This window comes from Candidatus Bipolaricaulota bacterium, assembly GCA_035528115.1.
GTDB lineage: Bacteria > Patescibacteriota > Patescibacteriia > UBA11705 > DATKZF01 > DATKZF01.
In genome coordinates this window covers 1-461,373 of sequence record DATKZF010000003.1, presented here as the reverse complement: position 1 = coordinate 461,373, position 461,373 = coordinate 1, and the positions used below count along the sequence as shown (strand labels likewise).

At 44.0% G+C, this 461,373-nt stretch carries 412 protein-coding genes, 36 tRNA genes, 3 rRNA genes and 3 pseudogenes (1 of these 454 only partly in view); 318 read left to right on the top strand and 136 right to left on the bottom strand.

All coding sequences use genetic code 11. The features are described from left to right. Together VMX18_04285 and rpmF are read right to left on the bottom strand one after the other, a co-directional pair. On the bottom strand, positions 1-897 hold the beginning of the coding sequence (locus VMX18_04285) for a sodium-translocating pyrophosphatase (protein ID HUT22578.1). Its footprint begins 1,113 nt before the window's first position; only the first 897 of its 2,010 coding nucleotides appear in the window; its start codon is at positions 895-897; its stop codon lies off the left edge, out of view. A gap of 80 nt (positions 898-977) precedes the next feature. Next, the gene (gene rpmF / locus VMX18_04280) at positions 978-1,220 is read right to left on the bottom strand and encodes a 50S ribosomal protein L32 (protein ID HUT22577.1); all 243 of its coding nucleotides are present in this window, start codon (positions 1,218-1,220) and stop codon (positions 978-980) included. A gap of 232 nt (positions 1,221-1,452) precedes the next feature. Between rpmF and VMX18_04275 the strand changes: the two genes are divergently transcribed. The 4 genes from VMX18_04275 (at position 1,453) to VMX18_04260 (ending at position 3,206) form a co-directional block, all read left to right on the top strand. Beyond that, a tRNA-Glu gene (locus VMX18_04275) sits at positions 1,453-1,527 on the top strand. Positions 1,528-1,637: 110 nt separating this feature from the next. After that, positions 1,638-2,060 (top strand): peptide-methionine (R)-S-oxide reductase MsrB, encoded by a 423-nt coding sequence (gene msrB / locus VMX18_04270; GenBank protein HUT22576.1) that lies wholly within the window; start codon positions 1,638-1,640, stop codon positions 2,058-2,060. 13 nt (positions 2,061-2,073) lie between these two features. Continuing rightward, positions 2,074-2,427: a hypothetical protein gene (locus tag VMX18_04265; protein ID HUT22575.1), complete on the top strand. Its 354-nt coding sequence runs from the start codon at positions 2,074-2,076 to the stop codon at positions 2,425-2,427. A gap of 44 nt (positions 2,428-2,471) precedes the next feature. Beyond that, entirely contained in the window at positions 2,472-3,206 is a 735-nt protein-coding gene (locus tag VMX18_04260) for an SH3 domain-containing protein (protein ID HUT22574.1), read from the top strand. Between the two features lie 189 nt (positions 3,207-3,395). On the opposite strand, the gene efp is transcribed toward VMX18_04260, so the two are convergent. The 4 genes from efp to rpsF all read right to left on the bottom strand — a co-directional run bounded on the left by efp (position 3,396) and on the right by rpsF (position 5,516). Then, positions 3,396-3,962: an elongation factor P gene (gene efp, locus VMX18_04255; GenBank protein HUT22573.1), complete on the bottom strand. Its 567-nt coding sequence runs from the start codon at positions 3,960-3,962 to the stop codon at positions 3,396-3,398. Between the two features lie 94 nt (positions 3,963-4,056). Further along, the gene (gene rpsR, locus VMX18_04250; GenBank protein HUT22572.1) at positions 4,057-4,284 is read right to left on the bottom strand and encodes a 30S ribosomal protein S18; all 228 of its coding nucleotides are present in this window, start codon (positions 4,282-4,284) and stop codon (positions 4,057-4,059) included. Between the two features lie 172 nt (positions 4,285-4,456). Continuing rightward, positions 4,457-4,909 carry a single-stranded DNA-binding protein gene (locus VMX18_04245; GenBank protein HUT22571.1) on the bottom strand — a complete coding sequence of 151 codons (453 nt, stop codon included), beginning with the start codon at positions 4,907-4,909 and terminating at the stop codon, positions 4,457-4,459. Positions 4,910-5,009: 100 nt separating this feature from the next. Beyond that, complete coding sequence (rpsF, locus tag VMX18_04240) at positions 5,010-5,516, bottom strand: 30S ribosomal protein S6 (GenBank protein ID HUT22570.1); 507 nt, start codon at positions 5,514-5,516, stop codon at positions 5,010-5,012. Between the two features lie 257 nt (positions 5,517-5,773). Between rpsF and nusA the strand changes: the two genes are divergently transcribed. The 9 genes from nusA to VMX18_04195 all read left to right on the top strand — a co-directional run bounded on the left by nusA (position 5,774) and on the right by VMX18_04195 (position 16,378). Next, a complete protein-coding gene (gene nusA / locus VMX18_04235; protein HUT22569.1) occupies positions 5,774-7,054 on the top strand; it encodes a transcription termination factor NusA in 1,281 nt (426 codons plus the stop codon). 9 nt (positions 7,055-7,063) lie between these two features. Continuing rightward, positions 7,064-7,789, top strand: coding sequence for a YidC/Oxa1 family membrane protein insertase (locus tag VMX18_04230; protein HUT22568.1), 726 nt, complete (start codon positions 7,064-7,066; stop codon positions 7,787-7,789). 20 nt (positions 7,790-7,809) lie between these two features. Further along, entirely contained in the window at positions 7,810-8,781 is a 972-nt protein-coding gene (locus VMX18_04225) for a hypothetical protein (protein ID HUT22567.1), read from the top strand. After that, a complete protein-coding gene (locus tag VMX18_04220; GenBank protein HUT22566.1) occupies positions 8,756-10,090 on the top strand; it encodes an O-antigen ligase family protein in 1,335 nt (444 codons plus the stop codon). Before VMX18_04225 ends, VMX18_04220 begins: the two co-directional genes overlap by 26 nt. A gap of 213 nt (positions 10,091-10,303) precedes the next feature. Continuing rightward, positions 10,304-10,588 (top strand): co-chaperone GroES, encoded by a 285-nt coding sequence (locus tag VMX18_04215; protein HUT22565.1) that lies wholly within the window; start codon positions 10,304-10,306, stop codon positions 10,586-10,588. 68 nt (positions 10,589-10,656) lie between these two features. Continuing rightward, entirely contained in the window at positions 10,657-12,300 is a 1,644-nt protein-coding gene (groL, locus tag VMX18_04210; GenBank protein HUT22564.1) for a chaperonin GroEL, read from the top strand. 127 nt (positions 12,301-12,427) lie between these two features. Beyond that, positions 12,428-12,700 carry a metal-sensing transcriptional repressor gene (locus VMX18_04205; protein ID HUT22563.1) on the top strand — a complete coding sequence of 91 codons (273 nt, stop codon included), beginning with the start codon at positions 12,428-12,430 and terminating at the stop codon, positions 12,698-12,700. 2 nt (positions 12,701-12,702) lie between these two features. Next, entirely contained in the window at positions 12,703-14,160 is a 1,458-nt protein-coding gene (locus tag VMX18_04200) for a sulfite exporter TauE/SafE family protein (GenBank protein ID HUT22562.1), read from the top strand. A gap of 4 nt (positions 14,161-14,164) precedes the next feature. Next, entirely contained in the window at positions 14,165-16,378 is a 2,214-nt protein-coding gene (locus tag VMX18_04195; GenBank protein ID HUT22561.1) for a heavy metal translocating P-type ATPase, read from the top strand. A 137-nt stretch (positions 16,379-16,515) separates the two neighbouring features. Here the strand turns inward: VMX18_04195 and ychF are convergent, their stop codons facing one another. After that, positions 16,516-17,601: a redox-regulated ATPase YchF gene (gene ychF, locus VMX18_04190; protein ID HUT22560.1), complete on the bottom strand. Its 1,086-nt coding sequence runs from the start codon at positions 17,599-17,601 to the stop codon at positions 16,516-16,518. A gap of 22 nt (positions 17,602-17,623) precedes the next feature. Continuing rightward, complete coding sequence (locus VMX18_04185; GenBank protein HUT22559.1) at positions 17,624-18,481, bottom strand: hypothetical protein; 858 nt, start codon at positions 18,479-18,481, stop codon at positions 17,624-17,626. A 149-nt stretch (positions 18,482-18,630) separates the two neighbouring features. Here VMX18_04185 and VMX18_04180 point away from each other — a divergent pair, with 149 nt between their 5' ends. Then, the gene (locus VMX18_04180; protein ID HUT22558.1) at positions 18,631-20,373 is read left to right on the top strand and encodes a GspE/PulE family protein; all 1,743 of its coding nucleotides are present in this window, start codon (positions 18,631-18,633) and stop codon (positions 20,371-20,373) included. A 103-nt stretch (positions 20,374-20,476) separates the two neighbouring features. Beyond that, positions 20,477-20,737 (top strand): hypothetical protein, encoded by a 261-nt coding sequence (locus VMX18_04175; protein HUT22557.1) that lies wholly within the window; start codon positions 20,477-20,479, stop codon positions 20,735-20,737. 24 nt (positions 20,738-20,761) lie between these two features. Here the strand turns inward: VMX18_04175 and VMX18_04170 are convergent, their stop codons facing one another. The 7 genes from VMX18_04170 to VMX18_04140 all read right to left on the bottom strand — a co-directional run bounded on the left by VMX18_04170 (position 20,762) and on the right by VMX18_04140 (position 27,634). Then, the gene (locus VMX18_04170; protein ID HUT22556.1) at positions 20,762-21,445 is read right to left on the bottom strand and encodes a DUF3232 domain-containing protein; all 684 of its coding nucleotides are present in this window, start codon (positions 21,443-21,445) and stop codon (positions 20,762-20,764) included. A gap of 10 nt (positions 21,446-21,455) precedes the next feature. Next, positions 21,456-21,884, bottom strand: coding sequence for a tRNA (adenosine(37)-N6)-threonylcarbamoyltransferase complex ATPase subunit type 1 TsaE (gene tsaE / locus VMX18_04165; protein ID HUT22555.1), 429 nt, complete (start codon positions 21,882-21,884; stop codon positions 21,456-21,458). A gap of 4 nt (positions 21,885-21,888) precedes the next feature. Then, positions 21,889-22,905 carry a tRNA (adenosine(37)-N6)-threonylcarbamoyltransferase complex transferase subunit TsaD gene (tsaD, locus tag VMX18_04160; GenBank protein ID HUT22554.1) on the bottom strand — a complete coding sequence of 339 codons (1,017 nt, stop codon included), beginning with the start codon at positions 22,903-22,905 and terminating at the stop codon, positions 21,889-21,891. A 212-nt stretch (positions 22,906-23,117) separates the two neighbouring features. Beyond that, positions 23,118-23,456 carry a hypothetical protein gene (locus VMX18_04155; protein ID HUT22553.1) on the bottom strand — a complete coding sequence of 113 codons (339 nt, stop codon included), beginning with the start codon at positions 23,454-23,456 and terminating at the stop codon, positions 23,118-23,120. A gap of 143 nt (positions 23,457-23,599) precedes the next feature. Next, positions 23,600-24,640: a recombinase RecA gene (gene recA, locus VMX18_04150; protein ID HUT22552.1), complete on the bottom strand. Its 1,041-nt coding sequence runs from the start codon at positions 24,638-24,640 to the stop codon at positions 23,600-23,602. Between the two features lie 81 nt (positions 24,641-24,721). Beyond that, positions 24,722-25,432 (bottom strand): helix-turn-helix domain-containing protein, encoded by a 711-nt coding sequence (locus VMX18_04145; protein HUT22551.1) that lies wholly within the window; start codon positions 25,430-25,432, stop codon positions 24,722-24,724. A gap of 21 nt (positions 25,433-25,453) precedes the next feature. After that, a complete protein-coding gene (locus tag VMX18_04140) occupies positions 25,454-27,634 on the bottom strand; it encodes a DNA translocase FtsK (protein HUT22550.1) in 2,181 nt (726 codons plus the stop codon). 732 nt (positions 27,635-28,366) lie between these two features. On the opposite strand from VMX18_04140, the gene clpP reads away from it, so the two are divergent. Further along, positions 28,367-28,939 (top strand): ATP-dependent Clp endopeptidase proteolytic subunit ClpP, encoded by a 573-nt coding sequence (gene clpP, locus VMX18_04135; protein ID HUT22549.1) that lies wholly within the window; start codon positions 28,367-28,369, stop codon positions 28,937-28,939. Positions 28,940-29,143: 204 nt separating this feature from the next. On the opposite strand, the gene VMX18_04130 is transcribed toward clpP, so the two are convergent. From VMX18_04130 to VMX18_04110, 5 genes are all read right to left on the bottom strand, one after another. Then, positions 29,144-31,009: a VanW family protein gene (locus VMX18_04130; protein HUT22548.1), complete on the bottom strand. Its 1,866-nt coding sequence runs from the start codon at positions 31,007-31,009 to the stop codon at positions 29,144-29,146. Between the two features lie 5 nt (positions 31,010-31,014). Further along, on the bottom strand, positions 31,015-31,230 hold the full coding sequence (locus tag VMX18_04125) for a DUF3006 family protein (protein HUT22547.1): 216 nt from the start codon (positions 31,228-31,230) through the stop codon (positions 31,015-31,017). Between the two features lie 8 nt (positions 31,231-31,238). Beyond that, positions 31,239-31,733, bottom strand: a complete 495-nt coding sequence (locus tag VMX18_04120; GenBank protein HUT22546.1) for an Hsp20/alpha crystallin family protein — start codon at positions 31,731-31,733, stop codon at positions 31,239-31,241. Positions 31,734-31,845: 112 nt separating this feature from the next. Beyond that, entirely contained in the window at positions 31,846-32,127 is a 282-nt protein-coding gene (locus VMX18_04115; GenBank protein HUT22545.1) for an HU family DNA-binding protein, read from the bottom strand. 98 nt (positions 32,128-32,225) lie between these two features. Then, the gene (locus VMX18_04110) at positions 32,226-33,020 is read right to left on the bottom strand and encodes a TIGR00282 family metallophosphoesterase (GenBank protein ID HUT22544.1); all 795 of its coding nucleotides are present in this window, start codon (positions 33,018-33,020) and stop codon (positions 32,226-32,228) included. Between the two features lie 265 nt (positions 33,021-33,285). On the opposite strand from VMX18_04110, the gene VMX18_04105 reads away from it, so the two are divergent. The 7 genes from VMX18_04105 to VMX18_04075 all read left to right on the top strand — a co-directional run bounded on the left by VMX18_04105 (position 33,286) and on the right by VMX18_04075 (position 39,470). Continuing rightward, positions 33,286-34,248: a calcium/sodium antiporter gene (locus VMX18_04105; GenBank protein ID HUT22543.1), complete on the top strand. Its 963-nt coding sequence runs from the start codon at positions 33,286-33,288 to the stop codon at positions 34,246-34,248. A gap of 306 nt (positions 34,249-34,554) precedes the next feature. Beyond that, positions 34,555-35,862: a trigger factor gene (tig, locus tag VMX18_04100; GenBank protein ID HUT22542.1), complete on the top strand. Its 1,308-nt coding sequence runs from the start codon at positions 34,555-34,557 to the stop codon at positions 35,860-35,862. A 520-nt stretch (positions 35,863-36,382) separates the two neighbouring features. Then, positions 36,383-37,228 (top strand): deoxyribonuclease IV, encoded by an 846-nt coding sequence (locus tag VMX18_04095; protein ID HUT22541.1) that lies wholly within the window; start codon positions 36,383-36,385, stop codon positions 37,226-37,228. Between the two features lie 3 nt (positions 37,229-37,231). Then, positions 37,232-37,786 carry a hypothetical protein gene (locus tag VMX18_04090; GenBank protein HUT22540.1) on the top strand — a complete coding sequence of 185 codons (555 nt, stop codon included), beginning with the start codon at positions 37,232-37,234 and terminating at the stop codon, positions 37,784-37,786. A gap of 51 nt (positions 37,787-37,837) precedes the next feature. Beyond that, positions 37,838-38,299 carry a metallophosphoesterase gene (locus tag VMX18_04085; protein ID HUT22539.1) on the top strand — a complete coding sequence of 154 codons (462 nt, stop codon included), beginning with the start codon at positions 37,838-37,840 and terminating at the stop codon, positions 38,297-38,299. Beyond that, positions 38,296-39,069 carry an inositol monophosphatase family protein gene (locus tag VMX18_04080; GenBank protein ID HUT22538.1) on the top strand — a complete coding sequence of 258 codons (774 nt, stop codon included), beginning with the start codon at positions 38,296-38,298 and terminating at the stop codon, positions 39,067-39,069. Before VMX18_04085 ends, VMX18_04080 begins: the two co-directional genes overlap by 4 nt. 53 nt (positions 39,070-39,122) lie before the next feature. Then, the gene (locus VMX18_04075) at positions 39,123-39,470 is read left to right on the top strand and encodes a hypothetical protein (protein ID HUT22537.1); all 348 of its coding nucleotides are present in this window, start codon (positions 39,123-39,125) and stop codon (positions 39,468-39,470) included. A gap of 50 nt (positions 39,471-39,520) precedes the next feature. On the opposite strand, the gene VMX18_04070 is transcribed toward VMX18_04075, so the two are convergent. The 3 genes from VMX18_04070 to VMX18_04060 all read right to left on the bottom strand — a co-directional run bounded on the left by VMX18_04070 (position 39,521) and on the right by VMX18_04060 (position 41,291). Further along, a complete protein-coding gene (locus VMX18_04070) occupies positions 39,521-39,922 on the bottom strand; it encodes a hypothetical protein (GenBank protein HUT22536.1) in 402 nt (133 codons plus the stop codon). Beyond that, on the bottom strand, positions 39,919-40,755 hold the full coding sequence (locus VMX18_04065; GenBank protein HUT22535.1) for a hypothetical protein: 837 nt from the start codon (positions 40,753-40,755) through the stop codon (positions 39,919-39,921). Before VMX18_04065 ends, VMX18_04070 begins: the two co-directional genes overlap by 4 nt. A gap of 110 nt (positions 40,756-40,865) precedes the next feature. Beyond that, positions 40,866-41,291 (bottom strand): DUF192 domain-containing protein, encoded by a 426-nt coding sequence (locus VMX18_04060; protein HUT22534.1) that lies wholly within the window; start codon positions 41,289-41,291, stop codon positions 40,866-40,868. Between the two features lie 173 nt (positions 41,292-41,464). Here VMX18_04060 and VMX18_04055 point away from each other — a divergent pair, with 173 nt between their 5' ends. Next, on the top strand, positions 41,465-42,073 hold the full coding sequence (locus VMX18_04055) for an L-threonylcarbamoyladenylate synthase (GenBank protein ID HUT22533.1): 609 nt from the start codon (positions 41,465-41,467) through the stop codon (positions 42,071-42,073). Next, entirely contained in the window at positions 42,070-42,291 is a 222-nt protein-coding gene (locus tag VMX18_04050) for a DUF167 domain-containing protein (protein HUT22532.1), read from the top strand. The genes VMX18_04055 and VMX18_04050 overlap by 4 nt, the downstream gene beginning before the upstream one ends. A gap of 664 nt (positions 42,292-42,955) precedes the next feature. Here the strand turns inward: VMX18_04050 and VMX18_04045 are convergent. Beyond that, a tRNA-Arg gene (locus VMX18_04045) sits at positions 42,956-43,032 on the bottom strand. 277 nt (positions 43,033-43,309) lie between these two features. Here VMX18_04045 and VMX18_04040 point away from each other — a divergent pair. From VMX18_04040 to VMX18_04010, 7 genes are all read left to right on the top strand, one after another. Continuing rightward, positions 43,310-43,666 (top strand): hypothetical protein, encoded by a 357-nt coding sequence (locus VMX18_04040; GenBank protein HUT22531.1) that lies wholly within the window; start codon positions 43,310-43,312, stop codon positions 43,664-43,666. A 63-nt stretch (positions 43,667-43,729) separates the two neighbouring features. Continuing rightward, positions 43,730-43,805: transfer RNA gene (locus tag VMX18_04035), tRNA-Arg, on the top strand. A gap of 2 nt (positions 43,806-43,807) precedes the next feature. Next, a tRNA-His gene (locus tag VMX18_04030) sits at positions 43,808-43,881 on the top strand. A 188-nt stretch (positions 43,882-44,069) separates the two neighbouring features. After that, positions 44,070-44,270 carry a cold shock domain-containing protein gene (locus VMX18_04025; GenBank protein HUT22530.1) on the top strand — a complete coding sequence of 67 codons (201 nt, stop codon included), beginning with the start codon at positions 44,070-44,072 and terminating at the stop codon, positions 44,268-44,270. Positions 44,271-44,563: 293 nt separating this feature from the next. After that, positions 44,564-45,928 (top strand): exopolysaccharide biosynthesis polyprenyl glycosylphosphotransferase, encoded by a 1,365-nt coding sequence (locus VMX18_04020; GenBank protein HUT22529.1) that lies wholly within the window; start codon positions 44,564-44,566, stop codon positions 45,926-45,928. A gap of 9 nt (positions 45,929-45,937) precedes the next feature. Then, positions 45,938-47,977 (top strand): O-antigen ligase family protein, encoded by a 2,040-nt coding sequence (locus VMX18_04015; GenBank protein HUT22528.1) that lies wholly within the window; start codon positions 45,938-45,940, stop codon positions 47,975-47,977. Further along, a complete protein-coding gene (locus tag VMX18_04010; protein HUT22527.1) occupies positions 47,964-50,018 on the top strand; it encodes an O-antigen ligase family protein in 2,055 nt (684 codons plus the stop codon). Before VMX18_04015 ends, VMX18_04010 begins: the two co-directional genes overlap by 14 nt. Here VMX18_04010 and VMX18_04005 read toward each other — a convergent pair. Then, on the bottom strand, positions 49,976-51,133 hold the full coding sequence (locus VMX18_04005; GenBank protein HUT22526.1) for a glycosyltransferase family 4 protein: 1,158 nt from the start codon (positions 51,131-51,133) through the stop codon (positions 49,976-49,978). The genes VMX18_04010 and VMX18_04005 overlap by 43 nt on opposite strands. A gap of 279 nt (positions 51,134-51,412) precedes the next feature. Continuing rightward, entirely contained in the window at positions 51,413-52,369 is a 957-nt protein-coding gene (xerA, locus tag VMX18_04000) for a site-specific tyrosine recombinase/integron integrase (GenBank protein HUT22525.1), read from the bottom strand. Positions 52,370-52,645: 276 nt separating this feature from the next. Between xerA and rpsO the strand changes: the two are divergent. From rpsO to VMX18_03980, 4 genes and pseudogenes are all read left to right on the top strand, one after another. Beyond that, positions 52,646-52,906, top strand: a pseudogene (gene rpsO, locus VMX18_03995) (30S ribosomal protein S15). 111 nt (positions 52,907-53,017) lie between these two features. Continuing rightward, on the top strand, positions 53,018-53,521 hold the full coding sequence (locus VMX18_03990; GenBank protein HUT22524.1) for an NYN domain-containing protein: 504 nt from the start codon (positions 53,018-53,020) through the stop codon (positions 53,519-53,521). A gap of 105 nt (positions 53,522-53,626) precedes the next feature. Then, entirely contained in the window at positions 53,627-55,852 is a 2,226-nt protein-coding gene (gene pnp, locus VMX18_03985) for a polyribonucleotide nucleotidyltransferase (GenBank protein ID HUT22523.1), read from the top strand. Next, positions 55,827-57,023 (top strand): hypothetical protein, encoded by a 1,197-nt coding sequence (locus VMX18_03980; protein HUT22522.1) that lies wholly within the window; start codon positions 55,827-55,829, stop codon positions 57,021-57,023. The genes pnp and VMX18_03980 overlap by 26 nt, the downstream gene beginning before the upstream one ends. A gap of 376 nt (positions 57,024-57,399) precedes the next feature. On the opposite strand, the gene VMX18_03975 is transcribed toward VMX18_03980, so the two are convergent. Then, the gene (locus VMX18_03975; GenBank protein HUT22521.1) at positions 57,400-57,531 is read right to left on the bottom strand and encodes a hypothetical protein; all 132 of its coding nucleotides are present in this window, start codon (positions 57,529-57,531) and stop codon (positions 57,400-57,402) included. A 120-nt stretch (positions 57,532-57,651) separates the two neighbouring features. Here VMX18_03975 and VMX18_03970 point away from each other — a divergent pair, with 120 nt between their 5' ends. From VMX18_03970 to VMX18_03945, 6 genes are all read left to right on the top strand, one after another. Beyond that, positions 57,652-58,020, top strand: a complete 369-nt coding sequence (locus tag VMX18_03970) for a TraR/DksA family transcriptional regulator (protein HUT22520.1) — start codon at positions 57,652-57,654, stop codon at positions 58,018-58,020. Between the two features lie 11 nt (positions 58,021-58,031). Further along, positions 58,032-58,514, top strand: a complete 483-nt coding sequence (gene lspA, locus VMX18_03965; GenBank protein HUT22519.1) for a signal peptidase II — start codon at positions 58,032-58,034, stop codon at positions 58,512-58,514. Between the two features lie 66 nt (positions 58,515-58,580). Beyond that, on the top strand, positions 58,581-59,126 hold the full coding sequence (locus VMX18_03960; GenBank protein ID HUT22518.1) for a hypothetical protein: 546 nt from the start codon (positions 58,581-58,583) through the stop codon (positions 59,124-59,126). 2 nt (positions 59,127-59,128) lie between these two features. Beyond that, positions 59,129-59,812 (top strand): GAP family protein, encoded by a 684-nt coding sequence (locus VMX18_03955; protein HUT22517.1) that lies wholly within the window; start codon positions 59,129-59,131, stop codon positions 59,810-59,812. Positions 59,813-59,884: 72 nt separating this feature from the next. Beyond that, on the top strand, positions 59,885-60,280 hold the full coding sequence (locus tag VMX18_03950; GenBank protein ID HUT22516.1) for a hypothetical protein: 396 nt from the start codon (positions 59,885-59,887) through the stop codon (positions 60,278-60,280). Between the two features lie 264 nt (positions 60,281-60,544). Further along, entirely contained in the window at positions 60,545-62,056 is a 1,512-nt protein-coding gene (locus VMX18_03945; protein ID HUT22515.1) for a YifB family Mg chelatase-like AAA ATPase, read from the top strand. Positions 62,057-62,369: 313 nt separating this feature from the next. On the opposite strand, the gene VMX18_03940 is transcribed toward VMX18_03945, so the two are convergent. Further along, positions 62,370-63,719 carry a peptidoglycan DD-metalloendopeptidase family protein gene (locus VMX18_03940; GenBank protein HUT22514.1) on the bottom strand — a complete coding sequence of 450 codons (1,350 nt, stop codon included), beginning with the start codon at positions 63,717-63,719 and terminating at the stop codon, positions 62,370-62,372. Positions 63,720-64,025: 306 nt separating this feature from the next. Between VMX18_03940 and VMX18_03935 the strand changes: the two genes are divergently transcribed. From VMX18_03935 to VMX18_03900, 8 genes are all read left to right on the top strand, one after another. Further along, a complete protein-coding gene (locus tag VMX18_03935) occupies positions 64,026-65,645 on the top strand; it encodes a DUF4153 domain-containing protein (protein HUT22513.1) in 1,620 nt (539 codons plus the stop codon). A 73-nt stretch (positions 65,646-65,718) separates the two neighbouring features. After that, a complete protein-coding gene (gene nusB / locus VMX18_03930; protein HUT22512.1) occupies positions 65,719-66,198 on the top strand; it encodes a transcription antitermination factor NusB in 480 nt (159 codons plus the stop codon). Positions 66,199-66,281: 83 nt separating this feature from the next. Continuing rightward, positions 66,282-66,974, top strand: coding sequence for a ribonuclease III (gene rnc, locus VMX18_03925; protein ID HUT22511.1), 693 nt, complete (start codon positions 66,282-66,284; stop codon positions 66,972-66,974). A gap of 166 nt (positions 66,975-67,140) precedes the next feature. Next, positions 67,141-67,217 (top strand) — tRNA-Arg (locus VMX18_03920). 5 nt (positions 67,218-67,222) lie between these two features. Continuing rightward, positions 67,223-67,297: transfer RNA gene (locus tag VMX18_03915), tRNA-Lys, on the top strand. 23 nt (positions 67,298-67,320) lie between these two features. After that, positions 67,321-67,397 (top strand) — tRNA-Ala (locus VMX18_03910). Between the two features lie 4,061 nt (positions 67,398-71,458). After that, positions 71,459-71,707, top strand: a complete 249-nt coding sequence (locus tag VMX18_03905; GenBank protein HUT22510.1) for a GIY-YIG nuclease family protein — start codon at positions 71,459-71,461, stop codon at positions 71,705-71,707. Positions 71,708-71,842: 135 nt separating this feature from the next. Next, entirely contained in the window at positions 71,843-72,514 is a 672-nt protein-coding gene (locus tag VMX18_03900; protein ID HUT22509.1) for a queuosine precursor transporter, read from the top strand. A gap of 455 nt (positions 72,515-72,969) precedes the next feature. Here VMX18_03900 and VMX18_03895 read toward each other — a convergent pair whose 3' ends face one another. Beyond that, complete coding sequence (locus tag VMX18_03895) at positions 72,970-73,329, bottom strand: hypothetical protein (GenBank protein ID HUT22508.1); 360 nt, start codon at positions 73,327-73,329, stop codon at positions 72,970-72,972. 203 nt (positions 73,330-73,532) lie between these two features. Between VMX18_03895 and VMX18_03890 the strand changes: the two genes are divergently transcribed. Then, positions 73,533-74,072: a hypothetical protein gene (locus VMX18_03890; GenBank protein HUT22507.1), complete on the top strand. Its 540-nt coding sequence runs from the start codon at positions 73,533-73,535 to the stop codon at positions 74,070-74,072. Positions 74,073-74,180: 108 nt separating this feature from the next. Here VMX18_03890 and VMX18_03885 read toward each other — a convergent pair whose 3' ends face one another. Next, positions 74,181-74,525 (bottom strand): hypothetical protein, encoded by a 345-nt coding sequence (locus VMX18_03885; GenBank protein HUT22506.1) that lies wholly within the window; start codon positions 74,523-74,525, stop codon positions 74,181-74,183. Between the two features lie 240 nt (positions 74,526-74,765). Between VMX18_03885 and VMX18_03880 the strand changes: the two genes are divergently transcribed. The 3 genes from VMX18_03880 to VMX18_03870 all read left to right on the top strand — a co-directional run bounded on the left by VMX18_03880 (position 74,766) and on the right by VMX18_03870 (position 77,412). Then, the gene (locus VMX18_03880; protein ID HUT22505.1) at positions 74,766-75,389 is read left to right on the top strand and encodes a hypothetical protein; all 624 of its coding nucleotides are present in this window, start codon (positions 74,766-74,768) and stop codon (positions 75,387-75,389) included. A gap of 49 nt (positions 75,390-75,438) precedes the next feature. Beyond that, positions 75,439-76,080 carry a hypothetical protein gene (locus VMX18_03875; GenBank protein HUT22504.1) on the top strand — a complete coding sequence of 214 codons (642 nt, stop codon included), beginning with the start codon at positions 75,439-75,441 and terminating at the stop codon, positions 76,078-76,080. A 327-nt stretch (positions 76,081-76,407) separates the two neighbouring features. Continuing rightward, complete coding sequence (locus VMX18_03870; protein ID HUT22503.1) at positions 76,408-77,412, top strand: virulence RhuM family protein; 1,005 nt, start codon at positions 76,408-76,410, stop codon at positions 77,410-77,412. 716 nt (positions 77,413-78,128) lie between these two features. Here VMX18_03870 and VMX18_03865 read toward each other — a convergent pair. Then, the gene (locus tag VMX18_03865) at positions 78,129-78,515 is read right to left on the bottom strand and encodes a hypothetical protein (protein HUT22502.1); all 387 of its coding nucleotides are present in this window, start codon (positions 78,513-78,515) and stop codon (positions 78,129-78,131) included. Between the two features lie 210 nt (positions 78,516-78,725). Here VMX18_03865 and VMX18_03860 point away from each other — a divergent pair, with 210 nt between their 5' ends. Continuing rightward, on the top strand, positions 78,726-80,354 hold the full coding sequence (locus VMX18_03860) for a SpoIID/LytB domain-containing protein (protein ID HUT22501.1): 1,629 nt from the start codon (positions 78,726-78,728) through the stop codon (positions 80,352-80,354). A 120-nt stretch (positions 80,355-80,474) separates the two neighbouring features. Here the strand turns inward: VMX18_03860 and VMX18_03855 are convergent, their stop codons facing one another. The 4 genes from VMX18_03855 to VMX18_03840 form a co-directional block, all read right to left on the bottom strand. Beyond that, a complete protein-coding gene (locus VMX18_03855; GenBank protein ID HUT22500.1) occupies positions 80,475-81,056 on the bottom strand; it encodes a PH domain-containing protein in 582 nt (193 codons plus the stop codon). Positions 81,057-81,059: 3 nt separating this feature from the next. Next, positions 81,060-81,317 carry a hypothetical protein gene (locus VMX18_03850; GenBank protein ID HUT22499.1) on the bottom strand — a complete coding sequence of 86 codons (258 nt, stop codon included), beginning with the start codon at positions 81,315-81,317 and terminating at the stop codon, positions 81,060-81,062. A 141-nt stretch (positions 81,318-81,458) separates the two neighbouring features. Beyond that, complete coding sequence (gene ruvB, locus VMX18_03845) at positions 81,459-82,481, bottom strand: Holliday junction branch migration DNA helicase RuvB (protein ID HUT22498.1); 1,023 nt, start codon at positions 82,479-82,481, stop codon at positions 81,459-81,461. A 91-nt stretch (positions 82,482-82,572) separates the two neighbouring features. After that, complete coding sequence (locus tag VMX18_03840) at positions 82,573-83,895, bottom strand: ribonuclease J (GenBank protein ID HUT22497.1); 1,323 nt, start codon at positions 83,893-83,895, stop codon at positions 82,573-82,575. A gap of 370 nt (positions 83,896-84,265) precedes the next feature. On the opposite strand from VMX18_03840, the gene VMX18_03835 reads away from it, so the two are divergent. Together VMX18_03835 and VMX18_03830 are read left to right on the top strand one after the other, a co-directional pair. Then, positions 84,266-84,340 (top strand) — tRNA-Gly (locus VMX18_03835). Between the two features lie 346 nt (positions 84,341-84,686). Beyond that, positions 84,687-84,773 (top strand) — tRNA-Leu (locus VMX18_03830). Positions 84,774-84,966: 193 nt separating this feature from the next. On the opposite strand, the gene dnaN is transcribed toward VMX18_03830, so the two are convergent. Together dnaN and dnaA are read right to left on the bottom strand one after the other, a co-directional pair. After that, positions 84,967-86,097 (bottom strand): DNA polymerase III subunit beta, encoded by a 1,131-nt coding sequence (gene dnaN / locus VMX18_03825; protein ID HUT22496.1) that lies wholly within the window; start codon positions 86,095-86,097, stop codon positions 84,967-84,969. Between the two features lie 264 nt (positions 86,098-86,361). Next, complete coding sequence (dnaA, locus tag VMX18_03820) at positions 86,362-87,756, bottom strand: chromosomal replication initiator protein DnaA (GenBank protein HUT22495.1); 1,395 nt, start codon at positions 87,754-87,756, stop codon at positions 86,362-86,364. A 354-nt stretch (positions 87,757-88,110) separates the two neighbouring features. Here dnaA and rpmH point away from each other — a divergent pair, with 354 nt between their 5' ends. From rpmH to VMX18_03775, 9 genes are all read left to right on the top strand, one after another. Beyond that, a complete protein-coding gene (gene rpmH / locus VMX18_03815; GenBank protein HUT22494.1) occupies positions 88,111-88,248 on the top strand; it encodes a 50S ribosomal protein L34 in 138 nt (45 codons plus the stop codon). Between the two features lie 170 nt (positions 88,249-88,418). Further along, positions 88,419-88,781, top strand: a complete 363-nt coding sequence (rnpA, locus tag VMX18_03810) for a ribonuclease P protein component (protein HUT22493.1) — start codon at positions 88,419-88,421, stop codon at positions 88,779-88,781. After that, positions 88,778-89,038 (top strand): membrane protein insertion efficiency factor YidD, encoded by a 261-nt coding sequence (yidD, locus tag VMX18_03805; protein HUT22492.1) that lies wholly within the window; start codon positions 88,778-88,780, stop codon positions 89,036-89,038. Before rnpA ends, yidD begins: the two co-directional genes overlap by 4 nt. 71 nt (positions 89,039-89,109) lie before the next feature. After that, positions 89,110-89,397 (top strand): GIY-YIG nuclease family protein, encoded by a 288-nt coding sequence (locus VMX18_03800; GenBank protein ID HUT22491.1) that lies wholly within the window; start codon positions 89,110-89,112, stop codon positions 89,395-89,397. Between the two features lie 171 nt (positions 89,398-89,568). Continuing rightward, entirely contained in the window at positions 89,569-90,990 is a 1,422-nt protein-coding gene (locus VMX18_03795) for a flippase (protein ID HUT22490.1), read from the top strand. Positions 90,991-91,005: 15 nt separating this feature from the next. Then, entirely contained in the window at positions 91,006-91,434 is a 429-nt protein-coding gene (locus VMX18_03790; GenBank protein ID HUT22489.1) for an NUDIX hydrolase, read from the top strand. A 141-nt stretch (positions 91,435-91,575) separates the two neighbouring features. Further along, positions 91,576-91,863: a GIY-YIG nuclease family protein gene (locus tag VMX18_03785; protein ID HUT22488.1), complete on the top strand. Its 288-nt coding sequence runs from the start codon at positions 91,576-91,578 to the stop codon at positions 91,861-91,863. Between the two features lie 266 nt (positions 91,864-92,129). Beyond that, a complete protein-coding gene (locus VMX18_03780; protein HUT22487.1) occupies positions 92,130-93,263 on the top strand; it encodes a glycosyltransferase in 1,134 nt (377 codons plus the stop codon). A 120-nt stretch (positions 93,264-93,383) separates the two neighbouring features. Further along, positions 93,384-94,760: an O-antigen ligase family protein gene (locus VMX18_03775; protein ID HUT22486.1), complete on the top strand. Its 1,377-nt coding sequence runs from the start codon at positions 93,384-93,386 to the stop codon at positions 94,758-94,760. A gap of 104 nt (positions 94,761-94,864) precedes the next feature. On the opposite strand, the gene VMX18_03770 is transcribed toward VMX18_03775, so the two are convergent. Then, the gene (locus VMX18_03770; protein HUT22485.1) at positions 94,865-95,035 is read right to left on the bottom strand and encodes a hypothetical protein; all 171 of its coding nucleotides are present in this window, start codon (positions 95,033-95,035) and stop codon (positions 94,865-94,867) included. Between the two features lie 76 nt (positions 95,036-95,111). Between VMX18_03770 and VMX18_03765 the strand changes: the two genes are divergently transcribed. Together VMX18_03765 and VMX18_03760 are read left to right on the top strand one after the other, a co-directional pair. Further along, positions 95,112-96,398: an O-antigen ligase family protein gene (locus tag VMX18_03765; protein ID HUT22484.1), complete on the top strand. Its 1,287-nt coding sequence runs from the start codon at positions 95,112-95,114 to the stop codon at positions 96,396-96,398. A gap of 78 nt (positions 96,399-96,476) precedes the next feature. After that, complete coding sequence (locus VMX18_03760; protein ID HUT22483.1) at positions 96,477-98,771, top strand: peptidoglycan recognition family protein; 2,295 nt, start codon at positions 96,477-96,479, stop codon at positions 98,769-98,771. A gap of 63 nt (positions 98,772-98,834) precedes the next feature. Here VMX18_03760 and VMX18_03755 read toward each other — a convergent pair whose 3' ends face one another. The 9 genes from VMX18_03755 to VMX18_03715 all read right to left on the bottom strand — a co-directional run bounded on the left by VMX18_03755 (position 98,835) and on the right by VMX18_03715 (position 106,217). Then, entirely contained in the window at positions 98,835-99,452 is a 618-nt protein-coding gene (locus VMX18_03755; GenBank protein HUT22482.1) for a DUF2238 domain-containing protein, read from the bottom strand. After that, positions 99,433-100,620, bottom strand: a complete 1,188-nt coding sequence (locus tag VMX18_03750; protein HUT22481.1) for a class I SAM-dependent rRNA methyltransferase — start codon at positions 100,618-100,620, stop codon at positions 99,433-99,435. Before VMX18_03750 ends, VMX18_03755 begins: the two co-directional genes overlap by 20 nt. A gap of 129 nt (positions 100,621-100,749) precedes the next feature. Beyond that, entirely contained in the window at positions 100,750-101,433 is a 684-nt protein-coding gene (locus VMX18_03745; protein HUT22480.1) for an isoprenylcysteine carboxylmethyltransferase family protein, read from the bottom strand. A gap of 101 nt (positions 101,434-101,534) precedes the next feature. Further along, positions 101,535-101,873, bottom strand: coding sequence for a hypothetical protein (locus VMX18_03740; GenBank protein ID HUT22479.1), 339 nt, complete (start codon positions 101,871-101,873; stop codon positions 101,535-101,537). 384 nt (positions 101,874-102,257) lie between these two features. Further along, positions 102,258-103,082, bottom strand: a complete 825-nt coding sequence (locus VMX18_03735; protein HUT22478.1) for a BtpA/SgcQ family protein — start codon at positions 103,080-103,082, stop codon at positions 102,258-102,260. Between the two features lie 76 nt (positions 103,083-103,158). After that, the gene (locus VMX18_03730; protein HUT22477.1) at positions 103,159-104,313 is read right to left on the bottom strand and encodes a hypothetical protein; all 1,155 of its coding nucleotides are present in this window, start codon (positions 104,311-104,313) and stop codon (positions 103,159-103,161) included. Between the two features lie 458 nt (positions 104,314-104,771). Continuing rightward, positions 104,772-105,425, bottom strand: a complete 654-nt coding sequence (locus tag VMX18_03725) for an MFS transporter (GenBank protein HUT22476.1) — start codon at positions 105,423-105,425, stop codon at positions 104,772-104,774. A gap of 157 nt (positions 105,426-105,582) precedes the next feature. Beyond that, a complete protein-coding gene (locus tag VMX18_03720) occupies positions 105,583-106,086 on the bottom strand; it encodes a DUF6653 family protein (GenBank protein ID HUT22475.1) in 504 nt (167 codons plus the stop codon). A 41-nt stretch (positions 106,087-106,127) separates the two neighbouring features. Further along, a tRNA-Ser gene (locus VMX18_03715) sits at positions 106,128-106,217 on the bottom strand. Positions 106,218-106,446: 229 nt separating this feature from the next. Between VMX18_03715 and VMX18_03710 the strand changes: the two genes are divergently transcribed. The 11 genes from VMX18_03710 to VMX18_03660 all read left to right on the top strand — a co-directional run bounded on the left by VMX18_03710 (position 106,447) and on the right by VMX18_03660 (position 115,369). Beyond that, positions 106,447-107,331 carry a hypothetical protein gene (locus tag VMX18_03710; GenBank protein ID HUT22474.1) on the top strand — a complete coding sequence of 295 codons (885 nt, stop codon included), beginning with the start codon at positions 106,447-106,449 and terminating at the stop codon, positions 107,329-107,331. Between the two features lie 75 nt (positions 107,332-107,406). After that, positions 107,407-107,958 carry an NUDIX hydrolase gene (locus tag VMX18_03705; protein ID HUT22473.1) on the top strand — a complete coding sequence of 184 codons (552 nt, stop codon included), beginning with the start codon at positions 107,407-107,409 and terminating at the stop codon, positions 107,956-107,958. Positions 107,959-108,127: 169 nt separating this feature from the next. Continuing rightward, positions 108,128-108,997, top strand: a complete 870-nt coding sequence (gene galU / locus VMX18_03700; protein ID HUT22472.1) for a UTP--glucose-1-phosphate uridylyltransferase GalU — start codon at positions 108,128-108,130, stop codon at positions 108,995-108,997. 22 nt (positions 108,998-109,019) lie between these two features. Further along, positions 109,020-110,390, top strand: coding sequence for an extracellular solute-binding protein (locus VMX18_03695; GenBank protein HUT22471.1), 1,371 nt, complete (start codon positions 109,020-109,022; stop codon positions 110,388-110,390). 10 nt (positions 110,391-110,400) lie between these two features. Then, a complete protein-coding gene (locus VMX18_03690; protein HUT22470.1) occupies positions 110,401-110,745 on the top strand; it encodes a TrbC/VirB2 family protein in 345 nt (114 codons plus the stop codon). Positions 110,746-110,750: 5 nt separating this feature from the next. Then, positions 110,751-111,539 (top strand): pilin, encoded by a 789-nt coding sequence (locus VMX18_03685; protein ID HUT22469.1) that lies wholly within the window; start codon positions 110,751-110,753, stop codon positions 111,537-111,539. Between the two features lie 128 nt (positions 111,540-111,667). Then, a complete protein-coding gene (locus tag VMX18_03680; GenBank protein ID HUT22468.1) occupies positions 111,668-112,048 on the top strand; it encodes a hypothetical protein in 381 nt (126 codons plus the stop codon). A 301-nt stretch (positions 112,049-112,349) separates the two neighbouring features. Further along, positions 112,350-112,718, top strand: coding sequence for a hypothetical protein (locus VMX18_03675; protein HUT22467.1), 369 nt, complete (start codon positions 112,350-112,352; stop codon positions 112,716-112,718). A gap of 5 nt (positions 112,719-112,723) precedes the next feature. Beyond that, positions 112,724-113,113 (top strand): hypothetical protein, encoded by a 390-nt coding sequence (locus VMX18_03670; protein ID HUT22466.1) that lies wholly within the window; start codon positions 112,724-112,726, stop codon positions 113,111-113,113. Between the two features lie 38 nt (positions 113,114-113,151). Further along, positions 113,152-113,568 carry a pilin gene (locus tag VMX18_03665; GenBank protein HUT22465.1) on the top strand — a complete coding sequence of 139 codons (417 nt, stop codon included), beginning with the start codon at positions 113,152-113,154 and terminating at the stop codon, positions 113,566-113,568. A 79-nt stretch (positions 113,569-113,647) separates the two neighbouring features. Further along, positions 113,648-115,369 (top strand): DUF2079 domain-containing protein, encoded by a 1,722-nt coding sequence (locus VMX18_03660; GenBank protein ID HUT22464.1) that lies wholly within the window; start codon positions 113,648-113,650, stop codon positions 115,367-115,369. On the opposite strand, the gene VMX18_03655 is transcribed toward VMX18_03660, so the two are convergent. Both VMX18_03655 and VMX18_03650 read right to left on the bottom strand, forming a co-directional pair. After that, positions 115,362-116,963 (bottom strand): hypothetical protein, encoded by a 1,602-nt coding sequence (locus VMX18_03655; protein HUT22463.1) that lies wholly within the window; start codon positions 116,961-116,963, stop codon positions 115,362-115,364. The genes VMX18_03660 and VMX18_03655 overlap by 8 nt on opposite strands. A gap of 5 nt (positions 116,964-116,968) precedes the next feature. Next, on the bottom strand, positions 116,969-118,498 hold the full coding sequence (locus tag VMX18_03650) for a hypothetical protein (protein ID HUT22462.1): 1,530 nt from the start codon (positions 118,496-118,498) through the stop codon (positions 116,969-116,971). 443 nt (positions 118,499-118,941) lie between these two features. Between VMX18_03650 and VMX18_03645 the strand changes: the two genes are divergently transcribed. From VMX18_03645 to VMX18_03610, 8 genes are all read left to right on the top strand, one after another. Beyond that, positions 118,942-119,667, top strand: a complete 726-nt coding sequence (locus VMX18_03645; protein HUT22461.1) for a YebC/PmpR family DNA-binding transcriptional regulator — start codon at positions 118,942-118,944, stop codon at positions 119,665-119,667. Then, complete coding sequence (ruvC, locus tag VMX18_03640) at positions 119,654-120,157, top strand: crossover junction endodeoxyribonuclease RuvC (protein ID HUT22460.1); 504 nt, start codon at positions 119,654-119,656, stop codon at positions 120,155-120,157. The genes VMX18_03645 and ruvC overlap by 14 nt, the downstream gene beginning before the upstream one ends. 9 nt (positions 120,158-120,166) lie before the next feature. After that, a complete protein-coding gene (locus VMX18_03635; GenBank protein HUT22459.1) occupies positions 120,167-121,735 on the top strand; it encodes a PKD domain-containing protein in 1,569 nt (522 codons plus the stop codon). Then, the gene (locus tag VMX18_03630; protein HUT22458.1) at positions 121,719-123,110 is read left to right on the top strand and encodes a sugar-transfer associated ATP-grasp domain-containing protein; all 1,392 of its coding nucleotides are present in this window, start codon (positions 121,719-121,721) and stop codon (positions 123,108-123,110) included. The genes VMX18_03635 and VMX18_03630 overlap by 17 nt, the downstream gene beginning before the upstream one ends. 4 nt (positions 123,111-123,114) lie before the next feature. Then, complete coding sequence (locus VMX18_03625; GenBank protein HUT22457.1) at positions 123,115-123,984, top strand: ATP-grasp domain-containing protein; 870 nt, start codon at positions 123,115-123,117, stop codon at positions 123,982-123,984. A gap of 37 nt (positions 123,985-124,021) precedes the next feature. Beyond that, entirely contained in the window at positions 124,022-125,086 is a 1,065-nt protein-coding gene (locus tag VMX18_03620) for a hypothetical protein (GenBank protein HUT22456.1), read from the top strand. Between the two features lie 63 nt (positions 125,087-125,149). Continuing rightward, positions 125,150-127,966 carry a PBP1A family penicillin-binding protein gene (locus VMX18_03615; GenBank protein HUT22455.1) on the top strand — a complete coding sequence of 939 codons (2,817 nt, stop codon included), beginning with the start codon at positions 125,150-125,152 and terminating at the stop codon, positions 127,964-127,966. Positions 127,967-128,293: 327 nt separating this feature from the next. Then, positions 128,294-131,353 carry an AAA family ATPase gene (locus VMX18_03610; GenBank protein ID HUT22454.1) on the top strand — a complete coding sequence of 1,020 codons (3,060 nt, stop codon included), beginning with the start codon at positions 128,294-128,296 and terminating at the stop codon, positions 131,351-131,353. Between the two features lie 111 nt (positions 131,354-131,464). Here VMX18_03610 and VMX18_03605 read toward each other — a convergent pair whose 3' ends face one another. From VMX18_03605 to VMX18_03595, 3 genes are all read right to left on the bottom strand, one after another. Then, a complete protein-coding gene (locus VMX18_03605; protein ID HUT22453.1) occupies positions 131,465-132,181 on the bottom strand; it encodes a hypothetical protein in 717 nt (238 codons plus the stop codon). 156 nt (positions 132,182-132,337) lie between these two features. After that, the gene (locus VMX18_03600) at positions 132,338-133,861 is read right to left on the bottom strand and encodes a hypothetical protein (protein ID HUT22452.1); all 1,524 of its coding nucleotides are present in this window, start codon (positions 133,859-133,861) and stop codon (positions 132,338-132,340) included. Between the two features lie 109 nt (positions 133,862-133,970). Beyond that, positions 133,971-134,045: transfer RNA gene (locus VMX18_03595), tRNA-Gly, on the bottom strand. An 87-nt stretch (positions 134,046-134,132) separates the two neighbouring features. On the opposite strand from VMX18_03595, the gene VMX18_03590 reads away from it, so the two are divergent. After that, positions 134,133-134,897 (top strand): ZIP family metal transporter, encoded by a 765-nt coding sequence (locus VMX18_03590; protein ID HUT22451.1) that lies wholly within the window; start codon positions 134,133-134,135, stop codon positions 134,895-134,897. 190 nt (positions 134,898-135,087) lie between these two features. On the opposite strand, the gene VMX18_03585 is transcribed toward VMX18_03590, so the two are convergent. From VMX18_03585 to VMX18_03560, 6 genes are all read right to left on the bottom strand, one after another. Next, a tRNA-Gly gene (locus VMX18_03585) sits at positions 135,088-135,162 on the bottom strand. 141 nt (positions 135,163-135,303) lie between these two features. Beyond that, the gene (locus VMX18_03580; GenBank protein HUT22450.1) at positions 135,304-135,561 is read right to left on the bottom strand and encodes a GIY-YIG nuclease family protein; all 258 of its coding nucleotides are present in this window, start codon (positions 135,559-135,561) and stop codon (positions 135,304-135,306) included. A 60-nt stretch (positions 135,562-135,621) separates the two neighbouring features. Beyond that, a tRNA-Pro gene (locus VMX18_03575) sits at positions 135,622-135,698 on the bottom strand. 176 nt (positions 135,699-135,874) lie between these two features. Next, positions 135,875-135,949, bottom strand: a tRNA-Phe gene (locus VMX18_03570). Between the two features lie 66 nt (positions 135,950-136,015). Beyond that, positions 136,016-136,092, bottom strand: a tRNA-Ile gene (locus VMX18_03565). Positions 136,093-136,182: 90 nt separating this feature from the next. Beyond that, positions 136,183-136,259: transfer RNA gene (locus VMX18_03560), tRNA-Val, on the bottom strand. Positions 136,260-136,274: 15 nt separating this feature from the next. On the opposite strand from VMX18_03560, the gene VMX18_03555 reads away from it, so the two are divergent. Continuing rightward, entirely contained in the window at positions 136,275-136,424 is a 150-nt protein-coding gene (locus tag VMX18_03555) for a hypothetical protein (GenBank protein HUT22449.1), read from the top strand. Positions 136,425-136,494: 70 nt separating this feature from the next. Here VMX18_03555 and VMX18_03550 read toward each other — a convergent pair. Further along, positions 136,495-137,980: ribosomal RNA gene (locus tag VMX18_03550) — 16S ribosomal RNA — on the bottom strand. 248 nt (positions 137,981-138,228) lie between these two features. On the opposite strand from VMX18_03550, the gene VMX18_03545 reads away from it, so the two are divergent. The 3 genes from VMX18_03545 to VMX18_03535 are packed head-to-tail and all read left to right on the top strand — an operon-like array spanning position 138,229 to position 140,344. Beyond that, on the top strand, positions 138,229-138,720 hold the full coding sequence (locus VMX18_03545; GenBank protein ID HUT22448.1) for a hypothetical protein: 492 nt from the start codon (positions 138,229-138,231) through the stop codon (positions 138,718-138,720). Further along, complete coding sequence (locus tag VMX18_03540; protein HUT22447.1) at positions 138,721-139,617, top strand: SPASM domain-containing protein; 897 nt, start codon at positions 138,721-138,723, stop codon at positions 139,615-139,617. It abuts the gene before it with no gap. A 43-nt stretch (positions 139,618-139,660) separates the two neighbouring features. Beyond that, complete coding sequence (locus tag VMX18_03535) at positions 139,661-140,344, top strand: hypothetical protein (protein HUT22446.1); 684 nt, start codon at positions 139,661-139,663, stop codon at positions 140,342-140,344. A 289-nt stretch (positions 140,345-140,633) separates the two neighbouring features. Here VMX18_03535 and trmD read toward each other — a convergent pair whose 3' ends face one another. Then, positions 140,634-141,305: a tRNA (guanosine(37)-N1)-methyltransferase TrmD gene (gene trmD / locus VMX18_03530; GenBank protein HUT22445.1), complete on the bottom strand. Its 672-nt coding sequence runs from the start codon at positions 141,303-141,305 to the stop codon at positions 140,634-140,636. 65 nt (positions 141,306-141,370) lie between these two features. Further along, positions 141,371-142,144, bottom strand: a complete 774-nt coding sequence (locus VMX18_03525) for a hypothetical protein (GenBank protein HUT22444.1) — start codon at positions 142,142-142,144, stop codon at positions 141,371-141,373. Positions 142,145-142,272: 128 nt separating this feature from the next. Between VMX18_03525 and VMX18_03520 the strand changes: the two genes are divergently transcribed. Further along, entirely contained in the window at positions 142,273-142,647 is a 375-nt protein-coding gene (locus tag VMX18_03520; GenBank protein ID HUT22443.1) for a hypothetical protein, read from the top strand. A gap of 86 nt (positions 142,648-142,733) precedes the next feature. Here VMX18_03520 and VMX18_03515 read toward each other — a convergent pair whose 3' ends face one another. Together VMX18_03515 and rpsP are read right to left on the bottom strand one after the other, a co-directional pair. Beyond that, positions 142,734-143,063 (bottom strand): KH domain-containing protein, encoded by a 330-nt coding sequence (locus VMX18_03515; protein ID HUT22442.1) that lies wholly within the window; start codon positions 143,061-143,063, stop codon positions 142,734-142,736. Between the two features lie 180 nt (positions 143,064-143,243). Then, positions 143,244-143,654, bottom strand: coding sequence for a 30S ribosomal protein S16 (rpsP, locus tag VMX18_03510; protein HUT22441.1), 411 nt, complete (start codon positions 143,652-143,654; stop codon positions 143,244-143,246). 157 nt (positions 143,655-143,811) lie between these two features. Here rpsP and VMX18_03505 point away from each other — a divergent pair, with 157 nt between their 5' ends. The 5 genes from VMX18_03505 (at position 143,812) to holA (ending at position 150,642) form a co-directional block, all read left to right on the top strand. After that, positions 143,812-144,369 (top strand): hypothetical protein, encoded by a 558-nt coding sequence (locus VMX18_03505; protein HUT22440.1) that lies wholly within the window; start codon positions 143,812-143,814, stop codon positions 144,367-144,369. 226 nt (positions 144,370-144,595) lie between these two features. Beyond that, positions 144,596-144,670 (top strand) — tRNA-Cys (locus tag VMX18_03500). Positions 144,671-144,988: 318 nt separating this feature from the next. Next, complete coding sequence (locus VMX18_03495; GenBank protein HUT22439.1) at positions 144,989-146,656, top strand: PEGA domain-containing protein; 1,668 nt, start codon at positions 144,989-144,991, stop codon at positions 146,654-146,656. 167 nt (positions 146,657-146,823) lie between these two features. Further along, a complete protein-coding gene (polA, locus tag VMX18_03490; protein ID HUT22438.1) occupies positions 146,824-149,550 on the top strand; it encodes a DNA polymerase I in 2,727 nt (908 codons plus the stop codon). Positions 149,551-149,670: 120 nt separating this feature from the next. Beyond that, on the top strand, positions 149,671-150,642 hold the full coding sequence (holA, locus tag VMX18_03485; GenBank protein ID HUT22437.1) for a DNA polymerase III subunit delta: 972 nt from the start codon (positions 149,671-149,673) through the stop codon (positions 150,640-150,642). A gap of 136 nt (positions 150,643-150,778) precedes the next feature. On the opposite strand, the gene rpsT is transcribed toward holA, so the two are convergent. Together rpsT and VMX18_03475 are read right to left on the bottom strand one after the other, a co-directional pair. Then, complete coding sequence (gene rpsT / locus VMX18_03480) at positions 150,779-151,057, bottom strand: 30S ribosomal protein S20 (GenBank protein HUT22436.1); 279 nt, start codon at positions 151,055-151,057, stop codon at positions 150,779-150,781. A gap of 294 nt (positions 151,058-151,351) precedes the next feature. Continuing rightward, positions 151,352-152,398: a DNA recombination protein RmuC gene (locus VMX18_03475; protein HUT22435.1), complete on the bottom strand. Its 1,047-nt coding sequence runs from the start codon at positions 152,396-152,398 to the stop codon at positions 151,352-151,354. A 191-nt stretch (positions 152,399-152,589) separates the two neighbouring features. Between VMX18_03475 and VMX18_03470 the strand changes: the two genes are divergently transcribed. Then, entirely contained in the window at positions 152,590-152,868 is a 279-nt protein-coding gene (locus VMX18_03470) for a hypothetical protein (GenBank protein HUT22434.1), read from the top strand. Positions 152,869-152,915: 47 nt separating this feature from the next. Here the strand turns inward: VMX18_03470 and VMX18_03465 are convergent, their stop codons facing one another. Both VMX18_03465 and VMX18_03460 read right to left on the bottom strand, forming a co-directional pair. After that, positions 152,916-153,542: a hypothetical protein gene (locus tag VMX18_03465; protein HUT22433.1), complete on the bottom strand. Its 627-nt coding sequence runs from the start codon at positions 153,540-153,542 to the stop codon at positions 152,916-152,918. A gap of 561 nt (positions 153,543-154,103) precedes the next feature. Continuing rightward, positions 154,104-154,189: transfer RNA gene (locus VMX18_03460), tRNA-Leu, on the bottom strand. 370 nt (positions 154,190-154,559) lie between these two features. Here VMX18_03460 and VMX18_03455 point away from each other — a divergent pair. From VMX18_03455 to VMX18_03435, 5 genes are all read left to right on the top strand, one after another. After that, a 23S ribosomal RNA gene (locus tag VMX18_03455) occupies positions 154,560-157,581 on the top strand. 50 nt (positions 157,582-157,631) lie between these two features. Beyond that, positions 157,632-157,739, top strand: a 5S ribosomal RNA gene (gene rrf, locus VMX18_03450). Positions 157,740-157,819: 80 nt separating this feature from the next. Beyond that, entirely contained in the window at positions 157,820-158,380 is a 561-nt protein-coding gene (locus VMX18_03445; GenBank protein ID HUT22432.1) for a methyltransferase domain-containing protein, read from the top strand. Beyond that, positions 158,361-159,128: an NTP transferase domain-containing protein gene (locus tag VMX18_03440; protein HUT22431.1), complete on the top strand. Its 768-nt coding sequence runs from the start codon at positions 158,361-158,363 to the stop codon at positions 159,126-159,128. Before VMX18_03445 ends, VMX18_03440 begins: the two co-directional genes overlap by 20 nt. Further along, positions 159,125-160,384 (top strand): endonuclease Q family protein, encoded by a 1,260-nt coding sequence (locus tag VMX18_03435; protein HUT22430.1) that lies wholly within the window; start codon positions 159,125-159,127, stop codon positions 160,382-160,384. Before VMX18_03440 ends, VMX18_03435 begins: the two co-directional genes overlap by 4 nt. A gap of 117 nt (positions 160,385-160,501) precedes the next feature. On the opposite strand, the gene VMX18_03430 is transcribed toward VMX18_03435, so the two are convergent. Then, positions 160,502-160,678: a hypothetical protein gene (locus VMX18_03430; protein ID HUT22429.1), complete on the bottom strand. Its 177-nt coding sequence runs from the start codon at positions 160,676-160,678 to the stop codon at positions 160,502-160,504. A gap of 426 nt (positions 160,679-161,104) precedes the next feature. Here VMX18_03430 and VMX18_03425 point away from each other — a divergent pair, with 426 nt between their 5' ends. The 3 genes from VMX18_03425 to VMX18_03415 all read left to right on the top strand — a co-directional run bounded on the left by VMX18_03425 (position 161,105) and on the right by VMX18_03415 (position 166,370). Further along, on the top strand, positions 161,105-161,713 hold the full coding sequence (locus tag VMX18_03425) for a hypothetical protein (protein ID HUT22428.1): 609 nt from the start codon (positions 161,105-161,107) through the stop codon (positions 161,711-161,713). Positions 161,714-161,723: 10 nt separating this feature from the next. Further along, complete coding sequence (locus tag VMX18_03420) at positions 161,724-166,163, top strand: ATP-dependent RNA helicase (protein ID HUT22427.1); 4,440 nt, start codon at positions 161,724-161,726, stop codon at positions 166,161-166,163. 130 nt (positions 166,164-166,293) lie between these two features. Then, positions 166,294-166,370 (top strand) — tRNA-Ala (locus VMX18_03415). 390 nt (positions 166,371-166,760) lie between these two features. Here VMX18_03415 and crn3 read toward each other — a convergent pair. After that, positions 166,761-167,942 (bottom strand): CRISPR-associated ring nuclease Crn3/Csx3, encoded by a 1,182-nt coding sequence (crn3, locus tag VMX18_03410; protein ID HUT22426.1) that lies wholly within the window; start codon positions 167,940-167,942, stop codon positions 166,761-166,763. 977 nt (positions 167,943-168,919) lie between these two features. Between crn3 and ileS the strand changes: the two genes are divergently transcribed. The 30 genes from ileS (at position 168,920) to VMX18_03260 (ending at position 207,242) form a co-directional block, all read left to right on the top strand. Further along, the gene (gene ileS, locus VMX18_03405) at positions 168,920-171,925 is read left to right on the top strand and encodes an isoleucine--tRNA ligase (GenBank protein HUT22425.1); all 3,006 of its coding nucleotides are present in this window, start codon (positions 168,920-168,922) and stop codon (positions 171,923-171,925) included. A 75-nt stretch (positions 171,926-172,000) separates the two neighbouring features. Continuing rightward, positions 172,001-172,939, top strand: coding sequence for a Nif3-like dinuclear metal center hexameric protein (locus tag VMX18_03400; protein ID HUT22424.1), 939 nt, complete (start codon positions 172,001-172,003; stop codon positions 172,937-172,939). Between the two features lie 163 nt (positions 172,940-173,102). Continuing rightward, positions 173,103-174,479, top strand: coding sequence for a U32 family peptidase C-terminal domain-containing protein (locus tag VMX18_03395; GenBank protein HUT22423.1), 1,377 nt, complete (start codon positions 173,103-173,105; stop codon positions 174,477-174,479). Between the two features lie 105 nt (positions 174,480-174,584). Further along, entirely contained in the window at positions 174,585-175,160 is a 576-nt protein-coding gene (ruvA, locus tag VMX18_03390; protein HUT22422.1) for a Holliday junction branch migration protein RuvA, read from the top strand. 56 nt (positions 175,161-175,216) lie between these two features. Next, the gene (locus tag VMX18_03385) at positions 175,217-175,819 is read left to right on the top strand and encodes a Type 1 glutamine amidotransferase-like domain-containing protein (GenBank protein ID HUT22421.1); all 603 of its coding nucleotides are present in this window, start codon (positions 175,217-175,219) and stop codon (positions 175,817-175,819) included. A gap of 2 nt (positions 175,820-175,821) precedes the next feature. Further along, positions 175,822-176,451, top strand: coding sequence for a class I SAM-dependent methyltransferase (locus VMX18_03380; protein ID HUT22420.1), 630 nt, complete (start codon positions 175,822-175,824; stop codon positions 176,449-176,451). A gap of 19 nt (positions 176,452-176,470) precedes the next feature. After that, positions 176,471-177,241, top strand: a complete 771-nt coding sequence (locus VMX18_03375) for a DpnI domain-containing protein (protein HUT22419.1) — start codon at positions 176,471-176,473, stop codon at positions 177,239-177,241. Between the two features lie 5 nt (positions 177,242-177,246). After that, positions 177,247-177,438 carry a hypothetical protein gene (locus VMX18_03370; protein HUT22418.1) on the top strand — a complete coding sequence of 64 codons (192 nt, stop codon included), beginning with the start codon at positions 177,247-177,249 and terminating at the stop codon, positions 177,436-177,438. 76 nt (positions 177,439-177,514) lie between these two features. Beyond that, entirely contained in the window at positions 177,515-178,657 is a 1,143-nt protein-coding gene (locus tag VMX18_03365; GenBank protein ID HUT22417.1) for a hypothetical protein, read from the top strand. Positions 178,658-178,758: 101 nt separating this feature from the next. Continuing rightward, a complete protein-coding gene (locus VMX18_03360) occupies positions 178,759-179,172 on the top strand; it encodes a hypothetical protein (protein ID HUT22416.1) in 414 nt (137 codons plus the stop codon). A 215-nt stretch (positions 179,173-179,387) separates the two neighbouring features. Further along, positions 179,388-180,233 carry a BRO family protein gene (locus tag VMX18_03355; protein ID HUT22415.1) on the top strand — a complete coding sequence of 282 codons (846 nt, stop codon included), beginning with the start codon at positions 179,388-179,390 and terminating at the stop codon, positions 180,231-180,233. 36 nt (positions 180,234-180,269) lie between these two features. Next, on the top strand, positions 180,270-181,358 hold the full coding sequence (locus tag VMX18_03350) for a peptidoglycan bridge formation glycyltransferase FemA/FemB family protein (protein HUT22414.1): 1,089 nt from the start codon (positions 180,270-180,272) through the stop codon (positions 181,356-181,358). Between the two features lie 598 nt (positions 181,359-181,956). Then, on the top strand, positions 181,957-182,892 hold the full coding sequence (locus tag VMX18_03345; GenBank protein ID HUT22413.1) for a hypothetical protein: 936 nt from the start codon (positions 181,957-181,959) through the stop codon (positions 182,890-182,892). 36 nt (positions 182,893-182,928) lie between these two features. Then, positions 182,929-184,041 (top strand): hypothetical protein, encoded by a 1,113-nt coding sequence (locus VMX18_03340; protein ID HUT22412.1) that lies wholly within the window; start codon positions 182,929-182,931, stop codon positions 184,039-184,041. A gap of 21 nt (positions 184,042-184,062) precedes the next feature. Next, positions 184,063-185,052 (top strand): hypothetical protein, encoded by a 990-nt coding sequence (locus VMX18_03335; GenBank protein ID HUT22411.1) that lies wholly within the window; start codon positions 184,063-184,065, stop codon positions 185,050-185,052. A gap of 3 nt (positions 185,053-185,055) precedes the next feature. After that, entirely contained in the window at positions 185,056-191,169 is a 6,114-nt protein-coding gene (locus VMX18_03330) for a hypothetical protein (protein HUT22410.1), read from the top strand. 66 nt (positions 191,170-191,235) lie between these two features. Next, a complete protein-coding gene (locus VMX18_03325; protein HUT22409.1) occupies positions 191,236-191,649 on the top strand; it encodes a hypothetical protein in 414 nt (137 codons plus the stop codon). 41 nt (positions 191,650-191,690) lie between these two features. Continuing rightward, complete coding sequence (locus VMX18_03320) at positions 191,691-193,154, top strand: ComEC/Rec2 family competence protein (GenBank protein HUT22408.1); 1,464 nt, start codon at positions 191,691-191,693, stop codon at positions 193,152-193,154. After that, complete coding sequence (locus VMX18_03315; GenBank protein ID HUT22407.1) at positions 193,123-194,046, top strand: MBL fold metallo-hydrolase; 924 nt, start codon at positions 193,123-193,125, stop codon at positions 194,044-194,046. The genes VMX18_03320 and VMX18_03315 overlap by 32 nt, the downstream gene beginning before the upstream one ends. A gap of 47 nt (positions 194,047-194,093) precedes the next feature. Then, positions 194,094-194,672, top strand: a complete 579-nt coding sequence (locus tag VMX18_03310; GenBank protein HUT22406.1) for a nucleoside-diphosphate kinase — start codon at positions 194,094-194,096, stop codon at positions 194,670-194,672. A gap of 366 nt (positions 194,673-195,038) precedes the next feature. Beyond that, a complete protein-coding gene (locus VMX18_03305) occupies positions 195,039-196,868 on the top strand; it encodes a hypothetical protein (GenBank protein ID HUT22405.1) in 1,830 nt (609 codons plus the stop codon). Beyond that, positions 196,869-197,759 carry an AmmeMemoRadiSam system protein B gene (amrB, locus tag VMX18_03300; GenBank protein ID HUT22404.1) on the top strand — a complete coding sequence of 297 codons (891 nt, stop codon included), beginning with the start codon at positions 196,869-196,871 and terminating at the stop codon, positions 197,757-197,759. Positions 197,760-197,791: 32 nt separating this feature from the next. Next, positions 197,792-197,867, top strand: a tRNA-Pro gene (locus tag VMX18_03295). Between the two features lie 117 nt (positions 197,868-197,984). Continuing rightward, positions 197,985-198,335, top strand: coding sequence for a four helix bundle protein (locus VMX18_03290; protein ID HUT22403.1), 351 nt, complete (start codon positions 197,985-197,987; stop codon positions 198,333-198,335). 137 nt (positions 198,336-198,472) lie between these two features. Next, positions 198,473-199,018, top strand: coding sequence for an arginine decarboxylase, pyruvoyl-dependent (locus tag VMX18_03285; protein ID HUT22402.1), 546 nt, complete (start codon positions 198,473-198,475; stop codon positions 199,016-199,018). Between the two features lie 135 nt (positions 199,019-199,153). Continuing rightward, positions 199,154-201,016, top strand: coding sequence for an efflux RND transporter periplasmic adaptor subunit (locus tag VMX18_03280; GenBank protein ID HUT22401.1), 1,863 nt, complete (start codon positions 199,154-199,156; stop codon positions 201,014-201,016). Position 201,017: 1 nt separating this feature from the next. Next, positions 201,018-204,158 (top strand): efflux RND transporter permease subunit, encoded by a 3,141-nt coding sequence (locus tag VMX18_03275; GenBank protein ID HUT22400.1) that lies wholly within the window; start codon positions 201,018-201,020, stop codon positions 204,156-204,158. 227 nt (positions 204,159-204,385) lie between these two features. After that, positions 204,386-204,910, top strand: coding sequence for an ElyC/SanA/YdcF family protein (locus tag VMX18_03270; GenBank protein HUT22399.1), 525 nt, complete (start codon positions 204,386-204,388; stop codon positions 204,908-204,910). 45 nt (positions 204,911-204,955) lie between these two features. Next, positions 204,956-206,002 carry a hypothetical protein gene (locus VMX18_03265; GenBank protein HUT22398.1) on the top strand — a complete coding sequence of 349 codons (1,047 nt, stop codon included), beginning with the start codon at positions 204,956-204,958 and terminating at the stop codon, positions 206,000-206,002. 40 nt (positions 206,003-206,042) lie between these two features. Continuing rightward, positions 206,043-207,242, top strand: coding sequence for an MFS transporter (locus VMX18_03260; protein ID HUT22397.1), 1,200 nt, complete (start codon positions 206,043-206,045; stop codon positions 207,240-207,242). A gap of 76 nt (positions 207,243-207,318) precedes the next feature. Here the strand turns inward: VMX18_03260 and VMX18_03255 are convergent, their stop codons facing one another. Then, on the bottom strand, positions 207,319-207,924 hold the full coding sequence (locus VMX18_03255; protein HUT22396.1) for a hypothetical protein: 606 nt from the start codon (positions 207,922-207,924) through the stop codon (positions 207,319-207,321). 116 nt (positions 207,925-208,040) lie between these two features. On the opposite strand from VMX18_03255, the gene VMX18_03250 reads away from it, so the two are divergent. Further along, on the top strand, positions 208,041-208,475 hold the full coding sequence (locus VMX18_03250; GenBank protein ID HUT22395.1) for a YbhB/YbcL family Raf kinase inhibitor-like protein: 435 nt from the start codon (positions 208,041-208,043) through the stop codon (positions 208,473-208,475). Between the two features lie 32 nt (positions 208,476-208,507). On the opposite strand, the gene VMX18_03245 is transcribed toward VMX18_03250, so the two are convergent. Further along, the gene (locus VMX18_03245; protein HUT22394.1) at positions 208,508-208,651 is read right to left on the bottom strand and encodes a hypothetical protein; all 144 of its coding nucleotides are present in this window, start codon (positions 208,649-208,651) and stop codon (positions 208,508-208,510) included. A gap of 185 nt (positions 208,652-208,836) precedes the next feature. Between VMX18_03245 and VMX18_03240 the strand changes: the two genes are divergently transcribed. The 6 genes from VMX18_03240 to VMX18_03215 all read left to right on the top strand — a co-directional run bounded on the left by VMX18_03240 (position 208,837) and on the right by VMX18_03215 (position 212,000). Further along, positions 208,837-209,046, top strand: coding sequence for a DUF378 domain-containing protein (locus VMX18_03240; GenBank protein HUT22393.1), 210 nt, complete (start codon positions 208,837-208,839; stop codon positions 209,044-209,046). Between the two features lie 104 nt (positions 209,047-209,150). Beyond that, positions 209,151-210,344: a PQQ-dependent sugar dehydrogenase gene (locus tag VMX18_03235; protein ID HUT22392.1), complete on the top strand. Its 1,194-nt coding sequence runs from the start codon at positions 209,151-209,153 to the stop codon at positions 210,342-210,344. Between the two features lie 11 nt (positions 210,345-210,355). Further along, positions 210,356-210,970 carry an RdgB/HAM1 family non-canonical purine NTP pyrophosphatase gene (gene rdgB, locus VMX18_03230; GenBank protein ID HUT22391.1) on the top strand — a complete coding sequence of 205 codons (615 nt, stop codon included), beginning with the start codon at positions 210,356-210,358 and terminating at the stop codon, positions 210,968-210,970. After that, positions 210,954-211,421 carry a TspO/MBR family protein gene (locus VMX18_03225; protein ID HUT22390.1) on the top strand — a complete coding sequence of 156 codons (468 nt, stop codon included), beginning with the start codon at positions 210,954-210,956 and terminating at the stop codon, positions 211,419-211,421. The genes rdgB and VMX18_03225 overlap by 17 nt, the downstream gene beginning before the upstream one ends. A 218-nt stretch (positions 211,422-211,639) precedes the next feature. Then, positions 211,640-211,715: transfer RNA gene (locus VMX18_03220), tRNA-Ala, on the top strand. A 198-nt stretch (positions 211,716-211,913) separates the two neighbouring features. Continuing rightward, positions 211,914-212,000: transfer RNA gene (locus tag VMX18_03215), tRNA-Leu, on the top strand. Between the two features lie 97 nt (positions 212,001-212,097). On the opposite strand, the gene VMX18_03210 is transcribed toward VMX18_03215, so the two are convergent. After that, the gene (locus VMX18_03210) at positions 212,098-212,271 is read right to left on the bottom strand and encodes a bL28 family ribosomal protein (protein ID HUT22389.1); all 174 of its coding nucleotides are present in this window, start codon (positions 212,269-212,271) and stop codon (positions 212,098-212,100) included. 416 nt (positions 212,272-212,687) lie between these two features. Between VMX18_03210 and VMX18_03205 the strand changes: the two genes are divergently transcribed. From VMX18_03205 to VMX18_03045, 33 genes and pseudogenes are all read left to right on the top strand, one after another. Then, positions 212,688-213,329 carry a site-2 protease family protein gene (locus VMX18_03205; GenBank protein ID HUT22388.1) on the top strand — a complete coding sequence of 214 codons (642 nt, stop codon included), beginning with the start codon at positions 212,688-212,690 and terminating at the stop codon, positions 213,327-213,329. Between the two features lie 357 nt (positions 213,330-213,686). Then, the gene (gene rpsL / locus VMX18_03200) at positions 213,687-214,106 is read left to right on the top strand and encodes a 30S ribosomal protein S12 (GenBank protein HUT22387.1); all 420 of its coding nucleotides are present in this window, start codon (positions 213,687-213,689) and stop codon (positions 214,104-214,106) included. A gap of 35 nt (positions 214,107-214,141) precedes the next feature. Beyond that, on the top strand, positions 214,142-214,633 hold the full coding sequence (gene rpsG, locus VMX18_03195; GenBank protein ID HUT22386.1) for a 30S ribosomal protein S7: 492 nt from the start codon (positions 214,142-214,144) through the stop codon (positions 214,631-214,633). A gap of 42 nt (positions 214,634-214,675) precedes the next feature. Further along, positions 214,676-216,754, top strand: a complete 2,079-nt coding sequence (fusA, locus tag VMX18_03190; GenBank protein HUT22385.1) for an elongation factor G — start codon at positions 214,676-214,678, stop codon at positions 216,752-216,754. A gap of 40 nt (positions 216,755-216,794) precedes the next feature. Beyond that, complete coding sequence (locus VMX18_03185) at positions 216,795-217,109, top strand: hypothetical protein (protein ID HUT22384.1); 315 nt, start codon at positions 216,795-216,797, stop codon at positions 217,107-217,109. Between the two features lie 120 nt (positions 217,110-217,229). Beyond that, a complete protein-coding gene (gene tuf, locus VMX18_03180) occupies positions 217,230-218,420 on the top strand; it encodes an elongation factor Tu (GenBank protein HUT22383.1) in 1,191 nt (396 codons plus the stop codon). A 3-nt stretch (positions 218,421-218,423) separates the two neighbouring features. Next, positions 218,424-218,753 carry a 30S ribosomal protein S10 gene (gene rpsJ / locus VMX18_03175; GenBank protein HUT22382.1) on the top strand — a complete coding sequence of 110 codons (330 nt, stop codon included), beginning with the start codon at positions 218,424-218,426 and terminating at the stop codon, positions 218,751-218,753. Positions 218,754-218,916: 163 nt separating this feature from the next. Next, positions 218,917-219,696: a 50S ribosomal protein L3 gene (gene rplC / locus VMX18_03170; protein HUT22381.1), complete on the top strand. Its 780-nt coding sequence runs from the start codon at positions 218,917-218,919 to the stop codon at positions 219,694-219,696. Positions 219,697-219,698: 2 nt separating this feature from the next. After that, entirely contained in the window at positions 219,699-220,364 is a 666-nt protein-coding gene (gene rplD / locus VMX18_03165; protein ID HUT22380.1) for a 50S ribosomal protein L4, read from the top strand. A 5-nt stretch (positions 220,365-220,369) separates the two neighbouring features. Next, a complete protein-coding gene (gene rplW / locus VMX18_03160; protein HUT22379.1) occupies positions 220,370-220,795 on the top strand; it encodes a 50S ribosomal protein L23 in 426 nt (141 codons plus the stop codon). Positions 220,796-220,797: 2 nt separating this feature from the next. Further along, positions 220,798-221,640 (top strand): 50S ribosomal protein L2, encoded by an 843-nt coding sequence (rplB, locus tag VMX18_03155; GenBank protein HUT22378.1) that lies wholly within the window; start codon positions 220,798-220,800, stop codon positions 221,638-221,640. 30 nt (positions 221,641-221,670) lie between these two features. Continuing rightward, entirely contained in the window at positions 221,671-221,958 is a 288-nt protein-coding gene (gene rpsS, locus VMX18_03150; protein HUT22377.1) for a 30S ribosomal protein S19, read from the top strand. 13 nt (positions 221,959-221,971) lie between these two features. Then, positions 221,972-222,307, top strand: a pseudogene (gene rplV / locus VMX18_03145) (50S ribosomal protein L22). 261 nt (positions 222,308-222,568) lie between these two features. After that, entirely contained in the window at positions 222,569-223,231 is a 663-nt protein-coding gene (rpsC, locus tag VMX18_03140) for a 30S ribosomal protein S3 (GenBank protein ID HUT22376.1), read from the top strand. A gap of 5 nt (positions 223,232-223,236) precedes the next feature. Next, positions 223,237-223,653: a 50S ribosomal protein L16 gene (gene rplP, locus VMX18_03135; protein HUT22375.1), complete on the top strand. Its 417-nt coding sequence runs from the start codon at positions 223,237-223,239 to the stop codon at positions 223,651-223,653. A gap of 9 nt (positions 223,654-223,662) precedes the next feature. Further along, entirely contained in the window at positions 223,663-223,854 is a 192-nt protein-coding gene (gene rpmC, locus VMX18_03130) for a 50S ribosomal protein L29 (GenBank protein HUT22374.1), read from the top strand. A gap of 10 nt (positions 223,855-223,864) precedes the next feature. Next, a complete protein-coding gene (gene rpsQ / locus VMX18_03125) occupies positions 223,865-224,119 on the top strand; it encodes a 30S ribosomal protein S17 (protein ID HUT22373.1) in 255 nt (84 codons plus the stop codon). A 13-nt stretch (positions 224,120-224,132) separates the two neighbouring features. After that, positions 224,133-224,504 (top strand): 50S ribosomal protein L14, encoded by a 372-nt coding sequence (gene rplN / locus VMX18_03120; GenBank protein ID HUT22372.1) that lies wholly within the window; start codon positions 224,133-224,135, stop codon positions 224,502-224,504. 17 nt (positions 224,505-224,521) lie between these two features. Continuing rightward, complete coding sequence (gene rplX / locus VMX18_03115) at positions 224,522-224,887, top strand: 50S ribosomal protein L24 (GenBank protein ID HUT22371.1); 366 nt, start codon at positions 224,522-224,524, stop codon at positions 224,885-224,887. Positions 224,888-224,891: 4 nt separating this feature from the next. Further along, entirely contained in the window at positions 224,892-225,443 is a 552-nt protein-coding gene (gene rplE / locus VMX18_03110) for a 50S ribosomal protein L5 (protein ID HUT22370.1), read from the top strand. 19 nt (positions 225,444-225,462) lie between these two features. Then, positions 225,463-225,648 (top strand): type Z 30S ribosomal protein S14, encoded by a 186-nt coding sequence (locus tag VMX18_03105; GenBank protein HUT22369.1) that lies wholly within the window; start codon positions 225,463-225,465, stop codon positions 225,646-225,648. A gap of 27 nt (positions 225,649-225,675) precedes the next feature. Next, the gene (gene rpsH, locus VMX18_03100; protein ID HUT22368.1) at positions 225,676-226,062 is read left to right on the top strand and encodes a 30S ribosomal protein S8; all 387 of its coding nucleotides are present in this window, start codon (positions 225,676-225,678) and stop codon (positions 226,060-226,062) included. 6 nt (positions 226,063-226,068) lie between these two features. Then, the gene (gene rplF, locus VMX18_03095) at positions 226,069-226,611 is read left to right on the top strand and encodes a 50S ribosomal protein L6 (GenBank protein ID HUT22367.1); all 543 of its coding nucleotides are present in this window, start codon (positions 226,069-226,071) and stop codon (positions 226,609-226,611) included. Positions 226,612-226,627: 16 nt separating this feature from the next. Then, positions 226,628-226,975: a 50S ribosomal protein L18 gene (gene rplR / locus VMX18_03090; protein ID HUT22366.1), complete on the top strand. Its 348-nt coding sequence runs from the start codon at positions 226,628-226,630 to the stop codon at positions 226,973-226,975. A 23-nt stretch (positions 226,976-226,998) separates the two neighbouring features. Continuing rightward, the gene (locus tag VMX18_03085) at positions 226,999-227,598 is read left to right on the top strand and encodes a 30S ribosomal protein S5 (protein ID HUT22365.1); all 600 of its coding nucleotides are present in this window, start codon (positions 226,999-227,001) and stop codon (positions 227,596-227,598) included. Between the two features lie 8 nt (positions 227,599-227,606). Next, entirely contained in the window at positions 227,607-228,086 is a 480-nt protein-coding gene (gene rplO / locus VMX18_03080) for a 50S ribosomal protein L15 (GenBank protein HUT22364.1), read from the top strand. 42 nt (positions 228,087-228,128) lie between these two features. Beyond that, complete coding sequence (secY, locus tag VMX18_03075; GenBank protein ID HUT22363.1) at positions 228,129-229,400, top strand: preprotein translocase subunit SecY; 1,272 nt, start codon at positions 228,129-228,131, stop codon at positions 229,398-229,400. Positions 229,401-229,494: 94 nt separating this feature from the next. Then, entirely contained in the window at positions 229,495-230,133 is a 639-nt protein-coding gene (locus VMX18_03070) for a nucleoside monophosphate kinase (protein ID HUT22362.1), read from the top strand. After that, positions 230,130-230,900, top strand: a complete 771-nt coding sequence (gene map, locus VMX18_03065) for a type I methionyl aminopeptidase (GenBank protein HUT22361.1) — start codon at positions 230,130-230,132, stop codon at positions 230,898-230,900. Before VMX18_03070 ends, map begins: the two co-directional genes overlap by 4 nt. Positions 230,901-231,057: 157 nt before the next feature. After that, positions 231,058-231,456, top strand: a complete 399-nt coding sequence (ruvX, locus tag VMX18_03060) for a Holliday junction resolvase RuvX (protein HUT22360.1) — start codon at positions 231,058-231,060, stop codon at positions 231,454-231,456. Positions 231,457-231,578: 122 nt separating this feature from the next. Further along, complete coding sequence (gene recO, locus VMX18_03055) at positions 231,579-232,310, top strand: DNA repair protein RecO (protein ID HUT22359.1); 732 nt, start codon at positions 231,579-231,581, stop codon at positions 232,308-232,310. A gap of 403 nt (positions 232,311-232,713) precedes the next feature. Next, positions 232,714-234,699, top strand: a complete 1,986-nt coding sequence (locus VMX18_03050; protein HUT22358.1) for an SBBP repeat-containing protein — start codon at positions 232,714-232,716, stop codon at positions 234,697-234,699. Between the two features lie 75 nt (positions 234,700-234,774). Beyond that, complete coding sequence (locus tag VMX18_03045) at positions 234,775-235,878, top strand: hypothetical protein (protein ID HUT22357.1); 1,104 nt, start codon at positions 234,775-234,777, stop codon at positions 235,876-235,878. A gap of 290 nt (positions 235,879-236,168) precedes the next feature. Here VMX18_03045 and VMX18_03040 read toward each other — a convergent pair. Next, positions 236,169-236,245: transfer RNA gene (locus tag VMX18_03040), tRNA-Val, on the bottom strand. Positions 236,246-236,351: 106 nt separating this feature from the next. Beyond that, positions 236,352-236,428: transfer RNA gene (locus VMX18_03035), tRNA-Ile, on the bottom strand. Positions 236,429-236,582: 154 nt separating this feature from the next. On the opposite strand from VMX18_03035, the gene VMX18_03030 reads away from it, so the two are divergent. Beyond that, a complete protein-coding gene (locus tag VMX18_03030) occupies positions 236,583-237,773 on the top strand; it encodes a hypothetical protein (protein ID HUT22356.1) in 1,191 nt (396 codons plus the stop codon). A 351-nt stretch (positions 237,774-238,124) separates the two neighbouring features. Here VMX18_03030 and VMX18_03025 read toward each other — a convergent pair. Together VMX18_03025 and VMX18_03020 are read right to left on the bottom strand one after the other, a co-directional pair. Beyond that, positions 238,125-238,200, bottom strand: a tRNA-Pro gene (locus tag VMX18_03025). A 59-nt stretch (positions 238,201-238,259) separates the two neighbouring features. Further along, positions 238,260-239,393 (bottom strand): hypothetical protein, encoded by a 1,134-nt coding sequence (locus tag VMX18_03020; protein HUT22355.1) that lies wholly within the window; start codon positions 239,391-239,393, stop codon positions 238,260-238,262. A gap of 185 nt (positions 239,394-239,578) precedes the next feature. Between VMX18_03020 and VMX18_03015 the strand changes: the two genes are divergently transcribed. The 29 genes and pseudogenes from VMX18_03015 (at position 239,579) to VMX18_02875 (ending at position 279,674) form a co-directional block, all read left to right on the top strand. Beyond that, complete coding sequence (locus VMX18_03015; protein ID HUT22354.1) at positions 239,579-242,227, top strand: valine--tRNA ligase; 2,649 nt, start codon at positions 239,579-239,581, stop codon at positions 242,225-242,227. Between the two features lie 96 nt (positions 242,228-242,323). Continuing rightward, entirely contained in the window at positions 242,324-243,517 is a 1,194-nt protein-coding gene (gene tyrS, locus VMX18_03010) for a tyrosine--tRNA ligase (GenBank protein ID HUT22353.1), read from the top strand. An 81-nt stretch (positions 243,518-243,598) separates the two neighbouring features. Further along, on the top strand, positions 243,599-245,275 hold the full coding sequence (argS, locus tag VMX18_03005) for an arginine--tRNA ligase (GenBank protein ID HUT22352.1): 1,677 nt from the start codon (positions 243,599-243,601) through the stop codon (positions 245,273-245,275). Between the two features lie 77 nt (positions 245,276-245,352). Next, entirely contained in the window at positions 245,353-246,036 is a 684-nt protein-coding gene (locus VMX18_03000; GenBank protein HUT22351.1) for a hypothetical protein, read from the top strand. Continuing rightward, a complete protein-coding gene (locus VMX18_02995) occupies positions 246,033-246,905 on the top strand; it encodes a hypothetical protein (protein ID HUT22350.1) in 873 nt (290 codons plus the stop codon). The genes VMX18_03000 and VMX18_02995 overlap by 4 nt, the downstream gene beginning before the upstream one ends. Further along, positions 246,898-249,759 (top strand): fibronectin type III domain-containing protein, encoded by a 2,862-nt coding sequence (locus VMX18_02990; GenBank protein HUT22349.1) that lies wholly within the window; start codon positions 246,898-246,900, stop codon positions 249,757-249,759. The genes VMX18_02995 and VMX18_02990 overlap by 8 nt, the downstream gene beginning before the upstream one ends. Positions 249,760-249,876: 117 nt before the next feature. Next, positions 249,877-254,589 carry a hypothetical protein gene (locus VMX18_02985; GenBank protein HUT22348.1) on the top strand — a complete coding sequence of 1,571 codons (4,713 nt, stop codon included), beginning with the start codon at positions 249,877-249,879 and terminating at the stop codon, positions 254,587-254,589. 60 nt (positions 254,590-254,649) lie between these two features. Beyond that, on the top strand, positions 254,650-256,980 hold the full coding sequence (locus tag VMX18_02980; protein ID HUT22347.1) for a tetratricopeptide repeat protein: 2,331 nt from the start codon (positions 254,650-254,652) through the stop codon (positions 256,978-256,980). Positions 256,981-257,052: 72 nt separating this feature from the next. After that, a complete protein-coding gene (locus VMX18_02975; GenBank protein HUT22346.1) occupies positions 257,053-257,493 on the top strand; it encodes a polymer-forming cytoskeletal protein in 441 nt (146 codons plus the stop codon). A gap of 24 nt (positions 257,494-257,517) precedes the next feature. Continuing rightward, positions 257,518-258,303, top strand: a complete 786-nt coding sequence (locus VMX18_02970) for a diacylglycerol kinase family protein (protein HUT22345.1) — start codon at positions 257,518-257,520, stop codon at positions 258,301-258,303. Between the two features lie 217 nt (positions 258,304-258,520). After that, positions 258,521-258,709: a ferredoxin gene (locus VMX18_02965; GenBank protein ID HUT22344.1), complete on the top strand. Its 189-nt coding sequence runs from the start codon at positions 258,521-258,523 to the stop codon at positions 258,707-258,709. A gap of 187 nt (positions 258,710-258,896) precedes the next feature. Continuing rightward, positions 258,897-258,984, top strand: a tRNA-Leu gene (locus VMX18_02960). 163 nt (positions 258,985-259,147) lie between these two features. Next, positions 259,148-259,387 (top strand): hypothetical protein, encoded by a 240-nt coding sequence (locus VMX18_02955; protein ID HUT22343.1) that lies wholly within the window; start codon positions 259,148-259,150, stop codon positions 259,385-259,387. Positions 259,388-259,398: 11 nt separating this feature from the next. Beyond that, the gene (locus VMX18_02950) at positions 259,399-259,950 is read left to right on the top strand and encodes a class I SAM-dependent methyltransferase (protein HUT22342.1); all 552 of its coding nucleotides are present in this window, start codon (positions 259,399-259,401) and stop codon (positions 259,948-259,950) included. Between the two features lie 3 nt (positions 259,951-259,953). After that, entirely contained in the window at positions 259,954-260,310 is a 357-nt protein-coding gene (locus VMX18_02945; GenBank protein ID HUT22341.1) for a YraN family protein, read from the top strand. A 103-nt stretch (positions 260,311-260,413) separates the two neighbouring features. Beyond that, positions 260,414-261,853, top strand: a complete 1,440-nt coding sequence (pyk, locus tag VMX18_02940; GenBank protein HUT22340.1) for a pyruvate kinase — start codon at positions 260,414-260,416, stop codon at positions 261,851-261,853. 125 nt (positions 261,854-261,978) lie between these two features. Beyond that, positions 261,979-263,109 (top strand): aromatic amino acid transport family protein, encoded by a 1,131-nt coding sequence (locus tag VMX18_02935; protein ID HUT22339.1) that lies wholly within the window; start codon positions 261,979-261,981, stop codon positions 263,107-263,109. A gap of 184 nt (positions 263,110-263,293) precedes the next feature. Next, positions 263,294-264,793 (top strand): glycosyltransferase family 2 protein, encoded by a 1,500-nt coding sequence (locus VMX18_02930; GenBank protein ID HUT22338.1) that lies wholly within the window; start codon positions 263,294-263,296, stop codon positions 264,791-264,793. A gap of 207 nt (positions 264,794-265,000) precedes the next feature. Next, the gene (locus VMX18_02925; GenBank protein HUT22337.1) at positions 265,001-265,978 is read left to right on the top strand and encodes a glycosyltransferase family 2 protein; all 978 of its coding nucleotides are present in this window, start codon (positions 265,001-265,003) and stop codon (positions 265,976-265,978) included. Positions 265,979-266,023: 45 nt separating this feature from the next. Continuing rightward, entirely contained in the window at positions 266,024-266,173 is a 150-nt protein-coding gene (locus VMX18_02920) for a hypothetical protein (protein HUT22336.1), read from the top strand. Next, a complete protein-coding gene (locus VMX18_02915; protein HUT22335.1) occupies positions 266,145-268,025 on the top strand; it encodes a hypothetical protein in 1,881 nt (626 codons plus the stop codon). Before VMX18_02920 ends, VMX18_02915 begins: the two co-directional genes overlap by 29 nt. A gap of 52 nt (positions 268,026-268,077) precedes the next feature. Then, complete coding sequence (locus tag VMX18_02910) at positions 268,078-268,905, top strand: glycosyltransferase family 2 protein (protein HUT22334.1); 828 nt, start codon at positions 268,078-268,080, stop codon at positions 268,903-268,905. A gap of 53 nt (positions 268,906-268,958) precedes the next feature. Then, positions 268,959-270,992, top strand: coding sequence for a DUF4012 domain-containing protein (locus VMX18_02905; GenBank protein HUT22333.1), 2,034 nt, complete (start codon positions 268,959-268,961; stop codon positions 270,990-270,992). A gap of 5 nt (positions 270,993-270,997) precedes the next feature. Then, positions 270,998-271,510: a hypothetical protein gene (locus VMX18_02900; GenBank protein HUT22332.1), complete on the top strand. Its 513-nt coding sequence runs from the start codon at positions 270,998-271,000 to the stop codon at positions 271,508-271,510. 198 nt (positions 271,511-271,708) lie between these two features. After that, on the top strand, positions 271,709-275,206 hold the full coding sequence (locus VMX18_02895) for a DNA polymerase III subunit alpha (protein ID HUT22331.1): 3,498 nt from the start codon (positions 271,709-271,711) through the stop codon (positions 275,204-275,206). A gap of 414 nt (positions 275,207-275,620) precedes the next feature. Next, entirely contained in the window at positions 275,621-275,911 is a 291-nt protein-coding gene (locus tag VMX18_02890) for a DUF5698 domain-containing protein (GenBank protein HUT22330.1), read from the top strand. Positions 275,912-276,091: 180 nt separating this feature from the next. Next, complete coding sequence (locus tag VMX18_02885) at positions 276,092-277,216, top strand: hypothetical protein (protein HUT22329.1); 1,125 nt, start codon at positions 276,092-276,094, stop codon at positions 277,214-277,216. A 343-nt stretch (positions 277,217-277,559) separates the two neighbouring features. Next, positions 277,560-279,284 (top strand): annotated as a pseudogene (thrS, locus tag VMX18_02880) (threonine--tRNA ligase). A 60-nt stretch (positions 279,285-279,344) separates the two neighbouring features. Beyond that, positions 279,345-279,674: a hypothetical protein gene (locus VMX18_02875; protein HUT22328.1), complete on the top strand. Its 330-nt coding sequence runs from the start codon at positions 279,345-279,347 to the stop codon at positions 279,672-279,674. A gap of 57 nt (positions 279,675-279,731) precedes the next feature. Here the strand turns inward: VMX18_02875 and VMX18_02870 are convergent, their stop codons facing one another. Further along, on the bottom strand, positions 279,732-280,613 hold the full coding sequence (locus tag VMX18_02870) for a hypothetical protein (protein ID HUT22327.1): 882 nt from the start codon (positions 280,611-280,613) through the stop codon (positions 279,732-279,734). Between the two features lie 187 nt (positions 280,614-280,800). Here VMX18_02870 and VMX18_02865 point away from each other — a divergent pair, with 187 nt between their 5' ends. The 4 genes from VMX18_02865 (at position 280,801) to rfbB (ending at position 284,842) form a co-directional block, all read left to right on the top strand. Continuing rightward, positions 280,801-282,792 (top strand): S8 family serine peptidase, encoded by a 1,992-nt coding sequence (locus VMX18_02865; GenBank protein ID HUT22326.1) that lies wholly within the window; start codon positions 280,801-280,803, stop codon positions 282,790-282,792. Positions 282,793-282,809: 17 nt separating this feature from the next. Beyond that, entirely contained in the window at positions 282,810-283,220 is a 411-nt protein-coding gene (locus tag VMX18_02860) for a GtrA family protein (protein ID HUT22325.1), read from the top strand. Positions 283,221-283,248: 28 nt separating this feature from the next. Continuing rightward, complete coding sequence (locus VMX18_02855) at positions 283,249-283,680, top strand: HIT family protein (GenBank protein ID HUT22324.1); 432 nt, start codon at positions 283,249-283,251, stop codon at positions 283,678-283,680. A gap of 142 nt (positions 283,681-283,822) precedes the next feature. Further along, positions 283,823-284,842 (top strand): dTDP-glucose 4,6-dehydratase, encoded by a 1,020-nt coding sequence (gene rfbB / locus VMX18_02850; protein ID HUT22323.1) that lies wholly within the window; start codon positions 283,823-283,825, stop codon positions 284,840-284,842. A gap of 105 nt (positions 284,843-284,947) precedes the next feature. Here the strand turns inward: rfbB and VMX18_02845 are convergent, their stop codons facing one another. Next, a complete protein-coding gene (locus VMX18_02845) occupies positions 284,948-285,310 on the bottom strand; it encodes a hypothetical protein (GenBank protein ID HUT22322.1) in 363 nt (120 codons plus the stop codon). Positions 285,311-285,546: 236 nt separating this feature from the next. Here VMX18_02845 and VMX18_02840 point away from each other — a divergent pair, with 236 nt between their 5' ends. The 5 genes from VMX18_02840 to VMX18_02820 all read left to right on the top strand — a co-directional run bounded on the left by VMX18_02840 (position 285,547) and on the right by VMX18_02820 (position 290,006). Continuing rightward, positions 285,547-286,632 carry a hypothetical protein gene (locus VMX18_02840; GenBank protein HUT22321.1) on the top strand — a complete coding sequence of 362 codons (1,086 nt, stop codon included), beginning with the start codon at positions 285,547-285,549 and terminating at the stop codon, positions 286,630-286,632. 273 nt (positions 286,633-286,905) lie between these two features. Beyond that, positions 286,906-287,178 (top strand): hypothetical protein, encoded by a 273-nt coding sequence (locus VMX18_02835; protein ID HUT22320.1) that lies wholly within the window; start codon positions 286,906-286,908, stop codon positions 287,176-287,178. A 330-nt stretch (positions 287,179-287,508) separates the two neighbouring features. Further along, positions 287,509-288,354 carry a dTDP-4-dehydrorhamnose reductase gene (rfbD, locus tag VMX18_02830; protein ID HUT22319.1) on the top strand — a complete coding sequence of 282 codons (846 nt, stop codon included), beginning with the start codon at positions 287,509-287,511 and terminating at the stop codon, positions 288,352-288,354. Positions 288,355-288,377: 23 nt separating this feature from the next. Next, positions 288,378-289,103, top strand: a complete 726-nt coding sequence (locus VMX18_02825) for a sugar phosphate nucleotidyltransferase (protein HUT22318.1) — start codon at positions 288,378-288,380, stop codon at positions 289,101-289,103. 24 nt (positions 289,104-289,127) lie between these two features. After that, positions 289,128-290,006, top strand: coding sequence for a hypothetical protein (locus VMX18_02820; protein HUT22317.1), 879 nt, complete (start codon positions 289,128-289,130; stop codon positions 290,004-290,006). A gap of 47 nt (positions 290,007-290,053) precedes the next feature. On the opposite strand, the gene VMX18_02815 is transcribed toward VMX18_02820, so the two are convergent. Then, the gene (locus tag VMX18_02815) at positions 290,054-291,400 is read right to left on the bottom strand and encodes a PEGA domain-containing protein (protein HUT22316.1); all 1,347 of its coding nucleotides are present in this window, start codon (positions 291,398-291,400) and stop codon (positions 290,054-290,056) included. Positions 291,401-291,516: 116 nt separating this feature from the next. Between VMX18_02815 and murA the strand changes: the two genes are divergently transcribed. From murA to VMX18_02785, 6 genes are all read left to right on the top strand, one after another. Then, complete coding sequence (gene murA, locus VMX18_02810) at positions 291,517-292,776, top strand: UDP-N-acetylglucosamine 1-carboxyvinyltransferase (GenBank protein HUT22315.1); 1,260 nt, start codon at positions 291,517-291,519, stop codon at positions 292,774-292,776. Positions 292,777-292,784: 8 nt separating this feature from the next. Next, entirely contained in the window at positions 292,785-294,002 is a 1,218-nt protein-coding gene (locus VMX18_02805; protein HUT22314.1) for a S41 family peptidase, read from the top strand. A gap of 82 nt (positions 294,003-294,084) precedes the next feature. Then, the gene (locus VMX18_02800) at positions 294,085-294,822 is read left to right on the top strand and encodes an EI24 domain-containing protein (GenBank protein ID HUT22313.1); all 738 of its coding nucleotides are present in this window, start codon (positions 294,085-294,087) and stop codon (positions 294,820-294,822) included. A 134-nt stretch (positions 294,823-294,956) separates the two neighbouring features. Continuing rightward, the gene (rplI, locus tag VMX18_02795) at positions 294,957-295,397 is read left to right on the top strand and encodes a 50S ribosomal protein L9 (protein HUT22312.1); all 441 of its coding nucleotides are present in this window, start codon (positions 294,957-294,959) and stop codon (positions 295,395-295,397) included. A 98-nt stretch (positions 295,398-295,495) separates the two neighbouring features. Further along, complete coding sequence (locus tag VMX18_02790; GenBank protein HUT22311.1) at positions 295,496-297,139, top strand: CTP synthase; 1,644 nt, start codon at positions 295,496-295,498, stop codon at positions 297,137-297,139. Between the two features lie 187 nt (positions 297,140-297,326). Beyond that, positions 297,327-297,569: a hypothetical protein gene (locus tag VMX18_02785; GenBank protein ID HUT22310.1), complete on the top strand. Its 243-nt coding sequence runs from the start codon at positions 297,327-297,329 to the stop codon at positions 297,567-297,569. Between the two features lie 44 nt (positions 297,570-297,613). On the opposite strand, the gene VMX18_02780 is transcribed toward VMX18_02785, so the two are convergent. The 6 genes from VMX18_02780 to VMX18_02755 form a co-directional block, all read right to left on the bottom strand. Continuing rightward, positions 297,614-298,534, bottom strand: coding sequence for a D-alanine--D-alanine ligase (locus VMX18_02780; GenBank protein HUT22309.1), 921 nt, complete (start codon positions 298,532-298,534; stop codon positions 297,614-297,616). 17 nt (positions 298,535-298,551) lie between these two features. After that, positions 298,552-299,709, bottom strand: a complete 1,158-nt coding sequence (gene thiI / locus VMX18_02775) for a tRNA uracil 4-sulfurtransferase ThiI (protein HUT22308.1) — start codon at positions 299,707-299,709, stop codon at positions 298,552-298,554. Between the two features lie 58 nt (positions 299,710-299,767). Continuing rightward, positions 299,768-300,463 (bottom strand): dolichyl-phosphate beta-glucosyltransferase, encoded by a 696-nt coding sequence (locus VMX18_02770; protein ID HUT22307.1) that lies wholly within the window; start codon positions 300,461-300,463, stop codon positions 299,768-299,770. Between the two features lie 84 nt (positions 300,464-300,547). Next, positions 300,548-301,576, bottom strand: coding sequence for a hypothetical protein (locus VMX18_02765; GenBank protein ID HUT22306.1), 1,029 nt, complete (start codon positions 301,574-301,576; stop codon positions 300,548-300,550). A 61-nt stretch (positions 301,577-301,637) separates the two neighbouring features. Then, positions 301,638-302,993, bottom strand: a complete 1,356-nt coding sequence (locus tag VMX18_02760) for a PQQ-binding-like beta-propeller repeat protein (GenBank protein ID HUT22305.1) — start codon at positions 302,991-302,993, stop codon at positions 301,638-301,640. A 239-nt stretch (positions 302,994-303,232) separates the two neighbouring features. Then, positions 303,233-303,306 (bottom strand) — tRNA-Gln (locus VMX18_02755). A 168-nt stretch (positions 303,307-303,474) separates the two neighbouring features. On the opposite strand from VMX18_02755, the gene VMX18_02750 reads away from it, so the two are divergent. The 11 genes from VMX18_02750 (at position 303,475) to VMX18_02700 (ending at position 316,811) form a co-directional block, all read left to right on the top strand. Then, complete coding sequence (locus VMX18_02750) at positions 303,475-303,873, top strand: cupin domain-containing protein (GenBank protein HUT22304.1); 399 nt, start codon at positions 303,475-303,477, stop codon at positions 303,871-303,873. Positions 303,874-304,011: 138 nt separating this feature from the next. Further along, a complete protein-coding gene (locus VMX18_02745) occupies positions 304,012-304,365 on the top strand; it encodes a hypothetical protein (protein ID HUT22303.1) in 354 nt (117 codons plus the stop codon). Positions 304,366-304,524: 159 nt separating this feature from the next. Then, entirely contained in the window at positions 304,525-305,856 is a 1,332-nt protein-coding gene (locus VMX18_02740; protein HUT22302.1) for a hypothetical protein, read from the top strand. A 158-nt stretch (positions 305,857-306,014) separates the two neighbouring features. Further along, positions 306,015-306,734: a hypothetical protein gene (locus tag VMX18_02735; GenBank protein HUT22301.1), complete on the top strand. Its 720-nt coding sequence runs from the start codon at positions 306,015-306,017 to the stop codon at positions 306,732-306,734. Between the two features lie 115 nt (positions 306,735-306,849). Next, positions 306,850-308,121 carry a pitrilysin family protein gene (locus tag VMX18_02730; GenBank protein ID HUT22300.1) on the top strand — a complete coding sequence of 424 codons (1,272 nt, stop codon included), beginning with the start codon at positions 306,850-306,852 and terminating at the stop codon, positions 308,119-308,121. A 153-nt stretch (positions 308,122-308,274) separates the two neighbouring features. Next, the gene (gene tpiA, locus VMX18_02725; protein HUT22299.1) at positions 308,275-309,009 is read left to right on the top strand and encodes a triose-phosphate isomerase; all 735 of its coding nucleotides are present in this window, start codon (positions 308,275-308,277) and stop codon (positions 309,007-309,009) included. Between the two features lie 103 nt (positions 309,010-309,112). Continuing rightward, positions 309,113-310,003 carry a hypothetical protein gene (locus VMX18_02720; GenBank protein HUT22298.1) on the top strand — a complete coding sequence of 297 codons (891 nt, stop codon included), beginning with the start codon at positions 309,113-309,115 and terminating at the stop codon, positions 310,001-310,003. Positions 310,004-310,203: 200 nt separating this feature from the next. Continuing rightward, positions 310,204-310,279: transfer RNA gene (locus VMX18_02715), tRNA-Thr, on the top strand. 176 nt (positions 310,280-310,455) lie between these two features. Further along, positions 310,456-315,018: a LamG-like jellyroll fold domain-containing protein gene (locus VMX18_02710; GenBank protein HUT22297.1), complete on the top strand. Its 4,563-nt coding sequence runs from the start codon at positions 310,456-310,458 to the stop codon at positions 315,016-315,018. Next, a complete protein-coding gene (locus tag VMX18_02705) occupies positions 314,966-315,490 on the top strand; it encodes a fibronectin type III domain-containing protein (GenBank protein HUT22296.1) in 525 nt (174 codons plus the stop codon). The genes VMX18_02710 and VMX18_02705 overlap by 53 nt, the downstream gene beginning before the upstream one ends. 16 nt (positions 315,491-315,506) lie before the next feature. Beyond that, positions 315,507-316,811 (top strand): hypothetical protein, encoded by a 1,305-nt coding sequence (locus VMX18_02700; GenBank protein HUT22295.1) that lies wholly within the window; start codon positions 315,507-315,509, stop codon positions 316,809-316,811. 4 nt (positions 316,812-316,815) lie between these two features. Here the strand turns inward: VMX18_02700 and VMX18_02695 are convergent, their stop codons facing one another. Together VMX18_02695 and VMX18_02690 are read right to left on the bottom strand one after the other, a co-directional pair. After that, the gene (locus VMX18_02695; protein HUT22294.1) at positions 316,816-317,868 is read right to left on the bottom strand and encodes a hypothetical protein; all 1,053 of its coding nucleotides are present in this window, start codon (positions 317,866-317,868) and stop codon (positions 316,816-316,818) included. Positions 317,869-318,030: 162 nt separating this feature from the next. Further along, positions 318,031-318,117 (bottom strand) — tRNA-Tyr (locus VMX18_02690). Positions 318,118-318,168: 51 nt separating this feature from the next. Here VMX18_02690 and VMX18_02685 point away from each other — a divergent pair. The 23 genes from VMX18_02685 (at position 318,169) to dnaX (ending at position 344,661) form a co-directional block, all read left to right on the top strand. Further along, positions 318,169-319,266 (top strand): glycoside hydrolase family 3 protein, encoded by a 1,098-nt coding sequence (locus VMX18_02685; protein HUT22293.1) that lies wholly within the window; start codon positions 318,169-318,171, stop codon positions 319,264-319,266. 340 nt (positions 319,267-319,606) lie between these two features. Continuing rightward, positions 319,607-320,335 (top strand): 30S ribosomal protein S2, encoded by a 729-nt coding sequence (rpsB, locus tag VMX18_02680; protein ID HUT22292.1) that lies wholly within the window; start codon positions 319,607-319,609, stop codon positions 320,333-320,335. A 142-nt stretch (positions 320,336-320,477) separates the two neighbouring features. Beyond that, positions 320,478-321,062: a translation elongation factor Ts gene (locus VMX18_02675; GenBank protein ID HUT22291.1), complete on the top strand. Its 585-nt coding sequence runs from the start codon at positions 320,478-320,480 to the stop codon at positions 321,060-321,062. Between the two features lie 113 nt (positions 321,063-321,175). Further along, positions 321,176-322,021 (top strand): regulatory iron-sulfur-containing complex subunit RicT, encoded by an 846-nt coding sequence (ricT, locus tag VMX18_02670; GenBank protein ID HUT22290.1) that lies wholly within the window; start codon positions 321,176-321,178, stop codon positions 322,019-322,021. A 23-nt stretch (positions 322,022-322,044) separates the two neighbouring features. Continuing rightward, positions 322,045-323,088: a phenylalanine--tRNA ligase subunit alpha gene (gene pheS / locus VMX18_02665; protein HUT22289.1), complete on the top strand. Its 1,044-nt coding sequence runs from the start codon at positions 322,045-322,047 to the stop codon at positions 323,086-323,088. 149 nt (positions 323,089-323,237) lie between these two features. Further along, positions 323,238-325,673, top strand: a complete 2,436-nt coding sequence (gene pheT, locus VMX18_02660) for a phenylalanine--tRNA ligase subunit beta (protein ID HUT22288.1) — start codon at positions 323,238-323,240, stop codon at positions 325,671-325,673. 26 nt (positions 325,674-325,699) lie between these two features. After that, positions 325,700-325,975, top strand: coding sequence for a hypothetical protein (locus VMX18_02655; protein ID HUT22287.1), 276 nt, complete (start codon positions 325,700-325,702; stop codon positions 325,973-325,975). Between the two features lie 5 nt (positions 325,976-325,980). Continuing rightward, positions 325,981-328,482 (top strand): type IV secretion system DNA-binding domain-containing protein, encoded by a 2,502-nt coding sequence (locus tag VMX18_02650; protein ID HUT22286.1) that lies wholly within the window; start codon positions 325,981-325,983, stop codon positions 328,480-328,482. Between the two features lie 138 nt (positions 328,483-328,620). After that, positions 328,621-329,184, top strand: coding sequence for a hypothetical protein (locus tag VMX18_02645; GenBank protein HUT22285.1), 564 nt, complete (start codon positions 328,621-328,623; stop codon positions 329,182-329,184). Between the two features lie 161 nt (positions 329,185-329,345). Continuing rightward, positions 329,346-330,431 carry a glycosyltransferase gene (locus VMX18_02640; GenBank protein HUT22284.1) on the top strand — a complete coding sequence of 362 codons (1,086 nt, stop codon included), beginning with the start codon at positions 329,346-329,348 and terminating at the stop codon, positions 330,429-330,431. A gap of 118 nt (positions 330,432-330,549) precedes the next feature. Next, positions 330,550-331,140: a transposase gene (locus VMX18_02635; GenBank protein HUT22283.1), complete on the top strand. Its 591-nt coding sequence runs from the start codon at positions 330,550-330,552 to the stop codon at positions 331,138-331,140. Positions 331,141-331,254: 114 nt separating this feature from the next. Further along, positions 331,255-332,367, top strand: a complete 1,113-nt coding sequence (locus tag VMX18_02630; GenBank protein ID HUT22282.1) for a glycosyltransferase family 4 protein — start codon at positions 331,255-331,257, stop codon at positions 332,365-332,367. Continuing rightward, a complete protein-coding gene (locus tag VMX18_02625; protein HUT22281.1) occupies positions 332,364-333,026 on the top strand; it encodes a class I SAM-dependent methyltransferase in 663 nt (220 codons plus the stop codon). The genes VMX18_02630 and VMX18_02625 overlap by 4 nt, the downstream gene beginning before the upstream one ends. A 139-nt stretch (positions 333,027-333,165) precedes the next feature. Next, positions 333,166-333,969, top strand: coding sequence for a class I SAM-dependent methyltransferase (locus VMX18_02620; GenBank protein ID HUT22280.1), 804 nt, complete (start codon positions 333,166-333,168; stop codon positions 333,967-333,969). Then, entirely contained in the window at positions 333,966-334,667 is a 702-nt protein-coding gene (locus tag VMX18_02615) for a methyltransferase domain-containing protein (protein ID HUT22279.1), read from the top strand. The genes VMX18_02620 and VMX18_02615 overlap by 4 nt, the downstream gene beginning before the upstream one ends. A gap of 4 nt (positions 334,668-334,671) precedes the next feature. Then, complete coding sequence (locus VMX18_02610; GenBank protein ID HUT22278.1) at positions 334,672-335,295, top strand: class I SAM-dependent methyltransferase; 624 nt, start codon at positions 334,672-334,674, stop codon at positions 335,293-335,295. Between the two features lie 230 nt (positions 335,296-335,525). Then, positions 335,526-336,806 (top strand): oligosaccharide flippase family protein, encoded by a 1,281-nt coding sequence (locus VMX18_02605; protein ID HUT22277.1) that lies wholly within the window; start codon positions 335,526-335,528, stop codon positions 336,804-336,806. A gap of 4 nt (positions 336,807-336,810) precedes the next feature. After that, on the top strand, positions 336,811-337,452 hold the full coding sequence (locus VMX18_02600; GenBank protein ID HUT22276.1) for a class I SAM-dependent methyltransferase: 642 nt from the start codon (positions 336,811-336,813) through the stop codon (positions 337,450-337,452). A 6-nt stretch (positions 337,453-337,458) separates the two neighbouring features. Beyond that, positions 337,459-338,538 carry a radical SAM protein gene (locus tag VMX18_02595; GenBank protein HUT22275.1) on the top strand — a complete coding sequence of 360 codons (1,080 nt, stop codon included), beginning with the start codon at positions 337,459-337,461 and terminating at the stop codon, positions 338,536-338,538. A 5-nt stretch (positions 338,539-338,543) separates the two neighbouring features. Then, a complete protein-coding gene (locus VMX18_02590) occupies positions 338,544-339,680 on the top strand; it encodes a class I SAM-dependent methyltransferase (protein HUT22274.1) in 1,137 nt (378 codons plus the stop codon). A gap of 4 nt (positions 339,681-339,684) precedes the next feature. Then, positions 339,685-341,469, top strand: coding sequence for an asparagine synthase (glutamine-hydrolyzing) (gene asnB / locus VMX18_02585; GenBank protein HUT22273.1), 1,785 nt, complete (start codon positions 339,685-339,687; stop codon positions 341,467-341,469). Continuing rightward, entirely contained in the window at positions 341,466-342,620 is a 1,155-nt protein-coding gene (locus tag VMX18_02580) for a glycosyltransferase (protein ID HUT22272.1), read from the top strand. The genes asnB and VMX18_02580 overlap by 4 nt, the downstream gene beginning before the upstream one ends. 349 nt (positions 342,621-342,969) lie before the next feature. Then, complete coding sequence (dnaX, locus tag VMX18_02575; GenBank protein ID HUT22271.1) at positions 342,970-344,661, top strand: DNA polymerase III subunit gamma/tau; 1,692 nt, start codon at positions 342,970-342,972, stop codon at positions 344,659-344,661. A gap of 144 nt (positions 344,662-344,805) precedes the next feature. On the opposite strand, the gene VMX18_02570 is transcribed toward dnaX, so the two are convergent. Further along, positions 344,806-345,087, bottom strand: coding sequence for an HU family DNA-binding protein (locus tag VMX18_02570; GenBank protein HUT22270.1), 282 nt, complete (start codon positions 345,085-345,087; stop codon positions 344,806-344,808). Positions 345,088-345,260: 173 nt separating this feature from the next. Then, positions 345,261-345,334, bottom strand: a tRNA-Gln gene (locus VMX18_02565). A 139-nt stretch (positions 345,335-345,473) separates the two neighbouring features. Here VMX18_02565 and VMX18_02560 point away from each other — a divergent pair. From VMX18_02560 to VMX18_02550, 3 genes are all read left to right on the top strand, one after another. Continuing rightward, a complete protein-coding gene (locus VMX18_02560; GenBank protein ID HUT22269.1) occupies positions 345,474-346,031 on the top strand; it encodes a hypothetical protein in 558 nt (185 codons plus the stop codon). A 450-nt stretch (positions 346,032-346,481) separates the two neighbouring features. Further along, positions 346,482-346,895 carry a transcriptional repressor gene (locus tag VMX18_02555; protein ID HUT22268.1) on the top strand — a complete coding sequence of 138 codons (414 nt, stop codon included), beginning with the start codon at positions 346,482-346,484 and terminating at the stop codon, positions 346,893-346,895. Between the two features lie 48 nt (positions 346,896-346,943). Continuing rightward, positions 346,944-348,098, top strand: coding sequence for a glycosyltransferase family 4 protein (locus tag VMX18_02550; protein HUT22267.1), 1,155 nt, complete (start codon positions 346,944-346,946; stop codon positions 348,096-348,098). Between the two features lie 43 nt (positions 348,099-348,141). Here VMX18_02550 and VMX18_02545 read toward each other — a convergent pair whose 3' ends face one another. Continuing rightward, on the bottom strand, positions 348,142-348,435 hold the full coding sequence (locus VMX18_02545; GenBank protein ID HUT22266.1) for a helix-turn-helix domain-containing protein: 294 nt from the start codon (positions 348,433-348,435) through the stop codon (positions 348,142-348,144). A 232-nt stretch (positions 348,436-348,667) separates the two neighbouring features. On the opposite strand from VMX18_02545, the gene VMX18_02540 reads away from it, so the two are divergent. From VMX18_02540 to VMX18_02420, 25 genes are all read left to right on the top strand, one after another. After that, positions 348,668-349,222 (top strand): RNA polymerase sigma factor, encoded by a 555-nt coding sequence (locus VMX18_02540; GenBank protein HUT22265.1) that lies wholly within the window; start codon positions 348,668-348,670, stop codon positions 349,220-349,222. Further along, positions 349,215-350,408 carry a DUF5667 domain-containing protein gene (locus VMX18_02535; GenBank protein ID HUT22264.1) on the top strand — a complete coding sequence of 398 codons (1,194 nt, stop codon included), beginning with the start codon at positions 349,215-349,217 and terminating at the stop codon, positions 350,406-350,408. The genes VMX18_02540 and VMX18_02535 overlap by 8 nt, the downstream gene beginning before the upstream one ends. A gap of 177 nt (positions 350,409-350,585) precedes the next feature. Further along, entirely contained in the window at positions 350,586-354,533 is a 3,948-nt protein-coding gene (locus VMX18_02530; GenBank protein HUT22263.1) for a hypothetical protein, read from the top strand. 490 nt (positions 354,534-355,023) lie between these two features. Beyond that, positions 355,024-356,658 (top strand): Ig-like domain-containing protein, encoded by a 1,635-nt coding sequence (locus tag VMX18_02525; protein HUT22262.1) that lies wholly within the window; start codon positions 355,024-355,026, stop codon positions 356,656-356,658. 183 nt (positions 356,659-356,841) lie between these two features. Next, entirely contained in the window at positions 356,842-359,883 is a 3,042-nt protein-coding gene (locus VMX18_02520) for a hypothetical protein (protein HUT22261.1), read from the top strand. A gap of 131 nt (positions 359,884-360,014) precedes the next feature. Further along, on the top strand, positions 360,015-360,566 hold the full coding sequence (locus VMX18_02515; protein HUT22260.1) for an RNA polymerase sigma factor: 552 nt from the start codon (positions 360,015-360,017) through the stop codon (positions 360,564-360,566). Then, entirely contained in the window at positions 360,556-361,521 is a 966-nt protein-coding gene (locus tag VMX18_02510; GenBank protein ID HUT22259.1) for a hypothetical protein, read from the top strand. The genes VMX18_02515 and VMX18_02510 overlap by 11 nt, the downstream gene beginning before the upstream one ends. A gap of 605 nt (positions 361,522-362,126) precedes the next feature. After that, positions 362,127-362,705, top strand: coding sequence for a hypothetical protein (locus tag VMX18_02505; protein HUT22258.1), 579 nt, complete (start codon positions 362,127-362,129; stop codon positions 362,703-362,705). A 148-nt stretch (positions 362,706-362,853) separates the two neighbouring features. Continuing rightward, complete coding sequence (locus tag VMX18_02500) at positions 362,854-365,661, top strand: lamin tail domain-containing protein (protein ID HUT22257.1); 2,808 nt, start codon at positions 362,854-362,856, stop codon at positions 365,659-365,661. Positions 365,662-365,844: 183 nt separating this feature from the next. Beyond that, the gene (locus VMX18_02495; protein HUT22256.1) at positions 365,845-366,294 is read left to right on the top strand and encodes a transposase; all 450 of its coding nucleotides are present in this window, start codon (positions 365,845-365,847) and stop codon (positions 366,292-366,294) included. A 274-nt stretch (positions 366,295-366,568) separates the two neighbouring features. After that, complete coding sequence (locus VMX18_02490) at positions 366,569-369,310, top strand: hypothetical protein (GenBank protein HUT22255.1); 2,742 nt, start codon at positions 366,569-366,571, stop codon at positions 369,308-369,310. Between the two features lie 2 nt (positions 369,311-369,312). Continuing rightward, positions 369,313-370,785 (top strand): hypothetical protein, encoded by a 1,473-nt coding sequence (locus VMX18_02485; GenBank protein ID HUT22254.1) that lies wholly within the window; start codon positions 369,313-369,315, stop codon positions 370,783-370,785. Next, positions 370,782-371,750 carry a hypothetical protein gene (locus VMX18_02480; GenBank protein HUT22253.1) on the top strand — a complete coding sequence of 323 codons (969 nt, stop codon included), beginning with the start codon at positions 370,782-370,784 and terminating at the stop codon, positions 371,748-371,750. The genes VMX18_02485 and VMX18_02480 overlap by 4 nt, the downstream gene beginning before the upstream one ends. 14 nt (positions 371,751-371,764) lie before the next feature. Then, positions 371,765-372,262: a PrgI family protein gene (locus VMX18_02475; protein ID HUT22252.1), complete on the top strand. Its 498-nt coding sequence runs from the start codon at positions 371,765-371,767 to the stop codon at positions 372,260-372,262. Positions 372,263-372,291: 29 nt separating this feature from the next. Next, the gene (locus VMX18_02470; GenBank protein ID HUT22251.1) at positions 372,292-373,002 is read left to right on the top strand and encodes a TraC family protein; all 711 of its coding nucleotides are present in this window, start codon (positions 372,292-372,294) and stop codon (positions 373,000-373,002) included. Between the two features lies 1 nt (position 373,003). Beyond that, positions 373,004-374,917: a DUF87 domain-containing protein gene (locus VMX18_02465; protein HUT22250.1), complete on the top strand. Its 1,914-nt coding sequence runs from the start codon at positions 373,004-373,006 to the stop codon at positions 374,915-374,917. 15 nt (positions 374,918-374,932) lie between these two features. Next, positions 374,933-375,526, top strand: a complete 594-nt coding sequence (locus VMX18_02460; GenBank protein ID HUT22249.1) for a hypothetical protein — start codon at positions 374,933-374,935, stop codon at positions 375,524-375,526. After that, entirely contained in the window at positions 375,507-376,229 is a 723-nt protein-coding gene (locus tag VMX18_02455; protein HUT22248.1) for a ComF family protein, read from the top strand. Before VMX18_02460 ends, VMX18_02455 begins: the two co-directional genes overlap by 20 nt. Before the next feature lie 127 nt (positions 376,230-376,356). Further along, positions 376,357-377,424, top strand: a complete 1,068-nt coding sequence (murG, locus tag VMX18_02450; GenBank protein HUT22247.1) for an undecaprenyldiphospho-muramoylpentapeptide beta-N-acetylglucosaminyltransferase — start codon at positions 376,357-376,359, stop codon at positions 377,422-377,424. A gap of 125 nt (positions 377,425-377,549) precedes the next feature. Continuing rightward, positions 377,550-377,626: transfer RNA gene (locus tag VMX18_02445), tRNA-Lys, on the top strand. Positions 377,627-377,827: 201 nt separating this feature from the next. After that, positions 377,828-378,178 (top strand): hypothetical protein, encoded by a 351-nt coding sequence (locus VMX18_02440; protein HUT22246.1) that lies wholly within the window; start codon positions 377,828-377,830, stop codon positions 378,176-378,178. Positions 378,179-378,277: 99 nt separating this feature from the next. Then, positions 378,278-380,917, top strand: a complete 2,640-nt coding sequence (locus VMX18_02435; protein HUT22245.1) for a cation-transporting P-type ATPase — start codon at positions 378,278-378,280, stop codon at positions 380,915-380,917. An 8-nt stretch (positions 380,918-380,925) separates the two neighbouring features. Further along, on the top strand, positions 380,926-381,651 hold the full coding sequence (locus VMX18_02430; GenBank protein HUT22244.1) for a PH domain-containing protein: 726 nt from the start codon (positions 380,926-380,928) through the stop codon (positions 381,649-381,651). Positions 381,652-381,682: 31 nt separating this feature from the next. Further along, entirely contained in the window at positions 381,683-382,108 is a 426-nt protein-coding gene (locus VMX18_02425) for a septum formation initiator family protein (GenBank protein HUT22243.1), read from the top strand. Positions 382,109-382,114: 6 nt separating this feature from the next. Beyond that, positions 382,115-383,086 carry a peptidylprolyl isomerase gene (locus tag VMX18_02420; GenBank protein HUT22242.1) on the top strand — a complete coding sequence of 324 codons (972 nt, stop codon included), beginning with the start codon at positions 382,115-382,117 and terminating at the stop codon, positions 383,084-383,086. Between the two features lie 29 nt (positions 383,087-383,115). Here VMX18_02420 and VMX18_02415 read toward each other — a convergent pair. Next, a tRNA-Thr gene (locus VMX18_02415) sits at positions 383,116-383,191 on the bottom strand. A gap of 115 nt (positions 383,192-383,306) precedes the next feature. On the opposite strand from VMX18_02415, the gene VMX18_02410 reads away from it, so the two are divergent. The 10 genes from VMX18_02410 to recG all read left to right on the top strand — a co-directional run bounded on the left by VMX18_02410 (position 383,307) and on the right by recG (position 389,429). Further along, positions 383,307-384,098, top strand: a complete 792-nt coding sequence (locus VMX18_02410; GenBank protein ID HUT22241.1) for a septal ring lytic transglycosylase RlpA family protein — start codon at positions 383,307-383,309, stop codon at positions 384,096-384,098. A gap of 26 nt (positions 384,099-384,124) precedes the next feature. Further along, on the top strand, positions 384,125-384,805 hold the full coding sequence (ftsE, locus tag VMX18_02405; GenBank protein HUT22240.1) for a cell division ATP-binding protein FtsE: 681 nt from the start codon (positions 384,125-384,127) through the stop codon (positions 384,803-384,805). An 88-nt stretch (positions 384,806-384,893) separates the two neighbouring features. After that, positions 384,894-385,808: a permease-like cell division protein FtsX gene (locus VMX18_02400; GenBank protein ID HUT22239.1), complete on the top strand. Its 915-nt coding sequence runs from the start codon at positions 384,894-384,896 to the stop codon at positions 385,806-385,808. 48 nt (positions 385,809-385,856) lie between these two features. Beyond that, positions 385,857-385,946: transfer RNA gene (locus tag VMX18_02395), tRNA-Ser, on the top strand. 70 nt (positions 385,947-386,016) lie between these two features. After that, positions 386,017-386,177, top strand: a tRNA-Ser gene (locus VMX18_02390). Between the two features lie 73 nt (positions 386,178-386,250). Next, positions 386,251-386,340: transfer RNA gene (locus tag VMX18_02385), tRNA-Ser, on the top strand. Positions 386,341-386,403: 63 nt separating this feature from the next. Further along, positions 386,404-386,559, top strand: coding sequence for a hypothetical protein (locus tag VMX18_02380; protein HUT22238.1), 156 nt, complete (start codon positions 386,404-386,406; stop codon positions 386,557-386,559). 13 nt (positions 386,560-386,572) lie between these two features. Next, the gene (locus VMX18_02375) at positions 386,573-387,067 is read left to right on the top strand and encodes a hypothetical protein (GenBank protein HUT22237.1); all 495 of its coding nucleotides are present in this window, start codon (positions 386,573-386,575) and stop codon (positions 387,065-387,067) included. A 93-nt stretch (positions 387,068-387,160) separates the two neighbouring features. Further along, a tRNA-Arg gene (locus tag VMX18_02370) sits at positions 387,161-387,237 on the top strand. A 146-nt stretch (positions 387,238-387,383) separates the two neighbouring features. Beyond that, the gene (gene recG, locus VMX18_02365; GenBank protein ID HUT22236.1) at positions 387,384-389,429 is read left to right on the top strand and encodes an ATP-dependent DNA helicase RecG; all 2,046 of its coding nucleotides are present in this window, start codon (positions 387,384-387,386) and stop codon (positions 389,427-389,429) included. A 49-nt stretch (positions 389,430-389,478) separates the two neighbouring features. Here recG and VMX18_02360 read toward each other — a convergent pair whose 3' ends face one another. From VMX18_02360 to VMX18_02320, 9 genes are all read right to left on the bottom strand, one after another. Then, complete coding sequence (locus VMX18_02360; protein HUT22235.1) at positions 389,479-390,189, bottom strand: DNA-3-methyladenine glycosylase; 711 nt, start codon at positions 390,187-390,189, stop codon at positions 389,479-389,481. Between the two features lie 33 nt (positions 390,190-390,222). After that, entirely contained in the window at positions 390,223-391,524 is a 1,302-nt protein-coding gene (gene radA / locus VMX18_02355; protein ID HUT22234.1) for a DNA repair protein RadA, read from the bottom strand. A 3-nt stretch (positions 391,525-391,527) separates the two neighbouring features. Next, positions 391,528-393,339, bottom strand: a complete 1,812-nt coding sequence (locus tag VMX18_02350; GenBank protein HUT22233.1) for an N-acetylmuramoyl-L-alanine amidase — start codon at positions 393,337-393,339, stop codon at positions 391,528-391,530. A 3-nt stretch (positions 393,340-393,342) separates the two neighbouring features. Then, on the bottom strand, positions 393,343-395,091 hold the full coding sequence (locus tag VMX18_02345; GenBank protein HUT22232.1) for an N-acetylmuramoyl-L-alanine amidase: 1,749 nt from the start codon (positions 395,089-395,091) through the stop codon (positions 393,343-393,345). Between the two features lie 3 nt (positions 395,092-395,094). Then, entirely contained in the window at positions 395,095-396,366 is a 1,272-nt protein-coding gene (locus tag VMX18_02340) for a hypothetical protein (GenBank protein HUT22231.1), read from the bottom strand. A gap of 439 nt (positions 396,367-396,805) precedes the next feature. After that, a complete protein-coding gene (locus VMX18_02335; protein ID HUT22230.1) occupies positions 396,806-397,468 on the bottom strand; it encodes a hypothetical protein in 663 nt (220 codons plus the stop codon). Further along, positions 397,469-399,895: an ATP-dependent Clp protease ATP-binding subunit gene (locus VMX18_02330; protein ID HUT22229.1), complete on the bottom strand. Its 2,427-nt coding sequence runs from the start codon at positions 399,893-399,895 to the stop codon at positions 397,469-397,471. It lies immediately after the preceding gene. A gap of 5 nt (positions 399,896-399,900) precedes the next feature. Further along, complete coding sequence (locus tag VMX18_02325) at positions 399,901-400,797, bottom strand: M48 family metallopeptidase (protein ID HUT22228.1); 897 nt, start codon at positions 400,795-400,797, stop codon at positions 399,901-399,903. Between the two features lie 269 nt (positions 400,798-401,066). After that, entirely contained in the window at positions 401,067-401,702 is a 636-nt protein-coding gene (locus VMX18_02320; GenBank protein HUT22227.1) for a LemA family protein, read from the bottom strand. Between the two features lie 111 nt (positions 401,703-401,813). Between VMX18_02320 and VMX18_02315 the strand changes: the two genes are divergently transcribed. The 7 genes from VMX18_02315 to ligA all read left to right on the top strand — a co-directional run bounded on the left by VMX18_02315 (position 401,814) and on the right by ligA (position 410,575). Beyond that, on the top strand, positions 401,814-402,953 hold the full coding sequence (locus VMX18_02315; protein HUT22226.1) for a hypothetical protein: 1,140 nt from the start codon (positions 401,814-401,816) through the stop codon (positions 402,951-402,953). A 113-nt stretch (positions 402,954-403,066) separates the two neighbouring features. Beyond that, complete coding sequence (locus VMX18_02310; GenBank protein ID HUT22225.1) at positions 403,067-404,416, top strand: phosphomannomutase/phosphoglucomutase; 1,350 nt, start codon at positions 403,067-403,069, stop codon at positions 404,414-404,416. Between the two features lie 111 nt (positions 404,417-404,527). Continuing rightward, a complete protein-coding gene (murI, locus tag VMX18_02305; GenBank protein HUT22224.1) occupies positions 404,528-405,340 on the top strand; it encodes a glutamate racemase in 813 nt (270 codons plus the stop codon). 231 nt (positions 405,341-405,571) lie between these two features. Beyond that, on the top strand, positions 405,572-406,687 hold the full coding sequence (gene rseP, locus VMX18_02300; GenBank protein ID HUT22223.1) for an RIP metalloprotease RseP: 1,116 nt from the start codon (positions 405,572-405,574) through the stop codon (positions 406,685-406,687). 4 nt (positions 406,688-406,691) lie between these two features. Further along, positions 406,692-407,162 carry a hypothetical protein gene (locus VMX18_02295; protein ID HUT22222.1) on the top strand — a complete coding sequence of 157 codons (471 nt, stop codon included), beginning with the start codon at positions 406,692-406,694 and terminating at the stop codon, positions 407,160-407,162. Between the two features lie 266 nt (positions 407,163-407,428). After that, entirely contained in the window at positions 407,429-408,436 is a 1,008-nt protein-coding gene (gene gap / locus VMX18_02290) for a type I glyceraldehyde-3-phosphate dehydrogenase (GenBank protein HUT22221.1), read from the top strand. Positions 408,437-408,565: 129 nt separating this feature from the next. Next, positions 408,566-410,575, top strand: a complete 2,010-nt coding sequence (gene ligA, locus VMX18_02285; GenBank protein ID HUT22220.1) for an NAD-dependent DNA ligase LigA — start codon at positions 408,566-408,568, stop codon at positions 410,573-410,575. Positions 410,576-410,658: 83 nt separating this feature from the next. Here ligA and VMX18_02280 read toward each other — a convergent pair whose 3' ends face one another. The 3 genes from VMX18_02280 to VMX18_02270 all read right to left on the bottom strand — a co-directional run bounded on the left by VMX18_02280 (position 410,659) and on the right by VMX18_02270 (position 416,580). Further along, positions 410,659-411,717 (bottom strand): hypothetical protein, encoded by a 1,059-nt coding sequence (locus VMX18_02280; protein HUT22219.1) that lies wholly within the window; start codon positions 411,715-411,717, stop codon positions 410,659-410,661. A 239-nt stretch (positions 411,718-411,956) separates the two neighbouring features. After that, positions 411,957-415,934, bottom strand: a complete 3,978-nt coding sequence (locus tag VMX18_02275; GenBank protein ID HUT22218.1) for a MopE-related protein — start codon at positions 415,932-415,934, stop codon at positions 411,957-411,959. 172 nt (positions 415,935-416,106) lie between these two features. Then, entirely contained in the window at positions 416,107-416,580 is a 474-nt protein-coding gene (locus VMX18_02270; protein HUT22217.1) for a hypothetical protein, read from the bottom strand. A gap of 410 nt (positions 416,581-416,990) precedes the next feature. Between VMX18_02270 and gatC the strand changes: the two genes are divergently transcribed. From gatC to VMX18_02190, 16 genes are all read left to right on the top strand, one after another. Beyond that, entirely contained in the window at positions 416,991-417,284 is a 294-nt protein-coding gene (gatC, locus tag VMX18_02265) for an Asp-tRNA(Asn)/Glu-tRNA(Gln) amidotransferase subunit GatC (GenBank protein ID HUT22216.1), read from the top strand. A 115-nt stretch (positions 417,285-417,399) separates the two neighbouring features. Then, entirely contained in the window at positions 417,400-417,783 is a 384-nt protein-coding gene (locus VMX18_02260; GenBank protein ID HUT22215.1) for a GxxExxY protein, read from the top strand. A 70-nt stretch (positions 417,784-417,853) separates the two neighbouring features. Continuing rightward, entirely contained in the window at positions 417,854-419,275 is a 1,422-nt protein-coding gene (gene gatA / locus VMX18_02255; protein HUT22214.1) for an Asp-tRNA(Asn)/Glu-tRNA(Gln) amidotransferase subunit GatA, read from the top strand. 164 nt (positions 419,276-419,439) lie between these two features. After that, a complete protein-coding gene (locus tag VMX18_02250) occupies positions 419,440-419,874 on the top strand; it encodes a hypothetical protein (protein ID HUT22213.1) in 435 nt (144 codons plus the stop codon). A 13-nt stretch (positions 419,875-419,887) separates the two neighbouring features. Then, positions 419,888-420,325: a four helix bundle protein gene (locus tag VMX18_02245; GenBank protein HUT22212.1), complete on the top strand. Its 438-nt coding sequence runs from the start codon at positions 419,888-419,890 to the stop codon at positions 420,323-420,325. Positions 420,326-420,395: 70 nt separating this feature from the next. Next, positions 420,396-420,920 carry a hypothetical protein gene (locus tag VMX18_02240; protein ID HUT22211.1) on the top strand — a complete coding sequence of 175 codons (525 nt, stop codon included), beginning with the start codon at positions 420,396-420,398 and terminating at the stop codon, positions 420,918-420,920. A 34-nt stretch (positions 420,921-420,954) separates the two neighbouring features. Continuing rightward, the gene (locus tag VMX18_02235; GenBank protein HUT22210.1) at positions 420,955-421,320 is read left to right on the top strand and encodes a four helix bundle protein; all 366 of its coding nucleotides are present in this window, start codon (positions 420,955-420,957) and stop codon (positions 421,318-421,320) included. 35 nt (positions 421,321-421,355) lie between these two features. After that, positions 421,356-421,700 (top strand): phage holin family protein, encoded by a 345-nt coding sequence (locus tag VMX18_02230; protein HUT22209.1) that lies wholly within the window; start codon positions 421,356-421,358, stop codon positions 421,698-421,700. Positions 421,701-421,828: 128 nt separating this feature from the next. Next, a complete protein-coding gene (locus VMX18_02225; protein HUT22208.1) occupies positions 421,829-422,359 on the top strand; it encodes an epoxyqueuosine reductase QueH in 531 nt (176 codons plus the stop codon). A gap of 92 nt (positions 422,360-422,451) precedes the next feature. Continuing rightward, entirely contained in the window at positions 422,452-424,425 is a 1,974-nt protein-coding gene (locus VMX18_02220) for an ATP-dependent helicase (protein ID HUT22207.1), read from the top strand. A gap of 207 nt (positions 424,426-424,632) precedes the next feature. Next, positions 424,633-425,247: a deoxynucleoside kinase gene (locus tag VMX18_02215; protein ID HUT22206.1), complete on the top strand. Its 615-nt coding sequence runs from the start codon at positions 424,633-424,635 to the stop codon at positions 425,245-425,247. Between the two features lie 175 nt (positions 425,248-425,422). Beyond that, on the top strand, positions 425,423-425,803 hold the full coding sequence (locus tag VMX18_02210) for a hypothetical protein (GenBank protein HUT22205.1): 381 nt from the start codon (positions 425,423-425,425) through the stop codon (positions 425,801-425,803). Between the two features lie 6 nt (positions 425,804-425,809). After that, positions 425,810-428,590 (top strand): ATP-dependent Clp protease ATP-binding subunit, encoded by a 2,781-nt coding sequence (locus VMX18_02205; protein ID HUT22204.1) that lies wholly within the window; start codon positions 425,810-425,812, stop codon positions 428,588-428,590. Between the two features lie 211 nt (positions 428,591-428,801). After that, entirely contained in the window at positions 428,802-429,905 is a 1,104-nt protein-coding gene (locus VMX18_02200; GenBank protein HUT22203.1) for an MraY family glycosyltransferase, read from the top strand. Between the two features lie 130 nt (positions 429,906-430,035). Further along, positions 430,036-430,410, top strand: coding sequence for a 50S ribosomal protein L21 (gene rplU / locus VMX18_02195; GenBank protein ID HUT22202.1), 375 nt, complete (start codon positions 430,036-430,038; stop codon positions 430,408-430,410). 117 nt (positions 430,411-430,527) lie between these two features. After that, entirely contained in the window at positions 430,528-430,782 is a 255-nt protein-coding gene (locus tag VMX18_02190) for a hypothetical protein (protein ID HUT22201.1), read from the top strand. A gap of 51 nt (positions 430,783-430,833) precedes the next feature. Here VMX18_02190 and VMX18_02185 read toward each other — a convergent pair whose 3' ends face one another. The 14 genes from VMX18_02185 to glyA all read right to left on the bottom strand — a co-directional run bounded on the left by VMX18_02185 (position 430,834) and on the right by glyA (position 443,100). Next, entirely contained in the window at positions 430,834-431,067 is a 234-nt protein-coding gene (locus tag VMX18_02185; GenBank protein ID HUT22200.1) for a hypothetical protein, read from the bottom strand. A gap of 117 nt (positions 431,068-431,184) precedes the next feature. After that, complete coding sequence (locus tag VMX18_02180) at positions 431,185-431,415, bottom strand: DUF1653 domain-containing protein (protein HUT22199.1); 231 nt, start codon at positions 431,413-431,415, stop codon at positions 431,185-431,187. Between the two features lie 7 nt (positions 431,416-431,422). Then, positions 431,423-431,665 carry a hypothetical protein gene (locus tag VMX18_02175; protein ID HUT22198.1) on the bottom strand — a complete coding sequence of 81 codons (243 nt, stop codon included), beginning with the start codon at positions 431,663-431,665 and terminating at the stop codon, positions 431,423-431,425. Next, on the bottom strand, positions 431,662-432,084 hold the full coding sequence (locus tag VMX18_02170; protein ID HUT22197.1) for a hypothetical protein: 423 nt from the start codon (positions 432,082-432,084) through the stop codon (positions 431,662-431,664). Before VMX18_02170 ends, VMX18_02175 begins: the two co-directional genes overlap by 4 nt. 70 nt (positions 432,085-432,154) lie before the next feature. Continuing rightward, positions 432,155-433,057 carry a hypothetical protein gene (locus VMX18_02165; GenBank protein HUT22196.1) on the bottom strand — a complete coding sequence of 301 codons (903 nt, stop codon included), beginning with the start codon at positions 433,055-433,057 and terminating at the stop codon, positions 432,155-432,157. 90 nt (positions 433,058-433,147) lie between these two features. After that, entirely contained in the window at positions 433,148-433,801 is a 654-nt protein-coding gene (locus tag VMX18_02160) for a hypothetical protein (GenBank protein ID HUT22195.1), read from the bottom strand. 67 nt (positions 433,802-433,868) lie between these two features. After that, positions 433,869-434,282: a hypothetical protein gene (locus tag VMX18_02155; GenBank protein ID HUT22194.1), complete on the bottom strand. Its 414-nt coding sequence runs from the start codon at positions 434,280-434,282 to the stop codon at positions 433,869-433,871. 45 nt (positions 434,283-434,327) lie between these two features. Continuing rightward, positions 434,328-435,686, bottom strand: coding sequence for a tyrosine/phenylalanine carboxypeptidase domain-containing protein (locus tag VMX18_02150; protein ID HUT22193.1), 1,359 nt, complete (start codon positions 435,684-435,686; stop codon positions 434,328-434,330). A 125-nt stretch (positions 435,687-435,811) separates the two neighbouring features. Then, the gene (gene recR, locus VMX18_02145; protein ID HUT22192.1) at positions 435,812-436,417 is read right to left on the bottom strand and encodes a recombination mediator RecR; all 606 of its coding nucleotides are present in this window, start codon (positions 436,415-436,417) and stop codon (positions 435,812-435,814) included. Positions 436,418-436,538: 121 nt separating this feature from the next. Further along, a complete protein-coding gene (locus VMX18_02140) occupies positions 436,539-436,814 on the bottom strand; it encodes a YbaB/EbfC family nucleoid-associated protein (GenBank protein ID HUT22191.1) in 276 nt (91 codons plus the stop codon). Positions 436,815-436,962: 148 nt separating this feature from the next. Next, a complete protein-coding gene (gene dnaB / locus VMX18_02135; protein HUT22190.1) occupies positions 436,963-438,321 on the bottom strand; it encodes a replicative DNA helicase in 1,359 nt (452 codons plus the stop codon). A gap of 968 nt (positions 438,322-439,289) precedes the next feature. Then, positions 439,290-440,966: an LssY C-terminal domain-containing protein gene (locus VMX18_02130; protein HUT22189.1), complete on the bottom strand. Its 1,677-nt coding sequence runs from the start codon at positions 440,964-440,966 to the stop codon at positions 439,290-439,292. A gap of 57 nt (positions 440,967-441,023) precedes the next feature. Continuing rightward, a complete protein-coding gene (locus tag VMX18_02125) occupies positions 441,024-441,872 on the bottom strand; it encodes a bifunctional 5,10-methylenetetrahydrofolate dehydrogenase/5,10-methenyltetrahydrofolate cyclohydrolase (protein HUT22188.1) in 849 nt (282 codons plus the stop codon). Continuing rightward, a complete protein-coding gene (gene glyA / locus VMX18_02120) occupies positions 441,856-443,100 on the bottom strand; it encodes a serine hydroxymethyltransferase (GenBank protein HUT22187.1) in 1,245 nt (414 codons plus the stop codon). The genes VMX18_02125 and glyA overlap by 17 nt, the downstream gene beginning before the upstream one ends. Before the next feature lie 178 nt (positions 443,101-443,278). Here glyA and VMX18_02115 point away from each other — a divergent pair, with 178 nt between their 5' ends. Then, positions 443,279-444,079, top strand: a complete 801-nt coding sequence (locus VMX18_02115; protein ID HUT22186.1) for a hypothetical protein — start codon at positions 443,279-443,281, stop codon at positions 444,077-444,079. A 149-nt stretch (positions 444,080-444,228) separates the two neighbouring features. Here VMX18_02115 and VMX18_02110 read toward each other — a convergent pair whose 3' ends face one another. The 19 genes from VMX18_02110 to VMX18_02020 all read right to left on the bottom strand — a co-directional run bounded on the left by VMX18_02110 (position 444,229) and on the right by VMX18_02020 (position 461,161). After that, on the bottom strand, positions 444,229-445,983 hold the full coding sequence (locus tag VMX18_02110) for a hypothetical protein (GenBank protein HUT22185.1): 1,755 nt from the start codon (positions 445,981-445,983) through the stop codon (positions 444,229-444,231). A gap of 50 nt (positions 445,984-446,033) precedes the next feature. After that, the gene (locus VMX18_02105; protein ID HUT22184.1) at positions 446,034-446,561 is read right to left on the bottom strand and encodes a hypothetical protein; all 528 of its coding nucleotides are present in this window, start codon (positions 446,559-446,561) and stop codon (positions 446,034-446,036) included. A gap of 45 nt (positions 446,562-446,606) precedes the next feature. Next, on the bottom strand, positions 446,607-446,795 hold the full coding sequence (locus VMX18_02100) for a DUF5652 family protein (protein HUT22183.1): 189 nt from the start codon (positions 446,793-446,795) through the stop codon (positions 446,607-446,609). Between the two features lie 161 nt (positions 446,796-446,956). Beyond that, entirely contained in the window at positions 446,957-447,619 is a 663-nt protein-coding gene (locus VMX18_02095) for a class I SAM-dependent methyltransferase (protein HUT22182.1), read from the bottom strand. A gap of 160 nt (positions 447,620-447,779) precedes the next feature. Beyond that, on the bottom strand, positions 447,780-448,190 hold the full coding sequence (locus VMX18_02090; GenBank protein HUT22181.1) for an HIT domain-containing protein: 411 nt from the start codon (positions 448,188-448,190) through the stop codon (positions 447,780-447,782). A 620-nt stretch (positions 448,191-448,810) separates the two neighbouring features. Beyond that, complete coding sequence (locus VMX18_02085) at positions 448,811-449,929, bottom strand: amino acid--tRNA ligase-related protein (protein ID HUT22180.1); 1,119 nt, start codon at positions 449,927-449,929, stop codon at positions 448,811-448,813. Between the two features lie 2 nt (positions 449,930-449,931). After that, positions 449,932-450,909, bottom strand: coding sequence for a S66 peptidase family protein (locus VMX18_02080; GenBank protein ID HUT22179.1), 978 nt, complete (start codon positions 450,907-450,909; stop codon positions 449,932-449,934). Between the two features lie 38 nt (positions 450,910-450,947). Then, on the bottom strand, positions 450,948-452,087 hold the full coding sequence (locus tag VMX18_02075) for a hypothetical protein (protein ID HUT22178.1): 1,140 nt from the start codon (positions 452,085-452,087) through the stop codon (positions 450,948-450,950). After that, entirely contained in the window at positions 452,080-452,862 is a 783-nt protein-coding gene (locus VMX18_02070; protein HUT22177.1) for a class I SAM-dependent methyltransferase, read from the bottom strand. The genes VMX18_02075 and VMX18_02070 overlap by 8 nt, the downstream gene beginning before the upstream one ends. Continuing rightward, complete coding sequence (locus VMX18_02065; protein HUT22176.1) at positions 452,859-453,506, bottom strand: HD domain-containing protein; 648 nt, start codon at positions 453,504-453,506, stop codon at positions 452,859-452,861. Before VMX18_02065 ends, VMX18_02070 begins: the two co-directional genes overlap by 4 nt. Positions 453,507-453,854: 348 nt before the next feature. Next, positions 453,855-454,706 (bottom strand): Nif3-like dinuclear metal center hexameric protein, encoded by an 852-nt coding sequence (locus tag VMX18_02060; GenBank protein HUT22175.1) that lies wholly within the window; start codon positions 454,704-454,706, stop codon positions 453,855-453,857. A 176-nt stretch (positions 454,707-454,882) separates the two neighbouring features. Beyond that, the gene (locus VMX18_02055) at positions 454,883-455,383 is read right to left on the bottom strand and encodes a GrpB family protein (protein ID HUT22174.1); all 501 of its coding nucleotides are present in this window, start codon (positions 455,381-455,383) and stop codon (positions 454,883-454,885) included. Positions 455,384-455,536: 153 nt separating this feature from the next. After that, positions 455,537-456,211 (bottom strand): M15 family metallopeptidase, encoded by a 675-nt coding sequence (locus VMX18_02050; GenBank protein ID HUT22173.1) that lies wholly within the window; start codon positions 456,209-456,211, stop codon positions 455,537-455,539. 155 nt (positions 456,212-456,366) lie between these two features. Then, positions 456,367-456,741, bottom strand: coding sequence for a cupin domain-containing protein (locus VMX18_02045; GenBank protein HUT22172.1), 375 nt, complete (start codon positions 456,739-456,741; stop codon positions 456,367-456,369). Between the two features lie 303 nt (positions 456,742-457,044). Further along, complete coding sequence (locus tag VMX18_02040; protein HUT22171.1) at positions 457,045-457,746, bottom strand: hypothetical protein; 702 nt, start codon at positions 457,744-457,746, stop codon at positions 457,045-457,047. A gap of 408 nt (positions 457,747-458,154) precedes the next feature. Then, positions 458,155-458,583 (bottom strand): EamA family transporter, encoded by a 429-nt coding sequence (locus tag VMX18_02035; protein HUT22170.1) that lies wholly within the window; start codon positions 458,581-458,583, stop codon positions 458,155-458,157. Positions 458,584-458,813: 230 nt separating this feature from the next. Beyond that, positions 458,814-459,743, bottom strand: coding sequence for a hypothetical protein (locus VMX18_02030; protein ID HUT22169.1), 930 nt, complete (start codon positions 459,741-459,743; stop codon positions 458,814-458,816). A 194-nt stretch (positions 459,744-459,937) separates the two neighbouring features. After that, a complete protein-coding gene (locus VMX18_02025; protein HUT22168.1) occupies positions 459,938-460,498 on the bottom strand; it encodes a hypothetical protein in 561 nt (186 codons plus the stop codon). A gap of 3 nt (positions 460,499-460,501) precedes the next feature. Beyond that, entirely contained in the window at positions 460,502-461,161 is a 660-nt protein-coding gene (locus VMX18_02020) for a hypothetical protein (GenBank protein HUT22167.1), read from the bottom strand. Between the last annotated feature and the right edge of the window lie 212 nt (positions 461,162-461,373).

Sequence of the window (461,373 nt, the reverse complement as noted above, 5' to 3'; positions counted from 1 at the left end):
AGTTATCGGATAAAACATAATGCCCGCCAAAAGTCCGGAGACAAAAAGTCCTTTATAGAGAGCGCCCATGATATTTTTCTTTGAACCCAGTTTGATGAAAAAAGTGCCGATGATCGAAGCGATGATCGCGGCCGCTCCCAGAGCCAGCGGGTAAAGCACGCCATTATCAAAACCTCGGAAAGTCAGCGCGCCGAGCAGCATCGCCGCCACTGAGGTCACCGCGTATGTTTCAAACAAATCAGCGGCCATGCCAGCGCAATCGCCGACATTGTCGCCGACATTGTCCGCGATGACAGCCGGATTTCTCGGATCGTCTTCGGGAATGCCGGCTTCGACTTTGCCCACCAAATCCGCGCCCACGTCAGCGGCCTTGGTGTAAATGCCGCCGCCCAGTCTGGCGAAAACGGAAATCAAACTGCCGCCGAAGCCCAAGCCGATCAAGGCCTTAACGTCGCCGGTCAGCGCGTAGAATCCGGCCACGCCCAAAAGTCCGAGGCCCACGACCAATAGTCCGGTCACAGCTCCGCCTTGGACAGCCACATTAAGCGCTTTGGCCAACCCTTGTTTGGCCGCCTCAGCCGTCCTGACATTGGCTCTAACGGAAATATTCATACCGATGTAGCCGGCCAATCCGGATAAAATCGCGCCGATTAAAAATCCCAGCGCGGTCTTCCAGCCCAGGGCGAGCCACAGCACTACCGCTACTATGGCCGCGATAATGGTGATGGTGCGGTATTGTCTGTTCAAATAAGCGGACGCGCCTTCCTGGATGGCCTTGGCGATCTCCTGCATTTTATCCGAACCAGGACTCTTCTTTAATATTGACCCGATCAGGATGAGTCCGTAAATGATTGCCACGAGCGAGGCAATTAACGCCAAAATAATGGTGATATCCATATTTTCAAAATTTTTATCCGCGATTTTGTTCGAAGCGAAAAACGCGTCGATTTATCAATCGCAAAACGTTGAATAGTTAATTATTTTTTCGTCTTCATTTTATCTTCCCTCGCCTTTTTCTTAGCCACGCGCTTTGAAGCCAATTCCGCCTTGGTTCTGATGGCTTGCTTGCCTTTGTAATAACCGCAGGCCTCGCAGATTTGATGAGGCAAAACAGGCTGCTCGCAATTGGAGCATTTGGCTCCTTGCAAGCTGCTCATCTTCTTATGAGCTCTGCCCATTCTGGCTTTCGAATGCGTTCTTCGATGTTTTGGTACTCCCATATTTTTTCACGTGTCATGTATCACATATCATGTATCAATTCGCCTTGATCAATGATTCATGATCCATGATTCATGTTTCATGATAATTAGTTCTTACTCATTCTAACTGATTTATTGAAATTTTTCAAGTAATTTGCCGACTTTGGGCATATTGACTAGATGTTTTGATATTGCTATAATAACAACGTCATTTTGTGATTTTTGAACCGAACACTGAAAATTTATCATACACGCCGCCATCGTCTAGTGGTTAGGACACCAGGTTTTCATCCTGGTAACCGGGGTTCGATTCCCCGTGGCGGTACCAGCCTAATATTAAATATCAAAAATAAAATATAAAAAAATTGGAGTCCCTTGGGGACTTTTTTTATTTAGTAAAAATTTGTCCATTCCCCAAAATTTTTATATACTTATAATATGCAAATATTCGACTACAAACAAAACAAACTGATCGAGGTCGAGAAAGTGGAAAAATCCGATAATGAATGGAAAAAAATCTTGACACCCGAGCAATTTGCCATCACCAGACAAAAAGAAACAGAAGCGCCGTTTTCCTGCTCGACCGAAAAGCATAAAGCCGGCCTGTATAAATGCGTTTGCTGCGGCGCGGATTTATTTTTAATCGACACCAAGTTCGAATCGGGCACGGGCTGGCCAAGCTTTTTCGAACCGATTGACGAGCATAACGTCGCTTATGAAAAAGACAACAGCCTGGATTATAAAAGAACCGAAGTCAAATGCGCCAGATGCGAAGCGCACCTTGGCCATGTGTTTGACGATGGCCCGCCACCGACCGGCAAAAGATATTGTATTAATTCAGTTGCCTTGAAATTTACGTAAAAAAAATAAAAACATGAAAATCAATCAAAATGCTCCTCAACTAACAAAAAGCGAAAGTTCAAGGCGCAATATTAAAATCGGCCTTTTATTAATTCTAATTCCTATTATTATTTTCGTTTTAACAAGTTGGATAAGATCATTAGATTATTATAAAAAACTAGAAAACTGTATCAGTTACCCTGAACGAACTGCGGAACAAAAATTACAATTTCCTCCAGAAGTCAGCTATTGCAAATATGACAACCCAATTTTTTATTTTAGTATTGAATATTTACAGACTTTCTCATTAGCCGCTGGAGTTATTTTAGTTCCATTTGGCATTAGATATCTATTTAAAAAAGATAAAAACAATGTAATCAAAACATAGAATTCTCGTCAACATAGATGAACATAAAAAATAACTATAAATCTATGGTAAAGAAACTATTCTTATGCCTGGCAATTGTCTGCGCAATTACTTTAATCGCCCCGGCAAACGTTTTAGCCGGCGAAGGCTGCTACCAAGACCCGATTTACGAAAGAAATGAAAACGGGCGGGTGGACACTTCCGCGTTTGTCAGAAACAACGCTTGCATGGAAGGCACGACCATTTTAACCACGGCCACGGCCGGCTCGGTGATAAAAATCATCGGCGAAACGGACGGCTGGTACAAAGTTCAATTGGCTGACGGAACAGTCGGCTGGGTGGGAGCAAGACTGATGTCAAAAACCACGGCGGCTCTCACACAGACTCAGACTCAGACTCAGACTCAAACCAAAACCCAATCCGGCTACGGCGTTCCTAATCTGGCCAAGTATCGCGGTTATATTTTCTTGCAGGTGCAAAGCCGCGGCGAAGCTTATTATTACTATCCGGTTAATAACAAAGGCTACTACCTTGGCCGGGCGGAAGACGCGTTCAAAATAATGCGCGAGCTCGGGCTGGGCGCCACGCATGACTTTATCGAAAACACCTCATACTTCCCCGATCACGTGGTTGGCAGAATACTTTTGGATGTTGAAAAAAACGGCGAAGCTTATTACATCTACCCCAAAGACAGAAAAAAATATTATTTGGGCAGACCGGCTGATGCTTACAATATAATGAGAGAATTGGGACTCGGCATTACTGACAGCGATCTGAGCTATTTGACCAAGGCGGAATAAATTGAACAAACAAAAAATCACCACCTCATTGTCATCCTCGCGGAAGCCTGCCTGCCGGCAGGCAGGCAGGGATCTCATAAAAGCAGTGGCGATTTTTTATTTACTTAAAAAAATTAATTTAGATATTGTTTGGCCTGCCTGACACGGCTATTTCATTTGATCCATGATTCATGTTTCATGCTCCATGACTTAAACGCGTTCCACGTATTCTCCGGTTTCCGTGTTCACTCTGATAATGTCTCCTTCTTTAATGAACAACGGAGCTTGCATTTGCGCGCCGGTTTCCAAAGTGATTTGTTTGGTCGCGCCTTGAGAACTGTCTCCTTTAATGCCGGGAGCCGCTTCAGTCACTTTCAATTCCACTTTTTTCGGCAATTCCACGGACACCGGCTTGCCGTTGAATTTCAACAAATCAACGTCTCGGCCTTCAATCAAAAAGCTGGTCATATTGCCGAGCGCCGAAGCCTCCAAAGAAAATTGTTCAAAAGATTCATTGTCCATGAAATAGCATTCATTGCCCTCGGTATACAAATAATTGGCGGTGACGCGATCCAGATTCGCCGACTCGATTTTATCGCCGGGCTTGAAACTGTATTCAATCACCTTGCCGTTGATCAAATTTTTCATTTTCGTCTGCATCACCGGTTTTCGCTGTTGGCAACGCATAAAATTGGCGGAAACAACCACGTAGGGTTCGCCTTCGTAATCGATTGTCGTGCCGACTTTAATGCCGTGCAATGAATCTATTGATGACATAATTCGATGCTAATGACGCGAAACAACACGAATGATGCGAACACTGGCGCTTTCCTTCGCGTCATTCTCATGTTCGTTGCTATATTCGCGTCGCTTATTTAACCACAAACGGCAGCAAGGCCATGATTCTGGCTCGCTTGACCGCCTGCGCCACTTTGCGTTGATGTTTGGCGCAAAGTCCGCTGCGCCTTTGCGGCGCGATCTTGCCATAAGAAGAAATGAATTTTTGCAGCATTTGGCCTTCCTTATAGTCGACCTCTTGCATGGTATTCACGCAAAAATAGCAAGCCTTGTCTTTTTTAACGGTATTTTTTCTGATCATAATTATTGGTTACGAGATGTACGAGATTCGCATACAGGATAGTACAATATCATAATAATGGTACAAATTAGAAAACGTTCATAACAAATCCGTGCTGAAAATAATTCGTAACCATTTGTAATATTCCTGCCTGCCGGCAGGCAGGTGTACGAAATTCGTAAATTTGTAACGATTAAAAAGGAATATTTTCAATTTTTATCTCATCGTTTGATTCATCGCTCGATGCGGCCGGAGCCGGTGAATTGTCCGGAGCGATATTTTCTTCGGCGCCGCGCGCCGCGCCTCCCGCGGAAGCTCCTTGGCGGTCAAGCATGATCATGTTTTCAGCGATTATTTCCGTCCGATATCTTCGCACTCCGTCTTGTCCTTCCCAATCTCTGGTTTGCAATCTGCCCTCGATATACACTTTGCCGCCTTTCTTTAAATATTGCGCGCAAATATCCGCCAATTTTCTCCAGGCGACCACATTATGATATTCAACTTTTTCCTGACGCTGACCGTTCGAGTCATTCCAAATCAAATTGGTGGCCACGGAAAACGAAGCGACGTTCAATCCTTGCGGCGTGCTTCGAACTTCCGGATCTCTGGTCAAATTGCCGATGATCATGGCTTTGTTTAAATTCATATTATCGATGCTAATATACGAATAATGCGAATGATGCGAATATTTGCTTAATTAGCATAATTCGCATGTAATTCGCGTCATTCGCATCGCATTATTTTATTTAAACTCCGGAAATATCGTCTTTTAATATCTCATCCAATTTTTTATCCAAATCCTCCAAACTTAATTTGTCTTTTTTGGATTCTTTCGGACTTTCTTTGACTTCCGCATGAACTTCTTCGACTTTCTTTTGAATGTCTTGCTCCTTTTCCTTTTTCTCCGATTGAGCGATGCGCTCTTTTTTGCTGTTTTGCGCCATGATCTCTTCGGCCGTCATCTTCTTTTTAGTCACGATCATGTGCCTTAAAACTTCCGGCGTCAACGCTAAAACTTCATGCATTTTTTGCACGTCCGATGTTTTCGCGTCGAATTCGATGATCACGTAAGTGCCTTGATGGACTTGCGCGATAGGGTACGCCAATCTTTGCTTGCTGAAAATTACGTTCTTGGTGATTTCTCCTCCGTTGTCTTTGACGATTGCGGTCGCTTTTTCCATTATTTTGTCCTGTTCTTCGCCGACGAATTTTACGGGAATAATGTAAAGCAACTCATAGTGCTGTTCAATCATAATGAAATCTGGTCCGGTTTTGCAATAAACCGAGAGGTTTATTGATGGTTCAAAAATGACAAAATCGGTTTCGATTAATATTTTACTTTGCTTAGCTTAACATAAAGACTATTTTTTAGCAAGACACCGAAATCGCTTGCCAAAGAACGCGCTTTGTGATAATTTAAAAATAGGCTGGTTTATGAATAAACTGGCTTTTTTTATTAAATTAACAAAAAAGCGATAAATCAGGAAATTTAAAGCTTTTTTCAAAAAATATGCTTACAGAAGATGCTCGAATCGCCATTAAACAAATCTGCGCGGAAAAAAACATTTCCGAGGAATCGGTGATTGAAACCATCGAATCCGCTTTGGCCGCGGCTTTCAGAAAAGATTATGGCGAAAAAAATCAAAACATTCAGGTGGAATTGAATTTGGAAACCGGCAAATTCAAGGTTTTTGATGTTAAGGAAGTGGTTGATGATCTGACCGAAGAAGAACTCGAAACCATTGAAAACATAAGAAAGGAACGAGAAGATTTGCGGGAACAAGGGGTAAAATCGGAAGACATGCCCGAGCATGAAGATATTCGCAGATTCAATCCGAAAACCGAAATAGAATTGAAAGACGCCAAAGCCCTTAAAAAAACGGCCAAGGTCGGCGCCATCTTAAAAACCAAACTTGAATTGCCCGGAGATTTCGGCCGCATGGCCGCGCAAACGGCGAAACAAGTGATCATTCAACGATTACGCGAAGCGGAAAGAAATGTTTTATATCAGCAATTCAAAGAAAAAGAAGGCGAATTGCTTAACGGCATGGTGCAAAAAAGAGAAGGTCGAAATATAGTAATCGACATCGACCACGCGACCACGATCATGCCGCAAGAAGAACAAATCCGCTCGGAAAGATACAAAATCGGTGATCGCTTAAAAGTTTACGTCGTGTCCGTTTCCTTGACGACCAAGGGACCGGAAATTATCGTTTCCAGAAAAAACGACAATCTGGTGAAAAAATTATTCAAGGTGGAAATCCCTGAAATAGCCAGCGACGTCATTGAAATTAAGGCCATCGCCCGCGAAGCCGGCTCCAGATCAAAAGTGGCGGTCCATACCGAGAGCGACAACATTGACCCGATCGGCTCCTGCGTCGGCCAAAAGGGCGCGCGAATTCAAACGATCATCAGCGAGCTTAACGGAGAAAAAATAGACATTATCAAATACGACGAAAATCCGGCCAAATATATAACCAATGCTTTGCTGCCGGCTCAAGTCTCATCGATCAGCTTGGATGAAGAAGCGAAAATCGCCACCGTGACCGTGCCTCAAGACCAATTGTCTCTGACCATCGGCCGCGAAGGACAGAACGTCAGACTGGCTTCGAAATTAACTGGTTGGAAAATCAATATTAAAGAAGAAGAAACAGGCAAAGAAATTTCCGCTGACGCCAAAGGCGCGGAAAAAACAAAAAAGACCTCGATAGATGATGAGGTCGGCGACGCGAAAGAACCTGAAGCCGAGGTCGAAGAAACTCCGGCCGAAAAGGAAGAACATAAAAAATAAAAATAAATTATGATTCAATTATTCAACACCGTATTATATCAGCCCTTATATAATCTTTTGATTTGGCTGTATAACGTCATCCCCGGTCAAGACATCGGCTTGGCCATCATAGCTTTAACCATAATCATCAAAGTGATTTTGTTGCCGCTTTCCGCTCGAGCCTTGAAATCTCAAAAAGAAATGCAAAAGTTGCAACCCAAACTGGCTGAGCTCAAAAGCAAATACGGAGCTGATAAGCAAAAAATGACCGAGGAAACGATGAAGCTTTATAAGGAACAGAAAGTTAATCCGCTGTCATCGTGTTTGCCGCTGATTATTCAATTACCTTTTTTGCTCGCGGTTTATCAAGTTTTTCGCAACGGTTTGTCCAATAACGGTTTTGATTTGTTATATCCGTTCGTGCAAAACCCGGGACAGGTCAATTCCATGTTTTTCGGCATCCTGGACTTGTCTCTGCCGAGCGTCTATCTGGCTGCCGCGGCGGCCATCGCTCAATATTTTCAAGCCAGAATGCTGCCGATCACGCCGCAGCCCAAAAAAGTGGACGCCGGCTCCAAAGACGAGTCCATGCTGGCCGGCATGAACAAATCCATGAAATATTTCATGCCCGCCATCACCTTTTTCATAGGTTTGCAATTACCCGGAGGCCTCGCCTTATACTGGCTGGTCACCACGGTGCTGACCGCGCTTCAGCAATACATGATTTTTAAAAGCGCCAAAACAGAAACCGTTTAATCGAGATCCCAAATTCATATATGAAAGACTTGTCGAGAGAAGAAAAGGCCATCTTGGCCACGATCGTCTATTTTGACATTTTTTCATATCCGCTGACCGCTTTTGAAGTTTATAAATATTTGCTTTCGCCGCAAGGCGATCCGCTCGACGCCGAATTGTTTCAAATCAAACGATTGCTTGAAACCTCGGCGACTCTTCAAAAAAAAATACAAACCCGACAGGGTTTTTATTTTTTGCGCGGCAAAGAAAATTCGGTCTCTCTCAGGAAAACCAGATACAAAATAGCGGAAAAAAAATTCAAGAAAGCGCGAAAGCTTTTCTTTCTGTTATCAAAAATTCCGTTTATTCAAATGATCTGCGTCTGCAATACACTGGCATACAGCAATTCGCGCGAAGAAAGCGATATTGACTTGGCGATATTTTGCCGACCGAAAACATTATGGCTAACCAGGCTCTTGGCCGTCTCGGCCATGGAACTGCTCGGTCAAAGACCGACCGATGACGATTTCAAAAACAAAATCTGCATGAGTTTTTTTCTGTCCGAAGACAGCCTCTCACTCGAAAAATACCAATCGGAAAAAACGGACATCCATTTTATTTACTGGCAAGCGCAGTTTTATCCGATTTTCATCAGGAAAAACATCTGCTTTACTTTTCATAATCGTTGGGTGAAGAAATATTTGCCGAACCACCTGGCTTCGCCGATAAGCGACAGGAGAACCATCAAAACAACCGCCGAAAACAAAATCCGCTCCACTCTAAAAACGTCCCGCCATCGCTCGGCCATGGAAGCTGTCGCGAAAAAATACCAACTTAATATTTTACCTCCGAAATTGAAAGCCGCGGCCGATGAACCGACCACGGACGTAATTTTGCAAGACGACATCATCAAAATGCACTCAAACGATCGGAGGCTGGAATACAATCGTAAATTCAAACTCAGATACGAATCGATTTTAAAATATTATGAAGAAACTGCAAAAAATAATTGAATGGCTTTTTTACGCTTTTATTTTCCTGCTGCCTTGGCAGACGCGCTGGATTTTCGAACCGGGCGTTTGGCGCGGAGAATATTTAGAATATCAAACTCGGTCATTGTACGCCACGCAAATTCTTCTTTTCATTCTCATCGCCGCGTCATTGATTTATTTTTTCAAAAATGGCGGGTTAAATAAAATATCAAAAAAAATCAAGATCAAAAAAACCCTCATTGCCACTGTCATTGTCACGTTGGCCTTGGCAACCAATATTTATTTTTCTCAAAATCAAAGCTATTCATTTTATAAATTAACGATTTTAGGCTCGACTTTGGCTTTTTCTCTGCTCATAATTTATCTTCCCTTTAATAAAAAGAAATTTTGCTGGGCCGTTATCTCAGCCGGACTGATTCAAGGGGCATTGGCCATCAACCAGTTTTTCAATCAAACCGTTTCGGCCAATAAATGGCTGGGCATGGCCGCGCAGAATCCGCAGACGCTCGGCGTATCAGTGGTGGAAACTTCAGCGGGCCGTACGCTTCGAGCTTTCGGCGCGCTGCCTCATCCCAATATTTTAGCCGGATTTTTAGTCATTGTTTTACTGTTTGTCGTCTGGCAATATTTCGAAGAATCAGTAAAAAACAAAAAAAATATTTTACTGGCGTCCTTTATCACCATTTTCACGGCCTTGCTCGTTACCTTTTCCAGAGCGGCCTGGCTGGCCTTCGCGATATCTCTGATTTTCGCCCTGGTCATGCTGGCTAGAAAAAATGAATCATGGCTAAAGCATAAAACGTCAATCAATAAAATCACGGTCGCCCTGCTTTTCATCACCCTGGCTTTTTCCGTGGCCAAGTCGGATCTTGTAATGACCAGATTGAAAATCGACCAACGTTTGGAAATAAAATCGGTCAACGAAAGAATTTCCGGATATAACGACTCCTGGGAAATTTTCAAATCAAGCACTTGGTTCGGCGCCGGCCTCGGCGACTATACGGTTTCTTTGTCGAAAATTCACCCGGACTGGCGAGCTTTCGAACTTCAACCCGTTCATAACTCGTTGTTATTGGCGATCATCGAGCTGGGCGCCATAACTTTCGCCACGATTATCATATTAATCGCTCTGCCAATGAAAAAAACTTTTTCAAAAATAAAAAAACGCTTGGAGGAAACGGACATCGTTTTTCCTCTGGCCATGATTATCGCTCTGGGTGTTATCGGGCTTTTCGACCATTTCCTTTGGAGCTTATATTTCGGTAATTTACTGCTCGTTTTTTCAACTTTGCTCATAAAAGACACCTCTCAAGAAAAAGACACCCTTTAATTTAACTCAAAAAGCTTTAAAATAAAGACTTTTTTTATTTTCCGCGATATTTCAAGCTATTGACATTGGTGCTGATAAAGTTATAAGATTAAATAATCTTTTTTAACTGCTCCTAGATGTGCCGGATCCGCGTACGAGATAGTACAAAATACTAAATCTTGTAATCTCGTAATATCTTGTATATAAATCTTGTACATCTTGTAGCTTCAAAATATGTTGAAACCATTATCAGACAAACTCGTCATCAAACCGATCACCAAGGAAGAAACTGCTTCCGGCATCATCATTCCCGAAACGGTTGATAAAGAAAAGCCGGAAAAAGGAGAAGTGATTTCCGTGGGTCCGGGCAGATTACTCGATAACGGGCAGCGCGTGGCCATGGAAGTGAAAGTCGGCGATAAAGTGCTGTTTACCAAATACAGTCCTCAAGAAATAAAGGTTGACGGTCAGGAATTGCTTGTCTTGTCCGAATCGGACATTCTGGCTGTCATTGAATAAGTATTTGTCCAATTTGTAAATTCGTAACCATTGGTAACTAAATTTAATCATAATTATTCGTAACCACTATGGCTAAGCAAATCATATTCGACGAACAAGCGAGGCAAGCTTTGAAAAGAGGGGTCGATAAGCTGGCCAACGCGGTCAAAGTTACTTTGGGTCCTCAAGGCAGAAATGTCGTTTTGGACAAAGGTTTCGGATCTCCGATGATTTCCAATGACGGCGTGACCATTGCCAAAGAAATAGAATTAAAAGACAGGCTGGAAAACATGGGAGCGGAATTGGTGAAAGAAGTGGCCACCAAAACCAATGACGTGGCCGGCGACGGCACCACCACCGCCACTTTGCTGGCGCAAGCGATTATCACCGAAGGACTGAAGAACGTGGCCGCGGGCGCCAATCCCATGGAAATAAAAAAAGGCATTGATAAAGGCGTTAACGCCGTGGTCGCGGAATTGAAAAATATTTCAAAACCCGTGGGCGGACAATCGGAAATAGAACAAGTCGCTTCCATCTCGGCCAATGACCCGGAAATCGGCAAATTGATCGCCGAGGCCATGCACGAAGTGGGAAATGAAGGCGTTATCACCGTGGAAGAGTCGCAAAGCTTTGGCATTGAAAAAGGAGAACCCGTCATAGGCATGCAGTTCGACAACGGCTATATTTCTCCTTACATGATCACCAATCCGGAAAGAATGGAAAGCTCTTATGAAGACGCGTATATTTTAATCACGGATAAAAAAATCTCGAACGTGGAAGATATTGTGCCGATTTTGGAAAAATTGGCGCAGCAAGGCAAAAAAGAATTGGTCATCATCGCCGAAGACGTCACGGATCAAGCCATGGCCACGTTGGTTTTAAACACCATCAGCAAAAACTTCAAGTCATTGGCCATTAAAGCTCCGGGCTTTGGCGATAGAAGAAAAGAAATGCTCGCGGATATCGCCATTTTAACGGGCGGCAAAGTCATTTCCGAAGAAGTCGGATTGAAACTCGAAAGCATTGAAATCGAAATGCTCGGCCGAGCCAGAAAAGTCACCTCCGACAAGGAAACAACCACCATTGTCGAAGGACAAGGCGACAAAGCCCTGATCGAGCAACGAGTCAATTTGATCAAAAAACAAATCGAATCAACAACTTCTGAATTCGATAAAGAAAAACTGCAGGAAAGATTGGCCAAGCTGTCCGGCGGCGTCGCCGTTCTCAAAGTCGGCGCGGCCACTGAAACCGAACTCAAAGAAAAGAAGCTTCGAATCGAAGACGCCCTGGCGGCCACCAAAGCGGCCGTGGCCGAAGGCATTGTGCCCGGCGGCGGCGTGGCTTTGCTCCGCTGCAAAAAAGCCTTGGAAAACATGAGTTCGCAAGGAGATCAAAAAATCGGTTTAAACATTTTGAATAAAGCGCTGGAAGCTCCGATTAAACAAATCGCCGAGAACGCGGGCAAAGACGGCGCGGTCATCGTTGAAGAAGTCAAAAAGCGATCCGGCAATGAAGGCTATAACGCGGCCAAGGACATTTTCGAAGACTTGGTGGTCGCGGGCATCATTGATCCGACAAAAGTGACCCGCTTCGCTCTGCAAAACGCGGCGTCGATCGCTTCCATGATTTTAACCACCGAAGCCATTGTGGCCGACGAGCCTGACAGCGGAGAAGACAAGCACGGCCACGGCATGCCCGGTATGGGAGGCATGGGCATGGGCGGCATGATGTAATAAAAGTTAAATCAAAATATCAAAAACGGCCTTTGGGCCGTTTTTGTATTTCTGTGGACAACCGCTTGACAGTTTTTTAAATTACCTATACCATAGGTATAGGTAATAAATAATAATCGAATAAACTATGACCCCTCAAAAAGAAAAAGCTTTGATTAACTTCAAAAAAGCCAAAACTCACATTCAAAAAATCATCGACATGATAGAAAATGACAAATACTGCGTTGATATCATGCAACAAAACTTGGCCGTGATCGGACTTTTAAAATCCGCCCATCAGCTTTTGATGGAAGGCCACTTGGGATCGTGTTTCAAAGACGCCATGGCCGCCAAAAACACTTCAAAACAACAATCCATGATCACTGAAATCTTGCGCGTCAGCAAACTTTTAAATAAATAATTATGGAAAATTCACTTCGAATAAAAATCAAAGGCATGCATTGCTCGAGCTGCGCCATAAAAATAGAAACTGAATTAAAAAGTCTGGACGGTGTCAAAGAAGTGAGTGTGGACTTTTCAAAAAATTTCGCGCAGATAAAATTCGATGATTCTAAAATATCAAAAAGCTCCATTATAGAAAACATTGAAAAATTGGATTATCGAGCGCAAGAAGTTCTCATTGACAACGCCAAAGACGACTCGAGTAAAAAAATAAAAAAGCTGGCGTGGCCGCTGGCGCTGATTGTCGGACTTTTTCTGGCTTATCTGCTTATTTCAAAATTGGGGTTTTTCGAACTTTTGTCCCAACTGAACGAACCGCGCGTCAGTTACTGGCTCATTTTTGTCATCGGGCTTTTGGCCGGATTTCACTGCGTGGGCATGTGCGGCGGATTGGTGGTCACTTACAGCGCGGCCATGAACAAAGACGGCCGAGATCAGAAGACCAAGAGACTGGGACATTTAAGCTATAATATCGGCCGCCTGATTTCCTATTCGGTTATCGGCGGAATTTTGGGCGGTGTTGGTTCGTTTTTTGGCATCAATCCCACTTTTACGGGCATTGTCACCATTATCGCCGGACTATTGATGGTTGTCATGGGAATTTCGCTTTTTACCAATTTCAAAATTTTACAAAAAATTCAACTGCGAACGCCCGGGTTCATTGCCAAATATCTTTTCAGCCAAAAAAAATCCGAAAAACCCAAAGGGCCGTTTGTCATCGGACTTGTTAACGGCTTCATGCCTTGCGGGCCGCTCCAAGCCATGCAAATTTACGCCTTGGCTTCCGGCAGTTTTTGGCGCGGCGCCTTGTCCTTGGCGCTATTTGCGGCCGGCACCATTCCCATCATGTTCATTTTCGGAAATTTGATTTCAAAAATCAAAGGCTCTCAAATCGCCAAACTGATGAAATATTCCGGGTTGGTGGTTATAATGTTGGGAGTGATGATGTTCAATCGCGGCCTGACCAATTTCGGCGCGGGCTTTGGCGGGATTTTCCAACACAACTCCTCAAAAACCGAATATCTGGTGACCGGGGACGTCAAGGAATATCAAACCGTAAACATGGATCTGACCTACAGCGGATATTCACCCAATGTCTTGTATATCAAAAAAAATATCCCGGTCCGCTGGGTCATCAATGTAAAGCAAATCAGCGGATGCACAAATGAAATTCTCATGCCGGATTATAACATCAGAAAAAAACTGGCTTTGGGAGAAAACGTGATTGAATTTACGCCCCAAAAAACCGGAGAAATCAAATTCAGTTGCTCAATGCAAATGGTCTGGGGCAAATTCATTATCACCGATCAAGATTCGACGAAAATCGATCAAAACTTATATCAAAAAAATGTAACCCCTGCCGGTGACTCCTGTTCGGCTGAAAGTGAAAGCTGCAACAGCCTCATCGGCGCTCAATAATCATATGAATAATCATCAAAGGATTTCTTTTTCAATCTCCGGCATGCATTGTCAAAGCTGCGCGATCAACATTGAACAATCATTAAAGAAGGTCGACGGTATTCATGATGCCTCCGTTAACTATGCCACGGAAAAAGCGACCGTTGGATTTGACCCGGAAAAAATAAACGTGGAAAAAATAAAAAACGAAATCAAGAAACAAGGCTATCTGGCCAGAGAATCGGAATACTTAAAAGCCGGGCATGAACACGAACATGGCGGCAAAAAACTAAAAATAAGATTTTTATGGTCGCTGATCTTATCATTGCCCATCATAATTTTTTCAATGGGGCCAATGATCGGTTTGCCTATTTTCAAATTGCCGTCAAACGCAAATTTCTTGATTCAATTCGCGCTTTCTTCGGCCGTGATTTTAATAAATTTTTCAATCTGGAAATTCGGCGCGAAAAATTTATTCAAATTAAAGCCCAACATGGATTCGCTCATATTCCTCGGCACTGCCGCCGCTTATTTTTACAGCGTCACCGCCTTGGCGCTGAAATTTTTGGCTATCGGCAACCTGCCGTTTCATTTATATTTTGAAAGCTCCGTTTTCATTCTGACATTCATCACTCTCGGCGAGTATCTGGAGACAAAAACCAAAGGCAAAGCCGGCGAAGCGGTCAAAAGCTTGATCGGATTGACCGCCAAAGAAGCCACTTTGATTAAAGCCGGACAAGAACAAAAAGTATTGATCGAGCAAATCCAAAAAGGCGACATTATGTTGGTTAAACCGGGCGAAAAAATTCCCACGGACGGCTTGATCATTGAAGGCCGATCCAGCGTGGATGAAAAAGCCATTACCGGCGAGAGTATTCCGGTAGGAAAGAATGAGGGGGACTCCGTAATAGGCGCCACCATCAATGTTTCCGGCTTATTGAAAATAAAAGCCACCAAAGTCGGCAATGAAACCATGTTGGCGCAAATAATCAAAATAGTCGAAGACGCGCTTTCTTCCAAAGCGCCGATTCAGCTTTTGGCCGACAAAGTCTCGCTTTATTTCGTGCCGACCGTTTTGGGCATCGCTTTACTGTCTTTTCTCTCTTGGATGATTTTCAGAAATGATTTGATTTTGTCTCTGACGACCTTTATTTCCGTGCTGATCATCGCTTGCCCGTGCGCGCTGGGGCTGGCCACGCCGACCGCGGTCATGATGGGCTCGGGCTTGGCTTCAAAGCGCGGAATTTTAATCAAAACATCGAAAGCTCTGGAAATCGCCAGAAAAATAAACACGGTTGTCTTTGATAAAACCGGCACCCTGACTCGAGGAGAACCCAAAGTGGTTGATATAGCGCCATTGATCGGCGATGAGAATGAATTATTGACGCTCGCCGCCTCAGTAGAAAAAAATTCCACTCACCCGCTGGCTCAAGCTGTGACGCGCGCGGCCAAAGAAAAAAATTTAACGCTGAATCAATTTTCAGAATTTAATGAAATTGCAGGCAAAGGCGTTCTCGCGACCGTGAACGATAAAAAAATACTGATTGGCACTCGTAATTTAATGAAAGAAAACGAAATTGATATTTCAGGAGCGAATGAAAAAATGAAACGACTGGAAAATGATGGACGGACCGCGATCTTGATCTCCGAAAATAAATCGATAATCGGAATTATCGCCATCGCCGACACGGTCAAACCCGAAGCCAAAGAAGCGATTGAGAATTTGAAAAAAAGAAAAATAAAAATCGCCATGATAACGGGCGATAATCGGCAAGTCGCGGAGGCGATCGCCAAGCAACTGGGCATTGATGAAGTTTTGGCGGAAATTCTGCCTCAAGACAAGGCGGCCGAGGTTAAGAAACTGCAATCAGCGGGCAATATAGTGGCCATGGTTGGTGACGGCATCAATGACGCGCCCGCGCTGGCGCAAGCGGATCTTGGCATTGCCATCGGCTCCGGCACTGACGTGGCGCTCGAAACCGGAGAAATCGTTTTGGTCAAAAATGACTTGAATGACGTGGTCAATGCGATTGATATCAGCAAATACACTTTGAGAAAAATAAAGCAAAATTTGTTTTGGGCGTTTTTCTACAACGCGATCGGCATTCCCATCGCCGCCGGAATTTTATTTCCCCTGACCGGCTGGCTGCTCAATCCGGCCATTGCCGCGCTGGCCATGGCTTTTTCCTCGGTGAGCGTGGTGACAAATTCTTTATCAATGAAATTTTATCGCAAATAACGTGACAAGTTCAAAATAAAAACGGCCTTTCGGCCGTTTTTTTTATAGCGTATTATTCCAAGCTCATTTGTAACTATTCGTAATAAAAACATTTAAACTAAAACCAAGCTTGGCCGCTGTGATGCGATTATTCGTAACTATACGTTGAAGCGAAACACGCACACATCTCCATCCTTAACTTCATACACCTTGCCTTCCAGCCTAAGCAAACCCTTTTCTTTGGCCGCGGCTTCCGAACCGGCATCAAGCAATTCTTGCCAATTGATGACTTCGGCCGCGATAAAGCCTCTTTCAAAATCAGTATGAATTTTCCCGGCCGCTTGCGGAGCCAATGTCCCTTTCGTAATGGTCCAAGCTCTGGTTTCATCCGGCCCGGTGGTAAGAAAAGTGATCAAATTCAATAATTCATAAGCGGCCACGATAATTTTATCAAGGCCGGTATTCGCCTCGCCGATTTCCTTAAGATATAAATCAACTTCTTCCGACGGCATGTCAGCCAAATCCGCTTCGAGCTGAGCGCAAATTTTAATGACCGTTTCATCTTTGAATTCAGGAATTTCAATATCTTTTTTCAAATCATCTTCATCGACGTTGAGCACTATCAAATACGGCTTGGCCGTCAATAAATCAAGGTGGCTGATACTCTCGGCCTCTTTTTCGGATAAGCCCTGTTTATTGATCGGTATTCCTTCCTCCAAAGCCATTTTTATTTTTTGCAATGTCTCGAGAGTCGCCCGCTCGTCTTTTCCCTGATTTTGTTTGGTGCTTTTCAAGCTTTTTTCAACCGTGCGGATGTGCTTGTCTATGGTGGCCAAATCCGCAAAAACCAATTCAATCTTAATCACTTCAAAATCCGAAACCGGATCGACTTTGCCTTCGACATGGATGATGTCGCCTTTTGTAAAATGCCTGACCACATGGCAAATGGCGTCAGCCTCTCTGATATTGGCCAAAAACTGGTTGCCCAGTCCCTCGCCCTTATGCGCGCCCTTGACCAAGCCGGCAATATCGACAAAATTAATGGTGGTCGCGATTGTTTTTTCCGATTTTGAAAATATCGTCAATTTATCCAAACGCTCGTCCGGCACTTTGACGCAACCCACGTTGGGCTCGATCGTGCAAAAAGGATAATTGGCAATGTCGATTTGTTTTTTTGTTAAGGCTTTAAACAAAGTAGATTTGCCGACGTTTGGCAAACCTACAATACCTATGGAGAAAGACATTTTTTTATTATTAGTGTCTTAATTACGGAGTCGGAACTTCCACTTTCGGAGAAACCTTGATTTTGCCGATCATCGCTTCGAAATCAGTCAAAAAATCAAAGTATTTGGCGTTGAACAAATCATTGACGCGATACACCGCTTTATAATCGCCGTTGTCTGATAAAATCATTACCGTGGGAATAACGATGTCATTCGCCTGCTCTATGAAATACACCAATTTACCGCCTTCAAAATCCTGCTTGTCCAAAACGTCTTTTCCTTCAAATGATTTAACCTTGTCTTCCAGCGACATTTCCTGACCGAAATTGTAGGGAATTATTTGCAGACTTCTGATAAAAGAAGATTGACCGATAGGCTCGAATACCATTTCCCGCATCGCTTCGGCCTTGGCCGCGCCTTCAGCGGGCTTGGAACTTTCGGGATCGGCCGTCTGCGACATTTGCCAAGTCTTCGGATAGACCAGTTCCATTTTCCATTCCTCATCTTTATATAACTGCCAATCTTTGGTTTCCACTGAATCAGGCAGTTTTCTCTTGCTGATCGATTCGGCGAACAAATACTCATTGCTCTTTCTGGCGCTCTCTTCCAAGTCTTGCGTCTTAACATTCAAATCACTGACTTTTTGCTCCAAAGTATTGATGGTGTTTTTTAAAACCCTGGTCTGGCCTTCGATCGCTTTCTTTTCCTCACTGGCTTTGCTGATTGAATTTTGAGCATACACAAATAATCCGACAACAGCGATAAACAGTATGCCGGCCGCCACCCAACCCGGTATGGAAGAATTTTTTCTGGATTCTTTTTTCGCGACTACGACCGGTTTTTCCGCGGACTTCGAAGCGCTTTCGGCCGCTACCGCTTTGACTTCTTTTTTCTTAGGCATATTTTCTCGTTATTTCTAATAACCGAGGTTTTATAGTCTCTATATTTTAATTTGTTCTCCAATAATTGTCAAATTCGCAAAAAACGGCTATCATGATAGCAAGAGTTCATCTTTTCCTCACAAAAAATAAATATTAATCTGCCAAAAATATGGCCAATGGAGCTCAATCAATTGAAGATTTGCTCAAGGATCCGTCAGTATTGGGATCATCGTCATCAGCTTCCCAAAAGGACGATGGTACAGACGAGGCGCAAGCCAAATTTCAACAAAAAATGAAAACCATCCGCGGCAAGGAAAAAAAAGAAGAAGTGGAAAAACAAGCCATGTCAGCAGGCATCCAGTTCATTGATTTAATGAATTTTCCGATCAGCACGGAAGCTCTGTCCATTATTCCCGAAGAACAAGCGCTGGAACGGCAAGCGCTCGTGTTTTTGGAAATCGGCAATGAGATCAGACTGGCTTCACCCCGTCCGCAAGATGAAAAAGTCAAAGAAATGTCTTTTCAAATAGCTGAAAGGCGAAAAGCCAACGTTGAAATATATCAATCCACTCAAGAAGGCTTTGACGCGGCCATGGAAATGTACAAACGCATTCCAAAGATCAAACCCTCCGCCAAGGGAGTGGAAATATCAGCTGAAGAATTAAACAAATTTTCAAAAGGCTTTACGGATTTCACTCAATTGCAAAAAGTTATTGAACAAACCAATGCCACGGAAATGGTCGCCTTGATCGTGGCCGCCGCCCTGCAAGCCGGCACTTCGGATATTCACGTCGAAGCCGAAGAAAAGCAAATCAAAGTCAGATACCGCCTTGATGGTATATTGCATGATGTCGCCTTACTGAAAAAGGAAGATTGGCCGAAAGTCATTTCCAGATTGAAACTCTTGGCCAAAGTAAAACTCAATATTACCAATCAACCTCAAGACGGGCGGTTTCGCATTGATACCGAAGATGAAAAAATAGATGTTCGCGCTTCATTTTTGCCCGTGCAATATGGTGAGAGCGTAGTGATGAGATTGCTCCGCACGAGCGCCACCAGTCTGAATTTTGATGATTTGGGCGTGCGAGGCCAGGCCTATGAAAAATTAAAAATCGAAGTGGCGCGTCCCAATGGTATGATTATCACCACCGGTCCGACCGGTTCGGGTAAAACCACCACGCTTTACGCAATTTTGAATAAACTGAATAAACAAGACGTAAAAATAGCCACCTTGGAAGATCCGATCGAATATCAATTGGAAGGAATCAACCAAAGTCAGGTGGATTCATCCAAGGGCTACAATTTTGCCAAGGGCTTAAGATCATTAATGAGGCAAGATCCTGACATTATCATGATCGGCGAAATCAGAGATTTGGAAACGTCGGATATCGCCATCAACGCGGCCTTAACCGGCCATCTACTTTTATCAACCATTCACACCAATAGCGCGGCCGGCGCCATTCCCAGGTTTTTGGCGCTCGGCTCCAAAGGATTTTTGCTGGCGCCGGCATTGAACGCCATTATCGGCCAACGCTTAACCAGAAAAATCTGCGAGGCCTGCAAAGAAGAATACGAGCCTGACGCAAAAACTCTGGATAAAGTTAAAAAAATATTGGAAGCTATACCCGACTCCAATCCGGAAAAGCCGAAGGATTTAAACAAATTGAAATTTTATCGAGGCAAGGGGTGCCCGGAGTGCAACAACATGAAATATAAAGGCAGGCTCGGCATTTATGAAATATTAATCATGAATCCCGATATCGAAAAATTGATTTTGGAAGAAAAAGCCTCCGAATATTCCATTCAAGAACTCGGCGTCAAACAAGGCATGATCACCATGGTTCAAGACGGCTTGCTCAAAGCCGCGGATGGAATCACTTCGATCGAAGAAGTGTTTAGAGTCAGCGATTAAAACAATTCAAATCAATAATAAAACCGCTCTGAGAGCGGTTTTATTATTGACATATTTTATGAAATAGGATAGAATAAATTTTCCCCCAACAAGGAGACCGCCCATGCAACCCAATCAGTCGCTTCGAGACTTCTTGTTGACAGAAGAAATGCGACTGCCTCTCATCAAGGTATTCACGGCATTTCTGACCACCCGAAAAAACAGCCTGCTCGGCAAACCCAACGAGAACGCCCAAAAAATCTACGAAGAGCGACTTGAAGCATTGCTGGCCGCGTGCAAGCGACAAAAATTTCCTTGCGAGTTGTCCGCGTTCAGCGCATTGGTAAGGGAACTTTGCTTCGAAGAACTGCGAAAAAAACTCTAATCAAGAAGGAGCACCTCCTTCTTTTTATAATTTCGCTTCGCTGCGAAAGTCCAATTCCCTCATCAAATCATAAGCCCAGCGAGACACCGAATATCGATCCTTCAAATTAACTGACAACGGCAAAAAAGTATTCTCGGTCAAATCGATTCTTTCAACCTCAATGTAATCTCTGTTCGCGTCCTCTTCTTGCGCAATGAATTCATCCAGCTTCGCTTCCGGCAATTTAGCGAAATGCTGATAAATATATCTGTTGGCAATAATCAATGAACTGATTAAAGCATTGTGCGCGGCGCTTCTTCTTTCGTCCGATGAGATTATCGCTTTCATATCCACTTGGCCGATGAATTTCACCTTCTTTTCCTGCGAAAGAACTATCTCAATGTATTTAATGGCCAATGAAAGAGCGTTATCCAATAATTCCTTGGCTCGTTTCTTTTGTTCCTTTAATTGTTTTTCAGCCTCTTTATCTCCTTCATCTTCACTCAGGTTAACCTTGTCTATTTCATCAATGACATTTTTTAATTTATCGTAATTTTGCGTTTCCTCTGTTTCCTTTTTACCGCTGGTTTCGACATATTCCAAAAATCTCAGCCATTTTTCGTATTCCTCTGATCCCGGCTCGTGCAAAACCCCTGTTTCCGGATCGAAGCCTCCTTCTTTTTGATTGTGCCAATAACTCAAATCAATATTTTGCGGTTTTTCTTTCATAATAATTTTTTTAATTTTTATCAATGGTTATAACTCGTTCATTTTCCTTAATTTCAATATTAATTTCAATCGCTCCGCGCATCAGCGTCTTTACTTTTTCTCCCCATTCGATAAATGACACCGTGTCGTCTCGATACAAACATTCATCCAGCCCGGACGCCTCGAATTCTTTCACGCAACCGAGCCTGTAAGCGTCAATATGACAAACGTTTTTAATTTTATTTCTGGACGCTTTGTAAATTTGCATCAATATAAAAGTCGGGCTGGTCACTTGCTCCTTAACTCCCAAAGCCTTGGCCGCGGCCTGAACGAAAAAAGTCTTGCCCGCGCCCAGATCTCCGGATAATAAAATCACTTCCCCGCCTTTCAAAGTTTTGGCGAAGTCCCCGGCAATTTTTTTGGTTTGAGCTTCGGTTTTAACGGCATAAATATTTTCCATATTTTTAAATCAATCTCCATCGTGGCTCCGCAACCAAATCAAACGGATCAACAAAATTTTTATTTTTATAATGAAAATACGCGGCCGCGCCGATCATGGCCGCGTTGTCAGTGGTGAATTCAAAAGGCGGAATAAAAACGCTCAAGCCCTTGATGTCTTGGCCGGCTCGCTTGAGCGTTGCTCTCAATTTTTTGTTGGCGGAAACGCCACCGCCCAAAATAAAACTTTTGGCTTTTAATTTTTCCGCGGCGCTCATTGATTTTTCCACCAAAACTTCAATCACCGCGTCTTGAAATTCCGCGGCCAAGTCAGCCTTGTCTTTTTTAGTCCAAGTTTTTCTGGATTTATACAAATAAAGAGCCGCTGTTTTCAAACCGGAAAAGCTAAAGTCAAAATCGCCGGAATCAATCATCGGCCTAGGCAGTTTGAATCGGCCGGTTTTTCCATTTTCCGCCAATTTGGAAATCAGCGGGCCTCCCGGATAACCAAGTCCCATGATTTTCGCGACCTTATCAAAGGCTTCTCCGGCCGCGTCGTCTCTGGTTTGGCCGATTGTTTCGTACCCGCCCCAGCTTTTTATATAAATCAAAGAAGTATGGCCGCCGGACGCGATCAAGCAAACCGCGGGCATGGCAACTTTTTTATTTTCAAAAAGACCGGCCGCGATATGGCCTTCCAAATGATTGACCGATATCAGCGGCTTTTGCCAGACATAAGCCAAAGCTTTGGCCGTTTCCACGCCCACTCGAAGAGACGGCGCCAAGCCCGGTCCCGACACCACGGCCAAAGCTTTCAATTCGGCAATTTTCGTTTTTGAGGAACTCAACGCTTCATCGATCACCGGAATTATTTTTCCAATATGAAGACGACCGGCGACTTCCGGAATAACGCCGCCGTATTTGGCGTGAGTTTTTATTTGAGATGAAACCGTATTGGACAAAGCCGCGAATTTGCCGTTTTTTATTTCAACGACTGAAGCCGCGGTCTCATCGCAGGAGGTTTCAATGGCTAATATCTTCATAAATTGGATTTACGAGATTACAGATTGGTGTACAGATTGTACGAGATCGGGTTAATCTGTATAATCTCGTATGCAAATCTCGTAATCTTGTAATCTCACTTATTAATTATTTTCGCATAATCCAAGCCAAAAGTAAATCACAAAAATAAAATCCGAGAGAAAGGTCCCTCGGATCTTGACGCCAGAGCCGGAGTCGGCCTTGGCGAATGATACTACTCCTTCGGAGGCAGCTTGCGCGCGGCCGGGACTACCTCATTGCCCCGGCGATAGCAGGGCTGCCAGCCCTGCTTCGACATTTTAATTTCCTCGATTTTTTCCTTGATCAAGGCCGACATCGCTGTCGCCCTGTTCGGGAACGGGAGCTCCTGTGTCAGCCACAAGAGCCACACCGTGGTTTGCGTATCGAAACGCATGGTGTGCTCGTGCAACTGCATCTGGCCGGCCTGTTGCATGGTCGGCGGCTCGTCTCCCTTCTGGTTCGACTTCCCAGTGCCGGAGACGACTCGAAGCTGCGGAGGCACACCCCCGCCTTTTCCTTTTTTTCCGCGCATGGCTTTCCTCCTTTTGACTGACGACGTTATGTCGACTGTTCATTATATCACAATTATTATATTTGTCAAGCATAAAGGCAAATTTGTATAAAACATTTAAAATCAAAAAACCGCCATATTTCAGACGGTTTTTTTATAATCAATTATTTGACTTCTTGTCCTTGTCCTTGTCCTTGTCCTTGTCCTTGCTCTTCTTCCCTTTTCCCATTAACCGCTTCCCAGATTCCCTTTCTGATCTGTTTCATCAGTTTTGGATTTTCTTTCAAATATTTCTTGGCCGTTTCCCTGCCCACGCCCAATTTTTCCTCGCCATGACTGTATGAATTACCGGATTTTGAAATGACATTATAAGTCAAACCGGTATCCAGCATATCACCTGACAAGGAAATGCCTTCATTGTACATGATGTCAAACTCAGTGGTTCGAAAAGGCGCGGCCACTTTATTTTTCACGACTTTTACTTTAACTCTATTGCCGATGATTTGTTCGCCCTGCTTGATTTGAGCTGAACGCCGAACTTCGATTCTAACCGAAGAATAAAATTTCAAAGCGTTGCCTCCGGTGGTAGTTTCGGGATTGCCGAAAAACACGCCGATTTTGTGCCTGATTTGATTGATGAAAATCACGATCGTTTTACTTTTGGAAATAATACCCGCCAATTTTCTCAAGGCTTGGCTCATCAATCTGGCTTGCAATCCCATGTGATGATCGCCCATGTCGCCTTCTATTTCCGCCTTTGGCGTCAAAGCGGCCACGGAATCCACGACAATAATGTCTATCGCGTTGGAACGAACCAATGTCTCCACGATTTCCAGCGCCTGCTCGCCCGTATCGGGTTGAGAAATAAGCATTTCATTGATATTGATGCCTATTTTTTTCGCGTAATCCGGATCGAGCGCGTGCTCGGCGTCCACAAATGCCGCGATACCCCCGATTTTTTGAACTTCGGCGATTATATGCTGGGACAAGGTTGTTTTGCCAGACATTTCAGGGCCAAACACCTCAATGATTCTCCCTCTGGGCACGCCTCCCACTCCCAAGGCTATGTCTAGGGATAAACATCCGGTTGAAACGGTTTCCACGTTCATGGATTTCGCTTCTCCCAAAAGCATGATTGAACCGTCTCCGAATTTTTCTTTAATCTGACTGATCGCTTGCTCGGCCGCCTGATTTTTTTCTTTTATTTCCGTGTCCTTCATATGAATTTAAAAAAATCTTAAGCATGGAAAAGATTTTTATTTATTACAAGAAACAACCCTCCTGATTTATTTTTGAGACACACTGCCGGTTTCCTCCAATATAATTTGCAAATATTGCACGTTTTCCTTACTGTGCTTTTTCCTTGCTGTTATTTTAATGACATTTAAACCTTTTTGCAAATCTACCTTATTTGAAAACCGTCCATCATGGTCGCTGATGATTTCCTGACCGTTCATGGTTAAAAAAGCTTCCTTCTCGGACTCTCCCTTTATCCATAATTGACGCGAAACGGTTATCAAACTGTCTTGCGGCTCCATGATCACCAAATGCGGGGGCGTAAAAATTCTATTGACGCTCCAACCGATGTATATCAACAAGGCCGCCACGACCACAACGGAGAAAGAGTATTTCAAAAAAACCGGAGAAAGAAAAAAATTCACAACCTTTCTTACTTTTCCTATTTTTTTATCCCTAATCTCTTTGCATTGTTTTTTTGTTTTGTAATATAAAATTTTTTCCTGAACGTAAGTTTCAATCGCCGTTTCCGGATTCAGATCCAAAAAAACAGCGTATTTTTTTAAAAAATTACATGTATAAATATCCGCCGGCAATTTTTCATAATTATCGCTTTCAAGCGCGATTAAATATTTCAAATTAATGGCTGTCTCTTTGGAGATCGATTCCAAACTCAATCCGTAATTCAAACGATGCTCCTGCAATTTCTCGCCCAGAGTTTTAATAGCGTTGATCTTTTTGTTGTTGAAACTGACCATCATAGAACACTTTGAAACATTAGACTATTCTTCATTTTCTTCATCATCTTCCGTCGGCGCCGCTTCATGAGCGTCTCCTTGGGACATTTTGTCGAGTGACATCAATACTTCGCGCGGCCGAGCTCCGTCAGCCGGGCCGACCACGCCATTGTCTTCCAGCAAATCAATCAAACGAGCCGCTCTGGCATAACCCACGCGTAGCCGGCGTTGAAGCAAGGAGGCGGAGGCTTTGCCCGCGCGAGCGACTATTTCCACGGCGTCATCATATAATTCATCGCTATCACCATCGTCATTATTATAATCAAAACTGGTATGAACTCCTTTGTTTTTTTCCGTAACGGACTCGTTATATTCCGGGTCGCCGCTGGCTTCTTTAAGAAAATCAACCACTCTCTTTATTTCGTCATCTCCGACAAAGGCTCCTTGGATCCTGCGCGGCTTGCTCAGCTCCGCGGTTTGAAAAAGCATGTCGCCTTTGCCCAGCAACTTCTCGGCTCCGGACGAATCAAGTATGGTTCGAGAATCGGTCTGCGAAGCCACGCTAAAAGCGATTCTGGCAGGAATATTGGCTTTGATCAAACCGGTAATGACATCGACCGACGGCCTTTGCGTGGCCACGATCAAATGAATGCCGATGGCTCTGGCCATTTGCGTCAACCTGATGATTGACGATTCGATTTCCGACGAGGCGGAAATCATCAAATCCGCCAATTCATCTATCACAATAAGCAAATACGGCAATTTTTCTTCCGGGTTGCTTTGGTTATAACCTTCGATATTTCGCTTATTGCTCTTGGCGAGCATCTCATATCTTCTATCCATTTCCGAAATGGCCCAACGCAGTGAATTCACGGTCTTGGTGACATCCGTTATAACCGGGGATAATAAATGAGGGATGCCGTTATATACGGGGAACTCCACTCTCTTGGGATCGACCAAGATCATGCGCAAATCATCCGGATTATTTTGATAAAGCAAACTGATAATCATGGTGTTCAAACAAACGCTTTTGCCCGAGCCGGTCGCGCCGGCCACCAGCAAATGAGGCATTTTTTCCAAAGGATAAACCCAAGTCTTGCCCGAAACGTCTTTGCCCAAAGTCAGGGCCAAATTGGATTTTCTCGTTTTAAATTCCGGAGCTTCCAGTAATTCACGCAAACATACGGTGGCCGCTTGCTTATTGGGGACTTCAATACCCACCAGCGACTTGCCAGGTATCGGAGCCTCGATTCTCAGCGGATGGGCGGCCAGCGCCAAAGCCAAATCATTATTCAAAGCGGTAATGCGTGATAATTTCACTCCTTCCGCCGGCTTGAACGTGTACTGAGTAACGGTCGGTCCGATGCTTACTCCTTCCATTTGCACGTCAATACCGAAATTCTCCAAAGTTTTTTGTATTTTTTCCATGCCGACCTTAGTGTCGCCGCTGGTCGGCTTGCTCGTTTTTTTATTCAATAATGTCAGGGGCAAATCAATCTTAATTCCTTTGTTGGGAAATTGAACGGCGGTTTCCTCGGACTCGTTTAATTCCTTTGCCACCTTCTTTTCATCCTGTTCTTCATTTTCAATAGAAGACTCCTGCGTCGCTTTTTCAACCGTCTCCGTTTCCGATTCTTCTTCAGATGATTCATCTTCTTTTCGAGCGAATAACACTCCGAACGGGCGCTTTAAAAACGCCAATCGAGAATTTCCGAAAACAAGATTTTTTATGGAAGTATTGAACATTAAAAGCAAGCTGATCAAAAGCAATGCCAATAAAATTACAATCGTCGCGATTTTTCCCATCACAAATTGCAACGGGTAACTTAAAACCAATCCCAGGAATCCGCCGCCAAGGCCGCTGGCCGACATTTCGAGCGCCTCACTCGCGGCATAGGAAATATGTAAAAGCGCGTTAAAGCTCAAAACAAAAAATAAAAAGCCAACATATTTGGCTTTGGTTATTTGATATCGCTCATCTCGAAACAGAAGATAAGCGTAGATGATCATTAAAATGGGAAAGGCGTATTTGGTCCAACCGATGAATATGCTTAAAGCGGAATCAATAAAAATCCCTATTCTGCCCGCCATTTGCAACAGGCTCAAAAAGGAAAGCACGCCAACGGCGAATATAAAAACCACCACTATCCCCTTTTTTGCCTCGGGGCTAAGTTCTTTTTCGCGAACGGGCTCTTCTTTTATTTTTTTTCTTTTTCTTCTGGCCATGGGAAATATTTTATCGTCTTTTGTATTCTAACACATTTTGTTTAACTGATAAAGATTAAAAAAACCTTCAAGCGAGTAGATAAGCTGGACCTCCTAAAAGATATGAGGAGAGAGAAATTGATACCTATCTACTCACTTGAAAGTTTTTGAAAGAATAACGCCTTTTCCATGTATTACCGACTAAAGGCGGGCTCTTGGTTAACAAAAAGATATAGAGGTAATTGTGGTCCAAGGCCAATATTGATAAATTCTGCCCTCCACTCTCTCCCCTATATCTTTTTATTAACCACGCGAAATGATATTGATTATATATCATAGCATATATATCACAACCTGTCAACGGAGCCCAGAAACCGTCTTTACCGATCTGTCCCATATTCAACAGCATTTCAGCCAAATATTAGCGATTGTTAGTAAATTGTGGATAATTTGTGCTAAAATAAGACACTTCCACACAACCAGAACTTTGACTGATTGACAATAATTTTTTAAAATGTAATAATCACAAGTTGAAAACGCTATTGAATATTTATCCGCAATTTTCATCGCCCAGCAAAGCTATCGGGCGCCGGCAATCTGTAGCAACAATTAGACCTAAACCAAGCCTGTCCTAATAGAATTAATTATTCGCAATTTCTAGGCAAAGGCAAGTTAATTAGAAGCAACGATTTGTAACAAAACAGTTAAACCTAAACCTAGCTTGTCCTAAATAGAATTAACTATTTGTAATTTATGAATTTGATACCAACAGTCATTGAAAAAACCAATTTCGGCGAAAGAGCTTATGATATTTATTCAAGATTGCTCAAAGAACGCATAATTTTTTTGGGTTCAACCATTGACGATAATGTAGCCAACACCGTAATCGCTCAATTATTGTTCCTGGAAAGCGAAGATCCCAAAAAAGATATCAAATTATATATCAATAGTCCCGGCGGTTCTGTCACTGCCGGCATGGCGATTTATGACACCATGCAGTACATAAAACCCGATGTATCCACTATTTGCATCGGCCTGGCCGCCAGCATGGGGGCCGTGCTTTTGGCTGCCGGAGCCAAAGACAAAAGATTTTCTCTGCCCAATTCCGAAATACTGATTCATCAAGTCATGGGCGGCGCCGAGGGCCAAGCTTCCGACATTAAAATCAGAGCGGAACGGATATTAAAAATCAAAGATCGTCTAAACGAGATTTTATCGAAGCACACGGGGCAACCCGTAGCAACGGTTGAAAAAGACTCTGATAGAGACAATTTTATGAGCCCGCAAGAAGCGAAAGATTACGGATTAATCGATAAGATATTCTAGCCATTGACAATCCTTTTCAAATAGGCTATACTATTATGTCGGCCCAAAAGCGTCCTCAAACGGACAGACACGACAAGCATGGGGTTTTTATTTATGGTCAAATCAGGCTTCGGCTAGATTCGACCAGGATAAAAATTTCTTGTCTGTCCGTTTGAGGACGTTTTAAATATAAAACGCGCCTTATGGCGCGTCTTTTTTTATCAATTAATTTTCAGGGGTCACCGGGGCATCACTGGAACTTTCTTCTACCGGAGCTTCGCTGGGCCCGACCAAGCACACCGCCTGCCATGGCCGATAAGTACTGGACCAAGTTTCATTGATTGCGTCCCCCGAAGCAGGGGTGATGATTCTGTAGAAAACCGCGTCCGCTCCATTGTGCGCCCGCTCCGTGCATTTTCTCACTCCGGGAGCCAGATCCGGGGATTCGATTTCCTTGGTCGGACCGGGATAGGTAATATTAAAAATTTTAGGCTCAGTGACTTCCACTGTTCTGCCATCGAACGTGCCCCAAAATTCATAGGTCAAAGTATCTCCGGAAATTGCGGTTTGAATTAAAATATACTGTCCCGTGTCATTGATGAATTTCAGATCAGGACTGGGATCGTAAATGGTGGCGTCTGTTCCGGCCGGCTCGTAATATGAAACTCTGTATGAATGCGGTTTTCTTTCCGTAACCGGCAAACCGGTGTCAATCGCCGCGCGAAACATAGTTGTGGCCACTTGGCACAAACCGCCGCCAAATTCCGGCACGGTCTTATTGCCTCGAATCACCAGCTCGGGCAAATAACCGGTGCTGCCGTCGATTCTGCCGAGATTTTTCACCAAAGAAAATTCTTCGCCCGGCTTTATCAATATTCCATGCAATGAATTCGAACCGATTTTAATGTTATATCTTCTGTTTGCCGGACTGCCGCTGAAATTGGATGTGCCCGATCCGATCAATTCTCTGATGCCCATGTCCGCGATGTTTTCCGTATTCACATCAGGCAATTTTTCTTCAACCGCCAATTTTATTTCATTTTCTCCGGACTTGAAAAACAGATTGATTAATCCATCGAATGTTTGATCAATATTTATCTCTCTGCCGTTTTTGCTCAATTGAAACTCGGTCACTTTGCCGTCCGCCAATTCAAATCTGGCGTTCTTTGGCGCGATATTAATTTCCTTGATTATGGGCTGAAGAAATTCCTCAAATTTCGTTTTATCGAAAGTCAAAATCACTTCGTTTTTATCAGCTTTGTCCAAGGCCAACCAAGAGACGTAATCATACCAGGACGCCGTCCATTTTTGATCTTCAAAAACAAAGTTTATCTCGTCATTGTCCGCCACCAACTCCGTTGTTTTTTGCGCAATGCCGCCGGCATCGGCCGCTTTGATGGCCGGAGATTGCTTTTCCAGTTTCATCGAAATGTCGCTATTGTCCAATCTCGTTATTTTATCCGCCAGCATGTCCGCGTACTTTTCGTAATCAAAACCCACGCCTTCTTTTTCGGGAATTATTTTCACTTCCATTTCTTTATTGACTTTCGACTTCACGGACACCTCGATTTCAGCCGATCTGGCATTGTCCTCGAATTCTCCGAAAGCCTCTTTGAGCTGATCGATTAAATAATCGCGGTTCAAAGAAAACGACAAGTCTATCCTTTTCCCGAAAATCAAACCGAACAATTGATCCTTCAAATCAATCAACACATTGCCCGAACGTCCGACTCCAAAGGCGTCCTGCGCCGTTTTTTCAAAATCAGGCGCGGCCATTTGCGCCTCCACGCCCAAAAGCACCTCATAGTCGTTTAATGTTTTTTCTCGTTTATCGCCGTAAACAAAAACAAAGCCCTGATCGTACTTATCATTGAATTCCTTGCTCATCGCCAGTTTGGCCAAATCAATGGTGGCTTTGGATAATTCCGTTTCACCGACCCACACTCTATCATATATCTTGCCCTCATGGGATTTTTGATAAGTAAAAACGAACGCAAAAGCCAAGGCGCCAAACAAAAAAACGCCGGCCGCCACGAAAAACAACCGACCCGGATTTTTAAAATTCTTTTTTTCTTTCTCTTCCTTTGCCATGACAATTAATTATCCGAAATTATTTCGTTCAATATTTTTTTAGCCAATTCGCTTTTGTCCTCGGCTTCTTTTTCATCAACTGAAAAATCAAGCCAAAACACTTGCCCTTCCTTTAATTTTTCTTCAAACAAATCACTGTCGATTATCAATTGTTTTTTTGTGTCCGTTAAAAAAACAGCTTTGCCCTCCTCGATTCTATCAAGATAAATTTTCACTTTCATAAATTTCATTATTCTTCGTCCAAAACTTTAAGTTTGATTTTTCGCTCGGGATTGGCTTTGGGCAACACTATTTTCAAAACGCCGTTTTTTATGGTCGCGCCTATTTCATCCGCCTTTATTTCCACGGGCAAAATTATCGAGCGCGAAAATTTTCCCCAATAGCATTCTTTATAAAAATAATCATGTTCTCCGATTTCCTCATTCGTTTTTCGCTCTCCGCGAATGGTGAGTATATCATTATGAAGCGAAATATCAAGCTTGTCCGAATCAAGACCGCCAATCGCGGCCAGAATGACGATTTCATTGTCTTTCTGATAAACGTCTATGGCCAATTGTCCGTCTTCTTCCCTTTGCAAATCTTCAGCTCCTTTTTCGGAGGAATACAAATTCTCCGGCCATTCATGTTCGACCGAATTTTTTTTGTAATTTTTCAAAAACACATTCTGATTTTCCGCCAAAAAATTTTCAAGAAAATCAAACGGTTGATTGTTTTTATCCGACATATGCAACTTAATTATAAAACAAAAATCTTCCCTCGGCAAGAATTTTGTTATTATTTTCGCCTCGGCAAGTTCAAATTCAAACTCCGACAAAAGCTGTCGGCATATTCTTCACTTATGACGCCTTTAGCGCGTCCTTCAAAGCTTTGCCCGCCTTGAATTTTGCCACCTTGGTAGGAGGAATATTAATCTTTTCCGAGGTATTCTGAGGATTGACGCCCACTCGACCCTTTCTGGTGCGAGACGAGAAGGTGCCAAAGCCGGTCAAAACCACTTCACCGTCTTGCTTTAACATGGCGACCGTCGTGGAGACAAAGCATTCCAGCATGTCCTCGGCCTGTTTTTTTGTCACGCCGCATTTCTCGGCGATTTTGGTTGCTAATTCCGCTTTGTTCATATTTTTTTAAGTTACAAGATTACGAGATTTACATACAAGATCATACAGATTGGAAATTATCTCGTATAATCTGTACACAAATCTGTAATCTTGTATATTCATTTAATTTCAATTTCTTCGTATAATTTTTTAATTTTCCTGGCAACGCCATCCTCTTTTATTTCCAGATAAATCGCGTTAACCTCGACAATGCCTTTTTCCGGCAATTCGTGAGCTGCGGGTAATTGTGTGATCATCTTCTTTATAAGCGGTTCGAATTTCAAACCCAAGCTCGAATCCTTGGCTCCGACCATGCCGACTTGAGTGACATAAGCCATGCCCTTGTCCGAAAGCTGATAATCACAAGTCCCGACATGGGTATGCGTGCCGAGCAGCGCGCTTACCTGCCCGTCCAAATAATGGCCCATGCATTTGATTTCCGCTGTGGCCTCTACATGGAAATCGACAATTATAATCTTAACATCAGCCGGCTTTTCTTTCAAAATTTCATCGAAAGTCAAAAACGGCGAATCAAAATATTCCTTAAAAAAAACTTGGCCGATAATATTGACGATCATAATTTTTTTCTTGCCGATCGTCAAAACGCGATAGCCATCGCCGGGCACCATGTCCGGATAATTGGCCGGCCGGATAATCGGCGCGGCCGGGTCCGCGAAAATATCATAGACTTCTTTTTTATCCCAGACATGGTTGCCTGAGGTGAAAAAATCAATGCCTCCTCGTTGCATTTCATTCAAAATAGAAACCGTAACGCCTTTGCCATGAGCCAAATTCTCGGCATTGGCCACGATCAAGTCGGGCTTATATTGTTTTTTCCATTTGGCAATGGCTTTCAAGGCCGCTTGCCGGCCGATTTTCCCCACGATATCTCCGATAAAAATCACTTTTAGCATATTTAAAGATAAAAATTAAGAGGTTAGGTTAATATATCGCCACCTAATAAACTACAAGCTATATTCAACTATATCTTATTTTAGCAGAAAAAAACAGTGGCGACAACAGATCGTGTTGTTAATTCACCTGACTCTCCCGGCGACCGGATTTTTTATGTTATAATCAAATAAGGGGCTCTATTCCCGTATCATGAATCCCCTGGTTAGGTGGCTACCTAAAAAGCTACCAGCTACCACCTTTTAAACTTTTTATTAGTTACCAATTATGGCATTAACCTACATCTTCTTTATCGCCGGATTCTTATTCCTGATCAAAGGAGCGGATTTTCTGGTGGATGGCGCGGCTTCAATCGCCAAAAAATTTAAAATCTCCACGCTGGTCATCGGTCTGACAGTGGTTTCTTTCGGCACTTCAGCTCCTGAGTTGGTGGTCAATATCATTTCCAGCATTCGAGGCAGCGGCGATCTGGCCGTGGGAAACATCATTGGCAGCAATATTGCCAATATTTTGTTAATTTTGGGAGTATCAGCGCTTATTTGCGCGCTCAGCGTAAAACGTGGCACGATTTGGAAAGAAATTCCTTTCAGTTTGATGGCCATATTGGTGGTATTTGTTTTGGTAAATGATTCCTTTTTCGATAAAACGTCCGTCTCCATGCTTTCCAGAATCGATGGGATTATCTTATTGGCGTTTTTCGCTTTGTTTTTATATTACACTTTCAGCATCGCCAAAGTTCATGATGGAGAAAAAGATTCAGACATTAAAACTCATGGCATGCTGCTGTCCGCCATCATGATCGCTTTGGGCTTGGCCGGACTGACATTCGGCGGCAAATGGATAGTGGATGGCGCGATTATGATCGCCAATCAACTGGGCATCGGCGAAGCTGTCATCGGCCTGACCGTCGTGGCCATCGGCACTTCCTTGCCGGAGCTGGCCACGTCCGCGATCGCCGCCTATAAAAAACAATCCGATATCGCCATCGGCAATGTGGTCGGCTCCAATATTTTCAATCTTTTTTGGATTTTGGGACTGAGCGCAGTTATCAGACCGCTTTCTTTCACTACCGCTCTAAACCGAGATATCATCGTCTGTATTTTCGCCACCTTTCTTCTTTTTATTTTCATGTTCGTGGGCAAAAAGCATAAATTGGAAAAATGGCAGGGCGCCGTATTCGTGGGCTTATACATCGCTTATCTGGTCGTGTTAGTATTTTCTACCGTCTGAACGGCCAAGACTTGATGAACATTCATTTATATGATAATCTGAATAAACGATTATTTTTTATTGATTACAAATTTACAAATCCGTACACCTGCCTGCCGGTCTTCGACTCCCGTTCGGCCACGAGCTCACGGCCGAGTGGCGAGGTCGCTCCCTTCGAGGGCCTGAGCGGCCCCTCAGGGCCGTCGAAGGCAGACTCGAGGAGCAGGCAGGAATGCTACAAATAAGTTACGAATAAAAGATATTTTGATATTTGTAATAATTTGCAACCATTTGTAATATTTGTATTTATTCATAATTTGTAACCCTATGAATATCACAAAAAAAGAACTACCGAAAAAAGTCATTGAATTAACCATTGAATTGTCCGTTGAAGAAATAAAGCCGTACTTGGAAAAAGCGGCCGAACGGCTGTCAGCGGAAAAACCGATCAAAGGCTTTCGGCCGGGCAAAGCTCCGTTTGAAACTTGCGTTCGCCAATTCGGCGAAATGGCGCTTTTGCAAAACGCTTCGACCGACATGATTTCCGACACTTATTATCAAACATTGGAAAAAGAAAAACTGGAGACGATCGATCAACCGAAATTGGACATTGTAAAAATGGCTCCGGGAAATTCTTTTATTTACAAAGCGACCGCGTCTTTATTGCCCAAAATTGAAATTTGCGAGTACATCAAAATCAAGGTAAAAAAACTTCCTGAAATTACAATCGAAGACGCTAAAATAGAACAGGTCATCAATGATTTGCGAAAAATGCGAGCCAAGGAAATGTTGGTTGACCGAGCCGCTCAACAAAAGGACAGGGTCGAAATAAATTTCGACACTTTTGTCGACAAAGTGCCGATCGACGGCGGACAAGCGAAAAAATATCCAATAGTTATCGGCGACAACAAAATGATTCCGGGCTTTGAAGAGCAAGTGGTCGGTCTGAAAAAAGATGACACCAAGGAATTCGAACTTTCATTTCCCAAAGATTATCATCAAAAATCAATCGCGGGCAAAAAAGCGAAGTTCAAAGTGAAAGTACTCGCCGTGTATCAAATAGATCTGCCCGAATTAAATGATGATTTCTCGAAAGCGCTGGGGTTAAAAGACGTTGAAGGCTTGAAAAATCAAATACGGATCAATTTAACCGAGGAACAAAAGCAAAAAAACGTACAAAAGCAAGAACTTGAGATCATCGAGCAATTAATCGAAAAATCAACGTTCGAAGAAATACCGGACGCGCTGGTCAATGATGAAACTCATAAAATGGTTCATGAACTCGAGGATAATATCGGGCGGCAAGGTTTGAATTTTGAGGATTATTTGAAGCATCTTAATAAAACCGAAGGCGATCTGATGCTCGATTTCACCGCTGACGCTCTAAAAAGAGTGAAAACGGCCCTGGCCATCAGGGAAATATCCCGTAAAGAAAAAATCGAAGCGACGGACCAAGAAATTGAAGACGAGCAAGACAAAACTTTGGCTTCATATAAATTGCGACCCGAATATCAAGGACAGCTCGCGCAATTGGAAAAAAGCGTCAAATCGGAAAACGCCAAAAGATATTTCGGCAATTTGATCGCCAATAGAAAAGTAATCCAATTTTTAAAAGATAATATTACTGTTTCTTAATCAAATAAGCTCATCTCCCCTCCCCCCTTGTCCCCCCTCCCTCGGGGCGGGGGGCAGGTGGTGCGGCTGCGCGCGGCTTGGGCTCGTCGTCATCCCGATTCGTCGGGACTCTTCCTCGCCCGCTTCGCTCTCACAGAAAAGTGGCTCTCTTGAGCCGCTTTTGTTATAATGTTCATGAAGCATGTATCATGAAACACGCAACAAAAGAACATGAGACAGAAAACAGAGAAACAAGGCCGACGCTGTTGTCATCTCGACCCCTCGACCTTGCTCGGGGCAGGCCGAAGCGGAGAGATTTTTTCCTAATTAACCATCGTTGTCATCTCGACCGAAGCGGAGAGATCTTTTCCTAATTAACCATCGTTGTCATCTCGACCGAAGCGGAGAGATCTTTTCCTAATTCTTCCGAATAGATTTCTCCATCCCCAATTTCTCCGCCAAAGGCGGATCCGCCTCGGGCGGATAATTTCCGGTTTCAAATTTCCATTCCCCAATTTCAAGTTTCTAGTTTCTAATCTCTATGCTTATCGGTTCCCATGTATCCATTGCCGGCGGCATTCAAAACGCCCCGATAAACGCGGCCAAAATAGGTTGCGAATGTTTTCAGTTTTTTTCGCGATCGCCGCGTGGCGGAGGGAAAAAAGATTTGGCCGAAATGGAAATCGAGGAATTCAAAAAAAATTGCGAGCAAAACAAATTGTCGGATTATTACATTCACGCGCCGTATTATATCAACCTGGCGTCATTGAATAATAAAATAAAACACGGCTCCATCAATGCCTGCCGGGAAGAATTGGAACGGGGCTCGCTTTTGGGAGCCAAATATATGATGACGCATCTTGGCAGCGCGGGCGAGCGCGAAGAAACTGATGCGCTAAACGAGACGGTCAAAAGCATTGATAGAATTCTGGACGGCTATGGCGGCAAAACGGAATTTTTAATGGAAATCGCAGCCGGCTCCGGCAAAATTCTCGGCGATGATTTCAAAGAAATAGCCTATATTTTACAAAATATAAAATCAAAAAACGTCGGCGTCTGCTTTGATACGGCTCATGCTTTCGCTTCCGGGTATGATTTAAGGATAAAGGAAGCGGTCAATGAAACCTTAAAAAAATTCGATGAGCAAATCGGCCTCGATAAACTGAAACTCATTCACGCCAATGACAGTTTGGCCGAATTCAACTCGCACAAAGATCGCCATCAGCACATCGGCCAAGGCGAAATCGGACCGGAAGGATTTTCCGCGCTGATAAACCACCCCAAACTGCAAAACGTGAATTTCATCATTGAAACTCCCAAGGAGGACGACAGATCCGACTTACACAACATTGAAATGCTGAAAAAAATGAGAAGCAATCATAAATGAAATATGCCAAAGATTGAACAACCAAACAGATTGGGAGAAGAAGAAGTCAGTCGAATTTTAGAAGCCGGCGCGCCGGAAGAAGTCGAACGACTGAGGCAACGATTCAACATTGCTCGGGAGAAAATGGAGCTTTTCCAAAAATTTGCCCAACTAAGAAAACAAATTATTGACCAATCGGAAAAAGCCGTTGGGGGAAGGAAAAAAACAAATTCTGAAATGACCGCTGAGGAAAAAGAATTGGGAATTTATATCGAATTCATCGAACCTCAAATTTTGGATGCAATCAGGACTCTGCGCGCCAAAGGCTACAGGACTTGGGAATCCGGATTTAAAAATGAAGATTCTCAGAACATCTCCTTCGATAAAGCGCCGATTGAAAATTATATTCCTTCGCAGGAACTGCTTGATTGGCTACATTCGAAAAACGTGGAAATTAAAATTTCGCCCGAAGAAATATCTCTCCGCTTTGAAAAATATTACAACACAGCTGAATTACGCGAAATCTGGAATCGAGTCGCTCAAGATCTTCCTGCTTTGGCGGATAAACCGATCGAATAAATTCCAAATAGCGAATCACAAATATAAATCAATAGCCAAATTTCAATGATTATGTCGAAAATCGCCATCATCTCAGACTCGCATGATAATCTGCCCAATATTAAAAAGTTTCTTGATTATTGCAAAGGGGAAAAAATTAAATTTATAATGCACTGCGGCGACATCGCTTCGTTGGAAACTTGGAATTATTTTCAAGATAATTTCAAGGGAGAAATTCACGCGGTCAAAGGCAACGCGGACCAAATCAAACTTGATAGAAAAAAAACTTTTGAAATCGATAAAATAAAAATAGGCATGGCTCATCGAATCGACACGGCCCAGCGATTGGTTTTGAAAGATCTCGACATGCACTATGCCTTTTACGGCCATTCGCACAAGCCGTGGATCGAAAAGATGTATTACACCTTTATCGTTAATCCCGGTAACCTGTCCGGCATGTTCTACAAGGCGACTTTCGCGGTGCTGGACACTGAAACAAACAACTTGGAATTAAAAATTTTGGAAAACGTATGAATCACAAATCAATGGCCCTTCAAACGATAAAAACGGCGGGAAATGAATTATTAAAACTTTACAATTCCCACAAATTTACGGCCAAATACAAATCAAAACATCAATTGGTCACCTCCGCCGACTTGGTCGCCAACAAAATCATCGCGCAAGCCATCAAAAAACATTTTCCCAATCATGCTATCTTGTCCGAAGAAACCGGCAGATCGAAAAATAAATCCGATTACCTTTGGATAATTGACCCGCTCGACGGCACCACCAACTTTTTCATGCACAATCCCCTATTCGCGGTTTCAATCGCTTTGGCGCATCAGGGGAAAATTATTTTGGGCGTTGTCTACGCGCCGGCGGTCAACGAACTTTATGTCGCCGAACCGGGCAAAGGAGCATTTTTGAACAATAAAAAATTAAAAGTTTCCAATAGAAATAAAATTTCCAACGCGCTGTTAACTTATTGCCATGGCACGGGCGTCAATTCATGGAAAAAAGCCATTAAAATTTACAGCTATTATAAACTGCGAGCTTCCTTCATCAGACAGCTCGGCTCCGCCTCCCTTGAGCTTTGCTATGTCGCTTCTGGCAGAACTGATTCAATCTTGATTCCGGGCGCGCATCCATGGGATGTGGCCGCCGGAGTATTAATCTTGCGCGAAGCCGGAGGAAAAGTTACGGATTTTGCGGGCAAAGAATGGAATGTAAAAAGCAAAGACATGGTCGCGTCAAATAAAAGAATCCATCAAGCGATTTTGAAGGATTTGAAGAAAATAAAATAAGTTTGACAATAAAAAGCCATCGTTCTAAAATACTACTATAAAAAACAAACAATATGACGTTAACCAATGAAGACCTACAAAAAATAGCCGTGGAAATGGGCAAAGTAATAGAAGATAATGTCAATCCGCAATTTGAAGAAATACGATCCGAAATCGGCAGTATGAAATCCGAGATCGGCAGCATGAAATCAGAGATCGGCGGCATTAGATCGCAAATGGTCACGAAAGACTACCTCGACGATAAACTTGCTGATTTGCGTGGCGATCTTACAATACTGATGAGAAAAGAAGACACGAAATTGATAGAACTGATTAAGGTCTTGAAAAATAAAAATGTGCTTGAAGAAACTGAGGCAAAAAAAATTCTTGAAATGGAGCCTTTTCCAAAATCAAGTCTGTAATTTAAAAAATTTATAATAAAAAAACTGCTCGTCTGAGTCAGTTTTTTTGATTAAAGTGTTGAAAGTACCGCTTCTGACGTTATCTTTTTAATTTCAGCCTGGTAATCCTCCCGCAATTTATCTAATGCCCTATAATATTCGTCCCAAGTCGCATCCTCTTCTCCCGCGTTTAATTCGGCGTTTGACAATCTCACTTCCAAATCTTTTGATAACTGTTCTTTCTTTGCATTAGTCTCCTGGTCCAAAGTCGCAGCCTTCGAGTCGAATCCTTTTATGATTTCCATATACCTATTTTTTATTTTTTCTGTTTCCTCAACCAAATATTGATCAAATAATTTAAAAAATTCCTCGGTTGCTCCTTGGGTATTTAAATAATCGAACAACGTTTGCTTTTTATCATTGGCAATAAACGAGGATTGAATCAGTTGTTGCAAATTCTCATTGTCATTCATAATTTTGCCGTTAATTTTCTGACGCCGGCAACTCCAGTTTTTATTCCCTTAAAAATAAATTTAGCGCCTGACCAAACGGATTTCCCCATGAACTCAGCTGAGTCACTGCATAACTTAAAAAAATTTTTAAAACTCGGATTAAGACCCGCATGCAAGACAGATTTTGCCCACTTTACCGGATTTTTCCACAGCAAATCGGTAAGCTCTTTTTTTGCCGTCTCCTTAAAGCCTTTCATTTCATTTTCAAACGCAATGTCTCGGCCAAATTTTTTTTCGTGCTTATTTAATCTTTCTTTATTTTTAATAATTTTACCCAGATACGCACCCAGCTCCGGATTATCTTCAACTAATTTTTGGAGCGACTCAGGGCCACCGGTCCCTGCAACAAATGCGTCTATGGCCGCGTTAATCTCCATATTTTTCGCCGCGACATCACGCAATACGTTGCTATCCGGCACCTCGCCCTTAAATCGTCGGCTATATCCAGATCTCGCGCCATTTAAATCCTTCCCCGATGGACTTTTGGGAAAATCATTAAAATTCTCAGGATTATTAGCTTCCATCTCAAACTGATTCATCATTTCGGGCCCGAAAATTTCACCTGCCGATTCTACAAATTTACGAAAAACAGCAGAGTTTCTGTCTATTGTCCCAGTCAACATCATCTCCTGCTTAAGCTGCTCCAGCGTTTCATGAAAAATCTCTTTTTGTGCCTCTTCCTCTGTTACTCCTTTTTCGTTCTTCAACCTCTCCGTTTCCTTATTGAATTTTGATCCCTCGTCCAACCCAACCACTCGGGCACCCATGTTTTTGAGTCTTTCTAAAATTGCCATATCTTGTTTTTAGTAATTTCACTTTTTTATTATAACATGACGGGGGCTCATAATCAAACAAGATTATCAATCAATTTCCCCAAACAAAGCCTCTTACCAAAGCGCCTGTTTTATTTGAATGTCGCGACTTGATGCAAATCAATTCCTTTTTCAACCGCCGCACCGCCGTTTATTTCCAAAATATATTTAGCTTTTTTCAAGGGTTTTATCGATTCGCATGTTGGTGTTTGACATGGCTGGGCGTTGGAGAAAATGGAAACGATTTTCAAATTCTCATCGAGCCAAATCATATCAAGCGGAATTAAGGTGTTTTTCATCCAAAGCGAATATATATCTTCTTCATCGAAAACAAAAAACATGCCTTGATTCGATTCCAGCTTTTCACGAAACATCAGTCCCCTCTCTTGCGCTTCCCCGCTGTCAGCCACTTCGACATTAAAACAAGTTTGGTCAAAACAAACATTTGAGACCTGGGCATTTTTAGAACATCCCGCCAGAGTCAAAATCAAAAAAAAGATTGAACAAAATTTTTTCATAAAGCCATATCGGCTTATTTAAATTTCCAGCTTCCAAGCCTATACCTATCCTCTATCGCGCGTATGTTATGTGTTATGTGTTATGTGTTCTATGTTCCATGATCCATGACAATCCCTATTGCCCGCTTCTTATTACCATTATAAGATACATATGGGGAATTAACAAAAAAAATATGCTAATGGAAATCAACAAAGAAGCTCCGGAATATCGAAAAATAAAACACGCCGCGGAAACTTTAAAAAAAGGCGGGGTAATCGTCTATCCGACCGACACCATTTACGGCCTTGGCGCTGACGCTTTTAACAAAGAAGCCATTAAAAAAATATATAAAATCAAACAAAAAGATCCGAATACCGGACTTAGTTTTATTGTTTCCGATCTAAAGGACATTTCAAAATACGCCATTTTAAGCGACGCGGCATTCAAAATAATAAAAATGCTGACTCCCGGACCCTATACTTTTATTTTGAAAGCGACAAAATTGGTGCCGGCTCGCATAATGCCCAAGAGAAAAACCATTGGCATTAGAATACCAAACAGTGAAATTTCGCTAAATATCGCAAAAATGCTGGGCAATCCATTGATTTCAACCAGTATCAATATTTCAGGTGAGCCATATTTCACCAATCCCGTTGAGATTGAAAAAAAATTCGGCGATGAAATAGATCTGATTTTGGACGCCGGCATTATAGCCGATGAACCATCAACGGTTATTGATTTGACCGAAGAAGTTCCTCAAATAATAAGGCAAGGCAAAGGCGATACCTCCAAAATATTATGATCATAAAAGTAAAAGTGATAACCAGAGCAAAAGAAGAAGAGCTTATTCCCCTATCTGACACTGAATTCAAGGCTAAATTAACGATAATCCCTGAAAAGGGTAAGGCAAACGAAAGGCTTGTCGCGCTTTTGGCAAAACATTTTGACGTATCAAAAAATCAAATCTTCATAAAATCAGGCAAAACCACTTCAAATAAGCTAATTTCAATAAATATTTAGCATCAAGTTTTGTTTAATTTTAGATAAAAACAACTCGCAAGCGTCGCAAAAGATAAGACAATGTTTCACGTGAAACATTTTTCGAAGTGAAACAATAAATAAAACGAATTTAAAAAAATAGCAGTTCAAGATTAAAAAGAATTTGGAAACAAACATTCCCATCCATCAAAAAAAATGTTTCACCTGAAACATTTTTTAAATTCTCGATTTGTAATTACATACTCACAACCAAGACAGGGGATTCTGCATTGCTCAAATTCAATCATTTTTACGACAAAAGTTCACACCATTGTAGACAATAAGGACTCTTGTTGCGAATTATTCCCAAATGAACACGCTGACCACATTTATTTAATAACAATCTTCTTCGGCATAGCCTCAAAGGACATCCTCTACTATCGCGAATATGGCGGTGCCATCCCTGCCTGCTCCTCGAGTCTGCCTTCGACGGCCCTGAGGGGCCACTCAGGCCCTCGAACGAAGGGAGTGACCTCGCCACTTGGCCGTGAGCTCATGGCCGAACGGGAGTCGAAGACGGCAGGCGAAGCGCGTGCGTAAATATAGCGACTAACTTTTTGAATTTAAGCCCTTCTTCGCTAAAGCTTCAAAGGGCATCCTTCGATAGCGCGAAGGATGGCCTGCCAGCCGAAGCCTTGGCGAAGGATGGTGCACCCGGCAGGGATTGAACCTGCGACCTAGACGTTAGGAGTGTCTCGCTCTATCCAACTGAGCTACGGGTGCGTTTTCATGAATCATGGAACACGGAACATGAATCACGTATCAAATTCGAAAATGTTTCACGTGAAACATTTTATACCATTTTTTAACAAAAACACCAAGTTATGCTCGCGCTTATTTCAATTTTTTGCTAAAAATAAATAAATACGTGGGTCGCAAAAGATATAACAACAAAAACTATCTCTTTATTCATTATATCAATAATCGAAAAATTTTTCAAATACTTGCAAAATACAACTGAACACATATTATATAAAGTAAAACAAAGGAGGCGCGCTTCATGAAACTCTCCGACGTGATCGAGAGCCTACAAAAGATGTACGGAGGAAACGGCAACGGGGATGTGGACATTACCCGACTGCAATCCCACATCAAAAGATATCTCAAAGACCCAGAATCATTGGATTGGTCAATATCATCAAGTGATGAGAATTTCTTTGTTCTTACCGCCAAGAAACTGCGCCATAGCAGAGCTATTTGCAAGCTATTAGTCAATGTTTCCAGAGCGAAACGACTCGACGACAGAACAACTAATTCCATGAAGCCCTTTATCGGCGTTTCCGTGTACAGTTTGCCGACCATGGACAAGGAAAACAAGACAAGAAAAGGACAATATCATCGTAAAAGTGGATTTTAACAAAATCCGCTTTTTAAATATTGACCCCCGGGCGTGAATTTGCTATAATAGCGACAGATTTATGTCCGCGTAGCTCAATGGATAGAGCAACAGCCTTCTAAGCTGTAGGTTGCTGGTTCGAGCCCAGCCGCGGACGCCATGGTGGCTATAGTTTAACGGTAGAACAGCGGGTTGTGGTCCCGCTAGCCTGGGTTCAACTCCCAGTAGCCACCCCAGAGAAATCACAAAAACAGCCAAAAAGCACCATTAATATGGCGTTTTTTGTTTTAAATGATCAAGCTATTGCTTTTTTTTTGATTATGTGATATCATGTAAGAGCAAAAAGTTTCCCCTTACCAAGTAGAAACCCGTCGAATTTCTGCGAAAGGCGGCTTTTGCAGATTTATTCACTTTTAAATTTACTATGACAGGAACAATCAAAAGATTGACTGACAAAGGATTCGGTTTCATCGCTTCCGATGAAAGTCCCGACAAGGACGTTTTCTTTCATTCATCCGCTCTCGTTGGAGTCGGATTCAATGATCTTCGAGAAGGCGACGCCGTGACCTTTGAAGTAGAGGATTCAGAAAAAGGTCCTCGAGCGGTCAACGTTTCAAAAGCTTAATAAAAGTTTTTACAATAAGTTCCGGCCGATTCGGCCGGACTTTTGTTTTTGCTTGTCAAATCAAAAAAATAAGGGTATGATATACAAATCAAGAAATAACAATCAAATATGGGACAAAACAGTGCGGCCAAGGCCAGAACAACTCATGCCAAAAAGAAAACCAAGCTCGGCAAGCATCTGGCCAAGCACACCAGAAGGCTTAGAAAATAACGCATTCAACGCGTTATTTTCAGTTTAAACGACTTGAAATAATTGAAATTATCCGCTATTCTGTTATACTTTAAGCATAATTTATGAAAACGCTGCTTAAATCAAAAATCTTTCTAATTGGCGGAGATATCGCCCTGTTTTTTATTGCCTTTTTGATCAGCATTTGGGTGCGCCAAGGCGTTGTTTTCGAATATGAATATTTCATGGAAAATCTGATCAAATTCGGATTTTTGTTAATCATCTGGCTGGCCGTATTTTACACCTTTGATTTATATCATTTGAATAAATTCCAGGGCCGTCTTGATTATTTCAAAAAACAAGTGGCGGCCATAGTTGTTCTGACCGTTTTCAGCACTTTATTCTTTTATTGGGTTCCGATAAAAGCGCAAGTAACTCCGAAAACCATCTTATTGATATTCGCCGTCTCATTCTTAATTTTATGGTTGCTTTTCCGCTGGGTAATTTTTCATTTGCTTTCCAAAACAGGGGAGACTTATCTGATTATCGGCGGCAGTTCACGAGCTCGCCAATTATTCAAGGATCTTTGCGCGCCGAGCGCGCAGAAAAAAAAGATTTTCATTTATTCCGACACATTTTTAATGGATCAAGACTGCGATTTCGCCAAAGTCATTGAACCGCCCGTTGAAAATCTGATCGAAGCGATAAACACCCATCACATCGACAAAATAATCATTGACGCGGAATTCCCGCAAACGCACGATATTATCAATCAACTGTTTTCCCATATATCCAAAATAAACAGTGAGTTTTATGAACTGAACGACTTTGTCGAAAAATTTCATCGGACCATTTCATTGGAGACATTGGATAAAAAATGGTTCATTTATAATCTCAAACCCAGTCAAAAAATATATTTGGCCGGCAAAAGAGCGATTGATCTTTCCGTGGGCATTGTCGGCGCGGCTATTTTGACTCCTCTTTATTTAATCATCGGCGCGTCGATCAAGCTGGATTCAAAAGGTCCTGTCATTTACAAACAACAACGAATGGGGCAAAATAATAAAGTGTTTTACATTTACAAATTTCGCACAATGGAACACACAAACGAACAAACTCAGCTTTTGGCCAGCGCGAACGACAAACGAATAACTTCGATCGGAAAAATTTTGAGAAAGACTCATTTGGACGAATTCCCCCAATTCATCAATATTTTGAAAGGAGATATCAGCATCGTGGGCCCGAGACCGGAGCAACCTCAAATAGTCGAGGAACTCTCATTGCAAATCCCGTTTTACAATCAACGACATTTGATAAAACCGGGCGTGACCGGCTGGGCTCAAATAAATTACCCTTATTGCGCCACTCTCGAAGAACACCAGTATAAACTGCGCTACGATTTGTATTACCTAAAACACAAATCTTTCATTTTCGACATAAAAATTATAATCAAAACCTTAAATGACGTTTTGTTTTCAAAAGGAAGGTAATCGGAGCCTATGAAAACCGAAAATAAAATAGTTCTTTGCGATTGGGCGATAAATATTGTCTTCGCCCTGACCGTTTTTATCGTGCCGCTGTTTTTTTCCACCAAATTATACAACAGTTTTCGATTGCCAAAAAACACGCTGTTCATGGTTTTGGCGGTCGCCGCGATATTTTTTTCGCTGATGCGCGTTTTGGAAAAAAAATCATTTGATTGGCGCCGACACAAACTCATTTTGATTTTAACCGGCGTTTTTTTTATTCTCAATCTTCTGTCATGGCTTTTCAGCGCTCAGCCCTTTGTCAGTTTTTGGGGAGAATATTTCAGAGCGGAAGGCTTTCTGTTATGGATACTCATTATCGGATTTTTTTTGGCGGCTCTGTTCAATGATTGGACCAAAGGCAAAAGGAAGACCCTGGCGCTGATCATCGTTTTTTCCGCCATTTGCCTGTCCGGCTACGGGATTATGCAAAGATACGGCTTGATCGCCAATCACTGGACCGCTGACGTGGAAGCCAGAATAATCTCCTCCATGGGCAACCCGCTCAATTTCAGCGCGTACATAATTTTGCTCTTCCCTTTTTTCTATTATTGCTTCGTGAATTTTAAAAACACCTTTTTAAGAATTCTCATTATCTGCGGGCTGGTTCTTTCCGCCGTTTCCTTATATCTTTCCGGATCGAGAAGTTCATGGATCGCCTTTTTGTTCGCCAACTTCGCCATTTTCACTTTTTATTTTTACAAACGACATAAAAAAATATTCGCGGCGCTGCTGCTCACCGGCATAGCGGCCATCTCGATATTCACTTTCATGGGGATCAAATATTTCGACAGATTCGAACAACCCGGCCTAAAAAGGATTTTCAGCGTTTTTGACCCGGCGGATGAATCAAACCAGCAAAGACTCTTGTTTTGGCGCGGCTCCTTTGACGCTTTCTTGGAACGCCCGATTTTCGGCTGGGGTCAAGACTCCTTGGGCTACGCTTTTGACAAAAATTACCCGCCGGCCCTGTCCGATTTATCGGAAACACACATTGATCGGGCGCACAACTGGCATTTGGATGTTTTGGTCATGAATGGCGCGCCTACCTGGCTGCTTTTAATGTTCGTTTTGATTTTCGCTTTTGCAAAGTCAATCAAATTGTCGAAAAATGAGCAAACCGAAAAATCTTGGCTGGGTTTGACGTTCATTTATTTGATGGCCGCCTGCCTGCTCCAATTCTTTTTCATGTTTGCCTTGATTTCTCCGGTAATTTTGATTTGCTTGAGTCTGGCCATGGTTTTTAACGCCTCATTTTCTCCGAGCGCCCAAGGCGCTCCAATAACCTCGAGTCTTTTGGAAAAACTTAAAAAAAACTCCAATCTGTATTTTGTTTTGGGTCTGGGCTCTGTCGCCTTAGTGTTCTTTGTGATCTTAAAACCTATCCTGGCCAACAAAGAACTCAGCGCCGGTTTGTTTTCCCAAAAAGACATGTCCAGGCATTTTCAATTGGCGACTGAAATTTTTCCTCACCCGTTTTACAGACAGCAATACGGCGCGCTGTATGTCAACGCCATTGAAAGCGCCCAAAAAAGAGGCGACCTTGAATCCATGAATAAATACGCCGGGCCAGCCAAAATTATTTTTCCTGCCTTAATCGATGAATATCCGTATTATTATCAAAACTATCTTTTACTGGCCAAAACCCTCTCGCTGACCAAAGACCAAGACGCCGCGAGGGTCGAGTATGAACTGGCCATTGAAAACTTTCCGGCCAGGCAAGATATTTATTGGCAATACGCGGAATATCTTTTCAAACAAAACGAAAATGACGCCGCGATTTCAGTCTTGGAACAAGCAATCGCGATTGACGAAGAAGTCGGCATGCCTTACCTGAAGCTGTCGCTGGCTTATTTGGCTCTCGGCGAAAAGGAAAAAGCCGCCGCGTATGAAGCAACCGCCCGGTCAAAAGGACTGCGAGAAAAATTTTTCAAAAAAGAAGAAAATAAAATAAATAATTCAACGAGCTCGAGCGAGAGTGCGAGCCCTGACATGCAATATGAGCAAAATTAAAAGCCCCAATCCTTGGCAAATCATTTTGGACAGTTTACTAATCGGCATTTTAATAATCGTGCCGCTGATTTACAGCTCGAAACTCTATAACAGCTTCAGATTGCTGAAAACCACGACTTTCATCGCCTTGGTTTGTTTGGTGCTGATTGCCGCGGCGATTGTTTTCGCGGAAAAGAAATATCTCCTTTGGAAAAATTACAAATGGCCGCTTATTTTGCTCGGCGGATTTTTGTTGGTCAAAATAATCGCTTGTATTTTCAGCGCCAACCCCTTTACCAGCTTCTGGGGCAACTATTCCAAATTGGAAGGCGTTTTCACTTGGCTTTTCTATATTTTGTATTTTTTTATACTATGTTTCAACGCCATTAAAAGCAATAAACGCAACATCTATTTATTCACGATAATTGCCGCAACTTTTATTCAATGCGTCGTCGGACTGTTGCAATATGCCGGCAAAATCGGCTCGAGCTGGAGCGCCTCGGTCAATTTGCGGCCCATCGGCACCTTGGGCAACACCATTCACCTCAGCGCCTTAATGATGTTTACCATTCCGCTGAGTCTGTGGGGCGTTTTCAAATTCAAAAACATCTTGCTTAAAATGTTTTCACTGGCCACCTTGGTTTTGCAACTGTTCACTTTGCTTTTCACCAATTCGCGAAGCTCCTGGGCGGCCATGTTCATTTCTTGTCTGGCAATCGGTTTGCTTTATTTTATAAAAATCAGCCGCAATAAAAAAAAGCTGACGATTTTTTTGCTGTCAGCCATTGTGCTTGTCGGATCATTCGTATATTTGGCGATTTATCATCCGGACGCGACAGGCAACCCTTATGTCAAAAGAGCCTTAAGCGTTTTCAATACCGAGGATTTGTCCAACAAACAACGGCTGTACTTTTGGCAAGGCTCCTGGGACGCGTTTTTGGCCCGACCGCTGACAGGCTGGGGAGACGATAACTTGTCACTGGCTTTTGATCGGAATTATCCTCCGAAACTGACGGATTTGCCTGAAACGAAGATAGATCGAGCTCACAATGTGTTTTTGGATATTTTGGTCGCGAACGGCATTTTCGCCCTGCTTTTCTTGGTCGCGTTTTTGTCTTATATTTTCTATTTATCGTGTAAACTGTTTTCAAGCGAAAGCAAAGAAAAAGCATGGCTGGGCGCCATCGGCATGTATACGGTCATCGGTTTTATCGCTCAATATTTTTTCATGTACCCGGTTATTTCGACTTATATCCTTATTTTCTTCATCTTCAGCCAAGTGGTGTCCGCGGCTCTCGTCAAAAATTCCTTGAGCGAGGTGGAAGAAAAAAAATTGTCGACTTCAAAAAAATTGCTTTTGGCCGGCGCGCCGCTGATTATTTTTCTTTTGGTTTTGATACTGGTTCTCATTCCGAGAATCAGAGCGAATATGGCCTTTACTCGGGCGCAAAAAACGGAAAACGGTCTTTTTTACAGAGAGGAGGCGCATCGACTCTGGCCGTCAGCGCAATTCACCTCCAGTTTGGTGGCCGCGGATATTAGAAATACCATTCGTTTCGCGAAAGAAAATCTGGAAGTGGCTCAAAATTCGTTGAATTCGGCTTACACTTTGTTGCATGATGACTTGAAAAAACATCCCGACAATTATCTCAGTTACATCAGTTTGGGCAGTATTCATAATCTCTTCGGAGAATTCGGCAAAGCGGATTTTTATTTCGGCAAGGCGATAGAACTCGCGCCGACGCGCCATGAACTGTACTGGGCATGGGCGGAAAACGTTCTCGGCAGATTAAAATCCGGACAAGATGAAACCTACAAGGATCAAATAATTAAAATAATGAAAAAAGCGACGGAAATAGATCCCAATGTCGCTTTGCCATATTATAAATTGTCTTTGGTCTATGATCGTCTGGGCATGCCACAAGAAGCTGATGAATATTATCGATTGGCCATGGAAAAGGGCTTATTGCCCCGATATATCGTTAAGCCCGTCGGAGACGCGACAAGCGAGGCGAACGACTACTTCTCCTCATCGGACGCCGCTAACAATGAAGACAGATAAATCTTTTTCGTTTGATCCAAAAAGCCAGTGAGGTTAAATGATTCTTTGACCTTCTTAATGCCATTTCCCACCAACTGCGCGACAAAAACTTCGTCTTTCAATAATATTAGCATCTTTTCCGCCAACTGCCGCGAGTCGGCGCTGTCAAAAAGCAGGCCGGTGCTTTCGTCGCCGATGATTTCAGGGATTCCTCCGACCCTGCTGGCCACCACCGGCACCTTTGCCAACAAGGCTTCCAAAATCGTGTATGGGAAGCCTTCTTTTTTTGACGGCAAGACAAACAAATCAAAAGCCTTTAAATACAGCCAAGCGTTTTTTATAAATCCGGGTAAAATTACTTTTTCAGATAAATCATTCTCGCGAACGTATTTTTTTATTTCCCGACGAAGCGGACCGTCGCCTATTAAAATCAACCGACATTTCGAAACCTCTTTTGAAACCTCCTTGAAAACCGATAAAAACGAGAGCAGGTTTTTTTCAGCATAAAAATTGGCAATGCAACCTATAATTTTAAGATTAATCTCCTTTTCAGCCGGCAACAGCGCGGCCAGCGCCCGCTCTTTGGGCAAAAATAATTCTTCAAGCGCGACGTCAATGCCATTATGTATCACAAATAATTTTTCGGATTCGCAAATTTTGTTTTCGAGCCACAGCGAACGGTCATGGTTGGAGACCAAAATAATGGAATCCTTGTGTTTTGAAGTCGTTTTCTCGATTATTTTAAATAACCAACGATAAAAAATATTGAATGCCGCGGTAAAAACCGAGCCGTGCACAGTGTAAACCACTTTTGTTTTGGGGAAAGATCGAGCGGCCAAACCTCCCAAAAACCCGGCCTTGCTGCTGTTGACGTGCAAAATATCCGGCCGTTCCTCTTTAATCAATTTTTTTATTTCAAAATAGGATCTGATGTCTGACAAAAATAAAATATCTCTTTTCAGATATTTCAACGGAATCACTTTTATTTTTTTTCTTGCCAGTTCTTTGATCAGCCCGCCATCACCGCCGCAGGCGACAGCCACCTCAAATTCTTTATTCATACCGACAGCCAAATCATAAACATAACGTTGCGCGCCGCCCCAAGTTGATTGAGTTATTAAGTATAGTATTTTCATATTTGGAATAATAAGTGATCAGTAACTAGAAAAAAGTAATGGGTAAATTGAAACTGGGATTGGAGAAGAAAATTGCCTCATTGTTACACTGTTACGAATTACAAGATTTTATGAAGCTTTCAGGTTATTTGTTACGCCTGCCTGCCGGTCTTCGACTCGGAGCATGCTATCTCGTCGCTAAGACTCGAGGAGCAGGCATGCTTCATGATACGTGATATGTGATACGTGCTCCATGATTCATGTTTCATGTTATGTGTTGTGTGTTACATGATACGTGATTCATGACTTCTTCCGACGACTCCTGCCATGAAACGCCTTATGCACGTCATGCAACTGCTGATTGGTAATGTGCGTGTAAATCTGCGTAGTGGTGATGGAAGAATGCCCCAGCATGGATTGAACGCTTCTAATATCGGCCCCATTCATCAATAAATCCGTGGCATAGCTGTGCCGCATGGTATGCGGAGTGACTTTTTTGGTCAACCCCGCGGCTTTCGAATAACGCTCCACCAATCGCTGGATGCTTCTCGGCGTCAAACCGGCGTCGTTCACGGTTTTTCGTCCCTTGGCCGCTCGATCATGTGAAATAAAAAGAAAAGGATTGGAATCCTTTCTCATTTTCAAATATTCCGACAGCCAGTGGCGAGATTGATTCGATAAAAAAACTATGCGCGGCTTGTCGCCTTTGCCGCGAACCGTGAATTCGTCTTTTTTCAAATTAATGGAATCTATTTTCAAATTGGCCAATTCGGACACGCGCAAGCCCGTGCTGAAAAATGTTTCCAAAATGGCTTTGTCGCGTTTTTTAATAATCCCCGGGTTTTTGGAAGTCAAAGGTGCTTCCAGCAATCTTTCCAAATCCGAGCCGTCCAGGAATTCCACGGAACGCTCCGGCACTCTGGCCAAATCTATTTTTTCAGCGGCCAAGGCCTTGATGTCTCTTTTTGCCAAATACTTCAACCAGGCGCGCACCGCGATCAAATGATAATTTTGCGTATTCGATTTCAAAAACTCTTTTTTGTTGCTTTGAAGACGATTAAGCCACAGTCGATATTGCCTGACATCATCCAGGGTAATGCCGCCGGGAACTTTTATGTTTTTTCCGGACAAATACCCCGCAAAGCGAGATAAATAAAAATGATAATTATTCACGGTTCTAAGCGAACGATTATAAGTGACTTCGAGATCTTCCAAAAACTCTTGGATAAGTTTTTCTATTTCCGTTTTATTTGACATATGAATATACGAGATTACCGATAAACATACAAGATTATACAGATTAACTCTCTCACTCCTATCTCGTATCATCTGTATTCAAATCTGTAATCTCGTAATAGTATTTTACGACACCAAATCAATTTATGCAATGAGATTTCGCTCCCTTTCCCCTTCTTGCGCGGTTTGCCGATATGTGTTAGAGTTATTTAAAGAAGTTTTTATTATTATTAACGCGGTACGGGGGATGAGGGCAGTCAACCAAGGTAGCGTCCCGTCTCCGGTATTGGCAAAAGTATGTTAACTGCGCAAAAAAAACAACGAATCATCAACAAGTACAAAACCCATGAGAAAGACACCGGCTCGTCCGAGGTGCAAATAGCCATTTTAACGGAGGAAATCGTGGAATTGACCAAACATCTTCGAGCGCATAAACACGATCATTCATCCAGACGCGGTTTATTGAAAAAACTGGGAGAAAGAAGACGGTTGCTGAGATATTTGGAAAGCGACAATCCGACCAGTTTCAATAAATTGACCAGGGAATTAAACATCAAAATATCAAAACGAATCACTCAATCGGATGAGGATATTGAAGCCGAGGCTGCGGCCATGAAGGCTGAAGAAAAATAAAATAATCCAAGCAACCTTTGGTTGCTTTTCTTTTGTATGATCAAACACAAAGATCAAAGAATCGGCGTTTTCGTCGATGTTCAAAACATGTATTATTCGGCGAAAAATTTATACGGCAAAAAAGTGAATTTCGAGGAAATTCTAAGATCCGCGATCGCGGGCAGAAAATTAATCCGCTCTCTCGCTTATGTCATCAAAGCTCAAACCAAAGAAGAACAAGCTTTTTTCGATGCCTTGTCAAAACAAGGGTTTGAAGTAACCATGAAAGATCTGCAGGTCTTCCCGGGCGGAATGAAAAAAGGGGATTGGGACGTGGGCATTGCCGTGGATACCATTAAACTGGCTGATAAACTGGATGTGGTAGTGCTGGTGACAGGTGACGGGGATTTCCGGCCGCTGGTGACTTATTTACAGGAAAACAAAGGCTGTCTGGTGGAAATAATCGCTTTCGGAGAAACAACCTCCAACAAACTGGTGGAGGTCTCCGATGATTTCACGGATTTGAGCAAGAACAAACCCAGATATTTATTAAGAAAATAAGAATTAATCGTTTCTGGTCGCAAGACAAGTAGATTTTCACAAGGGTCGATGATCAAAAATCATTGATTCTTGAAATCTAAAGTCTGGCGACCAGAACTCATTATTATGTTGTTTTTCAACAAGAAAAATGAAGACGGCAAGGACGATGGCGTCCACCGCTTTGAAACCGAATTCGGCGGCAAACAATTGATTGTCGAAGTCGGCAAACTGGCGCTTCAAGCGAATGCCAGCTGCACCGTTCAGTACGGAGATACCGTGGTCTTGGCCACGGCCACCATGGGCAAGGAACCCAGAGATGGCATTGATTATTTCCCGCTGATGGTCGATTACGAAGAAAAATTTTACGCGGCCGGAAAAATCAAAGGATCAAGATATATCAAACGAGAAGGACGTCCGTCGGACGAAGCGGTTTTAAATGGCCGCATGATTGATCGCGCGCTCAGACCGCTTTTCGACAAAACGATTAAAAACGACGTGCAAATAATCATCACCGTGCTGTCCACGGACGGAGAAAACGACCCGGATGTCGTTTCACTGATCGCCGCGTCGATCGCCGTTCATATCTCGGACATTCCTTGGGCGGGCCCCGTGGCCGGCATTCGCATCGGCCAAATTGATGGCGAATGGCTGATCAACGGCTCTCATGAAGCGCGAGGAAAATCGATTCTCGACTTGGTCGTGGGCACCACCATGGATAAAGTCATCATGGTCGACGCCGAATCAAGGGAAGCCGGTGAGGACATGGTTTATCAAGCTTTTGAATTCGCGGTTAAGCATACCAAAAAATTAATTTCTTTTATCGATGAAATCAGAGATGCTGTGGGCAAAGAAAAACAATCATTGACTATCATGAGCGAAGAGGATGAACTGACCGAAGACGAAAAACTTTCTGAAGAAAGTTTTCAACAATTGGTCGAAGAGTCGAAAGAATTCTTGCGCTCTCAGCTCGATTCCTATGTTTTCAATATCCCCAAAGGCAGTAAACGCGAAAGAAAAGAAATGATGGGCAAACTTCAAGACGTCTTGGAGGCTCATTTGATCGAAAAACAAGTTGGCAAGGAAAAAAGAAATAAACTCATTAAAAATACGTTCTTTTCTTTTATCGAAGAAGAAATCTCAAGAGCCATTCTGGAAAAAAACATCAGGGTGGACGGTCGCGGCGCTGACGACATCAGACATCTCGACGGCGAGGTAGGTCTCTTGAAAAGAACTCACGGCAGCGGCCTTTTTACTCGCGGCGAAACGCAAGTGCTGTCCATCGTGACTCTGGGCGCTCCCGGAGATGAACAAACGTTCGAGGGCATGGAGGAAAGCGGCAAGAAAAATTTCATGCATCATTATAACTTCCCTCCATTTTCCGTGGGAGAAGCCGGGCCGATGAGAGGACCGGGACGAAGAGACATCGGACACGGATCAATCGCCGAGCGGGCCATAAAAAATTTATTGCCGGAAAAAGAAAAATTCCCTTATACGATTCGCGTGGTCTCGGAAGTGCTCAGTTCCAACGGCTCAAGCTCCATGGCCGCTACCTGCGGTTCAACATTAGCACTGATGGACGCGGGAGTTCCTCTTGAAAAACCGGTTGCCGGTATTGCCATGGGGCTGGCTTCCGACGATCAAGGCCGCTTCAAGGTAATAACCGATTTGCAAGACCTCGAAGACGGCGATGGCGGCATGGATTTCAAGATCGCCGGCACGAGAGACGGCATTACCTGCATTCAAATGGACACGAAAACACACGGACTAACGCTCGATATAGTCAAAGAAACTTTATCGAAGTCAAAGGATGCCCGTCATAAAATTTTGGATGTAATCGAGGAAACGATCAAGGAACCACGACAAGAACTCTCCTCTTACGCGCCCAGAATATTGACCATGCAAATCAATCCGGATAAAATCAGGGATGTCATCGGACCCGGCGGCAAAATCATCAATGAAATCATTGACGCGACGGGCGTTAGCATCGATATCGAACAGGACGGTATGGTCTTTATCACTTCGGAATCGGCGGAAGGAATGGATCGCGCCCAAAAATGGATTGAAGATTTGACCAAAGAAGCCAAAATCGGAGATATTTACGAAGGTAAAGTCTCAAGATTATTTGAATTTGGAGCTATGGTGGAAATTTTCGCCAACCAAGAAGGGCTGGTTCATATCTCGGAAATAGCGCCTTACCGAGTTAATAAGGTGACTGACAAACTGAAAGTCGGCCAAGTCGTCAAAGTTAAAGTGGTCAGCATTGACGAACAAGGCCGAGTTAATTTATCAATAAAAGCATTACTTCCAAAAGAAGACAACCAAGAGCATGCCCAGCCTAGATCTCATAAATAAAAAATCAAATAAACCCGGAAAAATTCCTCCGGCAGCGGTTTTAATCGCCCTGCTCGGAGGAATTTTTCTTTTTCTGGGGTCCTTTTTTCATTATTATCATCGAGATCAAATCGACAATGTGATTTCCGAACAAATTTCCTTTTATTCTCATTGGCGCTCGCAAAAACTGGATATGGACAATGATGTTATAAAAAAAGGCCTCGCGCTGGTCTCCGGCTTGGGCTTTGATGATGTAACCGAAAAAATAACCAATTCAAAGGAATTTGCCATTTTTAATCTCGATGGGCAATGGATATTCGCCTTTGTTCCAAAAAAACAAAGCGCCGATGTTTTTAACGCGCAATACGTTTATAAGAATATTGTTTTTGAAAGTCTCCAAAATCAGGCCGGTATAAGTGAATTGATTGATGAAGAAGAATCCTTGGCCGCTTCCGACTTTTATAGACACGCAAAATATACGGACACATCCTTAATTAACGTTTTTATTCCATCTTTTAAGAATCTGGACTTCTTACCCGCCGAACTGACCGAAGAAAACCTACCCGTTAATTTTTTCGGGAAAGCTCAACCGGAAGCTGATGAGCTTAAAATGACCGCAAAAGATTCAGAGTCTTTGGAAAATTGCGACAATAATCTAGTTTTAAGCGATTCAAAGGAGATGAAATATTATATTAACAATTTATCCACGCAAAACTTTGCCTTAAAAAACCTCATATTTTTAAATAATCTCAACAATTGTATTGATTTAGCCGTGGACAAAAACGATAATTGGCTAATTATAGCAAAAAATGACGTACAAAAGCTATTACAAGACAATATTTCTTCTTATTTATCTGAAAAATACCCAAAAATCGTTGAGAGAATTCTGCCTGACAATACCATTGCCAAGCATATGCTGGCGTCAAACGACGATCTCTGGCAAAGAAGCGATGAGATGGGGATGCTCAATGCGGGCAATGATTTTGAAAGATTCTATATACGGGAAGTAAATACCGGATTTCTACTGTCAAACAATAGGGAGCTCATTGCCGAGCATTCCTCGGACTTGTCTTTCGCCGACACCTCAAAAAACCCAGAAAGCCAGATTGTAATTAATAATCCGGACATATTCCTATTTTCAAGCATATCAATCACCGAGTCGAACCAAAAAATAGACATAAGTATACACTAGTGTGAACTTTCGTGTGGATAACATGGGCTTTAGACACCACTTATCCACAGATGAAGCATTGTCGCAAATAAGAATCAATCGCGATAAACACACGTATTGGGGCTAATTTTAGCCTTTTTATAATAATTCAACGGATTAGACATTGACTCAAGAAAATGTTCTTGATATAATATATGCAGAGACAACGGATCACATTCCAAGCTCTCTACCAACACGTGAACACCTCCAGTGTTCACACCAGTTCTTTGCAAAATCGCACTCATTCTCTTACTCTACAGGAAAACTCCGAAACCTGCTTTGATTCCGAGCCCTTCTCGACCGGACTCGGCCATACGTCACAAAATAAAAACAAAAACGAAATTACCAAGGCGCGGCCTCAATAGGCAAGCGCCGCGAAGCGGGAACCGGACAGCGCGTCGAGCGCTAAATTGGCAAAACACGCCTTGTCTTCCGAATTGACTTCGGTCGAAACGGGAGTGGCGTAAATCTCCTTTGCCTCTGGGCGCATACAAGCCTTATATTTACCCAATTGGGCTGATCGCATGCGCCCTTTTAAATTTTAAAAAAATGTGTTATATTGCCAATACCTTATTTTTTAGGTAAACTAAACTCATAAATGAAACGTAATATGGATAACAAGGTTATTGAACAAATCAAACAAAATCTGGTGGAACAAAAAGCCAATCTGGAAAACGAATTGGCCAAATTCGCTCATCCGAGCAAAAACGACCCGACGGATTATCAGGCGGATTTTCCGGATTATGGCAATGACGAAACGGAAAACACCAATGAGGTCGCTACCTATGACGTAAATTTGTCACTCGAAGCGACTCTTGAAAAAGAATTGAGAGACGTCAATAAAGCTTTGGACCGAATCGAAAAAGGAACATACGGCACCTGCAAATATTGCAAACAAGAAATAGACGACAAAAGGCTTTTGGCCAGACCGACGTCGAGCGCCTGCATATCGTGTAAAACAAAACTCAAATCGTTATAGCTCGGATTCAGATGTCTTTCAACAAAACAAAATTATCTGTTTTCATCATACCCTTTGTCTTGTTACTGCTAGATCAACTGTCAAAGTATCTAGTTCTGTCAAAAATTCAAAGGGAATTTTTTTTAATCGATCTAAGTTATTTTAAATTCTCAATAAGTCTCGTTAAAAACGAAAACTTGGCGTTCAGTATCCCGTTGCCGCAGGTTTTGATTTTTCTGATAGTGGGAATACTGCTGGTCGCGATCGTCTTTTTCCTCATCCGAACGTTTCAAAAAGGACAAAGCCTGTCCGTATTGTCTTTATCTTTAATTTTTTGCGGAGCGACATCCAATTTAATAGACAGGATCATTCACGGGGCGGTCATCGATTTTTTTTCGATTCAACTGGCTAATTGGAGTTTCGCCGTGTTCAATCTCGCCGATACTTTTATCGTCTGCGGCGCGCTGATCCTGATATTCAAAGAATCTTTCGCGGTTAGAGAAATCAAAAAATAACTTTACGTATTATTTCTTTTTGCTATTATAAAAGTAGGCTATAAAAAAATCGAGAAATATTAAGCTATGATAAAAAGAATAATCATATTGACTATACTCGTTTCGGCCTTGATGATTTCGCGTCCGGTGACCGCGCAAAATCCGGCGCCCGCCGAATCGATTGATATGTACGTTTTCGTTTTGCAAGGCTGCCCTCACTGCGCCGTAGTGGAAAGCAAGCTGGACGAATGGAAAGAAACGAGTCATCCCAAAATCAACGCGCGCATTCTGGATTTGGCCAAGTCGGGCAATGCCAATATTTTTAATGATTTCAGATTGACCTACTCCTCGCAGAGCACGGCCGTGCCCACATTATTCATCGGAGATAAAGTCATTGTCGGAGAAAAAGTCGAAGAAATAGAAAAAGCGATATCAAACTGCGAACAAAATTATTGTCCCGATCCCAATCAATTGGTGCAAGACTATTTAAAAAGGCACGAACCGGCCTCGAGCGACGCGGCGGCAAACGACATTCAAAAAAATCAAATGATCGCCTTGATCGTGGCCGGGATTCTGGTGATAGGCGTTGTCATTTTATTCATTGTTTTACAAAATAGAAAAAAAATAAAATAATTATGTTTGACTCATTGACGATTTCGACAGTGCTCGGCGCCGCGGCCATTGACTCCATCAATCCGTGCGCCATTGCCGTACTGGTTTTTTTGTTAACCTTTTTAAGCGTTTTAAAAAAACCGAAACAAATGCTGTCCGTCGGGTTGGTTTATATTTTCTTCGTTTATCTAACTTATTTTCTGGCCGGCATCGGCTTGATGGCCGCGCTGGGTCTCGCTTCCAATACTCTCACCATTACCATCTATCGTTTGTCAGCCGTGTTATTGATATTTTTGGGCCTGATCAACATCAAAGATTTTTTCTGGTATGGCAAAGGCTTGTCTTTAAGCATTCCGGAGAGCAAAAAACCGTTAATAGAAAAATATGTTAGAAAAGCGAGTTTGCCCGCGGCGATTGTGCTGGGCGTTTTGGTTTCCGCGTTCGAGCTTCCTTGCACCGGAGGAGTATATATCGCCATCTTGTCTCTTTTGGCCGTAAATGCTTCCTATTTGAACGGGGTGCTTTACCTGTTGCTCTATAATTTGATTTTCGTTTTGCCGCTGATAATAATCTTGATGCTCGTCTATTTCGGTTATTCCTCTAAAAAGCTGGAAGAACTGCGCAAGAAAAGCCGCTCTTGGCTGAGATTGATCATCGGCCTGGCCATGCTGGTTTTCGGCATCATGATTTTAACGGGAATTATTTAATTATAAATAAAAAAAACGGCCAGGGCGGCTGTTTTTTATTTGAATTATTTATTTTCCCATGATACCCTGCGAATGAACCAATGCCAAAGGAGGCGGGCAATGAGAGTTTTTCTCCACCGCGATTACGAAAGCGAAGGAGTCGGGGAACTCGAAGTCGGTGATATCAGGATAACATCCAAAATGGATGGGGAAGGGCGCAAGGCGGCCGCGGGCAGGCATACCAACTACGGCTACAGCGGCTATGTCATCATCATGATCTGGGACGGCAACATGTGGGCAAAGCTCAACAATCGCCTGCTTCCGGACTATTGTTTCCAGACCCAAAAAGAAGGGAACGCCATGATCAGACAACTGGCGGCCATGCTCGAGCAAAAAGCCGAGAAGGGAGATGTCCGATTTTCCTTTTGGTGGTACAAGTGGAAAAGATACGGCAAAATCAAGGGGCTCACAGACCCCGCAGGACAATAAAGTCCTCGACCAATTCGAGACTTTTTTTATTTGCGGTTATCCGGCGCAGATGATAAATTGATACAATAATGTTACGTATTACAATATTCTATTTAGCTTTCAGGTTATTTGTTACGAATTACAAGATTCTCAGGCTTAAGGCTATAGGTGAATGTAATTTGTAATATTCGTCCGTAGGCCAAATGGAATCTTGTACTTCGTAACAATACAAATAAAGAGCTTTTTAGTGAATGTAATTCGTAACAATGATTCAAATAATAAACTATGTATTCTAGAATAAATTCCTGCGCCACGCTCGGACTTGAGTGCCAATTGGTTGAAGTCGAAACCGCCATTTCCAGCCAAGTGAGGAAATTCATCATTGTCGGACTGCCCGACGCGGCCGTGCAAGAAGCTCGCGAGCGGGTTTATTTGGCCATAAAAAATTCAGGATTGGAATTTCCCAAAAGAAAGGTGACGATCAATCTGGCGCCCGCTGATATAAAAAAGGAAGGCCCGTCTTTTGACTTGGCCATGGCCATCGGCATTCTGACCGCTGACGGCCAGCTAAAAAACGAACTAAGCGACAGCCTGTTCGCTGGCGAATTGTCGCTCGACGGCCAAATCAGGCACGTCAACGGCATTTTGCCCATCGCGCTTTTCGCCAAAGAGAACAATTACAAAAAACTATTCATCCCAGCGGCCAATGCCGGCGAGGCCGGCTTGATTTCCGGCATTGAAATCTATCCGGCGCAAGATTTGAATCAGCTTTTCGACCACTTTTCCGGAAAAAATCCGATCGCTCCGGCCGAGCCGCTGAAAAACATTTCCGCCGCCAATCTTGTTTTCGACAGCGACATGGTTCATGTCAAAGGCCAAGAACACGCCAAAAGAGCTTTGGAAATAGCGGCCGCCGGCGCCCATAACGTACTGATGAGCGGGCCGCCCGGCTCGGGCAAAACCTTGCTGGCCAAAACCATGCCATCCATATTGCCGCCCATGAGCGAAGCGGAAATTCTGGAAGTGACAAAAATGTATTCGGTGGCCGGCCTGCTGAAAAAAGACAATTTTCTTATTTCTTCCCGGCCTTTCCGGTCTCCGCACCACACCTCTTCCAGCGTGGCCTTGGTGGGCGGCGGAAAATTTCCCAAACCCGGAGAAATCAGCCTCTCTCACCGCGGCATTTTATTTTTGGACGAATTGCCCGAATTCCCCAGAAGCGTTTTGGAAAGCCTGCGGCAACCGCTCGAAGATGGCGTCATTTCAATCTCACGCGCGCAAGGCACCATCACTTATCCGGCGAATTTCACGCTCATCGCCAGCCAAAATCCCTGTCCCTGCGGCTACTACAACGATCCGGACAAACCCTGCTCATGCTCATCTTCGCAAATCATCAGGTATCAGAAAAAAATCTCCGGCCCGATCATTGATCGCATTGATATTCACCTTGACGTGCCCAGAATCAAATTTGAAAAACTACAATCCGATGACGGCTCTGAAAATTCCGAAAAAATAAGACAACGAGTGATCGCGGCCGTGGTCATCCAGCGCCAACGATTTGAAAATTCCCCGCTCAGATTCAATTCAGAAATGCGGCCGCAGGAAATAAAAAAATTCTGCGCCTTGGACAACGCCTCGCTGGAATTGTTGAAATCGGCCGTGCAAAAATTGCATTTGTCTCCCAGATCTTATCACCGCGTGTTAAAAATATCGCGAACCATCGCGGATCTGGAAAGCAAAACAAACATTGAAGCGAATCACGTGGCCGAAGCGTTGCAGTACAGACCTAAATCCTGAAGTCCCGAAGGGGCTGGATTAGCGTTACGAATTACAATATTTCATTTGGCTTCGAAGCGGTTGTTACGAATTACAAGATTCTATGGCATATAGCTATAAATGTAATTCCTGCCGGCAGGCAGGTAGGTAGGCGTAACAGATAACCTGAAAGCCAAATAGTCGATTGTAATTTGCAACAAATAACCTAAAAGCTAATTAGAATCTTGTAATTCGTAACAATGAAGCAATGAAACAAGGGAACAATATTTAACATTTAACGAAACCCAAATAAAAAACAAAGGCCATGGATAAGACCCTTATTTTTTTATAAGCATTATCTGATATAGCTCAACGGATTCATGGCCGAGCCGTTTATTCTGACTTCAAAGTGAAGGTGCGTTCCAGTGGACCAGCCGGTCGTGCCCATCATGCCCAGGGTCTGTCCTTTTTCGACATATTGTCCGTTGGAGACGAAAAATTTGCTCATGTGGGCGTAACGAGTCTGCACGCCGTTGCCGTGATCAATATAAATGACATTGCCGTAACCCGTGCCCCAGCCGCATTTGATGATTTTGCCGGCCTCGGCCGCGTAAATCGGAGAATTATAATCTCCATCAATGTCCAAGCCGTAATGTCGAAGACTGTAATATTGAGTAATTACGTGCCAAGACGTCGGCCAAACCATTTTCCCGGCCGGAATATCCGTCGCTCCGGGCGGGGGAGTGTTAATCAAATTTTTAATCGGCGCGATATTCACGTTCTTATTGCTGACATATTGCGGCGCGGAAATGATGGCCGGCTGAGTGCCGCCCGGCACGATCAGTTCATCTCCGATTTTAATATCCGACGCGTCAGCCAATTTGTTGAATTCAATAATCTTTTCAGCGTCGGTGTCATAGCGTTGCGCAATCTTGCCGATGGTTTCTCCGGATTTAACTATATGGACAACGCCGGAAACCGGCAAAATAGCCAAGACATCTCCCGGCTGAATCGTGCTTCTGGTCGTTAAATTATTCGCCCATAAAACGGTTTGCATGGAAATACCGAATTTTTCGGCGATAGTGCCCAAAGTATCGCCGTCTTGCACCGAGTAAGATATTTTGGAGCTTCTTTCCCGCTGAGCGATATTGGTTTCCGTGAAATTTGGTTTAACCAGCGCTGCGCCGCCCTGGGTTACGGTGGTCAAGCTGTCCGCGAGCTGATCTTCGGCCACGCTTTCCTGAGAATCGATGACAATGGTCTGTTTGTTTGAAACCATGGTTTTGTCCAAATAGCTGAAAACCTTGGCTTGGGCGCTCGCCTCGCTATCAACAACCTCTTCGATATATCCCAAAGTCGCTTCATTATACATGGCATAAATGGCGGTTTTCTCGCCGAAATTGTCATCTCTGATTTCCTTGGCGCTGATATTATTCACCACCACCACGAAAGACACGAAAACCACAACCACGTGAATAAAATATTTCTTGGAAAAAAATGAAAAGAATCTACTCTTGGCCGGCAAGTAAAAAACTTGCGTTCTCCTTTTAAAAAATAAATAAAGCTTGTATATCGGCAAGATTACAAACTTGAAAATGAATTTTCCGATGATAATAAACGGCTTGACGATATAAGAAAAAGCCTTCTTTATATATCTGCCCAGCACGCCCACCTCATCGCAAATCCTTAGCAATAGCTTAACCAAATATTGTTTGATTTTTAGCGCTGCTATATGGTTTTTCCCTTTCTTTATAAAATATAATTTATCACCATTTGCCTTATTTGTCAAAATCAACGCAGGTGATATGATGTTAGCATGGAGTATCGTTACGAATTACAATATTCCACTTGGCTTCCAATCGATTGTTACGAAGTACATTCCTCTATGGCTTTATGCTTTAGCAGATTGTAATTCGTAACAAATAACCTAAAAGCTAAATAGAATATTGTAATTCGTAACAATTAAAATATAAAACAAAGGCTATCTTAATAGCCGCAATATTTGTAACGTATGCAAAAAAACACCAACGCAAAAACTTCATTCGATTGGACAAATTCGCTTCGCGCCATCATCATCGGCGTCCTGACCGGTCTTGGAGTCTGGGGCATTTATCTGCTCAGCGTTTCCGAAAAATTCAGCTCATTGAGTGAACCGGCAGTGGGCAAATCGCTGGTTATGCTTTTGGAAATTTTGCTGTTCGCCGCTTTCTTCGTATATTTCCTGTTGTCGTACAAAAAAATAAAAAACAAAGGACTGGCCTGCGCGTCAATCGGGCTGTTCGCCGCTTTTCAAGCCGCGCTGTATTTCTTTTCTTTCGATCAAACTCCGCCTTTGTTGGTTTATCTGGCCATGAAGGCCGTTTTCTTCACCGCGCTGATCGGCTTGCTCCTGTCTTTTTGCGAAAAGTCTTGGAAAAAAATTCCGGAGGCCTTTTATCAATTCATCAATAAAGTTTTTGAAACGGTCGTTATCGCCGGCATCTTCGGCCTGGCCGCGCTTATCGTTATCGGACTTTTCAGTGGTTTGCTTTTTTTGATCAAATTCTCCGTGCCCGAAAAACTGATCGTCTTGATTATTTCAGTGGTGTATTCAACCATCGGCTTCTTCGCTTTTTCTCTCTGCTATGACTTGAAAAAAAGCGTTATTGATCAAGAGCCTTACACCAAAATATTAAAACTCTTTTCCAGAATATTCATGGTTATCTCGTTTGTGATGTCAGGCCTTTTGCTTCTTTACATAATCATTCTTTTGCCGAGCGGCTTTTCAGTGATTCTTAAAACCGGGCAAACCTCGGTGCTTTTCGCGGCGCTGGCCTCGTTCAACATCGTTGTTCTTTATTTCACCGGCATATTTTTAAAACACGAAGAAGCTGGCAAAAAAACGCATCGGGCGCTGTCGATTTCCTCGATCGCTTTGTTATTTGAAAGTTTAGTCATGCTGGCGGTCGGACTTTTTGCCATCGTTTCCCGCATCAATCAATACGGCATCACGCCAGACAGATTCCTCGTTTTGTTCAGCTTGGCGTTCTTGGCGCTTATGACTGTTTTATATTGCGTTTTCGCGATCTACCGTTTATCCGATTTAAAAACCAATCAATATCTGGAAGGTCTCAAGCTCAGCAATCTGATCGCCATTTTGGTCATGATTGTTTTGTCCTGCCTTTTTTCATTCGGCATTGATTTGAATGCGTTGTCCGTGAAAAGTCATTACAACAAAATAAAAGGGCAGGCCGAACTTGTGAATCATTTGGATAGATATTTCATTTCTTCTAAAATCTCCGACTCTCGCGAAGGAAAACATGTCGCCGATTTTTTGAAAGACGCTTACTCGGGCGCTTCGAATAAAAATAAATTGGATATTTTGTTGAGCGCGTTTCAAAGCTATCGTTATTACTATTATTCCACCGACCACACAACGGCCTGTGCGCAATTGTTAAAAGACATTAAAGAAACGGAAACCAATCCGGAAATAGCCGATTTTATCGATGTTATGATAGAAACCTTATCTACTATGACGTATGATTCGTTCCTACAAGGTTGCGCGGAAAAAGTCTCTTCAATCTTAAATGTCTCCTCCCGAGATGCCGCAAACTTTTGCGACCCGCAATCAATGCCTTATCTCAGCTATTAATCTTGCCAAAACGAACGAAACTTAGTAAAATGCAAGCAAGTTCATTTTTATAATTTCCATCAATCATTCAATTATGGCCAATAGACACTTAGCCAGAACCGTGGCGATGCAGGCGCTGTTCACCTGGGACTTTTTGGAAAAGGAAGATAAAAAAATCCCGGAGCTTATCAATTACACTTTCAAAGAATTCGCGCCCAACGCCAAGGATCGGGATTTTACGGAAAATATAGTCAATGGTGTCGCTAAAAATTTAAAAAAAATCGACAGGTACATCACCAAATACGCCCCGGAATGGCCGATTGATCAAATCACCCAAGTCGACCGCAATATTTTAAGAATCGGGGTTTACGAATTAATTTTCGACAAGGATGTGCCCTCGAAGGTGGCCATCAACGAAGCGATCGAAATCGCCAAAACATTCGGCGGAGAATCCTCGGGCAAATTCGTCAATGGCGTGCTGGGTTCGATTTATAGAGACATGGACAAGGTGCTGAAAACCGAAGACAAAGAACAACTTGAAGTAAAAACGGCCGCGAAAGAACCGGCCAAATAATTACGGGCTTATGGATCTCCCGCAGATTTTACCGCAAAAATAATGCGACGCCATCCGCGGACGATTTATGAGTCGGTAGCTTTATGAAAAAAGATTTCAGTAAATTGGAGAAAAAAATCAACGTTACTTTCGAAAATAAAAAATTATTGGCTCAGGCGCTGGTGCATCGATCGTATCTCAACGAGCATCCGAGTTTCGAATTGAATCACAACGAACGATTGGAATTTCTGGGCGACGCCGTGCTTGAATTGATCGTTACCGAATACTTATACAATAATTACGACAATCCCGAAGGCGACCTGACGAACTGGCGAGCCAGTCTGGTCAACAGTAAAATGCTGGCCAAGCTGGCCAAAGACACTGATCTGGACGACTTTTTATACCTGAGCCGCGGAGAATCAAAAGACACGGGCAAGGCCAGGCAGTATATTTTGGCCAATGCTTTCGAGGCGGTGATCGGCTCCATTTATCTGGATCAAGGCTGGGACGCGGCAAAAAATTTCATTTGCGAACATTTATTGCCGGAGCTGCCGTATATTTTAAAACATAAATTATACATGGATCCGAAAAGCAAATTACAGGAATCCTCTCAAGAAAAAGAAGGGGTCACGCCAACATACAAAGTTTTGGAAGAAAGCGGGCCGGATCACGCCAAAAAATTTGTAATCGGAGTCTTTTTGGGTAAAACACTGGTGGCCAAAGGCGGCGGATCCAGCAAGCAAGAAGCTCAGGAAGACGCGGCCACCAAGGCGATAAAGAAGAAAAAATGGAATTAATGCCGAAAAACTTAGGCAAAGCTGCTTAAGTTTTTATTGCCTCGGACTTGCCAAAAAACGAGTCGAATGTTAATCTATTGTCAACATTTTTAATGCAGTCGTAGCTTCCGCCTTCGCTCCTCGCTATGCTCGGAGCTTCGGCGGACAGGCAAGGTTTATTTCTAATGCAGTCGTAGCTCAACTGGATAGAGCACTTGGCTTCGGACCAAGGGGTTGAGGGTTCAAATCCTTCCGGCTGCACCAGTCTCGGGCGCATAGCTCAATGGTAGAGCAGTGGCCTCTTAAGCCATTGGTTGGAGGTTCGAGTCCTCCTGCGCCCACCATCAGTTTCCAATTCCCAAACCAAGGGCCCTTAGCTCAGTTGGCTAGAGCGCCTCCATGGCATGGAGGAGGCCAAGGGTTCGAATCCCTTAGGGTCCACCACAGGAGAAAACGACCACTCGATGGCTCGTTTTTTTGTTTGGCTGAGCCAAAATCCCGGGGTTCGACCCGCGGTGGCTCGGGCTCGGAGGAATCGCGGGCGGCGGCCAGAATGCGAAACGGTTTCTTGGCTTGGATTAGCACAATCCGGTCCCTGATGAAGAAGTTCGACCCGATGGCCCGCAGGATGGTCCGTTTGTCGTCCTTCAGTCCACTGCGATACAGATTTTCGGCCCTTGAGGCGAGGGCGAGCGCCTCCTTCGTGGGCTGCAGCCACGCGGGACCCGTGGTCGAGGGCGCGGCCAGGCGGGCCTTGAAACCGGCGACCTCGTCCAGCAGTCTGGCTCGCTCTAGTACGAATTCTTCGTCACCAATCATCTCGGACAATCGCAGCTGCGTCAGGTTCTCGAGTTTGCGTTGGGCCGCAGCGAGGCCCTTCTCGATCGACGACTGCGCCACCTGCTCGGTCGCTTGATCCTCTGCTGCGAGGCGCTCGAGGCGCTTGCAGGCCCAGTCCACAAACTGCCTCGGCACTGAGAGCCTTCCGAGGTAGTCGAGCACCTGCTCGTCGATGACCTTCTCGGGCACGTAGGGCTGGGGGCACACCCTGCTACCCAGCCGCTTTCGAGTGCACCGGTAGTACACGTACGTGGATCCGTAGCGGTTGGTGTGGCTCTCTCCGGTGAACATGCGGCCACACACCCCGCAGCGCAGTAGCCCGGCGTAGGTGTGCTCGTGGCGCTGAGATCTCGAGTTGGACCTGCCCGCCAACATCCTCTGGGCCAGGTCGAACTCATGTTGGCTGACCATCGCCTGGTGGGCACCGACGTAGACCTGGCCCGCACGCTGAACCACGCCGGCGTAAAACGGATTCGAGAGCAACCGGTAGAAGTACGACGGCGATAGCGGCCCGCTCGCGGTCCTCTTGGAACCTCGCGTTCGCAGACCCCAGTCGCTCGAGGCGACCCTCAGGATCTCTGCCGGCCGGTGGCCATCAACAAGCCGCTGCCAAATGCGCCGAACCAACTCGAACCGTTCCGGATCGGGGATCGTGTCGCCTGTGCAGGGGTCCTTGGTGTAGCCGAGGGGGACCTGCCCCGGGATCTGGCCGCGCTGGAGCTTGGCCCTGTTTCCGCGCTTGATGTTGTCAGACAAGTCGTCCACGTACTTCTTGGCCATCCCGAATTCGAGTTGCATCCAGAACTTGTCGTCGGCGGTGTTGCGGAAGGTCCGACCCGGAGTGACGATCTCCCCGATCTGGCGCTCCTCGACCGCCCAAATCACTGCCCCGCCATCAAGCGGGTTTCGGGCCAGCCGATCGAGTTTCCAACACAGCACCACGCTCCCCTCTGGATTACGAAGACGTTCTAGCATGTCGGTGAAAACCGGCCTCCCGGGAGTCTTGGCGGACTTCGACTCCGAAAACACCCGGGTGACCGGCAGTCCCAGCCGGACGGCCAGCTGCTCGAGCTCACTGACCTGCGAGTCGATGGACAGAACCTGTCGGTCCTCGGACTCCGACGATTTTCTAGCGTAAATATAGCAATGCTTCATAGGTGGCGAGCGTTCATTGTGGATCGTAGAGCTGGCCAGGCTATTTGGCAAGCTGCGAGTTATCCACAGTCGGGTCTGACTCCCTTGCCGCGGGGGCTGGCCGGAGAGCGACTCGACACAGCTCGACTAGAGAAAGGCCAACGTCCCAGGCCTCGTCGTGCGGCACCTCCTCGCCGTACTCGGCCCTGAGCAGCCCCTTGAGATCCTCGATGTCATCTTGTGTCAATGGCATGTAGTTGAACACCACAAGCGTATCGCGCCTGGGTTGGTCCGGGCAGGGGGTGGCGGAGACACCGAAAGCATGCAGCGGCAGGCGGTCCCGGTCGCACACGGCTCGTCCAAGAGTACTCAAGATAGAGAGCGAGAGAGATAGACATTCCTAGGTGTCTATCTCTCTCGCTCTAACATCTATCTTCACGTAGTATATATATTCTACACTTATGCCGTCGCGATGGTTGCGACCTTGTCTCATTCGCTCCGCGTGGCCGGTGCGACCGAGCGAGGCCGTTGCGAACGGAAGACCCGAGAGGTCGTGAAGACGGGCGTCAGTTCGATCCTGCAGCTACCGGGCCATCCATTTTGCACGGGCGCAGAGATCTCTGTGGTCTTCGTAGCAGCGAACTGGAAGGCTGTCAACGGCCCCGTTTGCGCTGAACCCACGCAGGCCGGCTTGAGGAATTCAGTGAGATGCCTGGTTGACAAGCATGCGCAATCTCCGTACAATTAGCATGAGTGAAACACAAATGCCGGCGGCCAAGACGACCGGCGGCCAAGCATGTAGTATGAACAACACCAGCAGAGGAGTACACCGCGTGCCCGCGGAAACGGACGGCCGGACATGTTCCCAACGCCAGGTGAGGCATGGCACAGGCCAATCGCTGACCTCGTTCCTCGAGGGTGCCGCTGTGGGTGCAAGCACGACCTCCCCGTCCGTCACGCCCCTACCACCGTTCAGACGTGCGCCCAAAGTCTGTCACGCCAACCTGATTGGAAAGGAGCGCCAGTTGGACACCGGAGCCATCGACCGCGCGAAGAGACTGGCAAGTTGCGTAGGTCTGAGGGCCCAGTTCATGATGCACGAGCAGTCTGGAAAGACGACCTCGCAGGCCTCTGCCGCCCTCGAAACCGCATCGGAAAACATCATCAAGACACTCGTCTTGCATGCTCCAAGGGAGGATGTATTCATCGCTTGCATAATACTAGGATCTGACCGACTGGACGTTCGCAGGGTCGCGGAACTGGTCGGCGTCAAGAAACTTCGATTCGCCACGCCCCAGCAGATCGAGTCGGTGACCCAGTTTCGTATTGGTGGAGTCCCGCCGGTGGCTGTATCGTCTTGTGATCGGAGGATCATTGATAGGAACGTTCTTCGGAGAGCGCTGGTCACCGGAGCCGGTGGCGATGAGTACTGTGGCATGAGATTCAGTCCAGGCGATCTTGCGGCGAGCATGTCATTGGAATTGGCAGACATTTCCGCGTAGTTGCGGACGAAGGGCAACCGTGCTCCAATTCTATCGTCGCCGCGACGTGGAGCGCGATCCTGAGTCGGCGCGACGACTATCAAGGATCCTCGGGTCCGACAACCTCAGTTTGCCGTTCGCTGTGATTGGGTCCGACTACGTGCAGGGCTACGACGGCGCAAGAATTGACGGTCTTCTTCGCTGTCGATGAGCGCTGTTCAATGGAAATGGGTCGGAATGGCGTTTCCGACCCATCTGTTCGATGACCCGAGAGTCATCTATTGCATCAAGCCGCATGAGTTTCTTGCGGGAAAACAAAAAGGCGGAACACGGATGATCGGTTCCGCCAGAACAACTTCGGAACTAGGACTGCTGAGAATCTCGCCTCTTGCCACGAGGCAGTCCACTCCAGTGCAGTATGCACATCGTCAAAAGTGAGCCTGTCTGTGCCAAGAGGACCTCCAGAAGAAACAGAATTCGTCCGCATCCACCACCACACGACTGGACTCCTTCTTGGCCGTTAGCCCACCCTTCCATCGTTAGATACCAAAATGCCATAAACGCTAGGAATAGCGTTACGCAGAGTAGCAAATGCTTTGCAAGACCCATAGCCATCCCCCTTCCCCTCTGATGTCTGCCTGCCGGAATTCGGTGGGCACGCAAGGGAGGGAAAGATGCGGCTGGATATGGTATCCTAGCACTAATAGGATCTGCTGTCAATACATACTGCGTCGTGGCCAATTACGAACTGGCAAGGAGTTTGGACAGAGCTGCTTCGGATGCTGAACTCTCGCCATGTGCTCGAGGTCATATTCTCGCACATCCTCGAGCAGTGCGGTCGTGGTACTCTGCAGGTACCCGGCCAGGATCGGCAGTATTGCGCGCTCCGGCGACGAAAAAAGTTCTAACTTCCTCTACTCGGCTCCACCATTCGACTCGTCCTCGAAATCTCGGACTCGCTCATGGTGTTCCACCACCAGACGAGTCGAATGTCCCGAGCGAAGTCGAGGGGCACTTAAAAAAATTTTACTTATCCCAATGAAGCACTTCATGTATATAGCGCGATGTAATGATAACTCCCTATATACCGGATCTCGCTTAAACATTCAAGCAAGAGAAAAAAGACACAATGAAGGCAAAGGCGCAAAATATACAAAATATAGAAGACCTGTAAAAATCATTTACTTTGAAGAATATAATACATTAAGAGAAGCTATGCAGCGAGAAAACCAAATAAAACGTTGGAGCAAAATTAAAAAAGAAAATTTGATCAAATATGGACATCCAACCAAATTTTAAACATGCTCCACAATAACAAAATAAAAACCTGGTCAGGATTTATTTACGCCCGCCTTTTATGCCGATAAGGACGGGGTGTTTTCGAAATTTACTCCCGCCTTATCGGGCGGTTTTTTTATTAATTAAAAATACCATATGATTCATCTCACCAAAAAATCATTCAAAAAACTGATTATAGCGTTGACCATCTATCTCACCTCGCTTTTTGCGGCCAATACTCTCGGTCTGAAAATGATGCCGTTCATTTTCGGCTCGCATCTGTCAGTGGCCGTGTTTTCCTTCCCGGTAGTATTTTTAATGACCGACGTCATCGGAGAAGTTTTCGGCAAGCGCCTTGCCAAATTCTTTGTATTAGCCGGATTCATCAGCGCGGCCTTGTTCATAGCCTACTCATTTATCTCACTGGCCATGCCTTGGTCAGCGGATGGGGAATGGGCGAGGCAAGGCTATAATCAAATTTTCGGACTGTCCATTCGCATGAGCGTCGCGTCGCTGACCGCCTTTTTAATAGCCGAATATCAAGACGTGCTGTCATTTTTCTTTTTCCGGGAAAAATTGGGAGTAAAGGCTTTTTGGTTGCGGTCTCTTTTATCCAACATTTGGTCGCAATTGCTGGACTCGACGATTTTCATGATTATCGCTTTCGCGGGCATATATCCGACTCGCACCCTGATCAGCATCATCATCACTTGGTGGCTGTACAAAGTGGCCATGGGCGCGCTTTACACGCCGCTGTCGTATCTTGGTATTTATCTGCTTAAAGAACGCGAGGAAGCCAAATCAGTCGAGTCTACCAAAATTTTATAATAAGAAAAGCGGACCCGATGTTGGATCCGCATACCGTTACTGGTAGTTTCTTTAAGACTTCTCCTCATCCCTAAAAAGACCTCCGAAATGCACGACGAGAAGACCTCCCAACGTCGCAAGTTCACCTGCGATGACGATCAGGAGAAACATGTAGCATCCGTATTCGCTGGGCCAGTCCATCTTATGCGGTGATAACATTTTCTCCACAAGAAGATACAGCAAGCCCGTGAAAAACGCTTGTAGAATAAAATACACAATTAAATACCATATCGCTTTCATCGCCATTCCTCCTTCTTGTTTTGTTAGCCGAGATTTTCTCGGTCTCGCTTTCAGTATAATAAAAGCGTCCTAATTGTCAATTAAAGTCTTTATTCAATCAAAAAGCGGACCCGATGTTGGATCCGCGTTGCCGAATGGCTCATGAGAGCTGTCGGCGGAAATGACCGTGAAATGTGTCAGCTGTTGCGTCCGAGGAGCCTCAGACCTTCCAGACCCATCTTCTCTCGCACTGCCCGGCCGAGCTGTGACACGCGCGGGCGGGACACTTCCATCTTTACAGCCACGTCCTTGTGATGAAGGCGCATAGCGTAGCGCCAGTACAGGTACATCCACTCCTTCGGCGTCAGCTTGAAATGACTGACAAGGAAGTGAACCGCCTCTAGTGTTGGCGCGCGCTCGGCAGCTTCCACCTTTGCGCTGACTTCCGCCCCAACTTGCGCATACAGCGCGTCGGCTTGCCTTGCCCTGCGCGCCATTCTCTTTCCCCAGACTCTGTACTCCTCCAACTCATCTGCGCTGAATCTCTCATCACTCATGGCAGGCCCCCTTTACTTGGTTGAAAACAGGTCAAAATCTGTGGAAAAACAACATTTAATTATATCATTTTCCATAAAAACTGTCAATGCCAGCTTATTTTAAAATAGCTCCGTTGTTTCTTCCTATTGCCTTTGGTATTTATAAATGATATTTTTAAATTGTTTGTTTTGTGTCATCACCCCAATTCGAGAGGGATTGAACAATGGAAACGCAATTCGACAACACAAGTGAGATTCTAGTAGGTATCAAGGAAGTGAAGGCGGGCCAGGACGCCCTCCGCAAGGAGGTGAAGCAGTGTCAGGATCACCTCGACGCCCGCGTGGGAACCCTTGCGGACGACCTGGAAAAGATGAAGCAGTGTCAGGATCACCTCGACGCCCGCGTGGGAACCCTTGCGGACGACCTGGGAAAGATGAAGCAGGGTCAGGATCACCTCGACGCCCGCGTGGGAACCCTTGCGGACGACCTGGGAAAGATGAAGCAGGGTCAGGACGCTCTGCGCGAAGAGGTGAGAAAGGGACAAGACGGCCTCCGCAAGGATCTCTCGAAACTTGACGGTCGGTTGGAGGATCTGCAAGACGATTTGCGTCGAGTTAGGAGCAGAGTGGCGACAATAGAGGACAGAACCCAACGCCATGGTTTCACGACATTTAAGGGGGGCCGGGTTCCACTGGTTCAGATCAGTCATCGCCGTTTAGTGAACGGTGGCATTGCCGGCCTGATTCCGGATCAAGACTTTTAACAAGGTGGCTCTTCACAAGGGTCATTTTTCAATTTCAGAAAAATTTTAAAATAAAAAAGCGGACCCGATGTTGGATCCGCGTTGCCGAATGGCTCATGAGAGCTTAGGCTACTGGGCCTTTTTGGTCGGTACTGACTGCTTGCGAGGCGAAGGTTTTGTCTTCGCCTTTTTTTTGTTTTCCAGGCGCACCTCGTACACGCTGGACATGATCAGATGAAGCGCGAGACTGCAACAGGGGCAATCCCTCATGTGCCTCGCGATGTCACGGAATTGCTTCGCGCCATCGCGCGTGGTCGAGAAAAATGCCGCAATTCGACGATCTCTGACCAGCGCAAATGCGATGATTTGCCCCAATTTCTCATCAGTGCAGCCAAGCTTTTCGCGAATGGCCGCAAATGCTTCCACAAAATCCGGGGCAGGGGCACTTGAAGCCGGTTTGCTTTTCTTCGGCATGTTCATCTTCCGTTTTCATCGAGCAGGATATCCGTTGCTTGCCGGCAGTTCATGGCTCTATCCTCCTTGTCGTGCTGAAGCACACTAACTGTCGACGTCTTCCTCGATATTTTCGAGCTTTTAGTATAGCATTTTTATAAAATCTGTCAATACGCAGCCTTTTACCGACTTTTCCTTATATTATTGTCATCCATATTGATAAATGATAACCTTGTGATAGAATTGTTTAATGAATATTGTATGAAAAAAACTAACATCTCGGTTATATTTAAAGTTGGTTCTCTTGCCTTATTGGCATTGCTTTTAGTCGCCTGTGGGAATGAGGAGGCCAAGAATCCGGCCGAGGTGATGCAAACTGACAAAGAATCGATATATCGCGAATGGCTGATGAATAGACTCTCAAAGGAAACGCAAGATCCACTCAATGTTCAAGTCAGCTTCTCACACTGGCTCACGCCAGGCGAATTTGAAAATCTTCTCTCGAAACAAGGCTCTCCTAAATGCGATTGGGTCATCCTGCTGCTTCCGACAGAGGCAGGTGGCATAGAGGGGTCGCGAATTCCTCTATCTGTTGACAATATGTCATGCGACGAGGCAACCCTTCGCCATATCCTTTCCGTCCATGCCGACGAAATGGAAAAGGATCTTGGCATGGCGGCGAACTCAGACTGGTTGGCAAATGACATTAGAGAAACAGCCAGCAATGGCGATATTCTCGTTTGGGCATTTCGCGGCGAGGGCGCACCAAAAGCAATAGCAACATGGTGGAATGCAAATTCCGATTCCGTCCGGTTCATTCAACCGATGGTAACCGAACTGGACAATATTCAAAAAGCGTTCGAGCCGTGGGAACCTGTAAGATAAATTTTCGGGCAATACTAAAATTGCGATAAAGGATAAAGCAAAATTATATATGAAAATGACGTTATCAAATACTCTCCGCGCGCCGGTTTCCTTGGCTTGCTGCTTGTTATTGATAATACTCGCCGCAGGATGCGACAAAAGCAAAATAAATCAGCCTCCAATGAATGCTCCGACCGCTAATCAGGAAAATAGCAGTGAAACGCAACAGCCATTATCCAATGCAAATAGTATTGATCAAGAAGGCAAGGGCGGAGCCGTCATCCAATTAAAATCATATGAGAACAAGGATCTCGGATTCTCATTTTCTTATCCATCGAATGCGTCGCTGATTGAGTTTGGCGAGAGCGAAAACTCACTATACTCAGTAAGTATCCTACAGCTGGAGGGGGAGCAAGTTACACTCGATGGGACCATCTCGGTCTTCGACAAAAATCTTACGAACGCCGGATGGCTATTGGGCAAACAGGAAATAACAACAGACCTTTCCTCCGAGCAAACTGAAAATATTGGCGGCGTACGCTACTATAAGTATGATTGCTCCGGAATGTTTCCCGCCATGTGCTATCTGTTGGAATCCGACAAATACTACTACGAAGCCGCTTTTCACAATGTCGACTATTCCATTGAGGAAGCCGCGCCATCACCTTATAGAGACATTCTTGCCAGTCTCCGCATAACGGGGAAGAACTAAAAATAAATTGATTTATGGGTGACCTCCTCGGGATGATCCCTGCGACTAATCAATTCCGCACTTCAATATGCAAAGACACGTCTTCAATCTCCGCGCAAAATCATTCGATCAGCTGCCTTGGGTGACAAATTCTAACTCATTGAGCCGCGTTTTTCAAACGGTGCGGGCATTTTGCGATTCGTGCGCGCGAGCCGGGCAACCTATGCGGCGATACATCGATGTCGGGACCGGCACAGGAGAAGTTATGCGTTACTTCACGGAACATTTCGATGAACAGCCGAATTCGCCGGCCGAAGCTATTGGTATCGACATATCAACTTAATTTTTATGGGACATAACTCATCCCAAATCATCCTCTATCAAACCGATGACGGAAAAACCAAGGTGGAGGTTAAAATGGAAAAAGAAACAGTGTGGCTATCGCAAAAGCAGATGGCCGAGCTTTTTGATTGCAGCATAGACAATATAGCCCTTCATCTAAAAAATATCTATCTGGATCGTGAATTAGAGGAAAAAGCAACATCCGAGGAATCCTCGGCAGTTCAACTTGAGGGTAATAGGCAAGTCAACCGCCCTATAAAGATTTATAACCTTGACGCGATTATTTCTGTAGGATATAGGATAAATTCGCTCCGCGGCACTCAATTCCGCATTTGGGCGACTCAACGCTTGCGGGAATATATTATAAAAGGCTACGCGCTGGACGATGAACGCCTAAAGCAGGGCGGTGGACGCGCGAGGTATTTTGAAGAACTCTTGCAACGAATCCGTGACATCCGCGCCAGCGAACGGAATTTTTATCAAAAAATCACAGATGTCTACGCCACCAGCATTGATTACCGCAAAGATGACGCGTTGACCAAAAAATTTTTCGCGACAGTGCAAAATAAAATACACTTTGCCGTCCATGGTAATACCGCCGCTGAATTAATAGCGCAACGCGCGAACGCCGAGAAACCGAATATGGGTTTAACAAATTTTAAGGGCAACTATCTCACGGTCGCCGATGCTCACGTGGCCAAAAACTATTTGAATGAACCTGAATTGAAACAGTTAAATTTAATCGTTTCGCTATATTTGGATTTCGCGGAACTGCAAGCCACCAACGACCGTGCCATGTCCATGGAAAACTGGATAAATAAACTGGATGACTTTTTAAAATTAAGCGAAAAAGAGATTTTAACCAACGCCGGAAAAATCAGCGCCGAAAAGGCTGAGCGGCTAGCCAACAAAGAATACGAAAAATATCACGCGGAGAAAAGCAAAAAAATAATCAGTGATTTTGATAAGGAAGCCAAACGTTTGGAAGAAGCGGTCGATCAGGATAAGTAATAAAATCGGCTTTCTAAATGATCCCAACGACTATGACTGCAAAGTTTTTTGCAAATCGCGGGTAGTCGATCCTCTTTGCCTGCATGAGGGCGCGTTAAAAAGGGTATCCGACCTTAATCCCGAATGGAAAGATGTCTTGGAACAAGAATCGAAACCCAAAGAATATTTTTTAAAATTTGACAGCTAGTCGGCTTTTCCTCGGCAGCCTCGCGGCTGCCGTTTTTTATTTTCTTGACTTGCCTGAAAATACTGATTACCATGCGTTTGAACCTAAGCAAGGAGTATTTGCCATGGGAAAGAGAGAGAGGACGCCGAGAAAACCGCGTCGGACAAAGTGCCCTCATTGTCAAAAACCTCTCGTCCATCATCAAGACCGATTTTGCCGCCAATGCGGCATGTCACTGCCCGCAATAAATGGCGATAGCGCGCCAAAATGCTCGGAATGCTACCGACCCATCGTCCATATTGAAGACTCGTTTTGTCGCCAATGCGGATCCAAATTGCGTCAAAGAATCAACTTGCCCGTGATTGAAAAAAGGCGACCGCGACAACTCTAATCCGCCCCACGCCGCGGATTTTTTTAATTTAAAATAAAACAGCGGACTCATTGAGATGAATCCGCCTGTCAACTTCCTCCTTTCCTTTGACAAACTGTAACCACACGACTAGTTCTCGAGATCCTCTTCGAAGCAGCCCTCGAACCCCTCGGCCTCCAATTACTCCTCCAGTGACTCACAGGCCGCCGCTTGGAGCTCAATGTCCTCGGCGTCCGCCTCAGCGAACCTCCGCCCTTCTTCGCTCAAAAACTCGCCCCAAAGCCTATGCGCCTTGTCAGTCCTAGCCTTGACCTTCTGTCCCCAGAAGCGGTACTCCTCGAGAGTCGGCTGAGGCTCGAAGCCTTCGTCCTCCAAGTAGGCCTCGAGGGACTCGAAAGCCTCTACCATGGCCGGCATGCTGATTGCGTCGGCCTCGGCCAGCAGACGCGCTAACTTCTTCTCTTCGGCGGAAAGCTCGACCGTGGGAACGTAGAGTTCCCCGATGTCCTCCTCGTCCTCGGGAATTTCCTCCCAGATATAAACCCCTTCCTCAACCCCGTCAGACATGAATGCCTCCTTTGGACGGCTAAACGCCAACCCTGGAATGCGTCATCTGCAGTTCTCTCCCTAGGCCTACGCAAGCCACGGAATATCATATATTAGCACGCCCTCATAACATTGTCAATAGGCAACAACCTCTTTTTTATCTAAAATTACACAAAACAGCATTGACAATCTTTTCCAAAAATGATATACTGTATTCAGGTAATCAAAAATATGCTTCCCGAAAACAAAAATCAAACGTATTGCCGTAATTATAGACTTCAACCGGATAAAAAACCGAATCTTTTAGTGAATTTGACTTTCGCTTTTTTAATCTTGGTTGTGACCAGCTGCGGACTGCGCCACATTGAAAACACGGTTTATAATAAAAACTCTAACCTGGATCTGCCCCAAAAATTAAACCCATTTCACGTCACCGTGGCCCTGGCTGCGACGCAGACCAATAGCAATGCTTCTCAATTTCTTGAGCAATCCCATGCGAGAGTGAAAATTGTGCCCAATAAGGGATTTACCTTTGAAGCCAAGTTCAAAAATACCGGAGACAATGTTTGGAAAAAAGGTCATGTTTATTTGAAATCAAAAACATCGGGATTGAAATTCAGACACGAATTCTGGCCGGACCCTTTTTTGCCGGGCGCCATGATGGAGGACAGTATCGCTCCGGGACAAGTGGCGACTTTTAGATTCGCGGTGCAAGCGCCGCCCGCCTTCGGAGATTATGACGGCACATTTGTGCTCGCTGACGATAATGTCATGATAAAAGGCGGAGATATTTCCATATCAATGTATGTCACGGATAATCCGGCTAATCCGGATCCGAGAGATTTTGCCGTGGAAAAACCCGCGCCCATAAATACACCCGCGCCGAGCGAAACCGCGGAATTGCCGACTGCCTCGCCAAATAATAGAACCGATTGTCCATATACATTAAGTTCTTCAACAAACGCGGATTCAAATTGCTTGCCTCAAATGGCTTCGACCGGCCCGCGCATCAGAGTGGGACTGTTTTACTCGGACAATGCCTTTGAAATAAAAAACACCAAAGCTTGGCAGCTTTTCGACTCAAACAACAATACAATCGCTTCTTTCGCTGCCAATGAAAAACTCAGCGCGACATTTGATCCTTCGACAAACAAATATTCATATATTAAATCAGACAAAAGCGTTTCCACTTCAAACTATTTGATTTTGAAAAATACCAACAACGGCATTTTTGAAATAACCAGTTTTGAAAACAGACCGGCCTGGAACACCGCCTTAAACGACAATACTTTCTCGGGCGACTTGGAAATCAGGCACAACGATTCAAAAGACAGAACATGGATTATCAATGAACTGCCCATGGAAGATTATTTGCGCGGCATTGCTGAAACAAGCAACGGCTCGCCGATCGAATATTTGAAAACAATGGCCGTGGCCGCCAGAACATACGCTTATTATCACTTCACCAAGGCCACCAAACACGCCGATGAATATTATCATGTGGACGCCACCTACGATCAGGTCTATCGAGGCTACAATGTTTCTTTGCGGCTGAAAGACATGCAAAAAGCCATTGACGAAACCAACGGCATCGTCGCCACTTATGAAGGAAAACCGATCGTGGCCGCTTATTTTTCCAGAAGCGACGGCCGCACCAGAAGCTTCAAGGAAGTTTGGAATAATGATGTCCCTTATCTGGTTTCCGTAAATTGCCAGTTCAGCGAAGGCAAGGAATTGTGGGGTCACGGAGTGGGCATTGACGCGTATGACGCGTATCACAGGGCGGACGAAACAGGAGCAAAATACGATCAAATTTTGAAATACTATTATTCGGGAATCACTTTGGAAAAAATTTGGTGATAAAATAAATCATATTCAAGGTCAAACATTTATTCATTAATCAACCGTTCTTTATTAAAATAAAACTTCCTCACTACAAAAGCCGCGTAATGCGGCTTTTTGTTTTATCTGAAATGTTGATTATAATTCGTCGTCTATTTTGGCATTCGGTTCGGTCACGTACATCGGGAACGGCTTGGTTTCTCTGGTCTTGGTGACCAGGTCACTGATCTTTTGCGCTACCTCGGACGCGTTCGGCACCTGCCTGAAAACGAAACGAGACGTTTCACCGGCGGTCTGAATAAAAACATCGCCGTAATTGAAAAAGGTCGCCCAAAAACCTTCGACCTCGGAAGTCACGTCCTGCATGCGAAATAATTCCTTTTCCGAAACCACTCTGGCGAAAAGGCCTTTTTGTTCGATATTGATGATTCTTTTGTCCGTGACAATCCAAATATCCAAATAATAATCCACGAAATGAGAAAAAGAAAATAACAAAACAAACAATAAATACGCGCTGTTGCCCAAAATCATCAGCGAAAATCCGACCTCACCGCTCCAAATTTCCGTGTATTCATACGCTACCAAATCAAAAAGTAAAATCAATCCGACCAACGCTATAAACATTACAATCAATTTGAACACCGCGATCCAGTGACGGCGCATCGATAAAATAATCGTTTCATCGGCTTGCTGATTGGGAAAATGAGTCAGTGAGACCATAATTTAAAATTTGATGTTTTTATATTGTTCCGAAAACACGGTGATGGTCGATTGCCAATCAATGTCTTTCAGCAAATAATAAGTTCCGAAAACAACCAACGCGGACAAAAGGAAATAAACGCAGATGAGCGCGTAAATTCTATCCGGAGAAAGGTCGTGTTTGAAAATATGTAAAACATTAAAAATGCTGAAAATTAAAAATATCGCCAAATAGGCCAGATAAATAATCAATAAAGCGAATAAAGGGATTTCCACGGTCATAAAATATTAATTCTGTAATCGGTAACGAGTAATGAGTTTTGAGTATTTTTAGGTTATTAGGTTCTTAGGGAAAGCAATCTAATAACCTACTCGACTAAAAACCTTGCCAATTGCTTCATGCTCCATGATTCATGCTACGTGCTATGTGTTACGCGCAAACGGCACATTCAAATGCTTGTACGCCTTTTCGGTCACCATTCTGCCTCGCGGCGTGCGATCGATAAAGCCGAGTTGCAACAAAAATGGCTCGAAAACATCTTCAATGGCGTCCATTTCCTCGGAGGTGGCCGCGGCAATGGTATTCAAACCCACCGGACCTCCGGCGAATTTATCAATAATCGTTAAAAGCAATTTTCTGTCCACATCGTCGAGACCCAGCTCGTCTATTTCCAGCATTTTCAAAGCTTGCTCCGCGATTTGTCGTTCGATCCGGCCGTTGTTTTTCACTTCCGCAAAATCGCGCACGCGTTTTAACAAACGATTGGCCACGCGAGGCGTTTTGCGCGAACGCGCCGCAATGTCTTTTGAACATTCGTCAAAAAAATCGCAGTTCAAAACCCTGGCCGATCTTAAAATTATTTTTTCAATATCTTCATGCGAATAAAAATCCAGACGATAGACATTGCCGAAACGATCTCTAAGAGGGGCGGACAGACAGCTGATTTTGGTCGTGGCGCCGATTAAGGTGAACTTCGGCAACTCCAGCCGCACAGTGCGCGCGGACGGTCCCTTGCCGATGACAATGTCCAAAGCGTAATCTTCCATGGCCGGGTACAATATTTCTTCAATAGATCTGTTCAACCGGTGAATTTCGTCGATAAATAAAATATCGCCCGGCTGCAGATTGGTTAAAATGGCGGCCAAATCTCCGCCCTTTTCAATGGCCGGGCCGGAAGTCACGCGCATATTGGTTCCCATTTCATTGGCGATCACATGCGCCAAAGTGGTTTTTCCCAGTCCGGGCGGGCCGAATAATAAAATATGTTCCAGCGGCTCATTTCGTTTTTTCGCCGCCTCAATTGAAATCAAAACGTTTTCCTTTATTTTGTTCTGCCCGATATATTCGTCCAGCTTGCGCGGACGAAGGGAGGTTTCCATCTCATTTTCATTGATTTTGGCGATCGGGCTGGCGATTCTGTTTTCCTTGTCAGCTGTTTTTGTCATAGCAACTACATTTTACCCCAACTTTCGAAAAACTCAAAGCAATCAATTTTTTTAATTAAAAAAGGGGCTTCGAGTGTGAAGACCCCTCAAGCTACAAAGAGAGACTCTCTCCTTGCAAACATGTGGAAATTCCGGTTTTAGGAAACCTGCTCCGGCAAAAAGAGGTGAACGCCTTGCTTCCCGTTTTATCCGCATGAATGGGCAAAACGGTTTGAGGATAAACCTCCCTGATCGCGAGCTCCATGTCTCCCAATCCGCCGTGGCCGGAAACATGAAGATGATTCATTGAGATGACCCCCCGATAGGAGAATCGACGCGAAAAGGCCTTGGAGGCCACGAAGACATGGGCGCCGGCTTTAGTCAAACGATAAATCATTTCACCTACCCGATGCTCGCCTCCGGGAATAACGGTGGAGGAAATGATAACCGAATCTCCATCTCTCGGAGTCCAGCCGACATCTTCTCCATAGGCCGCCTTTGACAAAGCAGAGCCGGGCTCTCCCTGGCAACCGGTCATGATGACCAGCTTGGGAGGATCATCGTTGCCTCCGGGATCGAGATTGTACTCTCCGGCCTCGCGGGCGTTGTTTACGCTATTTATCAAAGCTCGGCCCGCGTACTCAACGGATCGTCCGCAGAGACCGGCCAACCGCGCGGTTTCCCGAATCCGATCGATGTTCGTGGAAAACATGGCCGCGAACACCGTGTTACTCAGGGGAGTCCGGTCAATAACCTCCCAGATCGAGCCGTAAACCAGGCTCTCTGGCAAGGTTTCTCCTTCTTCCCTGTCTGCATTGAGCACATCTAGGACGAGAAGATCCGCGCCAGAGTAATCCTTCAGCCAGCTCGCGAGAGCTATCTTGCTTGCCGGAAAGTCTTGCCCGGCAAACTTGAAATCAGTCAGGTGCACCGCAGTCTTGCCGCGCGACGAAATCGCCAAAGCGATCGACTGCGGAATGCTGTGCGGCACCCCGCGGTAACAGATCCGCAGATCTTCCCCGGGCAGTTCAAAATCGCCGCCCTTTTGATCCGCTGAAAGAAATGTAATATGCGGCATTTTTTTCTGCGCTTTATGAAATAGTGCGCGAATCATGGCCGCTGTGAACGGGGTGCCATAAAACGGCACCGAGTTTAAAATCTCCTCGGGCAATGATGTCAGTCCGCCAATGTGATCGAGATGGCCGTGGGTGAGAAACCACCCTACGATGCGCTCTCGATTTTCAAGTATCCACCGCATGTTCGGCAGAGCTTCCGGGTAAATAACAAACGGCTCATCCGAATCCATTGTCGCCTGATGGCGAAGTTGAATACCCATGTGAACGCCGCAATCGACCATGACAACGCTGGATCCGTTGTCATAGGCGAAACACGACGCTCCCACACCTTCGGAGTGGCCCAAACGAACCACCCGCATTGCGTTGCGTCGTGTAACTACCATTCATCTCTCCGTACTTCCATGTCCGCCACTATGGCAAACATTCTAAAAAGGTTAACACTTTTATAAATTTATGTCAATTCAAAATTTTGCAATATTCTCTAATTTTAGATAAAAAAAGAAAATCTCAGTGGAACTTTAAAAAAACCGCGATCAATTAAATTTATTGACTTTTCATGGCTACCTTGATATAATTTTTTATGTAAATTGAATATTTACACAGCCTATCAACAGGCGGGCCTGCTCCTCGAGTCTGAACGACGAGATCGTCAGACCTCCGTTCGGCCCGAGCTCACGGCCGAGGGCGGAGTCGAAGACCCGCCGAAGCTTGAGCGAAGCGAAAGCGTAGGCGGGTATCGTATAATGGTTATTATATTGCCTTGCCAAGGCAGAGATACGGGTTCGATTCCCGTTACCCGCTCCAGCCTTCGCTCCTCCTCGCTCCGCTCGTCGGAGCTACGGCTGGCAGGCCATTTCGCCTGTCAGACTTTGCGGGGGTCGGAGGCTGGAGTTTTAAATAGAAACAAATCACACCAAAACTTTGATCTTAATTCTATTTTTTTATTTTTGCACTTTGCTCTTTAATCTTTCTATAGCCGGCCCGCCGGCCGTAGATTGAACGAAGCGAAAACTTTGCTTTGGCCGGCATAGATGGCCGAAGCTCGAATAAATTAAAAGCCTTGGCCGGCCTGCTCCTCGAGTCTGAGCGACGAGATCGTCGAACCTCGGAGTCGAAGACCGGCCGAAGCTCGAACGTAGTGAGAGCGTAGGCCGGCGTGGTGAAATTGGTATACACGCAGGACTTAAAATCCTGTGGATGAAAATCCGTGACGGTTCGACTCCGTCCGCCGGCACCACTCGACTCGCCCTCGGCGCTGCTCGGGCTCGCTCGTGGTGTTCCTCCAATAGACGAATCGGATGGCACAGCCATAAAAACACTTTCTTTGCAAAGCGTTTTTTTTGTTAAACAAAACAGCGGAAAGACAATCTTTCCGCTGGGCGGGTGGGTTTGTGTTATGTGCTATGTGATACATGATACGTGTTCCATGTCTACTGCTTTATCGGCATTATAATATACAAATACCCGGTATCTTCCGCCGGCCTGATAATGAGCGGCACATTGCCGTCAATGATTTCCAAGGACACATTGTCGCTGTCGAGGTTATTCAACCCGTCCAAAAGATACCTGTAATTTATCACCGTTTGATTTTTATCCCCGTGAAAGTCAACTTCCATTTCGGAAACGCTTTCGCCCAGCTGATTATTAGTAGAAGAAACCACCAAGCTTTTCTTGTCATCCAGAAATTCAAGATTGATGTCGAAAATGCCCGTTTTGGAAAACAAACTGGTGGTTTTAATGGTCTTCAAAAGCCTTGGTGTCTCCACGGTCACCTTTGTTTTATTTTCATTTGGGATAATTTGTTTGTAATCAGGATATTGTCCTTCCACTGTTCTGGAAATAATTTCAATGCCGCTGCTTAAAGAAAACAAGATTTGATTTTCCGTGATGAAGATTTCAATGTTTTCCGCGCCGTCTGGATCGTCTTTCAGCGCGGTCAAAATACGCAAAAGTTCTTGAAACGTTTTCACGGGCACGATCAATTCCTTCTTGTTCTTATTTCCTGAAATATCCACTTTCTTTTCAGCCAAACGATAGCTGTCCGTAGCGGCCAACGTTAATTTATTGTTTTCAGAATGAAGGCTCATAAAAACGCCGCTGATTTCCGGCCGCGATTCATTGGTGGAAACCGCGAAGATCACTTGCGAAATGGCTTTTTGCAAGTCTTTGATATTGACGATATACGGATCGTCTTTTTCAATTTTAGGGATGACGGGGAAGTCAGTAGCGGGCAATCCTTTTATGCGGGTTTTGGAATTAGAAGTGCTGACCTTCAAGTAATCGTCTTTGTCCAAAAGCAATTCCACTTTTTCGTTGGGCAATAAACTTACAAAATCAGAAATCAATCTGGATTCTACCGTGAATTCTCCTTCCTTTTCCAATTTACCTCGAACCGTCGCGCTAATGCCTATTTCCAAATTGGTTGAAGCTAAAGTCAGTGCTCCCTCCGTTACTTTCAATAACACGTTGTTTAATATCGGAAGATTAACGTTCTTGTTTGATAAATGTCCGGTGATGAACAACCCCCTATTTAGATTCTCCTGTGTACAAATGAATTTCATATAATATATAAATATTAATTTAAATTTATAATACTATTAATAATAATGCTGTGGATTAGGTGGAAAAGTTTTTTCAGCCTTATTTTATAGGTCTTTTTTGACACGAGGGATGTTAATAGACGGCTGGAAAAAAGAGAGTTTCTTGTGCTGTCCGTTGTTGATAAATAACAGGCTTTTAAAGTTTTTTTTCTCCAGGTCTTTTTTCCACCGTTTATCAATAGGTTTTTTTTTCTTTTTTCCCGAGTTTATGAACAGGGTGTTTCGTTATTGATACAGCAGTTGTTTGAGCAGGTTTATTTCTTGTCTGAGCTTTTCATCCGTTTCGAGCAAGTTTAAAATTTTACTGTGCGCGTGCATGGCCGTGGTATGATCCCTGCCTCCCAATTCTTGGCCGATTGAAGGATAAGACTCCCTGAGTTCTTCTCTCATCAAATACATTATTATTTGTCTGGGAAAGGCCAATCGTTTTTGTCTGCACTTGCCTGTAATGTCCTCAAGGCCTATTTCGTAAAATTTACCCACGGTTTCAATCAAGTGCCGCGGAGTGACTGAGTTTTTTTGTCCGCCGGCATTGCTTAAAGAGAATAGTATTTTTTTAATGTTTTCCAGCGTCGGTTCTATTTTATTCAATTGATGATAAGCGATAATCTTATTGAGAGCTCCTTCGAGTTCCCGAACGTTGTTTTGAATGTTTTGGGTGATGTATTGAACAATGTCCCTATTCAGATTAAAGTTTTTTTCAAGGCATTTTTTCTCCAAAATAGCCATTCTCGTTTCCATGTCCGGCTGGGAAATATCGGCAATCATGCCCCACTCAAACCTTGAAAGAAGCCTGTCCTCGAGAGTGGCAATGGCTTTCGGCGGCCGATCCGAAGTGATAACTATTTGCTTGTTTCGTTGATGCAGATCATTGAACGTATGAAAGAAAGCTTCTTGCGTGCCTTCTTTGCCGGTTAAAAATTGAATGTCGTCTATTAAAAGCACGTCCGGACCGCGATAATAAGATTGGAATTTACCGGAATTGCCCGAAGAAATACCATTGATAAAATCATTGGTGAATTGTTCGCAAGTGACGTATAAAATCTTTTTTTGGCTGTTTTTAATGAGGATTTCATTGCCAATGGATTGAAGCAGATGGGTTTTTCCCAGTCCGACCCCGCCGTAAATAAAAAGGGGATTATAAGTGAATCCCGGATTTTCGGCCACGGCCTTGGCCGCGGCGTGCGCCAATTCATTGTTTTTACCAACTATAAAACTGACAAAAGCGTAATTGCGGTTAATGTTTTGATACGCGCCGCTATTTTGTTCGAGAAGAGGCGTGGTCGGCTGAGAGGAAATGAGTTCTTCGCGAACGACCCCTTCGACCACGGGAACCGGAATTTTTTCCGTGGGTCTGAAGTCTTTTTTATTCTGAACTTTATAATTGACGTCTTTGATTCTTTTCCCTGTCAGATTCTGCAATGTCTTAAAAATATCATTATGATATTTCTGTTTCAGCCATGCCTGAGAAAAAGTGTTGGGCACGCCGATAATGATCCTGCCATCCTCGTTGTCGAGAATAAAGGTGTTCTTGAACCAGGTGGTGAAGCTGGCCTTGCTCAAATTGAGCTCCAATTCCCCCAGCACTGTTTGCCAGAGTTGTTCATTTTCTTGAGTCATAGGAAAAATGGGGATTAATTTTTCTTTATTTTTATTTTAAAGAGGTAAAAACAAGTGGAAATATGGGAATTTTTTTGTGTTCGTATTATAACACAATTTTTCTGTGGATAATATTTGTCGCAAGGCGGATAAAGTTGGCAAGCTGTGCATTAGGTGTGAATAATATAAATTCATTGTATAGAATTTTTGGGATTATGCAAATCAGCGGCCGGCGGCGACGAATGTGTCGCCGATGTAGGAACAGGGTAATGCCCTGTTCCTACGCGCGCGATTGCGCGCCGGCCGCGGCCGCGTCAGTTGACAAAACGACGTTCCTTTGTTAGAATAATTTTATTATTAAAGTAACTTTTAAATATGCCCAAAAGAACATATCAGCCGACTGCCAGAAAAAGGAGCAAAAAGCATGGCTTTAGAAAAAGAATGAGCGATAAAAGCGGACAAGCGATCTTGAAAACTCGACGCCAGAGAGGCAGAAAAAAATTATCAGCTTAAGGTCACGGTCGCGTGGCCTTTTTCTTTTTCCAATATATAAGCTAATATTAAGGGGAGAGCGTTGTGATCCGAATTTCCGCCTACCCCGAATAAAATTTGTCTGCCTTCTCCCGCGCTTGTCCCTTCACCTCGACCCGCCCTCTTAAGACTTCTTTAGCCCCCTATTCAATATGCTTAAAAGACTTCATCGCATAACCCAAAAAAAAGATTTCGACAAGTTTTTCGGGCCGAAATTTAGAAAATCGGGAGGATATTCCAATTCCACGCCCGACCTTATTATTAAAAGTCTAAAAAACCGGAGCGAAATAAGCCGATTCGCTTTTGTGATTTCCACCAAAGTCGATAAGCGCGCCACCAAACGCAATTTGATCAAAAGGCGGTTGCGGGAAATCGTCAGAGCGCGGCTGCCTCGGATCTCCGGGGGATATGATGTTTTGATCATCGCTCAAAAAGGCATTGCGGACGCGGATTTCGCTCGACTCGAAAGAGATGTTGACCAGATTTTTAGAAAATTAAGATTGATCGTCAAATGATTTTTTCATTCATTGTTAATATTCCCAAATTTCTCGTTTTGAAATTGATAAAATTTTATCAACGCGTTTTTTCATTCGACCACGGCTGGCTGAAAGACCTTTTCCCTCAAGGTTTTTGCAAGTTCCATCCCACGTGTTCCGAATACACTTATCAAGCCATTGAAAAATACGGTCTTATTCGCGGCGGCACCAAAGGCGTCTGGCGGATAATGAGGTGCAATCCGTGGTCGAAAGGGGGTAATGACCCGTTGAAATAAATTTATTCATGTCATTTCGACCGACGACGAGCTTGTGAGGAGGAGCGGAGAAATCTTTTCCAAATAAGAATATGTTTGAAAATGATTATTATGTTTATATAATGGCAAGTTTTAAAAGAACATTATATGTTGGGGTAACAAATGATTTGAAGAGAAGAGTCAGTGAGCACAAGGATAAAGTTTTTGAAGGTTTTACGAAAAAGTATAATTGCGCCAGTCTTGTGTATTATGAACTTTTCAATGATATAAATGAAGCTATTGATAGGGAAAAGCAATTAAAAAAGTGGAGAAGAGAAAAGAAGATTCAATTGATTGAATCAATGAATGGGTGTTGGGATGATTTATCACAGAGTATTTAAATATTTTGTTAGGAAAAGATCTCTCCGCTTCGGTCGAGATGACAACGACGGGCAGTTAGGAAAAGATCTCTCCGCTTCGGCCTGCCCGAGCACAGTCGAGGGGTCGAGATGACGGTCTTTTTTGCAGACGCTTCTTATTGCTTTTCATAGATTCCTTATTTCAAAATTTATATGTCATTAACAAAACAGTTGGCCAGAAACACCATCGTTCAATTCATCGGCAAGATCGCCACCACGATCCTGGGTATTTTTGTGGTTGCTTTGATGACCAGGTATTTGGGACCGGAGGGCTTCGGTCAATATATCACCGTAGTCGCGTTCCTGTCGTTTTTCGGCATAATCGTGGATTTCGGGTTGTCACTCACCGCGACCAGAACTGTGGGCAACCCGGGGATAAATATTGATAAGTACTTGAGCAACATGCTGACTTTGCGCGTTATTTCCGCGTTTATTTTTTTATCTCTGGCGCCGATCGTCGTTTTGTTTTTCCCGTATGCCATGGAAATCAAGCTGGGCGTGGCCATTGTGGTTTTTTCCTTCTTTTTCATTTCGATAAATAATATTTTGGCCAGCGTTTTTCAAAAAGAATTGAAAATGTTCATTTACAGCATCGCCGAGGTTATTGGCAGGATCGTTTTGTTGGCGGGCATTGCGACAGCCATGTATTTTCAGGCGAATATTTATTTGATTTTTTGGATGATCTCGCTGGGCAGCTTCACGCACCTTTTGATTTCGTATCTGGCTTCGAGAAAATACGTGAAAATAAAATTCACTTTTGATAAAGATGTTTGGCTGGGGATTTTGAAGAAGAGTTGGCCGATCGCGATTTCCATTTCCTGCAATCTTTTGTATTTGAAAACGGACACGGTTATCCTGTCTTTGTACTGGCCGAACGCGGATGTGGGCTTGTACGGCGCGGCGTACCGCGTGATTGATATTTTAACCATGTTGCCCGCTTTATTCATGGGACTTATTTTGCCGCTGCTGGCCAAAGACTGGATTGAAAAAAAACTGGACGGGGTCAAGCATTTGCTTCAAATATCTTTTGACGCCATGGCCATGATGGCCTTGCCCGTTGTTTTGGGCGGTTTGGTCATTGGAGAAAAAGTCATGACATTGATTGCCGGTTCGGATTTCGCGGGTTCGGGCGATATTTTAAAAATATTGATTTTCGCGGCCGGCGCCATTTTTTTCGGCACGCTGTTCGGTTACGCGGTTGTCGGCGTCAACAAGCAAAAGCAAATGATCTGGGGCTATTTGGCCACGGCCATCGTGGCCTTGATCGGCTATTTCGTTTTCATTCCGCAATACGGATACTGGGCGGCCGCGGCGTTCACCGTGGCGTCCGAAGTCATGATCATGATTTTGACCGGCATTGTGGTTTATCGGGCAGTCAAATTTTTTCCGTCCCTGGTCAATTTCGGCAAATCCTTGGTCGCGGCCGGCATTATGGCCGGGGTCATTTATTTCTTGCGCGACCTTAACGTCATCTGGCTGATTTTAATCGGCATGGCCGTTTATTTTTCTTTGTTGGCGGTGTTTGGGGTGATTAAAAAGGAGACGGTGAAGGAGATGGTTTCGTTGAAGTCATGAAACAAAATTAAATATATGGCTAAACAGACATTACCGGTAATCGCCGGTGTCAAAGCGTTTATAAAAAAAGACAATAAATTTTTAATAGTCAAAGCGCACATTAATGATGATTTATATTTTTGGGATTTGCCGGGCGGCAAAGTGGATTTCGGGGAGTCTCCTTTTGACGCGTTGAGAAGAGAGGTTAAAGAGGAAGTATTTCTTGATGTTGAAATCAAAGAGCCGCTCGGCATCTGGTGGTTTTTCAAGGAAATTGATGGCGGACAAGTGGTCTGCTCAACCTTTCTTTGCATTCCGACCTCCACTAATATTGATATTACTAAAAATCCCGGGGTTGATGATATCAGGGAATTTCGCTGGGTGACCAAGCAGGAATTTTTAACAGGGGATTATAAAGTTTCTGATGAGAGTTTGATGCGGTTGATTGCGGAGATGAAATTGTGAGGATACGGGTTTCTAGGAAAAGATCTCTCCGCTTCGGTCGAGATGACAAAAGAAAAGACATCATCCGTTGTCATTTCGACCGGAGTGAGTCGAGCGTAGCGAAGACGAGCGGAGTGGAGAAATCTTTTCCAAATGATGCATATGTTTGAAAACAATTACCATGTTTATATAATGGCAAGCTATAAAAGAACGTTATACGTTGGAGTAACGAACGATTTGGTCAGAAGAGTGGCTGAACACCAAGATAAAATAATTGAAGGTTTTACAAAAAAATACAATTGCACCAGACTGGTGTATTTTGAAAATTTCAATGATATTAATGAAGCGATTGAGCGGGAAAAGCAATTGAAGAAATGGAGAAGGGAAAAGAAAATCCGGCTGATTGAGGAAATGAATCCGGATTGGGATGATTTGTCCCAAAGCATTTAAGCTGGCCGGTTTTGGAAAAGATCTCTCCATTTCAGTCGAGATGACAACGATGGTTAATTAGGAAAAGAGCTCTCCGCTTCGTCATCCTTCGCCAAAGCTTCGGACGACTTCGGTCGAGATGACAACGACGGTCAATTAGGAAAAGAGCTCTCGGATTCGCTCGAGGTGACAAAAAAAAGATATCATCCCTCTTTGTCATTTCGACCGGAGTGAGTCGAGCATAGCGACGACGAGTGAAGTGGAGAAATCTTAGCTAAATAAATAATATGTCGAACATATTAATCCTCAAATTTCCCTACCAATCCCAATTCGGCGGAGGGGAAAAGTATACGCTGGAATTGGTGGAAAGATTGAAAAAGGAAGATTTCAATTTTTTTTTAATGTCCTCGGATAAAGTTTTAACGGCCGAATTCGAAAAAAGAAATTGGCCGCAAAAATATTGGTGGGTCGGCGTGGAGCCGGTGGCGATTTGGGCGCTTTTTTTGTTTCCGATCCTCGCCATTTATTCGTTTTTAAGCCTGCTGGCCATTATTGTTTATTATAGAATCAAACATAAAACCAAAATCTTGTTTTGCTTGTCTTTGACCGAGAAAATTTTGATCACGCCAATGGCCAAACTGCTCGGCTATAAGGTTATTTGGCAAGAGCACGTGTCCATCGAGCGCTGGCTGACCAAAAACCCGTACAGATTTTTATATCAATGGTGGTCGCGTCTGGCAACGGTCGTTTGCGTGTCAGAATTCGTGAAAAAAGAATTGGAAAAAATAAAGGTCAAGAACGTCAAGGTGATTTACAACGGTATTGATTTGTCGAAAAAGTTTTTTCAGGAAGACATTTATCAAAATTTGGCTGATAAGAATTATTCGGACTTTGAAAAAAAGCATTTTAATGTGTGCTCGATCAGCAGATTGAGTCATGAAAAAAATTTGGGGCTGTTGATTAAAGCGATTGGCGAATTGAAAACGGAAATTCCCGATATTCATTTGACCATTATCGGCGAAGGGCCGAGCAGGCAGGATTTGGAAGGCTTGATCGATATATTGAAAATAAAAGACAGTGTCGTCCTGTTTGGTTTTCAGGAAAATGTTTACGAGTGGCTCGAAGATTTCGATTTGTTTGTTTTGCCCTCGAAAAAAGAAGCATTCGGCATTGCGATTTTGGAAGCCATGTTGGCCAAGGTGCCGGTCATCGCGGCCAATGTTGGCGGATTGCCGGAAATTATCAAAAACAATGAAAACGGTCTGCTGTTTGAAACGGACAATGTGCAAGATTTGAAGCAAGCGATTTTGAAACTTTATAATAATCCGGATTTGGCGAAAAAGTTCAAAGCGGCAGGATTGGAGACGGCGAGGAATTTTTCAATGGAGAAGATGATTGATGGATATCGAAATTTTTTATGAGACGCGCCGCGGCGCGTCTGTACGAATGGCGCGGCCATCGCCGGTAACGGCGATGTGGGAACAGGGCATTGCCCTGTTCCTACGGCGCGCGATCGCGCGCTGCCGCGCGAAATTTCAAATGTGAAAAATATATTTGAAAAATTAAAAATTACGTTTTCCGGCAGCAAATATTGGCTGTATGCGGCCATTTTTTGTTTGCCGATTGAAAGGGTTTTTGTATTCAATGTTTTCGGAGCGACCGTCCGGCCGACGCATGTTTTTTTATTGATCGGAATTTTGATTTGGTTTTATAAAAAGATTTTTGAAGTCGCCGCCAATAAAAATGCCAAGATATTATTTGAAGAATACAGGTCAAGATTCTCTAAAATCTATACTTTGCAAAGATTGAGTATCATATTTTTTATTATCATGGGCCTTGGTTTGTTTTTTAGTCCGGATTTAAATAGAAGTTTGTTTGTTTTCGTCAGCACAGTGTTCATTTTAAGCTTATCTATTTTTATTCCACAGTTTTTCCACAAGATAAAAGAAGTCGCGACAGCCATCAAAGTCTTTTTGGTCTCAAGTTTAGTAACCTGCGTTTTCGGGCTTTATCAATTCATCGCCGACATGGCCGGGCTTGGCCCGAATTGGACTTTTTTAACTGAAAAATATACCAAAAGTATTTTGGGATTTACCAGAGTTCAAGGCCTTTTCATTGAGCCGCTTTATTTTGCCGATTTTTTGCTTTTGCCAATTGTTTTTTGTTCGTTGTTTTTATTGAATAAAGTTAAAAGCGAGCGCATGAAATGGTTTTTGCGAGTCACCTTGGTTTTAAGTCTGATAAATTTTGTTCTGACCAGCGCCAGAGGCGCTTTTCTGGCCGGGCTGGCCGTTTTGATCCTCTTCGCGGTTTTCAATTATTCAAAAATTTCTCGAAAAATAAAAATCGCGGCGGTGTCCGCGCTGGTTTTAATCAGTCTGGCCGGAACATTGATTTATTTCATCGCTCCGTCAGGCATTTCGGGTCAATTCATTTACCGCGCGACCCATCCCTTTCAAGGCGCGGCTTTTCAGGAAAGGCAAGAAACGTTTAAGGAAGCTTGGCTGATTTTCAAAGAACATCCATGGCTCGGATCAGGGCCGGGAAGTTTCGGTATTTTGGCGCCGCTAAAAGCCTGGGAATCGAGGCAAGATTGGAAAATCGTTAATAATTTGTATTTGGAAATTTTGGCGGAAAACGGAATTTGGGGGTTTTTGGCGATTATGAGTTTTTTTGTTTTGTTGTTATTCTATTTGTATAAAGCAATGAAAGCGAGTGGGGATAAATTGAGGAAAATTTTGCTGGAAGGTTTTTTTTGGGTGATTATCGCCATTTTGATTCAATATAATTCGTTTTCAATAATTTATTTGCCGTTTGTTTGGATTGTGGTTGGATTGGCCATGGCCGAGGTGAAGATTAAGGTTGAAGGCATGCCCCGAATGGAGTTGAAGGGAGAAAGATTAAAGAGATGGAGATGAAAGAGAATTAAGGAGAAGGGGAAGACTTTAGAATTAAGGAGATAAAAAAGCCCCGGCCGATTCGGCTGGGGGGAAATGGGGGGGCGTTGGTGTTGAGGTGAGGATCAGGCGGCCGCGGGCATGGGCTCACTGTTGGCGGGCTCGGCGGCGGGCAGTTCGGGCAGGTTGGCCTTCAGGAGTGTCTTCCACTCGGGGTGGCGGGCCTGCATGGCCGTGTTGCGGTCACGTGCCTGCTCGAGGAACATCTTGATCGCCGCCAGTCTTTCGCTGTTCATGCTGTCCTCCTCCTCGCATGGGTTGGGGGTGAAGCAACTTAAGAAATTACCACAAATTTAATATTTTGTCAACGATATGCTAATTTTTGCGAGTGTTTTTACTGTAATTTTTGCCATTTTAGCCTGGAAAAAGCTTGATTGGGCTTTGATTTTGATCGCCCTTGGTTTGCCCTCTTATCTTTTAAGATTCAAAATCGGGCCGATTCCGATGACTGTTTTGGAATTGATGATATTAATCGTTTTCGCGGTTTGGCTGATAAGGTTTATTGTTTCAAGGAGAGGCCGAAAAGCGACGAGCAAAGCGAGTGGACAAGGTGGGCGCGTGGCCAAGCTTGGTCGAGGATTCAAATGGTTAATCATGCTTTTTCTGCTCGCCGCCACCATCGGCGTGATTGTCTCGCCGGATAAAATCGCGGCCTTGGGAATTTGGAAAGCTTATTTTATCGAACCGATTTTGTTGTTCATTGTTTTAATCAACACTTTTAAAAACAAAAAAGATTTTCAAAAACTTTTTTTCGCTTTTTCCGTCAGCGCGATTTTGATTTCTCTTTTCGCCATTTATCAAAAATTCACCGGCGCCTGGATTCCAAATGCTTTTTGGCAAGCCGCGGAAACTCGGCGAGTCACTTCAATCTTCGGCTACCCTAATGCCATCGGTTTGTTTTTGGCTCCGATTGCCATTTGGAATTTGGGCGAATTGGTTTTGAAATGGCAAGAAAATTCCTGGCTGAAAAGAATTTTTTTCGTCATGACTATTGTGTTGTCATCTCTCGCCATTGTATTTGCGCAGTCCGAGGGAGCGATCGCGGCCATGGCCGTTGTTTCCGCCATAATTTTTTTCAAAAACAAAAAAACCAGATGGTTTTTGGTAGGAGCGATTGTTTTGCTGACAGGCTTTTTCGTTTTCCAGCCCGCTGAAAGAAATATCGTTTGGGAAAAACTGACTTTGCGAGATTTTTCAGGGCAAGTCAGGATGGAAATGTGGGGGGAGACAATTGACATGCTTTCGGAAACGCCGATTGAAGGCGCGGGTCTGGCCGGTTATCAAATTCGCGTGGCGCCGTTTCACATAAAAGATTACATTGAAATTTATTTGTATCCGCACAATATTTTCTTGAATTTTTGGTCGGAAATCGGCTTGCTGGGATTGGCGACTTGGTTTTTGATAATCGGAAAAGTGTTTTGGGGGTATTGGGAAGGCGGGAAAAAGAAATTGGAAACAAGGGAAGAATATTTTATAATTTTAATGATTTTTGCCGTGATTTTAATTCACGGATTGGTTGATGTGCCGTATTTTAAAAATGATTTGGCCGTTTTTTGGTGGATATTGATGGCGCGGCTGGCGGCGTTGCCGCCGATGTAGGAACAGGGCATTGCCCTGTTCCTACCGGGGCGCGCCCGCCCGCGCCATGAATATGGTATAATGGAAGCGGAAAACCATATGAAAAAATTTTTCGCGGTTATAATATTTATTTTGATTTTTTTTGGCGTGAAAGCGGCTCAAGCTTCCGGCCCCAATTTTCAGATAACCGCGGTTGATTTAAACAAAAGTGTATATGATTTGCCGGAGTTTGACTCTCTGGCTTTTATTTTGGACGCGGACAAAGACCCAGGCTTGTCGTTTGCGGTTAATGGCGATTGGCGAAAAGTAGATTTTGAAATGGCGGTCAAAGATGAAAGCATTAACGAGCAAATTTTCTCCGATTTGCATTTTACTTCCGGCAATAAAGTCGAATTGAAATTTGAAAATAAAAGTTATGTCAAAAGTTTGAAAATTTTCAGCCAAACTTCGGATTTTGTTAAGGGCGGGCTGTTGTCCGCGGCCACGACAATGAGCGAGGAATTGGTTCCCGACCCATCTTTCAAGATAATTCCCAGAAATCAATGGCTTTCGGAGTCATCGAACGTGGATTGGCCGGTGAATTATTACGGCATTGATCATTTGATACTCCATCACACGGGTTCGGCGCCAAAGGATTTGAACGGCGATGAATTCATCAACTCGGCGGATTACAAATTGATGGTAAGCAGCATTTACAACTGGCAGGCCAACGGCCTCGGCTGGGGAGATATCGGTTATAATTATTTAATCGCTCCGGATGGAGAAATCTTCGAAGGCAGGCAAGGCGGAGAGGGCGCTATAGGCGGGCACACGCTCCGAAGCTCGGTTTGCGATTCGAGCGTGTTCAGCGGAGACGGCGATGTCATCGGCTTTAATCACGGCACGATCGGCATCGCTGTTTTGGGCGATTATAACGAGCAATCTTTATCCGCCGCGGCCAGAGCGTCGTTGATCAATTTGATCGCCAAGCTGGGGCTGGATATGTCTTTGCCGCCCGGCGGCTACAGCACTCGCGAGGGACTGTTTTTGCCGACCGTTGTCGGACACAAAGACGTTGACTGCACTTCTTGCCCCGGAATGAATATAGAATCTTCATTGCCGATCATTCGCACCCAAGCGCAAATCAAATATAATGAATTGAAAAACAAAAGAGTTTACAAGGCGACTTTGCTTGACCAAAGCGATGATCAGATTACCTTAAAGAACGGACAAACAAAGCAGGTTTGGTTCGAATTTCGAAATGAAGGCAATACGACTTGGCATAATTTTTCAACGATAGAACAAGATTTGGTCAGGTTGACCGAATCCGCAGAAGGGGAAAAATTGGCCAAGCTGAATCAATTTTCGGCCGCGGCGCTGTCCGAAGAAACAGCTGATGAAAAGGATAATGACGTTTATTCCAGCATCAGAACCGATTACATCGTGTCGGACAAGCCTAATGTCAAACCGGGGGATACCTCCAGGTTTTACGCGACCATCACCGCGCCGCTCGGAGAAAAAGAAGAAAAGAATTTGGTTTTGGTTAAAGGCCAAGAAGGTTATTTCGCCGCCGGTCGAGCCAGCGTGACCGTTTATAACGCCGACTCTTACTATTCCGCGGAATTGGTCGATAAGAAATTTTCGCCCGCTTATTTTTCCGACACCACGCCTCAAATTGTTTTGAAATACAAAAACACTTCCACTAAAAATTGGACATTTCCGGAGATCAGATTGAAAGTGACCGATCGAGCCAATGGCAATGACGCGTTTTATCATGATCAATGGACCAATAAAAATGGCTTCATCGCTTTTTTGAACGGTTCCTGGGACGCGAGCGGCGACGGCGAAGATGATGTGATCGAGCCGGGCGAGATCGCCACTTGGAGTTTTGATTTGCAAACGCGCGGTCCCGGACTTTTTCGGCCGCAGTTTGAGCTCGTCAGACTGACCGGCGAACCGATTGACGGAGATTATGAAGCGGTCAGCGAGTCGATATTAGGCGGAGAAGTGGATTTGTTAACCAGAATTGACACGCCGTACGCGGCCGAATTGATCGAATCGACATTTCCCGAATCGCTCGCGGCTTCTTCGCGAACCAAGGTTAAATTGACTTTCAAAAATACGGGGCTTAATTCTTGGAATCAAAACCTGGTATTAAGAAGTTATAAAAACACCCAGAATAATAGTTGGTTAACCAGTCATTTTTACGATTATTCATGGAATTCCAAATACGCGGTCAATAAAATCAGTAAAGCGGTCGCTCCGGGCGAGACTTATTCTTTCGAGTTTTATATTGACGCGCCGGATCAAAAAGGCAGCTATCCGCAAATTTATCAGCTCGAATGGGGATCGAAATACGAAGAAATTTTCATTAATAATGCCAAGCAGTGGACATTCGAAACGATTGTCAATTAATTGTAATGAGTGTTTCACAAATAAAAAAAACAGAGGCATATTCTCCTCCGTTTTTTATTTGTTTCAATTATTAACGCGGCCTTTTTTCATTCCGATCGCCAAGAGTCCGGCGGTCGTCGCTCCCAGAAAATTATAGAGCAAATCAAAAGCGTTGTTGAAATAATCTCCGACAAGAGTTGAAGCGTTTAAGAATAAAACCGCGCCCAATTCCAAAATCTCATTGATCGTGCCTATGCCGGCGGCTATTAAAATCAACAGCACGGAAAAAACGAATTTTCTTTCTTTGATTTTTGAATCAAGGTATGGCTCCAATAAAATAAAGATAATGTAAACCGCGACAAAACCTCCCAGAAAATGAACCAAGTTATCGAATTTCAGATATTTATCAATCAGCCAGATATCGTACAATCTGGCGCCGTAAATGTACGTGTTGCCGGCGAAAATATGCAAAGCGGCTATCAAGGTCATCGCGGTCATGGCGGAAATGGGCAGGCCCGCTTTTTTATAAAGATAGAGCGCCAGAAAAGTAAAAATCAGCATAAGGCCGGCTGAGAAAAGGAATGAATACCGTTGGTTTAGCACCGAAACAATTGAGAAGATCGTTAAATAACCGATAGTGAAAATTATCAGCATGTTCAGACGAAGTTTGTTGTTGGCTTTTTTAATCGGTGATGATTGCATAGATGCTTTTTAAATATTCACTTTCGGAAAAGGCCGACAAACGCAAGTGATCGATATCATGAGTGTAAGTTTCAAGTATTCGGCAAGTTTTTTTCGCTCTGGCCGCGGCCTGAGTCAATACAAATTGAAAGTCGGACAGCGGCAGATGCGCCGAGCAGGAGCAAGACAGTAAAATTCCGTTTTCAGGCAAAATTTTCATGGCCATTTCATTTATGGATCGATAACCGGCTTGGCCTTGTTTGATTTTTCGTCTGTCTTTAATGAATGCCGGCGGATCCAGAATTATCAGATCGAATTTTTGCTGTGGCGCGATCAAATATTTTTTCGCGTCTTCGCAAATGAATTCGCATTTTTTCAAATCGAGCTTATTGAGTTTGATATTTTCTTTGGCAAGCTCGAGCGCGGAGGCCGAGGAATCCACGCTGACCGTTTTTTCCGCTCCGGCGGCCAAAGCGTACACGGAAAAACCGCCAGTGTATGAAAAGCAATTCAAAACATTTTTGTTTTCGACATATTTCATCAAGGCTAAGCGCTTGGCGCGCTGATCGAGAAAAAAACCGGTTTTTTGTCCGTTAACGACATCCACCCAAAACTTAAAACCGTTTTCGGAAATTTTGATTTTTCCCGGAATTTTGCCGTATAAAAGTCCGGCTTGTTTTTTTCCGGCCTCGATTTCCCTGACGCGAAGATCGGAGCGTTCATAAATGCCTTTCGGTTTGAGAATTTTGATCAAGGCCTTTAAAATTTGATCTTTCCAGCGCTCAATGCCCTTGGTGTGAAATTGCAAAACAACATAATCGCCGTATTTGTCCGCGATCAGGCCGGGCAAAAAATCGTTTTCGCTGTTGATTATCCTGAACGCATCCGTTTTTTTGTTTTCAACGTAATTTTCACGGATTTCAAAAGCTTGCTTGATTCGTTTTTCGAAAAATTTGTCATCCACGATTTCCTTTTCATCATAACTCCAGACGCGAACCGCGATTTGCGAATATGAATTGAAATACCCTTGAGCCAGAAAGTTTTGTTGTTCGTCAAAAACAGCGACCGGCGCGCCGCTTTCGATGCCGTCGGGAATTTTGTTAATGGCGCCGGAGAAAATCCACGGATGCCGCGCCAAAATCGGGCCGACGCGTTTGTTGGATACTGTTAATTTTTGAATTTGATTCATAAAGTTTTCATTGAATTCAGTCTATCATTTCGGTTTTTTATTTTCAACGAGAAAGGCCGGGTCATAAATGCGCGGAGTGTTGAAATCGGAGACAAGAACGTTGTTTGCATGGAGGTTTAAGTAAGAGTCTTACCAAATTTTCGGTATTAATCTGTATTTAACTTTTTTCGAATATTCCAAATACCCGGGCAATTCTTTTTTTAAAGTTTTATCTTCCAAGTAAGTTCTGATGATTAAAAATATCGCGGCCAAACCGCCGGGAATCAGCGCCCATAAAGAGCCGAAGATGGCGCCGAGGCTTAAAGCCATTAAAATTCCGCCCACATATCCGGGATGGCGGACGTATTTATAAGGACCGGTCATGCAGACCAGCTGTCCGCGGTCTTTTTGGAGCCTGACCACGCTGGAGAACCATTTGTTTTCCAGCATCGGCCAAGTGAACATAAAAATTGAAAAGATAAATACCAGCCAACTGATGACATAAGCCCTGATCGGCCAAGCCGCGCTGAGGCCGAACCTGCCCGTGTCCAATACCCCGACTACCCAGGCGGCCAAAGTGAACAATGAAAAGGCGGGAAATAATATTTTGTCCCACCATTTGACGCCGGGGCCGGGGTTCATTCGTTCTTTGGCCAGGTCGAGTTTGTCTCTAAATAAAATCAATTCAATGATCATCATTAAAATCATGGCCACGCTAAAAAGCCAGCCTTGCCAATAATTCCACCGGCCGGCCAGCAGGGGATTTAAAAAAATAACGAAAAAAACCGCGGCTAAAACTTTAAAAAATATTTGCGTGAATATTTTGATCTTCATATAACTTTATTATAGCTTGAATTCGGGGAAAATTAAAAAACCGCCAGCGGTCCGTGGGACATGGCGGCAGAAGAACGGTGAGGTGGTTCGCTCAGAGATCTTTACCCAAACGTCGTTTGAGCAACGATCTCCCCATTGGCGAAATGACACTTGAACTGCAGTTGCCCCCGCTCAAGGTCGTCATCGAGGAGGGTAAGATAAACAGTGCCTAGATGCTGTTCATCTTCGAGGTAACCATGAAGGGGAGCGAGTGCGCATGTGACTTTGGCACGGATGTCACAAAAGACGCGGACAGTGAACTCGAAGAAGAGAGAGTCGACCGGCCTGTCTTTGGAGTCATCATCCTTCCAGTTGATGTCGATCTGTTCGAACCAGCCGCAACCAGCAGTATGAGGAAAGTGGCGCAGAGCAACCCTGGCCATCTCCATGGCGATGCACATAGTCCTACTCAGAGAAATTTTGTTTCCCATCGTTTCTCTCCCGTCTCGGGATGCGCTCGAGTTTATTCCCAAGCGGCCATCGTCTCGATAGCGATTTAATAAGAATTTACGGAAATTCCGATTAAATCGCTACGGAGTCGGTATTCTAATTATTATATTATATCAAATTTTAACATTTTTGTCAATACTGTCAATAAAAAAAAGACCTTAAATAAGGCTTTTTTTGAGAGTTGGTGGAGTTTTTTGTGTCCATGATCCTTGACAAACTTCAAGCAGGTCGGACTATCACACTCTGCCGCAGGCAGGAATTCATTCCCGGTTCATGAACCTGCCCGCGCGAGAGCCTATTCCACGTAAAGGCTCTCGTTTTCTTTTTAAAGAATTTTATTTATAAACTTTTTTAACGAATTGTTTTACCAGCTTTCTATCAATTCTTTGTTCCCAGCCCTTAACATTAACTTCGGTTTCTTTAATCCCTCCTTCTTTTAAAGAGGTGCTGATAATCGCTCCATTGGCGTATTCGAATAATTCATTGATGTTTTTGTCATCAGCGCCGCTGCCGATTAAAATCGGGAAATCCCCGACGACTTCTCTGATCTTTTTCAATTCGGCCAAATCGGGAGCATCGCCAGTCCACCGCCCGGTTACAATTAAAGCGTCCGAGCCGGATTTGATCGCCTCTTTTGCGGAATCTTCAATTGATTTATTTTTCAATAATTCAGCATGCTTGACGTGTATGTCGGTAAACAAGGAGATGTCTTCAGCGTTTATTTCTTTGCGGAATTTTATAACGGCTTGCGGATCGGCGATAATATCGCCATAGTTTGTTTTAACGCTGTCGACAAAAACAGGAATTCTTATAAATTTAGCGCCAATTTTTTGCGCTATTAAAAGAGCCTTTTTATAGTCATTCCATAACACGCTGACGCCCAGAGGTTTTTTCGCGATTTTTTTTATTTCTTTTCCCAAAGCGAGCATTTCGTCAGCCGTTTCTTTTTTAACAAATATTTTGTGCGGGATGTCGTAATTGTTTTCAATGATTACGCCGTCCACGCCACCCTCTTCGAAAGCTGATAAATCTCTCAAAGCATTTTTAAGAATTATTTCATCTCCTGGATAATCAGAATAACCCAAAAGCGGAGCGAAATGCAGGGCGCCTATGATTATGCCGTTAGTTTTATTGAAAATTTTGTTTAAATTATTTTTCATAGTTTGTTGAATTATAGCAGAACTAAGTGAAATGAAAAAGGGACGACGTCATGCAGTCGCCCCTTTTTGAGAAAAGCTACTTCGGTAGCGCTTCTTTGACTTGCTTCATTCGTTCATGAGCTCTTCCGCTATCCAGTGTTTCCTTGGCGAGCAGATAGCATTCTTTCAGGTCGTTGGACCTGCCGGCCAGATAGAAGAGAATCGCCGCGTTCGCCAGTACCATCTGAGTCGGGAATGCCGGCGCGTCTCCTCTCAGAATGGATAGGGAAAACTCTCCCTTGGACATTCCTTGGGGCGGAGAGACGGAATTGACAGGTATCGGTTGCAGTCCGAAATCTTCAGCCTTCAGCCAAAATTCCCGGATTTCGCTGTTTTTTAATTCCGCAACCTGAGTCCCAGGTTCGCAGATAGACAATTCATCCATGCCACTTTCCCCATCTTTCTGGGTGAAGCCGCGGATGAAAAGTCCATGATGCAGTTGAGTGATCCCTTTGTCATTCAGCGTCTTGTAGGCTTTCGCGACAACGAACGGTGGAATCAAATGATTGAGACCGACCACCCTTCTCGTGAGAATAGAGGGTGACAGAGGATTGGTGATCGGCCCGATGATGTCGTTCATGTGTGGCAGTTTCGCTATTTCGTGGGTTTGAAGATGGATGTGTTTATAGCGCACGTCCAATGCTTCTGTGAACCCAAAATTGAGTTCTTCCACGCTTTTTTCTACTGCTGCTTTGTCGGCGAATCGGTTGATACCGCACAAATCGATGAAATCCGAACTGCCATGGCGCCCTTTGTCCGCGTTGGCGGGGGAGCCGTGTTTGCACATGGAAATGCTAGCGGCGGAAGCAATGAAGGCGGCAAGAGTGGAAACGTTCGCCGTGACGGTGAGATCTCCTCCCATCCCGCAGTTGTCCATGGCGAAAGGAACCTTGGGTTTCAGAAAGCCGAATTCTGACTGAACGATGTCGTGTTCGAAGACGGCTGCGCAGATCCCCGCAATCTGTTCGGCGGAATCTTCAGGGAGAGGATGGTCCATTTGTCTGCCGTTCCTCTTCCACGAATAGAGAGCTTGATTGTGTAGAGCTGTTAATAAGGCGATGCTTTGAATGGCCGCCAAGGTATCTCCTTGGCAGGCCTGCATCAAGTACATCCCCAGTGCATATGCTTCGTCGAAGCAGAGAGGGATGTTTCGCGCCGCATGTTCTTTGATGTAGTGTTTTACATCGATCATTTTTGTCCCCTATTTCAACGCACTCCGTAGCGTCGGGTGTTGTTTGTAAAGGTGCGGTCGAGAAGCTCTTATCATTTTTTTGAGCAAAAAAAACTTCTCGTCTCCATAGCGTAAATAAATTACGCAACAGGGACGAGAAGTCATATCTCGCGGTACCACCCCGATTCCCGCCATTTTTGGCGAGCGCTTTCATCGACTCCTCGAATATCTATATAATATTCGATTCAGCGATTATCCCATGGTTACGGAGGCTGCCGGACTTTCACTTCTGCAAAAGTCACTTCTCTTCGAAAAATATTAATCTCGAAGTACCCGGGCCCAACCCTTGCGGCAAATCCGCAAGGACCCGATTAGAAGTTTTATATTTAAAGTCATTATATCAAATATAGTCTGGTTGTCAAGCGGGCATTTAAAACCGGCAATTGATATTATAATGCCGGTTTGCTGTTGCTTTTGATTTAAGCTCGCGCTTGCCGAGTCTTCCTCCTATTTTTTCTGGCCAGCCTGATATACGGCTTAATCGGCCAGAGGAGCAAGGAGCCGAGAAACGATATCGCGACGACGGTGATAATCAAAGTGGGAAAGCCTTGCGTGGCCGCCACATAACCGCCGATGGTGGCCAGCGCGGCGCTGGTTAGGTCGGTCAGCGTGAAATAAACGCCCCATTCCGTGCCTTCTTTTGATTTATCGACATGTCGGGTGAAAATAGCCATGTAAGTCGGAAAAGTGAAGGCCGTGAAGAAGCCGAGCAGAAATTGCACGAGATAAAGTTGTAAAGGCGTGGAAATAACCAGATATAAAAGCGGGATGAAAGCGATCAGCATGGTGAAAATGAACATGAACCAGAAGTCGTCTTTTTCTCCTCTTATTTTATCAATAAAATGCGCGATGGGAATTTGCAAAACGCTTTTGGTGAAAAGATAAATGCCCGCGGCCACGCCCGCGACCGCCGCGTTGCCGCCATCAATGAAGCCTTCAATAAACAGCGCGAAGATCGGGCCCAAAAGTCCGGCCGCGCCCACCAGAACGGTGTCTGACATTATCAAAAATCGAATGGTCGGATTTATGTCTTTTAAAAAGTAATGTTTTAATTTTGTGCCCCGCTGTTTCATAAAGGCGTTTTGATTTTTAGTTTTTATTTGAAGTTTTTTTTGTTTTTCCGAAAAGAATTTGGTGATACACTCATTTTATCAAAAGCGCGGTTTGCCGTCCAATAAAAAACCGCCGATAGCGGCGAATCATTTAAAGTAATATTTTCGTAATTGTTTATCAATACATCCATGCTTTGTATTCCGGCCGCTCTTTCATGTCTTCATACAACCAAACCATTCTGTCCAAATACCAGCTTTTTCCCAAGTAAGCCAAAGTCACGCCCAATATTGCCGGCCAGATGGACAGCGCGACGATTCCCCAAACGGACAAAATTATTCCGGAAAATGAAATCGCGTTCAATATTTTTGGCAAAGATTTATGATGCTTTGGAATCGCTATCTTGTCCCGATTCAAATAAACGCGCTCGCCCAAAACGGATTTTGACGCCCAATTATTCGTTGACTTGGGTTTTGGAAAAAATATCGGATTGAAAAACATCCAGCCCAGAGAAATCAATGCAGGGATAAGGCACCACCGGCCGATCCAAAGCCTGCTCCAAAAAGCCAAGACAATGATCGGCAAGACCGAATATCGAGTCCAGACGCTCCATGGATTGGCGTGCTTCATCCAATTTTCATCGGTGAGATTGAATATCTTCGCGATTTTTTTTTCCATTGTCATAATTTTGGAAATTGGCTGAGCCACGTCGCTCGCGAGCGACGTGGCGGAGAGGGTGGGATTTGAACCCACGAGGAGCTTTCGCCCCTACAGCTTTTCGAGAGCTGCGCCTTCAACCACTCGGCCACCTCTCCATTTTCATGAAACATGAAACATGAAACATGAAACATGAAACATGAAACATGAAACATGAAACATGAAACATGAAACATGAAACATGAAACATGAAACATGAAATCACGATCTTAGGAATTATAGCATAAACGTGTGAAAAAATCAATCATTGCTCGTTGACGCGGATCGATGCTAATATATTAATGAATGATAGTTAAGTAAAATAGAAAATATTATAAAAAACAAAATATGGACGCTGAAAAAGTACCAAAACCAATTGATCAACAACCTGAATTACCAAAGGGTGAAAAACCTGTAAAATCCCCGATTGTCGATTCAGAGGAGCCGGGTTCCGGTGGTGTGGAAGCCGGGCGAGCAGAGGCAAACAAACAAGATGACGCTAAAATAGCAGAGATCGGAGTATCGCATGACTTAGAGCGGCCTCTGGAACAGAACGATACCAAACAATACTTGCAAGAACACCTTGGCTTAAAAGAAGGCGCTGTTGAAAGAGTAGGATTATTGAAAGCAAAGGATTTGCCAACAAAATATAAAGCACAACGCGAGGCTCTTCATGATGAAAGATTAGACGGAGTTACTATCGCGGTGGTCCCGGATGATTTATGGGACAAGGGAAACCAACCCTCGGAATCAAGTGCTGAAAAACAACTCATCTTAATCAAACAGAGTTATTTTGAAGCGCGGGGAAATCCCGATGAAATTGCTTGGTTGTGTCATGAATTGGCGCATTGCCAAAACTTTTTGGATTTTGAGTCACCTGAGAGTTATCGCGGAAATATGCAAAAATTTGCTTTTGAGGATATCGCACAATACGCAAGTATTTCTCGAACAGATCTAGAACATGAACTTAGCCAAATTGAAAGTCATGGAGGCGATAAACAGGCAATTGAAGATATGAAGAAGTTGCTTAAATCAACTGATGAAGATGTTATTAAAATGCCTGTCTACTATCCAAATAATCCAGTTGAACGTTATACCTTCACCAAGCAATTTCAATATCTAAAAGATCAAAGTAAAAGCAGAGAAGATGTTTTGGCAATGATTAGCGAACACTACGATAAGAAGGATTTTCCTTTTTTTAACAGGTTGTTGGATAATGTTTATGGAAAATAAAATTGCGAATATTTGGCTTCGTTCCAGCTCACTCATGCCGCAACATTAGCATCTGGGGAAATGTTATATAGAATTATGAAAATACCAAAAGACGCCAAAAAGGTTTTCAAGGGAATAATTTTCGATGTTTATCAATGGCAGCAGAAAATGTTCGACGGCTCGAGCGCCACTTTCGAGCGGATCAAGCGGCCAAACACCGCGCAAATCATTCCGACTGTCGGAGATAAAATTTTAATCGCCCGCGAGAAGCAGCCCGACATGGATTGGTGCCATTCGTTTTTCGGCGGCAGGATCGAGGCGGGCGAAGAGCCGCTTGAAGCGGCGAAAAGGGAATTTAGAGAAGAAAGCGGCATGGAAACAAATGACTGGGAGCTTTTTGCGGAATACGAACCCGAATCCAAAATCGATTGGACGATTTTTATCTACGTCGCCAGAAACGCGGCGAAAATCGGCGAGCAAAATTTTGATCCCGGGGAGAAGATTGAAATAAAAGAGGTTGATTTCGATGAATTTTTAAATATCGTTTTTTCAGATGAATTTTTTGAACGGGATTTCGCCGTGGACGTGGCGAAAATCTTAAGACAGCCCGATGGCTATAATGTTTTGAAGAAGCGTATTTTCGGATAGGCGCGGGTAGGGCGGACGCATGTCCGCGTGTAGGGCCAGAATATTATTCTGTTCTTACAGTCCGCCAAAGGCGGGCGCCCGCGCTTTTTTGTTTATAAGTTTTTTGTCAGATATTTGAAAAATATGTTAAAATGAAAGAGAATATTAATTCGTTATTTTGAAACAGCGTATGAAGCCAATCAGAAAAGCGGTTATCGCGGTCGCGGGCTTCGGCACCAGGTTTTTGCCGGCCACCATCGCCCAGCCGAAAGAAATGCTGCCGGTCGTGGACAAACCCGTTATTCAATATATTGTTGAGGAAATGGTGGCGTCAGGCATTGAAGAAATTATTTTTATCACCGGCAGAACCAAACGCGCGATTGAGGATCATTTTGATCCGTCGTTTGAATTGGAATATCAATTGGAGGAAAAGGGCAAGAAAGAAGAATTGGCCGAGGTCAGGAAAATTTCTTCCATGGCCAAATTCGTTTACGTCAGGCAAAACAAACCTCTCGGCAACGGCCACGCTCTCCTGATGGCCAAAGAAATCGTGGGCGATGAGCCGTTTGTTTTTTCCGACGGCGACAGCATCATCGACAGCAAAGTCCCGGCCATGAAGCAACTTTTGCAAAGTTATAAAAAACATCCGGGCAATTACGTGGGCGTGCAAAAGGTTGATAAAAAATTGGTGGACAGATACGGCATTGTGGACCCGATTTCCTCGATCGGCAAATTGCACAAAATAAAAAAAACCGTGGAAAAACCTTCGCTCGCGAGCGCGCCGTCGAACTTGGCGATTTTGGGGATGAGATATGTTTTGTCCGAGAAAATTTTTGAAAAATTGGAAAATACCAAGCCGGGCAAAGGCGGCGAAATCTGGCTGGCTGACGCTTTTAACGATTTATTGAAAGAAGAAGATGGCTACGCGCTAGAATATGAAGGCGAGTACTATGATTGCGGCAATAAGCACGGCTATCTGAGAGCCAATGTGAATTTCGGCTTGAAAAATGCGAGCTTGAGAAAAGAATTTTTGGCATTTTTGAAAAAAACAATTAAATAAAGAGCAATATTATTTTTACCGTATGAGAATAAAAATAAAAGCCAGCGTTATTTTTTTGATATTATTGTTTTTGTTGACCACCGGTCTGTCTTGCGGATCCGCGCCGGCAGTTTCTTATGAGTCCGTGGTGCTCGAATATTGGGGCGTTTGGGAAGAACCGAACGATATTAGGACATTAATCAACGATTATCGAGCGATTTATCCCAATGTCACCATCAATTACCGTAAATTCAGATTTGAAGAATATGAAAAAGAATTGATCGAGGCTTTCGCGCAGGATCGGGGACCGGATATTTATTCCATACACAATACGTGGGTGAATAAATATCAGACCTTGATTTCCCCTCTGCCGGCTCAAACGCAGGTGGCCAGAAAGATAACGGAAGGCGATATCAGAAAAAAAGAAAGCGTGATCAATGAAGTAAAAACTTCTTTGGCCGTCAAAGACGCGCCCAAGATTTTTCCGGAAGTGGTGACTCAAGACGTGATTTGGACGCAGGACGGGGTCGAGCGGATCTTTGGTCTGCCGATCAGTTTGGACACCTTGGTTTTGTTCTATAATCGCGATTTGTTAAATAACGCGAACATTGCCCAGCCGGCGAGAAATTGGGAGGATTTCATCAGCCAAGCGCAACAACTGACCCAAAAAGATTCGGATGGAAATATTTTGATTTCGGGAGTGGCTCTGGGCACGGCCAACAATATTGTCAGATCTTTTGATATTTTGTCTCTGTTGATGATGCAAAATCGCGCGGTCATGGCGGACAAGCAAGGCAATGTTTTATTCAATCAAAAACCTGCCGGCTCGACCTCGCAATTGCCGCCCGGACAGGAAGCTTTGACTTTTTATACGGGTTTTTCTCAAATAGACAGCGGGTTTTACACTTGGAACGAAGACATGCCCAATTCGCTGGATGCTTTCATTACCGGGCAGACCGCTTATTTTTTCGGGTATGCTTACCATATTCCGGTTATAGATTCTCGAGCGCCGAAATTGAATTACGACATCGCCGGAACTCCTCAAATATATGAAGACAATCGCACCAATTACGCCAATTATTGGGTGGAAACCGTATCCAAAAAAACCAAAAATGTAAATCACGCCTGGAACTTCATTCAATTCATCACCTCACCGGATGAAGCCAGAAAATATTTAGCATCGAGCAAGCGCCCCACGGCGTTAAGGGCGCTGATCAACGAACAGCTCAATGATCCGGACTTGGATGTTTTCGCGGATCAATTGCTGACGGCTCAGAGCTGGTATCGAGGCAAAGATTCCGCGGCCGCCGAATCGGTGTTTGCCGATTTAATAAATGATGTTTTAAGCGGTGAGAAAATCAAGGACGCGATCGACCTGGCCGCGCAGAGGATAAAGCTGACTTGGAAAGAATAATTTGAGAATTATGAAAAAAATATTAATGCCAATATTGATTCTGCTCGTGGCCTGTCCGGTCATGGCCGCTCTGCCGACTCTGGTGCCGCAAGAATGTTTGGGCGACGCCACGGAGTGCAATCTGGGTTCGGTTGAAAATCTTATGGCCAACGTGGCCGGCATTATTTTGGGACTGAGTGGGTCCATCGCCTTGTTGATGTTCGTGATCGGCGGGTTCATGTATATTTTTTCCGGCGGCTCTTCGGACACGGTGTCCAAAGCCAAAAAAGTCTTATCAACGTCGGTAATCGGTCTGGCTTTGATCTTGGGCGCCGGGGTCATCATTAAATTCGTTTTAAGCGCGCTCCAAGGATAATAAATATGAAGTTTAAGCTTTTTTCAATCATCTTTTTTTGCGCGATTTTATCGCTTGGCTTCGCGTCGAGCGCGCTGGCTGACGGTTTTTGCGCCAGTTGCGAAAACGCCGTCGGAGATTGCGCAAAAATTTGCGCGGCTTGCGGCGCAGGCAACGCCCCTGTTTGTTATTGTGGGGACGTCGACGTGGATTTATTAAGTCAGGATGCCTGCAGTTCGCAGCCCGATTCAACGACTTGCCTGACCTATTGCAAACCCACCTCCTCTACGGCGGAAACCGCGGCGACACCCGCCTCTGAAGGAGGGCTGAATCAGACCATTCAAAAGCTGGATTCGTTTTTAAATAAAGAGCCGATCAAGGGAGAATTGATTAGCGGGGATGTTCCCACTATCGCGGGAAAAATCATCAAAGCCCTGCTTGGCATCATCGGTTCGGTCGCCTTGGCCATGTTCGTGTACGGAGGCATTATGTATATGACTTCGGGTGGCGCGGCGGAAAAAGCGAGCAAGGCTCGCGGTACCTTGGTTTGGTCCATCCTGGGCTTGATTGTGGTTTTTTCGAGCTATGCTATTGTTTCGGCGATAATAACCCCGCTCACCAGCGGACTGGGTTCCGTCGAAAAGCAACGAGGCGATTGCCTGTCCGATTGCCAGCAAATGGACACCAACGGTGAAAATCATTGTCTTCAAGAATACAATGAGCCCGAGCAAGATGAGCAATATAAGGATTGCATGGCCCTTCTCGCCAATGACTCCAAAGAATGCCGCGCCAAATGTCAAACCCAATTTCAATAATTTAACAATTAATAAAAGGTCGAATAAATTTAGTTTTTACGAGATTACAGATTTGTGTACAGATTATACGAGATAATTCCAATCCGTACAATCTCGTATGCAAATTTCGTAATCTTGTAATAAAAAATATGAACAAAATTCAAAAGTTTACTACCGCTACCATGGTATTGGCCGTTCTTTTCATGGCGGCCGTGCCTTTGCTCGCTTCAGCTCAAATCGATTTCGGATTCAACGCGATTGAAAACAGCGTTGGTTATTCAACTCGAGATTTAAGAGAAGTGATCGGAGATATCATCAAAGCGGCGTTGGGATTTTTGGGTGTGGTGGCTATTGTCATCGTTTTAATCGGCGGCTTCAAATACATGACCGCCGGAGGCAGCGATGAAAAGGTCACGGCAGCCAGACAGTGGCTTATCTCCGGCATTATCGGTTTGGCCATTATCTTGGCCGCATATGCCATTACCACTTTCGTCATCAATTCCTTGGTTTCAGCCACAATCGCGGAATAAAAGAGGAGGCAGGGTTTGCGTCCCAGCTGGGAAACTCTGCCCTTCTTGGTTCAGTCATTTATCTTTGTAGATGGCTGAATCGAGAAGATGTTACGAATTACATTCACTAAATGGCTCTTTATTTGTATTGTTACGAAGTATCACGAAGTGATCCCATTGGGACATTCACCTATAGCCTTAAGCCTGAGAATCTTGTAATTAGTAACAAATAACCTGAAAGTTAAATAGGATATTGTAATTCGTAACATATAGCGTGTAACAATTTGTGCATTAGTAAAAGATTTGTAAATTTGTAACCGATATGAGACAATGGATAAAAGAACTAGTCGGTATTTCCTGCGCCAAAGCCGGCGCCTTGCAAGAAGGACTGAATACGGCGGCGGGTCAGGCGGAATTGCAGACGGACAAGGCGTTGCCTGAAATTATCGGCAATATCTTGAATTATGCATTGGGATTTGTTGGAGTACTTTTTTTGGTTATGATTATTTACGGCGGAGTTTTGTGGATGACCGCCGGCGGATCAATAACCCTGCAAGTGGGGGCTAAATCCAAAGTGCAAAAAGCCAGAACAATAATAATTAACGGGATAATTGGTTTGATTTTAGTGCTGGCTTCATATGCTATACTAAAATATATTTTTTCGCAGATTCAGCCTGGAGGTATAACATAGTAAATATGAATCATTTTTTATATATTATAACTATATTGTCCGTGGCGATTATATTTTTTTCAAGTTGCGTTCAGCCAACCCTGGCCATTGCGACCGGATTAGAACAAACCGCCGATCAGGCAGGGCTTCAGTCCGAGAGCATCGCGGTCATCGTGGGCAGAATAATTAGAGTGATCTTGACTTTGCTGGGTGTAATTTTACTATTATTATTAATTTATGCGGGCATCATGTGGATGACTGCCGGCGGGGATGCAAATCAGGTAAAAAAAGCTAAGGAAATGATTATCAATGCCATGATCGGCTTAGCGATAGTACTATCGGCTTACGCCATCTCAGACTATGTGGTAAGAAGCATGATTGAAGCGACGGGCGGCAGTTTGCCCCCGGCGGCATAAAATAAAATTAACTTAAATATCAATAAATTAAAAAATTTATGCGTACGAAAATTTCATTGAAAAAATTCGTCCCGGCTTTACTGGCGCTCGCAACCATCGCGTTGCTGGTTACGCCGGCAGTGGTTTTAGCCGACAGCACCGGCGCCGCGGGCACGCCTGACATTATCGGGACATTGGGAACGACGGGCGATCAGTTCGGAGCGGAGTCAAGATCTTTGCCGGTAGTGATCGGCGACATCATCAGAATCGTTTTGACTTTCATGGGCATTATTTTGCTCGTGGTCATCTTGTACGGAGGCTTTTTGTACATGACCGCCGGCGGAGCCGATGAAAAGGTTAAAAAAGCCAAAGACTGGATCATCAACGGCATCATCGGCTTGGTCATCGTTTTGTTGGCTTATGCCATTTCCAGTTATGTGGTCGGTGAATTGGTCAATGTGACTTTGGGAGCTTAATAACGAAAGCGAAAAAGAAAGCGTTCCGTCTTTGGCGGGCGCTTTTTTGTTTGGTTGATGTTTGATATCATTAAGTCATATGAAACGCAAAGTGATTCTAATTTGCTCAATCACGGTTTACGTGGCCGCTGTTTTTTCGGTTTGCCTTTTCAAATATCACAACCATCTTTATAACGGTCTTGACTTGACCATTTTTTTTCAGGCGTTCCAAAGTCTTGACGCGGGCAATTTTTTGTTCGTGCCTTTGCAGGGAGCGCAGTATTTTGCGGACCATTTCAGCTTTTTGTTTTTTATATTTTATCCGCTGTATCATTTTTTACAATCACCGATTTTGTTGCTCTTTTTGCAAACGTTGTTTATCGGCCTCGGAGCTTGGCCGTTGTATTTGATTTGTCGAAAGAGTTTAAATTTCAATAAAACAATTTTGGTTTTGATCGCCTATTTATTCAATCCGTTCATCATCGGCATGAACTTGTTCGAATTTCACTTTTTGCCGTTTTTGTTCTTTTTCTTTTTTTGGCTGTACTATTTTTATCTTGAAAACAATCAAGCCGGTTATTATGTTTTTTTGTTTTTGACTTTGCTGATCAGGGAAGATATGGGAATTTTGCTACTCGGCTTTGCTCTGTTTATCTTTTTGGAAAAAAGAAGGATTGTCGGTTTCCAAAAAGCCTTGTTTTTTCCCAAGGTTTTGACGACTATTTTTTCTAGTCTATTGTTTTTAATTATCGGTTGGCTGACGATAAAGCATTTTAACGGCGAGGCCAGCAAATTTTTGGTCTATTTTGATTGGCACACGGTTCTTGGCCGCGTTTTCAGCCTCGGACAACTGGAGCTTTTGGTGCAGATTTTCTTGCCGTTGGTTTTTTTGCCGCTCCTGCGTCCCAGATATCTGGTTATCGGCCTTTTTTATTATTTGCAAATCGCCTTGGCCTTCGGCGCGCCGGTCGCCAATCTGCATTATGGCGCGCCGCTTTTTATTCCCTGCTATTTGGCTTTGATCGAGGTTTTAAAAAATGACCGGCCGGGCAAAATTTTTATTTTTAACGCCTACAAAAAAATGGCGCCGTTTGTTTTGATCGCGGCCATTATTTATTTAAATTGGTTTTTCGGGCCGTGGCCGCCCGCGTTCGCGCGGGCGGGTAGAGACGCGCCGCGGCGCGTCTCTACGGCGGCGGCGGCGCCGCCGGCCACGGCCATTGAAAATTCCATTGTAGCCGCGCCCGCGTCTTTGGCCGTTTATTTGTCCGAAAAAAACGTTGTCTATTCAACGACCAGAATTTTTTGGGGCCACCGACAATTTTCCGATCAAAAATACGAGACGCCCGGGTTGGATTACTTGATCATTGATCAGGACGAATTGCTGACTTTTTATTTGCAAAAAGACAATCGGCCGTATTATCAAAAATATTATTCTAGCGGTGGCGATGAGTTGCTGGAAAAAATCAAAAAAAACGGCCTTGTTTTGCTGGAAAATAAAGACAGATATTTGATTTACGGAAAATCGGGACAGGAGGTTGCCTTTGATGAGGCTAATTTTGTAAAAATCAACCTTGAAAATTTTGAGGCAAGCGAAGATAAAAAGCCCATGCTGATTGAATATCAAATTGATGGGAAAACCATAAAAAAACGGCTGTTTTGGCCGTTTACTGATGAATTGACGGTTTCGCGGGAAAAAGACGCTGAAATTTTTGCCTATTCGGTTGAAGTCGAAGGCGGCTTGTATTTGAACAATTTATATTTCGTCGAAAATAATTTTTCAAAAATAGAAAATTTGACCGAACCGCTTAAGATCAATTGACTCGATATAAGAAATATTTTTCTCCGCCAATAATCGGTTCCAGAAAATTATAAGGCAGCGGTTTTTTTGAAATGACATATTCGATAAAATTGTTCCGAATAAAATTTTCAGCATCGAGCGGCGTCATCGCTTGATTGAAAAAGTTTGCTTGCAGGCTTTTTTTGTTTTCGAAAAAAGTCGTTTCATGAAGGTGAGCCAGAAAAATTTTATTCGGCAAATAAATCGGCAAAGTATTGGCGAAAGGAATGTCTTCGCAGATAATGATATTGACCGGGCCATTGTCCGCTTCTATTGCTTCAATGATTTTTTTTTGCTCGGACGTTTGATAGAAAAGAGGCTCGTGATTGAAATAATATAAAAAATCGGAAGCAAGGTGGTAAAAAGAGGTCGGCAAAATAAAAATCATGGCCAAATACACGGCGATCATGGCGGACAGTTTGGATCGTTTTATTTTGTCAGCCGTTTTTTCAACGAAATTTCCAAGACCGATGAAAGCCAACATGATTATCGGAATTTGAAGACCCAAAAGCAAGCGCCGTTGAAATTGAAAACCCGGAAAATATATCAGCAATAAACCGACCAACAGCCAGATGACAAGGAAAATATATTTGTCTTCCATGTTGTTTTTGAAAATTTTCCAAACGCCCCAAATCGCCAAAGGGAAAAATATTCCAAAGCCCAAAGCCACGTAAATGAGCGGGGGAGTCAGGGTGATGTTTTGAGCGGAACGCGCGGCGATGAGAGTGTCGGAAAGCGTGAAAAAATGATAAATTACGGAAGGAACGGAAACAACGGTCAGAAGTAAAAAGTGGACCGAAGGTCGCCATGTTTTTTTAAGAAAAATTTCATAAATCGTGAAAGTCAGGCAGACCGCGTAAACCGTCAGAAAATTATAGGGATGAAATTGAAAGAGAAAAAGCGCGGTCAGGCCGGCCAGAAAGCTTTGTTTCCAATTATTGTTTCGAACGGCCAAAATGAAAAAAGAAAAAACGATCAAAAGCAATGTCCAGGCCAAAATGAAATGCGGCGAGTGCAAAAACGAAGTGAAAAAATTACTTTCCGTCACCCACAGATCGATCGGCGCTTTCAAAAAAGTATTTTGCTCTCCATTCAGAAAACCGAACCAAAGCCCGACTCCGGAAGAAAATGAAATCAGAATCAGCGCGAGGCGCTTTACGCGTTTATTTTCAAAAAACAAACTCAAAAAGACATAGCAAAATAAAACAAAAATCGGCGCCAGTAAAATTTTTAGCGCCAGCATGGTTGCCGGCGCGGACAGGCGGAAAACGGCCGCGAATTTGCCGGCCATCAGCCAGAAGATATTGAAGACTTTAAGTTCGTCTTTTTCGGAAGTGAATTGATTGATGAAAAAACCGTCGCCTTGTTTCGCTTGATTGATGTATGAAAAATAAACCGAGGTGTCTCCGGGAGATGTGGCGCGCCGTCCGTTGAAAATATGATCGGCATCAGATGAAGTCAAACCGAAAATATAGGTAATTGAAACGATCGCAATCAAAACCAAAGAAATAATAGACAGACAGAGCCAGTCTTTTTTTGAAAAACTTTTGATAATTTGCGAAATGTTTTTGGTCATTTGATTCAATCGTTGTTTTTAAGGTGAAAAATTGCGCTTTCAGCGTCTTCGAATTTTTTTTCAGCCAAAAAGTTATTTTCCAAATTGTTTAAAAAAAGCGCGTGATTGTTTTTCTCCACAAAGACATAGTTTGCCTGAAAATCGTTTTTAATTATTAGATAAAGTTCGTCCGCTTGGCTGCCCGAAGAGATGCTCATCCATTTTTTCGACAATTCCGGGTTGAATAAATAGGTGAATGTCGGATCCAGGCCGCCGATATAATAATTGCGGTCATTGTGAAACCACAGCATGGGAAAATCATCCCAATCGGTGTGAAAAACAATTGACCCTTCGGCCGTGTTTTCAGCCAGCCAAGCCGCGGCGCCGCTGAATTTGTCAACGGAGTGCTTGGTTTGAAATATTTGGATGGTCGAGCTGAAATTGGCGAGGATCAGTCCGGCCAACAAAGCGGTCAAAGACAGGCAAAACCATTTCATTTTGACGCCGAGGCCTCCCAGCAATTTTTTCAAATCCAATTCACGGGATAAAAAAGCGATGTAGAGAATAAAAAATGGCGCGAAATATTCGATATACCTTCGCGACTTCAAAGTGACGGCGAAAAAGATGATAAAAGAGAAGGTCAGAAAAATGTGTCGCCAATTAAGTTTTGCTTTTTGATCCATAATCGCTTTCAGCGAAAAAATCAAAATGCCCCAGAGGAAAAAAGTGCCGGCCGCCAAAGTAATGAAATCATAAGGCAGCCATTCCGAGCCCACGTTGAGCTGATTTTGATAATTGATCAGGCCGATTTGAACCACTTGCTGCCAATAAAAATTCAGATTTTGCGGAAAATATGGATTGATCACCAGGCCCGCCGCCAGTCCGGCCAAAGTCAAGCAGGCGGCGCCGAGTAAATGATTTTTTAATTTCTTATCCATTTTTTTATTTTCCACTATTTGGAAAAGAATTCTGGCAACGATATAGCAAATTAAAACGATAATGCTTATCGGCCAGCCGCCATAACTGCAGACAAAAAGAGCGCTGATGAAAAACAACGGCCATTTTTTTTCAGCCATAAGCGCCCAGATAAAAAACATCAGCAAAAGCAGGGCCAACCCAATGGCTTTATTCATGCTCAGTCTGGCGTAAAGCGGAGCGGTTAGAAATAAAAATGAAGTGAACAGCCAGGAGTATTTTATTTTATTTTTTTTGAGGAAAAGAAAAAATACGGAGACAAAAGCGGAATTGATGAAAAGGTTGCCCAGTTTGAGCGCGTATTCCGAGGGGAAGATTTTGGTTAGCGGCGCGATCAGCAGATGAAATCCGAGGTGATGATCGACAAAGCCGTCTTTGAGCGTGGCGAATTGCGTCCAGGGAAAAGATTTGACAAGGCCGCGCTCGGCGATCGTTTCGGAAATTTTGGCGTGATAAAATCCGTCCGGGTCATAGAACGTGTGGGGAAATTGGGTCAGGGAAAATAAAAACAAGGAGATACAAAAAACAATGATAGTTTGCCAGAAAAGAGACATTTTTATTTTTGGGAAAATATTTTGCATGAAACATTTGGGGGCCGCCGTAGAGACGCGCCGCGGCGCGTCTCTACGGCGGCCGCATATCCGCGCCCCGTTGCCTTATCATTATATCATCAAATTAACGAATAAAACGAAAATCTCCGCCAAGCATGGCCGCGGAGATTTTCGTTTTTGTTTTTATTTAAACAGAGAGATTTTCCCCTCCTGTTTTTGATTTTTTCTTGTCGATACCGCCGATAAAAGTCGAGTTCAAATTTGTGTTATTATTATCTTGCATAATTTTTGAAAAATTTGCAACAAGAGAAATTTAAGAAGTGTGTATAACTATACTTGAGTGTGCCGGCGGCTTGATTTTAAGACTTGTTTTTGGTATATTTAATACGAGCCTCGCGGCGCTAATCTTTGTTTTATTTCAAGCAAGACCTCCATTTTCTTTATTTTTTATATTTTATATTTTATTTTTGAATATGTCAGGCCATTCCAAGTGGGCAACGACCCACAGGCAAAAAGAAGCGTCAGACAAAAAGAAAGCTTCGGTTTTTACGAAATTGGCGCGAAATATTATCCTGGCGGCCAGGGAAGGGAAAGATCCCGAGGCCAATTTTAAGTTGCGGCTGGCCATTGACCAAGCGCGCGCGAGCAATATGCCCAAAGACAACATCGAGAGAGCCATTGCCAGAGGCGCGGGAGAGCTGGGAGGAGATGTTATCGAAGAAGTTTTATACGAAGCTTTCGGTCCGGCGGGCGTCGGACTTTTAATCGAGGGAACCACGGACAATCGCAACCGAACCGTTTCCGACGTGAAGGCTGTTTTCAATAAAATGGGCGGCGCTCTCGGCGGCGCCAACTCGGTGAAATGGATGTTCGAACAAAAAGGCGTGATCAGAGTACCGGCGGACGCCTTGGCTGGCAAATCAGAAGACCAGGTGGCTCTGGAAATCATAGATTTTGGAGCTGATGACGTTAAATCGGAAGAGGGCGGGTTAACGGTTTTGACGACGCGCGAGAATTTGAAAAATTTGGAAAATGAAATCAGGCAAGCCGGCCTGTCGCCGGATTACGCGGGTCTCGAATGGATCTCCAAAGAAAAAGTTGAAATATCGGCTGATGATAAGGCCAAGCTTGAAGAGATAATCGAAGCGCTGGAAGACTCGGATGATATAAGCTGCGTGTATTCAAATGCCAAAAATTAAATCCACAATTATTTTGGGGGTCGATCCGGGTTTGGCGGACACCGGTTACGGCGTTATTTCAAATATCCTCGGGCAAGATTCCTTGTTGGAGTACGGCTGTATTCATACCGAAAGCGGTCTTGAATTTTCCCATCGGTTGCTTGAAATTCACAAAAAGCTCGGAGAGCTTATTAAAAAATATCGGCCCGACTACTTATCCGTCGAAGATCTTTTTTTCGCCAAGAATGCCAAAAGTGCCTTGAAAGTCAGTCAAGCGTGCGGCGTGATCAGTTTGACCGCCAGCTTGGCAAGCGTGCCCGTTTTGGTTTTTACGCCTTTGCAAATAAAGCAGGCTTTGGCCGCTTATGGCCGAGCCGACAAAACACAAGTTCAAAAAATGGTTCAAATATTGTTGAATATGGACGTTCTACCGACGCCAAGCCATGCGGCCGACGCGCTGGCCGCGGCCATTTGCGCATCAAATTCTTTAAAAATGTTGAGAGTGAAATAAAAACAAAATATGAAAAAATTTTTAGCCTTGTTGGTTTTATCGTTTATGGCCGGCGGTCTGTTATTAAATTCCGCGATCGCGGCTGAAACAAACAATCAAAGCGAAATATTGCAAGTGCCCCTCAAAGCCGTATCGGGCGGAGACCGTAACGTGGTCGTCGGCCGGCAGGTGCTGTTTTCAGCGGCCGGATCGAGTGTTCCCGAAGGTTCGGAAGTGGAATATATTTGGAATTTCGGCGATGACGGACGAGCGACCGGCAGCGAAGCGGTTTACACTTACAAAAATCCGGGTTTTTATCGAGCCAGCCTGACTCTCCAAAATAAATTGACCAACGAACAATCGGTAGATCAATTTATTGTTTCCGTGGATAAAGATTTGATTATTTTAATCACGGATCACACCATTTCCGCGGAAGAGATAAATAATCTGCAAATGATCTCCAGCACCCAAGGTATTTTGATCGTGAATATTAAAAACGAAACCAAGGATTTGGACCTGGCCGTGGAAAATGAGTTGGCGCAAAAAATAATCGAATCAAAAGAAAACATCAAACAGGCGAAAAATATTATTATTTGGACGCAAGGCAATATCGGCCTCAATGCCATGATTGACGCCGCGCAAGCGTTGGGCGCCACCGGGTCTCCCGACCGCACGGGCTTGGTCGATTTCGGCTTTTCCAACAAGGTCATCATCAACATAACCAATAAATTCGCTTCCACCTCCAGATTGGCGCAAACATTGTTCAATCTGGTGGAACCTCAATTTATAGTTTTGGCTGACCAGAGCGCGATCAATAGCTCCGTAACGGTTATTAATTTGGATTCATTGCTTCGCGATTTGAAAGAAGACGACATCGAGTATCAGATTATCGGTCTTCATACTCAGCGGGAAATACAGCAGCTTCGGCCTTGGAATTTTTTGGCTTACGCCATCAGTTACATGGTCAATCAAGGCGTGCCCATCAACACCCTTTACCTTTTATTGGTTTTGCCGGTCATCGCCACCATTTTATCATTCAGCCGGCAGTTCATCGGATTTAAAGCCTTCGGCATTTATACGCCCGCGATCATCGCCTTATCGTTTCTGGGCACGGGCATTGTTTACGGTTTGATTATTTTCGGCATTATTATCGCCATCGCCAGCATCGGCAGGATTCTGGCTAAAAAATTAAGGTTGCTTTATCTGCCCAGGATGGCGCTGATTTTGATCCTGGTCAGTTTAACGATTTTCGCTTTGCTGCTTGGCGGCGCGATGATAAAAGACGCCGGCATGCTCACCATTTCCATTTTTCCGATTTTGATTCTCATTGTTTTATCCGAAAAATTCGTGTCCGTGCAAATTGAAAAAGGCAATAAGGCGGCGATCATGCTGACGCTGGAAACTTTGGTGTTGTCCAGCTTTTGTTATTGGATCGCCAGTTTGCAATTTACCAAGTCGATATTACTCGGCTATCCCGAAGTGATATTTTTGTGCATTATCGTCAATATGATTTTGGGCAAGTGGGCCGGCATCAGATTGGTCGAATACATAAGATTTAGAAAGGTTATAAAAAATGTTGAAGATGCTGAAAAAAAGTAAAGGTATTTTGGGCATGAACGCCCGGAACCTGCAATTTGTCAGAAGATACAATAAATCTTCTGCCGTTAAAATCGCGGACAACAAACTTTTATCGAAAGAGGTCTTGTTTGAAGTCGGTCTGCCCGTCGCGGATTTGATCGCCGTGATTTCAGACCGTCAAGAATTGTATAATTTCGACTGGGATCTTTTGCCTTCAAGTTTTGTGTTAAAGCCCAACATGGGACTCGGCGGAGAAGGCATTATCGTCACCTTCGGTCGCAAGAGAAACGGCGTTTGGATCATGTCAAAAGACAGGGAAATCACCTTGGATGAAATCAAAGAGCATGCCAGCAATATCTTGGACGGTGATTATTCGAAAAGCCACGCGTCAGACATCGCTTTTTTCGAGGAGAGATTGAAGATTCATCCCAGTTTTAAACTTTACGCGTATAAGGGCATTCCCGATATCCGCATTATCGTGTTCAACGGCGTGCCGGTCATGTCCATGCTGCGGCTGCCCACCAAAGATTCGGGAGGCAAAGCCAATCTGCACATGGGCGGCATCGGCGTGGGCATTGATATCACTACGGGAATTACCACTCGCGCCATTTTAAATAACAAATTGATCGAATATCTGCCGGGCACGAGATTTCCGATGAGTGGCATTAAAATTCCTTTTTGGAACAAGATTTTGGAAATCGCCATTGAGTCGCAACAAGCCACCAAATTGAATTATCTTGGAGTCGACGTGGCCATTGATCGGGAAAAGGGGCCGGTTATTTTGGAATTGAACGCGCATCCGGGCTTATCCATTCAGATCGCCAATATGGCGCCGCTCAAAGAACGTTTGCTTCGAGTGCAGGGTTTGAAAATAAAAACAGTGGCCAAGGGTATTAAGGTGGCCAAAGAACTTTTCGGCGGAGACGTGGAGCAAGAGATTGAAGAAATTTCCGGCAAACAAGTGGTCGGCATTATTGAGCAAGTTAAAATTTTAGGCAAGAATAAAACCAAAGCGGTTGAAATCGAAGCCAAGATAGACACCGGAGCGGGTATTTCCGCGATTGACGAAGAATTGGCCATTGAGCTGGGATTTCAAGAAGCGATTGATTATTACAATTCATTCAACATCAAAAGCGTCCTGACCAGGGAAGAAATGGAGGAGCTGTCCGCGAAAAAAGTTTTCAAAGAATTGGAAAAACACCCCGACATCGTGGCCGTGGCCAAGACCTTGAGCAGCCACGGCGCCACTTACCGCATCGAAGTGCCGGTGACCATTAATTTATCCGGTTTCGATATTAACACCCGCGTCTCGGTCGTCAGTCGAAAAGAGCTGGCTTATCAGGCGATCATCGGTCGCCGCGATTTGCAGCGATTTTTGGTTGATCCGTCTAAATAATATTATGAAAATACTCATAGTGGGACCTGAAAATTATGCCAATCGAGCGCTGGCCAAAGCGGTCAAAGTTCGCGGTCATCGGGTTAAGCTGGCGTCCATTGTTGATTTTTGTTTTGTTTTAAAGGATAAAAAATTTATCGTGAAGATCGGCAGGCAAGACATCCGGGACTTTGATATTTGTTTGATCCGCGGCATTTATCCGTATATGGAAAAAGCGCATACCATTGCCAAATACCTCAAGCGTTGCGGCAAAGAAGTGGTTGATCGTGAATTGTACCGCAAAGTATATGTATTCGACAAAATGTTCGGCTATGCCGCGCTCAGCTATCATGGGCTGCCTTGCCCCGACTGTTGGTATTTTTCCGACATCAAAGAATTCAAGAAAAGCGGAGTTAAACTGCCTTTTCCGGTATTGGTCAAGGATATTCAGGGCATGCATGGAAAAAATATTTTCAATGAGAACAGCAATAATCAGTTGTTGAAATTTTTGAGCAAACACAAGATAAATGATTTTTTTATTCAGGAAATTATAGAGGCGGATCATTATTACAGAGTTTTTGTTATCGGCAATGAATCTGTCGGGTCAATAAAGCGCTATACATTGAGTTATCTTAAAAATCATCGGGTGCCGCTTGCACAACGCAGCCAAAAACATGTTTTGAGCAAAAAACAAAAAGACTTGGCCGTCAGAGCGGCCAAAGCCGCCAATACCGACATTGCCGGGGTGGATTTGATTTATGATCGGGACGGCAAACCTTATATACTGGAGGTCAATCGCTGCCCGGGTTTTGAAAGATTGTCTTTGGTCACCGGCATAAATATCGCGGATAGAATTATTAAGTTTTTAGAAAAAGTATATCGCGAGAAAAAGTAGCTGAAGATATTTCCCTTAAAAAATAAATTCAAACTCTATGTTAAAACCGTGGCAATTTTTACAGTCCAGCACATATCTTCTCGCCAAAGAATCGGAAGACAGGGAAATTGAGGTAAATAAAATTTTTACGGAGGGGCCGATGGCCAAGGACAGTTTGTTGGAATTGAATTATAAAGGACATCGCGAAATAATCGTTGGCCAGAGAACATCTAAAACGGATTGCATCGCTTATTGGATTCAAAAAAACAAGCAATTGGCCAAGTTTTTTTTCAAAAAAGCCGGTATAAACGTGTCTGAAGGACAAATTTTTAATTATAGCGACAGTCGAGAAATATTAAGTTTTTGTCATAAAATTAAATTTCCCGTCGTTATTAAGCCCTTGAGCGGCATTCAGGGAAAACATGTTTTTGTTGATTTGAATTCCGATCAAAAGGTCAGAGCGGCTTTGGCGGAATTCAAAAACACCAAATTTAAAAAAATTATCGTGGAAAAAATGTTTTTCGGCAAAGAGTATCGTTTATTGGCAACGAAGGATAAATTCGTGGCCGCGACGCTTCGAGTGCCCGCCAATGTGGTGGGAGACGGCTTTCACACGATAAAGGATTTGATTAAGGAAAAGAATATGGATACCAGAAGGGGGATGAGTCATGAAAAAAGTCTGGTTAAAATAAAAGTTGACGAGGCGGTCAGAATGAATTTGAAAAAACAAAAAAAGAATCTCGATTGTATTCCAAAAAAAGGAGAGCAAATTTTTTTGAGAGCCAATTCCAATATATCCACGGGCGGGGACAGTTATGACTCGACTGAAGATATTCATCCGGAAGTGAAAAAATTGGCCGTGAAAGTAATCAGAGCAATTCCCGGTCTGGGTTTTGGCGGGATCGATTATCTGACAACCGATGTCACCAAAAAGCCAAACAAAAAAAATTATATCATTATTGAAGTCAATGATTCGCCAATGCTCAGTATTCATCATGAACCGTACTCCGGAAAACCTCGCAATGCCGCGGGAGCGATTATAGATCAGCTGTATCCGGAGACCGTGAAGAAATTAAAGCGAAAAAAGCCAAGTAAAAAGAGTCGTGGCTCGGCGAAAAGATGATTGATTTGCAAATTTGACGAATATTGCTAAACTGTAAATTGCGGTAAATTTAACTTAAATATTATGCCGATTCCTTATATCAAATCTAAAAGCACGCTGGACCGCCAGCCGAAAAAAAGAGGCAAATTCGATTATAAATTATGGCTTCGCCGATTGATTTTGGCCGGCATTTTTTGCTTTGTTATCGGCGTGATTTGTTTAATCGGCGCTTTCGCCTGGTTTTCGCGCGACTTGCCCGATCCGAACAAAATAATGGAGCGAGACATCGCTCAAAGCACGAAAATTTACGACCGCACCGGCCAGACCGTTTTGTATGAAGTTCATGGCGAAGAGAAAAGAACTTTGGTGCCGATCGAAGAGATACCGGACACGGTCAAATGGGCCACGATAGCCGTTGAAGACAAAGATTTTTATAAGCATCACGGATTCAGTTATACCGGAGTTTTGCGCGCGGTGATTTTCGGCGGTTCGCGCGGCGGAGGCTCGACCATTACTCAGCAATTCGTGAAAAACGCGATTTTGACTTCGGAAAAAACTTACACCAGAAAAATAAAAGAATTGATTTTGTCTTATCAGATGGAAAAGAAATTTACCAAGGACCAGATATTGCAAATGTATTTGAATGAAATTCCTTACGGGTCGGTGTCTTACGGCATCGCCGCGGCTTCTCAGACTTTTTTGGGCAGAGATGTCCGGGATTTGACATTGGCCGAGAGCGCTCTTTTGGCCTCATTGCCGCAACGCCCGAGCTATTATTCGCCTTACGGCAGCAATCAAGATGAATTGATCAATCGCCAGCATTTTGTTTTGGATAAGATGGCCGAACAGGGTTACATCACTCAAGAGCAGGCCGATGAAGCCAAAAAAGAGGAGATTTCTTTTCAACAAAAATCGGAAAGCATCATCGCGCCGCACTTTGTCATGTATGTCAAAGAATTATTGTCTGAAAAATACGGAGAGAAAACATTGGAAGAGGGTTTAAAAGTCATCACCACCTTGGATTTGGACAAACAGCTGATAGCGGAAAAAGCGGTGACCGAAGGCGTGGAGGCCAGAGGCGAGCAATACGGTTTTTCCAATGCCGCCTTGATTTCTTTGGATCCGAAAACAGGACAGATTCTGGCCATGGTCGGTTCCAAAGATTTTTTTGACGATTCCATTGATGGCCAAGTTAATGTGACCACCAGGCCTCGGCAGCCCGGTTCATCGCTTAAGCCAATGGTTTATTCCGCCTTGTTTGAAAAAGGATTTTCTCCGGAAAGCATTTTATTCGACGTAGTGACCACTTTCAGCACCGGCGGCAAGCCGTACACTCCGCACAATTATGACAATGCCGAAAGAGGTCCGGTCAGCATCAGAAAGGCTTTGGCCGGCTCGCTCAATACTACGGCGGTCAAAGCGCTGTATTTGTCCGGCGTGGACAATGTTATAAATTTATTGGAAAAATTCGGTTATACTTCATTTCAGGATCGCAGCCGTTTCGGCTTGGCGCTCGTTTTGGGTGGCGGCGAAGTCGAATTATTGGAACACGCCAACGCCTACGCGGTTTACGCCAACGAGGGGAAATACGTGCCGTCAGTCGCGATTTTAAGAATAGAGGATAATGGCGGTCAATTGATCGAGGAATTCGAAGATCCCGATCCCAGAGACGTGATCGATCCCAATATTTCGCGCATGATCAGCAGTGTTTTGTCTGACAATGAAGCGCGAGCATACGTTTTCGGAACTCAAAATCCGTTGACTTTGGGCGGCCGGCCCGTCGCGGCCAAAACCGGCACCACCAATGATTATCGCGATGCTTGGACCATGGGCTACACGCCCAATTTGGTGGCCGGCGTCTGGGTGGGCAATAATGATAACAGCGAAATGAAAAGAGGCGCGGCCGGCGGCGTTGTGGCAGCGCCGATCTGGCACGCTTATATGGCGGAAGCGGTCAAAGATTTGCCCATGGAGAGTTTCGCGGGCTACAACAAACCGAAAACGGATAAAGCGATTTTAAACGGCAGTTATACCGCGGAAAAAACGGAAAAAATAGATAAGTTCAGCGGCAAGTTGGCCACGGAATACACGCCCGCTTCAGCCATTGAAGAAAAAACCTTCATGGAAGTTCACAATATTTTGCATTATATCAGAAAAGAAGATCCGTTGGGCTCGGCGCCGACGGAAAATAATTTCGATCCCGAATATAAAAATTGGGAAGCGGCGGTGCAGGCTTGGCTTGATAAAGCCTCCGAGAAAGCCAAGGCCGAGGGCAAAGAATTGGAATTCGCCAAAGCTCCCACGGAATATGATGATGTTCATTTGCCGGAATTAAAGCCGACCGTCAGATTCACTTCGCCGCAAAGCGGGCAAGATATAACGGATTTGAATTTATCGGCTCAGATTTTCGCCAACGCTCCGCGCGGGATTCGCCGGGTTGAATATTATTTGGACAACGATTATATCTTTACGGCCGGCAGCGCTCCTTATTCTCTTTATTATCAAATTAAATCCGATACGGTCAACGGTTACCATAATTTGAAAGCGATCGCCTACGATGACGTTGATAATTTCGCCGAGACATCGATTGACATAAATATTAAAGCCGATCGGCCGGCTCCGAGCATGACCTGGATGTTCCCGGCGGTGGGCGGCGATTATTCGATTGATAATTTCCCTTTGGTGGTGAAGGGGCGGTTGACCGATTTGAGTCAAACCAAGGAAGTGAAGTTTTTTTACGATTCGACCGAAATCGGTTCCGTTCAAAATCCGGATTCGAAGACGGTTTTTGTCTCCTGGACTGATTTTCCCGGCTCGGGCAGCTATGCCATCAGCGCGCAAATCATTGATAAAGCGGGGCAGACTCACGCGACCAGCGCAATTCCAATAACCTTGAGATAATTTGAAGAAGAGGCCATTTCCGCCTCTTTTTTGTTTGAAAATATCTACATGGCGGGCTTGTTCGGAGGTTTGAAATGGGCTATAATATTAATTGTATAATTGGTTTGTTACGAATTACAAGATTCTATTTAGCTTTCTGTTACGAATTACAATCGACTATTTAGCTTTTAGGTAATTTGTTACTAATTACAAGATTCTCAGGTTTAAAGCCATTGATGAATGTAATTTGTAACAATACAAATAAAGAGCTTTTTAGTGAATGTAATTAGTAACGATGCTTCATTGTTACGTGATCCATGACCCAGGACATATCGTAATCTCAAAAACATGTATTTATCAAAAATAGAAATCCAAGGATTTAAATCGTTCGCCAAAAAGACGGTCTTGGAATTTCCGGAAAAATCGCACAAAGACAAAGCGGCCAACAGTGTCACGGCCATTGTCGGGCCGAACGGTTCTGGCAAATCCAACATCTCCGACGCTGTGCGCTGGGTTTTGGGCGAGCAAAGTTTGAAATTGCTTCGCGGCAAAAAATCCGAAGACGTTATTTTTTCCGGTTCGCCGAGTCTGGCCAGGCAGGGTTTTGCCGAGGTTTCTCTTTTTTTGAACAACGAAGACAAAAAATTGCCCATTGATTATTCGGAAGTGGCCATCACTCGCCGAGTTTATCGGGACGGCGAAGGCGAATACTTGATCAATAAAAACAAAGTCAGGCTTTTCGATATTTTAATGCTTTTGGCCAAAGCGAATTTCGGCCAAAAGTCATACAGCATCATCGGCCAAGGCATGGTTGATTACGTGATCAATATTTCCCCGACCGAGCGCAAAGAATTTTTCGACGAAGCCACGGGCATCAAGCAGTATCAAATAAAAAGAGATCAATCGGTCAATAAGTTGCGGAGATCCAGGGAAAACTTGGATCAATCAAACGGCATTTTGGCCGAACTGGAGCCGCGACTGAAATCCTTGACTCGGCAGGTTAAAAAGTTGGAAAAAAGAAAAGAATTGGAAGCGGCGCTCAAGGATTTGCAGGAAAAATATTACGGCTATTTATGGAAGGATCTTTCGGGCAAAAGAAAAAATTATAATCGCGAATATCAGGTTCAGGAAAAAGTCAGAGCCGAAGCCGCGGCCGAATTGGGTGAGTTGCAGCGCCAATTGGCTGAGCTGGCCCGTCAGGAATCAAGAAAAGATCTGTTTTATAATTTGCAAAAAGAATACAACAAGCTTCAGGCTGAAAAAAATCAGATGCTGGGAGACTTGACCGTTTTAAAAGGCAAGTCGAATTTGGAATATTCCAAACTCGGCAAACAAAACATTTCCTGGATGGAAGAAAAAAAGGAAGAAGTTTTGTCTCGAATCAATGAAGTGTCCGAGTCTTTGTCTCATTTGCAGACCAAGCTGGAGCATCAGCGAGGCATGCTGGCGGAAAAGCAAGACTGCTATCAAGAGGTATTGAAAAATATTACGCTTTTTTCCAATAATTTGGAGGCGGCGCAAAACGATTTGGCGAAAATCAAAGGCCGCGGCGGCCAGGGCTTTTCCTCCAATCAGCAGGCCGTGGCCGCGATTTTGCGTCAGCAAAATCATCTCAAGGGTATTTTCGGCAGCGTCAGCCAGCTGGGCAAAGTCGATGAAAAATATCAGATCGCTTTGGAAGCGGCGTCCGGCGGTCGGCTCGGCTCGATCGTGGTCAAAGACGAGGACGCGGCCATCAGGTGCATAAATTATTTGAAAGAAAACAGGTTGGGCATCGCCACTTTTTTGCCGCTGACCAAAATCAATCCTTTTGAGTCAAGATCGGATCATAAAAATATTTTGGCGGAGAGAGGCGCCATAGCGAAAGCGATCGACTTGGTGTCTTTCGATCCCCAATTTAAAAAGATTTTTTCATACGTTTTGGGCGACACCATCGTGGTCGATGAAATGAATTCGGCCAAATCCATCGGATTCGGCGCGGTCAGAATGGTGACTTTGGATGGAGATTTGGTGGAAAAAGCCGGTTCGATCCGCGGCGGTTTTCGGCGAATCCGCGAAGCCGTGTTTTCATTCGGCGCCAAAGCCGCCATTGCTGAAATTTCGCAGGAAACGAAAATGCAGGAAATAGAAACCCTGAAAAACAAATTAAACAATTCGTCGAGAGAAAAAGAAATTCTAATCAATGAGATAAACGACTTGAAAGTTAATATTGAAGTCAATGACACCAAGGAAAAAGGTTTGAAAAACGATTTGGGCGGACTTTCGGTGGAAAAAAGAAAAGTGGTCATGGAGCTTGAAGAAAACAAACTGTCTCCAAAAGATCAGCCCAAGTTTTTGGTTGAAGTCAGCAGGCAAAAGAAAGAATTGGAAGATCGTTTGCAGTCTTTGGAGAAAAAGATTTTGGTCAGCAAAGAAAAAATGGACAGGTTCAATCTCGAAGAAGAAAAAAAGACCGCGCAGGTTTTCAAACTGCAAGAAGAAATGCAAAAAAAGCAGGCGGAAGTCAATGAAATAACGGACAAAGTAAATCAAGCGAAAATCATGCTGGCCAAGCTGGAAGCCAAGGCCGAGGATTTGTCGCGGGAAATCGGGCAGGAGCTGGGAGATAGTATAAATCCTGATAATCTGCCTGAGCCCAAGGGTCAGCTCAATATCGATCAATTGTGGCATGAAATCGGCAAGATAAAACATGATTTGGATTTGATCGGCGGTATTGATCCGGAAATAGTCGGCGAATACAGCGAAGTCAAAGAAAGATATGAGTTTTTGAGCGGCCAGCTGAAGGATTTGGAAAAAGCCATCGCCGATTTGGAACAAATAATCATCGAACTCGATAAAGTGATCAGAGGACAATTCGAATCTTCATTTAAAAAAATCAATAAATCTTTCAGCGAATATTTTCAGAAAATTTTTCAAGGCGGCAAGGCCAAGCTGAGCTTGGTTCAGTCGGAAGAAAGCTCAAAGGACGAAAAAATTCCGCAGATTGAAGGCCAAGTCGTCGAAGAGCCGGTTGAAAAGGAATATTTTGATAAAAAATACAAACCGGTAAATCAAGGTATAGACATCATGGTCTCTCCGCCCAATAAAAAGATTGTTCATATCACGGCGCTCTCGGGCGGCGAGCGCACCATGACTTCGATCGCCTTGCTGTGCGCCATCATAGACAGCAATCCCTCGCCGTTCGTGGTCATGGATGAAGTCGATGCCGCTCTCGATGAGGCCAATTCCGAGCGCTTTGCCAATATCATTAATGAGTTGTCTTATAAAACGCAGTTTTTGGTCATCACTCACAATCGCGTAGTCATGCACTCGGCCGATATTTTGTATGGCGTTTCCATGGGCGATGACGGCGTGTCGCGAGTGTTATCCATTGATCTGAAAGAAGCGGAGAAAATAGAAGCGAAATAGCAAGCCTGAATTTAATTTGATATAAATAAGCATGGATTTTTTTTCCATGCTTTTAAAATCAAAAGGCGGCGGAAAGATCTCGATCTTTCCGCCGCCAAGAATCCTCTGCCTCTACTCGGCCGGGGTGTGAACGAGCTGCACGCGCACTTTGTGCGGCAGCAGGAAGCACTCGCTCTGCTCCTCGCGCAGAGCCAGGTCCTCGCGCATGCGCTCGAGGTGCTCGGGCCGCGGCGTCCAGAACGTCTTGGTCCGGAGCGACTCGGGCAGTTCGGCCAGGCTGATCGGCTCGAACGAGACGACGAGCCGGCCGGCCGCTTCTTTCACTTCGGCGTTGAGCGCGAAGTACTTGAAGACGACCTGGCCGCCGACGAGTCGCCGGCACCGAATGAACAGTGTCGGAAACTCGACGCCCCGCGCGATGCGGAGCTTGCCGAACCGCAGGAACGACGAGCGGTCCCTGGTGTTCATGAAGAGAAAGCACTGACTCTCGCTTTCTCTGCCGAACAGGATCTCAACCCCGGCGCCGGTGTCCGGGTCCTCCTCCGCGCAGGACACGCGCAAGGAGACCTCGAACGAGTCGAAGTTTTCCTCGAGCCCCTGCGGCAGTTTGTACCAGAAGGAGTCCCCGGCTCCTTCGTTGACGACTTTGAGGAACCGACAGGGCAGGCGGGAGCCATTACTATAGGCGTTGACCCCGAGGAACTTGGTCGAGGTCAAGGCCGGCTCGAGTTCTGCCGGCAGTTCTTCGGGATCCTTGAGCACGAGTCCGCATCCCCCGAGCGCGAGCTCAGGGAGCTCACTCGTCGCCACAAAGCGTTTTATTCCCATCGATCTCCTCCAGGGTTGCAGTGTTGCGATTGATAGTCTTTTCGGACAATCAAAAAATTATATCACAATTCTAATATTTTGTAAAGGTTTTCTGTTAAAATTTGTCTTAAATTAAACAAAAAAGCCGCTTTTGACGGCTGTTTTTCGGGTTTAATATTATTTTGTAAAAAAGAATCCCTTAAATTCAAATTCATCAATGTTTTCAATGTTTCCCAAGTAATAATTCAGAGCCGAATCAGGCATGTTTTGCTCTGATAACGTGAATTCATCCGTGTAGTCGATCGGATTGACGTAATTTGCGAGAACATAAAAGTTTTTAATTCCTGAGTTTATTTCAATGTCATTGCTGAAATATTTGGCAGTGTCAAAATTTTCCAAAATCGAATATTCGCTCGTCACGCCGGAAAAGTCGTAAAGCTTGTATTCGGGCAGATAATAGCCGAGAGCTCGAATGTCCTCGTTTTCGTATTTATCGACTTTATTTTCCGCGTTGAAATATTGCCCGCGCAAAATCAGGATCAAGGATTCTTTGGGATCAAGCGTTTTGATGAAAGAAATATAATTGTTCAAAAGAGTGTCACGAGCGCGAATCGAGACATAATTTATTTTTTCGATTTTTTCATTTTGAAAATATTTTTGCGGGTAAATAAAACAGCAAATTTGTCCGATTAAAACGGCGATCAATAAAATCAGACCCCATGATTTGTTTAGGAGCTTGGATACGGGGTAGATGATCAACAAAGAAAAAAGTGAAATTATGCCGAGAAGATAGCCGACCTCGCCGAAATGAACGAGCGCGTAAAAAAAGATTAAAAAAGCGGGCGAAATCAGAAAATAAAAAAGTTTTTTTTCTTTGAGGAAATTCAAATTTTTCTTGATGAAAAAGAACGCGACTAAAAGAGAAGCGCTCACGGAAAAAATTAAACTTTTAATTAAAAACATCAGTTGCGATTTTTGAGAAAATGATTCATGAGCTGACGTAAGTTGTCCTTTGATTAAAGCGGACAGATTGTGCCAACCGACTGTTTTCGCGAAAGGAATAAACCAGGCGGAAAAAATGATTAGAAAGGCAGCCGCGCCCAAAAAAATATTCTTGATTTTATCTTTGCTGAAAATCCAGTGGATAAAAAGTATGGGCGCGGCTGCCAAAATAATCGACGGCCGAAAGCCCATTAAAATGGCAATAATGCCAACGGACAAAGCAAATCTGTTTTTTTCTCCGACAATCGACTCATAAGCGAAAAAAGCCGTCGATAATATGGCCAATGATTCAAAGACGTAGGTATTGGCAATATCGCGATAGTACCAGAAAACAGGATTGAAAATAAAAAGCAGAGCGATTATAAAAGATGTTTTTTCATTTTTGGAAATTTCCAGTGTCAATTTATGAAGGAAAATCAAGGCGAAAAATCCGGCCAGAAAATTGATGACCAAAAAGCAAGCATTGATATTTGAAATGAAATAATTAAGACCCTTGGCGCAAAAAATAAATAAAAAATAGCCGGGCGGATGAGGCTGATGATTTTCGAGATTGAAGTTTTGCGTTCCCAAAGCGAATTGCCCGGCGTCCCAATTGGCCAGGTAATGGGAAGCGAAGAATATCGTGGAAATCGCGTAAATTAAAAAAAGACAAATTAACGCTTTGTTTTTTAAAATTAGATTTTTTATTTTTTCGCTCATGTAGGTTTTATAATTTGAGAATGCCCCTCGGCATGCTCGGGGCACTCGCCTCGGTCAATAATGGTCGAAGACCACGAGCGAGGTCTGAGCTTGCGAAGACCGAGTCGAGTGGAGCGGGCGAGCGGAATCGAACCGCCGTTCTCGGCTTGGGAAGCCGATGTAATAACCACTATACGACGCCCGCGAGCATTATTATTTTAGCAATTCCTGAGGCTTAAAACAAGCGTTGAGCGCTTGATTGCGCCTTGATATTTTGCTATGCTGAGAGCATATGCAAATCATTCTTTGGACAATCGGAGCAACTTTTTTGGTCAGCCTTTTATCGTTCGCGGGCATCTTGGCATTGCTGTTAAAAGATAAATTGCTTGAGAAAATTTTATTGCTTTTGGTGGGGTTTTCCGCCGGATCGCTTTTGGGCGGGGCTTTGCTTCATCTGATCCCCGAGGCGCTGGCGGAAAAACCGGCGATCTCCATAACCTTTTTCATCTTGTCGGGATTCACGTTGTTTTTTATCATCGAAAGGGTTTTTCACTGGCACCACAATCATAAATGCAAAGGCGAGTGCGATGAGAAAAGACATCGAAAAGCGTTATCTTATATGAATTTGATCGGCGATGGTTTTCATAATTTTATCGACGGCTTGGTGATTGCCGCTTCTTTCGCGGCTGATTTTCATCTGGGGTTGGTGACAACATTGGCGGTTATTACTCATGAAATTCCGCAGGAGATCAGTGACTTCGGAGTTTTAATTTATGGCGGTTTTACTAAAGCAAGAGCCTTGTTTTACAATTTTATGTCCGCGCTTATCGCGGTTGTTGGCGCTGTGATCGGTTTGATTTTGGCCAGACATATTGAGGGCGTTACGCCGCTGCTTTTGGCCATTACCGCCGGCGGATTTATCTATATTGCGGCCTCGGATTTGATTCCCGAGCTCAATCGCGAGCTGAAGCTTAGCAAATCGATTCTCGCGTTTATTTTCTTTTTGCTGGGTTTGGGCTTTATGTTGCTGTTAAGATTGTTTTTTGAGGTGGCGTAAATTTTTGAGATTATTTTACTGATATAAAAAAGCTTCAACGCAATGTTGAAGTTCTTTTATTGGAGCGGGTAACCCTTCGACTCGTTCGGTAAAGCCTCTCTCGCTCAGGGCAGCGGGAATCTGTTTTGCTCTTGGTATGGGTTCGATTCCTAAATAAAAAAACTCCAACACATCGTTGGGATTTTTTTATTGGAGCGGGTAACGGGAATCGAACCCGTATATTCAGCTTGGAAGGCTGACATAATAGCCATTATACTATACCCGCCTGCGCTCTCACTATGTTCGAGCTTCGGCGGGTCTTCGACTCCGAGGTCTGACGATCTCGTCGCTCAGACTCGAGGAGCAGGCCCGCCATCTCGTAGGCATGTTGAAATTTTAGCGGGGTAAACCCGCCAAGCGATTTAAATTATATGAATCTTTTTTTGGCAAAAGCCCTTCCTGATCCGGATTTAAGATATTTCTCAAAAGCGATAGCTTTTTCTCTATTGCTAAGAGCGCAATAAAATATAATTTTCCATGGTTTATATTTTGCAGTATGCTTGGATAATCCTAAATTATGCTTAATCAATCTTTCGTCAATATCAACTGAATATCCCTTATAAAATTCATCATCTTTAATTAAACTTTGTGCTATATAAACAAAATATTTTAAATGGTTTTGCATATTTTTTTGGCTGGCCCGCCAGCCGAAGCCCCGACGAGCGGAGCGAGGAGGAGCGAAGGCTGGTCGGGGTGGTGGGACTCGAACCCACGGCCTCATGCTCCCAAAGCAAGCGCGCTAGCCAACTGCGCCACACCCCGTGGATTAAATTATAAATTCTAAACACTAAATCCTAAACAAATTCCAAACAACAAATATCAAATAACAAACAAAAATAAAAAAACCCTTCCATAAACTCAGGGCACTCGCCTCACTTCGTACATTCAGGTGGTGGCACACCATGAGCGAGCCCGAGTGGCACCGAGGGCGAGTCGAATGGTGCCAGGTCCCAGAATTGAACTGGGGACGCAAGGATTTTCAGTCCTTCGCTCTACCACTGAGCTAACCTGGCCCGACTTCGCCAAGGCTTTGTCGGGCAAGCATCTTATGGCCTGCCAGCCGAAGCTTTAGCGAAGGCTGGTGGGCGTGATAGGAATCGAACCTATGACCTCAGCATTATCAGTGCTGCGCTCTAACCAACTGAGCTACACGCCCGTAAAAAGTTAAAAGTGAAAAATTTTGGAGTCCCGATGAATCGGACCGATTTCTAAAAGTTGGCCTGCCAGCCGAAGCTTTAGCGAAGGCTGGTGGGTGCTCGAGGAGTCGAACCCCGGACTTCTTCGGTGTAAACGAAGCGCTCTAACCAACTGAGCTAAGCACCCTAAAGGGAACCGACTATGGCTTTATTCTATCGGATTATTACAAAAACTTCAATAGAAACTATATCAAAAATGTATGAAATAGTCAATGTTTTATTGAATAAAAAAACAGCCAATCAGGCCGCTTTTTTTATTTACAACAGAAAATTGATAGAAAGGAAGTCCTGACTCCGATAAATCGGAATCTCGACCGAATTTGAATAAGCAATGTCAAGGTCACTTATTCGATATCTCCAAGAAAGGAGGTGATCCATCCACAGCTTCCGCTACGGATGCCTTGTTACGACTTAGCCCTTATCATCGACCCCACCTTCTGCCTGCTTACACAGACATTCGGATGTTGCCGACTCTCTTGACTTGACGGGCGGTGTGTACAAGACCCGAGAACGTATTCACCGCGCCATGGCTGATACGCGGTTACTAGCGATTCCAACTTCATGAGGTCGAATTTCAGACCTCAATCCGAACTGAGACCAGCTTTACAGGATTAGCTCCACCTTACGGTTTGGCGTCCTATTGTACTGGCCATTGTAGCACGTGTGTAGCCCAAGGCGTAAGGGACATGCTGATTTGACGTCATCCCCACCTTCCTCCACGTTATACGTGGCAGTCCCCCGATAAATATATAAATCGGGGCAGGGGTTGCGCTCGTTTCCGGACTTAACCGTACATCTCACGACACGAGCTGACGGCAACCATGCATCACCTGTCTAGCACCCTCGAAGGAGTCCCAGTTTCCCGGGATTTGCAGCTAGATGTCAAACCTTGGTAAGGTTCTCCGCTTATCGTCGAATTGAACCACATGCTCCACCGCTTGTGCGGGTCCCCGTCAATTCCTTTGAGTTTTAGTCTTGCGACCGTACTTCCCAGGCGGGATACTTAACGCGTTAGCTTGGTTCAGCGACTCTGAGAGGGTCGATACTCTCAATGTCTAGTATCCATCGTTTACGGCGTGGACTACTGGGGTATCTAATCCCATTCGCTCCCCACGCTTTCGTCCATGAGCGTCAGTGCCGTTCTAGCAAGCTGCCTTCGCATTTGGTGTTCCTGCCGATATTAACGCATTTAACCGCTACACCGGCAATTCCGCTTGCCTCTCCCGGACTCTAGTTTATTAGTTTCAGCAGCGCTCCCTAAGTTGAGCTTAGGTCTTTCACAGCTGACTTAACAAACCGCCTGCGGACGCTTTACGCCCAATTAATCCGGACAACGCTTGGGGCCTTCGTATTACCGAGGCTTCTGGCACGAAGTTTGCCGCCCCTTATTCCTCAGGTACCGTCATTTGTTCTTCCCTGAGAAAAGATTTTTACACCCCGAAGGGCGTCTTCAATCACGCGACGTCGCTCCTTCACCCTTGCGGGCATTGAGGAAGATTCTCGACTGCAGCCTCCCGTAGGAGTCTGGGCAGTGTCTCAGTCCCAGTGGTGCTGGTCGTGCTCTCACACCAGCTACCCGTCGTAGCCTTGGTGGGCTTTTACCCCGCCAACAAGCTGATAGGTCATAGGCCTTTCTCAAAGCGCCTGAACTTTATTTCGACAACTTGAGCTGTCGAAACATATCGGGTATTAGCGCCCCTTTCGAGGAGTTATTCCCGTCTTTGAGATAAGTTACCAATGTGTTACTACCCCGTTTGCCACTATCCGACCGAAGTCGGACCGTTCGACTTGCATGCCTTATCCACGTCGCCAGCGTTCGTCCTGAGCCAGGATCAAACTCTCAAATAAATTTGACCATTTTGAAAAGAGTTGGTCAAAACTCTGAAAAAAAGTAAACAATGGACTTCTTTCTATCAATTTTCTATTGTAAAGATCAATGTGGTAAAGATTATATCGCAATATAAAAAAGATGTCAAATCTTTTTTTGGTTCCAAAAGGTGGATTAATTGTGGGTAGTTTTTACGGGATTTTTGAATATTTTCAAATAATATTCTAAAATGCGAGTGGCAAAGCCTAAACAACGAAAGGAGACGGAAATGCCAGGATTGAACCTTGAAAACAAGTATAGAATATCTCCGTTCACGCACTTTTATAAGGGAGATGAGGCCCTTTGTCTCTATCATTCTTTGGGAATTAGCCCAATCTTTTTTCCCATGAGCAACGAGCCATTCATTCAATGGTTGACCGGCACTTTGTTTATAAGGGAAGAATTTGTTGACCATTTGAGAATGGGACAGGATGATTCGGAAAAAATGTTCGAGCTTCTTCTGTCGAAGAAGTTCATTGTCTTGGATACGCATGACAGTCAAGCAGAACTGGAGTCTTTTCGTTCAAAGCAGATGATATGGGGCGTCTCTGTAATGTACTTGTTGCTGACTGATAAATGCAATCTATCATGCAGGTATTGTTTTGTCCGAAATAGTTTTCCGTCCACATACCGTCCTGCTTTGATGTCTGAGTCGACCGTGGATGCGGCGATTCAATTTTTCGCCCGCCAGGTGACATTGGCCAGTCATTCTGAATGCTAGGTGATTCTTTATGGCGGGGAACCTTTGATTAATGAGCGAGGTCTGAAAAGGGCCATTCTGTCAATTCTTTCCTTTGTGGAGAGGTCACAACTGCCTAAAAAGACCGACATTTCGATTATTACAAATGGTACCTTGTTGACCAGGGAGATAGCCGTTTTTTTGAAAGAGCATGGGGTTACTGTGGTTATTTCAATCGACGGCCCGGCCGCATTGAACCTTAACCGCAGTCAGAGTCATAAAACAGTGAGGGCAATTTTTGCGGGGATGGAATTACTGCATCAAGTGGGCGCAGAGTTCGGGATCTCCTGTACCTTGGGTGAAGAAAGCCTGAGGGACTTTGATCAAATTTTGGAATGGATAGATAAAACGCCGGCAATCAAAAGTGTCGGTTTCAATATTGTTAGGCCAATACCACCATATGCAGTCTCGGATGATTATGGCGAAAGGGTTGCCAAGGCCTTGATTTCTGGATTTGAACATTTGAAACGCAGGGGAATTTATGAAGATAGAATGGGTAGAAAGTTCGATGCGTTTGTCATGGGGAACTGCCACCCCTATGATTGCGCTGGGTGCGGTAGTCAGATTGTGGTATCTCCCAAAGGGAGCGTAGGTATTTGTGCGGGGTTTTTGGGAACAGGTAAATATTTCATTACCGACGTGAAGGAGCAGTCTTTCGATTTCCGAGGTTCTGCGGAATTCAAATACTGGGGACAAAGATCTCCGTTGAATATAGCCCATTGCTTTTCTTGTCCGGCGTTGGCAATATGCGGTGGAGGCTGTCCTTATTATGCCGAAATCAAACATGGGAATCTCTATGATATTGATGAGGTGTTCTGCGTCCATGCAAAAAGGACGCTTGAATACCTCATCTGGACGTTTTACAAGTCTTTGCGATAGTGTTTCGAGATGGTAAACTTACATTGAAGTTTGCCATTTTTTTATGAACCATCCTAAATTACTGTTTCGTCTAGATGAAAAGTTGGATTATAAAATAGCTTGCCAATTTAGAAAAATTAAATTTGGAGGTTTTTCTTTTTTTGAAAAAGGTATTTTGAATTCGCATCCTGAATTGAAAAAGAAAGGAAGAATAAGTCCATGTGTACTAAAGTCATACACGGCCTCATATTATAAAACGCATTTAAAAGATATATTGAAAGCGAAAGTTGCATCTGAGAAGGCGTGGGATAGAAAAAGTGATGAATTTTTTTGTTTCGCCGAAGAGTATTTTAATTGCCACCCCTTCCCAAAGGGGGTATACAAGTGCTATTTATCTATCTGGAATTGCAATCCACGGGATATAAAGAATAAGATATTTCAGGCATATTATAAAAGGGTCGGTATAATTGAAACAATTATTCATGAAATGCTTCATTTTATTTTTTATGATTATGTTTTTGCAAGGTTCCCAGCGTTTACTGGCAAGAAGAACGAGAATATATTATGGGCGGTTTCTGAGATTATAAATATACATATAATGAATTCCAGTAAATGCAAAGAAAAGTTTAACATCGGAAAGCAAAAGCCTTATCCGGAACATGAAAAAATTTATAAAAATTCTATTGAGCTTTATCGAGACGCTAATATTGACAAATTATTAAAGTACTTATTTTTGAAATTAAAATGAGAAGGGTTTTTCCTTCTCACTTGAGAGACGCTTTCTCGGGATGCGTTGTTACGCCCCGAAGTTGAACCTGTATTCGTTTTGGGGTGTTGTTGGTTTGTCCTGAGGGGCCTTGCAGCTGCAGGCGCGGCAGACCTGGTGGCAGGGCAAGTTGCAGAGAGCTTGGATTCCTTGAGAAGGCGCGTTCACCTTCAACTTCTCGAAATCCCTGATTTGTGGAATCAGAATTTTGCGTTCCCCGTTCATTGGTTGCTCCCTTACTCGCGAATAGCGAGTTTATTTTTTTATTTTATCAGACCTTGTTAAAAAAATCAAACTTTTTTGATTGGCGTTGTCGCCACTCGTTTATTTTCAAATGGTGGCCCGAGAGTAAGATTTCCGGCACCGCGTATTTTTTGCCACCAGCTTTAAATATTTCGGGCCGAGTATATTGAGGATATTCCAAATAACCTTTTTGGGAATGAGATTCTTCTTTCAAGGATTCCTTTTTGCCCAGTACTCCGGGAATCAATCTTGAGATGGAATCAACTAAAACCATGGCGCCCAGCTCGCCCCCGGTCAAAACATAATCGCCGATGGAAATTTCCTCATCAATGAAATTTTTGATTCTTTCGTCCACGCCTTCATAATGTCCGCAGATTAAAATCAGCTGATCCAATTTTTTGTATTTTTGCGCTCTTTGCTGAGTCCATGTTTTGCCGCGAGCGGACAATAAGATAACCTTGGAGTTTTTTTTGCGTCTGATTTTTTTTAAGGTTTTGTAAATCGGCTCGATCATCATGACCATGCCCGGTCCGCCGCCATACGGCTTGTCATCGGCGGTGTTGTGTTTATCAATCGCGTTTTTTCTAATGTCATGGATTTTGATTTGAATTTTCTTGTTTTTTTGAGCGCGTCCCAAAATACTCTCATTTAGATAAGAGTCGAAGATTTCTGGGAAAAGAGTTAAAATGTCGTATTTCATATTATGAAATCATTATATCATCTGGATTATGAATTGAAAAAACCTAGAGGCTATGGCGACTAGGTTCAGAGGTCGAAGACAGGGGCTAATGGCTCGGGTGTCTCAGGTTTGCGGCAACTGTTGTTATCGAGGAAGACCATCTCGATGATGCCGGTCAATTCCTTTTGTTGATATTGTACAGTCCATATTCTGCGAGGAGTCTTACCCATGTGGAAAAACCCTTCAACGGTCTCCGGAGCAAGATCGATGGTATAGCACTCCGAGATTGGACAATTGATGTTGACAGGTATCAACGTGTATGCGCCGTCATTGTTGACGTGCATTTTGGACATGATTTCCAGAAGCAGTGCGTCCCTGTCCGTGGGAATAAAGTCCCGGCCTTTGTTCATCCAAGGAACGTCGAGCGCACGCAACTGAATGATTTCTTTGACGTTGCCGCCGTTAATCAGAACGAGGTATGGCTGTTCGTTTGACACCAAGTCTCCCGCGACCTCGCCCGGCTGGTGCGTCGGCTGTGTCAGCGGGTAGAAGATGTGGAACAAGTCGCTGACTTCTTGCGCGGTAGTAAGACTCAAAGCTCCGTAGGCCGAAGACATCGAAAGCTGAAACAGGTATGGCCCGCTCACGACAGGGGCATGTGAGATCCTTGCCTCCATCATTGTGCAGATGTTCTTGTTGACGCCTGCCCACGCAGTCTCGGACTTGGCGCAGCTTTGGCCGCACAAGGAATACGGCACGTTCCAGACGATTTGATCAGGGCAAGTGTTTGGAGCATTGGCTCCGCAGCTTGCCAAAACCGACAGAGACAGACACAGAGCCAGACAAATTGACCGTTTCATGGCGATCCTCCTTGTTGCTTGGCCTGGTATACCGTCTCATAAAATCGCTTTTTTGTCAATCAGCCAATAAGCCGCGTTTGACAGCGCGGCGCGGAATTGATATTTTTTATTTATTAAAGGAGGAGGAGATGACCAGACGACCGACGCTGGATACTTTCAATAGGGTGATGGTGAAGTTGTTCGTCCTTCAGCTGTACAACCGTGGCATGTGCGATGCGCATCGCGTCTTTGAGTTGTGCGCAACGCTCGAGCTGGCGCGCAGAACAAGAAAGAAGAATTTCCTGCGTCGTTACCCGGGCGCGGACGCCGTGTACATGTTGATAAAAGAAATTATTAGGCAGAATGAGCCCTTGAGAGCCGCCTTGGCGGATCTGGCCGCTCTAAAGAGGAGAAATTGCATGGTGGCGGGCGCGTCCGCCAGACTCAGGCGCAAGCATTTCACGGAGATTCTGCGGTTGATTTCCCATGCGTCTTCGCTCTTTTACGATTTTTTGAATGAGTAAACTTACTCGCGGGCTACTTACAGCAGTAGCCCTTTTAAATTACAAAAGCCACGTTTTACCGTGGCTTTCGCAGTATACAAATTTGTTTAGATCTTGAGATCATCAACAACGTCGGTGTCAACTTCTTCTCTTTCCGGTTCCGGTCTTCGAACGTGAGTCGAGCCTTCCGGTTCAATGATTTTTAAGTTGACTCGAGCGTTGTTTTTCGCTCCGACGATTTTCAGCAAAGTTCTAATGGCCTTCGCTGTTTTGCCTTGTTTGCCGATGACGTAACCCATGTCTTCCGCGTTGATGGTCAATGAAAGCAATACTCCCATTTCATCAACTTTTCGTTCAACTTGCACATCTTCGGGATGAGAAACGATCGTCTTTACAAGGTACTCAACAAACTCTTGGTCAGCAAATTTTTCTGCCATAAAATTCTTTTCGCGCTTAATTCTTAATTCAGTCAGAAATATCTACTGGTGACCAGACCAGCGGTATTTACTGAAGAATCCCTTTTTAAGGATCTATAACCATTATAGCAAAATACAGGTTTTCTGTCAAGATAAAAAACGCCCCGATTTAGGTCGAGGGGCGATTTTTTTGTGATAAATTTATTTTTTTTCAGTTTCAGTCTGTTCCGCCTTGGGAGTATCTTCAACGGCCGGAGCTTCTTCTTTTATTTCCGCGGCCGGTTTGGCAGCTTCTTCTTTGGCCGCGCTTTCAGCTTTTTTTGCGGCCATCTTTGCTTGTCGCTTTTTGCTGATTGTCGTTACGGAAACCTTTTTTCCGGAAATGATTTCGTTCTTCACCAGCAAATTGTGAACCGTGGCAGAAGGTTGGGCTCCGTTCGCGATCCAGTGCTTGATTCTCTCCGCATTCAACTTTATTTCTTTTGTTCTCGGGTTGTAATGACCCAATTTTTCCAGATAATTTCCCCACGGATCTTTGCTCTTTTCAAGAACCGTTATGCGATAAAAGGGTTGATGTTTTTTTCCTATTCTCGACAAGATAATTTTTAACATAATGTTATATAGATGTTTTACGAATAACGTAGTAATAATAATAGCTTATAATATTGCCTATTGTCAAGCGAAAATGATAGTATGTGGATGTATGTTTGGGGGTATTGACATTTTTAACGATTTGTGCTATAATTTAATCTTAAGTAACATATAATATATGAATATATTTAATAGCGTAAAATTACGCAAAATCAGCAAAATCTCCTTATTTGTTATGGTTTTGTTGATTTTGACCAATATCGCTTTGCCGAGTTGGGCTAAAGAAACCGATAATTCAGGGAATATCAATTCCGTGATTTCGGCCAATAAGAAAGATATTATTTCCGAGAATATAATCGCTTATAAGGAAAAACAGGATAAGATTAAGACTCAAGCCTTGGTCAGACAGAGGGTTATTTACCCGAAATCCAAGCAGGGCGAATTATGGACGACCGCTACCGCTTATACCAGTACGGTTGACCAGTGCGATGCTTCTCCTTGTATTACGGCCGACGGTTATAACGTTTGCGCCGCGGGCGAGGAAAACGTCATTGCCACGAACTTTTTGCCGTTTGGCACCAAGGTTAAGATTCCTGAATTATACGGTGATAAAGAATTCGTTGTTCATGATCGTATGAACAGACGATATTCCAACCGTGTCGATATCTGGATGAAAGACAGAAGCGATGCCATTCAATTCGGTAAGCAAAATGTAAAAATAGTGGTTGTTGAGTAATTATAATATAACGCGATATGAAGAAAATGCCCGCTTCCGCGGGCTTTTCTTTTATGTTTACAGCCTGCTTTTTGCATGATAAGATTAAATAGATATTCAATATTTTTTTATTTTTAATCTTTTTAAGGCACGGTAGCCAATTAGTAAGGCAGCGGTCTGTCCCGAAAATTAAAAATCCTTTATTTTTATAATTTTCGAGGATCCTCGATAAATAAATAAATTTGTTGGCACGGTAGCCAAGCAGTAAGGCAGCGGTCTGCAAAACCGCAACGCATGGGTGCAATTCCCATCCGTGCCTCCAAATTTATTTATTTATCGGGACAAAACCGCTATGCATGGGTGCAAATCCCGCCTGCTTGCCGTAGTCTTGACGAAGGTGGGTCCGTGCCCCCATTCTTCGCGAAGCGAAGAATGGCATGAATCGGTAGAAAAAGTGTCCTTGATCGGGACATTTTTTTGTAATACTTTTACTTTCCAATCAGTCATACATATTGTAAAATGGCAGAGCTTTTGAAATAATTTGGGGAATTGACAAGAATACGATTTTGTTCTAGTATAATAAGTCAGCAGTTTGACATATCGATATATCAATCATGCGCAACAACAGGAGGATGACAGCATGAGTCCGAGACAATTTGTTCTTTTTGTTTTTGTCGGCCTTTTCTTCGCCGCTTGCGGTAGTGAGGCCACGGTCGGCCCGAGCCTGGTCGAAACGGAAGATGCAATGGCTCATGATTTCGGAGGGGACTTCCTCGAGGTCATCACCGACATCCCGCGCTTGCCGGACATCAAGGAGGACGCCACCGTTCCGGACATGGAAGAAGACGCAGAGGCTGACAGCAGGCCCATGCGAGATCTCCATCCGCTCGACGTCGCGCGGGATGTGCCGGCCGAGCTGGTCGAGGACATTCCGGTAGAAGTGGCGGAGGATGTGCCGCTCGAGGTGGTCGAGGACATTCCGGTCGAAGTTCAGCCGGACGTTCCGCCGGAGTTGGTGGAAGATGTTCCGGTCGATGTTCAGCCGGACGTTCCGGTCGATCTGATCGAGGACGCGTTGGCCGAAGTTCAGCCGGAGGTGACGCCCGACGTGATCGAGGACGCGCCGGTCGACGTGCAGCCGGACGTGCTAATCGACGTGGCCGAGGACGTGCCGGCTGACGTGCAGCCGGATGTGCCGGTTGACATGGCCGTGGACGTGGTTCCTGTCGATGTTCAGCCGGACATTGCGCCGATCGTGGTGGTCGTGACTATCACGTCCGAGCCGATCGGAGTCTATTTCCGAGTAGATGATGACACGGTCACGAACTATACGCCGGCAGAGATCTCTCTGACCGAGGGGCAGCACACCGTGCACATCATTGACTTGACCGGGTGCTTCGTCTCGGAGGATATCTTGATCATGGTCTCGGAAACGAGCTTCGCGTTCAACGTGACACTCGTGCCGCTGACCGTGGTTGGCGATTTCACGTCCGAGCCGATCGGCGCGACCGTCACTGAAGGCGGCGAAGTTGTTTGCGAAGCGACTCCATGCCTGGCCGTTGAGCAGACCGCGTGCGCTCATACGTACGTGTTCAATCTCGACGGGTACTACGACGAGACGGTTGAGTCATTTTTGGACAACGACTACGTCGTGGACGCCATGCTCGAGGCCATGCTGCCCGTTCTCCTGACGGTGACGAGCACCCCCACGGACGCGGTCGTGTCAATCGACAACGAGCCGGCTGTCTGCCGCACGCCATGTTCCATGGAGGTGCCGGAAGGACAGCATGAGGTCATCGTGAACAGTTGGGGATTCGTCCCGGTCGTTCTCGATGAGTTCATCGATGCGACGAACAACACGTTCGACGTGACGTTCGCCGCGGCCACAGAAGACCTGACCGTACCGATCACCTCCCAGCCGTCGTCTACCCTGCGGTTGGACGGAACCGTGGTCTGCAACTCCACATTGCCGGGCAACTGCCAGATCGCGATTGGTCCAGGAATCCACGTGTTTGAGTTTTATTCGAGTTGCGTGGATTACAAAGCGCTGTTGTTCGACGTCCAGTCAAGCGATCCGATCAGCGAGACGCTGACCGGTAAGGTATGGGTGAGCATCACCAGCAATACGTCGGCTCCCCCGCCTACGGCGTACATCGATCCGGGCACTCCGGACGAGGTTTCCGGGATGACCCCATTCATGACTTGCGTTTCGCCAGGGGAACACGCAGTCATGTGTGTTTTGCCCACGTACCCCAACATCAACGCGGTGTTTGACACGGTCGACGGCGGGTACTTCTGCAACTACTAGGTTGGCCCGCCCCCGAAAGCCCTTTGGTCATGACCATTGGGCTTTTTCAATACAGTGTTACGAAATACAATCTTCTCAAGCATAAGGCCAAAGGTGGATGTAATTCCTAACATTAGCCCTCTAACATTGAAAATTTCATCATAAAACGCTATAATTCAAATGACCATATGGCTTTAAAAAAGAAAAAATTCGTCATTATCGACGGCAATGCCATCTTGCATCGAGCTTGGCACGCCTTGCCGCCGCTCACCACCGAAGACGGTAAATTGATCAATGCCGCTTACGGCTTTACTTCGATTTTGCTGAGACTTTATCCGGATTTGAAACCGGATTATTTGGCCGTGGCCTTTGACCGGCGCGAACCGACTTTTCGAAAAATTGAGTATAAAGAATATAAAGCGCAGAGAGTGAAACAGCCCGATGAATTGTACGCTCAGCTGGATGATGTAAAAAACATTTTGGATGTTTTTAAAATTCCTTATTACGATCTCAAGGGTTATGAAGCCGATGACATCATCGCCACTTTGGTCAATAGAAAAATCATTGACAACCCGGATGTCGAGTCGATAATCGTCACCGGCGACATGGATGCTTTGCAATTGGTTGACCATAACACCAAAGTTTACGCTTTGCATAAGGGAATTTCAGAGACAATCACTTACAATGAAAAAGAAGTCAGGGAAAAATTTAACGGCTTGGGTCCGGAACAGATGATCGATTACAAAGCTTTGCGCGGCGACCCCTCGGACAATATTCCGGGCGTGCCGGGCATCGGCGAGAAAACGGCTATTGATTTACTGAATAAATTCGACACTCTGGAAAATTTATATGATGAATTGGAAAAAGACACGGCCAAGTCGAAAAACTTGAAGCCGCGGGTGATTAATTTATTGAAAGAAAATAAAAAGGCGGCGTTCGAGAGTAAAAGATTGGTTACCTTGGTCAAAGACACGCCGATTAAATTCAAATTGTCCGATTCCAAGGTCAAACCTTTTGATTTGGAAAAAGTGAGCAAACTGTTTCAAAAATTGCAATTTAAAACATTGATGAACCGTTTGGAAAAAATAGAGATTGCCGGCCAAACGGAAGAAAAGGTCATTGCCAAAACCAAAGAAAATCTCGATTACCGATTGGTGGATACGGCTGAAAAGTTCGAGTCGTTTTTAGCGGATCTGAAAAAACAAAATATTTTCGCGTTTGACACCGAAACCGATGGCTTGGATCCCTTTTTTAATAAACTTTTGGGAGTCAGCTTTTCTTGGCATGAGGGCAAAGCTTATTACGTGATTTACGACAAAGAGCGGTTTGAAAAATTAAAATCCATTTTCAAAAATCAGGAGATAAAAAAAGTCGGCCATAACCTGAAATTCGATTTTGAAGTGATTGAAGCGGCGGGTCTTGAAGTCAAAGGGTTGTATTTCGACACCATGATCGCGTCGTATCTTTTAAATCCCGGATCTCGCGGCCACAATTTGAATGATTTGGCGTTTCGCGAGCTGGGGCATCAAATGATTGCCATTGAAGAGCTGATCGGCAAAGGCAAAGAACAAAAATCTTTATTTGAAGTGGCCAAAGAAAAAGTCTCGGAATATTCTTGCGAAGACGCGGATATTTCTTATCGAATTTACAAAATTTTGGAGAAGAGATTAAAAGAAAACGGACTGTTTGATTTGCTCGAAAAAATGGAAATGCCTTTGATTTACGTTTTGGCGGAAATGGAGAAAAACGGCGTCTTACTCGATTTGAAATATTTGAAAAAATTGTCTGAAGAATTCGAAGAAAAACTGGGCGAGCTCGAGAAAAAAATTTACAAGCAAGCCGGTGAAAAATTCAACATCAATTCGCCGTTGCAATTGAAAGTGATTTTTTTCGAAAAATTGAAATTGCCGACCGAAGGACTGAAAAAAACCAAGACCGGCATTTCGACCGCAGCCGGGGAGCTGGAAAAACTTTTGGGCAAGCATGCCATCATTGAATTGATAGTCGAATATCGCGAATTGACGAAATTAAAATCCACTTATATCGACGCCTTGCCGCGACTGGTCAAGCCGGACGGTCGCGTGCACACCAGCTTCAATCAAACGATCACGGCCACGGGACGGCTGTCTTCTTCCGATCCGAATTTGCAAAATATTCCGAAAAGAACGACGCTCGGCATGAAAATCAGAAAAGCTTTTATTGCCGCGCCCGGAAGCAAACTGGTTTCTTCGGACTATTCCCAGGTAGAGCTTCGAGTGGTCGCTTGTCTCGCCAAAGACGAGAACATGATAGAAATTTTCAAAGCCGGACATGATATTCATACGGCAACCGCGGCCAAAATTCACGGCGTCAAGCTCGAAGACGTCACCAAAGATATGCGCCGCGAAGCCAAGATGATTAATTTCGGCATTTTATACGGCATGGGCGCGTACGGTTTGGCGGCCAGAACCGGCATTTCCATTCAAAGAGCCAAAGAATTTATCGATAAATATTACCGGTCATTTAGCCGTGTTCAAGAATACATGGAAAGCATCAAAGAATTCGCCCGCGAAAACGGCTACACGGAAACCATGTTCGGCAGAAAAAGATATTTCCCGGATATTCATTCGGGCGTGCAGCAAATCAAGGCCGCGGCTGAGCGCGAAGCGATCAATACGCCCATTCAGGGCACGGCCGCTGACTTGATAAAGATCGCCATGATTGAAGTTTATAAAGAATTGAAAAAAATCAGTCCCGAGACAAAAATGCTGCTTCAAGTTCACGATGAGCTTGTTTTCGAAGTGCCGGAAAAAGAATTGGAAAAAGTGGCGAAAATAATCGATGAAAAAATGGAGAAGATCCACAAAACCTGCGTGCCGATCACGGTCGAAACCGATTACGGGGATAATTGGAGGGATTTGGAGAAGTTGTATTAGGGAGCAGCAATGCAACAGCAAGAGATTCCCGCTTTCGCGGGAATGACAAAAAGGGCATTGTTCCGCTCCCGGCAGTCATTCCCGCGAAAGCGGGAATCCACAAAAGGTTATTGTCTAATTATGGTTGATAAAAAACAAATCTACGTCTGGTCAGGCGAAAACGGCTGGGCGATTTCAAAACAAATTCAAAAATGGACAACCTTGTTTGAAGACAAATACGGATATTTTAATATTCTAAAAATAGATTTTGAAGAAAAGGGGAATGTCGAACAAACATTAAAGAACGCTTTGCAGGTCGATTCGCTTTTCGGCCAAAATAAATTGATTATTTTGAAAAATTTTTTCGCGAAAAAACAAGATAAAAAAATAGAAGAATTGATTTTGGGGAGCGTTGAAAAATTGCCGGAAAAATTTTTCGTGATTTTTTCCCAAAAAGGCGAAATCGATAAAAGAAGCAAGATTTACAAAGCGCTCGCTAAGGCGCCTTTGGCGGAAGTAAAATCGTTTGCCAGCCCCAAAGGTTTTTTGCTAAATGATTGGATAAAAAAACAAGTCGCTTCGGTCGGCGGGACCATTGCCAATTCGGCGGCTGAGCGGCTGGCAATTTTGGTCGGCAATGATTTGTGGCAGCTGGACGCTGAAATTCAGAAGTTGGCGAGCTATTGCCGGAATCGGGAAATTTCAGTCAAAGATGTCGAGGATTTGGTCAAGGGAAAATTCAACGACAATATTTTCGATTTCGTGGACGCGCTTTCAGTAAAAAATAAAGCTTTAAGCGGCAAGCTCTTGGCCGATCAACTTGGCAGCGGCGCCAATCAATTTTATTTGTTGACCATGATTGTCAGGCAATTCAGAAATATTTTGATGATCAAAGACGTTAAAAACAGCGGCCGAACAAGTTCGCCGGAATTCGCGGCCAGGGAATTGAAACTGCACCCGTTCGTGGCCAAAAAGACTTGGCAGCAGGCGGACAGATTCACTTTTGAAGAATTGAAAAAAATTTACAGCCGGCTTTTATCGATTGAAAAAAAATTCAAATCCACTTCCTGGTCGCCGCAACTTTTGTTGGATTTGTTTGTGATGGGGTTGTAAAACCGCGCGGGTCGGCGGCGGGTCGCCGCCGCGTAGAGACGCGCCATGGCGCGTCTCTACGATGGGCATGCGCCCATCCCGCGCGATCAAAACAAAAAACCGGCTTTTATGCCGGTCTTTTTATATTGGATTGAATTTATTTTGAATCTGTCGCGGCTTTGGTCTTGTTATAGTTTTTTATCAACCTTGATTTCATTCTCGAGCCGGTGTTTTTTTTGATTCTGCCTTTTTGAGTTTGCTTGTCTATATTTTTAATGGTCTCTTTGATCATTTTTTCCGCATCGGCCGATTTTGATTCGATTGATTTGAGAGTTTTCTTTCTCAAAGTTTTAACTTTTGCCACAGCGACGCGATTTAATTTGGATCGCTTGATGCTTTTTCTCAGTTCTTTTTTACCTTGATTGGTATTTGGCATATCAGTTGTAAGATTAAGGTTGAATATTAAAGATAATGACTTTTGATATAATAGCGGGGAATTGAGGCCTTGTCAAGTTGGGGTTACAAATTTACAAATCAATACAAATATTACAAATGGTTACAAATTAGAAGGAAAAATCGTCCGTCCTGAGCGAAGCTGAAGAGTAATAGAAAATAGAACGTCGGAAATCGGTTAAAACGAATCTCGAACCTCGAATTTCCATAGCCAATTTCGAATTTCGATATAACGAATTTCAATGTTCAAGCCTCAATACCGATGCCGCTGGATTTATTAGTCTGCCTGCGGCCTATCAATCTCCATCGGATCAATCGCCGGCTCGCTGCCGGTAATCCGCACTACGTCTTTGTCTATTTTTTTGAATTCTTTATAAGCGGTATTGTAAGTGTTCACGGTCGTGCCGATGTTATTGCCCAATTTTTTCATGTGCATGTCATAAGCCGCGATATGTTTGTTGAGTTCTTCCACGCGTTTGATTATTTCCTTGGTCTGCTCCTCTATTTGCATTTTTTTCAAGCCCTGAATCACTGTTTGCAAATACGCGTAAAATGAAGTCGGCGAAACAATGATCACATGTTTTTCCTTGAACGCGTATTCGATCAGATCGCGCGTGTTGACTTTGACCGCGCCGACTTGGTTGACCAAAAGGTCGTAGTAAATTCCTTCGGACGGGATAAACATGAAAGCGAAGTCAGTCGTTGTTTCTTGAGGCCTGATGTATTTGGATGTTTCATCGATTCGGTTTTTTAAATCCTGTTTGAAAAGTTTTTCCAGCTGCTCGTGCCGAGTCGGATCTTTTTCCTCCACGATTTTATTGTAATTTTCGAGTGAAAATTTCGAATCAATGGGAATGATATAGTCTTTGATGAAAATCACGGCATCCACTATTTCTCCGTCAGTGAATTTGTATTGCAATTGATATTGATTGGGCGCGAAAACGTTTTTCAAAAGAGTTTCCAAATAATATTCTCCCAAAATTCCTCTTTGCTTCGGGTTTTTTAAAATATTTTCCAGACTTTGCAGCTGCTCGGCAAAGCCCATCACTTGTTTATTGGTGTCGTCGAGTTTGGTCAATTTTTCCGTGACGTCCCGAATTATTTTGGCGCTCTGGCCGAATTGCGTTTGAATTTGTTTTTGAGATTCACCCAGCTTGTAATCCATGGTCTGCCGGATTTCTTTCAATTGCTCTTGCAAAAGCTGCATGCTTTTGTCGTCTTTTTCTTCGGGCTTGAGCGCGCTTAGTTTTTTTGAAAAATAAAAAAGCGCAGCGATGAAAAGAATCGCGAAAATTACGGTGGTGATTATGTAAATCGTTTGCATATTTTTAGGTTACGAGATTACAGATTAGTGTACAGATTGTACGAGATATAACTCCAATCTGTATAATCTCGTGTGTTTATCTGTAATCTTGTACCCAAATTTTACCACTCAAAGACAAAAATCGCAATTGACAGGATTGCTTGATAATTATAATGTATGTCGAATGGGAACCTAAACCGGGAGGGAAGACGATGCTTCAAGTGCTTGGCGTGTTCAAAAGGTTCCGGTTGCTGAAAGTAACGGCCGACAAATATGGCAGACATGCCAGACACCGAGCGGTCATTGTTGTTGAAATTGACGGCAAGGAACAAGTCATGGTGTTTTCGGGCTGTCTTTTCGGCGAAGTGGTCGGCAAAAAAGTGTTGATTTCGATCAAACCGGCCTGGGACCCGGAATTGAACGGCCGCATGGTCGCGTCGATCTTTGACGCGGAGTCTTTTGCTCCGTATCACGAAGTCGCGTTCAACTAGAGAGCCATCACATTGGCTCTCTTAAATTTGAAAAAGAGCAGCCGTGGCTACTCTTGGATCGGCGCGCTTATTAAGTCGCCGCGCTTGATAAAACCTCCGAGATTTTGGAACGCGAGCGGGTATTTCTCGGTCGCCCAGCGCGTCCATCGCCTGGTATCTGCCGGCCAGGATTGAGCTGTCTCCTCAATCTGGTTGTCGAAGTCGGAGCTGAGTCTGCCGGTCATGTGCATACCGCAGGAAAAGTAAGGATGTATATCCCATAGCCATTCGAAGGCGTTGTCATGAGCTCGGTCGCTTTCCGGGTCAAACAGCCACATCACCATGGCCAGGAATGTTTCGTCGACTCCTTGGCGGTGATGTTCTGAAAATCCTAGAAGCTGCTTCCAAATCCTTGCCGGCTGTCGCCTCAGCCAGAGCGCTCCGCCGCGCCCGAGCTCGTCCGAGTAATCGACTGACATGGCGGCCATGCAGGCATTGGCCACGCTTGATCCGGTGGCCGCGGCATCTGAGAAACAGGGATTGTCTCCGATCACTTCGCTGATGAACGCGGCCGGATATCCAACCAGCCGGCCGTTTGCCTGGCCGACCCACTGATGAAAGACGCGGCTGTGCCACGTCTCCTCATCGCGGGTTGATTGATCCGCGCCAGTTTCGGGCGTTGTGTTCCCGCTCATCTTGTGGCCCTCCCGGGTGTTGAGTTCGAATAAATTTTAACTTATGAGGGAGGTACTGTCAATGTAAAATATGCCTTTGACTTCGGTTATAATAAGAGATTTTATCATTGACATTTCTGTTGTTGTATAACATACTATCTTGAATTGAGAATAAAGACATTCGGACAAATTTTTTCCGAATCTCCCTGTTCTCAAGTCGAGGCGGGGCCGGAAGCGCTGACCGGTTTTTCAGCGCGAGCGCAAGGAGAGTTGTCATGACGACGAAAGTTGTCGGAGACGACGTACTGGGCGCGCTTGCCAGACGGCAGTGGGGTTCTGCCTCGGGCTTCCTCGTGAGCTGAACCTCGTCTTCTCAAGTCAACCACCAAGCGGACTGCAACGCAGGCCGCTTTTAAAATTCATTAAAATTTTTAAAAATAAAAAAATCGGCCAAGATGCCGGTTTTAAGAATGCCCTTCGATTCGTCACTACCGCTCCTCACTCAGGGCATTCGCCTCGCCCCGCTTGTGCAGGTGGTGGAACACCATGAGCGAGGCTTTGCCGCAGCAAAGCCGAGTCGAATGGTGCTGGGGAGAGGACTCGAACCTCCACGGGCAATGCCCACCTGCTCCTAAGGCAAGCGTGTATACCAATTTCACCACCCCAGCTTGTTAGATTAAAGTTCAGTAGGATTAAAAATCACCCCATACTTTCAACTAGAAACTTTAATCTTGTAACTGAATAATTATACCGTAATTTAGCGAAAATGTCAATGTTTTGAAGCAAAAGGTTTGCTGCTTGACATGGTTCGTTTATTTAATGTATAATGTTTCACAGACAATTTAAATTATCCACAGGTAGTCGTTTGCTCGAACAAGATAACGATTTCAGAGCTGCGAATGCCTTTTTTATTTCCGATTAAGTTGTCTCATGATCATTGACAATTAAAAAATGACAAATAAATTTTCAATTTATTCGTCGAGTATATCAACATACTATGGAGAATCAATATAACAGTACAAATTTTCTCATTTTAGTGGTTATGCAACTCAAGAGCGTATAGGTGGATGCCTAGACATAAGAGAGCGATAAAGGACGTAGTAGCCTGCGATAAGCCTCGGGGAGGTGGCAAGCAACCTTTGATCCGGGGATTTCCGAATGGGGAAACCCGATTCCGGCTAAAATCGGAATCATTTCCGTCTGAATACATAGGGCGGAAAAGCTCACCCAGGGAAGTGAAACATCTCAGTACCTGGAGGAAGATAAAATAATAATGATTTCCTGAGTAGTGGCGAACGAAAAGGAAAAAGTCCAAACCTTGCTAACTTTATTTGAGATGATCTTTGCCTTCGGGCATTGGTTGTCTCGGGTGTAAGGTTATCAGGCCATATGTTGGCAAGGTGTAGCGGGAATTTTGCGATTTTACTCTGATAAGTAAAGATAGATCCTTATAATTTGTAGCCGAATGGGCTGGAAAGCTCATCCAAAGAGGGTGAAAGACCCGTAGGTGAAACAGATTATAAGTCTATGGCAGGCATTCCCAAGTACTGCGGGACACGAGAAATCCCGTAGGAATCAGCCAGGACTATCTGGTAAGACTAAATATCTCTTATGATCGATAGTGAACAAGTACCGTGAGGGAAAGGTGAAAAGCACCCCGGTGAGGGGGCTGAAATAGTATCTGAAACCATACGCTTACAAGAAGTCGGAGTCCCGATTTATCGGGATGACGGCGTGCCTATTGAAGAATGAGCCAACGAGTTTGTTGTTTGTTGCTTGTCTAAGCTCGAGTAGAGCGGAGGCATAGTGAAAGCGAGGATGAAAGTCCGTATACTGAATTTGATTTTCTGGCAGCCGCTTGCGGTTACCAGTTATCTTTTTCAGTTCGCAGCAGGCACAAGACCCGAAACCGGGCGACCTAGCCATGACCAGGTTGAAGTTCAGCGAAAGCTGGATGGAGGACCGAACCCACGCGCCGTGCAACACGCGGGGATGAGTCGTGGTTAGCGGAGAAATTCCAATCGAGCTCGGTAATAGCTGGTTCTCCCCGAAACAACTGTAGGGTTGACCTCGAGTATAACTTTGGGGGTAGAGCACTGAATGGGGGCGGATGGGAAACCTACCGTCTCCAATCAAACTCCGAATACCAAAGCTTCAGCTCGGGAGTTAGACTATGGGGGCTAAGCTCCATTAGTCAAAAGGGAAACAGCCCAGATCACCATCTAAGGTCCCAAAATCTATATTAAGTGTGAAAGGAAGTGAAATGACTTATACAACTAGGAGGTTGGCTTAGAAGCAGCCATCCTTTAAAGAAAGCGTAATAGCTCACTGGTCAAGTCGTTTTGCATCGAAAATGTAACGGGGCTAAATATAGTACCGAAGATGTGGCTTTTCCGCCTTTGGCGGGAAGGGGTAGGGGAGCATTTTCCAAGCAATGAAGCCGTACTTGTGAGAGGCGGTGGAGTTTGGAGAAGAGAGAATGTTGGCATGAGTAGCAAAAATCTCGGTGAGAACCCGAGACACCGAAAATCTAAGGGTTCCTGGGCAACGCAAATCGACCCAGGGTTAGTCGGTCCTAAGGCGAGGCCGAAAGGCGTAGTCGATGGATGAGCGGGTTAATATTCCCGCACTGTCTTTAATTTTCAATGGGGTGACGCAGTAAGTAATCTCAGGCGCAATTTGGTAATGTGCGTTGCCGATAGCGGATGGCTCCCAGGTAAATCCAGGAGCATAATTCCAAAATTGGCAAAAGGGTGAGCTAAGGCAAGCCCGATTTGATTGATCAGACTGCCGAGAAAAGCCTCTAGAGCTAAGTTAAAGGCAACCGTACCGTAAACCGACACAGGTAGATGAGGCGAGAAGCCTAAGGTGTACGAGAGAAACCTTGTTAAGGAACTCGGCAAAATAGCTGGCCGTAACCTAGGGAGATGGCCTTCCCGACTCCGGTCGGGACGCAGCGAAAGACCTCCATGTGACTGTTTACCAAAAACACAGGTCCCTGCTAAAGCGCAAGCTGATGTATAGGGGCTGATGCCTGGCCAGTGTCAGAACGTTAAGGGGAGGTGTGCAAGCACTGAACCGAAGCGCTGATGAACGCCGGCGATAACTATAATCGTCCTAAGGTAGCGAAATTCCTTGTCGGGTAAGTTCCGACCCGCACGAATGGCATAACAACATGGAGACTGTCTCAACAAGGTACTCGGCGAAATTTCGAGATGAGTAAAGACGCTCATTTCCCGCAGCTGGACGAAAAGACCCCGTGAAGCTTTACTACAACTTGATATTGGGCTAAGAATACGCTTGTTCAGAATAGGTGGGAGTCCTTCGGGACGCCAGTGAGATACCACCCTTGCGTGTTTTTAGTTCTAATTCCACTCTGTGAATCCAGAGAGAAGACAGTATCTGGTGGGTAGTTTGACTGGGGCGGTGGCCTCCTAAAAGGTAACGGAGGCGTTTACAAAGGTTGGCTAGGTTCCGATGGAAACGGAATCGATAGTGCAAACGCATAAGCCAGCTTTACTGCAAGACCCGCGAGTCGAGCAGTTGCGAAAGCATAAGTTAGTGATCCGACCGTACGAAATAGGACGGCGGAAGCTCAACGGATAAAAGCTACTCCGGGGATAACAGGCTAGTCTGGTCCAAGAGTCCATATCGACGACCAGGTTCGGCACCTCGATGTCGGCTCGTCGCATCCTGGGGCTGTAGAAGGTCCCAAGGGTTTGGCTGTTCGCCAATTAAAGCGGCACGCGAGCTGGGTTCAGAACGTCGTGAGACAGTTCGGTCTCCTATCCGCTGTGGGCGCTGGAAATTTGAGAGGGCTCTTCCCTAGTACGAGAGGACCGGGAAGGACGAACCTCTAGTGTACCAGTTGTTCTACCAAGGGCATTGCTGGGTAGCTACGTTCGGTTTGGATAAGTGCTGAAAGCATCTAAGCACGAAGCCGTCCTCAAGATTAGATTTCCTTATAGACTCCTCGAAGACTACGAGGTTGATAGGCAGCAGGTGTAAGCGCCGCAAGGCATTTAGCCGAGCTGTACTAATAAGTCAAATGCATAACCACTTAAATGAGAAAGTTTATTTTAAAGCAACAATTTTAAAGAGGTACATAATCCTGGTGATTCTAACGGAGGGGGTACACCTGTTCCCATTCCGAACACAGAAGTTAAGCCCTCGTGCGCCGATGATACTCACTATGGGGAAAGTAGGTCGTCGCCAGGATTATGTACCTCTTTTATATTTTAAAAAATTTAAAATGCGTTATTCGTTCTTTCATGTTTTTTTTGTTAAAATGAAGATGTATGCCGGAAATGCTATTTTGGGTAATATTATTCGCGTTTTTATTTTTTTCGCTGATTATAGCGATAGTTTTTTCAATGAATGTGTTTATTTTGCCGTTTGTCGGAGGAGTTCCTTATGTATCGTTGAAGAAAAAAAGACTTAAAAAGATTTTTTTAAAACAGCGTTTTGATTTTAACGCTCAAATCGTTGACCTTGGTTGCGGCGACGGCAGGGTGCTCAGATTTTTGGAAAAGAATGGGTATAAAAATTTGCGCGGTTATGAGCTGAATCTCTGGCCGTACTGTATAGGCAAAATAAAAAATTTGTGTCTGAGGTCAAAGACTTTGATCCGACTGAAAAATTTTGAAAAAATAAATTTAAAGGAATTCGATGTGATTTTTGTTTATTTGATGGAAAAATATTTGGAAAAATTAAGGCCGAAGTTCGAAAAAGAGTTGGCGGCCGGCGCGACAGTGATTTCATACGGGTTTCAAGTCAACGGCTGGACGCCAAAGGAAATAATTTATACGGATGAAGGAAATAAAAAGTTGGGCAAAACGTATGTTTACGAAAGACAATAAAACTCAAATTATAATTTTGGCGGCCGGCCGAGGCAAACGATTCGGCTCGATTGAATTGCCTAAAGTATTGGTTGAAATAAACGGCCGGCCGATGATCGATTCGGTGATGGAAAAAGTCTCGGAGTCCAAGATTGGAAAACCGCTGGCGGTCATAGGCTTTCAAGGCGATTTGGTCATAGAACGGTTGAAAGATCGGGCAGATTTCGTTTGGCAACATGAGCGGCTCGGCACCGGACACGCGGTGGCGGTCTGCGAGAAGTTTATCGATCCGGCCATTGAGAAAATAATCGTTTTATACGGAGACATGCCTTGTCTGTCCGCGCAAACCATTGTCGGATTGAACGATTTGGCCGAGACCGAAGACGAGCCGATGGCCATGATTACCATTAAAGCCGACGATTTTTCGGATTGGCGAGCCGGTTTATTCGGCTTTGGCAGAATTTTAAGAAATGAAGCCGACGAAATTATCGGTATTAAAGAGAAAAAAGACGCGACCCCCGAGGAATTGAAGATTAAGGAATTAAATCCTTCGCAATTTTGCTTTGACCGAAAGTGGCTTTTCGAGAATTTGAAAAAATTGAATAAAAATAACGCCCAAGGCGAATATTATCTGACCGATTTGGTTGAAATCGCCGTGGCCGACGGTCATAAAATTTTAAATATGGAGGTTGATCCGAAAGAATGCTTGGGCGTTAATACGGAAGAAGAAAGACTTTTAGTTGAAAAATTTTTATCGAAAAAATTATGAAAATCATCGCCGATCTTCATTTGCATTCCAAATATTCGAGAGCCACATCCAAGGAAATGGATATTTTGAATTTGAGCGAGCGAGCGAAAATCAAAGGCATTGACCTTATCGCCACCGGAGATTTTTGCCATCCGGCGTATTTTAAGGAATTGAAAGTCGGATTGGTCGATAACGGCCTCGGGATTTTTACTTTCAAAGGCGATCTTGGCGAAAAAAAGACTCATTTTTTATTATCCAATGAAATTTCTTGCATTTACAAAAAAAATGACAAGACCAGGCGGATTCATATTCTACTTTTCGCGCCAACGCTTGAAGCGGTTGGAAAATTGAACGAGCGGTTGGACAAAATGGGATTTAACATTAAGTCGGACGGCCGGCCGATTCTGGGCCTTGACGCCAAAGAATTGGCGAAAATGGCTTTGGACATCAATGAAAAATTCATAATCGCGCCGGCGCACATTTGGACGCCGTGGTTTTCTTTATTCGGCTCAAAATCGGGATTTGATTCAATCGAAGAATGCTTTGAGGAATTGTCGCCCAATATTTTCGCGGCTGAAACCGGTTTGTCGTCCGATCCTGCCATGAATTGGCGCTTATCAGCTCTTGATCGCATTACTTTGATTTCCAACGGCGACAGCCACAGCCCGGCCAATCTCGGCAGAGAGGCTAATGTTTTCGAGTTGAATGATTTCAGTTATGATGAAATTTACAATTTGTTGAAAAATAAAGATAAAAAGAAATTTTTGTACACCGTTGAATTTTATCCGCAAGAAGGCAAGTATCATTATGACGGCCACGCCGACTGTAAAACTTCTTTTTCTCCCGCGGAAACGAAAAAATTGAAAGGGATTTGTCCGGTCTGCAAAAAACCGCTGACGCTCGGCGTTGATTACCGCGTGGATGAATTGGCTGATCGGCCGCCGGGATTTACGCCGGCCAATGCCATTCCATATAAAAGCTTGGTGCCGCTGGCCGAAATCATCGCCGAATGTTTTCAGGTCAAGTCAAAAACAAAAAAAGTCGCCAAAGTTTATGACGATTTGATAAATAATTTTGGCAGCGAGTTCAATGTCTTGCTTGAATCAAGCATTGATGATTTGAAAAAAGAAAATGAATTGCTGGCCGAAGCGGTGAATAGAGTTCGCACGGGCAATCTCAGCATAAAGCCGGGATATGACGGAGTGTACGGTCAGGTGAAAATATTCGATGATCAAGATATTAAAAAGTTTGCGCCAAAGCAGGAGACCTTATTGTAAATTCCAAATAACAAGCGTCAAATAACAAATAAGCTCCAATTAGCAATTTTCAAAATTTCAAATATTTAAAATAAAACAGCCCTGATATTTCGCGAGGAAAATGGGGCTGTTTTTATACTACTTTTTCTTTCTGCGACTGGCTTTTTTTCTCTTAGGAGCCGCTTTTTTCTTAGTGGTCTTCTTTACGGCTTTTTTTCTCTTAGGAGCCGCTTTTTTCTTCGCGGTCTTCTTCACTGCTTTCTTTCTCTTAGGAGCCGCCTTCTTCACGGCTTTCTTTCTTTTTTTAGCTGGCATAATTTTGTTTTCACCTCCTTTCGCCTTCCTTGCAAAAATGAATTACAATACTTTCGAAATATATTGTAAGACAAGTTTGTCTTTGGAAGAAAAAATCAAATTTTTATAATTTAATTTTTATTTTTTATTTAAAGAACAATCACATTTAAATTATAAACTGTTTTTTAAATGCAAACAATGTTTTTTATTTAAACTGTGGAAAACTTTTACGTTACGAATTAAAAATTCCGATTAGCTAGCCTTGGTTTATTGTTTTATTATTTGTTACAAATGTTTTATAAATTTTTTAAAATAAGTTAAAAGTTGAAATTTGAATTTCGGAATATGAAATTTTATTGCAAGGCGTGGCCGGACCGATTGAATGTTGTTGTTGCGCGGAGCAGATGATATAATTAACTCAGTTGAAATATATTAACTTTTTTAATTATGACGATCGGAGCGATGCCTGTAATTGCGCGAGATTTCATTTCAATACGGTTAATGGATGATTTTAATTTGAGTAACGAGAAAGGATATCATGATTTTAGAAATCATGTCGCGATTCAAGCTCAAGGTGAGATAGCCGTCTTGCCAAGCGACTGGCCGGCTGAAGCGTCGGCGGCGACTTTCGCGATATTTTGCGATATAGCCGATGAAACGCTGATTAGAATGCCGGATAATAGTTTGATGCGACTTTTTTTGCATTCAAAGTCTCCGGTTTCGTACGCTGAGACTTTTTCCAACGATGTTTGGAATAAGATTAAAAAGGTTAAAGATCAAAGAACCAACGTTTCAGACTTGGCTGGCGCGCGGTCGTCGCGCCAGATAGATCTTATTTCTCTTTGGGAACAAACTACCGGTGATGCGGTTGTCTCTCGGACGCAAGATTTTATTCCATTGCTCCCAAACGCTTTTTTACCGGCTGAGAAGGTTATCCTTATTGGAGAAATTCCGGCATTACCGCTTTTTGCCGCAATTTATTTCTCGCGGTCATATGGCAAGCGAATCTTTTATCAAAAACAGGCCGACGCTTCGAGCGTTCCGCTTTTTTTATAATTGAAATTTTATGACGGAAAATAATTTGAATCCTTCAATGGAATCTCGGCCGAAACCGTCTTCGGAGATTCCAAGAGCGCGCAATTTAGAAAAGGCGGCGTTGCCCATGGATGAGCGGCGTCAAGAAGTGGTTGAATGCGTGCGAAACAATAATAACGCTGTCATTATCGGCGAAACCGGTTCGGGCAAAAGCACTCGAATCCCCGTTTTTTTGCTTGACGCTTTGCCAAAAGCGAAAATCGCCATCACTCAGCCGCGGCGCGTGGCCGCGCGTTCGGTCGCGCGTTATGTCGCGGAGCAACGCGGCGGCAGGATTGGAGATGAGATCGGCTATCAAGTGCGTTTTGAGGACAAAACCACTGAAGGCACTCGAGCGAATTTCATGACTGAAGGAATATTGCTTAGAAAAATGCAAAGCGATCCGTTGCTTGAAGAATATGACGTGGTGATGGTCGACGAAGCTCATGAAAGGTCTCTTAATATTGATTTTGTGCTCGGACTTTTAAAGCGTATTCAAAGAGAAAGGGTAAAGGTAGGTAAAAAGCAGCTTAAAGTGCTGGCCACCTCGGCGACGATCGAAAAAGAAAAGTTTTCAAATTATTTCGAGAAGTCGCCGGTAGTAGAGGTGGCCGGAAGAATGTTTCCGGTTGATGTTAAATATGAAAAATCTACTGTCCGCGATTACATATTAGAAGCCGCGGAAAAAGTCAGAGAGATTGTTCAAGGCGGCGCGGAAGGCGATGTTTTGATTTTTATGCCGGGCAAAGCAGAAATACAGCAGACAATCAAGCAAATAGAATCTTTGGGCATCAAAGAAGTCGAGGTTTTGCCGCTTTACGGAGCCATGGCCTCGGAAGATCAAGATAAAATTTTTTTAAAAAGCGCCAAACGAAAAATTATCGTCGCCACCAATATCGCTGAAACATCGGTGACCATTGATGGCGTTCGTTTCGTCGTTGATTCGGGTCTCATCAAGCAAAAAGAATTTAATCCAGTAACCGGCATAGAAGCGCTAACGGTTAAACAACACGCCAAATCGGGTTGTGAACAGCGAAAAGGGCGCGCCGGGCGCACCGCCCCGGGCGTGTGCTATCGGCTTTACACCGAGCAGGATTATCAGAATTTACCCGATTTTCAAACGCCGGAAATCGCGCGTTCCAATTTGGATCATGTGATTTTGGCCATGAAGAACGGGGGCATTGAAGATGTCAGAGGATTTGATTTCATTGATCGTCCAAGCGAGAGCGCCATCTCCCAAGCCGTTGAGACTCTGAAAATGTTGGGTGCTCTCGATGATCAAGAAAAGCTTACCGCGATCGGCAAGGTCATGGCTGAATTGCCATTGCGGCCGGAGATAAGCCGCATGGTATTGGAGGCGGAAAAACATCATTGTGTAGGAAAAATTTGCACCATTGCGGCCATGCTTGGAGATAAATCCATTTTTGCGCGGCCGAAAGGCAAAGAGCATGAGGCAGATACGGCGCATAACCAGTTTGCGAAAGAGGGTTCGGATTTTTTAAGATTGCTGGAGATTGGGCGTCAATGGTCAGCGGCCGGTTTCAGTGAAGGCTGGGCGATAGATCATTATCTTAATGTTCGTCAATTGTTTGAGGTTAGAGAAATCCGCTCTCAGCTTATGCGCGTATTGAGAAAAAGGGGAGTGCCGGTGGATGACGCCAACGGCAACGATCCCGTTGAGATTCAGAAGTGCATTGCCGCGGGCTTGATTCAGCATTTGATGGCCTATTCCGGTAAATTCGCTTATGAGCGCGTGGTTCAAGGAACTGAGCAGCGATCTGATAGAATTTATATACATCCTTCTTCAACCGTATTTTCGATGAAACCGGAATTGATGATTGGCGCTGATGTCATGAGGACTTCGAAAACATACGCCCGCAGCTGTCAGCCTGTTGATCCCACCTGGCTGCCGGAAATAGCGCCGCAACTTTTAAGGGAATATGACAAATCTTTCAGCTACGATCCCGAGCAAGACTCAGTGATTGAACTCTCGCGTCTCGGTTTAAAGGGACGGAGCTCGCCATTGGTTGAACAGAGGCGGATAGTTAAAGATCATGAAAAAGCAGCGGAAGTGTTCATGAAAGCGTTGGTTGAAGGCAAAGTGGATTTGCCATGCGTTGAACGCAATAACGAGGCAATGGAGCTGCTTCACTCGCTTTATGTCCGATCCGGAGGCATGATCAAATTGCCCGTGATCGGCGACTGGTATAAAGAAAAAGCGGGTGGTTGCGTAAGCAAAAAGGAGGCCGCCCACATTGATGAGCAAATGAGAATCAACATCGAAGATTTTTGTCCGCTTGAAACTTTATCGGAAATTAACGCATCGCATCCGGAGACAGTTGAAATTAAGGGCGTGGCCGTCAGAGTTTCTTATGATTATCGTCTTGCCAATCCTAACGGCTGGTTGGAAAGCGAAAAAGTTGAAAAATTTACGGCTACCTTGAATATTCCCGTTGATTTGGTTTTTTCTATGACCGAAGAAGATGCTCCGTCAATCGGAGCGACCGGGCGTCCCGCGATATTGTACAAATCGGGGGAAGGATACAATGTTGTCGTTGAGTCGCTTGCAAAGCTTAAAGAAGCAATGGATAAAAAACGGCTTGATGAGGCTTGGTATAATTTCAGACCGCCGGAGACATTGAAAATAAAAGTCGAAGATTTTTTCCCCTTGCCAACCGTTGAAGAGCTGGGAGCGCGACCGGTCGTTATCGCAAAAAATCACCGAGGGGAAGAAGTCTTCGTTATGCCCGGAATAAATATTCTGGGGCCAAATTATGATTACGATAAACGTGAATATAAATATGAATACGGTGTGAGATATTTCCGCACGAACGAAGCCGCGGCAAATTCCACCGAGAGAGCCATTGAGCAAAAAACGCAAGATGACGCGAGAAAACAAAGAAAAATAGACAGGGAGCAATTTCTGGCTCCGGCGAAAGAGCAATATGCGGTTATGCAAGACACGATGAAAGAGTTGCTTGCCGGATATCGCGAAAAAGGATTTTCTTATGACGAGCGTTCTGAGCTGGAGCGCCAATATAACGAGGCGCGATCCGTGATTGAGAGTCCCGACGCCGATCCGAAGAAAGCGCTTCAAATTTTGGAATCGATCCGCGCCGCTATCGCCGAAAGATCGATGGAAATTGAAAGACGATTGAAAAGAGCTCCGGAAGTTCAAAAAATAATGGATGGGCTTGCCGATAAAATAGAGAGAATCGATTATAATAACTATGCCCGATTCGGACTTTCCTATGAACAATATTCAGCGCTAAGGAATAAATGGAGCGAGGCCGTTAACGCTCTAAAGGTGGAAGATCCATACGGCCGGCCGGTTTTGCTCGATCCCGACAAATCCGAGACTTTGTTTCAAGAATTGGAGGCGGAATTGCCGGAAGAGCAAGAATTTACTCCCGAACAAGAAATGTTGGTTGATATATTATCCGGTCGTAATTCCGGCTACGCTAAAATCATACGCGTTCGCGGTGGACGAGTGGCGGAGGCTTTTTCTCCCGGGCAGACAAGCGATATAGCGCACGCGCCGGACGAAATAGCCATTGGCGGATCCGGACGCGAGCTTTTGGTAAAAGGGTCGCGACTGGTGTTTGTTTATGGAAGCGGGCGCGAAGGTGAACGCTGGAAATTAACCGACGGAGATTATCTTTTTTCCAGAGACGCCGGCGATGTGTTTAAGGTTGAAGAAAAAACAGGCGCGCCATACGGTTGGAGGGCGATTTCTCGCGTTGAAACTTTTTATGATGTTGAAACTTCTTATGATAATGACGCTACATACCGAGCGGCTCAATCGATAAAGGAAGAAATGCCGGAGCGCAAGGAAGGGCTTGCCGCGGGTGTGTTCGCGACACTGCTGGGTAAAATATCCGGTAAAGAAGCGCAAACGGCAAAAGCCGTCCCGAAAGAAGAAAGACACTTGCCCAAATCCAAAACGGAGGAAAGGGAAAAAATGACATCGGAATTGAGAAATCAATTCGGTGAAGAATTAAGCAACGCCCGCTTTTTATGGGATATTGTCAATTCAATTCCCGACGCGGGAAAAAAAGATCCCAATGCTTCTAAAATAGCAAAATTAAAAGCAAGAATAAAAGAGGCGAAAAAAGAATTAGGGGCGTTTGCCGCGGAACTTGCCAAAACGGATGACGCCTCATATGCTCGCGGCAAAGTCGCTGATCTTGTCAGGCGAGCCGAATCCGCAGGCAAAGAATTCGCCCGTCTCTCCAATAAGAACGAGGATTGGCCGAGCGTTTTGAGACAATGCGCGGCGAGGGTAAAAGAAATAGCCAAAGAACAAGAGGTGGAAATAGATGACCCGACGTGGGAGAAAATTCGAGTCAAATTGGCATCGTTTTCTCAACAAAAAAATATCCCGGAAGATTTGGACGCTGAGTTGGAGTCCATTTTAATAGATTCTCTGTAATTCAAAAGCGCTATCGGATCCGGCGCTTTTATTTTTAAAATATTTCAGGGAAATACCGGAGATTGACGATGAATAATATATTTGGTATAATTTTTTAGCGTCGATGATCGAAAAAATATTTTCTATTCTCGGGCCCGTAGCTCAGTTGGCTAGAGCGCCTGTTTTGCACACAGGAGGTCACAGGTTCGATCCCTGCCGGGTCCACCACTCGACTCGCCCTCGCGCTGCTCGGGCTCGCTCGTGGTGTACCACCATATGACGAGTCGAGTGTCCCGAGCGCCTGCCGGCAGGCAGGAAGTCGAGGGACAATTATCGCTCATGGTGTTCCACAGTAGAACGCAAACAAAAAATCACCAACATTAGTTGGCGATTTTTTGTATTAATTTTTTCTCTCAAGTAGAGCAAGCTTTTCTCTCCGCCAGAGGCGGAGAGGAGGAGTGAGTAAAGCTTACTCTGCTTGAGGGGGCGAAACTAGTGCAGTCTCGCCCTATGTTAACAGCCCTTTTCCCTGTGCAAGGGAACGGCGGGCTGTGATGTGCCGCAGAAGACATATTATTTGTAGCAGCCCTGTCTTCTTTCTGGGGGCTGGAAAAAGAATTAAAGGGTGATCTGGATCACCGAGCCGAGAACGGTGTCGGGATCGTGGGACATCGCCACGGTGGCGCCCACGCCCGGCTGGAACATCGCGACCCACTTGGCCTTGGCGTGGTACGCCAGAGCCAGCGAGACGGCGAGCCAGTTGGGTCCGCGGCCGGAGATGACCAGACCCTTCTGCTCGGGGATGGCCGGCGGCACGACCTTGTCGAGGTCGGCGACGGCGAACGTTACGCCCTCGATCTCGAACGTGAGCAGCATGTAGCCACCCTTGTCTTCGACCGAGAATTTCAGGTTCGGGCCGGCGCCTTCCCCGTCGGGGTTGGTCATGCCGATCCCGACCGCGCCGAGCCTCGGATCGTTTAGGGAGCTGAACGCCGGGTGCACGCCGTGCACCAGCGCCAGGCCCATCCACGCCGGCATCGGGCCGTCGAACACGACGTGATCCGCCCGGCCGAAGCCGCGGGACCGCAGGTGCTCGTCGAGCCCGGCGAGGTCGTCCCCGGTCCAGTCGATGGTCTTGATGACCCGCCCGTTGGGGAGGGTCTTCTCGATCACGCCCTTGCCGAGGGTGTCCGCGATCTGGGCCGTCGTGATGGTAGTGTTCTCGCTCATGTCCTTCTCCTCTTCGTACTTGGCGAGCTCGCTCGCCGTGATGGTGGTGAGCCGCTGGGCGATCTGCCGCAACAGCTCGGAATCGATCTCCGTCCCCCTCTCGAGTCCACAGATCGTGCCGGCGATGGGGGCGTCCGCCTGCACGTTTTCGATCTCCTCACTTCCGACCAGTCGGGATCGGAGGAGCGCCAGGCACTTCAGACCGAGGGCCTCGCCGAAGCGCTGCCACTCACTGAGCTCCTCGTCCTTCGACGAGAGCACAATGAAGGCGTCGCACTTGGCGAAGATCGCCTCGTTCTGCTCGCTCCTGATTCCGCCGACATCCACCAAGGTGATGGGGATGTGGCAGTTCTCCAGACCGTTCAGGACGTAGTCCATGAACTTGCTGTCGAACTTGCCCTTGCGGCGAATCCGGGAGACGAGCTCCTGATCTGCCTTGTTGCTCCACGTTCCCTCACCGTCCGGCGCGCACCGGAACAGGAAGGAACCCTCTCGTGGCAGAAACCTTCTCAGGTTTGCCACGAACACCGACTTCCCCGAGTGTGGGGGACCACACACGATGACCTTCATTTTCCGTCTCCCTCCGACTCGAGGTCGGCATTGTTTTGAATAAAGAACCCGCTTTAGCCAATAAAGAGTTTGTGGGCTAAAGCGGATTTGGGAGCAGATGAGAGTGCTCCCAGTTGAAGCGGAGAGTTTATCTCCAATGGGTGAGATTGTGTTGGAAGGAGCTCTCTCTTTCGAACCGCTCCCTGAGAGCGGTGGGGTCGAAGAGGAGCTCGAGCAGGAGCGGCCCTTTGCAGTCCGCGGGGACGATACCCCACAGACTGCGGAATTTGCTGATATCCTCCTTGACGAAGGACTTCAGCATGTGAAAGCTCACGACCAGACTCAAGACAATCAGGATGGAAAACATGTTGCCTCCTTCCCATCCATGGTTGTTTAGCGGCACCGGTGGGAGTCGCCTGCCTGCCGGCAGGCAGGAACCCACTCTCATCCTCGATGACCGGTTGACCGGCCGGACTACCCGTCCTTTTTTTATCGAGCGATGCCACTTTAGGGTAAATTACCCTTGCCAAATTTCCTGTTTCCGGAAAAGCTGGCGAGGATACCCTATCTTTATATTCATGAAAAAAGCGACTGAGGGATCTCTTCCCCTGAAAACTTCTAAAAGATAAAAGAATTCCAGGAAAGAGATCTCCCAATCGCTTTAGGCGATCAGTATTCATCACCTTTTGCGGCATTTAAGCAGACCTCAGCTTATGGCCTTACCCTTCAACTATTCAACTATTTAGGGTAAAAGTGATGCGCCATTTAACGGAATGGCAACGGCTCTCTCCTTTTTTAATCAACACATCATTATATCATATAAATATCATTTTGTCAATGTTAGCAAGTATTATTTAGCTAAATTTAGAAAAAAATTGTATATTTATCTCGTTTTCTGAAAGGTCGAAAAATGCGAATTATTCTTAATTTTTATAATTGACTGCCCAGCTCAAACATGCTAAATTACCATTATAATTCACTAAAAATTCAACAAAAATATGAAGTTCTCAGCTGACAGAAAGCAATTTCCCGAACGCGAAGTTGAAATAATGGAATATTGGTTAAAAGAAAAGATTTTCGAGGAATCCGTCAATACGCGGCCGGAGTCAAAACCGTTCGTGTTTTTCGACGGCCCGCCTTTTGCCACCGGCTTGCCGCATTACGGTCATATAGTGCCGGGCACGATCAAAGATATTTTTCCCAGATACAAGACAATGCAAGGTTTTCAAGTCGATAGAAAATGGGGCTGGGACTGCCATGGCTTGCCGATTGAGAATTTGGTGGAAAAGGAATTGAAATTAAAATCCAAAGAAGACATTGAAGAATACGGCATTGATAAATTTTGCGAAAAATGCCGCGAAAAAGTTTTAATGTTCTCGGACGAATGGAAAAAGATCATCGCCAGGCTCGGACGCTGGGTGGATATGGACAGCGGTTACAAAACCATGGACCCGCAGTTTATGGAATCGGTTTGGTGGGGATTCAAGGCTTTGCACGAAAAAGGCTTGGCTTACGAAGGGTATCGCAGTATGCACATTTGCCCCAGATGCGAGACGACTTTGTCCAATTTTGAAGTCTCGCAGGGCTACATGGATGTTTTTGACATCTCGGTCACTTGCAAATTCGAACTTGAGGAAAAAATCGACGGCTTGGCCGCTTTCGTGCTGGCCTGGACGACCACGCCGTGGACGTTGCCGGGCAATGTGGCTTTGGCCGTGGGCGCGGACATGGATTATTCAATTTGGAAAAAACAAGAAGTCGATGGCGGAGCCGAGGAACTTTTGATTTTGGCGCAGACCGCGGAACCGAGAGTGTTCGGACATTACGCGGAATATTCCGAGGGAGACAAATCGTTTGTTTTTCACGAGACCGAGGCCAACCGCGATTTCAAGTTTGAATTCATAAAGAAGATCAGGGGGGCGGAATTGGAAAACAAAAAATATGTCCCGCTGTTCGATTATTTTTTAAGCGAGGAACTGCCGAATAAGGAAAATTTATACAAAATTGTCTCCGCGGATTTCGTGTCCACGGAAGAAGGCACGGGCGTGGTGCATATTGCCCCGGCTTTCGGCGAAGACGATCTTAATTTGGGACAAGAGAAAAATTTATCTTTCATTCAGCATGTGACGCCAAACGGTAAATTCATTGATCAGGTTCGCGAATTTTCCGGACAGGAAGTCAAACCCAAGGGCGATCCCACCAAAACGGACAAGGAAATAGTAGCTTTTTTGGCCGCGCAAGGCAATGTTTTTTTATTCGAAGATTTCGAACACAGCTATCCGCATTGTTGGCGTTGCGACACCCCGCTTTTAAATTACGCCACCTCCTCGTGGTTCGTGAAAGTGACGGATATAAAAAACGAAATGATTAAAATGAACGATCAAATAAATTGGATGCCCGAGCATTTGAAACAAGGACGGTTCGGCAAATGGCTGGAGAACGTCCGCGACTGGTCGATTTCTCGAGCCAGATTTTGGGGCAATCCGATTCCGGTTTGGAAATGCGTGTGCGGGGAAAAGAAAGTGGTTGGCTCGATCAAAGAGCTCGAAGAATTAAGCGGTCAGAAAGTGACTGATCTTCACAAACATTTCGTGGATAAGATAATGTTTCCGTGCGAAAAATGCGGCTCCGCCATGCAAAGGGTGCCGGAAGTTTTTGACTGTTGGATGGAAAGCGGATCAGTGCCGTTCGCTCGAATGCATTATCCCTTTGAAAACGAAGAATATTTCAAAAATCATTTTCCGGCCGATTTCATCGCCGAAGGCCAGGATCAAACGCGCGGCTGGTTTTACACCTTGCTGGTTTTATCAACCGCTTTGTTTGACCAACCCGCGTTCAAGAACGTGGTGGTCAACGGCATGGTTTTGGCCGAAGACGGGCAGAAAATGGCCAAATCGAAAAAGAATTATCCGGATCTCATGGCCGTGGTCGATAAATACAGCGCGGACGCGCTCAGATTTTATCTGATGTCCTCGCCCGTGGTGCGAGCTGAAGATTTACGGTTCAGCGAAAAAGGCGTTGATGAAGTTTACAAAAAAGTGATTTTGCTGGCCACCAATGTGTTGTCGTTTTATTTGATGTACGCGACCGAGAAACCGAAAATCGTTTCCGGCGAAAATATTTTGGACAAATGGATTTTCAGCAAATTGAATTTGATGGTCAAGGAAGTCACGGAGAATTTGAACAAGTATGATTTGAATCGCGCTCAAAAGAGCATTCAGGATTTTATCAACGAATTATCGACCTGGTACGTGCGCCGAAGCAGGGAACGAGTCAAAGGCGATGACTTGGCGGACAAAGAAGCCGCGTTATCGACGCTTTATCAATCCTTGATGACTTTAAGCCAAACCATGGCGCCGTTCACTCCGTTTTTGGCCGAATTCATTTATGACCGCATCGGCGGGGAGAAAAAATCGGTTCATCTGGAAGATTGGCCTTTGTTTGACGAAAAGCTAATTGATCAAAATGTTTTGTCCATGATGGACAAAGCCAAGCAAGTCATTGAAATCGGTCTGGCCATCAGGCAGAGAAAAGGAGTCAAAGTCAGGCAGGCTCTGTCCGAGCTGGAAATCGTTGATCATAAATTTAAGGATGAGTATTCGGACTTGATCAAAGACGAATTGAACGTGAAAAAAATCAGCGTGGTCTCCGATTTGACTTACGGGGGAGAATGGCGAACGATCGAGGACGCGCCCGTTAAAGTGGCGTTGAATACGGAAATCACTCCCGAGTTGGAAAAGGAAGGTTTGGTCAGGGAAATCATCAGGTCAATCAATAATTTGAGAAAAGGCGCGGGTTATTCCATTGAGGATCGGGCGAAAATATATTTCGAAACATCCGAGGAGGATTTGCGCGAGATTTTGACCGGAGAATTCGGGGAAGAGATAAAGAAAAAGACTTTGGTCGATGAAATAATCGAAGGGAAAAAAGAGCTTGAAGACAGCGCTTGCGCGCAGCTTAAAATCAATGGCAAGGAAGTTTGGTTTGGGTTGGAGAAAAATTAATATGGCGCGGGCGGGCGACGTGTAGAGACGCGCCATGGCGCGACTCTACACGTCGCCCGCGCTTTAAATAACAATATGAAAGTACAACAAATATTCGAATTGGCTTTAAAGATGGGTCAAGCCGCGGATCTTCGCGGGACAAAGTCCGTGCAAAAATATTTGGCCAGACAAAAAGATCTTTTCGACAAAGCGTCCAAAGAGGAAAAAAGATTCTTCGACAAGGATCGGCTGGTCAATCCGTACGCTGATTCCGCGATTTTGTATGACAATAAAAAAGAGGTGAAAAAGATTTTGGTCGGCATAGATATTGATACCGCTGAAATTCTTTTGGCCAAAGAACTGGGCGTGGATTTGGTGATTTCCCATCATCCTCGAGGCAAAGCCCTGGCCAACGTGCCGCAAGTGATTGATCTTCAAGTCGAGGTGTTGGCCGGATACGGAGTGCCCGTCAATGTGGCCGAAGGACTTTTTAAGGTGAAGATTTCCGAGGTGGCGCGAAATGTCGGGAGCAAAAATTACAACAGCGCTGTGGACGCCGCCCAACTGCTTGATATCAATTTCATATGTTGCCACACCATTTGCGATAATTTGGTGGCTGATTTTTTGAAAAAACAAATTTCGAAAAAGAAATTCGAATACGTCGGAGATTTGATGAAGCTTTTCAACGCGATTCCGGAATATGAGGAAGCGAGAAAGATGGGCGCCGGACCAATGCTTTTTTCCGGTCATGAAAACAATCGTTGCGGCAAAATAGCGATTACTGAAATTACGGGCGGCACGGAAGGCAATCCGCAGATTTACGAAAAGATGGCCAATGCCGGCATTGGCACGATCATCGGCATGCACATTAGCGAACAGCATAAAGAAGAAGCGGAGAAAAATCATTTGAACGCTCTGATCGCCGGGCATATGTCATCTGATTCGATCGGCGTCAATTTGCTTTTGGATCAATTGGAAAAAAAGAAGCTGGAAATAATTCCGTGTTCTGGGTTGATCAGGCATAAAAGAATTTAAAATAAAAAACCGCCAAATTCCAATCAGGCGGTTTTTTGATTGGCGCGGGCGGGCGCCGCGTTGCGGCGCGTAGAGACGCGCCATGGCGCGTCTCTACAACGGGCGATTGCCCGTCCGCCCGCGCCATTGATTTTTTCCCAAAATATGCTAAAATTTCGTTAATATGAACGATTTTATAAAATCGGAATTGCTGGCCCCGGCCGGAAATTTGGAAAAATTAAAGACTGCATTCGCTTTTGGAGCGGACGCGGTGTATTGCGGTATTCCGGATTTTTCGCTTCGGGTTCGAATCAATCAATTCGATTTGGAATGTTTGAAAGACGGCATTGAATACGCTCATGATCTGGGCAAAAAAGTTTTTATCACGGTTAATATTTTCGCGCACAATTTTCATTTGCCCGAGCTTGAAAAATATTTGCTTGAATTGAAAAAAATAAAACCGGATGCGCTGATCGTCTCCGATCCCGGAGTTTTGACTTTGATCAAAGAAATTTGGCCGGAGGCGGAAATTCATCTTAGCACGCAAGCGAATTGCACGAATTGGCGCGCGGCCAAGTTTTGGTTTGATCAAGGAGTGAAAAGAATCATTTTGGCGCGCGAAGTCACGCTTGATCAGATCAAAGAAATTCACGAAAAAGTTCCCGAGGTCGAATTGGAAGCTTTCGTTCACGGCGCCATGTGCGTGTCGTATTCGGGCAGATGTTTATTGTCGAAATATTTTATGAATCAAAGCGCCAACCTGGGCGATTGCACGCAGCCGTGCCGGTGGGAATATAAAATAAAAAATAAAATATCAAAAATAAAAAAAATGGATGATATTTTAATGGAGGGAAAATCACCGGCGGAAAGCTTGCCTTTCCGATCCCTCGAAAATAAAAGATCGGATTTTTATATTGAAGAAGTGAAAAGGCCTGGAGAATTTTTGGAAATAACCGAAGACGAGCATGGAACGTACATTTTAAATTCCAAAGATTTGTGTTTGATTGAATATTTGAAGGATTTGGCAAAGGCCGGCGTGTCGAGCTTTAAAATTGAAGGTCGGGCCAAGAGCGTTTATTACGCGGCCACGGCCACCAAAGCTTATCGCCAAGCGATTGATTCAATCAATGAAAAAGATTTCAAAAACATAGCGGCAAGATTGAAAGAAGAATTGAAAAAAAACATCAATCGCGGATTTACGACCGGATTTTTATTTGGAAAAGAAAATGTCGAGCAAAGGTATGAGAGCGGGCATGAGGGTTGCGATTATGAATTCGTTGGGATGGTTACAAATACAAAAAATGATGAAATTACGAATAATTACAAATATGCGGAAGTCAAGGTTCATAATGTTATTAAAATAGGAGACGAGGTGGAGCTGGTGGCGCCAAAGGGTGAAAATTTTTCAATGACCATAAAGGAAATGTTTGATTCAAAGACCAAAGAGCCATTGACCGAAGCTCATGGCGGGCAGGGTTTGAGTGTTTTGATTGGACTGGATAGGCCAGCGCCGGAGTTTACGGTATTGAGGAAGTTGAATATACAAGATTACGAGATTTGAGTACAGATTATACGAGATTAGCTCCATAATTTCCAATCTGTACAATCTGTATGTTTATCTGTAATCTCGTAAACTCACCCAATTCGTGCTAAAATAGATATAAATATGCTTTCATTCATCAAGGGAACAATCAAAAACAAAGGCGAAAATTTCGTAATTTTGGCAAGAAATGACCTGGGTTATAAAATATTCACCAATAAAAAACTGTTGGCCGAGTTGAGTATCGGCGACGCGGCAGAATTTTATCTTTATGAAAATATCAGGGAAGACGCTGATGACCTTTTCGGGTTTTCGAGCTTTGAAGAGCTGGGGCTTTTTGAAAAATTGATCTCGGTTAATGGCGTGGGCCCGAAAACCGCGCTCAATGTCTTTGCCGCGTATTCGGTCAATCAGATATTGTCAGCCATTGCCAATGGGCAAGCCGAAGTTTTCGATGAAGTGTCGGGCTTGGGCAAAAAAACGGCCGAGCGAATCGTTTTGGAATTAAAAAATAAAGTCGAGTATTTGGAAGGCGCTGATTCGTTTGAAGCGGTGTCAATTAATAATGATACCGTAGAAGCCTTGATGACTCTCGGCTACAGCAAACAGCAGGCCAGAGACGCTTTGAGCAAAGTTTCAAAGGAAATCGTGGATTCGGGGGAGCAATTGAAAGAGGCGTTAAAGTTTTTAGGAGGACGGTAATTTTGGGAGGCTGGAGGTTAGGGACGAGGGCATGGAAGCTGGAATTTGTAATTAATATGGAAAAAATTTTACTTACATCGGCGGGGTTTTTGAATAAAAAGGTCGCTGAAAAATTTATTGAATTGTGCGGCAAACCGTCACGCGAAATACGAGTGATTTTCGTGCCGACAGCCTCGCGAAGCGATGAAGAATTAAAATACGTAAAGGAATCATATAAAGAATTACTGGATTTGGGGATTAAAGACATAAAAACGCTGGAATTGGATCATACAATAAAAACCGATGAAGTTGCCGGCTATGATGTCATTTACGTCTGCGGAGGCAATAGTTTTTATTTATTGAATAAGATCCGCGAATCGGAATTTGACCGGATATTAAACGGTTTTGATGGCGTTTACGTCGGCGTCAGCGCCGGCAGCATTGTGGCCGGGCCTGACATTGAAACCGCCGCTCCTTGGGATGAAAACGATGTTGATTTGCGGAATACAAAAGGATTGGGGTTTGTCGATTTCGCCGTGGCGCCGCACTATGAAGAAAGCGACAAGGATGTTATTGATGAATGGAAGAAAAAGGTCTCTTATGAAATTAAGGAAATAACGGATAATCAAGCTGTTTTGGTCGAGGGGGATGAAGTGGAATTGGTTGGATCAATAAAATAAATATGACTATTTGGGATAAAATTTATAAGAATTATCAGCAAGGCGGCCAAGCTTGGGCGACTCTTTCGGAAGAAATCCATCCTTTATTTAAAGAATTTTTAAATCAATCTGATTTTGAAATTAAATATGTTTTGGATATCGGGTGCGGTACGGGAAAATATTTGCAATTTTTGGAAGCAGGCGGATTTAAAACAGATGGCATTGATTCGAGTGAAACAGCGGTGGAAATGACAAAAAAAGAGCTGGGCGATGATTCCGTCATTCTTTGCTCGAATATGTTTGAATTTGAAATTCCTAAGGATAAATACGATTTGATACTGTCCATCGCCACGATCCACCATGGAACAAAGGCGCAGGTTCAATCTTTGATAAATAGAATTTTTGAGTCAATTGTTACCAATGGAAGAACCTTCATTACGTTGCCTGATCTTGAAAGCAGTAAGAAATGGAATACTTTTAAAAATCATCAGGAAATATCCGAAGGGACTTTCGCCCCATTATCGGGTCCGGAAAAAGGATTGCCTCACAGTTTTTATACAAGGGAGGAAGTTCAAAAATTGTTTTCAAAATTTAGAGATCTGCAATTGGATTTGGATAGCCATGGCAGATGGGTCGCGCGGGCTTGTAAATAAATTTTAAAGTCTAATAAACATGAAATTATTTTTTGATAAAAAGTTAGCTACAAATTATAAAAGCGCTTCGCAAAAAGCGCGCGTTTTGACGGAAAATTGGGTTGATCATTCCATCTTTTGTCCGAATTGCGGCCGCGTTGAAATCGATAAATATCCGAATAATCGGCCGGCAGCCGATTTTTATTGCGCCAATTGCCTGGAAGATTATGAATTGAAAAGTAAAAGAGATTCCATGGGTTTGAAAATAGTCGACGGAGCGTATAAGACCATGTTGGATCGTCTGAAAAGCAGCGCCAATCCCAATTTCTTTTTTCTAAATTATAATTTGAAGAGCTTGCAGGTAATAAATTTTATCGTGATCCCCAAACATTTTTTCGTGCCTGAAATGATCGAGAAACGAAAGCCGCTTCCTCCATCCGCTCGCCGCGCCGGCTGGGTGGGCTGCAATATCATTCTAAAAAGCATTCCTCAAACCGGCAAAATATTTTTCGTCCGAGATAAGCGAATTGCGCCGAAGAAAAAGGTGCTGGACGACTGGAAGAAAACTTTGTTTTTGCGAGAAGAAAAAGAAATATCAGCCAAAGGCTGGACGCTTGACGTCATGTGCTGCGTTGATCAAGTCGGGAAAAAAGAATTTTCGCTCGATGAAATGTATGCTTTTGAAAAAGAATTAAGCCTTTTGCATCCAGAAAATAAGCATATCAAAGACAAAATCCGCCAGCAGTTGCAGTTTTTGCGCGATGGCGGGTATTTGAAGTTTTTGGGCAGAGGGAAATACAAACTCAATTAAAAAATATGGAAATCAATATCTCTCCCACTTCCGCTAAAATCATGTTAAGATTCAATCCGCTGGCGCGCTTGAAAGTCATGTGCCGCGGATATAATGAAGATCTGAAGAATTTCACGGAGCTGGTTTGGGAGGATGATAAATATTTGGATTTTTACGATTCCCTGACGTATCCGGAGTTTCAGGCGTGGTGGGTTTAGTAAAGGCGACCGATAACGCGCGCTTTTTACGCGAGGACGAAATTAGTAAAGAAGATTTTTGAGACATTAAATTAATATGAAATTTTACTTTGATAAAGTCGATAATCTTGCTGGCTTTTCTACCAAGAATGTAAAAGACGGCGAGGTGGCAGAAATTTTAATACGCGCTAAGTTAACGTCAGACGAGCCGGTTTTTTACAAATACATGGATCAAATATCAAACTTGTTTCTATCCCGAGCAGGTGTTCTGGAAGATTCAGTATGCCAGTTCCTCATTGTTATACATGATGATTTGAGCGCGGATCTATATGTGAATGATTTTAAAGTATTAGTTGAAATTAAGGCAAAGAGAGATGTAAAGGTTGGAGAGGCCATAACCGATGCCGACGTCGCAGACATCAGAAAAATAAAGTTTGGTGATATAAGTATTGTTTCAAATGACAGTGTAATTTATTGTTTTAAAGTTGGATGGCGATTTGGATTATTTTTTGATTTTACTGCGGTTGATTTCCACACGGGAGATCACCAACAATTAGATATGGAGAAAATGGAATTATCTATAGGCGGATTGTATAGATATCTTTCTTTTTATCATGTTTATAAAACCCTGGAGGCGGGGGCTCAGTTCGCTGATATGAGGAAAGATGGTTGGTTCCCTTTTATAGAGATTATTGCCATTGCTTACAAGCAATTGACTGAAGTCTATCAAAACAGATTTGATTTTGAAAACAGAATTAAAATTATTGTAGATAGTTTTGATTCAAGTCGCATAAAGAAAATAACAGAAAAGTGGTGGCAAAACAAAATTTTTTCAGAAAAAAAGGCTTTGATTGGGGCTGGTGTTAATGCTTATATGCAAAATAATCCGGATGGATTTGTGACTTGCATAAAAACATTGTGGTCTGAGATTGAAGGAGTATTGAGAATACTTTATTTTGTAGATACGGGGAAAGGCGTTGGAATAAAATCATACGAGTTATCCAAACACATTGTCGAAAAGGCGAAAAATAAAACTGGTTCAGATCATTCATTGTTATTTCCTCTGCCATTTTTAACATACTTAAAGGATGTTGTCTTTGCAACCTTTAATGTCGAGGCTGGAAATATTGGTATGTCGCGCAATTCAGCGGGCCACGGAGTTGCGGAACCACAACAATATACAAAGCAACGTGCTTTACAGTTGATTTTGATTCTTGATCAATTATTTTTTTACAGTTAAGTATGTTTGTCGTTATGTTTACCGTGTCAATAATTCATAAAATAACGGAGATGATCGAATATGTTAGATTGATAGTAATACTATCAGGCCTATTGACCCCCATGATTGCTATTTTTGTAGCGTATATCGCATATCAAGAACACAGAACAAGATCTGATCAATTTAAATTAAATCTATATGACAGAAGATACACGATATATAAGGCAATCACTGCTTTATTGCGTGATGCCATGATTAATGCGACAGTTAACCCTAAAGTCCTAAATCAATTTATCGCAGATACAAATGAAAGAGAATTTCTATTTGATAAAGAGATTCCCAATTATATTGACACTCTAAGAGGAAAGGCGATACGTTTAGCAATGGTGAGCAGATTATTGAATGATGCAAGGTTACCTATTGGAGATAAAAGAACAGGGTTGGCTCAAGAAAGTTATGATTTGTTGACTTGGTTTCAAAAACAATTTGACGAATCAAGAGAACTTTTTAAAAAATATTTAATATTTAAAGAATAATTTTTTAATATAATGAGAATCGAAGAATTTTCTGATCAAACCTCCTGGCAAAATTTTGCCCTTTCCCCAAAAACCTCCTCTCTTTTGCAATCCTTGAATTGGTCCGAATTCCAAAAAACCCGCCAGCAAAAAATCCGGCGGTTGGAGGTAAAAGACGGAGAGAAAATTTTTAGCCGGAAAGAAAAATAAGTTTTTGAAATAAATTTGTAAATATCATGGCAAAAAAGGAATCAAAAAACAAAACAATAGCGATTTTTGAAGGAAATCAAATTCGCCGTCATTGGGACGGAGAAAAGGAAATCTGGTATTTCTCGGTAGCTGATGTAATAGCGGTTCTTACAAAGAGTGATAATCCGCAGGTTTATTGGCGCGTGCTGAAAAAACGATTGATTGATGAAGGTTCAAATGAAACCGTTACAAAATGTAACGCTTTGAAAATGATTGCCCCGGACGGCAAAATGCGTCTTACTGACGCGGCTGATACCGAAACCATGCTTCGTCTTATCCAGTCCATCCCTTCTCCCAATGCCGAACCATTTAAACTTTGGCTGGCGCGCGTGGGATATGAACGGCTGGAGGAGACCGCTGATCCGGAATTGGCGATAGACCGCGCGCTAAAGACTTATTGGCAAAAGGGGTACAGTCAGGAATGGATCAATCAACGCTTAAAAAGTATTGAAATAAGAAAAGCGTTGACCGATGAATGGGAAAAGCGCGGCGTGAAAGATGGATTGGAATTTGCCATTCTCACCGATGAGATAATCAAGGCTTGGGCAGGATTGACCACCAAAGAATACAAGCGGTTGAAAAATTTGAAAAAGGAAAATTTACGCGATAATATGACGAATCTTGAGCTGGTTTTGAATATGCTTGCCGAAACCGCCACGACCGAAATTTCCCAAAAACGTCAGCCGAAAAATATGGATGAAAATAAAATCGTGGCAAGAGATGGCGGAAGCGTGGCCGGTAATGCCAGAAAGGACATTGAAAGCAAAACCGGAAAGAGCGTCATTAATGGCAGTAATGAGCGGCAATTGAAAAACAAAAATCCTCGTCATTGAAATTGAATAATTTTATTAGGCTTACACCTTTGCATTATGATTGTCGAACAATCTCAAATTCAAACCCCCTATTCTTCCTTCAACGCCGCCCAAAAAACCGGCTCTCTTTTACAATCTTTTGAATGGGGCGAATTTCAGTCCGGCCGCCAGCAAAAAATCTGGCGATTGGAGGTAAAAGACGGCGAGAAAATCTTGGCGCAAATGTTTTTTTGGAAACATCGGTTTTTGATCGGACAAAACGGCTTGTATTGCCCCAGAGGCCCGGTCGTTTGCGATGAAATTTTAAATGACGAGCAAAAGCTCGAGCAGGTTTTGAAATTATTATTTGAAAAAGTCCGTGCGATTGCCAAAGAAAACAAATCATTGCTTTTTCGAATCGATCCCAATGTGATAATTGACGCCGGAAATTTGCCGGAAAAAGAAAAGTGGTCGAGCTTGGCCATTGATGAAAAAAATGTTTGGAAAAAAGCTTTTGAGAATCTGGGTTTGAAAAAATCAAATGACGAAGTCCAGCCGGCCCACACCATCATGCTCGATATTTCACAGTCTGAAGACGAATTGCTGGCGAAAATGAGCCAGAAAACCAGATATAATATCAGGCTGGCTGAGAAAAAGGGAGTGAAGGTCGAGGAGTCAAAAGACGCGGCCACGTTCTTTGAATTATTGAAACAAACAACGGCTCGGCAAAAATTCGGCGCGTACCCGCTGAAATATTTCGAGGATATTTTAAAATTCGATTTTTCGAAATTGTATTTGGCGAAATTTGAAAACAAAGTTGTGGCCGGGATTTTGTGCGTTTATTATAAAAACGTGGCCACCTACCTTTTCGGCGCCTCTTCGGATAAATATCGCAATGTCATGGCCCCGCACCTTTTACAGTGGCGCGCTATTTGCGACGCGAAAAAAGAAGGCTTTGAAATTTATGATTTTTGGGGAGCCGCGCCCGCTGATTCCAAAGTGAAAAAGGAAAAGTCCTGGCAGGGTATTACCAGATTCAAACAAGGTTTTGACCCGAGCCGGCCGATTTTTGAGTATTTGGGGTGCTATCAGCTTATTTTCAGGCCGGTTGTTTTGAAGGTGTGGGATTTGGGGTACAAGATGTACAAGATTTTGCGTGCGAGATAGTACCAGATAAAAGATCAGCAAGATTTTGCGCGTTAAATAGTGTTTGTCATTTCGCCCCCTCGACTCCCACTCGGGGTCGCTCGGAGCAAGCTGGAATGGAAGAATCTTTTTCATTAAACGCACCGCCTATGCCATTGTCGCTGTTTTGTGGATTCCCGCCTGCCTGCCGGCAGGCAGGCTTTCGCGGGAATGACGAACGGGGCGGTACTACGGTCGAGATGACAGCATCGGTTTGGACTAGGGGGGAAGTTTGTCATTATGAAAAATTATTCGAAAAAAACAAATAAAAAATTGACCCGATACCGCACGCCGTCAAGGAGAAAATCAGCGGATTATAAAAGAAATATCGGCAAAACAGCTGGGAAAATGGTTTGATTTTGCCAATGAATTTGAAACAAAGCCATGAAAGCGAGCGCGCTTTCTTTTTTTTATCCACATTTTCACAATAAAGTCAGATTTATTTCAATGTTTTGTGGTATAATTTTATATGGAGAATTCTTTTTTCTCCGGGAGAAAAAGTCGAAGAAATTTAAATTTTTAAGCCCATTTCAGTGTATGAGGTTTCATTTTGAATATTGAGGAAATACTTCCGGTTTTTATGGTTTTAAAAAATGTTAAATTTACGATCGCGATTTTATTGACGCTTTTGACTTGCCAAATTTTCGGCGGCAAGGAGATTGTGTTTGCCATGACCAGCTCGAATTACATTATTGATTGGGATTCTCTGAATTCGGGCGGCACGGACAATTCGTCTTCGACCAATTATCAAGCCATAGACACCTTGGGGCAATTGAGCTCGGGCCAGAGCGCCAGCAGCAATTGGTCGGTGAACGCCGGATACAGACAGGCGGAAAAACCCAAATTGCAATTTCGAGTCAACGCGCAAAACGACGGCAGTCGGGTGGATTATTCCGCTTTTGACTTGGCCGCTTTTTCGGTGACGGTTTCTTCGGCAATCGGTTTTGCCAGCGGCGACTTTATCGCCGTGGTTGAAAATGAAGGTCAAGGGCAAAAAGTGGCCATAGGCGAAATCGTTTCGGTGATTGGCAATGACTTTACGGTTGATAAATGGTCAGGCGATCAAGCGACCATGAGCGCGAGTCCGGCCGGCGGAGACGACGCCGTGTATTTGTTGGATAGACAGATGTTGTCGCTCGGACAATTGACCGACGCGACGGTGGCCACGGGCGTGGCCATGGCCGAAGTCGATACCAATGCGGAGTCCGGTTACACCGTTTACATTACCGAAGATCATGATTTGAGATTGGGCGAAGGACCGTATGTGACCGTGGATGTCAGCGACGGCACGGTCAGCATCGGCAGCACGGAATACGGCATCTCCACCACGGGCGATCAAGCCGTCGGGTCAGGTGATTGGCCGATCAGCTCGACCGCTCAGGACGTGGCCGTTTCCACTGACAAGCAAGATAACGCTCGCGTGGCCGTGATTTACAAAGCGTCAATCGATTCAGCGGAAATGGCCGGAGGAGTTTACACTCATACCACCAGCTATTATTGCGTGGCCGGTTTTTGAAAAAAATAAAATATATAAAATATAAATAAAATATGTATGTATAGAAAAAGCATCTCGTCCCTCATCTTCATAATTATTTTCACGGCGACTTTCTCGGTCGCCTTGGTTCCGATCGACGCCCAGGCCGATAACGGCGTAATTTTATACGCCGATCTCAATGAAGACGCCAATTACAATGGCGGCGGCACGATTACGCCCGCTCTGCCCGCCTCGCATGGCGCCTGGCCGAACATCGCGGAGAGCGCGACCGATGAAGTTTTCTTCTCTTTTGTCGCTGAGGGAGAGTTCGCTTCGGATGACACCATTTCTCTAGAATTGCCTGCCGGTTGGAGCCTCGACACCGCTTGCGTCAGCGGCAACACCACGGATATTGATGGAGACATCACTCCGGACGGCGCTTGGACCTCGATAGGTCTGATTGCGACATATACTTTTTCCGGATCGACCACCACGTCCTCAAGCAACGGCGTGGAATTTTGTCTGACCTTGACCGCGCCCGCCGTCGCTCCGGATCAAATGGATGCCGTTTATTTAACCGCTTCCAGCGTCAATAGTGAATTCGGCGCAGTGTTGCTTTACTCCGGAGATGAAAATGACGTGACTGTGACGGCTTCAGTGGAAACAATTTTAAGATTTGAAATAAGAAACACGACTGACACGGGATATACCAACGCCTGCGGTTTGGGTTTGCTGGGGTTAAACACGGTGGCCACTTGCGAATACCGTTTGAAAGTTTATTCCACGGCCAGCGGAGGTTACACGGTTAAGATAACGAGTGACGGCGACTTGCGCACGTCCGGTTCGGGCGCCGTGGCCGACGGGTTGGACATTGATTTGGTGACTGAAGGCGCGGGCGCGATAACCAACAGCAGCGCCGAAGCCTATGGCATCGCCGTGACCGCGGGCAGCTGCAGTTATAGCGGCGGCACCGCGGCTACGGAATTGGGCAATTACACGGATGACGATTCTCCCATGCCCGTTGACGGCAGCACTGTGGAAGATTTGTATGATTGCGCGGGCGTGAATTCTCCGATTTCAACGGATCTGACCAATACCGCGTTGATTCAGCATCGCGCCAAAATCGACGACGGCACCAGTTCCGGCACTTACACGCAAACAATGACATATTACGTGACCGCCAGTTTTTAATATTTCCCAATTCCGCATTTTATGAAAAAAACTTTCATTATTTTAGGACTTGTTTCAATATTATTTTTCGGTTTTGTCGGCGAGAGTTTTGCCGTGACCGTAATGCCACCGGTGCTTGAAGGTATTGTGGTCGAGCCTGGCAAAGTTTATGAAGGATCATATCGCATCAGAAATGAAACGGATTCGCCGCGCATATATTATTTCATGGCCAGAAATTTCGACGCCAGGGGCGAAGAAGGCGATGCCGGTTTGGCTTCCGAAGAAGACAGTCAAATGGGTTTGGCCAGCTGGGTTGAATTCGAATTTCCTTTTATGCTGGTTATGGTCGGCGAGACCAAAGAAATCAATTTTAAAATAAAAGTGCCGAGCGACGCCGAGCCGGGAGGACATTACGCGGCCTTGTTCACCAGCACTGAACCTCCGGGTTCCGAGCAGAGCGGCGGCGTGGGCTTGGGAGAGAACACGGGTGTGCTGACTTTGGTCACGGTGCCCGGCAATATCAGGCAGGGAGCGGATTTGGTGGAGTTTTCCTTGGCCAGCGGAAAAAAGGTTTTTAATCGCCCGCCCGTGGAATTTTTGATCAGAATCAAAAATTCGGGCAATGTTCATTTCAAGCCGATCGGCGATATTTCGGTTTCAGGCTGGATCGGCGCGTCCGCGTTGATTGCCGCCAATCCGAAAAAAGGCAATATTTTACCGAACAGCATCAGGGCGTTTCACCCGATTTGGCGAGGTCCGGAAGAACGGGGCAGTTTCGTTCAGGAATTGAAAAACGAATGGCATAATTTCGGCTTTGGCAGATACACCGCTCATTTGGAAATGGCTTGGCAGGATGATCCTGATGAGAAAATCATCGGCAATTTGAAATTTTGGATTATTCCATGGCATTTGATGTTGGTCGGTTTGGCGATCTTGGCGATTTTATACCTGATGCTCAGAAGCTACAACAAGGCGATCATTAAAATGGCTCAAAAGAAAAACGAAATAAAAGAAGAAGTTGAAAAAAAGTAGTCTGTGAAAAGACAATTCGATAAAATTATTTCGACCCGCGATCAAGCGAGCCCGTACAAGCTGGTGATATTTTTGATTGTTTGTTTGGCCATGGGTTTTTACGCTTTTAATACGCATTCTCCGGAAACCAAAGCCGCGGTGAGCAATTATTTGAATTATCAAGCCAGGCTTTTTGACAGCAACGGCAAAGAAGTCAAAGACGGATATTATCATGTCAGATTCAAAATTTACAACGCCGAAAGCGCAGGTGATTTGCTTTGGACGGAGACTTGGACTGACACGACTTCGTTGGCGACGGTTGATTCGGGATTATTTTCATTGAAGCTCGGAGATTTGATGGCCTTTCCGGCCACGCTCGATTTTCAGACCGAAGCCGGTTATTGGCTGAGCGTGGAAGTCGGCGGCAAAGCCGGCGCCGCGTCTTGGGATGGCGAGATGTCGCCCCGAAAAGAAATCACGGCCGTGGCTTACGCGATTAACGCGGGTAAATTAAACGGTCAGGACGGTGACGGATTCGCCATTTTGGCTGAAGACGAAATTGTCACGGGCAAATATTCACATACGGTTTCGGGAACGACGGGCGACGCTTTGAATTTGCAATTCACGGCCAATACGAACTCCGGCGCCAACACCATGTCGATTTTGCAAATGACCGCCACTCAAGACGCGACCGACGGCGACGCTTTGTACGGACTTTATATCAAAGATTTGCAAGGCGCTGCCGGCGCCGGCAATGAATACGCCATTTATCAGGCGGGCACGGCTTGGGATTACGGACTTTACGTGGAAGATGACGGCTATTTCGGACAAAATTTAACCGTGGTTAATCAACTGACTTTGACCGCGTCCAGCGACTTGGTGATCGGCACCACCGCCTTGGGCGAATTTACGGCCGCCGATGACAGCGGCGCGTATAATGTCGGCGTGTATTCCGATGGTTTGACTTATTCAACGAAAAATAATGTGCAAGGAGTGATCGAAGATTTGGACGCGGCCATCGCGGGCATCGGACCGGGCGGCAGTTTGTTTACGGATGCCGGCTCGTTCACGTATTTGACGGCCTCGACCGATCAATTGGTTTTCGGCGCGAACGCCACGGCTGACGCTCCGTTTTTATTTGACCCTACCAGCGGTTCGCGTCAATTGGCAATTAATGCTTCCACGGACGCTAACGCGACATCAGCTTTGAATATTGATTTTCGCGGCAGCGCGGATAATCTTAAAGCCGTTGATATTTACGCTGGGTCATCAGCGGGTTTGGGCGCCAGCGCTTTTCTTTTCGGTCAAGCAGTCACGCTGGGTTATAACGCGGCGGACACGGCCGGCACTTTTCGCATTGCGAATAATGTCGACGTGGATGGCACGAACGCCACTTCGGATATCATTGGTTACGCTTTTTTCGATAATTCTCAGACCGGACAAGATGGTTTGTCCGGAGTCGGTTCGGCGACCGGCGCGTATTCTTTAATCTCCCATACGGGCAGCGGTAGTCTGACCGGTTTTCAAAATTATTTGTGGCATACGGGTAGCGGTTCGGTAACCGGCCTTGGCGGCTCCACCACCAGCTCGGGCAGCGGCACCGTTTATGGAGTGAATCCGCAAGTGTATGGTTCGGGTTCATTCAGCGGGTCATTGTACGGCTACAAACTTACGTTAACCAATCAAAGCGCGTCCGCGCAGAGTTTGCTTGGCATGGATATTGCCGTGACCAATTCCGGAGGCGCGTCAGCGGATTCCATCTATGGAGGAAAAATTACGGTTGACGCGTCCGGGGCCGAAGTTAATGGCGCTTACGGATTGCAGATAGTTTCAAAAAACGCTTACATCGAAAATTATATCAGTTTGACCTCGGACAGCGGCAGCGCCGGCTATGGTTTGACCATGAATGGACTGACTTTCGCCAGTGGCGATATCGAGCTGAGCAACGGTTCGATCATTTCCAATGCCACCGCGACCGTAACCGGTTTCAGCGATGGCATCAGAATCGGCAATACCGACGATACCACGGCCGGCAATATTAGATGGACGGGCGCGGATTTCGAAGGGTACACGGGCGCGACTTGGGAGAGCCTGACCGGCGCCGCTCCGGGAGGATCAAGTCTTTTTACCGATGCCGGAACTTTTACATATTTAACGGCTAGCGGCGATGATTTGGTTATCGGTTCAAATGCCACGGCTGACGCTCCGTTTTTATTCAACAATACGGTCGGTTCGCAGCAATTGGCCATTGACGCTTCAAGCGACGCTCACGCGTCGGCCGCCTTGGACGTTAATTTCCGCGGCAACACCAACAATCTTCAGGCGATAGATATTTACGCGGGCTCATCGGCCGCTTTAACGGGAGCATATAATAATTTAATGGGCCAGCAAATTACGCTGGGAATCCATGCCGCTGATGAGGCCGGCACTTTGCGCATCGCAAATAATGTGAATGTTGATGGCACGACCGCCACTTCTGATATAGTCGGTTACACTTTTTGGGATTTTGCGGATACCGGACAAGGCGGCTTTGACGGTGTCGGTTCGGTAAGAGGTTCATGGAACATCCTTTCGCATTCCGGGGCGGGCAGTTTAACGGGTTTTGACAATCTTCTATATCATTCCGGCAGCGGAAATGCGACCGGATACGGCGGTTCGGCCTTGGGACAAGCGGGTTTCAGCGGTTCTTTGTACGGTTACAATTTCGCTTTAACCAATCAAAGCGCGGTCGCTCAAAAGTTATATGGATTCAATGTGTCCGTGACCAATTCGGGAGGCGCGTCCGCGGACAGCATTTACGGCGGTAAAATTATCGTCGATGCTTCCGGAACTGAAGTCAACGGAGCGTACGGTTTGCAAGTCGTTTCCAAAAACGCTTTTATCGACAGTTATATCAGTCTGGCTTCGGACAGCGGCAGCGCGGGCTATGGAATTGACATGAACGGCCTGACTTTTACCAGCGGAGACATTCAGCTCAGCAACGGTTCGATCATCGACAACGCGACGGCCACCGTGGTCGGTTTCAGCGACGGCATCAGAATAGGCAATACGGATGATACCACGGCCGGTAATTTGCGCTGGACGGGAGGGGATTTTGAAGGCTACACGGGCGCGACTTGGGCGAGCCTGACCGGCGCCGCGCCGGGAGGATCCGGTCTTTTTACCGATGCCGGAACTTTTACATATTTAACCGCAAGCAATGATGATTTGGTCATCGGCTCTAACGCGACCGCTGATGCTGAATTGTGGTTTAATGTCGCCGGGAAGAGATTGACAGTGGGCAGCGGTTATCTTGATTTTGACAACAATTCGGTGGCCGTCGGTCCGAGCGCTCTGGCGGTGGTTCAGGCCGGAGGCACATACAATATTTCTGTCGGCGAGTCAGCGCTGGCCGCTCTCACCACGGGCGATTATAACGTCGGTATAGGTCCGGGCGTGTTGCAGACGGCGAACACCCAGTCTGGTCTCACGGCGGTGGGATATAATGCCATGAATTCCCATACGGGATCATACAATACCGCAGTTGGATATTCATCATTATCAGCGGTCAGCGCAAACAGTTATAATACCGCCATTGGTTATGAGGCCCTGATGCTTAATACCGGAGACTATAATGTAGCGGTAGGCTCCGGAGCCATGACTAATAATGTCGGTGCCAATAATGTGGCGATGGGTAATAACGCTTTGAGTTCAGTGGCAACTTCTCTAGCTCATCATAATGTGGCGATAGGAAGCAGCGCCTTGGCGGTCGCTGATGATACGGCATATTACAACGTGGCAATTGGGTTTAACTCAATGACCGCCACCGCAGGTGGTTTTGACAGTGTTGCTGTTGGCGCTAACACCCTTGATTCAAATACTAGCGGCCACGAGAATGTAGCGGTCGGCAGAAATTCTTTGCAAGCAATTTCAACAAACAGTTACAGCACCGCGGTTGGTACTGATTCGTTATATAGAGCGACTGGAGGATCTAATACCATGATTGGCTTTCAAAGCGGATATTACATTCTCACCGGAACATACAATATCGGCGTCGGTTACAATGCGGCGGGAGCGGGAACATCAGCCGGGGGCAATTATAATATCGGTATAGGCAGGTCGACCCTGGATGATTTTACCACGGGTTCATATAATGTGGCGCTGGGAAACTACGCCTTGGATGATTTGGATACTGGAACTTATAATGTGGCCATTGGATCTTATGCCGGAGCTTCCGCCACCACCACTTCCGATTCTTATAAATTGTATATAAGCAGTAAAGCTTCTGCTAACTCCAATAGACTTCAAGATCAAACTTTGTCTTTGGTTTACGGGGAATTCGCGAGTTCCATCGCCAACCAGCTTTTTAGAATCAACGGCGACGCTGAGATCAACAGCAAATCTTCGGATTATTCGTTGAAAGTATTCAATGACGGCGGCACCACCGGCAATATGGGAGTCTGGATTCAGGCCGGAGAAGACGCGGGCTTTGGCGCCACGAATAAATGGGTGCAGTTCGCGGACGGCGACGGCACCGAAGGAGGAAAAATCCACGGCAATGGCGCGGATGGCGTCACTTACGCTTCCACCGGATCCGACTATGCGGAATATTTCTTCAGTATTGATTCTAATCTTGTGCCCGGAGAAATAGTTTGCGTGGACAGAGCACACAGCAACGGGGTGAAACGTTGCGTTGCCTCGTCGGACGCGCTGGCCATGGGAGTGGTGTCTACGTCCCCGGCATTTGTCGGCAACGATCGGTACGGCGACAACAACACACATTACAAATTGATCGGTTTGATCGGACAGTTGCCCACCAAAGTCAATGTCGAAAACGGCGCCATCAGGCAAGGAGATTATTTGACGACCTCGTCAATCCCCGGCGTGGCCATGAAAGCTTCGCTCGGCGATCCGACCATCGGTATCGCGTTGGAATCTTTGTTCTCGGGGTCTGACAGCATCAAAGTTTTAATTTCCAGAAATAACGGCTCGAACGCCTTGGCCGCGGCCTTGCTTGAAGGATCCGGAGATTTGGTTTCCGATCCCATTTCGGCCATCATCGGTCCGGACGCGGCTCTTAATTTAACCGATTCTTCCTTGGCCGAAGTCTTGACTGTCGTTTATCCTGACGGAGCGGACAAATATTTGGAAGTGAAAACGGACATGAAGATTTTGGCGGACTTGCGAGTCGAAGGCGGTTTGAGCGTGGCCGGAGATCTGACCGCTGAAAAGAGAATTTATGTCAGCGACGAAATGTCCGGAGTCGCGACCATCGCTTCGGCGGATCTGACGTTCGTTAAGGTCAATTTCGATAGGCCTTATGAAGAATTGCCCAGAATTTCCGTGACCCCGGAATTATACGGTTTGACCGCGGCCGACAACGCTTTTGACATCTGGGACGGCAGATTCGTCATTACCGGCAAGAGCAAAGAAGGGTTCACCATAAACATAGCCGAGCCGCTTTGTTTGCCGGAAGAGACGTTCAATAATAATGGCGTTTGCGCCTTCTCAATAAATTTTTCCTGGCTGGCTTTCGGAGTCGTGGGCAACGAAGCGGACGCCGGCGAGCCGGTTTTACCGGAAGTGACCATTGATCGGTCAATGATTGAAATCACTTTGCTTAACGGAGCGAATTTGGATATCGTAAATATCGTGGAAAGTTTGCGCGGGCTGGGTTATACCGTTTATATAGGTCAAGATCCGATCATGCGCTATGATAATACTGAAATTTATCAGGTCGATTTGAATATTGATCAAAACGCTTTGCTGGAAATTCAAAGCATTACGGGCGGAGAAGTCGTGCCGTTTGATTTGATGAGCGGGGAAGTCGGTTTTTACGGCAACAGCGATTTGGTGATAGTTTTGGGCGCGGATTTAATTCAGCAGGTTTTCGGGGAGAACAATATTGAACCCGTTGCGCCGGATGAACCCATTATTCCCGAAGAAGAGCCAATCGCTCCGGAAGAAATTATTGACGCGCCGGAGGAACCCATTGAGCCGGCAAGCGAGCCAATAATCGAGGAACCTGTTTTGCCAGAGCCGACTCCGGCAGAACCAGCGCTGATCGAACCCGTTCCCGTCGAACCTGAGCCGATCGAGCCGACGCCCGTTGAACCCGCGCCTGCCGAACAGACTCCGGCTTTACCTCCAAGTGAATAACCCATTTGCATTTGCGTGTTTTTTATTGTATTATATTAATAATTGAAAATTAAATAAAAAATATTTATGCCGCAAAAAGAAGGATCAAATTCAAAATTCGCCATGATTTTGGCCTTGATGATTTTGATTATTGTCGCCGGGGCCGCATATTTTTTCATTTATCGGCGCGGCTTCAATAAATCGGATTACCAAGCTGTTTTTTTGACAAACGGTCAGGTATATTTCGGAAAATTAACCAATAAAAACGCGAGTTATGTCTTGTTGAAAGACATTTATTATTTGCAATTGAAAGAACCGCTTCAAGAGCAACAAGCGGGAAGCGAAACAACGCCTGATTTGAGTTTGATTAAATTGGGAAATGAACTGCACGGACCGATGGATAGAATGGAAATAAACAAAGACCATGTTTTGTTTATCGAAGACTTGCAAGACGATTCCAAAGTGGTGACCGCCATTTTGGATTTCAAAGCCCAACAATAAAATTTTCAACATAGCGGAACCCCTCCAACCGGAGGGGTTTTATGTTTAAAAATTTTTCACTGAGCAAAAAATTTTATTTATCGCTGATTTTATTTATCGCAGGAATTTGCTTGGCCAGTTTTGGCGCCGACTTGATTTTGCTTGTCGTCATTTCGGGTTTGATGCTTGGCGTCTTGTTCTCTTCGTACAGATTGGCCGCAGCGTTGGCGATTATCGGACTTGTTTCGGGTTTTTATTGGTTTGGCCGTTTTGATCCGCCGATGACCGAGAACTTTATTCATTATTACAATGAAGAAAAAGTCTCGTTTTCTGGCTATATCGCGCAAGAGGTCGATCAAAGAGCTGATCATCAGAAATTGACCGTGGCCGCGACCGAATTGAACGGCAAAAAAACGGAGGGTTTGGTTTTGGTCAAGGTGGACTCATACCCGATTTATGAATTCGGACAAAAAGTAAAGATCGAATGCTTGTTAAAGAAGCCGGGGTTGATCGATGAATTCGATTACGGCAGATATTTATCGGGCAAAAAGATTTTTTCAACTTGTTATAATCCGAAGATGCAAATATTGGGGAAAGTGGACGGGCATTATTTCGAAAAATATTTGCTTAAAGCGAAAAAGTATTTATTGAACAAAATAAATTTGATTTTGCCGGAGCCTCACGCTTCTTTTTTGGCCGGGTTGCTCTTGGGCGCCCGAAAGGGTATTCCGTCGGATTTGACCGACGCTTTCACTCGAGTCGGCGTCACGCACATCATTGCCGTTTCCGGCTATAACATCACGGTGGTGGCCGCGGCTTTGGCCAATTTTTTGAAAGCCGTTTTTATAGGCAGAAAAAAAGCGTTTTATTTTTCCGCGGCCGGCGTTATCTGTTTTGTTTTTTTGTGCGGAATGAGCGCGGCCGTGGTCAGAGCCGCGGTCATGGGGTTGACGATCATGGCCGCCTCGCAGCTGGGCAGAAAAACCAAAACCGGCCATGTTTTGATTCTCGCCGTGTTTGTCATGGCCGCGATCAATCCCAAAATACTTTTTTTCGATCTTGGCTTTCAGCTTTCTTTTTTGGCCACGATCGGCTTGATTTATATCTCGAAGCCGATGGAAAAGTTTTTTTCCTGGCTGCCGCAAAAGTTCGCGTTGCGAGAAAATTTTTCCACCACACTGGCGGCCATCATGGCCACCATGCCGCTGATAATGTATAATTTCAACAGGGTGTCTCTTATCGCTCCTCTGGCCAATATTCTGATTTTATCCGTAATCCCGCTGGCCATGTTGTGCGGTTTTATCGGCCTGGTCATCTCGATAATATCCGTTGAATTGGGGCAAATCGTCAGCTGGTTGACTTGGCTGGTCGAGCAATACATCATCAGCGCGGTTAAATATTTGTCAGCCATCGGCTGGGCGTCCGTTGATGTGAAATTCGGTTTGGCGTCCATGCTTTTTTGCTACGCGATAATTTCCGTCTTTATAATATTTTATGCGAAAAAACTTAAAAAAAATAACGGTTAGTTTATTGGCCGCGGTATTGATTTTGATGGGCTTGATCATCAAAGAAGAATTGACCGGTTTCGGCGTCAATTCTCAAGCGTCGCTGCCCGCCGAAAGCAGGCTGGCGGTTTATTTTTTGGATGTCGGCCAAGGCGACGCCAGCTTGATCATCACTCCTTCGGCGCAAAAAATATTGATCGACGGCGGTCCGGATACTTCTGTTTTGGATAAGTTGGGAGCCAATTTGTCGTTTTTTGACCGAAAAATAGACGCCGTTGTCTTAACTCATCCGCACGCGGATCATTTGAACGGTTTGATTGAAGTCGTTAAAAGATATGAGGTGGGCAAGATTTATTACACGGGAGCGATCTCCAATTCCCCGGCATTTCTGGAATTTTTGCAAATTATCAAAGATAAAGAAATTACTTTGGAAATAGTCGATACGCCCCGAGATCTGGATTTCGGCGATGGCGCGATTTTAAAATTCATTTATCCTTTTGAGAAAAAAGATATTGATGAGGCCGGTGATTTGAATGATACTTCGATCGTGAATCGATTGGTTTTCGGCCGCAAAAGTTTTTTGTTCATGGGGGACGCTGAAATTCCCGTGGAGAATAAAATATTGAATTATGAAGTTGATGTCGCTTCCGATATTATAAAAATAGGCCATCATGGCAGTTCGAGTTCATCCTCCGAGGAATTTTTGACCGCGGTAAATCCGCAATACTCCGTTATTTCGGTCGGCGAAAACAATAGCTTCGGCCATCCGCATCTTTCCGTGGTTCGTCGTCTGGAGCGCCTGGGCATTGATATTTTCAGAACGGATGAAGACGAGCAAATTTCGATATTTTCCGATGGCGACAATTTGGAAATTTTCAGCGGCAAAAGCGGGGGAAAGCCTTTACAAAATTGATTAATTTGCTAAAATGGCAATAACTTTATCAATTAAATTTAATTTGTATGACTGAAAAATCATTGGTCCTGATCAAGCCGGATGGAGTTCAGAGAGCTTTGGTCGGAGAAATCATCAGCCGTTTCGAACGCAGCGGTTTGAAAATAATCGGCTTGAAAGTGGTTCGCGCCACCGAAGATCTGGCCGGGGAGCATTATGCCAACGATGAAGCTTGGATGCTAAGCGTGGGGGAAAAAGCTTTGAAAGCCGCTGAGAGCCGGGGCGATAAAATGACCGAGACGGCCATGGAAATCGGCCGGCGCGTGCGCAATCAATTGATTTCATACTTAACCATGTCGCCGATCGTGGCGATTTGCGTTGAAGGTCATAACGCAGTGGCTAAAATCAGAAAATTGGTGGGCGCGACCAGTCCGCAGGATGCGGAACCGGGCACGATTCGGGGAGACTATTCCGTTGACTCATATGTTTTGTCCGACAAGTCCGGTCGGCCGATCCAAAACCTGATTCACGCTTCGGGCGCGGTTGACGAAGCGGACAGAGAAATAAAAGTTTGGTTTAAAGATGAAGAATTGCATGATTGGCAAAGAGTTGACGAGGCGTTGATTTATCGGACAGTGGAAAAATAACGGGTCAATAAAAAAACGGAAAAACTTTCCGTTTTTTGTTTGGACGCGGTCGAGCGGCTGAATTTTGATTTGAGTTGAAATCTCATAAATTTATTATTAATTATAGTGAAATTAAGGCAAAAAATCAATATTCGTTCGAATTTTTACAATATTTCTTAAAAATGTTAAAATAATAACAGCTTCACCATGAGGCTGGTTAAATTTCGGGACAAACTTATTTCTAGGGAGACTCATATCGTCTCGCTCCGTGGAGCGAGATTGCGGTCACCCACTTGGCGTTTAGCCGGAATTTTGCCAGTTGAAGGTGGAGTTTTTAAAAATTAAATATTAAATAATTTAACAAAATTAAAAATAATTGGAGTATTTATGCAAATATCAGATCAATCTTCCGGAAAAAACAGCAAAGTGTTGCTGTGCGTTCTAATTATCGCACTGTCTTTGCTGATTATTACCAACGGCATTACAGTTTACTTTTTATTGATCAAAAAAGGAGCGTTTGAATCCGTGTCTGAGACACAGAAGTTGGCCGCTCTCGAGCAGAAGGGAGTAGCGACATCGGAAATTGAAACGACTGATGGACAAAGCGCAAATTCGACAGCGGACGAAATCACCACTGACGGATTGACGACGAGTGAGCAAGTGGACGTGCAGTGGTATGACATAGCAAAACTCAAGGATGTCGGCGCGTCGGGATTTTTTGGAGACAATTATAATGCGGTTATCGCCAGTTTTTCAAAAAACAAGGATATCATATCATCCTACGGAAAAGAATATGCCAAAGACTCGATTGATAATTCCGAATATTACAAAATCGGAAAGATCGCCAGCGGCGTATATAAAGATAAAGAGCTGTATTTGATAATACCCATGCAGGAAATGGGTCCGACCGGCTTTCTCCGAGTGATCAAAAACGGCGATCAATATGTGGTCTTATCCAAGCATTCAGCTGAAATTTATGGAATATATACTTCTGTTTATTCAGTGAATGAGACTATTTCAATTCGCAATCTGGAAACGCCGGGAAAAATCGGAATCCCTAACTCCTCTATAAATTTAATCAAAGCGGCCGGAGAGAAGTTTCTGCTATTTCAAAATCTCGAGGAAAAAGATTTAACCAAGCTTTTCGAATTCGCCCGGGGAGAATTTATTTATAAATATGATATGGGCAAAATGGGGACGGAAATTTGCTATTACGCGGTCGCCAAAGACGGCACTGTCAGAGAATATGAATTTGACATACTTGGAGGAGAAACGCTTGGCGTGCTGTCTACTCAGCTCCCGATTGCCTGGTCCAGCGGCGCCTATAATAAATATGAATTTTTCAAAGGCACAATCGGCGGCTGCGGCGTGGGCAGATGCTATCACTATGCTGCCGGCGCGACTGAAAAGGATCTGGTCAAGTCAGGCGTGCTTTCAGGGAAATATGATATATATGAATTGAAAGATGGAGCTTTGCTGACTGACGGCGTGTCGTACATACGGCAGATATATGATGATTATTATCCCGGCTACGATGAAGTCAATAAAACTCAGCTGGATAAAACTCCGTATGAAACTTTTACCAAAGAGCACCCGGCCATTTTCTGGAAAGATCCGTTCGGAGGTTTCGTTGAATTCCGCAATCTGATGTTTATCCCCGCGGTTGAATGTGGCAAGCCGGTGATTTACCTCTATCCTGAAAAGCAAATGGATGTGTCAGTGAAAGTCGATCCCAATGGCGGATTTTCCATCACCGAACCGGATTACAACGGCGGCTGGCAGGTAAACGCCACGCCGGAAGGCAAATTATTCAATTACGCTGATAAAACTTATTATCCATATCTATTTTGGGAAGGCAAAGGAATGTTTTATCAAAGGCCGAATCAAGGATTTGTCGTGGCTAAAAACGATGTTGAGAAATTTTTGTGGGAAAAACTGGCATTGCTCGGTTTGAATGAGAATGAATCGGATGAATTTATTGAATTCTGGCTGCCTCGAATGCAGGATAAAAATTATTATTTCGTGACCTTTGTGCCCCAGTCTCAATTTGATAAATTGGCTCCGCTGACTGTCAGCCCGAGACCGGACACGGTCATCAGAGTGTTCATGGATTACGAAGGATTGGATTATCCCGTAAAAGTCGAAGCGCAAAAGATTGTCACTCCGGAGAGAAGAGGCTTTACGGTGGTTGAGTGGGGCGGAGCATTGCACAAATAAATGAAATCAAATGTCTTCAACATAATTCTTGTCGCGGTAATCCTGCTTGTGTCTCTACAGGCAGGATTGCTTTTAATTTTCATAAGCAATAACCGGGAAGCCGATTCGATTGTCGAGTATGACGCGATGCATTATTCTTTTATCAATGACAGAAATTTTTACGACCAGGCATATGAGCAGGCCGCGGGTCAAGTCAATCGGCCGCCAAGCCGCGTTTACGCCGGTATTGTTCCGCATCATTTGATTGTCAAAGATAAAATCGCCGCTTTTTTTTTGGGCATCGAAGATTTTGACTATGAAACGATTATTTTAATCGGACCTAACCATTATAATGCCGGCTATGCCCGGAGAATAACCTCGACTGCCGCCTGGAACACGCCTTATGGCGTTCTTTTGCCGGATCAGGATTTGATCAAAGCAATTATAGATAATACTGAGGTAAAAATTGAAGAAGCGCCATTTGAAAATGAGCATGGGATTACCGGGCTTGTGCCTTTTATTAAAAAAAGTTTTCCGGACGCGAAAATAATGCCGATCATTATCAAAGATACTGTAACTTCGCTGGAAGCAGAATTATTGGCCAAGGTCATTGTGCGGTCAGTCGATCCGGAAAAAACCTTGATTTTAGCCAGTATTGATTTTTCTCACGATAAGCAGGCTGACCAGGCGGATATTGCTGATGAATTAAGCAATAAGGCGATTTTAAGTTATGATTTCGATAAAATTTACAGTTTGGAATTAGACTCTCGACCAGCTGTTTATTTTATGTTAAGCTATCTAAAGTTCATGGGCATCGACGGATCAGAGCGTATATTTCATACTAATTCCGGGAAACTGCTGGGTAAACCGGATGAGCCGACGACCAGTCATCAGATTTTTTACTTTTATTGATGCTGGATCCCTGATTTTCAATTTTTATTTCGCGGGCTGTAGCGCAGTTGGTAGCGCGCATCGTTCGGGACGATGAGGCCGGGAGTTCGAGTCTCCCCAGCCCGACCACCGCACCTTAATTCTTAATCTCATCCTTATCCTTAATTCTAATCTTTAAGTTGTTTAATAATAGAATTGAGAATTAAGATTAAGGAGAAGAATTAAGGCAAGCAAATTTTTAAAAGTATGTTTGATTTTGAGCAATTTCCCGTTTATCAGAAAGCGGAATTCTATTATGTCAAAGTTTTGAAAATTCTTTCCGATCCCAAGATAGACAAAAATCTTAAAGATCAACTAAAAAGAGCTTCAATAAGCATTGTGTTAAATATTGCGGAAGGAGCCGGTAAATACAGCAAAAACGACAAGAAAAATTTTTACGTTGTGGCCAAAGGGTCGGTTAATGAATGCGTGGCCATCATGAGAATAATGAAGATCGAAAGATTGCTTGATGATGATATGTTTGGGAAAGCGTACGATGATTTGGAGGGCATTGCTAAAATGCTTTCTGGTCTTATTGGCGCTATGTTAAAAAGATAGTCGGTTAATGAATAATTTTTCCGTTCATGGTCCTTGCCCATTTTTTTGTTTACAGATTTTTTATAAATTGCTATATTCTAATTATCCTAAAATAAAAAATAATATTTTCGCGTCCTATGGAAAATGAAACCGGTTCAATGTTCGTTCCCACTAAAATGTTTTTAACCAAGGGTGTCGGCCGGCACAAAGATTATTTGCAGTCATTTGAAATGTCTTTGCGCGACGCCGGCATAGCGGAATATAATTTGGTGACCGTCAGCTCCATTTTTCCTCCCGATTGCAAACGTATTTCTCGAGATGAAGGAAAAAAATTTTTAAAACCGGGACAAATAGTTTTTGTCGTCATGGCCAGACAAGCCGCATGCGAGCCCAATCGTTTGATGTGCGCTTCCATCGGTTTGGCTTTGCCACAGGATCATAATCAACACGGTTATTTGTCAGAACATCATTCTTTCGGCGAGACGGCCGAGCGAGCCGGAGATTATGCCGAGGATTTGGCCGCCACCATGCTGGCCACGATAGTCGGTTTGGAGTTTGATTCCTCCGCGGCGTGGGATGAGCGGGAGCAAGTATATAAATCATCGGGCAAGATAATCAGAACCTCGAATATCACGCAGTCGGCCGAAGGCCACAAAGACGGTTTATGGACCACGGTGGTGGCCGCGGCCGTGCTCATATTTTAAATAAAAATTAAGTAGCGCGATAAACAAAAAAAATCCTAAGGGGCTTTTTTTGTTTTTTTGACAAATTTTTGATTTATGTTAAGATAATTTTTCATTGATAGGTTTCTAAAATATTAAAAGACAATAATTTCAATTATGCCAGAGAAAAAATCATATTTCGCCAAATTCATCATTTATATTATCATTTTGGCCGTTATCGGCGTTTTCGGTTTTCGAATATATCAGGAATTGAATACTGAAGAAGTTATTGAAATAGAGACGGTGAGAAAGGTCTCATTGCTCAATGTCGACGATTTTCAGAAAAAGAACGCGCAAATCGAGGCCACGGGCGTGGTCGAATCCTTGGAACAGATAGATATAAAAAGCGAATTGTCTTCGAAAGCGGTAAAGGTAAACGCCGCAATCGGACAGGAAGTCCATGCGGGCGATGTTTTGGTTGAATTGAATCACGCGGACATTGACGCTCAGTTGGCTCAGGCCGCCGCGACCATTGAAAGATTGGAAAGCGGCGTTGATCAAAGAGTCGCCGGAGCTACGGATCAAGAAATCGCGCGAGCCGCGGCCGCCGTGGCTCAGGCGACCGCCATTTTGGAGCAAACGAAAGTTGGGCGGGAGCAATCGAAATTGATGTCCGAGCAAAGAGTCTCGGCCGTCGAGACCGCTTTGAAAATAGCCGAAAATAATTTGCAAAAAGCCGCGGATCAAGATAACAGCGAGATAATAGATAACGCTTATAAAAATTTGGTTAATGTTTTGGATTCGACGGTTTCCACTTTGGCTTCGGCGCTGACCGCTTCCGACAATATCATGGGTATTGATAACACCATTATCAATGATGTGTTCGAGGCGGATTTGAGCCAAAAAAGCCAAGTCGCCTGGTACGCGGCCATCGACAGTTATAATGAAGCCAAAAAAGCCAAGGTGGAAGTCGCGGAAATGGTTTCCTATTTGAGCTATACGAGCAATCATGATGACATTGATTCCGTGGCGACTTACGCCGTCTCGGCTGTGGAGACCATGACCGATCATTTGGCTGACATGACCGCCATGCTTAACGCCACTTCGGCCGTGGGTCACTTGACCCCGACCATGCTCGACGGTTTTAAGGCCGGCATAGGCGCCGCGCGAGCTTCGGTCTCGGGCGCCGCTTCGGCTTTGTCCGGCGCCGCGGCCGGCGTCGATAACGCCAAGGTCGCTGACACGGCCGCGCAAATCGCTTATCAGAAAGCGATCAAGGATTTGGCGGACGCCAAAGAACAAGCGAAAAATGATCTCAAGTCCGCCGATGCTTCCGTGGCGGTGCAAGAAGCTTCTCTCGCTCAGGCCGAGGCCGCTTATAATTTGACCGTGGCCGGTCCACGAGACGTTGATTTGGCCGGACTTCTTGCTTCGGTCAAAGAAGCGAAAGCGTCCGTCGGCCTGATTCAAAATAATAAAAACAAAGCTTTTATCAGAGCGCCTTTTGACGGAATTATTTCCGAGGTCAAAATAACAACGGGTGATTTGGTGTCATTCGGTCAAATGGTTGTTTCCTTGGTGAATCCCGGAGGGTTGCAATTGAAAGTTTATTTGAATGAAAAAGAAATAAATATGATCGGCGTGGGTTCCGCTGCCAGGATCGAAGACGGCATTGAAGGTTCGGTGGCCAAAATTTCGCCGAGAGTGAATCCTCAAACCAAAAAGATAGAAACGATTATCGCCATGGTCGGCGATAATCTGCCGGTCAAGATCGGGCAATACGCTCGAGCTCAAATAAGGATCAATGAAGAATTGATTCACAATAATATTTACTTTTTGCCGCTGGCCGCCGTGAAAATAACCTCCGACCAGGCTTATGTCTATTTGTTCGGCCAAGATGGCGTCGTGGAATCCTTGCCCGTGGCCTTGGGCAAAGTCGTCGGAGAGATGATTGAGGTGAATGACGGACTTTTTTCGGGCATGGAAATATTGGAATCCACCAGAGGAATCAAAGACGGACAAAAAGTCGAGTTGAATTAATATGGAGCAAAAAGAAATCGGAAAAATTTGGAAATTTTTCGTGAATAATCATAAATTCACTTATATTATTATTGCCGGAGTGATTATTTTAGGCACCGTATCGATTTTGCAAATACCCCAAGAATCCAGCCCCGAGGTGGAAGTGCCTTACGCATTGGTTATGACGCCATATCCCGGCGCCAGCCCGGAAGATGTGGAAGAATTGGTGACGGATCCGATCGAAGATAAAATAAAAAGTTTGGACGAATTGGATATCGTCACTTCGGAATCAAGCAGCGGTTTATCATTTATTTTCGTTCAATTCGATATTGACGCGGATGTGGATCAAAAAGTGTCGGCGCTCAAAGAAGCGGTTGACGAGGCTAAAACGCAATTGCCGAGCGACGCCAGCGATCCTTCCGTCCGCAAATTGAATTTCAGCGACACGCCGGTTTTGACATTTTCTTTGAGCGGACCGTTTCCGATAAATCAATTGGTGGAATACGCGAAAAGCGTCCAAGGGCAATTGGAAAGCATCAGCGGAGTATCCAAAGTTAAAATATCCGGCGGCCAAGACCGGGAAATCTCGGTCATTGTCGACAAAGTCAAGCTCGACGGCTATGGCTTGCCGCTGTCGTCGGTAACTTCCATGATCGCCTCGGCCAATAGCGATATTCCTGCCGGCTCGATCGAAACGTCGGACACCAAATATTTGGTCAGGTTCGCGGGCAGACTGTCTTCGGTGGAAGAAATCAGTCGCGTGCCGATCGCCAGTATCGGCGATACGGTAATCACCGTGAATGACCTGGCCGAAGTCGTTGACGGTTATGTGGAAGCCGCCAGCGTGTCCAGATTGAGTTTGGACGGCGGTCAGTCGCAGTCGGCCGTGTCTTTATCCGTGTATAAAGTGAGCGGCGGCAACATCGTGAACATCGAGCGGCAGGTGATGGAAATATTGGATCAAGTAAAGGGAGATATTTTGCCCGAAGGAATCGAATTTGAAGTCACGGAAAACATGGCTCAATATGTCAGAGAAGATCTGAGTCGATTGAGCGCGAACGGACTTTCCACTATCATTATTATAATAGTTTTGCTTTTGATATTTTTGGGTTGGCAAGAGGCTATTTTAACGGGTTTGGCCGTGCCCATGACTTTTTTAATCACTTTTATCTTTTTATATCAGTTCGGCTACACCATTAATTTTCTTTCTTTGTTCTCCTTGATTTTGGGTTTGGGCATGTTGGTGGATTGCTCCATTGTGGTGAGCGAAGGCATTAATAAATATAGAAACAGGGGAGTGCCGGTCAAAGAAGCGGTATATCGCACGATCGAAGAATTTCAGTGGCCGTTGATCGCGGGCACCTTGACCACGGTTTTCGCTTTTTTGCCCATGATGTTCGTGGGAGGCATCATCGGCAAATTCATTGAAAGCATTCCTTTCACCATCACCGTGGTTTTAATCGGTTCATTCGCGGTGTCGCTGGGATTTTTGACGACCATTTCCGCCAGAGTGATGAAGAATAAATTGCCCGTGCCGGAAATAAATTTTTTAAATAGTAAATTTCAGAAAAAAATCACCTTGGGAAATTTACGGGAGCGTTTGCTCGGCCCGTTTTATCGTTGGTATCAAAATAAAATAGAATCTTACATGCGAAGCAAAGCGAAAAGAACCGCGTTTATCATTGTTGTGTTGATCGCTTTTGTCGGCGCGGTCGCTTTGCCCGTGACGGGTTTGCTCGAAGTCAATATGTTCCCCATTTCGGATTATGAGTTGATTTACATTGATATGAAAATGCCGGCGGGCACGCCGCTGACCGTTACCGATCGGCAAGCGTTGGGAGTTGAGAATATTTTGTACGAGGATAATAGCGTGAAATCGTTTTTGACGGTCATCGGTTCGCAGTCCAGCGCGGGCAGTTTTGTCTCTGTGGATTCAAACACTTCCAATCAAGCTTATATTATCGTTAAATTGAAGGAAGAACGGGAAAAAACGAGCGCGCAAATAGCCGATGAGTATAATGAAAAGTTTAAATCTTTTACCAAACTCGATATTACCATTTCCTTGATGGACGAAGGTCCGCCCGCCGGCGCGCCGGTGGAAATAAAAATCATCGGACCAAAGCTTGAGGTGTTGGAATCTTTGGCGAAGGAATATGAAAAAATGTTGAATGAAATTCCCGGCACCAAAGCCGTCTCTTCTTCCGTTCAAGAATCTCCGGGTGAATTCGTTATTACGATCGATCGTTTGAAAGCTCAGCTGTACGGCGTCAGCACCATGCAGATCGCCGCCACTTTGAGAAACGCGATCAGCGGCACGAGCGCCACGGTGCTTCGAGAAGGCGGGGACGACATTGATGTGGTGGTTAAATACGATTTGGACGCCAACGGCGCCGGTGACAAGGCTCTTGATATAAACGCGATCGAGTCGATTGACATCGCCACTTTGTCCGGAGGCATTCCGATCAGCAGTTTCACCGATAGCGGCATAGGCTACAGCAGGCCGTCCATTTCTCATTTGGACGGAGACAGGATCATGACCGTTACTTCAGATGTTAAGGAAAGCGCGTCCGTGCAGGATATTTATGACAAGATTACGGAAAAGCAGGCCGCGCTGGTAATCCCAGAAGGTTATATTGTCAGCCAAGGCGGAGAGACCGAAGATATTCAGGAGTCATTCACCGATTTATTGTACGCTTTTGTCATCGGCGTGGTGATGATCGGCTCTTTGCTGGTCTTGCAATTCAAATCTTTCAGAAAAGTGGCTTTCATTTTGGTCACTATTCCTTTGGCCTTGATCGGGGTTTTGCCCGGATTGTTTTTGGTGAATATGCCTCTCAGTTTCCCGGCCGCGATCGGCTTGGTCGCTTTGGCCGGCGTCGTGGTCAACAACGCTATTTTCTTAATTGATAAAATCACTTCAAATATCGCCGTGGGCATGTCCAAACCGGACGCCATTGCCGACGCTTGCATGACCAGAGTTCGTCCCATTTTGCTGACAACGATCACCACGGTCTGCGGCATATTGCCTTTGGCCATGTCCGATTCCACTTGGGGGCCTCTGGGCTACTCGATCGTTTTCGGCTTAAGCTTTTCCATGGTGTTGACTTTGATGGTGGTGCCGATTTTGTACTTGAAGTTTGGCAGAGACAAGGAAGACGTGTAACACGTATCACGTATCATGGGTCACGTATCATGGAGCATTGTTACAAATTACATTCATTTACAGCTTTAAGCCTAAGGATCTTGTAATTCGTAACAATCGCTTGAAAGCTAAGTAGTCGATTGTAATTCGTAACACGTAGCACATAATAAAAAAATCGCCGGTCGTTTGACAGCGATTTTTTTATTCATTACGATATAGTATCGTCAACCGTCGAAAGGAGAAGACCGATGAAGTCAATCGCCATTGTCATGGGCTATGGCTGTCATTTGAGCGACGATTTGAAACGCTACTTGGATATGGTGGCGAACTTCGCCAGGTATAATTCGCTGGCCGCGATTATCTGCAGCGGCGGGTTCACGAACAAAAGGTCGGCGCCGGGCAAAAGCGAGGCGAGTGTGATAGCCGAGTACTTGCGGTCGCAAAAAGTATTTCAGCCCATCCATTTGGACGAATCCGCCAGGACCACGGCCGAGAATCTCCATGGCGCGCGAAAAGTCATGGCGGAAAAGAGGTTGCGGCCAGACCGGATCATCATCTTTTGCGACGCGGCGCGGGCCATGAAGGTCCGCGTTCTGGCTCGGCTGATTTTGGGCAAGTGGCCGCTGGTCATCACCTATGACATGAGCGGCAAAGTGATCGAATGGTTCAAGCAGACCTTGCTCGCCACGCCGCTTGATGTCATCGGTCTGCATGTTCCGGCCGTTCGTGAGGCAATGCTGGCCAGGAGGAGAAAAATCATGGAGGAAAGCTGAAAGCTTGCTATAATATGGCGGGCTTTTTATAATGTAGTTAACATTATGTCCAATAAAATAACGGAAAAATACTTCAGCCAAGCCAATTTCGCTGACAGGGAAGAAGAAGTTTTGGCCGAAGTGCTGGCAAAAACCGGTTTTGAGCTTGAAAAAGAAATTTTTCGCGGCGTTATTTATCAAAAAAATAAAGTCGGCAGTTTGATTTACAAAGGCGAATACCAAGGCAAGCCCGCGGTTTTGAAATTGCAGGGATTAAAACCGGAAGTTGATGAAGCAAAGATTTTGGAAAAGTTCAGCGAGCAAAATGGCAGCCAGAAAGTCCGCTTGCCCGAGCTTTTCGCTTATGAATTTTTTGATGAAAAAAAAGGCTACGGTTATTTGATCACCGAATATATTGACGCGTTGAAAATTTTTGAAATGCCTTTTGCCAACGACGAGGAAATGAATGATTTTGCGGAATTTTATCAAGAGTACAGAACTTCCGCCTTAACCAAGCCTTGGCTCGAGCCGGAGAATCTTGACGTAGTAAAATTCTCGCTTGATCGCGCTGAAAATTGGCAAAAGATTTCAGAATCCGTCGGCCGATTGAAGAAAGAAGATTACGAGCCGTATTTGGAAAAGTATTTGGAAAAGTATTTGGAAATTGTAAAAAAGCATTTTGCTGATTTTGCCATGGTATTTTCTCACGGCCACCTGACCGCTGACGATGTTTATAAAATGCCAAGCGGCCAATATGTTATTTTGTCGAATTTATTTTGGTCATATCGGCCGCAGTGGTATGATCTGGCGTTTAATATCTGGGCGTGCCTGCTTCATATCAGAGACGTTGGTTATACTTTCGAAGAAATGATTGAATACGTGAATAAATGGCTGGATGTTTACCGCCAAATTCCGGTGGTCAAACTCGATCCGGATTTTGACAAGAAAATTCATTTGCTTTTATTGGAAAGAACCATGGGTTCGATTTTGGTTGACCTTGGCGCCGGAGATTTTTACGGGGAAAAAGAAAATAGAAAATATTTCGAGTATTTGCTTTCGCTTCATCAAAGGTTGTTCGATTATTTGGCGGAGAAATTTGAAAATCATCTATAGTCGCAAAAGTTGATAACGTTTTTTCATGATAAAGAAATATTTGAAGAAAAATTATAAGTTAATGTTTTGGCTCCAAGCGTTCCTGAATTTCAAGGTCATGAACGTGGTCATGACTTTGTTTTATTTGCACAGGGGACTGACATTGGCCGAAATTTTTTATTTGGCCATCGCTTGGGCAGTTGTCGGATTACTGTTCGAGGTCCCTTCCAGTTATTTGGCTGACCGCTGGGGGAGAAAGAAAACAATGATACTGGGCGTAGCGTTGGCGTGTTTTCAATGGATAATAATGCTTTTCGCCGCGGATTTTTTGTGGTTTATCGTCGCGGCCGGACTTTTATCTTTGTCATTCGCTTGTTTTACCGGCACTGACGAAGCGCTGCTGTATGACACCAATAAAGAATTGGGAAATGAAGGAAACAGTTTGGAAAAACTGGGCAAATATTATTCCGGTCAGCGAATATTTAAAATATTCATGCCCGTGATCGGCGCGCTGGTCGCCAAAGATTTATTGGAATGGCAATTTGATATTTTAATAGCGCTGGAATTTGTCGCCTCGGTCGCATCTTTGATTTTCGCCTTTAGACTCGTCGAGCCCAACCATCACGTCGATGTTGAAAAAATGGAGGCCGGGGTGATGAAAGACGCGGTAAAATTGATCAGATCGGATTGGCAATTCATGAAAGCGATTTTAAGCAAAACTTTGATCTTTATCGCTTCATTTATCATTTGGCGATTTCATCAAGAGTTTTTTGTTAATATCGGCATATCTGTTTTGACCTTGGGAATCGGTTGGGGAATATTTCACGCGGTCGTTTTTTTTCTAAATCAATACGTTTCTTCATTTTTAAAAAACAAGTCATTGGCGCGCAGAATAAATTTGATCAATGCTGGATTTGTGGCCGCGGCCGCTCTATTGGTTTTGGAATTGGTTTTTTTACGAAACGGCTATGTGATGTTGATTACGTTTTTTGTCATGGATATGTTCGAGGTGATGCGCTGGCCGCTGTATTCGGAATTTTACAATAAAAAATGTTGCGCGTTTAACAGAGCGACAACCCTATCCTTGTCGAATTTCATCAAGAGCGTATTCGATATCCCTCTATTATTTATCGGCGCTTGGTTGATCAGCGAAAATATCGAATATCCGTTTGTTTTTTCTTTTGCGATCGGCCTATTTGTAATAATATTTTTCAGAGTGCGAAAAGTTAAACAACCATGTGTAAAATTGGAAAAAGTTTGATTATAGAAAAATAAAAAAAGCCCGGCGCGATGCGCTGGGCATGGAAACCTCCTTTGAATTGTAGCGGTCGTGTCCGTCAGAACAGGAACGCGTGGACACGCGTCACCAGCTCGAAGCCCGTGTCCGAAGTTCCGGCCAGCGTGCGAGCGTGCACGGCCAGGTCAATCTCGAACATTTTGAAGACGAACAAGATGTTCAGCCCGCCACCGTCCGAGCGGTAGTTGATGTTGTCGATTCTGCCCCAACCTTCGCCCTCGATGCCCAGCATCAGCCAGTCCGTGGCCTTGCCCTCGAGCTGACTGAACCAGTACAAACAATGATGCGGTAGCATCGAGTACTCGACGTCCGACCAGGACATCACCAGGTCGTTTTCGAAGCTGATCTGCACGGCGATGATCGGGGAATTTTCGTCGGCCGCGAACGAGTAGCCAGCGGTGGGCGCGATCGCCCAGCCCTTGGGCAGATTGATGTTCAGCCCGAGGTACATCAGCGGCGATAATCCTCCGACGAGGTTGCCGCTGGGGATGAACGTCCCCTTGATTTTGAGACTTTCCGTCAGCTGCTTGCCTCCATGTAGGAGCAGTCTCACTCGGGCGCCATCCTGCCAGCTGACCTCGGCCCGGGCGGGCAGACTCTGGAAAAGAACGACCATTGCCGCCAGTGTCAATGTGATATTTTTCACCGCGTTCCTCCTGTGTTTGCGTTTTTTCAGGTCATTAAAACTTACTAATATTTTAGTGATTTGTCAAGTGCTCAGTGTGAAAATTATTAAAAAATAATGAATAATTCATCAAAAATATGAAAATTCAATCTCCGGAATTTACTTCCGGCCGAGCCATTCCGGTCAAATACACTTGCGACGGAGAAAATATCAATCCGCCGCTGATGATTTCGGACGTTCCGGAAAACGCGAAAAGTTTGGTCTTAATTTGCGATGATCCTGATTCTCCGAGAGTAACGTGGACGCATTGGACTGTCTGGAACATTGATTCTAAAATTTTAAAAATCGAAGAAAATTCCGATCCCGGAGTGGAAGGCGTCACCAGCTTCGGCCGGGTCGGCTATGGCGGACCGTGCCCCGGGTCGGGCGAGCATCGTTATTTTTTCAAATTGTTCGCTCTGGACATTGAATTGACCTTGGACGGGGGAGCGGATATTTCTAAACTTGACTCGGCCATGAAAGGACATATCCTCGCTCAAGCTGAACTGATGGGTAAATATTCGAGAAATTAAAAAGGCCGCGATGTTCGAGGACAAAGCGGTCTTCATGGGGAGGCCTCTCCGGGTCTGATGATGGCGGTGGCAATGAGCTCGAGCGATTTCTTGAGCCTGACGCAGGCCGGCGAGGTGCATTTTCCCACATGATTGTTGATGGCGTCTCTTTCCTCCGCAGGTAAAACTCCTTTCATTGCGCGGGCGCGTATTTGACGGGAGTCGTCCTCATTTCGGCAGTCTTTACAGGAGAATTCCATGGCACACCTTCCTGGTTTGAGTCGTTTCCATTTTATTTTCTGAATCGAACAATGTCAAATTGAATAAAGCCTGTTTTGTGCTATACTATATATAGGCTTAAAATATTAATGGGCAAAATCGTATGAAAAAATTAAGCACGCTCGATTGGGTCGCCATGGTTTTTGCGATTATCGGCGGTCTGAATTGGGGTTTGGTGGGCATTTTTAAGTTCGATCTCGTGGCCTGGATTTTTGGCGGAGCGGGAAGCACGATCGCGAGACTCGTCTATGTTCTGGTCGGTTTGGCCGCGTTGTATTTAATCTTTGTTTCTCCGAAATTCGCGAAAAAGTAAATCCTCATCAAAAGAGTTTGGCTGGTGGCCGACTCTTTTGATTTTTGACAAATCCACCCAAAAAATGGAAGAATGATAGATAGATGAATTAATTTAATTTTTTTATGAAGAGAAAAAATTTGGTTTTGATAATTATCGCCGCAATAGCGGTTTTGGCGCTGATCGCGGTCGGGTTTGTGTACCGCAAATATTATCGCGGGCTCGCTCCGGCGTTTCTTGACGCTCCGTATGATATTGCCGCCAATGACACCGACTTGCCGCTCAGCGTGCCAGATGGTTTTAGCATCACCGTGTTCGCCAAGGATTTGAATCAGCCGAGAGTCATTCTTTTTGACATGAAAAGCAATGTGTTGGTCAGTTTGCCGCAAGAAGGCAAAGTGGTAGCTCTGCCGGACAAAGATGGGGACAGAAAAGCTGATGAGCAGATTGTGGTGGCCGAGAATTTGAATCAGCCGCACGGCTTGGCCATAAGATGCGTCAACGATTGTCGGCTTTATGTGGCCGAGACGGACAAGGTTTCCGTTTTCGATTATGATTCGGACACCATGACCGCGACCAATCAAGAAAAATTGATCGATTTGCCCGGCGACGGCGAGCATTGGACGCGCACTCTTAAATTTTTGAATAAAGACAAGTTATTGATTTCGGTCGGTTCTTCTTGCGACACTTGCGTGGAAGACGATTGGCGCCGAGCCTCGATTTTGATTGTCGATGCGGACGGCTCGAATTTGAGACCCTACGCTTCCGGTTTGAGAAATTCGGTCTTTATGGCCATCAGTCCGTTGACCGGAAAATTATTCGCCACGGAAATGGGTCGCGATAACTTGGGCGATGAATTGCCGCCGGATGAAATCAATGAAATAGTTCAGGGTAAAAATTACGGTTGGCCGTATTGTTACGGCGATAAAGTAAATGACGCGAATTTTGACGAGACCGGCGCCAAAAAATCTTTTTGCGCTTCGACTCAAAGTCCTGTCGTGGAAATTCCTGCTCATTCGGCGCCGCTTGGCATATCATTTGTGCCCACCGCGTCCTGGCCAAAGGAATATGAAAATGATTTGTTGGTCGCTTACCACGGGTCGTGGAATCGCACAGTGCCGACCGGCTATAAAATCGTCAGGGTCAAATTCGACGCTGAAGGAAATTATTTGGAAACAGAAGATTTTATCACCGGCTGGTTGACCGGCGATGAAGCTTTGGGTCGGCCGGTTGATATTGCCATTCACAATTTGGGCGCCATGTTCGTTTCCGATGACAAAGCCGGAGTTATTTACAGAATCGATTATGTCGGAAAATAAATAAAAAAAATATGAAATTGATTTTCGCTACGAAAAACGCGGGCAAAGTCAAAGAATTCAATGAGATGATTAATGATCCCAATTTGGAAATCGTCAGTTTGACTGACGCCGGGGTTAGTGAAGATATTGTCGAAGACGGCAAAACATTCGCTGAAAATGCGTTAAAAAAAGCTCGATTCGCCGCGGAAAAAACGGGCGAGTGGGCGATCGGCGACGATTCCGGGTTATGCATTGACGCGCTCAATGGCCAGCCGGGCATTCATTCCGCGCGTTGGGGAGACGGAGAAACTCCTCACGATCGCTTATTCGAATACGCGCTCAATCAATTGATCAATGTTCCGGTCGGGGAGCGCTCGGCTCATTTCGAATGCGTGGTTGCTTTGGTTTCTTCGGACGGCCAGGAATGGACATTTGATGGCCGAGTGGATGGCGAGATCGTTGAGCAGGCGAAAGGCGATCCAAGGCCGGGCTTGCCGTATGATTTGATTTTCGCGCCCGCGGATTATGAAACGACTTTCGCGGAAATGACGGATGAAGAAAAAAACGCTTTGAGTCATCGCGGTTTGGCCGTGAAAAAATTAAAGCAATTCATCAAACTGAAGAATCTTTATGAAAATAAAAGTTAATTACCTCGCGATCCCGCTGGTTGTTTTGGCCGCGGCTTTGCTCGGTTCTTTTTTTACCGGCCAAGGAATGAATTGGTATGATTCTTTGACTTTGCCGAAAATCGCGCCGGCCGGATCTTTGATCGGCGCGGCTTGGACGATTATTTATGTTTTGGGAACAGCTTCCGCTTTGCTGGTTTGGAATAAAGTTTATGTAAAAAAAATTCCGTTTAAAATATTGGCGCTGTTTTCTTCAAACGCGATTTTGAACGCGGCTTGGACTTTGATTTTTTTTACTTGGCATCAAATCGGCTGGTCCATTATTGAGATGCTTGTTTTGAATTTGACCACTTTGGCCTTGATCATCATTTTTTGGAAAAAATTCAAAATAGTCTCAGCGCTTCTTATACCTTATTTTATTTGGGTATCGTTCGCCACTTACTTGGCTTATCAAATTTGGCGGTTGAATTAGAACCCCTTGGAAAAATTTTAAAAATCGGCTATAATGAGTCGGCATGTTGTTTAATGCCCCATGCCCCATGCTTCATGTTTCATGTTTCATGATACGTGCTATGTGACCCAAGGGCTTGTAGCTCCCGCCTACGCTCTTCGAGCTTCGGCGGGCAGGCCCGCCACTTGTAGGCTTATTTGAAGTTTTGGCGGGCAGGCAGTTGCGAGGTTTATTATTTCGGGCTTGTAGCTCAGTTGGTAGAGCGCTGCGTTCGCATCGCAGAGGTCAGGGGTCCGAATCCCCTCAAGTCCACCATCCTTCGCTCCTCCTCGCTCCGCTCGTTGGAGCTTCGGATGGCAGGCCATTTCGCTTGTTAGACATTTTGGGGATCGAAGACAGGATTGTTATAATAATTTTTCAAGCTTTAGTCGGCCTGCTCCTCGAGTCTGAGCGACGAAATTGTCGCCCTCGGAGTCGAAGACCGGCCGAAGCTTGAGCAGCGCGAAAGCGTAGGCCGGAGTGGTGAAATTGGTATACACGCAGCGTTCAGGTCGCTGTGGGCGCAAGTCCATGGAGGTTCGAGTCCTCTCTCCGGCACCAAAAAAAGATTTAAAAATCATCGCCTTTTACGGCGGTTTTTTTGTTTTAAAAGTAAAACAAAAAAAGCCCTTGCGGGCTTTAAGTTTTTCTAAAATTTTTACTTGGCGTTTTTGGCTCTCCTGCTCAAGCAGCTGGTGCAAAGCGTGACTTTTTTACCGTCTATTTTTTTCGATTGCAAATTGGGATATTGCCAGGTTTTCGTCGCTTGCATGGAATGGCTTCTTTTAATCATTTTTTTCGGCCCTTTGCCGCAAATTTCGCAAGATTTCATATTATAGTGACGTTAGTTAATTACTGAATTATGGAAATAGTTTAACATGTATGTTAAAATAAATCAAGTCTTGATCATGAAACACGGAACACATAGCACGTATCACATAACACGTATCATGGATCATTAAGCATGAAACAAAAGAACATGAGACAGAAAAATAGAGAAACAAGGCCGACGCTGTTGTCATCTCGACCGCCTGCCTGCCGGCAGGCAGGAAGTCGTCCGAAGCCGCGGCGAAGGATGACGAAGCGGAGAGATCTTTTCCTAATTCTTCGGAATAGATTTCTCCATCCCCGGTTTCCCAGCTTCCAACCCCAATTTCCAGTTTCTAATTTCTCATCATCCATTACCGATATTCGTAACAAATATAACGCCAAGGCAAGCTAATTAGCGGTAATAATTCGTAACTTGTTATGATTATTTCATTATTATTTCAACAACCCGCGATGTTTTTCGCTTGGCTCATAGCCATTATTATCGCCATCACCATTCATGAATTCAGCCATGCTTTGGCCGGAACTTGGCAGGGCGACAATACGGCCAAAGCCAACGGGCGATTGACCCTCAATCCATTGGCTCATTTGAGCGGCATCGGTTTTTTGTTGCTGCTTTTTATCGGCTTTGGTTGGGGCAAGCCGGTGCCGTTCAATCCTTATAATTTGAAAAACAAAAGATGGGGAGAGGCCTTGATTTCGTTAGCCGGGCCGGCCTCCAATTTGATCTTGATTTTGATTTCCGGCGCCATTTTGAAATTGTTGCTCGTTTATAATGTTTTGCCCGAAGGGAATTTGCTGATCGAGTTTTTGAATTTACTGATAATTATAAATATCGTTTTAATGGTTTTCAATTTAATTCCCATTCCTCCGCTCGACGGTTCAAAGGTTTTATTTTCTGTTTTGCGCGCTCCCAAATATAATCATATTAAATTGTTGCTGAGCCAAAAAGGCCCATTGCTCTTAATGGCCTTGATCTTTTTGGATTTTATTTTGGACATTAATATTTTTAGCGGTTTATTCACTTTTATTATTGAAGGCGTATATCGCGTGTTTTTTTAATAATGTGAATAAGGTGGGGATTGTCTTTGTTTGAATTTGATTTGATTTCTAATATTTTGTCTAAAATTAGCTAAAAATGCGGACGTAAACAAGCTATTTTCTCAAATTGTTTCCTCGTCGTGAAATTTGTCTAAAAATCAATAAAAACCTTGACTATTATTTAATGGCGTGCTAAATTCTTGTTAGTTATAATTTTTATAGGGTAATTGATTACTCTGTTTTTTATCTGTATTAGTTACAAGATGTACGAGATATTAATACAAGATGGCACAAGATGAGGAATCTTATAATCTCGTAATATCTTGTAGAAAAATCTTGCCTGCCTACCGGCAGGCAGGTATATCACGTAATAAAAATATGGCCAGAATCAGTCAATTAGTTAAATCGAAAAAACGACCGACAAAACTTCAAAAGTCAAAAACCCCGGCGCTTTTGACTGTTTTTAATACCTTGAAAAGAAGAAGAACTGTTTTGTCCAAAGGCGCGCCGTTCAAACGAGGCGTATGCTTGAAAGTGACCACCATGACCCCGAAAAAACCTAACTCGGCCATGCGAAAAATCGCTCGTGTCAGGCTTTCGAACGGCATGGAAGTCACCGCTTACATTCCGGGCGAAAAACACAATTTGCAGGAGCATTCGATCGTCTTGCTTCGAGGCGGCAGAGTAAAAGATCTTCCGGGCGTCAGGTATCATATTTTGCGCGGTGTTTACGATTCCGGAGGCGTTGAAGGCAGAAAGCAGAGTCGCTCGAAATATGGGGCGAAAATGGTCAAATAATCCAATTTGAATAACTAATAGCAGGGCGATATTTTATGAGAGGTAAACGAGCACCAAAAAGGAAAATCAAATCCGATGTAAAGCACGGCAGTCCTGTCGTGGGCAAGTTTATAAATTACATCATGAGCGACGGAAAAAAATCCACGGCCGAGCAGGTCGTTTATAAAAGTTTTGATATAATCGAAGAAAAAATCAAAAAGGGTCAAGTCGATGCCGCGCAGAAAAATTCATTGGATGTTTTCGACATGGCCATAAAAAATATTATGCCGCAGGTTGAAGTCCGAGGCAAAAGAATCGGCGGCGGAAATTATCAAGTGCCATATCCGGTCAGAGGAGAGAGGCGTTATGCTTTGGCTTTCAGATGGATTATTGAATCCGCGAGAAATAAAAAAGGCAGACCCATGGCCGACAGATTGGCTGACGAGCTTTTGGCGGCTTTAAAAAATGAAGGAGACGCCATCAAGAAAAAAATGGACGTTCAAAGAATGGCGGAGGCTAATAGAGCCTTTGCTCATTTCGCGAGATAAAAAATAAAACCTGCTCTAAATTTTTATATTTGATATTGCATTATGCCCAGAGAATATACATTGGAAAAAACCAGAAATATTGGGATTATCGCTCATATTGATGCTGGGAAAACCACAGTTTCCGAGCGTATTTTATTTTACACGGGGAAAAAACATAAAATCGGAGAGGTTCATGAAGGCGCGGCCGAAATGGATTGGATGGAACAGGAAAGAGAAAGAGGCATTACCATCACTTCGGCGGCCACCACTTGTTTTTGGAAAGATTGCCGAATAAATATTATCGATACTCCCGGACACGTCGATTTTACCGCGGAGGTGGAACGTTCCTTGCGCGTTTTGGACGGCGGGGTTGTGGTCTTCGACGGCGTGGCCGGTGTGGAGCCGCAATCGGAAACCGTTTGGCATCAAGCTGATAAATATAATGTGCCCAGATTGGCGTTCATCAATAAAATGGACAGAATGGGCGCTGATTTTGAAGCTGATGTCAGATCAATTCACGAACGATTGACGAAAAACGCTTTTCCGATCCAATTGCCGATCGGCGCGGCCGAGACATTTAAGGGCGTTATAGATCTCATGGAAATGAAAGCTTACGTATACAATGATGATATGGGTGTTGATGTACAAGAAGTGGAAATCCCGGATGACATGAAAGAGAAAACAAAAGAAGCGAAAAATAAATTAATTGAGGCGATTGTTGAAAATGACGAAGCGTTAATGGACAAATATCTCAGCGGTTCCGAAATAGACACCGCGGATTTGAAGATAGTATTGAGAAAAGCGACCATAGATAATAAAATTGTCCCGGTTTTGGTGGGCAGCGCTTTGAAAAATAAGGGCGTGCAATTGCTTTTGGACGCGGTGGTCGCGTATTTGCCCAATCCGCTGGAAGTGCCGGCGATTAACGGTTTGGACGCGAAAGATCCTGAAAAGGAAGTGGCGATCGCGCCGTCCGATGAAGCGCCGTTCGCGGCTTTGGCATTTAAAATCGCCACGGATCCGTTTGTCGGAAAATTATGCTTTATCAGAGTTTATTCCGGCATATTAAAAAGCGGTTCGTACGTATTGAATACCACTACCGGAGCGCGAGAGCGCATCGGCCGCATTGTCAGAATGCACGCCAATCATCGTGAAGACATTGAAGAGGTTTATTCCGGAGATATTGCCGCGGCCATCGGTTTGAAAAATACTTTTACCGGCCATACTCTTTGCGATGAATCAAGACCGATCATTTTGGAAACGATTGTTTTTCCCGAGCCGGTTATTTCAGTGGCCATCGAGCCGAAAACGAAATCCGATCAAGAAAAGATGGGCGTTGCTTTGCAGAAATTGGCGGAAGAAGATCCGACATTTAAGGTTCATACGGATGAAGATACTTTGCAGACCATCATTTCAGGCATGGGAGAATTGCATTTGGAAATATTGGTCGATCGAATGAAGAGAGAATTCAAAGTTGAGGCCAATATCGGTCAGCCGCAGGTCGCTTACAAGGAAACCATTAAAAAGACCGCGGAAGCCGAAGGCAAATATGTCAGACAATCCGGAGGCCGCGGTCAATACGGACATTGCTGGCTTAGAGTCGAGCCATTGGAGCGCGGACAAGGTTTTGAATACAAAGATGAAATTAAAGGAGGCGTTATTCCCCGAGAATATATTCCCGCCATCGGCAAAGGAGTTAAAGAAGCGATGGGCCGGGGTGTTTTAGCCGGTTATCCGATGATCGATATCAGAACCGCTTGTTATGACGGTTCCTTTCATGAAGTCGATTCGTCCGAAGCGGCGTTTAAGATTGCCGGCTCCATGGCTTTTCAGGAAGCGGTAAAAAGAGCCGGTTTGGTTTTGCTTGAGCCGGTCATGAAAGTCGAGGTAGTGATGCCTGAACAATTCATGGGAGATGTGGTGGGCGACTTGAATTCCAAAAGAGCTCAAATAAATGAAATGAAAGACAGGGCCAATATCAAGGTGGTTAGCGCTGCGGTGCCATTGGCGGAAATGTTCGGTTACGCCACAGAGCTTAGATCTATTACGCAAGGAAGAGCCAGTTATTCCATGGAATTTTCCCATTATGCCGAAGTCCCGAAGAATGTTTTAGATAAAATTATTGGAGAAAAGCAGAAATAATGGAAAAGTCAGTGTTGTTTTGGATAATTAATCAAATATTATGCGTAATTTAGAGAAAATCATTAAATTTATTCAGGAAACGGGCGATAAATGCATATATTATGATGCTCAAAGCGGCAATAATTTGATGATCATGCCACTCGGCGAATATCAGCGAATTCTTGGCGAAAATACGGGTATTCGTGATTTGACACAGGAAGAATTATTGGATAGAATGAATCGTGATATTGCGTTATGGAAAGTCGGACAGGATGATTTGCGTGATAACTGGACGGGAGACGAAGAAATATCGGATTTCGCGGAAAATCAGGAAGAAAACGAGGAAAAATTCTACCTTGAGCCGCTGGAATCGTAAAACTTGCAATATTTTTAAGTTTAAGGTATAATTTTTATACTTTTATTAATTATAATTAAGTAAAAAAGCGGCTGGATCACAAACCTTTTAAAGGTGTCGCTTTAAGGAGAGTATAAACACATGGCAGTAACATTTGATAGATCAAAACCACATGTCAACGTGGGCACCATCGGCCACGTTGATCATGGTAAGACCACATTAACCGCGGCTATTTTGAAAGTATTGCATGCTAAAGGCATGAACGCGGAAGAGTTGAACGTTGATCAAATCGACAAAGCGCCGGAAGAAAAAGCCAGAGGTATTACTATCGCCACCGCTCACGTTGAGTATGAGTCGGATAAGAGACACTATGCTCACGTTGATTGTCCGGGACACGCCGATTATGTCAAAAACATGATTACCGGCGCGGCTCAGATGGATGGCGCGATTTTGGTTGTTTCGGCCACGGACGGCCCGATGCCTCAGACTCGAGAGCACATTTTGCTCGCCAGGCAGGTGGGCGTGCCTTACATTATCGTATTTTTGAATAAATGCGATATGGTTGAGGAAAAAGAATTGATTGATTTGGTGGAAGAAGAAGTTAGAGATTTATTGAAAAAATATGAATTTCCCGGAGATGAAACTCCGATTATCCGAGGCTCGGCTTTAAAGGCTTTGGAAAATCCAACAGACGAGGAAGCTATTAAGCCGATTCTTGAATTGATTAAGGCCTTAGATGAATATATTCCGGTGCCGGAAAGAGATATCGATAAACCCTTTTTGATGCCTATTGAAGACATTTTTACCATTGAAGGCCGAGGAACGGTAGTTACGGGTAAAATCGAAAGAGGCATTGTTAAAGTTAACGAGGAAATCGAAATCGTCGGTATGAAACCCACGCAAAAAAGCGTCGTTACCGGAGTTGAAATGTTCAAAAAAACATTGGATGAGGGCAGAGCCGGAGACAACGCGGGCATCTTGCTTCGAGGCATTAAGAAAGAAGATGTTGAAAGGGGCCAAGTTTTGGCCAAGCCCGGTACTGTTACCCCGCATACTGAATTTGACGGAGAAGTTTATATCTTGAGTAAAGATGAAGGAGGCAGACACAAACCGTTTTTCAAGGGATATAAGCCTCAGTTTTATATCAGAACCACTGATGTTACCGGAGAAGTGACTTTGGCCGAGGGCACTGAAATGGTTATGCCCGGAGATACCGTTACCTTCAATGTTAAATTAATCGTACCTGTTGCGCTTGAAGAACAGCAAAGATTCGCTATCAGAGAAGGTGGCAAAACCATTGGCGCCGGCGTGGTGACCAAAATCATTAAATAATTTATGGCAGTGAAAGAAAAAGAGAAAAGCGCTTCTAGAATTCGTATCAAGATAAAGGCATACGACCATAAAATTATTGATCAAGCAACCAAAACTATAATGGAAGCCGGAGAAAGAACAGGAGCCACTATTTGTGGCCCTGTTCCTTTGCCGGTTGAAATGAAGAAGTACACGGTTAATAGATCAACTTTTGTTCATAAGGATGCCAGAGATCAATACGAGATGAGAGTGCATAAGCGATTGATTGATATTTTAAATCCGACTCCGCAGACAGTGGACGCCTTGATGAGCTTGAATTTGCCCGCGGGCGTGGATGTTGAGATCAAAATGTAAAACATATCGGTTCTGTTTTTTTCACGATAACCGCGAACGATCGCGAAGTATCGAGAAGAGAATTTTACTGATGGAGAATTAATAATCGGGTTAAGTACAATTTACAGACTAAAGTCGACGTCAGTTTATGACCCGGACTTTATGTCCGGTGTTTTTTATAAATATGAAGTTTATCTTAGGACAAAAAAAAGAAATGACTCAGGTTTATGAAGATGGCAAGGTAGTGCCGGTAACCAGAATCCAAGCTGGCCCGTGTTATATTTCCGCCATCAAAAATCTGGAAAAAGAAGGCTACAAAGCCGTGCAGGTGGTTTTTTTACCTAAGAAAAAAGGGAAGAAAAGCAATTTGTTAAAAGGTGTTGGCTCGGCCAATTTTTATCAATTCAGGAAAGAATTTAGAGTCATGGGAAATGACAATATTTTGGATAATATTAAAGTCGGCCAAGAAATCAAGGCCGCGATTTTTGAAAAAGGAGATAAGGTAAGGATGACCGGCGTGTCAAGGGGCAAAGGGTTTCAAGGCGTTGTCAAAAGACACGGCTTTAGCGGATCACCTGCGACTCACGGCCATAAAGATCAATTAAGAATGCCGGGATCTATCGGTGCGGGCGGACCGGCGCATGTTTTCAAAGGAACAAGAATGGGAGGCCATATGGGTGACGATCAGGTCAGTTTGGCCGGAGTTCAGATTGTAGTCGTTGACGCGGACAAAAACGAATTATTTGTAAAAGGATCCGTGCCGGGAGCCAGAAATGGCCTGGTCATTTTAAGCAATGAGCAAGAATTTAAAATAGTTGAAGAAAAAAAGGTTGAGGAACAACCAATCGAAGCTCCGGCTGATGAAGGGGTCGCTCCGGCGAACGAGAGCGTTGGAAATGACGCTGTCGCCAATGAGCCGGCAGCTGAGCAACCCACGCAAACTAAGTCCAATGAAGAAAAATAATTATGTTAAAAGCCAAGGTTTACAATAAAGCCGGACAAGAAGTCAAAACCATTGATTTGCCAAAATCCATTTTTGGAATAGAACCGAAGACGGAAGTGATCAATCAAGCGTTGGTCGCGCAAAGATGCAATGGCCGTCAGGTTTTGGCTCATGCCAAGACCAAAGCTGAAGTTCGCGGCGGAGGCAGAAAGCCTTGGAAGCAAAAAGGCACCGGCCGCGCCAGACACGGTTCCAACAGATCACCGATTTGGATCGGCGGTGGAGTGACTTTCGGTCCGAGCAGAGATCGCAATTTTGAAAAGAAAATAAACAAGAAAGTGCGACGCAAAGCGATTGCCATGGTTTTAACGGATCGATTTGAAAGCGGCGTTATGAAGCTGGTGGATAGATTGGATTTTGAGGCCGCGAAAACAAAGCAGGCGGCAGAGGTCATGAAGAATTTGGAATTAAGCAAGAGCGTGCTGGTGGTTATCGAAAAAACCGATCAGCTCGTGATCAGAGCATTCCATAATATTCCGAAGACTTTAGTGGTGAGGGCGGACAGTCTCAATGTGTACGATTTATTGAAATATAAAAATTTATTAATGACCGCGGATTCCGTCAGCGCCATTGTTGAGACGTTTGTCAAAGAAACAAAAGCTGACGTTGACAATAATAGCGATAAATAATTAATATGGCCGGTTTACTAAAAAAATTAAAAGGCGAAAAGAAAGTAACGGAAAAAACAAAAGACGCTAAAGACGGAGCGTCCAATGATGTTGTTGTCGCCAAATCAATCGGCAAAAAATCTAAAAATATATCAAAGAAGATGGATTCTGAAGCGTACAGATGCTTGTTAAAGCCTTTAATCACTGAAAAGGCCACGGAATTGGGAGCCAAGAATCAATATCTTTTCATCGTGCCAACGAGCGCCAATAAAGCGCAAATCGCCACTAAAATAGAACATGTTTACGGCGTGAAGCCGGTTAAGGTGCAAACCGCTAATTTTGCGGGCAAAAAAGTCAGATATGGCAGAAGTCAAGGCAGAAAAAAATCATGGAAGAAAGCCATTGTGGTTTTGAGCGCGGGCGATAAAATTGAAATTTACGAAGGAGTTTAAATATGGGAATAAAGAAAGTAAAACCAACAACCCCGGGCAGACGCCAATTCACATTGGATGATTTTGCTGATGTCACGACCGGAAAATCCGAAAAATCATTGTTGACGATTACCAAGAAAAAGGCGGGTCGCGGCATGTATGGCAGAATTACGGTTAGGCATCGAGGCGGCGGTCACAAAAGGTTTTACCGACAAATAGATTTTAAAAGAGATAAATTTGATATAGAGGGAGATGTGCGGGAGATAGAATATGATCCGAACCGAAACGCGCGTATAGCTTTGATTGTGTATCCTGACGGAGAAAAAAGATACATCATTGCTCCTACCGAGTTAAAAACGGGCGTTAAAATAATCTCTTCAAAAAAAATCGCTGAAATCAAGTCGGGTAATGCCATGCCGCTTGAAAAAATACCCGCTGGTTTGTTTGTATATAATATAGAATTGGTTCCGGGACACGGCGGCGCTTTGGTTCGCGCGGCAGGAGAAAGCGCGAAGCTGATGGCTATTGAAGGGAAATACGCTCAGCTTAGATTGCCTTCCGGAGAAGTCAGATTGGTGCCGAAAGAATGTATGGCGACTATAGGACAGGTCAGCAATCCCGATATCATGCATATCAAGATCGGCAAAGCTGGTCGCAAGAGGCATATGGGCATCAAGCCGACGGTCAGAGGCAAAGCGATGAATCCCGTGGATCATCCTCATGGCGGCGGCGAGGGTCATAATCCGATCGGGTTGAAGCATCCGAAGACCCCGTGGGGCAAGCCCGCTCTTGGCGTTAAGACCAGGAAGAAAAAGAATATTTCGGATCGTTTGATACTTAGAAGGCGCAAGAAGAGAAAGAAATAAGTTTATCATTAACAGATTGTAATAAGCCATATGGCAAGAAGTCTTAAAAAAGGACCATATATAGACGAAAAGCTCATGATAAAAGTCTCGAAGCTAAAGCCGGAAGACAATAAAGTTATCAAAACATGGGCCAGAGCCTCTACGATTACCCCTGAGATGGTGGGTTTTAAATTCGGAGTGCACAATGGACGAGATCATGTGGAAGTGGCGGTGAGCGAAGATATGGTCGGCCATAAATTGGGTGAATTTTCCCAAACCAGAAAATTTCCGGGTCATGGAGGCAGAATGGCCAAAGAACAGGCAAAAACCGGGAAATAATCAATAAAAATATATGGAAGTGAAAGCACAAGCAAATTTCATTAAAATAGCTCCACGAAAAACCAGACTGGTGGTTAATTTGGTGCGAGGTTTGGATGTCTCCGAGGCTTTGTTGCAATTGCGATTTGTGCAAAAAGCGGCGACGATGCCGGTAAAAAAGTTATTGGAATCTGCTGTAGCTAACGCCGAACACAATTTTGAGTTGGATAAAAATAATTTATTTATTAAAGAAATCAAAGTGGATGAAGGGCCGACGGCGAAAAGATGGAGACCTCGAGCGTTCGGTCGCGCCACCCCGATAATGAAAAGAACAAGTCACATCTCCGTGATTTTGGCTGAAAAGGTGGAAAGTTTGAAAAATCCTGAGGTTAAAAAGGCAAAAGAGAAAGCGTTGTCTGAGGTGTCTCCAAAGCAGGTGAAATCGGATATCCCGGCCAAACAGATTAACGTTGAATCCGCGAAAGCAATCGATGACCCGGAAGAATCCAAGGAAATATTTGACGTGAGAAGCAAGGGCAAAAGACGCAATCAGCAACATGAAGATAAAAGATCAAGGAAGGATAAGGGATTTTTAAAGAAAATATTTAATCGAAAATCAGGCACATAATATATGGGAAAGAAGATAAATCCAATTATATTTCGGATCAATAAAGTGAAGACTTGGACTTCTCGCTGGTTTGCCAATGGCAATGATTTTCGAAAATTCCTGAAACAAGACACCCAAGTGAAATCGTATTTGAGAAAAAAGCTTCGAGAATCGTTTTTGGCTGGAATTGAGATTGAAAGATCGGCTAATGAGATAAAGATTTATTTGTTTTCCGCCAGACCGGGAACAATTATCGGCAAGGGCGGTGCGGGGATCGAAGATTTGAAAAAAGACGTGAAAAAAAGATTTTTTGAAGAAAAGGATAATATCAATATTATCATTAAGGAAGTGAATCAGCCGAATTTGAATGCCTGTTTGATAGCTCAAAGCATAGCCTTTGATATTGAAAGAAGAATCCCGTTCCGTCGAGCGATTAAGCAGGGGTTGTCAAAGACCGACCGGGCCGGAGCCAAGGGCGCGAAAATCATCGTATCCGGCAGGTTGAACGGAGCGGAAATCGCCAGAACCGAAAAGGTGGTGTTAGGCAAATTGCCGTTGCACACAATTCGAGCGGATATCGATTACGCGCTTGAGGAAGCTCATACGACCTACGGCGTTATCGGCGTTAAAGTTTGGATATTCCGCGGAGAAAAGTTTGATAAATCATCAAAAGAAATTAAAAGGTAACCAGTATGTTATTACCGAAAAAAGTAAAACATAGAAAATGGCATAAGGGCCGAGGCAGAAACAGGCAGTCGCATGCCACCTCGATGACCGAAGTTTCTTTTGGCGATTATGGAATAAAGGCAATCACCGGATGTTGGATAGATTCCAGGCAGATTGAAGCCGCGAGAAGAGCCATTACCAGATATATCAAACGAGGCGGAAAAGTATGGATCAGAATTTTCCCGGACAAACCGGTGACGGCCAAAGGCAGTCAGTCCACCATGGGTGGCGGCAAAGGAGCTCCGGAAAAATTCGTTGTGATTGTTAAACCGGGCGCTGTCATGTTTGAAATTTCCGGGGTATCGCGAGAAGTGGCGCGCGAATCAATGCGTCTTGCCGGTCATAAATTGCCGGTTATAACGAAATTCGTTGAGAAAAAATAATTAATGAATATGAAGATTAGCGAATTACGAGCAAAATCTGATGAACAATTGCGAGAGCAATATCAAGAGCTGACGAATGAATTGCGTGATCAGAATTTTAAATTGGCGATTGATCAATTGAAAAGCGTCAGAGATGTCAGAAAGAAAAAGAAAGAAATCGCTAAAATTTTTACGATATTAAAAGAAAGAAAAGCGAAATAACAAATTGAATATGGAAGAAAAAAAACCGAAAATTTATCGAAAATTTCAAGGAACGATTGTCAGCGATAAAATGGACAAGACTGTCGTGGTTTTGATTTCCAGATCCAAAATGCACCCGAGATATCTGAAAAGATATACTTTGACCAATAAATTGAAAGCTCATGATGAGAAAAATCAGTATAAGACGGGTGATGTGGTCGAAATTCAGGAATGTCGACCTTTGAGTAAAGATAAAAAATGGCGCGTGATTAAAAAGATAAAATAATCCGCGAAATAATATGATACAAAATCGAGCAATGTTAATGTCAGCGGATAATACCGGAGCCAAAAAACTCCAGTGCATTAAGGTGCTTGGCGGATATAAGAAGAGATACGCTCGACTCGGAGATATTATCACCGTTTCGGTCAAGGAAGCCAAACCGCACTCTTCGGTGAAAAAGGGAGACGTGCTGCATGCGGTTTTGGTTCGAGTGCGAAAAGAAACGAAAAGAGAAGACGGCACTTATATCAGATTTGATGATAACGCGGCAATTATTGTTGATAAAAAAACCAAAGAATTGAAAGGCACCCGTGTTTTCGGACCGGTCGCCAGGGAATTAAGAAAGAAGGGTTTTACCAAGATAGTATCTTTGGCGCCCGAGGTTTTATAAAGCTTAATTTATTAATTATGAATATTAAGATAAAAAAAGGCGATAAAGTCCAAATAGTCTGCGGCAAGGATAGATTGAAAAAGACTAAAAAGGGCGAGAAAACATACAAAGCCAATCAGGGAAAGGTTTTGCAGGTTTTGCCTGAGGCGGAAAAAATTGTCGTTGAAGGATTAAATATTAGAATTAAGCATGTCAAACCGAAGAAAATGGGAGAAAAGGGACAGAAGATAGAATTGCCGGCCGCGATGGATATTTCCAATGTTATGTTGGTTTGCTCGAAATGCAATAAAACAACCAGAGTGGGTTTTTCGGTAAACAAGAACGAAGAAGGTAAAAGCAAAAAGGTTAGAATATGCAAAAAATGTAAAGAAACTATAGATTAATATTATGGATAGATTGAGAGAACAATATAAAAAGAAGGTCATTCCCGCGTTGAAAAAGAAGTTCAATTATGGAAATGATATGCAGGTCCCGAGATTGGATAAAATCTCGCTCAATATTGGAATTAGCAAAGGCTTGAAAGATTCGGATTATTTGGAATCAGCTAAGAAGGTTTTGTTGAATATATCGGGCCAACGTCCGGTGGAGACCAAAGCTAAAAAATCAATCGCCAATTTTAAGATAAGAGAAGGCATGGTGGTCGGCGTGAAAGTGACTTTGCGTGGACCGAGGATGTATGATTTTGTGGAAAAATTGGTAAATGTCACTTTGCCGCGAGTCAGGGATTTCCGAGGACTTGATGCGGGCAAATTCGATGGCCGAGGCAATTACGCGATCGGATTTAAAGAACATATCGCTTTTCCGGAAATAAAAACCGATGAAATAGATAAAATACATGGATTGGAAATCAATATTTCCACCACTGCGAAAAATGATGCCGAAGGGCATGAATTGCTAAAATTGCTCGGATTTCCTTTCAAGGAAGACAAGACCAATTAATCTGAAAATATAAAAGAATATGGCTACTAAAGCGCAAATAATAAAATCGAACAAGAAACCCAAATTTTCGACCAGGAAAGTTCGGAGATGTTGGAAGTGCGGTCGAAAAAGGGGCTACATGAGAGATTTCGATTTGTGTAGAATATGCTTCCGTGAATTGGCGGAAAAAGGGGAAATCCCAGGAATTACAAGAAGTAGCTGGTAAAATATTTATCTATAAATTTATTAAAATATGACAGATCCTATCGCTGACATGTTAACTAGAATTCGAAACGCTTCAGCCGTCAAAAAGCTTGAAGTGGTTATTCCTTTTTCAAAGATCAAGCAATCGATCGCTGACATTTTGGTTGAAGAAGGTTTCATCGAAGAGGTTAAAAAAAAGGAAGAAATTTTTCCGGAACTGATTTTGAAATTGAAATATAATAACAATAAGTCGGTGATAAGGCATATTCAAAGAATCAGCAAGAGCGGACGACGCGTTTATGCGGGAAAAGACAAGTTGCCGATTGTTTTAAATAATTTAGGAATTGCCATCCTTTCAACATCCAAAGGCATCATGACCAACAGGAAAGCGAAAAAATCGGGTGTTGGAGGAGAAGTGATTTGTGAAATTTATTAATATAATATGTCTAGAATTGGTAAAAAACCGATAGAGATCCCGAATAATGTCCAAGTCAGTTTGGATGGAACGAAAGTCAGCGTCAAGGGACCAAAGGGTGAATTGTTTCAGGAAATTCATCAGAGTATTAAATTTGAAAAAACCGATAATGAGCTTGTTTGTAAAATCGTCGGTGACGCGAAAAAGTCAAACGCTTTCTGGGGGTTGTACCGAAGCTTGGTGAATAATATGATTGTTGGCGTTACGGAAGGGTTTGAAAAAAAAATGGAGATCAATGGCGTCGGTTACAAGGCCAATGTCGTGGGGAAGAAGCTGACCTTAAACGTCGGTTATTCTCATCCGGTGGAATTCGAATTGCCCGAGGGCATTGATGCGAAAGTAGATGGTAACGTTATTACCATTTCGGGCATTGATAAGCAATTGGTCGGAGAAGTGGCCGCCAATATCAGAAAAGTCAGAAAGCCCGAACCGTATAAAGGCAAAGGCATTAAATATGTGGATGAAGTAATTATCCGAAAAGCCGGCAAGACCGCCAAATCCGGCGAATAAAGCCGAATTTTAACATATGAACAAAGAACAGAAAAAAAATCAACGAAAATATTTCAGACAAAGGCGTGTTCGCGCCAAGATTTTTGGTACGGCAAAATGTCCGAGATTGGCGGTTTATAAAAGTCTGTTGAATTGTTATGTTCAATTGATCGATGATACGGCGGGAAAAACTTTGTTAGCCTTGGATGATCGAAAAATCAAAGGCAATAAAACGGAACGCGCGGCCAAATTGGGAGAGCAGGTCGGGGCCGAGGCATTGAAGAAAAAAATAGAACAAGTTGTTTTTGATCGCGGCGGATTCAAATATCATGGAAGAGTTAAGGCTGTGGCGGAAAGCGCGAGAGCCGCGGGTTTGAAATTTTAAGAAGTTATTAGTTACATAGCATTATGATGAAAAGTAGAAAAAAAAGGGAAGATCGCGAGTATAACCAGCAGTTGATACACTTGGCTAGGGTTACACGCGTCATGGCCGGCGGAAAGAGAATGAGATTTCGCGCCGTGGTTGCCATTGGCGACGGCAGGGGCAAAGTGGGAGCCGGAGTCGCCAAGGGAGCTGATGTTACCGTGGCTATTAACAAGGCTGTCGAGCAAGCCAAGAAAGTTTTGATTGATGTGCCTATTGTAAATCAAACGATCCCTCATGAAATCAGAGTGAAATACAAAGCCGCTAAAATAATGTTAAAACCGGCTCCGGCCGGCACGGGCATTAAAGCCGGCAGTGTGATTCGTCAGGTTTTGGAATTGGCCGGAGTGCCGAACGTGGTGGCCAAGATTTTAGGCACCAGAAACAAATTGGTAAATGTGCAGGCGGTCATGCTCGCGTTGAAAAGTTTTAAAACCACCGGTCTTTCTATGGATAAAAAAGCTGAGAAAAAAACGGAACCCGGATCTCAGAGAGAAGATCGAAGATATAATAGCGGCAGACCCAAATTTCAGGGCAAAGACAACCAGCCCAAAAAGGAGAAGAAAGACGTTAACAAGAAATAATTATGCCAATACAATTGCATACAATTAAATCCGCTGATGGGAAAAAAAGGAAAAGAATCGGACGAGGTAATTCTTCCGGTCACGGCACATATTCCGGCAGAGGTCAAAAGGGGCAGAAATCCCGTTCCGGCGGCAAAAAGGGTCTTAAACTCAAAGGTTTTAAGAGAAGTTTGCTTACCATTCCGAAATTGCGAGGATTTCATAGCCAGTTTCCCAAAATGCAAAATGTAAATTTAACCGATTTGGAAAAGAGATTTAACGAAGGCGAGCTCGTAACTCCGGTAACATTGGCGGATAAGAATCTTATAAAAGACGCGTCTTTTGGCGTTAAAATATTGTCCGACGGAAAAGTCGCCAAGAAATTGCAATTCAAAGATTGTCATTTTTCAAAGGCTGCGGCTGAAAAAATCGCGGCTGCCGGCGGCGTCATCGAAAGCGCAAAGAAGGACAGGCCGGTTTCGTCAGACAAGAAAGCTGAAAAAAAGTAATTATATCTGCTATAATATAACCAGACGGAAAATTCTTATTTTATGTGGGAAAAATTGACCCAGATTTGGAAAATAAAAGATTTGCGAAACAGCATTTTGTACGTGCTGGTCATGTTGGCCATTTTTAGATTCGCGGCGCATATTCCGATTCCCGGCATCAATCTCGCCAACTTAAAAGAATTTTTCGCTTCCAATGAGATATTGGGATTGTTGAATATTTTTTCGGGCGGCGGCATGGAAAACTTTTCCATCGTGATGATGGGCGTGGCGCCGTACATTACAGCTTCCATTATTTTTCAGCTTTTGGGCATGATCGTGCCGAAGCTTGAAGAAATGCAAAAGGAAGAAGTCGGCAGACAGAAAATCAACATGTACACCAGGATTGCCACCATCCCATTGGCGGTAATGCAGGCGTACGCCATGATTCGAATTTTGGGACAATCGTCGCAACAGATCATTGCGGATAAAAGTCTTTTTCAATACATCGCCATGATCATCACCATATCGGCGGGCACCATGTTTTTGGTCTGGATCGGCGAATTGATTTCCGATAAAAAAATCGGCAACGGCATTTCATTGATAATTTTCGCCGGCATCGTTTCCAGAATCCCTCAAATCATTCAACAGACATTGATTAATTTCGATCGATCGAACTTGGTGACATTGGTGGTGTTTGTAGCCATCGCTTTGATTACGATTATCGGCGTGGTGGTAATTACCGAAGGACAGCGCAATATTCCGGTGTCTTACGCCAGACGCGTTCGCGGCATGAAAATGTACGGAGGCTCGAGCACTCATCTGCCGCTGCGAGTAAATCAGGCCGGCGTGATACCGATTATTTTCGCGATTTCTTTGATATTGTTTCCGTCCATGGTCGCTCAGTTTTTTGTCAACGCCAAGACCGAGTTTATCGCTCACTTGGCGCAGTTCGTAATCAATGTTTTTCAAAACCAGCTTTTTTACGGAGTGCTTTATTTCTTGTTGGTTTTCGGCTTCACTTATTTTTACACCGCCGTTATTTTCCATCCCGGACAGATTGCGGAAAATTTGCAAAAACAGGGCGGCTTTATTCCAGGCATCAGACCCGGTCAGCATACTGAAATGTATTTGAGCAATACCATCAAAAGAATCACTTTGATTGGCGCGTTGTTTTTGGGCGTGATCGCGGTTTTACCGCTGGTTATGAGGCAAGCCACGGGCATGACGTCGCTCGTGATCGGCGGCACCAGTTTGCTCATCGTGGTCAGCGTGGTTATTGAGACGGTGAAGCAGATAGAATCGCAAGTGGTAATGAGAGATTACGATGGGTTTTAAATGTTTTTTTATAAAAATTTTTGAAAATTCGAAGATATCTTCGAATTTTTTTATGGACTAAATCAATTATAGAAGCTATAATATATTCGTTAATATGAAAAATATTTTAATAATGGGTCCGCAGGGCTCGGGCAAAGGCACTCAAGCCAAAAAATTAGCTCAAAAATACAAATTGAAAGTTATTTCTTCCGGAGATATTTTAAGAGAAGAAGTCAAAAAAAGAACGTCTATCGGTCGAAAAATAGATTTGAAATCGGGTAGGTTGGTGCCCGATGAAATCATCATTGAAATTATCATGGATGAATTGAAAGAACGAGGCAAAAATTTCATTCTCGACGGATTTCCCAGAAATAAAAATCAAGCCAGAGCCTTGGAGACCTTTTTAACGGAAAGAAAGTCGCCGCTGACAGTCATTGCTTTAAAATTGGACAATAAAACCGCGATCGAGCGAATCGGCGGGAGGCGAATATGTCCGCGATGCGGTAAAATTTATCATCTCGATAATAATCCTCCCAAAAATAAGGGTGTGTGCGATGAATGCGGCGATAAATTGATACAGCGAAAAGATGATCATGCCGAATCGATTCGAAAGAGGTTGGGAATATATCGTCGATCCACCGCGCCGTTGCTTGATTTTTTTCGACAATTTGATAATGTGGCCGTGCGCGAGATAGACGCCAGCAAGGAGATAGATAAGGTATTCAAGCAAATCATTTTGAAGATAAGAGTATGATAATAATCAAAACGCCGGCTGAAGTCAAAACGATGAAAGAGGGCGGGAAAATTTTGGCTGAGATTTTGCATGAAGTCGCCGCTCTGGTCAAGCCGGGAGTAGGTTCTTTGGAATTGGATCGAGTCGCAGAAAAATTAATACTCGCTCGCGGCGGACGCCCGTCATTCAAGGGATATGGCGGGTCGCGAAATCCGTTTCCTTGCACTCTTTGCGTATCCGTCAATGAAGAAGTGGTGCACGGCATCGCGAGTTCGGAAAAAATATTAAAAGAAGGAGATATCGTCAGTTTGGATATCGGCATGCAATATCCGGCCAAAGGCGGAACATATACTGATATGGCCATTACCGTACCGGTCGGCAAGATAGACAAGGACGTCCAAAAATTGATTAAAACCACGAAAAAAGCGCTTGATCTCGGTATCGCTCAATGCAAAAACGGCCATCTGCTTTCAGAAGTTTCGCGTGCGATTCAACAGGCGGCCGAAAGAGAAGGCTTTTCGGTTGTTCGAACACTGGTCGGACACGGCGTGGGCAAAGAGGTTCATGAAGATCCCCAAATTCCCAATTACGTTTCCGGAGATAAAGATATCGTACTGAAACCGGGCATGACTTTGGCGTTGGAACCCATGGTTTGTTTGGGCAAATATCAGGTGGAAATGCTGGACGACGGCTGGACTTTCGTGACCCGAGATAGGAAACCATCGGCGCACTTTGAACATACTATATTGGTGACGGACGGAGCGCCGGAAGTTTTGACGAAACTATAATTAGAAATTCTAAATCCTAATTTCTAAATACTAAACAATTTTTAATGTTCCAATGTTCAAAATTTTAAACTTTATCTGTTTTTGAAATTTGAAAATTTGTATTTTGAAAATTGTTTAGAAATTAGAATTTCGAGATTAGGATTTAAAAAATGATTTTATGCAATTTTTGGGCATTGACTACGGTAAAAGCAAAGTGGGTTTGGCGCTCGGCGATGATATCACCAAGCTGGCCTTTGGATTTAAAACGATCAAGAACAAAGGATTTGATGAATTATTGAATGAGTTGAAAACAATCATCAAGCAAGAAGAAATTGAATCGGCGGTGCTGGGGAAGCCCGTTAATTTAAAAGGAGAAGATGAGACTCCCGGTGAATTGGCTCGATTGTTCGACGCTTTGGCGGAAGTCATCGAGGTTAAATGGCAGGATGAGCGATTCAGCACCAAACAGGCCGAATCCTTGGCCAAAGAGATTCCCGAGAAAAGAGACAAGGTAAAGCTGGTTGACGATAAATTGGCGGCTATGATTATTTTGCAAGCTTATTTGGATAAATCCTAAATTATAATATCGAAATTTTAAACAAATTCCAATGTTCAAATTTTTTAAAAGTTTAGAATTTGTGATTTGGAAAATTGAGATTTATTTAGAATTTAGGATTTCGTGTTTAGAATTTAGCAGATATGTATTTTAAGGACAAAGCCATTGTATTGGGGAAAAAGGACGCTGGGGAGGCGTCTAATTTTTATATTATTTACACGGAAAAAAAAGGATTGCTCAAGGCGACCGCCAGAGGGGCGAAAAAATCTCTCAGTAAAATGTCAGGCCACCTCGAGCCGCCGTGCCTGTGCGAGATTTTTTTTGTCAACGGCAAAAAAGTGAATTATATCGCCGGCGCCAGTTTGATTCATCGGTATGAGCTGGGGACATTGGAAAAACACAAGGTTCATTTTGACGCTTTGAAAGTTTTTTCAAGCTTGGTCAGAGAAGGTGATGTTGATTTTGATTTGTGGCGAGTGGTAACTGATTTTTATCATTATTTGGAAAATGTGCAGGAGGACAAATTGCCATTGTTGAAAAATATTTATTTGTGGAGTTTGGGCTCGGCGCTCGGATTTGAAATGGATGTTGAAAAATGTCTGGAGTGTAAATTTGATTTGGGTGAAAATAATTATTTGGTTTTCTCTCCGGGGGGATTTTTTTGCCAGAGCTGTTTTAAAAAACAAAAAGAAAAAGGAGTTTTGGTCTCCAAGGAATTCATTAAAATTTTGAGATTTATAAAAAGAAACGATATCGGCGGACTTTTGAAATTGAAAATCAGCGATGAGGTTTCAGGAGAATTCGATCGCTTGAGCGGCCAGTATTGGAGCTATCGGTTTGAAATGGAATTGACGACAGGTGCTGTGCCGATTTGAATAAGGTTATTATTCAAGTTAAAATATAATCAGGGAGTCCATGTGGAACGGGAAGGAGCGTAGAGCCATGGGACAACGTAGGAAGGCAAGAGGACAGCGCGGTTTTTATAGGCGAAGGAGACCTGAAATATGGCAAGCCGTGGATGTAGAATCTTTGCCGTTCGGGGAAGGGCAACTCAACAGTTGCCCTGGTTGCGGCAATCAGCGCCACAATTCCCAGATGGTGAAGAGCAAGGAAGGCAGATTGTATCGAATTACAATTTGCGGTCAGTGCGGCAAACCGTATCGAACCCGTTAGCGTCAATCACGGTTGGCGCTTTTAAAATTATTGATAAATATCACTTATGGTTTGTAAGTAATGAGAAAAATGTTATAATTATAACATTAAGATAATAAAAGCAATATGCTCAAAATTTCTCAAAGCTTGTTTTTTATACGCCGTTTTTGTCTGACAGGATTAACTGTTCTAATTTCGGTTTTAATGATTTTTAACGTCGTCAACGCGGGCGCGATAATGCTACAACTAACCTCCGCCACTCCTGATTCTGCTGTAAAAATCGGCGAAGAAAAACTTCTTCAATTCACCTCCGAGGGGCACGTGGTTGGTTTCGATAAAGATGGCCTCATTGTCGCTTCGGCGCGTCACATGCTGAAAGTGGACTTTCTTAATTCCAACGCAGTGTCTCCCGAAGCGGACGACGGTGTTTTGGCAGAAAACAATATTGATCAGGCTCTTCCTCTAAATCGAGTTACTTATACAAATGTTTGGGATGGGATAACAGTGGCTTATGAAGCCAATGAACAATCAATTGTCAAGAGTACATATTACATAGATGCGACCAAAGAAGGCATTCCGGTTGACCGCATTAGGTTGGGATACAACCGTCCGGTACAGATTGACGAAAATGGCAATCTCGTCGTTGTTTATGAAGACGGCACAATTATCGAAGGAGCTCCGATCGCCTGGCAGGATGTTGACGGACATAGGGAATCGGTAATAGTAAACTACACACTTTACGGTGAACGCGAGGTCGGGTTTTCTCTGGGTGATTACATTCCCGGCATCCCGGTGATAATCGATCCTGACATGACCTGGAATACTTTTTTGGGGACTACTGGTAGTGATGTCGGCCGTAATATTGTCGTAGATGGCAGCGGGAACGTTTATGTCGATGGATATAGTAACGCCACCTGGGGCGCGCCGGTGCGGGACTACACATTAGGACGTGATGTCTTTGTGGTTAAGTTCAACAGCAGCGGAAATCTTATCTGGAATACTTTTTTGGGGGGCAGTGGTCTTGACTCCGCCGGTGGCATTGCCATAGACGACAGCGGGAACTTTTATGTCAGTGGATATAGTAACGCCACCTGGGGCGCGCCGGCGCGGGATCACACATCCGGGTATGACGTTTTTACAGTTAAGCTCGACAGCGGCGGTAATCTTATCTGGAATACTTTTTTGGGGGGCAGTGGTACTGACTACGCCTATGATGGTATTGTCGTAGATGGCAGCGGGAACGTCTATGTCGCCGGAACCAGCGATGTTACTTGGGGTTCGCCGGTGCGAGACTATACATTAGGTGCTGATGGTTTTGCCGCCAAGCTTGGCAGTAGCGGAAATCTTATCTGGAATACTTTCTTGGGGGACAGTGGTGTTGATTCCATTTATGGAATCGTGTTAGATGATAGCGGGAATATTTACGTAGGCGGATATGGCGAGGCCACCTGGGGTTCGCCGGTGCGAGCATACACATTAGGGTATGACTCTTTTGTGGTTAAGCTCGACAGCAGCGGAAATCTTATCTGGAATACTTTTTTGGGGGGCAGTGGTCTTGACGCCTGTCGCGGAATCGGGATAGACGACGGCGGAAACGTCTATATTATTGGATATAGTGATGTCTCCTGGGGCGCGCCGGTGCGGGCATATACATTAGGGTATGACATTTTTGCGGTTAAGCTCGATAGTGGCGGCAATCTTATCTGGAATACTTTTTTGGGTGGCAGTGGCGGTGACAGAGGTTATGGAATCGCAGTAGACGGTAGCGGAAACGTCTATGTCACCGGATACAGCGACGTCACTTGGGGTTCGCCGGTGCGAGCCTATACATTAGATCGTGATGCCTTTGCGTTTAAGCTCAACAGCGGCGGCGATCTTATCTGGAATACTTTTTTAGGGGGCGGTGCTTCTGATACAGGCTGGGGAATTGCTGTAGATAGCGACAGGAATGTCTATGTCTCCGGATATGGCGATGCCACGTGGGGGTCGCCGGCGCGAGCCTACACATCAGGTTCTGACGGTTTTGCGGTCAAGCTATCAAACGTCGTTCCCGTGGCTTCAGATGTCAGCATTACGGGAACGCCGAACGTCCGTGAACTTTTAACCGGATAATATACTTATTCCGATGCGGATGGAGATCTTGAAGGCGCCACAACTTTTCAATGGTATAAAGATGGTCAGCCCATTGTGGGAGCGACTTCGTCCACATACACCGTGGTTTTAGCGGAGTTTGGCAATACTACCATAACTTTAGAAGTCACACCCGTGGCCGCCGCCGGTAATTTCACGGGCACTGCGGTAGATAGCTCCGGTATTTTGATTGTCCACAGCGGAGTTGCTGACACACACTCGACTTCGGACTCGTACAATCCGCCAACGGCGCCGGTAGGCGGATTTGATTTTTCAATAAATAGTGGAGTGGCATCAACAACAAATCCAACAATCACTCTAACTTTGAATGGCGGACCCGACGCCGCTCGAATGGCCATTTCCAATTTTTCGGACTTTAAAGACGCGGTGCAGGAAAATTACAGCGCGACCAAAGATTGGAATCTTTGCTCCGGAAATTCAACATGTTCGGACGGGACATATACGGTTTATGTTAAATACTATACCGCGGATGGAGTGGCTTCAAATGTGGTTTCAAATACAATAATATTAAAAAAATCAGATCAGACGGATCAAACACCTGAAGGAGCCTTTGGTTTGGAACAAATGGAAAAAGAGGCGGTTATCGTGACAGCCGGCGATGTCAACCAAATTGTCGCGGAGATGGGAATGGAAAGAGATCTCACGCTTGAAGATAATTACAGCGCAATAATTGCGAAAATCATTAAGGACACGGAAATTTCCGATCAAACAAGAGACGCCATCACCAATTTCATCACATACGGAACTCCGTCCACTCAATTGCTTGGAGCGGGGGAGAGAGCCGGAGTGGTGAATAGCTTTAAATCCGCCTTTGGGAAACTTCCCGTTACGCAAGAAGACTGGAATGACGTGATAAAAATAGCGAATGGACGCTGGCCAAGCCAAACAAGCAAAATAGCGGAAGATCGGGCAACCATAAATTTCAGAGGGGTATATTTAAGAGAACCTGATCGGACAAATCCTCATGATGACGCGGCCATAACCGTTATGGCTTACGGTTTGAGACCCGCTAACAGAAATTTGGAAAGTGAAAAAGCGGCGATTAATATTTTCAAAGCTATATACGGTTATGATCCAGTGGCCGCTACGGCCTGGGACGCGGTAAGAGCCATAGCGTATTCCGGGGCGACGAGAAATTAAGATTAACAATTATAATCGCGATAGAAGACAAAAAATTCTTGCTCGAGCAAGAATTTTTTGTGGCGTACCATCCGAAGCGCACATTTTAAATCGGATAATCTCGGATGCTCTTGTCGTTCTTCGCTGGCGCGAAGGATGGTGGGTGTATCTGGACGCCTGCCGGTCTTCGACTCCGAGGTCGCTCAGACTCGAGGAGCAGGCAGGCGAACCAGAGACCGCTTCTGTTAAATCTGGTTAGAGGTAATTTTTTATGATACAAAAAAACACATCTGAAAGAAGATATGTTTTTTTGGTGGGTGTATCTGGACTCGAACCAGAGACCTCTACGATGTCAACGTAGCGCTCTAACCAGCTGAGCTATACACCCAAAATAAATGCTAATGTCTTTGCCCTTCGACTCCACTCCGTTTCGCTCAGGGCAATTTTCGCTCTGCGGAGCGAAAATTGGTGGGCCACGTCGCTCGCGAGCGACGTGGTGGGTGCGGATGGACTCGAACCATCGACCCCAACGTTATAAGCGTTGTGCTCTAACCGGCTGAGCTACGCACCCGAAAATCACGATAAACGCAATCGGATTTTAACATATTGGCGGAATTTTGTAAATAGATTGTCATTATAAGGTTTTGACAAAATCATTGAATATGCTAAGTTTTTATAATGTCTAGAAATGGATAAAGGAGGCATTAATGGATATTTTGAGACATTTGCTGCAGTCGGATCTGTGCTTGAAGTACTTGGCTGATCCTGTAGGTCTCAAGGCGGAAAATCCTCTCGGATATGATCATGCGCTCGCGCTGCATGATCTGTATTTTTCGGTTAAGGGGGAGTCTCCGCGAGCGGCGGGGAAAGTCATCAACGGGTGGCTGAGAAAGACGTTCGGGCGTCGCAATTTATACAACAGGTTCAAGTCAGCCATCTGGATGGCCAAGGTCTTCAGGGAGGAGATTATTCGGGAATTCATCCCCGGTGGGATGCGCTTCAACTTCACCTCGGACGGCGTTTGCCGTCCCACCATGGATCCCGTGGATTTGCTCAAGATGATGTGGGATCCTCCCGGCGATCCGAGGTATCGCCTCGTGAGGTCGTTTGAGGCCGACCTCTTCTGGTCGCTGGGTGTCCGCTACCTGCTCATGCAGCTTAAGAACCCGCCGGCCGACGACTTTTTGTCGAAGTTTACGGTAATACTGGAAGAGACATTGTTTTCGTCGTCTTGTCCGCTCGAATTCCAGCGGTCGCTCCGGATCAAATACGATCCGGCGAACGATCACCGCTTCGTTAGGCTTCTGGGGAAAGAGGACGACAGCGACAGCGACAGCGACAGCGACAGCGACAGCGAGAACGTCTATACCTGGCCGCTGTGGTTTCGCCATATAGAAGTTGATGGAGATTACATACCGGTCATGTACGCCAGCCGGTTCAAGGGAGACACGGACAGGTTTAGAAAAATATTGTGTAACTCGGCATCGGTCTTCTCCATGGCGTCCGATGATCTGGCCGTTTCCTTCGTTTTCCTTAATGAAAAGGATCATGAGACCGGCTGGAAGCGTCTGTTTCGCATTTTGTTGCAAAATGCTTCGGCAATCGTCGAATGTCAAGAGCAGAGTAATCGCCATAATGGCTGTACCTCGGACATATCCAAGCCGGAAGAGCAGTTCAAAGTCTACTATAACGGCCGTGTGATCGAAGTCCAAGTTTTCGTACTCGAGAACTACTTCAACCGCTCGATGTCGCTCGGTACGGAAAACCACCACTTGTACCGTCTGCGGCAGATCCTCTCGTTGCTGTCGTTGCTGGCGCCACGGGAAGTATACGGATTTGATTGGGAGGATCAATTCGTCAGGGAGAGATTGCATCGTTTACAGGTCAACCGCTGTTTGACCGATTTCGACAGATAAAAAAACCATCTTCAAAAGATGGTTTTTAAAAATTATTTTAAAGAATTAAGGATAAGATTGAGGAGAAGAATTAAGATTGAAATGGTCGGTTGGTTGCAATTATTTTAAAGAATTAAGGATAAGATTAAGGGGAAGAATTAAGGTTGGATGGTCGGGGTGGTTGCAATTATTTTAAAGAATTAAGGATAAGATTAAGGGGAAGAATTAAGGTTGAAATGGTCGGGGTGGTTGCAATTATTTTAAAGAATTAAGGATAAGATTAAGGGGAAGAATTAAGGTTGAATGGTCGGGGTGGTTGCAATTATTTTAAAGAATTAAGGATAAGATTAAGGGGAAGAATTAAGGTTGAAATGGTCGGGGTGAGAGGACTCGAACCTCCGGCCTCACGCACCCCATGCGTACGCGCTACCAACTGCGCTACACCCCGGTTTTTTCAATTAAGCAATGAGTATATTTTAGCAAAAAAAAGTTGAGATGTAAATGTCATTATCGTATAAGATTTTTAAGATATTCGAGTATTTGATCTTCCGCTGTTTTGATATCCGAGGAATCTATCATCAGTCTGATGAGGTTTTTCGTTCCATTCGGCCGATACTCGGAGAAATTTTTCATCAAGTCAATGTTTTTTTCCGTTTTAATCAAGCAATGAACGCCTTGACCGTTGGTTTGAAAAAATATGGCGGTGAATTCCACGGTCGGCACGGTGACGATCAATTCCTCGATGACCTCGATTAAATCTTTGGTGGAGGCGTTTGATTTTTTGAAATCTTCGGCGGTGACAAAAGACCAAGCGATTTTTTGAGAAGCGTCCGTTTCCAAATTATTTAAAAGGAGACCCCAAAGTTTCAATGTGTTGACGGTTTTGGTTTGATATAAATTTTTGATGATTAATTCCCGTTTGGCTCCGGAGGCGATCAATTGCGAAGCGATGCCAAGCGATCTTGGCGTCACTTTTTCATGGCGAAAGCTTTTGGTGGCCGCGATCATGCCGGTCAAAAGGCAGGTGGCGATATCTTCGTCAATCAAGGAGCGGTCTATTTTTTCAAAAACATCATGCAAAATTTCCGCGACTGAGGTGGCGGTCAGATTCACCACATTGAGCTGGCCGTAAAGCTCGTTTTCCGGAAGATTGCAAATATTGATGATCGGTGTGTTGTAAAAGAAGTTCAAATGATTTTCATATATTTTACCGAGTGATTCCAAGTCGGGAGTATTGATCGTAAAAATCAGGTCATGCTTGTACGCCGATTGGGCGCAGTCGAGATTCTCTTTGGATATCTCGCCGGCTTTCGGCGTGATGAAAATCTGCAGTTTGCCGTCGTCTTTTTTATAACTGAATTTTTCGACCGGCGTTTCGGTCACGTCGAGATTGATGATGAATTGGCGCGGGTTGTCGATTTCTTTTTTGATGGAGCCGCTCCAAGGCAAAAAATTCAAATTTTGAGGCGCGCTAAAGTCGTCGCAGGCCAGTTCAACCGGTTTGTTTGTTTTTTTCAGCCAGAGGGCCAGAGCCAGACTGGAAGCGATTATGTCCGCGTTAAAATCCTTTTTGAATAAGATTAATGGATTTTTGCTTTGTTTGACATTTTCGTAAAATTGTTGCGTCGCGTTTAATGCCATAAGTTATTCTTGATTTTTAATTTTAACGCTTTAAATTATCCTCGTCAAGGTTTGAGTTTTTGGAGGAGATTTGATAAAATGTATGCAATTGAGGTTACAAGATTACAGATAAATATACGAGATTATACAGATTGGAAATATTTCGTATTATCTGTATGTCAATCTGTAATCTCGTAGATTTATTTATGGACAAGGCTTACGAGCCTCGAGAATTCGAGGATAAAATTTATAAAAATTGGGAAGAAAAAGGATTGTTTAATCCCGATAAAATAAAAGAGTCGCGCCAAGTCGGGCGCGAGCATTTTTCAATTGTTTTGCCGCCGCCTAACGTCACGGGCACTTTGCATTTGGGCCACGCGGCCATGCTGGCCATTGAAGACTTGATGGTTCGGTATCATCGAATGAAGGGATATGACACCGTTTGGATTCCGGGCACTGATCACGCGGCCATTGCCACGCAAAACGTGGTCGAGAAAAAATTATTGAAAGAGACGGGCAAAACCAGACATGATTTGGGTCGCGAAGAGTTTTTAAAAGAAGTTGAAAAATTCGTCGAGCAGTCAAAAGATACCATTCATAAACAAGTCCGCAAAATGGGTTCTAGTTTGGACTGGTCGAGGGAAGCGTATACTTTGGATGAAACGAGAAGCCGAGCGGTCAGAAAAGTTTTTAAAATGATGTATGACGACGGCTTGATTTATCGAGGCTATCGGATCGTCAATTGGTGCCCTCGCTGTCATTCGACTTTGGCGGATGATGAAGTGGAATATAAAGATCAGGACGCCAAGCTTTATTTTTTCAAATACAATAAAGATTTTCCGATAACCATCGCCACCACCCGGCCGGAAACCAAACTGGGCGACACGGCCGTGGCCGTCAATCCTGATGATGAGCGTTATAAGAAATATATCGGCCAAACTTTTGAGGTTGATTTTGTCGGGACTCCATTGAAAATAAAAATAATCGCCGATAAGGAAGTTGATCCTGCGTTTGGAACCGGCGCCTTGGGCGTGACGCCCGCGCACAGCATGGTTGATTATGACATGGCGCAAAAAAACGACCTTGAAATCATCAAAGTAATCGATGAAGACGGTAAAATGATCGAAAAGGCCGGCAATTTCGCTGAAATGTCCGTTTTAGAGGCCAGAGAGGCCGTGGTTAAAGCTTTGGAAACCTCCGGGCTTTTGGAAAAAGTAGAAGACGCGCCGCACAAGCTGTCGATTTGCTACCGCTGCGGCACGGCAATCGAGCCATTGCCATCTGAGCAGTGGTTTGTTTCCGTGGACAAAAAAGTTGCTCGGCTGGGAAACAAGAGCTTAAAAGAGAAAGCAATTGAGGTTGTCAAAGACAAATCAATTGAAATCATTCCTGAAAGATTTGAAAAGGTTTATTTGAATTGGATGGAAAATTTGCATGATTGGTGCATTTCCCGCCAAATTTGGTTCGGGCATCGGATTCCCGTTTGGTATAAAGGAGATGAGATTTATGTTGGAGAAACCTCTCCGGAAGGCGAAGGTTGGATTCAAGACGAAGACACCCTGGATACCTGGTTTTCTTCGGGTTTATGGACTTTTACCACTTTGCTTGATAAGGATTTCAAGGATTTTGAGAAAAAGAATAATCCTGATTTGAAAAGATTTCATCCTACTTCAGTTTTGGAAACTGCCTATGACATTTTGTTTTTCTGGGTGGCGCGCATGATTTTAATGACCAATTACGTGATGGAAGAAATTCCTTTTGAAAAAGTTTATTTCCATGGCCTTGTCCGCGACAAAGAAGGCAAGAAAATGTCAAAGTCGCGTCCGGAAACGGCCATTGATCCGATTATTGTCGGCGACAAGTACGGCTATGACGCCGTTCGCTTGAGTTTTTTAATCGGGGCCACAGCCGGAAACGATGTCAGATTGTACGAAGAAAAAATCGAAGGCTTTAGAAATTTCATTAATAAGCTCTGGAACATTTCAAGGTATATTTTAATGACAGTTGAAAACGGCAAGTTCGACGGCAAAAAGGTGAAGCCGAAAACTTTGGCGGACAAATGGATTTTGTCTCGATTGAATCAAACCATTAAAGAGGTGACGGAGAATTTGGACGATTATCAATTTTCCGCGGCCGGAGAAAAGCTGCGCGATTTCACTTACAATGACTTGGCTGATTGGTATTTGGAAATCGCCAAGGTTGAAAAAGATAAAGATGAAATATTAATGCACATATTGAAAAACATTTTGAGACTATGGCACCCGTTTATTCCTTTCGTGACCGAGGCGATTTGGGAAAACCTGAATTCGGGAAAGGAATTGATGATTGCCGATTGGCCTGAGTTTGCCAAAAAATTGATTGATGAAAAGGAAGAAAGCAATTTTGTAAGGATTAAGGAGATAGTTGTCGGAATTAGAGCATTGAGATCCGAGCAAAATATTGAACCAGCTAAAAAGATAAAAGTTTTGGTAACGTCAGAGAAGAATGCTAAGTTATTGAATGAAAATGTTGAAGTAATCAAAGTCTTATGTAGTCTTGAAGAAATTGGAATAAAAAAGAAGGATCGACCTTCGCCTTTTGACAAACCAGAGGGTTGGGCTGGCTGTGTGTATTCCGATGGTAATATTTTTGTTGATGTACTTGGAGCAATCGACATTGACAAAGAAAAGGCGAGACTTGAAAAGGAAATAGACAACGTTAAAAAATACGTTGAGGCGCAAGAGAAAAAATTGGGGAATGAGGAGTTTGTGAAAAACGCGCCGAGCGCGGTGGTTGAGATGGAGAAACAAAAGTTGGCAGAGTCCAAGGACAAAATGGAGAAATTTAAAAATCAATATAGAGGACTAAAGTCCTAAAACCCTGGGCTAAAGCCCGGTAGAATCTTGGACTAAAGTCATAGAACCCTGGGCTAAAGCCCGGTAGAAGACGTTTTTTAAAATTTAATTTTTTTTATGAATACCAATACCAACGAACAACTCATCGAAGAACTTTTATTTCGCGGCGTGGAAAACATTTATCCTTCAAGAGAATTTTTGGAAGAAAAATTAAAAAGCGGGGAGAATTTGACCATTTATCTCGGCATTGATCCGACAGGTCCGAATTTGCATCTGGGGCATGCGATTCCACTTTTAAAATTGCGCCAATTCCAGCGACTCGGACATCAAGTCGTCATGCTGATCGGCGACTTCACGGGCATGATCGGCGATCCGACGGATAAAACCGCGGCGCGAGTTCGATTGACCCGCCAGCAGGTTTTGGAAAATTGCAAAAATTACAAAAAACAAGCCTCGAAAATTTTGGATTTTACCGGCAAGAACAAAGTCGAAGTCAAATACAATTCCAAATGGTTGGCCAAAATGTTGTTTGGCGACGTCTTGGAATTGGCTGCGTATTTTACGGTTCAGCGATTGCTCGAGCGAGATATGTTCGAAAAAAGAATGAAAGAAGGCAAGCCGATTCATTTGCATGAATTTTTATATCCGCTGATGCAAGGCTATGATTCGGTGGTCATGAATGTTGACGGCGAAGTCGGAGGCAATGATCAAACATTCAATATGTTGGCCGGGCGCACTTTGATGAAGCAGCTGAAAGATAAAGAAAAATTTGTCATCACCATGAAACTTTTGGCTGATCCGACGGGCAAAAAAATGGGCAAAACCGAAGGGAACATGGTGACGCTGAGCGATTCGCCGGAAGAAATGTTCGGCAAAGTCATGTCGTGGTCGGACGAAATGATCGTTGACGGATTTGCGCTGATTACCAGAGCTCCGGTTGAAGAAGCTAAAGAAATGGAATTGAGATTGAAATCCGGAGAAAATCCCAGAAATTTCAAATTGCGATTGGCCAAAGAAGTGGTTAGGACATTCATCGGCACCGAGGAAGCTGACGCGGCTGAAGAAAATTTTGTGAAAGTTTTTTCCAATAAAGAAAAGCCGACCGATATTGAAGAAAAGGCCGTCAGCTCTTACAACATTATCGACGCTTTGGTTGAAACAAGCTTGGTGCCTTCGCGCTCGGAAGCCAAACGCGCCATTGATCAAAAGGGCGTTAAAGTGAATGATCAAATCGTTGAAAATTATGATTACACCTTGAAGGCCGGGGATTTGATTCAGAAAGGAAAGCGTTTCTTTGTTAAGATAAAGTAATCATTACGAATTACAATCGTCCAGTTAGCTTTTAGGTTATTTGTTACAAATTACAATTTTCTTAGGCATTCGGATCATTATATGTATAGAAGTTTAATTGAAAAATTAGTTCAAAGGTTGATTGAGTCGGACAAGGTTTTTGAAAAAGTAAAACCTGAGAATTTTTCATTTCCGCCGAAAGTAGAAATGGGCGATTTGAGTTTGCCGGTTTTTGAATTGGCTGAGGGCAATCCGGCTGAATTCGCCATGCAAATGGCCGGGAAGTTGGGAGAAAATCAGGTTTGGACAAAAGTCAGCGCGGCCGGTTCGTATTTGAATTTTTATTTGAGTCCGCAGTTTTGGGCCAAGGAAATAATTGAAATTGGAAATTTGAAATCTGAAATCGGGGCAAAGAAAAAAGAAAAAGTGATGATTGAATATTCTCAGCCGAATACGCACAAGGAATTTCACGTCGGACATCTTAGAAACGTGTGCATTGGCGCGGCTTTGGTGAATTTGCGAAAGTTCTCCGGGGACAAGGTCTTGGCCGCGAATTATATCGGCGACACCGGCACGCACGTGTCCAAGTGTTTGTGGGCTTTGCGAAAATTTCATGATAATGACGAGCCGACCGGAAACAAAGCCGAGTTTTTGGGCAAAGTTTACACCGAGGCCGTTCAAAAATACGATCTTGATCCGGAGGCGAAAAAAGAAGTTTCCGAAATTTCCCGAAAACTTGAATCCGGCGACAAGGAAATTACAAAACTTTGGAAAAAGACCAGGCAATGGTCGATTGATGAATTCAAGCGAATTTACGAATTGCTCGGAGTGAAATTCGATGTGATTTATTTTGAAAGCGAAGAAGAAAAGGACGGCAAAAAAATGCTGCCGCAGCTTTTGAAAAACAAATGCATCAGAGAGGACAATGGCGCGGTCATTGCCGATTTGCGCGAATTCGGCCTTGAGGTTTTGGTGTTGGTCAAATCCGACGGCAGCGCGCTGTACGGGATCAAGGATATTCCCTTGGCTTTCAAAAAATTCAAAAAGTATAAGCTTGACGAATCGATCATTGTGGTTGACGTGCGTCAAAAATTATATTTGAAACAAATTTTCAAAATTTTGGATCTGCTGGGTTTGACGGAGAAAAAAACGCATGTCGAATATGATTTCGTGAATTTGAAAGAAGGCGCCATGGCTTCGAGAAAAGGCAACGTCGTTTCTTTCGAAGAATTTTACAATAAAATGTTGAAAAAAAGCGTTGCCGAGACAAAAAAACGACACGAAGACTGGGATGAAAATAAAATCAAAGAGGTCGCGAAAAAGATTTCGTTGGCGGCCATTAAAATAGGCATGCTCAAATTCGGCAATAACAAAGTGATCACTTTTGACATGGACGAAGCCTTGTCTTTTGAAGGCAAAACCGGTCCGTATCTTTTGTATGTCGCGGCCAGGATAAATTCGATCAAAGAAAAAATTAAAAAAGTCGGCGGCGCGGATTACGGTTTGCTCAAAGAGCCGGAAGAAAAAGAATTGATAAAATTGCTGGCTGAACAAGAAAATATTATTGAGCGAGCGCTCAGGGAAAATGATCCGTCGCCATTGGCCAATTATCTTTTTGACTTGGCGCAAAAGTTCAATGACTTTTATCAAAAGCATTCCATCATTCGCGCGGAAGATGAGAATCTGAAAGCGGCCAGATTTAATTTGGCGCAAGCCGTGGGGGAGCGTTTGAGAGAGGGGTTGAAACTGTTAAACGTCGACAGTCTGGAGAAAATGTAATTTGAATGTTTGTTAATAAAAAAATAGCCACTTGGCTGTTTTTTTTGTATAATTAAAGAGAAATAAAACTGAGTTTTATGAAACTTGGAAATCTTGTGTATTTGTTGGCTTTGTTGCTTTTGCCGACAGCGGTTTTCGCGACCGGCATGGCCGGCGTCACTTATGAAATCCCTTTTGATTCCATCAATATAGGAGGAGGCGATTTCGCGACTTCGGAAAATTACGGCATGTTCGATTCCGTGGGTCAAGCCGCCACCGGGTATTCTTCATCGGCGAGTTATGCCATGTCCATGGCCGGCTACAGGCAGGCTGACGCGGCGCCCACCACTTTGACTTTGACACTAAGCTCCGCCAGTTTGGATCTGGGACAGATCAGACCCAATGAAAGTTCCACCGGAGCCATTACCACCACGGTGACCACCAATTCTTCCAACGGCTATAATTTATATGTCCAACAAGACGCGGATTTAGCTTTCGGATCATATACCATACCGGCGTTTTCCGGCACGATCGCGTCGCCCATAGTTTGGACCGGCAATGGTTTCGGTTTTTCCTTGAATTCGGGAACTGCTCTTGAAGCCAAATGGGGAGCCGGAGTCAATTTCGCGGGTCTGCCGGCCAGCGCCACGGCCATTCATTCGAAAACAGGATTTTTAGCCACGGCCGATGATACCGTGGTTGGTTTTAAGGTTCAGGTCGGCACGCAAAACCCCGGTGTATATACAAACACCATTACTTTCACAGCTTTGCCGCAATTATGATATTAAGAAAATTTACAATTGTTATTTTGCTTAGCGTCTTGGTTTTAAGCTTTTTTTCGTTTTCTTATCCGGCCTCGGCCGCGGATGACATATCTTTGGGCATTGCTCCGCTGAAAGCTTTTTTTTCGCTCGAGCCGGGAAACACCTCTTCCGGCAACGTGACTTTGAGCAATTTATCCGATTATAAATTGAAAATAAAACCCCGAGTCGTCGCTTTTGAGACAATTGACGAATGGGGGACATTGTCGCTGGCCGAGGGAGATTTCAGCGATTACATTAAATTGCCGGTCAGCATCTTTGATCTTGAGCCGCGCGAAGATCGACAGATCACCTATAATGTCAGCGTGCCAACCGGGGCTTTGGGCGGAAAATTTTTGGCCATTATGTTCGCTACCGAAAGTCCGGAGACTTCAGGCCCTAAAATTTCAGGTCAAATAGGCGCTTTGGTGTTCATAGAGGCGCTGGGTAGTTTAAATAAGCAAATTTTTTTGCAAAGTTTTGAAGTGAATAAAATATCTTGGGGCGCGGCCGGTTTCAAGCTTTCTGTTAAAAATGAAGGCAATACGTATGTCGCGCCATTTGGCGAAATAAAAATATTGGATTGGCGAGGACGGGAAAAAGAAATCGTGCCCGTGTCCTTTTCTCAGGTTTTGCCCGACAAGGAAAGAATCTTGAATTTATCGAGTGAAAAAAATTTGTTCGGCCGATATAAGGCCCAGCTTAATTTGGTGGATGATGATTGGACTTTGAGGCGGGAGGAAAGAATCTTTTGGGTCAGCTCTCCTCTTGGAGTGATATTGATTTTAGCTGGCGCGGTTATTGTTTTAGGAGTTATTTTAATGATGAAAAAGGGGAGGAAGCATGAGTAAATTTTTGAAAATAGGGTTTGTTTTGGCGGTGTTGACCTTGACTGTCATGGGTCAGGTTAATTTAAGTTTGGCCGCCACAGATGATTCCTCTGTTCAGGTCGAGGTTTTGTCGTCCGGCTCACCTCCACCACCACCACCGCCGCCGCCTCCACCGCCACCTCCGGAAGATACCATTCCTCCGGTGATTTCCAATATTCAGGTGATAAACATTACTTCCGATTCCGCCACTATCACTTGGACGACCAATGAGGAGGCCGCTTCGGTTGTTTATTACGGCGATTCGACAGCTTACGGTTTTTCGGTCGGCGACGATAATTATTTGACGTCGCACGGTTTGAATTTGACCGGTTTGACCCCTGAGACTTTATATCATTTCAATATTTTCGCCATTGATGAAGCGGGTAATTCGGCCTTGTCGGGAGATCACACTTTTACCACCGCTTCGATTTTCGGTTTGTTTGTGCCCGGACCGCCGATCTTAACGGCGCTGTCCTCCTCGGCGTTAAATATAGTGATTTTGCCAAACGGCAACGCAACAGATGTTTTATATTTGCTTAATGAAACTTCCACAGGCAAATATTTGCAGGCAAACGGCTCGCTCGGCGACAATCAAGTGTGGCGGACTTATGACAGCTGGGGCAGCGCGTTCGGAAAAAATATTGTCGGCTTGTCCGAAAATAAACAGTACATTTTCAGAGTGAAAGCCAAAAATATTCAGGCTGAAACGGATTGGTCCGGCTCCAGTTCGATTTACACCTTAATCAATAAACCGAAGGCGTTGTTTTTAGTGAACAATGGCTCTGACTTTATCGTTGTCAGGGCTGATGGCTCTTTGCCTAATTTGGGCGCCGGACTGACTTCTCTGTGGTTTGAAAATGTCACCACCGGAAAAAATTCCGGCTGGATTCCATCGACGACTTGGTCAAACGGCGGTTTGAGTGAAAATACCGGCTATTCATATCGAGTCAAAGCCAGAAACGGCGACGGAGTGGAAACTTCTTTCACGGATGTTTTTGTTTTTTCCACCACATTCTTGATCGCTCAATGCAATGACGGAGAGGATAATGACGGTGACGGTTTTATAGATTATCCCGCTGATCCGGGTTGCGTCAGTTTGGATGATAATAATGAATTCGATGAAGCCATTGTCGGTCAATGCGCTGATGGTGAAGACAATGACAATGATGGATTTACGGATTATCCGGCCGATCCCGGCTGTGTCAGTCCGGAAGACAATGACGAGCGCGATGAAATTTTGATCACTCCGCAATGCCAAGACGGACTCGATAATGACAATGACGGCCGTGTGGATTATCCGGCCGATTTGGGCTGTGAGACTCCGGATGACAACAACGAAGTCGACGGGGAATTGATCATTGCCCGCTGCAGCGACGGACTGGATAATGACAACGATGGGTTGACTGATTATCCGCTTGATCCGGGTTGCGTTTCCGCGGATGATAATGACGAATCGGATCAGATTATTTTGGCGCAATGCCAAGACGGAGTTGATAATGACAACGATGGATTGACCGATTATCCGGCGGATACGGGTTGCGCAAGCGAGAAAGATAATGATGAAAAGAATGAGGAAGCGGAGCCGATTTCCGTGATTTCCAATATCATTGAGGACATAAAAGAAAGCGCTGTCGGATCGAAATTAAATGACGCGCTATCCATGGTTGGGGATTCTGCGCCGGTCAAATATCTTACTGATAACTTTTTTAATAATCCGAAAGTCGAAGAAGCCACGAAAAAATACGGCTTTCCGGCCATTGCCGCGATTTCTGCGCTCAGCGTGATTTCAGTGGCTTCATTCGCCGGGCTTTTGCCATATTTGTTGTTGTTGTTTTCCGAACCGATTTTGGCTTTTTTCAAGAAGAAAAGAAAACAATTCGGTGTTGTTTACGATTCAATCACCAAGCAGCCTATTGATTTGGCGATTTTGAGGTTGTTTGAAGCGGAAACGAATAAATTGGCCAAAACGAAAGTGTCCGATTCGAGCGGGAGATTCGCTTTCTCCGTTAAGCCCGGAAAATATTTCATTAAAGTTTTTAAAAAAGATTATGCGTTCCCTTCCGTTATTTTGAAAGATCAAAAGGAAGATCTTCTTTATCTTGATGTTTATCATGGAGAAATGATCGCGGTCGATGAAAATGCCGTCGTGGTGCCGAATATCCCGCTGGACGCCGATCAGAAGCCGGAACCGTCCAAGAAAGTTTTATTGATTTATACTTTGAGAAAATTTCAAAAAGTCTTGGCGCTGACCGGGCCGATCGCCGCGTTTGTAATGTTTTTAATAAAGCCGAGCGCGTGGCTTTTGGGCTTGGTTTTGTTGCATGTTTTGCTTTTCGCTCTGTTTAAGCGGCTGGCCGCCGGCCGCCGACCCAAAGGCTGGGGCATTGTGTCCGACTCGGGCAACAGAAAACCGATCAATAAAACGGTGGTTCGGCTTTACGATAACAAATACAATAAATTGCTGGATACTCAAGTGACCGATCAGCAAGGTAAGTACAGCTTCCTGGCCGGTCAAAATACCTATTATATCACCGCTGAAAAAGAAGGGTTTGAAAATGTTAAAACAGAGCTGATAGAACAAGGGAAAGCCGAAGGCGCGGCATTATCCAGGAATCTATTTTTGGCCAGACAAAGCAAAAATGAGGCTCCGCCGACATTGCCGCCGGCCGAGCCGGTCAAGGCAACTCCTCAGCCTATAAGACAGATTATTCAAAACGCGCCGCATCGTTGGCATGGCGATGAAACGGCTCAAGAAATAAAAGAAAAGGTGAATGGCGTTGATTTTAAATATCACGAGCAATCAAAAGACGTGAACATTCCTTGGTCGGAGCAGTAGAAAAAGAAAAGGGGATTCCCTGTCGTTGATTGTTTCGCGATATTATAATAATGTTGATAACTTATTAAGGCATGGAGGTGTTTTGTGTTAAAATATAGTGGAATAAGTTAAGTTTTTGTGAGGGTAAATAAAATTAATTTTAAAAATTGGATTTTCAGCGCTTTTATAATTATTGGCGCGATGTTTGTTTTTGTCTTCAATATTTCCGGAACTGATGCCGCGGTTACAAAGTACATAAATTATCAAGGTAAATTGACTGACGCGGCCGGAGACGCGGTCGCTGACGGCGCTTACACGATCAGATTTAGAGTTTATAATCACGTTTCCGATGACCCGCTGGCTGTCTGCAATCCTGGGGTTAACTCCTGTTTGTGGGAGTCGAGCGTTTCCGTCACTACAGTGAGCGGTTTATTCTCGGTCAATCTGGGAGCGGACGACGTTTTTTCCGACACCAATTTTTCCAATTACAACGGCGCTGATTATTACCTGGGAGTTCAGGTGACGGGAGACTCGGAAATGACGCCGAGAAAAAGAGTCACGGGCGCGTTGTACGCGCTCAACTCAGATAGGTTGGGCGGTAAACAAGAAACCGAGTTTGCGGATTTGGATGAGAATGAAAGTATCACCGGTCTTTGGACAATCGGCACTGGCACGACCGGCGCGGCCTTGAATCAAGGTTCTTTGTATGTTAACGCTTCAAACGATGTCAATGGCCATACGCTGATTGGTATTGCTCAGGACGGTACTTCGAGATTCAATTTAGGAACCACTTCGGCATCCGGCGACGCGCAATTGACCATGTATGCCGATGACGGAACCACCAGCGGAAATATAAGTTATGCGAGTCAGGACAGTTGGGTTTTTCAGGGAGGCTCGATCAAACAAGTTCAGGCGGCCACAGAGTCATTATGGCTGGACGCGTCCAGCACGACTCACACGGGCACGGATGGAGTTTTAAATATTGATGTGACCAGCGACACGAATTTCGTCACCGGAGTCGATGTTAAGCTAAAGTCATCGGCGGGCATGGGCGCTTTTCAATTCCCTTTTAATTATTCGTCTCACTTGGTGCCTAATTCCGGCGACAACGCTAACGCGTATCGAGTGGGGTACTTTTCCAATGTGGCCAGCGATGAAGCTCTGGCGGCCGGAGATTTTAAAGCCAATCTGTTCGGCTATATGTTTTATGCCGATACCATGTACGGTTCCACTGTTCAAGGAACGTCAACGTCAACCGGTTATTATTCTCAAATCGGAAGTTCTTCAACGGGCGGGGCGACATCTTTTTCGTCCGGCATTACCAAGAGCGTGGCTGGCGACGCCACCGGTCTTACAAACGGCATCCAGAGCACGGCCACCGGCAATGTTTACGCGGTTTCAAATTCGGTTGCACATAATGGCATAGGCAGCGCTTACGGTGATAGGAATATGATTTCGGGAGCGTTAATCGGCAATCTTTACGGCGAAAATTCATCGGTGACAGCCAATGCGGGAATGGTCGGTAATATATACGGCAATTATATAGCGGTTACCAATAACTCCGCGTCCGCGGATGGCAATTTTAAAGGTTTATACGTGAGCGCCACCAATAATGCAGGCGGTTCGGTAAATTCTTTTGATGGCGCGCAAATAGTGGTAAACGCGGCCGGTACGCAACCTAGCTCAAACGGTCTTAACGTGGAAAACCAGGCAAGTCTGGGGCAAATTATTTATTTAAATGGCGCGGGTACCGCGGATTACGGCATAAAAATACTTACTTCGCTCGGCATTGGCATGGATCTGAGCGGCGCGACGATCGCCACCGCGGACATTATATTGAGCGAAGGAACGCAGTTGATTGATTTGGGTTCCAACAAACTTTCGTTTAGCGCCAGTTTGTTGCCGGCGACCGGCGACACCTATGATCTCGGAGGCGCATTATATAACCAAAAATGGCAAGATGGAATTTTTTCCAGAAATCTTTATGCCGCGGGCATGTATTTGGGCGGATTGTATTTAACGGACAGTCAGATTTTCGATACTAACAGCAATTTAACTTTGGTGGCTACAGGAGATTCATATGTTTATGTTAACGATCAATTGTCGGTAAACGGTACGATTACCGGCACGGGTACCATTGGTTCCGCAACATCTGCCTGGTCTGATATTTACGTGAACACGGCGCACATCAATAGCGGCTTGAGCGCGACCGGAGACGCCACGTTTGTCTTGGGAGCGGCTAATAAAGTGTCAATCGACGCGGCCACGACTCTCCATACCGGCTCGGCGGCCGGCGCTTTGCAAGTTGATTACAAAAGCAATACCAATAATTCCAACGCTTTGTTGGTCAATATGGACAGTTCGGGAACATCCGGAGGCTCGGCTCTTTACGGAGTTAAAACCGCTTTGACCACCGGAGCCGGCGACTATTCGCTGACCAGATTGTTTGAGGCCAATATTTCGACTGATGCCGCGGCCACGTCGGACGTTTATTCATTCTCCGCCACGGGCACGAAAACAAACGCGGGAGTTAGCAATCTTTTTTACGGCAATACGTCTCATAACGGCGCGGGTGATATGAAAGGTCTATATGAAGCGTTGACTCATAGCGGAACCGGAGATCTTTGGGGTACTCATCAAATTCTTTCTCGGACCGGCACGGGCCTATTGTACGGTTCGCAAAGAACCTTGAGTGTGGGCGCTACTGCCTCTGACGGTTATGGCGATTACACGACTTTTTCCAATTCCGCCGATTTCACTGATTTTACTGGTTATTATTTGGATATGACCCATGACACCACGGCGGCCACGACGGGAACAATGACCGGCCTTGATATTACGTTGAAAAACCAAGCAGTCGCTCAGAATTCCTATGGAATAAAATTGGATATTAATAATTCATCTAATCCCACCGGGGACTCGGAGGGAATTAGGATCAATAGCGTGTCCGGCAATCTAGACAGTTTTATCGTTTTGAACAATGCCGCCCAATTCGGTTTGGATATGGATAGCGCTAGTTTCACCAGTTATGATATCCGTTTATCCGATGGTGAATATATAAAAAACGCAGCCAACGATACGATTGAGCTGGGAGGCAGAGTTAATGTGCCTGCTTACACCACTTCTCCGGCGTTCGAAGTGACGTTAAATCATTCCGACACTAACAACGGTTACGGAGCGCTGAGCGCCATTACCACCGGAGTCAGTGGCGTGACTTATGGAATTTACGCGTCGAATGACTCTTCCGATATCAATTCCGCGGGCGGAGAATTTCATGCCTCAGCCGGCAGAGCGGTGTCCGGAATTGCGTCCACCGGTTGGGCCGGATTTTTTTATAGCGACGAAGGTGTCTTTATGAGCAAGCTAAGCGTCGGCGACACGGCTTCTCCGGATTATAATACCATTGGCACGGGCTCGGCCAATCACGCTTCCATCGATTCGGCCAGCGATTTGTTTATCGAGGATGATTTGGAGGTTGACGGACTGGCTTTCTTTGACGGCGGACATACTGATATCGCCGAATACATTATTGTTACCGAAAATGGTCAGGATAAAAAGGTTAATTTCATCAATGAGGATGGTTTTAGGAAAACGGATTTGTCCGGAGCGATCTTGATTGCCGATTCGGCTCATCCTGAAAAAGCCATTTTGACCGATTTGCCATATGATAAAAGAATTATCGGTATTGTGGCCACTAAACCGAGTATGACCATCAGCGGCGGCATTAGCGAAAAATACGGATACCCGCTGGTTTTGGCCGGTAGAATTCCGACCAATGTTTGCGGCGAGAACGGTTCGATTGAGATCGGCGATTTTATCACCACTTCGTCTAAGGCGGGCTATGGCATGAAAGCCACTGATCCGGGTATGGTGGTTGGCCAAGCGCTGGAGGCGTTTGCCGGAGAATCCTCCGGTGAGTGCGGGCAAATTATGGTGTTCCAAAATATAGGTTGGTATCATAACGCCGAAGGCGCGGTATCAACTTCCGTCACATTCGGTTTGGAGAACGTCGAAGGCGGGAATTTTTCCAAAATCGATACCAATATTTCTTTGACCAATGATTTGCATATTCAAGGAAAATTATACGGCTATAACAATAATTGGCTGATTGATGAAAACGGCGTATTCACGGTTCATGAAAAATTCGACGGAGGACAAATGGATCTGTACGCGCTGATGAGCGTGAAAAAAGAAATCACCATGTCAGGCCGGGATAAATTGCAAGGAGGGGTAAAACAAGTGCTTTTTGATAATAATATAGATAAATTAATAAGCGATGATTATAATGTTTTAATCACGCCGACCGGACCTTGCCAAGGACTTTTCGTGGTGGAAAAGAAAAATGTCGGTTTTGTCGTCAGGGAATTGGGCGGCGGGACTTCCGATGTTTCATTTGACTGGATGATTGTGGCGCCGAGAAGCGGATTCGCGTCTCCGACGACTGATCCAATTGACAATATTATTATCGCGCCGGGAGCGCCGGAATCATTGCCGGAAACGGAACCCGCAGCGGAGCAATCAGCGGATATTGAAAATGGAACGGAACCGGATAGCGTCCTTGATGAAGTCGGCGAAGCCCCTGATCCGTCATTGCCGAATGAGGAAGGAGTCGACGCCCCTGATGACGCGGGAGCTGTCATTGATGAAGCGTCAGCAAGCGAGCAAACGGCGCCGGAAGGCGATAGCGCGGTTGGAGTATTCGATGGCGGCGAGGCCGGAGATGCCGATCTCGGTTCCGGCGGTGTGAGCGATTCTTCCGAAGCGGCGGCAAGCGAAACGATCGCTCCGGCTGCGAGCGAGGCGCCCGCTCCGGCAGGTGATGGAGGCGAATCAAGCGATACGGGAGAATGATTGAATCTTTATTTATATTGATAAAAGCAGTTTTTTCCAAAACTGCTTTCTGTGTCATCTATGAAAATAAAAGAAGTTTTGTTGGATCTTTTTGAGAATTTTACGCGGCTTTTCATTTTTTTAATACCGTTTGCTGTTTTGTTTTTTTTGCCGAATCATTCTTTCGTTTCACAAAGCAAACAGTTTTATATCATAGGGTTGGCGCTTCTATTGTTGTTTTTTTGGTGTGGTTGGCTTTTGCTTAAAGGAAAACATGATTTTAGGAGCGACAAGGTAATTTATATTGCTCCAGCTCTTTTATTTTTGGCCACGCTGGTTTCAGCTTTGTTTTCCAAATATCGCTATGGCAGTTTTTGGGGCGTTGAGACTTGGACGGGTAGCGTCATGACACTCGCCGCATTTTTAATTATTTTTTTCGTATTGATAAATTATTTTAGAAAAGGGCAGCATCAAAAATTGATGTTGATGTTGTCGTCGCTCGCGGCCGTCGCGGAATCGCTGTTGGTTTTGTCCGGCGCCGGACTGATAAAAGCGGCTTGGCTGCCCGTGAATTTACTGGGGCATAACGCGGCGACCGGGCTTATAGCCATAATGAGTTTAATGGTTTGTTTGGGGTTATTCGCGGATTTCCTGAAAAATAAAAAGGATTTGTGTCTCGCCATGTCAGCGGCCGTAATATCTTTAATCAATTTAATCGCTTTGGCGATGGTCGGAGGTCGGAAGGACTGGGGGATTTTATTGGGAGCGGTTTTTGTTTTTATAGCTTTTTATAGCCTTAAAAAAAAGAAATTAAATTACAAATTTTTGGTTTTACCGGCGTTGCTCGCGCTTATTTCAATCGGCGGTTTGATCTTCGGCCGCCTCAATTCCGTTTCTTCATTCGCGGCCGAGCCATTGCCGTCAGTTAAAACTTCCTTTCATGTGGCCAAAGAAGCGTTTTTTTCCGCGCCATTGACCGGCATTGGAGTAAATAATTATTCCATCGCCTATAATTTATTTAGGCCGGACAGCGTCAATCAAACAGCTTTTTGGAATGAAACTTTTTATTTTTCAGCCACTAAATTCTCGGATTATTTGGCTGTGGGCGGTCTTGTTTTGGCCATGGCGTATTTGCTGTTCATTATTTATTTCGCGGTGAAAATATGCGGCCGAATGCTCCGGCCGGGACAGAGCGAATATTTTATAGGGCTGTCCGCCGCTTGGCTGGCGTTCGCGATCGGCGGATTCTTTTACATGAACGATTTAATGGTTGAGCTTTTCGGCTGGTTGGTTTTGGCCGGAATCGTCATTTCATTGCTTGATGAAAAAACAAAGAGAAATAGAATCAGGCCGAGCCGGCTGAAAATGGCAATTTGGGTTTTGGCTCCGATTTTAATGGTCGCTTCCGTGGGCGGGCTGTATTATTCTACGAAAAGACTTCTGTCTGCCAGCGCGTATTTTTTGGCCATAAAAAACTCTTCCAACGTTCAGATGCAATCCTTTGTGGAAAAATGGCTGACATACGCGGTCAAATGGGACAAGAAAAACGATAATTACCAGCGTCAGCTGGCCATGTTTTACGTTCGCAGTTTAAATAATTTGAAGCAATATCAGCCCAAAGAGGGCAAGGAAGCTGAATATCAGGCGGCCGTGGAGAAATTGATCAGATCGGCCAATGTCTCGGCTTTGGCGGCCGTTGAAAATAATCCGAACAATTTTTTTAACCACACGACTTTAGCGGATCTTTTTTCGTCGCTCGACGGCTGGACATCAAATTCATCGCAATGGCTGATTTCCAGCTTGGACAAAGCCTTGCGGACAAATTCCAATAACGTGTTAATTTTGAATCGCGCGGCCGACGCTCGAGTGAGATTGGCTTCGGACATAAATATCGCCAAAGATAACCTTGAGAAAGACGACGAAAACATAGCCAATTTGGAAACGCAGGCGGCTGATTTGTTGGGGCAGGCGAAAAATGAGTGCTTGAGAGCCATAGAATTGAAGAAAAACTACTTGCCCACATATTTTACGCTGTCTATGACGGAATTTCATTTGGGTAATGTCGAGTCGGCGATCACGCTTATGGAAAATGTTGAAAAACAAGCGCCGAGCGACGCGGGAGTTAAATATTATTTGGGCGTCATGTACGCGAATTCGAATTTTTCGGAAAAAGCCGTTGAAAAAATCGAACAAGCGGTTTCTTTGGCGCCGACGTTTTCCGACGGCTATTTCACATTGGCCAAAATCTATTACGATCAAGGTCAAATCGCCAAAGCAAAAAATAATTTGAAAAAAATATTGGAGTATGATCCCGGCAATGAGGCGGTTCAGTCAGCTTTGGCTCAGCTGGGAGGCTTGGATGAGTATCAACCTACTTTGCCTGAAATAAGTGACGTAAATATTGAGGATTGACGACTTTGCTTCGGTATATTAAGATAAAGATGCTTATTTTATTATCAGGAGGGATCTAATAATTGAAATTATATGTTTAAAGACCATGATGACGACAACAAGTATCAACCTCAGGAGGGCGACACGGTCATCGGCGCTTCGATTAAAATCGAAGGTGATTTATCCAGTCAGGGCAATATCATTGTCGAAGGCCAGGTAGTGGGTTCCGTAAAGACTGAAAAGCATTTGACCGTAGGTCAAAACGCGCGAGTAGATGCTGAGATCGTCGCGGGCGAAACCGTGGTGGCCGGGGAAATCAATGGTAATTTGACGATTAACGGCAGGACCGAATTGAAGAACACCGCCAGAGTGAACGGAGACATAAAGACAAAAGTGTTAAAAGTCGAAGAAGGCGCCACCATTAACGGAAAAGTGGAAATGGGGGAAGGCGTGGCCGTTTCCATGCCGGCGACTAATAATGACAAAGAAAAAAAAGAGGATAAATCGGTAAAGGACGAAGAAGTGGATTTTTAGTCTTCAATTAAAAAAGAGCGGAATATGTATTATTATTTGTACGACTCTTTTTTAAGCGATGCTAAGTACGAGAAAATCATTGATCGAATCAGGACTCGATTGCTGGATTTGGAAATTCAGGGAAAACCCGGGCATCTGTCATTGCTTAAAAGCGCTAATGAATTAATAGAAGATGAAGTCAAAAACGGCATTAAGACCGTGGTGGTGGTCGGCAATGATAAAACTTTTTTGAAAGTGATAAACATTGTCGCCAAGCATAATTTGACTTTGGGCATCATTCCGATCGGCGAAGATAATTTTATCGCCGAATCTTTGGGCATTCCGCCGCAGGAATTGGCCTGCGATATTTTGGCGGCGAGAAAAGTGGAAGTTATCGATCTCGGTTTGGCCAATGACGTTTATTTCTTTTCGGATATTAAAATAGAAAAAAATTTGTCGAGAATCGGCATTAAAAAAGACACGTACAGTATTATTCCTCAAGCATCGTGTCAAAAAGTGCAAATATTCAATTTTTGTTACAAGAAAGAAGACATTGCCAATAATAGAATTTTAGAAAAAATAAATCCTCAAGACGGACTTGTTGACATCGTCACCATTGAAAAAGGCAACCGCGTTACGGGTTTTTTAAAATCCAAAAAGAATAATTTCAAATACAGCAAAACAATTTTGCCTTCAAAGGAATTGGAAATTAAAAGCTTCGAGTATTTGCCCGTAAAGTTGGATAATTCGTATGTTTTGAAGACGCCAATTAAAGTGAAGGTGGCCGAGAAAAAATTGAAGCTGATCGTGGGCAGGTATCGGAAGTTTTAATCGTGAGTCCTGAAAAATGAAACAAAGAAGGGAATTTGTCATTTCGACTGGAGTGACCCCGAGCGCCTGTCGGCTGGCAGGGAGTCGAGGGGGAACGGAATGGAGAAATCTTTTCCATAAATATTACAGGAAAAGATCTCTCCGCTTCGTCATCCTTCGCTAACGCTTCGGACGACTTCGGTCGAGATGACAACCCTTTTTACTCATTTGTAATAATATGATTCCAAAAGTTGATCAAACAAAATGCATCGGTTGCGGCTTTTGCGTCGGCGTGGCTCCGGAAGTGTTTCAGCTGAACGCTGAAGGCAAATCCGAGATCATCGGCGGAGTTGATTTTACGGCGCATGAAGCCAAAATCAAAGAAGCCGCCGCCGGCTGTCCTGTTTCGGCCATTACGATCGAATAATTTTTTTCGATTGAAATAGCGGATTGACGTTCGTCTTTTTTTGATATATAGTTCAAATTTGAAAGTCGAGCCAGCCGGCTGCTCCTCGAGTCTGAGCGACTAGATCGTCAGACCTCCGTTCGGCCCGAGCTCACGGCCGAGGGCGGAGTCGAAGACCGGCCGGAGCTCGAACATAGTGAGAGCGTAGGCCGGGGTGGTGAAATTTGGTATACACGCTACCTTGAGGTGGTAGTGGGCGAAAGCTCGTGCAGGTTCAAATCCTGTCCCCGGCACCATTCGACTCCCCCTCGACTTCGCTCATGGTGTTCCACCATTTGCACGGCCATAAATGTAATTCCCGTTTTAGCGGGGATTTTTTTGTTTGCGCTGTTCATAAATCTTTGCCCGTAAAGCGAAATTTTGATATAATAAACGCATTGTGAAAAATAACCACATCGCATGATAAGCAGAATCATTATCGGATTTTTAATCGCCGGCGCGGGTTTTATGATTACTTGGAAGACGGACGCGGTATATCGCGCTGTCGGCAGCATGTCGCTCGGCGAGAAATTTTTCGGCGCGGGTGGCACCAGATTTTTGCTGAAATTAATCGGCATTATCGCGATTTTAATCGGCTTTACGGTTATCGTTAATTTACAAAACAAGTTGCTCGGCGCCACTTTGGGTCGTTTGTTTTAATTTTTATAGTTATGCCTTACAGTTTTCTCACCAATCATCATCCGTACAATCCGGCTGAATTGCTCGAAGAACTTCAAGTCAGCCCCGGGCATTCGGTTTTGGATTTGGGTTGCGGTCATCAGGGCTATTGGACTTTTCCTTTGGCTCAAAGGGTGGGCAAGTCCGGTCAAGTGCATTGCGTGGATATTGATCCGCGGGCGATTGATAATATTTCCAGAAAAAGCGCGGAACTTAAATTGTCTCAAATCAACGCTTGCCGGCTGGATTTGGAAAATTTGTCGAATTGCAATTTGTCGGCTGTTGATATCGCGCTTTTGGTCAATGTGTTGTATCAAATCAAATACAGGAACAAATTGATTTCGATGTTGGCGTCTTTGATCAAACCCGGCGGCAAGCTTTTGCTGGTCGATTGGAAGAGAAACGCCAGTTCTTACGGCCCGCCGCAGGAACTGCGAGTCGCGGCTGATTATTTGAAAAGATGGTTGACCCGCGCGAAATTCGAGGTAATAAGAGAAATGCCTCTGGGCGATGACCATTTTGCCAATATTTTGATGAAAAGATAAATTATGACCAATCAGGTGGCCAAAGGCAGAGTCGGCGAGGATATTGCCGCGCGTTTCTTGGAAAATAAAGGTTGCCGAATAATTGTCAGAAATTTCAAAAAATTGGGCGGAGAAATCGATTTGATCGCGGTTGAAAACAACAGCATCGTTTTGTGCGAAGTCAAAAGCAAAATGCCGGACGCTGAATTTTCGCCCGAAGAAAATATCAGCGACAAAAAAATAGAAAAGATGTTGAGAGTTTTTGAAAAATTTTTGGACGAATATCCCGAATTTGAAAAATTCGATCCGCAGATAGATTTGGTTTTCGTGGAGCTGTGCTTTCCTCCAAAAATTGAACATTTGGAAAATATTATGACCTAGCTTGTAGCTTATTGGCTTTTTGGTTGTTCGGTGGCCATATAATTAACTAATTTTGTAATCTGTACTATCTCGTATAAAAATCTGGTACATCTTGTAACTCAATATGCGAAGAACAAAAATAATCTGTACACTCGGTCCGGCGTCGGATAAAATCGAAACCTTAAAACAAATGGTCGAGGCCGGCATGAACGTGGCTCGGCTTAATTTTTCTCACGGCACGCACGCCTATCATAAAAAATTGATGACAAACGTTCGAAAAGTGGCGAAAAGCTTGGATAAGACGATCGCCATCATGCAGGATTTGCAAGGGCCGAAAATCAGAGTGGGCAACATGCCAAAGCGCGGCGTGGATATTAAAACCGATGCCACGGTCGTCATTACCACGAAAAAAGTAAAACAAGGCTCGAGTAAATTGATTCCGGTCGATTATCCTTTGCTTCACAAAGACATTTCCGTGGGCGATCACATCATGATGGTGGACGGACTTTTGGATTTTGAAGTCCATAAAATCATTGATAAAGACATTCATTGCAAAGTGATAAACGGCGGCAAATTGTTTTCGGACAAAGGCATTAATTTGCCCGGAGTGGCTTTAAGCATCGCCGCTCTGACCGATAAAGACAAGGAAGATCTGGAATTCGGCATCCAAAACAATGTCGATTTCGTGGCGTTGTCTTTTGTCAGCGAGGCCGGCGACGTGCATGATTTGCGCTACTTGATCAAAGACATTGAGAAAAAATTGAAAATAAAAAACAAACGCCCGATTAAAATAATCGTTAAAATCGAGCGCCAAGACGCGGTCAAAAATTTCGATGAAATACTGGACGCGACCGACGCGGTGATGGTGGCGCGCGGAGATCTGGGCGTTGAAATCCCGTCCGAAGAAGTGCCGATCAAGCAAAAAGAAATAATCGATAAATGCTTGGATGCGGCCAAACCGGTGATTGTGGCCACTCAAATGCTTGATTCGATGATCAGAAATCCTCGGCCCACTCGAGCGGAGACCAGCGACGTGGCCAACGCGGTGATTGATCACGCGGACGCGGTCATGCTTTCCGGCGAAACGGCCACGGGCGATTATCCGGTTAAGACCGTGGAAACCATGGCGAAAATCGTGGAGCGCACCGAGAATTCGACTTATGACGATTTGGTTTTAAAAGATAAGGTCAAAAAAATAGAATCGACGGACAAAGCGATCGGCAAAGTGGCGAAAATGCTGGTTGACAACATCGACGCCAAAGCGATCGTGGTGGCGTCATTGTCCGGCTTTACGGCCAGAATAGTCAGCCGTTATCGGCCGGAATTGCCTATTTTGGTGTCTTGCGACGATGAGCGCGTGAGAAGACAAATGATTTTGTCCTGGGGCGTTCAGCCGTTTTTGATTTCGACCTGCAAGAGCGTGGAAGAATTGGTTGCTCGCACGATTTCAGATATTAAGGGCGATAAATTGGTGAAAAAGGGAGATAAAATCATTTTGGTGGCCGGCGAGCCCGTGGGCGCCAGCGGCAATGTTAATTTCGTGGAAATAAAAGAAGTTAATTGATCATGGAACATGAATCATGAATCATGAATCATAAAGCAGTAGCTTGAGGCTATTGCTTTTTGATTTTTTTGCTGCGTATAAATGTTCCATGCTTTATGAAAATATGGTAGAATAAAGAGGAAATTATGAAAATAAACTATTCCTATTGGCAAGCCATAGCCACTTTGGTCGGCACGATTGTCGGCGCGGGGATTTTGGGCGTTCCATACGCCATTTCAAGGTTCGGCTTTTGGCCCGGACTGGCCATGCTGGTTTTACTGGGTCTGGCCGTGCTGTTGATAAACTTAATGATGGGCGAGATAATCTTGCGCACCAAGCAAAGACATCAGCTCATGGGCTATGCCAGAAAATACGTGGGCAAGTGGGCCGGCCGGCTGGAAGGATTTTCCATGCTGTTCGCCAATTTCGGAGCTTTGGCCGCTTACATGATCGGCATAGGCATCGCCTGCCGGGCGATTTTCGGCGGTGAAGCATTTTGGTACAGCTTGGCCGCGGCCGTCATCGGATCGCTTTTGATTTGGATCGGATTGAATGTCATTAAAAAAGTGGAACTGGTCATGACCGCGTTTTTAATTTTGGCCGTGCTGGTGATCGCTTTTATTATTTGGCCGCATATCAATTACGAAAATTTCAATCCAATCGACCTGAGCAAATTTTATGTGCCATACGGAGTGTTGCTTTTCGCTTATGGCGGTATTTATTCCGTTTATTCGGTCAGGAAAATTTTGGAAAGAAAAGAAAAATTGATGAAAAACGCGATTGTCATGGCTTGCGTTTTGCCCATTGTTTTGTATGGAGTATTCGCGTTTTTGGTTTTGGGCTTAAACGGAACCAACGCGACCGAAGTGGCCACGATCGGACTGGGCGCGGCTTTGGGGTCGAAGATTTTGGTCTGGGCCAATTTATTTTCCGTTGTGTCCATGTTTACCAGTTTTTTGGCGATCGGCATTTCACTCTGGCAACTTTTCCATTTTGATTATCGTTTGAAAAAAACCTATTCATGGCTTTTGGTGGCGGGAGTGCCAATGGTAATTTATCTTTTGGGCAATACTTTTTTTATCAAAACATTGTCGATCGTGGGCAGCGTGGCTGTGGGACTGACCGGCATCATCATGATTTTGACCTATTGGCGGGCGAAAAAGTCAAAAGAAAGAAAGCCGGAGTATGTTTTGCCGAGATTCAAGTTTCTCGGTTGGGGGTTGATTTTCATGTTTTTTTCGGGTATAATTATTACCTTGATAGAAGAGTTAATTTAAGTTACGAATTACAATGTTCTGTTAAACTTTCAGGTTATCTGTTACGAATTACAAGATTCTATTTAGCTTTCAGGTTATTTGTTACGAATTACAAGATTCTCAAGCATAAAGCCATGGATGAATGTAATTTGTAACATATATTAATCGGCCTACAAGATGATTGTAATTCGTAACAATATTAAACATGGCCATTAATCCTCCCAAAACCAAATATTACAGATTTTTGGAATTGATTCCAGGTTTTTTGATTTGGGCGACTTTTATCGGAGCGATAGCCATGTCTTTCGTTAAACCGATTTGGGCCATATATTTCATAATCGTTTTCGACTTGTATTGGGTTTTTCGCGTCAGCTATTTTATTTTTCACATCACTTTCGCTTGGCGGAGATTTCATCGAGACTCTAAAATAGACTGGGCGGCCAAAGTCAGAGAAGTGCCGGATTGGCAGAAAATATACCATTTGATTTTTTTGCCCACTTATAATGAATCATACGAGGTTTTGAAAACCACTTTTGAAAGTCTGGTGAATTCCACGTATCCGCTCGATAAAATGATTGTCGTTTTGGCAGGCGAAGAGCGGGCTCAAAAACATTTCGAAGAAGTTTCCGAGAAAATCGAAAAAGAATACAAACATAAGTTTTTCAAATTCGTAAAAACTTTGCATCCCGACGATGTGCCCGGAGAAATGAAGGCCAAAGGCGCCAATGCGGCTTATGCGGCCAGACAAGTCAAGGAATTGATCGATTACGAATGGAAAATTCCGTACGATGACATCATTGTTTCTTATTTTGACAGCGATACCGTGGTTCATCCCAAATTTTTCGCCTGTTTGGCGTACAAATATTTAACTCATCCCAATCCGACCAGAACTTCATATCAGCCGGCCGTTTTATACAGCAATAATATCTGGGACGCCCCGGCTGCCATGCGCGTGACCGCTTTCGGCACGGTTTTTTGGTTGCTGACCGATTTATCCAGGCCGGAGCGGCTGTTTACTTTTTCATCTCACAGTATGAGCTGGCGCGCCTTGGTGGACGTGGATTTTTGGCAACACGACATCGTGACCGATGATTCCAGAATATTTTTGCAATGTTTCATGAAATACAACGGTGATTACACGGTGACGCCGATTTACATTCCGGTGTCCATGGACACGGTGCTCGCCGATAAATATTGGGACAATTTTAAAAATTTATACAAACAACAACGCCGCTGGGCGTATGGCGTCGAGCATTTCCCGTACATGGTGTCCAACTTTCACCAGAAGAAAAAATTGATTCCGCTGGGCAAGAAAATAAAATATTTGTTTAATATGATCGAAGGCATGTATTCTTGGGTGACCGCGCCGATTTTGATTTTCTTGTTGGGACGATTGCCATTGTGGTGGGTGAAATATCAGCCCGAATCAAACAGCGTCTTGGTGCAAAACGCGCCTTTTGTTTTGGAATGGCTGATGACGTTGGCCACGGCCGGCATCGTGATCAGCGCCATATTCAGTTTGCTTTTATTGCCGCAAAGGCCCAAAACACACAGTCGATTCAAATATATTATTATGCTTTGCCAATGGGCGCTGGTGCCGATCACTTTCATCGTTTTCGGTTCGATCCCCGCCGCCGAATCGCAAACGAGATTGATGCTCGGCAAATATTTGGGCTTTTTCGTTACTCCAAAGGCCAGAAAGTAAGTCATGGAACATATATCATATAACACGGATCGGTCATGTATCATTAATTATGGAAAATAATATAAAATTTCATGACAATATTACAGATTTGGATTTATATGAAAAAGTTGTAAAGTTAGCAGATGAGATTGGCGCCATGCTTTGGGGTACAATAGAGAGAATAAATTAAATTTGATCCATGATTCAAGATCCATGATACATGAAAATATGTCAAAAGTTTCCATAAATTTAGTCACCTGGAACGGAGCCAAATACATTCAAGCTTGTTTGAAGTCGGTTTTTGAACAAACTTTTAAAGATTTTAGTTTGTTGATTATCGACAACGGCTCCACTGATGACACGCTTGAATTGATCGGTGAAAAATTTCCGCATTTAAAAATCGTGCGGCACAAAGAAAATCAAGGCTTTGCCAAGGCGCACAATCAGGCGATTCATTGGTCAAAAAGCGATTATGTTTTGGTGTTAAATCAAGATATCATTTTAGAACCCGACTTTTTGGAAAATATAGTCGCTCTCATGGATAAAAATCCTCGAGCCGCCGCCGCGAGCGGCAAGCTTTTGCGCTGGCAAAACAATCAAAAAACCAATTATATTGACACGCTCGGTTTGAAAATATATAAAAATCATCGAGTGGTGGATTTGGGCAGCGGCGAAGTCGATCAGGGGCAGTATGACGGCGTCAAAGAAGTTTTCGGCGCGTCCGGCGCGGCCCCGGTTTTCCGAAGGGAAGCGCTCAATGACGCGGTGGAAAACGGTCAGTATTTCGATGAAGATTTTTTCAGCTATAAAGAAGACGTTGATCTGGCTTATCGTCTGCGCTGGCGAGGCTGGCAGGCCTGGAGAGTGCCGTCCGCCGTCGGTTATCATGATCGTTCGGTCTCGGGACCGGCCGGAAAAATGAACAGAAGGCTGATCATGAAGGCGAGAAAATCAAAATCGCGCTTCGGCACTTTTTATTCATACCGAAATCATTTGTATGTTTTGCTAAAGAACGCTCCCAAGCTCGGTTTGTCGATATTTTTTTACGAATTGCAAAAATTCTTATATATTTTATTCGCGGAACAGTCGTCTTTGAAAGCATTTTCCGAAGCGATGAAAAACAGAAAAAAGTTTTTGGAAAAAAGAAAGCTGATTATGGAGAGGAAAACGGATGATGCTAAGGAGATTGAAAAATGGTTTGTTTAAAGGTTACAAATTTACAAATCGTATACAAATATTACAAATATAAATATGGATAAGAAAAAGAGAGTAAAAAATATTCGGAAGTTAGTAAAACAGAGAATTGAGCTTAAAAAAGAGCTTGATGATCTTGATGATTATAAAAAGAAAATGGAAAAAGTAAGAAAAAAATATGCCGGAGATTCCAAAGATAACAATTGAAAAACCGAAAAAGGAAAAAACACGAGAGCAGGTTTTGGAAATGTCGCCAAAAGAGCTGGTTGATTATTTCACTGAGCTTGAAGAAAGAGGAGAGCTGCAATCATTTCTGGAAAAAGCAATTGAAGATGATGCTTTAATTGCACAGTTAAGCTATTGGGAAAAATGGCTGGAAAAAGATCATCGCAAATTAGTTGATCAGGTTGTTGAGAAAAAGAAAAAGATGTATCCGGGAGAAAGCGATTCTTTACCGCTCGAATTGGAAAAGAAATTTTTACCTGAAGAGCTGGAATTAATAATGAAAAATGTTGGAGCAATTCAATTAACATTTGGTTGTTCAAAGAGCTGCGCTTTTTGCGGTTTTGATGCAGTACCCGGTGTCAGAGAGCATATTCCTTATTCGCAAATAGCAAATTTATTTCAGAAATATGGAGATTTATTCAAAGAGAGACGTTTTGATTTTCCTTTGTTATACTGGGCGTCAGAACCTTCGGATTATTCAACGCAAGAAGGTTTGCAAGACATGACATATGAGGATATTCACCAACTGGCGAAAGAATATACAGGAATTACTCCACATATTACATCTAGGGAAACAAAAGATATTGAATGGTTAAAATTTTTGGAATCAGTTGGTGGCATGGCTAGGGTAAGCGTGTATGGCCTGTCAGAGCAAAGAGTATTAGGGGTCGAGGATGTCACAGGAGAGTGGGTAAGAAAAGTCGGTAAAGGCGATATACAAAGAAAAGGCATAGGTAAAACTATTTTAGGAGAAAAATCAATGATCGGAAGAATGGGTATAGGTAGCTTTGATGGTACATTGATAACTCCAAGAGGGCTTTATAATGTTATACAAGTTCCTGTATCAGAAAAATACCCACAGGGACAAATTGTTGTTCCAATAGAAAAAGTAAGAGAAGAGGGTAGAAAAATTAAAATTGGAGATTCTGTTTCTGATCTTATGCTGTATGCGGTGGTAATTCATATGAGGAGAAAGGGACGGATTTCAGGTTCAGTTTTCCCTGATTTATTAGTTAGAGTTGGAGATAAATATTACAATATTGCCCTAGATGACAATTATAAAATATCCGAAGTAATTGAAAATGAAGTTACTATGCCTCGCAATCAATTGCGAGAGGAGGAATTATCTATTCAAAATGATAAAGACGTTACAAAAGAACAATGTGATAAGAAGTTAACGGAAATTCGGGAGAAAATTCAGTTGTTACGCATAAAAGAGCAACTAATAATGAAGCGTATTATCCAAAAGCATACCTTGCTCGATCAATATAAAATCGATCCCATTGATTTAGAAAGATTTAGGATACAAGTAAAAATGGAAGCGCCAAATAAATTGCCTTATCTAGTTATAGAGGATAGTGCCGGAGGGTTTGACCGTATGGGAATGGGAGCTAAAGTTGAATATGTTAGCGAGGAAAGCGCGGAGATTGAAAAGCATTGGGATATCGGTTCAGTAATTAGCAATGAGGATGTAATTGATAAGTTGGGAAGAAAATTTTATTTTAAGGTCAAGTTAGGTAAGAAATTAGTATTTAAAGAAAAAATGCGAGGTGAGCAACCGGAAGAGGTTAAAGAAATAAATTCTTTTTCCGAGGATGAACAAGAAAATATTGATAATTTTATTAAGAAATGGATAAGTGGAAATGAGAATCTCTCTGAGTTAGCAAAAGAATTTTTAATTTTGTATGCAAGAAGTACAAAAACATTTTCTGATAAAGTACGGAATAATAATATAATCAAGCTTTCCCTTCTTTGGGCAGGAGCTGCAGTTATCTCAAGAAGGGGAGAAGAAGACCAAATTGTCTTTTTTGATTGTAGTATTGGAGGCAAATAGGGACTAATAAACTACTCGCCTATCGTCCCATCGACTCACTGACCTGCAATATATGAATTTATCGATAATTATCCTAACCTACAAAAGCAAAAATTTGGTGCGCTTCGCCTTGAAAGATTTACTGGCCAGCAATTTGCCCGAACAGACCGAGGTGATTGTGGTGGATAATGATTCCGGCGATGGCATTGAAGACATGATCGAAGAAGAATATCCGCAAGTTCGATTTATTCAAACGGGCAAAAATTCGGGTTTTGCCGCGGGCAACAATGCGGGCATCAAGGCGGCGTTCGGCAAATACATTATTATCATGAACCCCGATATCTTCGTTGAAGACAATTCCATTGAAAAATTGTATAATTATATCAAGGAGAAAGAAGGCGAAGGTGTCGGACTGGTGGCGCCGAAATTGTGCAATCCTAACGGATCGCTTCAGCACACCTGCTATAAATTTCACAAATGGTCCACGCCGCTTTTTCGACGGACTTTCTTGAGCAAGTTGCCGTTTGGCAAAAAGCATCTGAAAAAATTTTTAATGGACGATTGGGATCATAATTCCATCAGGGAAGTCGATTGGGTGCAGGGATCTTGTTTTATTATGCGTAAAGACTTGCTGGAGCAAATCGGCTGTTTCGATGAAAAATATTTCATGTATGTCGAAGACATGGATCTTTGCCGAAAAATTAATTTGGCCGGCAAAAAGGTGATTTATTATCCGGAAAGCAAAGTGATTCATTTGCACCGTCGCGAATCAAACGACGGCAAATGGCATCAGGTTTTTACCAATAAATTGACGAGAGAACATATCAAGAGTTGGTTAAAATACATGTGGAAATTTAGAAAAGGGAATTTGAATGAGCTGAAGAAGGATATTAAGATGTAGGTTATGGATCACGTATCATGAAAAATGAATCATGAAGCATAAAACAAAAATAAATGCTCGAACATTTCAAAAATTACGCGGATGACAATCCGAAGCAAGACATTGAGACGGAAAAGCTCGAAACCCGGACCGTTCATCTGAAAATGCCGGAGCCAAAAGTTTCGAAAACTCCGGGCAGAATCGGCAAGTTTTTTGTCGCCGTTTTTAGGGTCTTGCCCACGGCGCTGATCGTTTCTTTGGCCGGAGTCATAATCGCCTTGGTGGCGATCGGACTTTTGTTTTTGCCGTATTTGAGCGTTATCAAAGCGGTTTATTTGGATACTCACGCGGCCGTGGAAAATTTGAAATTGGCTCAAAATTATTTATTGAATCAAAAGTTCAACGAGGCCGAGCAGCCGCTCAATGAAGCGAAATCAAGGTTTTCTTCGGCCAGGCAGGAAATCGAGCCGATGTTAACCAGCTTTTACACCAAGATTGGATATGTTAATCAACAGTTTTTGGGCGTCAATGATTTGTTGATAATAGGCGAACAAATTTCCGATTCCCTGATAGACATCAATAAGCTCGGCGAAAAATTCATTGATGTCACCGGAGCCACCGATGTTTCGCTGCAAAATTTATCTTCGGAAAAGAAAAGAGAGATTTTGATGACCTTGGTCAATGCCGGGCCGGAGCTCGAAAAAATCAGCGACAACTTGGCGCAATCCACTCAAAAGCTGAACGAATTTCAATCCAGGCCGCTTTTTCCTTTGCTCGTCAAGGCGGCTCAGCCGATTTCCGATAATTTGCCATTGCTTGACTCTCTGGCTCAAAAAGCCATCGTTTACGGACAAGTTTTGCCTCCGCTGCTCGGATATCCGGATCAAGCTAATTATTTGTTGCTGTTGGAAAATAATGATGAATTGCGGCCTGGCGGAGGATTTATCGGGACATACGGCATTGTCAAAGTCAAAGACGCGGAGCTGATCAGCGTGTTTACGGACAATATTTATAATTTGGATTATCCTTCCAAGGAATATTTAAAAATAAAACCGCCGGCGCCGATAGGTCTTTTTCTGTCGCAGGAATTTTGGTTTATGCGAGATTCCAATTGGTGGCATGATTTTCCGACATCCGCGGAAAAAGTGGAGTGGTTTTATCATCTGGAAAACGGTACGGAGAAAAATATTAACGGGGTTATCGGCATGACGCAAACATTCATTGAAGATTTGCTGTCGCTGGTCGGACCGATTGAAGTGGGAGAATTTACTTTCACAGCTGATAATTTTACGGATCAATTGCAATATCAAGTTGAAAAAGGTTATTTGCATCAAGGCATAAGCACGGAGGGCAGAAAAGACATTATCGGCGATTTGGCCAAGGAGTTGCAACACCGGCTGTTCACCTTGCCGCAAAATCAGTGGTCTCGTTTATATGGCATTATCAGCGAAAATTTCAAAGAAAAGCATTTGATGATTTATTCGAAAAACAAATCGTTGCAAACTCGGATGACCGATCTCGGCTGGACGGCGGAAGTCAATCGAAGCGACGGTGATTATCTGGCCGTGGTTGACGCTAATTTGGCCGCTTTGAAAACGGATTTGGTCATGTCCAGAAATTTGGAATATGAAGTTAAAGAAACCGAAAACGGTTTGACCGCCAAATTAAAAATGGTTTATGCCAATTCCGGCGAATTTTCATGGAAAACCACGCGCTACCGCACTTACAACAGGGTTTATGTTCCCAAAGGCAGTCAGTTGATCAGTTATCGAGAAAACGGGAATTTGGTCGAATCAAAAGATGTTGATATTTTTGAGGAACTGGGCAAACAAGTTTTTGGGCATTTTTTCATTGTCGAACCCAAGGAAACCAGAACTCTGGAAATCACTTATAAGTTGCCGGCTACGATTGGCAATCAAATAAATAGCGGCGTTTATAATCTTGTCGTTCAAAAACAGCCGGGACTTGATTTGGCGGGGTTGAAGCTTGATTTGAACTTTTCCAAATCCGCGATGTCATATTCCGAAGGCATGGTCGCGAGCGGCAATGATCTTCAATTTTCCGGGAATTTATTGACCGATAAAATGTTTAATATTAGTTTTAAATAAAATTTATGGAAAAATTCAGCGCTGAACAACCGAAAACATTGGAGGGATACTTTGATGAGTTGACCGTTTCCGAATTGCCCGAAAGTTATCTGGAATTGGTCACCGAAAAGGTCAAGGCTGATTGGCTGGCGGAAACCAATAATAGAATCGAAAAGATCAAAGAGCAGGTCAAAGACGCGGCCATTAATTTGCAAAGTCAGGCTAAATTAACTTTGGAAAATTGGAAGAAAAAAGAAGCATATTTGAGATATCAAGAAGCGATGAGAGAGCAAGATTACAAACCGCTCCAAGGCTTTGGCGTCAGGCGACGCGGGGAAAGAGATGTTTACGATGGTTGGTGGCGCATTGAACAATCCGGCATCAAAGTCGGTTCCTTGGTGGTCGGGCCCGAAGGAAAGGTGATGGAAGTGAGGAATATCACGCCCACCGCGTTGCTTCAGCTCGAAGGCAAGCCCGGCCCGGTCAGCGCGGCCAGTTATAACTTGGCGCCGGAGATGGAAATTTCCGAGGTGGCTTAAAATGAATTTTAATTTTCAAAAAATCGGCCGGGTTTTGCGCCGGTTTTTTTAATTTGAGTCTATCGGGATTCTTTGGTAAAATGGACGGGACATTGAATATACGAGATTACAGATTTGTTTACAGATTATACGAGATTAACCAATCTCCAATCTGTATAATCTTGTATGTTTATCTGTAATCTCGTAAATTCAAAAAGTATGAAATTTAATCATCTCCACGTCCACAGCCATTACAGCCTGCTCGACGGCTTGGCCAAAATCGACGACCTGGTCGCCAAGGCCAAGGCGGACGGTATGGAAGCTTTGGCGCTGACCGATCATGGTTCCATGTACGGCGTGATTGAGTTTTATCAAAAATGCAAAGCCCAGGGCATTAAGCCGATCATTGGCGTGGAAGCGTATTTGGCCGCGACGTCTTTATCCGATAAATCTCAAGGACTGGCCGCGAAAAGATACCACGTTATTTTGCTGGCGCAAAACGATATCGGTTACAGAAATTTGATCAAATTGACCACCATCGCGCATCTCGAAGGTTTTTATTACAAACCCAGAATAGACTGGGAGCTTTTGAAAAAACACGCGGACGGCATTGTGTGTTTATCAGCCTGCCTGCAAGGAGAATTGCCCGAAGCTATTTTGAGAAATGACGAAAAAAAAGCGGAAGAAGTTATTTTGAAATACAAAGAGCTTTTCGGGGACAGATATTTTCTCGAGGTTCAGCATCACCCCAATATTCCGGACCAAAAAAAAGTTAACGCCAAGATATTCGAATTGGGGAAAAAACACGAGGTGCCGATCGTGGCCACCAATGACATTCATTATTTGAACACCGAAGACGCGGAAGCCCATGACATTCTGATTTGTTTGCAGACAAAAAAGAAAATCGCGGATACCAATAGAATGAGCATGCTGGGCGAAGATTTTTCTTTTTTCACCACCGCGCAAATGGCCGATTTTTTTCGCGGCAATCCCGAAGTGATTGAAAATACGAACAAAGTGGTCGAGATGTGCAATTTGGAAATTGAATTGAACCGCACGCTCTTGCCGTCGTTTGACCTGCCGGCCGATAAAACGGCCGCCGGCTATTTGCGGGAACTTTGCGAAGAGAATTTTCAAGCAAGATACGGTTTTGAACTTAAAAATGCGGAGACAAAAGAACAAAAGGAAATTTCGACGCGGCTGGATTTTGAATTGGAGACCATTGAAAAAATGGGATTTTCCGCTTATTTTTTGATCGTGCAGGATTTTATCAATTGGGCGAAAAAAAGCGGCATTGCCGTGGGGCCGGGCAGAGGCTCGGCGGCCGGCAGCATTGTCGCTTATTTGACCAAGATTACGGATATTGATCCGATCGCTTATGATCTTTTGTTCGAGCGATTTTTAAATCCGGACAGAATCTCCATGCCTGATATTGATACTGATTTCGCGGATAAACGTCGCGACGAAGTTTTGAAATACACGGAAGAAAAATACGGCAAGGATCACGTGGCTCAAATCATCACTTTCGGCACCATGGCAGCCAGAGCCGCGGTCAGGGACGTGGGCAGAGTGCTTGATTTGCCTTATTCTTTTTGCGACCAGATTTCCAAATTGATTCCCATGAGTATTGATCTTGATGAAGCCATAAACAACGTGGCCGAAGTGCGTGATATGTACTCCTCGAACTCGGACGCCAAGCGTCTGCTTGATTTCGCGAAAAAACTGGAAGGCGTGGCCAGACACGCCTCCACTCACGCTTGCGGCGTGGTGATCGCGCCCATGCCGCTGGATAATTTTGTGCCGTGCCAGTATTCGACCAGCGGGGATGAGGCCATTGTTTCTCAATATTCTTTGCATCCGATCGAAGACTTGGGGCTGTTGAAAATGGATTTTTTGGGTTTGAAAAATTTGACGATCATCGAGCAGGCCATTGAAATAATCGAAGCCGTGCATAAAATAAGTTTGCCGCAAGATGAAATTCCGCTGGACGATGAAAAAACCTACCGGTTGTTTCAAGAAGGCAAAACCACGGGCGTGTTTCAATTCGAATCCGGCGGCATGAAGCGATATTTGAGACAGCTCTCGCCAGAGCGATTCGAAGATATCATCGCCATGGTCGCTTTGTACCGGCCCGGTCCCATGCAATTTATCGATACTTTCATTAAAAGAAAAAGCGGCGGAGAGAAAATAACTTATCTTCATCCGAGCATGGAGAGAGCTTTGGCTGAAACGTACGGCGTCACGGTGTATCAAGAGCAAGTCATGGCTTTGTCCAAAGACATGGCCGGCTTTACCGGTGGCCAAGCCGATACTTTGCGAAAAGCCATCGGCAAAAAAAAGGCGGATTTGATGGCGAAAATGAAAGACGAATTCATTGTTGGCTGTCAAAAAAATAAAATCGATAAAAGAGCGGCCGAGGAGGTCTGGAAGACGTGGGAAGCGTTCGCTCAATATTGCTTCAATAAAAGTCACGCCGCTTGCTACGCGATGATTTCATACCGCACCGCTTATTTGAAAGCCAATTATCCGGCTGAATTCATGGCGTCGCTTTTAACCTCCGATCTCGACAACATGGAAAGAGTGGCCATTGAAATCGATGAGTGCAGTCAGCTGGGCATTGAGATATTGCCGCCGGACGTCAATGAGTCTTTCGGCAGGTTCGCCGTGGTCAAAGAAAGCTTGAGCACCGAGTCTCCGAAAATAAGATTCGGTTTGTCGGCCATCCGCAATGTGGGAGACAATGTTTCCAAAGCGATTATCGCGGAAAGAAAAGCCAACGGTCAATATCAACGATTGGAAGATTTTTTGCTTCGTTTGGAAAACAGAGTATTGAATAAAAAATCGATTGAAGGCTTGATCAAGAGCGGCGCGCTGGATCGGTTCGGCGATCGCAATTATTTGAATGACAATATCGATAAAATGCTTTTCTTTTTGAAAGAGACGGAAAAAGACAGTCAATCAAACCAAGTCAGCTTGTTCTCCTCGGCCGGCCCGACTCTGAGGCTGAGAGATGAGATCACCAAAACCAGCAAGGAACAAATATTGTCATGGGAGCGTGAATTTTTGGGTCTGTACGTCAGCGAGCATCCATTCAAAATGTTTGAAAATGAACTGGCGCCGGTCATCACCAAATTGATCGAGGCCAAGCAATTGAAAGAAGAAGGGCAAAAAGTGAGAGTGGCCGGCGTGGTCACCGGCATAAAAAAGATTTTGACGAAAAAGGGCGATCCCATGCTTTTCGTGAAAATTGAAGACGCCATCACCGGCGTTGAGCTGTTGGTTTTTCCCAAGATTTATCAAGAGACCATGAGCCTGTGGCAGGAAGAAAAGATTTTGGTGGTTGAGGGAAGTTTTTCGATAAAAGACGGAGATCCCAAAGTGCTGGTCAATCAAGTCTTTGAAATCAATGAACAAAACAAATTGATGCTGGCGGAAAATCTGAAAACCAAGCCGATCGCCGAGCCGGATAGAGGCAAGTATTACAAAAAAAAGGATACGGACAATTCCCCGAACAATAAAATACCTCAGGTTGTTTTGGCCTATCCCAAAGGAGCGACCAAAGAGCAAGCGACCGCGGTTAAGAAGCTTTTTCTCGAATATCCGGGAGAGGAAATCGTGGTTTTGAAAATAGGGGAGAAGATGATCAGGACGAATTTTAAAATCGCCAAATCCGAAGAATTCGATGAAAAATATTCGGCATTGATCGGATTGATTTAAAGTTTGATAAATCGGCGGATTTAGGTGTGTTTTTACGGGTTAATGCTCGTATTTTTTTGTCTAAAATTAAATAAAACATGGCGTAAATCCAATGAAGAATCGTAGCTTTTTCATGAAAGACCGTTTGAAAAAGGATGGGTTCGACCTCGCGAACGGCGGATTCTAATATCCGCCGTCATCCTCAACGTCCTCTTTTGGCAGCGCTCTCAGAGTCGCTGCCGTTTTTTTGCAAAAAAACGTATTTTTTAAGCTTGACAATTTTTGGAAATTTTTGTACAATATTGTGGCAAAACGCTTAACGGCGTTTTTTGCTTCTTTTCCAAGCAATTTCAGAGTTTCGAGCAAGGCTCTGAAAAACTTTAAAAAGAATCAAAGGTCGCTTTTGCTCATTTTACAATTAAGTTGGCTACGCTTATGACACTATTTTTTATTGGCTTGGTGGAAATGCTGATTATTTCAGCCTGGACGAAAACAGTCACCGAAGCCAAAGTGTTAGTCAGCGGAATAGTTACCGTCATCAATGTGTTCATCTGGTACTATGTTTTGCAACAGGTAATGTCGGACATCAAAAATTGGCAGATTGTCTTGGCTTATGCCATCGGTTGCGCCATCGGCACCATGATCAGCACGTTTGTTTTTAAGATGATGGACAATAAAAGGCGGTCGAGGCTTGAAGAAAAAAAAGCCGCCGCTATTGAGAACTGATATATGTCTCAAATTTCCGTGAACTCGGACGATTATTCGTCTACGTAAAAGCCGCTTTTTTCGAAATGATTTGAAAGGGCGGCTTTTATATTTTAAAAACAGCGCGGACGCGCCTATCCACAGCGCATTATTAAAATTTGTGTTATAATTAAAACAGGCCAAAATTTAAATGGATATTTTATGGTTTTGTATAAAGTGCGTTTATCTCACATCTATCGCAAATTGATTTTCGTTTTTTTGATCGCTTGCGCCATTTTAATATTATTTGTCGTTTTAATTGTTTTCAATAAAGCGGTGATTAAAATCACGCCTGAAAAACAAACCATGAAAGTCGATTTTCCGGTCAATATCATGGCCGGAGCGGACAGCCAGTCAGCCTTGTCGATAGAAGGAAAATTAAATGACGTGATTATTGAAAAAGAAAAAGAATTCAGCCCCACCGGCAAGAGAAAAGTGGAAAACGACATTATCGGCAGTATTAAATTAATCAATGAATATTCCAAAGACCAGCCGCTCGTGGCCACCACTCGATTGAAAACATCCGACGGCATTTTGCTCAGATTAAAAAACAGCGTGACCGTGCCGGCCGGCGGCAGCGTCAATGCCAAGGTGTATGCGGACGATCCGAATTCATTTAAAGAAATAAAGCCGACCAAATTCACCATTCCCGGCCTTTGGGAAGGATTGCAGGATCAAATTTATGGGGAAAGTTCCACGACTTTTCTTAATTCGGCTCAGGAAGTGGGTTTCGTTCAGCAAAAAGACATTGATCGAGCCAAGGAAGAATTGCTTAAAGAAATAGAGGATCAGGTTTCAGCCGATTTCGTTGATGGCAAAGACGGCGCGATTTTAGTGGTTGACAAGGAAATTTTGGAAGAGGAAGTCGGCGCCAAGGTCGATGATATAACCGATAAATTCACGGTCAAAACAAAAGTTAAAGTAACGGTGGTGATGTTCGATCGCCAAGGGCTTTATCCGATCGCCGGAGAACAGCTTTTGGGTCAAGCGGCCGAGGGTTTCTCATTAAGCGGAGTTGATTTGGATAATTTTGACTATACGATTGAATCTTTTGATCTTGAAAATGAAACGGTGACCGTCATGATTCACGCAGAGGGCAGATATAAATTGGATGAAAAAAGTCAGATTTTGGATAAAGAGACTTTGATGGGTTTAACGGAAAAAGGAGCGGAATTGTATTTGAACGCTCTGCCGGAGATCGCTTCCGCGGAGGTTGCCTTGTCTCCTTTTTGGGTGAGGCATATTCCGAGTTTCGAGGATCATGTTATAATTGAAATTGTTGAATAAGCCGCGGAGACTTGCATCTTTTTTCGTGATTATATACAATATCAATGCTCGCCAAAAGCGATTGGGCCGATTACCAATAGGCCTTCCTTTCGGGGAATCGAAGATTCGAAAGACTTTGACTAAGCGGTCGGCGGCGAAATGAAGAGTCGTCCGCAATGGACGAAAATTGGGTGGAACCGCCCCTCGACTCGCTCTCTGCGAGTTCACTCGCTCGGGGTCCCAAGCATTTTTGACTTGGGTTTTTTGTTTAAATAAAATAATAAGTTGTAGGTTGAAAAATTAAAGTTAAATACTTTAATCCGGCAACTTTCAACTTTAATCCAATATGAACGATTCAAAATCGGAAGCCATGCGTCACTCTATGTCTCATATCATGGCCCAGGCCGTGCTGGCGTTATATCCGGGAACGAAATTGGCCATCGGTCCGTCGATTGACAACGGTTTTTATTATGATTTAGACGCGAAACATTCATTCACGCCGGAAGATTTGCCGAAAATCGAAGAGAAGATGAACGAAATCATTAAGGAAGATCAGAAATTCGAGCGATCGGAAAAAGACATTGACGAGGCGATTAAAGAATTCGAGCAAGCCGGAGATATTTACAAATTGGAACTGGCCAAGGAATTGAAAGAAAATGGCGAGACCAAATTGAGTTTTTACCAAAACGTCGATCGAGACGGCAATGTAAAATATGTTGATATGTGTTCCGGCCCGCATCTCAAATCAACTGGTAAATCCGGCGCGTTCAAGCTGGACAAAGTGGCGGGCGCTTATTGGCGCGGCTCGGAGAAAAACAAAATGCTGCAAAGAATTTACGGGCTGGCTTTTGAGAAGCAAAAACAGCTTGATGAATATTTGAAGATGAGAGAAGAAGCGGAAAAGCGCGATCATAAAAAATTGGGCAGAGAGCTTGATTTGATCAGCTTTCACGAAGAAGGTCCGGGTTTCGCTTTTTGGCATCCAAAGGGCATGATTTTATGGCATAATTTGCTCGATTACTGGTATGAGCTTCACCGAAAATGGGGTTATGAGGAAATAAAAACGCCGATAATTTTGAAAGAAAAACTCTGGCATCAGTCCGGCCATTGGGATCATTACAAAGAAAACATGTATTTTACGGAAATCGACGGGGAAAAATACGCCATCAAGCCCATGAATTGTCCGGGCGGAATTTTAGTTTTTAATTCGAACATGCATTCATATCGCGAATTGCCGCTTCGCTATGCCGAAGTCGGGCTGGTTCATCGCCATGAATTGTCCGGAGTTTTAAACGGACTTTTTCGCGTCAGAGCGTTTCATCAAGATGACGCGCATATTTATTGCCGGCCAAATCAAGTGAAAGATGAAATCAAAGGTGTGATGAGTTTGATCGATGAAGTTTACAAGACTTTTGGCTTCAAATATCGCGTGGAGTTCTCCACCCGGCCGGAAAAATCTACGGGCACTGACGAAATGTGGGAAAACAGCCAGCGATTGATCAAAGAAGTGCTGGAGGAAACGAAAATGGATTACACGTTAAACGAAGGCGACGGCGCTTTTTACGGTCCCAAAATCGATTATCATTTGACCGATTCGCTGGGGAGAAATTGGCAGTGCGGCACCATTCAGCTGGATTTTTCCATGCCGGAATTGTTTGATATTTCCTACATCGAAGATGATGGGCAAAAAAGACAACCAGTTATGATTCATCGCACGGCTTACGGCTCGCTCGAGCGTTTCATCGGAATTTTAATCGAGCATTACGCGGGCGCGTTCCCGCTCTGGCTGGCTCCGGTTCAAGTCAAAGTGATTGCCGTGAGCGAAAAGCATTTTGATAAAGTAAAAGAGTTGGCCTCGCAGTTTTCCGCTGAAGGCATTCGCGCGGCCGTGGATACGACCGACGAGACCGTGGGCAATAAAATCAGAAAGGCTGAAATGGAAAAAGTTCAGTATATGTTGGTTTTTGGAGATAAAGAGCTTGAAAGCGGCAAATTGAATATCAGGCAAAGAGGGGAGAAAAAGACGTTTGAAATGGCCATGGAAGATTTTATCGAGCGAGTCAAAAAAGAGGTTGCTGTGAAAAAGTGATTTGTTTTTAGATTTTATGTTTGATAAGATATTTGTACTTAATTCATAAATAAAAAATTTATGTCATTTGAAACAGCGACTCCCATGCCGGAGGAGAAAATTGATCTCAATAAGGAGCTTCAAAAAGGACAAGAAGAATTAAAAAAATTTGAGGCCATGCAAGCGCGTTTGGCCGGGGAAGCGGCTTCCGATCCTGAAATCAAGGTAGCGCTCGAAAAGTCGCAAGAAGCGTTATGGGAAACGTTTGTTAAAGGTTTTGGCTATTCTTCCCAGACTCATTTGGAAGATTTGCCTCCTGAAGATCGGGAAAAAGTCGAGTCATTCAAACAAGGTTTATGGAGCACCTTCAAAAGCGGCTTTGGTTTTAGAGATAAAGGCCCTGACATGTAATTTCCAAATTAGATTTTAAATTGAAAAAGCATCGAGCGTTGGTGTCGCTTGATGCTTTTAAATATGTCGTCGCTTTTGCCAGTAGCCACGCCAGCGAATGACGCGGCGTTGCCACCAGCGCTTCAGTCCGGCCGCGATCCGTCGCTTGAGCGGCGGAGGGTAGTTTTGCCGAAACACGGACAGCAGGACCAAAACGCCGAAGACGACGTTTTTGGAGTAGTCCGCTTCCGAAGCGCACAGGGGGTGAAAGCCCTTGATGTAGAGGTCTTTCCACGGCTGTTCTTGCTTCGGCGAAAGAGCCTGCCAGAAAGCGCGTTCTTTCGCCAGCAGGCGCTCCGTAGCCTTCTCGTCCTCGAGCGTTTTGCCAAGAAGAAGCATCCGCTCGGCGCTCATCGTAATCTTGAGGTAATACGGAGCCACGGATTCCACGATCCGTGTCACGTCCACCACCGGAAACACCGGTTCCATGGCCCAGTGTTCCAGCAACTCCCACATGTGGGGGTTGTAGCTTTGAAACGGCGGTGTTGTCGCAACTTCCCCGTCATCTCTCGGTTTGATCGGCCGAACCTTGGAGGTGACTTCCACCAGCTCGGCGCGAGTTTGTTGTCGTCGCGCTGCGATTCTTTCCGCCTCGCCGCTTTGGCGGTCGATGAGCTCGAACGTCGGCGTTGAGGTCGCGGCCGTCACTGTTTCCGTCATTCGGGAATGTCCCGGTTTCGGCTGGATCACCACCTGACCGTCGCCTTCCAGCGTGGGCGTCAGGCGCACTGCCGGCAGTTCTTGCGCAAAGGCCGCGGCCGTTGCTTGACGATGCGAGTGATCCGCCTCGCTGATCACGGGCATTTCTTGCGTGATCGGGCCGTCGATTCCGAACTCGCGTTCGGGTTGTTGAGGTTCCTTCCTGGCGCGAAACTCAGCCAGACTAATCACCGATCCCATGTTCAGACTCCTTTCCGATTTTCAGAGTTTCGTCATATTGTACATTATTTGATAGGTTTGTCAAGCTTTGTTATTTTTTCAGCTTTTTGAGCTTAAATTAAAGAAGTTGTTCACTTTGCGTTTTGGCAATTCGGTTGATTATTGTATAATTAAAACAGCAATTTAATTAGTCGCAAAAACAAAAATTATGAAAAAATTTCTGTTATTTTTTACTATTTGTCTGCTGGCGGCCGCTCCGATTACGGCATATTTGGCGGTTTATGATCCTTTGGTCGCCAAGCAGTGGTATTTGGAAAAGATAAATGCTTTCTCGGCCTGGGATATCACCAAAGGCAGTCGCGAGGTGGTGGTGGCCGTGTTGGATACGGGCGTTGATACTTCTCATCCGGATTTGGCCAGAAATATTTGGGTTAATACGGACGAAATCGGAGGGGATAATATTGACAATGATCACAACGGCTTCATTGACGACGTGAACGGTTGGGATTTTATGTATGATCAGCCGGACGTGCGGCCGGATACGAATTATGGGTATGATGAATTAATGCTTCATCACGGAACGTTCATCGCGGGCATCATTGCCGGCGTTGAGAACGGCCGCGGCATTACCGGCATTGCCAGCAACGTGAAAATCATGCCGATAAAAGTGCTCGATGAATTCGGTTTCGGAGATACCAGTATTGTGGCGGACGCCATCGATTACGCCGTGGATAACGGCGCGGATATCATTAATTTGAGTTTGTCCGGATACGATGATTCATTGGCCGCCGCCAGAGCGATCGAGAGAGCCAAAGCCAAGAACGTCATCGTGGTGGCCGCCGCGGGTAATGGCTGGTACGGCGAGGGATATGATTTGGATGAAGATCCGGTATATCCGATATGCTATGACAGCGAGGGAGAGATGTTGGTGATCGGCGTTGGTTCTTCCGATATCAGCAATGTGGCTTCCATTTTCAGCAATTACGGACATTCTTGTCTTGACGTCAGCGCGCCCGGCGAAGAAATGTTCAGCACGAAAATTCATCAATTGGCGAGAACCGAAGATGAATATTGGGGCGACGATTCTTCCGGAACATCTTTTTCCACGGCCGTGGTCAGCGGCACAGTCGCTTTGATGAGATCGATCAACAGAAGTTTGACAGTGGAAGATGTGGTCAAAGTGTTGGAAAAAGGAGCGCAGGAACTAAAGATATTGCCGGGGATGGAAACGGATGACATGGGCGCCGGCGTCATTGACGCGCATAACGCTTTGAGGCAAGTCCTGCTTCAATACGGGAAAAATTCTCAAAGAAACGGGCCGCGGCTTTTGATCAGTCCGCAAGGAGGAAAAGACGCGGTTTTGAATATTATCAATGACAATTTGGAAATCGACACCAAAGTCACTTTGTTCGACACCGAGTTCGCGGCCGGAGCGCAAGCCATAATGCTCGATATCAATGGCGATGGCAATCTCGAATACGCGGCCGCGCCCGAGGCGGGCAGTCCGGCTTTGCTTCGCATCCTTTCTTTGAATCAACGGCTTTTGGCAGGCAAGTACATGTTTGAGCAGAATTTTTTGGGTGGAGTTAATTTGGGTAAAGCGGTCATTGACGGAAAAAACATTCTTTTGGCCTGCAGCGGCGCGGGCAGAAATACCGAGCTTTTGTTCATTGACGAAACCGCGCAAAAAATAAAATCCTTTTTTCCGTTTGATGATCAATCCGGTTGCAGCGTGTCAGCCGGCGATGTGAACGGCGACGGCATTGACGAGCTGGTGATCGGTTCTTTGGGATCAAATGAAGTGAAAGTGTTTGATTCGGACGGCAAAATAATTCGATCATTTATCGCTTACGATATAAATTTTAGCGGCGTTTATGTCACGGTCGCCGATTTGAACGCGGACGGTTTGAATGAGATAATCACCAGTCCCAAAAATGGCATAGTGGAAATAAAAGTTTTCGACGGCAATAACGGACCGACGGTAACTTTTTCCGCTTATGGCGACAGTTTTACGGGCGGCGCCAAAACAGCGGTATTTGATTTTGATAAAACGGGCAATTTGGATATTGCCGTGGTGCCCGGACCCGGTGGCGGGCCTCACCTGAGAGTTTTTGATATCTTGGGTAAAGTCCTGGGTGAAAAATTTATCTATGACAAAAGCATGTCAGGCGGTTTGAATGTCAGCGCTTGGCCTCTATGATTTTGTCCGTTTGATTTATGCTGAATTCCTTTTTTTTAAAATACCCGGCCGCGCGGCAGTTTTCCAAATTCGCGCTGGTCGGCTCTATCGGCACGGCCATTGATTTTGGCATTTTAAATTTGGGTGTGGAAATTTTGGGTTTGGCCGTATATTTGGCCGCGACCGTTTCTTTTTTCGCGGCCATGACCCACAATTTTTTGCTGAATAAGTATTGGACGTTTTCCAAAAACGGCTGCCGCGCCAAATTCATCAATCAGTGTTTTAAATATTTTTCGGTCAGCATGGTCGGACTTTTTATCAATTTGGGAGTCATGTTCGTTTTGATCGAAGGCGCCGGGCTGTGGTACAATTGGGCCAAGGTCTTTGCCACCGGCCTGGTGATCATGTGGAATTTTTCCATCAACAGGCAATGGACGTTTAAAAAATGAGAAATTGAGATAATTAACATTTAAATTTATGTGCGTGTTTTGCAAAATCATCAATAATGAAATTCCGAGCAGAAAAATTTACGAGGATAATTTTACGGTGGCGTTTTTGGACATCAATCCTGTTAATCAGGGACATGCTTTAATCGCGCCGAAAAAGCACGTGGAAGATATTTTATCCGCCGGCAACGAGGATTTGTCTCATTTGATCATCGCTTCCAAAATAGTGGCCAAAGCCGTCATGAAAGCGCTTGATTATCCCGCATTCAATATTGAAGTGAATAATGGAGCCGTGGCCGGCCAGATGGTCAATCATCTGCATTTTCATGTGGTGCCCAGAAAAGAAGACGACGGCTTGAAACACTGGCCGGGCAAACAATACGGCGAAGGAGAAATGGATGACGCGGCGGATAAAATAAAGGCGGTTTTAAAAACCGAAGGCGCGATTAACGGCGTCAGTTAGAAATGACAATGATTAAACAGCCCCAAAACCAAGGGGCTTTTTTTGTTTACGCCATTTTTTAGGATTTAATCAATATTTACAACGTCTAAAAAAAATGATAAAAGACAAGTGATTAAATATAGCTTCTATTAAGCTTCCCAATATGAAATTACTTGTCACAGGAGGCGCGGGATTCATCGGTTCGAATTTTATTTTGTACATGCTGTCCAAATACCCGCATTACGAAATTATCAATTACGACAAGCTGACTTATGCCGGCAATTTGGAAAATTTGAAGTCCGTGGAGAACAATCCCAATTACAAATTCGTGCGCGGCGATGTTTTGAATTATGAATTGCTGGATCTTTGCGTCAAAGACGTGGACGCGGTCGTGCACTTTGCCGCGGAATCTCACGTGGACAAATCCATTTTGGGAGCCGAAGAATTTGTCCGCACCAATGTTTTGGGAACGTACACTTTGCTTGAAGTGTGCAAAAACAACGGCAACCTGCGATTTCATCACGTCTCAACCGATGAAGTTTTCGGCTCCTTGCCGCTCGAAAGCAGAGCAGCTTTTTCCGAAGACACTCCTTATAATCCGAGCAGTCCGTATTCATCATCAAAGGCGGCTTCAGATCATTTGGTCAGAGCGTATTATGAAACGCACAAATTGCCGATTACAATTTCGAACTGTTCCAATAATTATGGACCTTATCAGTTTCCGGAAAAAGTCATTCCGCTTTTTGTCACCAATTTGATTGAAGAAAAAAAAGTTCCGCTTTACGGCGACGGGCAAAACGTCAGGGACTGGCTGCATGTAAAAGACCACGCGGCGGCCATTGACTCGGTTTTGCATTACGGCCGAATGGGGGAGACATATTGCGTGGGCGGGAACAATGAAGTTTCAAACATTGATTTAACCAAAAAAATATTGAGCTATATGGGCTTCGGCGAGGAGATGATAGAATACGTAAAAGACAGGCCCGGCCATGATCGGCGCTACGCCATCAAGCCGTACAAAATCATGGCCGAATTGAATTGGCGGCCCAAATATAATTTCGAAGAAGGTTTGAGAGAGACCATTGATTGGTACATGGAAAATAAAGAATGGTGGAGCCGCGTCAAAAGCGGGGAGTATCAGGATTATTATAAAGAGTGGTACGGTAAGAGGGTTAATAGTTAGAATAGTTAAAGTAGTTAGAGAAGTTCTAAGTTAGAAAAGTTTTTTAAAATAAAGAAGACAGCGTTGTTGATTGCTGTCTTTGAAAGATGCGCGCGAGGCGGGTCGTCATGGTTGTTTTCGTCCTCCCAGGGTAACCGTGACCGGATCCGACAGGCTAGGATTTTCGAAGTAGAGTTTTACGGGTACGTTGCCATCGCCGCCGATGGGTTCATCGGGCAGGCCGGTTGGTGGCTCTCCGCAGTCGAAATACACGTGGTGCTCACCCTTGACGAGGCCCAGAAATTCGACTGTCAGGCCTTTCCAAATTATACGTCCGATCCGGATTGCCGTGATCATTTCCACGGCCTTCCGCCAGAGAGTTCTTTTGGTCGGCTCGAACAGAATTGTCAGCGTCCAGTCATCCGGACGCGATATTTCGTCGCCGAGCAACCATGACCGCTTTGTCCAGGATATTCGCTTTATGACCATTCCTTCAAGAGTCTTTCTTGCGAATCTGGGGTCAATGACCTCAGGCGACGAGCTCGAAGGTCTACTGGAGGGCCTTGAGCTTTCTTCGCCTTTTTCGAATATGTAGCGAATGTTGCTCATCGGCGCACCTCCGGTTCCTCAATGGAGATTAACTTTAAGAAATTATGGTTCTTTTGTCAATATTGATTTTTTATGAATATGTGTTATAATTAATTTATTATAAATAACGCGAAAATATGTTTGAAAAATTTAGAACAATGGTATTTGGAGGAGCAGAGGACAAAGCGATCCAAAAACCAAAAAGAGTTGAAATGGACGAAAAGGGTTTACCTGAAACAAAGTCCATATCTAAAGATGGGGACGGAACCAATGTAGGTTATGGAGAAATAGCTTCTCCTAAAGAAGATAAAGAGGAGAGACAAACACCCACTCCATTTCCGGAAGATGAAACAAAAGAAGCGCATGTGGCAGCTATGTCCGAGGGAGAGCTCAAGGATTTGGATAGGCAAAGTGAAGCCCGAGAAAAAAGGGAATTGGAATCCGTTGAGCAAAGAAAAGCCAAAGATGAGATAGAAAAAATATACAATCAAGCGGAAGGAGACTTATATACTATCGTGGAAGGTGTTGCCGCAGAGCTGGGTGAAGAGCAGCTGCGCATATTAAAAGAGATAGAATCTCAAAAAAAAGCTAAAGATATGGAAGTTATGGAAAGCGCTGACACTATTTCGGAAAAAGCCAATACCGAGATTGCAGAAGAGGTGCCTACCATGGTTGAGGAAACTCTCCCACGGCAAATGGAAGCGGAGAAAGCGGTTCTGCAGGAAATTGAATCCGGCGTGAATGCCGTTCAATTGCTTAAAGATTTTAAAGAAAAAATCGATGAGCGTATCAAAAAAGAGCATGAAGCCGGTAGATTGCCTATCGCAACATTTGAGGAAATGCTTAAATATCAAGAAGATGAAAAAAGGCAGAGAGAAATCGCTCGTGAAAAATTGACGGCCGATTTGCCGTTGAATATTGAAAATATTTCGGCTTTAAAAGACGAAGATATTGATAGGTTGACGGAGACCCAAGCCGGCAAAATCATTAGTGCCTTGACCTCGACATTGCAAGGCGCTGAACTGGAAAGAGTTTTGGAAATCGTCGGTGAAAAAGTGGATGGAGAATTTGAAGAAGAGGTGAGCGATACCAATCCGGTTTCTCCCGAAGTTTTGGAAAAAGCCAAGCTGTCGGTCATGCTTGATGAGAATGAACCCCAAGAAAAAACGAATTATCGTCAGTCTCTGAAAAGGATTGCCAGGTCATTTAGAAAGGCCGCATAAAGCTAAATCAAGAATAAATCCCGAGTAAAATCGGGATTTTTTTATTGGGAAAATTGAGTATTTAGCTAAAATTAGCTAAATATTTTAGTATAGTATTGACTTTTTGTAAAATATATGCTATAATGTAATGTTAAAGTGAAATGAATGATCCTGCCTGTTCGTTTCAATCAAGTCCACAACGCCTGTTTTAAGCCTTTAATGAGGGTTTAAAAGAGGCGTGGTGCCTCCCAAAAGACACTTTAGCGCGACATTGTCGCGCGCAGGAGAACTGCCATGTTGACCTGGAGCAAAGTGTTCTTTGTCGCTTCGTTGTTCGTTCTGTTCTCGTCGCTGTTCGCGCTCGTCGCCACGGCCCCGGCCATGGCGTCCCAGCCGGTTGGCGGGCTCGTCTGTGAGACGCGCGAGACCGGCAACGGCACGGAGCAGATCTGCTATCGGCTGCGCCCCGTCGCGCCGAAGCGGGTCGCCGAGGCCCCGACCCCGACCAAGCCGACCGGAGAAAAGAAGAGCGTCGAGCAGCTGCTCGACGAGCTCGCCCACCGGTAGCTATTCCGCCACCCGCCCCACCCTTCTGGCAGCAGTGCATAACTGCTGTCTTTTCTGTTTTAAAGGGGTGGACTATCGTTACAAATTACAATCACCCAATAGGCCGATTTATATATGTTACGAATTACAATCATCTATAGCTTTAAGTTTAAGAATCTTGTAATTCGTAACAAATAACCTAAAAGCTAAATGGAATCTTGTAATTAGTAACATTTGTAACCAAAGCATTAAACCAAAACCAAGCTTGTCCTAACAGATTTAATTATTTGTAACGATTGACAAAAATGCCGAATTTTCATAAATTATAAGTAAGCCTTAACGCCCGATCATATGAAAATTCTCATTATCGGCTCAAACGGAATGCTCGGCCAGGATTTGGCCAAGGTTTTTGAAAAAGAAAGCCCGATTCTTTTTGATAGAAAGGAATTGGATATTACGGACAGAGCTAAAGTCATTGAAAAAATAAGCGAACTCAATCCGGATGTCATCATCAATTCCGCCGCCTATAACGCGGTTGATGATTGCGAAACGAATTTTGGTTTGGCTCAGGCGATCAACGCGGCCGGACCGGGCAATCTGGCCGCGGCCGCAAAACGCGTCGGCGCCACCTTGGTTCATTTCAGCACGGACTATGTTTTCTCCGGAGAAAATAAAAAAGGTTATCGCGAAGACGCCGGACCTGAGCCGATCAGCGCTTACGGTTTGTCAAAATTCTTGGGAGAAGAACAAGTTAGAAAAAAATATTTTAAACATTATTTGATCAGAACTTCCAGGCTTTTCGGCAAGCAAGCGAAATCGGAAGGCGCGAAAAAAAGCTTCGTGGATGTCATGCTTTATCTGGCAGATCAAAAAGACAGCTTGGATTTGGTGGACGAGGAATTCAGCAATCCGACTTATTCCAAAGATTTGGCCGAGCGGGTGAAAATCATTTTGGAAGAAAAACCAGCGTTCGGCACTTATCACGCGACCAACAGCGGCTCTTGCACCTGGCACGGCTTCGGCAAAGAAATATTCAGTTTGGCGAATAAAAAAATAAAAATCAATCAGGTCGGCTCGGACAAATTTCCCAGACCGGCTAAACGTCCGGCGTATTCGTCTCTGATTAATACCAAATTGCCTGCGCTGAGGACTTGGCAGGAAGCGCTGAAAGATTATCTGGAAATATTGGGTTATTAAAATAATTAAAGGGGGCATATTGTATGAAAGGAGTAATTTTGGCCGGAGGGACGGGATCTCGGCTTTATCCTTGCACCAGAGTGACCAATAAGCATTTGTTGCCGATCTATGACCGGCCGATGATTTATTATCCGATTCAGACTTTGGTAGACGCCAATATCACGGACATCATGATTGTTTCCGGCAAAGGGCATGCCGGCCAATTTTTGGAGCTTTTGGGCAACGGTTCCGAATTCGGCGCTCAATTCAGCTACGCGGTTCAGGAAAAAGCGGGCGGCATCGCCGAAGCGCTTGGTTTGTGCGAGCGGTTTGTGAATAAAGACAAAGTGGCCGTAATTTTGGGCGATAACATTTTGGAAGATAACGTGAAAAACGCGGTGACCGAATTTTCCCGTCAAGAGCGGGGCGCGCGAATATTCATCAAACAAGTGGAAAATCCGCGCTCCTACGGCGTGGCCACGGTCGAAGGAGATAAAATAACGGAGATCATTGAAAAGCCGGAAATACCGAAAACGAATTTCGCCGTGGTCGGACTTTACATGTATGACAATCAAGTTTGGGATATTATCAAGAGGCTGGAACCGTCCGGCAGAGGCGAGATGGAAATTACCGATGTCAATAATTTTTACATCAAGCAGGGGACAATGAATTATGAAACTCTTCGCGGCTGGTGGGGAGACTGCGGCGAAAACTTCGATTCCTTTTTGGACGCCGCGAATTTGGTCAAAAATAAAAAGATAAATTTATAACGTTTATTAATCATTCAAGGAGGTATGCAATTAAATTACAAAGAGTTGGCTAGAAAGTCGTGGTATTCGGCGTGGCATAATAAATTGCTCTGGCTTTTCGGGCTTTTTTTGGTGATCGGAGTGGAAGGCGGAAATTATCAAGGTTTTAATTTTGATTTTTCGGAAAAATTCGCGGAAATGACCAAGTCCGGCTATCTGATTTCCGTATTCTTGGGTTTTGCGGTATTGATCGCGATTTTTTTGGTCGGAGTGGTTTGTCAGGCCGCGCTGATCAAGGGCGTTCAAAATTTATCGCTCGGCATCAAGAATAATTTCAAACAACTTTGGGCGTTCGGCAAAACAAAATTCAAAAAGATTTTGATGGCCGATCTGATTTTAGGTTTGCTCTTTCTGATTGCCATCGCGCCCATTTTTTTGAGCCGGTTGGAAAGTTTTTTGGTTATGGCATTATTGTCTTTGTGGTTTCTGGCGCTGATCGTCGGCTTTGTCTTTTTCGGCAACTATTTTTATTATTTTTTCGCGTATCTGGTTTTGGAAGACAAAAATTTAAAAACAGCCGCTCTTTTGGCTTGGCGGCTTTTTCGAGATAACGCAAAGATCTCTATCTTCACTTCGTTCATTCGCATAGGTTTCGCGATCGCCGTAGGCATCGGGATTTTCATCATCTCTTACTTGTTGGCCGTTATTTTTTCAGCTTTCGGTTATTTGCTGTTCGTTGCTTTGGGCTCGTCCGGCGTCATTATCGCCGCGTTTTTGGGCGCGCTGGTCGTTTGGGTCGCATCATTGGCCGTTTACAGCTTTATCAATACTTTTTATTACATTTTCAGTTTATACGTTTATTTTCAATTGACCGGCAGAAATGTCGCGCCGGTTGTCCCCGGTTCTCCAAAGAAAGTTGAATAAACAAAACAAAAAAATGCCCGCTTCGGCGGGTATTTTTTTATTGAATGTTATTGGATTATTTGTTCGAAAAGTTTTCCTCCGGAGATGAAACTAATTTTTTCTTTATTTTGATCAAGCGCGAAGTTGTCGATTCTCAAATCGTTTTCGTTGTTTAATTCAAAGACGTTTCTTTTGTCTCGATTATCCATTTCAATTATTTTCAACCGGCCGTCATGAAGAACCAATAAATAGTTGTCGTTGAACCAGACGATTTTTTTTATGGGGGTGCTGTAGCGCGTGACGAGATAGGTGATCGGCGTGGTTTCTTTGAAATTGGAAAAATAGATTTCGTAATCATTGTAGAGCACCATCAGTTTTTCTTTTTCCAGCCAATCGTATCGATCGATGTCGTTTAGATGCAGTTTGGTGGCTGCCAAATTGTTTTCCATGAAGTAAATGTCTGATTTCAAGCTGTCTTTTATAACAATGTATTGATCGATGAACGAGTCTATTTTGAAATTCGACGACAAAAGCTGAATGGACTGTTTGGCGTCGTTTGGATTTTTTACGTCGGTCAGGCGCAAAAAATTTCCGTCCTCACCGGAAACGACGAGGTACAGCCGGTCGGACGAAACGGCGAAGTCATTGATCGTTTCATTGTCTTTGGCTCGGTAGGTCAAAGTATAAACGGGTTCTAGACCCAAGAGATTGATTTGCCAGATTTCGGAGTTGTCTCCGCCATAAATGAAATGATCGCTCGTCTCGTCCCATTTCACAATGGCGAGGTCAATCGGCAAGTCGGCCAGCGTTTGTTTGTAAACCCCATCCGTGGATAGAATTTGAAAATCTCCGCTTTTGATCCCCGCCAAAAATTTATTTTTATCCGAACTTTGCGCTGAAATTTCCACGTCGGCATCGTCGAATTTATAAATCTTTTGTATCAAACCGCTCTTATCATTCAAACATGAAAATATTTTTTCATCGGTTGCGGAAAGCGCTTCAAGCAAAACGCAGCTCGGTGTTTTTAAAATGTCGATTATTTTATCTTCCTGCTCGATTTCTTTCGCCGGTTGATTTTTAAATAGCACCACGTTATTGGCAAAAACTGTTTCTTGCGGTTTGATTTCAATTTTCTTTTCCCAAGGCAAATAGCCTTCTTTTTCCAATCTGACGGTGTAGAAATTGGGAAAGATGTTGGTCAAATGAGCCGGAGTTTTTTGATCCATGGTTTGTCCGTCAATGAAAATGAGCGCGCCTTTGGGCTCCGTTTCCATGAAGACCGCTCCGGTTTTTTTGAATTGTCCGTTTTTGAAATTATAGCGATAGCCGGCGCTGTATAAAATCAAAATCGGCGCCAAAACCAAAAATCCGGCGATGAAAAGAAAAGCGATGATCCTCCTGGTTCTTAGAGTCATACATTGTTTTTATTATGGTCTTTTTTTGATAAAAAATCAAATTATCGCCTGATTGTGCTATACTATAAGCGGTTCTTGCTCAAAACACGAGTTTTTGTTACAATAAATTTATATTTATGTCAAAATTCATTATCAGCGGAGGTTATAAACTAAACGGCGAAATTAAAGTTAATGGAGCCAAAAATGCGGCGCTAAAGGCGATTGCCGCTTCTTTGCTTACTTCCGAAGAGGTCATAATTGAAAATTGTCCTGAGATTGAGGAAATTTCCAGACTTTTGGAATTGGTTCAAAGTATCGGCACGAAAGTCAAAAAGAACGGAACCACCATTCGTTTGCAAACCAAAAAAATTGAAAGTTATCGTTTGGATCCGGAACTGGTTAAGAAAATCAGAGTCTCGGTGCTTTTGGTCGGCCCGATGCTTATCAGATTGGGTAAAGTGAGATTGGCGCATCCGGGCGGCTGCGCGATCGGGCAGCGGCCGGTTGATCTGTTTATCGACAATTTTAAAAAATTGGGAGCGTCGCTGGAAGAAGGCAAGGATTATTATCAGTTCACGACCAAGAAGAGATTGAAAGGAGCGAAAATCGTTCTGCCGAAAATTTCCGTGACCGTGACCGAGGAAATGATCATTACCGCCGTTTTGGCCGTGGGCACGACCGTGATAAAAAACGCCGCTTGCGAACCCGAGATAGAGGCCTTGGCCGAATTCTTGAATAGTTGCGGCGCGAAAATCTGCGGCGCGGGCACGCCGACGGTGACCATTGAAGGAGTCGAATGTCTGAGCGGCGGCAGGTATAAAGTCATTCCTGACAGGGTAGAGGCCGGCAGTTTCGCCATTTTGGGCGCATTGGTCGGCGGCAAGGTGACGGTAACCAATTGTCTGCCCGAGCATTTGGAATCTTTATGGGTATTGTTTGATAAAATGGGAGTGAAATATGAAATTGGTCCGGATTACGTGACCGTTTGGGGTTGCGAGGATCCCAAAGCCGTGAATGTGCAGACGCACGAATATCCCGGCTTTGCCACGGACATACAACCTCCGTTTACCGTTCTGCTTACTCAGGCCAAAGGCATGAGCTTGGTTCATGAAACCGTGTTTGAAGGCAGATTGTTTTATACTGATTTATTGAATCAGATGGGCGCCAATATCATCATGTGCGATCCATACCGAGTGATCGTCAACGGTCCGGTTCGTCTTTTCGGCCGAAAGCTGGCCAGTCCGGATTTGCGCGCGGGTTTCGCTCTGATTTTAGCGGCCTTGGTCGCCCATGGTAAAACGGAAATCGATAATATTTATCAAATAGATCGAGGTTATTCCAAAGTGGAACAGCGTCTCAGAAAATTGGGAGCTAAAATAACTAGAACCAAAGATTAATCAAATTTATGCCAACATATCAAACAAAACCGAATAAAACTTTTTTCAGGACTTCAATCATCGTCGTTTTAATGATCGCCGTCGGGCTGGCTGGTTTTTTTATCGGTCAGGCGAGCAAGCAAAGCGTGTCGGCGGTCAGCGGAGCTATTTTAACTCAGCAGCAATTGCCGGATGAATTCAACATGTCGCTGATGCGCGAAGTTTGGAAAGTCCTGCAGCAAAATTTCGTCAATCAATCCGAGATAGACAATGAAAAAGTTTTTTACAGCGTCTTGGAGGGCATGGTGGCCGGCTTGAATGACCCGTACACGGTTTTTCTGACGCCTGATGAAACAGAAGAATTTAATGAGGACATTGACGGTAAATTCCAAGGCATTGGCGCGGAAATCGCGGTCAAGGACAGTCAATTGACGATTGTCGCTCCGATTGCCTCGTCACCCGCGGAAAGGGCCGGACTAAAAGCCGGTGACAAGATTATAGCGGTGGACGGCAAGGAAACCGCGGCCATGACTTTGTCGGAAGCGGTGAGAAATATCAGAGGCGAAAAAGGCACTGTGGTGAAATTATTGATTTCAAGAAACGATGTCGCGTCCGACGTGGAAGTGACCAGGGACATTATTTACATTCAAAGCGTGAAAACGGAAATAAAAGACGGCAATATCGGCTATATAGACATCACCGGTTTCAATACCGACACCAATTCCTTGTTCAAGGACGCGGTCGATGAGATGCTCGACAAGAAAGTGAATGGCCTTGTATTGAACTTAAGAAACAATCCGGGCGGTTTGCTCGATTCCGCGATTTTCGTGGCGTCGGCTTGGATAGAGAACGGCCAAACCGTGGTCAGCGAACAATTCGGCGACGGTCAAAAAATGGAGTATGCTTCCAAAGGTCAGCCGGCGTTCGTTCAAATGCCGACCGTGGTATTGATCAATGAAGGCAGCGCTTCGGGCTCCGAGATCGTGGCGGGCGCTTTGAAAGATTACGGCCTGGCGACTTTGGTCGGCAAAAAAACTTTCGGTAAAGGCTCGGTGCAAAATTTGCATTCTTTGTCCGACGGTTCTTCCGTCAAAGTGACCATAGCCAAGTGGTTGACTCCCAGCGGAGCTTCCATCAACGAAGAAGGTATTGAGCCTGATCAGGAAGTGGAAATCACCGATGAAGATTTTGTTCAAGAAAAAGATCCTCAGCTCGAACGGGCGCTGGAAATATTGAAAAGCAAGTAGAAATATTTTATAAGATAAGTTCTTAATTCCTAAAAATAGAATCTAAACGCTCTTTAGTTTTTCGTTTTTAGGTTTTTTTTATATGTTGAAGTTGATTTACAAAGGTTTTGTTTTTCCGTTCGCGGCTTTTAAAACTTTGCTGGCGAACAAAAAATTGTTTGTTTGGATGGCGTTTCCCATGGCGATCAATTTATTGATTTACGCCGCCGTGTTTTATCTGGCGTTCACGGGTTTGTCCGGCTCGCTCGATTTTTTATCGTCTGATATTTGGTATGAAAGTCTGTTGTATTATTTTATTGTCGGCGCGGGCTTGGCTTTGTTTTTTTTCTTTATGCTTTTTACTTTCGTGGCCTTAGCCAATATTATCGGCTCGCCGTTTTATGAAATTTTGTCGGAAAAAACCGCCGCGCTTCTCGGCACCGCGGAAAAAGCGGCTAAAAAAACAATCGGACAAAACATCAAGGTTTTTTCGATTTCATTGTTCGGCGGCGTCAAGCGAATATTCTTGTTTGTATCTTCGCAGGTTTTGCTGTTTATAATCAGTTTGTTTCCTTTGATCGGCGTCACTTTCATCACGCTTTTGAATATCTTCATCACCGCTTGGTTTTTGGCCATGGAGTTTTTGGATTTCGAGCTGGATCGGCGCGAATGGAATTTCGATAGAAAATTGGCCGCTTTTAAAAAAAACAAATGGCCCATGCTCGGCTTCGGATTGGGAATTATGGTTGGCGCCTTGATTCCGGTGTTTAATTTGTTGTTTTTACCGGTTTGCGTTATGGCCGGGAGCATGTTTTACAAGGAATTTTTGCATAAGAAATAAAATGTGCTAAGCTGATATAATAAAAAAGGGCTATAAAGCTACGAATGTTCTATTTTTTCGCCTGCATAAAAAACTAATTTAACTACTTTAACTCAGAACTACTCTAACTATTCTAACTACGAACTGATAACAATATGAAAGTGGTCTTAATCAAAAACGATTCGAAATTGGGTAAAATCGGAGACATAAAGGAAGTCTCCGAAGGGTTTGCCATGAATTATTTATTTCCCAATAATATCGCCAAGGCGGCCACGGCCGGAGAAGTGGCCAAGGCCCAAGCGTCTCGGAAAAAGCAAGAGCGCCAAAGAACACAGGGAAAAATCAATCAGCCTGGTCTGCTTGAAAAATTGGATTCGCTGAAATTGGCTATCTCGGCCAAAGCTGATGAAAACGGCACTTTTTTCGCAAAAATAACAGCGGACAAGATTGCCGCTGAATTGAAGAAGTCGGGCATTAACATTAAGTCCAAAATGATCAAACTCGATGAACCGATTAAAAAAGCGGGGGAGTATAAAATTGACGTTAAAGCCGGAGATAAAAATATTACAATAGATTTGGTAATCAAGTCGGAATAAAATAATTTCTAATATCTAAATCCTAAAACATGAATCATGGAGCATGGAGCAATTGTTATAATGTCACATGTTTCATGTTGCATGTTGCGTGAGTAAATATGGCCAAATACATTTTCGTGGTGGGAGGGGTAATGAGCGGCGTGGGCAAGGGGATTGCCACCGCTTCAATCGGCGCGGTGCTGAAAGCCAAGGGTTATGAAGTGTCCGCCATTAAAATGGATCCGTACATAAATGTGGACGCGGGCACGATGAATCCCACCGAACATGGGGAGGTTTTCGTGACCGAAGACGGCGATGAGACCGATCAGGACGTTGGAAATTACGAGAGATTTTTAAATACCAACATTTATTCTGAAAATTACATGACCACGGGCAGAGTTTACCAGTCGGTGATCAGCAAAGAAAGAAATTTGGAATACGGCGGCAAGTGCGTGGAAGTGGTTCCCCATATTCCGCAAGAAATTATCGAGCGTATTCATTCGGCCGTGAAAAAGACCGAATGTGAAATAATGATCATAGAAATCGGCGGCACAGTCGGAGAATATCAGAATTTGCTTTTTCTGGAAGCGGCTCGCATGATGAAATTGAAAAGCGCGAACGACGTGGCTTTCGTCTTGGTCAGTTACCTGCCGATTCCTAGCAAAGTGGGCGAAATGAAAACCAAACCCACCCAATACGCGGTCAGAACGCTCAATTCCGCGGGTATTCAACCGGATTTTATTTTATGCCGCTCAGAGCGACCGCTCGATGAGATCCGAAAAAGAAAAATCGCCACCAACGGCAGCGTGCCTTTTGATAACGTTATTTCCGCGCCGGATATCGAATACATTTACGAGGTGCCGGTTAATTTTGAGGCTGAGCATCTGGGCACGAAAATTCTGAAAAAATTCGGTTTGGAATCCAAGGAAACGGCAACCGATTTGGCTGATTGGGAAAACTTGGTCAAGAGAATCAAAGAAGCCCAAAAAGAATTGAGAATCGGCATTGTCGGCAAATATTTCAATATAGGGGATTTTGTTTTATCGGATTCATACATCTCGGTCATTGAAGCGATCAAACACGCCTGCTGGATGCGCGGCGTAAAACCGGTAATTGACTGGATTGACTCGGGCGTTTATGAAGAAAATCCGAGCCGGCTGGAAGAATTGAAAAAATACGCGGGCATCATCGTGCCCGGAGGGTTCGGCTCTCGCGGCGTTGAAGGCAAAATAAAAGCGATTCAGTTTGTTCGAGAAAATAAAATTCCGTATCTCGGTTTGTGCTACGGCATGCAGCTGGCGACCATCGAATTTGCCAGAAACGTTTGCGGATTGGTTAACGCCACTTCCGGAGAAATCGATGAAAAGGCGGAGAATAAAGTCATTGACATCATGCCCGAGCAGGTTAAAAACATTAAACAGCACCGCTACGGTTCAACCATGCGCCTCGGCGCCTATCCGTGCGTTTTGAATAAAAAATCGAAAAGCTATCAAGCTTACGGTCGCGAAGATATTTCCGAGAGGCATCGCCATCGCTATGAAGTCAATAATGATTTCAGGAGTTTGCTCGAGCAAAAAGGATTGCTGGTGGCCGGTGCGTCGCCAGACGGTAATTTGGTGGAAATCATTGAAGTGCCGGATCATCCGTTTTTCGTGGGCACGCAGTTTCATCCGGAATTCAAGTCGCGGCCGTTTACCGGACATCCGCTGTTTAACGCGTTTGTCACCGCGGCCGTGGAAAATCAGGATCGGGGGATGATTTGATCTACGTTACGAATTACAATATTCAATTAAGCTTTCAAGTTATCTGTTACGAATTACAATATTCAATTAAGCTTTCAGGTTATTTGTTACGAATTACAATATTCTTAAGCATTTGATCTTTTGTTGGGATTATTACGGCAATTTGTGATTGAGCGACGGGGGGGTCCGTTGCTCTTTTTTTTATAAAATGCTATCTTATTTTGAACAAACTCCCGAAAGGAGGACAGCCATGGATCGTCCGTCCAAGGACTTCCTTGTCGCCCTCCTTAGCGTATTGCTGGGAGTGGCGGCCGCGTTCGCGTGCTTGTTCTTTTTCGGCAAGTGGGGCATCTTGGTCGGCCCGATCGCCGCGATATTGATCATTAACTTGGTGACGGCGTTGTACAAGCGCGCCGCGTCCGGGAGGCAGTATCACGATTTTGAGGACTAAAAAACCCCGTTGGAAAAAATTCCAAGGGGGTTTTTGAAATTAGTTTAGGCTTCTTGGGCGAGTTCAATCAATTTATCCAAAAATTCGGGATATGAATAGCCGTCGGCGGCCGCCGCTTTTGGCGCCAGCGATTCCGAGGTCATTCCGGGAATAGTGTTTGTTTCTAAAAAGAAAATCTCATTATCTTTGGTCACGATAAAGTCTGATCTTGAAAGACCTCGGCAACCGATAACTTGGTGTGCGAGCAGAGCTTGCCTTTGCAAATCCTGAGCCAAAGCGTCGTCTATTTCCGCCGGGCAAATTTCTTCGCAAAATTGCGAGTCATATTTGGCTTGGTAGTCGAAAAATTCTTTTTTTGGACAGATCTCAATGACTGGCAGCGCTTTCATTCTTTTGTTTCCCAAAATAGCCACGGTTAATTCTCTGCCGGTAATATAATCTTGAACTAAAATAGGTTGGTTGAATGTTTTGATGTCAATCAGACCTTTTTCCAGTTCATTTCTGTCTTTAACTATGAAAGCGCCCAGACTCGAGCCTCCCATGGTCGGCTTGATCACCAGCGGATAAGAAAATGATTTTTCTATTTCTTCAGTATTGATTTCATCGATTTCAAATGTTTTACTTTCGGGCATCTTTATGTCCGTTTCGGTTTTTATTAAAATTTCGGTCAAATGTTTATCCATCGCGATTGCCTGAGCGGTTACGTCGGAGAAAGTGAATTTTAATCCGAGCGTTTTTAAAAATCCTTGAATTTGTCCGTCTTCGCCACCCACTCCGTGCAAAACCGGCATGACCACGTCTAAATTTTTATGATTCTCTAAAAATTTTTCTAAATCGTTTGGAAAATCAAAATAATATTTTTCGTATTTGGTTTCATCTAAATTTTCAAAAACTTTTTTTGATGAATTTAAACTAACTTTTCGTTCGGAAGAAGAGCCTCCGCCGATAACTGCGATTTTTAGCATATTATTGTAAATTAAATTTATTCAAATATCTTAATTTTGGCTTTCAAGACAGCTTCAGCCACCAAGGTTTCGACGTCCATTTCTTTTTCGAATTTTTCCGCCTCGGACAGCTTGCCTCTGGTCTGCGGATGCTTGGCCACCATGAATGAGCAACAATCGGACGCCGGAATTATGGAGATTTCATAAGTGCCGATCTTTTCGGCCAAGTCCACGATTTCTTGTTTATTGAAGCCGATCAGCGGCCGCAAGAGCAAAAAGTTAATGGCTTTTTCCGTGACGATCAAATTTTCCATGGTTTGCGAAGCCACTTGCGCCAAATTGTCTCCGGTGGCGATGGCCTTGGCTTTTTCCTTTCGGGCGATTTTTTCCGCCAGGCGCAGCATGAATCTTTTGTAAATAATCATGCGATACGAGCTTTCGGTATGGGCGATTATTTGTTTTTGAATTTGTTCGAAAGGAACCATATACAGTTTAATGGGTTTTTGATAATTTGACAATTTGGCCGCCAATTTTTCCAGTTTATCGCGATTTTGATCGGTCGAGAGGGTTTTGTTTTCGGCGTGAACCAAAATAATTTGAGCGCCCCGCCTGGCCAAAAGATACGCGGCCACCGGGCTGTCAATTCCTCCTGACAGTAAACAAACCGCTTTGCCCGAGGAGCCGGTGGGCAGGCCGTCCGCGCCGCGGATTTTTTCGCCCATGACATAAGCGATTCTCGGAGGGATCTCAATTGACACGACCAGTTCAGGATTTTTCATGACGACCTTCATTTTCGAGTTGTTTATCAGATGCTCGCCCAAGAGGCAATTGATTTCCATGGAGTCGTATTTGAATGTTTTGTCCGATCTGGATGTTTGAATTTTAAAAGTCTCCACTTTTTTTGTTCGGCTTATTTTGAGCGCGCTGTTTTTTAATTCGGCTAAAGTTCTGCCGCATTTGTAGCCGTACGCGGCATTGGCCACACCGGGTATTTTCGCCAGCAGATTCGGCAGATTAGTTTTTGGATCGTCTTTTTTCAGTTCAATGACGATTTTTCCTTCCTTTCTATCAATATCGGTGTATTCTTTGAGATCCAAAAAGTTTTTGATGTTTTTAATCAATATTTTGGAAAAAAACGGTTTGTTTTGTCCTTTGAGCATGATTTCGCCCAGATGGAGTATTATTACAGGAATCATAATAGAACTCTATTGTTATCTGGTAATATCTTGTACGAAAAATCTTGTAATCTTGTAACTAAAGATCGTATTTGGAAAATCTGATTTTAATCAATTCAATAAAAGTTAGAAAAATATCTTTGGTTTTAATGGAGTTTCTCGGGGAATCGATCCAAACCACAGGAGTTTCTTTAACGGGAAATTTCATCTTTCTTGCCAGATATAAAAGCTCGATGTCAAAGCCCCAGCGGTTTATTTTCTGAAGACGAAAAAGTTTTTTTGCCGAGTTTTTTGAAAATAATTTGAATCCGCATTGCGTGTCTTTGATTTTCGAACAAGCCAAAAGCCGAATCAAAAGATTGCCGGCAAATGACACGGCGCGCCGCGTCAATGGTTGTTTGATTTTAACGTCGCTGCCGCGAACATGGCGCGAGCCGATGATGATGTCAAAGTTGTCTTTATACGTCCACAGTTTTTTCAATTCTTCAATCGGAGTGGAATTGTCAGCGTCCGCGAAAAGCAAAAAGTCTCCGTCGGCCGCCAACATTCCCGCTCTAACGGCCGCGCCCTTGCCCGAGTTTTTTTCCAGCTCAATGATTTTTATCGACGGAAAAGTTTTTAAAATTTCCGTGGAACGATCGCTACTGCCGTCATTGACCGCGATGATTTCAAAATCAAGTCCGCTGTTATTTAAATAATTCAAAAAAACGGGCAAAGTTTGGCCGATTCTTTTTTCTTCGTTATAAACGGGGATGATGACTGAAAGCTGTGGCATATAAAGCCATCTTAGCAAAAATAAGCAAAAAGCCAAATAAAATTAATACGCCTCTCTTGCGAGAGGCGTATTAAGGCTTAAAAATTATTTTTTCCAGAAGGACTTGGTGAATTTCCAACCATATTTGACAATGACCAGCAGAATCAGCAAGTAAAGGGCGAATTGCAGCACAACGAACAGGAAGGCCACGAGGTTGACCGTAATATCTTGGGCGGTTTCGTTGATATCGCTCACGAAAGCCTTGATGGCCGCTTTCCATGAATCTTTCAGATTTTCTCCGTCAACGAATTTATTTTCGAGAATATTGATGTGAAAATAAGTGTATTCCAATCGATCGAGCTGAATGGCTTTTGATCTGGCGATCGAATCGAGCTGGGAATTGATATTGATTCTCGCTTGGGTCAATCTTTCGATAATGGCGATTTTGCTGTCAATGATTTTGGCCAGAGTTTCCACGTCTTGAACTTTGGTGGCCAAAGAGGTGACATCATCATACGCGTCCATGGCTTTTTGCAGAGTCTCGTCGATGGACGTCAGTTTCTTTTCGAGAATTTCAATTTCGCTGGTGTAATCTTCGATTAAATTTTTAATGGTATAGGTGCTTTCGGTCAGTTCTTTGGGATCTATTCCTTTAACGATTTCCAAAATTTCATTGACCTTATCTTTTTCTACTTTAAAAACGTAGTTGCAACCGCGGTCGTACTCGCCGGCGCTTTCAAAGACAACGTCAGGTCGCGCTTTGAGAGTCGCGATCGTCGCGCAGGTTTCATCGAGTTCGCGCGTTTCCACTGTCGCGTAATATTCGGTCACTTCAAATTCTTCAGCATCGTTGCCCGTCGTGTAACCGGGTGTCGGCGCGACATTTCTCATTGATAAACCGACCGAACCGACGCCTGCGTATTTCATGTCCGTTTCCGAATCCGCGGCGTAATCTTGAGCGGGCGCGCTTTGAGGGGAAACGCCATAGCCGATTTCATTTTTTTCGAATACCGAATTAAATGACGATCCGACCAAACGAAAGCCGATCGCGACGACGACAATGCCCAAAATCGCCAGTCCGGCGATTTTGAAAATTTTTGACACTGTTAGGTCGTGTTTTTTTAGAAAGTCCATAAATTTTTGTTTATTTTAAATATTAAATTATTGTCGAGTGTTTCATGATCATATTATGAAATTATTCGCCTATCGCGTATAGATAGCCGTCTTCGGAAGTGAAATAAAGAGTTCCGCTATTATCAAAGGCGGGCGAGGCTTCGGTGATTTTGCCGCCCGTTTGATATTTCCATAAAAGTTTTCCTTTTTTGTTAACCGCGTACATATTGTTATCTATTGATCCGAAATAAATCGTTCCGTCTTTATCAACAAGCGGAAAGTTCGGCAGACCGTAAAAGCCGGCTTGATTGGGATTGGCGTCCGTCTCGTAAGTCCATTTTATTTTTTGGGTTTTAAGATCAATGGCGGATAAAATGCCTTGCGCATTGCCCACATAGATTGTTTCATCGGCATAGATTGCCGGAGTGATAATTCCCGCTATGTCATCTTGTCCCATGGGCGGTTGCGGCATGTTTTCGTTCATGTTTCCATTTTGAGGTTGCCCCATTCCGCCGCAAGCTGGCAGCGGCGGCGCGCCGCATCCGTCCAGGTCTGAAGTTGGAATATTATTAAAATTTGTGGCCGGTCCTTTGCTCCACTTCAGATTTCCTAAAGAATCAAACGCAAGCAAGGCGGGAGCGGCCGGAACATAGATCAATCCATCGGAACCTATGGCCGGAGAGCCGACCCGCATGGCTTTCGTGTCGTATTTCCATTTCAAACTTCCGTCGGGGTTAAAGGCGTAAAGATTGCCATCCGGACCCGCATGGGCATCGCCGCCGCCCAAATAAATTATTCCGTTTTGATCGATGCTGGCCGGATAGGAGATTGCCCCCGCTGTTTTATATTTCCATTTCAGAGTCCCGTCTTTATTGATCGCATAAAAATAACCATCCCAGCTACCCTGATAGATGGTTCCGTCCGGCCCCACCGTCGGAGCGATAATCGTATTCCCATTGGTTTTAAATTGCCATTTTTCTTTTCCGTCTTTGTCCAAGGCAATGATCGCCTTTCCCGAAAGAAAATAAATAGTGCCGTCTTCCGCCAAAGCGGGACCTTGAGTATTTTGATAGCTTTTTTCCCAAATTTCGGTTCCATTTTTATCCAAAGCGAATATTTTCCCGGCTCCGGCGACATAAATGGTTCCATCGGAGGCAATTATCACGCTGTTAGGTTTGGTCCCCGTTATTTTTCCCAAATTGAACTTCCATTTTAAAATGGCCTTTTCCGGTCCTTCAATATCTGCGTATCCGGTGTGAAGATATGTCCCATGAAATTGGGGCCATTGGTGTTTGCTGATAGATTGTCCGTCTTTGGTAGTCTCGAGCGAGGTTGCGGGATGGTCAACGCCGATCTTCGATTGAGCTTGATGCCAAATAAAATAACTTGAGCCGATTAAAATAATCACGATCCCCAAGAGGATTAAATTTTTTTTCATGTTTTTGTAGTGGATTTTTAAATATTAAATATTTACGTCCGTTTGTTTTATTATATCAATTCTGAGACTTTCAAACAATTTTTTGCCAAACAAAAAAAGCCTTGCGGCTAATTGGCCCGCCTACGCTACGCTTCGGCAGGCGAACCCGACTAGTAGGCTCGGGGTTCTCATCCTTATAAAAAAAATTACGGCTTATTGGCCTGCCAGCCGAAGCTCCGAACAGAGTGAGAAGCGAAGGCTGGCTCGGAGGCAGGGATTCGAACCCCGATAGCCAGGACCAAAACCTGGAGTCCTACCATTAGACGACCCCCGAACGTGAAATTACAAACAACAAATTTCAAATAACAAACATTAAAGTTCTTTAAAAACTAAAAATATTATACGGAATTGAGGAAAATTTGTCAAACTGCGGATGGTTTACATTGCGGCGTTTTTTCAATACTGTTATAATTGAAAAAGATAACTCATAATTTTTAAATCTATGAAAGGATTTTTCGCCAACATTGAAAAAGACACTTTGGAAAACGGTAATTTTCGTAAAGTCTTGTATACTGCCAAACACAGCCAGCTGGTTTTAATGTCGCTTCGACCCAATGAAGACATTGGCATGGAAATTCACGCTGACAATGATCAATTTTTCCGTTTTGAAAAAGGCATGGGCAAAGTCATTATTGACGGCAATGAATACGAAGTCACTGACGGTTCGGCCATCGTGGTGCCGGCCGGAGCCGAGCATAATGTCATCAATGTTTCAGATGCCGAGGATTTGAAACTTTACACCATTTATTCGCCCGCTCATCACAAAGACGGTGTGGTGAGAGCGACCAAGGAAGAGGCCATGGCCAACGAAGCTGAATTTGACGGACAAACGACGGAATAATTTTTTGATAAAATTCATAATAAATAAGAACGGTCAAGCTTGCCTTGTTTGATGCAAATATTTGTAACGTATTCGTAACGTGAACTAAACCATCGGCTAAAAACAAAGGCTGCTAATTAGAATTAATATTCGTAACGTATGCAGAACATCCAAGAAGTCTTCAACCGCGTTCAAGAAGCCAGGAATAAACAAAAAGAATTGAGAAAAATTTACAAAGACACGCTGGGACAAACTCCGGGATACAAGGACATGGTTGATGAGTTCAACGAAACAAGAGACAAGAAAAAGAATTTGGAAGCGCAGGTGAGGCAGGATTTCGCCAAAGAATTCGAAGAACTCGATAGCTTAAAAGCCGATATTCAAACGGACGAAGAACTTTTGTCCGATATCGCTTTGAATAAATTCGTCAAAGGCGAGACCGTGGAAGTGACCGATAAAGGGGATAATAATTATGAGCCGGTCTTTCATGTTAAGTTTAAGAAGGTCTATTGAGCAATAGTTACGAATTACATTCCGCGAATTGGCTATTTCATAGCGCCTATTGTCCGAGAAGATTGTCCCAATGGGATTTTTTGGGGATAATTTGTAATTATTCGTAATGATTGATTAAAAAAAAATTAGATAGTCCTATTTGAAGCAGTTATTTGTAATATGATAAAAACCAAAAACAAAGCCTGGGTCGTCGCCGTCACCATGGGATATGGTCATCAGCGCGCCGCATTTCCGCTAAAAGACATAGCGTATGAAGGAATCATCACGGCCAACGATTATTCGGGCATCCCCGATAAAGACGCGCGGATTTGGCGGCGCAGCCGCAAGTTTTATGAATTCGTTTCCAGATTAAAACACGTGCCTTTTTTGGGTAATGAAGTTTTTAAATTTTACGATAAATATTTTCAAAACATAGATCCTTTTTATCCGAGACGCGATTTGTCCGCCGCCACATTCCAGATTAAGCAAATGTACCGTTACATGGAAAAGGGCTGGGGCCGCCACTTGATCGAGTATTTGAATCATGAAAACATTCCGCTGATCACCACTTTTTTCGTGCCCGCATTTTTCGCGGAATTTCATAATTTCAAAAATGACATTTATGTGGTAATTACGGACACGGATGTTTCCCGCACTTGGGCGCCGCTCGAGCCCAAAAAGAGCAGATTGAAATATTTCGCGCCGACCAAAAGGGCGGTCGATCGGTTGATTGAATACGGCATCAGAAAAGAAAATATTTTTTTAACCGGGTTTCCTTTGCCGAAAGAAAATATCGACGGTCATAATCTGGAAATCTTGAAAAAACACATGGGCGAGCGCATTTGTAATTTGGATCCTAAAAATATTTATCGAGGCAAATACGAAAAGACCATTGAAGAAAATTTGCCGGCCGGCTGCGTGCCGGACAAAGTCGAGCGCCCTTTGACCATCACCTTCGCGGTCGGCGGCGCGGGCGCGCAAAGAGAGATAGGCGATCAGATTATCGGCAGTTTGAAAAAGAAAATCAATGAAGGCCAAGTGAAAATAAATCTGGTCGCGGGCGTCAGAAATGAAATTTATAAATATTTCGAGCGAGTGGCGGCGAAGCACGGATTTGGAAAAGACAAAAGTAAAGTCGATATAATTTATTCGCTCAGTTTTCACGAATACATGGACAGGTTCAATCAAGCTTTGCTGACCACCGATATTTTATGGACCAAGCCGAGTGAGCTGTCCTTTTATTGCGCACTCGGCATTCCGATCATCATTGCTCCGCCCATTGGGTCTCAAGAACTGTTCAATCAAATGTGGCTCGAATCAATCGGCGCGGGCATGGATCAATTGGATCCCAGATACGCGGATCAATGGCTTTTTGACTGGCTTGATTCTGGCTGGCTGGCCGAGGCGGCCATGGAAGGCTATCTGGACGCTCATAAATTGGGCACCAAAAACATTGAATCAATCATTGCCGGCAAGATAAAAAAGGCGGAAAGTCTGCCGCAGATATTGTAGTTGGTAATTATATAAAGCCGTAAAATGGGAGGGTATCCCATTTTTTGGTTGACAAATTATTGATTTTGTGTAAATGTATGAGGTCGGAAAGACTGGGTTTAACGCATTGAAATACGGAGGAGGGACAAATGAGCGGACATCGGGTAGCGAGAATATTCTTGGAGTACACAGAGGATTGCCGCCGCAAAAAGCTGATCGCCGAACGGCAGAGCAAGAACTTCAAGTCCTTGCTCAGACATTGCCGCAATGCCTTGGCGGTCATCTGGGCGCTGTTCATTGGCGCGGTCATCGCGCTGCCGCTGGTGGTCGAGGCTCGGATTGCCTTGGCCGTGATTGAAGCTCTTGTCGGAGCGGTCATGGTGGTCGGCACCGGCCGGATTCACGCCACCTATTTTAGGTGGCCATTGCCTCCGAAAAATAAGTATCGTCTGATTCGAGTCAGCTCAAAAGGGATGTCGACGGACAGAATGTACTTGGTGGACGAAGCGGGTCGTTCCGCGCTCTGTCCCCAAGATACGAATCCCATGGAAAAGTTCCCTGATCTAGGGCCGGCCGTGCCCGAGGTGTGGGGGGGAGAGATACGTGTTGTCTGCGACGTCCATGTTCATGAGACGGCATATCGAAAATCATACCGAGTTGAGCTCGGGTTCAGCGTGCAGGACAGGTATCTGCCGAAAATGGTGGAAGAGTTTGTCCTGTTTCAAAAGTTCGTTGATTCCGTTAAGCAGGAGGTGGGCGCGGTGTTGGCGAAGAAGTTGTCGCTGAATGTTTCAGATGGCCACAGAGAGATCGAGGAAAAAATCCATCTGGCGGTCGCGGCGACGGAAAAAATCTTCGGCGTGCAGCTAGACCGTATTAAATTGACAATGTCTTCATAAGGCATTGCGCCATGAAATGAAAGGAGTAAAGACTTCCCACGCGAAGTCTTTTTTTAATTGAAAAAATTAAGGTCGCGGTTGTTTTTTCAGCGGTGATCGATTATAATGTTTTTATATGAAATATGAAGAATATAAGTTAAAAAACGGGGCGAAATTGATTTTGGTGCCGAGTAATGAAACCAAAGCCGTATCCGTCATGGCCATTTTCGGCGTCGGTTCAAGGTATGAATCCGAAAAAATCAACGGCGCCTCTCATTTTATCGAACATTTGATGTTCAAGGGCACGGAGAAAAGACCGAACACTTTGGCCATTTCCAAAGAACTGGACAGCGTAGGCGCGGAGTTTAACGCCATGACCGCCAAAGACTGGACCGCTTATTACATTAAAATAGATTCGGAAAAAATAGATTTGGCCGTGGATGTTTTGTCCGATATGTTGCTTAATTCGAAGTTCGATGAAAATGAAATCAATCGTGAACGCGGGGTGATCGTTGAAGAAATCAATATGTACGAGGATAATCCGTTGATGTATATCGAGGATCTTCTCGAGCAATGTATTTTCGACGGCAATCCTTTGGGCTGGCAAATCAGCGGGCCGCGCGAGGTGATTAAAACCGTTTCAAGGCAAGAGTTGCTAGATTATAAAAATGCGTTTTATCAACCGAACAATCTGGTGATTGCCGTATCCGGCAAGTTTCCGGACGATATAAAAGAAAAAATAGAAAAGGCTTTTTCTTTCGAGGCAACGAGTCAAGAGCCTCCCGAATTTTCAAAATTCGTTTTCGATCAAACCGAACCGAAGTTGATGATAAAAAAGCAAGCCACCGAGCAAGTTCAGCTGGCTTTCGGTTTTCCCGGTTTTCCATACGGCGATGATCGTGTTTTCGCGCTGTATTTGCTGGCCATTATTTTGGGAGGCAACATGAGCTCCAGACTTTTTATCAATATTCGAGAACGGAAAGGTTTGTGTTATTTTATCAGAAGCTACATCAATATTTATAAGGACACGGGCAATTTGATCGTCCAGGCCGGGTTGGATAAAAACAGGATTAAAGAAGCCATTTCATTGATTTTGGACGAATTAAAGAAGATCAGAGACGGCCGCGTGACCGAAGACGAATTAAAAGACGCCAAACAATTTTTGCGGGGCAAAGTTATTTTGCATCTCGAGGATTCGTCCGAAGCGGCCGAGTGGTTTGCCAAACAAGCGGCCTTAACCGGCGAGATTTTAACGCCCGAACAAAAATTCGCCTTGTTTGATAAAGTGACCGTTGAAGATGTTGAAAAAGTCGCTAAGGAAGTTCTCCTGAAAAGATTTCTTAATCTCGCTTTGATCGGACCGTTTGACGAAGGCGGTGAAGATTTTAAAAAATTATTGGAATTGTAAGGTTACGACACCATATAACACGTAACATGGAACAAAGAAGCCGGACTTAAGCCACCTACCAGCTAAAAAGCTAATAAGCTAATAAGCTACAAGCTTGATTTGTAATGAATATAAAGCCAAGGCTAGCTAATCAGTCGCAATAATTCGTAACGTATGAAGTATTTTATCGCCAATTGGAAAATGAATCTCGGCTTTCGTGAGACATTGAATCTGATCGATAAGGTTAAAAATTTGCCGACGGATAAATTCCGTTTGATTTTGGCGCCGAGCGCGCCGATGCTCAAAGCGGCCGGAAATGAGAGCGGACTTGATTTGGCCGCTCAAGATTGTTCGCCGTTTCCAAAAGGCGCTTTTACCGGAGAAGTGTCCGCCGCCACGCTTAAAGAAGTCGGCTGTTCATTCGCCATCATCGGACATTCCGAGCGCAGATATATGCTGGACGAAAGCGAGCAATTGATCAATCAAAAAGTCAAACAGGCTTGGCGAGTTGATTTGACGCCGATTTTGTGTTTTGGCGAGCGAGAATCCGAAAAAGACAACCGCGATCAAGTGATAATCAATCAACTGAAGAGCGCGTTGGCGAAATTGAAACCCAAAGAAAAAAGCGAATTGTTTTTGGCTTATGAGCCGGTCTGGGCGATCGGCACCGGCAAGAATTGTTCGCCGGACGATGTCGTCAATGTCGCCCGCGCCACCAAACGTTTGATCGCCAATATGTACGGCAGCGATTTTTTCGATGAAAAAGTGAAGTTCTTGTATGGCGGCAGCGTTGATTCCAAAAACATCAAAGAATATTTGAAGAAAAAAGAAATCAGAGGATTTTTAGTCGGGAAGACCAGTCTTGATGTGGCTGAACTTGAAAAAATATTCAAGAAATCCGGCCGCTGATTTCTTTGACATAATTCGTTGAAAATGATAGTTTGTATAAAGAAAATAAGTATATTAAATCGGCGTTAAATAAGGTATATATTATCTTTTTTTATTTGTTCGTATGCTGTTAACTTGGATATTGGTCGGCGTGATCGGGGTCTGTTTGGGCTTGATCGTTTACATCCTGATCAAAAAATTGCCTCAGGTGAAGACTTTGGATATTTCGACTATTTCGAGAGAAAAAGAAAACGAAACCAGAGACAAGATTTTAAGCGATCGACTGAAACGAAAAACGCAAAGAACAAAGGATCTGTTCACCAAAGGACTGGCGCCGGCCTGGGCCAAATTTTCCGATTGGCTGAAAGCCTTTCGCGCGAAAGTGCAGGATTTGGAAAAAAAATATAAGCGTGAAGAAGTCAAGCAAACGGCTTCAGACGCGGTTGAATTCAAAAAAAGAATCAATCAGTTGCTGGCTGAAGCTCAAGAGGCCGTGAAGAAAGAGGATATGGCGGACGCGGAGAAAAAATATATTGAAATTATCAGTTTATCGCCCCAGGAAAAGGGAGCTTTCAAGGGTTTGGGCGATCTTTACTATAAAAAGAAAGAATTCAAATCCGCTCTGGAAACTTATAAATTCGTGTTGAAATTGGATTTGAAAATATCGCAGGAAGTGACGAAACAAGAAGACAATCGGGAGGTCAGAACGTTTTCCAACAGCATTGAATTGGCCGATGATTATGTTGATTTGGGTGAAGTGGCCTTGGCCATGGGCAGTTACAAAATGAGCGTGGATTATTTCAAGCGAGCGGTTTCGCTCGAGCCGAACAATCCCAGGAATCTTGATCTGTTGATTGAAGCCAGCATCGCGGCCAATAATAAACTTTTGGCCATGGAAGCCCTTAATGGTTTGAAAAGGATTAATCCGGACAACCAGAAGTTGCGAGATTACGCGGAAAAAATAAAGGCAATGGAGTTGACAAAAGATTCCAAAGGCCTTAATTTTTTATGGTAGGCTTTATTTTCTTTTTTTGATCGTATATAATGATTTTATAAAATTTTCGCCTTTCGCCCGGGTAGCTTCCGCCTACGCTCTTCGAGCTTCGGCGGACAGGTCCGCCTTCGTTAAAACTTCGGCGCCTGCCTGCCGGAGTCGTACGAAGGCAGGGACAGGCAGTTGCTGTGGCTGTGGACTCATAAAATATATTAATTTTCGCCCGGGTAGCTCAGTTGGTAGAGCAACTCCATGGTAAGGAGTAGGTCAGCGGTTCAAATCCGCTCTCGGGCTCCAGCCTTCGCTCTCGACTCGCGAAGGCTCGTCTTGAGCTTCGGCTGGCAGGCCAGTCATAGCTAATCGCCAATCGGCGGTTTTTTTATGTTCGAAAAGTTTTTCACAGTTTCGTTTGATGATTTCCTCTAAAAATGGTTTAATAATATATGGAGGATTCTTTTTTTGTAATATAAATTATGCTTGCGGATCGAATGGTAAATAAAAATAAAATAAAAGAAAATTTTAAATTCATTGTTTTTTTGATAATGGCTTTGGTTTCCTCTGGAATTTTCGCGCCGAGCTCTGAGGCGTCTATTTCTCCTTGGACTCAGATTGATTGGAGCGGCGGTGCAGGCCAGACGGATTGGTCCGATTCCAGCATGTATAGCGCGGCGTCAAGCGTTTTTGACGCTACTGCCAATCAATTGACATTAACAAATACCGAACAATTTTCCAACACGGATTTTGAGTACGATTTGACCGGCTGGAGTTCGGTCGCGGCGTCGCTTGATGGCAATCTGGCGGCGTATTGGACTTTTGATGAAAATACCGGCACGAACGTGGCGGATTCTGTCAATTCAAGCGATGGCACTTGGCAGGGCTCTTTGGGCAGTCAATGGACAACAGGCGTTATCAACAGCGGCGGTAATTTCATTGCCGCCAATACTAATTATGTAAATATTCCCGATACCGTCAATTTGCATCAGACAACCGACTTGACTTTTTCGGGTTGGTTCAAGTGGACCGATGCGAATACGAAGTGGTTGCATGGAAAAATAAACACATTGGACAATGGTTGGTATTTTTATACTGATGGAGTCCCCACAAATGCCTACAAATTGGTTTTTGTGATTTATAATGGATCGTTAAGATATAATTTGTTTTCTCCTTTCAAACCAACCAATAATACTTGGTATAATATTGTTATTACATTTTCTACTGGGACGGCCACATTATACGTTAATGGATCTCCCGTATCTTGGGCGTCAGCCCCTCCAGTCCTTCCAGCGACGCTTGGCGTAAACGCGGCCACGTCGCTGACAATCGGCGGATATATAGGCGGCGGATATTATTTCGGCGGTCAGGCCGATGAAGTCGGAATCTGGTCCAGAGCCATTTCCGGAGATGAAGCTTCATTACTCTACAATAGCGGCTCAGGACTTCAATACCCTTTTTATTCGGCGACGCGAGACGCCGGCGTCGCGTTTAACGGCAGTACTGCTTCAGCGAAGGTGGTGGCCGGAGACGCGACGAATTTCACGCAATCAATCAATGTCGGCGATACGAATAATTACAATTTAACGGCCTATGCGTATACCGACGGCTCGGCCGTGGCTTCAAGCGATGCCGAGCTTTATTACAACGGCTCCACGGTGACTACATCTTACACTGACATGGGCGGCGGCTGGTATGAATTATCAGGCACGGTCACGGGCGCCAATGCGGCTCGCGATTACGGCGTTCAAGTGAAAGCCGGCCAGACCGTTTATTTGGATGATTTTAGTTTGAATAATTACGCCTCGAGCGGCGCCTTGACCTCTTCGATTTTCGATTCCGAGCAGGGGTCTAATTGGGGATCGTTAACTTATTCTGCCACCGCGCCTGCCAATGCTTCATACGAAGTCAGAGTCAGAACATCAAATGATTCGAACATGCCCGGAGATTTTTCCGGGTGCGAATCCATTTCATCCGGAACGACTCTCGGCAGCACTTCCTGCGTCACTGACACTGAAAGATACGCTCAATACGAAATAACTTTGACCAATACGGATACTACGGTCACACCGACTTTCACCAGCATCAGCATCGTGTATTTGGTTAGCGATGCCACGCCCCCGGTTATTTCGTTTGATGCTCTTTCGCCTGATCCATCGAATGACAATACGCCGACTTTTACGGGCAATGCCCTTGACGCGGTGGGCACGGTCGCTTCGGTCGAATATCAGCTTGACGGAGTAGGAGGGGCTTGGACTGATTGCTCGGCCGATGACGGCACTTTTAATTCAGCCAGCGAAGATTTTACTTGCTCTGTTTCAACTCCGATAGCAGATGGCGCTCACACCATGAATGTGAGAGCAACCGATTCCAACGGCAACACCACGGCCGATATTGATGTTTCAACGGATTCATTCACCATTGACGCCACGGCTCCGACCGTTTCAATTGACGCGGTCGCGCCCGATCCCACCAATGACAATACTCCGACAATCACCGGCGCGGCCACTGACGCCACCACCGTGTTGACCGCGATTGAAATAGAATTCGGTTCTGATCCAGGCAATTGGGTGGCTTGCGCGGCCGATGATGGAACAATAGACGAAGTATCGGAAGATTTTTCTTGCGAATATGGATCGGCCTTGGCTGACGGCGCTGAAACAATCAGCGTGAGGGCGACCGATTCGGCGTCCAATACGACCGCGGCCATAAATTACGGCACGGATTCATTCACCATTGACGCCTCCGCGCCGATTATTTCCCTGGACGCTCTTTCGCCGGATCCGGGGTCGGAGACGAAACCGACTTTTACGGGTTCTGTGACGGATGCGGGCAACACCATCAGCTATGTTCAATTTCAAATGGATTCAACATCAGGCAGTTGGCGAAGTTGCACGGCCGATGACGGGACATTTGATTCATTATCGGAAGATTTTTCTTGCGAAGTGACCATTGATTTGTCCGTGGGCAATCACACGGTGTATGTTCGAGCCAGAGATTCTTTAAGCAATTGGAGCGCTGATTCCGCTTATAGCGATTCTTTTGAAATAACGTCTCCGACCACGCCGACTCCTTCCGGCGGCGGCGGCTCTCCCAGCTCGTCGACGGATTCGACGCCGCCCAGTTTGGCGATTGACGCCATTTTTCCGGATCCTGGAATTGATATTTCTCCCGAGCTGACAGGTTCGGCCATTGACTCGACCAGCCCTATTTCACTTGTTGTTTTTAGGCTCGATTCGCTTGAAGGCAGCGAATTCAATTGCCAAGCGCAGGACGGCAGTTTCGGCGATTTGTCCGAAAAATTTTTCTGTCAGGTTCCTTCGGCTTTGTCGCCGGGCGAACACACAATATATATTTGGGCCAAAGACAGCTTGGGTAATACCTCTGCGGTGGCGTCCGATTCCTTTGTTATATACGATATTACCGATCCGGCGCTGTCGATAAAATTGATTTCCGATCACATTTACACCAATGCGACGCGGCCTTATTTCAGCTGGCTGGTGCCGGCCGCGGCGGTCGAGCTTTATTCCAAATATTCAATCAGCGCCGATAACGGCGACAGCGGAGATTTTAACCTTGAAAACATCGCCGGTTTGTCAGCCGATTATTCGGCAGGCAAATATTTCGTGAATTATAAGAATTTCAATGATTTTGATTCGACCAATAATTCAATTTCAGTTCAGACTAGAACTTCCGCCGACTGGCTTTCGTCGGAGAATGACGGTGAATTAAAAGAGGGCGAAAGAAATTGGACTTTGACGTCCACGGATATTTCCGGCAACAAAAAGAATTCAACCGGAACAATTTTCGTGGATAAAAGCGCCCCGACTGTTTTGGTCACTTATATAAACGGTGTTTATTTTTCAAGCGATAGTTTTATGACCAGCGATCAGACTCCGAGCATTTTCGGTAAAATTTTGGATTATTTGGCCGGAGATTCAATGTCCAATAAAGTCGCGTCAGGACCTGATAAAATTTCCATTAAAATAGAAAAAAAGAACGGCGTGGGCGTGTATGGTTTGCATACGCTGGCGACCGTTAATATTCCGAGCCTTAATTGGTTGTCTGACAAAACCGAAATTTCAGACAATACTCAAAATAAATCGGACAAGTACGCCAATTTCGAATTCACTCCAACGCAGGCTTTGGATTTCGGTGAATACAGAATTTCAATGAACGGTTATGATCGCGCGGGCAATGTCGGCGCTTCGGACGTGATTTATTTGAAAATAGAACCGAAAGAAAAGATAGTGGTGGCGCCGAAAGAAGAAATCCCCGCGAAAGAAGAGCCGTTGATTGAGCCGACGGAAATTCCAATTGAAGAAATTTCGGAAGAGCCGACTGAAATCACTGTTCCGATCGAGCCGTCCGGTCCATCATTTATTGAAAGAACAAAGGCCGGCTTGGATCAATTGACCGAGGCCATTATCAATGTATCTAGAAATGTGAACGACTCGTTTGATCAGTTCGCGACAGAGGTGACCGGACAGATCGGCGGAGTGGCGAAAGGATCGTTTGACGCGACTCAGCGGGCTTTGTCGTTTTTGGGAACTAATATAATGGAAATGCTCGGCGACGGCTTGGCTGTATTATCATCCGGAGCGCCCGGCACGGCCAATTCATTGTTTGCCGGGCTCAGATCTGGAGTGTCATCGACCATTTTAGCCATTTCCGGAGCGACTGAAAACGCGATTCAGAGAAATAATGCCATGGTTAATAACGTTAACGAAGGCGTTAAGGTCGCGAGCGGCATAACCAATAAGATTTTTTCCGCCGCTCAAAATGCCAGTTCCGTTTTTTTGACTATGGCCAGAAACGTCGTTCAAAAAACAACCCTGGCTATGATAAATTCATATGCCGGAGCGATTGAAAACGCGACTCAGAGAAACAACATCATGGTTAAAAACGTTAACGAAGGCGTTAAGGTCGCGAGCGGCATAACCAATAAGATTTTTTCCGTCGCCAAGGATGCCAGCGCCGCTTCTTTTGACTATGGCCAGAAATGCCGCTCAAAAAACAACCTTGGCCATGATAAACTCATATAAAGAGGTTGGAGGCGGCATGATTTCAGCGGTCAATTTCGCCAGAAGAACGGATTCGAAGTTGTTTGGAGCCAGACAAGAGGCGATTGTGGCGGTTAAAGAAAAAATCGCCAATTTGGCGTTTGACGCCGGAGAAAAAATGCAGGATGTTTCCGATCAAGTCGGGTTTACATTGGTTAAATTTGGGTACTTATTCGTGAATGAGCCGACAATCATAGAAAACACCAAAATTTCCCGTTTGTCGGCCACGGAGGTCACGATTACTTGGACGACCAATCATCCGGCCACGGGCAAGGTTAACTTCGGCGAGTCGCTTGATTACGGTCAAGATATTCAATCCGACAAAAGAGTGACATATCATGAATTCACAATTGCCGATTTGGAGCCGAACACCACATATTATTACGAAGTGATGTCTCAAAACAAAAATTACGTTTACGACGCGAATCATACTTTTGTCACGCCGGCCGAATAAATATTAGAATCGATTTATGATTTCAATCGAATTAGGAGAATCAAAAACGCAAAAGAAACAATCAGCGGCCGCTTGGAAAAAGCTGTCCGCGTATGCCAAAGAGTTATCGAAAATCTCAAGCCGTCGCGATTATGCGGCGCCGGAAGCGTCAGCGCAATTGCCCGGCGATAAAAATTTGATCTCAGCCGTAAAAAGTTTCGCCAAACCGTTCAAAACGAAGCAACTGAAACAAATCGTATTGATCGGCATTGGCGGCTCGAGCTTGGGAACCAGAGCCGTTTATGAAGCGTTGCTTGGCGCGAACGATTGTTTGAATGAAAAAAGATTTCCCAAAATGATTTTTTTGGATACGCTTGACGTTGAGAAATTGAATTTGATCGCGGCAAAATTAAAAAGTTTAAAAAGCGAAAAAGAATTCGTCATTATCGCGGCGAGCAAATCCGGCTCGACGCTCGAAACCGTGGTCAATCTGGAAACTTTAATTTCCAGGATATCTTTAAAATTTAAAAAAGTTTTGTCCAGACTGATTGTCGTGTCGGATCGCGATTCGGCTTTATGGAAAAATGCTTTGGCCAAGAAAATCGCGTTGATGGAAATCCCCAAGGTCGTGGGAGGCCGATATTCTATTTTTTCGCCGGCGGGACTTTTACCTTTGCATCTGGCCGGAGTCAATATCGATTTGTTGCGGCAAGGCGCCGCTTTAGCGGTCAAAGACTGCACTAAAGCCGATTTGAAAAAAAATATCGCGGCCAAAAGCGCGATTTCGATTTATTTGAACAATAAAAAGGGCATGAATATTTACAACGCTTTTTATTTCAATCCGGAGCTGGAGTCTTGTGGCAGATGGCAGCAGCAATTGATGGCCGAGTCACTCGGCAAGAAAAAAAATCTGGCCGGCAAAGTTGTCCGAGCGGGATTTACGCCGATCGTCTCGATCGGCACCAATGATCTGCATTCGACGGCCCAGCTTTTTTTCGGCGGACCGGCTGATAAATTCACTGATATCATTTACGCCCGCGATGATTCAACGTTGGCCGCGCCAAACAATCTTTTGTTCCCCGGCTTGATTGATTCCATCAAGGGTAAAAAGTTTTCTGCCATCATGTCCGCGTTCGTTCGCGGAGTCGCGGCCGCCTACAAAAAAAACGCTTTGCCGCTCGCGGTCTGGACTTTGCCCGCGATCTCGGAAAAAGCGTTGGGATTTTACATGCAGGTTAGAATGTTGGAGACGATGTATCTCGCCAAGCTGATGAATGTCAACTCTTTCGATCAACCGGCGGTGGAAGATTATAAAAAAGAGATAAAGAAAATTATTAAATAACAGTTTAACTTTTTTTCGGAGCGGAGATTTTGAAGAAATCGCGCAAGATATTTTCCGACAAATTCCGTTGTTTGCCGCGATGAACATTGTAATGAATGCGTAAATCCGGTCCGCCATTTACTTCGATTATTTTGCCGTTCGTTGAAATAATAGGGTTTTTAAGAGAGGGCGCGATGACGTCTATGCCGACAATATTCAATCTTATCAATTTGGCGGTTTTTTCCATCAACGCGATATTGGCTTTGCCAACAGTGTCGGTCGCGTCAATCAAAATTCCTCCGTTAGAGATCGGAGCGGCGCGATGCAGCACGACCTCTATGCCTTTTTCGGGAACGCTGGACAAGGCCAATCCCTCGGACTGTAGATTGATCTTGAGAGCCTTGTTCACTTTTATCTGATGCAGCCAGCCTTTTTTTCTCAAGGGAGAAGCATTTTCATTCGCGATGAGAGTTTTAATGGAAGAGACGCCATCACCCAAAACAATCGGCGGTTGATAATAGATGGCCGCGGCGAATTTGCCGTTGATCACCACCACTCGATATTCATTGCCTGATATTTGCTCTTCGGCGATAACCTGCATTCGCGGCATCGCCTTTTTAATTATTTTAAAAGCGGTATTGGCTTGGCGTTGATTCGTTACATTGCCGAAAACGCCTTTGCCCGCTCGTGAGGCGACGGGTTTAATTATAATGGCGCTGTGTTTTTTGAAAATTTTTTCAAAATCTTTCGGGTTTTTTATTTGTATTTGAAAAGGCACCGGCAGCCCATGTTTTTTCAAGTATTGAGTTGTTATTTGTTTATTGACGGCGAGCTTCATGCCCAAATAGCTGGTGTCTTGCGAAGTCGCGCCGACCATCAGCAAGTTTTTTCCTTGGCGAGATATTTCAAAAAAAGGTGTGTCCGCGTATTCTTCGTCTCTGCCCGATGTTTGCAAATAACCGATTGTGTTCACGGCACAATGCAATTTTTTGGCAGCTAACAAAATAAGAGTATTTTGTTTTTGGGTGGGGTTTTTTGAAAGAAGATGTTCAAGATCCTTGGCTTGAAGATTTTTCATATTTGTTTTTTTAAAAAAAAAGGTTATTTACCTCTTTGTTTTATGGCCGCGCTGCGAACGACATGGTGAGCTATGATATTGTCCTTCGACGCCGCTTATGGTATTCGCCTCGCTTCGCATATTCAGGTGGTGGAACACCATGAGCGAGCGGAGCGAGTCGAATGGTGGGCCGGGGCGGATTCGAACCACCGAAGGCGCAAGGCCAGCAGATTTACAGTCTGCCCCAGTTGACCGCTTTGGTACCGACCCATGTTGATACGCTAATGATTATATAATATTTTGATTAAAAAGGCAATAAGTATGAAGAAAATACTATTATTCGTTATCCTGATCGTTTCGGCCGGAGCTCTGTTTGCGTGGTTTTATTTCGAAAAAAACGCTTTCGTCGGTTTTCAAGAAAAAGATCGAATCGCCGAGACAATAGACAACATGACTCTCGAAGAAAAAGTCGGCCAGATGTTTGTGGTCGGTTTTTGGGGCGAGGCGCCCGATGCCAACGTCGTATCTTTGATTCAAGAAAAAAACATCGGCGGCGTGATATTATTGAAATACAACGCGGACAACAAAGAGCAATTGAGTTCATTGATCGATGATTTGCAGAGCCGCTCCGAATATCCTTTGCTGATTTCAACGGATCAGGAAGGGGGCACGGTGACGAAAATAAAAGTGGCCGGCGTTAAAGAATTTACCGCGCAATCTTCAATCAGCGATGTTGAGCAAGCTTACAAAGTCGCTTTTGACCGAGGCAAGGAACTGAGCGCGCTGGGCTTCAATGTTAATTTCTCGCCCGTGCTTGATTTTATCACCGATAAAAATTCCTTTTTGTGGTCGCGGGTTTTTCGGGGCTCGATTGATGACTTTGGCGAATTCGGACGTGCCATGGTTGGCGGCTATCAAGCCGCCGGCATCAGCGCGTGCATCAAACATTTTCCGGGACATTCAAACGGCTCAATTGATTCGCACGGGAATTTGCCAACGGTTGAGTGGTCAAAAGAAGAGTTTGACGAAAATATTTCGCAATTCAAAAAAGCGCTGGAAGCCGATCCGGGTTTTGTCATGGTCGGCCATATCAAATATCCGAACATTGATCCTGAGAATCCTTCAAGCTTATCCAAAATCATTGTTCAAGATATTTTGCGCGGGCAATTGAATTATCAAGGCGTGATTATTACCGACGACATGGAAATGGGAGCTTTGCAAAATAATTTTTCAAATCAAGCGATTGCAATCAAAGCCGTGCTGGCCGGTAATGATATTTTGCTTTATGTCAGTTCTTTTGACAAGCAAGTCGAAGCTTATGAGGCCGTGCTTGAAGCCGTTAAAAGCGGCGTTATTTCGGAAAGCAGGATTGATGAGAGCGTTTATAGGATATTGGAGTTGAAAATGGGTAGCTTGTAGCTTATTAGCTTTTTAGGTTGTAGGTGGCTGCCTAACCAGCTACCAGCTCGGCTTCATGATACAGAATTTTGACTAAATTATAACAATATGATATATTTTTGCTACATGAAACATGATTATTGATCCCCGCCTTCGCCCCTCGACAAGCTCGGGGCTATGGCGGGCAGGCATGCTCTATGTTCCATGACTAAATAATTAAATCCCACATACTTTTCCGGCTAATTTAAGCCATTCTTTGCTCCGACTGTCGTCGGAGCTACGACTGGCAGGGCCAAAAAATCAACATTCCTCCCACCATGCGGGCCGTTGATTTGGGAAAGTAGAGGTAAAAAGGAAAAATATGGAAATCCCAAGTCTTTTGGACATGCTTAAGGCCGGTGTTCACTTCGGACACCAAAAAGGAAAATGGCACCCGAAAATGAAGCCGTATATTTATGGCGTTCGAAATGGCGTGCACATCATCAATTTGGAAACAACTCAAAAGAAGCTTGAAGAAGCTTTGAATTTCATCAAGGAAACTGTAGCCAAGGGCGGCACAGTTCTTTTTTTGGGAACGAAAACTCAAGCGAAAGATTCCGTCCGCGAAGCCGCGATTTCTTGCGGCATGCCTTTCATCGTTGAAAGATGGCTGGGCGGCACATTCACGAATTTATCGACCATATTGAAATTGATCAAAAAATATCAGCGCATGAAAATGGAATCCGAAAAAGGAGAGTGGGACAAATTCACCAAAAAAGAAAAATTGGTGAATGAGAGAGCTTTGAAGAAATTGGACAAAATCATCGGCGGTTTGGCTACTCTCGAAAAATTACCGAGCGTCATTTACATCGTTGACATGAAAGAAGAAAAAACCGCGGTGATAGAATCCAACCGCGTTGGCGTGCCGGTCGTGGCCATTTGCGACACCAATGTCAATCAGACAAAGGCTGCTTACCCTATTCCGGCCAATGACGACGCCACTCGCTCCATTGAAATGATTACCGGCTTGGTCGCCGAGGCGGTCAAAGAAGGCAAAAAGGAAGCGGAGAAAAGAGGAGATAACATAAAAATTGAAAGTTCGAAATCCTAAATTCGAAATACTAAACAATATTTAAATTCAAATTTTCCAAACATTTGGAATTTGGGAATTGGATCATTGTAATTTGTCCCTGAAAGGGACCCCCTCGGGGTTTCGAATTTAGATATTAGAGTTTAGTATTTAATAAACAAATATGGATTTACAACAAGTGGCGAAATTAAGACAGCGAACCGGTTGCGGCATCAATGACTGCAAGCTGGCGCTGGAAGAAGCCAATGGCGATGAAAATTTGGCAATCGATATTTTAAGAAAAAAAGGCGAAATCAAAGCCGCCAAAAAATCGGCGGAAAGAGAAACCAAGGAAGGTCTGGTGTTCGCTTATATTCATCCCAATAAAAGAATAGGGGCTATGATCGAGCTTGATTGCGAGACCGATTTCGTGGCTCGAAACGAAGAATTTCAGGAATTGGCCAAAGACCTGGCTATGCAGGTGGCGGCGACCAATCCGCTGTATTTAAGTTCGGTCGAGGTGCCCGAGGAAGTCTTGAACAAAGAAAAAGAAATTTATCGAGATCAGCTTTTGAACGAATCCAAGCCGGACAATATTGTTGAAAAAATCGTCGAAGGCAAATTGGCCAAATACTATGAAGAGGTTTGTCTCTTGAATCAACCTTTCATCAAAGACGAAGATGTCACCATCGAGCAATTGATCACGGAGAAAATCGCCAAAATCGGAGAAAAAATCGCCATCGCTCATTTTGTCAGATTCGAGGTTTAAATTACGAGATTTACAAGATTAAAGTACAAGATATTACCAGATTACGAGATTTTGACAATTTTTTATCTTGTACTATCTCGTATGCGGATCTTGTACATCTTGTAACTCAAGATATGAAGAAAGTAGTCAGCATACAATTTAATTCCTGGGATAAAACATATTTTTTCGATCCCAATAACATCGAACTCAAAATCGATGATTATGTGGTGGTCGAAACTCAGCATGGTCTTGATATGGGCAAGGTTGTCGAATTCAAAGAGCTTGGCCGGGAAGAGCAAGACGCGCTCGGAGAAATCAAATCCGTATTGCGCAAGGCTGATAAACGCGACTTGGACAAATTGATCGAAAATAAAGAAAAAGTGAAGGAAGCTATCAAAGTTTGCAAGGAGTTGATCAAAAAGCACGGGTTGCCCATTAAATTGGTTGACGTTCATTTGAATCTTGACGGCGGCAGAATCACTTTCGCTTTTATCGCGGACAGCCGCGTTGATTTTAGAGCGTTGCTCAAGGATTTAAATCGTCTTTATAAAATGAATATTCGTCTTCAGCAGCTTGGCATTCGCGATGAAGCTCAAATCGCGGCCGATGTCGGCTGTTGCGGACAACCGGTGTGCTGCAAGACATTTTTGAAAGAATTGGGCAATGTCAGTTCGGAATACGCGGATTTGCAGCAGGTTTCCCATCGCGGTTCCGAGCGCCTGTCAGGTTTGTGCGGTCGGTTAAAGTGTTGCTTGGCTTACGAAAAAGACACTTACGAAGAAATGGCTCGAGATTTCCCGGCTTTGGGAGCCAAAGTGAAGGTCAAGCAGGGCACGGGAGAGGTGGTCGGTTATCATGTTTTGAGAAGATCGGTTGACGTGCGCCTCGACGGAGACGGCGCCAATGTCTACGTCGAAGCCCCGATTTCCGAAATCAGCCAGTCAATTCCAGAAAAAACAAAACAAATTATTAAAAAATAATATATTCGACTTCACATTTCCATATGATGGAGAAATTAAAAGGCTTAAAAAAACAAATAAAAACGGAATTGGATAAAATCTCGGATATCGACTCGTTGCTAGCGCTTGAAAAAAAATATTTCGGTAGAAAAGACGGAATTGTAAATCAGGTGTTGAAAAATTTAAAAAATTTGTCGGACGCCGAGAGAATTAAAGTCGGACAATTGGCCAATGAAATAAAAACCGATATTTTGACCATTTTGGAAAAGAAACGTATTGAGTTGGAAAGATCTAAAATAGAAGCTCAGCTCGAAAATGAGTGGATCGACACTTCCTTGCCTCTTCAGGCCGCGGCCGCCCACCGTCCGGCTGGACATTTGCATCCCATTTTTCAAGTTCAATACGAACTCGAAGATGTTTTCAAAAATTTAAATTTTAGAATTTTGGACGGACCCGAATTGGAATCCGATTTTTATAATTTTCAAGCGGTCAATATTCCTCCGGATCATCCGTCTCGGGAAATGCAAGACACTTTTTACGTGAAAAGCGATAAAGAAAAAATGGTGCTGAGGACGCAAACTTCATCGGTTCAGGTGAGGGCGATGAGAGAATTCGGCGCGCCGCTTCGAGCGGTCATTCCCGGAAAAGTTTTTCGCTATGAAGCCACGGACGCTTCCCATGACAATACTTTCGACCAGTTTGAAGGCTTGGTCGTGGATAAAGATATTTCCATCGCCAATTTGATCGCCACCATGAAAATTTTACTTAGAGCCATTTTTAAAAAAGACGTCACAGTGCGGCTGCGTCCCGGGTTTTTCCCGTTTGTCGAGCCGGCGTTTGAACTGGACATGAAATGCTTGGTTTGCGGCGGGGCAGGCTGCAGCGTTTGCAAAAGAAGCGGCTGGGTGGAAGTCTTGCCTTGCGGCTTGGTGCATCCCAATGTGCTCAAGGCCGGCGGTCTGGATCCGAAAGAATGGTCGGGTTTTGCTTTTGGCGTCGGATTTTCGCGTTTGGTGATGATGAGATACGGCATTGAAGACATCAGGCATTTCAATGGCGCGGACTTGCGGTTTTTAAAACAGTTTTAAATATTGTTACGAATTACAATATTCTATTAAGCTTTCAGTCGGTTGTTACAAATTACAATCTTCCATAGCATAAAGCTATAAGTGAATGTAATTAGTAACAAATCTAAAAAAGAGTTTTTTTAGTGAATGTAATTTGTAACGATAAAAATATGAATGTATCAATCAACTGGCTCAATAAATACGTTGATTTAAAGGGCATTGATCCCAAAGAAATTGCCAATAAATTAACCATGTCCACGGTGGAGGTGGATGCCGTTTATCCGTTGGCTGAAAATTTGGAGAATATTTTCGTTGCCAAAATTATAAATGTCTTGCCGCATCCGAATGCGGATAAATTGAAATTGGTTGATGTTGATTTGGGCTCGGAAAGGATTCGCGTGGTCTGCGGCGGCTCCAATTTGAAACCGGACATGTTGGTGGCGCTGGCCAGACCCGGAGCCATGATCAAGTGGCACGGCGTGGGCGAGCCCGTAAAATTGGAAGAAACGACAATCAGAGGCGAAGAAAGCAAAGGCATGATTTGCGCCGGCGATGAAATCGGTTTGGGGGACTTGTATCCGCATAAGCAAGGAGAAATTTTGGAATTGGAAAGCCAGACCGCGAAGGCCGGACAAGCCTTGAGCGAAGCGCTCGAATTAAACGATTATATTTTGGACATTGACAACAAGTCTTTGACCAACAGACCCGATTTGTGGGGGCATTACGGCATTGCCAGAGAATTGGCCGCCATTTTCGGCAAAGAGCTCAAAGAGATAAAATCGGAAAAGATAAAAGAAGGCAAAGATTTTCAGCTTAAAGTGAAAACGCAGGCTCCGGAATTATGCCCCGCTTATTATGCCGCGGCCATGGGAAATATCAAAGTGGCCGAGTCGCCAAAGTGGCTGGCGCGCGCTCTGGCGTCAGTGGGGCAAAAATCAATCAATAATATCGTTGATATCACCAATTACGTCATGTTTGATTTGGGTCAGCCCATTCACGCTTTTGACGCGTCCAAGATAAGCGGTCAACAAATAATCGTCAGACAGGCCACTCCCGGAGAAAAATTGATCAGCCTTGACAATGAGAGCCGCCAGCTCGGCGAAAACATGTTGGTGATCGCGGACAAAAAGAATCCGATCGCTTTGGCCGGCATTATGGGCGGAAAAAATTCGGAGATCTCGGATAAAACGGTTGCCATTGTTATTGAAGCCGCTAATTTCGATCCTTCCAATATCAGAAAAACGTCGCTGAAGCTCGGCTTGCGCACGGAAGCCTCGATCAGGTTTGAAAAAGGTTTGGATCCCGTCGCCGCGAAAGTCGCGCTAGAGCGGGTGGTCGGCTTGATTCTCGAAAATCAGCCGGACGCGAAAGTGGAAAGCGGCGTTGAAAGTTTTGAAAAATACAAATTGAATTTGGGGCCGATTGAATTGTCCAAGGATTTCATTTCAAAGAAAATGGGCATTGAAATCGAAGATAAAAAAACGGTCGGCATTCTCGAGAGTTTGGGTTTTGAAGTCAAGGAGAAGAAGAATTCTTTTGAAGTGAAAGTGCCGTCGTTTCGAGCCACGGGCGATGTTTCCATCCCCGAAGATTTGATCGAAGAAATTTCCAGAATATACGGCTATGATTCTTTTACGCCGATCATGCCGGAGGTAAAAAACGAATATCAGCCGGAGAACAAAGAAAGGAAATTGGAGAGGCGAGTGAAAGAATTTTTAACTTTGTCTTCCGGGTTGACCGAAGTCAGGAATTATTCTTTCACGAAAAAAGATTTGTTGGATATCGTCGGTTTGGATTATTCAGGATATTTTCAATTGGAAAATCCTTGGGATGAAAACGAGAATCTGCTCAGGCAAAATTTATGGCCGCAGCTGTTGTTGAATGTCAAAAACAATTCCAGGTTTTTTGACTGTTTCGGCATTTTCGAACTGGGTCGAGTTTTTTTGGCCAAAGACGGACCGTTTGAAGTCTCGCCGGACAACAAAGCCAAATTGCCGGCTCAGCCTAATTATTTGGCCGGCGCGTATTTTGACAAATCGGACGATGCGCCTTTTTTCAAGGCCAAAGACGTGATTGAAAAATTGTTGGCCTCGCTGTCGCTGGAAGCGAGTTTTTCATTGCCCGCGGAAAGCAAAGCGTTTTATCATCCTTTCCGCAGCGTGATCGTGAGCCTTGCCGGTCAGGAAATCGGCTGGGTGGCGGAACTCAATCCGCTGGTCGCGAGCAAATTGGAACTTGATGATCGAGCGGCCGTTTGGCAGCTTGATTTCGATAAAATAGTGGAAATTTTCGAACCGAAATACGAATATCATCCGATTCTCAAATTTCCTTCATCGGTTCATGATTTGTCGATTGTCGTCGCCGAGAAAACCATGTATAAAGACATTGATCAAATAATAAAATCAATCGCTCCGCAAATTATCAAGGACGTTGAATTGCTTGATGTATTTAAAAATGGTAAAATAAAAACGGGACAAAAGAGCGTGACCGTGAGAATCGTCTATCAAGCGGATGATCGAACTTTGGAGAAAGAAGAAATCGATAAACTCCAGCGAAAAGTCATTGTCCAACTTGAAAAAGGCATCGGCGCCAAGTTGAGAACATAAAAATAAAAATTTAAAATAAAAACAATATGCTTGAAACCAGTAAAGATGTTTTGTACATCGTTCTTTCGTTTTGTCTGATTTGGTTAACCGCCTTTTTATGCTGGGCGCTTTTTTATTTAACCAGGCTTTTGAAACAATCGAACGAAGTCGTCTCCGAAGTCCGCGATAAGCTGGAAGATTTTTTCGACGCGCTCGAGCGAGTGAAGGAAAAAATCGAGTCCGGCTTGCAGATTGCCGGCGTCGTTTCGGACGGCGTCAAAAATTTGGTGAAATATTTGGCGGACAAGCGGAAAAGTAAATAAAAAAAATGTCGATTGAATTGCCATTTGAATTCGCCTCCGTGGATTTTGGGGGAGTTTTTTCAAGTCCGATCGCTATATTGGCCTTGATTTTATCGATGCTGATCATCATAACGATCGGTTTGATTTATATTGTCCGAATTTATTTCAGACGTCACGGCAAAATGAAAGGAGCTTTTGAAAAAAAGGTGCTTTTGATTTCTTTGCCTAAATTTGAATCGCAAGACAGCAGGGGAGGGGCGCAAAACAGTATAGCTTCCATTCAGGAAAAAATCGCGGTGGCCGAGACCGTGTTTTCGGCCATCGGCGGTTTGAAGCCCCAAAAAGGACTGGGCGTTTGGTTTTTTGGACGAGCCGATCATTTGTCTTTTGAATTGGTGGCCGATCAAGGCAAGATTTTATTTTACATGGCCGTGCCAGAGTATTTGAAAAATTTTTTGGAAGAACAAATACAGGCGCAGTATCCGGACTCGCATATCGAAGAAGCCCAGGATTACAATATTTTCACTCCTAAAAGCGCGGTGTTCGGCAAGATTTTGAAATTTAAAAGGCAGAATTTTTTTCCGATAAAAACTTACAAAAAAATGGAGAGCGACCCGCTCAACGCCATGGCCAACGCCTTGAGCAAAGTTGATAAAAAAGACGGGGCTGTCATTCAATTCACTCTCAGGTCCGCCAAGCCGGGCTGGCGCGATTCGGGCGCGGCCGTGGCTTCGCGCATGATGCAGGGCAAAAAATTCGAAGAGGCGCTCAAAGGCAAAAGCGTGCTCAAGCAAATGCTGATGCCCGAGAAAAAACCGTCGGAACCCGGGCAGGCGCCGCCGGCGACGTATCAATTGTCGCCAATGGAGCAGGAGATCGTGAAAAATTTGGAAGAAAAAGTCAGCAAAGCGGCCATGGAGGTCAATATCAGAATCTTGGCCGCGTCGGATCAGTCGCAAAAAAGCGAAATGTATCTCAATGATATTTTAAGCTCTTTTTCGCAATTTAACATTTATCAATACGGCAACAGTTTTGATGTCTCGAGCCGAAAGTTGTCGCGTTTGATAGACGATTACATTTATCGAAATTTCGACGAGAAAGCGGCGATTATCTTAAATACCGAGGAGATGGCCAGCCTGTATCATTTCCCGATTCCTTCGGTGACCGAAACGCCGAACATCGCGTGGCTGGAGGCCAGAAAAGCGCCGGCGCCGCTTAATATTCCGGACGAAGGGGCGATTCTCGGTGACAATTTTTATCGCGGCATCAGGCGCACGGTGCGCATAAAGAGAAAAGACCGCCGAAGGCACACGTATATTATCGGTCAGACCGGCACTGGTAAATCTTATTTTCAACAAAATTTGGCCATTCAAGATATTCAAAACGGCGAGGGCGTGGGCATTATTGATCCGCACGGAGATTCCATTGAGGAAATATTGAAATACATTCCCAAAGAGCGCGCGGATGACGTGGTGCTTTTCGACCCATCCGACACCGATCGGCCCATGGGCTTGAACATGCTCGAGTTTGAAACCTCCGAGCAAAAAACTTTCGTTATCAACGAGATAATAAATATTTTTGATAAATTGTATGATTTGCGCCAAACCGGCGGCCCGATCTTCGAGCAGTACATGAGGAATTCCATTTTATTGATGATGGAAGACACGGATTCGGGCTCGACTTTGATGGAAATTCCGAAAGTATTGTCCGACGAAAATTTCAGAGCATATAAATTGTCCAAAACGAAAAATGTCACGGTCAAAGATTTTTGGGAAAAAGAAGCTCAAAAAGCGGGCGGCGAAGCGTCATTGCAGAACATGGTGCCTTACATCACCAGCAAATTAACGCAGTTTATTTCCAATGACATCATGCGCCCGATTATCGCTCAACAGAAAAGCTCTTTTAATTTCAGGGAAGTCATGGACAATAAAAAAATATTGCTGATCAATTTATCCAAAGGCAAAATTGGAGATTTAAATAGCAATTTACTCGGCATGATTATCGTGGGCAAGCTTTTGATGGCTTCATTGTCTCGAGTGGACACGCCCGAGGATCAGCGACATGATTTTTATTTATACATCGATGAATTCCAAAACTTTTTGACCGAAAGCATTTCAATAATTTTATCGGAAGCCAGAAAATACAAACTCAATTTGATCATCGCTCATCAATTCATCGGACAATTGGTAAAAAACAACGATACCAGCATCAAAGACGCGATTTTCGGCAATGTGGGCACCACCGTGTCGTTTAGGATCGGCATTGAGGACGCCGAGTTATTAGCCAAACAATTCGCGCCGGTTTTCAGCGAGTATGACGTGGTTAATATTCCGAGCAAAACGGCTTATATCAAACTGTTGATTGATAATGCCAATCCGCCGGCTTTCAATATCAATGTGCCGGGCAGGGAAAATCCGAAGCATCCGGAGATAGCCGAGACCATTAGAAAGTTGTCCAGACTCAAATATGGCCGAGACAGAGACATTGTGGAAAACGAAATACTTGAAAGAACTCGAATAGAGTATTAGAATATAAATAAGCGATGCGAATGATGCAAATTCCACGCGAATGACACTAATGTTATTACGGTATTGTTAATTCGAATTTTCGTGTGATTCGCATTTAATTCGCGGCATTCGCATCGGTAAAAATAAAAACAAAAAAATATGTTCTGGAAAAAGAAGTCACAAAAGCCTTCGAGAGAAGAGCTGATGAAGGTAATTTCGGATTTGCAAAAACAAATCGATAGATTAAAGCTGGTGATCACCAAAGACGGCTCGGCCAACGTTATCGGAGACGCTTCGGCCGGAGTCAAAAAAGAATTGATAAGCAGGCCGGCTCCGGAAAAAAATTCGCTCGAGCAGGTGCTCGAAGGGGTTTTTGACGGACAAAACATGATCGGAGCGGATGGCAAAGAATACGACGTGCCCGCCAATTACGCTTCAAAATCCAAATTGGTGGAAGGGGATATTTTGAAATTGACGATCAGCCCCACAGGCGCTTTCATTTATAAGCAAATCAAACCGATTGAGAGAGAGAGATTGGTGGGAGAACTGGAACTCGACGATCAATCCAAACAATTTTATGCCGTGGCCGAAGGCAAGAAATGGCGTCTTTTGACGGCCAGCGTCACTTATTTCAAAGGCGAGGATGGCGATGAAGTCGTTTTCTTGATTCCGACCGAAGGAGGCTCCAGGTGGGCGGCCGTGGAAAACATTATCAATAAATAAAATTTAAAAAGATAAGGCCCCGAAAAACGGGGCTTTTAAAATTGGATAAAATCAGTTTAAACCGGTTTGGTTTGTTTCGGCTCGCCCATTTGGGGCGCCGCATGCGGCCGCGCCATTTATTTGATTATTTGTGGATATTTTGCTAAAATATAAGCGATTTTATGAAAAAAATTATGCATTTAATCACCGGACTGGAGCCTCACGGCGGAGCGGAGCAAATGCTTTTGAAGACTTTGCCCGGCTTGAAAAAAACGGAAAATATGGTTTGTTGCCTCAAAGGGCGCGGTGATATCGGCCGACAATTGGAGCAAAAGGGCGTCTCCGTGCGTTATTTGGAAGCTCAGAGTAAATTTGACCTTTGCGCCATTTGGCGTTATAGAAAAGTCATTAAAGATTTTAAGCCGGATGTCCAAGTCAATTATTTGATTCATGCGGATATTTTCAGCAGAATTTTCGGCAAATTGTTCGGCGTGAAAAAAATCATCGCATTTATTCGAAACAAACATCTTGATTTGCCGTTTTTGATGAAGCTCGATCGATTGACCAAAAATAAAGTTAATTTTTTCTTGTTCAATTCAAACGCCGTGAGAAATTTTTACCATGAAAAGATGGGCGTTCCAGAGAATAAAACAAAAGTTATTCCAAACGGTGTGAATCTGGAAAAATTTCAAACGAGCGCAAATGTTTCGGAAAAATGTCGCGAGCTCGGACTCGATGAAAACGATTTCGTGATCATTAACGTGGCCAGACTTTATCCCAGCAAAAGACAGATTGACATTTTGCGAGCCATTAAGAAATTGAATGATCCAAAAATAAAGTATTTGCAAATCAGCGTGGGAGAAGAAGAAAATGCTTTGAAAAATTTCGTCGAGGCAAACGGTTTGTCGGAACAAGTGAAATTTTTGGGCTATCGAAGCGACGTGGTTGAATTATTGAAATGCTCCGACCTCTATATTTCAGCGGCCGCGCACGAAGGCATGAGCAATTCATTGCTGGAAGCCATGGCCGCCGGAGTGCCGTGCGTTGTTTCGGACATTGAAGAAAATAAAGAGTTGATAGAAAACAAGGCGACCGGTTTGACTTTTAAGGTCAAAGACGCGGCTGATTTGGCGGAGAAAATGAATTGGGCGATAAGAAATGGAGAGTCGATGAGAAGTTTCAGCGATCACGCCAAAAAGATGGTTGAGTGTAAGTATGATATAAAAAAGGTGATTGAGATGTTGGATGAGTTTTTGTTTGAATTCTAAGACGGTTTCCACCGGGCATTAGCCCAGGGTTTCCCTATGGCAGAAGTTGAATCCATGAGCAAAAGACGGATTCCACCGGGCTTTAGCCCAGGGTTTCCATAAAGATGAATTTGAGCTTATGAATAAAAACCAACTGCCATTTTGGCCCAATAACGAATATTATTTCATCACGACATCGACATTTCTGCATTTTCCGTATTTCAACACTTTTGAAAAAAAGAAGCTGGTGCTGGATAAGTTTGAGGAAATAGAAGAAAGATTGAACATCAAATTAATAGCTTACAGCATTGCGATCAATCATTTTCACTATTTTGCTTTTTTGAATGATGGCTTGTTATATTCAAAGACGAAACAACTATTGAATGGCGGCGTCAGTCATCAATATAAGAAAACGTTTCAATGCAAATATCAAGAAATGTGGCAGAGCACCAAAGCTTTTGTTATAAAAGACGAAGACAGTTTTTGGCGGGTAATTGGTTACATCAATGGAAATTTGTTGAAACATAAGGAAGTAAGCACATTTAATGAATTGCGCGAATGCCAATTTTTCAGCCACATTAAGTTTGTCAAAGAATACGGGGAGGAAGCCGCTAAGGATCTTGTTTATCGAGTCATTGATGTAAATGAAGATGGCGAAGGAAACGTGGATTTCAATAAGTTAAATCAAATAGGAGTAAAAGATGTTTTTAGGAAGATAAAAGGGGACTAAAGTCCCGAAACCCTCCACTCCTGCCTGCCGGCAGGAAAGTGGGGTGGAAGCTAAAGGGACTAAAGTCCCAAGACTCTTCAACCCCAACTAAATTTGGGTGGAAGAAGAGGAAATATGAAATATTTAATCATCGCTCCGCGATATCACATAAATTTGCATGATCGAATCTTGGCCTTGAAGAACGCCGGGCATTTTGTCGATTTGATCGTTCAATACAAAGGCAAGTCGGAAAAATACGATTTGATCGATCCCGAGATCATCGGCTATTCAAGAGTTTATTTGTTTTTTGAAAAAATATTTTCCAAGTTCAAAAAAACTTATTTGAAAAATTCTTGGGAATTGAAATTGTCATTGCCTCCGCTGAGGAAATTCAAAAAAAGAATCAAAGAGATCAATCCGGATGTTATCATGGTCAAGGGCTTAAAAAGTTTGTTTTCTTTGTGCGCGTTAAAATACGCCAAAAGATTCAAAATAAAATCAATTGTTTTTATTCAAAGAGATCGTTTCCGTTGCCAAAGATTGAAAGAAAAATTCGTTTGTTGGTTTTTATTCAAACATTATCAAGTGAAAGCGGTCGCCTCGCCGATTTGTCGAAAGAGCGGCAGAGATGAAAAAAGCCACGAAAAATTTCATTATATTCCATTCGTTTACGACATTGTCGATTTTGAAAAATCGTATTTTAAAAACGTGAAAATGAATATTTTAAACATCGGAAAATTTGAGCCGATCAAAGACCAATTGACGCTTTTAAAAGCTGTGGAAAAACTGAAAAGTTTTTATCCGATGAAAATAGTTTTGGTCGGAGAAAAAGCCGATCCGAATTACATATTGAAATTGATGGATTTCGTCAAAGAAAACAAGATGGAAGATATCGTCGAGTTCAAATTCGACGCGCCTCATGCCGAGGTCATTGAACTTTATCGGCAAAGTGATTTATTTGTTCTGACAAGCTTAAGCGATCCGGCGTCGTTTCAGATACTCGAAGCCATGGCCAATAAAGTGCCGGTGATATCGAGCGACAAAAACGGCACCAAATGCTACATTAAAGAAGGGGAGACCGGTTATATTTTTAAGGCAGGCGACGCGGATGATTTGGCGAGAAAAATCGAGAGCGTCATCGATGACAAAGATGATGTGATCAACTTCGGTCGAGCTGGGTTTGAGCAAGCGAAAAAGAATCATTCTCTTGAAAAATTTTCCCAAAAAATAAAGGCAATACTTTCATGAAAGAAATCTGCGGGGACAATTTTAGCGGCAACAAATTGACTGTTAAAGACAGAATCATTTATTTGTTTTATAATCTTTTTAGGGGCATTTGGGGGTATAGAAAAAGATTGAAAATGACATATTGGCGGCCGATCGATTTGATTCCCAATTCCGCTTCTCCCGGCCGGCAATTTTTGGACAATTTTTTAGAACATAAATTGCCGGAACTGATTTTAAAAAAAGAAATCAAAGTCTTGGACATCGGCTGCGGCTCGGGTTATGTCAGGAAAATTTTGGCTGACGCGGGTTATGTTGTCGATTACACGGGCATAGATGTTTTTAAAAATGATGCTTTTGACCAGTACTCCAAATATTGCCAATCGAAGTTTTTTCAAACCGCAATCGAGTCCTTTGAAACCGATGACAAATTCGATTTGATAATTTCCATCAGCGCCTTGGAGCATATTAAAAACGATTCGCTGGCCGTTGAAAAGTCCGGAAAGGCGCTGAACCAAGGAGGCGTTCAAATTCATATCGTGCCGTCATTTTGGGTATTGCCGCTTTATTTGTGGCACGGCTATCGCCAATACACTCCTATCCGGATCAAAAAGTTGTTTAATGAAAAATTTGAAGTTTTCAAATTCGGCGGTTTTTTTCTTTCGGACTTCATTTTAGTTTGATCAGCGTGCCCGAATTAATTTTTGGAAAATGTCTCAGGAAAACAGCATTTTATAAAAGAGCGGTTGATTTTTCAAGCCGGTGGGACAATATTGTCAATTTTCCGTCGGCGATGTACGCCATAATAGGAAAAAAATCCATATGAAATATTATAATGCCGAATCCGGAATGTTATTGAGGTTTTGGAAAAAATCCGACAGTAAATTTTGGGACAATTTATGGGATGTCGAAAATTTTAAAAAGCAAGTCGAAGCAGGAAAAAAATCCAGGTTGGTGAATGGTATAACGAAAAAATTTTTGCCATTAGGAGCCAAAGTGCTTGAAGGCGGATGCGGAAAGGGGCAATATGTTTATGGATTGCGTTGCCATGGCTATGATTCGTATGGCGTCGATTACGCGGAAAAAACGGTAGAGAGGTTAAATCAGCTTTTCCCCGAGCTGAAGATTGTCACCGGGGACGTGCAGCAGCTGCCTTTTGATGATCAATTTTTTGACGGATATTGGTCACTGGGAGTAATCGAGCATTTTTACGATGGTTATGAACTTTCGGCCAAAGAAATGCATAGAGTGTTAAAACCCAATGGTTTTTTATTTTTGACTTTCCCTCATTTGTCGTGGCTGCGTCGATATAAGATCAAAAAAAACAAATATGATATTTTCCAAGAGGAGCGCGCAGAGATGAATGACTTTTATCATTTTTTTCTGCGGAGCGAATCGGTAATAGATTATTTTGAAAAATTGGGATTTGAGTTGATGTATAAAAAACCTTTTGACGGAGTTAAAGGATTAAAAGATGAAGTGAAATTTTTAAATTCAACAATGAATAGATTATACGGTTCCAAAAATTTTGGCGTGAAAGTATTAAAATATTATTTATCGAAAATCCTGGCGCCTTTGACCGGCCATCAAATTTTATTGGTTTTAAGAAAAAAATCATCAATATGAAAAGAAATAAAAAATTTTCCAAATATCCTTATCATAATCGTGATGAGCGAAATCGATTTATCGTTCAAGAATTGGGCGAATATTTGGGTGAAAATATATTAAATATCGGCGGTGGAGGAGAAAATCATTTGAAAAAATATTTGCCGTCCGCGCGCGGATATTTCGAGGTTGATCTTGCCGGTTCTCCGGATTTGAGAATCAATTTGGAAAAAGATTTGCCCTTGCCTTTCGAGGATAATAAATTCGACTCGGTAGTTTGCACCGATGTTTTGGAGCATTTGGACAATTTACATGAGGTTTTTGGAGAGTTGGCGAGAGTCTCAAAAAAATATATCATTATTTCCTTGCCCAACGCGGTCGCTGACGTGTTGTCATATTTTAAGAAAATAAAGGCTAAAAATGTTTCTGATTTGGATAAAAGAAAACAATTCGGTTCCCGGGCAAAATATTACGGTTTGCCTTTCGAAAAACCGCTTGATCGACACAAATGGTTTTTTAGCTACACGGATGTGGAAGAATTTCTGGATTATCAGGCAAAAAAGCATAATTTAAATATTGTTGAGCTTTTTCCCATTAAGCGCGAGGTCTCGAGTTTGGCCGCGATGTTGTTGACGCTCGGCTCTTTTTTAGGAAGCGAGACATTGAGAAAAAATTTAAATAATAAAATATTGTGGTGCGTTTTGGAAAAGAAAAAATAAGATTATGTTAAAAATCGCGGAAAAATTTTTCATTTGGCTGCATAACTTTTCATATAAAGCGATTTCCAAAATCGCCATCAAGAAAAACGGCGGCATTCACCCCAAGCATGAAATCTTGAATTATCATGAATTTTTCGTCGCCAAGGTCGACGAAAACGACGCGGTTTTGGATTTGGGCTGCGGCAACGGTCTTTTGGCTTATGACTTGGCCGGAAAGGCGAGAAAGGTTATCGGCATGGATATTCTTTCGGCCAATATAGACAAAGCGAAAAAACACAACAAACAAGGCAATCTTGAATTCATGGTCGGCGACGCCACCGTTTATCCTTTTAATGAAAAATTTGATAAAATAGTTTTATCGAACGTTTTGGAACATATTGAAAATAGAATCGATTTTTTGAAAAAATTGCGCGACTTGTCGGATGAGATATTGATTCGGGTGCCGTTGATCGATCGGGATTGGCTGGCGGTTTATAAAAAGAAAAACGGTTACGAATATCGTTTGGACAAAACGCATTTCGTCGAGTACACCGTCGAGAATCTAAGAAAAGAATTAATCGAAGCCGGCTGGAATTTGGATGATTATTCGATTCGGTTCGGAGAAATGTGGGGGACGGTTGGTAAATAAAATTAATGTCTTTACGCAATTCACTCATTAAATATGGATCAGACAAATTACGACGACTGGGTAATTGAAACTATGCTGTGCCCCTCATGCGGCTGCGGTCTTGAATCCAAAGAGGGAGTATAGTATCTTTTGCGCCTCTTGTGGAAAAAATTATTTAAATTAAATTTTCCACTTTATTCGTATGCAAAAAGAAAGAAGTATAAAATAACAGAGTTCAGTGATATTAAAATATGGGAAAAATAAAGGAAAAATTAAAACAAATTTTACGATGGACGCAAAAGTGGACAAAAATAGACATGATTTATTTGGCCAAAGGCGGTTTTTGGCTGACATTCGGGCAGATAGTCATGGCCGCTTCTGATTTTGCCTTAATGATTCTCCTGGCCAATTTTCTGCCGCCCGAGATATATGGAGCTTACAGATATATCCTTTCGATCGTAGCCATACTGATTCTTTTCTCATTATCGGGCATGAATACGGCTATAATACAAGCTGTTTCCCGGGGTTTTGAAGGCTCAGTATCAAAAGGCTTAAAAGAAAGAATAAAGTGGGGAGCGATAGGCAGTATTGCCAGTATCGGCTTTGCCATTTATTATTGGTATCTTGGCAATTGGGAATATGCGTCAATTTTCTTTTCGGTCGCGGCCTTTATTCCATTTATTGATTCATTTAATCTATATAAGGGAGTTTTAGTCGGTAGAAAAGAATTTAAAAGTTTGAGCCTGTATAATATCGTTTTTTTGATCGGCTTTACTATTGTCCTAGGCTTGACTATTTTTTTTACGGATAAGATATTATTTATTTTTTTGGTTTATTTTATTTATAATGCTCTTTTACCTTTATTATTCTATCTACATCTCCGTAAACAAAAACCATTTAATGACGCCGCTGATCCCAAAACCGTCAGTTATGGCAAACACTTGAGCTTAATGGGCGTTTTAGGAAATATTGCCAATCAATTGGATAAAGTATTGATTTTTCAATTTTTGGGACCGGTTGAAGTTGCCATCTATAGCATTGCCATTTCTCCCATTCAGCAATTAAAAACGAGATATTTAGTCAATTTGAATAATTTAGTATTGCCAAAGATAACGAACCGCAATATTTCGGAATTGAAAAAATCAATACCCATGAAATTGCTTATGTTTTTTATTATTCTGGCGGTTATCACGGCGCTCTATATTTTGCTGGTGCCTTATATTTATAAAATTATTTTTCCTCAATATCCGGAATCTGTAATATATTCCCAAATTTTCGGCCTCTCCCTTCTTGTTTATCCGACAATGCTAATAACCAATGTCCTGGTAGCCAAATCCAGAAACAAAGAACTTTATATAACGCGCTTCATTAATCCTATTATAAAAATAATCCTTTTGATAATTTTAGTTCCATTGTACAGGATTTGGGGAGCGATAATCGCCGTGATATTTACGGAATTTTTATCTTCTTTGATTTTACTTTTTTTCTTCATGAAATTAGAGCCAGAAAATAAAGAATGTGACATAATATAATTTTATGACAAAAATCTGGGAACAGCCCATTCCTGATGAATATGAAAAAAAAATAATGGAAAAGATTTCATGCCATGCCGGCTCGATTTTATTGGATTTCGGAGCGGGCTATGGCCGATATCTGGATGTTTTTTCCAAATATTTCGAGAAAAAAAATTTATATGGAATGGAAATTGATAAAGATGCGTTGAAAGAGTTAGAAAGAAAGGGGTATAATTGTTACGAGGCGGATCCGAATCGTCCCGAGATTCCCTTTGAAAATGATTTTTTTGATTATATTTTTACTTCAAATGTCATTGAACACATTCCGAAAGCCCAGTATCACGGATATTTACGGGAATTTCACCGGGTGTTAAAAGGCGGCGGAACATTGATAATCGGCACACCAAATTATCCCGCAAAAAGATTTTATGACATTGCAAAAGCCTTTAAGACAGGACAGTTTAAATATTATTTTTTTGATGACCCGACGCATGTCAATAAATTATATTATAATAGGCTGGAGAACGACTTGAAAAAGATTTTCCCGACGGTTGAACTGAATCCGACATATATTCTTTTGGAAAACAAGATTAAATGGATTAACAATCATAGAAATCAATTGATTTGCTTTGCGGATAAAGTAATCGGAATATGTAAAAAATAATTATTTATGAGATTATTAAGTAGAATTAAAAATTCTAAAAATTATTTAAAGTATAAGAAAGAATTTTATAAAAAAGCGGTTGTATCATACCCGCCGCGGCATGTCTCGATCGGCGTCATGGGCGGCGCTTGCTCTTTTCAATGCGCTTTTTGCGCTTATCATTGCCCGGACGCGGCGCAAATAAGCAATGTTTATAAATTGCCGTTCACTTTGTCCATGGAAGATTTTAAAAAAATGGTGGACATGTGCTATCAAAGCAATGTGCCGCATGTTCATCTGACCGCCGGTGGCGAGCCTTTTTTGTGCAATGATATTTTGAAAATGATTGATTACGTGATTTATGTTTACGGCGAAGTTTCATTGCAAACCGATTTTTTCAAGGAAATATTTGAAATGAAAAATTATCTCGATGAAATTTTAAAACGCAAAAAATACATTTCCTACATCACCACCGATATTTTGTCAGGCGATCCGGCCCAGCATGAGCAATTGAAGAAAGGCAGCGACTTTAAATATTTAATGGACTCCATGGAGTATTTGAGCAAGAATTCAAAGATTAAATTCAAATCTCATTTGATTATCACCAAGCATAATTATCTTAAGCTAAACGACTTAATTGATGAATTCGCCAAGCGAAAAATAAACACCATGCTTGAAATCGTCAATTTGCATCCGCACGGCTTCAATGAGTTAACGTCCAAAGATTCCGTGTATTTGAGCGGCGATGTTGAAATAACCGAGGCTTTGAGCGCCGCCAAAGCTTACGGCAAAGAAAAGGGCGTCAAAGTCTTGATTCCTTTGCCTTTTGATAAAAAGGAAGGTCGCTGCGGCTCGTTTTGGACGCGTTTTCAGACCTGGCCGGTCAAAGGCAATGATCCGAAAAGATACGGTGAAAACGTGATTATCGGCGGTTGCAATGCCGTGGTTTTGGGCGATTTGTCCAGTCTCGGCTACATGTTTGATTACGACAATATCATGGATTTATGGAATAATGAGCGTTTCGTGAAAATAAGAAAAGATTTGATGAACGGAATTTATCCGGACAAAGAATGCGCTAATTGTCAGAGTTATAAAAAAACAAATTAAAATTTATGCGTCAAGAATTGTTGAAATATTTACAATGCCGTCATTGCGGATCAGATTTTACGCCGATTGTTTTCAAGCAAGAAAATGATGAAATAATCGCCGGGCTGATTAAGTGCGACCGATGCAACGACACGCATTTGATCGTGGCCGGCTTGCCCAGGTTCGTGGAACCGTCTTTGCTTCGCTTTGACGAAGATTATCGCGAGTTTTTGAAAAAATATTTTGATCGAGATAAATATTTGGCTGAATTGAGCGCTGCTGAAAATAAAAAATCAGCCGGAGAAAACGACTTGGCCGAGCTTCAGGAAAATACTTCCAAATATTTCGGCCACGAATGGGATTATTTCAAAGACTGGGGCTGGATTCCTGATGAGAGCGTCAGCGACGCGGACAAGAATTTGGATTTTTTGGGCGGCTTGGTATCCAATACCGGTCGGGCTTTTGCCAACAAATGCTTATTGACTAAAAATGATTTATCAGACGGAAAAGTGATTTTGGACGCGGGTTGCGGCAACGGCAGGTTCTCCAATGAAGCGGCGCGGGGCGGGGTGACCGTGATTGGAGTCGATTTGGGCTATGGCGTAAAATCGGCTTATAAGCATTTGAAAAACAATCGAAACGTTTATTTGATCCAGGGCGATTTGTTCAAATTGCCATTTAAAAAAGAAATTTTCGATACGGCTTTTTCAAACGGAGTTCTAATGCATACGGGCGATGCCAAAAAAGCTTTTTTTTCCATTTGTAAACATGTCAAAAAAGATGGAGTATTTGTCGCTCATCTTTATCACAAGAGAAATATTGTTTTTGAAGCAGTTGATCACTCTATTAGATTTTTCACAACCAGAATGTCAATTGAAAAAAATATGAAGTTTGCAAAAAGGATGGCCAATTGGGGGAAAAGGCTTAAAAATAAAGGTACTTGGAAATATTGGTTTCATTTTATTGAGGTTTTACCGACTACAATCCATATGTTTGACTGGTATTCAGCTCAGATTGCCACTCATCACACTTTTTATGAAGTAGAGGGGTGGTATGAGGAGCAAGGTTTTGAGGTTGTTCAAACTGATAAAAGGGGCAAGAAGTGGCATTCCTTTATTACAAAGCCAGAGGCTTTAACGGTTAAAGGCAAAAAAATAAATTGACAATATGTGCGGCATTGCCGGCTACATTTCAAAAAATAATTCGGTCAATGAAGGCGTCTTGATTAAAATGAGAGACGCTCTTTCGCATCGCGGGCCCGATGACGCCGGCGTTTTTATTGACGACGAAAAAAAAGTCGGGCTGGCGCATCGGCGATTGTCCATTTTGGATTTGTCATCAGCCGGCCATCAGCCCATGAGCTCCGCTGACAAAAAGGTTTGGATCACTTTTAACGGCGAGATTTACAATTTTAAGGAAATAAGAGACGAGCTGAAAAAATCCGGCCAAGATTTTCAAAGCGATACGGACACTGAAGTGATTTTGGCGGCGTATCGAAAATACGGCGAAAGCTGTTTGGAAAAATTCATCGGCATGTTCGCTTTTACAATATTTGATTCGGAAAAAAATCTGCTGTTTTTCGCGCGCGACAGATTCGGCATCAAGCCTTTTCATTACGGCTTTTTGTCCAATGGAGATTTTGTGTTCGCTTCGGAATTAAAGGCTCTGATGGAGCATCCGGCGTTCAAAAAGGAGATTGACTTTGGAGCGCTGGGCGATTATTTCAAATATAGATACATTCCGGCGCCAAGAACGATTTGGAAAGGCATTTTCAAACTTTTGCCCGGGCATTTTGGGCTTTTAAATTTGAATGATTTTAGTTTGAAAACGAAAAGGTATTACGATTTGGCGGACAGGATTTCTAGTTTTCCAAAGTCGAATTTGGAGCAAATAGAATCATTGATGAAGGATGCGGTGGACAAACGCTTGATCAGCGACGTGGAAGTCGGAGCTTTTTTGAGCGGCGGCATTGATTCGAGCTCGATCGCGTATTTCGCGTCCAAACGGCACAATAAAATCAAATCTTTTTCCATCGGTTTTGTTCCCGAAGAATACAGCGAATTAGCGGATTCAAAGATCGCGGCCGAGTTTTTGGGCACGGAGCATATCACTAAAATCATTGACAATGTCGACGATGATTTGGGCGACAAGCTCGCCTTCTTTTTCGATGAGCCTCACGCGGATAGCTCGGATATTCCGACTTTTTTGCTGTCGCAAATGACGGCCGAGCATGTCAAAGTGGCGCTCTCCGGAGACGGCGGGGACGAAGTTTTCTCCGGCTACCGTTGGTACGATCGATATTTGCGGGATTTGAAAATTGAGAAAATAAAATCTATTTTCGGATTCAAAAAAACAATTGATGGAAATTTCGAGAATTATTACAATAAACTGTTGCTCAATCGCTTTGACGAAGATAAATTTGAAAAATTTTTCTCACCGCAAATTTATCAAAAGGTAAAATCCGCGGATCAAAGTTTGTTTGAAAAATATTTCAATCAAGGTTTTAAAAACGTTCGGCGCTTGCAATATTTGGATATCAACACATTTTTAGTCGACGATATTTTAACCAAAGTCGATCGCGCCAGCATGGCTCATTCGCTCGAGGTTCGCGTGCCGCTTCTCGATCATCGCTTGGTTGAAGCGGTCTTGAGCCTGCCCGAGGATGTTTTTCCGCAAAACAGCTCCGGCAAACCGGTGTTGAAAAAAATAATGAAAGACAAGTTACCAATCTCAATTTTGAAAAAAAAGAAAAAAGGCTTTTCCGCGCCGATTACCAGCTGGCCGTTTTACGCTCGAGTCGGCCGGACCGTTTTGGACGGGCAAGCGGTTAAAAGCGGCTTGATTCAAAAAGATTTTATTAAAGATTTGATCGATAATAAATACGAAAACAGCGCCGGCATGCTCTGGATGGCTTATATCTTTGAAAAATGGCATCAAAAATGGTTCATATGATAATCACTACCGACGGCAACATTCCATCGAAATTCGCGCACAGCTTTAACGTGACCAAAATGGCTCAGGGATTTTTTCGCGCGGGCGAAAAGGTGGAATTGGTGAGTTTTTCAAGTTTTAGAAATTGGCTTTATAAAATCAAAGTCGGCGACTTCAGAAGATATTACGGGTTGTCGCCGAAAATCAAATTGAAATTTTTGATGACTTTTGGTTTTGATTTTTTAGCGAAAACGATTGGCAACGAAAAGTTTAGTCAAAAAGCGGCCAAATACATAAAATCGCAAAATCCTGATTTCGTTTATTGCCGCAGTTATTTGACTCCTTATTATTGCGTTAAAGAAGGCTTGCCTACCATCATGGAGACGCACACTAAAGAGGTCGGGGATGATTTGAAAAAAGTATTTTCAGTCGCTAATGACAAAAATTTTTTGGGCATAGTGACCATTCACAAAAATTTGAAAAAATTGTACGAAAATGCGGGCGTGCCCGAAGAGAAAATTTTAGTGGCTGAAGACGGTGTGGATCTGGATCTTTTCAATATAAATGACGACCGTTTTTTTTGGCGAAAAGAATTGAATTTGCCGGCTGATAAAAAACTGGCGGTGTATGTCGGCGGACTTTACAAAGAAAAAGGCATTGAGCAAATATTATTGGCCGCGCAAAAGCTTCATGACAAAAATATTGATTTTGTTTTGGTCGGCGGCAATAAAAATCAGATTGGGGAATGGAAAAAATATTGCGCCAAAGAAAATATCGGCAATGTTGTTTTCGCCGGCTTCGCGCCGCAAACAGACGTGCCGAAATATTTGAAAGCGGCTGATGTTTTAATCATGCCGTATGACACGCGAGTTGATTTTAAGGTAATGGACATCAATTCGACTTCGCCCTTAAAGCTGTTTGAATTCATGGCCTCAAGGCGGCCGATCGTGTCCACGGCTTTGCCGGTGATTGAAAAGGTGGTTAAGCATGGAGAAAGCGCGTTTTTGGCCTCGCCGAATAATATTGAACAATTAAGCGGATTTATCCTTGAAGCGGCCAATAACGCTCAAAAATCGGCTCTGATGGCCTCCAAAGCCTTTGAGCTGGCCAAGCAATATGATTGGAAAGTCAGATGCCGAAAAATTATTGATAAATTCGTGAAAAATCGTTGATTTGCTATTTCCGTTTGGTTTGATAAAATGCACGTAGCATGAAGAGTTGTTACGAATTACAATATTCTATTAATTTTTCAGGTTATCTGTTACGCCTGCCTGCTCCTCGAGTCTGAGCTCGCCACTCGGCCGTGAGCTCGTGGCCGAACGGGAGTCGAAGACCGGCAGGCAGGAATTACAAGAGTCCATTTAGCTTTTAGGAAATTTGTTACGTATTACGAGATTCTTAGGCATAAAGCTATGGATGAATGTAATTTGTAACATCCGTCCGTAGGCCAAATGGAATCTTGTACTTCGTAACATATATTAATAGGCCTATCAGATGATTGTAATTCGTAACAAATCTACTATGTCAGTAGCCTTATACAGAAAATACCGGCCGCAGAATTTTTCTCAAATCTCCGGCCAAAATCACATTAAAACGACATTGCAAAATGAAATAGAAAGCGGCCGAATCGGGCACGCTTATCTTTTTTGCGGGCCTCGCGGCACGGGCAAAACCACTTTGGCCAGATTGTTGGCCAAGGCGGCCAATTGTTTGGATTTAAAAGATCGCGGCGAGCCCTGCAATCAATGCGATTCTTGTTTGGAAATATTGGAAAATAAATCGCTCGACGTTATTGAAATCGACGCGGCGTCTCATACGGGCGTGGATAATGTCAGAGAAAATATCATCAACAACGCGCGCTTTACGCCGACCAAAAGGAAATTTAAAATATTCATCATTGACGAGGTGCACATGCTTTCGATCAGCGCCTTCAACGCATTGTTGAAAATTTTGGAAGAGCCGCCCGCTCACGTCATTTTCATTTTGGCCACCACCGAAGCGCACAAAGTGCCGGTGACCATAATTTCCCGCTGTCAGCGATTCGATTACAAAAAAATTAAAATGGATGATCTGCTGGTCAGGCTCAAATGGATAGTCGATCAGGAAGGTGTGGCTGTTGACGAGGAAGTTTTGAAAAGAATTTCCAGATTTTCTTACGGTTGCGTGCGCGACGCGGAAAGTTTGCTTGAGCAGGTGATTTCTTTGGGCGAAAAGAAAATCACGCTGGAGCTCGCTGAATTGATTTTGCCGCGGTCGAATTTTCAAGCCATGTTTGAATTCCTTTCCCATTTGGCCACAAAAAACACCAAAGCCGCCATTGAATTGATTAATGATTTGGCTGACTCCGGCGTTGATATCAGTCAATTTACGGGAGATTTTGTGGAATTTTTGAGAAAGTGCATGCTTTATAAAATAAAGTCCGATTTGGCCGAACTCAGCCAGGAATCCGAAGAAAAATCCTTGGCGGAATTGGTTGAAATATTGAAAAACGTGTCAGCCTCTTCTTTGGCTAAAATGATCGACGTTTTTATGAAAACAAAGGAAGAATATCGGCAAAGCTACATTTTACAGTTGCCGCTCGAATTGGCCGCGGTCTCGTTGTGCGAAGGTGGCGCCGGAGCGGAGGCAAAGCCGCCGCTCGGAAAGAATTTTCGTCCGGACGCGTCTTCCGGCACGGCGCCGTTGCCTCAGCGGGTTATTGAGCCGGCAAGTCCCGCACCAAAGCCGGTATCGGAGCCTGAGTTCGAACCGGAATCTACTTCGACAGCGCCCGTCGTGGATTTGGCGGCCACCGAAGCGGATGACAAACAATCAAACAATGAACCCAAAGAATCATCGAATTATGAGCCCAGCCTGACCTTCGCGCAAGTGAAAGCGCGCTGGCAGGAAATTATCAAATTGGTGCGAAAAGATAATTACGGCTTAAGCATGTCTCTCGGCATGGGTCAGCCGTGCAAGCTGGACGGCAACAGGGTGACTTTGGCTTTTCCATTTCGGCTCCAGCAGGAAAAAGTTGAAGAGCCTGCCAATAAAGAAAAGGTTTGTTTGGCGTTTAAAGAATCTTTTGGCAAAAAATTCATAATCGAAACCAAGTTGGATGCTGAAATGAAAACAATGATTTCCGACAATGAACCCGCGGCTTTGGCGCCTCAAATAGGCGATAATGATTTAAAAGACGCGCTGGATATGTTCGGAGGCAGTGTTGTGTCTTGATTCCTAGAACATGTATCATGAATCATGAAACACGAAACACGTATCACGTAACAATGAAACAATATTTTCTCCACCCCAATTTCCAGTTTCTTAATAAAAAAAGACCGCCCGTTAAGGCGGCTTTTTTATTCTTGACGGATGCTTTTACAGTACCGCGTCTTTGGCTGACTTTGAAACTCTGAATTTAAGAACGGTCTTTGCCAAGATCTTAATTGATTCTCCTGTAGCCGGGTTTCGTCCCATTCGTTCTTTTCGGTGTTTCTTTACCAATTTGCCAATGCCCGGGATGGTGAACTCTCCATTCTTCTTAACTTCGTCGTAAGCCATCATGGTCATGGCTTCGCTCAAAGAAGCGACATCTTTTTTCGACATGCCCGTCTTTTCAGCTAAGGCAGTCAACATTTGAGACTTTGTCATTTTTGCCATAAATATTTTAGTTAATTATCTCGTTGAATCATTATAGCGTATTTATTGAGAAAAGTCCATTTTTGGGGATAATTTTTATTAGCTTGTCAGCCCGCCTACGTTGAAACTACGGCGGACAAGCCGCAGCCCGAAAGGCGATTGGCTGGCCTGCCAGCCGAAGCTTTAGCGAAGGCTGGCTCGGAGACTAGGAATCGAACCTAGATTGCCAGGGCCAGAACCTGGTGTCCTACCATTAGACGATCTCCGAATGATTTGCCGCAAGACTTGTCAAAATATCCATTTTAGTCTTAAATACCCTACTATGATATCAGATGTTATTAATAAATCAATATTTGGAAGGGTTGCAAACATTGATATTTTCATAATTACTGGTAAAATATAAACATATGAGAAAAGTGGTGATAGTGCCGAATATTTGGGGCACAAATCAAAAATTCGTCAAATTGGGCAATGATCTTAAAGAAAAAGGCCTGAATGTTTTTGTTTTTGATAATCTCTCGTCTAAGATGGCTGCGGGCGGTTGGTCGGAACTGATTGAGGCTTTCAATGATTATCACCGTCAACAAACCGAGAAAAACAAAGAATTGTATTATATCACCGAAGGTTGGAGTTTGGTGCCGGTTTTGGAAGCGGCGGAAAGCGCTCGGTTGTCCGGCATATTTTCTTTGCAGCCGATAATTTTCAAAAATAAACAAAACAAAAGAACGCTTTGGCCGGAAAATACTCCGGAACCGGGACATTTATTAGAAAGAACGGAAGCTCCCATTGATTTTTTCATGGCTGAAAAATACTTTGATAATGATCATCGCAAAACCATTAAGCATCTGTCCGCGATGGCCAGACCAAACATTTCAGTCAAAGTTTATGAAACATCTTCGGTTTATGATGATGTTTGCTTGGAGGATATTAAAAATTTGATTTTGTATCGCATGGGCATAAGATAATTCCACAATACGGCAATGCTCCGCTAAAGCGGAGTTTTTTTTATTACATCTTTATGGATTATGTTACGAATTACAATCATCTGGTAGGCCGATTAATATATGTTACGAAGTACAAGACTCCATTTGGCCTACGGACGGATGTTACAAATCACATTCACTTACAGCTTTAAGCCTGAGAATCTTGTAATTCCTGCCTGCCGGTCTTCGACTCCCGTTCGGCCACGAGCTCACGGCCGAGTGGCGAGCTCAGACTCGAGGAGCAGGCAGGCGTAACAGATAACCTGAAAGCTAAATAGAATCTTGTAATTCGTAACAGATAACCTAGAAGCTAAATGGAGTCTTGTAATTCGTAACAATTTGTGGATAAGTCTTTGAATGATTCTCAAATAGGAATATACTATATTTAGTAATGATAACAAATCTCAAATAGGAGTAATTATCTGATAAAATATGATAATTAAGCATAAAGGACGACTGACAAATCAAAGAAAAATGATATTGAATTATCTTTTAAATACGGATTCTCACCCGGCGGCTGAGGAAGTTTTTATGGCCGTTAAGGCTCTTTTGCCTCAAATCAGTTTTGCCACGGTATATAGAAATTTAAAAAGTCTGGTTGAAAGCGGCTTGATCAGGGCTTTGGATTTTGAAAAAGGACCGACGCGCTATGACGCGAAAAGAAACGACGTTCATTTCGTTTGCGAAAAATGCAAGTCCATCTTCGATGTCAGAGACGTTGAAATTAAAAAAATTTATAAGCGTATCAATCGTGAATTGAATGCCCAGGTGCATTCGAACACCATTTTTTTCTTTGGCAAATGCGAACAATGTCTGTTGGAAGAAAAAAACGTAAAAATCGGTTAAATAAGCCATTTAATTGACATTTTTTTAAAAATGTGCTATTGTAAATTCATGAAAATAGCTTTTATAGGGCAAAAGGGTTTGCCCGCCAAATACGGCGGCGTGGAGAATCATGTCGAAAAATTGGCCATGGGATTGGCTGAGAGGGGACATGATGTTTTTGTTTACACCAGACCTTGGTATACGGACAAGAATTTGAAGGAATATAAGGACGTGAGTTTAATTTCGCTGCCTTCTTTGAAGACGAAACATTTTGACGCTATAAGCCATACTTTTTTATGCACGATGCACTCGCTTTTTAAGAAATACGATGTAATCCATTATCATGGTATCGGGCCGGCGTTGATGTCTTTTTTGCCGAGAATATTTTTAAGAAGGACAAAAGTTGTGGTGACTTTTCACAGTATCGACAGTTTGCATGAGAAGTGGGGCGCGGTCGCCAGGTTTTTTTTGAAACTCGGAGAAAGGTTCGCGGTGACGGCTCCGCATGAAACCATCGCGGTTTCGAAAAGTCTTCAAAAGTATTGCCATGATAAATTCAATGTTGAAGTCGTTTACATTCCAAATGGAGCGTCTTTGCCCGAGTCATTCGGGGACAATATTGTAAAAGAAAAATTTAATTTGCGCAGCAAGGGCTATTTGTTGGTCGCCGTGCGATTAATAAAGGTTAAGCGAATAGATTTATTGATCGAGGCTTTTAAAGATCTGAAAACAGAGAAGAGATTGGTTATTGCGGGAGGTTCCGTTTTTACCGATGACTATGTGAATGATCTGAAAAAAATGGCGGCCGGAGACAGAAGGATTATGTTCACCGGGTTTCAATCCGGAGAAGCCTTGCAGCAGCTTTTCGAGAACGCTTTACTTTTCGTTCATCCATCAGATTCAGAAGGATTGCCGATTTCCGTTTTGGAGTCCATGTCTTTTGGCGTGCCGACCGTGGTTTCGAACATTCCGGCGCATTTGGAATTGATGCCGGAAAATTTGCGCTCCGCGTTGGTGTTTGAAAAAGGCGATGCCGGTGATTTAAAAAAGAAACTTTCATCGCTTTTGGCGAATGTCAACACTTTGCCGAACATGGGGCAACAATTAAAAAGGGAAGTGATTGATGAATTTGATTGGCAAAAGGTGATCGAGCGTACGGAAAAATTATATAAGGAAATCATTTATCAACCGAGATTGAAAAAAGTGGGAATATTGGAACTTTAAATTTCGAAAAAAAACGGCCGCTCGGCCGTTTTTTTTTCGTGATTCATGTTCCATGATCCATGCTCCCCGGATTGGGCGAATAAAGTTTGTTTTTTATTTTCCACTTGGCCACGTATTGACCGATGCCATCTTTATTCATTTTGTTTTTTATCCTGATTTTTTGCTGAGACCATTTAACCAAGCTCTCGAAATTTATTTTGTATCTGCCTTGAACCACGGCATAGGTAACTTCCTCTGTTTTAATCGCCCGTCTGATGGTATGCGAGTCTATGCCGAGCAACCTGGCCGCTTCCGAGACGGAGACTCTAATGATTTTATGGTTTTTTTCCGTTGGCATATTGGTATTGTTCCTTGCTGATAATTTAACAAAAAATTCGTTGAAAGTATAGAGTGGTGTAGACATTTACTTATTTATAATGCAATTTTATCCCTGAAAGTCAAGTGACGAAAAATGGCGTCTTAATCATTGATTTTTTGCGCTAAATGTATTAAGATATAATCTTTACAATTTGTTCGAAATATTTTATTATAAAGACTGTAACACTTTTAACAAATATACGACTTCAAAGATGCGGAACAATAACATTAAAATCAAATATCTCGTTTTCCAGGCCAAAAATCAGAACAATCCCGAGGCTTTCGGAAAACTTTATGATTTGTATGTGGATAAGATATTTAGATTCGTCAGATTCAAGGTGAATACAGATGAAGAAACTCAAGATATCACTTCGAATATTTTTTTAAAAACTTGGCAATACTTGCGGGAAGGAAAAAGGAAAATAGACAATTTCAACGCCTTGATATATCGCATCGCCCGAAATTGCATAATTGATCATTACCGAGAGAGAAATAAAAATTCGGTCGTTTCAAACACCGAACAATTTGAAGAAATTATCGCGGACAGAAAAGACGCGGTCAAGGAATTGGATCAAAAACTGGACTTGGAACAAATCGAAAGCAAATTGAAACTGCTTAAGGAGGAATATCGCGAAGTGATCATCCTTAAATACATCAACGGATTGACCACCTCGGAAATCGCTAAAATTTTAGACAAAAGCAAAAGCAACATCAGAGTGCTATTGCACCGAGCTCTGAAAACATTAAAGGAAATTTTTCATGACTGACAAAGATATAATCAAACAGTTAAAGTCCTTGAGGATTTTGGGAGCCAACGCCGAATGGAAGAAATCAAATCGGAATCTTTTGATTTCCCAAATTAAGGGACAGACGGCAAACACCAAAGAAAGCGCTTTCAAAAATTTTTGGTACGGCATCAAGGCGATTATGCCGGGCAGCGTTAAAACTTTTGTGTATAAGCCGATTGGCGCAATAACTTTGATCGTCACATTCATCTTCGGAGCTTCAGTCTTCGGAGTCAGCGCTTCCAAAGGCACGGTGCCCGGAGACACTTTATATAAAGTTAAATTGACTTCGGAAAAAATTTACGCCGGTTTGACTGTCGGTGCGGATAAAAAAACGGATCTTTACATGGGCTACGCGGACGAGAGAATGAATGAAATGGACAAATTGCAATTGCATCCGGAAGTCGAGGGCAATCAAGAAAACATGAAGGTGGCCATTCACGGTTTAACGGAGCAAATGACCAACGTGAAAGAGCAATTGGAAAAAGTTAAGTTAACGCCGAAACCGGCGCAGGAAATAGTGGATGTGGCCAAAAAAGTGGATGATAAAGTCGATAGTTTGTCTGAAAAAATAAAACAGAAGAAAAAAGAGATAAAAGCCATTGATGATAAATCGACGATGATTTCGGAACTTGACGCCGCGCAGAATGTTGTTGAGGAAACGTCCGAGGCGGCCATCGGCGTGATCATTGAAAAACACGTTTCCGGAGAGGTTGAATCCTCGGTGGAAGAGATAGCGCAAAATTTGGAAGGTAAAATACGATCCGCGGAAGAAAAGATAGAAGAGGTTAAGAACGTCAGTCAGCCCGAGGAAACTTGCGCGAGCTGCGACGCCATGGAGGATGCTTCTTCGCATGATTTGGCAACCGAGGACGTTTTGAGCGATAACGATCAATTGATTCTTGATCAAACCGCGATTATCGGCGAAGCGCCTGAAGAAGTGCAAAAATTGGTTGAAGAAGCGAGACTTCTTTTACAGCAAGGCGACATTACGCGAGCTTTTGAAAAAATAAAGGAAAGTAATTTGATAACCAGAGACATTCAAACCAAGCTCGGCGCGATGAGTGAATCGACCGGTGAAGTCAGTCCCGACACGACCGGCGAGCCGGAAACGCCGGAGCAAAGCTCGGCCACCACGGACGCCGCGGCCGATGCGGTTGTTGAATAATAAAAAATAATTATTTATATATTAACGAATTAATCAACTCTTTAGGTTGTCATGTCCAGCAAGGTCGATCCCAAAAGGGAGGCCGTGACATAATTAAAATATATTGACCTCAATATATTTTTCCATTCGATCGAATGAAAAAATATTATTGGAGGCAAAGGAGATTTAAATTAATCTATGGGTAACCTAAAAAAAGTATTTACTTTCGGGGTTGTACTCGCCACCATTGTTTGGTCAATGGGAGTTGCCGCTTTCGTCCCTGTGGCCAGCGCCGCGGTGCTGGAACCGGGAGATGTTATCAAGGGCAGCTTTGACGCCGTATATTTTTACGCGTCTGACGGCAAAAGGTACGTCTATCCGCAGGATAAGTACTATTTTACTTGGCAATATGATTTTTCTGTTGTCAGGAATATAACCGATAGCGAGCTTGCCGATATTTCATTGGCGTCAAACGTTGTCACTCGCTACGGCACGGAGTTAGTTAAGATTCAGTCGATTCCGAGCGTTTACGCGGTCAGCCGAGAAGGCGATTTGTATAAAGTCGCCGATCAGACAGCCGCTGAAGATTTGTTCGGATCAACCTGGAGTTCGAGAATACTTGATGTCCAGGATTCATTCTGGAACAATTACAACGATACGAGCACAGAGTTGGATGGCACTTGGTATCCGGACGGTTTCTTATTGAAGACCGCTGCGGCGTCCGACGTCTGGCTTATCTGGGATGACATGAAACATTTAGTACCGTCTGAAGACGTGTTCGTCGCGAACCGCTTCAAGTGGGAATATGTGACTGTCACCACTCAGGCAGTATTGGATTCTTATACCGAAGGAGATGTGGTTTCCGGCGCTGATGCTACTTACTTGGATGATTCCCAAGGCGGTGGCACTGCTGCTCCGGTAGCCGCTGACGGCACATTGACCGTTTCTTTGGCCTCTGACACCCCGGCGACACAAACAGCTCCGTTCGGAGCCACCGGCGTCGAAGTAGCCAAATACACTTTCACTGCCGGCAGCGATGCGGCGATTACCGTTAATACCCTCGCTATAAAGAGAGTCGGTTTGGGTTCTCCTTCAGAGCTTTCAAAGATTTATCTTTATGACGGCTCATTGAAGTTGACCTCGGGCAAGACCATATCCACTTCAACGAACTTAGCCTACTTTAATAATTTAAACCTTTCTGTAGGCGCCGGTCAGAGCAAGACTTTGACTTTGTTCGCGGATATCGCTTATTCGCCGGCAACCAATGGCTCTCATCAATTTGAAATGACCAACGCCACTTCGATCAGCAGCACTGCTGAGTCGGTCGTTGGCAGTTTCCCCGTCCGATCAAACACCTTGAACATTTCAACCGTTCAAGTGGGTAAAGTCGATGTCGAATCAAACGGCCAGGCTTATACTCGAAAGATCGGCGAAGTTGGAGTTGAGGTTTCTAATTTCTCGGTACATGTGAATACCGTTGAAGACGCTCATTTCTCGGGCTTGACAATTTACAACAGCGCGAGAGACATCTTTAACAACATGAAGATTTATCGAGGATCCGACTTGGTTTCAACTTGCACGGAGAGCGGCGATTACTTCGTTTGCGATTTGGACACCGCTTGGCCGATCGAAAGAGGCGATTCAGTTTCTTTCACGGCTAAGGCCGACGTTACCGGCAGAGACGCTGACACCGGCACCTTGTATGTAAGATACAACACCGATGTTCGCGCCACCGGCGACACTTACGGCTATAACATGTACGTTGACGCCGCAGTGGGCGGCAGCGCGAATTCATACGTTGAAGAGGCTGATTCTTCTCCTCTGTCAAATACCACCACGGCTGAAGCCAGCCAATTGTCAGTAGCTTTCAACGGTCCTTCTTCGACTGATGTGTCGAAGAATACCAACAAAGTGGTTTTGATGAATTTCACCATGACCGCTCAGGGTTCGATAGATGTTGAAAGAGCCACAGTTACCATGTCCGGCACCGGTTTGGCTGCCGCTGACATGGAAAATCTGGAATTGATCTGCGGCGGCATTGTCGTCGCTGACACCGCCAGTCCGGCGGCTACCGATAACGCCTTTACCGATACTTGGTCATTGGCGGCAGGAGCCACCGAATGCCAAGTGAGAGTTGATGTTTCAAATACCGCGTCTGATGGCGATAAGATTCTCGCCACTTTGAAAGATTTGACTTCAACTTCGAACTGGGTGTTCAAGGATTCAGACACAGGCGATGCCATTACCGACATTGTCCCTTCGGGCAATATCGCGGGTAATGAAATGACCATCACCGAAACCAGCTTGTCAATTGATTTGGCTGGCACTCCGGCCGGTGGCAACACCTATGTTAAAGGCTCCAATGGAGTCTCGACCGTAGGCTTCGTCTTCACCGCGGGCAATGCCGCTGACGTCAAAGTAAACACGATCAAATTGACCGCTTACTTGGATGCCAACGCTACAACTTTTGCCGCGGGTGATAAGAATCAGGCTTCAAACGCCGAGGATGTGATTTCCAAGGTGGCCATTTACGATGATGGCGCGACTTCTCCGTTGGCGACTGCCAAAGGATTGACTGTCGGCACCAGCGCGATCACCGTTCAATTCGATACTTTGAATTGGATGATTCCGGCGGGCACTTCCAAGCAATTGGTGGTGAAGGTTGATTTGTCAACCACCGCTCCTTATGATGGCACTAGCGATCGATTCGCCATGGCTCTCGCGGCCGCGGCCGATGTTTCAGCTGAATACGGATTCGGCACATCGATCACCCCGAATTTGATTAATGGCAATACCGATCCTGATACAGCTCCGGGTCGTTATCAGACCGTCACCTCCACCGGCACTTTGACCGTAAACATCGGTTCAGCCACTCCGTTGGTAAATTTGGTGGTCGCCGGCAGACAGGGTGTTGACTTTACCAAAGTCAAATTCGCAGCTTCCAATGAAGCTTTCGTTATCGAAAAGTTGAGAATCAAGAACCAAGAGTTTTCAACCATGTACGATGACGAATTTACTTCAGTTGTCTTGTCCTACACCAACAGCGTTGGCGCGACTGTCACCAAGTCAGCTTTCTTGAGTGGTGGCATCGCGGATTTCAACGGACTTGACATCTACGTGCCGAAAGACGGAGATACGACCATCACTGTCAAAGGCAACATGAACACCACCAGCGGCGGCGCGGATAACGCGGCTGCCATGTCTCTCGCCTTCACGACTCCGAATAATTTCAGAGCCGTCGGACAAGGCGCCGGCACGGTTGTTTTGACAACCACTGTCGTAGCCGGAGACAGCGATATTACCGCGACTGATCTAAATCTAGCCACCAACTTGTTCATTTCCGGCGGCAACGCCACTTGGGCGGCCGGTGAGTGCATCTATCGCGATGTGGCTTCCGGCGGCACGGTTGATGCCACTGATGTGCGCGTGACAGATTGCGGCACTTACAAAATCGGTTCAACTGTCGGCGCTTCAGATACTGATGTTGCTACCGTGATCACGGCCGCCACCAACTTACAAATCTCTGGTGGTAATGCCGCTTGGGCAGCCGGTGAAAACGCTTATATCGGCACTACCGCTACTGCAGACGTCGTGGCTGGTACCGTTCGCGTGATTTACACGGTTGATGGCAATAATCAGACTGTTTATGAGAGCGTTCCCTCAGTCGCTTTCGCGGTTGATACGCCTTCAGGCAATCTGATCCCGAGCGCCAACACTTTGTTGGCTAAATTAGCGGTCACCGCTGACGGCCCGAAGGACATCACGTTCGACGCGGCTACCGGCGATATTACTTTCAAGATCAGCTCTTCTTGCACCAGCGTGGCGACAGGAGACGTTTACTTGAAAGATTCAGATGGAGTCACTTTGGCTACACCTGCCGCTATCGCTCCGTGTTCCGCCACCAGCGTTAAGTTCCTTTTCGAAGATGTTTCCACCGACTGGAGAGTTCCGGCCGGCGAGACCAAGTACTTGTATGTTTGGGGTGATACGTCAATGATGACGTCTCAAGGCGATTCCATCCAGTTATGGTTGGATGACGCTTCAGCCTCAAACTTCACTTGGAGCATCAACGGAATCGGCACTTACCAACATGCTAATATCCTCTTTAGAGGCGATAAGTATGCGGGTCTGTTGCTCAAACCGTAAGATAGAGTCTCATATAGTTTAAGGTTTTTCGGTAGCGCAAACCGAAACAAAAATCCCTTCGACGAAAGTCGGGGGGATTTTGTTTTTTTAAGAAGGCTTTATGGGGCTTGAGATGTTTACGAATTATAAGATTCTATTTAGCTTTCAGGTTATTTGTTACGAATTACAATCTACTATTTAGCTTTCAGGTTATTTGTTACGAATTACAATCTACTATTTAGCTTTCAGGTTATCTGTTACGAATTACAATAATCTCAGGCTTAAGGCTTATAGGTGAATGTAATTTGTAACACCCGTCTGTAGGCCAAATGGAATCTTGTACTTCGTAACATATATTAATCGGCCTATCAGATGATTGTAATTCGTAACAAGACCCCTGACCCACAACCCGGCATCCGAGCCATTGGGTTGGATTTTGAATTGTGAGTTATTTTTTGTTTTCATATTTGAAATGTGTTATTATATGAACATCGACAACTAATTTATTTTTATGAAAAAAATATTTTTTTGCTTTGCTTTAATTTGTTTGTTGGGGGGCGGCGGCGCGATGGCGGCAGAAGTGGATGATTACGTTAATTTCGAAGCCCCGTTCAGTTATTATTATCAATCGGACTTCGATATTTTAACCATGGATTTTGTTGTCCCTGACAACGGCGGAGCGAAGGATGTTTTGTCCGCAATCACCGTGAAGAATAAAGGCACGGCTCAGGTTGATTATCAAATAGACAAAGTGAGAATTTACGCTGATGACGGATCGCAAGGATTTCAAGGCATTGGCGTAGATAAAGATTTGGGAGAAGCCGTATGGTACCCGAATGAAGCTTATTGGTATCTTGAAAATATCAATGAAGAAATTCCCGTTGGCGGTTTAAGAATATTTATCAGCGTGGAAACGACTTATGTTTTGACCACCAGCTATTCTCTCGATTTTTATATTCCCGCCTTAAGCGACTTAAATGCCGACGGCCGGTTCGATCTGGGAGAGAAGGGTGTTTTCGTTGAATCGGAAAACGACGGACCCGTTGGCGATAATTTATTGAATTCCACCTCGCAGATCATTTCCAGACTTGCTCTGGATAATATTCCGCCGGTCGTGGTGATAGATAATATTAAAAACGGAGAAACGGTTGTTATTTCCGGCAGCGGAGATATTTTAATCACCGGGCTGGCCAGGGATCGCGCGGGCTCATTTCCCTCATGGGTAAAAGTATCCATTGATGGAGAATGGTTTGACGCCGAATCCACCGGCACTTATTTTGACACTTGGCAATATTTATGGTCGGAGGTTGCGCTCGGCAGCCATGTCATAGCGGTCAAGTCAGCCGATTTTATCGGCAATGAATACACATCCCCTTCGATTTCAATGGAAGCGGATGGTCGCGCAATATCGTTGGCTTTGGTTGAGACCGAGGACGAGAAGATTTCGGTCGGCGAGAAGGCGACGATTGACGTGTGGTTGCAAGACGACCTGGGCGAAGCCATCGCCGGGAAAAAAGTTATTTTGCATTCATCAAAAAAAGATTATGATACGATTGAAGCGATCACTGACATTACCGATGAAAACGGTTTGGCGAAATTTTCGGTAAGTTCAAACGTTTTCGGTTCTTCTCTTTATTTCGCCGAAGTTGATGAAAAATTATTGACTTGGAATATTTTTAACGCCGAGATTCCGGTTTCGGCCGTGGTCGAGTTTGTTTCCGACAAGTCGTTGTCCGGGCGACTGATCAAATCGCCGGAAGATTCCACTGTTTATTTGCTCGGCGTGAATAATCAACGATATGTTTTTCCCAATGAAAAAATATTTTTTTCTTGGTATGACGATTTTTCAAATGTTGAATTGATATCGTCCGATGGATTGTCGCAATATCCGCTGGTCGGAAACATCAAATACAAACCGGGCAGTCTGATAAAGATGCCTTCCGTGCCCAAAGTGTATTTGGTGGATGATGACCAAAATTTGCGTTGGATAGAAACGGAAACCGTGGCCAAAATACTTTTTTCGTTGGTTTGGTCGGGAAGGATAGATGATATGTCCGAGGCTTTCTTTTCTGATTACACGGAAAGCGATTCCATTTCCGAAAATAAGCTTAATATTTCGCCTTTTCAAAGCTTGTTGAATCAATGAATTCTTTTATGAAAACAGAGTTAATGGGGCGATGTGGATAACTGTAAATATTTTTTATTTTTGTTGTATAATATACTCAAAGGTTGAAATTTAGCTTTTAATATATATAGGGATTTTAATATCCTGCGATTAATTAACTTTTGGATTGAATCATAATTGATTCAGTCGAAAGAAATAAGAAATATGGAAAAAAATAAAAGTCTTTTTCATGAACTTCTTCCGTTGAGCCTGAAAGTTTTCATGGTCGCCGTTTTGGCGATAGCATTTTGGGCGGTTATGGATATGAATCACGTGGATGTCGCCAGAGCTGACGCGGGCGGAGTTACCATTAATGCGATAGATGAATTCGGCGCCGCGATTACTTTGGCCGCTACCGGCGATTGGCAAGTGACCATACAGTGCAATGGCGCTGTGCAGACTTGCGTGGACGGCGACGCTTGCGACAGCAGCGCGACGGCTGATGTTATCGATGTGGCTGTAGCCGATATTCTAGGAGGTTGCAATGACGACGGAGAAGCCATAACGGTTACCTCGGAAGCTCTTGGCGATGATGGATATTTAAAATGGACTTCAACCGCGTTGACTTACGCGATCGGATCTCAGAACACTATTAATTCGGCAAATCAATTTTCGGTCATGGTGACTTTAACGGATGAATTGGCCGCGGCCATTACCGGCGATGGCGATGAGGTTTGCACCTTTGATGCTGACGGCACGCCGATTACCGGCACCGCGAGCAGCGATAATACGGCTTTCGGAGTTCCCGTTCCGGTCGGCACGGCAGTGGACACTATCACGACCGAAACGCTGGAAGATCAAGGCTATGCTGATAATGAAGTCAGCAGTGTCTTGCCCCCGGCTACCGAATCGGGCACTCAAACGGCCGTTAATTCGCTTAATGACTTCACGGTCAAGGTTACTTTTTTAAGTGAGCAATCAGTTTCCATGGTAGGAGCTACGGTGGTTGTCGCCACCGCGGACGCGGTAACGGATGGAGGAGTGGGCGATGGGGACGGCACATCTGATGGTGTTATATACATCGCTATAGATACCACCATTTTGGCGGCCGGGCCGCATACGGTTACGGTTTCTCTTGACGGTATGGTGGATTATGTCGATGCCACCCAGACAATAGCCGCCGCCGCGCAAACGGCATATACCACGTCAAATGACTATGCCTATAAATTGTCTTCAATATTGACCGAACAGATAGGCACTGACGTGGTCGGCACAGCCTCTGCCGTTTATACGGGAGATGCTCAAGCCGTTAACTGTCTTTATTCCGCTCTCGAGTGGTATTGTCAAGTCCCTGTCGCTCATACGGCCTTGGCCATTCAAGTGACTAAGGACGGTTATGTGCAAGATATCACTTCCATAGCGTTTGATACCGATCGAACGGCCAATGCCGACGCTCAGGAGACGGCCTCGACCGGCACCTTGAAATACGCTTATAAGATAGCTTCAATTCCAACGGAAAATTTAGCGACTGAATTAAAGACTACGGTGTTGGCCTTGGCCGCCGGCGACTCGCAGGCTGTCGATTGCGCCCAAGGCGGTGATACTAATTGGTATTGCGCCATTCCATTGGAAGATACCACCGCGGCTTTGAAAGTGACTAAAGACGGGTATGTTCAGGATATTACTTCTTTTGGCATACTAAATGATAGAACCGCCACTACGGATGCTCAGCAAACCACCACCACGGGTTCGGTGAAATACGCTTATAAAATAACTTCAATACCTACGGAGGCTGTAGGAACCAATGTAAAAGCGACAGCGACGGCGGTGGCGGTCGGAGACGCCCAAGCGGTTAGTTGCGCCAAGGGTTCGGACAGCAATTGGTATTGCGCGACGCCATTGGTTTATTCGACACTGGCCATTCAGGTGACGTTGGACGGATATGTTCAGAATACCAACGACTTGGCTTTCGGTACTGATAGAACTGCGACAGCTGACGCTCAACAAACGACTACCAGCGGCGCGCTTTTATACTCACATAAAGTGGTCGGTCAGGACGGATATGCTAGTTCTTTGACGGACGCCACGGTTACGGTTGGCGGCACCAGTTGCACGGAAGTAACGGGATCTTATTATTGCGCGACTCCGGTGGCTTCCGATGGCGGCACGGACGACGTGAGTGTTGCTAAAACCGGCTTTATCACTTGGACGACCGATTCGACCAATCGAGCGGCCAATACCACTGCGCAGGCCACTTATACTTCCGCCAACGTTAGAGCCAGCGGCGGTGGCGGTGGAGGCGGCGGCACGGGCACGATTCCTTCGAGCAGCGTGTCAGCCGTGATTAATGATGGAGATGAAGAAACGTTGAGCAGAGTGGTGACCTTGACATTAACGGCTGACAACGCGGCCACCATGCTGATTTCAAACGATATTAATTTCTTGGGTTCCGAATGGGAACCGTACGCGAGCGAAAAGACCTGGACATTGACGGAAGGCTTCGGAGAAAAGACCGTTTATGTCAAATTCAAAACTTCCACCAATAATCAAAGCGCCACTTATACCGACACCATCAATTACGTGGAAAGTGTAGAAACCGCCGAACAGCCGGCAGAAGAAGATACTTCCGAGCCGGTGACCGTCGAAACTCCTTCGGGTTTGTTTCCGGGCAGTTTGGCAATTGGCGATTTGGTGAAAAATTCCACGAGGACAACCGTATATTACTTGAGCGCTGACGGTTACAGACACGTTTTTCCGAATGATAAAGTATATTTCTCTTGGTACGAGAATTTCAACAACGTGAAGGTGATTTCCGATAACGATTTGGCGCAGATTCCTCTGGGCAGCAATGTGACCATGAGACAAGGCACTTGGCTGATCAAGATTCAATCGGTGCCGAAGGTTTACGCCGTGGAACAGGGCGGCAATATCAGATGGGTGGAAACCGAAGGCGTCGCGTCGGCGTTGTACGGTTCGGAATGGAACAAACGCGTCGTCGATATCGCGGCCAGCTTCTTCTCCAACTACACGGAAGTGGATTCGATCTCGGACAATGTTCATCCGAGCGGCAGCGTTATCAGATATAACGGTTCGACCAATAAGTATTATATCGAAGATGGAGTTAAATATTTAATTTCCACGTCGGCGTTCACCAGCAATGGTTTTATGGATAAATTCTTGATTGAGAACGTTTCTACCGGCATAACATACGGCACCGGCGCGGATATGTCGGCGAGATCGTATGATTCAATGATGGATTTGAGATAAATACTTCGAGAAAAGCCCCGGACTTTCGGGGCTTTTTTTATTCCTTGAAATATGATTAAATGTATAGTAACGGCGTCATTTTTTGAAAGGTTTTCGGCGGGAAATTGTAGTAATAATAGGGGCAAAATTACATGGATTATTCTTTACTCGACGACAATGAGCTCGTCGAGCTGACAATAAAAGAAGATAAAGAGAAATATAGGTATATTGTAGGTAGGTACCAAAATAAGCTTTTTGCCTATATTTTCAGATTGATCAATCACCGCGAGGAAGCGGCGGAAATAGCGCAGGAAGTTTTTTTGAAAGCGTACAAGAATTTGAAGGGATTCAATCGAAAAAAAAAGTTTTCCAGCTGGATTTACCGCATCGCTCATAATGAGGCGGTCAATTGGTTGAAAAAAAATTCTCGTTATAAAAAGCGGTATTTGGACGATGAGAACAATCCGCTTGATATCGCGGATGACGCCGATTTGGAAGAAATGGCGGATCAGGACGATGAGGCGAAAAAATTGAAAGAATGCCTGAATAGATTGCCGGACAAATACAAAAATGTGTTGATTCTGAAATATTTTGAAGAAAAGTCGTATGAGGAGATGTCGTTGATCCTGAGAAAAAGCAAGAACGCGGTGGGAATTTTGGTGAATCGAGCCAAGAAAAAATTATCGGATATATATGAAGAATAATTTTAAAAATCATTTTCAAAAATTAAAAGAAGAAAGTCCGACTATGGACGCGCGCGATCGGGTAATGGACCGAATCTCATTGATTAAAATGAGATCGTCCTATTATTTCAAGTCGAAAAAGGTTTTGCTGCTGTCGCTGTTCAGCGCGTCTTTGCTTGTTTCGGTTTTTATCGTCAATTTGTCGATATACGATATTTCCGCGGGCAACAGCTTGGAATACGCTGGTTTCGGCGCCGGAGGCATTGCCGTTATTTTGAAAAATTTGCCATATGTGCTTTTCTTTTGCGTTTTGGCGCTGACCGGATTCGCTTCTTGGCTGATGTCTCGGCTGGAAATTTCCTATAATCGATCTTTCGCCGCTTTGCTGATTATTTTACTGGCCGGTTCAGGTCTCGGCGGCGGCGCCATTTTCGCTTCGGACATCAATGAAACGATTCAAGAAAAAGTGGATAATGAAAATTTGACCGCGCCGGTTTTTTCTCCGATCGCCAAAAAATTATATGAAAAACACGGACCGAGAATGTTGAATAGCAATGGAATTGTCGGATTGGTGGCGGAAATGCCCGCTCAAGGAACCAGAGAATTTTTGGTAAAAACTCCGCAAGGCCAGGAAATCAAGGTTCGACTATTGCCCGGTTGCAAAGTTTTGCCTCAAAAAGCGATCTTGGCTTCCGGGGACGTGATTGTCATTTTGGGAGAGCCGGTCGTTGATTTTCAGGCTCGAGGCATCAAAGTGATTGGGGATGAGGCGCGAGCCCGACAAATGTTGGAACAATTGAAAGATAGGAGTTTCAACATTCAATTTAAGAGGTCTCCAGAGCCGATGATGATGGAAGATTTTAAGGATTTTCAGAATAATTTGGAAATGCATCGGGAATTTTTGGAAGGCATGGGAGGCATGTTGCAGGCCATGCCAAAGGTCAAAAACGCCAATATTTATTTCGAGCCGAGGTAAGCACATGTCATGTATCATGGATCACATATCACATAACACATAACATGTAGCATGTAGCATGAAACAGAGAAGCTGGGGGGTGGGTCAGGGGTGTAGAAGCTGGATCGTTACGAAGTAGAAATTCCATTTGACTCACGGACGGATGTTACAAATTACATTCACCTATAGCTTTATGCCTAAGAATCTTGTAATTTGTAACAAATAACCTAAAAGCCAAATAGAAGATTGTCCCAACGGGATCCCCTCGGGATAATTCGTAACATAAACGTAAACGTATTTGTAACGAAAATAACGCCAAGGCTAGTTAATTAGCGATGATTATTCGTAACGTGTTATCCACAGTTGTCAGCGTTCGCTGACATCGTAAAATTGATTTGATTATATCACATAAAAAATCGCTCTTTTTGAGCGTTTTTTTTGTTGACTGAAGCTGACAAAAATCCCTATTTTATTTAACGCTCGCGGGTGATAATGGAAGTGGAGGGGTTCCCCGCGCAGAAGGTGAAAGTCTCGCCTGAAAAAACTTCGCGGGGGACCGCTATAAAATATTTTTGCTCTTTAACATAAATTTGCGATCGCATAAATAATAAATTCATAAAAAAATTATGTCAAAATTCATTGAAAGACAAGCCGGAGGAACTTATTTGTATTCAAGTTCGATCGCCGGCAGAAAAAATCTCTTTGTTAACAAAGCTTATCTTGACTTGATGACCAAAAACATCAAGTCCGTGGCCAAGGATTTGAAAGTCGCCAACTTGGCGTATCTGATCATGCCCAATCATTTTTACTGGATGTTCAAATTACCGGCTGACCTGGACAATCCGGTGGCGGTTTACGGTGAATTCAAAAAAAGGGTCTCCAAAGAAATTATGGATAATTTGTATCAGGAAGCGAAAGAAGGGGATTACCCGCTGGCCGAATTGTTTGCGGGCAACGATAAGGTTAAACGCTCCAACGCCAAAAGAATCATTTGGTTTTTCAGGGAAGAAGCCAAGAAAAGGCAAGACGGAAAAAAATTGAAAATGTGGGCCGATGATTCGTTCGTCAATTTGGTCAAAGATCAAAACAGCTTGCAAAAGAAATTGGAAATTCTCAAAAACGGGCCGGTTAAGGAAAGATGGCAGCTGGTGGCCAAAGCAGAGGATTATCCGTATCTTTATTTATCGCCAAAGCCTTGCATGTGAGCGGGCTTGAGCGCAACCTGCTCGTCGGTTACGACTGGCGGAGAAGATCGCTCAAGACTCGATGGGCATTGCTATATGTTTCAGCGGGTCGGCCAAAATACGGCCGACCCGCTTGGACCCTGAAGATTTAATAATCAATTGAAAAAATATGTTTTATTTGCCAGTCCAAAAATTGTTGATATTCACCGTTATTTGCTTAACGATCATATTCAGCACATTTTTGTTCGCGTTCAGCGCGCGAGCCGTTGAGAACTCGGTGATTATCAATGAATTGTCCTGGGCGGGATCAAGTTATTCGAGCTCCGACGAAATCATTGAATTGAAAAATTCAACTTCCGAAAATATCGAAATGGGCGGCTGGTATCTGACCAAATTGTCAAACGGCCAAGAAACCTTGATGCTGGAAATTCCCGAAGACCATTTTATTCGAGCCAATGATTTTTATATCATCGCCAATTTTCCCGAGGCCGAATCGGTCATTGATTTCGAACCGGATTTGCAAGATCGGGCGGTAAGTTTAAGCAATTCCACTTTGTTGATCAGACTTTACGATCAAGATGGGATTTTAATCGACCAAGCCGGAGACGGGGGAGCGCCGCTTGACGGGGACGCGGAGTTTTTCGCTTCCATGGTCAGAAATATTCCAATAAAAGACGGTAATTTGGCCGATTCCTGGTCGGCCGGTTTATTGGCGAAAAATTTGGACGCTGACGCGATTGATTTCGCCTCTTTTGGCGCGGAGAATTTTTTAAGCTCTGAAAATGACGACGGTTGCGGCGGAAATCCCGCCACCGATGACGCCATGATTATCGAGATTGAAGACGATTTGCCAATCGAAGAAAACGAGATAATCGCTTCCGCGGATTTGATCATCGACGAAGATTCCATACTTGCCACGGCGGATGTTGAGATAATCGAAACTTTCGCGTCAGATGATGTTGTTTTGACGGAAACGAATCAAACGGCGTCCTCTGACACTTGCTTGGAAGAAATGGAAAATGTCGCGTCCGGCGACGCGATTGAAACGGACAATGGCGAGCAAGAGGAAGACGAGGCTATCATTGATGAAGAACCGGACAATCAAGACGTTGCTGAAAATTTGTCGTCCATTGAGGATGAGCCCATTTCAAATCAAGCCGAAGTCTTGATCAATGAAGTCGCTTTTAAAGAAACCATTGATTGGGTGGAGCTTCGCGTTTTGGAATCGGGGATCATTGAAAATTTGAAATTGTTTCAAGGCGAGACTTTGATCGCGGAAGTGAAAGATTTGGGCGCCGTAAAAAAAGATCAATATATTTTGATTGATTTGGAAAAAAATTTAACGGCCACTGACAATATTTTGGTTTTGCGCGATGAAAAATATCAAGTTTTGGACGTCTTGATTTACGCCAATAATGACGGTAAATTCACCAAAAGCCAAAGCCAAGCGAACTTTTTGGTTGAAGCCGGACAATGGCTGTCGGCGCAAAATTTCCAAACAACCGACGCGGGCGCTTGGACATCGAGCGTTGATCTGGCCGCCGGCATGAGTTTGTCGCGCGTTTCCGGAATCGACACTGATTCGCGAAACGATTGGATGATTTCAGAAATATCCACGCCGGGCCTGGAGAATTCTTTCGAATCCGAGGAAATCGTTGAGGAGGTTAATGAATCGTCTTTGACCGATGAAGAAACCGAGCCGGAAGATATTTCAGAGTCCAGAGAAGATGTTGTCGATGAAAAGCGGGTTGATTTGGTCGGTAAATTATCCATCAATGAAATAATGTCCCAGCCGTTTTCCGGACAAACGGAATGGGTTGAAATATTCAATTCTTCCGATGTCGACATTGACGCGTCAGATTTTTATTTGCAGGAGGGCGGCAATTCCAAGTTTTATTTAAAAGGGATTATTCCCGCCAAGTTTTATATGATAGTTAAAACGAAAAATTTAAACAACGCCGGCGACCAAATTCGATTGTTTTCCAAAAACGGACAATTGCTCGACGAGATTATTTATGGAGATTTGCCGGGCTCCGCGCTGGAATTCGACCAGAAAAAAGTGGTTTTGCCGTACGCTTTGGTCAAAGACGACTCAGGATTTTGGACATTGACCAGCCTGCCCACGCCGGCTTCAAAGAACATCATTGAAGAGCGGCCGGACGCAGAAGCCGAGGAAGCTTTGCCCGCGGAGGAGAAAAAAACGGTAACAGCGTCCGCGAAAACCGTTGTGGCCAAACAAGAGAAAGCGGAGAGCATTGTCGAGCTGACTTTGGATTCGGCTGAAAATTTAAAAGACGATGCTTTGGTTTTTTTCGAAGGACAGGTGACGGTGGCGCCGGGACTGTTTTACAAACAAAAAATGTATGTTCAAAATGAAGAGCTGGCCGCGGAAATCTATTTTTATAAAGCCGAGTGGCCGGATCTTGAAATCGGACAGCGGGTCAAAGTTAGCGGCAGGTTCTCGAAAAAAGAAATTTATCAGATAAAAATAGACGCGGCGGAAAGCATTGTTTTTTTGGAAGATGACGAAATCATCGGACAGACCTCTTTGGATTTGGATCGCTTGCCCGAGTTGAAAGGATTTTTAATCGAAGCCGAAGGCGAGGTGTCGGAAAAACTTGCCGGAGGTTTTAATTTGGTGACAACGGACGGCGATTTGAAAGTATGCGTGAAGAAAAATACCGGTTTGAGCCTGAAGGATTTGGAAAACGGCCGGCGGGTTTTTTTGAGCGGCGTTTTAATGCCGGAGAAAGATGGTTATTGCCTGACCCCGAGAATAGAGGCGGATATTACGATTTTACCGGATGAAGCGCCGACAGTAGTATCCGCTATCGTGGAAAAATCAACGCCTCAAAGGAATTTGCCGGTCAAAATTATTTTGGGTATTGCGGCCGGTGTTTTAACCGGGGTTTTGGGCGCTTTGAGTTTGTCGAAAAAATTGAAAATAAAAGCCCTTGGCGCGGCTAAAAGCGGTTAAAGCCCAGCAGAGCGGAAAGGCGAGCTTTCCGCTGGTGAGGATATATATTATTTTTTTGATCAACCTCAGCGGAGCGGAGAGACCTGCCTGCCGGCAGGCAGGTCTCTCCGCTGGTGAGGGTGGGTGCTTATTTCCAATCCAAGCGGAGAGCTTGACTCTCCGCTCTGATTGAAAATTGAAAATATGACGCAAAAAAGAATATACGTAGATGTTCCTTATTTATTAACGACAAATACAAAAGATAGGCGTCAATATTTTAAAAATATTCATATTGCGAACGCATTGGCGAACGTGATAGTTGAAAAGGGGAAAGAATTGAAATGCAACATATTTTGTTTTCAAATTATGCCAAACCATTTGCATATTGTAATGCAAACAAGATTATCAAACGTATCGACGTTTATGCAACGGGTAAAAGCCTGTTTTTATAAAAGGATTCGTGAGCAATGTAATTGGAATATAAAATTTTGGCAAAAAGGATTCTATCACGGATTATTGGAAGATGAAGATGCTATTTATCGAAGCGTTAGATATTTGGGTAATAACCCGGGCGTGGCGGGGTTGTCAGATAAATATTTTGCGTGGCCGTATGCGTTTTTGGATGAGCAATCGATTAATCAGTATATTTCATGATCGCGCAAATTAGCTCAGCAGAGCGGAAAGGCCTGCCTGCCGGCAAGCAAGCAAGCAAGCAAGCAAGCAAGCAAGCTTTCCGCTGGTGGGGGTGGGTGCTTATTTCCAATCCCAGCGGAGAGCTCGCCTCTCCGCTCTTATATTGTTTATCAGTTTTTTTAACCGTGTTGATAACTCCAAAAAACCACTTGGGAGCGAGCAGTTTTTATGTTATAATTTAAATAACTAGCGTGGCGCCTAGATTTTATTAAGATTTAAAAAAAATCTGGCAATAATGGCAAAAATAAAATTATCGCTGTCAACGATATATCGGCTGTTGAAGCTGAAAAGAACTCGCGTCTTGAGCGTGCTGGTTATTTTATTTTTGATTTTAGGACTGGGGTATTTCCAGGTCGCCAGAGCCGGAGCCATCGGAGATTTATTTTCATATATTTTAGCCTATATTTTTCTTGGTTTGTCATTTCTTTTCGGTAAAATAGCCATGATGATTTTTTCATTGGTGGTGGATATCAGCACATACAACGCGTTTTTGGATAATCCGGCCGTCACCAACGGTTGGGTGATTATTCGAGACATTTGCAACATGTTTTTCGTGATTATTTTACTGATTATCGCTTTTGCAACGATTTTAAAAGTGGAAAAATATTCGATCAAAGCCTTATTGCCCAAAGTGATCATTGCCGCGGTTTTGATCAATTTCAGCAAAATGATTTGCGGCCTGCTCATTGATATGGGCCAGGTGGTCATGCTCACTTTCGTTAACGGTTACAAAGCTTCAGCCGGAGCCAATCTCATCAATGGTTTGAAATTGGATTCCTGGATGTCGATTGACCCATCCGGCGTGCCGGAAGGAGGTACTCTGGATATGTGGGATATTGTTTTGGCTTTGGCCTTGGCGACCATATTGTTGTTTGTCACTATGATTGTCAGCCTTATGATTTTGGTGACCTTGGTGGCTCGTATCGTGACTTTATGGATTTTGGTGGTATTATCGCCGTTCGCTTTTGTGGGTTCTCTTTTGCCGTTTACGGCCGGCATGGCCAAGCAATGGTGGTCGACTTTCGGCAAATGGGTGGCCATGGGACCTATACTGGCTTTCTTTTTATGGTTATCGCTTTTGATGATGCAGACGGGTTTTGAAGAACCCGGCACTCCCAATGGCATTGAGGATATCGGAAAATCAGCTCAGAGTAAATCTCCGACCGGAGATACATTGGGACCGAATACTGTTTCCAAGGGCGGCAAAATAGATAACTTGGCGCAATTCGCCGTGGCCGCGGCCATGCTTTACGGCTCGATTATGGCCACGCAAAAAATGGGCGGTTCGGTCGGCGGGTTCGTGGCCGGTAAAGCCGGCAGAGCTTTGAAAGGCGCTATATCCAAACGCACTTATGTTTCAGCGGGCAGAACCGTGGGCAGGACCGTGGGCGGAGCCGGCAAGCTGATTGGCAAAACCGAAACCGGAGCGGCGGTCGGCCGAGCGCTCAGCCGCGGAGCCAAGGTGGCCGGCGCCGGAGCTTGGTCTATGGCGAAAACTCCATTTAGAGTTCTCAGAGGCAGTGTGGAGGGCGCCAGAAAAATGTCGCAGAGAATGCATGAAGTCAAAGCTGGCGGCGGAGGCATCCTTAAAGCCACTGCGGCCGGAGGCCTGGCCGGCATGGGAGCTTTGCTTGGAGGATCCAAATTCATGTCCGATGTCAGGAGAGCTGACAATAAGGCCATGGCCGCCAATATTGAGGTCAGAAAAAAGAAAGTCAATGAGATGGTTTCCGGCTTAAAAGCCAAAGGCAAGCCGGAGCAGTCGGCCAATCAAATCGGCAATACGGCCTTGAATCTGGAAGACCGAGTGGCTCATGCCGCTTATGCGCTTGAAAAAGGAGAGGTAAAAACCGATCAGCAGAAAGAAGCATTGCGCGCCCTGCAAAAAGCCTTGGACGGTTCCAAGATCGCCAGCCGCAGAGCTTTCGGAGGTATTTTGGGCGAGCAGACTAAAAAGAAATTCGCCAATTTCAAATATGACTTTTCCACTCCCAAGGGCCAAGAGGATGTGCTTAAGGCTGCGGGCAAAGGCGAGGTTAATTTACTCGATCAGGACAGCTCTTTTTATGAAGACGGAGAAAATATTAAACTTTTAAGACAGTATTATAAGGACGACGCGGATAAAGGGTTGAAGAAAGTTTACGAAAAAGGCGGCCTGCATCGATCGTCATTGATGAAAGGCATGTCAGCGGTGACCAATTCCGCCGGAATGACTTTGTCGCCGGAGACGGAGGCCATTAAAAATAAACCGGAAACACAGAGAACATCTCAAGAGGAAGCGACTTTGTGGAGAGATGGAACCAAAGCCGATTGGCAAAATGTGACGGCCAAGATGACCGGCAAACCTCAAGAGGTTTATACGGATCCGAAAGCTTACGCGGAGTTTATGGGCAAGAGACCGGCAAGCGAGCTTAAAAAACAAACCATGGGCGATATCAATCGCATGGCGACATTGTCAGCGGGACCTGGTGGAGATGTCGAGGGCCAAAAGCAAAAGATTTTAGAAGAATTATCTAAGACGGTGGATCATGGAAAAATTAAAAATATCATGGATGAAAATAAACCTTTGGCCGTTGAATTGGTTAAAGGCAAATTAAATGTCGCCAACAAGAGTACCGGAGCGGAGCAAGAGGCGGCTCAAAAAGATATATCGACGATCGCCGGCATCAGCGATATTATGGATTTGTTGGATAAAGCCGATAAAGAAGCGATTAAAACGGCGGTGGGCAACTGGTCGCCTAAAGCGGCACCCGAACCCGAACAGATTGATTTGAATTCTTTTTCTTCCAACGTTCAAAACATCATCAATCAATACAAATCCGCTGGCGTGAAAAAAGTCGGCCAACAGCTGGAGGCGGAATTGTCCGGAGCCGAAAGCAGGCTGGCCAAGGCCATGATCGGCGAGCGGCAAAAGATACAAAACGAAGTCGATGAATTGAAGCGAGCCATGAATGAAGTTAAGACTCAAAAATTATAATTATGGCGGATATAAAAGACAATTTGGCGAATAAAATTTTTCATTCGGCGTATTTGGCGGAGAGCACCGTTGATATCGCTTATGATTTTAATTTGAACGGCCGTCAAATTTTGGATTTGTCGCAAACGGTCAAGGATGTTTTGTCAAAAACCATTCAATTGATCGATTTGGACAAAGAGCTGAAAAAAAGATTGAAAATCGATTTAAAGAAGGCCGAACAATTGGCTTTGGAAATAACGGGCAGAAATTTTTTAGTCTTGGATAAATATTTTCAAGCGCAGGCGTCAAAGTACATTGCCACGCTCGGCGGCAACACGGCCGATTACCAAGCGGCCATGGCCAGATTCAAATCGGAATTGGAACTCGAAGACGCCGGAGCCAAGGAAGCGAAAGAAAAAGCTTTTGTCGCCCCGCCGCTGGCCGAACCCGTGGTTGCCGCCTCGGCTAAAAGCGCTGAACTGGTCATGAAAGATCCTGAAACCGAAATGAGAAACATGGGCAAGATTTTCGACGAGCAAGTGGTTGATATTCTCAAATACGGAGATTTTCGCGTTAAATCCGATTTGAACATGGTCATTGTTTTGCTTTTTGCGGGCAACCCGGATTTTCAACATGATATTTTGCAAAAATTGATCAATAACACTGAAATTTTAACCAAAGAACAAATCGAGGTGTCCGGCCAGCAGATCGCCCCCAGCGTGGGCAATTGGTTGAAGGATTTCATTTCATCAGCAGGCGTCGAAGGGCCGGTTTCGACCATCAGAAAAGCCGAATATATATCGAACAGCAAGAACGCCGTCAAATTGGATAGGGAAGAAGCTTCTTTGCTGGATCGATTGCTGGACACGTATGTTTCGATCAGGAATTTTTTGACTGACGCGCAAAAAATGAATTTGGGAGATATTTCCATTTTTCCGTTCACCGAAGAAGATTTTGTTGAAATGAGAAAAATATTGAAAGAATCGGAGAAAAATGAAGAGCCGCAGGCTCCCCCAAGAGACATTTTCGATTTGTATCTGGGCAGTCGCGAGGAGCAGGCCAGAGCGGAAGCGGCCAAAGAAGCTCTCAGTAAAAGAGTTGGCAATGACGTGAAAAAAATAGCGGACGAACTGGAAGTGGGATTTTTGAAAAAGGACAAGGAAAAAACGATCGCGGCCTTGATGCTGTTGGTGGAAAAACAAGGTTTTTTGGATCTGTTAAAACAAGACATCAGGTATCGTGATTATTTGACCAGTTATTTGAATAGAATCGGCAAAGCCAATCTGACCGGCGGGTTCGCAATCAATCCGACCGAGCCGCAATTTGTCGTTTATTTGTTGAAATATATTTTACAGGAGCGGTTGGAATTGACCGTTGAGGAGTCCGCCCGTGTCGCTTCGCATTTGAATTCCATTTATATGAAGCGTGGCATGGAAAAATACAGTCAGCTGGCTTTTTACGATTTGAAGGAGAAAAAATTCAAATGGTCAATGTGAAAAAAAATATAAACGGCGGGCAGCCAAACGCGGAGGATTTTGTTTTGGTTAAAGACGAAAAGGGCAAGTTTCTCTATTATTACAGCGGCAGATATTACTCATATGATGAGGCCAAGCGGTTTTTAAGCCCGGCTGAAGCTGAGAAATTGGTGAAATTGCCGCAAAAAAAAGAAGCGCCGAAAAAGCCGGAGCCGGAGGCGGCGCCGGAAAAACTGGAGGAATTGCCGCCGGAGAAACGCTCGATTGAGGAAAAAGTTTTGACGCAATCAGCCGAAAAAATTATTGGGAATTCCGGCTTGGAGGTGGCAGTCTCGGACAAAGATAAATTGATTAAATTAATCATTACGCGTTTTCGTCGCGTCAGAAAAGATTTGGAAATAAAATATGTTTTGACTTCCGCGAGAGAATCCGGAGGCCTCGGACTGGACGAACAAAAAGCTGAAATGATTTTAAGCGAAATACAAAAAGCCTTGCCTGAAATAGAGAAAAAACGTTTGGCGATAATGCGCGGTGAATTCTTGTTGATCGAAACGGAAAAAGTTACTTTGCCGACCCCAGCTTCGCCGGCCAGAGAAGCGGGTCGGAAAAATTTAAGCGGACTTGATGACTCAAGGCCGGTCATGACCGAAGTAACGCCGGCCATCATGGGTCCCCTTGACGAGATGAGAACCATGGATTTGGTGAACTTGAGGAGGCTCGGTTCAAGTAAGGATGAGATTGTCAATGAGATAATGGAAAAAGTGAATTTACTGGGCGAAGAATCCGCTCAGAAAAAGTATGAAGCGATCATTGCTTGGCAAAGATCGCCGGTATATCAGCTTTACACGAATTTGGCTTTTGAAAGCATTAAAGAAAATAAGCCGGTGGCGGAAATAATCGCGCTGAAAGCGGGAGAGGGGAAAGAGACTTTGTCCCAAGACGAATTCCAAGCCATTTTGGAGCTTAATTCCAAATTGCAATATTAGAGTATAGAATTATTATGGCCTTGCAGAAATTTTTGGTGCCGCAATTCATTGATGTTGAAGACAAAATCATCGGGCCGATCACGGTGCGGCAATTCGTGTTGCTTCTGGTTGGCGTGTTGTTCGTTTTTTTGCTTTATCAATTCGGCAATTTATTGACTTTGATAGTCGGTGGCGTGCTCGTCATGGCAATTTTCGGGGCTTTGGCCTTTGTCAAAATCAACGGCCGGCCGATCCATTATTTTCTGTTGAATTTTTTGCAAACAATGATCCGGCCGAGGCTGAGAGTGTGGAATCGGGAGGCGCGCCTTAGAGCGATGAAAGAAATTTTTGTCTCTGACGTGAAAGAAGAGCCCAAACCCGCGGCCGCCAAAGCTCCTATTACCGGTTCCAGACTTTCGGATTTGTCGTTGATTGTCAATACCGGCGGCATGTTCGCCGGCGACATGGAAAAACCGCTGGTGGTATCCGACGCGGCCGAGCAAATAAAATCGCAAAAAAAGTTGGAAGGATAAATCGTTTTAATTAATCAATATCGAAATTTATGGCGTCAAAAAGGCCTGAAATGCAGAGCGATAAATTGACGAAAAAAACAACGGGGCAGTCGACCCAGCTTTTTTTGGATATTTCCGAGATCAGAAACGATACGGTGATATTAAAAGACGGAACTTTGCGAGCCGTGCTTTTCGTCTCAAGCGTGAATTTCGCTTTGAAATCCGAAGAAGAACAGGACGCCATAGTCTCGGCTTACGTTCAGTTTTTGAATTATCTGGATTTTCCCATCCAAATCGTGGTGCAGTCCAGAAAATTGAATATTGAACATTATTTGAATCAGCTCAAAGAACGAAGCAAGGAAGTGACCAATGAGCTGTTGAAAAAACAAATAGACAATTATACCAGTTTTGTCAGCGAATTGGTGGATTTGGGCGATATCATGAGCAAAAAGTTTTTTCTGGTCATACCTTTCAGCCCGTTTGCCGATACCGGCAAACCCAAAGGTTTTTTTACCAAAATTTCCGAGCTTTTCACCCCGGGCACGGTAATTAAAATTAAAAAAGAAAAATTCGAATCAATGGTCAAGGAATTGAATCAACGCGTCAATAATATTTCGGGTAATTTGAACAGCATGGGATTAAAATCAGTGCGCATGGACACGCAAAGTCTGATCGAGCTGTATTATAATGTTTTCAATCCGAAAATATCCGAACAGCAACAGCTGACGGACGTGAACAAATTAAGAATAGAAAATTTATAATATGATTAAACCAATCGGCGTCGAAAAGACGGAAAAAAAGTTGCCGCCCGAAATTAGTCAGGAAGCAATGAAGGCCGAGAAGACCAAGAAGATGATAGAGGAGCAACAGTCGTATCAGCGCGGTGTTGTGTCGATTTTGGATATCATCGCTCCGTCGGCCATGGAAGTAAAACCCGATCACGTCAGAATCGGCGGCATGTTCGCTCGAACGTTGTTTATTTTAACATATCCCCGATACATCAGCATCGGTTGGTTCGCTCCCATTATAAATCACAATTCCACGCTCGACATCAGTATGTTTTTTTACCCGATGAAATCGGAAATCGTTTTAAAGCAATTAAGAAACAAAGTGGGCATTTTAAGAGCCCAGCTCTCCGCGGACGCGGAAAAAGGCGCTCCCCGAGATCCGATGAGAGAAACGGCTTTGCTTGATATTGAAAAATTACGAGACGACATTACTCAAGGCGTGGAAAAGTTTTTCCAATTCGCGCTTTATACCACTTTATACGCGGACACGGAAAAAGGGCTTGATGATTTGACCGCGACGATCGAAGACGTTTTCGGTTCCACGTTGGTTTATACCAAAAGAGTTTTGTATCAAGCCGAGCAAGGGTTCATTTCCACCATGCCGCTCGGCAATGACGAGCTGATGATCACCGCTAATTTGAATTCTTCGCCGATCGCTTCGTCGTTTCCTTTTATTTCCGCGGAATTGACTTCCGATCAGGGCGTTTTGTTCGGCATAAACAGGCATAATAACAGTTTGATAATTTTTGATCGATTTTCTTTGCAAAACGCCAACGCGGTGGTTTTCGCCACTTCCGGTTCGGGCAAAAGTTACGCCATAAAATTGGAAGTGTTAAGGACGTTGATGCTCGGCACGGATGTTATGATTATCGATCCTGAAAGAGAATATAAGCATTTGAGCGACGCGGTCGGCGGCACATACGTCAATATTTCCCTGGCTTCGGAGAGCAAAATCAATCCGTTCGATTTGCCTCGAGCAATCGGTGAGATGACGTCCGCCGAAGATATCATCAGGGGCGCGGTTATCACGCTGAAAGGTTTGATCAGGCTAATGCTGGGTGATCTCACATATCAAGAAGACTCCTTGGTCGACCAGGCGTTGTTGCAAACTTACGCTAAAAAGGACATTACGCCGGAAAGCGATCTGAGCAAGCAGGTTGAAGCCCCGACCATGCAGGATTTGCAAGATATTTTCGAAGGCATGGAAGGCGGCGCCGATTTGGGCGCTCGGTTGAAAAAATACACGGCCGGCACGTTTTCCGGACTGTTTAATTCCCCGACCAATGTGGATGTCAGAAATCAATTGATCGTGTATTCCGTCAGAGATTTGGAAGACGAACTTCGGCCGATGGCCATTTACAATATCGTTAATTACATTTGGAATACGGTTCGTTCGGAATTGAAACGAAGAATATTGGTGATTGACGAAGCTTGGTGGCTGATGCAGAGAAAAGATTCCGCGGATTTTATTTACGCGCTGGTTAAGCGCTGTCGAAAATATTATTTGGGCGTGACCACCATCACGCAAGACGTTAACGACTTTTTGGTCTCCACTCAAGGCAAAGCCATTTTGCAAAATTCGGCCATCCAGATTTTGTTGCGACAGTCTCCGGCCGCCATTGATTTGATCCAAGAGACGTTTCAATTGACCGAAGGCGAAAGATATTTATTGCTTGAAGGCGGAGTGGGCGAAGGCATCTTTTTCGCCGGCGACCGGCACGCGGCCATTAAGGTGGTGGCTTCGGGCATGGAAGACCAATTGATCACTTCCGATCCCCAGCAACTTTTGGAAATAGAGAGGATGAGAAAGGAAATGGAAGAGGAATTGGCTTCAAGGCGCGGCGGCGAGACTCAATCGCCGGAACAACTAAAACCCAAAGCGAGTTAAATAATTGATTAAAATATGATGGAAAAATATTCAATCGGAACCAAAATTATAATTCTAGTAGTTATCGCGGTTTTAATCATCGGCGCCATAATTTTCGGCTTCTTATACTTCAGAAACGCGGGGCAAGAACCTGTCGAGCCGGGCGTGATCGATGAAACCAAGCCGCCCGCGAGAGAGCAGATCGTGCCCGTGGAAAATAGGCCGGCATTTGATTTGCCTGAGATGACCGCTGAGGAAAAAGGCATTGAACAGGCTCAGAATATCGCGAAAATATTCGCGGAAAGATTCGGCAGCTTTTCCAATCAAGGCTCATTTTCCAATTTGGACGATTTGGCCGCGCTGTCAACGCCTCAAATGCAGGATTGGTTGGTCGCTCAGAAAAAAAAGTTGTCCGCTCAATACGCTGCCGACGAGGTATATTACGGAGTAACCACCATCGCGCCGATAGCCAAAATTGAAAGTCAAAGCGATAGCAGCGCGGTTATTATCGTCTCCACTCAGAGAAAAGAAACCAAGGATGGCGAAATTCGCGTTTTTAACCAAGATTTAAAATTGGCCTTCGTGAAAGTTAACGGCGAATGGTTAATCAATGCGGCTTATTGGCAATAAAAATCCGTTTAAAAAAATATTCTCCCTCCTCTGGGATTTGGTTTTTCCGAAAGAATGCGTTGTTTGCAAAGAGGAGGGATCTTTTTTGTGTAAAAAATGTTTTAAAACCATTGATTTTTCGAATGAAAACCAATGCGTTGTTTGCGGCCGCCCGGCGAAGCCGGATAATCGACTTTGTCCATTATGCGGCAATGAATTTTTTTTGGACGGCGTTTTCGTGATGGGTAAATACGATGGGGCGATCAAAGAATTGATTAGACTGCTCAAATTCGATTATGTCGAGGAGGCGGCCGCTGATTTGTCCAAATTGTTCGTTGACGCCGTTGTGTCATCAAACATTTCTCCGTCGCTGTTCGATCAGATCATTATACCGATTCCGCTTTACCGAAAAAGATTTTTGGAAAGAGGATTTAATCAATCCGAATTGATCGCTCGAAAGGTGGCCGAAGCGTTGCACATGAATTTTCGTCCGGATTTGCTTTGTCGGATAAAAAACACCGCTCATCAAGCCAATTTGACTAAAAGCGAGCGTTTTGAGAATATAAAGGAAGCTTTTTCCGCCCGCGAAGGAGCGGCGATTGAAAAAGTTTTTTTATTTGACGATGTGTTCACCACCGGTCAAACAATGAACGAAGCGGCCAAGTCGTTAAAGGCCGCGGGGGTCAAGGAAGTGCGCGCTTTAGCGCTGGCGCACGGCAGTTGAGCTATTTTAGATCGAGCTTGTAGGTTGTAGCTTCTTAGCTGGTTAGGTGGCCACCTACAACCTAAAAAGCTAATAAGCTACCACCTTTTAAATTATTCATTACTATTTATTGATCACTGATAATCTTATGAAAATACTACTGTCCGGCGGAGGAACAATGGGTTCGGTTATGCCGCTTATCGCCATTAAAGACGATTTACGGTCGAAGGAGGCCGAGTTTTTATGGCTGGGCACGAAAAACGGGCCGGAAAGGCGAGTGGTGGAAAAAGCGGGCGTTAAGTTCCAAGACATAAGTTCGGCGAAATTGAGAAGATATTTCAGTTGGAAAACATTGGCCGCTCCTTTTCTTTTTGCGGCCGGATTTTTTCAAAGTTTGCTCGTCATATTGAAATTCAAGCCCGATCTTATTTTAACCGCCGGAGGTTTCGTCTGCGTGCCCGTGGCTTTCGCGGGATTTGTCTTGAGAAAAAGAATCATTGTTCATCAGCAGGATCTTACGGTCGGCCTGGCCAATAAATTAATGGCTCCTTTGGCTTCGATCATTACCGTCAGTTTGGAAATATTAAAAAAAGAATTTTCCGAGAAAAAAACGATTGTCATCGGCAATCCGGTTAGAAAAAATATTTTTTCAGGTTCAAGGGATTCCGCGGCCGAAAGGTTCGGTTTGGAAAATGGCTTGCCCGTCGTTTTGGTTCTCGGCGGCGGCACGGGGTCAACGGCGATCAACAACATCATCAATCAAACTTTGCCGGAATTGGTTGAATTTTGCCAAGTGATTCATGTCACCGGACCGGGTAAAAATATTGATTTCAAAAGTCAAAGATATCATTCTTTTGAATTTTTGAATGAAGATTTGGCTGACGCGTACGCGGTCGCGGACTTGGTCATTTCCAGAGCGGGTTTTGGAGCTTTGACGGAATTGTCCGCTTTGGGCAAGCCCGCGATTTTGATTCCTTTGCCCAATAAAGATCAGATCAAGAACTCCGAATATTTTTTAAAACATGAAGCGGCCGAGGTTTTGACCGAAAGAGATTTGACCGTCCGAAAATTGAAAGAAGAAATAAAGGCATTGATTGAAAATGACCCTGAGCGGCAAAAATTGTCAAAAAACATTGGCGAAATATTGTCCAAAAACGCCAATGCCTCATATCAAGCAATTATTGAAAAAGTGACTAAAACAGCCCAAAAGCATTGACAACCCGTGAAAAGTGCCTTATAATTTTATTCAGTATTGGAATTTTGGATTTGGAGCTTATTTGAGATTTGGAATATTGTAATTTGTTTAGTATTTAGAGATTAGGATTTAGGATTTGATTATTTGGGTCCTTAGCTCAGTCGGTTAGAGCGCCAGCCTTTTAAGCTGGGCGTCCTGGGTTCGAATCCCAGAGGACCCACCATCCTTCGCTCCTCCTCGCTCCGTTCGTCGGAGCTTCGGATGGCGCGGCCATACTATGAGTAGCGGAGAATATATCCGGTAATGCTATTATTTGAATGAGGCGAAGTCACAAACCGTTAAGGTTTGTTTTTTTATTTGACAAAATTCATTTATATATTAAGATATATATGAAACAGCCCAAAATCGGGCAAGGAGGACAGTCATGTATAGACTTCGATATTATCGGGCGTATGCCGATTGGAGGATCGGTGTCTGGCTGTCATTGCGGGGGGAAAAGCCGCTTGCGATTGGTTTCATTTCCATCACTGAAGATGAAGCCAATGCTCTGGCCGAAGGCCTGAGAAACGAAGGCTACGTTGTCGAGCTCGCGATCGGCACGTCGACGCGCCTGACCGTGTCGAAATCTTCGGAGAGAGCGGATCAGTCGCCTGAGGCGGTCGAGGAGGTCGAGGCGGAGGAGGTCATGCCGCCGCCGTTGCCGGCAGACGGGGATGAAGTTCCCATCGATCAGCAGGTCGAAGATTTCGCCCCGCCGCCGTCGTACGACGACTAGGAGGCCTACAAACTGTTGAAAGTTTCAACAGTTTTTAAATTTTAAAAAGTTAATAAGTTAATGAAAAAAACAAACCGATGTGTTAAAATATAATCAAATATGGCCAAAGAAAAAACTTGGTACGATTTATCCGTCCAAGAAATTTTCGAGCAAATAAAAACAAAAAAAAGCGGCCTTGAGGTCGGGGAAGCGAAAGCCAGATTGAAAAGCAAAGGATTTAACAAATTGTCGGAAGAGCGACCGTTGCCTGAGCTGAAATTGTTTTTTTCACAGTTTAAATCCGTGCTGATTTTAATTTTGCTCGCGGCCGCCGGGATTTCCGCGTTATTTTCCGAATGGGTGGATTTCGGCGTGATTTTGGCCGCGGTTTTCGTGAATGTTCTGGTTGGTTATATCCAAGAAAGCAAGGCTCAGCGATCGCTATTTGAATTGAAAAAGTTTTTGAAATTAAAAGCCGTGGTGTATCGAGCGGGGAACAGAATGGAAATAGAATCGGAAGAGATCGTGCCCGGAGATATTTTGTACCTTGAGGCGGGCAATAAAGTGCCGGCGGACGCCAGGTTGATAGAAGTCAATCAATTGCAAACGCAGGAGGCCATTTTAACAGGAGAGGCCGCGCCGGTGATTAAGACTACTCAGGCGCTGGTCAAGAAAAATTTAATTACCGGCGATCAAAAAAATATGGTTTTCATGGGCACTCTGATCGCTCAGGGCACAGGGTTGGCCGTGGTGGTCAATACCGGCATGAAAACCAAAGTCGGACAAATCGCCGATATTTTGCAAAAAACGGAAGAGGAAATGACGCCTTTTCAAATTCAGCTCAGATCCTTTGGCAGAAAAATAGGTTTGGCTTTGATTTCCTTGGTTTTGATAATTTTCGTGTTCGGGCTTTTATCCGGCAGGGATTTTGTTGAAATATTCGCCGTGTCCGTGGCTTCGGCGGTTTCCGCCATTCCGGAAGGCTTGCCCGTGGCCATGACCGTGGTTTTGGCCACGGGCATGCAGAGAATTTTAAAGAAAAAAGCTTTGGTCAGAAAACTGGTATCCGCGGAAACCTTGGGCAGCACTTCGGTTTTATGCGTTGATAAAACAGGCACTTTGACAACGGGCATCATGAAAGTGACGACCATCAGCACTTTTTCAAGAGATTTGAAGCTTGACGGTCATCGCTTGAATGAAGTTGAAAAATTTTTGTTTCAAGCAGGAGTCTTGTGCAATAATTCGGCGGTGATTGATCCGAAAAAAAGAATGAGTCAATGGAAAATTATCGGTTCTCCGACTGAAAAAGCCATTTTTTTCGCGGCCGCGTCGAGCAAACTGAATGTCCAGCTCTGGCAGAAAAAATATGCCAGAATTTCCGAAGTTCCTTTTTCTTCAAAAACCAAAATCATGTTCACTTTGAACAAACTTTCATCCGGTTCGAACAGAGTCTTTTGCAAGGGCGCGCCGGAAGTGGTTTTAAAAAAATGTTCGCATTATCAAAATGCTCGAGCCGAGCGGCTGACCGAAGACATTCGCCGTCAATTGACCGATAAATTCGTCGTGTTCGGTAAATCCGGTTATCGCGTTTTGGCCGCGGCGTACAAAGATCAGGAGATTGGGAAAAACGGCATTTCCCAAAATGGCAATTTTGTGTTTTTGGGTTATTTCATAATTTCCGACGCCTTGAGAAAAGACGTGAAAAAAACGGTGAAAACAATTGAGCGAGCCGGCATAAAAATAGTGATGATTACCGGAGATCACGTGCTGACCGCTACGGCCATCGCCAAGGAAATCGGACTCTCGGTTACTGAAAAAAGCGTGATGAACGGGGAGCGGCTGGCCAAGCTTTCCGCGGCTAATTTGAAAAAAGAAATATCAAGCATCAATGTTTTCGCCAGAGTCAGCCCTGTCGATAAATATAAAATAGTTCAAGCATACCAAGCTGTCGGAGAAGTGGTGGCCATGACGGGCGACGGCGTCAATGACGCGCCGGCTTTAAAGGCGGCGGATATCGGCATCGCGGTCGGCGCCGGTTCGGAAATTACCAAGCAAACCGCCGATCTGATTTTATTGAACAATAATTTGGCGACTATCGTCCATGCCATTAAAGAGGGCAGAGTCATTTTTGCCAATATAAAAAAAGTCGTGGTTTATTTGTTGACGGATTCTTTCACCGAGGTGGTGCTTCTTTTCGGCAGTTTGTTGTTCGGCTTGCCCTTGCCGCTGACCGCGGCGCAAATTTTATGGGTTAATTTGGTCAGTGACAGTTTCCCGGCGGCTTCCCTGACGCAAGAGAAAGAAGAAAAGGGCGTGATGCTAGAGCCGCCGCAGAAAAAAACCGCGAAGATTTTGGATAAAGAAATGACGGTAATTATTTTTATTATAGGAATTCTAACCGATCTGGTGTTGTTTGGATTGTTCCTGTATCTTTACAATATCGCCAAAATAGAAATCGGGCATTTGAGAACATTCATGTTTGCCGCGCTCGGCCTCGACACCATGTTTTACATTTTCAGTTGCCGCAGTTTGACGCAATCCATTTTGAAAATAAAGCTTTGGTCAAATAAATGGCTTTTGGTTGCGGTCGCTTTCGGGACGTTAATGCTCGCGGCTCCGATTTACGTTCCGGTGACTCAAAATATTTTCAGTTTCATTCCTTTGAACGGTTTTGATTGGCTAATGTTGGTGGCTTTGTCCGCGATAAAAGTTGTTGGTATAGAAATAGCCAAATATATTTTTATCAGAAGAAATAAATGATATATTTTATGACCAAATTTCAATTGCCTTACAAATTGGAAGAAGATGAGGATTATATTTTGAAAGTTCGCCATCACTTTTTGGTTTTTTTGCCGCACTTATTGATCAGTTTCGCCATAATTGTCATTGATTTTTTTCTGCTGTTTTTCTTATTCAAAAACGGAGCGATCGGCGGTATTATTTTCTTGGCGGTTTTGGCCATCAGCGTTTTTTACGTTTTGAAAGTGGTTTTTTTCTGGCATAAGAACGCCTTTATTATTACCAGTAAAAGAATTATTGATTTCGATCAGCAAGGTCTTTTTACAAAGAAAGTATCATCATACCCTTTTGAGCAAATTCGGGAGATCGCTTGCGCCACCAAAGGCTTATGGCAGACAATGTTTAAATACGGCAATCTCGAAATATTGTTTTTCGGCAATGAACATCCGATCGAGCTTTATAATCTCAAGGACGTGGAAGATCTCCAGAAATTATTATTGACCTTGATTGAAAAATCAACTGAAAAAAAATCGGCGGTCGAGCCCAAAGAGGCTGATGAGGCGGAAAGCCCGGATGAAGAAACCGAAGATATCCTTTCCCGCATCGAACGTTTGCCCGAAACCGAGCGAAAGAAAATATATTCTCGCCTCAAAAAAGAACCGGCTGCGGAAGAAAAAAATGAAGATAAATCAAAAAATAAAGGGAAAAATCGTGATCAATTTCTTGAGGATTATTGGAAAGAGGAATCGATTTGAAGCTTGTTGTCGATTCTGCTATAATTAATGCATGTTGGAGAAAAAGACATTTTTTGGAAAATTCAACTCAAAAATATTGATTATTTCGGGGCTGGTTTTAATTGCCCTTTTTTCAGTGGCTGCCAGCAGGGAGTTTATCCACAAACATCAATTGGATAAAGAGATTTCAGACTTGGAAAAAGAAATTGATCGTTTGAAAATAGAACAGGACGAATTTATCACGTTAATCGATAATTACAATTCGCAGGAATTTATTGAGCAGGCAGCCAGAGAAAACTTCAATTACAAAAAAAGAGGAGAGAAAGTCGTTTTAATAAAAACTAACGAAGACAACGTTCCTCCCGACTTGTCGGTGAACGGTCCCAACGGAATCAATTCCTCCGCGTCGGAGACGCTAAGCGGCAAAAGCAATGTGAAATTATGGTGGGATTATTTTTTTGGAGATAAAGTATCATAAAAAATTATGGAAAATGAAAATAAATCAATTTTGACGACCGAGAAAGTAGATTCTGCCAAAAAGGAAACAAAAAAGATTTTCGGATTCATTCATAAGCATCACGCGTTGGCGGCGTTGCTGCTGATTGTTTTCGCGGTTTGCGCCGTTTTGTCTTCTGGTCTGTTGGCGTATAAATACGGCGTTAGTAATGTTTATCTGAATAAGCTGACGAGCAACGTGCCTTATCCGGCGGTTTTGGTAAATTATCGTATTGTCAGCTTGCACGATTATTATAAGGAGTTGGAGAATTTCAAGTTGCTGGTGGCCAAGCAGCAGCCGGAATTAACGTCCGAGCAAGAGCTGGAATTGAAAGAGACGGTGATGGATAAATTGATCCATGATAAAGTTATCATGCAGTTGGCTGATAAGTTCGATGTTAAATTGAGTTATGACGATATTGCGGCGGAAAAAGAAAAGGCGGTGACCGAGATCGGCGGCACCAAAGAAGAAGTGGATTCCAAGTTCCTTGAAGCCGTGGGTATTGATTTTGACACGTTTTTTAATGAAATGGTTTTGAGTTCCGTGTATCAAGAGCGCGTTGCCGAAAAATATGCGGAAAACGAAGATATTAAAAAAGAGCCGCGCAAATTGGCTCAGGAAGTTTTGAAATTGGTTCAGAAAGGCAAAGAGTCGTTTGAGGATTTAGCTAAAAAATACAGTCAGGATTCAAGGTTCGCGCCTCTCGGTGGCGAAGTGGGTTGGGTGTCAGCTGATATGTTGCCGAAGGCTTTGCAAGACGCGGTAATGGCAATGGAGGTCGGGGACACGAGCGACTTGATTGAAACGGAACAAGGATTTCATATCATTAAAATTACGGATAAGCGAAGCGAAGGCGGAGATGAGGCTTTTGTTTATGACATTTTCATCAGAATTTCGGATTTCGAAGCTTATTTGGTCGATTACATTTCCAACAGCAAAGTCAGAAAATTCGTCAAATAAAAAAATCCCGTTATAGGAATTTTACGTGTTGGAGCCTGAGAGAGGGATCGAACCTCCGACCTCTGCTTTACGAAAGCATTGCTCTACCAACTGAGCTACTCAGGCAAAAGTTTTAGAAAAAATCGCTCCCTATTCTGGGCTGCTCCAGTCGCCTGCTCGACGAAGCCTTGGCGAAGGCGGGAGCTATCTCGGCATAATAGTAATTATTATACATTGATTTATGAAAAAATCAATTATGACCTCACAAAAGCTTTTTATTTCAATGATTTTGATTGTCGCTTTGTTTTGGGCGACAACCCCGGTTGACGCCGGCGCTTTCGATCCCATTATCAATAATTTATTCATAGATCAAGCGACTATCAGCAAAGGTTATACCATCACCAGCATGGATCAGGTGTTTCGCGTCGGCCTGACTCCGGATGTTTTGAATTCTCCGACCGAGGTCGTCACCAAGCAATTGAGCAGGGAAATGTTTGATTTCCCCGAAGGGTTTGAGTCTTTAAGCGATGTGTATGAATTTGATGTAAAAAATAAAGAATATTTCAACGATGAAAAACCTGTATGGGTTACCATGCGCACTTTCAGGCCGGAGACCCAGAAGAAAAGAATTTATTTTTGGAATGGCGTGGACGCGGTTTGGCAGGAATTGCCTTCGGCCAGCGCCGGAGATGCAATCGTCAAAGCGGCTTTTCATTTGCCGTACGCCAGATTGGTCGTTTTAACCAGGACGGATTCCACGGGCAAAATGGAATTCGGACAAGCCAGCTGGTACGCTTACAAAGATTGCGACTGCGCGGCGTCTCCGGATTATCCAAAAGGCAGTTTGCTTAAAGTCACGAATTTGGACAATGATAAATCAATTATCGTCAGAGTCAATGACTTCGGACCGGAACGAAATATTTTTCCGGAGCGCGTGATTGATTTGGATAAAGTGGCGTTTTCTCAAATAGGTTCGACGCGCATGGGAATCTTGCCCAATGTCAGAGTCGAATTGGAGAAATTGGCGGAATAAAAGTTTTGAAATATTCAATTTTCTTTATGATACGATTCAAGGGGGTAACCAAACAATATATCGCGAATTCCAAAGCGCTTAGCGGCATTAATTTGCATATCAAGCCGCGTGAGTTTGTGTCAATCGTCGGCCAGAGCGGCACCGGCAAAACCACTTTGGTGAAAATGTTGACCGCCGAGGAAAAACCGACCAAGGGAGAGATTTACGTGGGAGGCTGGAATATCACCAATATTAAATATCGCGATATTTCCATTTTACGCCGGCAAATAGGGGTCATTTTTCAGGATTTTAAATTATTGCCGAAAAAAACTATTTTTGAAAATATCGCCTTCGCGCTTGAGGTCTGCGGCGCGCCGCACGGCAAAATAAAAAAGATCGTGCCGCAAATTTTGAAAGTCGTCGGTTTGGAAGATAAGCTGGGTCGATACCCGAGACAGCTCTCGGGAGGCGAACAGCAACGCGTAGCCATTGCCAGAGCGTTGATTCATCGTCCGAAGATACTTTTGGCGGATGAGCCGACGGGTAATTTGGATTCCATCAATAGCAAAGAAATAATTGATTTATTGGTGAAGATAAATGAACTCGGCACCACTGTTTTATTGGTCACGCACAATCGGGAAATAGTTAATTTATTAAAACAAAGAGTAATTACTTTGGATAAAGGGAGGATCGTCAGCGATCAAAAACACGGTCGTTATATTTTATAGTTCGCGGTTATAAAAGTTAGATTAGTTAAAAGAGTTAAAATCGAACTATTCTAACTACTTTAACTCTTCTAACCACTTTAACTAAAATATGTTTGTCGCCGCTTTTCGCATAATAAAATTCGCGGTTCAGGATTTCTATCGCAATATTTGGCTTTCACTGGTAACAGTCAGTATTTTGACTTTGGCGCTGCTGTCAGTCAACGTTTTGATATTAATGAATGCCATGACAGATGAAGTCATCTCTTCGGTTCAGGATAAAATCGATGTCAGCGTGTTTTTTACCGAATCGGCGAGCCAAGCGGAAATAGAAAATTTATCGGCCAAGCTGCGAGAAGCGCCGCAAGTGAAAGAAGTCGTTTTTGTTTCCAAAGAAGAGGCGCTGGAAAAATTCAAAGAGAAACACCAGGACGACCAAAAAATAAACGAGACGCTTTCGGAAATAGGAGAAAATCCGTTATTGAATTCCATTATAGTCAAAGCGAATTCCGCGGATGATTATGACGCGGTTTTGGCCTTGCTTGAAAATCCGGATTTTGAGGATTTGATTCAGGACAAGGATTTTGCGGATCATCGATTGATTATTGACAGAATAAACAGCGTGACCGGCAAAGTGGAGAGATTCGGCCTGGCCATGAGCGCCATATTCGGCCTTATCGCCGTTTTGATTGTTTATAACGCGATCAGGGTGATTATTTACACTCATAAGGAAGAGATCGGAGTCATGCGGCTAGTCGGCGCCACAAATTGGTTCATCAGAACTCCGTTTTTAATAAGCAGTATAATTTACGCTGTTTTGAGCGTTGTTTTGTCCGTGGTCATTTTATATCCGCTGCTAGGTTTAATGCAGCCGTATTTCAGTAATCTTTTGGCGGATTACGGTTTTGATTTGCTCACTTATTTCAACAGCCATTTCTTCGTTATTTTCGGTCTTGAATTGCTCGGCGCGGTATTTTTGACTATTTTCAGCAGCGGCCTGGCCATCAGCAAGTATCTAAAGGTGTAATATTTACAAAAATGGCCGATTATGCTAAAATGGATGAGATCGTTTAATGGAGAGGTGGCAGAGTGGTCGATCGCACTGGTCTTGAAAACCAGAGTCCCTGAAAGGGGACCGTGGGTTCGAATCCCACCCTCTCCGCCAGCCTTCGCCAAGGCTACGGCTGGCAGGCCATAGATTGCTATGTGTTTCAAGATACGTGATATGTGATCAGGGAGAGGTGCGCCGAATGGTAAGGCAGCGGTTTGCTAAACCGTCACCGTCTAAAAGCGGTGTGCGGGTTCGCCCCAAACCAGATCGAGCCTCTGGCTCGAACGGTTCGGGGCGCCCAGTACCGTGCTTCGCTCTGGTACTGGGCGACTCCCGCCCTCTCCGTCAGCCTTCGCCAAGGCTACGGCTGGCAGGCCATAGATTGTTATGTGTTTCATGATACGTGATATGTGATCAGGGAGAGGTGCGCCGAATGGTAAGGCAGCGGTTTGCTAAACCGTCACCGTCTAAAAGCGGTGTGCGGGTTCGACTCCCGCCCTCTCCGCCACGTCGTTCTCGAACGACGTGGCTCCGCCAGCTCAGTCATTAACAAATAAAATAAAAATAAATTATGGCAAACGGAAATATTATGGAGACAAAAAAAGAAGATATCTCCGCCAAGAAAGCCAAACAAGCCATTGCCGGACTTGTTTTAAGTATAATATTTTTGGTGTTGACTTTGATAAATAGCGCCATCGGAGTTTATATAAATTATCAAGGCATTTAATAGATAGAATCATATGGAGGAAAATAAAAACAGCGGAGGCGATCCGGAAGTTTTAATAGAATGGACTTTTGATGAATTCGAAAAGCATAGCCGCGGCAAAGGCTGGTACGCGGCGGCCATTGTCATATTCGCGATATTTTTAATATATGCCGTTTGGACCGGGAATATTTTGTTCGGCGCGATAGTGGTGTTGGCCGCTTTTATCGGGGTAATTCAGCATTATCAAGCTCCTCAAAAAGTGAAAGCCGCCGTGACTGAAGACGGGATTATGATCGGGCGGAAATTTTACGCTTTTCAAGAATTGGAAAATTTTTGGCTGATTTACAATCCGCCGGCCAAATTGCTTTATTTGGAATATAAGAATCCGCTGAAAAGAAGCTTGCCCGTGCCGCTGGAAGAAGTTGATCCGAATAAAGTCAGAGATAGTTTGAAACAATATTTGTTCGAGGATTTGGAAAAAGAGGAAGAAGAATTGTCTGATAGGCTGGCTAAGTTTTTCAAGATGTGATTTCCTGCTTCGCTACTCGCTAACCTATGCGCTACGGCGGACAGGTCACGTCGTTGGCGAACGACGCGGCAGGCAGTTGGCTTGAAAGAATGTGTACCCGTAGCTCAACTGGATAGAGCGTCAGCTTGCGGAGCTGGAGGTTACAGGTTCGATTCCTGTCGGGTACGCCATTTCAGTTGAAAGATTAAAGTCCCTTTGGCGGGGATTTTTTTGTTTTAATGATATCGGGGCGTAAATTGAGCGGAAAGCTTGACTTTCCGCTCTCTTGGGCTTTTCAGGATTGAATTTTAACGCCGATCTTGTAAACTATGTGTATATGCGACTTGATCAATCAATCGAGATGCTGCATCGCGTGGGCAAAGGAATGTCCAAACAATTGGAAAAATTGGGTATTTTAGATTTGCATGACCTGCTTTTTCATTTTCCGTTTCGCTATGACGACTTTACCTCTGTGCGGACTATCGCGGACTTAACGCCGGATGAAAACGCCACGGTGAAGGTCAAAATCGATTTGATCGCCAACAGAAGAAGTCGGCGTCAGCGAAAATTCGTCACCGAAGCGGTCGTTTCCGATGACTCGGGTCAACTGAACGTGGTTTGGTTCAATCAGCCATTTTTAACCAAAACTTTGCCCGTGGGCAGTGAGGTGTATTTGGCCGGAAAAGTTTCCGACAATTATCATCAGCAAATGATCAGCCCGTTTTACGAAAAAGTTTCTTCATTCAGCACTATGACCGAGCGGCTGCAACCCGTTTATTCGTTGAGCGGAAGTTTGACGCAAAAGCAATTTCGATATTGGATTAAGCAGTGCCTGCCTTTGGCCAAAGAATTGAAAGAATTTTTGCCGAATGAATTGATGGCGAAAAACAAATTCTTGAAAATAACCGAAGCGATTGAAAACATTCATTTTCCCAAATCAAAAGAATTGATGGAACAAGCCAAAGAAAGATTGAAATTCGACGAATTGTTTTTAATTCAATTGAAAATTCAAAAATACCGCGAGGATTTGGCGAAAGAAAACTCTCCCAAAGTGAAGTTTTTGGAAAAAGCCACCAAAGACTTCGTGGCCAAATTGCCGTTTACGCTGACCGATGATCAGAAAAAAGCGGCTTGGGAGATTTTACTTGATTTGGACAAAGAAAAGCCCATGAACAGATTGCTCGAAGGAGATGTCGGCTCGGGCAAAACAATCGTGGTCGGCTTGGCCATTTTGAACGTGGCCTTAAACGGTTTTCAAAGCGCTTTGATGGCTCCCACGGAAATTTTGGCGCGCCAGCATTTTGAAAGCCTGTCGAGGTTTTTATCGCCGAAAGTCAAAGTCGCGCTTTTGACCGGCTCGAGCAAAATGATTTATGGCCAAGAAAAGGCGAGCAAAAAGATGATTCTTGAAGGTTTATTAACCGGCGAAATTGATTTGGTCATCGGCACGCACGCCTTGATTTCCGATGAGGTGAAAATAAAAGACTTGGCTTTGGTGGCCGTGGACGAACAGCATCGCTTCGGCGTGGATCAGAGAAGAAAGTTGGTTGAAACCGGAGTGAATTTGGTGCCGCATTTTCTGTCATTGACCGCCACGCCCATTCCCAGGTCTCTGGTTTTGACTTTGTACGGCGATTTGGACGTTTCCGTCATTAAAGAAAAACCGAAAGGCAGAAAGCCGATAATCACGAAATTGGTGACTGAGGACAAACGGCCGCAAGCTTATAAATTCATCAAAGACAAAATCAAGGAAGGCAGACAAGTTTTTGTTATTTGTCCGTTGATTGAAGAAAGCGACAAATTGGGAGTCAAGAGCGTGACCGAGGAATTTGAAAAATTATCAAAACACATTTTCACGGATTTAAAAATCTCCATGCTGCACGGCAAAATGAAATCAAAAGAAAAAAATGAAGTGATGCAAAATTTTTTAAATAAAAAAATCGATATTTTGGTATCGACTTCGGTGGTGGAAGTGGGAGTGGACGTGCCCAACGCCGCGATCATGGCGATCGAAGGAGCTGCTCGATTCGGGCTGGCTCAGCTGCATCAATTCCGCGGTCGAGTGGGCAGGGGAGAGGAGCAGTCTTATTGCTTTTTGTTCGGCGAGAATTTGAACGACATCGCTTTTAAGCGGTTAAAGGCTTTGGAAAGAACCAATGACGGTTTTAAATTGGCGGAAATGGATCTCGAACTTCGCGGTCCCGGCGAAGTTTACGGCACGCGCCAATCGGGTTTGCCGGATTTGAAAATCGCCAGCTTGACCGATATTGAATTGATTAAAAAGGCGCAAGGCGACGCCATTAAATACGCGCCGAGGCTAGATGAGTTTGAAGAATTGAAAAAGAAAGTCGAAGAGACCAAGGTGTCTTTGCATTTTGAATAAAAATTGTCTGCCCGACTTTTAGTCGGCCCACTAAAGTGGGGTAGAAATTTTATTTTTTCGAAACAAACGCATTGCCTTTAATATAAAACCGCCATTTCTTTTTGGCGTATTCGCCGGAGTAATCAACGCCGATCCGCGTCGCTTTGACCATTTGAGATGGTTTGATTTTTTCGCCCTTGATTAAATACAGGGGTTTTTTATTCAGCGCGTGATCGTTTAATTTGCGATCAATGGCAAAGGCTTGGCAGAATTTGGACGGGCCGTTGGAAATTGAAATTAGAAATTTTGAATTGGAAATCGGGGATTGAAGTTTACGATTTTTCAGCATTTGATCAATGCCCTCGATCGGTTCGACCGCTCGAATCAAAACCGCGGCCGGATAATCTTTTTTTTCAGTGACAATATTGAAGCAACAGTACATTCCGTAAATCAAATAAATGTAAGCATGTCCGGCCGGGCCGAACATGATTTTCGTTCTGTCCGTTTTTCCGCGAGAAGCATGCGAGGCCAAGTCATTGAAACCGACATAGCTTTCGGTCTCCACGATTTTGCCCATTAGTTTTCGGCCATTGATTTCGCGGACAATAAATTGACCCAAGAGAGCTTGGGCGATTTTTAGAGTGGATTGATTGTAGAATTTAAGTGGAATCATAAGCGAATTCCCGATCGGGGTCGGGAATGACGAAAAAGGCGGCATGGTGTAGGGACAGGGCACTGCCCTGTCCTCAAATCGACGATGAAAATCCAAATTCGCCGCCATCGCCACATGTAGGAACGCGCCAAGGTCGCATTATTAAAGTAATTGAATCGCTTCTGAAATTGTCTTTATTTGGCTGATTTTCATGTTGCCCGTGTATTTGACGCCAAAAGGGACAATAGCCGCCTCAAACCCCAATTTTTCGCCTTCTTTTAGACGTTTTTCAGCCTGTTTCACGGCTCGAATTTCTCCGGCCAGGCCCACTTCGCCGAAAACCAATGTTTTCGGGCCGAGCGTCTTATTGGTGAGGGCCGAGGCGCAAGCCATGGCCACGGCCAGGTCAAGCGCGGGTTCTTTTATTTTGAATCCGCCCGTGACATTAAGATGCGCGTCTTGCGTATTGAAATTCAAATTCGCTCGTTTTCCCAGCACAGCCAAAAGAAGTTGAAACCGATTCAAATCATAGCCGCTTGATTTTCTTTGCGGATACCCGAAGACCGTCTGATTGATCAAGGCTTGCACTTCCACCAAAAAACATCTCGAACCTTCGATGACCGCTCCGGTCACTGTGCCGGCCACGTCAAGCGGCGTGGGCGAGAGAAATAATTTAGACGGGTTGCTCACGATTTGAAGGCCGGCCTCGGTCATTTCGAAAATAATCAGTTCATTGGTCGAGCCGAACCTGTTTTTTATTGATCTCAAAATTCTCAAATCCGAATTTTTTTCGCCTTCCAGATAAAAAACCGCGTCCACCAAATGCTCCAGCGTTTTCGGCCCGGCAATGGAGCCGTCTTTGGTGATGTGGCCGATAATGATCAAAGCGATGTTTTGTTTTTTGGCCAGCTCGAGCAGTTTGACCGCAATGGTTTTGATTTGCGCGATATTGCCCGCCTCGCCTTCTATTTGCGAAGAATAAATCGTTTGAATCGAATCAATGATGGCGATTTTTGGTTTTGAAGTTTGCAAATGATAAAGAATGTCTTCGAGCGAGTTGGTGTTGAGAATTTTCAAATTACTTTCGCCGATTCTTTGAGCCCGCAGTTTGATCTGCTGAGCGGATTCTTCGCCGCTGATATAAAGCGAATCTTGGCCGAATTTGCCGAGCAGCTGCAAGGCGACCGTGGATTTGCCGATGCCGGGCTCGCCGCCGATTAAAAGAAGGCTGCCTTCGACCAGCCCCCCTCCTAAAAATTCATCGAATTCTTTTACCTTGGTTTTCAGCCGCTCCAGCCTTAGATTGTCTATTTCATCAAGCGAAATTATTTTGGAGTCGCTTTTAAATGCCGTCTTCTGCCCGTTGCCGGCGGCTTTTTCAATCGTGCCCCAAGCTTGGCACTCGGAACAGCGTCCGGACCATTTGGGCAATTGAGCGTCGCATTTGGAGCAGGTGAATAGCATAAATTATGGGCCAAAAATTTTATCTGCCAAGGATTTTACCCTGTCTGAGTAAGTGGGATAAAATTTACAATGGGCTGTGTCTGGATGCGCCGCGGGATCAATCCCAATCAATCTCCAATTAAAATTGCGCGGATCGCTATGAACTCCTCCTTCGCAGTGAGCCACTACCTTAGCTCCTGGGGCGCGCGTCCTGATGTCTTGTATAAGCAATGCCAGGGACACGTATTGCGACACTGATTTTTCTGGCGTGCACTTGCTGATAGCGTATTGTTTATTGTTCGCGGTCGCTTTTTTGCACGGATATTTGCCGTCTTTGCAGGCTGTCAGGCAATCATCTACCCTACTGTAAATGAATTTCGATGGCAAATCATTTTCCAAATCTATGCCGATGCCGGCGGAATTATACGCTTGAGCGTGGTAGGCGACTTTTTCTTCTCCCAATGTTTGATATATCGCCCCGCTTCTATTGATTGTGTAGTGAGAAGCCGGGCAACTCTGATAGCCTTTTTCTTGACATCTTTTTGTCCAAAAACTCACATTGAACGCGGCGCCGCCGCCGTCGTGCAATACGATATATTTTATGCTGCTTACTTGCCTTTGGCGTGTCGCGTTGCAGTCGAGTTTACCTAGAAGAGAAGTATTCGCCATGCTAAATCCGGATGGCTTGCTTGCCTTACCTGTATCCGTGCAACCGGCTCTTTCGGTTGGTATTAATTTTTCAGGATCTGTTTGTTCAACATTCGGTGGCGTTATCGCTGCTGCCTCCGCAATCGCGAAAGATTCTTCCCATGCCAGCCTTTCCGCCTCAACAACTCCAATCCCAATAGGTCCCAATCGCGTCAATGCCGGATTGATCAAATTCAAAAGCAAATACGAACTGAATAAAATTGTCAGGCCCGTGATCGAGCCGATGATGTAGCCTTTGGCCTGGCCGATTCTTTGCGGATTGCCGGCCGAGGTCAGGTATAAAATTCCGGCGATCATGATCATGATCACGGCCAAAATCGAGCCGATACCCATGGCGTATTTGTAAACCGCGATGACATATTCGGAAATCCAAGGCAGGCTGGCCGCGCCGCCGCCCGCGGTGGCCAAAACGACATCGGAAAAATGGAGATCCGGAATGGGCACGGTAAGTTTTGGTTTGATGGCCGGCGAGGTGGCCGGAGCCGGTTGTCCGGGCTCGGCCGCGGTCTCGGCCGGAGCGGAAGTTACAGCCAGCGCAGCGGCTTGGCAATCGGTTTGGCAGACGGCGGGGGTCGCTTCGGCATTCATCGTTTTCGGTTTGGCGCCAAGTCCGCACATGCAGATTTTTTGATTATTGTAATTGGGGCATTGAGTTTTGCATTGATCGTTTGTTTGCGAAATTTGAGTGTTGCAATCGCAAAAAATGGAATTGACCGTGGGCAAATTCGCGCTCGCGGCGGCCGCGGCTTGAGCCGCGCATTGAGTGTCGCATTGAGTCGAGTTTGCGACTGATATTGTATTGCCGTTGTCGCATTTGCATATCTTTGAATCAGCGGGCGTATTTGAACATAAAGTTGGGCATTCGCCGCTGACAGGGCATTCGCAATATGATAGGATTTCTGAATTAGTTATATTGCATTGATTAACGCACTCGCTTTGGCTGGAAACGCTATAATCATTTCCATTGGCGCACTGGCATATTTTCGCAGCCGTACTTTGCCCTTGGCATGTTAGCGCGCAACCGCTTTGAGCGGCGCAATCGCAAAAAACCGAAGCCCCGAACGAATCCTGGGCGCTCAGTGTTAAAAAAATCAAGCTGAAGAAGAAGTAAATAAATATTTTTTTCATAATTTATTGAAAAAGTTTATCAGCAAGTTCTTTGACCCTCTCTTCATAAATGGGAAAATATTTACAATAGCTCGGATTTCTGTCTTGATGCGTCTCAGTGCTTTGACCCAGTTTTGACCAGTCAAAGTTTCGAGGATCGGTGTGCCCGCCCCATTCGCAATGAGCGAAAGTGTGGCTTATGTCATAAGAATAGCCTGTTCTGCCGGCAATGCTCTGCAATAATTTTTTCAGAGAATCATACTGGGCTTGGGTATATGTGGGTGTGCAGAATTCGATCGCGGCTTCCTTTGTGTTTTCAACCCCTTTAATCTTTTTATCTTTCACCAATCCCAAGCAAGTATTGATTTTGCTCCAATAGTATGCTGTTCGGACATTGACTTCCAAATCAATTCCAATGGAGTTCTTGTTGGGTATTCCATTTGGGTCACATTTATCTTTTTTTCCGGTTCTTTCATTAAAAACTTTTCTACATGGAACATGAGCCGCGACTTTTTCTTCACCTAACATTTGATAGATTGTTCCGTCGCGGTTGATCGTGTAGTGGCTGCTTATGGTTTTTCCTTCTTTTTTGTATTTATTAATCCAAGATTTTACATTTTTTTCGGCGGTTGAACCCTCATGAATGTATACTCTGGTTATGTTAGCTAAACTTCTTTGGCCAAGGCTTAAACAATTCATTTCCTGATATTTTGAAAGCAAGGATGCGTTGCCAATCCCACTGGGTTTACTGGGTTTACAATTGTCTGGATCTAGCGCAACTACAGGCAATACTTCTCCTGACGGGCGGGGAGCGGGCGCCGAAGGCGCGGCTCCGGGAATGGGGGCGTAATCTCCGGCATTAACATCCTCTCTGCCCACGGCTTCCGCGTCTTGGAATTCTATCTCAAGTTGTTCCAAAGAAACGGTTTGAAATTGGAGACTGCCTAATTTTGTTAATTGAGGATTGATAAAATTCAAAATCAAATACGAAGAAAACAAAACGGTCAAGCCGATCACTGAGCCGACAATATAATCTTTGGCCTGTCCGACTCTTTGAGGATTGCCGGCTGAGGTCAGGTACAAGACCCCGGCGATCATGATCATAATAATGCCCAAAATAGAACCGATGCCCATGGCGTATTTGTAAACGGCAATGACATATTCGGAAATCCAAGGCAGGCTGGCCGCGCCGCCGCCAGTGGTGGCCAAGACAACATCGGAAAAATGGAGATCGGGAATGGGCACGTATAATTTGGGTTTGATGGCCGGCGAGGTGGCCGGAGCCGGTTGTCCGGCTTCAACCGAGGTTTCGGCGGGCGGAGAGGTTTCCGTTTGCCCGGCCGCCGCGGTTTGGCAATCTGTTTGGCAGACGGCGGCGGTCGCATCCGCGTTCATCGTTGTCGGTTTGGCGCCGATTGCGCACATGCAGATTTTTTGATTATTGTAATTGGGACATTGTGTTTTACATTGATCGTTTGTTTGCGAAATTTGAGTGTTGCAATCGCAGAAAATGGAATTGACTTTGGGTAAATTCGCGCTCGCGGCGGCCGCGGCTTGAGCCGCGCATTGGGTGTCGCAGACCGTTTGATCTATAGCGGTAAAGGATTGTCCGACTTCGCATTCGCAAATTTTATCCGAATCTTGATAGCCGCTGCAAAGTATTTGGCAGTCGCCGGTTCTGTTTTGGCAATCGCAAAAAGTATTGGCCGCGTCAGCCGGCCTGATTGATAAAACGAAAAAAATGCAAAAAGCGAAAAGCGCGATTTTTTTCATATTTTATTTCAATTGAATATTATGCAGCTGCCCCAAAGCTTTGTCCGTGAAGTAAAGATATTTGCCGTCCGGAGAAATTTCCATGTTTTGAATCGTGTAGCTGTATTCCGGTTCGGCGATAATGACCTTTGAGCCCGTATTTAAATCTATTTTGTATATGTAGTCCGGTATGGTGTCCGCGATTGTCGGCTGAAAACCCGCGTCGCTGGGCAGAGATTTGGGCACGGCGCAGTACATGATGCTTTCTCCTTGGAAGACGCATTTATCGATCCAGGTGTTCAGATTGAGAGAATTGTGGTTGTAGCCCACACTGTCGCCGACGGCGTCAACGATATAAAGATTGGGTTTGTTGTCCGTTTCCGCGCTATAGGCGCTGTAAACCATTCTCTTGCCGTCAGGCACCCACTTGGATTGCACGAATTGGCCCTTGGCATCGATCGCTCTGAAATTTTCTTCGTTTTGTCCGATCATGTAAATCGTGGTCGAGGACGCGTTTTCGGATTTGTAATAATTGGCGACCGTGTTGCTTGTCGGCGACCAATTGATTTCCACTCGGCTGCCGCGGTCTCCCAATGTTTCCAAATATTTTTGTTTGGAACCGTCCGGATCGGCGATAGCCAGCCAGTTGTAATTTTCATTGACATTTATATCTTTGAAAGCGATTTTCGAGCCTTGATCGTTGAACTGAAAATCTTGCCACGACTTGGGCAGGGAAGTCTGCTTTTGCAATTTAAAATCGTACAAGATGTTCGAGCCGTCCGGAAATTCCAAAATAGCCTTGTCTCCGTTTGACGCCCAGGCGATGTTTTGCGCGTTGGGATAAGAAGTGTTGGACTTTTTAGTGGTCGTGCCAAAGGAGCTGATTTCGTAAAAATAACCATCCTGAGGATTGTAAAAGAGAGGATTGTTTTGTCCTGCCGGCATATTGACCGCGGCCACCGCGCCCGTGAAATTGGTGGCGACTTTGGTGACGCCGCCCGCAGCGATGGCGGAAATACCGGTCGGAGCCGGGACTTTGGTGATGGTTTTGGGAATTCCGGGAATTCCGGGCAAAGCTTCATTGACCGGAACGCCATTGACGATTTGATTGGTCACGCCTCCGGCCGGACCCGTGGGCAAACCGCCCGCCGCTTCATTGGTTGCCTCATTTTCGGTAATCACCGGGGCGGCTTGTCTGAAAAATAAATAATAAATTCCATAACCGGCGCCGGCTGCGATGATTAAAATAAGTGCGGCCAAACCGATTTTTTTTACGGGCAGATTTGATAAATTCATATTTTTTTTTGTTAAAAGTAATTGGTAAAGAGTAATGGGGAATGGGAAATAGAAACCGGAAACCGGAAATTGGAAACCGGGGATGGAGAAATCTATTCCGAAGAATTAGGAAAAGATCTCTCCGCTTCGGTCGAGATGACAACGATGGTTAATTAGGAAAAGATCTCTCCGCTTCGGTCGAGATGACAACGATGGTTAATTAGGAAAAGATCTCTCCGCTTCGTCATCCTTCGCCGCGGCTTCGGACGACTTCCTGCCTGCCGGTCTTCGACTCCGAGCTCAGACTCGAGGAGCAGGCAGGCGGTCGAGATGACAACAGCGTCGGCCTTGTTTCTCTGTCTTTCTGTTCTTTTGTTATGTGATACGTGTTACGTGCTCCATGCTTCATGTTCCATGATATGTGATCCATGATACGTGATATGTGATATGGCTCCATGCGTCACAACATGCCAAGCTGGTGCGCGATCATTATAACTATGAATAAAATCAGTAAAATAAGCAGACAGAAAGGATTGCAGCAAACGAGCGGCACGAATATTTTTACAAAGGTGGAAATCGCTTTTTTTGCGGCTTTGACGACTTTTTGAGCCGGTTCTTCCGGCCGCGCTTTGCCCGGGCTTGCCATTTTTCCGAGTTTGCCCAATCCCGAGCCGCCCGCGGAGACCGCCGAGCCTCCCAAGGACATGGCGCCGCCCGCTATTTGCAAAGGCACGCCGACAATCGCGCCGATTCCGGTTGATGACAGGGCGCTGCCCGTCGCGCCAACGGCTTGTCCCCCCGCCTTTATGCCTTTGCCAGCGACTTTCATGCCTTTGCCCGCGACTTTCATGCCTTTGCCCGCGAGTTTGGCGCCGCCTCCGGCGACGCTCCTTGCTCTCCTGACTTTGTCTTTCATCTTTCGCCGTTTCAATCGCCTGGCCATGGTCAGCTCGTCAGCCGCTCGATCCGGAGCCGGAGCGCTGCTTGGCGCGGCTTTTTGTTCACTATAAGCCAGCCCGCCTCTTTTCGGCGCGGGTTCGTTATTGACATCGGTATTTTCAGTCGCGTTGACATCCTGTCTTTGATTGTCATCGGCCGCCGCGGCTTGATTGATCGGAGTCATTTATTTTATGTTTATATTTTGGCCGTCGAGAGTTATTTCAATGAGAGAATTATCGGCGGAGCTGATTATTTTTTCCGTCAGGGGTTCAATGATTTTTTCTTCGATTATTTTCAGCAGAGATCTCGCGTTTTTCTTTTCGCATTGCTTGGCCAGGGTGGCGGCGATTTCATCGGAGAATGTCATTTTTTTGCCGGCGGCCTCAAGCCGGTCTTTTATCTTTGCTAATTCCATTGTAGCTATTTTTTCCAAATTATTTAAGTCCAAGCTGTTAAAAACTAAAATTTCATCCAAGCGATTTATGAATTCCGGCAAAAAGAATTTTTTGATTTCGGAAATGACATTGTCTCCGCTGTCTTCCTTGCCGTCGCCGCCGAAGCCGATTTTTATTCGCTCGTTGGAATTTCCGAGATTGGTGGTGAAAATTATTATCGCTTGCCGAAACGATATTATTTTTCCGGCCGCGTCAGTCAATTGCCCTCTGTCCAAGATTTGCAGAAATAAATTGTAAACGCTTTTGTGCGCTTTTTCCACTTCATCCAACAAAATAATGCTGTGCGGTTTTTTCTTGACCTGATCCGTGAATTTATTTTCTTCTTGGTAGCCCACGTAACCCGCCGGAGCGCCGATCAGTTTGGAAATATTGAATTGTTCCGAGAATTCGGACATGTCCAGGCGAATTAAATTATTTCTGCCCGCGAACAGGGAGTTTGACAGCGCTTCGGCCAAATAGGTTTTGCCGCAACCGCTCGGTCCGGCAAAGATAAAAGAAGCCAGCGGACGTTTGCCGGCATTGAGTCCGGTGTATGATTTTTTAAGGGTTTTTACGACTTTTTCGATAATGCCATTTTGGCCAATGACAATATTGGATATTTTTTCATTTAGACCGGCCAGGTTTCCGCTTTGGGTCAGGCTGATTTGAGATAAATCAATGTTTAGTTTTTGCGCCAAAACTTTTTGAATATCGCTCGCTTCAAGCAGGGGCAGAGATTTTTTGTCCGGGTTTTGCCCGTTTTCAGCCTCGATGTTTTTTTTGAGCTTGCGTATTTGTTCCCTGATGTTAATGGCTTCGTGGTAATTTTCTTCCAGCACCGCTTTTTCTTTGCGGCCGCGCAAAATTTCGATTTGTTTTTGCAGGTTTTTGGTTTTTTTGATTTTCTCGTTGGCCGCGGGATTTTCTATTTTCAGCATGGCCGACGCCTCATCGATCAAATCCAGAGATTTGTCAGGCTGGAATCTTTCCGGATTGTATTTTGAAGACAAGTCAATCGCGGCCAGCAAGGCTTGGTCGCTGATTTTTATTTCGTGAAAGTCTTCATAACATTCTTTCAATCCTTGCAATATTTCAAAGGTTTCTTCGCCGGTCGGTTCGCCGAGCGACAACGGTTGAAATCTTCTGGCCAGGGCGGCGTCCTGGCTGATGGTTTTTTTGTATTCTTGATCGGTGGTCGCGCCGATGCATCGGAGTTCGCCTCGAGCGAGCAGAGGTTTGAAAAGATTGGCCGCGTCCAGCGCGCCGCTGGCCGAGCCCGCGCCGGTGATGGCGTGGATTTCATCGATGAATAAAATTATTTTCGGATCCGATTTTATTTCTTCCAGAATTTGTTTGACGCGAGATTCGAAATCGCCGCGGTACATGGTGCCGGCGACCAAGGAACCCAAATCCAAAGCCATAATTTTTTTATCAGCCAAAATGTCAGGTGTTTTGCCTTCGAGAATTCTTTGCGCCAGGCCTTCGACCAGCGCGGTTTTGCCCACGCCCGGCTCGCCGAGCAGCAGCGGATTATTTTTATTCTTTCGGCACAAAATTTGAATCAGTTGGCTGATTTCTTTTTCTCTGCCGATGAGCGGCATGAATTTTTTTTGATTTTTGGGATCGGTCAAATCAACGGCGAAAAATTCCAGCAGATTTTGTTTTTTGTCGCCGGCCGGGTTATCGATAATGTCTGTCGGCATGTCCGCCTGGAAAAAATTAAACATATCGCGTATTTCCGGAAATCTGGAAATACCGCTAAAGCGGGCTTTAAGCTGGGTTTTGATATTGGCGCGGTTTATTTTATTGGAAAAGATTTCTTTCAAATCATTGCTCTCGTCCGAAATGATGGCATGAAACAAATGTTCGGTGCCGATGAACGGATGTTTGTTTTCGAAAGCGGTTTTTGCGGCGCGCAAAACGATTTCTTCCGTGGATAAAGACAGTGTCGGCAATTTTCTCAAAGTTTCCGAGGATTTGTGTTTGGAAACGGTGTCCAAAATTTTGCTTTCCAGCGATTTCGGACTGAGCAGTTCATTGGCAATGGTGCCTTTTTGCTTGATCAACGCCAAAAGCAGGTGCGCGGGCAAGACTTGCTCGCAACCCGTTGCCTTGGCTATATTAAAGGCTTTATAAATGGCCTTTTTTACGTTGTTGTCGAATTTGTCGCTGTACATAATCATTATAAATTTCTTTCCATGCCTCTGAGTTCGCCGATTCTTTTTTCAATCGGCGGATGAGTGGAAAATAAGCCGGTCAAAAATTTTTTTTGCCCGAAAAACGGATTGGCGATGTAAAGATGGGCCGAGGCGTTGCTGGCTTTGGCCATGGGTCTGTCGTAAGCTGAGATTTTTTCAAGAGCTTTGGCCAAGCCTTCAGGATAGCGAGTCAAAAGCGCGCCGTCTGCGTCAGCCAAAAATTCTCTTTTTCTAGAAATGGCCAATTTGATCAATTCGGCGATCAAAGGAGATAAAAGAGATAATACGATGCCGACGATAATCAAAATTCCTCCTGCTTGGCCGCTTCGATCTCGCGAGCGTCCGCCGAAAGCGGAGAATCTGAAAAACCAATTGGCCATGAGCGCCACCGTGCCGACCAGAATCAGCACCATCATCATCAGTCTGATATCGTAATTTTTTATGTGCGACAATTCATGGGCGATGACGCCTTCGAGTTCTTCGTTTTCCAGCTTTTCAATCAGGCCCGTGGTCAAGGCGATCGAAGCCATCTCAGGTTTTCTGCCCGTGGCAAAAGCGTTGGGCGCCGGGTCATTGATCAGATAAATTTTCGGCATGGGCAGGCCGGCGGTGATGCATAAATTTTGCACCAATCGATAAACGTATTTATTCTCCGATTCGGCTATCGGCCCGACCGCACCGGCGGAAGCGAGCGCGATTTTATCTCCTTGAAAATAGCTGACCAGCGTCATGACCAGCGAAATGACAATAGCCAAAAAGACGAATTCGAAAAAGTATCCGGTCAAATATCCGAAAATCGCGCCCAACAATAACACAATGATAATGAAGATGGTTACCAGAAAAAAACTTTTTCTTTTATTGGAGTCTATTTGTTTGTACATATTTCCTGGATCATGGAACACATATCACGTAACACGTATCACATAACACATAACATGAATCATTGTTACATTGTTACGAATTACAAGATTCCATTTGGCCTACAGACGAATATTACAAATTACATTCACCCATAGCATTATGCTTAAGAAGATTGTAATTAGTAACAAATAACCTGAAAGCTAAATAGAATATTGTAATTCGTAACATTTATCAAACAAGCAAAAGCGCTTAACTTTTGCCTGTTTAACGCCGAGTGAATTGTAAAAGATTATTGCGGCTTTGATTCGCTTTCTCCGTTCATGTTTTCCGGTTTATTTTCCGGAGCAGGAGCCGGAGTCGCCGGTTGTTCGTTCTGAAAACTGACTTTCACGTTTTTCTTTTCTTCTTCCTCCGCCTCGAAATATTCGAATTTTTTAAATCCTAAAGTTCCGGCAATCATGTTGTTCGGAAAAACTTCGATTTTGGTGTTAAAGTCTCTGACATTGCCATTGTAAAATCTGCGGGAAGATTGAATTTTATTTTCCGTGTCGGACAATTCATCTTGCAGTTGCAAGAAATTTTGATTCGCTTTCAATTCCGGATAATTTTCAGCGACAGCGAACAAGGTTTTCAAAGTGGAAGAAAGCATGTTTTCCGTTTTGGCTTTTTCTTCGGGCGTGGTGGCCGCCATGGCCATGTTCCTCGCCTCGGTGACTTTGAGAAATGTCGATTGCTCGTGAGTGGCGTAGCCTTTGACCGTTTCCACCAAATTGGGGATCAGATCATAGCGCCTTTTCAGCTGCACGTCGATATCGGACCAAGCTTCTTGCGTTCTGTTTTTCAGCTTGATTAAACCGTTGTAAATTCCGACCAGCCAAAGGGCGATAACCACGATCGCTGCAATGACTATTAGTAAACCTGTCATAACATTTTTAAGTTAATATTAATTACGAATATTTGATTGTTTGTTTAAATATTGTATAATGAATAAACGGGAATGTCAAAAATCGTATTTAATAATTCAAATAGCCTTTTTATGAAAAAAACAAAAGTTCTAATCGCCGTTTTGGGCGTTGCTTTGATGTCTTTGGCCATGCCGGCCGTCTCTTTGGCCGGTGAGTCCATGCCGCAAAATATTTATATTCCGGCAGGGCAAGATGTCGAGACCAATTTCATCGCGGCCGGTCAGTCCATTGACTTGGGCGGCAATTTCAAAAAAGACGTTTACGTCTTCGGCAACATGGTCAATGTCACCGGTAATATAGACGGCGACTTGATCGTTTTCGGTTCATATGTTCGAATCTCCGGCAATGTGGCCGGCAATGTGCGCGGCGGAGCCAGCAGTTTTGAAATCGACGGCAAAGTCGGCAAAAACGCGACCGTGGCCGCCGGTATTATTTTCGTCAAGGAAAACGCCGAGATCGGCTGGGATTTGATGGCGGCCGGCGGTTTGGTCAATGTTAACGGACCGGTGAAAGGAACTCTCAGCGTCGCGGCCGGATCGCTCGAAATCAATTCTGCCATTGATCAAGGGGTTAGGGCCAGCATTGATAAAGAAGGTCAATTTATTTTGCATTCCAGCGCCAATGTCAAAGGAGGCATAACATACTCCGCGCCGAATGAGTTGATAAGCGAAGATGGCGCGATCGTGGAAGGCGAAGTGGTGAAAAAAGTCAATGTGGCGGCTGTTAGCGCCGAAAAATCGCGAAATAATTTTTGGGGCAAAAAGATCTTTTCATTCGCCGCTCTGCTTTTAATAGGTCTTTTGCTAATGGCCGTTTTCGGCAAATTCGGCGAACGGGTGGCGGCCAAGGCCATGGAAAGATTCGGCGTCAGCTTGGGCCTCGGATTCTTGGCGCTAATACTGATGCCCGTCGCTTTTGTCATTTTACTGATTACCATCATCGGCGCGCCGTTGGCCGTCGTTTCCTTGGTTTTGTTCTTGGTGATGTTGTATGTTTCGAAAGTCTTCGCCGGTTTATTCGTCGGGTCTTTGTTACTGAAATATTTATTCAAAAAGAAAAAAATAGATCGTTACTTGGGATTTTTGATCGGCTTGGTTGTCTTGTCCGTTATCGGCTTGATTCCGTTTGTCGGAGGAATGGTCTGGGTTGTTCTCGTCTTGGTTGGTCTGGGAGCCTTTATTTTGGCGATCAAGGACAGTTCCAAATCTTAATCGTTTTAATAATTGGAAAGCGCTCCGTCATTATTTCGGCGGGGCGCTTTTACTTGTGGTAATTCCATTTTTTCTGTAAAATTGAATTTGTATAACCTTAAAAAGGATATTTTATGAAAGACCATGAAATTTTCAAGGCCTATGATATTAGAGGCGTTTATCCCGAGCGGATAAACAAGGAATTCGCTTTTTTGCTGGGCCGAGCGGCTGTGGCCTTTGCCAGTGCCAAGACCGTGCTGGTCGGCGCCGATGCCAGAATTTCCAGTCCGGAATTGAAACAATCTTTGATCGAAGGCATCATTGACGGGGGAGCGGAGGCGATCGATATCGGCTTGGCTTCCACGCCGCTGTTTAATTTTTCCGTTTTGACTGACAAAAAAGTCGATTTGGGAATTATGGTGACGGCCTCGCATAATCCCAAAGAATGGAACGGTTTTAAATTCTTGGATAAAAACGGCGAACCGATCGGACTGGAACATGGTTTGAATAAAATCAAGCATTTGATGGCTGAGGCCGAGTTCGAACAAAAGGAAAAAGGCGCGGTCAAAGAATTGAATTTTCAAAAAGAATATTTGGATAAAATTTTATCCTTGATCGATATTGAGAAAATCAAGCCGTTCAAAGTGGTCATTGACACGGCCAATGCCGTGGGAGGACTTTTGATAGACCAAATCATGGATCGTTTGCCTTGCCGCGTTGAATATTTATTTAAGGAACTTGACGGCAATTTCCCCAATCATGAGGCCAACCCCTTGAAAAAGGAAACTCTGGTCGCTTTGGTGGCCAAAGTCAAAGAAAGCGGCGCGGACTTGGGAGTGGCCTTTGACGGCGACGCGGATCGCGTCGGTTTTGTCGATGACCAAGGAAATATTTTGTCAGGCGATATCGCAACCGCGCTTTTGGCCGAGAAAGTTTTGACCAAGCATCCGGGCGGCAAAGTCATTTATGATCTGCGCTCCGGCTGGGCGGTCAAAGAGGCGGTTTTGAAAGCCGGCGGTCAGCCGGTCATGTTCAAGGTGGGCAGGACATTGATTATAAAGGAAATGGCCAGACAAAAAGCGGTTTTTGCCGGAGAATTGTCCAGCCACTTTTATTACCGTGATTTCTTCAATGTCGAGTCCGCTGATTTGACCATGCTTTACATGCTTGAATTGCTGTCGGAAAAAAATGAAAAATTATCGAAAATGGTCAGGGCGGTGGATGTTTATTTTCGATCGGGTGAATTGAATTTCGAAGTCAATGACCAGGACGGCGTCATGAATAATTTAAAATCAAAATACGCGGCCGGCGCCAAAGACGTTTCGCAAATGGACGGGATCAGAATAGAATTTGATGATTGGTGGTTCAATGTGAGAGCATCGAACACCGAGTCGGTGCTTAGATTGAATTTGGAAGCAAAGACCAAAGAGATGATGGAGGCAAAGACGACTGAAATATCAGCTTTGATTAAGCATGAAACATAAAGTAGGTGGTAGGTTATTAGGTTTTTAGGGTTGGATTTCATAGCTTCCCTAAGAACCTACGACCTAACAACCTCGTAAATTAATAATGTCATAACTATTCCCAGTTTATTTATGATTGGAGTATTCGATTCAGGCCTGGGCGGCTTAACGGTCCTTAGGCAATTATTGAAAAATTTGCCGCAATACGATTACTTGTATTTGGGCGACACGGCCCGCGTGCCTTACGGCAATCGCTCGGCCGAGGCGATTTATGAGTTTTCCAAACAAGCTTGCGATTATTTGTTTGAGCAAGGCTGTGAATTGATTATCGTGGCTTGCAATACTTCCTCAGGCTTGGCTTTGAAAAGATTGCAAGAGGATTATCTGCCGGTGAAAAATTCCGAGACGAAAAGAATACTCGGAGTCATCAGGCCGGTGGCGGAATTTTTCGCCGTAAAAGATTATAAAAGAATCGGGGTCATCGGCACCAGGGGCACCATCGCGTCAAATGTTTATAAAAAAGAATTGGAAAAATTAAAATCAAAAGCCAAGATTTTTCAAGCGGCCACCCCTTTGTTCGTGCCGCTGATTGAAGAAAATTGGCTCAATCGTCCGGAAACCATGAGGATTTTGAGAACTTATCTGCGGCCGTTAAAAAACAAAAAAATTCAAAGTTTGATTTTGGGTTGCACTCATTATCCGATTTTAATCAAGCAAATCAGGCGGGTGATGGGAAAGCAAGTCGATGTTCCCAACCCGGCCAAGATCGTGGCCGAGTCGCTGAAAGATTATTTGAAAAGACATCCTGAAATCGAAACGAAATTGGGTAAAAATAAAGAGAGAAAATATTTGGCGACTGATTTGACGGAGAATTTTGAAAAGATGGCCGAGAGGTTTTTGGGACAGAAATTAAAAATCGAGCAGGTTGATTTACGTAGCACGTAGCATTGTTACGAATTACAATATTCTATTTAGCTTTTAGGTTATTTGTTACGTATTACAAGATTCTCAGGCTTAAAGCTATAAGTTAATGTACTTCCTGCCTGCCGGTCTTCGACTCCGAGGTCGCTCAGACTCGAGGAGCAGGCAGGCGTAACAACCGCTTGGAAGCTAAATGGAAGAATGTAATTCGTAACAAATTACCCATTACTTTTTACTCATTACTAATTTTAAATTATGCTCCTAACTGCAATAGTCTTCATCATCATTTTATCCGTCTTGGTTTTGGTTCACGAAATCGGCCATTATTTCACGGCCAGAAAGCTCGGCGTCAAAATCGAGGAATTCGGCATCGGTTTTCCGCCCAAAGCTTGGGGATACAAAAGCAAAAAAACCGGCATCCTTTATTCGGTGAATTGGATTCCTTTGGGGGGATTTGTGAAAATAAAAGGCGAGGACGGAGCGCATAAAGAAGACAAAGACAGCTTTATTGCTCAAAAAGTTTGGAAGCGTTTTGCAATAATCATCGCCGGCGTATTCATGAATTTCGTTTTGGCCTGCGTTTTATTGTCAATCGGTTTTATGATCGGCGCGCCGCAAATTATCGATAACGGCGATAACTCCGCTTTATTGAAAAACAAGCAAGTTCAGGTGTATGAAGTCTCTGCCGATTCGCCGGCCATGGACGCGGGACTGGAGCCGGGCGACGCCATTTTGGAAATAGACGGTCAAGCTTTGTCGTCGTCTTCGCAAGTGGCGGAAATTATCAAAACCAAAGAAGGACAAAGCGTTGACATTAAAGTCAAAAGATACGACGAGACACTGGCTTTGTCCGTTTCTCCCGTTTATTTCGAGAATTTGGGACAGCCCGGCATCGGCGTGAGCGTGGTTTCGACCGCCATCGTATCTTATCCGTGGTACAAATCTTTGTGGCTCGGTTTGAAAAGCGGGACATTGCTGACCGGACAAATCGTCAAAGGTTTGGCGATCGTGATTAAAAATTTGGTGACGACCGGCCACGCCGGCCTTGATGTCGCCGGTCCGGTGGGCATTGCCGTCTTGACCGGACAATTCACCAGAATGGGCATTATTTATGTGATTCAATTCGCGGCGCTCTTATCGATTAACTTGATGATAATCAACTTCATTCCGTTTCCGGCGCTCGACGGCGGGCGGGCTCTTTTCCTGCTGATTGAAAAATTGCGCGGCAAGCCGATCAATCAAAAAATCGAGAATATCATTCACACGATCGGTTTTGCTTTGCTGATTTTATTGATTATAATGATTACAGGCAGAGACATATTCAAATTCAAAGACGTTTTCGCGAATATTTGGAATAAATTTGTTTCATAAAAATATGAAAGAAAATGTATTGAGAAAGTCGGAGGTTCCCGCGCAAGACAGGGAGCGAGCCATTGCAATCGGAAAAACCATAGCCGATTTTGACAGAGTGCTGGCTTGGCCAATACTCGAAGACGAGTGGGTGAGTCCTGAAAGTTATAAAGATAAATACGCCAGAAAGGAAAGTCAAAAAGTTTTTGAAAATAAATTGAGAACGACCTGGGCATCGATTGTTTTGGGAGACATCCAATCCGCCATCGATGATTTTTTTGACGAAAAAGAGGCGGAGAAAATGATGAAAAAAGTGAATTCGCTGCTTAAAGAATATAAGGATCCGGAAAATGTCATGTCGCAAGATGAGCAGGAAGACGTTAAAGCGTATAAATTGGCGAACAGAAAAAAAATGGTGGCTAAGGTGGAAGCTTTGGCGAAAGAAGTGATTGATGATCTTATGGTTCAGTTTGAAGAACAATCCGCGGCAGCATGAGTCATGGAGCACGTATCACGCCTGTATCATGAATCATGTATCATGGAGCATGGAACAAAAGAACAGAGAAATAAAGAGACAAGTCTGCCGCTGTTGTCATCTCGACCGCCTGCCTGCCGGCAGGCAGGAAGTCGTCCGAAGCCGCGGCGAAGGATGACGAAGCGGAGAGATCTTTTCCTGATTTTTGGGAATAGATTTTTCCATCCCCAGTTTCTAGTTTCCGGTTTCCAGTTTCTAATTACTTTTTACTCACTAAAATAAAAATTATGCCCATAAAAATCGCCATCAACGGCTTCGGCCGCATCGGCCGCGCGGCTTTTAAAGTTGCTTTGGAAAACAAAAAAATAAAAGTGGTCGCCATAAATGATTTGGTGGATCCGGAAAATTTGGCTTATCTTTTAAAATACGACACGGTTTACGGCAGATACGATCGACAGGTTTTCGCGGGCAAAGATTTTTTGAAAATCGATGATGTTAAAGTTCAAACATTCGCGGAAAAGGATCCGGCCAAACTGCCTTGGGAAAAACTGGGCGTTGACGTGGTTTTGGAATGCACGGGATTTTTTACGGACAAAGACGGCGCTTTCAAGCATATAAAAGCCGGCGCCAAAAAAGTCATAATTTCCGCGCCGACCAAGTCGGCCGATTTAAAGACTTTCGTGGCCGGCGCCAATGAAAATAAGATTTCCAAAAAAGATGTCGTTATCTCCAACGCGTCCTGCACCACCAATTGCGTTTCTCCGATCATGGCGATCATGCAAGCCAAATTCGGCATTAAAAAAGCTTTAATGACCACCATCCACGCGTACACGGCCACGCAAAAATTGGTTGATGGCCCGGATCCCAAGGACTTTAGACGCGGCCGCGCGGCCGCTATGAATATGTCTCCCACTTCCACGGGCGCGGCTTTGGCCACTGTCAAAACCTTGCCCGGGCTGAAAGACAAATTCGACGCGGTGGCGGTTCGGGTTCCGCTGTCTTGCGGTTCGTTGTCGGATTTTACCATTGTGACCAAAAAGAAAACGACCGTGGCCGCGGTCAATAAAGCTTTCATGGACGCGGCCAAGACCGCGCGTTATAGGGAAGTTTTGGGCGTGTCAAAAGAGGCTTTGGTGTCTTCGGATATCGTGGGCACGATTTATTCGGCCATTGTCGATTTGAATTTTACGAAAGTCGTCGACGGCGATTTGGTGAAGATCATGGCGTGGTATGACAATGAATACGCCTATAGTTATCATTTGGTGAAGATGGTTGAGATTTTAGCTTCGAAGTAATCACTAAAGAGTTATTTGTCATTTCGACCGTACCGTGCCGCCGGCGAGCGGCGCGGGAAGCGGAGAAATCTATTCCAAAAGGATTACAAAAAGGGATCTCTCCACTCCGGTCGAGATGACAGCGTTATTATGGAGAAACAACAAGCCAAAGAAAGAATTGAAAAAATAAAAAAGCAAATGCGCGAGATCGACTACGCGTATTATGTTTTGGATCGGCCGATCGTCTCTGACGCGGCGCGCGACACGCTAAAAGACGAATTGGAAAGATTGGAAAAACAGTATCCGGAATTTGTCACGCCCGATTCGCCGACGCAAAGAGTGGGCGGCAGAGTTTTGCCTCAATTCAAAAAGATCAAACATCAAGTCAAAAAATATTCGTTTGACGATGTTTTTTCTTTTGAAGAGCTGCATGATTTTGATAAAAGAGTCAGAAAGTTTTTGAATTTATCCGCTGGCCAAGAGCTCAGTTACGCTTGCGAGTTGAAAATCGACGGTTTAAACATGTCGTTTCATTATAAAAAAGGAATTTTTGAAAGGGGAGTGACGCGAGGCGACGCGGTTTACGGCGAAGATGTCAGCCACACAGTCAGAACCATAAAGAGTTTGCCGTTAAAATTAAATGAGCCCGTGGATATTGAAGTCGGCGGAGAAGTTTATTTGCCCGATAAGTCATTTGAAAAAATAAACGCCAAATTGAAAAAAGCCGGCAAGGAAGAATTTGCCAATCCGCGAAACGCGGCGGCTGGCACGGTTCGGCAGCTTGATCCCAAAGTGGCGGCGGAAAGAGATCTTGATGTTTTTATTTATTCTTTAATTCAAGGTCAAAAGCAACAGACGCAAATGAAAACTTTGGATTACATGAAAAAATTGGGATTTAAGGTTAATGAAAATCATGTTTTTTGCAAAAATATTTCGGAAGTGATCAAGTTCGCGGAAAAGGTTCACAAGATGCGGGAGAAATTGCCGTATGACATTGACGGCATTGTGGCCAAAGTGGATCGAATCGACTGGCAGGAAAAACTCGGCAGAACCGCGAAGCTGGCGCGTTGGGCAATCGCTTATAAATTCCCGGCCGCGGAAGCCACGACCATTGTTGAAAAAATAGAAGTGCAAGTCGGCAGAACCGGCGCGTTGACTCCGGTCGCGCATCTTCGACCCGTGAAATTGGCCGGCTCCACGGTCAGTCGCGCCACTTTGCACAATGAGGATTTTATCAATGAAAAAGATATTCGAATCGGCGACACCGTTATCGTGCACAAAGCCGGGGACGTCATTCCCGAAGTGGTTCAATCATTGCCGAAAATGAGAACGGGTCGCGAGAAAAAATTCAGCATGCCGAAAAAATGTCCGATTTGCGGCTCGAAAGTGGAGCGAAGACAAGGCGAGGCCGCCACATATTGCGCCAATGATAAATGCTTTGCCAGAGAATTCGAGAGCTTGGTTCATTTCGTTTCCCGCAAAGGTTTTGACATTCGCGGCTTGGGTCCGAAAATAATCGAGCAATTGATGAATGAAGGCTTGATCAGCTCGGCCGCGGATTTTTTCGAATTGACAATCGGCGATTTGCAGCCGCTGGAAAGATTCGCGGAAAAGTCTTCCGAAAAACTGGTGGAAGCCATTCAAAAAAGCAAAAAAGTTCCGGAGCACAAGTTTTTATTCTCGCTCGGCATTCGTTTTGTGGGAGAAGAAATGGCCGAGGAATTGGCGAGAAGTTTTCCGGAAAAAGAAATTTCAAATTTGATTAAAAAAATATCCTCAAAAAAAGTCAAGGAATTGGAAGACATTGAAGGGATCGGGGAAAAAGTGGCTCAAAGCGTTTATGGCTTTTTCCACGAGCAGAGTGAAATAAGAGAATTGCTCGAGCTTAAAGACAGGGGAGTGGAATTGATTCCGCCGGTCAAATTGAAAAAATCAGCCTTGACCGGAAAAACCATTGTTTTGACCGGCAGCATGGAATCCATGTCTCGCGATCAGGCCAAAGAAAAAGTCAAAAGCTTGGGCGGCAATGTTTCGGGTTCGGTGTCCAAGGAAACTGATTTGGTCGTGGCCGGAGCTGAGCCGGGATCGAAATTCGGTAAGGCGAAGAAGTTGGGAGTGAAGATTATTGATGAAAAGGAATTTTTGAAATTGCTTAAATAAAAAAAAATTAAAATTTCAAACGCCTTCCAGACTGACCGGAAGGCGTTTTTTCGTGTTGTGTCCGGGCTTGGCCGGACTTGTTTTTACTTGATCAGCAACGGACCTTCCACCTCTTCGCCGCAGCCCGTTACGAGCCACAGCTGAAGGGTGTCGGTTGCCGCGTCCATCTCGGCCGTGTTGACGAAGATGTCCAGCGTCCTCGGCGCGCCGGGAGTGATTGTCAGCGGGTTGTTGATGTTGAAGATCACTAAGCCGTTCTCATCGCCCGAGAGATCGGCCAGGTAGTCGGCGATCACGAGCGTGGTCTCCGTCTTGAGACGCCAGGTCTCCACGTCGCTGTCCGGCGTGGCGATCTGGACCGCGACGCGGAACGTCAACGTGTCCACGACCGCGTTCTCGCCGATGGCGGACAAGCTGATTCTGGCCACGTGCGCATTCACGTTCATGACCAGGTTCTGCGGACCGTCGGCCGCGAAGGCCATGACGAGCGCCTCCAGGCATGGTTGCGGACAGTCGTCCGGACATGAGTCGTAGGACTCTTCCGGCTCGCAGACGCCGTTGCCGCACTGGGGAGTGCAGCCGCTGGCGTCGAAGGCGCAGTCGAGGCAGGCGAGCGAACCGCCCGTGAATTCCCATCCGAGCGAGGTGCAGTAGGATCCCGCGAGGTTGTCGCCATCGCAGTCCTCTCCCGCGTCCACGTTGCCGTCCCCGCAGGTCGGGGGCACTTCGTTCGAGCACTGGCTGGTGTCGAACGAACAGTCCGCGCAGGACAGGTGCCCGGCGTAGAAGCCGAGCGTCTGACAGTTGACGTCGTCCGCGGGGACGCCGTCGCACTGCTCGCCCGGATCGAGCGCTCCATTGCCGCACAGCTCGACCGGCGCGTCTTCGATCATGTCTTGCGTCGGCAGGTCGGAACCGGCCTCGATGGCCGAGTCCTCGCCGGCGTCCTCGATGGTCGCGTCGCTCGTGACTTCGGCGGCGCTGACGTCGCCGGACGTGTCGGGCATGAACGTCTCTTGGAGGTCGTTGCCCGAGAAATCGAACACGGCGACGTCCTGGGCATCGCCCAGTTGTGGCTTGCTGCCGTTGTCGCCGCAGCCCAGAACCAGTACGCACGCGAACAAGCAACCGAAGTGTTTCATGGCTTTTTCCCTCCTATTGGAAAGCCGTTGAACACGAATTACTACCCAAGCCCCGCTTATTTTAGCAAATAAACAAGGCTTGAATGGCAATTATCCGCGGAATTCATATTTTTGCACAGTTTGAGGAATATGTCAATGGTGATTTTAAAATTAGAAACGCCTTCCAGAGTGATCCGGAAGGCGTTTTTTCGTGTCTCCTTGCCTCAACCGTCATGGACGGTTGGGCGGAAAAGGGCGCTCTATGGCTTGAGCAACAGACCGCCATACTTATCGCCTCTAAAGAGGATGTCAGCATGTTGGTAAGTGCCGATTCCGTTGATGCTCCAAGTGAAGTTTGCATTTGAAGCGTCATCCAACCAGAGCTGGATGGAATCGCCCTGAGACGTCATCATTGACGTATCACCCCAAACATACAAGTACTTGGTCTCGCCGGCCGGAACTCTCCAGTCGGTGGTAACATCTTCGAAAAGGAACTTAACGCTGGTGGCGGAACACGGAGCGATAGCGGTGGGTGTAGCCAAAGTGGTTCCATCTGCGTCTTTCAAGTAAACATCTCCTGTCGCCGTGCCGGCGCAAGAAGAGCTGATCTTGAAAGTAATATCGCCGGTAGCCGCGTCGAACGTGATGTCCTTCGCGCCGTCAGCGGTGACCGCTAATTTAGCCAACAAAGTGTTGGCGCTCGGGATCAGATTTCCGGACGGAGTGTCCACCGCGAAGGCAACACTCGGTACGGACTCGAACACGTAGTGGCTGTTGACCTCAGGGTCAGCTGCAGCCGCCGTGTCGATGACGACGACCCCCGACTCTCGTCCGACCGCTCTGAAGTTCGCGGATTCGGCCACCGTGAGTCTGATTGAATCGCCATTGTCCGCGCTACCCGCGACCGTGTTCAGATCCGTAAAGATCCGGACATCCGCGGCCGCATCTTTCGGGACATAGATGTCCAAGTTGTTGAAAATTGCAATCCCGTTCATGTCCGGGATCGCGGCCTTGGCTTCGGTCTCGCCGAGGCTGTTCGTATAGCTTACTCTGACGGCACCGATCTCATCATAGCCATTGCCGTCGGCATCGTAGACCTGCATTCTCTCGACGATGAAGGCTTCGCCGGTCGAAGCGAATTCGACCACGGAAACCAGGTTGTTCGAGGTGCCGGCCACGAGCAAGGATGAGACGGGTGTGCTTGTTGCTTCGGTCAGGTCCAGGATGCCGCCACCGGTTGCGGTTTGCCAGACATCCGGTTCCTGGTTGCCGTTTTGCAGAACGACATTGACCGCCGTGCCATTGCCATCTTCGGCGTCAACATCGCCAGACTCCTGGATCGTCAAGGCGAAATCGTCGTCATCTCCGCTCAAAGGAGCTGTGGTCGACAACGTCGCTTTGACCAACAGAGCTTTTGTACTGCCTGATGGGACTGTCCAGTTCAACGAGTCGAACTGAACGGTGATGTCGCTGGCATTGACTGTCAGGTTCTTGGCGTCGGCCAGCGGGGTTGTCGGAGTCCCTGCGTCGTAGATGGTGACTGTCGCCAAAACGTTTTGGGCGCCCGAAGTGTCATCGACATCCGCGGTATCGCTAAAGCCGTTTTGGTTGTTGTCGAGGTACACCGTCAATTTCACGGAATTGACCAGCGCGTCAGCGGAATCGCCGGCCGTGAAGATGAATCCTACGGCCGGAACTCCGTCAGTGCCTTTGACGTAGGTATTGCCGGAAGCCGGCATGCCGGCGACATCGACAGTCAAAGTCGCGGCGGCGGCTTGCTGCTCGCAGACGAAATTGTCTTGCGAGCAGATGAACCCCGGTGTGCAGTCCGTGTCGAGGACGCATTCCACGCACCAGTAGAACGGCGCATACCCATCGGGAAACGCATCGCTTACGGGTACGGTTTGGACTCCCCATGCGCAGATTGGCGTCTGACCACCGCATCCGACAGACTCCCATTGAGACATGTCCACGGGGTCGACGTCTTGCCGACAAGCCTGGCAGAAGCTGGCATCCAGTACTAGCGAATACACGCAGTACTGGCCCCAGGCGGCATCCGCGCAGTCATCGTCGACTTCGCAGAAGCTCACTCCGTCCGGCGGCTGGTCGCAGCCTTCATCCACCTGCCCGTCGCAGTTGTCGTCGAGGCTGTTGCCGCAGACTTCGGGCAACGACCAGTTGTAATCGGTTGTCCACCGCGAATTTTCGTCAGCGGATGAACACCTGAGCGCGAGGTTGTTATGGCAAACGACTGTCCCGATCTCGGAACAGTAGCCATCGAGGAATTCACCGTTACGGGCGTATCCTCTGCATGGCTGGCCGAGATACTCGGCGAAATCTTCGTCGGTTTCGCCGTCGCAGTTATTGTCAATCCCGTCGCAGAGTTCCTGCGCGCCGGGAAAGAGCGAATCATTTCCGTCGTCGCAATCGCCCGCGAATGGGCTGTAGCCGTCGCCGTCCTGGTCGACGCACATCCCGCTGATTCCCAGCTCCTCTTCGATGGTTGCCGACTGGTATGTTTCCAGCCAGTCGAAATTATCGGCGGAGGTGACTGTCTGACCGGTCGTGTACATGCCCCACATGACATTCCACACCGGGTGCGTTCGCTCCCAGGCGGTCGACCCGTAGTTGGACGAGTAGATCTCATCCAGCACGGTGATCGGATCGACTTCTTTCCGCGTCGCGCAGTGATCCACCACGTAGCGCTGGCTCGAGTCCGTCGTGCTTCCGGTGACGAATGCTCCGGGACGAAGGGTGACGTTTTTCATGCCCATTGGAATCGATGCCAACACAAGGAGTGAAACGTCGTAGACCTGCTGGCAGATCTCCTCGTTGGGCGAAACGGGGATGCCGTATTCGTCGAGGGGAGAGTACCAGGAATCTAGCTCGAGCGTAGTCGGGAAGACATACCTGAATCCGTCACTGGCGTAGTAGTACACTGAGCTGTACTCATGCGTCTTGATCAACATGCCCGCTTCGGGATGAGTAGTAGTCAGCGGGCTGGCGCCGCAACAGCCGCGGTAGCCGATCAGGATGCCGTAGTTGGTGTAGACCGGCTCGCAGTAGTGCGGGGCCCCATCTTCTTCACAGTCCTCGTCCACCTGCCCGTCGCAGTTGTTGTCGTAGATGTCGCCGCAGATTTCCGTCTGCAGCTGGCATTCTTCCAGCGGCGGAGGCGTGCACAGCATCTCTCCGTTCTCACAGAGGTTGACGCCGAGGATCGGCACGTCGTGGTCGTGCAGACTCAGCACGGCCGTGCAGGCAATACCCATATCCGGGTCGTCCTCGTCGGTCGCGCCGTCGCAGTCATCGTCGATGTTGTTGCAGTACTCGATGGCCGCGGGGTTGACGTGACTGTCGCTGTCGTCGCAGTCGTTGTCAAGGTCGACGATCCAGTCGATGTATCCGTACGGCGCGGAGAGACAGTCGGCGGCCTGAATCATGTTTTCGGGATCTCCGTGCCCGTCTCCATCCGCGTCGCGGAGGAAAAACTGGATCGGGTAGCCCTCGTCGATCTGGCCGTCGCAGTCGTCGTCCAGGCCGTTGCAGCTTTCGATGGCATCCGGATGGATGTCGCGGTTGTCGTCGTCGCAGTCTCCGTCGAACGGACTGAAGCCGTCTTTGTCAAAGTCAAAGTCGGGGTCGCAGCCCTCGTCCACCACGCCGTCGCAGTTGTCGTCGAGAGCATTGTCGCAGATTTCTGCGTTTTGCCGGCATAGCTCGACCGGTAGCGGCGTGCAGATCATGCCGGCGATCCCATGGCACCTCTCCGTACCCTGAACGGCAACGTAATTGCCGTTGTACTGGTTCATCGAGATGCAGAAATCGTCCTGCGACGGATCGTCCTCGTCTACCTGCCCGTCGCAATTGTTGTCCAGTTCATCACAGACTTCGGTCGCCGTCGGGTTGATGGTCGGATCGTCGTCGTTGCAGTCGCCTTCGAACGGCGAGAAGCCGTCGTTGTCCTCATCGTAGTCCTGATTTGGCAGGGGAACGCATTCCCCATCTACGAGGATGGTACCCGCGCCACAGGCCACGTTGCTGGGAGGGATGACGCACTGTTCGTCCGTCACTCCGTCCCCGTCGTCGTCGATGCCGTTGCAGAGTTCGTCTTTCGGACGGCATTCTCCGTCCACTTTGATGGTGCCCTCCCCGCATTCGAGCGCGGGACCGGCGTCGGTTTCCACCTTGCGGGTGGACGCGCTGTTGCCGCAGCTTGCGGCCAGAAGAACAACCATAAGACACACGATCATCCGTTTCATCTAGCATCTCCTCTTTTCCCGCTCTCAGCGGGAAGCATGGTGGGTGTTTCGGAACAATCTCCGATCTTTGCCCGCTATGTGATTATATCAAGCAAGGATTGGAGCCCAACGAATGAGGTTGGGCGAAAGGTGGGAAAGAACAGGTGGGCTAACCGATCGCGTCGTTGTCGACGAGCGCGGGGTCGCGGATGGTCATGATCCGTCCGCGGCGTCCCGTGTGACGGACGAACTGGCGCTCAGCCCCGGAGTCCTTCCAGTTCGAGTCCCGTCGGGGTTTGCACTCGCGGAGCGAGTCCGCGGGCAGACTGCGAGTGCGCTGGTACATGCCCCGCTTCGTCGGGCGGTTGGTGAAGGGAGGGATGACCGAGCAGAAAATGGGCTTGGCCGCGGGCGGATCGGCCGACCGGCGGGGAAGCGGCCCCTCGATCGGGGCGTTGGGCCGGTAGACGAACTCATCGTCTCCGTCTCCGTCCTCGTCCGCGATCTGCCGCGCGACGTCCCCGATGAAGGGCAGAGCGTCGCCGCGCCGCCCGACCTCGTGCATTCCGAAGAACTCGGGGTCGCGGTCGTCGTCGTCGAACAGATTGCAGGTGAATCGAGTGATCTCGTTCAGCAGATTCATCCTTCCCTCCTAATTTGGCGGTTTCCACCGCGTGAAAAACAATATTCTGTCGCGAAAAGCTTTGTTTTGTCCGGCTGATTCGCGCAGAATAACATATTATAATAGCATAAAATCTAATTTTAGTCAATGTTTCTGAGCTTTTTTAGCTTATTTTAGTAAAAAATAAATTGCAAATGATTACAAATCAAATCCAGTTAAATTCATTATTAATAATTACGAATAGTTACGAATTTTGACTGCGAAACTACAGGAATTTACAAAATTTACGAAAACATAGCTTATCTGCCTCTGTTTCATGCTCCATGCTTCCCGCCTTCGCTCTTAAGCTACGGCGGGCAGGCATGTTCCATGCTTCATGAAAATGTGCTATAATTCCAATAGATTTCTTACTTCAAGCAAATCGAAATTTTATGATAAATAAGGAGTTGATAGAGAGGCTGGCGATCTTGGCCAGGCTCGGGATAAGCGAGGAAGAAAAAGAAAAATACGCCAAGCAAATCGGTGAAGTTTTCAAATATTTCGAAGAATTAAAGTCAATCGATTTGAGCAATATCGAACCGGTTTCGCATATCACCGGCTTGAGCAATGTCAGTCGCGAGGACGAAGTTCATTTGATTTATTCGGCGGAAAAATTACTCGGTCAGGCGCCGGAAGTTGAGAGTGGGCAGATTAGGGTGCAAGGAGTGATGCGGGGGAAAAAATGAGTGTTACGAATTACAATATTCTGTGAAGCTTTCAGGTAATTTGTTACGAAGTACAATGATCTGGGTGGCCGATTAATAAATGTTACGAATTACAATATTTTTAGGAGAAATTAAAATGAAAGAAAGTAAAATTATTTATAAATATCTCAGTTTTAAAATCGTGGGGGCGCTGAAAAATGTCCATTCCGAATTGGGCGGACAATTGCAAGAAAAATATTATCAACGGGCGTTGGAAAAAGCGTTTAAGGATTCACATATAAATTGCGTCAGTCAGAAGACAATTTCTATCAAATATAGAGACGAAAGAATAGGTTGTTATGTGCCGGATTTCATCATCGAAGAGAAAATTGTTTTGGAAATAAAAAGGGGAGAGAGTTTTGCGAACAATGATTTTGCGCAAGTCCATGGATATCTCGGACAAACAGGTTTAAAATTGGGAATACTTGCGTTATTTGCGAAAAAAACATTGAGATTTAGAAGGATTTTGAATTTGCATTAAGGCGCCTGCGGGGCGAATGTAATTTGTAACAACAGCCTGGAAGCTAATTAGTCGAATGTAATTTGTAACTATGCTTAATAAATTAACAATCAAATCAGCTCAAAGAGGTCTGCGGGAAAAAGAATTTTCTTGCGCGGAATTGATCAAGGATTGTTTGAAACAAATAGAAAAAAGACAGCCCGAGATAAACGCTTTTTTAACTGTCATGGAAGGCGACGCGCTGGCGCGCGCCAAAGTTGTCGATGAAAAAATTTCAAGCGGACTGCCTCTGAAAACTTTGGAAGGCATTCCTTTGGCGATCAAGGATATTATTTTGATTGAAGATGTTCATTGCACTTGCGCGTCAAAGATTATGCGAAATTACGTGGCGCCGTACAACGCGACGGTTATTGAGAAATTGAACGAGCAGAATGCCGTATATTTGGGCAAAACGAATTTGGATGAATTCGCCATGGGAGCGTCCACCGAGAATTCCGCTTTCGGCGCGGTTAAAAATCCGTTTAACCCGGAACGCGTGGCCGGAGGCTCATCAGGCGGTTCGGCTGCGGCCGTGGCCGATGATCAATGTTTGGGAGCCTTGGGAACGGATACCGGCGGCTCGGTGCGGCAACCGGCGGCGCTGTGCGGCTGCGTGGGTTTGAAACCGACTTACGGCCGAGTGTCTCGCTATGGCGTGGCGGCCATGGCTTCGAGCTTAGACCAAGTGGGGCCGTTGGCCAAAACGGCCGAAGACGCGGCCATGATTTTGCAAACCATTTATGGACAAGACAGGTTTGATTCCACTTCGGTTTCCAGACAAGACGATTTTTTGCAAAATTTGGAAAAGCCGCTCAAAGGCCTGACCATCGGCTTGCCGGAAGAAAGTTTTTTCGAAGGTCTGGATAGAAATGTTTTTGATGATTTGAAAAAGTCGATTAAGATTTTGGAACAATTGAAAGTGAAAATAAAAAGAGTGGAATTGCCTTATTTCAAATACAGTTTGGCCGCTTATTATATTTTAATGTCAGCCGAAGTCTCTTCCAATATGGCCAGATATGATGGCGTCAAATACGGGCAAAGAGCGGCAGCGGACGATTTGATGAACATGTACTTGAAAACCAGAGAAGCCGGATTCGGAGAAGAAGTTAAAAGAAGAATAATGATGGGCACGTATGTTTTGTCCGAAGGCTACAGCGATGCGTATTACAAACAAGCGCAAAAAGTTCGAGCCCTGATCAAACATGATTTTGCCAAGGCTTTCAAAAAAGTCGACGCGGTCATAATGCCCACCGCGCCGAGCATTGCGTTTAAAATCGGTGAAAAAGTGAAGGATCCTTTGCAAATGTATTTGGCCGATGTGTACACGGTGTCCGCGAACGTGGCCGGGTTGCCGGCCATTTCCGTGCCCATGAATCAAGTCGGGGAATTCCCGACCGGTTTGCAGATTTTGGGCAATTATTTCGATGAAGCGACCATTTTGAGAGTGGCGCATCAGTTTGAACAGAGTTTTTAAGCGATAATAGTCTTTGTCATTTCGACCCCTCGGCCAGGCTGGAGAACGAAATGGAGAAATCTTTTTAATAAAATTGGAAAAGATCTCTCCGCTCCGTCATCCTTCGCCGCGGCTTCGGACGACTGCGGTCGAGATGACAACTTTGTTTATTTATTTATGAATTTATGTTTGACATAACTTGGCAGTTTTCATGGCTGGACGTTTTAATCGGCGCGATAGTGATTTTTGTCGTGGTCATTATTTTGTTTGTGGTCAGGCGCCGGCCGCCGGAAGACATTGACGTCAAACAAATACAAGACAAGTGGGTGGAAATTGAAAGTTTGATTTCAAAAGACAGCGAAGCCATGTGGCGAGTGGCGATTATCGAGGCGGATAATTTACTGGATTTCGTTTTGAAAGGAATGATCATGCCCGGCGAGACCCTGGGTCAACGTTTGAAAGTCGCTTGTTACAAATACGAAAAATTGAGAAATGTTTGGTGGGCGCATAAATTGAGAAACACAATCGTGCATGAATCGGATTACAAATTGCGTCGCGGCGAAGCGGCCAAAGCCATTAAAGGTTTTGAGCATGCCTTAAAAATCTTAAGAGTATTATAAATTGAAATTCGTTATGTCGATAATCGAAAATCGTAATGGAAATTCGGGCGTCGAAAATCGTCGATATGGACCAATTAAGAGTTTTTTGGATTTGAATGTTTATCAGAATTTATATCGAGCCATGTTGATTGTTCATGAAAAAATTGTGCCGGTTTTGCCTGATGATGAAAAATTTGATTTGGCGAGCCAGATGCGCAGAGCTTCCAAGGCGGCTCCGGCGTTAATCGCGGAGGGATTTGCAAAAAGATATCAAAAGAAAAATTGGAGAAAATATTTGAACGATTGCGCGGGTGAATCAAATGAAATAATTCATCATGTATCGGTGTGTAAGGATCTTTATAATAAATTTTATAGTCGAGACGCCTGTTTAGAATTGATCGATTTATATGATAAATGTTGCAGGCAGTTGACCAAGCTGGGACAGACATGGGAAAATTATCATGAGGACTGATTCCGAATTTCGAATTTCCCGTTTCGCTTACGAATATCGAATTTCGATGTGGCGAATTTCTAAAATCAAAATGAAAACAAAAATAAAAATTTTAATTATTTTTCTGGTCGCCTGGCTGGCCGCGGCAGTGTTTGTTTCGTCTCAAGTCGGCATGCAAAGCGACGGCAATGTTTACGTCAGAATCAAACAGCTTGATTGGAACACTTTTTATTTTGAACCGAAAATAAACAATTTGAATGAAGCGAATTTGGTTTTTGAGTGGGATTTTAGCGACGATTTTTCATACGAAGGCCGCGACCTGGTGCGCACGCTCGACAACGGAGATTATTTGGTCAGACTGAAGGCGTATGATTTTTACGGCCGGCAATATTCGCAAGTGGCGAAAGTGAATGTTTCTTTTTGGACATTGAACAACAAGTGGTTTTGGGGAGGATTGTATTTGATCATCATGTTGCTTATCGTTTATTATTGGCTCGCCAAGCTGATTTATCTGGCCAATGAAAAACTTATCCGGGAGCATACGGCAGCGTTTTTTGAGGCGCTTGATGATGTGCATTTCTGGAAAAGTCTTGCCGCGGCGATTAGGAAGTCATAAAGCATGAATCATGAAACATGAATCATGAAACAATATGGAAGATGAAAATACATTTCATGGGATAATGAGACAAAAGATGAATGAGTATGTGCATTTGGTTTATAAAATTTCAAAATGTTTTCCTATAGAGGAATTATATGGGGTTACTTCTCAATTGAGGAGATCGGCTTTGTCGGTTATATTAAATTATATTGAAGGATACGCCAGAATAAAAAATAAAGTGCATCGAAATTTTTTGGAAATCGCTTATGGTTCGCTGAAGGAATCCGTTTATTTAATGGATTTTGCCAAAGAAGAAGGCTATATTGAGATTGTGGGTGATTTTCAGAAAGCGAAAGCGTTGGCTGACGAGATAGGCGCAATGCTTTGGAAGACGTTTAATGGACTGGATAATCATTAAAAGCGTGATTCATGTTTCATGCTACAGGAGAAAATATGAGACTAATTTTAACTTGGCTGCTGAACGCTCTCGGGCTATTGGCCATTGCGTATTTGGTGCCGGGTATCGGCGTAGAAAAATTTTACATCGCCTTGATCCTCGTGCTTATTTTGGGAATAGTCAACGCGATTATCGGAAATATTCTCAAACTTTTAACTTTGCCGATCACCATTTTAACGCTTGGTTTGTCCAATTTAATCATCAACGGCCTGATGTTCTGGCTTGTGTCCACATTCATCAAAGGATTTGCGGTCAGCGGATTTTGGGCGGCGGTTTTGGGCGCGTTGTTGTACACTTTGGTGACGACTCTGACGGGATTGCTTTTGAGAAGAGAAGAATAATAAAAAATTCTAAACACTAATCTCTAAATCCTAAACAAATTTTAATTTTCAAAACACTAAATTCCAAACGTTTGGAACATTGGGAAATTGGAATTTCGATATTGTTTAGGATTTCGAATTTAGAGTTTATGAAAGTATTGCTTCACATCTGCTGCGCTCCGTGCGGCGGTTATGTTATTGAAAAATTAAAAGAAATGGGGTGGGATGTAACCGCTTTTTTTTATAATCCCAATGTTTTTCCCAAAGAAGAATATGATTTGAGATTAAGCGAAGCGAAAAAACTTTGCGAAAAATACGATGTGAATTTAATCGAAGGAGAATACGATCATGGCGCCTGGTTGGAAAAAATCAAAGGTTTGGAAAAAGAACCGGAGAAAGGCAAGCGCTGTGAAGTCGATTTTACGCTCAGATTGTCGGAAACGGCTCAAGTCGCGAGCGAAAACGGATTTGACGCCATCGCCGCGACCCTGACGGTCAGTCCGCACAAACCGGCGGAATTGATCAATGAAATCGGCCATGAAATGGCGGCCATGTACGGAGTGACATTTATTGATAATATTTGGAGAAAGGGAGACGGGTTCAAAAAGTCTTGCGAGATTTGCGATAAGGAACATTTTCATAGGCAGAATTATTGCGGCTGCGAGTTCTCAGTGAATTGAGGTTACGAGATTACAGATAAACATACGAGATTATACAGATTGGAATTATCTCGTATAATCTGTACGCAAATCTGTAATCTCGTATACTCAATATGATAGATTTTAAAAAGGAACTGAACGAAGAACAATACAAGGTCGTCAGCGAAGCGGACGGGCCGGCTTTGGTTTTGGCCGGAGCGGGCAGCGGAAAAACCAGAACTTTGGTTTATCGTGTCGCGTATTTGATTGAAAAAGGCGTTTCGCCGGAAAATATTTTATTGGTCACTTTCACCAATAAAGCGGCCAATGAAATGATGGAGCGAATAAAAAAATTGCTGGGCTTTGAGCCGAAGAAGTTTTGGGCCGGCACGTTTCACCATATCGGCAACGTGATTTTAAGACAATACGCGGCTAAGCTGGGTTATCAAAGCAATTTTAATATTTTGGATCAAGACGACAGCGTGACATTATTGAAATCGGTTTATGAAGATTTCGGCATAAAAACCAAAGGCCACGATTTTCCCAAAGCCGATTTGGTTCATTCCATAATTTCATTCGCTTTTAACACGAGAAAACCCGTGCTGGAAGTGGCCGAGGAGATTTACGGCTATCCCGATTTTGTCAGCCATAAAATCGATGACGTGGCGGCCTCCTACGAGGAAAAGAAAAAATCGGCCAACTTGATGGATTTTGATGATCTTTTGACCAAGTGGCTGGATTTGCTCAAAAAATTCCCGGAAACCAAAACCAAATTATCAGAGAGATTCCATTATATTTTGGTGGATGAGTATCAGGACACCAATCATATTCAAGCGGAAATAATTTACGAATTGGCGTCCGTTCATCAAAATGTCTTGGTGGTCGGCGACGATTCGCAGAGCATTTATTCTTTTCGCGCCGCGGATATAAAAAACATTTTGAATTTTCCCAAAAGATTTGAAAACGCAAAAATTTACAAATTGGAAACCAATTACCGCTCGACTCCGCAGATTTTGGATCTGGCCAACGCCAGCATTGAAAAAAACAAGGATCAATTTAGGAAAAATTTGAATACTCATAAACCCGATGGCATTTTGCCGATTCTCATTCCGGCGCGCGACGTTTATCAGCAGGCTAGCATGGTGGTCAATAGGATTTTGGAAATCAAAGACAAAGGCCGAGCTTTGCGCGAGGCTGCGGTTTTGTTTCGCTCGACTTTTCAATCCGCGGAATTGCAGCTGGAAATGAGCAAAAGAAACATTCCTTATGTCGTTCGCGGCGGTTTGCGTTATTTCGAGCAGGCTCATATCAAAGACATTGTTTCATATTTGAAAATCATTCAAAATTTCAGGGACGAGATTTCCTGGAAGCGTTTGTTGAAAATGCGCGAAGGCATTGGCGTGAAAAACGCGGACGCTATTTGGAAAAAAATTCAAAAGTTCGAAAGTTTGAACGAAGTTTTGGCGACTAAGATTCAGGTCGGCTCGAGGGCGAGCGCCAGCTGGAATGATTTGAACAATATTTTGAGAAAAATGTTTGAAATAAAGGAAAACAATCGCGGCATCGCGGACATGATCAAATGCGTTTTGGATTTGGATTACAAAGAGTACGCCAGAAATGTTTTTGAAAACTATCGCGACCGGCTCGACGACATCAGGCAGCTGATGAATTTCGTGGTCACTTATGAAAAACTCGAAGATCTGCTGACCGACGTGATGCTCAGCGAAAGTTATCGGCGTAATGACGCCGAGGCGCGAGATGAAGTGGTCTTGTCCACCATCCATCAGGCCAAAGGCCTGGAATGGCCATATGTCATTATTATAGGCCTTTGCGACGGCGCGTTCCCTCATCATAAATCAATGGAAGATCGGGCGCAGCTCGAAGAAGAGCGCCGGCTTTTTTACGTGGCCGTTACTCGGGCGAAGGAGGAACTATCCATGATTTATCCGATCAGAACCATCAGTTATGAATACGGAGAAATGATAAATCAGCCGTCCATGTTCATCAAGGAATTGGAGCCTTCGCTTTACGTGACCGTGGGCGGGGATGATTATTTTAACGCGTATTTGGATAATGATTCGCAGGATAGGACGATTTATTATGATTAATGTTACGAATTACAATCGATTATTTAGCTTTCAGGTTATTTGTTACGAATTACAATCCGCTATTAAGCTTCTAGGTCATCTGTTACGCCTGCCTGCCGGTCTTCGACTCCGAGGTCGCTCAGACTCGAGGAGCAGGCAGGAATTACAAGATTCTCAGGATTAAAGCTATAGGTGAATGTAATTTGTAACTAACAGCAAATTAGCGGTATGAAAAAGTTTATAGCCATCGCCGGCAATATCGGCGTGGGCAAGACAACTTTGTCGAAAAAATTGGCCGAATATTTCAACTGGTCGTCTTATGTCGAGCCGGCTGTGGAAAATCCTTACTTGGCTGATTTTTACCAGGACATGAACAAGTGGGCGTTTTTATCCCAGCTTTATTTTTTATCAAAACGGCTGGAGGATCAATATAATTTGTCGATCAATCCCGGCTCTGTGATCTTGGATCGCAGTTTATATGAGAATTCGGAAGTGTTCGCCAAAAACTTGTTTCTCCAAGGTTTTATTTCCACTCGGGATTGGCAAGTTTATCAAAAATTTTACAAAATCTGTTTGAATATTTTACCCGCTCCGGACGTGGTGATTTATTTGAAGGCCTCGACGGAAACCATTATGGCGCGGGTGAAAAAGCGCGGTCGGGAATTCGAAAATTTGATTTCCAGGGAATATGTCGAGTCGCTTAACAAACTTTATGCGGAGTGGACGGAGAATTTCAAAGTCGCGCCGGTTTTGACCATTGATTACGACAAGGTGGATTTGAAACACAATCAGGAGGATTTTGATGATTTCATTTCAAAAATTTCATCTTACTTAATGGATTAGGCGTCGTAGGAATACAAAATTTTGTGTTCCTACGACTCGGTGCCGATAAATTTGGATTATTATCGCCTATTCGAGGACATGGCAGTGACCTGTCCCTACACAAGACCGCCACCGCTACCCGCGTTTCTCTGTTTCTTTGTTTTTATGTTATAATATAGTAGACGAAACAAATTCTATGGAGCAAAGTCTGTTTTTGAAATCGCTGAAATTTTTCTTCAAGGATCTGATTGGAGATGTTTTTTATTTTCCGATTTGGTGGTACACGAAAGGTCTGGCCAAGGGATGGAGAAGTTTGGGCAATAATCTGCGACACGCCAATGAAAACATGGCCTTGACGCTTTGGGCCAAAAATATTTTTACCCCGATGTTCGGCCAGACGGATTGGCAGGGGAGGCTGGTCAGTTTGTTCGTGCGCCTCGCCATGGTTGTCATTCGCTTTATCGGTTTTTGCTTTTTGGCGGTGTTTTACGCGTTTGTTTTTTTAATTCGTCTTATTTTTCCGATTTTCGTTTTAATGATGATCCTAGCCAATTTGGGTTTGCCGGTTTTTAAATAAATTCACATGACTGAAAAAAAACCATTGAAAAAATTGCCGTTTTTAGTCTGCGACGCTTGCAAAGGCGCCGGCGTGATCGAAGACAAAACGTGCCGAGTTTGCCAAGGCTTGGGCGCGGTTTTATTTTTCAAAAATAAAGTTTTTTATTGGGGCAAGAGAATCGACACTTGGAGCATTTATTATGAAAAATTCACCAAGTCAATCAAGGCGGCCATCAATATCATTTTGATCCTGCTGGGCTTGAGCGGTTTTTTCATTTTGTTTTGGCAGCTTTACAAATTGGATTTCGCGCCGGCGTATTCCTTCGACTATTGGTTTCGTCAGCCGAGTTTTGAAAAATTTTATTTTTGGCTGACAGTCGTCGGCGACTTGTATTTGTATTATCGTATTGATCAGGAAACCGATCCCAAATTCAAAGTTTTGAAAAAAGAGTACAGAGACGAAGATTCGCTGTTTTCTTCGTTGCCCACGGATTGGCAAGATGTTTTGGCCAGGCCGAAAAGCGATTTGATCGACGTTGCCAAATCCTACAACGATCAAACATCAATGTTGATAGACAAAGCATTTTTCGCGGCGCAAAGCGTCAGCGAACCTCAAATCGGCGAATTGCGCCTATTTTACGTGTTGCCGGAAAGCCAGCCCGGCATGATAATTTTTAGCCGACTGGGACTTTATAAAGAAGTCATTCAGGAAAAGATCAATAATATTTTGTCTCAGCGATCCGCGGTCGGGGGAATGCCGCGTTTGTCATTGACCGCCAAGAAAATTTTGATCATGGCTTATTGGCAAGCCATGATGGACGATAAAGTAAAAGTTGAGGTGACCGATTTGGCCGCCGCGTTTACGATTAAAGAGCTTTTTGTCGATTTGGAAAAAGATTATATCGGCGAGCTGCTGCTTGATTTGGACTTGAACAGGCAGAAATTGTTCAATGTGGTGGTGTGGATAAAAATTCAAAATCAATTGATCGGGCAGATTTCAAGATATCGCTCTCGCGCCAGATTGAAAAGCAAAAGCGGCATTGATCGCGCCATGACCGCCACGGCCACGCCGTTTTTGAATCAAATCAGCCGTGATTTGACGCAAGCGGCCAGAGTCGGCGCGCTTTTCCCGTGCGTTGACCGCGAAAAAGAATTCGAAGAAATTTTCAGAATCATCGAAGGCTCGAGAAGCAGCGCGCTTCTTGTGGGTTTTTCGGGGGTGGGCAAGACTTCAATTTTGGAAGGCTTGGCGCAAAAGATGATCGCCGACGATGTGCCGGATATGTTAAAAGATAAGCGCTTGGTCAGTTTATCCGTGCCGTATTTGGTCAGCGGCGCCACGCCGGCTCAGGCGGAAGAGCGGCTGCTTCAAGCCATGGCTGAAGCGTCTCGCGCGAGAAATATAGTTATAGCCATTGAAAATATTCACGACATGATCGGCATTACGGCCGGGCAAGAAGCGGGTTTGGATTTGGGAGAGGTTCTGGCCGATATTTTAACCAGTAAGCAATTCTTTTCCGTGGCCACGACCACGCCGGCTGATTTCGCGAACATCGAGGCCAGCTCGCTGGCCGGTTCGTTCCAAAATATTAAAGTGGAGGAACCGGAAATAAACGAAGCGATTCAGGTGCTTGAGGCCAAGAGCGGACCGATCGAATACGCCAACAAGGTTTTCTTTTCATATGACAGTTTGGATAAAGCGGTTGTTTTGTCTTCCCGTTATCTTCATGATAAATATTTGCCGCAAAAGGCTTTGGAAATCATAGAACAAGTGGGCATTGCCGTGAGAAAGGAGCGCGGAGAAAATCAAATCGTCACGGGCGACGATGTGGCCAAATTCATCAGTGAGAAAACTTCGATCCCTGTTTCGAAAATAACGCAAAAAGAAGCCAGTAAATTATTGAATCTAGAAGAAGAAATACATCACCGAATCATCGGGCAGGAAGAAGCCGTGAAAATGGTCGCGTCAAGTTTGCGTCGCGCCAGAGCCGAGCTTCGCGAAGGCGATCGGCCGATCGCCAGTTTGCTTTTCTTGGGCCCGACCGGAGTCGGCAAAACCGAATTGGCGAAGACCGTGGGCGATATTTATTTCGGCAGTGAAGAAAACATGATCAGACTGGACATGTCCGAATACCAAACGCCGGAGAGCATTTACCGTCTGATTGGAGCGCCGGCGGGCGCGTCCAAAGAAGGCGGTTATTTAACGGATGCGGTCAGAAAAAATCCGTTTACGGTTTTGCTCGTTGATGAAATAGAAAAAGCGCATCCGGACGTTTTGAATTTATTTTTGCAGGTAATGGAAGACGGGCGTTTAACTGATAACACCGGTCGAACGATTGATTTTACGAATTTGATTATTATCATGACTTCGAACGCGGGCAGTTCCTATATCCAAGACGCGGTTTCTCAAAATAAAAATATAGAAGAAATAAAAAATCAATTGCTCAACGTGGAATTGAGAGAATATTTCAGGCCGGAGTTTTTGAATCGCTACGATGGCATTATGGTGTTCAAACCGCTGACAGAAGAAAATGTTTACGCGATAGCGAAATTATTGATCGCCAAGGTGGCCAAACGATTGGAAGAAAAAGGCATTACTTTCCAAGCGACGGACGAGGCGATCAGAGATTTGGCCCATCAAGGCTTTGATCCGAAATTCGGCGCCAGGCCGCTGCGCCGCGTGATCCAAACGCAAGTCGATGACGCCTTGGCCAATTATCTATTGACCGCGCAGATCGGCAGACGCGACACGGTGACTTTTGACGTTGGCGGCAAGATTCACGTGGAAAAGGCGGAGGCGTTGTGATGTCATGGAGCATGGAGCATGGATCATGGATCATGAAACATGAAACAATAAGGACGCTGGACAGGCGTTTTTTTATTTGTCGGCGGCCGATGCGCGCGCGTATGCCGTAGAGACGCGCCATGGCGCGTCTCTACGGGCGGGAACGATCGCGTTCCCGCCGGCCGCCGTAGATTGCAATTTCGCGTTTTTTTTATTAAAATAAAGGCAAAATATGAATGCCGCCGATTATATCGCCGCGGCAGCGATCGCGTTTATGTCCGGCGTTGTTTTGACCATAACGGTTCGCTTCCTGGCGAAAAAATTAAAAATTCTGGATTATCCGAATAGCCTCAGAAAAATTCACCATAAACCGGTTCCTAAAATGGGCGGACTGGCTTTGTTCTTGGCGTTTAACGCGGTGATTTTAATTTATGTTTATTTCACCAAGGAACTTGTCGGCAGCAACATTTTAATAAAATACATCTGGGGCTTGCTGTTCGGCGGCGCATTTTTAATGTTGGGCGGGATTTTGGATGACAAATATAATTTAAAACCCAAATATCAAATCATTTGGCCGATCCTGGCCGTAATATCGGTAGGCATGTCCGGCATCGGCATTGATTGGATTTCCAATCCGTTCGGCGACGGCATTTGGCATTTGGCCAAATATCAAATCGATTTATTGTGGTTTCACGGCATTCCTTACCGCGTTACTTTTTTGGCTGATTTGTTCACTTTCATTTGGCTGATGGGCATGATGTACACCACGAAAATTTTGGACGGTTTGGATGGCTTGGTCGGCGGCATTACGACAATCGGCGCGCTGTTTATTTTCGCGGTGTCCTTGATGAATAAAGATGTTCAGCCGGATGTGGCTTTACTGGCGATCATTTTTGCGGGCGTATGCTTGGGCTTTTTGATTTTCAATTTTCACCCCGCGTCCATTTTTCTCGGCGAAGGCGGCAGCACGTACACGGGTTTTGTGTTGGGCACGCTGTCCATTATTTCAGGCAGTAAAGTGACGGTGACCTTGATGTTGCTCAGCCTGCCCATACTCGACGTGGCTTGGACGCTCATTAGGCGCAAAATGGAAAAAAAATCATTCAGTTTTTCCGACAAAAAACATCTTCATCATCGTTTGCTTGACGCCGGTTTCGGCGTCAAGAGAGCCAGCGTGTTTTTGTGGTTAATCAGCGCGATTTTGGCCGGAGCGGCGCTGTATTTGCAGACCAAAGGCTTGGCTTTTTTAATTTTGGGCATGGCCGCGCTCTTGACATTTATGTTGATTATGGCTTTCGCTTATAAAAAAGCCAAAGAATTAAGGGAAAAAGAGTGATGCCTCGCGGTTATCAAAACTTGACGAAAATCATTGGATTAGCTATAATTTCTCTTGTATTCATAATCCGATTTCTAATTTCGATTTTCGATAACGATTCTCGAATTTCGATATAACGAATTTCCAAAATATGATCATTGCAGTGATAAAAACCGGAGGCAAGCAATACGTTGTTACTCCTAACAAAATGTTGAAAATAGAAAAAATTGAAGGCCAGGCCGGCGATAAGGTTTCGTTTGACGCCATGCTCGTCTCTGATGCTTCAGCTAAGGATTTTGATTTGGGCCTGCCGCTCACTTCAAAGAAAGTCGAAACGGAAATTATAGAGCAGGGCAGAGCCAAAAAAATTGATGTTATCAAGTACAAAAGCAAAACCAGATATCGAAGAAAATACGGACATCGGCAGCCTTTTACGCAAATTAAAATTTTAAGCGTTGGCGGAGTGAAAGCTGGAGTAAAGAAGGTTGAGCCGAAAAAAACGGCTACAAAAACTGTGAAGAAATAATTTCAATAAATAAAAAGCAAGCCTGATCGGGCTTGTTTTTTGTTGCGGATTGACAATAGGCGCGGCCGATGTTAACATTAAAAAATTCCCAAAAACGGGAAACGGAGGAGGATCGAGATGATTGACCTTGAACTGTATAAACTGCGTCTGGTGACCAAGATCCGCTATTACGTGGGTCTTGAAAAAGTCAGCCTCTGGAGAGACAGCGAGCAAGGAGACCATCTGGTCGGAGAATGGGAGATGCCGGTCGCGGGACTTGTTTGCGTTCTCGATTTGCTGCGCGCCATCGTGCGAAAGGAATTCGTGCGAAAACCGGATGATCAAACCGACACGATCAAAATCTACCGGCGCGCGGACAAGCTTAGCGAGTAACGGATGTTCCATCAAGCCCCGTCAGCTAAACAGCTGTTCGGGGTTTTAAAATTATTTATTTTTCAATTTAAGTATCATGTCCACGATCGCCAAAGCCACGCCCGCGCCCATTAAGCTATACCCAACAATCCTGCTCTCGCCGAAAACCATGCCCGCCAAAATGAAAGCGAAACTAATTCCGGCTAAGGGCGTGAGCTTGGCGCCTGATTTTTTGCCCTTGAGGAAAAAGACCAGCGCCGCTATAACTGCCAATACAATGATTGAAATTAAAATGTAAGGTGTCATATTTTTTATAATAATTTCCAAATGTTGGAATTAATAATCTTTGTAAATATTATAACATTTTTTCAAGTCAACTCGAATTATATTGGGGAAAACAAAAAACGGCCTCGCCTGAGCCGTTTATTCCATAAATTCGAATCTGGGAATCTTCTCTCCGTTTACTTCCACTTCTTCAAAAAACATTTTTTTCGGCCGAACCCAAAGCTCGTCGGGATTCTCAACCGAGCGATAAATCACCAAATCTTCCAATGTTTCGCTGTGTTTGGCCGAGCCGATGACTTCGTAGATATTGCCTTTGAAATGTTTGTATTTGCCTAAGGGGAAGTTATAAGATGTGCAAGATTTGGACATAGTTTTTTTAATTTTCCCAAGCTGGGCCATTTTCACCACAATTCCTATAAATGGAAGTGAGAGCGTCTTCTGCTGTAATTTTTTCAGAAATTTTATATGCAAAATAATTTTCATAAATAATTGCTTTGCAATTTTTAGGAGCGCCTGTTTGGCCGTACTCAAGGTTTGCGTTAGAGTCTTCTTTGTGAAAAATAAAATATCCAATTATAATACCGATCATGAATACTCCAATAATTTTTAAGATCTTCATAAAATATTATTTATTATTTTAATTATATCCTGTGCGATTTCATTTATTCCTCCATTAAAAGGCTTGTGCGCCCTTTCCTTTTTCCCGTTGGGGCATTCATGAATGTGTATTCCGAATTTAGTGTCTTTGTCGTAATATTTTAAAAGTGTGTTATCCCCATCTTTTAAGTGGATGCTAAATTTTTGATTGCTACCATTCGTGTTTTTTTGCTCAGAGATAAATAAATATAAGTTAACATCATGTTTCTCTACAATGCAAATAGCACTAGTCATGTTTAGGGGATGATTTGTGTGTTTATCGTGTAATTCGCGAGAGAAACAAATCGAATTGTCTATAATGCAAGATTCAATGTTTTCGTCCATTTCTTTGATTTTTTGTAATAGTGTATTTAGTATTTCCATTTTAGTAATTATTTTCACAATTTTATATCATTTAACGATTACTTAATGGCGTTGCCATACTGTGAGAGTTACATTCTAAATTTATACATTAGATAATTCCTAAATGAAAACATATTTGTTTGAAGTTATTTCTAAAGTATAATTGTAGCATTATATCTTCCTTGCCTTTTCTGTTTTTTTCTGCCCATACTTTAAATTCTTCGCCAGCGCTTGTGCCTGCACAATATATGATTTTGGCAGATGTGCTCGAAAGAGGATCCCAAATATGCTCGTCATGTTTTCGAATCCGCATGCCAATAATGACAATTACAGAGGATGTCTGGGTAAGTTCTTTAAATCTGTTCCTTTGTTGATTTATGAAAGAAGTGCCACTCATTGTTACTTTTGATGGCACGAAATAACTCATGACAGGTGGCACACTATTTTTAATTTCCCCTTCAAATTCTTCTTCCGTTTTTGTTTTTTTAACTGGCCCATCAACATTGCATCCAGAAAAAATTGTTGTTGATCCTGCCTTTACAGCGGTACAGAAAATATCGCAGTACCCGTGGGGTAAGCATAATTCTATCAGGTTGTTTGAATTTTTTGGCTTATTTCCAATATATGGTTGAAACCCTACTCTTGACAAGGAAAGTTCTAAAAGTCTTTCATAATTGAAGGATACAAAAGCCCCATCCCATGTTGTCTTTTTTATTTTTTTAGCTAATTGATAATATAGGTTTGAACAGTACGGTTCAAATTTATAAAAATAGTATGCCATTGCTCTTTGCAGAATTGTCATGTTCTGTGGTTGTTCCTTTGCAACTTGTTCCATCGCTTGTTCAAAATCCTGCCTGAATAATTTTTTGTATTTCCCATCTAAACTACCCCAGCCTTCTGGATTAGATTTACACAATTCGTCAAATAATTTATTGGTAAGCGGTGGTGTGTTTGCTGGCTTGTCAGAGCCATAGCTAGCTCCAGCGCCTAAAACGATTAAATATTTTGCCATAATAAACATTATTGCTTATTTATTTCACCTCTTACCTCCTTATAAACGCATTAGTTAAAGTTGCTTCATGTAGCTATTAAAGTTTTTTGATTAGTCTGCTTTTATGAAACTCCTTCTTTGTGATACATTCGTTTGAGTGATTGAATCCTCTTCTTTTATAATAGAAATATCTCTATACTCTATTGCAGGTTTAATGGTTAAATTATCATCCCCTGTAAGATGCCATTCCATTTCGCTGTATTTTTTCCCTTTGTACTCCCAAGTATATGAGAGTTTATATCTGCTCATATATTTGTCATAATCGACAATAGTTAAATCCAAATCTTCTGGAGACATGCCATTTTTATTAAATGAAACTTCAAATTCGAGTGAAGTATTTGGTTTTATCTTTTCAAGAAGCATCTCAATGTTATTCTGAGAATAACCATTAGTCGATCCTATGACGTCCATTTTTTTTGTTTGGGCATCAGTTATTGAATTGAAATCCGTTATATTAGTAACGATTCCCCAGATAGGGTAATCAATCGCTATTGAAGTTACGTTATCGTTTGAGCTTTTTATATAAAAATTTATTTTGTTATCATTCTTTTGAGTTTTGATTTCAATCGCAGGCTTATTTTTTGTTAAGTCTTCTTTTTCCAAAGCATTTTTGAAAAAATAACTCCCTAAACCTCCAGACGCGGCTATAACACCGCCAATAAATATTGCTATGTAACTAGCGTGTACCCAATTTTCTGCACTCATAAATTATAGATTAATAAAATATTCACTTCACCTCCTGCCTGCCTTTCAGCGCGTTGGTTGAAAAATCTCATTTTCGGTCGCTTATTTTTCCCAGATTTTGAATCGGGTCGTTTATGACCTTCCATCTTGTCAATCTTTGCAGACCGCTCGGCTCGGAAACTTTTTCTATCAAGCCGTCGGACATCGCTTTTTGAAAAAGGTTTGAACCTTCTTCCGTAAAATCCGTCGAAAGAAATGTTTTTTGAAGACCGACTCGGCGCAGAAAATCATGAAAAACCAAATAGCCGAATCCATAGCCTTTTCGTTTGGCCCAAATGTTTATGAGACAAGGCTCTTCGCCGGAAAAATCAGCATCGTAATCGGCCATGGTTTCATTGTCGAAAACCGAGAAATTGTCGTCGATCACATCCTGAATTATAGTTTTCATTTTTTCCGCGCTGATTTTTTCCAAAGCGCCGGAAGTTTCTAGTTTTTCGTTCATATTTATAAAATTATTTCACCTCCTGCCTCCCTTTGAGCGCGTTGGTTAGGAGGTCTGTTGCGCTTGATTTAATTCCTTATCGGTTATTCCCAGCGTATCTAGGATCCAAATGTGCCGCGGATTGGCCGGATCATATTTGCCGATGCTAAAGCGCGACATCTCTTCCGGTTTATTTTTTACGACATTCCATGTTTCAATGTTGCCTTCGCGGTAAATTATATCCTTGGTGAAGCAGACGCCCGGAGTTTTGCAGTCAGTGCCTCTGAACGTGCGAATCGCGCGGTTCCAAGCAATTGTCGTTGAAGCGGATACGGCTTCTTCCATTTTTTTGCCTCGCAGCAAATTATTCAGCCGGTAATATTTTTCCAAAATTTCATACACTTTTCTGAAATCCCTGGGTTGGTCGTCAAGCCCGCATGCCAATCCGATGGCCAGATGGCCGTCCAGTCCGGCGAAATCATTCAGCTCTTCTGATAAAGCTTGCTCTCTCATTGTGGCCACGCCTTCCTCGCCTTTTTCATACCGATCCAGTCCCAGACCCAGCAATTTCAAGCGGCTTCGCTCTCCGTTCGTTCGGCGGGCGACATGAGTGCCTATTTCGTGGGCGATCAGCGTCCTGAGTTTATTAAAAAGCATTTTTCTCGACTCTGGAATTTTTATTGTTTTTAATTCTTGATCAACGCTGATGGCCGTTTTACTGCTTTTGTCAATCGCCACCTGCCAGCCATCGGCGCGCAGGCCGGCCAAAGCTTGGGTGAATATTGCCGTGATATCTTCAGCGTTAAAATTTCCGTCTTTGTACGAAATGTTGATCAAGTCGCTCATCTCTTTTTCCGTCATTTCTTTAGCCAGTTGCACGGTAGGCTCATCGGGCAATTCTTGAATTTTAACTTCAGGCATTTTGTCTGGCAGAGCGGACAGCAATTCCTGAGCGGTTTTTTTAACATCAGCATTATCCGATTCAACGGCCTTTTCAGCGGTTTTCCTAACGTTTTGCACAGTGTAAGCGAATATATCAGGTGAAGGCGCGCCATAGACAAACTCCGAATATCCTTGAAAGCGATGCATGTCTTTATTGGCCGCCGCTTTTAGGATTCGAAGCTCGGCAATTTTTTCATTAAGCCGCCACCTGTAAAGCTGGCTGACTATTTCATTTTCTTCCAGGGTTTTAATGTCTTTACGAAGCTTTAGAAGAATTTGTTCCGTTTCTTCAATTTTTTTCACATCGATTTTAGGATAATCCAATTCGGGATTTTCCATTTCGCCTGCTATAAATTTCTTTTTTTGTTCTTCCCGGTATTCTTTATCGCCATCCATGTATTCATAAGCTTGAAAGGCCGCGTGTTTTTCAAAAGTGTCATACCATTGTTCGTCTATCGCTTTTGGTTTTTCAAAGTTTTGCATATTTTTTTGAGTAAATAAAAGTTAATGAAATTGTTGATTATAATGAGATGATTGTTATTCGAGATTCGTTACCGCTATCGCAAATTTAATCCGTTTTTGTTTCATGATTTATGCTCCATGATCAATTACTTTACCTCCTGCCTGCCTTTGAGCGCGTTGGTCAAAGTGGTCTCATCCGTGTATTCCAAATCGCTGCCCATGGCCAGGCCGCGGGCGAGTTTGGTGAATTTGACGTTGAGCGGTTTGAAGAGTTTGACCAAGTATAGGGAAGTGGCTTCGCCTTGAATGTCCGGATTTAAGGCCAAAATTATCTCCGAAAATTTTTCGGCTTTGACTCGGTCGATTAATTTTTGAATATTCAATTTTTCGGGAGTAATTCCTTCGAGCGGATTGATTTGTCCTCCGAGCACGTGATATTGCCCGTGGTATTCTCCGGTCGATTCGATCACGGCCAGATCTTGAATGTCTTCGATAATGCAAAGAAGCGATTTGTCTCTGCGTTCATCAGCGCAGATTTCGCAAATCGTTTTTGTGCCGGAGAAGTTGCCGCATTTTTGGCAAAAGTTGAGATTTTTTTTCAAATTTAAAATGCTGGCTGAAAATTCATTAAGAAAGAGGGGATTTTCCCTGAGCAAATAAAAAACAAACTTCTCCGATGTTTTTCTGCCAATGCCGGGAAGTTTGTTGAATTTGTCGATGAGGTTTTCGATTTCGGAAGGGTATATGACCATATGAAATTTCTACCGGGCTTTTTGGATAGGGTTAGCTTGCTCGGACTAAAGTCCGACGACCCTGGGCTAAAGCCCGGTTGAAGCGCTCGGACTAAAGTCCGACGTAAAGCCTGGTGGAAGCTTAAAGCCCCGGAAATCCTCCGCCCATTTGGCCTCTCATTTTTAAAGCCATTTGCCGCTGGATTTTTTTAATGGCGTCGTTTGTCGCTTCTTTGATGAGATTTTGAAGCTTTTCTTTGTTTTCCAAAAGACTTTCATCGATTTGCACGTCCAAAATTTCCTGCGCGCCGTTGATTTTAATTTTTACTTTTCCAAACCCGGCCGAGCCTTCGGCGAATTCTTCCGCCATTTGGGCTTGGAGCTGTTTCATTTGTTTGATTTGATCGAAAAAACTCATACATAAATGCGTTAAATATTTGAAATTCGTTTTTGTTACAAATTACATTCACCTATAGCCTTATGCCTGAGAATCTTGTAATTCGTAACAAATAACCTGAAAGCTAAACAGAGGATTGTAATTTGTAACACCGCTCCATGATACATGATTACATATTCCTCGTCAGATTTTTGAAGCTGGCCGTTTGTTCTTGAAAAAACAGCTTGACCAGTCCGGTAGGGCCGTTTCTGTGTTTGGCCACGTGGATTTCCGCCATATATTTTTCATCCGGAGAGATTTGCTCCGGAGTAAAATTTCTGTCCGCGGTTTTTCTGTAAATGAACATGACCACGTCCGCGTCTTGTTCGATTGAACCCGATTCTCTAAGATGCGCCAATTTCGGAATGGCCGGTTTGCTCATTTCCACGGCGCGGGACAACTGCGACAAGGCCAATACTGGGATGTTTAATTCCCTGGCAATGCCTTTGAGCGCCCTGGTCATTTCGGCCACGGCTTGCACTCGGCTTTCGGCATTGGCTCGAGCTTCCATCAATTGCAAATAATCAAGCACTATTAAACCCAGACCGTGTTCGGCTTGAAGACGCCTCGCTTTGGTTCGAATATCCAGAACATTGCACATGGCCGAGTCGTCGATGTAAATCGGCGCTTCTGACAATAAGCCCATGGCATGGCCGATTCTGGGAAAGTCGTCATTGTCTTCGCGGTCGGACAATTTGCCCGTTCTCATTTTCCATAAATCGACATTGGCTTCGGCGCAAAGCAAGCGGTCAACCAGCTGCTCTTTTGACATTTCCAGGCTGAATATGCCGACCGGAGTTTTTGATCTGACCGCGGCTTGCCTGGCGATATCGAGCGCCAGCGAAGTTTTTCCCACCGATGGCCTGGCCGCCAAGATTACCAAATCCGACTTTTGCAAACCGCCCAGCAGATTATCCAGATCCCCGAAACCCGTGGGAATGCCGCGCAATTTGCCGTCGCCTTTGTGAATTTCATCGATGCGATCGAAGGCTTCGTTTAAAATGCTGTTGATTGGCACGAAAGCTCGTTTAAGATGTTTTTGCGAAACGGAAAAAAGTTTTTGTTCGGCCTGATCCAATAATTTGTCCACTTCTCTTTCTTCATCATAGCCGATTTCCACTATTTCTCCGGCCGCGTCCAAAAGTCTTCGCCGCGTGGCTTTTTTTCTGATGATTTCAGCGTAATTGGCGGCGTGGCTTGAGGTTGGCACAATGTTCGAAAGCTGGGTCAAATAACTTTTGCCGCCGATTTTATCAATCATTTTATTTTCTTCCAGCGCGTTTGACAAAGTCAGAAAATCAATCGGTTCTTGCTGACTGTATAATTTTCTCATTTGCTCGAAAATTATCCGATGAGCTGTTTTATAAAAATCTTCGGGATCTATAATATCCGCGATTTTCAAAAACGCGTCTTTGTCGATCAAAAGCGAACCCAAAAGAAATTGTTCGGCTTCCAGATTTTGAGGTGGAATTTTAGTTAGATTGTCCATAGGGGAAATTAGGGTTGGAAAATAGAAACTAGAAATTGGGGAATTGATATTTGAAACCGGAAACCGGAAATTTGAAACTGGGGATGGAGAAATATTGTTACATTGTTACGTGCTCCCCGCCTTCGCTCTATCGTGCTACGGCGGGCAGGCATGATACAGGATACAAGCTATTCCATCTTATCTAAAAAACCCACGCTTCGCAAGTTGAAAAAGTGTGGGGGAAAAAGAGGGTTTTAAGCCAAATGAGCTGTGTATAAAGTCGGGATAAAAAGTGAATATTCTATTGGAAATTATGACGTTTTTTTGTGAGAGCGTGACTGTTGACAGTATTTTTGTATAATGTTATAATGTTTTTTCACGTTTGGAAAGGAGGAGCGGATGCTACTACTATTCACAGTGGTAGCGACGGTTCTTCGAACCAGGCCAGAGAATGAAAAACGCTTGGGGTTTGAGCCTGACGAGGCTTCAGTACCCCTGGCAGCCGGATTTTCCGGATCGTCTCTGCCCGGCCGTGGACCGTTGCGGTGGCAACTGCGGATTTTCCTCTAACGGGGCCATTTCTGCCCCACCGGAAAGGAAAACACCCTGTCCCATCCCAAGTAAGAGGGAAGGGAAGAAAATGCAGTTCATCGGCGTCCTGGCGATTCTCGCCATCTACAATCTCCTGATGCAGCAGCCGGAAGGGCGTGGGACGACGTTGAATGTCCCGACACGCCACAACAGACATCAAGGCTGGAGCTGCAGGGAGGCAGAGGCGGCGAGGAGAGTCTTCCGGAGCTTGAAGCTCTGGATCCCGGCGACGTGACATGTGGGTCTCGCGTCGCCGAATCTGACGAAATGCCCACATCAACATCAAAAGCCCGCCCAGGCAACGTTGCCAAGCGCGGGCGAATAGGAGAGAGATGATGAGGATTCGTTGTCGCGGTCCGCCCAGTTGAGACTTTTTGCCCTCGAGCAAAAGGTCTTTTTTATTTGAGATAAATAATATATATTTGTCCGTCCGTGTAAAAGAGATCCCCGGCGAAGTTTTTGCCCACGTATGACTCCACGAACTGTTTTTTGTCATAAGCGGCAATGTTTTCCGTTTTTTGCAAATCAGAAAAAATGTATTCTCTTTCTTTGTCTATTTCCGGGCTGATCTTATGAGCGACAATGGTTTTTAATCCTGAGTCCAAGCTGGCCGTGCCCGCGTAAATGCGCTTTCCGTCCGCGGTCGTCAAATCCATCTTCCAAAATCTGGCGTGATGCCTGATCCTGACCGTATTTTCTTCGGTCGGTTTTTCAAATCCGAAATCATTGATTTTCTCATGCCAAAACACGGGCGTCATGGGCGCGTTGTCATATTCGTTGTTGAGAACGGCTGATCTGGCCATATTCAAAGCCGAGCCGAAATTAAGTTTATCCGCTTCAAACCAGCCTGATTTTTTGAACGCGTCAATAAAAGATTCATCATCTTTGGCGATAATCAAAAAACTTATGGGTTCCTGTTCCGCGCCCGTGGGGGTTTCCGAATATTGAGGGAGTTGATAATCCGTGAAAATGCTTAAAATGTTTTGCTCATCCGAGATCGTTTGAATGTAATTGCTCGTTGTTTTAAGAATGGGTTTGTAATTTAGCGCCAAAGGAATATAGAGAATGACTTCAATGGCCAGCAAAACAACGGCGGCAATTTTTAATTTCGGAATTTGAGATATTTCTTTGCCTTTGCCGAAATTTTTCAATTCCAAAATACTAATGCCGATAATCAGCCACAATAAACCCAGTAAAAAGCCTCCGAAAACATCGCTTAAAAAATGCACGCCCAGATAAAGTCGGCTGAATCCGATGGCGAAAATAAGCAGCAAAATGGAGAAGATGGCGTTGATTCGAATTTTTTGACTTTTAATATTACGCAAAAAACAATAAGCGATAAATCCCCACAAAGCGAACGCGGCAGCCGAATGGCCGCTCGGGAATGCGTACAAAGATTCTATTTGAACGTTTACGCCGACCGGCCTGGGCCGCTCGAGCAGCAATTTTCCCAAGTAAGTGAACAATTCCGTTCCGCCCATGATAATCGCCAGAGCCAAAATGTATATTTTTTTTCTCCAGAAATAAAGCAGGACAGAAAACAAAAGCGCGGTCGAGACAACCATCTGCCAGTTGCCCAAAAAGGTAATCCAGGTGAAAATTTTTACAAAAAACGAACTTTGAAAAGCGTACAATAAATTCGCGATTCGAACATCGGTTTGGACTATCGGTCCGAAACTCAAAATGCCTCGGACAATTCCGAACAAGACAAAAAGAATATAGACGAAGGCGATCGCCAAAAGAGTCAGTGGCCTGCCGGAAAATTTATCTTTTTTGAATCTTCTTTTTGAAAAATCAAAAAACCCCGGATGCTTGGCGGCCAGTTTTTTTATTTCCGGATTATCGGCCAAAGCTTTTTTTATCGAGCCCCAGATTGATTTGAAAAAATGATATGATTTTTTTCCTTCCTTGGCGAAGAATCGATTCAGCAAATAAAAGAGCAGTAAAAAGAAGATCAGGCCGAAAGTTAAAATGCCCACGCGATCGGACCAGACTGCCACGACGTACCAGATTTTATAAATCAAATAAATGATAATCAGCGCGAGGACGATTTTAAGTATGGTTTTTATTTTCATATACGTTACAAATTGCAACATCCAATAAGCCCAGAAGGTGTCACTTTGGGGCTATCTTTATTGCGAATGATTACAAAATTCGTGTAATTTCAACACATTCTCCAAAAGCATGGCCACGGTCATGGGCCCCACGCCGCCGGGCACGGGAGTGATAAAGCCCGCTTTTTCGCACACATCGAAAAAGTTCACGTCGCCCACGGTCTCGCCATCCGATTCATTAATGCCCACGTCAATAACGATGGCTCCGGGTTTGACGAATTCCTTGCCGATTTGTTCCGGTTGGCCGATGGCCACGATCAGAATATCCGATTTTTGTCCCAATTCGGCCAGGTCTTTATGCGTTTGGCTCACAGCCATGACCGAATTTTTTTTGCCGAGCAGATATTTCAGCGGTTCGGAAAAAAGTTTTGAATTGCAAATTATCAAAATATTTTGATTTTCCAGCGGTCTGCCCGCCGCCTTAATCAATTCCATAATGCCCAAAGCGGCCGGGGAAATTATAAACGGTTTTCCTTCCAGCAGTTTTTTTATGTTTTCCGGATGAAAACCGTCAACGTCTTTTTTCGGATCAATGGCGGAAATGATTTTGTCTTCATTGTATTTTTTCGGCAGCGGCAATTGCACCAATATTGCGTCAATGGAAGGATCCGCATTTAAAAATTCAATCGTTTCGATTATTTCTTTCTGCCGATAATCTCCTTCGAAATTATAGCGATGAAAATCAATGCCAGTGAATTCGCAGGCCTTTTTTTTTAATTTGACGTAAAGCTCGGAAGCCTTGTCGTCACCAACCAAAATAGCCGCCAAGCCCGGCTTTTTGTCCATATTGGTCACTCGACGGCTGATGTCGTTTTTGATTTTGTCGGCGATTATCCTGCCGTCGATTATTTTAGCTGATTCTTTCATAAATGGGGTGTTTGGACGTCAATTCCGTCACGATATTTTTAATCTCATCTTTAATTTCTTGATTGTCGATATTTTTAATGATTTTGCCAATGGCTTGTCCCACTATTCTCATTTCATCTTCTTTCATGCCTCGAGTGGTCATGGCCGGCGTGCCCAGTCTGATGCCCGAAGGATCCATGGGCGATCTTGGATCATCGGGAACCATGTTTTTATTCAAAGTGATGCCGACTTCATCCAGCGCGACGTCAGCTTGCTTGCCGGACACGTTCATATTGGTCAGATCAACCAGCATTAAGTGATTGTCCGTGCCGCCGGTCACCAAGTCAAATCCTTGATTCAATAATTCTTGCGCCAAGGCTTTGGCGTTTTTTAAAACCTGCTCGCAATAAGTTTTAAATTCAGGTTGCATCGCTTCTTTGAACGCCACGGCTTTGCCCGCGATTTGATGCTCGTGCGGTCCGCCTTGAAATCCCGGAAAGACCGATTTATCGATTTGCTTGGCGAATTTTTCTTTGCATAAAATCATGCCGCCGCGCGGTCCGCGCAAAGTTTTGTGCGTTGTCGTGGTCACCACGTCAAATATCGGGCAGGGATTGTTCAAAAGTCCGGCGGCGATCAGGCCGGCCAGATGCGCGATGTCAGCCATTGTGTACGCGCCGACCTCATCCGCTATTTTTTTGAATTTTTGATAATCCAAATCGCGAGGATATGCCGAATACCCGGCCAAAATCAATTTCGGTTTTATTTTTTTGGCCACTGTGCGCAATTTGTCGTAATCAATCGAGCCGTCTTTTTCAATGCCGTATCTTTCGAATTTGAAAATTTTGGAAATGTAAGTCACCGGACTGCCGTGCGTCAAGTGTCCGCCGTGCGATAATTCCATGCCCAAAACGGTGTCACCCGGCTCAAGTAGAGCGAAATAAGCGGCGATGTTCGCGGGCGCGCCGGATAGCGGCTGGACATTGGCGTGCTCGGCGGAAAACAATTTTTTCGCGCGATCAATGGCCAGCTGTTCGATTTGATCAATGACTTGATTGCCAGCGTAATATCTTTTCGCCGGATAGCCTTCCGAATATTTATTGGTCAGCGGCGAGCCCAGCGCTTCCAGCACCGCCATGGAGACAATGTTTTCCGAGGCGATTAATTCGAGGCCGTTATTTTGTCTGTCTATTTCTTCCAGAATTAAGCGATGAATGTCGGGGTCGGTTTGTTTTATGTTTTCAAACATATAATTAAAAAGTATAGATTAATGATAAAAATCCATTATAAAACGATCTGAAAGAGTTTTTGTCTGTGAATGGTCATGTTTTCAGTTTATCAAAAAAACGCCCGTCAAGCAATCGGTCGTTAATTTTGAAATAATCCGCGAATGCTTGACAAAAGTGGTATTTTCAGTTAAAAGTAAGATGATCGAAACGATCAACGAAGGAGGAGTTTGCGCCATGGATACGGAAGTGGAGCGGGTCACCGGAGATTTGGCCGTGATTATCAGAACTCTGCAAGGAGTTGAAAATCGGTTCAATGGCCTTTGCGACGCCAAAACGTGTTCGCAGGTACCGCCGGAGTTTTCCGCGGAGAAAGCCAGACTGCAGAAATTGCTCGGCGCGCTGGGAGATCTTGATGGTCTCAAAACGTGCCTGATGAAGGCATTGAACTTGCTCGAGGACAAGCAAGTTCAGCTGGCGGACGTTTTCAAGTTTTGGGAGGAGCTTGAGATGGACGGGACGCTTGCCGTCGTCGTCTCCGGGTCAACCGCGCCGGAGCCAATGGAACTTCAGACAGACAATCCCGAGCCTCCGGCCGTTGAGGAGGCCGCCACAAAAGCGGAACCTGAGGACGTCTTTCCCGACTGGTCATGGATGCATGAGTTCGACGCCAGGAAATGGCTCGACTCGTTGTCGCGGGAGATGGCGGTCGCGATGGCCGCGTTCTTCTTGGACGAGGATGATGTCTGGACCACGGAGACGTTGCACTCGGCGCTTCAAGATCGCTACGATGACAAGAGCGCGAATCCCTTCGGTCTCACGCCGTCGAAATCTGCCATCCTGGTTGTTTTTCAGAAGCAGGGAAAAGTAAAAAACGGCGCTTTGTTCTCTCGCGAAGGCGCTGGCATGAGTGGCATGAGATTGACTGAGATCGGCAAGCAGGCCTGTCGCTTGGCGATTCAAAAGAAGAGGATCGAGCTGGCAACAAACAAAGACGCTTGAACCAAGCGTCTTTTTGAATTGAATATTTTAAGCGCGCATTGACGATTAAGGAGAAAACCGCCATGTCCGTGAATTAATTTTTCTTTTTTTTCAAAAGTCTATCAATAAACGTTTCCGCCAAGTTGACGCTCGAAGCGCGGAAGTAGCCGTTAATCAAAAGAATAGACTGTTTTTTCCAATTTGTAATCATCAATGACATAAATAACTAGTCGGTCTTGATTATCGAACGCGGGAGCGATAACTTCGCCATAATATTTGAATACCCTTTCGTTTCCTTCGTAGTAAAAGGCGGTTTGACCGACGGCCGGTTTCTCGGAAAATAACGGGATCATGCGAAACGCGGCTTCCCCAATACGGTTATTGTTGATCCAATAAACATAATTATAGTTACAAGTCGAGGAACTGCATACTTCCATTTGTTTTCCATTAGCATCTTTTGTTATCACGCTTACTGACTCGGTGCTTTGAAACAGCATATTACCTTTGCTGTCTATGGCGATCAGGCGAACCGGCGCGTCATATTTCCAATAATTATTTTTTCCAAAAAGTCCATCAACCCTATCTCCCTGGCGCGAAGTTTCCGTTGCCATCGGTTCGTCAAGGACAGGGTTGAACACGATATTTCTCGGTTCAAAAGGAGTCTTGGTCGCTTCATTATTTTTTACCACGAACCATTCGCCGGCTTTGTTTCTGGCTCGATAAAATACTGAACCGGTTGTTGGATTCGCTGAAATTAAATCAACATAATCCCACGCTTGGCTTCGCGTTCCATCCGTCACCACATACCACAAATCTCCCTCGCGCGCCCTAAATACCAGACCGTTGCCGCCTTTGGTGTAATAAAGCAAATCAGCATGCCGCCAATCTTCTTCGCGTGTTCCGTTTTTATAAAGGGCGTATCTGCCATTTTCCATTGTCCAAAAATAAATATCTTTATCCGCGGTGGGAATGGGCGGAGTAACATTTTCGTAAGGCCCGTATTCTTTGTCAGATGTTTTGATAAACCATGCGCCCGAGCAATTATCATAACGGTTCGCCTCGCAAGTTTTATCCGGCCGTTGATATCTGAACGTCCACGATCCGTCGGAAAAAATTGTTAGACGGCTGGCGTGATAGTAAGTGTTTGTTTTGACGCCATCGATAACGAAAAATGATGAAAGCGGCTCGTCTTTCGGTTGGACTCTTATTCCCCAGTGTGAGCCGTCGCGATACTCTGTTGTCTCTTTGATATTGTCGCCAGCGACAATATAAGCGCTGGCGCGTTTGGCCATGCGATCCTCTTGCTCCCGTTCGGCCAAAGAAGGAGACATATCGTTAATTCGCAGAATATAACGGCGATTGTCAATTTTTTCATATCCAAAATCAAATAATCCGGATGCTTCGGCAAACGCGGCCATGGGGAAATCTCCGTTTCCCGGCGTGTTCATCCATTCGAACATGTCGTTGGTAATTGCGTTTTTTTTGTATACTCTGTCAATAGAAACATATTCCGAATAATCTCTGTAATGACCTTCGATATAATCATCTATAAGCAGTAATTTATCGTTCCAAGGTTGTGTTTGAACATTTGATACGGTTTTTTGTTCCAGGGGCTGTTTGTCCATTCTGACGGTGTTTTGTATGTCGTCGCAATCGCTTTGCGGAGGCACAGTCATTTTTTGGTTAGGATATATATATTTTTGGAAATCTATATTATTATTTGGCACCGAGGCTAGAATTGGCCAACAACGAGCGTTGCCGTATAGTTTTTGGGCGATTTTTGTTAAGTAGTCTCCATATTTGACAATGTATGTGTCTTGCACGGCCGCTGAAGCTTTTAATCCGCAGAATAAAAGCATTGTCGTTAAAATAACGGGGATAATTATGGCGATCCGATTGCGTTTTTTCTGTTTAAGGTTCTTCATACGGTTGGGAATTTGGTTTAAGTTATTTGTTTTAATTTTTTATTGAAATTCTAAAGTTTATTTAGCCATTCGTTGATTTTATCGTAACACATATTCATTCTTTTGGGGAATTTTTCATCGGAGACGCGCAAGTTGACGTCAGCGGAATACTCATTCAAAAAAGCTTCATGATCATCAATAAGTTGGCCGAGCCTTGTGAATGATTCGTCGTAACCTTTCGCTTCATATAGTTTTGACAGAAAATCTTTGCTCAAATCAAGGCTGATGATAAACCAACGGTAGCCATTGTCGGTCAAAAGTTTCTTGTAATTTTTCCATTCTCTATCTATGCTGGCGTCGCAAATGAATGAAATTCCGCTTTTTACGATTTCCTTTAATCTCGCGTCGCGACGTTTGATATGTTCTTTCGAATCAAAATGTCCCAAGTCTTCGGTCACTTCGGAGCGCACGGCGTCATTATTGTAAACCGGCAAATTCAATTTTATGCTCAAATAATTGCTAATTGGCGTTTTCGATGAGCCGACCGCGCCGGCAAAGGAGATGCAGAATTTTTTGATTTTCTCCGGTGTTTTTTTCATAATTCAAAAATTTTCGTTGTTAGCGAATATTGTCGAATACTTGATTTATCGCTTTTTTTGGAAAAACAGCAGATAAACGATGGGCAAGATTCCGGCCGTGTTTAAAATAATCATGACCACAAACCAGGCCAATTGGTTGTTTCTGCCAGATTTCCACAAAGCGATGGCTTTCCAGACGGCCGACCAGATGGCCAGTGGAATCAGCCAAAATAACATTGATGTTTCGAAAGTCATAATGATATTGAATTATTTATTATTTCACTTAACGTTTCGCAATATCCGACGTCCGCCTTAGCGGATGTGGCTTTAGCCCTTGCGGATATCGCGTGTTAGCTGATGTATTAAAAATTTCTTTTTGCTTTTGTCGTTAGACAAAAGATTTAATTGGGGTAAATTTATTTTTTAACCGCATTAAGAAGTATGAAATTGGAAGTAAATACATACTCCTTTTCGTTAAGGCTAACTTTCTCGGGTTCGACTTTGTTTGTGGTAATATCTACCTCATAATCTGTAAACATTTCTTTCAGGAAAATTAGGGCTTCTTCGAGTGTATAATTTGGTTCAGTTTCAACAATCCAAAGACTGCCGTCAGGATAAGTTCTTTTAATATCAGTAGCGAAATCAATAATTATTCGTCCGCTAGATTTTAATACTCTTCCCATTTCATCCAATATACTTTTAAAAACAAGTTTTGGAAAAAGATGTAAGGTGCCGACACAGAATATTCCATTAAATACATCATCCGCAAAAGGAAATGGCTTTACAACATTTGCCGTTTTTGTAGTAAGCTTTTTTCTTAGTGCTTCGGGAGTAATGCGAACAATTTTTTGCAATGCATTCTCATCAATATCAACGGCAATAATTTCATCAGCTTTTTCCAACAACTGGTTATTAAATCTACCATCACCAGCACAAAGATTGAGCCACTTGCCTGCAATATTTGTTTTTTTCAATAAATCAGCGGTGGCCTTATCTTCTGTACCCCAAACAGAATCGTTTGGCGTATTTGCATAATCCACGTCATCAGTATATATATTTTCTTGCTCGTTTGGTTGCATATTTAGTAAAAAATAAAAAAATAAATTTGCCCCGATTAAATGCCCGATAGGGCCGAAAAGAAATTTTTAATATTTCAGCTAACGTTTCGGCATATCTGAAGTGCGAAGCATTTGGGTGTAGTGTAGCGAAACCAGATATGCCGTGTTGTACGATGTAAATTTAGCCTGTTCGTAGTTTATCCCAAAGCTCATTAGTATCAACTTCAATTTTTGCCAAATTAGGCCAAGTATTTAATCCATCATCTTTAAATCTCGGAAGCAAATGAAAATGAAAATGAAAATGAAAAACTGATTGTTGGCCGTCCTTTCCGCTTGCATGCATTAAATTCATACCCGTTGCATTAATTTTTTGCTTATACTCAAGTGTTAACTTTTGAGCAATTTTTGCTAACTCACAAAGGACATCTGACGGAATATCATACAAATCAGTGTAATGTTTTTTTGGCACAATTAAAGTGTGTCCGTAAACCTCAACTTCTTTTGGCAAAAAACATATTACATTTTCATTTTCATAGATGATTTTCGCTGGCGCTTTTTTATCGGCAATTTGGCAAAATTTACAATTATCCATACTTTGAAATTAGATTAGGGCTAAATTTATTTCGTACAACGTATCAGAATATGTGATGTTTTTACGACCAACGGGAGTAAAAATATGGGTGTAGTGAGGAGGAGGTGCGACGACGAATGAAACCGCATATTCTGTGTTGTACGATAGTTACGATTTTTTTCTATTTTTATAAAGAATAATTATTATTGTTAAAAGTGATATTCCAAAGACAATAATTGCAAAACAATCTAAATATACATCATAAAAATAATGGCATGGAATTGGACCTGGGCCTAAGCAAGGGTAGATTTTACGAATAATTTTTCCAAATGATAAAAAATATATGATTATCGATCCAAAAAGCGTTATGAGTGGAATAATTATTTTTTTCATAGTGGGTAAAAAAATCGTAATTTCGTACAACGTTTCGGCATATCTGATGTTTGCCGTAGCGTAGCGAAGGCAAATATGGGTGGAGGCTTTTGTATAAAAGCCGTAACCAGATATGCCGTGTTATATGATGTATGCTTTTCTTTTTGTCTCGCCTTAGCGAGACCACTTTTCTGTAATGAACAAATTTTATTTTTGTCTTGGCGTAGGGGCAGAGGGGCTGGGGGTGAATGCCCCGAAGCCAAGACTCCTTATGGATAGGTTTTAATATTCTTTAACCTTGGATATGGAATTGCATCTTTAATATCATCTCTGCATAAACTCCAAGTAATAAATCTTTCTACTCCTAAACCAAAACCTGAAGTGACTTGATATTTTGGCAATTTACGCAAATTTATATACCATTCGTAAGGTTCTGAATTTATATTCTGTCTAGAAAGTGACTCGTACATTTCTTTTGAATTATCTTGACGTTGTCCGCATCCGATAATTTCTCCACCAAACGATCCTTCGAAAATTGGCGGGAAAATCAAATCCGCATTTAATACTTTATTTGAGTCACCCGGTATTGGTTTTTGATAAAAAGGCACTCTATCACGATCAAAATTTCTAATCCAAAAAGGAGTATCGAATTTTAGAATTTCTGCTAATTTTAACTCACCAGCAGAAGTTAAATCACGACCAAATTTAGTAAAATTTACAAATTTTTCATTGCCAGACTTAACTAATAAGGAAATAGCTTCATCAAAAGTAATTTCTGGAAATTTTTGGGATTTTACAATCTCACGCAAACTTAATAATGTTTTTTCTGCATCTAAGCTCATTCTTGTTAAAATGTTTGGCATTGTTAATAAAGTTTCTGATAGAAATTTAATATATTTTTCTATAATCGGAATTAAATCGTCAATACTGCCTTTTATCTCCGCTTCGCAATGAAAGAATTGATTAAGATGTCTTTTATCCGGACATTCCCCACGCATTGAAGGCAGATAGCAATATACTTTATCTATTCCATTCAACAAAAGAGGCTCAAAACCGAATTGTGAAGAATCAACCAAATTTGAATTGTATTTTCCAAATTTAATTGGAATAGCCTCTGAATCAGAGCCTGGCCCCATTGGCGATGAAATGCTTGGAGTTAACATGAATAAATCAATATTCTTTGCTTTTTGCTTTACTCCGAAATAATAATCTGAAGCATTTTTTATATAATGTCTTAAAATTATAAGGGCATGAAAATATTCACTCCTTGTTAATTCTAAATAATGTGTTTCCGGATTATATTTGGGTAAGTTAAAACTACTCGGTTTTACCTCCTTAAATTTTAGGTCATCGTTTATAATTTGTTTTTTTAAATTGATTGGGATCATAATTAATGTTCTATTATTCTTATATTAATATTATTTGCCATCGCCGATATCTCCATACTTCCACCAATAGGTAAAGTTGCCAGTGGCGTTGTGTGTCCAAAGTCGACATTGGCAATAATTGGTAAATTTTTTAATTCAGATTTTGTGCTTATTATTTTTTCTAATAACTCTCTTGTCATTTTAGTTTCTTTTTGAAAACGACCAATTAATATACCTTTAACGCCATTAAAATCATGCTGCTGAATCAAGGATTGTAATTGTCTATCGAAAAGTTGAGGATTAATTTCTGCATCCTCTTCTAAAATTAGAATTGAGTCATCAAGACTAGGCCAAAATTGAGTTCCTTGTAGTGCATTCAAACATCTAGCATGTCCCCCAATAATTCTACCAATTGCGTGTCCTGAATTTATTATCCAATATCCTTCATTTGGAATGAAGTCTCTCTTTTCTTGGTCTAAATACCACGGATCATCGCTCCATTCTTTTGAGTGACCAAGGTTATATGCCGATTTTTCCATACAACAGTTCGCAAAACTTTCTATTGAATATTCAAAACCATACTTCATAGCCCAGCTGGAAAAATGTGGTCCAATATAAGTTATCATGCCCGTTTTGGCGGTAATTGCGTTTGCTAAGGCTGTTACATCCGAAAAACCGCAAATAATTTTTGGATTTTTTGCTATTAATTCATAATCAATATGCTGAAGTAATTGATTTGAATTATATCCTCCTATCACCGTTAAAATTGCATCTACTTTTTTATCCTTAAAAGCATCATGTAAGTCTTCCAGCCTTGAGGCAATTGAAGAAGAGTTGAATTCATCTATTTCATTTACATGCTTTCCGAAAGATAACTCAAATCCAAATTTGTGTAATCTGTCCGAGGCTTCTTTTATATTTGTTTCAGATAATAATTTTAAACTTCTCACAGGAGCTATTACTCGGATATGATCCCCCTTCTTTATTTTTTTTGGCTTAATAAGATTTTTTATCTCAGTCATATTTTTTAAATTTATTATTAATTATTAAATAATTTTAGAGCTTCAATTATTTTCTTTTCATCATCAGTTATATCTTTTTGGGCAAACAATTCGTTCTCAAATGCTTTGACAAATTCAACAATTGTTTCAGAAGATAAAATCTCTGCCGATGATTGAAATTCTCTACTTTCAAATGTAGAAATAATCTGTTGTAGCTGATCAATGCTAAAGCCTGATTTTGCCCTGAAATAACTCAATGATCTAACATATTGTTTTAAAATTCTGTTTGTATTATGTTGACCAAAAGGCCTCGATCCTTCTCGATATAGAGCAGTGCTGGTTATTATTGCATCCTCAAATTTTCTTCTAATTGTTTGATTTTCAATATTTTCTAATCCAATTACAGGATTGCAATCTTGCACATGATCTAATCCATAAAGTTGCTTTAAAATTGTGCTTGTCCCAAGAGCAATTTCAATCCCTAATCGTTTTTGCTCATCTTCTAGGATGATAATATTCCCAATATCACTAAACTCTTCTGAATTTGGATCCTTTAAAGCAATATTAAAATTTCTCCCTCCAATTCCCTGCATTCCAATTTTATGTCTATAATACTCAGGCTTTCTACTATCAACCTCCATTTTATCTTCCCCGTATGGTTTAACTGCATCCATTAAATCACGGTCCGAGGAGGAAATTCTTGTTAAAATATTTTCTGGCTTAATAAGCAATTTATTTTCTAAAAAATCAAAAGTTTCATCACATACTTCTCTCAATCTTTCTGGCGCAGATAATGCCCCAATACTTGAGAAATAAGAACCCCAATTTGGGAAATAATTATCGTCAAGTAATTTCTTCGCATTTCTTGTTCTCAGGCAATCTTGGCGCATATACACCCCTGGCGACGGAACTCTGTCTTCGGCTAAATATGGCTTAAAAACACTGATATGTGAACCGATAAATCGAACTGTCGGATCAATTCCAGAAGTTATTTGTACAGGTGGCACCTCCTCATAACCTAAGGAAGCATAATGCTCTTTGAAATCATTTACCAAAGACTCAACGTGCTCCCTTGCTTTTTCAGGAGAAAATCTTTCTTTGCCATAAATATTGCTCTCAGTCTTTTCTGATGATTTTTCATGATTATTGTCTAAATTTGGTTTAAAAATCTCAGTCATATTTTTTAAATTTACAAACTATTAATATTAAAAATTTATTCTTTCTAAAAATTCGATTTATAAGTCTACCTATCGATTTTAATATAAATTTTGGAGTTTCCATGATCAAAGGATTACCAAAATATTCGATATGAATATCGTCAATATCTCTACCCATTTTTTTTGATGCGTTTTTCAATGTATTTTTTATAGCTTTAATATTATAGAATTTTCCTGTATCCAATTTATAGCCAGGAAAAATTTTAATTTTTTTTAGTATCCAAGCCTTAATAATTGGGCCTGAATAAAAATTTGGCACTCCCACAGCAACCACTCCATTTCTATCGCATACGCGAATCATTTCTTGAAAAATTAGATCAATTTCTTTCAAATCATAATGTTCGATGACGCCAATATTCCAAACAAAATCGAAGTCATCTGATTTAAATGGCATGTCAAATATATTGCCTTCAATATTTTTGATATTTTTACAGCTATTTTTTTCTGCAAGATAGGTGGCATATTTGAGGGCGACTGGCGAAATATCTAGAAGCGTTTTTGAAAATCTATTGTTCAATAAAATTGTTGCCTTGCCCGAACCACTTCCAGCCTCAAGAACATTATTTATATTGTTTTTTGTTAATAACCCATTTATATAAGTTAAAAGCTCTTGATAATAATCTTCCCACCAATATGAAGAAAATTTTTCCTTGCTGGTATTTTTTAACTCGGTGTCAAAAATCTTACTCCAAGTTTCATTTTCATGTTCAATTATTTTCTTTAGTTCTTCTTTCATATGCATTGGGATAATTCAAATTCAAGTTGTTTTAAAAAACTATACAAAAATTTCAATCTTTTTTTTGCTAATGTTTTTGCGGTTTTAGTATGTAGTCTCTCGGAAACAATCAGCAATCTAGTAAAAAACAAATCAATTGCATATTCATGGTCATCAGGTTTTCTTTTTTTACAAAAAGGATCGATATTATTATAGAAACTCTTATTCATTTGTCCTGCTGATGAAAAAGTTCTCATGATTGAAATAGCTCCCATGGCTTCTAGACTATCTGCATCCTGTAATATTTTAGCCTCTAAAAAGTTCGGTTTTACACCTTTTGTAAAAGAGCATAATTCAATTGCCCTGCAAGTTTTTTCAATTTTTTCCTTTGGGAATAAACTTTCTTTGATTAAAATTTCTCTTGCAAAATTAGAACTTTCTTTTGAACTAGCTAATCTTTTAATATGATTTTTGGGATATACTATAACATCATGAAAAATTGCTGAAGCAATAACAATATCCAAATCCGCTTTTTCTTTGGTTGCTATTTTTTCAGCCAAAGACAGAACTCGCAAGGTATGATTAATATCATGGGAAGGATCGTTATAATTATTAATTTCCCTTGTTGCAATATTTATAAAATTTTTCTTTGTTAGTTTATTCATATTGAAATAATTTAAATAGTTTTCCGTAGCGGAGCGGAGGAAACACCATATCCCCCCCCCCCCCCCCCCTCTAAAAAAATAAAAATAAAATTTGTTCATTATAGAAAAGTGTTAGGTGTTAGCCGTAAAAAGAAAAGCATATTTCATATAACATCAGGGATAAAAGAAGTTCGCGTAGCGAATTTGGGAATTTTCAGCAGGAAAATTCCTTTTATCCCCTGTTATCTGTCCCGACGAGTGAAAGGAGGAGAGCCTGCAAGGCGTGGCACGAAGCGTAGCGAGTTCAGAAATCAGCCGTTCAAATGAGCGAATGCGACACATAAAATAAAAGAATTAAAGGGGCAAATCTTACATATCTTCCATTACAGGTTTATCTTCAATAAACTCAGAGTGCAACCCAACTTTCTTAAAATAATCATTCATTGATATACAAGCAAATTGTTCAGTAGAATAATGAGTTCCGCCAAGAATATTTATTTTGTGTTTTTCAGCAAAATCATGTGCTTTTTTGGAATGATCATTTTTGGCAGTAATTCCAGTTACAAAAGTATTAACTCCTGCTTTGGCGATATCTTCAAGCATATCTGCGTCGTTTCCTCCACCAGCAATAATTGCAACAGTTCTATTTTTGATTTCATGATCTCCATAATTATACAAACTAACTTCATGTCCAACTGCATCTTGAAATTTTTTCTTTAAATCTTGAACTGTTGCCACGTCACTTTTTCCAAAAACGCCACACATCGAGCCAAAGTAAGGGGCAAAAGATTTTTCGGATTTTATTCCTAATGCTTTTGCTAAAGTTACACTTGTTGAATATTCTCCAAAATTATCTAAAGGCACATGAAGATTATAAATAGAGATTTTTCTATCTTTAAATTGTTGTAATAAATCTCTATCCATTTGCTGAAAAACTTCGGGAGCTTTTCTTATATCCCATATTGATGGGTGATGGACAAAAAGCATTGCATCTTGAGTTCCATCATCTAAAATTTTTTGCATAACTTCTCTTGATGGAAAAACAGCAGTATATACTTTATTGATTTCTGTTGCAAAATCACAAACTAATCCCATAGATCTTTTCTTAAAGTTATCACTAAGAAAATTGGCAACAGAATCCATATACTGTGTCCATTCATCACTCATTTCAGGAGTAATAAAATCTTTCTCAAGATGTTGGTATAGTTGGGTTGCTTTCATAATAAAATTAGATAAACTTGTAACTTTAAAAGATTTGCCCCTCTTCAAAAATTATAAGGCTGATTTCTGAATTACAGATAACTTATCGGCATTATCCGAAGTTGCGAAAGCAATTTGGGTGGAGCGTAGCGGAACCGGATATGCCGTGTTAGGCGATGTAAATTATTTGTAAAATTTCAATTTTTATCGTTTTCAGCGAGCATTAAAATTTTTTGTACAAACTCATTTTTACCATCGCAATATTCTTGCCGCCCATCAGGGTATTTTTCTATCAAACTTTTTTTTAATGCCTCATATTCAAGCGCCTGATCATGATGTTGCACGAGATAATCTCTAAACAAAATTTGTCTTTTCCAATAAGAAAATTTTTCAGGCTGAGCCAGCGAAAAATGAAATTTAGGCGGATCACCCTTTACGAAAAACAATCGTTCAACAGACGAACGGTCTTTAAAGAATTGATATCCTATCGCACTAAGTGGGTTAATATATTTTTCAGCGTCATCAAGAGAAGGAACTAAAACAGCGATATCAATAATCGGTTTAGCAGACATCGTTGGAATGGCTGTGCTGCCAATATGCTGAATATCTAAAAAATCGCCACCAAACTTAGAGGATATCAATTCTTTCTCAGCCTGAAAAATTTTCGGCCATTTTTCATCGTAAGGCACGACTTTCATAAAAATTGAAATTTTACAAATAATTTATTTCGCCTAACGTCGGCGACTAAAAGAAGTTTAGCCGATGAGCGAGTGTGATACAATCTTTTCATCACACGAGCGAAGATGGCTAAATTTGCGTGAGCGACTGAGCATAGCGAAAGAGCGAACCTTTTAGGCGCTGTTAGGCGATTTTGGAAAAAAATTACTATTTGCTTCTCCGTAAAAAGCAAAAGGCTTTCCACTTTTTAATGCCCACATTTGATTACCCCAATCAAAGTGCCACCACTCGTCTTCGTCTAAAGTAAAGCCTTCCGCTTCCATTGCTTCGCGTAACAATCTTCGATTATTTGTGATGTTAGTATTGTTTTTATAAATCTCGTAAAAAAACGGCCTAGCTTCTGGGCCAAAAAAGTCGAATTCTGTTCCCATATCTAATTCATTTCCACTCTCATTTACAAGAGTTAAATCGACTGTTCCACCGGTTGTATGTGGAGGAATTCGATCTTTTTGGTATGGAGGTGAAACGAACTTTCCAACTTCCAATTTTAATTTCTCATCATTCCAGTCTGGATTGGCCGTTTTTAGTTCAGCCCAATATTTTTGATAAATATTATTTTGAACATCTCTAGAGCGGAAGGCGTCCCAAATTTTTAAACGAATCTTTCCCAATATTTTCTGCACTTTGAGTAGTTTTTGTGCTGTCTCTATTCTTAGTAACATCCTTGGATCTGTGGAAAGCCCTTGCTGAAAATATTTGGGCTCCACAAGAAAACCAAGCGCTCCTAAATCAACCATCAGTTCGTTGTTTTCTTTAATCTCTATAGATGTATATTTTGCTAACGTCATAAATTGAATTTAGCTTGGTTTTAATTTTTTTTCAATGTCGCCTAACGTTTCTGTGTAACTGAAGTTTTTGAAATTCCTTTTAAATTTATAATCATTTCAAAAATTTGGGCGAAGCCAGAAAGAAAAAATTAATAAAAAGCGTCGTGTTAAAATCACTATTCGTCAATTACTTTGTCGGTTTTTAATAGCTGAACTTTATCTTCACCTGACGGAACTTGTTTAATAACAAGAAACTTGATTATTTTATCAGTGTGATTAGTAAAAGTATGTGGTGTATCTTCAGTTTCAATTAAGTCGCCAGCTTTGACAATTTCTTTGTATGATTTGCCATCAAGTTTCCATTCCGCGGTAAGCTCTCCTTCAACAATATAAATAGATTCAAGAATTGTTTCATGGTGATGCCAAGTTTGCGTTGTTTTGGGTATTTGTTCGTTATAGTGAAGTTCGTATTCTTTGCGAAGGTAATAATCCACCTTCGTACCTTCTGGTTTATCAACGTGCAATATATCTTTTTTATGTATAATTTTCATAGAAATTATCCTGCTACTTCACTAGCTTTTTATTAATTTTTTCTTTCTGGCGTAGCCAGTTACACAGTGTTATATGATGTAGCGAATTCTTGAGCTATTTCATATAACGTTAGGTATAGGCGAAGTTTTTGTGAAGTGTAACGAAACAAAAATTTGAGTGGAGTGGGCGGGGGCAAAACTTTTCGGCCAAAAAAATAATTCAATTGGGGGCAGCCGTGATTTTCCGTCGTTGGGCTACCTCGGACTTTCTCAAAAACTAATCTCGCAGAATTTAAGACATCCCTCTACTTCTGCGAATTTCTTCTACTTACTTTCCAACTCAAGCGGTATCCCCTTATATTCATTCCCATACTTTTGCACACACCTAATTGCCCTCTTTTTTGAAATCTCATAATCCGACTCGTAATAAGGCGGGCAGAGGAACTGTGACATCATTTTACAACCAGGATCAGCGCCTATCGAACTCTTACATTCATTCGCAAGCTGGATGCATCTCTTAGCATACAACTCATTGACAGGCCCGCACACCAAACTATCCTGAATTTTAACCGCGAGTTGCATCAGACAGAAATCCTTACTGACAAGATTGCCACAATATCGAGGTTCACGATTGTCGACTGCTTTTTTAAAATAACAGACTTGCCTTAGTTCATACTCCTCATTCTCACAAGCAGAGTCCTTTAATGCCTTGTTACCTCTCCAAAACGTAAATAAAGTCCTACCCTCGCTAACCTTTTTTTTGCAACTTATATTCGCATCCGCCTGCTTGATCATCTTACCCTGATCTGGCCCTGGCATGAAATATGTAAGCGGATATGGAAAGAAGGAATCACAGCTTTTATCTGAACTAGCAAAAAAACTTATTAACGACGTTTTTGGAAGAAATAGAACCCAAATTATAAAAACTATAAGTAAAATAAAAATACCCCTTTTGATAATGCTCTTTATATATTCACCTTTAGACAACCCAGCATTATTTTTGCTCACTTTTTCATTGTCTGGCATAGACTATATTATAATTATTACAGATTAAGTAACTTCTATACACAGATATTATTCAACTAAAATAAATCCCAAATCGATCAGCTATGTTACGCCTATGACGAACTCTGGTATTTAACCATACTTTCTTAAGTGCATCAAGGAAAATCACGGCTGCCCCCAATCCACCCAAAAAGTTTTGCCTCCGTCCACGGAACCGCCTATACCTTGTTATCCGAAGTATTTTTTTCATAAAAATATTTTGGATAACATCAGGATTATGAGAAGTTCGCGTAGCGAATTTGGGTAAAATCCTGCAAGGATTTTCCTCATAATCCTTGTTATATGTCCCGACGACTGAAAGGAGGAGAGCCTGCAAGGCGTGGTCGAGCGTAACGAAGTGAAGCGAAGAAGTAGGACAAATGGACACGTCTATCCAGTAATAGATGCGAGAATTCCTGAACCAACTATTACCATTAATAATCCTAATACTTTCATCAATGTTATAGAATCTCCCATGAAGAATCCAATCAAAGCCGCAATTGCGATACTTCCACCAATTATTATTGGACCTGCGACAGAAATAGCAAGTCCAGAACCATAAGCTTTTAGGGCAAAATAATCAATTGCTAAGGCGCAAAATCCTGCTAATACTGCAAATAAAATTCCTTTAGGATTTGAATATAATGTGGTTGTCTTAATTTTTGGAAGTAGAAAAATTAAACCTACAACAACCGCAGTTAATGAAACTATAATTGCGCCGAATAGATAATTTATTTTGTCTGCTGCTAATTGGTGGAAGACTGTCCAAATACCAAAAGCAACTGCAGCGATTAATGCGAAAATTATTCCTGGATTCATAATAATATTAAATAATTGATGAAAGTATATAAAGATTTTCTTCTAGTGTCCATTTGTCCGATTACATATAACGTTTCGGCATATCTGATGTTTGCCGTAGCGTAGCGTAGGCAAATATGGGTGGAGGCTTTTGTATAAAAGCCGTAACCAGATATGCCGTGTTGTACGATGTAATGAAAAGTTTTTAATTTTGCGATAGCAAAATATTGGGGCAATTTTATTTTTAATTTTTAATCAAATATTTCCATTCTTAATCTTATTGTATAAAAGGGAGATGTGAATATTTGTGATCTCATTTTTTGGTCGCAAACTTCAATATTATTTTTTTTCGTCCAGTCGGACTCTATTAAATCTTCTTTTGCATCACCGCCACAACCATAATCCTCATAATCCCAGTCTTCATATTTAATTTTATTTTTTTCAAATTCTTGAGCCAAATTCTGAGGAAATTTTTTGATTTTATACATTGGGCCCCATAAACCAACATTTTTGTGTAAATTGATAAAAAATTGATTGATTTCGCCAAATGGAAAAATTGATAATTTATCGTCGTCCATGACATCCCCATCAGGTAAAACAGTATGAAAACCAATATATCCAGGTGTCATCACTAAAGTATTTGCTATGTTGTTATTTTCATATTTTTTGTTACCTATCCATGAAAACATATTTTCACTTTCAAAAATTTTTCCACGAATCTCTATTTCATCAACAAAGGTCTTGTAGTGGTCTGACCAAATTTGTTCTAAGTGAGACACTCCGTCATAAAAGTAAACAAACCTAAAAAGTTTACCAAAAAGACCTTTGTCTTCTTGAATATTCAATTTTTTATCTTTTTTAATTTCATCAACAAATTTTTCCGCATCAGTTTTATTATCTTTTGCAAGTTTTGTTATAATTTCATGCCAATTTGGCTCAAGAATTATATCAAGTTTGTAGGAAGGTGTTTTAAAAACTTCATCTTGTGGCGTGGGATTATCTAATAAACCGACTGCATTTTCTACTCTTCTAAATCTTTTATCTTGCTCTGAAATAATTAAATACAAAAATACACCAATTACGATTGCTGTTTTTGTTCCAGGTGTAAAATCAGCAGAAAGAAAAAATAATATTGAGATTATTCCTATTGCCCATTTAATGAATTTTTTTGAATTCTTCATAATGTTTAAAATTAAAAATAAAATTGCCCCAATAAATCTCTGAAAGAGATTTTAAAACTTTTCATTATTTCGTACAACGTTTCGGCATATACGATGTTGCGACAGCAATATGGGCGAAGCGCAGCCGTATATGCCGTGTTATATGATGTAGAAGACATTTTGATTTTGTGAAACAAAAATTCGCAATTTTATTTTCATAAAAACAATAGTATGAAAAATACTAGGACATTCAATACAAGTTTATCGAACATAAATATTATTACAGCCCTACGTGCCCATATATTTTTGTGATTCCAGAACTTTGTAGCAAGCATGGCAAGAGCCGCCCACCACATAAAATGAAGCATCCATATTATTATCTTACCAAGCAGTGCCGTTATCGGCTTTGTTTCGTATGAGGTATATGTGTCTATTTCAAGCCGAAACCATGGCGATGTGACAAGGATAAAGTCGTTGTACGGTGGAACAAGCTCGTTATAATATTCAGAATAGACATCATCAACAGTATGTAATGCTGAGTATACAGAGGGAATAAGAGCTGCAAAAGGTTGTAGCGTTATGTCATACACCCAAAAATCAGCTTCGCCTTTTCCGAAGTATTTATTCATATTTCCGCAATATTTGCTTTCGAAAGAATTAATAGGCGAATTACATGCTTCAAGCCATTCAGTCTGTATAAAAGAGCTGGCCAAAGAAGCTAGGATTAGTAAGGTTAAAAATATGGAGAAAGTTTTATGATTTTTTTTGAAGTTCATAAATTAATTGATTACTTCTATATGGCAAGCTGGAGTAAAATTCACAGGAAGTCCAAGCGGAAGTTGCTCATTATCTGAAATCGTAATTTTTAATTTCAAACCTTCATTTTGTCCGGCGGCTCTTGCCAATTCTTTTTGTGAATAATCTGAAATTTCTGCCGTGGAAGATATTGTTTCATTCTCTAAAATGCCGATTTGAAAATAGACATTCCCGTTTATAGTTTTAATGAAAGATTTTGTATGAGTTTCTGTGTATGATTTGTAAAAAGAGTAAAAATTATGTTGCCCTTCTTCGCCGTCTTTTGAAAATACAAAAAAGATATTTTTTACTGCCCCAGGTTCTCCGTAAGGGTGCGGTGTTGGAGTAATCTCAAGTACTCCTTCTAATAATGCATAGCCACTTCCAGGGCTGACAGAAAATAAACTGCTGGGAGCAGTGCCACAATCTTTGAGATAATCTAATTTGAATGTATCGGTTGTTATTTGCGGCATTGTTGAATTAGGCGAACCAGTAATTTTTGTTTCCATCTCTAGCTCTATTATGTTGGTGTCTTCAACTTTATTTTGTACGGGGATGTCTATTACCTTAAAAAGGATATATGCGATTAATAAAACAAAAAGTATCAGCAGAAATTTCAAGTCATTTTTTGTTCTTTTGTTCATAAGTGTTGTTTTGATGAAATAAAATTGCGAATATAATTTTATCAAAAATTTTCAAAATGTTTTCTATTTCATATAACGTTTCAGTATATGCGATGTTTTTTGCTCACTTCATTATTATTTTATCAGAAAATAAGGGCAAAAAATATGGGAGAGCGACGGCAGGAGCGAACCGCATATACTGTGTTATGTGAGGGTGAGCGGAACGTAGCGAT

Coding starts and splice junctions, on each gene's coding strand:
- recG (HUT22236.1), top strand. CDS start 387,384: ATGCGACTTGATCAATCAATCGAGATGCTGCATCGCGTGGGCAAAGGA.
- VMX18_02955 (HUT22343.1), top strand. CDS start 259,148: ATGATAAGCAGAATCATTATCGGATTTTTAATCGCCGGCGCGGGTTTT.
- VMX18_02140 (HUT22191.1), bottom strand. CDS start 436,814: ATGAGTTTTTTCGATCAAATCAAACAAATGAAACAGCTCCAAGCCCAA.
- pheS (HUT22289.1), top strand. CDS start 322,045: ATGATGGAGAAATTAAAAGGCTTAAAAAAACAAATAAAAACGGAATTG.
- VMX18_02040 (HUT22171.1), bottom strand. CDS start 457,746: ATGCCAGACAATGAAAAAGTGAGCAAAAATAATGCTGGGTTGTCTAAA.
- VMX18_02185 (HUT22200.1), bottom strand. CDS start 431,067: ATGACACCTTACATTTTAATTTCAATCATTGTATTGGCAGTTATAGCG.
- VMX18_03235 (HUT22392.1), top strand. CDS start 209,151: ATGAAGAGAAAAAATTTGGTTTTGATAATTATCGCCGCAATAGCGGTT.
- VMX18_02340 (HUT22231.1), bottom strand. CDS start 396,366: ATGAATTTATCAAATCTGCCCGTAAAAAAAATCGGTTTGGCCGCACTT.
- VMX18_03185 (HUT22384.1), top strand. CDS start 216,795: ATGCGTAATTTAGAGAAAATCATTAAATTTATTCAGGAAACGGGCGAT.
- VMX18_02020 (HUT22167.1), bottom strand. CDS start 461,161: ATGAACAAAAGAACAAAAAATGACTTGAAATTTCTGCTGATACTTTTT.
- VMX18_02510 (HUT22259.1), top strand. CDS start 360,556: ATGAAGAATAATTTTAAAAATCATTTTCAAAAATTAAAAGAAGAAAGT.
- VMX18_04105 (HUT22543.1), top strand. CDS start 33,286: ATGGCATTAACCTACATCTTCTTTATCGCCGGATTCTTATTCCTGATC.
- VMX18_02495 (HUT22256.1), top strand. CDS start 365,845: ATGACGCAAAAAAGAATATACGTAGATGTTCCTTATTTATTAACGACA.
- VMX18_03605 (HUT22453.1), bottom strand. CDS start 132,181: ATGGGAATAAAACGCTTTGTGGCGACGAGTGAGCTCCCTGAGCTCGCG.
- tuf (HUT22383.1), top strand. CDS start 217,230: ATGGCAGTAACATTTGATAGATCAAAACCACATGTCAACGTGGGCACC.
- VMX18_04220 (HUT22566.1), top strand. CDS start 8,756: ATGAAGAAACTGCAAAAAATAATTGAATGGCTTTTTTACGCTTTTATT.
- VMX18_02225 (HUT22208.1), top strand. CDS start 421,829: ATGAAAGTATTGCTTCACATCTGCTGCGCTCCGTGCGGCGGTTATGTT.
- map (HUT22361.1), top strand. CDS start 230,130: ATGATAATAATCAAAACGCCGGCTGAAGTCAAAACGATGAAAGAGGGC.
- VMX18_03955 (HUT22517.1), top strand. CDS start 59,129: ATGTTTGACTCATTGACGATTTCGACAGTGCTCGGCGCCGCGGCCATT.
- ftsE (HUT22240.1), top strand. CDS start 384,125: ATGATACGATTCAAGGGGGTAACCAAACAATATATCGCGAATTCCAAA.
- VMX18_02400 (HUT22239.1), top strand. CDS start 384,894: ATGTTTGTCGCCGCTTTTCGCATAATAAAATTCGCGGTTCAGGATTTC.
- VMX18_03800 (HUT22491.1), top strand. CDS start 89,110: ATGTTTGAAAATGATTATTATGTTTATATAATGGCAAGTTTTAAAAGA.
- VMX18_02890 (HUT22330.1), top strand. CDS start 275,621: ATGACACTATTTTTTATTGGCTTGGTGGAAATGCTGATTATTTCAGCC.
- ruvX (HUT22360.1), top strand. CDS start 231,058: ATGCAATTTTTGGGCATTGACTACGGTAAAAGCAAAGTGGGTTTGGCG.
- murG (HUT22247.1), top strand. CDS start 376,357: ATGAAAATACTACTGTCCGGCGGAGGAACAATGGGTTCGGTTATGCCG.
- VMX18_03730 (HUT22477.1), bottom strand. CDS start 104,313: ATGATCGATGTAAAACACTACATCAAAGAACATGCGGCGCGAAACATC.
- VMX18_02205 (HUT22204.1), top strand. CDS start 425,810: ATGACTGAAAAAAAACCATTGAAAAAATTGCCGTTTTTAGTCTGCGAC.
- VMX18_02200 (HUT22203.1), top strand. CDS start 428,802: ATGAATGCCGCCGATTATATCGCCGCGGCAGCGATCGCGTTTATGTCC.
- VMX18_03335 (HUT22411.1), top strand. CDS start 184,063: ATGAAAAAAACTTTCATTATTTTAGGACTTGTTTCAATATTATTTTTC.
- VMX18_02325 (HUT22228.1), bottom strand. CDS start 400,797: ATGTACAAACAAATAGACTCCAATAAAAGAAAAAGTTTTTTTCTGGTA.
- rplN (HUT22372.1), top strand. CDS start 224,133: ATGATACAAAATCGAGCAATGTTAATGTCAGCGGATAATACCGGAGCC.
- VMX18_04120 (HUT22546.1), bottom strand. CDS start 31,733: ATGTCGGATAAAAACAATCAACCGTTTGATTTTCTTGAAAATTTTTTG.
- VMX18_04170 (HUT22556.1), bottom strand. CDS start 21,445: ATGAAAGAAAAACCGCAAAATATTGATTTGAGTTATTGGCACAATCAA.
- VMX18_04075 (HUT22537.1), top strand. CDS start 39,123: ATGACGTTAACCAATGAAGACCTACAAAAAATAGCCGTGGAAATGGGC.
- VMX18_03970 (HUT22520.1), top strand. CDS start 57,652: ATGGATAACAAGGTTATTGAACAAATCAAACAAAATCTGGTGGAACAA.
- VMX18_02105 (HUT22184.1), bottom strand. CDS start 446,561: ATGAAAAAAACACCGGAGAAAATCAAAAAATTCTGCATCTCCTTTGCC.
- VMX18_03520 (HUT22443.1), top strand. CDS start 142,273: ATGACCAGACGACCGACGCTGGATACTTTCAATAGGGTGATGGTGAAG.
- rpsR (HUT22572.1), bottom strand. CDS start 4,284: ATGATCAGAAAAAATACCGTTAAAAAAGACAAGGCTTGCTATTTTTGC.
- VMX18_02865 (HUT22326.1), top strand. CDS start 280,801: ATGAAAAAATTTCTGTTATTTTTTACTATTTGTCTGCTGGCGGCCGCT.
- VMX18_02650 (HUT22286.1), top strand. CDS start 325,981: ATGTCGATTGAATTGCCATTTGAATTCGCCTCCGTGGATTTTGGGGGA.
- VMX18_03495 (HUT22439.1), top strand. CDS start 144,989: ATGAGTCCGAGACAATTTGTTCTTTTTGTTTTTGTCGGCCTTTTCTTC.
- VMX18_02540 (HUT22265.1), top strand. CDS start 348,668: ATGCGGAACAATAACATTAAAATCAAATATCTCGTTTTCCAGGCCAAA.
- VMX18_02485 (HUT22254.1), top strand. CDS start 369,313: ATGGCGGATATAAAAGACAATTTGGCGAATAAAATTTTTCATTCGGCG.
- VMX18_04090 (HUT22540.1), top strand. CDS start 37,232: ATGCCAAAGATTGAACAACCAAACAGATTGGGAGAAGAAGAAGTCAGT.
- VMX18_02260 (HUT22215.1), top strand. CDS start 417,400: ATGAAAGAAAGTAAAATTATTTATAAATATCTCAGTTTTAAAATCGTG.
- VMX18_03240 (HUT22393.1), top strand. CDS start 208,837: ATGAAAAAATTAAGCACGCTCGATTGGGTCGCCATGGTTTTTGCGATT.
- VMX18_03395 (HUT22423.1), top strand. CDS start 173,103: ATGAACGATTTTATAAAATCGGAATTGCTGGCCCCGGCCGGAAATTTG.
- polA (HUT22438.1), top strand. CDS start 146,824: ATGGCTTTAAAAAAGAAAAAATTCGTCATTATCGACGGCAATGCCATC.
- VMX18_02440 (HUT22246.1), top strand. CDS start 377,828: ATGTATAGACTTCGATATTATCGGGCGTATGCCGATTGGAGGATCGGT.
- VMX18_02085 (HUT22180.1), bottom strand. CDS start 449,929: ATGATCCCAATCAATTTAAAAAAACAAATTATAAACGATGACCTAAAA.
- VMX18_02100 (HUT22183.1), bottom strand. CDS start 446,795: ATGACTTTCGAAACATCAATGTTATTTTGGCTGATTCCACTGGCCATC.
- VMX18_02780 (HUT22309.1), bottom strand. CDS start 298,534: ATGCTAAAAATCGCAGTTATCGGCGGAGGCTCTTCTTCCGAACGAAAA.
- VMX18_03620 (HUT22456.1), top strand. CDS start 124,022: ATGTTAAAACCGTGGCAATTTTTACAGTCCAGCACATATCTTCTCGCC.
- VMX18_04095 (HUT22541.1), top strand. CDS start 36,383: ATGCTTATCGGTTCCCATGTATCCATTGCCGGCGGCATTCAAAACGCC.
- VMX18_04050 (HUT22532.1), top strand. CDS start 42,070: ATGATCATAAAAGTAAAAGTGATAACCAGAGCAAAAGAAGAAGAGCTT.
- VMX18_02845 (HUT22322.1), bottom strand. CDS start 285,310: ATGGTCATAAAGCGAATATCCTGGACAAAGCGGTCATGGTTGCTCGGC.
- VMX18_02995 (HUT22350.1), top strand. CDS start 246,033: ATGATATTAAGAAAATTTACAATTGTTATTTTGCTTAGCGTCTTGGTT.
- rpmF (HUT22577.1), bottom strand. CDS start 1,220: ATGGGAGTACCAAAACATCGAAGAACGCATTCGAAAGCCAGAATGGGC.
- VMX18_02620 (HUT22280.1), top strand. CDS start 333,166: ATGAAATATTATAATGCCGAATCCGGAATGTTATTGAGGTTTTGGAAA.
- VMX18_03755 (HUT22482.1), bottom strand. CDS start 99,452: ATGCAATCATCACCGATTAAAAAAGCCAACAACAAACTTCGTCTGAAC.
- VMX18_02740 (HUT22302.1), top strand. CDS start 304,525: ATGATAAAAACCAAAAACAAAGCCTGGGTCGTCGCCGTCACCATGGGA.
- VMX18_02500 (HUT22257.1), top strand. CDS start 362,854: ATGTTTTATTTGCCAGTCCAAAAATTGTTGATATTCACCGTTATTTGC.
- VMX18_02705 (HUT22296.1), top strand. CDS start 314,966: ATGGCCAGAAATGCCGCTCAAAAAACAACCTTGGCCATGATAAACTCA.
- VMX18_03425 (HUT22428.1), top strand. CDS start 161,105: ATGACGATCGGAGCGATGCCTGTAATTGCGCGAGATTTCATTTCAATA.
- pnp (HUT22523.1), top strand. CDS start 53,627: ATGTTGTTTTTCAACAAGAAAAATGAAGACGGCAAGGACGATGGCGTC.
- clpP (HUT22549.1), top strand. CDS start 28,367: ATGAATTTGATACCAACAGTCATTGAAAAAACCAATTTCGGCGAAAGA.
- VMX18_02490 (HUT22255.1), top strand. CDS start 366,569: ATGGCAAAAATAAAATTATCGCTGTCAACGATATATCGGCTGTTGAAG.
- VMX18_03935 (HUT22513.1), top strand. CDS start 64,026: ATGCAAAAAAACACCAACGCAAAAACTTCATTCGATTGGACAAATTCG.
- VMX18_02235 (HUT22210.1), top strand. CDS start 420,955: ATGGAAGATGAAAATACATTTCATGGGATAATGAGACAAAAGATGAAT.
- VMX18_03625 (HUT22457.1), top strand. CDS start 123,115: ATGAAAATACTCATAGTGGGACCTGAAAATTATGCCAATCGAGCGCTG.
- VMX18_02610 (HUT22278.1), top strand. CDS start 334,672: ATGTTAAAAATCGCGGAAAAATTTTTCATTTGGCTGCATAACTTTTCA.
- VMX18_03050 (HUT22358.1), top strand. CDS start 232,714: ATGCTCAAAATTTCTCAAAGCTTGTTTTTTATACGCCGTTTTTGTCTG.
- VMX18_04185 (HUT22559.1), bottom strand. CDS start 18,481: ATGCCTAAGAAAAAAGAAGTCAAAGCGGTAGCGGCCGAAAGCGCTTCG.
- VMX18_02750 (HUT22304.1), top strand. CDS start 303,475: ATGAAAGGATTTTTCGCCAACATTGAAAAAGACACTTTGGAAAACGGT.
- VMX18_02315 (HUT22226.1), top strand. CDS start 401,814: ATGAAAAAAACAAAAGTTCTAATCGCCGTTTTGGGCGTTGCTTTGATG.
- VMX18_02505 (HUT22258.1), top strand. CDS start 362,127: ATGTCAAAATTCATTGAAAGACAAGCCGGAGGAACTTATTTGTATTCA.
- VMX18_02935 (HUT22339.1), top strand. CDS start 261,979: ATGAAAATAAACTATTCCTATTGGCAAGCCATAGCCACTTTGGTCGGC.
- VMX18_02250 (HUT22213.1), top strand. CDS start 419,440: ATGTTTGACATAACTTGGCAGTTTTCATGGCTGGACGTTTTAATCGGC.
- VMX18_02730 (HUT22300.1), top strand. CDS start 306,850: ATGAAATATGAAGAATATAAGTTAAAAAACGGGGCGAAATTGATTTTG.
- VMX18_03465 (HUT22433.1), bottom strand. CDS start 153,542: ATGAGCGGGAACACAACGCCCGAAACTGGCGCGGATCAATCAACCCGC.
- VMX18_02930 (HUT22338.1), top strand. CDS start 263,294: ATGGCCATTAATCCTCCCAAAACCAAATATTACAGATTTTTGGAATTG.
- VMX18_03650 (HUT22462.1), bottom strand. CDS start 118,498: ATGCAAAATATTTTCCCAAAAATAAAAATGTCTCTTTTCTGGCAAACT.
- groL (HUT22564.1), top strand. CDS start 10,657: ATGGCTAAGCAAATCATATTCGACGAACAAGCGAGGCAAGCTTTGAAA.
- VMX18_03890 (HUT22507.1), top strand. CDS start 73,533: ATGGAAACGCAATTCGACAACACAAGTGAGATTCTAGTAGGTATCAAG.
- nusA (HUT22569.1), top strand. CDS start 5,774: ATGCTTACAGAAGATGCTCGAATCGCCATTAAACAAATCTGCGCGGAA.
- VMX18_02165 (HUT22196.1), bottom strand. CDS start 433,057: ATGGCAAAATATTTAATCGTTTTAGGCGCTGGAGCTAGCTATGGCTCT.
- VMX18_02770 (HUT22307.1), bottom strand. CDS start 300,463: ATGCCACAGCTTTCAGTCATCATCCCCGTTTATAACGAAGAAAAAAGA.
- rpsP (HUT22441.1), bottom strand. CDS start 143,654: ATGTTAAAAATTATCTTGTCGAGAATAGGAAAAAAACATCAACCCTTT.
- fusA (HUT22385.1), top strand. CDS start 214,676: ATGCCCAGAGAATATACATTGGAAAAAACCAGAAATATTGGGATTATC.
- VMX18_03770 (HUT22485.1), bottom strand. CDS start 95,035: ATGAACAGCGAAAGACTGGCGGCGATCAAGATGTTCCTCGAGCAGGCA.
- VMX18_04020 (HUT22529.1), top strand. CDS start 44,564: ATGAAAACGCTGCTTAAATCAAAAATCTTTCTAATTGGCGGAGATATC.
- VMX18_02545 (HUT22266.1), bottom strand. CDS start 348,435: ATGCCAACGGAAAAAAACCATAAAATCATTAGAGTCTCCGTCTCGGAA.
- VMX18_02245 (HUT22212.1), top strand. CDS start 419,888: ATGTCGATAATCGAAAATCGTAATGGAAATTCGGGCGTCGAAAATCGT.
- rplB (HUT22378.1), top strand. CDS start 220,798: ATGGGAATAAAGAAAGTAAAACCAACAACCCCGGGCAGACGCCAATTC.
- VMX18_03535 (HUT22446.1), top strand. CDS start 139,661: ATGAACCATCCTAAATTACTGTTTCGTCTAGATGAAAAGTTGGATTAT.
- nusB (HUT22512.1), top strand. CDS start 65,719: ATGGCCAATAGACACTTAGCCAGAACCGTGGCGATGCAGGCGCTGTTC.
- VMX18_03610 (HUT22454.1), top strand. CDS start 128,294: ATGTATTTATCAAAAATAGAAATCCAAGGATTTAAATCGTTCGCCAAA.
- VMX18_04180 (HUT22558.1), top strand. CDS start 18,631: ATGGCCAATGGAGCTCAATCAATTGAAGATTTGCTCAAGGATCCGTCA.
- pheT (HUT22288.1), top strand. CDS start 323,238: ATGAATGTATCAATCAACTGGCTCAATAAATACGTTGATTTAAAGGGC.
- VMX18_02870 (HUT22327.1), bottom strand. CDS start 280,613: ATGGGATCGGTGATTAGTCTGGCTGAGTTTCGCGCCAGGAAGGAACCT.
- VMX18_02475 (HUT22252.1), top strand. CDS start 371,765: ATGGCCTTGCAGAAATTTTTGGTGCCGCAATTCATTGATGTTGAAGAC.
- VMX18_02840 (HUT22321.1), top strand. CDS start 285,547: ATGTTTGAAAAATTTAGAACAATGGTATTTGGAGGAGCAGAGGACAAA.
- VMX18_02855 (HUT22324.1), top strand. CDS start 283,249: ATGTGCGTGTTTTGCAAAATCATCAATAATGAAATTCCGAGCAGAAAA.
- VMX18_03015 (HUT22354.1), top strand. CDS start 239,579: ATGGACAAGGCTTACGAGCCTCGAGAATTCGAGGATAAAATTTATAAA.
- VMX18_02030 (HUT22169.1), bottom strand. CDS start 459,743: ATGAAGAATTCAAAAAAATTCATTAAATGGGCAATAGGAATAATCTCA.
- dnaN (HUT22496.1), bottom strand. CDS start 86,097: ATGAAATTCATTTGTACACAGGAGAATCTAAATAGGGGGTTGTTCATC.
- VMX18_04010 (HUT22527.1), top strand. CDS start 47,964: ATGAGCAAAATTAAAAGCCCCAATCCTTGGCAAATCATTTTGGACAGT.
- VMX18_02215 (HUT22206.1), top strand. CDS start 424,633: ATGAAAAAGTTTATAGCCATCGCCGGCAATATCGGCGTGGGCAAGACA.
- gatA (HUT22214.1), top strand. CDS start 417,854: ATGCTTAATAAATTAACAATCAAATCAGCTCAAAGAGGTCTGCGGGAA.
- VMX18_02295 (HUT22222.1), top strand. CDS start 406,692: ATGAAAGAAAATGTATTGAGAAAGTCGGAGGTTCCCGCGCAAGACAGG.
- VMX18_03325 (HUT22409.1), top strand. CDS start 191,236: ATGCCGCAAAAAGAAGGATCAAATTCAAAATTCGCCATGATTTTGGCC.
- VMX18_02885 (HUT22329.1), top strand. CDS start 276,092: ATGGTTTTGTATAAAGTGCGTTTATCTCACATCTATCGCAAATTGATT.
- rpsB (HUT22292.1), top strand. CDS start 319,607: ATGGAAATCCCAAGTCTTTTGGACATGCTTAAGGCCGGTGTTCACTTC.
- VMX18_02745 (HUT22303.1), top strand. CDS start 304,012: ATGCAGAACATCCAAGAAGTCTTCAACCGCGTTCAAGAAGCCAGGAAT.
- VMX18_02210 (HUT22205.1), top strand. CDS start 425,423: ATGGAGCAAAGTCTGTTTTTGAAATCGCTGAAATTTTTCTTCAAGGAT.
- VMX18_03370 (HUT22418.1), top strand. CDS start 177,247: ATGGAAATCAATATCTCTCCCACTTCCGCTAAAATCATGTTAAGATTC.
- VMX18_03590 (HUT22451.1), top strand. CDS start 134,133: ATGCAAATCATTCTTTGGACAATCGGAGCAACTTTTTTGGTCAGCCTT.
- VMX18_02910 (HUT22334.1), top strand. CDS start 268,078: ATGAATTTATCGATAATTATCCTAACCTACAAAAGCAAAAATTTGGTG.
- VMX18_03070 (HUT22362.1), top strand. CDS start 229,495: ATGAAAAATATTTTAATAATGGGTCCGCAGGGCTCGGGCAAAGGCACT.
- VMX18_03760 (HUT22483.1), top strand. CDS start 96,477: ATGAAAAAATTTTTCGCGGTTATAATATTTATTTTGATTTTTTTTGGC.
- galU (HUT22472.1), top strand. CDS start 108,128: ATGAAGCCAATCAGAAAAGCGGTTATCGCGGTCGCGGGCTTCGGCACC.
- VMX18_04260 (HUT22574.1), top strand. CDS start 2,472: ATGGTAAAGAAACTATTCTTATGCCTGGCAATTGTCTGCGCAATTACT.
- VMX18_03515 (HUT22442.1), bottom strand. CDS start 143,063: ATGGCAGAAAAATTTGCTGACCAAGAGTTTGTTGAGTACCTTGTAAAG.
- VMX18_02975 (HUT22346.1), top strand. CDS start 257,053: ATGTTTAAAGACCATGATGACGACAACAAGTATCAACCTCAGGAGGGC.
- VMX18_03695 (HUT22471.1), top strand. CDS start 109,020: ATGAGAATAAAAATAAAAGCCAGCGTTATTTTTTTGATATTATTGTTT.
- VMX18_02950 (HUT22342.1), top strand. CDS start 259,399: ATGCCTTACAGTTTTCTCACCAATCATCATCCGTACAATCCGGCTGAA.
- VMX18_02460 (HUT22249.1), top strand. CDS start 374,933: ATGATGGAAAAATATTCAATCGGAACCAAAATTATAATTCTAGTAGTT.
- VMX18_03250 (HUT22395.1), top strand. CDS start 208,041: ATGAAAATTCAATCTCCGGAATTTACTTCCGGCCGAGCCATTCCGGTC.
- murA (HUT22315.1), top strand. CDS start 291,517: ATGTCAAAATTCATTATCAGCGGAGGTTATAAACTAAACGGCGAAATT.
- VMX18_03375 (HUT22419.1), top strand. CDS start 176,471: ATGAAATTATTTTTTGATAAAAAGTTAGCTACAAATTATAAAAGCGCT.
- VMX18_02765 (HUT22306.1), bottom strand. CDS start 301,576: ATGGACTTTCTAAAAAAACACGACCTAACAGTGTCAAAAATTTTCAAA.
- VMX18_02470 (HUT22251.1), top strand. CDS start 372,292: ATGGCGTCAAAAAGGCCTGAAATGCAGAGCGATAAATTGACGAAAAAA.
- VMX18_02035 (HUT22170.1), bottom strand. CDS start 458,583: ATGAATCCAGGAATAATTTTCGCATTAATCGCTGCAGTTGCTTTTGGT.
- VMX18_02535 (HUT22264.1), top strand. CDS start 349,215: ATGACTGACAAAGATATAATCAAACAGTTAAAGTCCTTGAGGATTTTG.
- VMX18_02600 (HUT22276.1), top strand. CDS start 336,811: ATGACAAAAATCTGGGAACAGCCCATTCCTGATGAATATGAAAAAAAA.
- VMX18_03895 (HUT22508.1), bottom strand. CDS start 73,329: ATGAGTGATGAGAGATTCAGCGCAGATGAGTTGGAGGAGTACAGAGTC.
- VMX18_03670 (HUT22466.1), top strand. CDS start 112,724: ATGAATCATTTTTTATATATTATAACTATATTGTCCGTGGCGATTATA.
- VMX18_02645 (HUT22285.1), top strand. CDS start 328,621: ATGTTCTGGAAAAAGAAGTCACAAAAGCCTTCGAGAGAAGAGCTGATG.
- VMX18_02580 (HUT22272.1), top strand. CDS start 341,466: ATGATAATCACTACCGACGGCAACATTCCATCGAAATTCGCGCACAGC.
- VMX18_03020 (HUT22355.1), bottom strand. CDS start 239,393: ATGGCATTAAACGCGACGCAACAATTTTACGAAAATGTCAAACAAAGC.
- gatC (HUT22216.1), top strand. CDS start 416,991: ATGATAAATAAGGAGTTGATAGAGAGGCTGGCGATCTTGGCCAGGCTC.
- lspA (HUT22519.1), top strand. CDS start 58,032: ATGTCTTTCAACAAAACAAAATTATCTGTTTTCATCATACCCTTTGTC.
- VMX18_03790 (HUT22489.1), top strand. CDS start 91,006: ATGGCTAAACAGACATTACCGGTAATCGCCGGTGTCAAAGCGTTTATA.
- VMX18_02685 (HUT22293.1), top strand. CDS start 318,169: ATGAAGAAAATACTATTATTCGTTATCCTGATCGTTTCGGCCGGAGCT.
- VMX18_02230 (HUT22209.1), top strand. CDS start 421,356: ATGAGACTAATTTTAACTTGGCTGCTGAACGCTCTCGGGCTATTGGCC.
- VMX18_03225 (HUT22390.1), top strand. CDS start 210,954: ATGAAAATAAAAGTTAATTACCTCGCGATCCCGCTGGTTGTTTTGGCC.
- VMX18_02115 (HUT22186.1), top strand. CDS start 443,279: ATGATCGAAACGATCAACGAAGGAGGAGTTTGCGCCATGGATACGGAA.
- VMX18_03470 (HUT22434.1), top strand. CDS start 152,590: ATGCTTCAAGTGCTTGGCGTGTTCAAAAGGTTCCGGTTGCTGAAAGTA.
- yidD (HUT22492.1), top strand. CDS start 88,778: ATGATTTTTTCATTCATTGTTAATATTCCCAAATTTCTCGTTTTGAAA.
- VMX18_03740 (HUT22479.1), bottom strand. CDS start 101,873: ATGTGCATCGCCATGGAGATGGCCAGGGTTGCTCTGCGCCACTTTCCT.
- VMX18_02335 (HUT22230.1), bottom strand. CDS start 397,468: ATGACTCCGATCAATCAAGCCGCGGCGGCCGATGACAATCAAAGACAG.
- rpsS (HUT22377.1), top strand. CDS start 221,671: ATGGCAAGAAGTCTTAAAAAAGGACCATATATAGACGAAAAGCTCATG.
- VMX18_02310 (HUT22225.1), top strand. CDS start 403,067: ATGAAAGACCATGAAATTTTCAAGGCCTATGATATTAGAGGCGTTTAT.
- VMX18_04200 (HUT22562.1), top strand. CDS start 12,703: ATGGAAAATTCACTTCGAATAAAAATCAAAGGCATGCATTGCTCGAGC.
- argS (HUT22352.1), top strand. CDS start 243,599: ATGTATAGAAGTTTAATTGAAAAATTAGTTCAAAGGTTGATTGAGTCG.
- VMX18_03900 (HUT22509.1), top strand. CDS start 71,843: ATGATTCATCTCACCAAAAAATCATTCAAAAAACTGATTATAGCGTTG.
- VMX18_03320 (HUT22408.1), top strand. CDS start 191,691: ATGTTTAAAAATTTTTCACTGAGCAAAAAATTTTATTTATCGCTGATT.
- VMX18_02515 (HUT22260.1), top strand. CDS start 360,015: ATGGATTATTCTTTACTCGACGACAATGAGCTCGTCGAGCTGACAATA.
- rpmH (HUT22494.1), top strand. CDS start 88,111: ATGCCCAAAAGAACATATCAGCCGACTGCCAGAAAAAGGAGCAAAAAG.
- VMX18_02990 (HUT22349.1), top strand. CDS start 246,898: ATGAGTAAATTTTTGAAAATAGGGTTTGTTTTGGCGGTGTTGACCTTG.
- VMX18_03690 (HUT22470.1), top strand. CDS start 110,401: ATGAAAAAAATATTAATGCCAATATTGATTCTGCTCGTGGCCTGTCCG.
- VMX18_02125 (HUT22188.1), bottom strand. CDS start 441,872: ATGAAAGAATCAGCTAAAATAATCGACGGCAGGATAATCGCCGACAAA.
- VMX18_03210 (HUT22389.1), bottom strand. CDS start 212,271: ATGAAATCTTGCGAAATTTGCGGCAAAGGGCCGAAAAAAATGATTAAA.
- VMX18_03840 (HUT22497.1), bottom strand. CDS start 83,895: ATGCGGGTGGTTCGTTTGGGCCACTCCGAAGGTGTGGGAGCGTCGTGT.
- VMX18_02160 (HUT22195.1), bottom strand. CDS start 433,801: ATGAGTGCAGAAAATTGGGTACACGCTAGTTACATAGCAATATTTATT.
- VMX18_03420 (HUT22427.1), top strand. CDS start 161,724: ATGACGGAAAATAATTTGAATCCTTCAATGGAATCTCGGCCGAAACCG.
- VMX18_02925 (HUT22337.1), top strand. CDS start 265,001: ATGTCAAAAGTTTCCATAAATTTAGTCACCTGGAACGGAGCCAAATAC.
- VMX18_03545 (HUT22448.1), top strand. CDS start 138,229: ATGCCAGGATTGAACCTTGAAAACAAGTATAGAATATCTCCGTTCACG.
- VMX18_03990 (HUT22524.1), top strand. CDS start 53,018: ATGATCAAACACAAAGATCAAAGAATCGGCGTTTTCGTCGATGTTCAA.
- VMX18_02465 (HUT22250.1), top strand. CDS start 373,004: ATGATTAAACCAATCGGCGTCGAAAAGACGGAAAAAAAGTTGCCGCCC.
- VMX18_02055 (HUT22174.1), bottom strand. CDS start 455,383: ATGAAAGTCGTGCCTTACGATGAAAAATGGCCGAAAATTTTTCAGGCT.
- VMX18_02800 (HUT22313.1), top strand. CDS start 294,085: ATGTTGAAGTTGATTTACAAAGGTTTTGTTTTTCCGTTCGCGGCTTTT.
- VMX18_02825 (HUT22318.1), top strand. CDS start 288,378: ATGAAAGGAGTAATTTTGGCCGGAGGGACGGGATCTCGGCTTTATCCT.
- VMX18_02615 (HUT22279.1), top strand. CDS start 333,966: ATGAAAAGAAATAAAAAATTTTCCAAATATCCTTATCATAATCGTGAT.
- rplU (HUT22202.1), top strand. CDS start 430,036: ATGATCATTGCAGTGATAAAAACCGGAGGCAAGCAATACGTTGTTACT.
- VMX18_02095 (HUT22182.1), bottom strand. CDS start 447,619: ATGCAACCAAACGAGCAAGAAAATATATATACTGATGACGTGGATTAT.
- VMX18_03675 (HUT22467.1), top strand. CDS start 112,350: ATGAGACAATGGATAAAAGAACTAGTCGGTATTTCCTGCGCCAAAGCC.
- rplX (HUT22371.1), top strand. CDS start 224,522: ATGAATATTAAGATAAAAAAAGGCGATAAAGTCCAAATAGTCTGCGGC.
- VMX18_02060 (HUT22175.1), bottom strand. CDS start 454,706: ATGAAAGCAACCCAACTATACCAACATCTTGAGAAAGATTTTATTACT.
- VMX18_02700 (HUT22295.1), top strand. CDS start 315,507: ATGATTTCAATCGAATTAGGAGAATCAAAAACGCAAAAGAAACAATCA.
- VMX18_04215 (HUT22565.1), top strand. CDS start 10,304: ATGTTGAAACCATTATCAGACAAACTCGTCATCAAACCGATCACCAAG.
- VMX18_04110 (HUT22544.1), bottom strand. CDS start 33,020: ATGCTAAAAGTGATTTTTATCGGAGATATCGTGGGGAAAATCGGCCGG.
- VMX18_03780 (HUT22487.1), top strand. CDS start 92,130: ATGTCGAACATATTAATCCTCAAATTTCCCTACCAATCCCAATTCGGC.
- VMX18_02905 (HUT22333.1), top strand. CDS start 268,959: ATGCTCGAACATTTCAAAAATTACGCGGATGACAATCCGAAGCAAGAC.
- rplI (HUT22312.1), top strand. CDS start 294,957: ATGAAAGTGGTCTTAATCAAAAACGATTCGAAATTGGGTAAAATCGGA.
- VMX18_02045 (HUT22172.1), bottom strand. CDS start 456,741: ATGAAAATTATACATAAAAAAGATATATTGCACGTTGATAAACCAGAA.
- VMX18_02875 (HUT22328.1), top strand. CDS start 279,345: ATGTCATTTGAAACAGCGACTCCCATGCCGGAGGAGAAAATTGATCTC.
- VMX18_03880 (HUT22505.1), top strand. CDS start 74,766: ATGAAAAAAACTAACATCTCGGTTATATTTAAAGTTGGTTCTCTTGCC.
- VMX18_02075 (HUT22178.1), bottom strand. CDS start 452,087: ATGACTGAGATTTTTAAACCAAATTTAGACAATAATCATGAAAAATCA.
- pyk (HUT22340.1), top strand. CDS start 260,414: ATGCGAAGAACAAAAATAATCTGTACACTCGGTCCGGCGTCGGATAAA.
- VMX18_03905 (HUT22510.1), top strand. CDS start 71,459: ATGTATATAGCGCGATGTAATGATAACTCCCTATATACCGGATCTCGC.
- rpsL (HUT22387.1), top strand. CDS start 213,687: ATGGCCAGAATCAGTCAATTAGTTAAATCGAAAAAACGACCGACAAAA.
- VMX18_02695 (HUT22294.1), bottom strand. CDS start 317,868: ATGAAAAATCTTCAAGCCAAGGATCTTGAACATCTTCTTTCAAAAAAC.
- rpsT (HUT22436.1), bottom strand. CDS start 151,057: ATGCCAAATACCAATCAAGGTAAAAAAGAACTGAGAAAAAGCATCAAG.
- VMX18_02980 (HUT22347.1), top strand. CDS start 254,650: ATGAAAATAAAAGAAGTTTTGTTGGATCTTTTTGAGAATTTTACGCGG.
- tsaE (HUT22555.1), bottom strand. CDS start 21,884: ATGGAAAATATTTATGCCGTTAAAACCGAAGCTCAAACCAAAAAAATT.
- VMX18_03685 (HUT22469.1), top strand. CDS start 110,751: ATGAAGTTTAAGCTTTTTTCAATCATCTTTTTTTGCGCGATTTTATCG.
- VMX18_03980 (HUT22522.1), top strand. CDS start 55,827: ATGCCCAGCCTAGATCTCATAAATAAAAAATCAAATAAACCCGGAAAA.
- VMX18_03660 (HUT22464.1), top strand. CDS start 113,648: ATGAAACGCAAAGTGATTCTAATTTGCTCAATCACGGTTTACGTGGCC.
- ruvA (HUT22422.1), top strand. CDS start 174,585: ATGCTTTCATTCATCAAGGGAACAATCAAAAACAAAGGCGAAAATTTC.
- VMX18_02790 (HUT22311.1), top strand. CDS start 295,496: ATGGCCAAATACATTTTCGTGGTGGGAGGGGTAATGAGCGGCGTGGGC.
- VMX18_02965 (HUT22344.1), top strand. CDS start 258,521: ATGATTCCAAAAGTTGATCAAACAAAATGCATCGGTTGCGGCTTTTGC.
- VMX18_02070 (HUT22177.1), bottom strand. CDS start 452,862: ATGAAAGAAGAACTAAAGAAAATAATTGAACATGAAAATGAAACTTGG.
- efp (HUT22573.1), bottom strand. CDS start 3,962: ATGTCATCAATAGATTCATTGCACGGCATTAAAGTCGGCACGACAATC.
- VMX18_02915 (HUT22335.1), top strand. CDS start 266,145: ATGCCGGAGATTCCAAAGATAACAATTGAAAAACCGAAAAAGGAAAAA.
- VMX18_04065 (HUT22535.1), bottom strand. CDS start 40,755: ATGGCAATTTTAGAAAGACTCAAAAACATGGGTGCCCGAGTGGTTGGG.
- tsaD (HUT22554.1), bottom strand. CDS start 22,905: ATGAAGATATTAGCCATTGAAACCTCCTGCGATGAGACCGCGGCTTCA.
- rnc (HUT22511.1), top strand. CDS start 66,282: ATGAAAAAAGATTTCAGTAAATTGGAGAAAAAAATCAACGTTACTTTC.
- VMX18_03865 (HUT22502.1), bottom strand. CDS start 78,515: ATGTCTGACGGGGTTGAGGAAGGGGTTTATATCTGGGAGGAAATTCCC.
- VMX18_03855 (HUT22500.1), bottom strand. CDS start 81,056: ATGGTCTCACTGACTCATTTTCCCAATCAGCAAGCCGATGAAACGATT.
- VMX18_03350 (HUT22414.1), top strand. CDS start 180,270: ATGATTGTCGAACAATCTCAAATTCAAACCCCCTATTCTTCCTTCAAC.
- VMX18_02900 (HUT22332.1), top strand. CDS start 270,998: ATGGAAAAATTCAGCGCTGAACAACCGAAAACATTGGAGGGATACTTT.
- gap (HUT22221.1), top strand. CDS start 407,429: ATGCCCATAAAAATCGCCATCAACGGCTTCGGCCGCATCGGCCGCGCG.
- VMX18_02640 (HUT22284.1), top strand. CDS start 329,346: ATGAAAAAAATTATGCATTTAATCACCGGACTGGAGCCTCACGGCGGA.
- VMX18_03725 (HUT22476.1), bottom strand. CDS start 105,425: ATGAAACAGCGGGGCACAAAATTAAAACATTACTTTTTAAAAGACATA.
- VMX18_02220 (HUT22207.1), top strand. CDS start 422,452: ATGATAGATTTTAAAAAGGAACTGAACGAAGAACAATACAAGGTCGTC.
- VMX18_03305 (HUT22405.1), top strand. CDS start 195,039: ATGCAAATATCAGATCAATCTTCCGGAAAAAACAGCAAAGTGTTGCTG.
- VMX18_02605 (HUT22277.1), top strand. CDS start 335,526: ATGGGAAAAATAAAGGAAAAATTAAAACAAATTTTACGATGGACGCAA.
- VMX18_03870 (HUT22503.1), top strand. CDS start 76,408: ATGGGACATAACTCATCCCAAATCATCCTCTATCAAACCGATGACGGA.
- VMX18_02350 (HUT22233.1), bottom strand. CDS start 393,339: ATGAAAAAAATATTTATTTACTTCTTCTTCAGCTTGATTTTTTTAACA.
- dnaB (HUT22190.1), bottom strand. CDS start 438,321: ATGGACAATCTAACTAAAATTCCACCTCAAAATCTGGAAGCCGAACAA.
- VMX18_03400 (HUT22424.1), top strand. CDS start 172,001: ATGAAAGTACAACAAATATTCGAATTGGCTTTAAAGATGGGTCAAGCC.
- VMX18_03645 (HUT22461.1), top strand. CDS start 118,942: ATGTCAGGCCATTCCAAGTGGGCAACGACCCACAGGCAAAAAGAAGCG.
- VMX18_03205 (HUT22388.1), top strand. CDS start 212,688: ATGATTATTTCATTATTATTTCAACAACCCGCGATGTTTTTCGCTTGG.
- crn3 (HUT22426.1), bottom strand. CDS start 167,942: ATGAAGGTCATCGTGTGTGGTCCCCCACACTCGGGGAAGTCGGTGTTC.
- VMX18_02630 (HUT22282.1), top strand. CDS start 331,255: ATGAAATATTTAATCATCGCTCCGCGATATCACATAAATTTGCATGAT.
- VMX18_03710 (HUT22474.1), top strand. CDS start 106,447: ATGGACGCTGAAAAAGTACCAAAACCAATTGATCAACAACCTGAATTA.
- rpsG (HUT22386.1), top strand. CDS start 214,142: ATGAGAGGTAAACGAGCACCAAAAAGGAAAATCAAATCCGATGTAAAG.
- VMX18_04230 (HUT22568.1), top strand. CDS start 7,064: ATGATTCAATTATTCAACACCGTATTATATCAGCCCTTATATAATCTT.
- VMX18_02270 (HUT22217.1), bottom strand. CDS start 416,580: ATGAATCTGCTGAACGAGATCACTCGATTCACCTGCAATCTGTTCGAC.
- VMX18_03615 (HUT22455.1), top strand. CDS start 125,150: ATGCCGATTCCTTATATCAAATCTAAAAGCACGCTGGACCGCCAGCCG.
- VMX18_03385 (HUT22421.1), top strand. CDS start 175,217: ATGGAAAAAATTTTACTTACATCGGCGGGGTTTTTGAATAAAAAGGTC.
- VMX18_04055 (HUT22533.1), top strand. CDS start 41,465: ATGCTAATGGAAATCAACAAAGAAGCTCCGGAATATCGAAAAATAAAA.
- VMX18_02655 (HUT22287.1), top strand. CDS start 325,700: ATGCTTGAAACCAGTAAAGATGTTTTGTACATCGTTCTTTCGTTTTGT.
- VMX18_02530 (HUT22263.1), top strand. CDS start 350,586: ATGGGTAACCTAAAAAAAGTATTTACTTTCGGGGTTGTACTCGCCACC.
- dnaA (HUT22495.1), bottom strand. CDS start 87,756: ATGACTCAAGAAAATGAACAACTCTGGCAAACAGTGCTGGGGGAATTG.
- VMX18_03665 (HUT22465.1), top strand. CDS start 113,152: ATGCGTACGAAAATTTCATTGAAAAAATTCGTCCCGGCTTTACTGGCG.
- VMX18_04115 (HUT22545.1), bottom strand. CDS start 32,127: ATGAACAAAGCGGAATTAGCAACCAAAATCGCCGAGAAATGCGGCGTG.
- VMX18_02240 (HUT22211.1), top strand. CDS start 420,396: ATGAAAACAAAAATAAAAATTTTAATTATTTTTCTGGTCGCCTGGCTG.
- VMX18_02455 (HUT22248.1), top strand. CDS start 375,507: ATGCGGCTTATTGGCAATAAAAATCCGTTTAAAAAAATATTCTCCCTC.
- VMX18_02815 (HUT22316.1), bottom strand. CDS start 291,400: ATGACTCTAAGAACCAGGAGGATCATCGCTTTTCTTTTCATCGCCGGA.
- rnpA (HUT22493.1), top strand. CDS start 88,419: ATGCTTAAAAGACTTCATCGCATAACCCAAAAAAAAGATTTCGACAAG.
- VMX18_02550 (HUT22267.1), top strand. CDS start 346,944: ATGAAAATAGCTTTTATAGGGCAAAAGGGTTTGCCCGCCAAATACGGC.
- rdgB (HUT22391.1), top strand. CDS start 210,356: ATGAAATTGATTTTCGCTACGAAAAACGCGGGCAAAGTCAAAGAATTC.
- VMX18_03245 (HUT22394.1), bottom strand. CDS start 208,651: ATGAAAGGAGTTTTACCTGCGGAGGAAAGAGACGCCATCAACAATCAT.
- ligA (HUT22220.1), top strand. CDS start 408,566: ATGGAGAAACAACAAGCCAAAGAAAGAATTGAAAAAATAAAAAAGCAA.
- trmD (HUT22445.1), bottom strand. CDS start 141,305: ATGAAATACGACATTTTAACTCTTTTCCCAGAAATCTTCGACTCTTAT.
- VMX18_02820 (HUT22317.1), top strand. CDS start 289,128: ATGCAATTAAATTACAAAGAGTTGGCTAGAAAGTCGTGGTATTCGGCG.
- VMX18_03655 (HUT22463.1), bottom strand. CDS start 116,963: ATGACCAAAAACATTTCGCAAATTATCAAAAGTTTTTCAAAAAAAGAC.
- murI (HUT22224.1), top strand. CDS start 404,528: ATGATTGGAGTATTCGATTCAGGCCTGGGCGGCTTAACGGTCCTTAGG.
- VMX18_03555 (HUT22449.1), top strand. CDS start 136,275: ATGGCTTTATTCTATCGGATTATTACAAAAACTTCAATAGAAACTATA.
- VMX18_02920 (HUT22336.1), top strand. CDS start 266,024: ATGGATAAGAAAAAGAGAGTAAAAAATATTCGGAAGTTAGTAAAACAG.
- rpmC (HUT22374.1), top strand. CDS start 223,663: ATGAAGATTAGCGAATTACGAGCAAAATCTGATGAACAATTGCGAGAG.
- VMX18_02760 (HUT22305.1), bottom strand. CDS start 302,993: ATGAAAAAAAATTTAATCCTCTTGGGGATCGTGATTATTTTAATCGGC.
- rfbB (HUT22323.1), top strand. CDS start 283,823: ATGAAATTACTTGTCACAGGAGGCGCGGGATTCATCGGTTCGAATTTT.
- VMX18_02435 (HUT22245.1), top strand. CDS start 378,278: ATGGCCAAAGAAAAAACTTGGTACGATTTATCCGTCCAAGAAATTTTC.
- asnB (HUT22273.1), top strand. CDS start 339,685: ATGTGCGGCATTGCCGGCTACATTTCAAAAAATAATTCGGTCAATGAA.
- VMX18_03635 (HUT22459.1), top strand. CDS start 120,167: ATGAAAAAATTTTTAGCCTTGTTGGTTTTATCGTTTATGGCCGGCGGT.
- VMX18_04195 (HUT22561.1), top strand. CDS start 14,165: ATGAATAATCATCAAAGGATTTCTTTTTCAATCTCCGGCATGCATTGT.
- rplE (HUT22370.1), top strand. CDS start 224,892: ATGGATAGATTGAGAGAACAATATAAAAAGAAGGTCATTCCCGCGTTG.
- VMX18_03960 (HUT22518.1), top strand. CDS start 58,581: ATGATAAAAAGAATAATCATATTGACTATACTCGTTTCGGCCTTGATG.
- VMX18_04015 (HUT22528.1), top strand. CDS start 45,938: ATGAAAACCGAAAATAAAATAGTTCTTTGCGATTGGGCGATAAATATT.
- VMX18_03505 (HUT22440.1), top strand. CDS start 143,812: ATGAATATATTTAATAGCGTAAAATTACGCAAAATCAGCAAAATCTCC.
- VMX18_03270 (HUT22399.1), top strand. CDS start 204,386: ATGAAGTCAATCGCCATTGTCATGGGCTATGGCTGTCATTTGAGCGAC.
- VMX18_02520 (HUT22261.1), top strand. CDS start 356,842: ATGGAAAAAAATAAAAGTCTTTTTCATGAACTTCTTCCGTTGAGCCTG.
- recO (HUT22359.1), top strand. CDS start 231,579: ATGTATTTTAAGGACAAAGCCATTGTATTGGGGAAAAAGGACGCTGGG.
- VMX18_04175 (HUT22557.1), top strand. CDS start 20,477: ATGCAACCCAATCAGTCGCTTCGAGACTTCTTGTTGACAGAAGAAATG.
- VMX18_04125 (HUT22547.1), bottom strand. CDS start 31,230: ATGAAAGTGAAAATTTATCTTGATAGAATCGAGGAGGGCAAAGCTGTT.
- VMX18_04070 (HUT22536.1), bottom strand. CDS start 39,922: ATGAATGACAATGAGAATTTGCAACAACTGATTCAATCCTCGTTTATT.
- VMX18_03630 (HUT22458.1), top strand. CDS start 121,719: ATGCTGAAAAAAAGTAAAGGTATTTTGGGCATGAACGCCCGGAACCTG.
- rplP (HUT22375.1), top strand. CDS start 223,237: ATGTTATTACCGAAAAAAGTAAAACATAGAAAATGGCATAAGGGCCGA.
- VMX18_03860 (HUT22501.1), top strand. CDS start 78,726: ATGCTTCCCGAAAACAAAAATCAAACGTATTGCCGTAATTATAGACTT.
- thiI (HUT22308.1), bottom strand. CDS start 299,709: ATGATTCCTGTAATAATACTCCATCTGGGCGAAATCATGCTCAAAGGA.
- VMX18_03365 (HUT22417.1), top strand. CDS start 177,515: ATGAAATTTTACTTTGATAAAGTCGATAATCTTGCTGGCTTTTCTACC.
- VMX18_04145 (HUT22551.1), bottom strand. CDS start 25,432: ATGATGGTCAGTTTCAACAACAAAAAGATCAACGCTATTAAAACTCTG.
- VMX18_02785 (HUT22310.1), top strand. CDS start 297,327: ATGCTATCTTATTTTGAACAAACTCCCGAAAGGAGGACAGCCATGGAT.
- VMX18_03445 (HUT22432.1), top strand. CDS start 157,820: ATGCCGGAAATGCTATTTTGGGTAATATTATTCGCGTTTTTATTTTTT.
- VMX18_03315 (HUT22407.1), top strand. CDS start 193,123: ATGCGAAAAAACTTAAAAAAAATAACGGTTAGTTTATTGGCCGCGGTA.
- VMX18_04025 (HUT22530.1), top strand. CDS start 44,070: ATGACAGGAACAATCAAAAGATTGACTGACAAAGGATTCGGTTTCATC.
- VMX18_02945 (HUT22341.1), top strand. CDS start 259,954: ATGACCAATCAGGTGGCCAAAGGCAGAGTCGGCGAGGATATTGCCGCG.
- VMX18_04060 (HUT22534.1), bottom strand. CDS start 41,291: ATGAAAAAATTTTGTTCAATCTTTTTTTTGATTTTGACTCTGGCGGGA.
- dnaX (HUT22271.1), top strand. CDS start 342,970: ATGTCAGTAGCCTTATACAGAAAATACCGGCCGCAGAATTTTTCTCAA.
- VMX18_03975 (HUT22521.1), bottom strand. CDS start 57,531: ATGCGCCCAGAGGCAAAGGAGATTTACGCCACTCCCGTTTCGACCGAA.
- VMX18_04205 (HUT22563.1), top strand. CDS start 12,428: ATGACCCCTCAAAAAGAAAAAGCTTTGATTAACTTCAAAAAAGCCAAA.
- VMX18_04155 (HUT22553.1), bottom strand. CDS start 23,456: ATGCGCGGAAAAAAAGGAAAAGGCGGGGGTGTGCCTCCGCAGCTTCGA.
- VMX18_02410 (HUT22241.1), top strand. CDS start 383,307: ATGAAAAAATCAATTATGACCTCACAAAAGCTTTTTATTTCAATGATT.
- VMX18_02625 (HUT22281.1), top strand. CDS start 332,364: ATGAAAGAAATCTGCGGGGACAATTTTAGCGGCAACAAATTGACTGTT.
- VMX18_02110 (HUT22185.1), bottom strand. CDS start 445,983: ATGAAGAACCTTAAACAGAAAAAACGCAATCGGATCGCCATAATTATC.
- VMX18_04040 (HUT22531.1), top strand. CDS start 43,310: ATGAAACTCTCCGACGTGATCGAGAGCCTACAAAAGATGTACGGAGGA.
- VMX18_02595 (HUT22275.1), top strand. CDS start 337,459: ATGAGATTATTAAGTAGAATTAAAAATTCTAAAAATTATTTAAAGTAT.
- VMX18_02360 (HUT22235.1), bottom strand. CDS start 390,189: ATGGCGGCGAATTTGGATTTTCATCGTCGATTTGAGGACAGGGCAGTG.
- rpsF (HUT22570.1), bottom strand. CDS start 5,516: ATGATTGAACAGCACTATGAGTTGCTTTACATTATTCCCGTAAAATTC.
- VMX18_02065 (HUT22176.1), bottom strand. CDS start 453,506: ATGAATAAACTAACAAAGAAAAATTTTATAAATATTGCAACAAGGGAA.
- recR (HUT22192.1), bottom strand. CDS start 436,417: ATGGTCATATACCCTTCCGAAATCGAAAACCTCATCGACAAATTCAAC.
- VMX18_02155 (HUT22194.1), bottom strand. CDS start 434,282: ATGAACGAAAAACTAGAAACTTCCGGCGCTTTGGAAAAAATCAGCGCG.
- rpsJ (HUT22382.1), top strand. CDS start 218,424: ATGGCAGTGAAAGAAAAAGAGAAAAGCGCTTCTAGAATTCGTATCAAG.
- VMX18_03380 (HUT22420.1), top strand. CDS start 175,822: ATGACTATTTGGGATAAAATTTATAAGAATTATCAGCAAGGCGGCCAA.
- VMX18_03435 (HUT22430.1), top strand. CDS start 159,125: ATGAAAATCATCGCCGATCTTCATTTGCATTCCAAATATTCGAGAGCC.
- VMX18_03360 (HUT22416.1), top strand. CDS start 178,759: ATGATTGCTATTTTTGTAGCGTATATCGCATATCAAGAACACAGAACA.
- VMX18_02525 (HUT22262.1), top strand. CDS start 355,024: ATGAAAAAAATATTTTTTTGCTTTGCTTTAATTTGTTTGTTGGGGGGC.
- VMX18_02805 (HUT22314.1), top strand. CDS start 292,785: ATGCCAACATATCAAACAAAACCGAATAAAACTTTTTTCAGGACTTCA.
- VMX18_02720 (HUT22298.1), top strand. CDS start 309,113: ATGCTGTTAACTTGGATATTGGTCGGCGTGATCGGGGTCTGTTTGGGC.
- rpsC (HUT22376.1), top strand. CDS start 222,569: ATGGGAAAGAAGATAAATCCAATTATATTTCGGATCAATAAAGTGAAG.
- glyA (HUT22187.1), bottom strand. CDS start 443,100: ATGTTTGAAAACATAAAACAAACCGACCCCGACATTCATCGCTTAATT.
- VMX18_03475 (HUT22435.1), bottom strand. CDS start 152,398: ATGCAAACGATTTACATAATCACCACCGTAATTTTCGCGATTCTTTTC.
- VMX18_02180 (HUT22199.1), bottom strand. CDS start 431,415: ATGTCCAAATCTTGCACATCTTATAACTTCCCCTTAGGCAAATACAAA.
- radA (HUT22234.1), bottom strand. CDS start 391,524: ATGCTATTCACCTGCTCCAAATGCGACGCTCAATTGCCCAAATGGTCC.
- VMX18_04140 (HUT22550.1), bottom strand. CDS start 27,634: ATGGCCAGAAGAAAAAGAAAAAAAATAAAAGAAGAGCCCGTTCGCGAA.
- ruvB (HUT22498.1), bottom strand. CDS start 82,481: ATGACAAAAACAGCTGACAAGGAAAACAGAATCGCCAGCCCGATCGCC.
- VMX18_03085 (HUT22365.1), top strand. CDS start 226,999: ATGATGAAAAGTAGAAAAAAAAGGGAAGATCGCGAGTATAACCAGCAG.
- VMX18_04130 (HUT22548.1), bottom strand. CDS start 31,009: ATGGCAAAGGAAGAGAAAGAAAAAAAGAATTTTAAAAATCCGGGTCGG.
- VMX18_02970 (HUT22345.1), top strand. CDS start 257,518: ATGTATTATTATTTGTACGACTCTTTTTTAAGCGATGCTAAGTACGAG.
- VMX18_02150 (HUT22193.1), bottom strand. CDS start 435,686: ATGCAAAACTTTGAAAAACCAAAAGCGATAGACGAACAATGGTATGAC.
- secY (HUT22363.1), top strand. CDS start 228,129: ATGTGGGAAAAATTGACCCAGATTTGGAAAATAAAAGATTTGCGAAAC.
- VMX18_03290 (HUT22403.1), top strand. CDS start 197,985: ATGTTTGATTTTGAGCAATTTCCCGTTTATCAGAAAGCGGAATTCTAT.
- VMX18_02275 (HUT22218.1), bottom strand. CDS start 415,934: ATGGTTGTTCTTCTGGCCGCAAGCTGCGGCAACAGCGCGTCCACCCGC.
- VMX18_02025 (HUT22168.1), bottom strand. CDS start 460,498: ATGAACTTCAAAAAAAATCATAAAACTTTCTCCATATTTTTAACCTTA.
- ricT (HUT22290.1), top strand. CDS start 321,176: ATGAAGAAAGTAGTCAGCATACAATTTAATTCCTGGGATAAAACATAT.
- msrB (HUT22576.1), top strand. CDS start 1,638: ATGCAAATATTCGACTACAAACAAAACAAACTGATCGAGGTCGAGAAA.
- VMX18_02175 (HUT22198.1), bottom strand. CDS start 431,665: ATGAAGATCTTAAAAATTATTGGAGTATTCATGATCGGTATTATAATT.
- VMX18_03525 (HUT22444.1), bottom strand. CDS start 142,144: ATGAAACGGTCAATTTGTCTGGCTCTGTGTCTGTCTCTGTCGGTTTTG.
- rfbD (HUT22319.1), top strand. CDS start 287,509: ATGAAAATTCTCATTATCGGCTCAAACGGAATGCTCGGCCAGGATTTG.
- VMX18_04085 (HUT22539.1), top strand. CDS start 37,838: ATGTCGAAAATCGCCATCATCTCAGACTCGCATGATAATCTGCCCAAT.
- VMX18_03735 (HUT22478.1), bottom strand. CDS start 103,082: ATGAAAAATAATTTAAACAAAATTTTCAATAAAACTAACGGCATAATC.
- VMX18_02420 (HUT22242.1), top strand. CDS start 382,115: ATGGAAAATGAAAATAAATCAATTTTGACGACCGAGAAAGTAGATTCT.
- VMX18_03875 (HUT22504.1), top strand. CDS start 75,439: ATGAAAATGACGTTATCAAATACTCTCCGCGCGCCGGTTTCCTTGGCT.
- rplC (HUT22381.1), top strand. CDS start 218,917: ATGAAGTTTATCTTAGGACAAAAAAAAGAAATGACTCAGGTTTATGAA.
- VMX18_03945 (HUT22515.1), top strand. CDS start 60,545: ATGTATTCTAGAATAAATTCCTGCGCCACGCTCGGACTTGAGTGCCAA.
- VMX18_03680 (HUT22468.1), top strand. CDS start 111,668: ATGAACAAAATTCAAAAGTTTACTACCGCTACCATGGTATTGGCCGTT.
- VMX18_02130 (HUT22189.1), bottom strand. CDS start 440,966: ATGAAAATAAAAACCATACTTAAAATCGTCCTCGCGCTGATTATCATT.
- VMX18_03580 (HUT22450.1), bottom strand. CDS start 135,561: ATGCAAAACCATTTAAAATATTTTGTTTATATAGCACAAAGTTTAATT.
- VMX18_02050 (HUT22173.1), bottom strand. CDS start 456,211: ATGACGTTAGCAAAATATACATCTATAGAGATTAAAGAAAACAACGAA.
- VMX18_02675 (HUT22291.1), top strand. CDS start 320,478: ATGGATTTACAACAAGTGGCGAAATTAAGACAGCGAACCGGTTGCGGC.
- VMX18_04245 (HUT22571.1), bottom strand. CDS start 4,909: ATGAATTTAAACAAAGCCATGATCATCGGCAATTTGACCAGAGATCCG.
- VMX18_03105 (HUT22369.1), top strand. CDS start 225,463: ATGGCTACTAAAGCGCAAATAATAAAATCGAACAAGAAACCCAAATTT.
- VMX18_02555 (HUT22268.1), top strand. CDS start 346,482: ATGATAATTAAGCATAAAGGACGACTGACAAATCAAAGAAAAATGATA.
- VMX18_03275 (HUT22400.1), top strand. CDS start 201,018: ATGGAGCAAAAAGAAATCGGAAAAATTTGGAAATTTTTCGTGAATAAT.
- holA (HUT22437.1), top strand. CDS start 149,671: ATGGTTGATAAAAAACAAATCTACGTCTGGTCAGGCGAAAACGGCTGG.
- VMX18_03745 (HUT22480.1), bottom strand. CDS start 101,433: ATGAAGATCAAAATATTCACGCAAATATTTTTTAAAGTTTTAGCCGCG.
- VMX18_02425 (HUT22243.1), top strand. CDS start 381,683: ATGTTGGAGAAAAAGACATTTTTTGGAAAATTCAACTCAAAAATATTG.
- rplR (HUT22366.1), top strand. CDS start 226,628: ATGAACAAAGAACAGAAAAAAAATCAACGAAAATATTTCAGACAAAGG.
- tyrS (HUT22353.1), top strand. CDS start 242,324: ATGAATACCAATACCAACGAACAACTCATCGAAGAACTTTTATTTCGC.
- VMX18_03720 (HUT22475.1), bottom strand. CDS start 106,086: ATGACAATGGAAAAAAAAATCGCGAAGATATTCAATCTCACCGATGAA.
- rplD (HUT22380.1), top strand. CDS start 219,699: ATGTTAAAAGCCAAGGTTTACAATAAAGCCGGACAAGAAGTCAAAACC.
- VMX18_02430 (HUT22244.1), top strand. CDS start 380,926: ATGACCAAATTTCAATTGCCTTACAAATTGGAAGAAGATGAGGATTAT.
- VMX18_03345 (HUT22413.1), top strand. CDS start 181,957: ATGGTTTTAAAAAATGTTAAATTTACGATCGCGATTTTATTGACGCTT.
- xerA (HUT22525.1), bottom strand. CDS start 52,369: ATGTCAAATAAAACGGAAATAGAAAAACTTATCCAAGAGTTTTTGGAA.
- VMX18_02320 (HUT22227.1), bottom strand. CDS start 401,702: ATGACAGGTTTACTAATAGTCATTGCAGCGATCGTGGTTATCGCCCTT.
- VMX18_02570 (HUT22270.1), bottom strand. CDS start 345,087: ATGGCAAAAATGACAAAGTCTCAAATGTTGACTGCCTTAGCTGAAAAG.
- rseP (HUT22223.1), top strand. CDS start 405,572: ATGCTCCTAACTGCAATAGTCTTCATCATCATTTTATCCGTCTTGGTT.
- VMX18_03785 (HUT22488.1), top strand. CDS start 91,576: ATGTTTGAAAACAATTACCATGTTTATATAATGGCAAGCTATAAAAGA.
- VMX18_04265 (HUT22575.1), top strand. CDS start 2,074: ATGAAAATCAATCAAAATGCTCCTCAACTAACAAAAAGCGAAAGTTCA.
- VMX18_03280 (HUT22401.1), top strand. CDS start 199,154: ATGCCAGAGAAAAAATCATATTTCGCCAAATTCATCATTTATATTATC.
- VMX18_03355 (HUT22415.1), top strand. CDS start 179,388: ATGGCAAAAAAGGAATCAAAAAACAAAACAATAGCGATTTTTGAAGGA.
- VMX18_02345 (HUT22232.1), bottom strand. CDS start 395,091: ATGAAAAAAATCGCGCTTTTCGCTTTTTGCATTTTTTTCGTTTTATCA.
- VMX18_02560 (HUT22269.1), top strand. CDS start 345,474: ATGAGAAAAGTGGTGATAGTGCCGAATATTTGGGGCACAAATCAAAAA.
- rpsQ (HUT22373.1), top strand. CDS start 223,865: ATGGAAGAAAAAAAACCGAAAATTTATCGAAAATTTCAAGGAACGATT.
- VMX18_02380 (HUT22238.1), top strand. CDS start 386,404: ATGGCAAACGGAAATATTATGGAGACAAAAAAAGAAGATATCTCCGCC.
- VMX18_03705 (HUT22473.1), top strand. CDS start 107,407: ATGAAAATACCAAAAGACGCCAAAAAGGTTTTCAAGGGAATAATTTTC.
- VMX18_02190 (HUT22201.1), top strand. CDS start 430,528: ATGATTGACCTTGAACTGTATAAACTGCGTCTGGTGACCAAGATCCGC.
- VMX18_02330 (HUT22229.1), bottom strand. CDS start 399,895: ATGTACAGCGACAAATTCGACAACAACGTAAAAAAGGCCATTTATAAA.
- ychF (HUT22560.1), bottom strand. CDS start 17,601: ATGTCTTTCTCCATAGGTATTGTAGGTTTGCCAAACGTCGGCAAATCT.
- VMX18_02375 (HUT22237.1), top strand. CDS start 386,573: ATGGAGGAAAATAAAAACAGCGGAGGCGATCCGGAAGTTTTAATAGAA.
- VMX18_03440 (HUT22431.1), top strand. CDS start 158,361: ATGTTTACGAAAGACAATAAAACTCAAATTATAATTTTGGCGGCCGGC.
- VMX18_02090 (HUT22181.1), bottom strand. CDS start 448,190: ATGGATAATTGTAAATTTTGCCAAATTGCCGATAAAAAAGCGCCAGCG.
- VMX18_03850 (HUT22499.1), bottom strand. CDS start 81,317: ATGACCGTGGAAATCCCTTTATTCGCTTTATTGATTATTTATCTGGCC.
- VMX18_02860 (HUT22325.1), top strand. CDS start 282,810: ATGCTGAATTCCTTTTTTTTAAAATACCCGGCCGCGCGGCAGTTTTCC.
- ruvC (HUT22460.1), top strand. CDS start 119,654: ATGCCAAAAATTAAATCCACAATTATTTTGGGGGTCGATCCGGGTTTG.
- VMX18_02710 (HUT22297.1), top strand. CDS start 310,456: ATGCTTGCGGATCGAATGGTAAATAAAAATAAAATAAAAGAAAATTTT.
- VMX18_02635 (HUT22283.1), top strand. CDS start 330,550: ATGAATAAAAACCAACTGCCATTTTGGCCCAATAACGAATATTATTTC.
- VMX18_03310 (HUT22406.1), top strand. CDS start 194,094: ATGACTGAAAAATCATTGGTCCTGATCAAGCCGGATGGAGTTCAGAGA.
- amrB (HUT22404.1), top strand. CDS start 196,869: ATGAAATCAAATGTCTTCAACATAATTCTTGTCGCGGTAATCCTGCTT.
- tig (HUT22542.1), top strand. CDS start 34,555: ATGAATATCACAAAAAAAGAACTACCGAAAAAAGTCATTGAATTAACC.
- VMX18_02280 (HUT22219.1), bottom strand. CDS start 411,717: ATGAAACACTTCGGTTGCTTGTTCGCGTGCGTACTGGTTCTGGGCTGC.
- rplW (HUT22379.1), top strand. CDS start 220,370: ATGGCCGGTTTACTAAAAAAATTAAAAGGCGAAAAGAAAGTAACGGAA.
- VMX18_03000 (HUT22351.1), top strand. CDS start 245,353: ATGAAACTTGGAAATCTTGTGTATTTGTTGGCTTTGTTGCTTTTGCCG.
- VMX18_02590 (HUT22274.1), top strand. CDS start 338,544: ATGCGTCAAGAATTGTTGAAATATTTACAATGCCGTCATTGCGGATCA.
- VMX18_03340 (HUT22412.1), top strand. CDS start 182,929: ATGTATAGAAAAAGCATCTCGTCCCTCATCTTCATAATTATTTTCACG.
- VMX18_03750 (HUT22481.1), bottom strand. CDS start 100,620: ATGAATCAAATTCAAAAATTAACAGTATCCAACAAACGCGTCGGCCCG.
- VMX18_03600 (HUT22452.1), bottom strand. CDS start 133,861: ATGAGCGAAAAAATAAAAAATCTAATTTTAAAAAACAAAGCGTTAATT.
- rpsH (HUT22368.1), top strand. CDS start 225,676: ATGACAGATCCTATCGCTGACATGTTAACTAGAATTCGAAACGCTTCA.
- VMX18_03285 (HUT22402.1), top strand. CDS start 198,473: ATGTTCGTTCCCACTAAAATGTTTTTAACCAAGGGTGTCGGCCGGCAC.
- rplF (HUT22367.1), top strand. CDS start 226,069: ATGTCTAGAATTGGTAAAAAACCGATAGAGATCCCGAATAATGTCCAA.
- VMX18_04005 (HUT22526.1), bottom strand. CDS start 51,133: ATGAAAATACTATACTTAATAACTCAATCAACTTGGGGCGGCGCGCAA.
- VMX18_03795 (HUT22490.1), top strand. CDS start 89,569: ATGTCATTAACAAAACAGTTGGCCAGAAACACCATCGTTCAATTCATC.
- VMX18_04225 (HUT22567.1), top strand. CDS start 7,810: ATGAAAGACTTGTCGAGAGAAGAAAAGGCCATCTTGGCCACGATCGTC.
- VMX18_03950 (HUT22516.1), top strand. CDS start 59,885: ATGAACCAATGCCAAAGGAGGCGGGCAATGAGAGTTTTTCTCCACCGC.
- VMX18_03885 (HUT22506.1), bottom strand. CDS start 74,525: ATGCCGAAGAAAAGCAAACCGGCTTCAAGTGCCCCTGCCCCGGATTTT.
- tpiA (HUT22299.1), top strand. CDS start 308,275: ATGAAGTATTTTATCGCCAATTGGAAAATGAATCTCGGCTTTCGTGAG.
- VMX18_03765 (HUT22484.1), top strand. CDS start 95,112: ATGCTAATTTTTGCGAGTGTTTTTACTGTAATTTTTGCCATTTTAGCC.
- ileS (HUT22425.1), top strand. CDS start 168,920: ATGAAGTTCTCAGCTGACAGAAAGCAATTTCCCGAACGCGAAGTTGAA.
- VMX18_02895 (HUT22331.1), top strand. CDS start 271,709: ATGAAATTTAATCATCTCCACGTCCACAGCCATTACAGCCTGCTCGAC.
- VMX18_03430 (HUT22429.1), bottom strand. CDS start 160,678: ATGCCAGCTAAAAAAAGAAAGAAAGCCGTGAAGAAGGCGGCTCCTAAG.
- VMX18_04080 (HUT22538.1), top strand. CDS start 38,296: ATGAATCACAAATCAATGGCCCTTCAAACGATAAAAACGGCGGGAAAT.
- VMX18_02835 (HUT22320.1), top strand. CDS start 286,906: ATGTTGACCTGGAGCAAAGTGTTCTTTGTCGCTTCGTTGTTCGTTCTG.
- VMX18_03265 (HUT22398.1), top strand. CDS start 204,956: ATGTCCAATAAAATAACGGAAAAATACTTCAGCCAAGCCAATTTCGCT.